Genomic DNA, 423,630 nt, shown 5'->3' on the forward strand with positions numbered 1-423,630 from the left:
TGATACGAAAACCCGCCTTAAGTTCATCTACATGCTGCTTTATACCATCCAGGCCCGCGCTAATGTTATCGATCACCTGCACGATGTTTTCCTGAGGCTGTTTTATTTGGAAACGGAAATCTGCTACTGACTGGCTTACTTGTTGGTCTAATATTTCTATCTGCTTGGCTAACTCAACGCTGCGCTGTTGGAAATGATCGTCTTTCCATATCAATAGGTCGGCCGGCCCCTTCTCAAGGCTTGCGTTCAAGGTTTCCAGCAGATGTTTAAACAGGCGCTCTATCTTGGCCGGATGGTAGCTCTCAGAAAGACGCTTGGATACTTTTTCACAAAACTCTATTCCATAGCTTTTAAACCCGTATAGCTTCCTTTTCCTGTCGCGCCAGAGAAAGAATTCTTGTAGGCGCAGGATAACGTTATTGTTGCGATTACTCTCTTCTCGTAGTCCCGAACTGCCTAGATCGCTCAGTACCTTATTGATCACCTGGATGATCTGGTCTTCCGTAAATTCCTGCTGCCCGTATTTTTGATACAGCGCAAGAATGACGAGCCCGTCTTCCTTATTGGGAATAAGCAGATGATAGCGGGGCTTGGCTTCGGAATAGAGATCAATTTCTTTCATGATCAGAAAATGGAATATTTATTCTTTGAGTTTACTTTCTACTAACTTAGTCTTCATAAACCATTGAAAAATAGAGACCAAAACTTTATCATCTATTGGATCTCTGTCGGATATAACGGATGGTCCTTCTTTATGTGGGTTATCTCCATAAAATGCGATCAAATTTTTATTCAGCAAATCAACATCAACAACTTCGTTCACGGCATCGAAGTTGACATTATAAAATCCAGATTTATAGCTACTGCTATTTACTTTTTTGTCCTGAGGATTATAAGAAGAGGCGTTTATGGTAGGAGTGAAAATTTCTAAAACCCTCAGTGCAAATTCATGGTTGTCTCCCCTATCTAAATGTTTGCGCCAAAATATTTTTAAAGCACCCTTTTCCTCATCCCACTTACTCCACCAGGCCAGTAGCCTCCAAAGGTTACCATCCGAAACAAGGGTGAAAAAGTTATCATCTGTCATCTCGTCTTTAAATAAAGTAACAAGATGTTGCTGCATCGCGGTTTTATCCTCATCCGAGAAGATAGCGGTGTCAGGATAATCTTTCTCCCGGTACATGAGCCAATAATGAATCTCCATAGCGTATTCCAAGGATGGAGATGCTGAAAGTAAGTTTAGAACAAGGCTAAGCCTTTTAGGAGCCTTGATGTTCCTTATCAGTCTAGCGATAAGACCTGCCGACTGTGCGTAGGTTGTTGCAAAGTGCATGTCTTCTTCGACTGGAAATGAATGGCCAACGTGTGCTAAAACCTTAGTAAGGTTTTCAGATTGCACTTCATTTATTTCGTGCTCCCGCTGCCTGAATTTCTGCACTAGATCAAAAGCATTATACAGTTCCACTGCCTGGTTGAATTGTGTAACCAGGTGCTCAACGGTATTAATTTGAAGGTCTGCCAGCAGCTGGCCAAAGTAAGTATCAGGCATGTCTCCTTCTTGCACGGTATAAGAAAAATATCGCTCGAAGTATTTTGCCGAGCATATTTTCCGTTCTTTCACCCATCTTGTATAGGTACTGTTAGGGAAGCTAGTATTGCTGTAAACTGCCTTTAATTGTGGAAATAGTTCTTGCAGTACCTGAACAATGGCGCTCCGCTTATCAGCACTATACATCTCAATGGCGCTTGATAGCTTCTTTCTTACTTGGTCGCTTTCCTGCTGCGCATGATTATGTTCCCTGCTTCCGGTTCTTTGTGTAAACAGGTACGCATTTGATCGCATAAAGTCATACAGCTCGGGGTAGAATATCTTTACACCTTCAAGGACAACCAGGTCTCCTGTATTCACTTCTCCTTTCAATAAGGGCAGTGAAAAAGCAAGGGTGTTCGCATACCGGATCGCCATCCTGGGATTATCCATGAAGGGTAAGAATGCTGTATTAAACGCCTCTGTAAAATTGGTTACCTCCTCTTGGCTCAATTCAATTCCGGCCTCTTTCAATACACTGTTGAGCAAGCTGGTAGTATATTGATACAAAGCCTTCTTACTAGCTTTGGGTATTTTTAAGGGCACCTGTATGATCTTTTCCAGGAAATTATAGCCCGCTGCCTTGTTATCACCACCGTATTTTGGCGCTAAAGCTGCGGAGACCATTTCGTCGTCAAAAGAAAGTACGTAAGCTGTCCGGGGGAAGTCGCCTACTAGTTTTACGAGTTTAAAAACGTATTGGATTTCTTGAACATCCAGCCGGTCCATATCATCAACAAAGACAACGATATTCTTGCCCGATTGAACAATCAGATCATCCACCTTCTTTTTCAGTTGTTCTATCGAAATTTCTTTTAATTTATCGCCGAGCTTTTCCAAGCCTTCCGTACCAAAACCGGCAAACTGTGTTACAGAACCAATTGCGCCACTATAGTCACTTAACAAACCACCGATCTTCTCTCTGATCGTTTTGTCTTTTGCTCCCAGCTGCTTAGATATCGAAGCAAAAAAGGATCGCATTAGATGCTGTTCGTCTGAAAATATCCAGGGGTTGAAGTTGATCACTATAGTATCCTCTGGAAGCTCTTGCTGAACAAAATTCATCACCGATGTTTTCCCTTCACCCCATTTACCATACAGTCCCACAATTAATGACTTGTCGATCTTGGGTGTGGCAATGATGGAGGCAATACGTTTTGAAAATTCGTAGCGCTGGAAGCAGTCTTCGGATTTTGTTGATGTGGGTTTGTCTGTGTGCATATAAATGCTAGTTATAATTAATCATTGAGGCGTGGCTATATATCTTTTGCAAAATGAGGTAAGGTTTTCCTTATAATATCTTTAGTGAGTTTAGCTAACGGTCTTCTATGAAAATCTTTTTCATGAAAGTAGTTGCCAAAATAAAACCGGTAGAATTCAGTCCTGTTTGTATGAAGCTGGTTAAAGAAACTTCCTAAAGAACGGGCATGGGCATCGCTTAGACTATCGCATTTGACAATTAATTCGCCCACAACATCCAAATGCGACTGGTAGATTTCATTTAAACGGAACAAGTTGATATTACCTCTATGTTCATTTGGCGTTGGCATAGCAGCCCAAGATGTTTGCCCATACTTTGGATGGGAATCAGGCACATCATTTTTAAGGAATAAATGATAATTGTCCGGATTGCTTTTATCCTTATGAACGTCTTTGATTAGTATATGAAAGGATATATCATCCCCAAATTTATCCATATAAGGATGTAAATGAGTAGCCAATGCCATGGACTTATCTCCTTTTAAGCTGGAATTGCAATAATAACAACTTGGGATTAAGTTGTAAAAACTTAACGCCAATAATGGATGGTCTTTTTGGGAAAAGAAGTGATCGAATGTTGGTCGTATGATTTCTTTCTTTCGCCGGTCTATGACTGTATGAATGTAGATACGATTACAGTACGGGCAGGTGTTGTGTGCAAGTTGACTTGCTATATTATATGCAAAATAATCAAATTGTCTGTAGTCAATAATATAGTTAATAAATGGAGTAACAATGGCTTGGTTGGCAGCAGTTACACCTACCTGGTTCTTAATTTTTGTTTCGATTAAAATAGACTGGTCCGGCATGCATAGGATTAGCTCCTCCAAATTTTTATCATTATCTAAGTAATTTGCTATTGATTCAAAAACAAGGCGATTGGCAGCCACCCACGGATAACAGTTTGCAATAACAACATTTGCATAGTGATGCTGATCTGTTAGTTTACTAGCGGAATTTAGAAATAAATTAGCAAGAGATGTTTTAGACTTACCATTCAATTTATAATCTTTCAAGTCGGCATGTGGGCCATGATTAAACAATACTTCAATAATCTTTTTATAATAACCAGCCCTTCTTATGCACTTTTCTTTTACTTGCAAAAAGTACTCTTGCGCAATTTTTTTCAGGTTAGGATGTTCTATTTTTATCATTTCCCTTTTGTTTTTTTATCTGCTGAAGTAGCTCAATTTCTTCATTTCGTTGAGTAATTATTTGGTCAATGACAGATATGTCTGACTTATCGGCTACCAACTCCAAGATTTTAGATTTTATAAAAGGTTCCCCTATAATATTAATCCTCTTTTTAAACCTGTTTTCAAATTCTTCAAGACTGATAAAATCCCTTGTACCAATTTCTTTTATAAGGTCTTGGATTTTGCGTCTCGAAAATTCTCCCATTAGGCCGTCTTGCAAAAAGAAGGAATCGGTAAATAGCTCATGTATATTCGCACCAAAAGTCTCCTTATTCGACTCCAAACTATCAACTACAACTGTATGATGATTACCCCTCTTTAACAGTACTACACAATGCGGTGGTATATCAGATAAAATAAAAGGGGAATGTGCCGTTATGATAATTTGAACTTGATAAGATGCAAACCTCTCTGAGATAAAATCAACAAAATGATAAACGAACTCTTTTTGCCACTGTGGATGCAGTGCCAGCTCAGCTTCGTCCATCAGAATAAGCAATGGCTTTCGGGATTCAACCTTCATACTATTGAGCCTAGCGAAAACCGTTAGCATAGCATATTCCCCAGAGCTTAAAGACGACTCTCCTTCTGACTGATGACTAAAATAAAAATCCACATAACCAGCTATTCGTTCTGTTTTGTAATACTCCTCAACAAGTTTTTCAAGGTCAGCTTTGTTAGCTTTAGTAAGCACAACGGAAATTAGATTATTTGCTTTTGACACTTTCACGCTTCTCGTATGAACAAATCCACCCAAAAGCTCAAGAAAGGCTTGCATTTGTGATATGCGATCATTCAGAATTGAAAATTGATCTTTCCTTAAGATTGAATAAAATATATCATGCATTTCAGGAACTACAGAATTCTCCGGATGATTTTTGTATTCATTATTTTCGAAATACTCCAAAATCAGACTTGGCACCTTTCCATATGTATCGGCAATAATCTCCGGACCGCTAATAAATTTGATTTCATTTATGAAGTGATACACCGAAGCCAGAAAAACTTGTATCAAGAACTTATTTTTTTTATTCCGAGTAATATTAAAATATTTTTCTGCTGCTCTGGCAATCTTTTCCAGTTCACTTTTAAACTCTTCATTTTCACTAAAAACCAATGAAATATTCAAGTATTCTGGTGGTTTCACTGGGAAAGCATGCCCCTTTGCCTCTTTATAGTTCAACCATCTAAGTAATCTTACAATACGAATGAGCTCTTCCGCAGCAAATGAAGAGAATCGCTGTTGGTAGGTAAGTGCAGTATTAAATGCGTCCTGTCCAGTTCGATTTTGGTAATCAGCATACAAAAGATATTGCGTCGACAAATTTTTTGTCTTACCCAACTGCCCATTTAGATAGTCATGAGAATTATAAGAGGTAGGATTAAATGTATTAGAAAGAAACACAGTTGTTGCATAGTCTCTTATTTTGTTATTATCATTAATTTTTTCAAGTTTTATAGAATTATTTGGAGACGTAATAGTGATGCTAAAATGACTAAAATAATGAATTTTATTATTACGTTTAAAAACGACGATACTCTGTTCATCTTTATGATTATTTATTCCATCAGATAGATATTCAACAATATATCTTAACAATGTTGTTTTTCCGGATCCGTTTTCGCCAATTATAGCAGTAAGACTACTGATACTATCAGCAAAAAAAGATGGGATAAAGTTTTCAGAATTAGTTATCGAAAGTTGCCTCTCAAGTTCATTGAAATGAAATCTGTATTCATTACTAATATTGAGACCAACCTTTTTTATGCCATGATATTCGTTAATCCAAATATATAAAAATTCCATTGTGTTTTATTTTTATCACTTGACAGTATTGTGATCCATTTAAATAATTAAAAGGGAGAAGGGTGCCTTTTACTTCGCAGTGCTGTTAATTGTAAAAACTCCGACGGGTTCCCATTTTTTTGCTCTTGCTTATAATTTGTTCTCTTAGTGCTATAACATAAAACACAACACTTTTTCGCACGGGTTATTCCCACATAATGAAGATTAATATCTTGAACAATGTCTGAAAAACAACTTTTATTATCTTGTATTTCCTTTTTAGGAAGTATCCATTCATACAGATCTAAGTGAAAAACTATGTCAAACTCCAATCCCTTGGATTTATGCAATGTCATTATTTGTATTTCGTTGGCAGCAGCGGGCTTATATGACTCCAGCAACCTAGAGTCTGATAATACTTCCTTCACTAGACCAATGGAATTAGCATTTTTTCCGGTCGGATGAAGGTGTGCTACAATATTTTCCGCTAAGCTGACAGCTGAAACCACATCAAAATGTGGAGCAGCCAATTCCGCTTCTAACCTCCCAATCTGTTTTAAAATTTCTATGACTTTAAAGCGGTTTATATCGGCACTTATGTAGTTTTCGACAAATGCTGTTTTCGACAGCTTTTTGTCAAATACGATTGAAAGTAATTCTCTGAAAAGTCCGGACCATATTGTAAAATCTTCATCCAAGGGAGTTGCTTCAAAATACTTGTGAGGTAGTCCTATATTGTTATGTATCAGTGTACCTGTCCTGCCATTACGAACAAGAATACCTATTTTGTTTTCCTTCTCAACACTATATTTTCCAATATACTGAGCCATTGATTTTCTTAGCCATTCAGCAATTTGAGTTTCATTCCCCTGCACTTTCTTTTCAAAAACATGAATGTCCTTATACGGGAGCAGGTCAGAATCTTCATTTAGTAAAAGAAGAGAATAGTTAATGATAGACGCATCACACCTGTGATTATAATCAAGCGGAAAAAGCGTAAAATCTTCTTTTCTCTTTGCTAAATCGATCAGATAATCGGAACTTTTTCCAGAAAATTTAAAAATGGATTGATTAGCATCGCCTACCGCAATTGCGTATAATCCCAGTTCCTTAATCTTTAAAAAAAGCAGATGTTGCTCCTTACCTGTATCTTGGTATTCATCGATGATTATATATGTATACCTGGCCTTAATGTAGTTACGGCAAGCTTTGCTATTGTCAAATATGTAAATAGACAATAGACCTACTGATTCCAACACAACTTTCCCTTTCAGAAATAATTTCTTTAAAAAGCTAACATGCTCGTGAGGAAGATTCTCTAGGTCAATAGCATCATCCAGCCAGTTAAGTTCTTCCTGAATATTGCCTTCCAGATCACATCTTCTCACAATGCCTACCTCTACTTTAGGAATACCAAAAAGCTGCTTTGCAAACGGGATAACAATTTCAGACAAATAGAATTTGTCCATAGTTCCGAAAAATGAGGCTTTAGGAGCCAGACCTTCTTTTAAGCATCTACTTCTTAACTCATGAGAAGCTTTATTCGTGTACGATATCGCTATTACGCCTTTGATCTCGAGTGTATCCGGGAGTATTTTCTTTATTTTCTCAGACAAAACAAATGTCTTCCCACTACCCGGATTAGCCACAATAACTAAACTACCGGGTGCATCAATAATTTTCTCTTGCTGTACTGTTGGCTTCATACATTATTCTCAATAAGTTTCTTACAAGCAAATAGCGGTTTGGCTAATCCCATTTTTTCCAACACTTTTAATGACTTGAATTGTTTCTGTAAAAACTCAAACATGAATGTTGCTTTTCTTTTCTGCATGAGCTTTAACGCTTCCTGCTTATCATCTACACCGAGATAAGCCAGGATGCTGGCTTCGAGCCCTTGGCCCAACATGTCGTTTTCCAAGTCTTTCTGGGAAATAAAAATATCCCACCGTTCCAGTTCTATTCTAAACTTATTGGCAGCATCTAAATTATTTTCTGGCGGAACTTCTTTAGCAAAACCACTTAATAGTTTCTCATGAGAAGTAATGAGTCTTTCAACGCGTTGATCTCTCTCACAGTTATTCTTATAAATTGATAAAGCCCGCTGCACTCCGGCAAGCCTATATTTTGCCTTTTTAGGTATCTTGAACACATCATTATCTGTCCTGGCTACCCATTCAATCTCTAAGGCGTGCAATATTTTTACAAATGTTTCAAACCCTACACCGTCGGCCATTAGGATACTGATGTTAAGCCTGTCCAAGTCAATTCCCAATTCACGCGCTAAAACTTTATAAAATAGAATTTCAGAAGGCCCTTCCACTAAAAGCACCGCATTGGCAAAAAAGGCTTCCGCTGCTATAACATTTAGTCTATAACCAAAATTGTAAACAGCATCTTCGATGATATGGCTGCAACCGTTGCTGGCAGCTTTTGTACTCTTATCCTTCTGTAATAACCTGACAATCGAATTTGCCGAAAACTCAGATGCAATTTGTGGTGAGTGAGAGGTAATGAAAATTTGCCCTTTTAATGTTCTAATTAGGTATTCAGCCAATTTCCTTTGCTGGTGCGGATGCAGATGCGCTTCCGGTTCTTCAATACAGTAGAAAGTAACTTCTAAAGGATTGTCTTCCTGAATTTCATTTCTGGCTGCCCATAGCGCCAAGAAGATTTGGTTGTTGCGCCCATCTCCCCCTATTGCTAAATTTGCATTGTTGACTTTTGAAGCCAGATGTAAATTTCCGACGAAGCTGTTTACATCAGAACTACCCACATCGAACACAACTTCCTGCCCTGCATGATGAAAGGATAACTCTTGTAACTCTGTATTGATAGCTTCGGTTGCTCTACTAACATAGGAGAGTTTAGATATCTTTTCATTGGTAGAAAGTAGCCCCTTCTCAATTTCTAACAGGCTTTGCTCATCTGTTGTTACCTCTGCACCGGATCTCTTTTCCTGCGCATCTTTCAACAGATTTCGCTTCTCTCGTTTTATATAGCTGTTTAAATCGCGGTTGCTGCTTATATATTTTAGATGAAGCACTTTCCGATAGAATCTCTCCTGTATTTCTTCTAGCTGATCCTCTTGAAACCCGGCGTAAAACTTGTACTCATGGCTTTCTTTCCATGCTTTATAGGATAGGTATAACACACCGTCATCACTAATTTTTCCCGGAAGTTTTGAAAGAACACAATCTTCTGTTACTTCTTCAAATTTAATAGTAATGCTAAGTTCCTTCGTGTCTTCATAACAATAGAAATCGGAATCCTTTGGTTCGATATCCCATTCAGAAAGACTTCGATCCAATAATATGCGCATTGCATATAGCAGATTAGATTTCCCGATATCATTCGTACCAATTATCAGCGTCTTTTCAGAAACATTTATCGTTGAGTTTTTGAAATTTCTAAAGCCTTTAAGATTAAGAGTAGTTATTTTCATATATATCGTTTTGCTGCCTTTTATGGCGATAGAAAATTTTCATGAAAGATGTCTATAAGCGCACACGAGTTTTATTATACATTTACCACCTCCACCTTACTCCTCCCGCTCTGTTGTTTATTCACCTTTATCTGTATGGGTATGCGCTCCGTCATTTCCTGCACGTGAGAGATCACCCCCACCTTACGCCCTTGGTCGTGCAGGCGCTCCAGGGCATCCATAGCTATATTGAGCGTAGCAGGATCAAGCGAACCAAAGCCTTCGTCAATAAACAGCGATTCTACCTGCATTTGGCTACCCGATAACGACGCCAGGCCCAAGGCTAGGGCCAAAGATGCTAAGAAGGATTCGCCGCCGGAAAGAGAATACACAGTGCGTACTTCGTTGCCCATATACTGATCGACCACTTGCAGGCCCAAAGTGCTGGGTATACGTTGTAGCAGGTAACGGTTGCTGAGCATAGCCAGGTGCACATTGGCATACGTAAGCAGTGCATCTAGGGTATATTCCTGTGCTATAAGGCGGAATTTTTTACCGTCGGCTGAGCCTATCAGTTCGTTGAGCTTGGCCCAGTTTTCGGCAGTAAGCGCCTGGGCCTGTATGGCGTTCAGCAGTTGCCCTATTTTTTGTTTGTTGCTGCTATTCAGCTGTAGCTGGAAACCAATTTCATTTTTCTGCTGTACCTGCTGCTGTAGGTTTGCTTTTGCGGTATTCAGTAAAGTGACTAGCTCTTCTGCATTTCGTTCGGAAAGCCGTTGCTGCTGGTGCTGCTGTAATTGCGTATTGCGTTCTTGCCATACGGATTGCGCTGCATTAAGGGCATTTTCTACAACCCTTAATGCGGCACGCTCTGTTGCTATCCAGCGGGTATCGTAGGCCAGCAGTTGCCCTAATTGCTGGTGGGTTAATACAGATGCATTACCACTATTAAATGTAGCCAGCCATTGCTGTATGTTTTGGACAAGAGCTTCGGCTTGTTGCTGCAACAACAGTATATCTTTTTCGGCCTGTTCTTTTTGGGTTGCTGTACGGGTCAGGCTGGTTTGAAGCAGCTCCCTGTCGGCCTTCATTTTGTCCACCGCCTGCAGTGCTGCCGTTACGGCTTGCTTTAATTTTTGCTCTATCGTTGCGGCAGCCTCGCCATTAAAGATGGCCTGCCGCTTTTGGGTAAGGACTTCCTGTTGTTGTGTTACACCGCCAAGTGCAGCTTGCTTTTTTTGTACATCTGCACTAGCGTTTTGTAGCTGATTCTTTGCAGCCTCTATTTTTGCTGTTAGTATGTCTTGTTGCCGGGTGTCCTCTTCCAGCTTTTGAGTGGTGGTTTTCCATTGATCGGCAAACTGGCTGATGCGTTGCAGGAATAACGCAGCATCTTGTTGCCAATTCGTAAACCAACCGGTTGTGACAAAGTAAGGGGCCAGGCTTTCTTCTATAACAGCCAGTGCCTGGTGGCTGTCTTGCTGCCGTGCAAGCTGTTGTGCCTGTTGCTGCTGCAAGGATTGCAGTTGGCGCTCCGTATCTTTTAAGGCATTGCTGTTTTGGTTGTGCTGCTGCTCCAGTTGGTGTATGTGCTGCTGCAGTGCATTCAGCTCCTGTTTTTGATTGGCATGCAACTGTATTTGTTGTTGCAGGTGTTTTTGCTGCGCGCGAGCATCCTGCAATTGCTGGGCCAGCCAAGTCGCTTTTTGCTGGTCAGATATTGTATCCGCCTGCGGATAAATGGTAAAAGCTAACCAGGTTGTGTGCTGTACTGCAAGCGACGTTTCTTTGGTGCCTACTTCCTGCTCCTGGAGGTCGATAGTCTCTTCTAAATTGTTGACCGTTTGCTTTAAACCGCTTTCCGCTTGCAGGCAGGTAGTATAAGCTTTATCATGTTGCTCGTGTGCTGCTTTCAGTTCGGATAGCACATGATTTAATTGTGGTTGTTCGGTAACGTAGGGATGTTCCTTGCTGCCACAAACAGGACAGGGCTCTTCGGCTGTTAATTGCGATCGCAGCAGTTCCACATTTTCGGCAGCAGCCAGCTTTGCCTTTTCCAGCATGCGTAACGATGCATCCCGTTCAGCCGCAGCTACCAGGAGCTGTTCGGACGCACAGGCCAGCAAATGCACTTTGGCCTGTAGTTCGTCTTTATTGCCCGCCAGCTTTTGCGTTAGTATATCTAGCTCTGCCTGGCTGTGGCTTATTATTTTCCAATGTGCTTCTGCCCCAATAATATCTTCTATATGGGTATCGATAGCCGCTTTTCCCTTTTCTACATCTGCAATAGGTATACCGGCCAAAGCTTCAGCGGCCGCGGTATGTTTTGGCCTTTCGGCTTGTATTTGTTGAGTTATAGTTGCCAATTGTATTTCCAGCTCCGCTTTTGCGTGTTGCGCCCCGGTTATAGCGGTTTGAACAATTTCTAGTTGTGGCAATAGCTCTTGCGCAGCATCCAGCAGAACCTGTGCGTCGGCCAGTTTTGCGTTGATGAGGCCGTGATTTTCGGCAATAGGCTGCCGGGCGGCATTATCCTGTTTCCATTGTTGTAGTTGGGTAATGGAAAAGTGCAATTTTTCAGCTTGCTGCTGATGTATCTGTAGTTGTCTTTCCAACTGCCGCTGGGTTTCTTCAACCGTTTTTACCTCTGTTGTAACTTGGGCTACCTGTAGTGCTTTTTCTTTGATCTGTACATCCAATGCCTTTGCTTCTTCCAGGTGTGGAAGAGCTTCTTCCTGCTGCCCGATAGTGGCGGCTGCTGCTTCGTTTGCGGTTTGCAATTGCTGGCTTAATGCTTCCTGTTGCTGTTGCAGGTGATGAAGCGTGGCGTGTAGCTGTTGTAGTGCGGTCGCTTTTTCGGACAATTGCTTTTCCGCCGCCTGTTGCCCCTCCATCCAACTTCGGGTAGGCTGTACTTGTTCCACCAGCTTTAATAATTGTTCACGGCTTGCAGCATTTTGTCTGGCCAGCATAGCCTGCTCCTGCGCCGCACTAGCGGCGCTAAGCGTAGTTTGCAAGAGCTTAAGCCTGTCGTGCCAGTTTATTTCCTGATTTAGCGTTTCCGCTTCTTTTTCCAGCAGGGCCATGCTTTGCTCCATAGTTGTTTTTTGCCGCTCCAGCTCCTGCAGCTCTTCTGCGGTAAGCGTGACAATACCTTCCCGTTGCAGATTCAGGTCTTCCAGCGCTCTTTTTTCCTGGCTGTAATGGGCAAATATCTGCCTGGATATTTCGGAATAAATACGGGTTCCCGTAAGCTTTTCCAAAAGGGCCGATTTTTCGTCTTTGGCTGCTTTTAAAAATGCCGTAAAGTCGCCCTGGGCCAGCAATACGGAACGGGTAAATTGTTCGAAGTTGAGGCCTACCAGGCGCTCAATTTCTTCTGCCGTTTCTTTCTTTTTACCAGGAAAGATGGCTCCGGATAATTTGTTGGTAAGCAATGTCGTATCCGGCTGTAAAGCGCCATCAGCCTTGTCCCTGGCCCGCCTTACTTTCCAGGTGGCAGTGTAAGTTTGTGCATCGGTGCCAATGAAGTCAACCTCGGCAAAGCCTTCGCCAGCGCCATCGCGCAGGATGCCCCGATGATCGCCCTGGTTAATGGTGCTGCCTTGTACATCTATAATATCAACACCTGCCTCCTGCCCTTGTTTGTAGCGTGGTGTTTTGCCATACAGGGCTAGGCAGAGCGCATCGAGTATAGTGGATTTACCGGCACCGGTAGGACCGGTAATAGCGAATATGCCCGCGGAGGATAAGGGTTCCCGCGTGAAATTGATTTCAGTAAAACCATCCAGCGAGGCCAGGTTTTTTATGCGAATGCCGAGAATTCTCATACGGCTTCAGTTTGGGTCACCTCCTGGGTTACCTGATTAAATAATTGGAGCAGCTCGACTGGAACAGCAGCGCTGTAACGGGATTGATAGACTTGTTCCAATACATCTTTGGGCTGCAACTGGCGAAGGCTATCTTCTGCAACGGTTACTGCATTGCTGCCCGTGGTATTGACTACTGGGTATTTTACATCAATTTTAGCCAGGCGCACGTGTTTGCCGCTTAGGGCAGTTTCTATTTTATGGCGAAGGCCTGGTTCTGGTCCATCAAGCAGAACCCGCACTTCGAGATATGGGGCTGGCTGAAGATCGGTACCCGCAACAGGCAGTTGCTGTAGTGCATTTGTCACCTCGGCAAGTGAGCTATGTACCGAGGGTACTCTCTTTAAGAGTACCGACACGGGTACTTCAATAGCTTTCAAATTGCTAATGCCTTGCTCTTCCAGGTCAAACACAATGACCTGGTGCTTGTAATTCAGCTCTGAAAACGACATGGGGATTGGGCTGCCGCAGTAGCGGATATGTTCTTTGCCGCCAATACGCTGGGCCTTGTGAATATGCCCCAGGGCCACATAGCGGATATCTTCATGGAAAGCCGTTATGCCAATGCATTCAACACCTCCCATGATGGCCCGTTCCACCGATTGATCAATATCGGTCATATCTGTTTGCTGCGCGTGCAGGTGCCCCATGCAGATAACGGGTTCTTCTGCATGTTTTTTGGAACATGCGCAGGCATACGCCTGCGCATAAAATGCTGCAACGCCTGCTGAATATGGGTTTTCGGCGTCTGCAATTACCGGATAATCGCCCATACGCAAAAATGGAATGGCTAGGCACCAGGCTTTAGTAGTTCCGTCTTTATTTTTCAGAGGGATAACAAGTTTTTCGTAGTCAATTCTATCATCCTTCTTTTCAACGAGGCCAACAATATGTATGTTGGATGATTCCAGCAATGGCTTTGGCGATTCCAACCTGGCCGCCGAATCGTGGTTACCAGCAGTAATAATTATTTGCAGATCAGGGTTGGCAGTCACGGCCTGGTTCAGAAAGGAATAAAGCATTTTCACGGACTCTGCCGAAGGGTTGGACAGATCGAAGACATCGCCGCTGATCAGCAATACGTCCACCTGTTCAGCTTGAAGTGACCCAAGCAGCCATTTTAAAAACTGTTGATGCTCATAGGCGCGGTCGTACTCATGGAACAACTGACCGATGTGCCAGTCGGCTGTATGGAGATATTTCATGACAGGTCAAGGTTGTAATATAAAAAATTAGTAGCCGAAAATATCTGGCTACAATATAATAATATAATATCAATATCGTAAATTCAAATTGGTCTGATTAACCGATGTCTATGCGACACTGTAATCAAAGAAAGAGGGATTAAATAACTTAATGAGGATATCTGTTCAATACCAAAAGTCAGTAAAAATATAATTGTGAAAGTGGAAACATTATTTATTCTCTTCAAGTCACTCACTAAATGGTTAGAGGCAGCAGTTGTCACAAATATGGTATTTTTTTGTGACAGAATGATTCTACTGGCAATCAATAAGTGAATCAAACGACTCATTTATAGCGATCAACGTCGAACTAAAAAACGCGCAAACACAATACTTAGTAAACAGTAGATAATCATATATTTAAATCAGCCAACCGCTTCAAATCTTCGAGAAAGAAGTTGGAAAGCTGTTCAGAATCGGCCACCTGACTGGACAAATCGCTCTACCGCACATTTGTCCAGTTTTTATTGCTTATTCTCAAGTGAAGCAATTTAACTATTCGTTTTCACCTCAGAATCAGTCAAATTTCTCAAAAAGAACTCAACAAACGATAAGGTATCAGATTAAAAATCAGTATTTCAGCTTCGTCAACTCCCTCATTTTTCTAAAACCAATAGTCCTGATAATATACCCTATCATTTGAGCAGGCATTAAGTCCTGAGACTGGGGAATTGTTAAAAAAAAGCCGTACTCCTTACAATAGAGCTTATAAGTTTCTACCGCCTCTTTTATTGTGTATCTATTGCGTAGGTAGTAAGGAGTCTCAAAATTTAGCCCAGATTCAGCACGCGCCCTTTCCAAAGTGAGCCCATGACGATTAAGACAGCGAGCCAGCGGGGTAAACCCATAGGCAATTAGTTCATGTCGAGTAAGAAATCTTTTATATTTTATACAGGCTCTCCTATAGTCAACAATCGCTTGCTCTTCCGAATATTCCCTTCCACGAAAGCGGCGTAGAGTAAATGCTAATTTACATTTCCGACGAATAGTTTGAAAGCCTTTGTATTTGATGATCGCGTGAGCCAACCCTCTCAAATTCATGTCATAAAGTTCCCTAGATGTCAAATATTTACTATGATCTATGCAAAGCTGTTTATAATCAGCAACTGTTTTAGACAGGGTATAGTATTCCCGAGAAACCTGCCGACATTTGATTTTTAGCTTTTGCGCAACATCATACGTTGTACCATGATATTTATAAATAGCATTAGCCATTGAAGCTCTACCTTCAGAATACAATTCCTTTATGGTAGGCATTCTTCCATACTTCGAAATAAATGGCTGCAGTTCCGTTTTTATATTTTTGAAGTCAGCCCAGTAAGTCGGGGGCTTTAGGCAACAATCGTTATACAAAATTGATGTTTTTATCGACCAAAAACCTATTCTATTAATAATACCAATCACCTCTTTTTCAATCCACTCAATTCGTTGACAAAAGAGCTTTTGAGGCAAAATTATATATTTCTTTCTTAGCTTTTTATACACCGAAATCTTCTTAGCCATTTTAACTTCATAAGCATCACTACCGGTACGGCTATACCCCGCAATTTCTATATAGGTTTTCCCGATCAGAAAGTCGCATTTGTATAAATACTTCTTCGAAATCCTAACATGTACCCGATGAGGTATATTGTATTTAAAGAGTATATTATCAAAAATACATTCGTAGGAACTTTGCAGATAATGTCCATCATTTGCAGGAAATAGCCTTTCAGAGCGCATACCTAGTAATCTATAAAACTTGGGATATCCACCATTTTTGGAAATCGCATGCGATAAGTTATAACGTCCTATCATCTTCAGCACTGATGCATTAGGAAAAAAACCATATTCCTCGATAATAGGCCTAAGGTGCTCTACAATCAATTTATCAGACCATCGAACAACTTTCGTTACAGGAATACCAGCAGCCTTTTTAAAGCCACATAAAGTACCCAATCTACTTACAGCAGCGACTAAAGTATTTTTGCCAAGCTTAAGTAAATTAGATACAGTTACGGGATGTCCCGCATCATGAAGCTCTTTCAATTCTCGAGTCACTCTAGCTTTCGTCCAAATCTTTTTTCTTAATCTAATGCCCAATTTATATTTTCTATTCAACACTTTTAGGCCGCCATGTTTACTTATTGCATTAGTCAAAGCAGTCATTTTCATTTCGAGTATGAGCTTAAAAATTGACTTTGTCTCCAAAAGCTGTTGGTTTATTTGACAAAACTCCCTCAATTCGGCTACTGTAGTCTTTTTAGTCCAATAACCAGCTGGTTTCTTGTCGCTTATCAACCCCATCTCTGAATATAGGTTGTGGAAGTTTTTAAAGTATCTAGGAACTGACTGAGCCAATTTTCTATAACCCTTTTTTTTCATTAGGCTGCTGGTCGGAACACATCCCCATTGGCTATAAAGTTCAGTACATTTATCCAAAATCACTTCTCTACTCCACTTTTCTCTAGGCATAACTAAAAGACCTTATGTTAAAAAGTTAAGATTTTTACATTATGAAGAACTCCATAAAACTAACTGAGTAAAGCCTTTTATGCTTTTGTATACTAACTTATCAGCCTTAACTTTCCTTTCAATAAGCGAAAGCTTATTGTCCTTATTGAGTTGCTTCAATTCATTTTCAGTATTTCTACTGATAGCTGTAGTTTACTACGACGCAATCACCCCTAAAACAATACTAATCTTCCGGCATCCTTCGATAGAACACCATGTAAGAGTATTTTATTAATACAACAGAATGCAACCTCCTATACTGCAATAGCAATGGAGACTATACTCCTCGGATTGCCAGTTGTGTCAAATTTGTTTCATTAAGTGGAAGCAGCAGATTTATCATTGCAGCCTGTCCCCCCTGTCCTTTTATTTTTTTAAGCGAAAAAATAGCTTTGTCGTTTAGAATAATCAGGAAATAAGCTAGATAAAATTAAAAGCGGCAATTAAAGAAGGGTAAGTGTTGTCGATGAAAGGCGAAAGCTGATTTCCTTAGCTTCTTTCTGATATTTATAAGAGATAAAAATATATTCAAACATGGCCAAATCATCAAACACTCCCTTTAAATGTCAAATAGGGAAATTTTCTTTGGAAACTGAAACTAAAGGGGCGACACCTCATTGGTTATTGGTAGTTCTATTTATTATGCTCCTGCTCTTTTTGCTAGCAGTAATCCTCATTATGAAAAGCTGGTCGATACCTTTCCTGGGAATCTTTGGATCAAAACTATTGGGTTGGGTAAAAAATCTCAGGTCAAGATCTCCCTGATTTCTGGCAGACATCTGTATGTACATGACTCACATACTTCATAAAAGCAGGGTAAATATATGACCTTTATACCGGCTGGGATCAATTCCATCTAAAGGTGTTTTAATATAAGGCACTCAATAATATTTTCAGCGCCGTGACTCTCTCTTCCTACCCAATCTTTCTTCGATTCAAATACAGAAACAAATTACCTGACCATGGAGCTCACACAGGAATTATTTCAAAAATGCAGAAGAATCAGCAATGCCATTCAAGACTTTTTGCTTCAAACTGGTATGGCCGACGCAAGATCAACGGATGTATATGATTTTTTATCCAGGAAGGGCTTAGTTGAAAAAGATCGCCATGCAGGCCTACGTTTTCGATCATTTTTAAAAGAGCTAAAAGAATCAAACTTATTGTACTTGATTAAACAATGCTCATGTGTTGAAAAGGAACATACACTTGAATGGTATTTTAATCCCGTCCACAGCAACAACAATAATATAGCGCATAGTTCCGGCAAATCCATTAGGCAACATAGGCCGGTTATGGACAAGCAGGATATAGAACTGTTATTAAATAAAGAAGCCCCCAATGTAGCATGCCTGCCTGTAAGGAATGACAAAAAATACACACCTCAGGAGCTTGAACTTAAGCGCTATTATCCGCTTGCATATGAATACTGGACAGACGAGGAACTTAAAATAATGTCAAGAGTTTATGCTCTATGCAAGAGTGTTGACACTGTTGCTTCTCTGCTGAAAAGACAGCCCCATGTCGTTAAGGAAAAATTGACAATTAAAACATCCATTGGATAAAAGGCCCGATTTATCCTGTATTGAATAGTACGAAATACAGCAAATCGTAGTAGGAATCTTTTGTGTAAGTTTGGATTAGATTTTTGGATAACGCATGGCGAAGAAAAACAAACAAGTCTACATTCCCTGGCTCGATAAGATCAGCGACTTCTACGATACCTTCAGGATTGGGAAGGCAGAGAATAATTTTTTTACCATTATGCGGATGGAAGACCAGGCAAAAGGCAAGTTGTTGTTCATGCCGCTCTTTCGTGGGAACTTTTTCCGGCTCGTCATTTGCAAAACACCAGAAATCCGGTTCCTGTTGCCCGACGAAACCGTCAGCACTTCTTCAAACTGTATCTATTTTGCCTACCCGGGCAAAATAGAAAGCTGGCAACGTGTGGAAACGATATATGGCTACCTCGTTTGTTTTACGCCTGAATTTGCGGGAATATCCCCCCAGAGTCCCTTGTTTACAAAAGACTTCCCCTTCTTCGTGAACGGGGCCAGTTCAATTTTAAGATTATCCCAGCCAGATATGGATGCCATAGGGCATACAGCCGAAGCACTGCTTGTTGAAATGAAATCCGGCAATGCCGATAATTTTGAAATGATACAACACTTGTTAAAAGTGCTGCTTATCCAGATTCGCCGCCTGTATTATAAAGATAGACAGGCAAAAACAGATATCCAGTTAAAGCAGGCATCCCTTATGGTTCGGTTCAGGAAAGTGTTGAACACCTATTCTATAGATACGCCCAACAAAAGAAAAGAACACAGGCCAACGGTAAGAAGTATTGCAGAAGAACTGCACCTCACACCCAGCCATTTAAACTTCCTGGTCAAAAAATATACAGGCCACACCGCTTTACATCATATCAATGAAAAGATATTGCTGGAGGCAAAAAGCCTGCTGACGCACACCGGTTTACAGGTATCGGAAATCGCCAACCTGCTACAATTCAATGAAGCAGCTTATTTCAACCGGTTCTTCAAGAAAATGACAGGCATAACACCTACTGCCTACCGGGATGATGCCCTTCAACTCATGCGGCGGCCTCTCGACACGCAAAATCGATAAAAAGTCCAATCATTGCCTGAATAGGTATAAGCCGTATTCTTTTGCCTTGCCGAAATTTGCGCTCTTAAACAAAGAAAAGAATGAGCGGAATAAATAAAGGCGGAGGAACGGCTGCACAGGTATCCATGTTGCCGGTATATATTATATCACTGGCCACTTTCATTATATTTTTCCAGGGCTTCATGGTAGCGCCGCTGCTGCCAATGCTCTCGGAACAGTTCGATACTACTGTCCGGCACGTTAGTTTTATTGAACCTGCATACCTGCTTGGGTATGGACTGTTTACATTGGTGTATGCCCCTCTTAGCGACCGCTTCGGCAGGTTCCGGATTGTAACCTTTTGCCTCTTTATGTTTTGCTTGTTTACACTCTTTACAGCCTTCGTAAATGGAATTAATCAGATGATCTTCCTAAGATTATTGACAGGCATCGGCGCTGCCGGTGTTGCCCCTACAACGATTAGTTGGATCAGTGATACCTATCCTTATGAAAAACGGGGTCATGCCTTAGGGATCTTCTTCGGCAACATGGCAGGTGGTACGGCATTTGGATCCAGCGCCGGGGCGTTCATTACTTCACTGATAGGCTGGCGGGGGCTTTTTGCAGGGGTCGCCGGTATTGGATTGGTTATTCTTATCCTGATATTGATACGACAAAAAAACAGCTTTGGAAACAGGGAAGCTATCACAACCAGGGATAATATTTTGCTGTCTTTCCGCACTATCTTATCGGCCGGAAGGGCAAGGCGCACTTATTTTTATGTATTGTTCAATGGGATGTTTCATAGTGGCATCTTCGCCTGGTTAGGTTATTTCTTTTACAGTAATTACGGGCTGAACGAATTTCAGATCGGTCTTGCTTTATTAGGTTACGGTATTCCCGGACTATTGCTCGGGCCATTGCTGGGAAGGCTGGCCGACCGCTATGGAAGAAATAAGATCATACCCATTGGTCTATTCCTTGGAGCAATCACCGTGCTGCTATTAAGCCAGAATTTCAGTCTTGCCGTTTCCTGTATTTTAGTAGCACTGCTTTCTTTAGGGTTTGATTTATCCCATCCACTATTTGCCGCTATCGTCACAACATTCAGTGCCAAAAAAGGTGCTGCTACAGGACTTTTCGCTTTTTTTCTTTTTTCAGGTTATGGCCTCGGCAGCCTGGTATTGAGCCTGATCGTCGATATCGGTCTGGACAGGGCATTTCAGCTATTTGGGATTGGTATTTGGGTTGCGGCGTTTTCTTCGATATTTGTCTTCAGGAAAGAAAAGTAACAACAAAAAATAAGTTCGACAGGGATCTCCTTAACTTCACAGGTTTAAAGCCACAACATGACATACGAAGAACTGGTAAAGAAACATCCTGGCTCCCTGGTGGAGAAGATCGTGACAGAAGTGATAAGCCAAGATTTTGTTGAAGTTCATTTTGAAGACGAGGACGATGAATTATGGGCAGTAATTAAAGTGCATATTTATGAGGAGGACAAGGAAATGGCCCTCCGGTTATTACCTGACAACAAATGGGTATTGCAGTTCGGATACTATGATGACGAGGATGAATTCATTGAGTTGCTTCAGCCACTTGCGCAACCTGAAATAGACCTTATTCCTAAAGGGCTTCAGAAGGTAATGAGCAAAGTATTGTCGAGTGAAGACGGATTGCGGGTTCCGGGGAATTTTTTGTCTGCATAAGACGCGACTTTTATTCGGAATAACCTCAGGCAATTTTGTAGTTCAATAAATTTAATTGATGAAATAATAAACTACAAATAAAGAAAGCCGACAGGATTAACGTCTAAAAAAACAAGAAACTCGGCTGTACTTACCAATCAATACTTATATTCTGAAAGCCTGCAAGGACAAACTCGCAGGCTTTTTACATTTTGCCCACCGTGTAGAAACTCTTGAGCAGCTTTAAGACTTAAGGACATTCGGGCAGATTCAATAAATTGTTAGGGCTATATCTATCAGATTCTGTTTTGAGATATTTCCTATTCTCATGTTGCGCAATAACAACATTAACACTTCGGCCGTTAACGCTGACATAAAATTGATATTTGTTTTCCTCAATAGATTTGATAGCCTCGTCTTCTGTTAACTTCCAACGGCTTCCACTATTATTTAGTCCGCCGATGTGAGAAATTCTTTCATGAGCATCATAATGATTTCCACGTTTGTTAATGCATGATACTTGATGTGTCGACATAGTTAATAATTTATTTTAGCTCACAAAATGAGATATTCTAAAATGACTAATTTATGGGAAACCGTATTAGTTATATCACTTTGCTCTTTGCCGAGCAACGTTCACTATAATATCCAATGCTTCCTCCAATTCTAGTACCTCGTTCAGTAGGTAAAATCCTCCCGAATGGCTTTGGCAGGAACCACTGAAAATTGCCATCCAGAGGAAACCCTGCTTCCGATTTTTTCAAGCCACGAAATAACCACGGCATAAATATTCAGTCAAAGGGATAAAAAGTCAATAATCACACAAAAAACTAAAAATCAACACATTACCACTCCTTCAATTCACTTTATCCATTTCCGTAAATCCTTACAAATTCGTAATTTGAAGTTCCTTTAATGCTGTACTCTATAAACTGACCTAAATGAGTAAACTCATTGAGCAACCTTGTGCTAACAAGTTGGCCTATGCCCATTTCTGGGATACTATTAAGAACTCAGTAAAGCTTTCCCGTATAAATAAATTCCTGACGCGGGAGCAACAAACTGAACTGAAGAAGATTTATCCCGACGGCCATTTTTTTGTCTGGGGCGTTGAACCTAAAAAAGGCCCCAACATCAGAGAATGGGAGAAAATTACTCCCGGTGATCTGGCTGTTTTTGCCAAAGACAAGTTCCTGATATGTTCGGGAATTGTTACTTATAAGATGCAAAATGCCTCCTTAGCAAGATATCTATGGGGAAGTAATGGGCCCGAAAGTACCTGGGAATATATCTACTTCCTCAAAGACATAAACGACCTATCAATCCCTTTAGCCGAATACAATCTGGCAGCCGACCATAAGCCTAATTATTTAATACAAGGATTCAGGGTACTCGACATACTCACCAGTCAGAAAGCGCTGGAAGAGCTTTCATTTGATAAAGAAATTATTAAACCTAATAAACCTGGGGGCAAGCGAAAAGCAGCACTCGATAAATTAAAAGAGACCTCTGAAACTGATAAGCAAACTACAAGAACATACAGATTAGAACAGTCGCTTCTTGCCGATGTTTTACATGATGGAAAAAAAATAAATACGTGTGCCATATGCAACAAGAGATTTCCCGTATCATTCCTGGTCACAGCTCACATCAAGATCAGAGTATATTGTGGTTTAAAGGAACGTATAGACCCTAATATAGTCATGCCTCTGTGCAAAATGGGCTGCGATGAATTGTATGAACGGGGATACATCTGTATTGTCAATGGCTACGTCAAAAGAACCAATAGCAAACCTGCATCTACTGCAATTTCCTCCTATATCCGGAAAATCGTAAGAAACAAATGCGGAAGCTATAATGAGCATTCTAGCGGCTATTTTCAATGGCACTATGAGCATCACACAATAGAAAAACATAAAAAGCCAAAGAAACGATAGCCTCATATCCGGGCCTTGTTTCGATATATTTTCCGGATTATTAGCCTCCCGGAACATCTAGTTTACTATATTACCGCAATAAATCGATGAAACATGAAGGATTGGAACCTTCTTATTGAAAGAATAAGGCAATTTAACCTGGAACGTGAGTGGAGCCAGTTTCACAATCCCAAAGATCTGGCCCTAGCCATTGGCATTGAAGCAGGAGAGCTAAATGAATTGTTTCTCTGGAAAAAAGCAGATGAGGCAGACAAGGAAAAAGTAAAGGAAGAACTGGCCGATATATTTACATACGCCCTGCTACTAGCAGACAAATATGGCTTTGACATAGAAGAAATAGTCAACAGCAAAATCGACAAAAACGCTCTGAAATACCCGGTTGAGAAAGCAAAAGGAAGCGCTAAAAAGTACAATGAGCTATGAGTATCCAGGAGGAATATAAAATAGACAAACATGTTTTCTCCGCAGATCTGCTTAGAAGGTTGAGGAACTATCCTTTCGCTACAAAGCTCTGGCCTATTGTTTACCTGTTGAAAAAAGAAGAGAAGAAATTGCCGCTGGCCTATGTAGGCGAAACTGCTGATGCAATTTCAAGATTAACTAAACATCTGGCTCATCCTGACAAAGTAAAACTGGAGGACACTTACTTTTTTTATGGCAACAAGTTTAATAAATCAGCGACTTTAGACATAGAATCGGGCTTAATAAGATATCTGTCGGGAGATGGAAAGTATAAGTTATTAAACGCCAACCTCGGCCTCGTAGATCATAACTATTATCAGAGAGATGAGCTATACCAGGAGATTTTTAAAGCCATTTGGGAAGAATTAAGAGCCTTGAAAATATGCAGGAAAACGCTTAGTGATATCGATAATTCTCCCTTGTTTAAATATTCTCCATATAAAGCTCTAAGCCCCGAGCAAACAAAAAATCTGATTTTTCTACTTGAAGCAATAGCTAATAATGATAAAAAACGCTTTGTTATTCAGGGAGGCGCAGGTTCGGGAAAATCAATACTGGCCATCTTCTTATTTAAGTTACTACATACTTCAGAAGAAGACTTCAATTTCGGTACTTTTAAAGACGAGGACTACCGTATCATTCAATTAGTGAAGGATATAAAACAGGCAAACAAAAACCTGAAAATGGCATTGGTTATTCCAATGGACTCATTCAGAGCAACCGTCAAATCTATCTTTAAACATGTAAAAGGCCTAGGCGCCGAGATGGTAGTAGGGCCAGCCGATCTCAGGAAAAACAATTACGATATTATAATTGTTGATGAGGCTCATCGTTTGAGAAGAAGGGTAAACTTAGGCCCATACTTCGGTGTTTTTGACAGCATTTGCGAAGAACTACACCTGGATAAAAATACTGCCAGTGAAGTTGATTGGATATTAAAGCAATCTTGTAAAAGTATATTCTTTTACGACGCTTTTCAATCTGTAAAACCATCAGACGCACTTCCCGAGCAATTTGATGAATTAATGAATAATAAAGAAGAAACTGGTACAGGAAACTTGATCTCGCAGTTTCGCGTTCGTGGCGGACTTCCGTATGTAGCGTTTATTGACGAACTTCTACTATGCAAACGTCCCCAGAATGAGCCAAAATTCTTCCTGGATGAATACGAACTCAGCCTTTTTCATGATGTAAACAACATGGTTGATCATATCAAAAAAAAGGAGGAGCAGGAAGGCCTCGCAAGAATTATTGCCGGATATGCCTGGCCCTGGCCATCACAACAAAATAAAACAGCGTATGACATCTTCATAGGAGAAACACATCTCAGATGGAACAGCGTTAAACGGGATTGGATAAATTCAGCAAACGCCATTAATGAAGTCGGTTGCATTCACACTGTACAGGGTTATGATTTGAACTATGCAGGTATCATCTTAGGCAACGAAATCGGCTACGACAAAGAGAAAAACGAAATTATTATAAGGAAAGAACACTACTTCGACGCCAATGGTAAAAATGGCATAAAAGAACCGGAACTATTAAAAAAATTCATCCTCAATATTTATAAAACGCTCATGTTACGTGGCATGAAAGGCACTTACCTTTATGTATGCGACGAAGCACTACGCAACTATTTTTCCAGACATATTCCCTGGCATGACGAAGCTACTTCTGTAGAAGAAGATACTAGTGGTCCTCTAATACCTTTTGTCAACAGTGTGCCATTGTACAATTTAGAAGCATCTGCCGGTGGATTCAGCGATCTGCAGCAGGTAACCGGTGCCTCTCAATTGTATCCTGTCCCTCAAGACCTAAGAATAACAAGGGAACACTTTGCCTGCAAAGTTGTAGGTGAATCCATGAACAAAAGAATACCCAATGGAGCCATCTGTTTATTCCGCAAATACGACTCTGGCTCACGGAATGGAGAGATTGTATTAGCCTCCCACATCGACATCCAGGATGCCGACTACGGAGCCAATTATACAGTAAAAAAATACTACAGTAAAAAGGTAAAAAACAAGGAAACCGGCACCTGGCAACACGAGAGTATTACCCTAATGCCTCTTTCTACAGACGAAACATACGAGAACATTGAACTCAAAAACGATGAAACTGCCCAATTTACAATTCATGGTATTTTTGAAGAAGTTCTTTCTCCATAGACAATATTAGTCGGCTATTTTACAATCGAACTGTCCGGAAAAGCCGGACAGTTCGATAACTTCATTAATTATTGGTCAACTTGCTATATTGTTTCGGCTTAACGCCCATTACCTCTTCAAAAACTTTGGCAAAATGGCCGAGGTTGGAAAAACCAAGCTGATAACCGACTTCCGAAACAGATAACCTTTCTTCTTTCAACAAACGGGCAGCTTCCTGCATCCTGAAATTCTGGAAATACTGAAATATGCTCTTACCAAAGACCTGGTTGAATAATCTCTTCAATTTTGTTTCACTCATACCGGAAAACCTCGATAGCTCTGCAATGCAAGGCGCTTCTTCCAGGTTTTGTAATAAACGCTCTTTTACCTGATACAACATTTTGATATCTGCAATATTCAAACCGTACAATTTCTTTCCATCCCTGTTGACGAGGGCAATCAGTAATTGGCAAATGAGTTCCTGCGTTTTTAGTTTGTAATAAAAATCCTGAAGCAGTATTGGCACGTTAGCAGTCACAATATTGTCGACGACTTTCAAAAGCGGCGCAACTACAAACTCCTCGAACAACAATGGTTGCTTATTTTCTAAAATGGTGTTCACCAAAGGATGATCAATGCGTGCTCCAATCAATTCGCGCAGGTACCCGGCGTCAATTACCAATGCAATAGAATTCAGAACGGTGTTTTTGGGTATAAAGATTTCTGCATTTAATCCCTGGGTGGTAATTTGTACCGATGGTGCTAATTTTTTACCGGCAGGTGTTTTAGATGTATTGATAATATGCTGAAAGTTAAATATCAGCATATTGGCTGGCTGATTTCTACGACTGATCGCAAAGTCCTGGTACAACTCGTAGTTCCGTATCATCATTCGCAATCGTTCATCGAAATTAAAGCCTTGTATATAACCCCACCCAAACTTTTCCGGCACTTCCACTCTTCCATTTTCAACAGTACTGCCTACTTTCTGGGCAAATGCTGCCAGCATCCCTATTCCATCTTTTGATGTAAGCTCAATTTTCATAGCGACCGTTTACGAACATTTTTAGGTCAAAGTACGCTATTTTACCTCATTTTACCCGAATAGCTTTGTATCATAATTGAAATGAGATGATAGCGCAATTATTAAATGCCAGCAAAGTTTATGATTCACCCACAGGAAAAATGACCATCCTGGACAACTGCACTCTCCAGGTTAACCAGGGAGAACTGTTATTGATTATCGGCCCGTCCGGTTCAGGAAAAACAACATTGCTTTCTTTATTGGGTTGCCTCATCAACCCCACAAAAGGCATTTTAGAAATAGACGGCAAAACAACCAACACCTTATCTGCTGTAGAAATGGCGGCCATCCGCTTGAAGACTATTGGATTTGTTTTTCAACAATTCAATTTATTGGCGCCACTTACGGCAGAAGGCAATATTGCCTTCCCCTTAAAAATGCTGGGCTTACAATCATCCGAAATAAAGAAGCGGACAACGGAAGCCCTTTCAAAAGTCAATATGCAGGACCATCGAAAAAAGCTACCAAGGCAGTTGTCGGGTGGCCAACAACAGCGTATCGCCATTGCCAGAGCTTTGGTGACTGATCCTAAAATTATTCTTTGCGACGAGCCGACCGCGTCGTTGGACAAAGACAGCATTTACATTGTAATGGAAGAGCTGAAGCAACTTGCAAAAAGCGGTAAAGCAGTAGCGGTAGTAACACACGACCCGCGACTGGCTTCTTATGCCGACCGGGCAATTGAAATCAATAACGGTAAAATTTCGGTGGTACAGGCTGCCAGTACAATGGGGCATTAGTATATAAAAATATCCAGCATGAAAACTAAAATAACGATATCCCTTTCTGTGATAGTGATGATGGCATTGATTTCCTGTTCAGGGGAAAACAAAAAAGATGACACTGTAAGTAAAAATAATACTACTTCTAAAAAAGCGGTCATCGATATGGTGGTTGGTATCGCCAGGATTGAGCCCGAAAAAGGCTTATTGAATATTTACGCCAACGCCAGTGGGCGCATTTCTAAAATTATCGCTTCTGAAAACCAGTCCGTAAGTAAAGGAAGCGACCTGGCTTTGCTGGATAACCAGACGGATAACGCTCTACTTTCCATTGAACAAAGCAAAGCCCCGGCGCAAGAGGCGGCAATTCTGTCTGCGCAGCAAAATGCGAAAGCACTGCTTAGCGACCTTGAAAAGGCACAAAGAGATGTAGCGTTAAATGAACAGTTATTCAACAGTAAAGCGATCACTGAACAGGCTCTTAACGACAGTAAATCTAAAGTAATCCGGCTTCAATACGATTATCAGAAACTGATGGCGGACATCGTACAGCAGCAGCGTAAAGTGCAGGAAATTGATGCCAGTATAAAATACAGGAAAGCCATTTTATCAGACAGGCAAATCAGATCTGCTTTTCCCGGAACGGTACTGCAATGGGATGTACACGAAGGCGATTATGTAACACCGGGTCAAAAGCTAGGGCAGTTTGCGCCCGATGGTCCGCTGATAGCGGTAACAGAAGTCGATGAACTTTTTTCAGATAAAGTAGCAAAAGGAATGAAGGCCGAAATATTCTCCCAAATGAACGGGCAAAAACTGGGAACCGGAACGGTGATTTACATCGCCGGGTTTCTGAAGAAAAAATCACTCTTTTCCGATGAAAATACGGTAGAAGACAGACGTGTGCGGGAAGTGAAAGTACTGCTCGATATCGACGCCAGGGTTACCATCAATAATAAAATGGATTGCAAAATCTACCTCAAGTAAATGACTATGTGGAATACAGCATTGCGTTTTATGACGTACGATAAAGCCAAGCTCATCGGAATTTTATGTGGTATTGTTATTTCTATTTTCCTGATTGGCGCACAACTGGGTATACTGAATAATATCCTTGATATGAGCCTGGGTATCGTAAAGGGTAACAAAGAATATATTTATGCCGTTGATAAAAAAAGTACCTCCTCGACCTCGCTCCTGAATGTAGACAAGCGGGTGGGCAATGAACTGCAATCGATTCCCGGCGTAGACAAAGTTTACCCGGTGATTGTAGCGGGAGGCACTACCAAATCCAAATCCGGCGGTTCGGCAATGGCACAGATCATTGGCGTTCAGTATCCTGAGATGGCAGGCGCTCCCGCCTTTTATACACCTGAAACAGTTTTAAGCAATCTGCAAAATGAGGGAGCCGTAATTATCGATGCGGGTGATGTGGAAAATATGGAAGGCATTAAAACAGGCGAACATTTCTCGATCAACGACAAGCGGGTTTTCGTGAGCGGAATGTCTGTGAATAATGCAGGATTAGGACAATACAATATCATCACCACTGTTGAACGGGCAAGGCTACTTAGCGGTTTTAGCAACAATAGTGTGAGCGCCTTTCTAATTAAAAGCACCTTTACAGACAGTACCAGGATCAGAGCAGTCGTGAACGAAATCAACAAAGCTATACCCTCGGTAAAAGCTTACACGGGCCAGGAGTTTTCAGATGTTTCTATTGAATATGTAAAAACTGCAAGCGGCATTGTAGCTAATTTCTACCTGATGATTGGCTTCTCACTGCTTACCGGAATTATCATTGTCGGTTTAACAATGTTCTCTTCTGTAAACGACCATATCCGCGACTATGGCACCATCAAAGCGATTGGCGGAAGTAACTTCCTTATTGCAAAGCTCATCATCAGGCAGGCCATGATTTATGCTGCGATGGGATTTTTAACCTCTTTGGGTTTGCTTTACGGATTGCAGGCCGCAATGGCAGCAGTGAACCAGGTTATTGTTTATTCGCCATCGTTGCTGGTTGGGCTGTTTCTCGTAACGCTTGCCATCAGCCTGATCGGGAATATTTTTTCGATGCGAAAGATATTCAAACTGGAGCCGGTACAGATTTTCAGAATGTAAATGATTCATCCGATGAAACAAAGAATTTTTATACTAATCGGAATGCTGCTGGCAATAGCCTCACATTCACAAACCTTGCCGCCAAAGCAATTGTCGCTGGCACAGGCAATGCAGACAGCCATTGAAAAGCGCTACGATATCCAGGCAAATAAACTGGACGTAGACATTGCTGTCAATAAAATTGGCAAAGCCAAAAACGAATGGCTGCCTACCATTAAAGCAGATGGAGAAGTACGCTACAATGCCCAATTGCAAACGATGATACTGGACGGTTTTAATAATAATGGCGGTAAAGAAAGGATTGAAGTAGGTACCACCAATTTTACTACACTCAGTATGGACCTTTCGCAAAATATCTACAAACCGGGGTTAAAAGCGGATATCCATATCGCCGAAGTTGAAAAAAAAGCGGAGCAGGAAAAGGCCACCGAAAAGGAAAACACCATAAGGATGCAAGTTGCAGAAGCTTATCTGAATGTGCTACTGAAACAGCAACAACTGTTATTGATTAAAGAAAATACGCAGCGTTACAAGGAATATCTTGATGTCGCTTCAGAAAGAAAACGCCTGGGAACCATCCTGGAAACTGATCTGTTAAAAGCGCAAACCGACCTTGAAAACGCGAAGCTGACGGAAAAAGAAAGCGCCCAGAATTATGAGTTATCGATGAATGCACTGAGGCACCAGATGAATATGAAAGATGATATCCCATTGGCATTGACAGACTCGCTAGCAATTTTAATAAGTACGCATCAACAAGCCGAATACCCAACTAGTATGCAGGAACGGCCAGAATTAAAACAACTTGTATTCTTAAAAGAAGCGAACGACCTTAAAATAAAAAAAGAAAGTTATAAATGGACACCCACCCTATCGTTAACCGGCAATTATACTACGCTTTACCAGGCGGCAGATTTTAAATATACAGCCTCACTGTGGACACCTTATAATTACATTGGAGTAAAAGCCAGTTTGCCTATTACCGAATTATTAAGAACAAACACTAATAAAAAAGAGTTTCAGCTCAAAGCCTCGCAGCTTGACATGCAGTATAAGCAGAAACAGCAGGATTTGAACTACGAGGTATCCAGAAACCAAACCGAGTTATGGAATGCTGCCGATAATATTCAGTTAGCAGAAAAGAGTTTAGCATTGTCACGCACCTTGCACCAAAACCAGTTAAACAACTACAAGCATGGAACGGTTACGTACAGCTCCATTCTCGATGCAGCAGCCACTATCAATACGGCTGAGCAGAACTATATAAAAGCTGTTTACAATTATCTCCTGGCTTATTATAATTTCAAAAAGCTAAGTGGATTTGAGGTTTCAAATCACCATTAACAAACAAGAATACATGAAAGAAAATATTCGACTATGGAGCATTTTAGCCGTGGTAATGGTTGCCGATATGCTTGATATGCTGGACGCTACTATTACCAATATCGCTGCTCCTATGATAGCCAAAACACTTGGTGGCGGCCAGGAACTGATGCAATGGCTGGGCGCAGGTTATGCATTGACAATGGGCGTATTGTTGGTGGTAGGCGGCAGGTTGGGTGATAAATATGGCCAGCGAAAATTATTCCTAATTGGCATGGCGGGTTTTACGCTGGCTTCACTTGCTTGCGGGATAGCGGTATCGCCCGAAATGATCATCATTGCCAGATTGGTTCAGGGCGCTCTTGGTGCCTTACTTATTCCCCAGGGAATGGCTATTATGGCCGCGCATTTTCCAAGGGAGATGATGACCAAAGCGTTTTCTGTTTTTGGTCCCGTTTTGAGCATCGCAACTATTTGCGGGCCTATTCTCGCCGGGTTGCTTATTCGTGCCGATATCTTTCACAGTGGCTGGCGCTCTATCTTTCTCATCAATATTGTGATTGGCACATTGGGCTTTATAGCGGCGTATAAAATTCTTCCGAAGGACACCGGCAATAAAACGGTCACTATTGACGGTACTGGTTCGGTTTTATTAGGCGGAATGATGCTTTCTTTACTTTATGGCATCATCGAAGGCTCTGCTAACAACTGGCAAACAAGGTCTATCTTAATTATCATATCAGGCATAGTGCTGTTGCTACTTTTTATCTGGAGACAGATGAAAGCAAGCAACCCCATCATCCAACCAACGCTGTTCAAGAACAGGGGATTTTCTGCCGGACTATTTCTCGGATTTTTCTTCTTTGGCATAGTAGCTGGTCTTGCATACCTCATTTCGCTTTTCCTGCAATTGGGCTTAGGTGCTACGCCATTTGATGCATCAATGGAAATGGTTCCGCTATCAATTGGCATCATCGCTTCCTCTCTCATAACACCACCACTCATCAAAAAAACAGGACGAAATATTATTGGCATTGGCCTAACCATTATTCTAACCGGGCTCGGTATTATGTTTTATCAATTGACCCTTGCTGTCAACAATCCGTGGGCATTTGCTCCCGCGATCTTTTTAATGGGCAGCGGAATGGGGTTCTGCTTCGGGACACTGTTCGATTTTACCATTGGCGATATCGACCCCGAAGAAGCAGGCAGCGCCAGCGGTTCACTGAGTGCAGTACAGCAGCTTTCCAGCAGTATTGGCGCCGCTGTCATTACCTCTGTTTTCTTTATTGTACAACGGTCGGCTGCAATTAATGCTGCGATGGGTTACAGTTTCATGGCCATTGCGGCTGCTATTATTTTATGCATTGCATTGGTGCGTTTGCTACCAGTTAAGGCAGGGAATGCATCGCATTAAAGCAATTTTTCTTTTTTGAACAGGAATGAAAGCAAGTCAGTACGGAAGAAAAAGTTACAATCGATGGTATCTCGCTTCGACGGTCTTTTCTTCTATTTTGAAGACATAGAAGGCAATATCCTGGAAACAGCCTATAACGTCTTTATCCCTCTGGACTAAAAGAATAATGCTGTAAGGAATAAAGCCATTGACAATTTTTAGGCGATAGCTACTAAATATTCTTCAATATTGTATAATTAGGAGCTTTGCTTAAGTTTCATCTTATCTCCTTCCCAAAATCAATTCCATGAAAAATCTAGCAACATGCAAACTCATTACAAGAACGATTTATGCTATTCCAATTGCTTAGCATACCCACAGTTACTGACTAATTTCGAAAAATAATCTATTATTATTTTTTGAGCGTTAGGCGGAATTTTCTTTATAAATGGATTTTTTGAAGCAAATTCGGTATCCACCATTACGGAAAATGAAAACAAGTCCACAAAAACCTCTACAAGATCACCTTTCCATGTAGGATTGATTACTTTATTCAATTCAATAAAAGATCCGGGAACCTTATTAGGATCACCCGTAATATTATACGTAAACAAATGACCTATTTCGTGGAGAAATATATATTCAGGGCTGGACTTCTCTTTAGGCTTATAAGAAGCAATGCTATTCAGATGAGGATAGTACGCTCCATTTAAATCAGCGCGTTGATAAGGTATATAATAAATTCGTAGCTGCCTGTACTCACGATTTAATAGAAAACTGGAAGGCATCCCGAAGTTTTCAAGAGTGCGTATTAACTTCGTGGTAGTTGTTTTCTTTAATAGGGCTGAGTTTGAGGGCTCAAAAGCTTTAACATAATCTAATGCAGTAGCGAGAAGTTTCTCCTGCTTCTTAAAATTTGGCTCTGTTACATAGTGATATAGAAAATGTCCTACGAAACAGCCTAATGCATATTTTGGGCCTACCATACAATAGTGGCTTAAATGGGAGCACTTTTCCCTTTCAAGAAGATGGTCAAGTATTGACTCAGCAAACAATTCATTTGTTTGCTTTCGTTCTATTCGCTTAATCAAATAGTGAATAATTTCAACCTTAGATTCTACAGATGGATCTGATAGTTTATTTATTATATTATTAGCCATATTCACAATATTGTTTCTTCCCATATTACATATATGAGTGATGGTTATTCCCAAAGTCCCTGAGGCCTTCTCCAAATTAATCCCTCAAAGGATTTATTACTTTCAATTTTAGCAATCAAGTCTGTTTTTGATTTTGTTGGCAATTTTTCCTTTTTTATCAATGCATATATTTTTCTTTTGGAAACATCGTTAATTTGTACTTTTCCTATTGATAAATCTTTTTTCACTTCTGAAATTGTCATAGAGAAGGAGCTTTTCCGTGATTGCAGTGTAATCTGGGTGATCAATCCTATACGAATTGAACTATGAGAACATTGTTTTATGGCAATCAACTGCCCTTCCTCTGGAAGTAGATCTTGCACGGCCTCATCTTCGCGCTTTATTCTTTCTTCACATTCTCTTTCCTGACGTATTTGTTGTCGACGAATTGTTTTTTCACTTATAAATGGCCTATCAACAACTTGAATATTATCATTCTTTATAAACCAAGCGAGAAAATTCCAGATGTAATTATAATGCACCTCTTCCTCCCTATTGTACAATCTAAAATCATCATCATCACGATAACTACCTGATCCCAGATAAAATGAAAAGTATTCTTTTTCATATCGAAAATGATCAGAAAATGATTTATTGAGATCATATTCTTTATCCGAGCCTTCTTTTAGCTTTATATTTATATAAACCCGACAATACCGCTTGCCAAAAACATCTTTAATTTCGTTTTTTACTTCCACCTCAGAAATATCTTCCTTAAACTGCCTTATTATGGTTATGTAAGTGCTAAGCTTGTAAAAATTATCGGAAAACTGTTGATACATGTTTTTTTTTACTGTAAGTTAGTTCAAATTTGAATGAACCAGAGAGCCTGTTTTATGCAGCAACTGCCTACACAATGGGACAACGGTACAGCAAAAGGAAAGATTATACAGAATCCCCACCTATTCCATCAGGTCGGCCGCAAACATCAAGATGACCTATTTCTCACCATAATCTCGTTCTTCAATCAGGACTAGATAGTGAGACTATTTCGGTAATCAGAAAGTTCATTGCCATCCTCAGGTCATTGTAAGCTGTCTCCCCCGTTAGCAAGGAAGCAATTACCTTACAGCGAATTTATTAATCAATTCGTTCGTATTTAGCCTTAAAGCAACTATTACATATTAATACCCCAACCGATTACCCATTTCTCAAAACATGCAAGCAAAATATTTTTTCCTGCTTCTACTTTTTTTATATACCACTAAAGCCCAGTCATTTCACCGGAACAATAATGAAACTGCAGAGGCTTTCGTCAAAAGAATAACAAACCGGGAGTACTTGCCCCACCCGGTTATAGAAACTGCCGAATGGGACTCGACAAGGAAAGTCATTATCTATTTTGTAGAGGACAGTGAAGAAGAATCTGTCACCGGCTACCTGCTTATTCCCGGAACAAACCGGCAATACAGACGTGTATTAATAGATACCATTCAGCCTGACGACGGTAGATCTGTCATTGAATCGGTATTATTTGCGAACGCTGACAAAGACAAACAACGTGAAATAGTCATTATGATCAAATGGCCGCAACGCCGTAGAGGCGCTCATATCGACGGCGACTTTTACGATACGCAGGTATATGATGTGCCGGATCTCAATAACCCGCCCGCAAAACTTAGTTTTTATAAAGAAATAAGCGATAAGCTAGACGGAGGGTTTGAAGGCGAAACTAAAACCGGCAGCCACAAGGCTAAATATAAAACAGTCTCTTCTGTGAGAGCAGCATTGAAGAAAATGGGGTATTAACAACTGCCACCCCAATCCACCTACTTGTCGATAAGCATAGTGATCGCAACGGCGGAATACAATTACATTTCGGGAATTTAAAAAAACATCTATGGTATTGACATAACAAAGATGCCAGCTTCGCCACCCGATATTTTTATTTCACAAACCTTGGATGTTCCAAGACTTTCGCCTTAACTTTGCAAAACAAAGCGCTTTCATGAACAAGATATTTCGTTTTAACATCCGTTACTTTCTTCTGGCCATCCTCCTGCTGGCCATAGAGATCTATATAGGCGCCTGTTTACATGACGACTTCATCAGACCCTATGTTGGCGATTATCTTGTCGTTATGCTGCTGTATTGTATGCTCATGAGCATTGTAACACTTCCTGTATTGCCTGCTGCCATCGGCGTCCTCCTGTTCTCCTACCTCATCGAGGGACTTCAGTACTGGGGCATGGCCGATAAACTGGGATTCACGGAACCGGGTATCATGCGAACCATACTGGGCAGCTATTTCACCTGGACCGACATCTGGGCCTACACTCTCGGTGTAGCTACCATCATAACACTTGAATATCTATTTCGTAAAAAACGCAGCCATGATGCAGTCACCCACTCTATATAACTCCGGTATATGAACCAGCCATTCGTTTCACACGATTCCATCGTGCGTAAGATCTGGGGTAATGAAGACACAGTGCTCCTGATCTTCGCCGGCGCAGCCGCAGAATTTGCATTAAACAAAGCGGTCGACTGGCTGTATTTCACAGGCCGCTTACCATCCGATCCCCTTGGGCGACTCTTTTCCACTGTACAATATGCCCAGCAAATCGTATTTGCGGATACCCTACAAGCGCATGCAGCCATCGATCGTATCGCAGCTATCCATAACGATGTAGAAGCTGCAAGGAATAGCCGTATCCCAGATGTCGCCTACCTGGAGGTATTGTATATGCTCATAGATTACAGCATACGCTCTTATGAACTGATAGAACGGCCACTTACAAAACAGGAGCATGCAGCTGTTTTCGATGTGTTCCACAGGGTAGGACAACGTATGCAGCTGGCATCCCTGCCTCCGGATCTTGCCAGCTGGCAACAGCACCGCCAATACCTGTTGGAAAACAACCTGCTGAAAAGTGATTTTACCAACGACCTCTATGCACAATACAAAAAACACCTGGGCCATTCCAGGTTTAAACTCCTTTTGCACGCGCAACAGATTTTAACGCCCAGCCAGGTGCGCCTCCTGCTGCCACTTCCTCGTTTTACTTTGCTTCGCCTAGCCTTACCATTTTATAAATTTGCCCGTTTCATCAAAGCAGACCAACTAATCAAACAAATCCTGCTTCCCCAAGCCTACAAAATGCAGATACGCGCATTACGCAAAAGGTAAAACAGGGCCGCACACCACTCTACAACTGGTTCAGTTTTTGCATAAAAGAGCAAAAACACACCCTATGTTCATCGAAAAATGGAAAGACACCGCTTCTGGAACGGACTATGGCAGCGGTTTACAGGTATGCATCGATAAAAAATAACTCCGCCTTAAACACCAAACAACATTTTATGAGTTCATCCGATTTTGATAAACACTCCGAGGAATTACAGGAAAAGGTAAGATTATCCCGTGAAGCATTTGAAATAGCCACACAACTTGGTATGAAACTAAGAACGCGTTTTCAGATCGCTGATTTGAACGTAGCTGCAACCATACAGCAGGAACTTGTCATTACCGGGCGTATCAAAAGCGAAACTGAGAGAGAAGAGATCATGCAATTTTTATATACGGAAATGCCTGGCTGGCATATAAATCTAAATTTAAGTTCGGTGCAGGAATAAACATGCTACCTGTTCATCGTCGCCGCCAGCCAAGCATCCTTTTTCTGTGTACTTTAGTTAACTTAGTAGCAAACCACTTATGATGCTACTACCTGTTATGCATGGGTATATTGACCGGCGTATCCTTGTTAATTTTACAACGGAGCCGGAAATTGTAAGTCACTTATTGCCATCTATTTTCCGCCCAAAACTGTATAAGGACAGGGCAATCGTTGGCATCTGTCTTATACGTTTCAAGCATCTCAAGCCAAAAGGCTTTCCGGACTTCCTGGGTATATCTTCCGAAAATGGCGCGCACCGCATAGCAGTGGAATGGGAAGAAGGCGGCATGACAAAACAAGGCGTATATATCCCGCGCCGTGATACTGCACAAAGATTTAATGCGATAGCAGGCGGCAGGCTCTTTCCCGGCAAACATTATCTTGCAAAATTCAATGTAGCAGAAGGAAGCGGCAATTATCATATTGATTTTACCAGTTCAGACAATACAAGTATATCGATAGACTGCCAGACAACAAACAACTTTCCTGTCAATTCAATTTTCGGAACACTGGAAAATGCTTCTGCCTTTTTTGAAACCGGATCGATTGGCTACTCTCCTAACGGCGAAAAACATGAAGGTCTCGAACTTCAAACGTATAAATGGCAGGTAAAATCGCTGGAAGTATCCAAGGTTCACTCCAGCTTTTATGAAAATGAAACTATCTTCCCCAAAGGCAGCATACAATTCGATAACGCTCTTTTAATGACGCATATAGAGCACGAATGGAAACAAGTGAAAGATAAAGCAGTTTAAAGCGCTACCTGAAGCATTGAAAGTATTGGAGCATTACAGGGAAGAAAAGTTATGATCTCTTTACTGAATCAGGACTTCAATACATCGCTTCCCGAACCCCGCCTTTTACTCACATATTTCTTCACGGGCTTTTCAATTAATTCATAGCTCAGTACCGCAATAGCGATAAGGAAGACTATATATACAAAAAAGCCAGTAACCTTACCCATCTTCTGAAACGAAAAGTATTTTACGAGCCTTTTCACCAGCAGAAAAACAGGCCACTGGTAAATATAAATACCGAAGCTAACATCACCCAGGTACTGTAAAAAGCGAAAAGAGAAAAAGCGCTTAAACCAACCGTTATTCTTTGCAACCAATACTATGAAAGGCACAAAAAACAATGCCATCAATCCATTATGCACTATCAAAGGAATAAACTTCAGTCCCAGCAAGGTGGCAATAAAAACTACCAGTATCCATATATCATTTTTCTTACCTCCGGGATGACGTAAGAAATAAAGGCCTGCTATGTTACCAACAAGGAATTCGTTTAAATGGATAAGGGGGAAATAATAGATCAGATCATGGCCAGCCGAAGGAAATCCATGATAATAAGAAGAAGAGACAAACCAATTAGTGAGCACCTGGATCACCAGCCAGATAAAGCATACAACGAATGCGGGCCCTCTAGCATTTTTTCTCCTGGCATAAACGCTATTAAAAAGAAAAGGAAATAATAAGTAGAAAAAGAATTCAACAGAAATAGACCATCCGGGCCCGTTTAAAGTTAATGCGTACCCCGGCACCCAGCTCTGCAATGATAGCAGGCTAAGTACGACAGCCGCCGGCCGGACATTTCCCAACAACGAAATAGCAAGCAATAACCCGATGATATAAACCGGGTATATGCGTGCAAACCGCTGCTTTATATAATACCCAAAATCAATATATTCTTTTCTTCCATAAGCGATCATCATAATAAAGCCTGAAAGAATATAGAAATAGCTTACCCCTACATTTGCTTTCTCAAAAACAAAGTCCAAGGACTTGAAATTAAAAATGGGAAGCCCGTAATGATATATAACAATTAAAATAGCTGCAACAAAGCGGGTAAAAGTGATTTGAGGAATTTTCATCGCGATTCTTAAGGATTTAGCCTACTGCCTCAAATGAACTTTGACGACAACTAATTCATGCAAAGAAAACAAACAAATTAATACAGGCAACTACAATATGCCGGTATGGAATGGAATTGCGGTCCATCCTCCTTATGTTGTATGATCTACAATATTCTTAATCACCTCGTCGAGCCTGAGAACCGATTCATCGAGGTTATCCAGTATTTCTTCCTCCACCTGAGATCCGGGGCTATGTCTTATCAAGTAAGCCAGTCCCATAATATTTACCAATGGCGCTCGTATCACATGCGATTGCAGGTAGGCTATTTCCCGCAACTTATCACCTTGTTGTTTTTTCATTGCCGTTTCCTCCTGGAGCTGCCTGTTAAGCAACCATTCTTTTTCCATTGTCTGTGCTATACTTCCCAATAAACGTCGTATGAGCACCACAACTACCAGGTTAAGAAATAAGTAGTTGGACACATAGATACCCCAGGTATAAAGTGAAAACCGGTAACCGGCAGCCAATTCAGGCCTGCAATAAAAGAATAAAGAAAAGAGCACACAGGCAATTACATTCACTACCAGCCCGGCAAACGCCATCCTTCCTGTAAATAAAAGTGCCATAAATACACTAAGACTAAAAAGATAGAGTCCTGCCAGTCCGAGCGCATTCATAAATACAATCAGGGATATGCAAAAAACGACTATTATAACGGCAACCAGTACCTTGCGCAAATACAGGTTAATGCTGCGCTGAAGCGCTATACCATATATTAATATCAATGATAGTACATCCAACAAAGCAACAGGCCAATAGCCATCCCTGACCTCAAAATACATGCTCGGTACCAGGGCAATAAAAGATACCGGAAGCACCCAAATGATAATCTGGACAAACAAATCGTTCTGCCAATAAAGAAATACGTGCTCATCACCTTCGAACCGTTCATACATCGCCTCGCGGATAAAAGAGCTGTAGCGGGCGATCGGTTTATTAAAGCGTTCTTTTAGTAGCATCATAGCTGCGGATCAGGTAAACGAATACGCAAACATATAAAATACAACAGCATCTTAATTCCCTTAAACCAACCGATCATATTAAGATATTAATATATAACCAAGATTCTCCGGCGTTGTGCATAGATACCATCGCCACATGCTCCGCCGAACGATCGCGGAGGGATGGACTCATAAATTAGCTGTCAACGCTTTTTTTACATAGTTTGCAGCTCCGTAGAATAAGTTTCCGTATTGTCTCATCACCATGCATATAACGAGAAAGAACTGCTTTCCCGCATAGCGGAAAATGACGAGCTGGCATTTGCTGCATTCATGATGCATCATACCGATAATCTTTATTCCTATATTCTCAAGATCACGAAATCTGATCACTGGGCTGAAGAGCTTGTACAGGATGTATGGTTGCAGGTATGGCAAGGCCGCAAGGACTTCAAAGCGCTAAGTCACCCGCTCGCTTATCTCTACCGCATAGCCCAGAACCGTTCTATTGACTGGATCCGGCGCAATAAACGCGAATTAAAGGCACAGTACCTTATACAACAGCAACTGGTGCCACATTCGGAAAACAGTTTCATCAGCAAAGAGAATTTTGAAACTACCCGCCGCCTGCTGGCGGCGGGTATAGAAGCCTTGCCTTTTCAGCGCCGGCGCATCTTTGAGCTCAAACAATCAGGTCTCAGTTACGATGAAATTGCGGCAACACTGAATATTTCAAAGAACACGGTGCGCAACCAGATGGTGAGTGCCCTACAGGCATTGCGTTACCTGCTGCAGCAGCACGGGGACAGCCTGATCTTATTTTTTTTCTACTTTTTTTTCTGACGCGATAGTCCTGACAGTTTTTTTCATCGCTTATTATTAGGAACATATCATGCAAACACGAAAAGAACATATAGAGGCGATTTGGAATAAGATGCTTTCCAACGAAGCAACCCCGGAAGAACTGGACCGGCTTCTGAAGGAAATAGACTCCAGCGGAGATACGCCGGAGGAATGGCATTTTATTGCAGCAGGGTTTGCAAGTGAAAACGAGGACCAGCCTGGCTTTACAGCAATGGATGCGGACCAGAAACAGCAGCTGTTGCAACAATGGCAGCGTGCTGCGGGCAGCGCTTCAACTACAGAAGCGAATAAGCCCCGTGCCATTAACTGGCGCCGTTGGATGCAAGTGGCGGCTGTCATCGCCATTTTGACCACGAGCATAGTGCTGTTGCGGCAACAGCGCAGCAAAACAGCGTCGTCAGACCAAAGCCATATAGCGTCTGTACCGGCTATCAATCCTGGTAAAAACGGCGCAATTCTTACACTGGCCAATGGCCAGGAGCTCGTGCTAGATAGCGCGGGCAACGGTGTGATAGCCACGGAGAACGGCGCCAATATCGTATTAGAAGATGGTTTCCTCGAATACAAGGCAACAGGCAATAGCAGCAGTACAACCGAATACAATACGATGTACACCCCGCGCGGCAGGCAGTTTCGTATTACCCTGCCGGATGGTACACAGGTATGGTTAAACTCAGCCAGCACTATCCGCTTCCCAACCGCATTCAGCCCCAAAGAACGCCGCGTATCTATAAACGGAGAAGCCTACTTCGAGGTAGCTCCCAATGCCCATAGCCCATTCCTCATTGACATAGCCGGCAAAGCAGGCATAGAAGTGCTTGGCACCAGCTTTAATATCAACGCTTACGACAACGGCAAAGCCCTGCAGGCCACGCTGGTGGAAGGCAGTATCAGAATAGTCGCAGGTCAGGAGCGAGCCCAAAGCAGCCAGAAAGGAATAATAATAAAACCAGGCCAGCAAGCCGTTATCGGCAATGCGTCGAGCACATCCGGTGCATCAGGCATCACCATTATAAACAATGCCGATATCGACAAAATTGTGGCCTGGAAAAACGGCTTATTCAACTTCCACGGCCTCGGCCTGGCAGAAGCTATGCAGCAACTGGAACGTTGGTACGATATAGAAGTAATATATGAGAATGGCATTCCCGAGATTCCGTTCGACGGAGAAATAAGCAGAAACGTAAGCCTCGAGAAATTGCTGAAAATGCTGGCGGATGCAGATCTCACCTTCAGAATAGAAAAAAACAGGAAATTGATTATTACGAAATAAACAGGCAAAAGAACTGATCCGGCTATAAAAAACCGGAAGCGATTGAGCCCGCTTCCGGCGAAAGATTCCGGTTCATGTAAAAGGGGTTACGCAACCACTTATTCAATCACCAAAACTGATCGCAAATTATGCAAAAAACTGCATTCAGAAGCGATGCAGGCGGAGCTGTGTATACAGCCAAAGCCGCAAAGCACGCGCTTCTCACCAAAACTCTGTTAGTCATGAAACTAACCGCTATTTTACTTACTGTTGCTTTTGTTCAGGCGTATGCTTCGGGGTCGGCTCAAACGGTTACCCTCTCCAAAAAGGAAGTATCGCTGAAAGACCTGTTCGCTATCGTTAAACAGCAAACAGGTTATGTAGCCTTCTACAGCAAGAACCTGCTTTCGGAAGGCAAACCAGTTTCCATTACGGCTACGGATATGCCGCTGGAACAGTTCCTTGCCCAGGCACTGAAAGGCCAGCCATTTTCGTTCCGGATAGAGGATAAAACCATTTCCCTATTCCGCCGGCCTGCCGCTTCATCCCAGGCCAATGCCGTCCTATACACCGATCTCATTGCAGCATTACCGGAGGAAGATATCACGCTGAAAGGGCGTATCACCGACACGGCCGGTCATGTACTCCCGGGTGTATCTGTCAATATCCGCGGCAAAGCCAAAACAGTAACAACCGATTCCAAAGGCCAGTTTACGCTTACCGCCACCCCGGGTGACATGCTCGTGATCACGTATGTTGGCCACGAAACGCTCTACTACCAGGTTAACAAAGGTGTAAATACCCTTTCACTTAAAATGCTCCCGGTAATCGACAACCTATCCGATGTGGTCATAGAGGTGAACACGGGTTACCAGATCCTTCAGAAAAGCAACTTCATAGGGTCGGCAGCAACGGTTAGCGGAAAAAGTCTTTACCTCAATGGTATCAATACATTGGAACAGGCGCTGCAAGGCAAACTTGCGGGTGTTGTCATACAAAACACCAGTGGTTTAACAGGCGTTCGCCAGAGAACGACCGTACGCGGCGTATCTACTCTCAGCGGCTCCGATGAACCGGTATGGGTGGTAGATGGCATTATCCAGCAGGATCCTCTTCCGTTTAAAGCACAGGAACTAAACACATCCGGTGGTATTACCAGAGACAACTTCGATTATATCCGCAACTTCGTCGGCAATTCTATCAACTGGCTCAACCCTAACGATATAGAGGATATCACCGTACTCAAAGATGCTGCAGCCACCGCCATTTACGGCATCAAAGCCGCAAACGGCGTTATCGTCATTACTACCAAACGCGGCAAATCCGGCCCGGTAAACATCAGCTATAACACCTCGTTCAGCATGACCGATAAAGTGGATTATGAGAAACTGAACATGATGAGTTCAAAAGAACGCGTAGCCGTTTCCCGGGAAATCTATAACCGCGGTCTTATTGCCGGCTCTGCCAATATCAATAACCAGATAGGTTATGCAGGCGCTTTGAACGAATATCTCTACCTTAAAACAATCAGTGCCGAAGAATTCAATTCCCGCGTAGCAGCCATGGAATCGGAAAACACCGATTGGTTTAATATTCTCTTCCGCAATCCATTCAGCACAAACCACACGCTGAGCATCTCCGGTGGCAGTAATAATACCTCTTATTATACCTCTATCGGTTACAACAGTTCAACTGGTACAGCTATAGGCAACAACTCAAAAGGGTACACAGCCAACGTTTCCATCATGAGCCGTGTAAATAACAAACTCACCCTTTCGTCACGTTTGTCAGGCTCTTTCAAAAATACAGAAGGATTTTATCAGTTCGACCCCAACGACTATGCAACAAACATGAACCGCGTAGTACCTGCGTTCAACGCTGATGGCAGTCCTTTCTTTTACAGGGAATCAAACGGTTACCTGTACAACGCTGTCAACGAACGCGGCAATACCGGTAACAGCAATAAAGTGCTGACCGCAAATGCAGTACTGGAAGCTAACTATGAAATCATTCCCGGTTTAAGGCTGCAAACCCTGTTCAGCTATAACGCCATTAGCACCAATGGTGAAACCTATGCAACCGAACAGTCGAAATATGTAGCATCTACTTTGCGTTATTCAGACTACGGCACGGTAAAATCGGTAGACCTCACCTATAAGAACAGCCGCCTTCCCATAGGAGGAGAACTCAATGAATTAACCTCCACCAGCAATGCATGGAACTGGCGCAACAGTATTTCCTATAGCAAAGTATTTCGCGGAAAACATGCAATAGGGTTCATGTTTGGTCAGGAGTTGCAAAGCCAACGATACAACGGCTTTAACGTTACCAACTATGGTTATCTCAGAGACAGGGGTAAGTCGTTCGCAGTTTTACCTTCCGTTGTAACCTCTGCCAATACGCCCAATGATCTGCTTACTAAAATGACGCCGAAGATCACCGATAACCTCACCAACAATATGGGGCTTTACCTTACCGGTAACTATAGCTACGACAACCGTTACGTGTTTAATATGAGCGTGCGTACCGACCGGTCGAACCGCTTTGGCCAGCTCACCAATGAAAAATTCAACCCGGTATATGCGGGTGGGGCGCGCTGGAATATCTCCAATGAAAAATGGTTCGAAAAAAACAGCTGGCTTTCTATGCTAAGCGCCAGGGCATCAGTCGGCTACCAGCGGAATATCGCAGCTGGTGCAAGTCCTGACCTGATTGTAAAGATTTCCAGTAATGCCAATGGAGGCGTTGCCGTTGATCCTTATACCGGCGACAATCTCTTAAGCATCACCAAGCTGCCTTATACTGATCTGCGGTGGGAACAAAACCTCAGCGTCAACCTTGGTCTTGACCTCAGTCTGTTCAACAACAAAGTACAGGTAAGTGCCGAATACTATACCAAACGCGGTAAGGATATGATCACTACCCTGAATATTCCGATTGAATATGGTGTTACCTCCATGCTTGTGAACGGTGGTTCTATGAATAACCAGGGATACGAGGTCACTGCCGCTTTTGTGCCGTTGCGAACCAAAAACTTCACCTGGTCGATGAGCGTCAACACCTCCAAAAATATCAATACCGTTAAAAAAGTAGGCGCCAACCAGCTTGTCACCTATCAAACAGCTATTGGAGGAAGCCTTTACAAAGAAGGCAACCCTGTAAGCGGATTCTATGCTTTCCGGTTCGATGGCATTGACCCAACCAATGGCCAGCCGAAAATAGATCTTACCTATAAAGACGGTGCCGATGTAGCAAACGATCCAACTACTTATATGACCTATGCAGGTAAAGCCAATCCCGATTTCACCTCAGGCATAGGTATGAATTTACGTTACAAAACACTCACCCTTTCTACCAGTTTCTATTTACAGTTAGGTGGCAAAAAATTCCTTGCCCCGTTGTACAAGCTTACACGTGATCTGCCAACAGAATACCAGAACCTTTCCCGTAACATTCTCGACAGATGGACACCGGGAAATCCAACTGCTACCATGCCTGGCCTGCCAGATGCAGCAGTTCCCTATGTGGCATTGCCTAATGGGAAAACTTCCCTTAGCCCTTATGAAATGTACAACTACAGTACCGACAGGATCGTAAGCGCTTCCAGCCTGCGTTGTAACAACCTAAGCCTTAGCTATATGGTTGACAATAAACTGGCCCGGCGTATTGGCTTCAAATCGATCAATATAGGAGCCGGCATTTCAAATGTATTCTCCGTCAATGCCGGCGGATTCCGTGGCATCGATCCTGAAGTTGCCACCGGCGGGCAGCCACGTACCAGGTCTTATACTTGTAACATTAACGTAAGTCTCTAAAGCAAGAAAGCATGAAACGAATCACCCTATATAGTCTGATACTTGTAAGCACACTGTTTGGCTCGTGTAAAAAATTCCTGGAAGAATACAGCCAGGATGAAATCAGGCCCGGTAACATTTCGGAACTATCTTCCCTCATGTATGCCGACGCGTACCCCGCGGCTACAGCCATCGACAACTTCGATATCCTTACCGATGATGTACAATGCAACGGTCCTTCCCGTGGCACCGGCGGCAACTTTGACCAAACCTATCTCACCGCCCTGCAAACAGGCGCGGCCATGTTTCGCTTCGATCCTACCATGTTCGACGCCAACAATATCATTCCCAACGGCGCCAATGTTTACCAGATATGTTATTCCAAGATAAAAGGATGTAATGTAGTATTGGATTACATCGACAAGATGTCCGGTACCGAACAGGAAAAAAATGCCGTCCGGGGTCAATGCCTGTTTTTACGGTCGTATTATTACCTGAAACTGGTAACAGCGTATGCGCAGCCTTATACCCGTTCTGACATCGATCCTGCCACTACTGCCGGCGTTCCGTTAGTACTGAGTTCAAAAGTAAAAGACGGTGGTATAACACGCGCCAGTATTAAAGCAGTATATGACCAGATAGAAAAAGACCTCCTGCAGGCTGCCGAATTACTAACCGCCAACTACACACCTGCAAATGCATTCCGTGTAGGTAATGTGGCTGCATGGACATTACTTTCCCGCATGTACCTGTACCGCGGTGGTGCCGATGATCTCACCAAAGCCATCGATTATGCCACCCTGGCCCTGGCACAAAATTCCAGCCTGGTTAAGTTAACAGGTTTTGTTAACGCCAATAAAACGGTCACGAACCTGGGGCTTTTCAATACATCCAATGCCGAGACTATATGGGTATTCGGCAGCAGAGAGTATTCGGAGCCATATTTCCCGGTTCCTACTAATGGGATCGTTCCTCCATATGCCGCCTCAACAAGTCTGCTGCAACTTTATTACAAAGGAGTCGATTCATTCAACTATGGTGACCTGCGTTATAAGGTTTACTTCTCTACGCATGTTAATTCCACTCCTTACCGCGCTCAAAAATTTACGCCGGCAGCCGTGTATGGCGCAAGAGGATTAAGAGTTGCCGAGCTCTATCTGAACCGAGCCGAGGCGCTTATCAAGCGTGCGGCTCTTACCGGTAACAATACCGACCGCCAGCAGGCTTTAAACGACTTAAATACACTAAGAGAAAGCCGCTACGATAGCCGTAGCGCAACGTACAGTCCCGTATCCATTACCGATCCGGCCGAACTATATAAGTTCTGCCAGGACGAACGCCGCCGCGAATTATGCCTGGAGGAAGGACATCGCTGGGTTGACCTCAAACGCTGGGGCCTGCCCGTAACCCATGTATTCACAGGAACCGATGGTCAGCCTGTCACCAGCACAATAGCAGCAAACAGTAACCTGTATGCCCTGCCGCTGCCGTACACAGCCATCAACAGCAACTCAGAACTGGCTCAGAATCCCCGTTAATTACATGCATTCTAAAAAAATTACAATGAAATTAAATATAACTACCGGCATCCTCCTTCTCTGCGCAGTTGTCTCCGGATGCAAAAAGGAAGCTGTAGATACCACGCCATCCGGCATCATAGATACCTATACCCTGCCGCAGGGCAACCATGATTTCGATACGCGCATCGTCAGCTATCACCAGCAATACGGCACCTACCTGCTGTATCAGTTCACGGACCGTGATGTGTACTGGTCTCCTACTGCCAATACAAAGCCAACCATGGCCAGCACCGGCTTCTGGTCAACCGGCGTAGAAGTAGCTCCTGCCAACGTGAATTACATATCTGCCCAGTTGGATCTCATACAATCACAATGGTTCAGCTATTATTCCGATAAATTCCTGAAAGAATTCCTGCCTTCGAAAATACTGCTCTGCAGCAAGCTTGATTCGGTATATGCAGGTTATGTCTTTGTCCCGGTTTTTGCCTATTCCAAGGTAACGAAACCTATTCCCGCTTACTATAATTACGATAACATAACCGTTGGCTTCGGAAGCGATACCATCACAAAGCTGACAGCTACCGACAAGCGGAATTTCATGGCAAGAACCAATAGTCAATTCATAAAAAGTATAGCAAGCCGCACCTTATCAGTTCCCCCGGTTACCTTCTCCAGTTCCGTGAACTACGGGGTTACCTATACTTCGCAGGGAGCAGCTTATGCACAGGGAATTCTCCAGGTGTATTACAATGGGCTTACTGCCCAGGGCGACTGGAATGCTTATATGGCAGCAATGGTAAATTATTCCGAAAAAGAATTAAATACCTCCGTTGCCGATACCGATGCAACCGCAGCCGGCATACTGAATGCTACAAAAGATAAAAATGGTAAAATAAGACAGCGGTACAATATGGTTCGCAACTATTTCATCAACGAATACCAGGTGGATCTTCAGAAAATTGGCAACGCCGCCAAGGGTCAATAAGTATATCTAAAGAAAACAGGAAATGAAACTGAGAAAGCAATGGCTCATAAAGGCAGCCCTGTTTGCTATGCCCGCAATTGCAGGCGCACAGCAAGAGAAAAAGGGGATTCCTGATATGCGCGATATCATCAAAGCAAATCACAACAGCTACTACGGTATGTTCAACCTGTATGTGCAGGAAGGCCGATACCTGGCAGAAATACCCGATCGCCTGCTGGGTCGCGATATACTCACCAGCATCACTATCATTAAAGGCTCTGCCCAGCGTCAGCGTAATCCTGCACAAAGGTTCGGCTTCGCAGGGGATGCCATGAACGACAGGGTTATCCGCTTCAGGAAAGCCGGGGGCGACCGGATCGAAATTACCACCCCGGTATTTTCACAGGCTACAGACTCCACCAATCTCTATTACCATGTATGGAAATCGGGACTGCTGCCGGCTTATCTCTCTTTCGATATAAAAGCACACACCGATAGCAGTTCACTGATAGACCTTACCGATCTGCTGGATGACGACAATGATCTCATTTCTTTAAACGGCGCCAAAGACGATTTGAAACTAGGCTCCTTTGAACCAGAGAAATCAAAGATCATAGGTGTAAACGCTTTTGAGAACAACCTTGTTTTCCGCACACAGAAAAGCTATGGGGCTGCTTCCAATACGGGAGCAGCCTCTCCCGGAGAGGAAGCATCAAGCGCTCCGCAGAAAAAGCAACCGCCACACTCCACCAGATGGGAAATAGGCGCATCCTGGTACCTGCTGCCTGAAACACCGATGACGCCACGGCTGGCAGATAAAAGAGTCGGGTATTTTACCACTGTTCAAAAGAACTACGATAAAAACCCCAATGAGGTAGCTATGGTAGCCGTCGCCAACAGATGGCGCATTGAACCACGTAAAGAAGATATCCCCAAATACCTGCGGGGCGAACTCGTAGAACCGCAAAAGCCGATTGTGTTCTATGTAGACAGGAATATGCCGTCTTATCTTATCCCGTACGTCATCAAAGGCGTAAATGCCTGGCAGTCCAGCTTCGAGAAGATAGGATTCAAAAACGCAATCCTGGCCCGCCTCGCCCCTACGCCAGCGGAAGATTCTCTTTACAGCATGGAAGATGCACGTTATTCCTATATCTCGTACAAACCTTCCGAGATGGCCAATGCCTATGGTCCACAGCTTGTAGATCCGCGCTCCGGCGAAATCTTAAGCTCTCACATCGCTGTTTTCCATAACATCCTGGAGTTATTGCAACGCTGGTATTTTTCCATGTGTTCCGCTACCGATACCGCGGCACGGAACCTGCCTATGAACAAAGCGCTCGCAGGTAAAATGCTCCAGAACGTTATCACGCACGAAGTAGGCCATACCATAGGCCTGCGTCACGACTTTGCGGGCAGCAACTCCTACGACATCGACAGTATCCGCAACCCGGCTTATGTTCGTCAACATGGCTTCGGGCCTTCGGTGATGGACTATATGCGTTTCAACTATGTAGCTCAGCCGGGCGACGGCATGACACAGGACGATTTATTTCCAAGGATCGGCGTTTACGACGACTACGCCATCGCGTGGGGTTATCGCTATAATACCACCCCAACCAATCCCTACCAGGAAAGCAAAGAACTCGAACAATGGGTATCAGAACAGCGTAAGGACCATCGCTGCTTTTACCTCGACGAAAGCACCATTGGCGATCCCCGCGTACAATCTGAAGATGTAGGCAACAACAGCATGAAAGCAAGCCGGCTGGGCATAGCCAACCTTAAACGTACCATGCAGCATCTCGAGGAATGGGCCGATAATACTACCGAAGACGACTACGCCACGCTCAGGTCTATGTACCGTGCCGTAGAAGGCCGCTATTATACTTACCTGGGGCATGTACTTAAGAACATTGGTGGCGACTCAATCGATGTGGCATTACGTGCCGAACAAAAAGATAATTTCATCCCCGTAAGTAAAGCGCTACAGCAGGAAGCGGTGAATTATATCTGTGAGTTCATGCTGAAAGAACCCACATGGATGTATCCCGCAGATATCCTCACCAAAACACGATTCAATTTCGCCAGAGACGTGGCAGGGCCTTACGACGACCTGATGGGCCGGCTGTTATCCCGGTACTACTTCATCAACCGGAACAACGCTGTAGCGGGCAGCGCAGACTATCAGCCCAAACAATTCCTGCAACAACTCTACACAACCATTTTCGGCAATATCCGCAATGGACAGCCCATTTCGCAATACGATCGTTTTATCCAATCATCCTTCACAAACAAACTGCTTACCCATGCTGGTAGCCGTGCCGTGCCGGATCCTATAAACAGGGAACTCATTAAAATGCTCGAAAACGCATCTGCCGCAGCACGCGCAGGCGCCGCCATCAACAAAGACCATTTATCGGCAGCGCATTTAAGAGGCCTCGCCGATCTTATTGAAATGTGGAAAACAGGAACCAGGAAAGCCTATCAGAAATAATTCGTAACTGTAAAGTAGTAAAGTGACTAATAAGATGAAACATATAATACGGATCACGCTGGCTGCAATAGTAATGTACAGCAAACTATATGCAGCAGAGCGCCCCCTCTCCTTCGATAAATTCTATAAAGCCAGTATGAAAATAACCCCTGGTACTTTTACCATATACCAGGATAACGATAAGTATTACATGGAAATACCAGCACAGATTTTAGAAAAAGACGTGTTGGTGATAGGTGATATAACACAAGGTTATTCGAGCCTGATAGCGCCCAGCTCGGGTGTTATAAAATTCAGCCAGGGCGACTCCTCTCACCTGAATATCATCAGGCAGGAATACAAGGAAGCCGTCTCTCCTTCTTACAACCAGGAGATGGAACCGCTGGTTCGCTTATCCAATCTTGTCCCCGTAAGCTTTGTCGTTAAAATAGAAGCCTATGGTAAAGCTCCGGGCAGTGTGATCATTGACCTCAGCCGCCAGCTAAGAGAAGGCGGGCAATTCTTCTCTTTCCGCGACTTTAATGCGCTCAGCCGCCCCGATCCTGAAAGATCAGGCGTACAAACCATAAAAGCAGCCAATGACGCAGTAACCTTCACCGTCTTACGCACGCAAACAGATCAGTCTACACAAGGTGGTGGCAAAAAAATGGAAATCGCCAGTGCCTTCCTCCTCCATCTCACCTTTCAGCTATTACATGACGAGCAAATGCAGGGCCGCGAATCGGATCCCCGCATCGGCTTCTCTACAGTCGCTTTTAATGATTTTGGTAAAAGTCCTTACAGCGTAAAGAATGTAAAACTCATACGCAAATGGAACCTCTCTGTAAAACCTGCCGATACCACCGCCTACCAGAACGGGGTATTGGTTGCACCAGCCAACCCCATCACTGTTTACATAGATCGCAACATGCCTTCCCTCTTTGTTCCCTATGTAGAACAAGCCATTCGTCAATGGGAAAAAGCGTTTGCGGCAGCAGGCTTCCGTAATGTTTTCCAGATAAGCCGCAATGAAGAAGATAATCGTCTTCTATACGGCAAACTGCTCATCAAATGGGGAAGTGTATACAACAACGCCGACCAGTCTGTGATAGCAGATCCCCGCAGCGGTGAAATCCTCGCTGCCAAACTCACCATTAGCGAACACCTGGCAGACAACCTGTTACCATGGTATTTTGTAGCCTGTGGTTTAAAAGATCAGCGCGTCATCAGCAACTTCAACAATCTCCAGGTTAAAGGCGAACTACTCGAATGGGTAACAGCCAATGCCATGGGTGAATTGCTGGGTATGGAAAACAACTACAGCGGAAGCAACGCCTTCAGCACAAGTCAACTGCGTAATACCAGTTGGGTAAAAACACATGGCCTCACGAGCTCCGTAACCGACGCCATTCCTTTCAACTACGTAGCACAGCCAGCCGATCAGTTGCCGGTAAACACACTCATCGCTCATGTGGGCGCCTACGACTCTCTCGCTATTGGCTGGGCATACAAATGCTTCAGGAACGAACAGGAGACGAAACAATACCTCAGCAATATCTCTTACAGTAACACTGCCCTCCGTTATGTACCCCAGGAGAATAATGATCCGTTTACCCAACGTCTCGATCTTGCAGCCGACGCGGTAAATGCCTCTACGCTGGGGATTAAACATATCGCTACTTTATATCCTCAGCTCGAAAGTATAACAGCCGCCATGCCTGGTGGCGACCAGGACTGGGCCTTATTCGATGAGCTGTCAAAAGCCATGCTGAAAACCTACGACGGTTATCTTAAAAACGTGTTATGGCATATCGGAGGTCAGTCTGAACGCCCGGTATTGAGGAACTATAACGATACGCCAGTAGTATATGTTTCAAAAAAGGAGCAACAGCAAGCCTTTAACTTCCTGGAACAATACCTATTCAACGGCGTTCCCGCATTTATGAAAAACAAGAGAGCCATAAGGCTCAAAGGCGAAACAATGGACGAAGCCTTCCAGCGCATGGCGGATGCCATCATTGCCCGCCTTTTGAATACCGATGTATTGGCCTCCCTGGTTGCAGCAGAAAATACAATGGGCAATAAAGCCTTTACTGCAGCAGAATTATTTACCCTTTTAGACAAGACTGTCTTTTACAACTTTAGTACAACAATCATCCCCGACGCCCACCATGTAAGTCTGCAAAGAAGCATGGTTAGCCAGCTTATACAGGCAGTATCCAAAAACGCCATCACAAGCGGGCTTAACGGCGCGAATGAAGTGTTGCATGTTTACTTTGTACACACACTCAAAAACATAGACCGCATGTCTAAAACGCATACGGATAGCACCACAAGAACCCGCTATCAATTGCTGAAACAAGACATCGAAAAAGAATACTTAATGAAACCGCTCTAATACACCCGATCGTATGAACAAAAAATTAGTAACAGGTGCTGCAATGATATTATGGAGCACAGCGCTCTTTGCACAACACCGTAAAATAGAATTCCAGTCACTGACACTGGCACAGGCCTGCATCAAAGCAGCACAGGAAAACAAACTCATCTTCATCGATTGTTATACAAGCTGGTGTATTCCCTGTAAACATATGGAGGCCAATGTATTTACAGTAGACAGCGTAGCAGACTACTTCAACAGCCAGTTCATCAACCTCAAGATGGATATGGATAAAGGTGAAGCTGTAGCACTGGGCAAAAAATACCAGGTGGGCGCTTATCCCTCTTACCTACTGGTGAATAAAGACAGTGTGCTGGTATCAAAGTTTGTAGGTGGCATGTCTGCCGCAGAATTCATCAGTAAAACAAAAGCCGGCACCAACCCCAACAATGCAGTAGCAGTAATGAATGCGCGCTATGATGCCGGAGAGCGCTCATCGGAATTCCTGAGAGATTACATCTGCCAGAAGATATGGTTGATGGAAATAGCACCTGCTCAAAAGCTCAACAAAGATCTCATGCAGCAACTGAGTAGGGCCGACAAAGCCAAACCCGAAAACTGGGTACTCTTTGGAGACAACCGCTATTCACTCTATCTCTCCGACGCGGGCAGCGAAAACTTCAACTACCTGGCAGAACACTGGCGCGACTTTTCTGCTATTCCCCGCGATACGCTTAACAGTAAGCTATCCTCTATTTACCGCAAAATTGCAGGGGTATTCGTAGCGGGCCGGTACAATGCCAAAACCAATAGCGAGAAATACCGGCCGACGGATATACCTACGTATAAAAAACAAATAGAAGGTACAGAACTGCCCGATAAAAAAGACCTCCTGCTACTGATGGATATTTCCCAGGCAGCCGTTGACAAAAACACAGAAAAAGTCACCAGGTTGTTAGCAGAGAATGTTGACACTCTCTCTGAGAAAAACAAATCTATCGTTTTCGACTATATCGCTATGTGCCTGTCTATTCCCCACTACAAATACGATGGGTTCGGCGTTATTGCCGATAGGATAGTAAAAACCTCTACCAATCCATTCCTGGTAAACATCTGTAAAGAATATAAACAAAGAGAAATCGATCTACATGCGAAATAGATGGCTAATAGCAGGGCTTACCTTGATCACCTGTTATGCAACAGCACAAAAGCCTGCCTTCGACGAAGCAGAGAAATACGATGCACTGCAACTGCAGAAGCTTACGGGCTCTCTGACGCCTGTACCATTTTTTTCGGCAGATGGCAAAAGCTTCACCTTTACCGTAGAAGCCCCTGTTTCCAAAGCACGCCAGGTATACAGGGTTACACCATCAGCCAAAACCAAAGAACCGGCAAAGGATACACCGTCGTCACTCCCGAAAACATTTAAGTTTTATGGAACAGACACCTCGCCCGACAGGCAATGGCAGCTATATGCACAGGATCATAATCTCTACCTGAAACACGAAGCGGATTCTACAGGCAAAGCGCTTACCAGCAACGGTTCCCTTTTCAACTCCTACTCTTCCGTAGCAGAAACCAATATGAACGGGCATACGCCTACCAATGCCTGCTGGAGCAAGGATTCGCGATACTTCTGTCTTATCCGTAAAGACAACCGCCGCGTACCCACCATGAGTGTAATCAGCTCCACTTCATTCGGACGTCCGTATCTGAACACCTACAAATATGAAATGCCCGGCGATAGTATCGTTGCGCAATATGAACTGTATATCGGGTCTATAGATGCGGACACGCTGAGAAAGATTAACATTGCAAAATGGCCGGACCAGGAAGTACAGATAACAGGTTCCAAACTACCAGAAAAGGAAATCTATATTATCCGCCGGAAACGTACCCGCGATGAAATGGAGCTATGCGCTGTCAATCTCGAAACAGGTGTTCTCCGCGTAGTGATACATGAAACCAGTAAGCCATTCATCAATGAAGATATGTTTCATGAGTATATCGTGAATGAAGGGAAAGACATCATATGGTGGAGCGACCGTTCAGGCTGGGGCCATTATTACCATTACAACAGCGAAGGCAAACTCCTGAATGCCATAACAACCGGAGACTGGACAGCAGGTAAACTTGCGGGTATAGATACACTTAAAAAATGCATCTACGTTTATGGCTACGGGAGGGAAAAAGGCGTCAACCCTTATTACGCCTACCTGTATAAAGTAAACTTCGATGGCACCGGCTTTACATTGCTGACGCCTGAAACAGCTACTCACGGCGTATTTCTCTCCCCCAACAGGGAATACTTTATCGACCATTTCTCCACGATAAACCAGGGCCCGAAAACGATCGTAAGAAGTACTTCAGGCAAGTTCATCATGGAAGCCTACCAGCCCGATCTCACAGCATTATATGCATCAGGCTGGCAGGCGCCGGAACCTTTTGTAGTAAAAGCAGCTGACGGTATCACAGACCTGTATGGTCTTATGTGGAAGCCTTTCCATTTCGATTCTACCCGCAAATACCCCATCATATCGCAGGTATACCCAGGTCCGCAGATAGAAACTGTTTGGACAGAATTCACTGTAACAGACAGGTATAACAATACAGCCCTGGCGCAGGTAGGTTTTATAGTAGTATGTATGGGGCACAGAGGCAACTCCCCTATTCGTAACGCCGCCTATTACAAATATGGTTATGGGAACCTTAGAGACAATGCGCTGGAAGATGACAAGTATGGCCTGGAACAACTGGCACGCCGGTTTAGCTTTATCGACTCCACGCGTGTAGGCATATTTGGTCATTCGGGAGGCGGTATGATGACAGTTGCCGCCATGGGCACTTATCCTGATTTCTATAAAGCGGGTGTAGCTTCGTCCGGCAATCACGACAATACCATCTACAACCGAACCTGGGGTGAGAGCTACCAGGGCTTCAGCAAGCCATTTGCCAAAAACCAGGCGCTTGCTAAGAATATCACCGGCCCGTTACTGCTGGTGGCCGGTGAGGCCGATGCCAATGTAAACCCGGCACACACTATGCGTATGTCGGATGCCCTGATACAGGCAGGTAAAGATTTTGACCTGCTTATCTTACCTGGGCAGTCACATACCTACGAGGGAGTGTATAAGCGTTATTACGAGCATCGTTTGCGCAAATTCTTTGCAGCACATTTATTGAAATAAGGTCAAAAGCACTTCAACCCTTACCCGAACCAACAAGTGAGAGGCCGTATCGTATTTACGATATGGCCTTTTTATTCCAGCGCATATCGCACCCTGAAACAGGTTAGCAGATAAAGAGCTTACCATCTATCATCAACCTCCTGGCTTAGATTTAAAAAGGCCTATTTTTACGCCTTCAAATACCCATCGATGAAAATAGCGGTAGCTTCTCCCAGATATCCAGGGACCATTGAAGAAGGTCTGTCACAGGTAAATACGCTCGCTAAAATTGCAGCACAGGATGGCGCTGTCATTGTTTGCTTTCCTGAGACATATATCCCGGGTTACCCGTTGCCGGGTCAACCACATACCCGTTTATCGCAAGCGGAATTGAATACAGCCTTTCAAATGGCTTGCAGTATTGCTGCGGACAATAACATTGCCCTCATCTTACCTATGGACTGGTATGAAGGTGAACAATTTCTGAACGTGGCACAGGTTATCGGCCCGGACGGCAGCAGCCTTGGCTACCAGGCGAAAGTACAGCTAGATCCTTCTGAAGACGCCATCTGGGATGCCGGGCACGAGCGAAAGTTATTCGAGGTTAACGGGCTTGTATTCGGTATATCTATCTGCCATGAAGGCTTCCGCTATCCCGAAACCGTACGGTGGGCGGCCAGGCAGGGTGCGCAGATCGTTTTTCATCCGCATTTTGCTGGCAGTGATAAAGAAGGATACACACCGGAAACATGGGGAAGCATGCAACAACCTTATTACGAAAAAGCCATGATGATGCGGGCGCTGGAAAACACCATCTATTTCGCGAGTTCCAACTATTATACAAAGTATCCCGAATCGGCCTCATCGCTATTGGCTCCCGATGGCAGCCTTATTGCACATCAACCATATACAGAAAGCGGTGTATTCACCTGTGCTATCGACCTAAGCCTGGCAACAGGGATCCTGGCCAAGAGATGGAAAGCCATATGAAAACTAATTGCTCCGGGGATGTAAAATGCTCTTTTGGTTCAGGTCAATTTTGTCCCGCGGGCTGCTTATGATCATTATAAATTCTTCTATCGAAGCGACTAATGCCACGATGCTTACAACTGCCAGTAACGACTTGTTTGCTGCCAGTAACACTACCGGCAACAAGAACACAAGTAATCCCGCTGTTTTATTGGCTATCGTATGAATCATAATCAGCCTTTTATACTTAACAAACCCAACGATTATATTCAAGATTCTCAGTAAAAAAACTACAGCAATAACAGTTATATAAGAAAGCATCACATTACCATGCTCTGCCACCAGGTATATGACAAGAATAACAAAATAGAACAGGTCTCCAATTGAATCCAGGCGGGCGCCTGCCGATGATTGCACCTTATACTTTCTTGCGATCGTTCCGTCCAATATATCCGTTAATCCTGCGACGCCATACACCACTAAAAATGCCGGCGTATGCTCAAAGAGAAAGAGCAGGCTAACGGAGAGCAGTATCCTGGCTGCCGATAAAAGGTTAGGAATATATTTTACATTGATCATCTACTCAGTTAAACGATTGCCTGAAATCCAGGGGAGAGGTGTTTGTTTTTGCTTTAAATAATTTACTAAAAGACTGCGGATGTTCAAATCCCAATTCGTAGGCTATTTCACTTACCGACAAGTCTGTAGTGGACAGTTTTTCTTTTGCTTTTTCTATGAGTTTATCATGAATATGCTGCTGGGTACTCTGTCCTGTCAATGTCTTCAACAAACCACTCAAATATCCCGGAGATACATTCAGTTCCGCTGCTATCAACTGTACAGAAGGCAGTCCTTTCGAGGCCAGTGCAGCATCATTGAAATAAGCATCGAGCATTTCTTCCAGGCGGGTCAGTATTGTATGGCTCGCCACTTTTCTTGTGAGAAACTGCCGCTGGTAAAACCGTTCGCTGTAAGTAAGCAGCAGTTCCAGTTGCGCAATAATCAGCTCCTGGCTGAATTTGTCGATATTGGCCTGGTATTCCTGCCGGATATTCTGCACGATCGTCTTTATTGTAGCTTCTTCCTTATCGGAAAGAAAAAGGCCTTCATGAACGGCATAGTCAAAGTATTCGTATTTCTTTATCTTTTTTGCCAACGGCGTATTCCATAAAAAATCAGGGTGTACCAACAAGATCCATCCCTCATTGCGGGTAGTAGCGTTATCGTCGTGCGGCACTTCTACCCGTAAGACCTGCGAAGGCGCCATAAAAAACATGACGCCTTCGTCGAAGTCACATAACTGCTGGCCATATTTTAAACGGGTATTCGCGCCACGTTTAACAGAAATAGAATAAAAATCAAAGAACCAGTTGATAGGATTATTATCGGTAGAATGCTTAATGGCAGCATAATCTATCACGCTTATCAAAGGGTGTTCCGGTTGAGGAAGCCCTCTTAAACGATGAAACTCCGTTATGGTTTTGATCCTATATGTTTTACCTTCTGCCACGTTTACGAATATAAATTATTGTTTATTATAAACCGCGGCAAACTCTGCGGCAAAGTCACTGATCTTCGTTTTGCTCAATACCGGCCTGTTTTTATAGTAGTCTTCCAGCAATTTACCATTATGGATACTGGCATTCATTTTTACCAATCCTTCGGCAACAGCCGGGTTGATGCCTGCCGCTTTCATACCCTTCTCCTGCTCTTCATCGGACACGACGATCCATTTCAAACCTGGTTTACCAATTGCATCGCCCAGCAATGCGGCTATTTCATTACAGCTAATTTCTTCGCTGGCTACATAACGTATTTTTCTGCCATTGAACGTACCGGTCAGTTCTTCTGCAACTGCGGCTGCGATATCGGATGGAGCCACCCAGGGACAGACATCGTTTTCTCCATAGTTGGAAATGATAACACCGCTTGCTTTTATCAAAGGCAGGAATGCATATAAATTATAATAAAATGCAGTTGGACGCATGGTAGTTACAGCAACAGACGCCGGCAGGGATTCGAATAACTTTTCTACTTTATTGTGCATAATGAGCAATCCACTGTCTTTTTCCATATTGCCGCCGATACTGCTAAGATGCACCACTTGTGTTACGCCTGACTGCAGAATGGCCTGTACATAGTTCTCTCCCACCTTTATGTAGTGTGTTTGAATATCGAAAGCCGGATCGAGGTAATTGCCTGGCGGTATCATACAATACACTGCATCTGCACCTCTGAAAGTTTCTGTAAGAAAAGCAACATCTTCCAGCGTGCCGATAGCTGCCGTGGCTCCTATTTCTTCAATCTCCTGCTGTTTAGCGGGGTTACTGCTTATTACTTTAACGGCATGTCCTTTTTCAACCAATTCTGCAGTAAGCGGCTTGCTGATATGGCCTAACGATCCTGTTATTACAATTTTCATAATACTGATTTTTTGACTTTACAAAAGTCAGTATTGCCAAAGTAACGGACGTAGCCAGATCTCAGATTGTTGTAGCCGAAACCTATACAAGTTCCGGCTGTTATTCCTGCTATTCTCCGTACATTTCCGGGCAATATATCAGGATGCCATTTACCTTTTCACACCCGGCCATCGTTTTGCCACTGGGTTATCTCAGCAGGCGATATATTTCCATTACCGGCCTTATCATTGGCAGTATGGCGCCCGATTTCGAGTATTTCATGCGAATGAGGGTTCATAGCCGTTTCAGTCATACCCTGCCGGGGCTTTTCTTATTCGATCTTCCGCTGGGGATTCTGCTCGCCTTCCTGTTTCATACTATTGTCCGGAATCAGCTCATCGGGCATCTACCTTATTTCCTGCAATCGCGGTTTACCGTATTTGAGCCATTCGACTGGCATCAGCGTTTCAGGAAAGCCTGGCCTGTTGTTGCGCTATCCATTATAGCCGGGGCTGCTTCGCACGTGTTATGGGATGCGTTTACCCATGAAACCGGTTATTTTGTAAGCATCTTTCCTGTACTCAGCAGCAGTATCGAGGTTTCGGGCATCCGGCTGCCTGTGCTTAAAGTGCTGCAACATGGCAGCAGCTTCATTGGGATGCTTGTGATCGTTTTCACTATTCTAAAAATGCCGGCCACCGTACAAAACAAGCGAATCGTCAGTGCCCGGTACTGGATAGCCATCATCCTACTGACGCTGCTTATCGTTGTGCTGCGGTTTTCGGGTGGGATACATTATAATGAATACGGGAATATGGTCGTTACCCTGATTTCTGCTTTCCTGATTTCTCTTGTGTTGATCTCCGCTATAACCAGAAAATCCCGGTTTGCTTAGTCATTCCCCGATTTTATGATCAAAAACAGCAGAAAAAAGATCGGAAAACAATAATTTGCCGCCCGTGAAATACTTACCCGGAACCCATATCATCGCATCGCTGGAGACAGCTGATATTGCTTTGCTGACTACCCATGAGGCCTTTCAGCAGGAAATAAACAGGCTTATTGCCAGTTATGACCTGCATAACCTGGGAGCGGTGTATCATAATTTTTCGCCTGCCGGTTTTACAGCCGTCATTTGCCTGAGTGAAAGTCATATTTCGATACATACCTGGCCGGAGTTCGGAAAGGTTAATTTAGACATCTACCTGAGTAACTATAAACGCTGCAACGACGGCACCGTGCAGGCTATTTATGAGGCGCTGGTCACCTTTTTCAAAGCCCGCGTGCTTCAACATCACAACCTTAACCGATAGCAATGGGAAGTATTTCTGGTTTGTATGAATGTATTTCCTGCCGGCACCCTTTCAGTTTCCGACATGCCGATTCGCAGTTGCTGGTTTGTCCTTCGTGTTATACTCCCCACCAAAGGAACGAGAATGACAAACTGGTTGCGAAAGCCATCCTGGTAGTACAATATCATAACGACATCATCAAAGTTGGCACCACAGGCTCATGGAGAAAGATAAACTTTGAGGTTATTGGCAGGATACGTTACTGGCTGGGCGATGGTGCATTGAACTACTGGACCTTGCTGGCAGATGATAGCAGGCTTTATTATCTCGCAGAAAGCTATGGCGTGTACAGCATACTCGAAAAATACGAGGACATCCCCCGGATCAATCTAAACGAACTCAATAAAGCGGGCGATACCACACTTATCAACGGCAGTACCAGGGCTACGCTCGACAAACGCTGTTCGTGTATCCATTATGAAATAGAAGGAGAAGTATGGGATCTGTTTCAACAAAGTAATCAGACCTTTTACGATCTTAATGCCGCAACAGGGCAAAACATATCTGTTGCTACAAACGCTGATGGCTTTACAGCTTTCAGGGTACACGACTGCAGTTTTGAATCGCTCAAGCTTCAGCATCTTGATGAAGGGCCTCCAACGCCCAAGCTCTTTAAGTGTCCGCGCTGCCACGACGAGATAACCATTAAAACATTTCCTTATGCCCAGAGTTATGGTTGTAGCTGTGGCGCAAAGCTGCAACTGGCGCATAGTTCCGGTTTGCAGGAAGCGGGGCAGTTTAAGCCCCGAAAATATACCCCTGATATAGCGCCAGGGAAAACAGGCATCATCAAGGGGATCAACTATGAAGTAATAGGATTTTCCGTAAAACGGGATACCACGCAGGATGAAGGAGAATGGCGGGAATATGTGCTTTATAACAGGCAGGAAGGCTATGCTTTTCTCAACGAGTATGAGGGGAACTGGATATACAGCCGGGAAAAGGGTGAAGCGCCGGCAGAAGCGGCTGAAAGATCCAGCCATGACTTCATTTACCGGGGTACTCATTTTCGCCTGTACAACAGGTATGGCTATAAGATAAGGGAGATGCAGGGGGAATACCCCGGGAAAGTATTTGGCCTGAGTTATGCCTATGAGTTTATTGCTCCCCCGTTGATGTGGGTAGCAGAGCGGGAAAGCGAGGTTTCGGTGTGTTATTTCCAGGCGGAATATATTTCCAGGGAAGATGTGCTGCATGCGTTTTCTGTGCCGCTGCCCGACAGCAGGGAAATGGGCGTGCTTTCTCCCCCATTTCTGAAACCTTCACTCGTTCTAAAAAAAGCTATCATAGCGGCGGGCGTGCTATTGCTGGTGCATCTTATTTTCAGTCTGACACGCGAAAACGGGCATGTATTAACCGAAAGCTATTCCCTTCCCGATACAGCGACTGTACAGTCGCCGGTATTTGTAACAGGATCATTTACCCTGCCCAACTGGCGCAACAACCTTGAGATTACGACCACGGCCAGTGTATCGAACGACTGGATGGATATAGATTACGAGGTAGTAAACACGCAAACCGGTGAAGAATACGGGCTATCGCAGGAGGTATCGTATTATGCGGGTTATGAAGACGGTGAAAGCTGGACGGAGGGAGGAACAACCTCTTCTCCCGATGTCATAAGCAATTTACCCGCAGGGCAGTATTTTATACGTATACAGCATACGGGTTCCGGTTCTCTTTTCGGCCCTAAGCATTTCCAGGTAACAGTGAACCGGAATGTGGCTGTTCACTCAAATTTTTTCCTGTTCCTGGTATTAGTATTATTGTGGCCCACCTATGCCTATTTAAGATCGTATTGGACCGACAGGCGCAGGTGGTATAACAGTGAATTTTCGCCTTATGAATATGAATAATTTTTTCCGGGACAGCCGGTCGCCTCTATATCCTTTCCGCTGGTTCATTGTGATAACGGCGGCACTGGTGATATGGGAGGCTTATGCCGACTATACCGGCTGGCGTATTGCCAACATTTTAAATTCGGGTCAGCAATGGGGTTCGGGTCATTCGGGAGGCCGCACCGCCTATGGCTCAGGCGCCAGACATAAATAATCATTTAAACACGCTAATATGTACAATTACATCGTAAGTTCAGTGGTTTATTCATTTATAGGTATTGCCATTTTGTTCATAGCTTTTGCCATCGCCGAAGTATTAACGCCACGGCATAACCTTCGCAAAGAAATACTCGAAAATAAAAACATGGCGCTGGCTGTTCTGGCAGGCTTTTTCATGCTTTCCATCGCCATCATCATAGCTTCCGCGATCCATGGATAATGTAACAGAAACTTCGCCGAAAAAGGATAGTGCGCAATGGTTACTGCTGACGGCAGTTTTTATTATCGCCACCTGTGGACTCATTTACGAGCTGGTGGCGGGCACGCTCGCCAGTTATGTATTGGGCGATAGTGTCACACAGTTCAGTACGATCATAGGTGTTTACCTGTTTTCCATGGGTGTGGGTTCTTATCTCTCCAAATATTTCAACGGGAACCTCTTACGCTGGTTCATACAAATTGAATTGCTGGTAGGTATTATCGGAGGTTTCAGCTCGGCTATTCTTTTCATCACCTTTCCCCTGGCGGCTTCTTTCCGCCTTATCCTGTATGCCATCGTGTTTATTACAGGTGTTCTTGTAGGACTTGAGATACCGCTTTTAATGCGTTTATTACAGGACAGGGTTAGCTTTAAAGAACTGGTAAGCCGTGTATTCGCGGTAGACTATGTAGGGGCTTTACTGGCCTCACTGATCTTCCCGCTGTTGCTGGTGCCTTACCTGGGGCTTATACGTACTTCTCTTTTCTTCGGCATGCTCAATATCATCGTTGGGTGGTACCTGTTGTACCGGTTTAAAGGAGAAGTAAAACGGGCTGCTCTTATCAAAGTAATGGCGATTGCTTTCCTGCTAGCAGAGATCGCTGCTTTCGTCTGGTCCGATTCCATCATGAAATTAAGTGAGCAACTGCAATTCTCCGACAAAGTAGTTTATGCCACTTCGTCTTCGTACCAACGTATCGTGCTTACTCATAGCAGAAAAGAATTAAAGCTGTTTCTCAACGGTAACCTTCAGTTTTCGTCTGCCGATGAATACCGTTACCATGAAGCCCTGGTACATCCTGCCATGCAGGCATCTGGCAGTCCTAAACAAGTGTTGGTGATGGGCGGTGGCGACGGACTGGCCGTACGGGAAATACTAAAATATCCCTGCGTACAACATGTTACCCTGGTGGATCTCGACGCAGCCATGACGAAGCTGTTTACCTCGAACCCGATGCTTACCAGCATCAACAAACATTCCTTTTCCGATGGCCGTGTCAGCATTTATAACAAGGATGCTTTCATATGGTTAAGAGATAACCGGAAACAGTTCGATTGCATCATCATCGATTTTCCTGATCCTTCCAATTTTTCCGTCGGCAAACTTTATACATCTGCTTTTTATCAACTGGTGAAGAGGGCTTTATCGCCGGGCGGTTATGCTGTTATTCAAAGTACCTCTCCTTATGTAGCGCCCAGCAGTTTCTGGTGTGTGAGCGAAACACTGCGTTCAGTGGGTTTCACAACCGTACCTTATCATAATTACGTTCCTTCGTTCGGTGAATGGGGTTATATCATGGCCAGCATGCGGCAAGACTACCAGGTACCTGATACCTTTGCGATACCTGTACGTTATATGAGCAAACCGGTGATGCAGCAAATGCTCTTTTTCCCGGAAGACATGAAACCAACAGCACCTGTTACCGTGAACCGGTTGAACAACCAGGCGCTTGTGGAGTATTTTGAAAAGGAATGGAGCCATTATTCAGATCAATAAGTTTATGCACAGACGCGAATTCATACAACTGACCACTGCTTTAACCGGCGCAAGCCTGCTGCCGTTGTCGTGTAGCACTACCCGCAAGATACCTGGCACCATCGTAGGCGCTTCGGCCAAAACCGGTCACCTGATTCGCGACGGCCGTCTTATGCAAAGTGTGCCTGTGAGCACCGAACAAACAGATATACTGATCATAGGAGCCGGTATCAGCGGATTATCTGCCGCGCGGTCGCTACACCGGCAGGGGCATACCGATATGGTCATCCTCGAAATGGAAAGTCATGCCGGTGGCAACGCCTCTTCAGGCAGCAATGCAATAAACGCCTATCCCTGGGGAGCGCATTATGTACCTATAGCCAATACGAACCTTGCCGAATACCTGGCCTTTCTTCAAGAAAACGAAGTCATTACCGGCTATACACCTGCTGGGCTTCCCATCTACAATGAGTTGTATTTATGCAGCGATCCGCAGGAACGCCTGTATATCAATGGCAGTTGGCAGGAAGGACTTGTACCTTCATTGGGAGTAGGGGCAGAAGACCGACAACAGATCGACCGTTTTCTGCAGCAAATGCAGTTATTCCGAGAAGCCAGAGGTAATGACGCGAAAGAAGCGTTTGCTATTCCGGTGGACGCCTCCAGCAAAGACCCTCATTATACGCGTTTTGACACCATCACCATGCATCAATGGATGCAGGAGCAACAGTACACCAGTGACTACCTGCGCTGGTATATCGACTATTGCACGCGTGATGATTTTGGAACAGGCATCTCAGAAGTTAGCGCCTGGGCGGGCATTCATTATTTCGCCTGCCGCAAAGGCAAGGCGGGCAATGCTGCCAGCCAGGATGTACTTACCTGGCCACAGGGGAACGGATGGCTCGCCTCGCGGTTAAGTAAAGACATCCAGCATTGTTTGCGTCCGCATACCATGGCTACCCGACTGATACCAGGGACAGATTCTGTTACCGTACATTACTACGATGTAACGGCCGGTACATTAAAAGCCATCACAGCCAAAACCTGTATCGTAGCCATACCACAGTTAATTGCCGCCAGGTTGTTACCTGACAGCACAGATCGTTTACAACTTTTACATAGACATTACCAATACAGTCCCTGGCTGGTGGCCAATATCACCGTCAAAGATCTTGCAGAAAGAAGCGGCGCCTCGCCCAGTTGGGATAATGTACTGTATAACAGTCCTTCTCTCGGTTATGTAGATGCCACCCAGCAACAACTTCAGCAGTTAAAGCCCCGCAGGGTACTCACTTATTACAGACCTATGCTAACAGATGGCACTGTTGAAGAAAGAAAAAAGGCACAACAACGCAGCCATGAGCAATGGGTGAATATGATCATCGATGATCTCAGAATCGTACATCCCGATATAGAAAAGCAGACTGAGCAGATCGATATCATGCTCTGGGGCCATGCCATGGCACAGCCCCGGCCGCAGCTGATCCACGGCGGTATCAGAGAACAACTGCAGGCATCGTTATACAACAGGGTTCACTTTGCCCATACAGACCTGGCTGGCGTCAGCATCTTTGAAGAAGCTTTTTACCAAGGCATCGAGGCTGCGCAAAAAGCACGGCAAAGCCTGAGTTAGCATGGCGCGAAAAACATTTGCTGTGTAAAGACCAACTTAAAGGTTTAAGCGCTTGCCATTTGGCCACATACTTCTGCGCAATGCCGGCAGGCTTCGGCGCATTGTTTACAATGTTCCATATCCGAATGCCTTTCGCATTCATCGGCACATTTGTTACAGATATCGGAACAAAGCTGGCAAAGTTGTTCCGCATACATTCCGTTCAGGCTCATTACCTGAGCGGCGGCATTACATATGGCGGCACATTCCAGATCGAGCTGGATACAATAGGCCATATGATCTGCATGTTCTTCCTGTGTACAGGAAATTGCACAGTGGTTACAAACTACCGCACATTTCTGGCAGGCGTCTATACATTCCTGAAAGTGTTGACTGATCATAACAGAAGATTTAGATGTTTAGATAATGCGATAATTATTGTTAAAAAATTATGCCGTCGCCTAAATGCCATCCGTTACTGGTAATCCAGGCCAATGGGCGGTTGTTCCTAATCTTACACATGAAATGCGAAATTTTATACATCGTGCCAGCAGCATTTCGGCATTTTTGTACCTTCAGTAAGTGAAAACAGGTTATGGCTGAATTGTATATCAAGAATATGGTTTGCGACCGTTGCAAAATGGTAGTGCGGCAGGAACTCATTCACCATGGGCTTACGCCGCTGGTGGTTGATCTTGGCATTGCCAAAGTGAAAGAAGATCTATCGCCTGCGAACCGTGCCAGCCTGGCCAATTCCCTGGCCACGTTAGGATTTGAGCTGCTGGAAGGTAGCAAACCCAGACTAGTGGCCCAGATCAAGAACTTTATCATCGAACAAATTCATCGCGGCGAAAACCTGGACATCAGGGTCAACTGGTCTTCCCTGCTTTCGGAGGCACTCCAACAGGAATACAGGCACCTGAGCAGCATTTTCTCTTCGGAAGAAGGTATGACACTAGAACAATACATTATCCGTCAGAAGATTGAAAAGGTGAAGGAGTTATTACAATACGACCAGCTCAACCTCAGCGAAATTTCGTACCAGCTGGGTTATAGCAGTGTACAACATTTATCCAACCAATTCAAGAAAGTTACCGGGGTTACGCCCTCCCAATTCAAAGCTTCTCAATCAGTTGAGAAAATGAGGAAAACACTGGACTCCATTTAGAGCCGGCATTTATTTAGAATTATATAATTATTCTCTCCAATTGTGTAATGGTTGCCCTTGAAAGCGGGCGGATCTTTGTGTTATAGATTATAACATATGAAAGATCATAATACACAAGTCATACCTTCTACCCCTGCTACCACGCGTGCATCATTCCCGGTAACCGGAATGACCTGTGCAGGTTGTGCGGTTAGCGTAGAATCTATGCTGCATTCGGTAGCGGGTGTGGCTGAAGCGGGTGTGAACTTTGCCACACAAACGGCCTGGGTAGCTTACGATCCTCAACTGACCGGTCCCCAGCAATTCAAGCAGGCACTTCAATCGATAGGATACGATATCATCATCGATACAGCAGACCCGGCGCGGGAGCAGGAAATTGCGCAACAAGCACATTTCCGGCAAGTCAAAAGGAATACGGTCTGGTCGTTACTGCTTGCGTTTCCCGTATTCGTCATCGGCATGTTTTTCATGGATATGCCTTTTGCGCCCTGGGTATCCATGATCCTGACAATACCGGTATTATTCTGGTGTGGCCGTGGCTTCTTTACAGGGGCCTGGAAGCAGACTAAACACGGGAAGGCTAATATGGATACTCTTGTCGCGTTAAGCACCGGTATTGCGTTTCTTTTCAGCGTTTTCAATACTGTTTACCCGGCGTTCTGGCATGATCGTGGTATGCATGCACATGTGTACTATGAAGCGGCGGCAGTGATCATTGCTTTTATCTCGCTTGGTAAATTTCTCGAGGCGAATGCCAGATCCAAAACTTCTTCCGCAATCAAACAGTTGATGGGCTTACAGCCCCAGACGGTGAAAATAGTTACTGCCGAAGGAGAGAAAGATGTACCTACCGCTTCGCTGGTACCGGGGGATATCGTTATTGTCCGTCCCGGGGAAAGAGTTCCGGTGGATGGTGTTGTTACTTCGGGCAGTTCATTTGTAGACCAGAGTACTATTACGGGAGAGCCGGTTCCTGTTGAAAAGTCTAAGGATATGCAAGTCTTTGCGGGCACTATGAACCAGAAAGGCAGTTTTCAATTCCGGGCGGAAAAAGTAGGTGGAGATACGATACTGGCGCATATCATCAAGATGGTGCAGGAAGCCCAGGGCAGTAAGGCGCCGGTACAAAAACTGGTGGATAAAGTCGCCGGCATTTTTGTTCCGGTAGTTATTGGCATTGCCCTGCTCACCTTTATCGTGTGGATGGTAGCAGGTGGCGACAATGCGTTCACCCATGCCCTGCTTACATCGGTTTCGGTACTTGTGATTGCCTGTCCCTGTGCATTGGGACTGGCCACTCCTACCGCCATTATGGTTGGTATTGGCCGGGGGGCGGCCAGCAACATACTTATCAAAGATGCGGAGAGCCTGGAAACGGCGCATAAGGTAAATGCAGTGGTGCTCGATAAAACAGGGACACTGACCGAAGGGCGACCTGTAGTGACCCGTATTCACTGGCTGCCTTCTGTCCATAACAGGGAGTTACTCAGCAAGATACTTTATCAACTGGAGCTGCAATCGGAACACCCGCTGGCAGCCGCAGTAACACAAGCATTGGCGGAATACGGTGGCAGCAACCTGCCAGCGGAGCAGTTTGAAAGCATTACCGCCAAAGGAGTGCGGGGAATTTTCCAGGGCGCTGCCTATTATGCAGGCAACAAAAAGCTGATCGAAGAACATAAGATTGCTGCTGATGCGCTATTGCTTTCACAAGCAGCTCAGCTACAGGAACAGGCGCAGACAGTGATCTACTTTGCGGATAGCCAACAAGTATTGGCGGTTATAGCTATATCCGACCCTCTGAAAAAGACTTCAGCAGCGGCTGTTCAACAACTGCAAGCGATGGGGATAGAAGTGTATATGCTGACAGGCGACAACCAGCAAACGGCAGCAGCAGTAGCTGCGACGGTTGGCATCAGCAACTATAAAGCAGAAGTACTACCACCAGAAAAGTCGTGGTTTGTAAAGTCGTTACAGGCACAACAGAAAGTAGTGGCGATGGTAGGAGACGGCATCAATGATTCGCAGGCGCTGGCGCAGGCGGATGTTAGTATTGCCATGGGTAAGGGGTCGGATATCGCGATGGAAGTTGCTGCGATGACGCTGATCACTTCTGACCTTACCGTTATACCTAAAGCGTTGATCCTTTCTAAAAAAACAGTACAAACAGTGCGGCAGAATTTATTCTGGGCTTTCATTTATAATGTCATCGGCATTCCGCTGGCAGCAGGTGTACTTTATCCTGTGAACGGATTTTTATTAGACCCTATGATAGCGGGAGCAGCTATGGCGCTGAGTTCCGTATCGGTAGTGAGCAATAGTTTAAGATTAAAAAAGAGAAAGATACAGGTTAATCATTATTAACGATAAATGAACACAAGATGAAAACTTTACAATTTAAAACAAACATCAAATGCGGCGGGTGTGTAGCACAGGTGACACCAGCGCTGAATGAACAAGCAGGGAAAGATCATTGGAGCGTAGACATCAATGATCCCAAGAAGATACTTACTGTTACAACAGAACAACCAGCGGCTGCGGTTATTAAAGCCGTAAAGCAGGCGGGATTCGAGGCGGAGGAGTTGTAAACTACCCATCCGGCGCGGGTATAGCTCCGGACAGGGGGATGGGAACAAAACCTGTGTTTGGGTCGAGGATGCTGCTTATCAAGCGATGATGGGGAAGGGATGGGCAATGTGGTGTGGGTGCTTAGTTACCTGCCAGGTAATCGAGCACCCGGAACATTTTTTCATTGTTACCTGCTATTAAATGGCGTTGGTTCGATATAGCTACAGCATCCTGGATATAGGTGCCGTGGGTTAGTTCCTCTTTCCCGTTTTCTACCATTGCTTCGAGGCTTTGGGCGGTGACCTCGAAATGGAACTGGAGGCCTATTACCTGGTCATTTACTGTAAAAGCCTGGTTGCGGCAGGCTTCGGAGCTGGCCAGTAGCTGTGCCTGTTGCGGCAGGTCAAAAGTATCGCCATGCCAATGGAATACGGGGAACGACTCTCCCATTGCCTGCCAAAGGGGGTGCAGTTTTGCCTGCTCCGTCAGTGAGATATTGAACCAGCCGATCTCTTTTTCGCGGTTCGGGAACACTTTTGCGCCCAACACATCGGCGATGAGTTGTGAACCCAGGCAGATGCCCAGGACCTTTTTCCCGGCGTTTATAGCCGCTTTAATGGCTTCTTTTTCTTTAACGAGCCACTGATACCGGTTTTCATCGTAAACGCCCATAGGACCGCCCATAATCACCAGCCAGTCGTATTCGTCCGTGGAAGGGATAGTGTCCTTTTCAAAAAAACGGGTGAAAGTCATTTCATGTCCCTTTTCGCGGCACCATTGGGTGATACATCCGGGGTCTTCGAAAGAAACGTGCTGAAAACAATGTATGCTGAGTTTCTTCATAGCATTCGGTTAATCTTATCTAAAGTTGCCTCAAAGATAGTATAGAGGCAACAGTAAGGTAAGTGTTGGTGCACACGGTTAATGTTGCGGCAAGGGGTGAATAAAGAGAGGGTGTACCGTACGTTCGATACACCCTCTCCTATTATTTTAACCGGTAAAGTTTTACGCTTCGCAGCTTTTACAGTTCACCAGGTTGGTCACCATTTCTTTTGAAACGCTTTGGCTGCGTTGATAGTACAAGGTTTTTACGCCCAGTTTCCATGCTTCGATCAATAACCTGTTCACGTCTTTTACCGGCAGGTTCGACGGGATGTTCAGGTTCAGGCTTTGTGCCTGATCGATGTATTTCTGCCTGATAGAAGCCTGCTGGATGATCTCGAGCTGGCTTATTTCCTTGAAGGTTTTGAACACTTCTTTTTCATGCTCGGTGAGTTCTTTGATGTGCTGAACGCTACCGTGGTTCAACATGATCTCTCTCCAGGTGTCTTCGTTGTCAAGGCCTTTTTCCTGAAGCAACGCTGTCAGGTATTTGTTCTTGCGCATGAAGTTACCTTTGGACAAACCAGCTTTATAGTAGTTAGAGCTGAAAGGCTCGATACCGGGTGAGGTTTGCCCCAGGATTGCTGAAGAAGAAGTGGTAGGTGCGATAGCCATGAGGGTAGTGTTCCTGCGGCCATACCCTTTCAGGATCTCGGGCTCACCGTAGATCCATGCCAGTTCTTTGGTTGCCTTATCGGCTTTTTCGGAGATATCCTTGAAGATTTTAGTGGTAAGCTGTTTGGCTTCCATGCCTTCAAAGGCAATCATATTCTTTTGTAAGTAGGAATGCCATCCCAGTACGCCGAGGCCCAGTGCGCGGTGACGTTTTGCAAACTTGTTGGCGCTGGCCAGGTAGTAGTTGCCTTCTGTTTTTACGATGAACTCCTGTAATACCGCGTCGAGGAAGAAAGTAGCCAGTTTCACGGCATCGGTATCTTTCCATTCGTCGTACAGTTCGAGGTTCATGGAAGAGAGGCAGCAGATAAACGATTCGTCTTCTGTTGACGGCAATGCGATCTCGGAGCAGAGATTACTTGCATTGATCGTGAGGTTGAGGTCTTTATAAACCTGCGGTTTATTCCTGTTGATATTGTCGGTAAAGAAGATATAGGGTAAACCTTTCTGCTGGCGGCTTTCGAGGACTTTAGCCCAGATCTGTCTTTTCTTCATATCGCCGTCGACCATATCCTGCATCCAGTAGTCGGGTACGCATACGCCGTAGAACAGGTTCTGGATAGGATGGCCGATATCTTTGATGGAGAGGAATTCCTCGATATCGGAGTGGTCGATATCCATGTAGGCAGCGAAGGCACCACGGCGCACGCCACCTTGAGAGATGGTATCCATAGCGGTATCGAAGAGGCGCATAAAGCTAACGGCGCCACTACTTTTACCGTTATCGGTAACGGCGCTACCGCGTTCGCGCAGGGCTCCAAAATAAGCGGAGGTACCTCCTCCTATCTTGGTTTGCATGATCACTTCACCCAGTTTATGGGTGATCCCTTCTATATTATCAGGAACGTGTACGTTAAAGCAGGAAATAGGTAATCCACGTTCTGTGCCCATGTTGGCCCAGATGGGAGAACTCAGGCTCATCCATCCTCTTTCGATCATTTCCTGGAAAGCCTCTTTCAGTTCAGGTTTGTACAAGCGCTGTGCAGCGGCGGTACAAATTCTGTCGATAGCACCTTCCACAGTTTCTCCTTTCAGCAGGTAACCTCTGTTGAGGATCTGCTCACTCTCTGTATTTTTCCACCACAGCTTCTCGTGTTCGTACGTGTCTTGTACCCCCGGAAGCTGATCTAACACGGGTATTTCCATAACAATAGCTTTATCACTTAAAAAATCAGATTTCTATCAATATCTAAAACAGGTCGAGGGCTGAAATGCTTTTATCATGTTTGGTATACTCGACCGGTCTTTTCGCGAAGAAGTCGTCCAGGCTATTGGCGAAGACTTCTTCTTCGAACCATAACATGGGTTTATTTTCTTCGGTTGTGATGTTGAACAGCGCGGGCATATTGATTTTGCGCAGGCTGTCGTCTGCCCTGTACTTCATGAAGTTGAGCAGGTCTTTCCGGTCGATGATGTCGATATCCCCTTCGCTGAAGATCCAGTCGATGATCCTGCTTTCTATTTCAATGGAAGTTTTCACCAGGCTGCTGATTTTAGCGTTGGTTTCTTCATTGAAGAGATGTGGTTCTTCTTCTCTTATTTTGTTGATAAGATAGATACCTGCGTTGGCATGGATCTGTTCATCGACGGAAGTCCAGGCAATAATATTGCTCACATTTTTCATCAGTCCCTTGAAGCGGGTGAAAGATAAAATAATGGCGAACTGGCTGAAGAGGCTTACGTTTTCTATTAAAATAGAGAACAGGATGAGGGATATGGTATATTCCTGTTTATCGTCTGATTTTGCGTTGCTGAGTGCGCTGGACAGATAGTCGATACGTTCTTTGATAACAGGAATAGAGAGTAGTTTTTCGAATTCGTTGTTATATCCCAGCACTTCGAGCAGGCGGGAGTATGCTTCGGAGTGGCGGAATTCGCATTCGGCGAAGGTGGAACCGAGGCCGTTGAGTTCGGGTTTGGGGAGGTGGTTGTAGAGGTTACCCCAGAACGATTTCACGGCCACTTCTATCTGGGCGATAGCCAGCAGGCTGTTTTTAACAGCATTTCTTTCTGCGGGGCTGAGATGGGAATGAAAATCCTGTGTATCTGCTGTAAAATCTACTTCAGAATGCACCCAGAACGATTTATTGATCGCCTCAGTGAACTGTAACACTTCAGGATACTCAAACGGCTTATACTGCACCCGCTTATCAAAAATGCCCATAATCTACTTGTTTAAAAGGTTAACCCGGATTCACACACTTGGTACGTGCCTGACTGTCGTTTTCACCGGAACAGAATACAAAAATGAAAAACACTGCGTTCTTTTCAAGAAGAACAAATGCACAGCATGTGGAAAATAATAGTGAACAATTCGGAAACGCAGTTGGGGTGGACGTTCGGGCGAATAACGGGCGAAAAATAAAAATAAAGACAGGGCCTCTGATGGGTACAGCGACTCTGTCTTTCATTTGGTTGCAGGCAAAATGTTTTGCTAACGGTAAAGTTTAGCTAACGTGTTTGCTGACGATTTTAGCCAGGTCAAACATAGAGATCTGATCTTTACCGAACAATGGTTTCAGTTTTGCGTCGGCATTGATCATACGCTTGTTCACTTTATCCTGCAGATTATTTTTCTTGATATACTCCCAGATCTTTTTGATGACTTCTGTTCTTGGGAGGGGTTTAGGCCCTATTACTCCTGCGAGTGTAGCGCTGGGCGTAAGGGGAGCCATGAAGGCTGCGTTGGGTTTGCGGGCTGTTTTTTTAGCTACTTTTTTAGGTGCGGCTTTTTTCGCTACTTTTTTTGGAGCAGCTTTTTTAGCCACTTTCTTAGGTGCTGCCTTGGCAGCTTTTACTGCTTTTTTAGCCACTTTTTTAGGAGCAGCTTTTTTAATTGTTTTTGCCATACTGTAAGAATTTAATGGATATACACAAATTAAATAATTTACGTGGCATTCGTTCATTAGTTGCTCACATTCAATTCACATTCTGAGAGAGGAGAACTTAAGGTTCTCCAGGGGATGGGAAAAGCAACCTGTTTTATTCCGGTTTTGAGTTTGGAAGCGGGGTTTAATACTTTTGGGATCTTAAATATTACTACTATGATAGCATTTTTAGGCATGGGGCTATTAGGTTCCAATTTCACGAAGGCTTTATTAAGAAAAGGTGAGCAGGTGCAGGTGTGGAACCGTACAGCTTCGAGGGCCAGCGCTCTTGAGCATTTTGGTGCCAAAGCTTATGCAGCGGTTGCGGATGCCGTAAAAGGCGTTAGCCGCATTCATGTAACGTTGAAAGACGATGCATCGGTAAACGAAGTGCTGGAGCAGGCGTTGCCCGGGCTGGCGCCGGGTGCTGTTATCATAGATCATACCACCACTTCGAAAGAGGGCGCTATTGCCAGAACACAGGCGTGGGCAGCACGTGGTTACACTTATTTTCATGTACCTGTATTTATGGGACCTGCCAATGCGCTGGAGGGTACCGGTTATATGCTGGTATCGGGCGATCAGTCGCTTATAGCCAGTTGGGAACCTGTATTGGCCGGGATGACGGGCAAGGTCATCAATTTTGGCCCTGAAACAGGCAGGGCGGCAGCGGTGAAACTCATTGGCAATAATTTTCTCGTAGCTTTTACTGCGGGCATTGCCGATACACTTGGGCTGGCCAAATCGTTAGATGTGCCGTTAGCGGATATCAATACATTATTTGACTCCTGGAATCCGGGCGCTATGCTGCCTGCCAGGTTAAAGCGAATGACCAGCGGCGATTACAGTCAGCCTTCATGGGAGCTGAATATGGCACGTAAGGATACGCAGTTGTTCCTGGATGCGGCGGCCAGGGCCAATGTGCCCTTGGTAGTGATACCTGCCATTGCTGCAGAAATGGATCGCTGGATCGCCAAAGGGCATGGTGGTGAAGACTGGGTGGTGATAGGGAAAGACAATCTTCCTACTACCTAACCGCCAGTAAAAAAAACGTGTTTATTTCAAAGCAGGCTGCTTAGCTTCGACCTCTATGACAACAAACGCGTTATCTCCCTTACAATGGTATCAGCAGCAGCTGGAACAGGCCAATACGGCCCTACACCGCTTATTACAACGTAAAAGCCGTCTTGGCTGGATCCGCCTGTTCTGCCTGCTTGTTCCTGTTGCGCTGCTTTATATTTTAATACCGGGGCATGCGACTGCTGTTATATTCGTTGTGATAGCGGGCATTTCCGTGTTCCTGTATGTAGTATCGCAGGATATGAATAACAGCCGCCGGATAGAATATACCCAGCGGGATATTGCTTTACTGCAAAGCGAGCTATCGGTTCTTAATCATGAATACAGTCATCTTGACGATGGCAAGCGGTTTGAGCCGGCGGTACATCCCTATGCAGGCGATATAGATGTTTTTGGCGCTCATTCGCTGTACCAGTACATCAACCGCTGTGAATCGGAGCAGGGCAAACAGCTGCTGGCGCATCATTTCCTGCAACCGTTGCCGGCGGAACAGGTCATTGCCAACCAGGAAGCGGTACGTGAGCTGGCGCAGCAACCGGACTGGCGGCTGGCGTTACAGAATTATGGCAAGAGTGCGCAAATAAGCCTGGTCACCCAGCAACGTGTGCAGCAGTGGCTGAACACTTCCGACATGCTGTTCAAGCGGAAAACATGGAAGTATATTATACAGCTTTACCCGCTGGTGCCTTTTGCCTGTGTGGGCTTATACCTTGCCGGCCAGCTTTCCTTCACCTTACTTACCTACTGTTTATTTATCCTGTTCATCATTTCATCGGCCTATACCAAAAAGATCAACGGTATTTACAGTTATATTTCGCGTATCGTGCCCGAGATCAGCGTACTGCAATTGCAGCTGCAGCATGTAGAGCAGCCTGCGTGGAAGGCCGGTGCACTGAAGGATATTCAATCTTCTTCGAAAGTAAGCGGACAGCCTGCTTCGGGGGCTTTACTGGATCTAAAGCATATACTCAACCGGTTTGATTTCCGGCTGAATGTGATGGTGATGCCTTTTCTCAATACATTTCTGTTATGGGATATACGCCAGGCTCATGCTTTACAGCAATGGAGGCAGAAGAACGAGGCAACTGTCATGGACTGGTTCGGCACCATCGCCAGGATAGAGGTATTACATACGCTGGCCACTTTACATTTTAACCAGCCTGCCTGGAGCTTTCCAACACTCAGCGACCGTTATTTCACGTTTGAAGCGGAAGAGGCAGGTCATCCGCTGATCCCTGCGGAAAAGCGGGTCAACAACAGCTGTGCGATCGATGGCACCGGCCAGATCATGCTTATCACCGGATCGAATATGGCGGGGAAAAGCACCTTCCTGAGAAGTCTTGGTGTAAACACCGTTCTTAGCATGATGGGGGCACCGGTTTGCGCCAGCAAACTCAGCTTATCGCCTGTACACCTGATATCGAGTATGCGGATAGCTGATAACCTCGCAGAGAACACTTCTACTTTCTATGCCGAGTTAAAGAAGCTGCAACAAATTATTACAGAAGTAAACCAGCATGCGCGGGTATTTATACTGCTTGACGAGATCCTGAGGGGTACGAATTCACTGGACCGTCATACCGGTTCAAAAGCCTTAATAGAACAGCTGATCAAAGAAAACGCCATAGCGGTAGTTGCCACGCATGATATAGCATTATCGAACCTGCAGCAAACACATCCTACTTCGTTGCACAACTATCATTTTGATGTGCAGGTAGCCGGGGAAGATGATCTTTATTTCGATTATAAATTAAAAAGAGGCGTCTGCCAAAGCATGAACGCCTCTATATTAATGAAGAAGATTGGAATTAATATCACTACCTAAAAACGCGCCATACATCGAGCCCGAGCGCATAGGCCATTAATGCGAGCAGCAGCACCATGCCCACCATTTGTGCGTATTCCATGAACTTTTCGCTGGGTTTACGGCCGCTGATCATTTCCACCAATGTAAAGAGAGCATGACCGCCATCCAATGCGGGGATGGGCAGGATGTTCATGAAGGCGAGGATGATAGAGAAGATAGCGGTGAGCGTCCAGAAGCTCTGCCAATCCCAGATACCGGGGAAGGCATTACCGATACTAAGCACGCTGCCTACAGAATCCTGTGCTGCGACTTCTCCGGTAAAGATCTTTTTGATACCTGTGATATACCTGCCCAGAGTTTCGAAGCATTTGCCAATGCCTACAGGAACAGATTCTGCAAACGTATATTTGATCACTTCTGTGCCATAGATCTTATCAACGCCGCGGGGGTTAAAGCCTACGAGCGATTTTTTATCGAGGTGAACGCCTACCTGTGCGGTATCGCCGGTAGCGCGAATTACTGTAAACGTAACATCTTTATCTGCGTAGTTCTTTTTCAGTTTTTCAAATTCGTGGAACCAGCGGAATGGCTGGCCATTCATGGCGATCATGGTATCCCCTTTCTGTAACGGGGCGTTACCGGTAAGCTTTACATTGGAAACAGAATCTACGATCACGGGCATCAGGTAGGTGACAAAACCTTTCAGCTGGTTTTTATTCAGTTTTTTCGCGAAGCCTTTGGGAACGGGGAGATCGAGGCGCTGGCCTTCCCTTTGAACCGTTACCACTTTCGTTCCTTTAAGCGTAAGATCGATAGGAACTACATCAACCGTTTCGGGCGCTTTGCCGTCGAGCGCCAGAATTCTGTCGCCTGTTTTCAAGCCCATTTCGCGGCCGAGGGAGTCGGCATAAATGCCATAAGTAACCCTTTCAGCGGGGATATATTCTTTACCCCATACATAAGTAATAATTATAAAGAGTACGAGTGCGAGGATTACGTTCACGACCACACCTGCGATCATAATGATGAGACGCTGCCAGGCTGGTTTACTTCGGAACTCATAAGGTTTAGCGGGTTCTTTCATGGCTTCTTTGTCCATGCTTTCATCCATCATACCGGAGATCTTCACGTAACCTCCGAAAGGGATCCAGCCAATACCGTATTCGGTTTCACCCACTTTCTTTTTCCAGAGGCTGAACCAAGGGTTAAAGAAGAGGTAGAACTTTTCGACGCGGCATTTAAACCAGCGTGCTGTAAGGAAATGCCCCAGTTCGTGGAGCGTCACCAATATAGAGAATGAAAGAACAAACTGTAATGCTTTAATACCAACACTACTCCAAACTATTGCTGCTAATGCCATAATATTCCTTTCTCCGGAAAGGTTTTGGTTAGAAAAATAAATAATGATACCTGTACAATGATACAAAAAGGGATTTACATCTGGATCAGGGATGCCGCGAAATTGCGGGCCTCTCCGTCGGTTTCGTAATACTCTTCGAGTGTCGGATGCGCTATAAAAGGTATTTTATCCATGGTGCGTTCGACCATTTCGGTCATATCGAGGAAACCTATCCTGTTACGGAGGAAGGCAAAAACGGCAATTTCATTTGCGGCGTTGAGCACGCAGGGCATGTTGCCTCCTTTGTGAAGTGCTGTGATTGCGAGGGACAGATTTCTGAAAGTTTTAACATCGGGTTCCTCGAAAGTGAGGGTAGCCGGTCTGCGAAAGTCCCAGCGCGGGAATTTATTGGGAATACGGTTAGGGAAGGCCATGGCATACTGGATGGGCAGTTTCATATCGGGTAAACCCATCTGTGCTTTAATGCTACCGTCTTCGAACTGCACCATACTATGAATAATACTTTGTGGATGTACCATCACCTGAATTTGATCGGGCTGCAGGTTAAACAACCATTTGGCTTCGATCATTTCGAGGCCTTTATTCATAAGGGTGGCGGAGTCGATGCTAATTTTGGCGCCCATGCTCCAGTTAGGATGCTGCAGGGCGTGGTCGCGTTTTACGTTTACGAGGAAATTAGGTTTTTTGCCCAGGAAAGGGCCGCCGCTGGCTGTGAGGATGATCTTTTCTATTTTATTCCTGCCCTCTCCTACCAGGCACTGGAAGATGGCGGAGTGTTCGCTGTCGACCGGAATGAGCGGCACCCTTTTTTCCATCGCCTTTTGCATCACGATATCACCTGCTACCACCAGGATCTCCTTATTGGCGATGGCGACGGGTTTACTGAATTCGAGGGCGGTAAGCGTGGGTCGCAGACCTGCGTAGCCTACTATGGCGGCGAGCATGAGGTCGTAACAATCCATAGCGGCCACTTCGTCGAGCGCCTTTTGTCCGGCAAAGACCTTTACATCGGTAGCAGCCAGGGCTTCTTTGACCTTTGCATATTTCGTTTCATCTACAATCACCACCACATTGGGATTGAATTGCAGCGCTTGTTTGATCAGGAGTTCTTCATTGGTATGCGCTGTCAATACTTCAGCGGAGAACTTATCGGGGTTGGCTGCTATCACCTGTAAGGCTTGTGTGCCGATAGATCCGGTTGAACCGAATATAGCAATACGTTTACTCATTTTATAGTTACCTCTTAAAGAAGTTGTTTATGATTTATGAATAAGGGGTTTATGCCAGCAGGTAGGGCTGAAGTGCATCTGCAACTTTGCGGTCGTTACTTAAGCGGGGCAGTTTGTTCTGGCCGCCCAGTTTACCAATGGACTTCATATAGTCGATAAAGCCATTCCTGCGCACCTGTGTTATTTGCAGGCGTTGCAGGATGTTACCGGCAATGAGGTCGTCGTAATAAACGTTCTTCCCCCTCAGGTTATTATCCACCTGCTCTCTAAATGCCTCCATATCAACCGGTTGGTTTTCGAATTCGATAAACCATTCGTGGTAGCTCTGCCCTTTTCCCTGCTGTACCATGGGAGCTACGGTAAATTCCACTATTTTAACGCCCTGCTGTTCTGCCACTTTCATAAGGGCGTATTCCACTTCTTCGCCAATAACGTGTTCGCCAAAGGCGCTGATAAAATGTTTGGTACGGCCTGTTACCACCAGCCGGTGCGGCGCTGTGCTCACAAATTTTACGGTATCACCTATATTATAGGCCCATAAGCCGGCGTTATTGCTGATAATCAGTGCATAGTTTTCCCCCACTTTAACGTCGCGGAGACTTAAACGGGTGGGGTTTTCATTGAATATTTCGCCTGCTGGCACAAATTCGAAGAAGATGCCGGAGTTGGTATTCAGGAGGAGGCCTTCGGCGGTCTGGGAGTCCTGGAAAGCAAAAAATCCTTCGCTGGCGGGGAAAGTTTCGATGCTATCTATTTGTTTTCCAATGCTATCGAAGAGTTTGGCCTTGTAGGGATCAAAGTTTACGCCGCCATAGACCATTACCTGGAAGTTTGGATAGAGGTCTTTTATTTTTTTGCCGCTCAGTTGGGTGAGGCGGTCGAAATACATCTGCATCCATGGCGGGATGCCGCTGATGAGCGTCATATCCCTGTGGATGGTTTCTTCGACAATTTTATCGAGTTTGGTTTCCCAGTCTTCGATACAATTGGTTTCGTAGCTGGGTAACTGGTTGGTTCTTAAATATTTGGGGATATGATGGTTTACGATACCGCTTAAGCGGCCGGTGGGGATGCCTCCGGTGCGTTCCAATACGGGCGATCCGCTCAGGAAGATCATTTTGCCGCCGGTGAAGGCTGCGTTCCCGGTTTCTGCGATATAACACAGGATGGCGTTGCGGGCCGAATTGATGTGATTATCGATAGAATCCTTGCTGATGGGGATGTATTTGATGCCGCTGGTAGTGCCGCTGGTTTTTGCGAAGTAGATAGGTTTGCCTTTCCAGAGAATATTTTCCTGTCCTTCTTTTACCTTATTGATATAGGGTTTCAGGGCTTCGTAATCGCGGATGGGGACCTGTTGTTTAAACTGCTCGTAGGTTTGTATGTCGTTGAAACCGTGGTCGTTACCAAATTGCGTATGGCCGGCGTCCTTCAGGAGCTGTTTCAGGATGTTCTCCTGATCGAGCACGGCGGTGTCCATGCCTTTTTTGATCTTATTATATATGTAATTGGCGAACGGGCGGGCCAATATGGATTTCAAGTTCATTAATACTTAGTATTGGGAGAGGCAAAAATAACAATGTATGCCACGAATTGAGCGAAAGAGAAGTTTTAATTTTGAGATATGATTGGGAGGAAGTTTGGTGGAGCTGGTAGGAAATATATTTTTTTTGATTTTTTATGCCCATAATTCCATAAAAACCCTACCTTTGCCGTCCTAATTTTGGACTATTTATGTTAGCAGTTGTAAAAATAGCAGGTCAGCAGTTTAAGGTACAGGCAGGTCAAAGTCTGTATGTTCCTCACCTGCAAGGTAAGACAGGCGATAAAGTAGAATTCAGTGAAATTCTCTTTGTTGACAATGACGGTAAAATTTCTGCTGGTGCCGACGTTAAGGCAACTGTTAAAGCAGAGATCGTGAACGAGTTGGTTAAAGGTGATACCGTTATCGCTTTTAAAATGAAAAGAAGGAAAGGTTTCCGTAAGAAGCACGGTCACAGAACTCATTACACACAAATCAAGATTGAAAGCATCGCTTAGTAATAAGCTAGTTTTAACAAAGTAAAACCACTGATCATGGCTCACAAAAAAGGTGAAGGTAGCGTAAAGAACGGTCGTGATTCCCAAAGCAAGCGTCTGGGAGTAAAAATATATGGCGGTCAGCCAGCTATTGCAGGCAACATTATCGTTCGTCAGCGTGGCACTACTTATCATGCAGGTAAAAACGTAGGAGTAGGTAAAGACTACACGTTGTTTGCCTTAGCTGATGGTATCGTAGAATTCAAAAAAGGAAGGAAAGATAACACTACCGTTTCAGTTAGCGCTGCTGAAGTTACTGCCTAGTAACAAAAAATTTTGACAGTTTGCATAAAGTTTTTATTTTTATTCCATATTTACTAACCAGTTAAATTTTAAAAACATGGCAACTGCAAAAAAAGCCGCTAAAAAAGCTGCTCCTAAAAAGGTAGCAAAGAAAGCTGCTCCTAAGAAAGTAGCTAAGGTAGCAAAGAAAGCCGCTCCTAAGAAAGCTGCTAAAGTAGCAAAGAAAGCTGCTCCTAAAAAAGTAGCTAAAGTAGCGAAGAAAGCCGCTCCTAAGAAAGTAGCTAAAAAAGCTGCTCCTAAGAAAGCTGCTAAAGTAGCGAAGAAAGCTGCTCCTAAGAAAGCTAAATAGTTTTTCTTAAGCTAAATAGACTAAAGGTCCCGGAGTGATCCGGGACTTTTTTATTTTAGTACCACAACCTCTCTTCATATGCTGAATGCTCAAATAGCTGATAACTTTTCCCTGTTGGGGAAGCTCATGGAAATTCATGGTGAGAATAGTTTCAAGACCAAGTCGTATAGTACTGCGGCCTTTACCATCGAGAAACTTCCTGTAGAACTGTCGACCCTTCCGGAGGAAAAGATCTTCAGCATTAAAGGCATTGGCGATGCCATAGGCAAGAAAATACTGGTTCAATTACAAACGGGCCAGCTGCCGCAGTTAAACGAATACCTGGCGCAGACCCCTGCCGGCATTCTTGAGATGATGAGCATTAAAGGGATTGGACCTAAAAAGATCGCTACTATCTGGAAAGAGCTTGAGGTGGAGACCATTGGCGAGCTGCTATATGCGTGTAATGAAAACCGGCTGCTGTTATATAAAGGTTTTGGCGCCAAGACCCAGCAGAACATCAAGGATTCCATAGAATTTTTCTTAAGTAACCAAGGCAATTATTTATATGCCCAGGTGGCCTCTTATGCCGCACAATTCACACAGGAGCTATTGCAAAAGTTTGAAGGATGGCTGGTGCAGCTTACCGGAGATTTCAGAAGGCAGCTGGAGATCATCAATAAACTGGAGTGGGTGACCACCATACCGGCGGCGGATCTACGCGTTTTTCTGGAATCGAATGGATTGCAATGGCAAACTGCAGCCGATGGCTACGAGGAGTACCGGGGCCAGGAAAATATTGCTTTACAGTTTTATCATACAAATGCGGAAGCATATTATAGTACTTTGTTCAAAACCAGCAGCAGTGCGGTTTTCCTGGATTGCTTCGAGCAGCAATACGGTTCTGTTCCTGCAACAGCGGCTTCGGAGGAAGCTATTTTCAGCGCTTCATCCCTGGCCTATATTCCGGCCTGTTTACGAGAAACAGACCAGTTTCTGCCACGTGCTGCTGCGCAAACCCTGCCTGTTTTAATACAACCCGGCGATATTACCGGCATTATACACTCGCACAGTAAGTGGAGTGATGGTGCCAACAGTATCGAGGAAATGGCGGTAGCTGCGAAGCAACAGGGGCTGCAATTCCTTGTTATCAGCGACCACTCCAAGTCGGCTTTTTATGCCAATGGATTAAACGAAGCGCGTATTGCGGCCCAGCATGAAGAAATAGACAGCCTGAACAGCAAGCTGGCTCCGTTTCATATATTTAAAAGCGTTGAATCGGATATTCTTAACGATGGCAATCTTGACTATGGCGATGATGTGCTGAAAAGTTTTGACATGGTGATTGCATCGGTACACTCGAACCTGAAGATGAATGAAGAGAAGGCTATGGCAAGGTTGCTGAAGGCCATTGAAAACCCATATACAACTATCCTTGGGCATATGACCGGCCGTTTATTGCTTAGCCGCAGCGGCTACCCGGTAGATCATAAAAAGATCATCGATGCGTGTGCCGCCAATAATGTTATCATAGAGCTTAATGCCCACCCGCGGCGCCTCGATATCGACTGGCGCTGGATACATTATGCGCTGGAGAAGGATGTGCTTATTTCCATTAACCCGGATGCGCATGCTGTTGCGGGTTTCCATGATATCGTTTATGGGGTACTGGCGGCACAGAAAGCCGGTGTCACCAAAGAGCAGAACTTCAGCAGTTTTTCATTGGAGGCGGTGTTTGAGAGAATAAAGAAATAAAGGACTAAACGAGCGCAGGGAATGCGATGAAGAAGGTGCTGCCGACGCCTTCTTTGGTTTCGAACCATATTCTGCCGTTGGCTTTTTCTACGATGCCTTTACAGATGGCCAGGCCAAGACCTGTTCCTGATGATTTTGTCGTGAAATTAGGGGTGAATATTTTTCCCTGCATTTCAACGGGGATACCACTGCCGTTATCGGCAACAGCTATCACAATTTCCCTGTCGAGGCGGTATTGACGGATCGTAAGTTCTATGGGTTGTTTATCGCCGGAAGCTTCTATCGCGTTTTTGATGAGGTTGGTGAATAAACGGGTGATCTGGACTTTATCGGCCATGATAGCATCGGTGCCGGTGGAGGTCTTTTGCCAGTCGATATGCAAATTAGAATCGGCGTTATAGAGATTTATCAAAGTTCCGAGGACCTCTGATAAGTCGAACTGTTCCAGTTTTACATTGCCGATATTGGCGAACTGGCCGAAGTCGCCTGCTATTTTTGCCAGCTGGTCTATTTGTTCTACCAGGGTGTTAGCTACCTGCTGCGACAATTCTTTCACGTTGGCAGAGCCACTGTTAATGGCTTTCTGGAGGTATTGGATGCTGAGCTTCATAGGTGTCAGCGGGTTCTTGATCTCATGGGCTACCTGCCGTGCCATTTCGCGCCAGGCACCTTCCCTTTCGCTTCGTGCCAGGCCCTGCGCGCTTTCTTCGAGCTTACGTACCATTTTGTTGTATTCATCGACCAGGGCGCCTATTTCATCGTTACGCGTCCATACAATTTCTTCGTTCATTTTGCCGAGGTTCACCTGTTTCATTTTATCACCGATGAGAGTGAAGGAAGCCGTAATACGGCTGGTAACGAGGAAAGCAATAGCACCGGCCAATACGAAAATGAATGCGTTGAGGTTGATGAGTGTTACCAGGAAGTTGGAGATCTCCTGATTCAGTTCGGTCTGGGAGTTTAAATACGGGATATTGATGTAGGCGTAGATAGAGCCATCGGGGTATTTTACCGGGACGTAGATACTCAGGAATGAAAAGTTATCTACTGTTTCGATCTGAATTTTCTGAGTGAGCTTTTCATAGTTCATGGCATAGTAAGCTCTTGGTTCCATCTTTCCGCTCAGCACATGTTTGTTGTAGATATAGGGTTGGGTAGAAACGGTGAGGTTTCCTTCTATATCGTATACATTGAGGTCTACATTATGGATCTCCGATATTTCAACGATACGCCTTTCGAGATCGCCGCCGGCGGCGCCAACGTAACTAAGCGTTGGCAGGTCGTCATCGATATACCTGTCGCGGATAGCGGCCAGTTCGGAGGCCATTACCTGGATGGCTTTGGTAAGGCGTTCTTCGTTGTTCCTGTCGAACCGTACGATAAAGAACGAGATGGTGGCGATACCTATTACGACGAAAGAAAAGACGCTGATGAAGATGATGGTGGTATGGATCTGCGTGCGGATATTAAAGTGAAAGATCCTTCGGATGCTTTTCCATTTAAAGCGAACGCTTACCATAAAGCTGGCAACATGAAAGATCACTACCACTGCGAGGAAGACGCAGAACAGGTAGGCAAACAGGGTGATGGTTTCAATAAAATTGTTATCCTTTTTCACCACTACCACCACTTTGCTATGGCCTGCATTATACCATAGTTCGCTGTTGTGTTCTTTCATACGTTCCTCGTATTCGAGCCTGGGCATATCGGCGGGGGCCAGTACGGAGGAGAAGCCGTAATCGTTGAGGCTGTTGATGAGTTTGCCTTTGCTGTAAACGGCGTAAGCGTAGTTTGTATTGAGATCGGAAGCCACATCTTTCACCTGTTTGAATAATTCGGGGAAAATTGCTTCGCTTTTATAGCGGCGGGGTTTGGCTATAATAAATACATGACCAACAGTTGAACTGTCGGGCAGCATCACCAATTTCTCATAGATATAGCTAAAGAGGTCCTGCGCGTTTTCGTAGTAGTAGAGGCTGGGGATGCTGGTTGCTTTTCCTTCGCCTTCGATGGTTCTGCGGATCATGTAATACGAGGCGGAATCATCGTTGTAGAGTGGAACGAAGGCGCTGTCGTAAGTGTAGATGCGGGTATCGTACTTGTTGAGATAACCGGAGAAGTTTTCGTTGATAAGGCTGTCTTTGATAAACCTGTTGGAGTATTCGGAGCGGAGCCTGTCGAAGTTATGTACGAGGAAGTCGTTTGAAATATTGGTGATCGCAATATTCATGAGGCTTTCGCCGGAGGGGTCGGTCTGGTAGGTGAGTTTATCGGCAATACGTTTGCGTTGTTCGAGTTCTACTTTCCTGTTTTCGGTAACGATAACGATGGTGGCGGAGAAAGCGAAGAACATGAACCAGAACAAGAAGAAGCCGGACTGCAGCAGTGGTTCGTTCAGATCTTTTTGCCTGTATTCGAGGATGGTGATGTACAGGAGCAGCCATATGAGCACTGTTACTTTTACCAGGATAGCGGGTGTTCCTATCTGGAAGGTAAGGATAAAGAGGCCTGCCGCGGCCACGATGGTAAGCCTGTGGTAAAAGCCGAAGTTCACCTGAATAGATGGTATGACCAGCATCTGGGATACGTGGAAATACGCATACATGATAAAGCTAAGCACTACGAAGCCGATGAAGGTATAAGCGCTCAGGTTAAATACATTCGTTACATCGAAAGGGATCTTGGAGTCGGCCACCAGGCTCCGGATGAGGTCGGTGCACTGGAATGTAATAAGGGGCATGATAGCCAGGCAGGCTATGGCGATGTATCTGCCGCTATTTTTCACCCTGTTGACATAGGGTTTGATCATTTGCAGCGGCGGGAACCTGGACTTAAAGAAGATCATGATCCAGAAGAACAGTATCGAGTTCACCAGCAGATCGCCCAGGGAGGGATGCAGTGCGCTGGAGGCGTAGATAGAGGGGTCGAAGAGTTCCAGTTTACGGAAGGCAAAGGGAATGGGGAACTTATAGGTAAGCGCCCTCATAATGGCCACCACTCCTACCAGGAAGATAAAGCCTTTCCAGAAACCTCTTTGCTTTGCGGTTTCGATGGCCAGTCCGTTCATAAACGCCATGAGGAAGAGGATAGCCAGCACCCTTAAACCGATAGAAAATGCATCGGGCTGGTCGAAAGAAACGGCATCTTTTTGTGTAAGGTAAAAGACCGTTTGGTTGGCAGAGTTGTGAACGGGGATGCCGGTATCATCGGGGCTGATGGTGTAGAGTTTCTCTATGTTGGGGTAGTTCGCGAATTCGCGGCGCAGGTATTTATTTTCGATAAAGTAGTCCCAGTGAATAGGTATGAGTCCTATAAAGACATAGTTCCTCCCGTTTTTTTTAAAGGAATGTTTCAGTAGTTCAAAGAGGCCGTTCTGGTAGCTTACGGTGTGGACGCCATCGGGCAAATGCAGCTGTTCGGTGTTTACCGACATAAGGGAGCTATTCCAATAGACCTGTTTATACTTACCGGTTTCATTTTCCACGTAGGTAAAGATGCCGAGGGTTTCTTTGGTGAGCGTTTGTTTCAGTTTATTTGCGCCGGGGCTATACAGAATATTCAGGGTAGTAGTATCCTGGATGATCTCGCGGAAGCGGTCTTCCTGCTTCCGCAGGTAGGTTTCGAGTGTAGACTTCACCTTTTCGGGAGAGCCGCTATAGGTAAAGTAGTTGGTAAAAATGAATGAAATGGTATACAGCCAGGCAGCCGTAATAAGGAGGTATCCGTTTTTATATGCAGCCTGTTTAAGCGTTTGAATCAAGCGGTTTGTTTTTTTGTTTTATCTCGTTCCAGATCGCGTCCATTTCGGTGAGCGACATTTCGTCGAGCTGCCTGCCCCTGGCATGGGCTATTTCTTCCATTTCGACAAAACGTTTTATGAATTTACGGTTTGTTTTTTCCAGGGCGCCCTCGGCGTCTACGCGCAAAAACCGTGCATAGTTTAAGAGGCTGAACATTACGTCGCCGAACTCTTCTTCTACGTGGTGCTGGTTGCCGGAAGCTATTGCTTCCTGCAGTTCGTTCATTTCCTCGTTCACTTTATCCCAAACGTCTTCTTTTTTCTCCCATTCGAATCCTACCTGGGCTGCTTTTTCCTGGATGCGGGCGCCTTTTACCACTGCGGGCAGGGACAGCGGCACGCCGCTGAAGAGCGATTTTTTGCCTTCCTTCTTTTTAATTTTTTCCCAGTTGCGCTTTACATCGGATTCGTCGTCCACTTTTACGTCGCCATAGATATGCGGGTGGCGGACGATCAGTTTTTCGCAGATGGCGTTGATGACCTCTTCGAGGGTAAACTGCTGCTGCTCCTTCCCTATTCTTGCGTAGAACAATACGTGCAGTAACAGGTCGCCGAGCTCTTCTTTTATGCCGGGCCAGCTTTCATCGGTAATAGCGTCGGCCAGTTCATACATTTCCTCGATGGTCATGGGGCGGAGGGTATGGATGGTTTGTTTTTTATCCCAGGGGCATTGTTCCCTCAGTTCATCCATGATAGTCACGAGTCTTAAGAAGCTTTGAGAGAGTGTATTCTCTGGCATATGGGCATAGTTTACGTCTGTTAAAAATACAGTACAGTGGTGAAAAGCACCGGGCGCTGTGTGAAAGCAGGTGTTATTCATTAGTTTCAGGAACGCAAAATTTCATGTACGTTTGAGACCGAAAATCAATCATAATGTTACGATCTTTCTTGTTGCTTTTGATGCTGGCTATTGTGCACCGGGGTTTCTCCCAGTTCTACTATACCGATCTAGTTTCGGGTGCCCAAAGTACGCTGCAATATAAAGCACTAAAAACTAACCTGGTAAAAAGTATGACTGCGCAAAGTTTTGAAAAGGATGGAGAGCAAACACCGCGTTTTGCACTGAACCAGACAATCAGCGCCAACTTTTCACAGGTAGAAACGAATACTACCAGTCCTTCCGGGGAGGTATCGATTTCGAAGAGTTTTTATAAAGGTTTGCGTTTGGAGCGGAACGAGGACAGCAGCGCCAGGATCAGCACTGTTACAACTTACCGTTACCAGGCTGATGGCAGGCCGGGTTCCATAACAGCTGTAACACGTGATGCGGGCAGGGGTTACAGCAGCGAGGAAGTACATGAATGGCAATACCAGGCTGACGGCAAACCCAGCGGTATGCTGAAGATCAAGGATAAAAAAGATACGACGGTTGTCACCTTTACTTATGACGACCAGGGGAATGTAGCGGAAGAGCGCTGGAGCAGGGCTGGCAATATTACAGAAACCTGGTATTACTATTATAATAGTAAAAAGCAGCTTACCGATATTGTACGTTATAATAGCCGGGCGCGGCGGATGTTACCGGATTATTTGTTTGAATACGACGCTGCCGGTCGGGTAACGCAGATGACACAGATAACAGCGGGCAGTTCGAACTACCTGGTATGGAAGTATGTTTTTAGTACGGAAGGGCTGAAGCAGCGGGATATGTGTTATAATAAACAGCAACAACTTGTGGGAAGGATAGAATTCAAGTATGTGATGGACAGATAAGCCGGAGTAACCGCCAACCTTTTCAAACGGTGCAGGAATTGAATTTCTGCACCGTTTTTTATGCTTATAAGTAATAAAACGATGGGGGACATTTTGAGATAGCTAAAAAAAAGTTAAAATACACCCGTTTATATACCAATCCGTCCCCCTTCTTATTTATTCCGCTAATTAATTTTAGGTGTTCACAGAAACAGTTTAATGCTGCTTAGACCGATTGCCTGAATTGTTTTGAGGTTGAGCCTCGTACTAACTGCGTTTTAAAAGAAAAAACGATCACATATGAAAAGAATGCTGCATCATGCATGGCGCCTGCCTGGGCGGACCATGCCAACCCGCCGATGCCTACCTGCGCCTACGGCTGCTTCACTTGCTTTATGTTTGGGTTTATCCTTATTCTCGTGCCAGAAGGATTCTTACAGTTCCAACAATCAACTTCCTTATGATCCTGGCCGGCCTGTTGTTTTCAATAATTTCTTTGTTGATTCGGGTGTTATAAGAACCAAGGTAATTATAAAGGGAACCAATTTCGGGAACGACAAATCGCTGGTCAAGGTTTATTTCATCGATAATGAAAAGTCGCGGCCTGCCACCGTTGTGAATATCGACAATGAAAACATTTACTGTCTTGTACCCAAGCAAAACGGAGGTAATAATAAGATAAGTATAAAGGTGAAGAACGATTCTGTTTCTATCGCCAAAACCTTCCGTTACAGTGTTTCGCAGAACATTTCGAATGTAGTGGGTTTGACGGGCGTTGCCGGGTCTGTGGATGGCTCTATGGCAGATGGCCGTATTCAGCGGACCTTTGGGATAGCGGCACTTGGAGAAGACCAGGTGATGTCGTTTGAAATGCTGAGTGGTGCGGTCAGGTATCTTTCCATTCCCGAGAACAAGATATATACGGTACAAACGGGTTTTGCGGCGGGGCAGCCTGCCATTAATGCAGCGCGTACGAAGGTGTATGCCATTCAATATGGGGTGCCTCATAAAGTCATCTGTTATAAGAAGGAAAACCTATGGGCTCCTGAAGTGCTTACGGCAGGTATTGCCAGGCCCAATGGTGTTACTGTGGCGGGTGTTATAGTTTCGGCTGCACTGGATAATACGGAGCAATGGCTTTATTTCCGGGACAAGGCTGGCGTGTTTGGGCGTCTTGAAATAGACAATCCCGGGAATGTCCAGATCTTAAATGAAACATGCGGTCCTGTGGGCAGCGCCGATTATAATTACCTGGCGTATAGCCGTGTGGACGACTGCTTTTACTTTGGCGTTCAAAATATTCATTCTATTTACCGGGTTGAGAAGAACGGCACCAATGTGCAGCTGTGGGCGGGCTCGAGCCAGGGCACCAATGATGGTCCGCGCCTGGAAGCCAAGTTCAACAGTCCGGGCGGACTTGCTGTTGACGGGGAAGGCAATATCCTGATCATGGATACCAATAACCATACAGTTCGCAGGTTAAACCATGGTTCCGGTTATGTTTCGCGTATTGCCGGGACGACAGCCTCTTTGGGGTTCAGCAATGGCGATCCGCTTTCGTCGAAACTAAACTATCCCTATGCTATCAATGCGGACGAATATGATAACTATTTCCTGGGAGAAAGCTGGGGTTGCACCATCAGGAAACTAGCCATCGAATAAACCAAACCATATCATCAGTAGATAACTGTGATGGCTACGGCATTTACAGGGTAAAGCGCCATGCCATCCTATAAATAAAGACTTTATGAAGAAAGGCTTAATGAACTTTATATACCTGTTTGCGCTGGTATTACTATGCCCGCTGGCGATGACAGCGCAGAGCAGTGGCAATATCACTGTATCGGGCACCGTTATGGATGTTAACGGCAAGGAGATCAGCAGCGTATCTGTTACGCTTAAGGGCAGTCCGTCGAGAGGCGGCAAAACGGATGACGAGGGGCATTTCAGGCTTCAGAACATACCTGCCAATTCGACCCTGGTTTTCTCACATATCAATTATAATTTGTATGAGTTGCCGGTTACGGAGTCAAAGGAGAAGCTAAAAGTAGTTCTGGAGGTAAAAGTAACGACGCAGGATGAGGTTGTAGTTGTGGGGCGTGGCGTTCAAAGGAAAATAACTACAACGGGGGCTGTCACCAATGTGAATGTGAAGGAGCTGCAGTTACCTGCCACTTCTATCAGCAATATGCTGGGGGGACGGGTTCCGGGTATTATATCGGTTACCCGGAGCGGTGAGCCCGGCGCCGATTTTTCGGAGTTCTGGGTACGTGGTATCAGTACGTTTGGAGCAAGTTCTGCTGCGCTGGTGTTAATAGATGGTGTAGAGGGCAACCTGAATAATGTTGATCCTTCGGACATCGAGAGTTTTGCGATCTTAAAAGACGCTTCTGCAACGGCTGTATTTGGTGTACGCGGCGCCAACGGGGTGGTAACCATTACAACGAAACGTGGTAAGGCGGGCGCTTTAAAAGTGAATTTCAGGGGGAACAGTACGCGTACTGAATCGGCCCGTATGCCTGACTATGTTAATGCGTATGACTATGCGAAGCTTGCGAATGAAGCGAGGCTGGCGCGGGGCCAGAACCCTGTTTATTCCGATGTGGAGGTAGAACTTTTCAAAACCGGCCTGGACCCTGATCAATATCCTAACGTGAACTGGCGTGATGTTCTTTTAAAGAAGAGTTCGCGTTATGACCAGTATAATATAAACATATCAGGCGGCGGCACGAGCGCCCGTTATTTTATGAGTCTTGGTTACCTGAATAAAGAGGGGATCTTTAAGCAGGATAACACCGCTCATAAATATGATGTAAACACTAATTACAAGAAATATAATTTCCGTGCGAATGTTGATGTGGATTTAACTCCCACTACCAAGTTATCGCTTTTGATGGATGATGCGATTGTAATGCAGGGTGCTCCTGCTTATGGGACGAACAATGATTATTTGTGGAGTTCACAGGCGCTTATCACCCCTGTTGCGTCGCCGCTGCGTTTCTCGAATGGCCAGATGGCCGGTTATGGCGCATCGGGCAATGAGCTTACTCCTTATTTTCTTTTAAACAATACCGGGTTCAAAAAGATAGATGCGAATACTATCAATGCGAAAGTAAATATTGACCAGGATCTGAAGTTCCTTACACCCGGGCTTACCGCCAGGGGTTTATTTTCATGGACCTATGCCGGCAACAATACGGCTACCCATTCCAAGATAGCTGAAGATGTTTACAGGCAAATAGGCAGATCGAACAGTGGCGAACTGGTAACACAACGGACGGTGGTTGCCACGGCGCCCAGCTATGGCCAGTCGGCCGGCATTACGCGGGGTATGTATATGGAAGCCCAGCTGAACTATGTACGCCGGTTTAACGAGGTACATAATGTATCGGCATTGGTTCACTATTACAGGCAGGAGGATATTACTTCGGATGTAAACGCCTATGAGCTTCCTTATATGAGCATTATTCCGTTGAGAACACAAACAGTATCGGCCCGTGTGACCTATTCTTATAAAGACATTTACCTGCTGGAGGGTAATGTGGGTTATTCCGGATCTGAGAATTTCAGGCCTGGTGAGCAATACGGGTTATTTCCTGCGGTATCGGCCGGCTGGGTTCCAACGCAGTATGACTGGACGAGGGTACATCTGCCGTTCTTAACCCATTTCAAATTACGCGGATCGATTGGTAAGGTAGGTAACTCAAAGATCGTGAATGCAGCCGGGCAGCTTGTAAGGTTTCCTTACCAAACCATTTTGTCGACAGGTTCGAACCAATGGGGTACTGCGATCACAGAAACGAAGATTGGCATGAAGGATCTGAAATGGCAGACCTCTATCAAGTACAACCTTGGTGTAGATATGAAGTTGTTCGACAATGCGGTAGATATCATTGTAGACATCTTTAAAACCAATGCGAAAGATATTTACCAGCAGCGTGTGACGATACCTGAAGAAGTGGGTTCGCCTGCCAATCCATGGCTTAACACGAGCGCTATGAAGAGCTGGGGTGCAGATGGTACGCTGGCGTTCACCAAGAAGGTGAAGAAAGATCTTGAAGTTACGCTGCGCGGCAATTTTACGATCACCCGTAATAAAGTCACCCACTACGAGCAGGCGGGGGTTAATTTTCCATACCAGTCTTATACGGGCGTACCCTATGGTGTACAAAGAGGGCTGATAGCCTTAGGCTTATTTAAAGATGATGCAGATATCAACAGCAGTCCGAGGCAGACATTTATGAGCAATTATCTGCCTGGCGATATCAAGTATAAAGATGTAAACGGAGACGGCATCATAGATACTGATGATATAGTGCCGCTCAACTACTCGAATGTTCCGAGGATCGTACTGGGTTTTGCGCCTGTGGTTTCATATAAGAAGTGGACGGCGAGTTTACTTTTTACGCACCAGGACAAGGTTAGTTATTTTCTTGGAGGTACGGGTTATTACCCGTTTGTGGGAGAATCGACAGGCAATGTGCTGCGCATTGTAGCCAATCCTGCGAACCGCTGGATACCTGCGAGCCTTGCGGGCAAGGATGAGATCGCTGAAAATCCGAATGCCAGATTTCCCCGCCTCACTTATGGCAACAATACCAATAACAACAGGGCTTCTACTTTCTGGCTTGCCGATGCATCGTTTGTGCGCCTGCAAAATGCGGAAATCAATTACAAGTGGGAATGTGAGTGGCTCAGGAAAAAAGGTATAGCCGCCGCCACCTTCAGCTTACTTGGTTATAATCTTGCCGTATGGGATAAGGTAAAGCTCTGGGATCCTGAGCAAGCTTCTTCCAATGGCGCCAAGTATCCCATTCAACGTACTTATACCGTACAGCTATACCTGAATTTTAAATAATCAACTTTTACAAGATGAACAGATTATATAAAATAAAATCATTCTTTTTCATATCGATGCTGGCCCTGGGCCTGACGATGGCAGCAGGTTCGTGTAAGAAAGCTTACCTGAATATCGACGAATACATTTACGATTTCATTCAACTGGATTCCGTTTTTGCAACGCAGGATAAGTTACTTCAATATATCAATGGCATTGCTTCTTACCTGCCGGCGGAAGACAGGTTATGGACCTCATCGTGGTCGCCGTTCCAGGGGGCATCGGACGAGAATTTTACTTCGTGGAACGATGCAAGGCATGCCGGCATAAAGCTGTTACTGGGTGAGATAACGCCTTATACTGCGAATTCGTATTACAATAATTACGAGAACTGGTACAGGGGCATCAGGAAGGCGAATACTGTTATTGCCCGGATCGATGAGTGTAAAGAGTTGTCGCTGGTGACTAAAAGAGAATACCTGGGTGAGATGTATTTTTTCAAGGGGTATTTTCTTTATCATCTTATACAGCAATACGGGCCGGCTGTGATACCATCTGATACGGCGCAGGATCTAACGGCGTCATCGTCGTCTTTATCACTGGAGCGGAGCAGTTATGATGATTGTGTGAAATACATTATCAAGAATATGGAGCAGGCCTATAACCTGTTACCGGCTACCAAGGATGCGCTGGCGGAAGTGAACCGTCCTACTTCCGGTGCGGCGCTGGCTGTGATGAGCCGTGTTTTACTGGTTGCTGCCAGCCCTATGTACAATGGCAATCCTGCCTATGCTACGTGGAAACGTTCTGACGGCACCAATTTCATATCCACTTCGGAGGATAACAGCAAGTGGGGTAAAGCTGCCGTTGCGGCAAAGAGGGTGATGCAAACGGGAAGGTATGAGCTTTATATTTTTCCGCGGGCAGCCGATACCGATCCACTTGCTGCCAACGTTCCTTCTGCGGCCTATCCCAATGGCGCAGGCGGACTGGATCCTTACCGGTCTTATAAATACACTTTTGTGGGAGAGGTACCTGCCACAAGTAATCCTGAGATCATATGGTCACGTAACGTAGACCCTCGTGGTACCGATTCACCGTTATGGTTGTCTACCCCTTCGCATATGAGTGGCGGGAACGGGCTGAATATTACGCAGGATCTTGTAGACGCTTTTAAGATGAAAGACGGCAGGGATATCAATAGTTCAAGCGCTACGTATCCTTATCCCGATGCGGCTACAGCTTACCAGCCTATTGGTGCGCTCAAGAACATTTCCGATGTTCAGCTTGTGGCGAATACGCCTAAAATGTATGATAACAGGGAGGCGCGCTTTTATGCCAATATAGGTTTTTGTCATTCGTACTGGAAGGGCACTTCTTATACCGGTACCGATGCTAATATCAAAAACGTAGAGATCACGTATTATTCAAACGGAACTGCTGCGCCTATCAATACCTTTCCGAATGACTATAACCATACAGGTTATACCTGTATCAAGTACAATCATTTTGCCGACAATATGAAGCAAAGTGGTTCTATTCTTCCGAAGGTATTTCCAATGTTCCGCTATGCGGAAATACTGCTGAACTATGCAGAGGCGCTTAATGAATTAAACAATCCCTATACCGATGCGCTTACGGGCATTACCGTTGAGCGGAATGTTACCGAAATAGCCAATGCCTTCAACCGCGTTAGGTTCAGGGCGGGGCTGCCGGGATTGAGCGCTGCTGAACTTGCCAGTCAGGCTACCATCAGGGAAGCCATTAAAAGAGAGCGTAAGGTAGAGTTTGCGTGTGAAGGCAGGCGTTACCACGACTTACGCCGCTGGCTCGATGCGCCTGTTGCTTATTCGCAGCCTGTTGTGGGTATGAATGTGGCTGCCAGTTCAAGCAACAGGCAACAGTTCTTTACCAGGACGACGCTGAACGAGCAACTCACGTTAAGGTTCTGGAGCTTTAAAATGTATTTCTGGCCGATCCCTAAAAATGCCCTGGATAAGAATACCAAGCTGGTTCAAAATCCAAGTTGGTAATATCAGTATCATTTAACCAGAGCGCTGCAATGGCTGGTAGCGGGATAATATCACCGGTACCGGCAGCAGCTGCCAAAACTTATTTACACATGAAGATTACTCATATAAAAACCGCATCATTTTTCATAGGCTGTTCCCTGATGATGGGTTGCAGCAAGATGGCAGATCCCCTGGGAACGGAACAATATGCAAAGAGCGTGTACCTGGTTGGTGCGAATCAATCGAACAACGAGGGTATGCAGATCATGAATATAGCGTATAAAGCTTCGGCTGATGAAACTGCTGACAGTTATATTTCTGTGGCTACGGGAGGAAGTCAGCTGATCGACAAAGACCTGGCGGTACAGGTGGGCCAGGCGGGGAATGCTGCTGTAGCGCAATACAATGCGATGCACCGGTATAAGTCGACTGATATAAAGTACCAGTTGTTAAACGGCGTCAGTTATAAAATTCCTGATTCGCTGGTTAATATCAAGGCTGGAGGTATTTATGGTAATATGCCTATTCAAATCAAGACAGCGGGCTTACATTGTGATTCTGCCTATGCGCTTACCTTCAGGATAGCGTCGGTATCGGATCCATCGTATGCGCCTATCCGGACGAAGGACACGGTATTGTTATTTTCCTTTAAGTTGTTCAATCAATATTCCGGTTCTTACCAGGCTACGGGCAGGTATTATAAATATGGCGTGGCTTCTGCCGATACCATTTCACTGGCGCTTGTGCGGACACTTACGGCTGTGAATTTCAATACTGTGCGGTTCTATCATCTTGCGACTACTGAGGAGATGAAGAATCTTACTGCGAGCGGGGTTACGATAAGAGTGAACAGTGACAAGAGTTTAACGTTCAGTTCGTGGGGCAGCCTAGTGATCAAGAGCTCCGGAGGTAGTTATGATGCCATTAATCAAAGGTTCTACTTTTGGTATAATTATATGGCCGACGGGGTAGAGAACAGGTTTGAGGGCAATTTTGCGAAAAGCAGTCTTTAACAGGTATAATGAAAAAGCCGCCTCAAAAATATTGAGGCGGCTTTTTTATTTTATCGCGAAGCGAACTATTTAACTTCAACTTCAGCACCAGCATCTTTCAGCTTAGCAACCAGTTCGTCTGCTTCAGCTTTAGAGATACCTTCTTTTACTGGTTTAGGAGCACCGTCAACCAGGTCTTTTGCTTCTTTCAGGCCTAAACCAGTTAATTCTTTAACGATTTTAACTACGTTCAGTTTGCTTGCACCTGCGCTAGTGAGGATAACATCGAAAGATGTTTTTTCTTCAACAGCAGCTGGGCCATCGCCACCAGCAGCAACTACCACTGCAGCAGCAGCAGGTTCGATACCGTATTCAGCTTTCAGCACGTCTGCTAATTCCTGAACTTCTTTAACTGTTAAGCCTACTAATGTTTCGGCCAATGCTTTAACGTCTGCCATGATTATTGTTTTTTTCCCGCCTTCATCGCGTCATGCACTCCGGCGGATGTTTAAAAAAATAGATATAGAAATTATTCGGCTGCAGCAGCTTCGGTAGCACCTGCTTCTGCTTGTTTTTCGTGGTGGTGGAGTAAAGCCGCCAGAACACGTTTTGCAGGAGACTGGAGTAAACCGATAACCTCGCCGATAAGTTCGTTTTTGGTTTTGATTTGAGTAAGTGCTTTCAGGTTTTCGTCGCCACTGTAGATGTCGCCGTTGATGAAAGCTGCTTTGAGAACTGGTTTATCGCCGTTGCTTTCTTTGCGGAAAGAGCTCAGGATCATAGCCGGTTCTTTAGGGTTTTCGGAGAACATGAGGGCAGTAACGTTGTTGAGAGACTCGTACATGCCAGCATATTTCTCAGCATCGATAGCTTCGAGTGCTTTGCGGATGAGGGTGTTTTTAGCCACCTTCATTTCCACGTCTTTATCGAAACAAGCTCTGCGTAATTTACCAACCTGCTCAACGGTGAGCGATTCGGTATTAGTTACGTAGAAGTTGTTGTATTGGGAAAACTTCTCTTTCAGAAGTTCAATCACCTCGTTTTTTTGATCTTTTGTCATAACGCTTCTTTTTGTAACCAGTGCGGATTAGATGATCCGAACGGATTAGTTCTGAACTGATTTAGTGTCGATAGTAATGCCGGGGCTCATAGAGCTGGCGAGGCTTACACCTTTAAGGTAGGTACCTTTAGCGGAAGAGGGTTTCAGTTTAATGAGTGCATTAATGAATTCCTGTCCGTTTTCCACCAGTTTCTCGGGAGCAAAAGAAATGCGGCCGATAGAAGCGTGAACGATACCAGCTTTATCTACTTTGAAAGCGATTTTACCACCTTTCACCTCGTTAACTGCTGCAGCTACGTCGTTCGTAACGGTACCAGTTTTAGGGTTAGGCATGAGGTTACGTGGACCTAAGATCTTACCCAGTTTACCAATTTTAGGCATCACTGAAGGGGTAGCCACGATTACATCAACATCGGTCCAGCCGCCTTCGATTTTCTGGATGAATTCATCCAGACCAACGAAATCAGCGCCTGCTTCTTTAGCAGAAGCTTCTTTATCAGGCGTACAAAGAACCAGAACGCGTTTGGTTTTACCGGTGCCATGGGGCAGGGTAACAGTACCACGCACTTGCTGGTCTGCTTTTTTAGGATCAACACCCAGGCGAACGTGAATGTCTACTGAGCTATCGAATTTAGTGCAGTTGATATCCTTAACGATTGCCGAAGCATCCTTCAGGGTATACAGTTTATTTTTATCGATTTTCGCTTCCGCTACTTTTCTTTTTTTAGTAAGACTTGCCATTGCAAATAAGTTTAGGAGATACAGAATTAATTTTCCCAGGGGGCTGTGCCTTCAACAGTAAGTCCCATACTGCGTGCAGTACCAGCTACCATTTTCATAGCGCTTTCGGTAGTAAAGCAGTTAAGATCGGGCATTTTATCTTTAGCGATAGCCTCAACCTGTTCCCAGTTTACTTTACCTACTTTGTTACGATTGCTCTCCTTAGAACCTTTTTGAATTTTAGCGGCTTCCATTAATTGGATAGAAGCGGGAGGTGTTTTGATGACGAAGTCGAAAGACTTGTCGGTGTACACGGTAATGAGAACAGGGAGAACTTTTCCCATTTTATCCTGGGTTCTGGCATTGAATTGCTTACAGAACTCCATGATGTTCACGCCCTTACTACCCAAAGCAGGACCTACCGGAGGTGCGGGGTTGGCCTGGCCACCTTTCACCTGCAACTTAACGTACGTTGCGATCTCTTTTGCCATGATGCTTTATTTTTTGGTATTAACGTTCCGGCAATTGCCGAAACTCCCAAATACAAACATTCTCTAAATCTAAAGAACTTTTTGGGAGTGCAAAGGTATGAAAAGAAAATAATAAAAGGAAGGAATGCTGTGAAAAAACAATTAAAAAGCCCCGTGACAGTAAGTCCGGGGCTTTTTTATAGGCAATTAAGATTGAACTTTTTAGCTGATCTTTTCTACCTGCATGTAGTTGAGTTCTACCGGGGTAGAGCGTCCGAAGATCTTTACTGTGACTTTCAGTTTTTTCTTTTCGTCGTTTACTTCTTCGATCACGCCATTGAAGTCGTTGAATGGTCCTTCGATGATCTTGATGGTTTCGCCTACGATAAAAGGTTCGCTGAGGAGGACACCCTGGTCGTTCATTTCGTCCACTTTACCGAGCATTTTATTTACTTCGGCTTTGCGGAGGGAGATGATATTACCTTTACTGCCTTTACCGTCGGTAAGGAAGTGCATGACGTTGGTAATATTGCTGATATGCTGGATGATGTCGTCGTTAAGTTTATCGCCGGCCACTTCGAGCATAACATAGCCAGGGTAATAGTTTTTTTCGCGCATTACTTTTTTACCGTTCTGCACTTTATAGACCTTTTCCATTGGCAGGAACACCTGCTTCACGATATCTGTCCAGCCACTACGTGATATATCTTTGTCGAGGTATTCTTTTACCTTTCTTTCTTTACCGGAAACCACGCGCAGCACGTACCATTTACTTTCAGCGGCTTCTATTTGTTGTGCTGTACTTTCTTCCATAAATTTCTCCTGATTAGCCCTTACTTAATTAATGAGTAAACCAATTTCAGTAATTGGTTACTTGCGAAGTCCATTGTCCAAACCATAGCGGTAATAAGGACTGTGGCCACGAGAACGATAGCAGTAGACTGCTGGAGTTGTGACCAGTCGGGCCAGGTTACTTTTTCGAGTAATTCCTGGTAGGACTCTTTAAAATAGTTAGAAACTTTGTTCACTATTCCGAATATTTGAGTTTAAACTTGAAAATGCCCAACAAGATACTGAAGATAAATGGATTTATTTTCAGTAGTTGCTGTTCATTTTCAGATCAGATGCACGGGCCACAGGATTCGAACCCGTATCAAAGGTTTTGGAGACCTCTATTCTACCATTGAACTAGGCCCGTGTGCATTTGTATGTTGTGTTGCTGCAAATGTACCTGATTGGGGTGATATTGCAGCGAAATAAAGCCAGGATAATTACTAAAAAAGTGCCCGTAAGGACTAACTATACAGGCACTTTTTTAGTTCAATACATGGTAATCAATACCTTGTATCTATATTGATTACTTGATAATTTCAGTAACCTGACCGGCACCTACAGTACGGCCACCCTCACGGATAGCGAACTTCAGACCTTTTTCCATAGCGATAGGCTGGATCAGCTTAACAGTTAAGCTGGTGTTATCGCCAGGCATCACCATTTCAGTACCTTCAGGGAGGATACATTCACCAGTTACGTCTGTAGTACGGAAGTAGAACTGAGGACGGTATTTGTTGAAGAACGGCGTGTGACGGCCACCTTCTTCTTTGCTCAGTACGTAAACTTCGCCTTTGAATTCGGTGTGCGGAGTGATGCTCTTAGGTTTAACGATAACCATACCGCGACGGATCTGAGTTTTCTCGATACCGCGTAACAGCAGACCAGCGTTATCACCTGCCTGACCTTCGTCGAGGAGTTTTTTGAACATTTCGACACCAGTTACAGTAGAAGTCAGGGGTTCTTCGATCAGACCAACGATTTCAACTGCTTCACCAACTTTGATGATACCGCGTTCGATACGACCTGTAGCCACTGTACCACGACCTGTGATAGAGAAAACGTCTTCCACAGACATCAGGAATGGCTGATCGATAGGACGGGGAGGTAAAGGAATGTAAGAGTCAACCGCTTCCATCAGTTCTTCTACACATTTCACCCACTGAGGTTCACCAGCGAGGGCGCCTGTAGCAGAGCCTTTAATGATAGGCGTGTTGTCACCGTCGAAGCCATAAGAGCTCAACAGTTCACGGATTTCCATTTCAACGAGGTCTAACAACTCAGCGTCGTCAACCAGGTCAACTTTATTCATAAATACCACAATCTGAGGTACACCTACCTGGCGAGCCAGCAGGATGTGTTCTTTCGTTTGGGGCATAGGACCGTCGGTAGCAGCCACAACAAGGATAGCACCGTCCATCTGAGCAGCACCGGTAATCATGTTCTTCACATAGTCAGCGTGACCAGGACAGTCAACGTGTGCATAGTGACGGTTACCAGTTTGATATTCTACGTGAGCGGTGTTGATTGTGATACCTCTTTCTTTTTCTTCAGGAGCACCATCAATATCATCATAGTTTCTTTTTTCTGCCAGACCTTTTTTAGACAGAACGTCTGTGATAGCGGCAGTTAAAGTTGTTTTACCGTGGTCTACGTGACCGATGGTTCCAACGTTTACGTGAGGTTTCTCCCTCTTGAAGGTCTCTTTAGACATCTTTATCGGTTTTTTGTTGTGGTTTTACAATTTGAGTTTTATGTATCATGTTCTGCTATAATAAGCAAAACATCGCACATGGCTATTATTTTAATCTCTTCGAATCTTAATCCTCAGCTATTCTAAAATAAACCAGAGCCGTTAGTGAGAATCGAACTCACGACCTCTTCCCTACCAAGGAAGTGCTCTACCCCTGAGCTACAACGGCGTTACCCAGTTGGCAGTGGTATGTGTTTTGAAGTTCAGGATGGAATCCCGGCGTTGTAAACACAGTGTTTGCGAACTAAAGAGCGGAAGACGAGGGTCGAACCCGCAACCTATAGCTTGGAAGGCTATCGCTCTACCAATTGAGCTACTTCCGCATGTTACATTTGCCAATACGGCGCCGAATGTACAATTTTTAGATTGTCTGGCAAAAATCCGTATATAACTGAAAGAACTGTGGGCAGGAGAGGATTCGAACCTCTGAAGTCGAAAGACAGCGGATTTACAGTCCGCCCCATTTGGCCGCTCTGGAACCTGCCCTAAATTTAAAAGGAGCCACTTGTCGGAGTCGAACCAACGACCTACTGATTACAAATCAGTTGCTCTACCAACTGAGCTAAAGTGGCTTTTTAAAGAACTACCCCTTGTTTTTCGGGATGGCAAAGGTAAGAGAAAAGTTCATTTGGCAAAATTTTGTGAGAGAAATTTTCAAAAAAAGATTGAACAGCCGGAGCGCAGATAACAGAATGGCGGATGGCGGGAATAAAGAGAAGCTTTTGGTGGCGTGGGTTTCACCGTTATGAATTGATTTTAAAAAGTTTATTGTATTGGCGCAAGAAAATTTTCAGCACGTAACTGTTTGAAGTTGAACGGGTGTCTGTTCTATTTCCCTATTTCCAATTCATTTTCTTTGGGATTCTTTGGAGAGAAGATGAGTGGCACCGAGTCATGCGGGATGACTTTGTGTTCGTCGACGGCCACGCTGTCGGTGATGACCTCTCCGTGGGGTGCTCTGAAAACATAATTGATCAGCAGTTTACCGTTCGACAACATTTTTCTTTCGAGGATATGTGCTTTTGTACGAACGATCCCTTCACTGTTACAAGCTGTTGCCGCCACCAGCAGCAAAGCAGCCATCCACCCTGCTTTTTTCATTTCACTTCGTTTTTCCTGTTTAACAAGTGCAAAATTAGGCTGCACTATGTAAAACAAATGTCAATATGCGGGTGCCTGAAACAAAAAAAGGGCCGAAGCCCTTTTTTTTACACAGTTTGTCTTTCTTTTTTACGTTTTATTTGGTTTACAAGTGAATCTAAGGCACAATCAAAGGATTCTTCAAATGACTTGGACGAAGCTTTTACGAAAAAATGCTGCTTCGGCACATGCACCCGAATCTCTGCGATCTTGTCTTTGATCGTGTGTACTACATTATCCAGTTTTAGAAAAACATCCACTTTGATTACCCGGTCATGAAAAGTGCTGATCTTAGCCAGCTTTTTCTCTACGTAATCAATGAGCTTCATGTCGGCATCGAAATGTACGGTTTGGATGTTTGCGTTCATAGTAAAACACATTTAGACGGTGAACAATAAATAAAAGAACTAATTAGATTCACTTTGAAGATAAGGCATATACACGGAACCAGCAAGGATTCCGGCGATTTTCGCCTCTAAAAAAATCCTTAAAAATGAGTGTTGCGACTTCGGGTAAATCGCTGCAGGTATTTCCAGTACCTGAACGTGTCTGCGAAACACTTCTTTGAACGGATCGCATGCGCTTTAGTGCCCGTTGCTGAAGCTAAACCTTGTATGTTTTGCGATGTTACAGAAGCGGGAAAGACATTTGAAAAGCATGTTATAAGGTATAAGCATTTTTCAGGTATGCGTATACTTTACATACGACGTGCTATTGCTCCGGACGGCTCTATGCTTTGGGATGTGCTTTACGGAATACATCTTTCAGCTTTTCGATGGTATTGTGTGTATATACCTGGGTAGCGGCAAGGCTTGCATGGCCCAGCAGTTCTTTCACGGCGTTAAGGTCGGCGCCGGCGTTGGTAAGATGGGTGGCAAAGGTATGCCGGAGGATATGCGGGCTCTTTTTCTCCAGCGTGGTTACCTGTGCCAGGTAAAACTTTACGGACTGGTATACGGCAGACCTGTTCAGGGGTTTTCCGGCTTCGGTCACAAAAAGACGATCGCCTGCGGCAGCGGCGGGCTGCTCCTCTCCTATGCCTGCGTTTTGTTTGGGCGCCTTATTTTTCTTTTGCGCGATGTAATCCTGCATTTCGTTCACGAGTGCCGGGTTCAGGGGAATAATGCGTTCCTTATTGCCTTTTCCGAGCACTTTGAGCTGTGCATACGACACATCGAGCTGCGATTCCTTCAGGTTCACCAGTTCGCTCACACGGATGCCGGTATGATAAAAGAGGATGAGGATGAGCCTGTCGGTTTTCCCCTTCCAGTTGCCGGGGAATTCAACGTGTGAGAATAGCGTTTGCATATCCGCTTCTGCCACGAATGCGGGGAGGCGTTTGCCTGATTTGGGCGTAACGATGGTGGTCATGGGGGTTTCGGCGATCATACCTTCGCGGATCAGCACCTTGAAGAAGGTACGGAGTGCGGATATTTTACGCTGGATGCTCCTGGCGGTGTATTTTTCTTCTTTGAGAGAAGCCAGCCAGGTGCGTACCATGCCGGAAGTAATACGGGAAAGCGGTGGCGCATCGAAATCGGCCACCAGGAAAACGAGGAATTGCTCCAGGTCGTTCTGATAAGAAAGAACGGTATGTTGCGAGTACCTTTTTTCGAAGCGGAGGTAGTCGATAAACCGTTGTATAGGAGGTTGGTAGCTATCTAACATAACAAAGTAGCCATAAAGGTAGGAAACCTTATGGCTACTTCAATATGATTGTAAAATTGAATTATGCTTCTATTTTACCACTTGCCAGCTTCTGTCTGTAGATGGCTTTCAGAATCTCACCGCGACGCTTAACAGAGGGTTTGGTAAAGCTTTGACGCTCTCTCAGCTGTAACAGGGCTTTGCTTTTTTCGAATTTCTTCTTATACTTCTTCAGCGCCTTGTCAATGTTTTCGCAGTCTTTTGAATCTATAATTAACATGGTATAATACCTCCTTTTAAAAATTTGGACTGCAAAGATAACACCGGATACCAAATTTCCAAATTAATTCACGAATTCTCTAATTTGCATACATGTTTACAGGAATCATAGAAGCCACCGGCACCGTAGTAAGTGTTGAAAATAAAGGTACTAACCGTATTTTCTGGATTGCCAGCCCTCTTGCCCAGGAGCTGAAAATTGATCAAAGCATCAGTCACGAAGGTGTTTGTTTGACTGTAGATGCGCTCCAGGAAGGGCTTCACCGGGTTACTGCGATAGAAGAAACGCTTTCCAAGACCAATCTTTCGTCGTGGGAAACCGGCCGGTCTGTAAATCTTGAGCGCTGTTTGCAGTTCAATGGCCGTATTGACGGGCATATTGTTCAGGGGCATGTGGATACTACGGCTGAATGTATTGACCGGCAGGACCTCAACGGCAGCTGGGAATTCCGTTTCCGCATTCCTGAGATCTTTTATTCGCTGATCATAGAGAAGGGCTCTGTTTCCCTCAATGGCACCAGTCTTACCATTTTCAATATCACCAGAGACGCGTTTTCGGTAGCCATCATTCCTTACACCTATCATCATACCAGTATTTCGGAGGTGGTGAAAGGCAGCATGGTCAATATCGAGTTTGATGTTATCGGGAAGTATATCAACAGGAGGGAGACCGGCGTTTGAAGCATTGCGTAGTTAGTTACGGCTTTAGTGCGGCTTTACTACCCGTATATAAAGCGCAGTTTTTAGCAGACGCTAAATTTTAGCCGGAGAATACGGGTAACAGCTGACGAAACATTTGCCGGTGGCAGGAATCAACGACCAAAAGCAGGCCGGAGAGTGTGCGCTGCCATTCTTTCATGAAATCTCCTATCTTTTTTTATTGCACTTCTACCACTTCCGTTTTACTGATTGCGTCGTGCAGGGTTTTCTCCAGGAAAGGAATAAAGAAGCAGTCGACAGGAAGGATACGCGCCAGGGAGCGGATGAAGATCTGCGCGAGGGAAGGTCTTTTACCTGTGCTGGTGACCACCCTGCTTAAGGTAAGCCATTTGGCGGGTGTGCGGCTGAAGACCGATTCAAAAATAAAATAGTACAGGAACTGCATGGCGAAGAAATAGTAGTAGAACGGGAAGAACCAGGCCTTGTAGAAGAACGCATAAAAATAGCCCACCTTATAGGCTGCATATGCCAGCCAGAATAACAGGAATGTGTCGACCAGGAAATTCAATACCCTTGTTCCGATACCTACTTTAATCATGATGCAAAGAAAACACTTTCCACTACTTTTGCACAAATTGATTTTTGCATGAACCTCATAGAAGAGTTACGCTGGCGGGGAATGATCGCAGATATAATGCCGGGAACGGAAGAACAGCTTTTAAAAGAAATGACAACAGGATATGTAGGATTTGACCCAACGGCGGATAGCTTACATATAGGCAGTCTTGTACCTATACTTCTGCTGGTACACCTTCAGAAAGCAGGGCATCAGCCTATTGCGCTTGTAGGTGGCGCCACTGGTATGATCGGCGATCCTTCGATGAAGAGTGCAGAAAGAAACCTGCTCGATGAAGAAACACTTCAGAAGAATGTTGCCGGTATTAAAGCGCAACTGGAGCAGTTTCTCGACTTCGATCCTGCCCGTAAGAATGCAGCGCTCATGGTAAACAACTATGACTGGTTCAAACCTATTTCTTTCATCGACTTCCTGCGCGATACGGGTAAACATCTTACCGTGAACTATATGATGGCCAAGGACAGTGTGAAGAAACGTATTGAAGGCGATACCGGTATCAGCTATACAGAATTTGCTTACCAGCTTATGCAGGGTTACGATTTTTACTGGCTTTACAAAGAGAAAGGCTGTAAGCTGCAGATGGGCGGAAGCGATCAATGGGGTAATATGACCACCGGTACCGAGTTGGTTAGACGCAAAGCGGGTGGTGAAGCATTTGTTTTCACCTGTCCACTGATCACAAAAGCCGATGGTGGTAAATTTGGTAAAACAGAAAGCGGGAATGTATGGCTTGATCCGCAGCGTACCACTCCTTACCAGTTCTACCAGTTCTGGCTTAACGCTACCGATACCGATGCAGAAAAATGGATCAAGATATTCACCTTCCTCGACGAAGCAACGATTAAAGGTCTGCTAGAACAACATCAGCAAAATCCTGGTGCGCGCAGTTTACAGAAAGCACTGGCGCAGGCGGTAACCACTTTTGTTCATGGAGAAACAGCCTATCAGCAAGCAATAGAAACAACAGAAAAACTTTTCGCCAACCAGCATGCACCTGCAGCATCGTTATCCGTAGAAGATCTCGAGAACATGGAAGGTGTGATCAAGTTCGATTATGCGGCCGATAAATTACAGGCAGGTGTAGACATTGTAAGTTTCCTTGCAGATACAACGATCTTCCCCAGTAAAGGAGAAGCAAGAAAGATGGTACAGAACGGAGGCGTAAGCATCAACCGTGTGAAAGCAGAAGTAGCAACCACTATATCGGCGAGCCAATTGTTACATGGTAAATATCTACTTGTTCAGAAGGGAAAGAAGAACTATTACCTCGTACAGTGTCAATAAAATATTTGAAGTTTTTTTGAAAAAAAGCTTCGAATATTTTGGCAGTTTCAACAAAGCGCTTACTTTTGCAATCCCAATTAACGATTGGATTATGGTGTAACGGTAGCACTACAGATTTTGGTTCTGTCTGTCTAGGTTCGAATCCTAGTAATCCAACGGAGAGCGAGATGAAAATCTCGCTCTTTTTGTTTTACAGCCCCTGTAAAAACGCTCTTTCAAAACAGGCGTTTTAAGCCCTTCAAAAGACTTCACCAAGGGAGTTGCAGGCAAGCAGTCTGAAAGGGCACTTAAAGGCTTTTATAATCGCTTTATAACCTGTTCTTAATAGCGTACGCTACCAACAGTGCAAAACTTATCTCTACTTTTGATTTTCATACCGGCAGAACATTCTTTGGGCGAGTCTGTTAATGCTGCTACTTCAGTCATTACCTATTTCAATATCCACTTTGATAAAATCCATTCAGGGCCGGTCCGAATTACCCGAATGTTTTTTTGAAATCCAATAGCCGTGATTTATCGTAAGAAAAACAAGATTTAATCACTATTCCGAGAGAGGCTATTATTTTGTTAAGCAGGATTCCAATTCTTATGTATCACTCGGTTAATCCCACCCAGGAAGAGGCGGGTTATCTGCATGTGCCGCTACGTGTTTTTGAAGCCCAGCTTCAATGGTTGTCGTTGCAAGCCTATACAACCATTACTATCGCCGATCTGCTCCGGGAACCGGCTTCCACGTTTCATTCGCAGGCATCCAAAAAGCTGGTCATCACTTTCGATGATGGTTATGTATCCCTTTACCGGCTGGCCACTCCCCTGCTGCGTAAATATGGCTTCACCGCTACACTTTTCGTTACAACGGCAGCGGTAGGTGCAGAGAGCTACCGGGTGCTGCCCCATTTTTCAACTACACTTCCTTCCGGCGACAGGCCACTGAACTGGCAGGAATTAAAGGAAATGGAAGAGGACTGCTGGGATATTCAGCCGCACGGGCATGAGCATTTAACGCATAACATGATTGCAGACGCAGCCCTGCAAACAGAAATAGCAGAAAGCAAACGGCTGGTAGAGCTGCACCTGCAGAAGCAAGCCCTGTATTATGCTTTTCCTTATGGCAGGTACAATCATCGCTGCCTGCAGCTACTGGACCAACTGGGCTTTCGCGCGGCTTTTACGGTACAGCCGGGATTAACCGGCAACACGAAGCCCTTCCAGATACCACGCATTGAAATCAACAGGTTTGATACGATTGCTTTATTTCAACGTAAAGTAACAACAGGCTATCGTAGCCAGGGTCAGCATATCAGTTCATTTTTCACCTCATTCATTTTCAGGAATCCCCGCCTAAAAGACTGGCTCAAGCAAGTCCGGGACAGATTCCTGCCTTAAAACCTGTCATATGCATATTTACAAAGACGTTACCTTACTTATTACGCATTATAACAGGCCCCATTCACTGGAAAGACTCTTACGTTCGTTACAGCAGGCGGGTATTGGTTTTGAAGAAATCATCGTATCCGATGACGCCAGCGACGAACAGCATTTCCCCCTGTTGCAGGCGTTGCAATTGCAGTACAAGTTTACAATAATACCCGGCCAGGTAAACAAAGGGCTTGGTCATAACCTGAACAAAGGACAAGCAGCGGTAAAAACGTCGCTGGTATTGTATATACAGGAGGATTTTGAATTCACCTCTCTCTTTATACAGGATTTACCTGATGCCATCAGCATCATGAACAGGGATGCCCAACTGGACCTTGTCCGTTTTTTTGCGCATGCACGTTATCCTTACCTGCGGCCTTATTCTACGGCGTATGAGGAAATGTATATGCCCTTGTTTGCTACCGATTATCATAAGATATATGCTTACAGCGATACGCCTCATTTGAGAAGAGCAGATTTCAGCAGTAAGTTCGGTCCTTATAAGGAAGGTATCAATGCCGACCGTACAGAGTATTGGATGTGTGTTTCTTTTATCAGGAACAAAGGGCGTTGTGTTATCAGCAGGCACTATGCGGGCTTATTCCTGCATCATAATACGCCTGATGAGCCGAGTACGATCCGGCGGCCGGGAAGGCAGTTCAGCAACAATTTTTTTGTGCGAACTGCGCGATACTGGTACCGCCAGATACGATACAACTTCGATCTTCTCTCTTGATTGCTTTTCAGCCGGGCGTAAGTATTCCCTTTGTCCGGCTGAAGGAAGCCGCCCCCATTATTGTGCTAATGTTTATACATATTAAAGGCAATAATGGCAATAGCTACCAACAGGAAAACAATGGCTGCAATCATTGCTCCCTTCTGCTGGCGGGCCCGCATTGCCGCTTGTTCATCCGCTGATGATACATGAAAGCTGGCATAGATCTTTTTTGCCTTATTTAATAAAACAGTTCCACCTACAACACAGAGTGCGGAGCCAGCCAGGGCGAAAACTGTCTTAAAGACAAGAACAGTAGATACAATACCTATCACCAAAAGAGATATTCCCGCGATTGTAAGAAGTGCATATTTTTTCATAAAAACAATTTAGGACTTATTTGCATTCGCGCTGGCTGGCTCTAGCACTGTAATTTCGCCATCTCCATTATATCTTTCCTCACAGATGCGCTATCTTTATAAGAACAATGAGCACCAATGCCTGAGCATCAATGCATAGAGTATAAGCAAAGCTGGCACGAAGACTATCTGAAATGGATAGTTGGATTTGCTAATAGCCAAGGTGGTATTATTTTTATTGGCAAAGATGACCACGGCACTGTTACAGGCGTATCGGACTACAAGAAGCTGATGGAAGACCTGCCAAACAAAATAAGGGATGTGCTAGGTATTATTGTGGAAGTGAATCTTCATAAAGAGCAAGGCTTGCACTACCTAGAAATAGTGACACCCGCTTATGCCGTTCCTATTTCTCTGCGAGGTGCATACTATACGCGCAGTGGCAGCACTAAGCAGGAGCTAAAGGGAAATTCTTTACTAGAATTCTTGTTACGGAAAACAGGTAAAACCTGGGATGATGTAATAGAGCCCTCGGCAACAATAAACGATATTGACGATAACTCAGTAAACATTTATCTGAAGGCAGCCAGGAAAAGCGGCCGCTTGCCGGAAATAGAGGATGATATAACACTACCCGCACTATTGGAAAAATTGCGATTGTCGGAAGAAGGAAAGATTAAACGCGCGGCAGTAATATTGTTTGGAAAAGACCCAACTAGGTTTTATGCCAATATGATGGTAAAAATAGGCAGATTTGGCTTCTCAGATGACGATTTAAGATTCCAGGAAACAGTTGAAGGAAATCTGCTTAGTATTTTCCAAGAGGTACCAGAAATATTAAATAGGAAGTTTTTCACTAAAGCAGTCAGCTTTGAAGGCTTATTGAGAATTGAGAAGGGTGAATATCCAGTGGCGGCATTACGTGAGATATTGCTGAACGCTCTTGTTCATCGAGATTATATGGGTAGCAATGTTCAGATAAGAATGTATGACAATAAGTTCAATTGCTGGAATGAGGGAATGCTACCGCAAGGTTATCATTGGAATCTTTAAAGAGGCTGCACCCCTCTCGCCCTCGCAACGCCTTAATAGCCGAAGTATGTTTTAAAGGTGGTTACATTGACGCATGGGGTCGCGGTACGCTTAAAATAATGCAATCCTGTAAGGAGGCGGGCTTACCAGAGCCAGAGATTATTGAGCAGGACGGCGGTATTTTAGTAACGCTGTTTAAAGATCGTTTTAATGAAGCAGAATTGAAAAAACTGGGGTTGAATGAACGACAGGTAAACTCCTTGTTGTATATGGCGGAAGGAAACCAGTTAACGAATGCTAAATATCAGGAGCTAAATAATGTAGGTAAATCTGCCGCAACAGAGGATTTGCAAAATCTTGTTTTAACCGGGCTAATAAAGCAGATTGGTACAAAAGGCCGAGGTAGTAAGTATGTTCTAAAATAATTGGCCGTTAATTGGCCGAATTGGCCGTTCTGCAAAAAGAAATGAAGGGATCGCCCCCCCCTTCATTTCTTTACTTTTAATTCGATTGCAGCCTGTGGATACATGTTTCGAGGCTGGGGCGCCAGGGTACGAGGGCCACGCCATACACCTGCTGTATTTTGTGCGTATCCATCACCGAGTAACCGGGACGGGCTGCAGGCGTAGGGTAGGCTGATGAAGGAATACCTTTCACTTCACATGACTTCTGCCCTATTTCTTTGATGGCGGTAGCAAAATCGAACCAGGAAATAACACCGGTATTGGAATAATGATAATACCCCGGCTGGAATGTTTTTTCCCCGGTATGCACAGCATTGACGATATGAAGAATAGCAGCGGCCAGGTCTTTCGCATAGGTGGGACTGCCCACCTGGTCGTTCACCACATTCAGTTCCTGGCGTTCGCCCATGAGGCGCAACATGGTTTTCACGAAGTTGTTGCCATGTTCACTATATACCCATGCCGTACGTATGATCACCGTATCGGGGTTATGTTTCATGGCCAGTTGTTCGCCCTGGTATTTTGTTTCCCCGTAATAGTTCAATGGTTCGGCAGCATCATCAGGCTGGTAAGGACTGGTGCCTTTGCCATTAAAAACATAATCGGTAGAAATATGAATCAGCTTCGTGTTGTGCTTTTGACAGCTTGTGGCGATGATGCCAACAGCGGTAGCGTTGATAGCCAGCGCCAGCTCACGATCTGTTTCGGCTTTATCAACGGCAGTATAGGCGGCACAGTTGATAAAGAAGGCAGGCTTGTGTTGTTCAAAAGCTTTTGCCACGGCACCGGGATCGGTAATATCGAGCGTGTCCCTGTCGGTAAAAATGAATTCGAAGGCAGACAATGCGGGAGCAAGGCGTTCGAGTTCAAAGCCCAGTTGGCCATATCCACCTGAAACGAGAATAGTATGTTTCATATTATCAGGAATTACAAACTCCAGTACATCCTGGAGTGAATGCGGTTACGGAAAACGCCTTTTATATCGGCAATCAATGCATGCGGTTTGGTGATAGCGGCAAAGTAATCATCGTTGCAGGAATGGTACTCCTGATGGGCAACCGCCACGATCACTGCATCATAATCGTCGTCTATCTTTTGCGCAAGAGAGAAGCCATATTCATGTTGCAGTTCGTTGCTATCTGCGTTGGGGTCGACCACATCTACACGCAGGTAATATTCCTGTAAGCCATGTACCACATCGGCGACTTTTGAGTTCCGTACATCCGATACATCTTCTTTAAAAGTAGCGCCCATGATCAGGATCTTAGCATCCTTCACATTGCCATTATGCAATAACACATGCTGTAAGATCTTCCTGGCTATGTGGGCGCCCATTCCATCGTTGATATAACGGCCGGCAAGGATCACCTTGGAGCTATAACCCAGTTCGGCAGCCTTATAGGTAAGATAATAAGGATCAACCCCTATGCAATGTCCGCCTACAAGCCCGGGATAGAATTTCAGGAAATTCCATTTTGTACCTGCAGCTTCGAGCACTTCAAAGGTGTTCAGTCCCATCTTATCGAAGATGAGCGAAAGTTCATTCATCAGTGCGATGTTCAGGTCGCGCTGTGTATTTTCAATTACTTTGGCAGCTTCTGCAACTTTAATGGAAGGCACCCTGTGAACGCCTGCTTTCACTACCAGTTCGTAGAGTTGTGCTATTTCATGCAAGGCAGCTTCATCGCTGCCGGCCACTACCTTAATTACACTTTCAAGCGTATGCACCTTGTCGCCCGGGTTAATACGCTCGGGGGAGTACCCGGCTTTAAAACCAGTTCCCAACGACAGTCCGCTCACTTCTTCAATAATGGGTAAGCACACCTCTTCGGTACAACCCGGATACACGGTAGATTCATATACTACATAACCACCGGGCTGCAATACCTTTCCAACAGTTGCGGATGCCGCTTTTATGGCGGTGAGGTCGGGAACGTTATGGTCATCTACCGGTGTAGGAACGGCTACAATAAAAAAGGCCGCATCACGCAGCACCTCTATGGAAGAGGTGAATACAATGTTGCGGCCTTTAAAAGAAGTATCAGCTATTTCACCGCTGGGGTCAATTCCTTGCCTCAGCTGTTCAACTCTATGTTCTTTTACGTCGAATCCGATCACTTTTACGTGTTTCGCCAATTCAAGTGCAACGGGTAAACCAACGTATCCCAGTCCTATTACGGCGAGTGATGTTTCCCCGTTCGTCAGCGAAGCAAATATGCTTTTATTTGGATTCAAACGTCTTAGGCTGTTTAAACAATTCTTCTTTGGGAAGGCTTTTAAAGTACTCGTAAGTAGCCTTTAAACCTTCTGCCCTGTCAACTTTAGGTTCCCATCCCAGGATCTCCTTTGCTTTGGTGATATCGGGCTTACGCTGTTTGGGATCGTCAACCGGTAAAGGTTTGTAGATGATCTTAACAGCGGAGCCTGTTAATTTCAATACTTCTTCGGCAAAGTCTTTCAGGGAAATTTCGTTAGGGTTGCCAATGTTCACCGGCTGATCGTAGTCGCTCATCAGTAAGCGGTAGATCCCTTCAACCAGGTCGTCTACATAACAGAAAGAGCGTGTTTGGCTACCATCGCCGAAAACAGTGAGGTCTTCGCCACGGAGCGCCTGTCCGATGAATGCCGGTAAGGCGCGGCCGTCGTTGAGCCGCATCCTGGGACCGTACGTATTGAAAATACGAATGATCCTTGTTTCTACCTGGTGAAAGGTATGGTAAGCCATGGTAATAGCTTCCATATAACGCTTGGCTTCGTCGTACACACCGCGCGGGCCAACCGGGTTTACATTACCCCAGTATTCTTCTTTCTGCGGATGTACCAATGGATCGCCATATATTTCGCTGGTAGAGGCTACCAGGATCCTTGCGTTTTTAGCTCTTGCCAGACCCAGACAGTTATGTGTACCCATAGCGCCCACTTTCAATGTTTGAATAGGGATCTTGAGGTAGTCGATAGGACTGGCAGGGGAAGCGAAGTGGAGGATATAATCCAGTTCGCCCGGTACATGAATGAACTTTGAAACATCGTGATGATAGAATTCAAAGCTAGACAAGGGGAACAGGTGTTCTATGTTACGGATATCGCCTGTGATCAGGTTATCCATACCAATAACATGGTATCCTTCTTTGATGAAACGATCGCAGAGGTGCGATCCTAAGAAGCCGGCGGCTCCGGTGATCAGAATTCTTTTTGCCATACTGTTTTCTTATTAAGGACGGCCAATACTTTCGTAATAGAATCCCATTCCGCGAACAACATCTACGTCGAAGAGGTTACGTCCGTCGAAAATGGTTTTAGTTTTCAGCAGGCTTTCCAGTTTTTCGAACACGGGTGTTCTGAACTCGCTCCACTCTGTGGCGATGATCAATGCATCGGCATGGTGTAAAGCGGAGTACTGGTCATTGGCGAAAGCAATTTTATCGCCTACCAGGCGCTGCACGTTTTTCATTGCTTCAGGGTCGAAAGCCGTTACCGTTGCGCCGGCAGCCAGCAAAGCATCGATGATATACAAAGCCGGAGCTTCGCGGATATCGTCGGTGTTAGGTTTGAAGGCAAGGCCCCATAAAGCAAAGTGTTTGCCTTTCAGCGCATCTTTATAGTATTCTTTGATCTTGGTAACCAGGTGCAGTTTCTGTGCCTCGTTCACCTCTTCCACAGCGTTCAGGATCTTGAACTCGTAAGCTACTTCTGTAGAAGATTTGATCAGTGCTTTTACGTCTTTAGGGAAGCAGCTGCCACCATATCCGATACCGGGAAACAGGAAGCGGCGGCCGATACGTTCATCGGAGCCAATACCTTTACGTACCAGATCAACATCGGCGCCCAACTTCTCACATAACTGAGCGATCTCGTTCATGAAAGAGATCTTGGTAGCGAGGAAGGAGTTTGCTGCATATTTGGTAAGCTCAGCAGATTTTTCGTCCATGAAAATAACGGGGTTACCCTGGCGAACAAAAGGAGCATATAAATCGCTCATTACCTTTTGTGCTCTTTCGGAGCTGGCGCCTATAACCACGCGGTCGGGTTTCATGAAGTCATCTACAGCCACACCTTCACGAAGGAATTCGGGGTTACTCACCACATCGAAGGCTCCGGAATAATTTTTAGCGATCGCTGCTTTTACTTTTTCAGCGGTGCCTACAGGTACGGTGCTTTTATCAACGATCACTTTGTAATCTTTCAGCAGTTTGCCGATGCTGTCGGAAACGCCAAGGATATAGCTAAGGTCAGCGCTGCCATCTTCTCCTGGAGGGGTAGGTAATGCCAGGAAGATCACTTCTGCGTCTGCGATACCAGCAGCCAGATCGGTGGTGAACTGCAGGCGGCCATCTTTCAGGTTACGCGCAAACAGTTTTTCAAGGCCGGGTTCAAAGATGGTGATTTCTCCCTCGGACAATTTTCTTACTTTCTCTGCGTCAATATCCACGCAGGTTACATAATTGCCCGTTTCTGCAAAACAGGTTCCGGTAACTAAGCCAACATAGCCAGTGCCTACTACGGTCAGTTTCATGGGATCTTTTAGTTTTTATTTATGTATTCGGTTACAGACGATGTAATAAAATCCAATTGTTCCGTATCTAACTCTGTATGCATAGGCAGTGAAAGAACCCTTTCTGTTAACCAGTCGGTAACGGAGAGTTCATACTGGGGCAGTCCAAATGCATCAAACATTTTTTGTTTATGGCCTGGCACAGGATAATAGATCATGGAAGGGATATGCTTTTCAGCAAGATATTGGTTCAATCCGTTCCGGTCTATCCCTTCCAGCACCAGTGTATATTGGTGGTATACGTGGTTGCTGTAAGATGCCAGGGATGGCGTTGTGATACCAGGAACGCCGGCGAATGCTTTGGTATAGTATCCGGCGGCTTTGTTTCTGGCCTGAATATAATTATCCAGTTCACGCAGCTTAATTTTCAAGATGGCGGCCTGAATGGTGTCTAACCTGGAATTGCAGCCTACGATATCGTGATAATAGCGTCTGCTTTGTCCATGGTTAGCAATCATTTTGAGCTTGTCGGCCAGGGTATCGTTATTAGTAAAGATAGCACCTCCGTCACCATATCCGCCTAAATTTTTTGAAGGAAAGAAAGAAGTAGTGCCGATATCGCCGATGCTACCGGTTTTTTTGATGGTGCCATCGCTGAATTTCACCTCGCAGCCAATAGCCTGTGCATTGTCTTCGATCACGGGCAGGTTGTATTCTGCGGCAATTTTCATGATCTCCTCCATATTGGCGGCATGACCATAAAGGTGAACAGGAACGATCGCCTTCGTTTTCGGCGTTATGGCTTTGCGGATCCCTTCGGGGTCGATACAGAAGGTTTCGCGGTCAACATCAACAAAAACCGGCTTCAGCTGCAGCAGCGCCACAACTTCGGTAGTGGCAATAAAAGTAAAGGAAGGGGTGATCACTTCGTCGCCGGGTTTCAGGTCCAGCGCCATGAGAGCAATCTGGAGCGCATCAGTACCGTTGGCGCAGGGAATAACATGTTTTACACCCAGGTATGCAGAAAGGTCCGCAGCTAAATCATGCACGGGCTTGCCGTTGATAAAAGCGCTGCTTTCCAGGACATCAATTACAGCTTTATCTATTTCGGTCTTAAGTTTCTGATATTGGCTCTTCAAGTCAACCATTTGTATGGTCTTCATATCTCTGTAATTTGTTGAATGCCGACAAAACTAACGGAAAAAATGTCAAAAGGTTATTTTTCGTTTACCGATCATACCGGAAACCCTTTTGTTCAGAAAAACGGCCGAACAGGTTAGCCCGGTGACAAATCCGATCCACATACCGGCGGCTCCCATTTCGAAGGTAAAAGCCATCAGGCAGCCTATAGGAATACCTAATACCCAGTAAGCCAGCGCTACATATAAAGTGGGAATACGCACATCTTTCATCCCCCTGAGCAGCCCTACTCCTACTGCCTGGGCAGCATCGGACATCTGGAAAAGCGCCGCATACAACATAAGTACCGAGGTAAGGGACACCACCGCCGCATCGCTGTTGAAGGCAAGTGGCAGCTTATGACGCAATACAACAAATAATACCGCACAGATAAGCCCGTATAAAAGTCCGCTTAGCACCGTACTCCGGGCAATACGCCTGATATCATCCCAGTTATTTCTGCCCCATGCATTGCTGGTACGGATAGATCCGCCCTGTGCCAGTCCTATCGACACCATAAAAGTAAAAGCAGCACAGCTAAGCGCAATATGGTGCGCTGCCTGCTGAACAGCGCCAAGTGTACCTATGATAATACCGGAAATTGCAAATGCCCCCGACTCCATCCCTCCCTGCAAGCTGGCAGGCACGCCTATATGCAGCAGTTCGCGGATGGTAGACAGCTGCAGTTTCCACTGGCTCCTGCGGGCAGCTACATATCTTTTAAAAATGGGATGTATGGCTACTATCAGTAATAGCGCCACCAATATAATAATACGTGTAATAAGCGTACCGGCACCCGCCCCCATCAGCTCCCACCGGGGAAAACCCCAGTTACCGTATACCAGCAGCCAGTTGATACCTATGTTTATTGGCAGCGCCAGCATAGACAACACCATGGCCGTACGCGTGCGCTCCAGTCCATCGGTGAACTGCTTTACCGCTATGAACATAAGCATGGGAATAGTAGACCATGCCATGATACGCATATAAGGAGCTGCCAGCGCCGCCACCTCGGCATCCTGCTTCAGGTGAAAAAGAATACCGGTTCCCATATTAAGCAAAACCGCAATAAGTAAAGCCGTTACCGTACATAACCAAAACCCGTTGTACAAATAATGCGACACCCGCAGCCCGTCTTTACGGCCGTGCGCCATGGATACCGTTTGCGATACCGACATGGTAATGCCAATGCCCAGTACAAAAGGAATATTCATGACGCTGTTTACCAGCGCTGCCGCCGCAAGGTGTTTATAGCTGATAGCACCTACCATCACATTGTCGATAATGCCCAATGCCATTTGCGTAAGCTCTCCCAATATGATAGGCCCCGATAATCGCCACGTTTTCCAGGCTTCGTTTCTGATAGACATAAGGCGGCGAAATTAATAATATCAGACAGAAACTTTTTCTTTGTAATACAAATACAATCTATGGGTAAGCTGTTTTATATCCTGTTCATTCGACTGTATCCGCTTGTGGCTCGGGTATTATCGCTTTTTAATAAGAAGGCGGGGCTATGGGTGAAAGGGCGGCAACAGGTAATGACACGTTTGCAGGAAACATTTGCCCGGGAACAAAGACCGGTACTATGGATGCATTGCGCTTCGCTGGGAGAATTTGAGCAGGGACGCCCCATACTGGAAGCTTTACGCGGCAATTATCCCGGGTACGCGATCTTACTGACCTTTTTTTCTCCCTCAGGTTATGAAGTGCGCAAAAACTATGAAGGCGCCGATCATATTTTTTATCTACCGATGGACGCCCCCGCACGTGCCCGCAATTTTTATGATATCGTACGCCCGCAACTGGTGTTATTTGTGAAATACGAATACTGGTATTTTTATTTGAGAGAAGCAAGAGAAAGGAAGATCCCGCTGCTGCTGGTATCAGGCATCTTCCGTCCCGACCAGGCGTTCTTTCACTGGTATGGCAAGTTCTACAAACATATGCTCAGCTGCTTCAATCATTTCTTTGTACAGTACAAGGCGGCTGCCCAACTGCTGGCATCGATAGGTTACGAACATAATGTTACGGTGGCCGGCGACACCCGCTTCGACCGCGTACAGCAAATTGCCGGCGGCTTCACTCCTATTGAAGCGATAGCGCAGTTTTGCGCAGGTCATCAAGTAATTGTGGCGGGCAGTACATGGACGGAAGATGACAAAACACTCGATCATTATGTGAATACGCGCACATCGCTGCGTTATATCATTGCTCCTCATAATATAGATCCATCGCGGTTGAAGGAATGTTGCACCTTATATAAAGGGGCCGTACTTTTCAGCGAATGGCAAAAATGCGGCGGACAGCTGGAAAGCCATTGTCTTATTATAGATAATATAGGTATGTTAAGCCGCCTGTATGCCTATGCCACCATTTGCTTTGTAGGAGGTGGCTTTGGAGGAGACGGCATCCATAATATCCTGGAAGCGGCCGTATATGAAAAACCTGTTGTCTTTGGCCCTGTTTACGATAAATACCAGGAAGGAACAGACATGGTAGCGCTGCAGGGGGCTTACAGTGTAAGCGATGCCCTGCAGCTGGAACAATTACTGGATGCGTTACTATCGGATGAAGTAATGTACCAGGCGGCCTGCCGGAATGCCGGCAATTATGTTAAGGATAATACGGGGGCTACAGAACGGATCGTCTCCTATATTCAGGAGAAACGTCTTTTAACCAGCTGATCGAAATGATGTACCGACTCGCTTGATTCGTTCCAGCCCAGTTTTACTTTCAGCTCACGCTGTATCCAGTATTGCGCTTCGGGTAGTATGCTGAAGCTGTTGATGGTTTTGAGCGAGCGCTCGTACATGGTTTCATCGCCACGGAACAGTTCATTAATGAAAAGATACCTGTCGTTGATGCCAATCGCCTTTTTAAGATCCCTGATGGGGCTGCCCTGTAACATGCTGCCCAGTTCAATTTTTTCGACCCTGAGCTTTTCATTCAGGCTTTCACTGTCGGCAGAGACGATACTATCGTTCAGTTCTGCTTTTTTAGCATTATCCTGCTGCGCCAGCGTGGGTACTTCGGAAAACGGATCAAATGGCCAGTGCCTTCCCGGTCCGTGTTGCGGGCCTGCTGACTGAGGGGTGCTATCTCCCGGCTGTTGCGGGGTGGTTTCCGGCGGTGGCGTCACCGCTATATTACGTCCTTCAGGATGTTGGGTGCCGGGTTGATGCACCTGTTGCGGTTGCTGCACCTGCGCCTGTTCGTTTTCGGATAAGTGCACTTCGGCCTGGTGTTCCTGCCCGGAAGACGCCGGCTGCGGCGCTTGTGACTGCTCTTGTGACTGCTGCGTATGCGGCTGTCCTTGCAATTGCTGTCCTTGCAATTGCTGTCCTTGCGACTGCGACACTTGCGACTGTTGCGTATGTGGCGGCTGCGTATGTGGCGGTTGCAGATGTGGCGACGATGCTTGTGGCGGTTGCAGATGTGGCGGCAATGCAGATGGAACCTGCTCCGTTTGCTGCTGTGAATGCCCGATATGAGACTGTGACTCCTGGTATGCTTGCTCCGTTTGCCGGACAGGTGGTTGTTGCTGTGACTCGTGTTGAGTTTGTTCTGCTTGCTGAGCCGGCTGCTGCGCTTGTGCCTGCGCCTGTTGCGCCTGCGATTGCAGCACCTGCTGCGCCTGTGCCTGCGCCTGCTGCGCCCGCTGATACCACAACGCTGCTGCCGGTATAAACTCCTCCGCCAGTGGATTGGTAGCCTGCTGAGGAGCCGCTGATTGCGGTACTGGCGGCGCCTCTTGTTGCGAAGACGCTACCGTTTGCGAAGACGCTGCCGGTTGTTGAGCGGCTACATGCTGTTGAGCGGCTATGGGTTGTTGCGCTGCTGCAGATTGCTGAGGAGCTACCGGCTGTTTGGCTTCTGCCATTGGTGAAACGCCCGGTTCCTGAAGGTCTGGCGCTTCCTGAACACCTGCCGGTTCCCTGACATCTGCTTGCTGCCCGGGAATATGTCCGGCGCCGGCTGGCTGTTGAACTGCTGTACCGGTACCCATTGCGGCAGTTTCCGGAACAGCGGCTGCATATGCTGTCTGTGAAGCAGCAGCTGCATGAGCCGAAACTTCCTGCCCATTAGCTGGCAATGATGACGTATTATTATGATGATAAACCTGCTGCGGTCTGGGCATTGCAGCCTGAACGGCAGGGATAACAACAGAAACTTTTTCGGAGGTGTTATTTTCAGATGCGTATAACTGCTGCTGCAGCTCGGCAAGTAACATTTGAGCGGTCATCAATAACCGGCCCGCCTGCGCCTGCTGCTCATATTGTTCAAGCAATTTATGTATAAGAGTACCTACTCTTTCCATAGTATCTGTACTTTTGGGGGCTCTGGAAAAACGTTCGTGCATTAAAGTTAATAAGGTTTAGTCTTTAAATACAAGATTTGGCAAATGTTTATAGAACCCAATTTTACAGGAGAAAAAAGAGGATCCATTGAAGTGATATGCGGTTCTATGTTCAGTGGCAAAACAGAAGAGCTGATCCGCAGGCTCAAAAGAGTGCGTATTGCCAACCAGCGCGTGGAAATATTTAAACCGGCTATCGATATACGTTATCATGAAACCGAAGTAGTAAGCCACGACGCCAATAGCATTGCGTCTACCCCGGTCGAAAACTCCCAGACCATTCTCCTGCTTGCCCAGGATGTTGATGTCGTGGGCATCGATGAAGCCCAGTTCTTTGATGCTGAAATCATGCATGTTTGCCAAACTTTAGCGATAAAAGGAATAAGAGTAATAGTGGCAGGACTGGATATGGATTACACAGGCAAACCGTTTGGCCCTATGCCGCAATTACTGGCAATTGCCGACTTCATTACCAAACTACATGCCATTTGCGTTAAATGCGGCAGCATTGCAAGTATCTCGTACCGCAAAACTTCGCAGAACGGACAGGTATTGTTAGGGGAAAAAGATGTTTATGAACCCCGGTGCTGGAAATGCTTCAGGGCCGATTGATCAATTACGGAGCAATACCATTTAAAACATATCTGAAACTTGTATGGCTATACTTAAGAGATACGCAGGGTATACGATAACCGCACTTACATCGCAGTTGCATCGCACTTGTATCGCACTTGCATCGCACTTGCTCCTCCCGGCCGGCCCCCGTAAATCCGTCAGCTACTACAACAAAAAAGCATTATGGCAAATCATATAATAACCCTGGTGAAAAAAGACCTGCTGCTGGAAATAAGGCAACAGTATAGCTTGTATGGCGTATTATTATATATAGCCTCTACAACATTCGTAGTGTATTTAATCATGGGACAGCCGGAAAATGAGGTCTGGAATGCTTTGTTTTGGGTGGTTCAGTTATTTGTTTGCGTCAATGGAGTAGCTAAAAGCTTTCTGCAGGAACAAAAAGGACGCATGTTATATTTTTATACTATAGCAGGAGCAAGAGATTTCATTCTTTCAAAACTTATTTTTAATGTACTGCTCATGCTGGTGATGACCATTCTTGGCCTGGCCATTTTCCTCCTGCTGCTTGGAAATCCGCTGGAACAGTTCTTCACATTCTTCGGAGTTGCCTGCCTGGGCGGGTTTGGACTCAGCCTTATCTTCACTTTCCTGTCTGCTATAGCTGCCAAAGCACAACAACAGGCCTCATTGGTAGCCGTTATGGGGTTCCCGCTTATCATACCACAACTGCTGTTACTGGTAAAAATTGCTAAGATCGCCTTTGCCCCCATCGTACAAACAGGTCTTACCCAAATGATACTTTTATTGGTAGCATTTGATATACTGGTAATACTCCTGGCGGTGATCCTCTTTCCTTTCTTATGGAAAGACTAATGTTACCAGGCAACAGCAAGCCATCAAACACACTCATTTCAGGGGGAAACCGTTTTATAAACGATCAAAACTTTTAAATAATTGGTTAATCCTTATAAAAATTAAAAAGCTAACACGCGTATGTTAAACCTTTCCCCCTAATTTTGCCCGCAGAAACAAATGAACTGATCAGGATTGCTTGCCCACTCCAATTTCCTGGTTCCTGTTTGTAAAACAATTAGAATGATTCGACAATCGTGGTGGAAGATTTTGTCATTTGCCCTACTCCTGTATGTGAGTATCATGGGATTCATGGTGAAGGTGCCTGTACTGGATGGCCGGTTGCAGCATACCATCCGAAACCTGTTCTTTCATGTGCCTATGTGGGTGGCAATGATGGTTCTGTTCACAATTTCAGTGGTAAACGCTATTAAGTACCTGCGTTATCAAAAGCCCTTGTACGACATTTATGCAACGGAGTTTGCACTCACGGGTTGTATATTTTCAATACTGGGTTTAACAACCGGTATGATCTGGGCCAACTATCAATGGGGAGCAGCCTGGAGTAACGATCCCAAGCAAAATGGCGCAGCCATAGGCATCCTTATTTACTTCGCTTATTTCGTAGTAAGAGGTTCTCTTACCGACATGGATAAGCGGGCCCGCATTAGCGCAGTCTATAATGTATTCGCGTTTTGCATGCTGTTCCCAACCATATGGATCCTTCCCAGGTTAACGGAAAGTTTACACCCCGGAGGACAGGGCAGCGAAGGCAACCCGGCACTCAATCCCGACGACAGCACACCTGCCATGAAAATGGTGATGTTCCCGGCATTTATCGGCTGGACGCTGTTAAGCATCTGGATCGCAACCTTAAGAGTTCGTTTACGTATAATTTCCGAAAAGCATATTTCGAATGGATAAAATAAGAAGAATCGCGGTTATGCTCGCAGGCTGCTTTATGAGCCTGGCAGCTATGGCACAGGAAGTTGCCGCACCGGCAGCAGAAAATGATCTCATGCGCTCCAACGGTAAGCTCTATGTAGTAGTGGCAGTGGTGGTAACCATTGTAACCGGCATCTTTATTTACCTGCTCAACCTCGACAGGAAGATCAGCCGTCTCGAAAAGGAGCTATCCTCGAAATAACCTGATCATTAGCAAACAAACAATTGAACATCCTAAATAGAATTGCATGTCTGAACAACACTACAGCTTTTTTGACAGCGTCAATAAAAGTTTCGATAAAGCGGCTAAGTTCACGAAATGGGAATCCGGCATTTTAGAACAGATCAAGGCCTGTAACGCAGTTTACCGTATGAAGTTCCCTGTGCGCAGAGACGGCGGTGAAATAGAGGTGATTGAAGCTTACCGCGTGCAGCACAGCCATCACAAAACGCCTTGTAAAGGCGGTATCCGCTTCAGCGAAGCGGTGAACCAGGACGAAGTAATGGCGCTGGCTGCCCTTATGACCTACAAATGCGCTATTGTAAACGTTCCTTTCGGCGGCGGTAAAGGTGGTATCAAGATCAACCCACGCGCTTACAGCGAATTCGAACTGCAAAAGATCACACGCCGTTATACTTCCGAACTTATCAAGAAAAAATTCATCGGACCCGGCACCGACGTTCCTGCTCCCGACTACGGAACAGGCGAACGCGAAATGGCCTGGATCCTGGATACCTATATGAGCATGAACCCCGGTGAAGTCGACGGCATGGCCTGTGTTACCGGCAAACCTGTATCGCAGGGCGGTGTTCGCGGCCGTAAAGAAGCTACCGGCCTGGGCGTATTCTTTGGTGTAAGGGAAGTATGTAATATGCCCGACATCATGAACAAACTGGGTTTAACTCCCGGCGTTAAAGACAAAACTGTTGTGGTGCAGGGTCTTGGTAACGTAGGTTATCATTCAGCGAAATTCTTCCGCGAAGGTGGTTCCAAAGTAATCGCCATCGCAGAATACGAGGGCGCTATCTACAACGAAGCCGGCCTCAACGAAGAAGAAGTGTTCCAGCACAGAAAAGCTACCGGTTCTATCCTCAATTTCCCCGGCGCCAAAAACCTCGACAACACAAACGATGCGCTGGAACTCCAGTGCGACATCCTGATCCCTGCCGCCCTGGAGAATGTTATCAACGGCGATAACGCTCCCCGTATCAAGGCTAAGATCATTGGTGAAGCGGCAAACGGTCCTTTAACACCGGAAGCCGACGAAATCCTCGTTAAAAATGGCACACTGGTAATTCCCGATATGTACCTGAACGCAGGCGGTGTAACTGTATCTTATTTCGAATGGCTGAAAAACCTGAGCCACGTACGTTACGGCCGTTTAGGCAAACGTTTCGACGAAAATATGAACCTGCACATCCTGAGCGCTATGGAAGGCTTAACAGGCAAAAAAGTAAGCGATACCGAAAGGAAATTCATTGCACACGGCGCCGACGAAGTTGACCTGGTACACAGCGGCCTCGAAGAAACCATGATCGATGCCACACGTGAGATCATCAATACATGGAAAGCAAATCCCGGGATCCCGGATATGCGTACTGCAGCATTCGTTGTTGCCATCAATAAAGTAGGCACTTCTTATGCAGAACTGGGCATTTTCCCATAGATAAGATTTCCCGCACGGGATTTCCATACATCGGCCACGAGAGGTGGTATTGCGAAAGCAGTATCGCCTCTTTTTTTTGACTTTATTGCTGTTTGCTTGCCATACCTGTGTAAATTCATGATCCGGGATAAAACCCGCACTCAGGTATGAAAAAAAGGCATTGTTTCAGCAGCCTGCCTATGCTTTTGTGCTGCCTTGTCGTGAATGCACAACAGAACCGCTTTACCGACTCGATACTCGATAACCGGATTCTGAAGATCCCTGCCTATGAACTTCCTGTTATAGGCTCGGAACATTTGCTACTGCAGATGCCTTACGCACAATCATCCTTTTCCGATACAACCGGCATTGCCGTGTTACAGCAATCGCAGGTGCTTTCGGTAGACCTGCTGTTCTCCGATTATCCTTCCGCTTCAGACCTTAAACCACTAAACCGCAGCCGCCTGCAGGCACTATGCCAGCTGGTTCCCGGCATTGAACAGCAACCTGGCATCAGTTGGTCTATCATCCGGCAAACCAATGGTATCGATAAACCATCCGCAGAAAAGCTGATACATGGCTTTGTGATCAATTACCGCCGCAACTATACACCAGCCGATGCGGAAAAGGAAATGGAGATCATAGAAGCCGCCGTTCCCGGCCCTCCTGCCACCCCACCACCGGCCGAACCGCCGCAAAAACTGAATCACTGGGCCATTATTCACCGCACCGATTCTTATACCAAACGTTTTTACAATAACCAGCCTGTTAAAGATATCTCCAACAGCCGCGAAAAGCTTGCAACCTGGTTCAGGCCCGGCGATAGTATTGTAGTCATAAGCGTAAGAGAGGCATACGCACAGGAACTTTTGCCGCGCGGCAGTCACTACGCCAAAGAAAACAAAGACAGTGTTTACCTGCTGATCCCCGGGAAAAGAAAAGAAACCAGGCCCGATCCACCAACCCTGGCCGAGGCAGCTATACCATTGTTTCCACCCGATTCCACCATTCATAAAAGCCTGAATCCCTATACCGTCACCAATGCACTGATAGTAATGGATGTTACAGGCAGCATGGCGCCTTACATCGCACAAATGCTGCAATGGATAGATGCCCGTCCGCCATCGAATACCATTTCCTACCTGGTATGTTTTAACGACGGCGACAATAAAGCCGATGACCAGAAAAAACCGGGAAAAACGGGCGGCATTTATGGCGAAAAGTTCCAGGGCACCCAGCATGCCAAAGCCCTGGTAAAAAAAGCGATGCAGGCCGGAAACGGCGGCGGCGATATACAGGAAAACGCCTGTGAAGCATTACTGTCGGGTTTGCACAATGCCCCTTCCTGCAAAGACGTATTATTGATTGCAGATAGCTGGGCACCCATACGTGATACAGTGCTCATCAGCAACATCTCCAAACCTGTACACGTGATCGTATGTGGTAAAAGGTTGGGCGTTCATCCCGACTATATAACACTTGCATTGAAAACGGGTGGAACTTTACATTTTCCCGACGCGCCCCTGGTGAACCTGCAGCCTTTACTCGAAGGAAAAGATCTTATGATCCATCAACGAACCTATTATTATGCCAATGGCCGTGTTCATTTAAGAGTAAAATAATATAATCGCTTCCCACTCCCCCCTATTTTCAGCCGAAGCCATAAAGGCGGTTTATTTTTGCAGACGATTAAACTTGCATATGGTAAAAGAAACACTCTACCCTTATCAGAATAAATCCCTGGTCTCTATCCGGGGTGAACGCTGGAAAGACATTCCTGGTTTTGAAGGTTATTACCAGGCATCCAATATGGGAAGGATAAAATCCTGCGACAGGACGATCCCACATCCCCGCTGGGGCAGTCAATCGGTCTACAGCCAGATCCTCAGTCAGTCAGTAGCCAAGAACAGGAATATCAAAACGGGTGATCCCATGATAGACCTCCGGGTGACGCTTAATGTTGAAGGAGTACCTCACTATTATAATACCCGCCGTCTTATCTACATCACCTTTATCAATTCGGAGCTGGATTATGCGAAAGACGAATTGTATATCATCAACAAGGACGGGGATGGATATAACAACCGGGTCAACAATTTAAAAGCTGTTACAAGACAGGAAAAATCGCGCCGTGCTTTTGAGCGCGGCCGCGTGGTAGAAAGCCACCTCAAAACAGCCGACCGTTCGCAATGGAAGAACTATGGTGGTTATGCCCGCCGGAAACCTGTAAAACAATACCAGGGCAGAAAACTGGTAGCGCGTTACGAAAGCGTATCGGAAGCAGCACGCAAAACCGGCTACGGCGAAAAAGAAATTATTATGGTTGCAAAAGGAAGATGGACACACTATCACGGCTTCCGCTGGTCTTATGCTACCGCATGAAATAACTGATGCCAGGCTGAAATAAATAAGATTGGTCTGGCATCAACCTATCCCGCTTTAACTTGCCTGCTTTAATGCTTTGTGTATATCATACGCTCATCCACGATGAAGCGGTTTATACTATACCTATACCCGCTTCAATAACACCAGCTTATACGCCGCTGCCAAAATCAGGTATGGCAGTTAACCCCTTCATACTGCCGGTATCCAGCCCAAACGTATAAGACCCGTTAGTAACGATAAGATAGCGGACATTTAAAGAAATATTATAACGCAGTATTTGCCCGGCCACATTTTCGCTCAGCGGCACATTCATTTCCTTGCATTCAACGATCATCCACGGCTTCGCTTCCCGGTATATCACTATATCACAACGCTTTTTCATTTCTCCGAGCGTGATCATTTTCTCTACCGCCATAACAGAAGTAGGATACCCTTTGGTTTGCGCCAGGTACTGAATAAAGTTTTGCCGTACCCATTCTTCAGGAGTCAATACCACCCAAATACGGCGCACTTCATCAAAGAGCAGCCGCTTTTCACCATCCAGGCGCGTTTTGAAATTATAATGTGGATACTCAATCCCTATCATGCGGCAAATGTAAGCCCATAGGCCCCGATTTCGTATATTTAGGGAATTTATTACAGATGAAAACGAAGCAAGAGATAGTAACCAATTGGCTGCCCCGGTATACAGGAGCAGAACTGGAACAATTCGGGAAATACATATTACTAACCAATTTCAGTAACTATGTACAGATGTTTGCAGACTGGCACGGAGTGCCTGTAATAGGCCGCGACCGTCCTTTTCAGTGCGCTACCGCAGATGGCATTACCATCATCAACTTTGGTATGGGCAGCCCCGGCGCAGCAACGGTAATGGACCTGTTATCCGCTATTGAACCACAGGCGGTATTATTCCTGGGTAAATGCGGCGGCTTAAAGAAAAGAAATAAACTGGGCGACCTTATATTACCCATTGCAGCTATACGCGGCGAAGGTACCTCCAGCGACTATTTCCCACCCGAAGTGCCCGCCATGCCGGCATTCGCACTTCAGAAAGCCATCTCCACCACCATACGCGACTACCAGGTAGATTATTGGACAGGCACTGTTTACACCACCAACAGGCGTGTATGGGAACATGATGAAGAGTTCAAGTCGTATCTCCAAAAGATAAGGGCTTATGCCATCGATATGGAAACGGCCACTATTTTCACTGTTGGCTTTTTCAATAAAATACCTACCGGCGCATTATTGCTGGTAAGCGATCAGCCCATGATCCCCGAAGGAGTGAAAACAGAGGCCAGCGACAAAGCCGTTACCGCAAAGTATGTAGACCGTCACCTGCGCATAGGCATCGACTCCCTGAAACAACTTATCAATGGCGGCTTAACAGTAAGACATTTAAGATTCTAACGATCATGCAGCCACTCCTCGACATACAGGACCTTACCGTTCATTTTTTGCAGAACGGGCAGCAAACGCCTGCGCTGCGAAACATTAACTTAACCATCAACAGGGGGGAGATAGTGGCATTGGTAGGAGAATCGGGCTCGGGCAAATCCGTGACTTCTTTATCTGTACTCCGTTTACTGGCTTCACCACCGGCGATGTTTTCGGGCGGACAAATCCTGTTTCATGATAACGGGCAAACAACTGATCTGCTGAAACGCCCGGAGGGCGCTATGCAGGAATTACGGGGCCAGAAAATAGCCATGATCTTCCAGGAGCCTATGACCTCCCTCAATCCTGTACATACCTGCGGGCACCAGGTAATGGAAGCGATACTGCAGCACAAAACCGTTACCCGTGAGCAGGCCCGCACTCAAACATTGGCATTGTTTGAAATGGTGAAGCTGCCCGACCCGCAGCGTATCTTCAAAAGCTACCCGCACCAGATCAGCGGCGGACAAAAGCAACGGGTGATGATAGCGATGGCCATGAGCTGTAATCCCAGCCTGCTCATCTGCGATGAACCTACCACCGCATTGGATGTAACAGTTCAAAAACGGGTATTACAACTCATCAGGGATTTGCAGATCGAACAGCAAATGGGTGTACTTTTTATCACGCACGACCTGGGAGTGGTATCCGAGATCGCCGACAAAATAGTGGTGATGTACCGGGGTAGTATTATAGAATCAGGCACCCGGGAACAGATCCTGCGTTCACCGGAACATCCTTACACCCGGGCCTTACTGGCCTGCCGTCCTGCTTTATACCCGCGCGGTACACGCCTGCCTGTGGTAAGCGATTTTCTGGAAGGCAGAATAACACATGCTGACAATAGCAATACAATACAGGAAATTTTACCGGCACCAGCCACTGAACAAAAGCCTTCAGGTATACTATCAGTTGCAAACCCGCCATCTCATCCCTTCCTCGAGGTAAAAGACCTGCACGTATGGTTTCCCACAAAGCATTCACTTTTAGGTAAGCCCCTGGCATATACCAAAGCAGTGAACGGCGTCAGCTTTTCGCTAAACCAGGGCGAGACCCTGGGACTGGTTGGCGAATCGGGATGCGGCAAAAGCACACTGGGGCGCAGTCTGCTGCGATTGGTAACACCTACCTCAGGTGATATCGTGTTCAAAGGCGAAAGTATCCTGCACAAGAAAGGCAGCGAAGCCAATGCCCTGAGCAAACAAATGCAGATCATATTCCAGGATCCCTACTCGTCTTTAAACCCACGGAAACGCATAGGCGAGGCCATAGCAGAACCGCTGCTGGTACATGGGATAGGCGACAATGCACAGCAACGTAAAGAAATGGCAGTAACGCTGCTCGAAAAAGTAGGCTTAAGTAACGAACACTATTATCGCTACCCGCACGAATTCAGTGGTGGCCAGCGGCAGCGGATAGTCATAGCCAGAGCCCTTGCCTTACGCCCTTCTTTCGTGGTATGTGATGAAAGCGTTTCGGCGCTGGATGTTAGCGTTCAGGCGCAAGTATTAAACCTGCTCAACGATCTGAAGAAAGAATTCGGTTTTACAGCCATCTTCATCTCGCACGACCTTTCCGTAGTAAAATACATCAGCGACCGCATCATGATCATGAACAAAGGCAGGATAGAAGAATCCGGCCCTTCAGAAGAAGTGTATCATCATCCCAAAAGCAGTTACACCCAACAGTTGATTGCTTCCATACCTGTTTTACATAAATAGCGGTTGACATAGTATTAATAAGTTACCCTTATAAAAGATAAATATGCTGCTTCCCAGGTTTTAAATAAAACAGGAAACAACATATTTGTTTAGGCTTTACTTATTTCCATTTGCTAATACTCTCATCCCCTTTTAAATAATTGGTACTATCATGGAGGTACAATATCCCCATATCCTCCTTCATCAGGCTGTTATGGCTGTCATATCTTTTTAACACCTCAAAAAAATCCTTCTTTTCATCATTGACATAAAAGTCAAAATAATAATCAAAAGCTGACCCACGAGTATCAAATGTGCCTAAAAATTTAAAATTAGGATAATGCTTAACCGGTTCCGGTTTTAAATTCACCGGAAGATCAATAACATAAAAAGTATCCGGATGCGGCTTTCGGAAAATTATTATCACAGGCCTTCCGCTATCACCTTTTGCTTCAAAACGGATTTTAACATCACTAACATCATATACTTCTGACCATGAACGATTATTACTCTTCCGATTTTTCTCGTAAAACGCAGTATGCCCAATCTCTGTTTCAAAATCATCGGTATTTCCTTTAGATCTTTCCCTAATACCAGCGCCGCAATTCCCGAAAACCGTTAGTATAAAAAAAAGTAAAACAGGTCTCATTGTGATATAATTTTAAAACAATCAATTCATCTGTAAACCGTAGTTGTATCCCTTCGCAGTAATCTGAAACCTCGGATATCTGTCTTCACCAGGGTAAGCGATCCCTTTCATTACCTTTATTTCACCATTATAGCTATACGTTCCTTGTTCTGCATAAACGGACTTAACAGTAAAGCCCTGCTCAATTTCAGTACCAACCTGTATAAGCTCCACATTGAAACCAGATATCAACTTTATGGAACCAGTCGTAGACACAATTTTTGTTCTTCTTTCAGTTGCAGATGCCTGAAAACTAATATAATCCCACAATTGGAATGAAAGAGGAGTTATTCCTGCAAGAACTTTTTTGTCCGTTATCTCCCCAAGATAGCTACCTTCTACATTTACTACACCATTATCACCAACCTTATCTATTTTAAAACATGCCGTGAGATTCTGGTCTGTGAAATACCAAAAAGGTATTTTAACCCAAATACTATTATTTCTTTTAGGAAAAAAGCCACGGGTCTCCACATATCCTAGGACTACCGGCTGGTCTACTCTAAGTCCATCATAATCAATATAAGAAGAATAGTACTCTACCTGATACACTAGGCCAAAAAGATTGGCTGGCAATATGGGAGTACTAACAGTACAATTATCAGATTGCTCCTCTTCGTCCGTGACCTCCATTCTTTGATTTGAGCTTAAAGAAGATGTCTTTTCAATAACTTCTTTTCCACATGAGAAAAAAAAAGAAGTTACAATAAACAAGCTTAGGCAAACGCATAAGTTTTTCATTATCAATATTTAAACTTTTTAAATTAGGTATTACGCTGTGCATTGGAGATAAGTTAAGGCGGGTGTAAAAATGTCATAGCTTGCTAGTTAAGTGGTTAAGAAGTTATGGTATTCATAGGAATGAATACTCTTTTCCACATTATGACGATAAAAACGAGAAGCAGGACTATTCGTAAGATGTTTTTTTAAAAAAAAATTACAGCCAACATAAACGTGGGAAAATAAAAAATCCCGCCAACCCCTATTACGCAGTTGGCGGGATTAAATTATAAAAAATAAGCCTTAACTCCTCAACTTACCATTTCCTCTGCCTGTAAGAATAAAAGTCCCCATCTTCAAAAAAATATGAACCGCTGTCATGCTGCTCAAACAACAGCTTACGCAATTCATCATCCAGCTGTTCAGCAGCTTCATCACCCTGTTTGATCTTCTTTCCTGTCATCCTGGTAAGCTCATCATTACTGCTCACCTGCAACGTATCTTTAGGCTGCATACCAGAGATCCCCAGCTTCCAATCATCTTCTTTCTTTAATTTATATTTGAAGAAATATACATAGCCTTCTTTTTCTTTCAGCTTAACAGCCCTTTTTTCGATCAGCTCTACCGCGTTGAACTTTTCATAACGTTTATCATTAAGCAGAATCGCCTGAGCCACTACATCCTGTTTATTATAAATAGCAGGGAACAGGTCGGTTCTTTTAATCTTCTCCAGCTGCTTTAACAATCGCGCCCGGTAATTATCGCGTTTGGCCAATGATAACCAAAGACTGTCGGGTACTGCATATTGATGCGACACCATCGTAACGGCTGCCTGTAACTGCACATCCGGATCACGGGAAAGCAACAACTTATCAAAGAACTTGGCAACAGTAGGATTCTTTTTATAGTACGGCGCCAATAACACGGCGTAGTCAGCCAACATACCTCCCCCCATCTCACCGGAACTTCTGTCATCCATGCTATTGTCATCTTCATCCTGGCGGCTTAGCTTTTCAAGGATCTTCTCATCCCTGTTCTGCTGGCGCTTCAACTGAATTTTTGCATCAAAATATATTTTACTAAAATATTCATCATATTCTTTCGGCTTAACAAAACCGCTGTCCACCATGGTGCGCAACAATTCAATAACAGGTTCTTTATAATCTTCCAGCGAAGCCAGCTGCAATACTTCAGGAAAAAGATCCTTCGAAAGCGCCAGGGAGTCTTCCAGTAAAGAAAAGATCCCGGAATTATCATAGTCATTGTCGAACACAGGCGGATCCTGCAACAGTAATTGTTTCAATGAGGCATAAGACTGTTTGGTTCTAAGCCTGGCAAGACCACGCAATACCTCTGTCTGGAAATAGCTGGTATCTGCCGTTTTACTATACAATCCTTCAAGCGTTTGCCTTACCTTATCGGTACAGCACGAATCATCGATATACGATAGCTCACCAATCAATTTTGATTTAAGATCAAAATAATCTTTCTCACCGTATTTGAGTTTATTGATAGCATCAACAAGTTTGTCGATACCGGCAGCCCCGAAATAAACATTGGAGATAGCTGCACGTGCTTTTTTGCGTGCGGAGGAATCTGTGCTGTAGTAATCAGTAAAGAAGCTATCTGTTTTATTCTCGAACACAGAAGGCCCCAGCTTCTGCGGCTCCGGCATAAAGCTGTTCAGGAAATTACGGACAAAGGAGCTTTGAGGCTGCAGTGTATCGGTTAATACCGCAATGCGGAAAACATAATTATCCTGGAGCAGGTGTCGCATAGTGAGTTTGCGTACAGTATTGGTATCCGTTATCTCCAGCTGGTAACCACTACACCGGTCCGATACACGGATAGGCTGGCGCGCAGACACTACCATTCCCTTATACTGTTTTTCATCCAGCTCTACCTTCCAGAAACGCACAGATTCACGGCTGAAATAATATTTGGGTTTCTTTTCAACATATACAGAAATGACCTCGCCCGTAGTATCGTTTTGAAAAGTAGCATATTTCTCACCCAGCCAATAAGAAGCAGCCTCCTGTATCTGGTCCAGGAAAGATTCACTGGTAGCATCACTGACCATTTTTACAAGGTCTTTATCCAATACCGGCACTACCGGCGTTGTTACAGAAAACCGCAGCAGCGAATCGGTATAAAGCCGGGCAACAGGATAATTGAACCCTGTTAATTCAAAAGAATCGAAGAAACGGTCGAAACCCTCTGTCTTTTTATCGGGAGAGGTGGCTGCCAGCAGATAATAATGCGGACCGCGGATCACAGCACGGGCCTTCATAAATCCGCCATTCTTCATTTCATACGTCATATCCAGCGCAGCATAACCATTCTGCACAGTTGCCTTGCGGCTGATCTCCTTTTCTATCAGTTCCGACTTCCGCACACTCTCTGCAATAAGCGATATGTCAAAAGTATCTTCCTCCAGGAATTCATAATTATAAAGCGATTTCTTCCATACAAAAAACGAGTTCCTGGTAACAGAATCAACAGCCTCATATTCCCAGCGGTTGATCCTGTCCGTATTGCTCTGGTTTAAACTGATATCAGGAGAATGCGGCATCATTACCTTGAACTCCCCGGAAGCAGGTTGAAAGGTCTCCCATTTTTTACCATTATTGATAATACGGATGGAATTAAAGAAAGTCTCAGCCTCCTGCCCCTCAACATAGTTGTCGTTTCCGCTCATCTTAAAAACCAGCACTTCAAAAGGAGTAGCAATAATGTTATACCGCTGAAGATCTCCTCTTCGGGTACGGTTGGTAATATCAAAGCCGGGATATCCATTTTTAACGATAGCAGTTTTCTTCAATATCTTACCCGGTATATTCTCATAAAGCAAACTATCGATCTTTTTCGTCACCTCTTTAGCCGAAGCGCCGCCAAGCCCGGCATGCGTTTTTACCCTGGTAAGCATATAATACGAACCGTTATCCATATCTGCATACTGCCACGAGCCATTAAGGCTGCTAACCCGGGTATCGGACCTTTTATACAACGGCCCCGGCATAAGCATATGTACCCTGCCGTCATCTGTAGCCACGGCGCCAAACGATACCGGAACACGCATTTTGTCGATAGCATCTTTCCTGGTGGCATCCCTGTCCTGCATCATAATCGGACGAAGCCTGTACCCCTTGGCACGCAATAATTCAATAACACCCCTCTTACCCGCCAGGTGCGCCGCACCAACGCCAACAAAAAGACTGTTTTTCCTCAGAATAGTATCTATCGATGCCGCCTGAATTTCATTACGCTTGTACAGGAACTTCTCCATAAAGGCTACCGAGTTGGTAGTAAGCACTTCCAGCGAATCAAGCAGGTCAAGATCTCCCCTGCGGTACGCTTCCTGCATTTTCTTTTGAATATCGAACATCAATTCCCCGTCTGCATCAAAACGCTTTTTCTTCTTCTCCTTCGCCATATCCTGGTAAGCCTCAAACATAATGCGCTCTGCTTCGTAATAATCTTCTACACCACCCGGCTTCTTCCCCAGCTTCCGCCCTGTTTGATAGATATAAAGATCTAGATAGGTATTTTCCTCATAATCAGCTTCCGACTGCATGGTGCGGTAAAGCAACCCATTGATCTGGGTAGGATCTTCGGTAAGGGCAGCCTTCAGATTGTCTTCATACTTCTCGATCCTGAACGAAGATTCGCGCAGATAGTCTTCAGCCCCCTTCCGCATGTAAGTACTGATATCACGCTGGGCATTGCTCCTTTTAAACATATCATTCTGCCACGAACCCGGGTTCAGTTCCAGCGCTACCATATCGCAGCTTTGAATAGCATGATAAAAAGAGTCGCTCAAATGGAACACCATTTTGCTGCTCACGTGCATGGTACCAAAAAGATAGGAAGGTTTTTTAAGGCCGTTACCCGTTATCTCCCACAGTAAGCTGGGATATTTAGCCGGTTTGTTTTTTTGGGAAAAGGCATTGATAACGAATACTATACAGCAGAAAAAGGTGACAAATTTGCGCATAGGTGATGGTATATTGAATATTTCCCTTGAAGTTAGGCAAAAGGCAGATGAATTAGCCCGATTTTGCACTTTGCCTTAAAAAAACTACCTTTGCCCCCTTTTAAATCATGCCGTAACATGACAATTATCCTAACCTCACCGTTGGGAGAAGTGTATGTGGCCATTGAAAGAAATCAATAGACACATGAAATTATCGCAATTCAAATTTGATCTCCCCCTTAACCTTATTGCTCAAAACCCTACCAAGCGCCGTGAAGACAGCCGTATGATGGTTGTAGATCGTAAAACTGGTAACATTGAGAACCGTTATTTCCGCGACATCCTTGATTATTACGACGACAAAGACGTGTTTGTAGTGAACAACACAAAGGTGTTCCCCGCACGGATGTATGGACGCAAGGAGAAAACAGGTGCTAAAATCGAAGTATTCCTGTTACGTGAACTGAACAAGCCCAACCGTTTATGGGACGTGATCGTAGATCCTGCCCGTAAAATCCGTGTAGGCAACAAGCTTTATTTTGGAGAAAACGACGAACTGGTGGCAGAAGTAATTGACAACACTACCAGCCGTGGACGTACCATCCGGTTCCTATGGGAAGATGATGAGGAAAGCTTCAAAAAAATGCTCGAATTCCTGGGCGAAACGCCGCTTCCTAAATACATCAAACGCAAGCCCGATGAGGAAGATAAAGAACGGTACCAGACAGTTTACGCCAAACACGAAGGCGCCGTTGCCGCTCCTACCGCTGGCTTACACTTTAGTAAAGAATTGATCAAACGTTGTGAGATCAAGGGTATCCGCTTCTCCGAAGTAACCCTGCACACAGGCCTTGGCACCTTCCGCCCTATTGAAGTGGAAGACCTCAGCAAGCATAAAATGGACGCCGAATACTACCGTATCGACGAAAGTGCCTGCAAGATCGTGAACAAAGCCAAGGAAACCGGCCACCGCATCTGCTCTATCGGCACCACCACCATGCGTGCCATGGAAAGCAGCTTTACAGCACAGAAACTGTTAAAACCCAGCGAAGGATGGACCAATACTTTTATCCATCCTCCTTACGATTTTAACGTAGCCGATAGCCTGGTAACCAACTTCCACCTGCCAAAAACCAGCCTTCTGATCATGACCTGCGCTTTTGCCGGTTACGATCTTACCATGGAAGCTTACAAAAGAGCCATTAAAGACAAATACAGGTTCTTCAGCTATGGCGACGCATTGCTGATTCTCTAAATCACAGATCTTTATTTATTTTATATAGAGGCCCCAACAGGGGCCTTTTTATTTTCCCACACGTGCCCTATAACACACCACCGCTTGCCAAAACATACACAGTAATTGATAATAGTGACTTATATTAGCATTAACAATGATGAGTCATGAAACATTTAACGCTTGCCCTGATCTTTGCAGCAATCCCATTCACCGTTATGTTCAGTCAACAGGTATTACCACTCTACGAAGGCCCGGTGCCCAATTCCAGACCTTCCAATACGTATAAAGAAGAACAAACGCCTTCTAACAACAGGATCACTATTGCCAAAGTCATCAACCCTACGCTTACCGCCTATTTCCCAAAAGAAGCCAGGAGTAATGCAGCCGTGATCATTTGCCCAGGTGGCGGCTATGGCCGTTTGGCCGCTACACACGAAGGCACCGAAGTAGCCCAGTTATTCAACAGCTGGGGCATCACAGCTTTTGTTTTGAAATACAGGTTGCCCAGCGACTCTATTATGCTCGATAAATCAACAGGACCATTACAGGATGCACAGCGTGCCATACAACTGGTAAGGTCAAGAGCTGCCGAATGGAAACTGGACACAAGTAAAATAGGTATCATGGGATTCTCTGCAGGCGGACACCTTGCTTCTTCCGCAGGTACACATTTCAATAAAATATTAATCAACAATCCCGCCGGCATCAGCGTAAGACCCAGCTTTATGGTGCTGGTATATCCCGTGATCACTTTCTCCGACAAGTACACACACATGGGATCACGCACCAACCTCATTGGAAAAACGCCTTCCAGCGATAGTATCAGCTATTTTTCAAATGAGCTGCAGGTAACTGCCCAAACGCCTCCCGCATTCCTTGTACATGCAGGCGACGACAAAGCTGTACCGGTAGACAACAGTATTTCGTTTTACCAGGCGTTGAACCAGTTTGGCTCCCCGTCCGAACTGCATATCTACCCCAAAGGCGGCCACGGATTTGGCCTGCACAACAGCACCACTACAGACGAATGGCCCGAACGTTTAAAGAACTGGATGAAAGGAATAGGCGCATTGCCTAAATAGCATAATAATTTAAAAAGAAAGAGGGTGGCTCATAAATAAAAATAGCCGCTGAGAATTGCTTAAACGGGAACCCTTCTCCATCAGGCACCCGAGAAAAACGAGGCCGTATCTCGCTTATGATACGGCCTCTTTTTATCATCCTGGGAAATTACAATCCAAAAATTCCGGCATTCAGCAGCTGCAAAGTTTTAGTCCTGTATTCGCTGGGCACAAGCAGGGAAATATTGTGAGGACTTCCACCATAGCTCACCATACGAACAGGTATTTCTGCAAGCGTATCGAAAAGACGCTTCAATACATCAGGCGTTTCAGCAATCTCATTACCAACAATGGAAACGATAGATTGGTCTTTATCAACCTCTACATGCCCAAATGGCTCAAGCTCTTTAATAATAGTATCGAGATGGGCATCTGTATCGATCGTTACAGATACAGCTACTTCCGACGTAGTGATCATATCTATAGGAGTGCGATATTTTTCAAACACTTCAAATACCTTTCTTAAAAAGCCATAAGCAAGCAGCATACGGCTGCTTTTGATCTTGATAGCAATGATGCCGTCTTTGGCGGCAACCGCTTTCACCCCAACAGAACCTGCGTCTTCCTCGATGGTAGTACCTTTTGCATCAGGCTGCATGGTGTTGAGCAGCTTAACAGGCACATTGTTCATTTGTGCAGGCCAGATACAGGTAGGATGAAGGATCTTTGCGCCGAAATAAGCCAGCTCAGCCGCTTCATCGAAGCTCAGTTGCTCGATTGCTAAGGTTTTATTTACGATACGGGGATCGTTGTTATGCATACCGTCGATATCTGTCCATATCTCACACACACTTCCCTTAACAGCTGCTGCGATAAGCGATGCAGTATAATCACTGCCGCCTCTTTTCAGGTTATCCACTTCTCCCCTCGCATTGCGGCAGATATAACCTTGTGTGATAAACATTTTTTTATCACTATGCTGTTTCAACTGCTGGCTTAGCTTCTGCTGGATAGCAGGCAGGTTGGGCTCTTCATTTGCATCGATGCTCATAAATTCCAACGCAGGCAACAGCAGGTGATCAACTCCTGTTTCTTCAAGATAAACGCTGAACAGCTTTGTGCTCAGCAGCTCGCCTTGCGCCAGGATATCTTTATTCAATGCTTCACTGAAAGAAATGCGAAGAATGATCTGGAGAAACTCGAAGTGTTCGGTAACAATATCACCTGCCTTCTTACGCGCTGCTTCAGTAGTAACGAGAGCAGGGATAAAATTCCTGTAATGCGCTTCAAGTTCTTCAATCTTTCGTTTGGCTGCATCTCTGTCGCTATTGGCAATACTGTCGCTGATAGCTACCAATGCGTTGGTAGTACCGCTGAGGGCGCTCAATACCACGATCTTTGACTCGTCATCTTTAGTGATGAGCTGAGCTACCTGGTGCATACGTTCCGGCTTACCTACGCTGGTGCCGCCAAACTTCATTACTTTCATCGCAATCGGATCTTGTTTTTAGAGTTGTTAATGATGTTATGATTCAATTGGGGAGCGAAGTTAAAGCGCAATTCCGAATTTCTCTCCCAATTGTTTCAGATCGTTCACTACCGGAGCCACAACAGGAATTCCATTCTCCATCCTGTAGCTTTCGGTTTCACGCTCAGGATCACCCGGAATCAGCACTTTTTCATAACCCGGAGCAGGTTTGGCCTGCCGGAAACGACCGATCCAGTTATCCATATGTTGTTTAAATTCTTCAGCAGGACGGAAAGCATCAACACGCATGGCGCCGAAGAAATGCCCTAACCCCTGTCCCGGCATATTTTCGGGCATAGGAACATAAGCAGGGAAAGGAGGCGCCCAGGGCCCATAACTGGCGCCACTGAGTACTGCCGAAAAAATATCTACGATACTGCCCAGTGCATATCCCTTATGACTGCCATGCTCCCTGTCGCTGCCAAGAGGAAGTAATGCCCCGGCTTCTTTCAGGGCATGAGCATTGGTCGATGAATTACCATCCTTGTCCTGTACCCACCCTGCTGGAGCATCAGCATTCTTACGCTGTAATATTTCAAGTTTACCGTTGGCAGCAGTGGTAGTAGCAAAATCGGCAACAAAAGGCGGCTGCTGCGCAGCAGGAATAGCAACTGCAATAGGATTAGTCCCCAGCATCCGCTCTACACTGCATGTAGGGGCCACCAGCGCACTGGCATTGGTCATAGCCATACCAATCATATCACTTTGCAATGCCATCATCGCATGATACCCCGCAATACCAAAATGATTACTGTTACGCACACTCACCCATCCGGTACCCACCTGCCGTGCCTTTTCAATAGCAATGGCCATAGCATAAGGCGCTACCACCAGCCCAAGCCCCGCATCACCATCCACAACCGCTGTAGAAGGCGTTTCATGTACAACCCGTATATCCGGTGTTGCATTAATCCGTTTTGCTTCCCAAAGTCGTACGTAACCGCTGAGACGCGCCACACCATGACTGTCTATACCACGCAGATCGGCAGACACCAGCACTGCTGTGGCAAGCGCAGCATGTTCATCGGAGCAGCCTATTTTTTTAAAGATATTTTGAGTAAAGGCAGACAATTGCCCGTAAGAATACACGTTTTCCATGTGTGCAAGTTAAGAAAGGCTACTTTTACAGCAGCATGAAAAAAATCATATTATTCCCGGTGATAGCCCATAGGTATAGTAAGAACGCAGGCTACATGAAAATGGGTGCTGTAGCAGTATGTATATGTTTAGGAATAATGATCTGCAACGGTGTTCACGCACAACTGGTAAAAACAACAATAAAAACAGATGCTGTATTATCAAAGAAACGACAGTCTTTCGATGCCTACCTGCGTCATGGCGCAGTAGACGCCGTTTTTGCCGAACCGCTCGACAGTAATACAGAATTCAGCTACGAATCCGCTTGCCTCACCATATCACAATTCCAACTTCAGTCGCCCGTAGTAGAACAAGGCTTACGCAAAATGCTACAGGCTTACGATTCACTCGGATACAGTACCCGCCGCGCCTTGCTGCAAGCCATCTATGGCGTTTACCCCGGCAGCTTTATACCCGAAGTAAAGGCATTGCTGCAACGCGAAACAGTGCCCAGGCTCTTTGCAATGCAGGCCCTGTACATATCAACCGATAAATGGGAACTGGCAGAAACAATGCAGCTGAAGCAGCTAATTAAAACACGTTTCCCCGGAATTGATACCTTACCCCTCCTCAACGAACTGCAACGATATCTTGTATTTGAACACGCATACCGGCAACAACCAGCCCCTTCGCTGCAAGACCTCTTCCTGCAACAGAAAAAACTGGATCAGAAAATCATCTATTCTTTTCAGCGTTGGAATCGCGACTATCCCGGTTTGGCTGTTATCCAAAATACAGATGGCAGCTTTGCCCGCGACAGCAGCGGCCGGCTGCTGGTATTCCGCCAGTTGGCACGGGCATCTTCCAACCTGCCCTATTTTATTACCAACGGTAACACACCACAAGGTATCTATAGTATCCAGGGCATAGCAGTATCACACAACCGACTGATAGGCCCTACCCCCAATATCCAGCTGGCAATGCCCTTTGAGCTGGAAAAACAATACGCCAAAGACAGCGCCGCCCGCATTTCCACAGGCGATACATTGAAACGCGACCGCACAGGCAGAGTGCTTTATACCGATTCATTGGCATCGCGCAAATTTGCGTTCTGGCACAATGGCTACGATTCAGGCATAAGTATGCTCAACAACTACCTTCGGCTGCTGCCTGCAAGCTGGCGCAGTTACCAGCCCATAACAGAAGCATTTTATGCAGGCCTTATCGGCCGATCCGAGATCATAGCACACGGCACCACCATCGATCCCAATTATTTCAAAAACAAATCCTACTATCCCCTCACCCCTACCGAAGGCTGCCTCTGCGCCCTCGAAACCTGGAATGAACAGGATGGCACACTAGCTTACAGCGACCAGTTCGAACTCGCCAACACATTCGTATCAAGCCCCGGCACCAAAGGGTATCTTATCGTGATCAACATCGACAACAAAGAAACACCTGTAAGCCGTGAAGAAATAGAACAGATCATAAATGGCAGGTAAACTATAGCTGTACTGCCATTTGAATATTACAACGCTCGTACGGCGAAGGTCTGCCCGTTATTTTTTTGAAACCGAGCTTATGATAAAGTGCTATCGCAGGCTTGAGAATAGTATTGCTTTCGAGATAGATCTTTTGAGCGCCCAGCTCTTTTGCTTTATCGAGAATAGCGGTGCCAAGCATAAAGCCAATATGTTTCCCCTGCGCTTTAGGAGATACAGCCATTTTGGCCAGTTCATAATCGAACTCCGGATCGTTCATTTTTATAAGCGCACAAACTCCAACAGGTATATTCTCGTATAACGCAACAAGTATAACACCACCTTTATCGATGATATACCCTTCAGGATTATCCAACGACTTGTAATCGGTCGCCTCCATCTTAAAATAAGCAGAGATCCATTCTTCATTAAGTGATTTGAAAGCCAACTGGTAACTGTCGTTATACGTAACAATGGAAACTTTACCCCTTTCCCTTTCCTTCCGTTTATCTTTCACACGCTCAAAGAACGATTTCTGCTCCAATAAAAATTCCCATTCTTCAATGGCCTTCCACAGATCATGATTCGCTTCAGCTGAAACCTCCTCTATAGCCGCCCTTACATCCGTATATTGATCCTGGATCTTTTCATTTACCGCCTTCCCCATAACCGTAAGTTCCACCATGTTACGGCGCCCGTCTGCCTCATCCTTTTGCTCCGATACCAGTCCCGCACCAGCCATCTCCCGTACAATCTTACTCACCGAAGGATGACTATGCCCTATCTCAGCAGCAATGGAAGTAACCGTCCTGGCCGCCCCACCCGCAAGTACATAAAACACCGGAAACCACTTAGGATTCATATCAATTCCATAGCTCTTGTAAATCTCCGCAGCATCATTTGTTACACTGTCGGTCAATAACCGCAACCGGCTTCCCAGTGCCACCTTTCCTGTTTTCTTGTAAAATTCCATATAAGTAACCATTTACGTAACCAGTTACGCAAATATAGAAAAACGCTGTTTCTTTTCTTCCATAAACCGGGAATCACCGAATCAACTCCTGCTGTCAATTTGTCGTTGACTAAAAAAGCTAATAAGCTTAGCAGCGTATAGCACCAGTATAAGCCTTTCCCTTTCATCGGCTGGTTTTACCGGTTAATCGTTTTTAACGATTACATATTGTTGTTGTATGTTAATTTACGCGCATTATCAGCTACCATTATCCTGGCGTAATTTCTTAAACCGGCAAAGCGTCTGTTCTATGACCCGTAAAACACGCAAACGTATTATTCGTATTGTATTGATTCCTGTTATAGTATTGGTACTCCTCGTTGGAATTGCTGCAACTATTTTATTTACCCAGCAAGACCGGCTGGTAAAACTGGCAGTAAAAGAACTGAACAAACAATTGCAGGGCGAACTGGTCATAAACGGCAGCAATATTTCATTGCTTCAGAACTACCCCTACATCTCTATAGGCCTCAAACAGGTGCAGTTCTACGCCAACAAACAAAAGAATGCAAAACCTATTTACGAATCCGAACGCCTGTATATCGGCTTTAGCCTTACCGATATCCTGCAGCAGAAATACCATGTGAAAGTAATTGCGTTGAAAAATGGGCATCTCGATCTTGTACAGGATAACGCCGGACGCCTGAACATTGTAGAAGCAAGCCGCATGAAAACCGATACCAGTACGGTAACAGACAGCAGCAGCACAGAGCTGGACCTGAATCTGAAAAAGGTCGTCATCAAAGACATGCTTGTTGCCTATTCCGATAAAAAAAGCGGTCAGCACTTCACTTCCCGGATCAGCAAGATCCAGTCCTCCTTCAAAATGGATAGCCTGCTGATACACGCAAAATTAAACGGAGCCATGCTGTTGGATTATACCCGCCCCGGCGATACTGTTTTATTCCGTCACAAACACTTTGAAACCGACCTCGAGTTCTCGTACAACAAAGCCAGCAAAATGGTGAACCTGCCCGTAGGAAAACTTAAACTCGAAGAAGCACGTTTCAATATTACCGGCACCGCCGACCTGGCACACGATAACACCGTCGATCTCAGGATCAAAGGCGACAAACCCGATTTCAAACAACTCTTCTCCTTTGCACCCGAAGCCGTAACCCAAGAACTGGGACGTTTTAAATACGACGGACACTTAAGCTTCGACGGACACATCAAAGGCGCTATCAAACAAAACCAGCTGCCACTAATTGAACTTTCATTTGCCTGCGACAATGCATGGCTGCACAATACAAAAGCCAACAAACGCATAGATTCACTTGCCTTCAAAGGCTTTTACACCAACGGCCCCGCCCATTCACTCAAGACCTCCGAACTACGCCTCATGGGTATGAATGCAAGACCCGATAAAGGCATTTTCAAAGGAAACTTCGTAATGCGCGACTTCACCGATCCCAAACTATTCATGCAGGTGAATTCAGAACTGGAACTGGCCTTCCTGGGCGCCTTCCTGGGCATTAAGGACCTGGAACGCCTGACAGGACATATAAGCCTGAAAATGAACTTTAAGGAATTGGTTGACATAGGAGCGCCGGAAGAATCTATGGCCAGGCTCAGCCAGGGTATTCAAAGCGAACTAACCATACGCGACCTCACCTTTCGTATCCCCAACTACCCGCATATGATCCGCAACCTGGATCTGCACGCCGATATGAAAGATGGATTTGTATGCCTCGACACGCTGAGCTTTAACCTGGGACATTCCGATTTTAAAATGAAAGGAACCTTAAGCGACCTGCCTGCGCTCTTCCACCAGCAGCAGAAACCAGTACAACTTACCTTTAGCGCTGCCAGCCAGCGTATGATTATGAAAGAACTCCTGGCCTTCGATACAGCCAAAAGCAATAAGGCAAAAGAAGAGATCCTGGGCTTTAATATCGGGCTTTCACTCGAAACATCAGTAAATGAATTACTCCATCCTAAACCCCTTCCAAAAGGAAAATTCAAAATAGAAAAGCTGTTTGCTTCTTTCAAACATTACCCGCATGCATTTCATGACTTCGGTGCCGAACTCGCGATCAACGATACGGCCCTCCTGTTACGCAAATTCGGCGGCATGATCGACAGCACCGACCTGGCTTTCAAAGGCAGGGTAGTAAATTACCAGTTATGGTTCGACTCAGTAAAAAGAGGCAGAACCCAGATTGCATTCGACCTGCAATCTAAACGGCTGGCCATGCGCGACCTGCTCGGTAAATACAGCCGCAAGCTCGTTCCACAGGACTATCACGAAGAAGTGACCACCAACCTGTGGCTAAGATCGAAAACAGACCTGCGTTACGACTCCGTCTTCCGCTTTGCAAAGATCAGGATCGCGAATATCTCCGGCACACTGCAAAAGCACGCATTCCAGCTGGATAGCGTAAAAGGAACAGTAATGTTGGGTGCAGATCATTTTGTGAGAATAGATACCCTCACTGGTAAAGTTGGACGCAGTGATTTCGACATCAGCATGCGATTATACACCGGCAAGGATACCGTTAAAAGAAAGAAGGAAAATTATCTGCGTTTCGCATCCCGTTTCCTCGATGTCGACCAGCTCACCAACTACCGGCTGCTGGCAACGGAAGAAAATACGCCGGCATTATCAAGCGCCCCAGCCCCTGCCACGGTAACGCATAAAACGACATCAGCACACGCCAATGCCTTTAATATTTTCCAGATCCCGTTCATCGACTTTACTGGCACCGTAAACATCGGCAAGATCAAGTACCATCGTTTGTGGATCAAAAACCTGTACAGTAATGCAAGAATGCGCGCCGATCAACACCTGTTCCTCGATACACTGGGCCTCGAGATCGCCGAAGGACGCATAGATGCACGCGGTTATTTCAACGGCGCCGATGCAAAAAAGATCTTCATGAAAAGCCGCATGAGGATTACGGATATGAACATCGAGAAAATGATGCTGAAGCTGGATTACCTGGGACAGGATTATGTCATCAACAAAAATATCAAAGGCCGCCTCAACGGCGTTATCAAAGGTTATGTGCAGATACACCCCGACCTTACGCCGGTGATTGAAAACTCTACCGCCGAACTGGATGTCGACATCCGCAACGGCACCCTCATAAACTTTGCCCCCATGCAGGCCATGTCCAGTTATTTCAAAGACAAAAACCTGAACATGGTACGCTTCGATACTTTACGAAATAAACTAACTTTTAAAGAAGGAGCACTGATCATCCCTTCCATGAACATCAACTCCTCACTGGGCTTCATGGAAATATCCGGCAAACAGGCCCTCGATATGAAGATGGAGTACTACATGCGTATACCACTGAAAATGGTAACCTCCGTGGGCTTCCGCATGTTATTCGGTAAAAAGCAGGAAGAAGTAGACCCCGACCAGGTAGACGCCATCGAATACCGCGACGTAAACAAAAAGGTCAGGTTCATGAACATTAAAGTAACAGGCACCCCCGATGACTATAAAATCGGGTTAGGCAAAGCTAAAAAATCATAAAGATAAAAAAGCCGGTAATGAGAATGCCAATGCTGATACTCATTGCTGGCTATAATAATTCAAGAAGCATATTTCCATCCAGCTTAAACTTTGAATGCAGAGAACGAACAAGATCTAGATTTACTCTTTTCTTGCCACTCAATATTGCAGACAGATTAGACTTGGAAACATCCAGCTCTTCAGACAATTTACTCTGAGTAACATTACGCTCTCGCATGATGTAATTCAATAAGTCAGGTATGCTCGCTTGTTTAGGTATAGGAAAGTTGGTCTTTTCCCATACTTCTACAGCCGTTGACAATTCCTCAAGGCGCTTGTCTTCAGCCACTGACAGACCACCGAAACCTTTACCAAGATAAGTTTCGATTTCCGCCATCGCACTGTAATAATCTTGTTTTGTTTCAATCTTTATCATAGTACCCTCCTTAAAGACTATCTAACTTGCCTCTCATGCTATCGTATTCTGCATGCGTCAGCACACCCCTTATATAAACAAATCTGGCCCTGAAATTAATCATCGCAACTACACAATAGTTATTTCCACCAATATTGAACACATACCTGTCATTCCCTATACCATCACAGGAATTGAAAGTTTCCTTAACATGAACAAAATCTCTCCAGTCGGCCTTCTCGGTCTTTCTAAACCAATCATTCAATGGTACACTTGCTGGAGGATGCTTTCGAATAAAATCATTAACTATAGGCCGTGCCAATAATCTCATAGCCTGACTGTTTTAAATAGAAAATACTCGGCTTAACGTTCTACGGTCTTTAGTCTTCGATTTGTCATTCTCCACAAATCTACACAAATTTCTCAAATGAGAATATATTTTCCGTTAAGAAATACCCCTTCCAATATCTTTCTCCCTCATTGTGGTTTTTCAGTTGACGCATCCCACAAACGATGACATTCGTCACCTTCTTCTTGAAAGCTATCGTTTAGCACTAATTTTGCAACTCGCCACCAACGAAAAAGTGTCGGAACAACAGCATTTTTGGTGACAAACCTGGAATCCCTGGATATTATATAAAATATGGACGTAGAACTATTATCGCCTGCTGGCTCATTTGATGCCATGCAGGCAGCCATTAACGCAGGAGCCAATGCTATTTATTTTGGCGTGGAACAATTGAATATGCGCAGCCGCTCCTCAGGCGGATTTTCTATCGATGATATCGCAGAAGTCAGCCGGCGCTGCCACGCAGCAGGTGTGAAATGTTATATCACGCTCAATACAGTAATGTATGAATACGACATGCAGTTACTGCAAGGTGTCTTAAAAGAAGTAAAAGAACACAACGTAGATGCCGTCATAGCGTCAGACTTTGCAGTCATTGAGTTATGCACCCGCATGGGCATCCCCTTACATATTTCTACCCAGGCCAATGTCAGCAACCTCGAATCAGTTCAGTTTTATGCACGCTTTGCCGATACCATCGTACTCGCAAGAGAGTTAACACTAAAACAAATAGCGAACGTTTGCAACGGCATAAAACGCAAAAACATCACCGGCCCTTCAGGAGAACTGGTAAAGATCGAGATCTTTATACATGGCGCGCTTTGTATGGCAGTATCAGGTAAATGTTACCTAAGCCTGCACAGCCAGAATGCATCCGCCAACCGCGGCGCCTGCGTGCAAAATTGCCGCCGCCCTTATAAAGTTACAGACACCGAAACTGGTGACGAACTCGTAGTCGACAACGAATACATCATGTCGCCGCAAGACCTCTGCACCATCAATATCCTGGACGAAGTAATACAATCCGGTGCTGCCGTACTTAAAATAGAAGGCCGCAGTAAAGGCGCCGAATACGTGCATACCGTAACAGCCTGTTATCGCGAAGCCATAAATGCAATACAAGAAGGCACCTACAATACATCTAAGGTCGAAGCCTGGATGCAAACACTTGCAACAGTCTACAATCGCGGCTTCTGGGAAGGTTATTACCTCGGCAGGGAAATGGGCCAGTGGACAAAAACACCCGGCTCTATAGCCACCGAGAAGAAAATATATGCTGGCAAGGGAAGCCGCTTTTATCCAAAGATCCAGGTGGGAGAGTTTATCATAGAAAACGGCAGCCTGCAGGAAGGCGATACCCTCCTGCTTAGCGGTAACGCCTTTGGCATGGAAAAAATAACTTTCGATGCCGTACTGGTCAACGGCGAAAAACATCCGAAAGCCGTTAAAGGCGATAAAATCACCTTCCCCTTTGCACACAAAATAACAGCATCCGATAAACTATATAAACTGCTGCCAGCCGCCGATGCCTAAGATCATACAATACCGCGATAAATGTATTGGCTGTGGCATCTGCTTCGAAATGCAGCCGGAACTATGGCGTATGAGCCGCAAAGATGGCAAGGCAGTGCTCCTGAGAGCCGAAGAAAAAAAACACACCTTCGTATTACAGGTAAGCAACCAGGTATTTGAAGAAACAAAAACCGTATCGGAAGCCTGCCCCGTAAGAATCATCAAGATGAGTTAAACGATCACCAACACACTATACCTCAACAGAAATAATTGCTAAATAGCAATTATTTCTGTTTTCAGACAGTCTGCCTTACACACGACAAAAAGGACGCAGGATTATTACTATTTTTACTAAACGATCTTACATCACTTCCTGACACCGCTCATCTATTGATATGGAATCTTTGTTAACGCGACTTCACGCCATTCAAACAATGTCTGCCGACCTCGAAACATACCTGCGGGCGCATGTTCAAACAAAGCAGGTTAACAAAAACGAATATATCCTCAGGGCTAACACAATCAGCAGGCACATATTCTTCGTCGAATACGGGCTGTTCAGATGTTTCTATGAAGTAGGAGACCAGGAAATATCTTCATGGTTCATGAAAGAACAGGATATCATCATTGCCGTAAGCAGCTTTTTTAAACAGGAAAGTAGCAATGAAAGTATTCAGGCATTGGAACCCGCATTGGTACATTATATCAGCTACGACCACCTGCAGCAGATCTACCTTAAATTCCCGGAGTTCAACATCCACGGCCGGCTCCTGACAGAAAAATATTACATCCAGTGCGATGAACGGCTGTTCGCAATACGCGGAAATACAGCAGCGGAACGGTATGCATTTATCATGAAAAAACACCCGGAAATGATCCTTAGAATTCCATCAAAGTTCCTTGCGAGCTATCTCGACATCAGTGTTTATACGCTTAGCAGACTAAGAAAAATGTTTAAATGATTACACCAGAACAATTCTTCTCTTCGGAGCATAAAAAAAGCCCGTTGCAACAACAACGGGCTTTCCATAAATACTTGATAGCTTAAAACGGCAGATCATCCAAAGGCTCAGTAATGGTATTGGCGCCACCGGCAGCAGGCGCATTATAACCGCCCCCACCGTAGTTGTTACCACCTCCACCATAATTATTGGCCGCAGGAGCGCCGTAAGAAGCGCCGCCGCCACCTTCTGCACCACCGCCGCCTTCACCACGCGCTCCAAGAAGCTGGATGCTGGTAACACGTAAAGAAAGAGAAGCGCCTTGCCTTCCGTCATTGGTTTGATAAGTGCGGATATCAGGGTTTCCTTCTACATATACTTGTGTGCCTCTTTTCAAATAAGGAGCAATACCGGTCCTGTCTGTCCAGTAAGCACATTCCACCCAGATAGTCCTATCTTTCTGATTGCCTGTAGCATCACGAAATCTCTCGGTATGTGCCACGCTGAAATTGATCACACTCTTCCCGTTCACATTGTTCAGCACACAATCCTTTCCCAGGTTCCCTATGGCTTGTAGTTTAATCATATCTGTTAAATTAATATAGTAAAATAAGTAAAATTTTCTTTATCAGGAAACCGTTTTCCAATAAAGCAGCCAGTCAATCATCCGGCTCGTATAGCCATATTCATTATCAAACCAGGCTATCAGCTTCAGTTGCCTTCCCACTAGGGAAGTAAGCGTGCCATCTACGATACAGGAATGTGTATTCCCCTTAATATCAAGAGATACCAGCGGATCGGTGGTATATTCCAGCACACCATCGTATTCCTTCTCAGCAGCAGTTTTAAACATTTGGTTCACCTGCGCAACAGAAACCTCATCTTTCAGCTGAACGGTAAAATCCGCCATCGCCCCATTCGCCACAGGCACACGGGTGCTCAGCGTCGCTATCCTGCCGTTCAAAACAGGCAGTAGCCGGTTCAGCGACTGGAACAGGTCAACCTCCACAGGTATAATTGATTCAGCAGCTGCCCTTCCCCTGCGTAAATGGTTGTGCGGCCCGTCAACAAGCGATTGCCGCGAGGTATAACTATGCAGAATGTTCAACTGTGCCGAATCAATACCTATAGCATTGAGAATGTATAAAATATGTACCGAACAATTCGTCATACAGCCCCCCGGAGAAAAAACGGTAGTGTCCGCTGTAAGCTGATGCTGGTTAAAACCATAAATAAGCAATGGAATATCTGCCGGACCAGTACTGGAAAGCATAACCTTCGACGCCCCTGCTCTCAGGTGAAGCTCAGCCCCCTCCCTGCTCGCAAAAACACCTGTACACTCCAGGACGACATCGATCTTCAGCTCCTTCCAGGGTAACTCAAGCGGATTGCCGCATTGCAGAAAACGTACGTTCTTCTCCGCCTCCGAACCACCAAAAGCACCGTAAACCGAATCATACTTCAGCAAATACCTCAGATTATCGGAATCCATGATATCGTTCACTGCTACCAGTTCCACTTCTGCCAATTCCAGCAACCGCCTGTATAACAAGCGCCCAATCCGTCCCATGCCATTAATTGCAATACGCATATCAGTTGAATTTTAAAGGAAGGCGCAAATATCCGGGTAATTTTGTTTTTTACAAAGCACGTACCTTGCAGCCGTGAAAATTCTATTTTATTCAGTAGGAAAGCCTCATGAGGCCTATATCAAAGCCGGGGTCGATGATTTCACAGGAAGGATCGGCAAATATTTCCCGGCCGCCTGGCATATCATCCCCCCTCTAAAGAATGCAGGCGTACTACCCGAAGCCGAACTAAAAAAGCAGGAAGCCGCAAGCATCCTCCAACTCTTACAACCCGACGATCAGCTTATTTTGCTCGACGAACGCGGCAAACAGCTTTCATCACCCGAACTCGCCCGGCTTATCCAGCAAAAAGCAAATGAAAGCAGCCGCAGACTCATCTTCCTCATCGGCGGAGCTTTCGGCGTAGATGAACAGGTTACCCACAGAGCCAACCACGTATGGAGCCTGTCTAAACTCGTATTCCCACACATGCTCGTACGACTCATCCTCAGCGAACAGGTATACCGCGCCTGTACCATCTTAAGGAATGAAAAATACCATCATCAATAACAACAAAAACAAAAGGCAGAAATTAAAAAGAAACCCTGCTGAAAGGTTAATACAAGGTATTAACAGCGAAATGGCAAATGAATGTTGTATTTTGCAATACGTATAGTTATTCTATCAGATTGAAAAACAGAAGCGCAAGATGACTTTAACGATTATTATTATCTGTATTACTGCCGTGATCTCCTTTACCGCCTTTAGTAACGCGAAATTAATGGACGACCTCATTTTCTCACCACCGGCAGTAACTTACCGTAATCAATGGTATCGCTTCATCACCTGCGGCTTCATCCATGCCGACATGCTGCACCTGTTGTTCAACATGTACGCCCTTTACCTGTTTGGCAGTAGTATTGAAGCTGATTTTATGCGCATCTTCGGCGAAATGCCCGGAAAGCTCCTGTACCTGGGATTATACATCACCTCGCTCGTGATCAGCCTGCTGCCTACCTACGCACAACATAAGGAAAACTACGGCTATCGTAGCCTCGGCGCTTCCGGAGCTGTTTCCGCAATTGCTTTCTGTGCCATGTTCCTTAGCCCAAGAAGTGGAATAGGACTCATATTCGTTCCCTTTATAACCATCCCTGCCTTCATCTTCGCACCGCTTTTCCTGATAGTATCATCCGTACTTGCCAAAAAAGGACACGGCAATATCAACCACTCCGCACACTTGTGGGGAGCTATTTACGGTATCGCTTTCCTGATTGTAACCAGCCTGGTACTTACCGACTTTAATCCCATTACCTATTTCGTAGAACAGGTAAGAGATTTCTTCTAAAAAGCCGCAATAAAGCCGCTTTAAAGCCGCCATTAAGCCGTTGTAGTGAATACCACTTCCAGAACAGAAGCAGTAGAAGGTGTTATTTTGAACCGGTTATCGATACGGATCCCAACCACCCAAACAATCTTTTGATCCATTTCCAGTACCCATACCTTTTCCTTTTGAGTAGCCGTAACCTTTTGATCGATAAGAAATTTGCTGAGTTTCTTTTTCTTGTCCATCCCAAGCGGATAGAAATAATCCCCTTGTTTCCAGGGCCGCAATAAAAGAGGAAATGAGAGCTTATCGGCATTAAGTAATGCCGTTCCCGGATGAGTGGTAACATCCAAATTAATTCCGGGAATATTACGCAGCATAAGCTTTCCGTCACGGAAGGCTACCCGCTTATCATTTTCTTCAATAACAATATGCTGCGCTTCATGCGGCGCCTCCGCCGGTGGCAGCGGGGCAATAATAAGCCAGTTCCTGTTCTTGATAACCCTGTAAGCAACAGAAGCTACATAACTGCTGTTCTCGCCATGTCCTGCGAGTTTCATGACCTCAGCAACCTGTGCAGCTGAAAACTGCAGCGGCTGCAACACCTCCCATAAAAGCGTATGAGCAGCAGGTGTCTTCAGCAGTTTCAAAATAGGAATATGTTTCTCAGTGCCTTTATCTTCTACAAGTTTGCCAAGAGATAAGGATACCGACTGACGGTACAATATTTCAATATCGGTAAAGCGATCAATATTATGAAGCAGGTTCTCCTCTACCTGCGGAAACACATTTTTAATTGCCGGAAGCAATTGCAGTCTGAAAAAGTTCCGCGTATACTTATCCGAAGCATTGGAAGCATCCTCTACCCACGACAGCACATGTTCTGCCGCATACGCAGCAATCTCTTCACGCTTTGCAAACAACAATGGCCTTATCAATTGCTTTTGTTTCGGCAGTATACCATGTAACCCCGTAATACCGGTCCCCCTGAAAAAGTTCATAAGGAGTGTCTCGATATTATCATTCGCATGATGAGCCGTTACCAGCAAATGAGGTTTGGACGAAATAGTATTGTCCTCCGCTTCCATAGCAGCCAGCACCTCGTAAAACCAACTGTAACGCAGCGTTCTCGCAGCCTCCTGTATAGCCACCTTTTGAGCGCTGGCATACCCCGCAGTATCAAATCGCTTCACCAGCACGGGCCGGTTATACTGCTGCTCCAATGCCCTTACAAAAGCCTCATCCCTTTCACTCTCGGCGCCACGTAACTGAAAATTGCAATGAACCATTACAAAATCTACATTTAGCCTGTAAAGCAAATGGGTCAGCACAACACTATCTATCCCGCCGCTGACAGCCACAACCAGCCTGCAATGCTGCATCGGAATGCCCGGAAAATGCTGTTGCCAATATTGTGTAAAACGATAATGCATAAAGCAAAAAAATAGCAGATGACAGAAGATAGATGACATTGCAATCACCTATCATCTGTCACCCGCCACGCTAACATTTAATTATTATTTACTCTTCTTCACCTCTTTCGCCCACGCATCTTTCAGCGTAACAGTACGATTGAAGATCACTTTTTCTTCGCTCGTATCTTTATCCAAACAGAAATACCCCTTACGGATAAACTGGTAGCGATCATTGAAAGTAGCGTTACGCAACGCCGGCTCAGCATAAGCGCTTTGAATAACATGCAGGGAATTGGGATTGATATACGATTTGAAATCCCCCTCTTCACTCGCAGGATCTTCTACCTGGAAAAGACGATCGTATTCCCTCACCTCCACCGTAACAGCATGTTTCACACTTACCCAATGTAAAGTCCCCTTTACATGAATACCGGAAGTATCTGCCCCGCTCTTGCTTTCAGGAATATAAGAACAACGCAGTTCGGTAACATTACCCTCGGCATCTTTGATCACCTCGTCACATTTGATGATATAGGCGCTTTTCAAACGCACCATCTGACCAGGAGCCAGCCTGAAATACTTTTTAGGAGGATTCTCCATAAAGTCTTCCCGCTCTATATACAACTCGCTGCTGAAAGGCACCTCACGATGCGTTGCAGCAGGATCTTCAGGATTATCTTCACTTTGCAGCAACTCCTCACCATTGGTATAGTTGGTAATAACCACCTTCAGCGGATCAAATACAACCATACGGCGCAGCGCTATCTTATTCAGATGTTCACGAACACAGAACTCCAGTAACCCTACATCCACCATATTTTCCCTTTTCGCTACACCAATACGCTCGCAGAACTCGCGGATGCTCTCAGGAGTATAACCGCGACGGCGAAGACCGCTGATGGTAGGCATACGAGGATCATCCCACCCCGATACATGCTTCTCGTTCACAAGCTGAAGCAGCTTACGCTTGCTCGTAACGGTATAGTTGATATTACGACGCGCAAATTCATATTGATGCGAAGGATAGATCCCCAGCTGCGCAATAAGCCAGTCGTACAATTCACGGTGTGGAATGAACTCAAGCGTACAAATAGAATGGGTGATATTTTCAATGGAATCGCTCTGCCCATGTGCAAAATCATACATGGGATAAATGCACCATTTATCACCGGTACGATGGTGATGTGCATGTTTGATCCTGTAAAGAATAGGATCTCTCATGAGCATGTTCATGTGCGCCATATCAATCTTGGCACGCAGCGTATGACTGCCGTCGGGAAAAGCGCCCGACTTCATTTTCTCGAACAAGTCCAGGTTCTCCTGTACCGGCCTGTTGCGGTAAGGACTATCAGTACCCGGCTCGGTTGGAGTTCCTTTCATCGCAGCGATCTCTTCACTGGTGCTCTCATCTACATACGCCAGTCCTTTATTGATAAGCTGAATGGCATAACCATACAGCGTATCAAAATAATCGCTGGCATAAAGCTCATGTTTCCATTCAAAACCCATCCAGCGGATATCGTTCTTTATACTTTCTACATATTCAGTGTCTTCAGTAACAGGGTTGGTATCATCAAAACGAAGATTGGTATACCCTGGGTACTTTTTCGTAAGACCAAAGTTCAGGCAAATGCTGCTGGCATGACCAAGATGCAGGTAGCCATTAGGTTCCGGTGGAAAACGGGTTACGATAGAGGTATATTTGCCGGCTTTCAGGTCGGCTTCAATAATTTCTTCTATAAAATTGAGGCTTTTTTCTTCACTCATTCCTGTTTCAAGTTTCAGTGGAAGCAAATGTAAGCAATAGTACATCGGTTTTATATGATAAAACATGAACTATTTTAACGAACAGCGGCAACGTTATCGTAAATTACGGCATCATTTAGAGCGACAACTAACGCTATGTTTCTAAAATATGCAGGACTATTGCTGGTGACCCTTTGTTTATCCTATGTTTCTTTAAAGGGTCAAACTACTTGCACCACCCTCGGCCAAACACCGGAAACGGCGTTCCCCGTATGTGGCACCAGCGTGTTCCATCAATCCAATGTACCTAATTGCGGGGGACGAAAAGTAGTGACTCCGCCCGATTGCGCCAACTTGCCTTATAACGAATACACAGATATCAATCCTTTCTGGTACAAGTTTACCTGCTTTCAGGGCGGTACGCTGGGCTTCGAAATCAAACCAGTAAGCACCGCCGACGACTACGACTGGCAGTTGTTCGATGTCACAGGAAAAGCGCCTTCAGCGGTATTCTCCGACGCCAGCACTTACGTAAGCTCCAACTGGTCCGGCGAAAAAACGAACAACGCCGTTACCGGCGCATCAAGCGCAGGTACCATGCTTACAGTCTGCGGCACCTATACCGGTGGTCCCCTGAGACCCATGTGGAGCAGCATGCCCACATTGATACAGGGACACGATTATTTATTACTGATCAGCAACTTCAGCCATTCACAAAAAGGCTACGACCTCACCTTCAAAGGAGGCACAGCCGTTATCACTGATCCTACGCCACCCTCGCTTTTAAGCGGCCGGTACCTCTGCGAAGCAAAAGAGTTCAGGATAAAGCTCAATAAAAAAATGCGGTGCAGCACCCTCGCAAAAGATGGCAGCGACTTTTCCGTAAACGCACCCGGTATCTCTATCATAAGTGCCAGCGGCGTGAACTGTAGCAGCGGATTTGATACCGACTCGGTGATCCTGGTCTTCGACAAACAACCAACATCCGGGAACTACCAAGTAACCGTTAAAACCGGCAGCGACGGCAATACCGTCCTCGATAACTGTAATGTTGGTATCGCCGTAGGTGCTTCTATAGCATTCTCCGTGGCAGCACCTCCACCCGGGCGTATAGACAGCCTCACACCCTTCTCCTGTGCCCCGGAACAATTACACGTGGTGTTTACACAACCGGTAAATTGTGCCACCATTGCAGCCAATGGCTCCAACTTCGCCATTACAGGACCATACCCTGTAAATATCACGGCAGCGATCCCTGACTGTAAAGAATATAATGCCGCTATCGGCGTAACACTTACTCTCGACCGCGCCATGGTCAACGGCGGTATCTATACACTCAATATCACCAACGGCACCGGCGGCGACCCGCTGTCGACGCTCTGCGGCGGCGATATCTTACCCGGAAGCACCAGCATCAACTTTGAAGTAAAAGACACCGTTTCTGCAGCTTTCACCTATACGCTTGCCCTGCATTGCGACCTCGATACTATTGCGCTTAAACACGATGGCGCTCACGGCGTTAACAGCTGGCGCTGGTTCTACGATGATAATAAAGATTCCAGCCACCGCCAAAACCCGCTGAAGATCTACGACAAGTTTGGCGTAAAAACAATCCGCCTCATCGTTACCAATGGCCTTTGCAGCGATACGGCCAGCCAATCCATAGACCTGAGCAACGTGCTCGAAGCATCCTTTACAATGTCGTCCGATACATTATGCCCCAACGAAATAGCCACATTCACCAATACCAGCACAGGAAAGATAGTAGGTAACAGATGGGACTTCGGCCATGGAGGCACCAGCCTTTCATTCCAGCCGCCCAGGCAAAGCTATCCGCTGCCAAAAACACGGCGGCAGATCTACCCCGTAAAGCTCATCGTCCAAAGTAATATGAACTGCTACGACACAGCTGTACACATGCTAACTGTCCTCAATAGCTGTTTTGTAGCCGTACCAACAGCCTTCACTCCCAATGGCGATGGCCGTAACGACTACCTGTATCCATTAAACGCCTTCAGAACCCTGTCAATGGAATTCAAAGTTTATAACCGCTACGGACAATTGGTATTTACAACAAAAGAACCCACAGGCCGCTGGGACGGCCGCTTTAAAGGAGAAGCCCAGCCTCCCGGAACCTATATATGGGAGTTTAATTACGTAGATAAGGAAACCGGTCAGCCCTCCTATCAAAAAGGAACCGCCGTACTTATACGATAAAAAAAGGTTGCAGATTAATATTCTGCAACCACTTTATACATGATCTTATTGTCTTTGATCAACTCCTGGTAATATTGATTGGCAGGAGAAACAAAATATTTCTGGTTATTCAGAACCACCGTTTTAGTTCCATCCGGTAACGCCTCTACCACATCCCCAACTTTGGGGAGCGGCGCTGCTGGTGTTGCCTGCGCCGGAGCGGCAGGTGGAACCGCCGTTTGTGGCGCTGGCGCCACAGCTTGCTCTTGTGGCAGGTCCTGCTGCTGAATAGCCGCACTGTCATAAGTCTCTAACCGGCCATTTTTACCCGCGATCTGGTAGCGAACCAGGCCATTATCCTTGATCACCTCGCGATAATAAGTACCGTCCAGCTCATAATACTTCAAGTCATTGATAACCACTACCCTGGCTCCACGCGGAAGGTGAGGTACCTCCGCACCAACAGGCGCATCAACTACTTCATAACCACCATTATACTGCCGGTAGAATACTCCGTTAAAATAGAAATAAGGGAACGCCCCGAACGAAAAAGCCCAATATCCCGGAGGAAGTACACCCACATGAATACCAATGGGAGGCGCTACAACCCGGTAATAACCACCATAAGGCCGGTAATAATATCCATAAGAATAGTAATAAGGCATTCCACCAAACGACAAGGTCACACTGGGACCGCCAATACGGGTATAATGATACCCCCGCACCGGCGCATAATATCCCCTGGGAGCAGGCGTATAAACAGGGCGGTACCCACCCACATGACGCACCCTGGGCTGAGCATTCAAAACTGAAACAACAAGGAGGAACAATACGGTTACCCCAATGGTTTTGCTTATATTTAACAACTTTTTCATGACGAAGCTGTTTAAGAATTACCATCAAATTTGTAAAAAATCCATGCAAATGAAAAGATAAAATAGATCAGCAGGTTTTTTTTGGCGATAAGTCAACGATTCTGGGGTGAATCTCAAATAATTATTAAAGAACGGACGTTTTTAAAGAAAGATACAAGTTATTTTAAGTAAAGCATAACTCGTTTTGACATTATTTTAGAATAGCTCCGATGTATCTTTGTACTACTCCAACCTCTTAAATTCAATTCAAACCAAGCCTGCGTTTTTAAATACAACAGCATTGCCCTGAAAGCAAGCCTGTTAGGCTATTTTCTACGGCGTTAAAGATACTTTTTGCAACCATAGGGTATTTGAACCCCCCATTGGTACGGCCCCTGTTTTCACAGGGGCTTCTTTTTTTATTAAAAGGCCTCTCCTACTTTAAAGTAAAAGCCCGAAGTTTTATCGGTCGATACGGCGTAATCAATACGCACATAGATCCGCTTCGCCTTGTTCACCAATATCCGCAATCCCGCACCACCGGCCAGCTTTATATCGTTGAAATTGAACCCCGCGATCCGGTCCTGAACCTGGCCCATAGAAGCAAAAACAGCCAGGTTTGCCCACCGGTGTACCGGTTTACGATACTCCGCCTGGGCCGCAAGGTATTGATTATCGCGATACCTGCCTGAGAAATAACCTCTCATGATCGTCCCGTTTCCCATTCTCGATTGCTCACGCCACGGTACAGTACCCGAAGTAAGCATCCCATACCCCTGGAAAGCAAGCACACTGCTGTCACGCAAAAGCAGGAACTTTCGCACATCCCCCATATACTCCACATAACCGAAATCGCTGCCAAACGACTTGCTATAACCCGTTACAGCAAGCTCCGCATACCATCCCTGCCGGGCGCTCAACGGGTGGTCGCGTTTGTCAAGTATAAAGGTTGGCCCCACACCCGCCACAAAACTGCCGGTTTCACCAGGTTGCCCCGCCAGCAGGTTCGAATCTTTTATCTCCGTAGATACCCGGTAGGTTTTGCTGAGATTCAGGTTAATACCCGCAAAGATCTTATTCTTTATCTGCCGGGTAAAACTCGTCTGCAGGTACAACCGCGAATAATTCACCTTCTCAAACGCCTTATTACCTACGGTAGCATTGCCAAAACCCCAGATCCTTTCGTTATACCGGATATACCCCATCCGGTTCCTGATGAAGTACTTCTCCCCCGGTGTAAACAACTGGAAATAACCACCCGCTTCCGACTGTCCCCGCGTTGAATAAAGCGCTTCAACATAAGCATAGGAATCGCGTGTTTTAAGCGCAGTATCATTCTTTCTATTGGTATTCAGAAAATACTGAAGGATCACCCCAAACTTAACACCCGTCTCCGGGCTGCTCGACAATACAGGAACAGGAATAACACTGATATTCATATTCACAAGCGAATCAGGATGCAGCTTTCCCAGCCAGTGCCCCTTTGCCGTAGTGGCCGTAGTATCCTGTGCAATTGCGGCGTAAGAGGTTATACAAAATAAAGCCAACCAGGCAGCCACACGGCGTAGTATCATTTCAATCGATTCTTTAAAGTGTTTTATAAATTATCATCTCCGTTATTCACCATCCATCATCAATAATCCCCTCCCCCTCCAATCATCCACCATCTGCCATCCTCTTTATCATCTGTCATCTACCCTCTGCCATCCGCGGCCTATTCATCCACATCCTCATAAGCAGCCTGCAACTCGCCGTAGGCATGCTTATCACCTGCCAGCCGCGCAGCAGCCATCCCTTTCGTATACCATTCCAGCGCCAGTGCCGGCTGCCCCATACGCTCCAGCAGCTTACCCAAATGATAATAACTGCCTACATAATCGGGAAATTCAGAGAGTATATTTTCAAAAAGTCCCCTCGCCTCCTGCTCACGCCCCACCTTCATGTATTCCAATGCCAGCGCGTGTCTCAGGAAATTATCCTTAGGCGTCTTTTCAAGTAACTGATGAATTCTTTCTATTCTGTCCATGTAATAGTCTATTATTCCGGTGCATAAATCGCATCTCGTAAATCGCAATTCCGTCGCGCTCCTTATCTTTACGCAAAGAAAGATCAAAAATTCATTTCAATATGAAGATATTAGTCTGCGTAAGTAAAACGCCTGACACTACGTCGAAGATTGCTTTTAAAGATGGAAACACCCGGTTCGATGAAGCCGGCGTACAGTGGATCATAAACCCCCATGACGAATGGTTCGCACTTGTCCGCGCCATTGAATTGAAGGAAAAAGATCCATCCATTGCCGTACACCTCATCACAGTAGGAGGCCCCGAAGCCGAACCTATCATCCGTAAAGCATTGGCCCTGGGTGGAGATGAAGCCATTCGTATTAATGCCGAAAGCTACGACAGTTATTATACAGCCGCTCAAATCGCAGCAGTAGCAAAGGATGGTGGTTACGACCTGGTATTTACAGGTAAGGAAACCATCGATTTCAACGGCGCATCCGTAGGCGCCATGTTAGCAGAATTATTGGATACTCCCTATATCTCCCTCGCCACTAAATTCGACTTAAACGGAACTACAGCAACCATCAGCCGTGAGATCGAAGGCGGAGAAGAAGTTGCCGAAGTGGCGCTCCCCGTGATAGTAAGCTGTCAGAAAGGTGTGGCAGAACAACGTATCCCCAACATGCGCGGCATCATGGCTGCACGCACCAAACCACTCAAAGTGGTGGAGCCCGCAGCAGCAGAAAACCTCACAGAAATTGTGAGCTTTGAATTACCACCGGCCAAAGCAGGCGTTAAACTCGTCGACGCCGGTAATGTTGCCGAGCTCGTACGCTTATTACACGAAGAAGCTAAAGCCATCTAAGAAAACAAACCATTCAGGAAGTATTCAAAACTATTACGATCATGTCTGTTCTTATATTCATAGACCATGCCGATGGTCACATTAAAAAAGCATCTCTGGAAGCGCTTACCTATGGCGCAGCCGTAGCAAAACAACTGGGCGTGCCCGCAGCAGGTTTACTGCTCGGCACCGTGCAGGACGACCTTGCAGCCTTAGGCAAATATGGCATCAGCACCATTCACCAGGCAAACAATGAGGCCTTCAACCACCTCGATGCCCAGGTCTACAGCAAAGCCATAGCCGAAGCCGTAACCACAACCGGGGCCACCGTGCTTGTCTTTTCACACAACCAAACCGGTAAAGCAGTCGCCCCAAGAGTAGCAGCCCGCTTGAAAGCAGGCGTTGTTACAGGAGCCGTAGCCTTACCCGACACCGCCAGTGGCTTCGTGGTAAAGAAAAGCGTATTCAGTGCAAAAGCATTTGCAAAAGTCAATATCACCTCCGCCATCAAAGTCGTTTCCCTAAACCCCAATAGCTTCAAAATAGAAGCAGGCGAAGGAACTGCAACCATAAACCAGCTTGCAATAACACCCGCTGCCGGTGCTGTTAAAGTAACCGCTGTAAACAAAGTAAGCGGCGAAGTACCTTTAACAGAGGCCGAAGTCATCGTCAGCGGTGGCCGTGGCTTAAAAGGACCCGAAAACTGGGGACTGCTCGAAGACCTCGCCCGTCCATTACACGCCGCACTCGCATGTAGCCGCCCCGTAGCCGACTCCCATTGGCGCCCGCACCATGAACACGTAGGACAAACAGGCGTCCAGGTAGCTCCTAATTTATACATCGCTGTAGGCATCTCAGGTGCCATCCAGCACCTCGCAGGTGTAAATCGCAGTAAAGTCATCGTGGTCATCAACAAAGACCCCGAAGCGCCATTCTTCAAAGCAGCAGACTATGGCATCGTAGGCGACGCCTTCGAGATCCTGCCAAAACTCACCGAAGAAATAAAGAAGATCAAAGGATAAACCACTTATCCTGCCAGGATAAAAAGAGGGTTAACCGCAAGGTTAGCCCTCTTTTTTTACGACATATAGCTTTTTTCACCATTTTTGCACCTGATTTAAGGTATACCCCGCTTCCCGTAAATCACGTATTGGATAGTAATATCCGTCATCCTTCATAAACCCATATCTATGAACCAAAACCCCAGGTCTGGTCAGCGGCACCGTTTGCTGTTGTCTTTCGTGGTATTCGTAGCCCTGCTCGCCGTAGTGGCATTCGTCTCGCGGCAGCTTATCAATCGCAAGGGAAAATTCCTGCTGTCAGTTATTGAAAGTAATAGCGCCGCCGCCGAACAGTCAGGAGAAGTGCTGCTGTTACTGCATCAGGCCGAACAGGCATTTCAATCCGCCGTCCTCTCACATCAGCCCAAACAACTGACCGATTATAAAGTCAGCCTCGAAACAGCCTTCCTTAAAATAGATAGCATACGGCGCCGCGATGCCGATACCAGCTTCATCCTCGATAAACAGGAACGCACCGGCATGCGCGAACTATACCGGCAAAAACTGCTGCTGTCCAACGAGATCTTCGCCCTCAAAAAAAGCTTCGACTCGGTATTGACCGTAGCAACCATCCTCACCGGTGGAGCCACTCAGGCAGGTCTCATCGATTCCGTGGCCAAAGTGTCACGCCAACGTACCGCCGCCGAACTTCAGAAAGAAGATACCGTTCATATCGCCGAAACTGTTGTCACAGAAAAGAAAGGCTTCTTCAAAAAACTCAAGGCAGCTTTTTCAAGCGGACAGGATACCCTGCGCAGCGGCGGCGGCGCCATCATCAATAAACAAACGGAAAAGAACTACCGCGACTCCATCAACCGCACCGTGTTACTCGCCGCCGATGCTTCGTTTCAACAATTGCTAAAAACATTGAGCATACGGCAACGCATGCTGCTCAACTCGCAGGGTAACCTGTTTGCCGCCAACAGGGAGATCATGGGCCATTTAAAACAACTGGTCACACGCCTGCAATCCTATGAAAATTCCCTCTCCGGCAATATCCGGAAAATAGCGCTGAACGAATACCGCTCTACCCGCGTGCTGCTCAACAACATGGCAGCGATCAGCTTGTTACTGGTCTTCCTGTTTGCTATGCTCCTGGTCTTTTATATAAGAAAGATCAAAGCCGCCGACCGCCAGTTACAGCATGAATACGAGCTCGCCACCACGCTGGCACAACAAAAAACCGACCTGCTGGCCACCATGAGCCACGAAATACGCAACCCCCTGAACTCAATTATCGGTTTCCTCCAGGAATTAAAAAAGAGCGGCCTTTCCCCACAGCAGTCCGAAATGCTGTCATCCGTACAACTGTCATCAGATATGTTACTCGGAACGGTTACCAACGCATTGGATATGTCTAAACTCGAAAGCGGTAAATTCCAGTTACAAACCGAGCAGTTCAATGCCTACAATACCATTCGCCAAACAGCAGAATCCATGCGCATCACAGCACATCAGAAAAAACTGTTGCTGAACTATCATTTTACCGGCGACAAAGAACTCAACATCACAGGCGATGGCTTCCGCTTAAAACAAATACTCATCAACCTGCTCAGTAATGCCATCAAGTACACCAATGAAGGCAGTATCACCATAAAAGCCGGCACAAGACAACAACACGACAAGGTCTTCCTCGAAATCAGTATCATCGATACCGGCGTTGGAATAGCAAAAGCACAGCAGGCCCTGTTATTTACGAAATACTACCAGGCATCGTCCAGCAAAGGCACCACAGGCACAGGTCTGGGATTATATATCTGCTACAACCTCATCCAGGCGCAACAGGGAACTATTAAGGTGGAAAGCGAACCCGGACAAGGCACCCATATCAGCTTCGCCATCCCATATACGCCGGTAGCCAAACCAACCTCTCCAAAACAAAACATCCAACTGCATGTAGATATCTCGGTGTTCAGCGGCAAAAGAATACTGGTGGCCGACGACAATGAGTTAAACCTGCGTTTACTGCGCGTCATGATGCAGCATTGGGAAGTGACCTTGCTCCTGGTTAAAAACGGACGCGAAGCCATGCAGCTGCTCGAAAAAGAACGCGTAGACCTCGTCCTTACAGATATGGATATGGCCGAAATGAACGGCAGTGAATTACTGGCAGCCATACGCACCAGTGCTTATGCTGCTTTACCCGTCGTATTATCCACCGCCTACCATTATACCGCAGCAGAAGAAGCAGAACTATACGGCGCGGGCTTTACCGGCATCATTATAAAACCATATAACGAAAGCCTGCTGGCCCAGAAACTGTTCGCCGCCCTGCAAATGACCGAACGGCCTAAAGGAATCAAAACCTCCGGCGAATAAAGACAAGTGTGTTTGCAGCATTAAAAACATACAACAACTTAAAAGTATTAAAGCCTTAAATAAATACAGCTCTCAGGCAGCATTACAAATAACCACGCTGCCTGAGAGTATCAACAACAAGGCAGCACTGCCCAACATCAGCCTTTAGGCCATTACCAGTGAAAAGACTGACAATCAGTTCAGCTAAAGCAATCTTTATGGTGCAGCAATTGACAACACTGCTCCCAAAAAACGCAGCGCTTTGCAGCTGATTTTAGCGGTTTGATAGCTCAAAAAAGAAGGTATATCGCAAACAACGGGTCGTTATAAACAGGTGGCACCCGGTTTGAAATTGTTGTAGTATAAAACAACAACAATATGAAAAAGTTAATCGTTCTTTCCGTTGTAGCCATTAGTAGTCTGATCTACAGTAGCGCTCAGGCACAGGTGAGATTCAGTGTTAACATTAACATAGGAAATCAGCCTGCATGGGTAAACAATAATAACGCAGCAGATTACTATTACATGCCCGACATTGAATGTTATTATTCCGTTCCCGGGCGCGTATATATCTTCCGTGAAGGTAACTCCTGGAGAAGGTCGGCATCATTACCACCTGCCTACCGTAACTACGATTTCCGGAACAAACGGATGATCAGCATTAAAGGACAAGACAAACCCTACCTGCACCACGAACAGAACAGGCGCGAATATGCACAGGCCGGCAACCGTTATCAGCAAGCCCCTTTCAACAACACGCACGATAATCATAACGACCGCTTCGATAACAGAAGAGGAAACGATAATGGCAGAGGCCACGACAACAGGCGTCCCGGCAAATAAATAAGTACAGGCATTAAAAATAAAAGCGCCTCCATAAAGCCAAACACTTTACAGGAGGCGCTTTTTTGTCTACCTTGGAAAACCACTTGTAATTACACTAAATTGCCGCAAAGGCAAACCAAAGGCCATGTCAGATAATAGAATTGAATTGATCCGGGGCGATATCACGCGCATAGTAACCGACGCAATCGTAAACGCCGCCAACAGCTCATTGCTGGGTGGAGGAGGGGTCGATGGCGCCATCCATAAAGCCGGTGGCCCCGCTATCCTCGAAGCCTGCGTTGCAATAAGAAACAAACAAGGCGGCTGCAAAACCGGCGAAGCAGTCATTACCACAGCCGGCAACCTGCCCGCACGTTATGTCATCCATACGGTAGGCCCTGTATGGAATAACGGCAAAAAAAATGAAGCAGAACTGCTTGCTGCCTGTTATAACAACAGCCTCACCTTAGCCGTAAAAAATGGAATAAAAACCATCAGCTTTCCCAATATCAGCACAGGCATCTATCACTTTCCAAAACAACAGGCTGCCGCCATTGCCGTGAAAGCCGTTACTGCTTTCCTGGCAAACACAACACAAATAGAAAAAGTTATCTTTGTTTGCTTCGACGAGGAGAACTACGCGCTTTACAACCAGCTGCTACAACAAGGAACCGCTTCCTGAGAACGAACGAATCAAAGAATTATGTCATTAAAATATCGCATAGCAACACAAACCGACTTACCCAAAATTGTAGAGATCTATAACACAACCATTGCCTCCCGTGTCGTTACCGCCGATACAACACCGGTAACAGTCAACGACAGACAACGCTGGTTCGAAGAACACAAGGGAAACCGCCCCTTATGGATGGTAGAAACAGAAGAAGGCGCCATCGTCGGCTGGCTGAGCTTCCAGTCGTTCTATGGACGTCCCGCTTATAATGCTACAGTAGAAATAAGTATTTACCTCGACCCCGCTTTCAGAGGCAAAGGCTATGGCAGGGAAGTGCTGCAATATGCAATGGACGCAGCCCCTGAACTAAAGATCAAAACCTTACTGGGATTCATTTTTGCTCATAACATACCAAGCCTGCAACTCTTCAAAAGTTACGGCTTCCGGGAATGGGCAAACCTCCCCAACATAGCCGAACTCGATGGCATAGAACGCAGTTTGATGATCCTCGGCAAACGCATTGACTGATCACTGCGCAACAGCCCATCATCCCCCCGGGGCCAGCCTGATAATACGCCGGTCCCCGGGTAACAAGTCCGCTTAAAGACTCCCGGTCCTCCCCCCGTCCACAGGCAGGTTTATACCATTGATATACCCCGCCGCAGGCGTACAAAGAAAGGCCACTGCAGCAGCCAGGTCTTCAGGCTCGCCCAGCCGGCCGGCAGGAATAGTAGCTTCCATTTTACCAACAATATCTTCAACAGGTACCCCTGCAGCGCTGGCTTGTTTACCAAAAAGAAAATCGAGACGGTCGGTTTTGGTATAACCCGGCAACACATTGTTGACAGTAATGCCGTCAGCAGCAATTTCGTTGGCAAGGGTCTTGGCCCAGCTGGCCACCGCCGCCCGTACGGTATTCGAGATCCCTAACCCTGCTATCGGCTGTTTTACAGAAGTAGAAGTAATGTTAACAATACGCCCGAACTGCGCACGCTTCATTCCCGGTAACAATGTTTGCACCAGCAGATGAGCAGTGATAACCTGCGCCCTGAAAGCCTTCTCCAGCTCCAGTACATCAGTTTCAATAAGCAGTCCCGAAGGCGGGCCGCCGGTATTATTCACCAGTATCTCTATCTCCTGCCCCTTATCAAGTAAAGCCTTCACTTTTTGCTGCAACAACTGCGGCTCATTGGCGTCGGCCACAATATAACTATGCTGCTGCTGCCGGCTTGCGTCAAGCCCGGCAACAACCTGCTTCAGCTTTTCTTCATTACGGGCTAAAACAATCACATTTGCTCCAAGTAAAGCCAGTTCCGCAGCCACTGCGGCCCCCAGTCCCTGCGAGGCGCCGCCAACCAGGGCTGTTCTCTTGCTAAGGTTTGTATTCATGATCTAAAGTTAATTAACGAAGCCGCACCATAGCCTCACGCTCCGAAGGTGTAACCTCCGAAAGTAATTTCACATGCAACGCAACTTCCGTCCCCTGCTTTGTCCCCGACTTTTCAAGGTTCGCTACAAAATAATCCTGGTCAATCTTCCACATGGCGCCCGTAAGAGGATCTACCACAAGAAACCCAATAATACCGCCAAATAAAAGGTTGCCGAAATACCAGCCCTTTAAACTGAATTTAACGGGAATGACCTGCGTTTCATACCCTTCCTTCGAAACCTTGATCTTATAACTGCTGCGCGCAAAATAACCACGCCCCGCCTTTAGCTTAACCGCCATAGGACTTTTACCCGTGAACAAAGGAATATCATGTTCATCAACAATTACCACCGACGCTTTATCCGGATCGGTAGAAACAGAAACAGGATAGTTCGATTTACTTACAATAGTGGCGCAGCCATAGAAGCAGCATACTAAAATGGCAGCCGGAACAACATAAAACAGCTTTTTCATGATTCTTGGAGTATTAAGGTTGAATTTGGTAAAAACGAATTTATGGATCAAAATTTGGAATTCACCTATTAGTTTCAAAGCAGCGAAATCTTTACATTTGCCAGAATTTAACATTTGCCGGACACCAGGACATGAAGAAAATAGAATTGGAAATAGTAGCCTTATCGCACAGTATTACCCAAACCCACTCCTACGCAGTGGTATTGGGTGAAGTCAATGGTTTGAGAAGGCTGCCTATCGTAATTGGTGGTTTTGAAGCACAGGCCATTGCTGTAGCGCTGGAGCATATGCATCCCAGCAGGCCCCTTACGCACGATCTCATGAAGAATTTCATGAACGCTTTCAATGTAGAATTAATGGAAATCGTGATCAACGATCTCCAGGAAGGCATCTTTTTCTCCAAACTGGTATGCGTAAGCGAACACGACACTGTTGAGATCGACAGCCGCACCAGCGATGCACTCGCATTGGCAGTCCGTTTCGGATGCCCCATTTACACCTACGATAATATCCTGGAAAGCGCAGGCATCTTAATGGAAGATACCGGCAAAAAGAAAAAAACGGAACTGGAAGTAGAAGAACCAGTGGCCGCCGCCGGATCAACAGGCAGCGCTGCCCCACGCGAAGACCTCAGCAACATGTCGCTCGAAGAACTCCAGACCCTTCTTACAGAAGTGCTGGAACAGGAAGACTATATCCGCGCCATCGCCATAAGGGACGAGTTGAATAAAAGAAAATAATGATTCTTTTCCCCAACTGTAAAATAAACCTGGGTTTAAGTATCCTGCGCAAACGCGCCGACGGTTATCACGACCTGGAAACGGTATTTTATCCCATCCCGCTCCACGATGCGCTGGAGATCAATCCTCGAAGAACCAACCACTCCAATATACCGGAACAGCAGCTTCCGGAACTTACCGTTACAGGATTATCCGTAGCAGGTGAAGCAAATGACAATTTATGCGTAAAAGCCTGGCAACTGCTTAAAGCCGATTATCCAAACCTTCCTGCTGTTAATATTCACCTGCACAAGGCCATCCCCATGGGGGCAGGCCTGGGCGGCGGCAGCGCCGATGGCGCCTACACCCTCCTGCTGCTCAACAAACAGTTCAAACTTAATCTAACCCGCGACCAGCTCCTTCACTACGCCCTGCAACTGGGAAGCGATTGCCCTTTTTTTATCTATAACCAGCCCTGCCTCGGCCTCGGACGCGGCGAAATCCTGCAACCGGTTACGGTAGATTTGTCCGCCTACAAAATAATTATTGTAAATCCACGTATCCATATAAATACGGGATGGGCATTTCATCAGCTTACACCGGCCGAACCGGAACACAGGATCGCCGATATCATTGCACAGCCCATAGATACATGGAAAAAATATCTAATTAACGATTTTGAAGAACCCGTTCTGCAAAATCACCCTGAATTGAGGGAAATAAAAGATAAATTTTACGAGTCTGGGGCCATTTACGCCGCAATGTCCGGATCAGGAAGCAGTTTTTTCGGAATCTTTGAATGTAACAACGCTTTAAATTTTACATTTCCTGACCGCTATTTTTTCAAAGAATTGCAAAAAACCTAACGGTTGTTTGGCAATCATCCATCCAAAAAACGACTTCATTGAATTTTTTCTAAAACAATTGAAAAAGAAATAAAAAATTTCAATTGTGCAATTCACCCCTTTTTATTAATTTTAGGCTACGCGATTGTCAGCTTTTTTTTCCACCAATTAACATTCGATTGTATTATGCCTGTACAAAACAGACATGAGGGGCTTTACGACCCATCCTTTGAGCATGACGCATGTGGTATCGGTTTTGTTGCCAATATTAAAGGAAACAAATCGCACCAGATTATCTCCGATGCACTGACGGTGCTGGAAAACATGGAGCACAGGGGCGCCTGTGGTTGTGAAAACAATACAGGTGACGGAGCTGGCATTATGATCCAGATGCCCCATGAATTCTTCTTCGACGAATGTATTAAACTAGGTGTCCATCTGCCCGCTTATGGGAAATATGCAGTTGGCGTGTTGTTTTTTCCTAAAGAAATACGTTTAAGAGAAGAATGCCGCGAGATCTTTAACCGCTCCGCAGAAAAGTTAGGACTGGAATTACTGGCCTACCGGAAGGTACCCGTAAACACAAGCGACATCGGCGCTACCGCCCTATCGGTAGAACCTGAGATCGAGCATGTATTTATTGCCTGCCCCGACCACATCAGCAATCCCGAAGATTTTGAACGTAAGTTGTTCGTATTGCGGAACTACGCCAGCCATACCATTAACAACACCGTTAAAAAAGATCCTATCGGATTCTATGTAGCATCCCTGTCCTATAAAACAGTGGTCTACAAAGGACAACTTACCAGCGGTCAGGTACGGAACTACTTCAACGACCTCAGCAACAAACGTGTAGTATCGGCCTTCGGCCTGGTACACTCCCGTTTCGCTACCAACACGTTCCCCTCCTGGAAACTGGCACAGCCTTTCCGCTACATTGCGCACAACGGAGAGATCAACACACTGCAAGGCAACCTCAACTGGCTTAAAACCAGCGAAAACGGGTTCACCTCCCCCTTCTTCTCCAAAGAAGAAATGGATATGGTACTACCCATTGTCATGAGCGAACAATCCGACTCCGCCTGCCTCGACAATATGATCGAGCTGCTGACGCTTACCGGACGCTCTCTGCCGCATGTAATGATGATGCTCATACCCGAAGCCTGGGATGGCAACGAACACATGGATGCCACTAAAAAAGCATTCTATGAGTACCACGCCACCATGATGGAACCCTGGGACGGACCAGCGTCTATCTCGTTTACCAATGGCAAGATGATCGGCGCTACTTTAGACAGGAACGGCTTACGCCCATCCCGCTACTGTGTTACCAACGACGATCGCGTGATCATGGCATCAGAAACAGGCGCCCTCCCCGTAGACCCCGCTACCATCATCGAAAACGGCCGCTTACAGCCAGGCAAAATGTTCGTGGTAGACATGGAACAGGGACGTATCATCAGCGATACCGAATTAAAACAAACCATCTGCAGCCAGAAACCTTACGCAGAATGGCTCAACAAATACAAGATCAGGCTCGAAGAGCTACCCGAACCACGTGTGCTCTTCACCCACCTCGAATCTGACCAGATCTTTAAATACCAGAAAGCCTTCGGTTATTCCACAGAAGACCTCGATACCATCATCGCACCAATGGCGGTAGATGGCAAAGAACCCATCGGCTCCATGGGCACCGATGCCCCGCTGGCAGTATTGAGCGACCAGCCACAGCATTTAAGCCATTATTTCAAACAACTGTTTGCACAGGTGACCAACCCGCCTATCGACCCCATCAGGGAACGTATGGTAATGTCGCTGGCCACCTTCGTAGGTAATAACGGCAACCTGCTGGTAGAAGACCCGCTGACCTGCCACTCCGTGGTATTGAAACACCCCGTTTTAAACAACCACGAATTAGAGAAACTGAGAAGCATTGATACCGGCATTTTCCAGGCCAAAACGTTACAGACATACTTCCGCGCAAACGGGAAACCAGGAGCGCTGAAAGCAGGCATAGAACGCCTCTGCCGTTACGCCGTAGACGCCGTTAATGACGGATTTGAAGTGATCATCCTGTCCGACAGGGCGATCGATAGCGACCACGCGCCTATTCCAATGCTGCTCGCCGTATCAGCCGTACACCACCACCTCATCCGCAAAGGCCTGCGCAGCCAGATTGGCATCGTAGTGGAAGCAGGAGACGTTTGGGAGGTACATCACTTCGCATGCCTTATCGGTTTTGGCGCAACAGCCATCAACCCTTATCTCGCATTATCTTCTATCAGGGACATGCAGCTCAGCGGTAAACTTCAAACCACGCTCGATCATGAACAACTGAAGAAAAACTATATCAAAGCCGTTTGCGAAGGCCTGCTGAAAGTGTTCTCCAAAATGGGGATCTCTACCCTGCAATCGTACCAGGGAGCGCAGATCTTCGAGATCATAGGCATCAACAGGGAAGTAGTAGACAAATATTTCACCAACGCCACCTCACGTATCGAAGGACTTGGCCTGGATGAAATTGCACGCGAAACCCTCGCCAAACATAACCTGGCGTTCAGCCGTACCGAAATCCCGGTAGACCGTTTGCCCGTAGGCGGCTTGTATCAATGGAAACGCAAAGGCGAATTCCACCTGTTCAACCCGCAAACCATCCACCTGCTGCAACACGCTACTAAAACAGGTGACTATACCACGTTTAAAAAGTACACCAAACTGGTTAATGACCAGAGCGAAAGAGCAGCAACCTTACGCAGCCTGTTCCAGTTTAAAAGAACAAGGCCTTCTATTTCAATCGACGAAGTAGAACCTGCAGAAGGTATTTATAAACGCTTCGCTACCGGCGCCATGAGCTTTGGTTCCATATCATGGGAAGCACATACCACCCTGGCGATAGCAATGAACCGCCTCGGAGGCAAAAGCAATACCGGCGAAGGCGGTGAAGATGAACAACGTTACAACCTGTTGCCCAACGGCGACTCTATGCGTTCTGCCATCAAGCAGGTAGCATCCGCACGTTTCGGCGTAACAAGCCAGTACCTCACCGAAGCAGACGAACTGCAGATCAAAATGGCGCAGGGAGCCAAGCCCGGTGAAGGTGGTCAGCTGCCCGGCCATAAAGTGGATGACTGGATCGGTAAAACACGTCACTCTACTCCCGGCGTAGGTCTTATCTCTCCGCCGCCACACCACGATATTTACTCTATCGAAGACCTGGCACAGCTGATCTTCGACCTCAAGAATGCAAACCGCGCAGCACGCATCAACGTGAAACTGGTAAGTAAAGCAGGTGTAGGCACAATCGCGGCAGGTGTGGCAAAAGCCAAAGCCGATGTTATCCTCATCGCAGGTCACGATGGCGGTACCGGCGCCTCGCCCATCAGCTCCATCAAACACGCCGGTCTGCCTTGGGAACTCGGTCTTGCCGAAACCCATCAAACACTGGTAAGAAACAAACTCCGTAGCCGCGTGGTAGTGCAGGCCGATGGCCAGATGAAAACCGGCCGCGACATAGCCATCGCAGCCTTACTGGGTGCCGAAGAATGGGGCGTAGCTACAGCGGCCCTGGTAGTAGAAGGTTGTATCATGATGCGTAAGTGCCACCTGAATACCTGCCCCGTAGGCGTTGCCACCCAGGACCCGGAATTACGCAGCAGGTTTAGCGGCGATCCCGAACACGTGATCAACTTCTTCAAATTCATAGTGCAGGAATTACGTGAGATCATGGCGGAACTGGGCTACAAAACAGTGAACGAAATGGTAGGCCAGGTAGAAAACCTCGAAATGCGTGATAATATCACCCACTGGAAGACCAGCAAGATCAACCTGTCACCCGTTCTTTATAAAGAACCGGCTTCCGAATATACCGGCCTCTACAACCAGGAATCACAGGATCATGGCATCGCCGATGTACTCGACTGGAAACTCCTCGAAGCAGCAAAACCCGCACTTGAGAAGAAAGAAAAAGTGACTGCATCTTTCAATATCAGGAATACAGACCGCACAATAGGCACGATATTATCGAACGAGATCACCAAACGCTACAAAGCCGAAGGTTTACCCGATACTACCATCCACTTCAAGTACACAGGTACTGCCGGTCAAAGCTTTGCAGCTTTCAATACCAAAGGCATTACACACGAACTCGAGGGCGACGCCAACGACTACTTTGGCAAAGGCTTGAGCGGATCTAAACTGATCGTTTATCCTTCTAAAAAAGCTTCTTTCAAACCCGAAGACAATATCATCATTGGTAACACAGCATTTTACGGTGCAACCAGCGGCGAAGCATATATCCGCGGTAAAGCGGGTGAACGCTTTTGTGTAAGGAACTCGGGCGCTAAAGTGGTAGTGGAAGGCGTAGGCGATCACGGCTGCGAATACATGACAGGCGGCGTTGCCGTAGTGTTAGGCCCCACAGGAAGAAACTTTGGAGCCGGCATGAGCGGCGGTATCGCTTTTGTATACGACGTAACAGGCAACTTCGCTTCGCTGTGTAATACTGAAATGGTAGATCTCGATCCGCTCGATCACGAAGACGCAGCATTGCTGAAACAAATGATCACACAGCACTATAACACAACCGGAAGTACAGTAGCGAAATTCGTGCTCGACGACTTCGAAAGTCAGTTACACCATTTCCTGAAAGTATTCCCGAGAGACTACAAAGCTGTATTGCAGACACAGAAAACCAAAACTGAAATTCAAAAGTAAGCTATAGGTACAAGCCATGCTTTCAAGCACCTTTCACCTTTTACTTTATACTTTTTAATAAAGAAAAACATGGGTAAACCAACCGGTTTTTTAGAATTTACCAGGGAGCTGCCGTCCAAAACTGCTGCGGCAGACCGTGTGAAGAATTATGGAGAATTTGTTCAGCGCTTCAGCAATGAAAAACTGAATGAACAGGCAGCCCGTTGTATGAACTGCGGCGTACCTTTTTGTCATAGCGGTTGCCCTTTAGGCAACGTCATCCCTGAGTTTAATGATGCCGTGTATCGCAAAAGCTGGAAAGAAGCTTACGAGATACTTAGCTCTACAAATAATTTCCCTGAATTCACAGGACGTATCTGCCCTGCCCCTTGCGAAAGCGCTTGTGTACTGGGTATTAACCAACCACCCATCACCATCGAGGAAATAGAAAAGCATATCATAGAAATTGCTTTTGAAAACGGACTGGTTAAACCACGCAAACCCAACGTTCGCACCGGCAAGAAGATAGCAGTAGTAGGCTCAGGCCCTGCAGGACTTGCAGCAGCAGCACAATTAAACTATGCAGGTCATAACGTCACCGTATTCGAACGCGACAACAAACCAGGTGGCCTGCTGCGCTACGGTATCCCCGATTTCAAATTGGAGAAAACAGTGATCGACAGGCGTATCGGCTTAATGGAAGAAGAAGGCATCATCTTCAACTGCAACGCCAATGTGGGCGTAAACATCAGTGTAAACGACCTGTTACGCGAATACCATGCAATAGTACTGGCAGGCGGATCTACTGTTCCCAGAGACCTTCCTGCTACAGGCCGCGCCCTCAAAGGCGTTCACTTCGCTATGGATTTCCTGAAACAACAGAACCAGCGTGTTGCCGGCGAGCCGATCACTGTAGAAGAAATAAAAGCAACAGGTAAAAATGTGATCGTGATAGGCGGTGGCGACACCGGCAGCGATTGTGTAGGTACATCAAACAGACATGGCGCCGCTTCCGTAACGCAATTTGAGTTGTTACCAAAACCATCCGCTACACGTACACCTTTCATGCCCTGGCCTACCTACCCGATGATCCTGAAAGTATCCTCTTCACACGAAGAAGGCTGCGAACGTCATTGGGCTATTGCTACCAAAGCGTTTGTAGGTAACGACAAAGGCGAATTAACTGCTTTGAAAGTGGTAGACCTCGAATGGAAGATCGCCGAAGACGGCCGCCCCGCACAGTTTGTTGAAATAGCAGGAAGCGAGCGTACATTACCTTGCGAACTGGCCTTGCTGGCAATGGGCTTCGTTCATGCACAGCACGAAGGAATGATCAAACAACTGGGAGTAGATACCGACGACCGTGGCAATGTAAAAGCCGGCGAACGGGAGTTCCAAACCAATATCAACAAAATATTCGCCTGTGGCGATATGCGCCGCGGACAATCTCTCGTAGTTTGGGCCATCAGCGAAGGCCGCGAATGCGCCAGAAAGGTCGATGAATTTCTAATGGGAACTTCCCTCCTCGAAACCAAAGACGCATCACTCTTACAGGCAGTCTTATAGAATCCGGAGTTTACCCCGAATTAAAAAACTACCAGAAACCATCACGAAAGTGATGGTTTTTTTATTTATCGCCTACAACAAAGCCAGAAATAAATTAAGATAATTTATAATTTATTTTATTCATCAAAACAGCCATTCTTATAGATAAAATTGAAAATTCTGAACTTACAGATTTACACTCAATTTTATGCCTCAAACAGCTGTGTATTAAATACATATACTATCATATAATACAAAATAATATTTAAAAAATACTTTAGTATATCTCTAAATAATCGTATTTTTATTTAAACGACATCATATTTATTTAAAACTAATCTAACACTTATGAGTAGAGTTACTGCGAAGAGGGTACTTCCCTTTTTACTACTTGCGGCAGTTGCGGTTATTTCGATTTTCATCCCATCCGTAGCCATGTTCGACGATGGTAAATACAGTGCAGCGGATATGACCTTTATTTTGGTAGCTGCTGCCCTGGTATTTTTGATGACACCTGGTCTGGCATTTTTCTATGGCGGTATGGTTCACCGTAAAAACGTGATTTCCACCATGATGAAAAGCCTCGTGGCTGCCGGCGTCATCAGTGTTTTATGGGTTGTAGTAGGGTTTAGCCTTTGTTTCGGTGACTCTATCGGTGGTTTCATAGGCAATCCTACCACTTTCCTGTTCTTTAAGAACGTTGTATCCAGCGTTCCCCAATTACAGGGTGCATCTGCTCCGTTGACTATTCCATTGCTGCTTTTTGCCGTTTTCCAGCTGATGTTTGCCATCATCACTCCCGGTCTGGTAGTAGGTGCAGTTGCAGAAAGAATTCGCTTTACAGCCTATGTATTGTTCATCGTACTGTTTGGCCTGCTCGTATATGCGCCTCTGGCACACTGGACATGGCATCCTAACGGCTTCCTGTTTAAAATGGGTGTACTTGACTTTGCAGGTGGCACTGTAGTACATATCTCTGCCGGTTGTGCAGCTTTGGCTGGCGCACTGGTATTAAAACGCAGAAAATCGCATATCGAACAAAAAGAAATTCCACCAGCTAACGTGCCTTACGTGCTCATTGGCACCGGCTTATTATGGTTTGGCTGGTTTGGTTTCAACGCAGGCTCTGCTTTAGCTGCTGGTCCCCTGGCTATTTCTGCCTTCGCTACTACCAATACAGCCGCAGGCGCTGCAGGTTTGTCCTGGATGTTCTTCGACGTAATGCGTGGTAAAAAACCTTCTGCCCTCGGCTTCTGTATCGGTGCTGTTGTAGGCCTGGTAGCCATTACGCCCGCAGCTGGTTTCGTAGCTATCCCACAAAGTATATTTATCGGCGTATTTGCTGCCATCGTATCTAACCTGGCAGTATATTATAAACAAAAATCAACACTCGACGACACGCTCGACGTATTTCCCTGCCACGGCATTGGTGGTATGGTAGGTATGCTCATGACAGGTGTATTTGCTACTAAATCAGTGAACGGAGCCGGAGCCGATGGCCTTTTATACGGCAACCCCAGTTTCTTCTTCATCCAGTTGAAAGCAATGCTGATCGTAGTAGCTTACAGCTTCACCGTATCATTTGCCATCTTTAAATTCATCAGTTTAGTGCTGCCTTTACGTGTTACTTCTGAAGAAGAAGAACTGGGTCTCGATACCACACAGCACAACGAAGAATATGCAGGTCAGTTACATGCATCAACTGCTGTACCTGCCTAGCGGTATATCCTGCCGGTATACAACACAAGCAATCAAAACTAACTTTCTTCTTTTTTCACATTAACCAAATCAACACAGACTAACCAATTTAACGAAACGAAAACTCAAAGACACTAACTGCTTTCTTCATTCATCATCAAATAGAAAAGGTACTGCCTGTTCGCTACCGGACTTCTGGAACAAGTTCAGTAGCAGGCAATACCTTTCCATTAACACTTAAAATTCATTGCAATGTTACAAAAAATTCTTGCAACGGGAGTTGCTGCATCATTGTGCGCAGTCAGTTTCGCTCAGGACACCACAAAGAAAGGCACCTTCACTTTATCAGGAAATTTAGACGCTTATTACAGGTACAATTTCAGTAATCCACCACATCCTTCTGAAGCACCTACTCCCCCTACTGCACCAGGGTATCTGAATTATAATAGTCCAACCAGCTTTACAGCGACTCACAATTCATTTGAACTGGGCATGGCATCCATCAAAGCAGAATACACGAAAGGAAAAGCCGGCGTAGTCATTGATCTGGGCTTCGGACGCAGGGCAGAAGAGTTTGCCTATAACGATGCCAATACAAGATTGGCCATCAAACAGGCATACGTAACCTTTGCTCCCAGCGATGCCATAAAATTCAGCTTCGGTAGCTGGGCCACACATGTCGGCTATGAAGTGCTGGATCCCTACCTGAACCGTAACTATAGCATGAGTTATATGTTCTCTTATGGCCCCTTCTCTCATACCGGTATTAAAGCCGACATCGCATTGGGAGGAGCCAGCTCTTTAATGGTAGGTATTGCCAATCCTACAGATTACAGGAGCGCACCCAAAGCACCAAAAACAGTATTGGCGCAGTTTGCAACAGGTTCGTCCGATGAAAAACTGAAAGCCTATCTGAACTTTGCAGGAGGCAAACAAGATGATCTTACAAGAGTATACCAGGGCGATGTGGTATTAACCTATGCTTTCTCGGATAAATTCAGCATGGGCTATAACGGTACCTATCAGTCAGTGGGAACCCGTGCCACCACAAACACCTCATGGGAAAGCTCCAAATGGTGGGGCTCCGCGCTGTACTTCAACGTCGACCCTACCGACTATTTTGGCCTTACCCTGAGAACGGAATACCTTGGCGACAAAGACCATGTTAAATTTGGCAATGTATTTTCTCCAACACTGTCAGCCAATTTCAAAGTAGATAATCTTACTATTATCCCTGAGTTCAGATTCGATTCAGCCAAAGACGAACTATTTGTAAAGAAGTCCGGCGATGTAACAAAATCAACCGGCTCATTTATACTGGCGGCTACTTACCATTTCTAGCATAGAACATTATTCAGCTATAGGATTTCGTCCTGTAGTCTTTATGCAAAGCAGATCAAACATCAACACAATCAAAAAGAGGCTGTAACCAATACAGCCTCTTTTGAATTATAGGTTGTCCCGTCCTAAAATATGTTGACACAATCATCATATGAATATGGAAAATGCAGTAACGCCTCTGTCTCAAAAGCGGACTCAAAAAGATTACAGTTTAGCTTTCAAATTACAGGTAGTGAATGAGGTAGAAAAGGGCTTATTAAACCAGTATAAGATACTAAAACGAACACAACTATCTATTCCATTCGTCTGAATACAACAAAATGATGTGTCGGCGTGTCGCAGCTCCTGGGCCTGACAAGCCGGCGCTTCAACAAAAAGCCACCACAACTTCGTAAACCTCTGCAACCACCAGGTAATACAATTGGCCCGGATGCGGAGAAAAGATCAACGCTTTTCCCATCTGTCTTCCACTGCCCGGAAAGCCACGCAGTTGTTGTCCGCAACTCAAAAAAACAGTCACCTTTAAGGATCAGCGTATCACTGTATGGAGAAGAAAGCCATCTCCCCGTTGCTACCTTCCCGGTAAGCTTGCAGCTGGATGAACCCAACATCACAGCCAAAAGAAAAAGGCAGGAATAATAAGTGGATGACTTCATATAAAAATTTGACGGCAACTTTTAGCCGGTAAAAAAATAGGGCGTACCTCATAGTAAGATACACCCTATTTCATTTTGCAGCTGTTCTTTATACAGAGTTCCTGCCCGCATTGATAATGCCGAAAGAACAACGCATGATCAGTTTCTCGTAGCTGTCTTTATAAGGAGACGGGATGAGCTTTTCTTCCAGGTCCCGCATTTTCGTAATACCAAATTGCTGAATTGTAAGTAAGGGTAATACAATACGCTCCCGCATCTGGATAGAGAGCTGGTCAACAGGATAATCACTCATCAGGTCATCTTCACCCGACATACGCAGGATATATTTTTTAGTAAGCTCATACTCCTCGTAGATCATATTCCAGATCTCGCCGTATTTAGGATGATTTGACAGGAACGCTGTTAAAGGGAAGAAACTTTTCTTCATGGTCATTTCACAGTTATCCATGAGCGTTTTAAAGAAAAGGCTTCTTTTATAAAGACGTTTGATATCCTCCCACTTGCCTGCATCTTCCATTTTCTTTAACGCAGTGCCTACACCGTAATAGCCTGTCACGTTTTGTTTTAACTGGCTCCATGAACCCACATAAGGAATAGCGCGCAGATCATTCAGCGACAACTTGCTGCTGTTACCACGTTTCGAAGGCCGGCTGCCGATATTGGTCTGACCATAGAAACGCAGGGGGCTGGCATGAGCCAGGTATTCAAGGAAATAAGGATGGTTCTTTAATTCCACATAACTTACATGCCCTTCTTTCGCCAGTGCTTTCACCAGTTCTTCATCTTCGGGTTCAAGCGTCGTCTCACGGGGAGCAGATAACGCACTGGCTACACCTGCATGGATCAGCTGTTCAATATTGTACTGGGCGGCCTCAGTTGTTCCAAAGTTAGAACTGATGGTTTGTCCCTGTATAGTGATCTGGATTTCGTTATTGGCAATGTTCTGGCCCATGGAGGCATAGAACTTATGTGTTTTACCACCGCCACGTGCGGGAGGGCCTCCCCTGCCATCGAAGAACACTACATCTACTTCATATTCCCTGGAAATACGCGTCAGCTCTTCTTTTGCTTTATAGATACTCCAGTTAGCCATCAGGTAACCACCGTCTTTGGTTCCATCAGAGAAACCAAGCATGATGGTTTGTTTGTTGCCACGCGCTTTCAGATGCGCTTTATAAGCATCTATCTCATACAGCTGCTTCATAACAGAAGCTGCCTGCTGAAGGTCTTCAATGGTCTCAAACAAAGGAACGATATCTACTTTCAGCGCATTCTTGGCCCAGCCGCTCATAAGCAGCAGCCCATACACTTCCATCATATTGAGGGCGCTCATGGTATGGCTGATGATATAGCGGTGGCAACCGGCTTCACCATTGCATTCCTGGATCTCCATGATACCATTCATACTCGCCAGCGTATCAACATGCACCTCTTCCGAGAGTACATTGAAATCGCTCACTGGTTTGGCATTGATAAGCGCTTGTATTTTGCCTGCTTCATCAAGACTATTATAATCTTTGGGAAGCGCATCTGTTTTTTCCACCAGTTCTTCTATGGCAGAAGTATGAATAGAGCTGTCCTGGCGTACATCGAGAGAAGCAAAGTGTAAACCAAACAGCTGTACTTTGCTGATCATGTTATCGACCATATTCAGGAACAGCCCGTTGTGATCAGTGATCAGCGTTTCGCGCACCTGCTGCAGTGTTTGTTCGAGCTCTGTAGCAGAAATATCCGATTCGTACCCCGGTACGAAAATGTTGTTGTAAAGCTTCGATTCAAGCGCTGCCATCACATGATCCACACCTTTAAAAGTAAGACGGCGTTTGAGCCTGCGGATCGAGAAGTAGTAGCATTTAAGAATCGTGCTGCGTAATGAAGCCGCTACCTGCAGGGTAGTTTTCGCATTTACGAACGGGTTGCCATCCCTGTCGCCCCCGGGCCAGAAGCCCAGTTGTATCAGCGGGTTGGTATCGAGACTGGCATCGGGGAACTGCGATTTCATATCGCTCAGGATCTGGCCTGAAGCAGGATAGAAAATATTCTCGAGGTACCACAGTAAGCTTACCGCCTCATCGAAAGGCGTTGGCTTATTCTTTTTCAGGAAAGGCGTTTTACCAAGCTGGCGGAGGTATTGGTTTACCATACCCGCATTATCTTCTGTCAGCGCCTTTGAGAGATCGTTGATGATACCCAGCACCTCGCCCGGATAGAACTGGGTTGGATGCGCAGTGAGTACAAGACGAACGGAGAAACGTTTCAGTTTTTCGTTCAGCGCTTCTTTTTTCTGACTTTGCTCCGCTTCCGATTCCAGGTGCCTTAAGGTACCCGGGCCGTGAAGATCACGGATATACTGGAAAGCCGAATCTTCAAGCGCATCAAAAAGCACTACCTGCCTTTCGGTGTATTGAATGAAACGGAAAAGCAGATCTACCTGCTCCTGTTCCTTCTGGTAAGGCGTATATTGCTGGAAAAAGGACGCGATAATATCCGACGGGCTTTGCTGCTTCCGGAATCCTTCTTCGCAATGGAGCAGGAACAGGGATAAAAGAACACCTGTTTTCTCGATGCGATGGAATGGAAGTGCCGTAAAGAGACTGTTATAAAGCTGAAACCTGATACCTACCAGGTTCTTGTACTGTTGTAAAGCATTATCCATATTCTATGCATTAGTAACTTTATGGCAAGCAAACTGTTATAGCCGCCCAAGTTAGCACAATTTGACGGTTGGCATGGGTAAAGACATAAAAAATGAATATTATTCAATTTTCAACCTTGTATTAACAACAATTGTTAGCCCACCAACAGTTTTTTTATTTTTGGCAGGTTGGGCGTATTTTCGCACATCTTTATCTATAAAATTTACGAGCCATGGCATACGATGTAATTGTTTTGGGTAGTGGACCCGGTGGATATCCTGCCGCTATCCGGGCTTCTCAGCTAGGATTTAAAGTAGCTATCATTGAAAAGGAATTATTGGGTGGTATTTGCCTGAACTGGGGATGTATTCCTACCAAGGCCCTGCTGAAAAGCGCCCAGGTATACGAATACATGAAGCACAGCACCAGCTATGGCATTAACGCCAGTGGCGTAGAAGCCGATTTCGGCGGTGTTATCAAGCGCAGCCGTGGTGTAGCGGAAAAAATGACCAAAGGCGTTCAGTTCCTGATGAAAAAGAACAAGATCGACGTCATCATGGGTTATGGCAAACTGAAAGCAAAAGGAAAAGTAGAGGTTACTGCCGCAGACGGTTCTAAACAAATAGTAGAATCAAAATATATCGTAGTTGCTACAGGTGCACGCGCCCGCGAATTACCCAACCTGCCTATCGACGGTAAAAAAGTGATCGGGTACCGCGAAGCAATGGTTTTACCCGAGAAACCCAAAAGCATGATTGTAGTAGGCAGCGGCGCCATAGGCGTTGAGTTTGCTTATGTTTACAACAGCATGGGCACCAAAGTTACCATCGTTGAATTCCTCCCACGCATCGTTCCTGTTGAAGACGAAGATGTTTCCAAAGAACTGGAAAAACAATTCAAAAAAGGCGGCATCGAAGTAATGACCAACTCAACCGTTGAGAAAGTTGATACTTCAGGAAACGGCGTAAAAGCTACCGTTAAAAAACAAGATGGCAGCACTGTTGTGCTGGAAGCTGATGTTGTACTAAGCGCCGTTGGTATCACTGCCAACATCGAAAATATCGGTCTCGAAGAACTTGGCATCAAAACCGAAAAAGGTAAGATCTCTGTAGACAAATACTATCAGACCAATGTTGCCGGCATCTTCGCTATTGGTGACTGCGTTCCTGGTCAGGCGCTGGCGCACGTGGCTACCAAAGAAGGTATCAACGCAGCAGAATACATGGCTTACCTGGAGAAGAAATTCCACCACCAGCCCGAAGCGGTAGATTACAATAACGTACCTGGTTGTACTTATTGCACTCCTGAGATCGCGAGCGTTGGTTATACCGAGAAAGCAGCTAAAGAAGCTGGTTTTGAAGTGAAAGTGGGTAAATTTCCATTTGTAGCTTCCGGTAAAGCAACTGCTGCCGGCGCTACTGAAGGCTTCGTAAAAGTGATCTTCGACGCTAAATACGGTGAATTGCTTGGTGCACACATGATCGGCGCCAATGTTACCGATATGATCGCTGAAGTATCCCTGGCCCGCAAGCTTGAAACCACTGCACACGAGATCTTAAACGCCATCCACCCGCATCCAACGATGAGTGAAGCGTTTAAAGAAGCTACTGCTGCAGCTTATGGCGAAGCAATAGACATCTAAGAACAGATAACAGACTATAGATGAGAATGGCTTATAAATAAAAATAGCCGTCGAGTCGCTTAAACGGGTATCCTTCTCCGCCAGGGTCCCGAACAAAAAAGAGGCCGTATCGCTTATGATACGGCCTCTTTTATTCGGGGCTTTGTCCCGTCCTAAAATATGTTGACACAATCATCATATGAATATGGAAAATGCAGTAACGCCTCTGTATCAAAAGCGGACTCAAAAAGATTACAGTTTCGAACCAGATGGGACCAGCCTGCTAAAAACGCAGTTTCAGGGAAGGCAAACCTGCTTTGGCAGGCAGCTGGTGGCAGGGATAAGGGGGGCAAGTGCGATACAAGTGCGATGTAAGTGCGATGCAAGTGCGGTTTAGGAAGCTTTATGGTATACTCATCGTATATCCTCATATTATCCTTTCCGGGTAAACCGGAAAATAAGAAGTGCCATGAGCATGCAGCTGATACCGGCAAGGGTTACACCGTTCCAGCCTGCCTGACGCCACATAAATAATCCCAAAGCTGAGCCAAACGATGTTCCGATAAAGCTAATGGTCATAAATACGGTGTTTAACCTGTTCCTGGCTTCGGGAAGCAGTGCATAAACACGGCTTTGGTTGGAAACATGGATTGCCTGAGCGCCAAGATCCATGACAACGATACCGGCAATGATGGCTATAAGAGAATGCGGTAAGAAATGGAAGATCAGGTAACCCGTAATTACCAGCGCTATTCCCAAGCCAATAGCGAATCTGGGATTCCGCTTATCGGCAGCAGCCCCAACCACGGGAGCCGCCAATGCACCCGCCGCAGCCGCAAGGCCAAATAATCCCAGCTTATCGCTATGATAACCGAAGGGCGGACCAGACATATGTAAAACCATCGTGGTCCAGAACATACCAAATACGGCAAAAGCCAATGCGTTGATAGCCGAAGCCTCCCGCAGCAACGGCAGCTCCCTGATAAGCGTCAGCAAAGATTTCATCAGCTGGCCATAAGAACCGGTAAAAGAGGGCCGGTTCACCGGAAAAGCAAAACGCATCAGCAAGATCAGGCAGAGCATAATTCCCGCCGCTATCCAATACATACTTCTCCATCCCAGCCAGGCCCCTACAAAGCCGCTTAAGGTTCTCGACAACAATACCCCTATCAGCAATCCGCTCATAACAATACCTATCACCCTGCCCCTTTTTGCAGGCGAAGCCAGGCTGGCGCTCAAAGGCAGTATCAATTGCGGTACAACAGAGGTAAAGCCAATTAACAGGCTGGCAATTTCAAGGATCAGTAGAGAAGGAGCATTCGCAGCTACCAGCAACGCCACCATCGCACAGCTGCTCGTAAAAAGGATCTGTTTACGGCGTTCTATTTTATCGCCCAGCGGCACAAAGAACAAAAGCCCCATTGCATATCCTATCTGGGTAAGAAAAGTGATCACCCCTGCCCTGCTTTCTTCTACTTTAAATTCCTGGCTTATCAGTACGATCAAAGGCTGGCAGTAATAAATATTCGCTACGATCAGGCCCGTACAGGCCGCCATAAATACGATATGCCATTGCTTAAGTTCCCTGTGCTCCATTCCCTTAAGATACGATTTAGTATAATAAAAGGCCAGGCATCAACCCATTGGGGAAGATGCCTGGCTCTGAATTTCTTTCACTGCCGAAGTCTTACAAATGCCGGCAGCTTTGATGATTGAAAAGACTTACCCGGTAAAGTTTACGAGCCGCCGAATACTTTTTTCAGCAGGTCGGAAGTGCGCGCCAAAGGATCTTTGCGAATAGACTTCTCTTCCAACCCTACCTGGTAAAAAATACCGGACAATGTTCTTTGAGTAACAAAAGCACTGAGGTCGGGGTTAATTTTACTTACCAGCGGTATTTTATTGTAAGCTGTGATCAGGTTGTTCCAGTGTTTGGTAGCATCTACTTTTGCCAGCGAAGTTTCGATCACCGGGCGGAAAGCTTCTGTCAGCGGAGAGGTTGTTTTGGTACGCAGGTAGCCTGTAGCGGCGGTATCGCTGCCCCTGAGAATACCCCAGGCATCCTGGATAGACATACCTTTGATGGCGCTAACGAAAATAGGAGCTGCACTTTTGGCAGCATCCTCAGCTGCACGGTTCATAGACAGGATGGCGTCGTCAACCAGTTTGCCCATTCCTACGCTGCGCAGTGTTTTTTCTACCTTTTGCGCTTCTTCAGGTAACAATATTTTAATAGCGGCATCTTTAAAGAAGCCGTCGACAGACGATAACTGTTTGGTGCCTTTTTCTACACCTACCGCGAGCGCTTCTTTGAGGCCGCTTGCTACATCATTGGTACTCAACGAGTCTTTGCTGCCGGTGACAGATTTAAGCAGTCCACTGAGGGAAGGTTTGGAAGAAGAAGTAGTGTCTTTTTTGAATAGTTTGCCTAACTGGGCATTAGCCGCACCCCAGCTGAAAGACGCCAGGAGAAGCAGCAAACCGATTTTTTTCATATTCATATTTAAGGTATCCAAAAATAGAAGTATGCGTGATAATAACAAGTTAAATAGAGACGAGCAGGGAATTTTACACGGCAGGAAGATATAATGCCCTTATTTTTGCGCGAATTGAGCACGATAATGAAATTACAGCACTTTCTTCCTGCCGCCCTGATATTCCTGTTATTATCCTGTGGAAATAACAATAGCAACGATAGCAATGATGCCGGTTCTCCTTCGGCCACTATTGTTCCGGCGGCAATTGATTATACTGTCGTTAAAACCTATCCGCACGATACTTCTTCTTATACCCAGGGACTTATATGGCATAACAATACTTTGTACGAAGGCACCGGCAGAGTAGGATACTCCAAACTGGCCAAAATTGATATTGAAACCGGCAAAGCTTCGCAACAGCAGTTCAATGCAAAAAATGAATTCGGGGAAGGCATCACCATCCTGGATAACAAAATATACCAGTTGACCTGGGAGAATCATAAAGTATACGTATACGATGCAGAAAGCTTTAAAAAATTGCAGGAGTTTGCCTGGCCTTATGAAGGATGGGGAATTACTACCGATGGTAAAAACCTTATCATCAGCACAGGAGGCAGCAATATTTACTATGTAAACCCTTCCGATTTCAAGATCCTCCGCACAGTTGGCGTAACAGATAATTATGGCCCTGTTGATAATATCAATGAACTGGAGTACATCAATGGCTTTATCTATGCCAATAAATACCTGACCACTTATATCCTGAAAATAAATCCAGAAACAGGTACGGTAACAGGACGGCTGGATCTGAAAGACATTTTCCAAAAGAGCGGCAAAACCTATGATGCCGGTATGATCCCCGATCCTACAGAAGATGTATTAAACGGTATTGCCTATGACTCTGCCAAAAACAGCCTTTATGTTACGGGTAAGCAATGGCCTTTGTTGTTTGAGATTAAGATCAATTAAGTTAAGATCAGCATAAATGCAAAGCCCGCATACCTTAATGGTTGCGGGCTTTGCATTTATAAATATCATCTGCTTGCGCAGGCAGCATTGCTTATTTTTTGATCCGGGCAATATAGATAACAGAGCTGCACTTTTCAGGATGTGCAGAGGCTTTGCGATTAGAGTGCCAGCCACTAAAGAATGCAGGTAACAGTCTTTGCTTTCCACTGCGGTACTGCTCGCTTAACATGCTTACATAAAAGCTGTCGAACCACATAGGCTGATGCTTTGTTACTTCAAAGCCATGCTGCTCCAGCAGCATGCCCATCGATTTTGGGGAGAAATGATAAAGATGGCGCGGCACGTCGTAGGCAGCCCAATATTCGCCGTATTCCTGCGCATCGCGGCTGGTGTAGTTGGGAACAGCGATCAGCAGCGTGCCGCCGGGTTTTATGACATTCCTGTAAGTAGAAAGATATCCATGCAGATCATGCACATGCTCCAGCACATGCCACATGGTGATAACATCAAACTGCTGTGCCGGTAACTGGTATAAATTATCCAGTGACTGTAACGCCAAACCATGTTGCCGGAGGGCATTGTTACGGGCGGTATCATCCGGTTCCAGTCCGGTTACCTGCCAGCCGGCCTGCTGCATGGTAGCGGCAAAAGCGCCGGTGCCGGCGCCCACATCGAGCAGGTTGCCCGATCTAATTCCTGAAAGACGGCTGACCAGCTTTCTTTTAGATTGAAGGGTATAACTTCGAACCAGGTGGTATAGACGATTAATAAGTCCCTTTTTTGTATCGGAATGCGACACATAGGCTTCAGACTGGTAGTATTTACCAATAGCTTCGGCAACGGGCACCTCCTGCGTGAAACGCAGCGTACAGCTCTTGCATTCCCATATATCAAAAGTTTCTTTGCTTACGGTATAGTCTTTGGCTTTCAAGACCGGGAAAATATCCCCACTTTTACAGGCGGGACAGGACGTATATGTGATCTTTTCGCTCATGAGGAGCAAAGAAACGAGTTATGTACACAATAAAGTCAAGTTTCAGTTAAAAATGGCATGAAAAAAGCATAAAGAAGGCCATGCCATATTTAGTTTATTTAACTTACCCTGACAATCTATGATCAAGCGGTTAAAAAATACCTTCCTCATTATGAAGCAGGCCGGCATATATGTGCCTGTCACCTGGTATTTTGTACTATTCCTGGCATTTGGCACCCTTGTGTTCCGCTGGTTAATGGGTCAGCAGCAGCACCCCGACAATACCTATAGTGAAATCTTTACACTTTTACTGCTGGTATCCCTGTCCTGCGTAGGCATTTTGCTGGCCTGGGGTTTACTAAGTGTTTCTTTCTCCTTTTTGTTCTTCCTGATCAAAAAGCGCCGCCGCAAGGTGCATTGCAAACTGGAATCGCTGGCAGCCGATAGCCCTGGCGCCATGCGGCAACAACAAACGCTCCGGTTAGAGATCTCTCCCCTTATAAAACCATTGCTGGGTTTTGTAAAACTGCGTGTGATCTACGACCTGGAATACTACTCCGAAAAATTTTCACTGGCCGAAAAGAACAGGAAAAACTGGAGCCGGCTTGAAGGAACTTACCACTGGCCCTTACCCCAGATAAGGGAATACCGTATAGACCAGGTGATCGTTTATTTCGAAGACCTCTTCCAGTTCTTTTCATTCCCGGTAACGCTCGATATCAATGACCGCTTTTTTACAAGGCCCGACAAAGCTGCCAGCCGCCCTTTTCAGCTGAACCCGCGTAAAACGGAAGAAACGAATGTTCATATCGATGAAATGAAGAAAGTGGAAGGTGAGCACGTGAACTATAAACATTTTGAAGCCAATGACGATGTCCGCCGTATTGTATGGAAGATCTATGCAAAGAACAAGGAACTGGTAGTAAGGATGCCTGAGATCATGGACCCTTATGCGTCGCACCTCTGCCTGTATGCCTCTTTTCATACAGCGTTTCCCGTAAGTGACAGTATAGTAGTGAAGGAGCCTTTCCTGGATTATTATAAAACGATCGTGAACAGCACTTACGAGCAACTGGTAAAACAGGGTTTCGAGGTGCAGTATATTCCCGATCAGCCGATACGGCAAAACTGGGCTACGGAAGATGCGAGCGCTATCAGCCGCCTGATAAGCGTTACCCATTGGCAGCAACAGCAGGATATAAGCAGTTACGTTAAACCTGAGGATGCCGCCATTGTACTGGTATCGTCATTAAACGACGCCGGAGAAGTGGAGCGGCTGGTAAGCCGGTATGGTAACCAGATAAGTTTTGTATTGGTACGGTTGAGCAATAGCATGAAGCAGCAGGAAGTAAGAGACTGGCTTCAATGGTTATTCGTTCAATACGAGCCCAACACCTACGAGCGATACCGTCCTCAATGGCAGATCTCGCAATTACGCCGCAGCATTATAGCGAACGAAAAGAAAATAGCAGGGATCCTGGCAGCATACGAAAAATCAGTGGTAGTATAACTTATGAAAATTGGTAAAGTACATAATTGGAAAAAAGTTCTGACCCAACTATTGTTGCTGGCGTTACCTACGTTTGCGCTGGCAGCATATGTATTATGGGATGTTAATAATTACTACGCCATCCTCCAAAACAACTGGCTGAAGCAATCTGTTTATGTTGGAGCGGGCATGGCAGGTGCTTTGCTTTTCTACAGTTACCGCTTCCGGTTCATTACTACCGCCGCCTTATTGTTCCTTGTTTATTATACCGGTTATCGTTTTGTAGGGCAAGTGTCGGTAGGAGAATTCGACGCCTTTTTTGCATCCGTGCATTACCTGGTGTTTGTTATACTCTTTTCATCAGGCTGGATCTGTGGTTATGGTTTTTCGCGGTCCCGCTATTTCACTGTTTTCTGGTCATTATTCCTGCTGGCAGCACAAATTGTAACTACAAGCAAAACTGCCGACATAACAGCCAATGCCCTGATAGGCGCCCTATTACCTGTAATAGCCTACGCTGCTTATATCATCTACACTGCCGAGCTCATACGCAACATGACCGATTCGCAGGAAAGCTTTGGCTGGTTCATCGTAAAAAGGATGACCGGTTTCATTGTTATCATGACGCTGATACTGCTCGCCGTGTTTGCAATCTTTGATAAAGACTTTAAAGCAATAGAAAAGAAATGGGCAAATAATGAAGGGAAATACGACCGTAAGAAAAACGGAGGAGAAAGTATGACCCAACAGAACAAAGACGGCTCCATCAGCAATAAAGACAAAACCCAGTTAAGTGGTTCTTTGAATAAAGGGAAGCGGCTGGTATTTGTAGCCCGGCTCGATAACTACTTCGAAGATGGCGTCACCCCCAATCCTCTTTACTTCACCGCTTTTCATTATACAAAATTCGATACGCTTACACAGACATTTGAAACAGACAGCCTGATGCCTGCCAATGATCTCTTTAAACCCGATCCATCCAAAATACCGATCTATTTCGCGAAAACAGATTCTACAGTTATCAGGAACACCAATGCTACCCTGCACCGTAAAGTAGTGAACGCCGAGATCTACAAAACACTGCTGGCCCCCAATGAGTATGTAGCGCCTTCCACTGCATTCTTCTGTCAGCCCCTTCCCGTAGAGAATGCTTACAGGGAACAGTATAAAAGCGCCTATCGTGCGAAAATGTGGGTAAGCGATCTTAACAGCGCCTATTTCATTTACAACCCTGCGGGCAACGCATCACTGGAGTCGTTCCAGGAAACACGCTTTAACCTGTTACGTGAAGTAAAGGATTTCGCCACTGTCGATAATAAATTTTTAAAGTATTACACTTATATGCCGGATAACGCCGAATACAGGCGCATCGGCGACCTGGCAAAAGAGATCACAAAAGATGCGGTAACACCTGTTGACAAGATCATTGCTATCCGCGATTATTTTTTAAGCAAAGATGAGTTCGGACAACCTTTGTATAAATACACCGATAACCCTGGTGTACCGGGTATACCAAGCGCCAACAAGCTCAACTATTTCTTATTCGAGAACAGGCAGGGTTACTGTGCCTATTATGCCGGCGCCACTTTATTCCTGTTACGCGCGCTGGGCATTCCTTCAAGGGTCACGGCAGGCTTTCTCACCATAGACCGCAGCAGTAAAAACCCCGGCTGGTATTGGTTTTACGAAGACCAGGCGCACGCCTGGGTACAGGTTTATTTTCCCGGTTATGGATGGATAGACTTCGACACCACCGTACCCGATCAGAATACGCACGACGCACCACAGCCAGACGGTACGCCTCCCTTAAATATGCAGCAGGCCTATCTCGTTGCCGACGGTAATATTGTAACACTGGATACCCTTCGTAAAAAAGCTACAATGACCGTGGAAAAACTACTGTTCCACGACGAGAACTACCAGACTGAACATCCCGGCACTATCGATATAGATGCTTCGATAGCCAATGTTACTACCGACACGGGCGCCATACGCTTTGGACAGCTGAAGAAAGGCATGCATATTACCGCCGCATCATTCGCAGAAGCACTGAAAGATGACAAACCATTGCCAACGGAAGAACTGCAGGATATCTTAAAACGATTACCCAAACCTACCCCTGTAGATGAAATTAAAGTAATAGAACCCGAACAGCCCATATCCGATGCCAGTAAACAAAAGCTGGATGATAACACGTCTGTCAACTGGCTGCGGGTATTATATATCAGCCTGCTGGTGATCCTTTGCCTGGCTATAATAGTGGGTAGCCTGCCATGGCTGATATGGCAGTTCCTGCATCAAAGAGCCAGGCTAACGAAGGCGCCTGTAAGCAAGGCATTTTACCAATACCGGGCTGCCATGTACTACCTGCATCAGTTAGGTTATGCCCGCACCAACCTGGGACCCGGTGATTATGCAGGAAAAATAGACCGTCAGTTCCATACCCGTTTCTATGACTATAGTAATATTTATCAGAAACTGAAATATAGTACGCTGCCTTTAACAGCACGGGAACAGGCCGAAGTGGCACAGTTTTATGTTCCTTTTATCAAAACCATCAGGAAGCAAACGCCTTTAAAAACAAGGGTTGCACGCTTCCTGGATGTATATCAAACCATTCATTTTTTTACGCAACCTAAATAGCGCAGCATGGAAGAGCAACATATCCAGATAGAGCAGGCATTAAATCATATACAACAGCTTGTTGGCAATATTGAAAAGGTGATCCGTGGCAAACAATCACAGATCCGCTTTATACTTACCGCGTTGCTGGCGAAAGGCCATATTCTCATGGAAGATAACCCCGGCACCGGCAAAACCGTGATGGCTAAAACACTCGCCCATAGCATTGCCGGTAAATTTCATGATACCAGTGGCGTCAATTTCAAAAGGATCCAGTTTACACCCGACCTGTTACCTATGGACCTGATAGGCTCTCATATCTTCGACGACGTTCGTAAAGAGTTCCTCTTTAAAAAAGGTCCCTTGTTCTGTAATGTGTTACTGGCCGATGAAATCAACCGGGCCTCTCCCAAGGTGCAATCGGCATTATTGGAATGTATGGCCGAAAACCAGATCACTATTGGCGATGCCACCTATCCGCTGGAACAACTGTTCTTCACCATCGCCACACAAAACCCGGTAGAAATGGAGGGCACCTACCCTTTACCGGCCGCTCAGCTCGACCGTTTCTTTATGAAAATTTATTTCGGCTATGTAGATGAAGATACCGAACTGGATATCTATAGGGACTATCTTGGCATACAGGATAACCTGGCGCATATTCAGCAGGTATTATCTATGGAAGAAGTGCTCTTATTACAGCAGGAGGCAGAGAAAGTACACCTGCATGATGAACTGCTGATAGCAGTACGCAATATTGTTACCGCCACCCGTAAGCATCCGGATATTGTTTTGGGCGCTTCTACCCGAAGCGGTATCACCTTCCTCAAATGCCTGAAAGCATATGCACTTGTCAATGGACGCACCTTTGCCACCGAAGACGACCTGCAACAAATAACCCATCCGGTACTCGATCATCGCCTGATCTACCGCCATAAGGAAGCCAAACAAAAGGCCTTGACAGCCATCCTGGATAAAGAGATGGAAAGACTGAGCAAAGCAGGGATCAGTGATAAATAATATGGCTTAACTGGTAAGAAGACAAAGAAGAGCATTTGCAGAACATTCATAAGCTAAGATGAACATGAAAAAAAAGGGAAGTATATGTAATAAGGAGGTCTTTAAAACCTGGCATACTACAACCGGCAGGTTGTGTATGCTGCTTACTTTTTTGGCATGTTCATTACTTACAGGTTTTAACAGCTTTGCACAGGGAAACGCTGCAGCCCGTTACGAGATAGATGCAAAGCGCATGGGTGTGAAACCCACTGACGACGACGCCCTGCCAAGAAGCAGGGAATTCATAAGACTCGATAGCACCTATTATGTAGGCTGGATGTATGAAGGCATTTATAAATGGGATCGCAGCGCCGATTACCTGGGCTATAAAAATGCCATCCCAGCCCTGCAAAAAGCATTGCAACTATTGGAGAAAGACTATGGTACCACTATGCAGAACCTGTATAGCTCCATGGGTTATTTCACACAGCATGTGAACCGTTACGAAGATTTCTTTACCATCTTCCAGGCATTAAGCGGCTGTTACGATAACCTTGAGATGCCCGACAGGGTGATGCAGCTTATGGATAAGGTGAACCGCTACCAGTTCAAAAAAGATTATTTCGGTGTTTATGGTCACCGTGCATGGACTTACCATCGCAACCGCTTTCTTACAAGCGCTAATTTTCCGTTCCTGAAAAACAGCGTACAGGAAAATGAGCAGAAAGCCCTTGCCTGCTGTTACGACGGTCTTGCTTTTATCGAAAGCAACAAAGCCCAGAACGATCAATGGTTTGGCCCCTACCAGTCGGAGAACGATAAACTGCAGATCTACCATTACCTCGCCATGTTACATTGTTACAATAAGAACTACGACAGTAGCGAATACTATTATATGTACATGGCTTCACGCGGCGCTGTTTCCTGGAATAACTTTGGCAGCATGCAGCTTGAAACGGGACAGTTCACTGCCGCTATCAGCTACTACGAACGCGACCTGTTTAAATCTTACGATCGCATCCTGCATGAACCTTATTATTATCTCCCCTTCCTGCATGTACTGGGCAACCGTACAAAAGAAGCCATAAAAATGGCGCAGGAGATCATCCAGCAAAATGGCAGCACACCCGGGTTCGGCTGGTATAATATCGCCCTCGCCAGGGGTTATTTGTACGACGGACAACTCGACAGCTGCGAATTTGCATTGAACAAAGCAGCTAATTTCAGAGAGATCCATATAGGTACAACGCTTACCCAAAACCAGTATAATTTCAGCGTTAACCTGCTGCGCGTGCAGCTGCTCGACAGAAAGATGAGCCAGATCAAATTCTTCGACAAAGGCTGGTGGTACGCTCCAAACGCTTTATATAAGCTAAGCGCTTACAAGATAGAAAAGATGATGGCAGAATATGTGGTGGTAAATGAACTGGCTTTTAACCCCGAACGCACCCGCATTGTATACGACCTGTTTTGTTCTGAAGCCACCACCAGCTTCGACGAAGCATGGTACCTGCTCAAAGATTTCAGTCCCGCTTTCTTCCGAAAAATGTATGAACGTTACCTGCAACAGGATTCCAGGACCAATGTGCAGCGTTATTTCTTTCTTTTCGCAGCTAAGTTCAAGTGGGAACAGGGTAACAGGCAGGCCGCCAAAGACGATTTTGAAAGACTGGCACAGGTAAACCTTCCCGACGGACACAATGAAAAGCTGCTCCTCGGCAGGCTTTATGAAAGCCTGGCCCTGGCCACAGGCAAAGGCGAAGGACAACATTACAGCAACTACAGGAATGCCTTATTCGCTACCTATCCCCAGTTGGTACCCTTCAGCGATGTACGTATAAAAATGCATTTATCTACTTCAGGTACAGACGACGCAGTGACCCGCGCTGTTATATCCGGGCTCAAAAACTGTTCGGTAGACTGGAGCTCAAGCGGCCCAGGCATCCCCGAGGCTAGAATTCAATTCAGCCAGAAAGGAAACCGTTACCAGGCCACTATCCAGGTAATAACCGCATCTGGCAATGTACTGGTCGATAACGGACGTTTGCTGTTCAGGAAAGCCGAAGGTACAGGACAGGAACTTGCCTTACGCCTGTTTGGTAAAGGAGGAGCGTTGGAATTTAATTAAGACCGCAGGATAAAAGAAAAGCCTCCCCTAGTGTGTTTTATAATAATACACCAGCGCAGCCAGTCCCAGTATCCCCAATATCAGGGCATACATCCACCACCTGTCTGGTCCTTCAGCCACTTCTTCCTCAGAGAGCATTTCCATCATTTCATCGCTGGAACGTTCCCGCTCTCCTACCTTAACCGTATGTGTCGCCTCTTTACGAACAATACGTTCTGCTGTTGCTTCGGGAAAATACTGCTGGATCGATACTTCAGGCTGGAAAGCATAGTTCTCTCCAAACTCCTTTTTGAGCGTACCAATACCTGTAAGAACGAACTCGCCTTTGGAAGCCAGTTCGTTCTTCATATGAAAAGAAAGATCATTGAACTGCTTAATGGATTCAATAGTTGAAATACCCATATCGGCGGCCAGAAATTCGAACAACTGCTTGTCGGCAGCTACTGTTTTATCGGTAGCAAAACGGATCACGGGAATAGGAGAATGCAGTTGCTTATTAAGAAAGTCGAGCCGCCCCGGCACCTGCTCCACCGAAAATACACCGATGTTAGGCAGGGCCAGCCTTTTATAGAAAATGAGATATTTATATAAACTATTGTACATGCTTATTTACCGGTTTGACCGAACGAATATACAATTCCTCCCAAAACATTAAAGCCAAGCACCTGGTACTGATTCCAGCGCTGGTATTTGTTGTTGAGCATATTATTGAATTGTACCCACAGGTTCAGCCTTGGCATTACCGCAAATTCGATGCCTGCATTCAGGTCAACGGCGGGGTCCAGCTTCTGGCTTTCCTTGTTATTGTTTCGGTACTGTGCGCCGTCCCAAAAATAGATATCACTTTTCAAAGTCACATCCTTTAATATTTCCCAGCGTAAAGATCCGTTGATTTCAAAAGGTGCCAATCCCCATGCCTTAAGGTTATCCGTCAGGTTACTATATTGTGTAAAGGTAGCGCCTCCAAGCAAAGAAAACTTCTCCTGCACCGTATATCCTATTTCACCATGAATACGAAGTGCATTCATATCCGACTCATTTACCGTCAGGAACGACTTTCCTGAAAGGGAATCATTCACAAATAAAGGCTGGTTCCTGAATTTCAGGTACGAAACTTTGGCATTATAGGTAAAATGACTGCCTGCAGAACCCTTAAAGCCTGCATATTGCTCGGTAAGGCGGGTATTCAGCAGGAAACGGGGCTGCTGTAACCAGGGATTAAAGCCCGCCAGCGACTGATAAGTGTTTTTATGATAGTAACCGGTCCAGCCAGCCATCAGAATGAATTTCTCCTGGTTAAGTTTGGCTTCGGCAGAAAAATTGGGCAGCAGGTGAAAATCGCTGTTATCCCACGAAGGCGTGAAACCTGCCACCAGCTTTAAACCGGACGATTTATATACTACCGCCGGATTCAGATAATAAAGATTGTTGCTGATAGAGCTGCCAACACTGTCGCTCTGATACCCCGTGATATCAGCCGTAACTCCAAGGTTAAAAGCAAAATTATCGCCAAAAGACTTCGACATAGGGGCATTGATCACCAGGTTGTTTTCTGTAGCATTTTTATTATCTACAAAACGGGTGTAGGTAAGATTGGGGCTATAAGTAAAACCGTAATCATTTTCCTGTTTGTTACGCAGTCCTATGCTGGCGCCTATAGTCGTGAAGCGCTGGCGCAGGCTATCCTTGCTGAATTCAAGTGTAGCAGGCTGGTATCCATACTGGTATTGAACGTTGTTATCGAAAAACACCTTGCCATTCCATTCCAGCTTGTCACCGGAATTGAAGATCCCGATCACATCCGCGCCCGTTTTACTGAACTGCTGAAAAGGTAAACTGCCTTTTGAAGAAGTATGGCGGGCATGCAGGTTTATAATAGAGTGCTTACCGTCTCCAAATGAAAATCCTGCCTGCAAATAAGGCGTACTATAGTTACCAAAGCCCGCTTTAATAAAATGACTGTTCTCCCAGGCCATAGCGCTATCGGCTGCCAGCGCCAGCGGCTTTAACGTCGCCGGGTCATAGGAAAAGAACAGGTTTTGCGAAGGCACCTGGTATTGAAGCCTGGGCAAAGTAGAATCCGGCAATGGCGTCGCAGCGCTGAAGTTTACCTTGGCAGCGTTACGCAATGCAGGCTTAAATGACGACGTGATAGTCACCGTTTTCGATGGAATGCTATCGGTGATCTCTTCAGCCTGCTCTTCCGTATTCCGTTTTACAGGCTGTTGCTTTTTGGTTTGTGTTTTCTTAGCCTGCTGCTTTTTAGGCGTTTGCTTTTGCGTTGTGCGGGCCTTGGTATTGTGCTTACGGGTGGTACGCTTTTGCGCCCATACACCGGTAGCAGTTCCTATCAATAAAAGTATAAGGATGATCTGTTTCATTCAATAAGGTTTACTGTTGTTCAACTTTACTGTTCTTGTTTTTCTCGGTCAGTACTATTTCAAGCTTCTGGCGGGCTTCATTCTTAAGTTCTTCGTTACCCGCATTTTCCACGATGCTCTTAAGTGTTGCTTCGGCATTGAAATAATCTTTCTGCTGGAAATAAACCTCGCCCAACAGGATATAAGCCTTGGTGATCCAGTAGTCGTAAGAACCAGCCTTGCTGATCACTTCAAAAGCCAGCTTCTCGCCGTCCTTAAGATTACCCTGCGCTACCGTAAGCTCGGCAACGCGATAACGCGCCTCAGCCGCATATTCCGACTTACCCAAAGCAATTACCGCTTTGTAGGCTGCCATAGCTTCTGCCGCCTGGTTATTGGCCTGGGAGCTTTTTGCCACTACCATATTGGCCATCATTTTATCATCGGTAGCAAGGCTTTTTTGCTGCAACAGCTCCTGGGCATTCGGTAAAGCTTCGTTCCACTGCGCCAGCTTAAACTGGCAGCGGAGCAGGCCACGCATGGCTTCCAGTTTATTTTCCGATTGCGTGGCAATGGATTTCAGTTGCGTAAAATATTGCTGCGCACGGGCATAATCTTTTAATTCAAAGTATTGGATCCTTGCCGCCTGCAATACGCTCAACTCGGCATAAGTGTTAGGTGCACGTGACGCCACTACCTCGTAATGCTTCAGCGCATTGGCATAATCCTTCCGGTTGTTATAGATAACAGCGACCTGGTAATGTGCATCAATCACATAACGGCCATCAGCAAACTGTTGCAGGTACGATTCCAGCGCCGGCAAAGCTTTCTCTTCCTGGCCGCTGTTATAAGGTATTTGTGTAGCGGAATAAGTCAGTGAATCTTCTTCCGAATAACTTACATTCTTGCCATTCTGACGCATAAAGGTTACAAAAGCGCCTGTCTGCTGCTGGTTTACAAAAATGTTACGGACGTATTCAACAGCCGCATCACTTTCCGGGGCATTGGGATAAGTAGCTACCAGCTTTTTAAAATAGTTCAGCGCTTCGTTGTCATTATCCAGGTTGAAATAAGCCACACCTGTTTTCAGGTAAGCCTGCGGTTGCAGCGCTGCCGCTTTCTTATCGCTCAGCACCCGGTTCAAGGCCGGCAATGCATTGCGGTAATCTTCATTAGCGATATAAGTATTGGCGATTTCCATATTGGCATCCGCCGCCAGGGAAGATCCCGGGTAACGTTTCTCCAACGACTGAAGCAGGCTCACCTTTTCGGTATACTTGTTCGAAGCGCCGGCTATTACCGCCTTTTGATATAAGGCATAATCCGAAGCAGGCATATTGTAAGAGATCACCGCCTCATACATCTGTTGCGCCTTCGCATATTTTTTTGACATGAAATAACAGTCGGCGCTTCTGATATAAGCATCCTGCTGTAAAGGAGTAGATGCTGCAGATAAAGTAGTGGTGATCTGCTCAAACTGTCTTAATGCCGCGCCATAGTTTTCAAGGCGCAGGTAACAGTAGCCCAGTGTATATAATGCATTGGCAGTGCTAACTTCTCCGTACGAAGCGGGGCGGGCCAGGTAAGCCTGCAGGTAAGAAGCTGCGGAATCTATCTTATTGGTACGGTAAGCGATCTCACCCTTCCAGAAATAAGCGTAAGGCAACTGCGCACTGTTATAAAGCGCTCCTATGATCCTGTTCAGCAGGGCATCGGCAGCTACCAGTTGCTGGTCGTTCACAAGTTCCACCGCCCTTCCATAAAGAATACGGGGATATACACGTTGTACCGTAGCACTCGAAGCACCTACCTTCTCAGCCAGGTCCAGTGCATCTTTATAATGGTTGGTATTGGCAAGAACGTTTACCAGCAACTCTTTTGCCTCATTGGCAAAGCTGGAAGCAGGATAAACAGTAAGGAAGTCACGTAATTCATTCAGCGCAACATCGGTATAACCCAGTTCATAGGAGAGTTTACCATAGTGAAATTTGGAGATCTCCTTCTGAACTGCATTGCTGCTGTTAAGCGCGCAGAAGAGGAACGCACTGCGCGCCCCCGCCTTCTGGTTGGTTTTAAGATAAGCATCAGCCAGCAGGTACATGCTGTTCTGTGCCAGGGAATCACTTTTACCACCCAGCTCCTTAAAGCCTTCTATCGCCTTATTCCACTGCCTGGCCTCGTAATAACAGTACGATAGCTCATACAGGTCTTCACGACGCACTTTCTCGGTATGGGTTACATATTGCTCCAGGTAAGGCAACGCCTTTGCATATTGTTTCTTTTCAAAATAGCCATGTCCTACCAGCTTTCGCAGCTGCATATCATAATACTGCCCGCCTTTGCTAAGCGCGGCTTCTCCATAGCTGATAGCCTTGTCTTTATCACCGCTGAAATAATAGATTTCCGCAACATAGTAAGGAACGATCTTCTGGTAAGCAGCTTCGTTCTCTACGATCTTAAACGCTGCCAGCGCCTCTTTATAATCTTTTTCATAAAAAGAAATGAAGCCGTAGTAATAATTCGCATCTACATAGTTAGGATCGGCAGGAATTTGCCTGATAGCATTGAACAAAGGCTTGGCATCGGAAAACCGGCGCATGGTAAAATAACCATAAGCCTGGTGAAATTTAACCGCTGCGATCTCCCGGTTGCTGAGGTTCGCATATCCTGCTTTCTCATAATAGGCGATAGCATTGGCATAATCCTGTTTGCGGTAATAGTACTCGCCCAGGTGATAACTAAGCATTTCTATACGCGGCGCATAGTGCTCAAGATTAATGAAGTCTATAGCAGCCTGTGGCGCCAGCGCATCGTTCATCCTTAGCGCACATACAATAGAATAATATTTCGATTCCACCTGCATGCTCACAGGAATAGCACTCGCATCGGGCTTGTCGTAGTACAACGCCTTGAATAAGGGATAAGCAAGACTAAACTGTTGCTTTTGATACAACTCCTTTGCCAACTTGAAGTTGGCGTCGGGATCCATATTCGCTTTAGTAGCCTGCGCTCCTGCTTCACTCACGCTTAATAAAAAAGCAAAGGCGAGACTATATGTCGTAAGCTTTTTATTCATACTTTGGTGGAACGGTGGTTTTTGATAAAATATTATAATACACGTCTTAAATAAAACGCAAAAAACCGTTTAAAGATAGCAATCCTCAAAAGCCTGTATGGTTATTGTGGATAAACATTTACTTCCTTTATTTTTGTACAAACTGTGTGAATGAAAAGATTCTTATCTATCCGATACAGTGACGGACTGTTCAATTTTTCGATGCTACTATTACGTGTCAGCTTCGGCGGACTCATGCTTGCCAACCATGGAATGAGCAAATTAATGGGCTTTTCTCAGCTCCAGTATAAGTTTTACAACTTTATGGGCATGGGCTCCCGTGCCACCCTCGTAATGGCCATTTTTGCAGAAGTGTTCTGCAGCCTCATGGTAATTCTGGGCTTATTCACCCGCCTCGCACTCATACCACTATTGATAATGATGCTCGTTGCCATCTTCAGCGTTCATGGCGGACAACCGTTCTCACAGTCCGAAAGCGCCGTATTGTATGGCACCGCCTTTGCAGTACTGTTGTTCTGTGGCCCCGGCAAGGTAAGTGTAGATGGAATGATCAACAGCTAATTTTATCCCATGTATGAATCAATAACGCAGATCCGGGTGCGGTATGCGGAAACAGACCAGATGAACGTAGTTTATTATGGTAACTATGCCCAGTACTTCGAGGTAGGCAGGGTAGAATGTATACGCCAGCTAGGCTACACTTATAAAGACATGGAAGCTTCAGGCGTTATCATGCCCGTAATTGAAATGAATGTCAAATACCTCCGGCCAGCCACTTACGACGACCTGCTCACTGTAAAAACCCAGATCAGGGAACTTCCCAAAGACCATCGTATAGAATTCTTTCAGGACGTGTACAACGAGCAAAATAAACTGCTCACATCAGGCAAAGTCACCCTGTATTTCCTGAACAACAAAAACTGGCAGAAAACAACCATGCCGGAAGAACTTTATAACAGGCTGACGCCGTTTTTCGAAGGAGAATAATGTATTACACTTGATTAAGATTGGGCTCTTTACCTATGAACAAGAATATCTACAACTGTAATCACTTCTTAAAGAAGCTGGCTTTATTTTTCAATAGCTTCTCTATCTCTTTATCTAAGATATCCCCTTGCTCGCCTTTATTACAATACCAGCTATAGAAGCTAAACCTAAACAATTCTATCTCAACTCATTAAGCACTCTATACATTTTTTGAACCAGTGTACTGGGGCTTCCGTCATAGCCGTTGATGATAATTGCAAAAGTATAGGGGGTGCCATCTTTAGCGGTATGGTAACCTGTAAAGGCCTTACTCCCGCCAATCGTGCCGCTTTTCATCTTCATATCATTATAAAGGGGAAATGCCTTGTAATAACTGTTAAACCACGGCCGCGTACGGGCATATTGCAATACCTGCACCATAGCCTCCGGTGTTACCCGGTTCTGTGGCGATAAGCCGCTTCCATCCTGCACTTTTAACGCAGATGTTTCAATGCCATTATCTTTCCAGAAATTACGCAATACTGTAAGGCCATTGTCGGTAGAGCCCTGCTTCCCCTGCTGTAATGCCAGCGTCTTAAGCAGCGCTTCCCCGTAAAGGTTGATACTTTTATGCAGGAACCAATACACAATACTGTCGAGCGATGGTGAGTACAAAGTATCGAGCACCGTGGTATAAACCTGCTTCGCCACAGGCTGGTCTAATGCAGTCAGGATCTCCGCCTGGCCTGCCAGCTTTATTTTACGCTGCTCCAGCGCTTTCTGCACTTCCCATCCTACCTGGTAGGCAGGATTCGGCAATGCACCGGAAATAGAAAAAACACCACCCGGCGGAATCGTGCCTTCTGCAAATCCCATCATGGTATAGGGAGGTAAATAAATATAACCGTTGTCGCCGCTGCCGGGCTTACCCGTTTTCAGCAGGCTGTTAATGCGCGCCACCTGCAGATCCGGACGCGTACCCGTAATCGTTACAGCGTCCCCCTCCCTGCTGCCAGGCTTTAAAAGCAGATCATAGGCGTTTTCATTCCAGTTCAATGCCCACGAGCCCGCACCATAATAGTTACCTATATCATCCCAGATCCATCCGCCAGGCAAAGGCTGGTAGCTGAAAGCAGAATTGTCCAGCACCAGGTTACCTTCTATATCAGTAATGCCATTTTTTTCCAGCGCCTGCGTAATACGCTTTACCACCGATGCGGCATTATTAGAAGGATAACGGCTGCTGCCAAAGGTAGGGTCACCCTGGCCAGATAATACCAGGTTGCCGTTGAGCACATTATTGTCTATAGAACCATTATATCCCAGCAGGGTGCTATAACGAAACGATTCCCCCAGCAGCTCCATGGCAGCAGCGCTGGTGATCACCTTCTGACTGCTCGCAGGCGCCAGCCCTACCCCCCCATTATTATTACATACTGCTTTCCCCGTGTTACCATTCACCACATAAAATCCAAGAATGGCGTGCTTCATCTGCACATCATTTAATAACTGCTGAACCGCTTTGTTCAGCCTGCTTTCCACGTCCTGCGCACATATAGAGAGTCCCGAGCATATTGCTGCGATAAAAAACAAGGTACGTTTTATCATGCCATTGAAATTAATATAAAAGCCTGTCAACTATCATCTGCGATCTCTCGGCGATCCTATAACTTCGCTTTAAAATAGCAGAAGATGAACGTGGGCAACTCAGCAAAAGTATCCATAATAACTATTGGAGATGAACTGTTGATAGGGCAGGTAGTTGATACAAACAGCGCCTGGATGGCGCAGGAACTGAATATTGCAGGATTTGAAGTACATCATCGCGTAGCCGTGGGCGATATCTGGGACGATATATGGGAGGCGCTGGACCAGGAAAGCCAGCGTTCTAACGTCGTATTGATAACAGGCGGACTGGGCCCTACAGCCGATGATATCACAAAGCCTTTGCTGTGTCAGTATTTCGGCGGAAAATTGGTACAGGATGCAGCTACAGTGCGGCATCTTGAGTATTTATTTGCCGAAGTATTCCGCCGGCCGTTGTCAGAACGTAACCTGAAACAGGCCGATGTGCCCGATGTTTGTACCGTATTGAGCAATATCCGCGGAACAGCTCCCGGCATGCTCTTCAAAAACGAACGCGCTGTTTTCATTTCCATGCCCGGCGTTCCGCATGAAATGAAAGGACTCATGACATACCATGTGATCCCCTTGTTACAGGAGCACTTCAATCCCGGGTTTATCGAACATCGCACCTTGTTAACCGCCGGCATAGGCGAATCGGACCTCGCCGACCTGGTGCAAACCTTCGAACAGGCATTGCCCGGCTTTATAAAAATGGCCTACCTGCCTCATTTTGGCATGGTCAGGTTACGACTCACGGCAAGAGGAAAACAGGAAGAAAAACAATCGTTTATCTCCATTCTCGACAGCCAGTTTGCACAATTACAGGAAGTGGTAAAACACGTATTGGTTGTAAATGAAGATATTTCAATGCAGGCCCTCGTAGGCAGGCTGTTGAAAGAATCCGGTACCACCCTGGCAACTGCCGAAAGTTGTACCGGAGGATATATAGCACACCTGCTCACCGCTATGCCCGGCTCCTCGGCCTATTTTAATGGCAGCGTAGTAGCCTATTCAAATAGTATAAAACAAAATGTGTTACAGGTGTCCGCCTCCACGCTGGAATCGGCCGGAGCTGTGAGCGAAGAAACCGTCATAGCCATGGCACAGGGATTGCTTGCTGTCATGCAAACCAACTATGCAATAGCAGTATCAGGTATCATGGGGCCCGATGGCGGCACAGCCGAAAAGCCCGTAGGTACCGTCTGGATTGCCGTAGGTGATCAAAACAGATTGATAACCCGTAAGTTAAGCCTGCGTTACGACCGTATACGTAATATAGAGCTGACAGCCACCAATGCGCTGAACCTGCTCCGGCAATTTATACAGGAGTAGTTGGGTTGTTTCTGAACCTTGGGCCGTTTTTGAAACAATAATTATACATTTGAGCCCTCAAACGATTGCCGCTCCGGCAACTAAAAACAAAAATTGCAATGGCATTAGTAGACCTGGTGATGCCCAAATTGGGTGAAAGCATAATGGAAGCCACTATTTTAAAGTGGCACAAGAAACCCGGCGACACCGTTCAACAGGACGAAACCGTACTGGAAATAGCCACTGATAAAGTAGACAGTGAAGTGCCCTCCAACACCGCAGGCATCCTAAAGGAATTTTTATTCCCCGAAGACACCGTCGTTCCTATTGGTACAGTAATAGCCCGTATCGAAACAGAAGCAGGCGCCGCCACAGCAGCACCTGCACCCGAAGCGCCTAAACCCCAGGCTCAGGCGCCCGCTGCGGAAACGATTGTCGAAGAAGTTCCCTTCGTACCGCAACCCGTTGTTGCCGCCCCTCCGGCGCCAGCTCCCGCAGGAAGCGCCGTAAACCGCTTCTACTCCCCACTGGTATTGAATATTGCCAACAGCGAAGGCATCAGCCTCACTGAGCTTGAAAATATACCCGGTACCGGCAACGAAGGCCGCGTTACCAAAAAAGATATCCTACAGTATGTCGCTGCCCGTAAAAGCGGTGCCGCAACACAGCCCGCAGCTGCCACCACAGCCCAGCCTGCCGCGCCGCAGCCCGCGCCGGCTCAAACAACTGCACCGGCACAAACAGCAGCCCCAATAGCCACGGCTCCAGCTGCAGCCCCTGCAAGCACTCCCGCTTCACCAGCCCAACCAGCTGCTGCAGCACCCGCCGCCCCCTCCATCTCCAACCCCTCAGGTAATGTGGAAATAGTGGAAATGGACCGCATGCGTAAGCTCATTGCAAAACATATGGTCGACAGCGTACATACCAGCCCTCACGTAACCAGCTTCGCCGAAGCAGACGTTACCCATATGGTGTTATGGCGCGACAGGATCAAAAAAGAATTCGAAAAAAGAGAAGCTACCAAAATCACATTTACCCCGCTGTTCATCGACTGCCTGGTACGTGTCATCAAACGCTTCCCCATCATCAATAGCTCGATAGACGGCGACCGCATTATCCTCAAAAAGGATATCAACATAGGCATGGCCACAGCCCTGCCCTCAGGTAACCTTATCGTACCCGTTATCCGCAACGCCGACTACCTCAACCTGGTTGGTTTGAGCAAAGCAGTTAACGCAATGGCCGCAAACGCAAGAGACAACCGCCTGAAACCCGAAGATACCCAGGGAGGAACCTTTACCCTCACCAACGTGGGCACTTTCGGAAGTCTCGCCGGTACGCCCATCATTAACCAGCCACAGGTGGCAATACTGGCCGTGGGCGCCATCAAAAAACGCCCCGTGGTAATAGAAACAGACCAGGGCGATACCATCGGTATCAGGCACATGATGTACCTCTCCATGAGCTACGACCACCGCATCGTAGACGGAAGTATTGGCGCCAGCTTCCTTACAGAAGTAGCCAAAGAACTCGAAAACTGGGACCCTAACAGACCAATTTTATAATTATCCATATAGTGAAACCAAACTTTCTTAAAGCCATCATTTTTATGATGGCTTTCCATTTAACACTAACTGCATCAGTACAGGCACAGAACAACAAAACAGGAGGCTGGTATATCACCAACCTGTCGCTTACACTCGATAAAAAATTCTCGCTCTGGCTTGAAACGCAAACCCGCGCCCAGAATTTAACCAAAGACTTCTTTTACCACGAATTCAAAGGTGGCATTGCCTATAAACTGGCCGACAAGGTAACCGTACTATTGGGTATAGGCGATTACAAAACCTATACTTTTCCCGGCAACTTTAAAACGCCGATGGCAGTAAAAGAAACCCGTTTATGGCAGCAACTGGTCATGAGCAATAACATCAACCGCCTCAAACTCGAACATCGTTATCGCATAGAACAACGCTGGCTAAATGGAGAATTCAACCAGCGCTTCAGATATCGGTTTAACCCCATCCTGCCTCTAAATCACAAATCGGTAGTGGCCAAAACAGTGTACCTGACCGCTTTCGATGAGCTGTTCTTCACAAACCTTGCTCCCTACTTTATGCGTAACCGCTTTTTTGCAGGAGCAGGCTACCAGTTCACCCCGGTAGTAGGTGCTCAAATAGGATGGATCAGGCAGTTCGACTATCGTAAGAACGATGACGGAACCGGTAAAAACTTCATACAGGCCTCCTTACTCTTCACATTAGATAAAAAGATCTTCGAAAGAGAACATTTCCCGTCAACAATGGACTAAACATAACAAAGTACATCAGGTCCCCGCATCCGCGGCTCGTAACAACTTACAACGTCACAGACGTTTATAAGCTCATGTGTGGCAACGTTTTTAACAGTGTAAAACCTACACAAACGCCTTTTTTTCAGTATATTGAAGAAAATAACCCGCATGAAGTCTCTATCCGAAACCTGGTTTGCCGAAGGCTATGTGGACTTTGAACTAAAGAAGTACACACTTCTCGCCTACCTGCAGGAAATCAACAGGCATTTTAACGAAAACAAGCTGTACCCGCCACTGACCGACCTGATCTTTCATTACAACAATCTCGTTTCATTACGCGATAATAAAAGGCTGCTTCAGGAGCAATTCCCCAAACGGCTTACAGGCATCCAGCGCGAACAGCTTCAGTTACTCTATCAGCAAATGATTGAAGACGATGAACTGATGAAAGAGCTGGAAGATATCATCCACTATGCAGCAACCGAAATGCAGGGAACTATCAGCAGTGGCGCCGAGATCTACGAGTTCGTAGAGAACAATATGACCATCAGCCCTGTAGGTCTCATCCCACTCGACCTGAACGAAGGCTACCTCTTTCTTTCCCAGAGCCACCACAGGGATACGCTGGTGTACCAATACCGTCTGAGCATTTTTGAAAAACATGACGAGAAATACAGAAGTATTAAAACTGAATTTGTCGACAGCTGGCGCCGCAGCTTCAGCAATACTTATGAAAGCATTAAGACCCAGCTCATCAAAAACAGAACAACGCTTCCTAACCCGGCCGTGTATGCTGTTGAAGTAGCACTCCGGTACCCGGTAGAGGAAACGTTGTTACCTATTGCGAAACGAAGCCTGGTACGGCATATTACCATCCCACCGGCTACAGACCCCAGGTCCGGCCTTTCATAAGCGCCGGCACGCCTTCCGACAGCCAGGGAGCAGGTTTCTCCCCCTTCAGAAGCCAGTCGAAGAACTGCTGCTCCCTGATCTGGATATCCTTCCTGTTACGGCGTTCCATAAGATTGTGCGCCTCATTATTGTAATTCAGCAGCCAAACAGGTTTATTAAGCCTGCGCAGCGCAGTGAAACACTCTATACCCTGGTACCATGGCACGGCGCCATCGGCATCATTGGCCATAACCACCAGCGGGGTTTTTACCTTGGGGAAATGGAATAACGGCGAGTTCTCGGTATAAAGCTCCGGTTTCTCCCAGATGGTTGCCCCTATACGGCTTTGTGAATGCTCATACTGGAACTGACGGTTGAGCCCGCTTTCCCAGCGAATGCCGCCATAAGCACTGAACATATTCACCACCGGTGCACCGGCCCACGCAGCAGCATAAAGATTCGTACGTGTTATCAGGTGAACAGTTTGGTAACCTCCCCAGCTTTGCCCCTGCAAACCAATTTTGGTACTGTCAATAAACCCTTCTTTTATCAATGCACGCGTGCCACTTACTATATAATCATAAGCGCCTTTACCAGGATGCCCCTTGGTATACCACACGTCTGGTACAAAAACCACATAGCCACGGCTCACGAAAAACGGGATGTTAAGACGCGAAGGAGTAGGCGCCGGGGCACTGTAACTATACAAGGTATTATTGTTACGCTCATAGAAATACACGATCATGGGATATTTCTTATGCGGGTCAAAGTTTTCAGGTTTATATAAAACACCTTCGGCCTGCTTGCCCGTATAAGCCTTCCATTTGTAAAGAGAAGATGTCCCCCACAAATACTGCGATTGCTGTGCATTGATAGCCGAAAGCCGCAGCTGCGCCGCTTTTCCTGCAGCACTTGTCACATACAGGTCTGCTGGCTGGGAGAATGTTTCCTTGCTGTAAAGCAACACAGCAGCATCCCTGGCCTGCACGATGTTCGAGCTAAGCACAGGTAAGGCAACCTTTTCCTTCCATAACACATTTAACGGAGCGCTTTTTTCCAGCGCCAGCGTAGCCAGTCCTGCACTTTTATCCTTTTCATCAAACAAACGCAACAGCAGTTGCTGACCAGGTTTCAGGAACTTTTCATCTTCCCGCACATTCACATAGCGGTAACGTACCTGCTGTAACCTTCCCTCACCACGGGTAATGTTTTCAGAAGCCCGGCGCCCGGTAGGATCTGCTTTCCAGATGTCGAAACGGTCATACAACAGAACATAACTGTCATTTTCCATCCAGCCCGCAATACCATAAGCACCCGGATCATCAGGCATATCATTTTCCTCATCATACAATGGATATTTGATATCCGCAGCAAGCGGTATGATCTTACCTGTTTCGCTGTTATAAATAGAATAATTACGTTTCAGATCATTATACATCACCAGGTATTTCCCGCCGGCAGAAGGATAACAGGTGCCTTTGAAATTATCGGCAATTAACTTCTTGTTACCTGTCGCCGGATCAACGGCATAAATATCCGCGATGATATAACCCTGCCATTGAAAAGCACCGCGTCTGCCCGTATCCACCTCCACATAAAATGCTGCGCCGTCACCTTCTCCCGTGATCGTAGTACCCCTGAACACCGTGTCGGCAAGCTGAAGTACCTGCCCACGGGTATTATCCCAAACCGCCGTAAAACTTCTCTTTAATTCTTTATTCAGATTAAACAGCTGAACGGTCTGCAACGCATCGTCTTTATAATTCCAGACATCGACATTCGAACGTTCAAATTCAGGCAGCGTGGTGTCTTTGAGAGGAAGTACAGGAGCTGTTCCAAAAAACAACCGCTGTCCCGACTTACTGAAATAAACTTTTCCGTTTTCACTGATGCTCCAGTTAGCAGGAATAGAAGGCGTGAACCTCGTAGCTAGCAAACGGGCAGTATCGGACCCCGGCGTGTAACGCCAGAGATTATAGAACTTGTAAGCCGCTTTCGCACTGCTGTCACGCTCAGCAACAAACGCCAGCTGAGCTGCATTTTCATCTATCGCAAAAGCCGTCGCATCATGCAGCCCCTTCATAACAGTATCGGTCCGGTTCAATGCAGGGTTATGCCACAACACCAGCGCCTGCACAGTACTGTCACTGTTCTTTTCAGAACTGTAAACCACAAAAGCCTTCGCTTTTTTATCAAAGAGATAATCCTTTGCCAATGCAAATTTCCGCTCCTCGCCTGTCTGCAGGTTCTTTAACACCAGTACAGTCCCCTCTTCTACCGGGTCCTTTTTAGATGCCGCTTTCTTAGCAGTAGCCGGCATCAATACTTTCAGTCCCTGTGTTTTTGCCTCGGTAAGCTTCAGGCGAATGCTGTCTGCAGCGCGGACAAGACTATCAGCCAGCTTTTCAAGACGTGTAAGCCTGGTAGTGGAATCTGCATTCGCCGATGCAGGTGACGCAGATTGCTTGTCGTGCAGCCAGGCTACCCAGCCGGAACCTTCCTCAGGCAAACGGAACGACTTTACAGCAGGCCATTTCTCGATACTGCCATTGGCCAGGTTAAAAATACCCAGGCTGTCCTTAGGCAGCTCATCAGCCTTCTTCTTTTGAATACGCGCCTCCCGCGTTTGCTTATAAAGAGGTTTTATTTTAAAAACAACATGACTGCTGTTGAAACTGATGCCAGCACCATAACCACGCGGTATTTCAGCCAGCTTTTTACCGTCTGCCGCCTGCTGTATCACCAGCGTGCCGTCGCCTTCCTGCACGTTAACGGCATAAACAATATAACGCCCGTCGTTACTGATCATTCTTTCTCCTATCAACTGCCATGAATCATAAACGGAATGATCCAAAGGCTTTTTCTGCGCAGAAACAAGAAAAGGAATGGCAAAAACCGCCATTAAAAACGCTGTTAGTTTGTACTTCATTTGCATATACTGTAAATCGTTCTTGCAACAATAAACTGTGGCCCTGCAAAAATCAGGGTTTCGGCGAAGAAATCATCAGGAATGAAAAGAAGGACAAATAAAAAACAGTGAATAGCATAGATTCGCAACAGGTAACATCCAAAATAGTCTATATATGAAACCTGCCATCTTTGTTCTTGCCGCCCTCCTCAGCTGTTTTTCCGCTCTGCACGCACAACGACAGCTTCATGAGATCTGGGCTACCGATACCGTACTTAACGTTCCGGAATCTGTACTTTACGATGCATCGCAGGATCTCCTTTTTGTATCCCTCATTGGCGGCCTCCCCAATTTAAACAACGAAGGCAGAGGCAGTATAGGCAAGCTTTCTACCAACGGAAAGATCATCGATACCAACTGGGTCAAAGGCCTGAACGCCCCAAAAGGAATGGCTAAATTCCGGAACACACTTTATGTTACCGATGCTAACGAAGTCGCCGTGATCGACATAAAAAAAGGAATAGTTACTCAAAAAATCCCTATCCCGGGCGCAGTGTTCCTGAACGATATAACCGTCGACAACTGGGGAATCGTATATGTTTCCGATTCCCGCCTGAACAAAATACACCGCATCGAAAAAGGTCAGGTAAGCCTGTATCTCGATAATGTCGATAACGTCAATGGCCTCCTGGCGGTGGGTGAAGACCTCTACGCCGTATCAGCAGGACGCTTGCTGAAAATAAGTGCCGATAAAAAAATAACAACGCTGGCAACCGGCATGGAGAAAAGCACAGACGGACTGGTACAGATAGCCCCCGGCGAATTCATCATTTCATCCTGGATAGGTGTTATTTACAACGTATTCGAAAGCGGTAAGGTCATACAGCTAACCGACTACCGCTCCGCAAAGATCAATACCGCCGACCTGGGTTACCATCCAAAAAAGAAAGTTTTATACGTTCCCACCTTCTGGAACAAGCGGGTGATAGCTTTTGACGTAGCAGGTAAATAATTTTCCCGGGCATATTGTTCCTGAAAGCCATCTAAAAGCCTGATAATAAATATCCTCACCAGTCATGCAACTGGGTTGAACTTTTGATGCTTCCTGGAACAAGGTAAATAGGGATAAGCGGCATACGCCAATAGCCTGAATTGGCTTATCTTTCAAGTCATGGAACCCGTTATCTCAATCCAAAACCTCCGGAAAAGCTACGGCGAAAAGGAAGTCCTTAAAGGTATATCTCTTGAAGTTTATCCCGGCCAGGTGTTGGGATATATCGGCCCCAATGGCGCCGGCAAAAGTACTACCGTAAAAATTCTCTGCGGCCTCCTCTCCGATTACGAAGGCGATATCAGCGTAAAAGGCGTTAACCTTAAAACAGATCCGCTGAAAATAAAAAGCATGATCGGTTATGTTCCCGAACTCGCAGAATTGTACGACCTGCTCACACCCGTAGAATACCTGCAATTCACAGGCAGCCTCTACGGCATGTCCGAAGAAGTATGTAACGAACGCATCAACAGGTTAATGACCGCTTTTAGCCTGCAACCCAATATGGACCAGCGGATGGACACCTTCAGCAAAGGCATGCGCCAGAAAGTATTGATTTCTGCCGGCCTTATCCATAATCCCGATATCATTATCCTCGATGAACCATTGAGCGGCCTCGACGCAAACAGCGTTATCATAGTAAAAGAACTCATCAGTAAGCTCGCCCGCGAAGGCAAAACCATCTTTTACTGCAGCCATATGATGGATGTGGTGGAAAAAGTGAGCGACCGTATCGTACTTATCGACCAGGGCCGTGTACTCGCAGACGGCTCCATCGCATCGCTGCAGTCACAGTACGATAATAAAAGCCTGGAAGCGATCTTTTCCAGCCTCACTTCACAAGGATCTCTTTCTGAAACCGCAGATGAGCTGATGCGCGCCTTCGACAACTAATACCACTATGAACTTTATTGATAAGTCTTTGCTTCGCATAAGCCTCCTCCCCGCAGGCATTTACCGCAAAATGGGCGTCGATACCTTCCAGCTAAAAAGTATCGTCACCACTAAACTCATTCTGGACGACCGCCGCCCCAGTGCTATACGCCAATGGCGAAAGGATAAAGGAAAAAAATCGGTAAAATCAGGCAGCATCAAAACATTCCTGTTTAACCTGCTCCTCGGCTTCATGTTCATGGGAGCTATGGTTTCCAGCGAGAACCCGCAAATACAGCTTGTCATCTTTTTTACAATGTTCATGGCAGTTATCGCCACCATGCTCATGTCCGACTTCTCTACCATGCTGATGGATCCCCGCGATAACTATATTATCCTGCCCAAACCCGTTAACGATAAAACCATTCTTACAGCAAGGCTCGTACACATCTTCATCCACCTGTGCAGAACAATAATACCTATCACGTTTTTCTCCATCCTTGTAATGTTTGTTGAATATGGCTGGTACGGAGGCCTCGTCTTCCTGTTGCTGATACCGCCTGCATTGCTGCTTACCCTCTTTTCTGTGAACATGATCTACCTGGTGGTCCTGAAATTCAGCAGCGGCCGCCGCTTTCAAACCTATCTTACCGTACTGCAGGTGATAATGGGCATGGCACTGTATTTCGGTTACCAGGTAATATCACGCAAAGGCTTTGAAGCTGCAAGTATCGATATCAACCTGTCATCTTACCCCGGCATGCTGGCCGCCCCGCCATATTGGTTTGCCACCACCTGGCAGGCTATTGCACAATTCAAAGTAACAGGACAGGAATACATCGCAGCGGCGCTGGGACTGGTGCTTCCCTTTGCAGGCATTTACATAGTAATGCGCTGGCTCGCACCAAGCTTCGGCCGTAAACTCGCAGCCATTCACTCCGGCGATGGCGAAACTTCCGCTCCGGCCGCAGCGCCGGTTACAACGGCAAAAGCCAGTAAAAAAACAGGCAGCTTCGTCAATAAACTCGCAAAGCTCATCACCAGCAGCCGTGCCGAACAAATGTCATTTGTTTTTGTATGGAAAATAACCGCACGTAGTAAAGAGTTTATGCTGAAAGTTTATCCCGCATTCGGCTACATGGCAGTATGGATCATCTACCTCATATGGCAGAACAAAAATATTACCGTTGAAAAACTGCAGGACCTTTCAGGTTATGGCAAACTGCTGATCATTTTTGTGGTGTACGGCTGTAGCATGTTATTGTTCTCCGCCCTTTCCCAGATCGCCTACTCAGAAAAGTATAAGGCATCCTGGATTTATCATGTAACACCACTTGAAAAACCGGGAACGGTTATTTCCGGAAGCGTTAAAGCTATCGTAGTCCGCTTTTTCCTGCCAGTAGTAGTGATTACTTTTATACCGCTGATCGCCTTTATTGGCCCCGCCGTTATTCCTAACCTGCTATTGGGATTGTCGAACCAGTTGCTGATCGCAGGCTGCAGGGTATATATACCGGCAAAAGACCTGCCTTTATCATTAAAAGAATTTGCCAGAATAAAAGGAGGTTCCACACTGCGGGCAATTTCAACCCTCATCTTTCCCTTATTCATCGGCGGACTGCACTACCTGGTATTTGAAATTACACCTCTGATCTACCTGCTGTTGGTATTATCTGCAGCTGCGGCATGGTATATCTTTGATAGCATCAAAAATACAGGCTGGCACCAGGTAAGAATGGTGGATGGAAATGAATAGTCAGTGACAGGATACTAGCCTACTTCTTCAGCCTGGAGTTGTGGCTTCCTTACTTCAGTAGGAGGACGATGGTTTACATTTACACGGCGACGGTAGTTCTTGAACATACTCTGCCACTGTATCTTCAGTACCCCCAGAACACCTTCCTTGATAATGCCTTTGCTCATCTTACTAACACCTACCTGGCGGTCGATGAACACGATCGGCACTTCCTGGATCCGGAATCCAAGCTTCCAGGCTGCAAACTTCATTTCAATCTGGAAGGCATAACCAACGAAGTTGATAGAATCGAAATTGATGGTCTCAAGTACTTTTTTAGTATAGCAAACGAAACCTGCGGTGGGATCTTGAACCGGCATCCAGGTGATCATTCGCGTATACAAAGCACCACCTCTTGAATACAGATGCCTGTCCAGCGGCCAGTTCTCGATAGAACCACCGGGAACATAACGGCTGCCAACGGCAACATCGGCGCCATCGAACTTACAGGCTTTATATAAACGTTCCAGATCTTTCGGATTATGCGAAAAATCAGCGTCCATCTCAAAAATGAATTGGTAGTTCCTGGCGATAGCCCATTTGAAACCATGGATATAGGCAGTACCCAAACCAAGTTTTCCTTTACGCTCTTCAAGGAATAACTGCCCGGGATATACTGAGAACAGGCCTTTTACAATATCGGCGGTGCCATCAGGCGAACCGTCGTCTATCACCAACACGTGAAACCCCTTTTCCTGGGAAAACACAGCCTCGAGAATACGTACTATATTCTCTTTCTCATTATAAGTCGGTATAATAACTAATTTTTCCAATGTTCAATGGGGGCGCTCTTATGCTTATTCAAAAATAGCCATTCCTTTTTATTTCATAGGTTAAATAAGTTAAAGTGTTCTAAACCTGCCAGGCTAAAAGCCCCTATTTAGGCCTTTTTTAACAGAGTACGGTTAAGTATCTCCGAAAGCTTCTGTTTCGTGTGCATCGGGAAATCCCCCTTCATCATCCAGTCGTAATACTGAGGCTCCAGTTTCAGCACGTCAACAACAGGCCGGCCTTTATGTTTGCCGAAGTTGAAAACTTCTACACCGTTCACCTTGATAAAGCGACGCGCAAAATCTACAAGATCATCCTCCCCCGTGAATTTTACAATGCTTTCTACAGTATTGCCAATATTCGGATAACGGCAAACCTGCGCATCAAGCACCTCCCAGGTAGCCGTAGCATCAGCCTCGGCACTGTGGGCGCCCTCCAGGTTTTTGCCGCAGTAAAATTTATAGGCGGCGCTGAGCGTACGCTGTTCCATCATATGAAACACCTTCTGCACATCAACCATCCGGCGGCCTTCCAGGTTAAAATCAAGTCCTGCACGCAGCATTTCTTCCGCAAGCATCGGAATATCGAAACGGTTGCTGTTGTAACCGCCAATATCGCAACTCTCAAGAAACTGCTTGACCTCATTCGCCACATCCCTGAACGAAGGCGCATCCTTCACCATCTCATCAGTAATGCCATGAATATCGCTCGACGCCTTCGGAATCGGCATCTGCGGATTGATCAGCTTCCGCTTTACCAGTTTGGTACCATCAGGCATGATCTTAACAATAGCAATCTCCACTATTCTGTCAACGCTGATATTGACACCGGTGGTTTCAAGATCAATAAAGGCCAGGGGTCGAACAAGCTGCACATTCATAACTAAAACAGGATTTTGAGGGCACAAAATAACTCAAATTATCCCCAACACAAACCCAAAAAAAGAATAAGTTTGATGCCCCTCCCAGGAATCCCTATCACATCCCCTTTCCTCCCGCCTGTTAAAAAGTACGCTTTATAGAGCCGTTTATAAGCCGCCTTAAACCCGCACTCACACTGCCACCAAAAACAACCCGTACTTGTTACTTCCCGGTAATTTTCGCAGCAAGCCCGGCCATATCCAGCCCGTCATAATTGCCGCTGCTCATAAGTAAAAGGCTGGCATGCGCATAGTCCTGCGCCTGCAGCCACTCCCACAACTGGGCCTTATCATGAAACACCTTTAAACCCGGCTTGGCAAATCCTTCTACCACTTTATTTTCCGGTAGATCCGGCATCCGCTTGATTTCCAATGCATGTTTCGAATAAAAGACAACCCCGTGATCGGCTTGATCCATAGCTCCTTTGTATTCGCTCATAAAGGCTTCATTGAGGCTGCTGTAAGTATGTAACTCAAGAACAGCAAATAACGTACGTTGGGGATACTGCTGTTTTACCGCCTCTATAGTGGCCTTTACCTTGCTGGGAGCATGCGCAAAATCACGGTATATATTTACCGACGGCCCGCTGCCAAGCAGCTCAAGTCTTTTCGCAGCCCCCGTAAAATTGCTGATAGCCGCTACAAACTGCTCAGGATCAACACCTAACTCCTTACAGGCATACCAAGCAGCATGTAAGTTCAACAGGTTATGATCACCAAAAACTTTAAGCGCCGCAGTAGCGCCTTCAATAGTCACCTCCGTAACGCCTTCCTCAATTTTATGTTGAGGTACGCCATAAGGCTGGTAACGGATATCACTCCTCCGATGCGATTCCACCAACGCCTTCAATTGCGTATCTGATTCATTATAAATCAGAATACCGCCTTTTTCTATTTTATCGATGTAAATACGGAACTGCTCAAGATAAATTTCAAATGTGGGAAACACATTGATATGATCCCAGGCGATACCCGTAATAATAGCAATATGAGGAAACAGGAAATGAAATTTGGGGCGTTTTTCCAACACACTGGCCGGATATTCATCTCCTTCACAAACAATAACCGGCGCCTCGGTAACCTTCACACTCTGGTCAAATCCCTCCAAACGCGCACCTACCAGGTAATCGAACTGCAGCTCACGCTGGCGTAGTACATGCATGATCATACTCGTGGTAGTGGTTTTACCATGACTGCCTCCCACCACTACCCTCGTCTTGGTGATGCTTTCCTGGTAAATATATTCGGGAAAAGAATAAATCTTCAGCCCTAACGAACTGGCTTTCAATAACTCAGGATTATCAGCCTTGGCATGCATACCAAGGATCACCGCATCCAGGTCCGCTGTGATCATATCCGGGTTCCATCCCATTGAAGCCGGTAATAAACCATTATCGATCAGGTTGGTACGCGCAGGCTCAAAGATTTCATCATCAGTTCCCGTTACCTGGTATCCTTTATTTTTAAGTGCAATGGCCAGTTGATGCATCACACTGCCTCCTATGGAGATAAAATGAACTTTCACCGTAAAATATTTTTAGATAAACAATTGCTTAATAAGAAGGTATAGTATTTGATCTTTTATTTATGATTTTGTTTTCGTAGCTGCCCGGTATGCCCTTTTTTTAGGGGGCCATACAACAAAAGCGATAAAAATGTTATCTTTGGTAGCATACGTAACACACAAAGTAAAATTGTTTATTTCAATTGTTCAAAATGAAGAAGATACTCTTAGCCATTGTATTTATCAGTTTTGTTGCTGCAGCGCTGAGTTCCTGCTCTGGCTCCCGCAGAGGAATGGGTTGTCCCAGTCATAACTCAAAGTATTTCCGTTCCTAGGCTTTGAATGTATTGATGATCCGTTACGTCCATTTTATTTAGAGGTAAAGAAAAGAAGAGAGCGTTTTTATGAATTGGATATCCCTGACTTCAAAGGCACAGGTAGACACACTTAAGGAGAAATCATTTCAGATTCCCCAGGTAATATTTAAACATAGTACACGCTGCAGTATCAGCAGCATGGTCCTGAATCGTCTGGAACGCAGCGGCGTACCGGACAATGGTGATTTTTATTACCTCGACCTGATCGCACACCGCGACATCTCAAACCAACTGGCCGAAGATTTCAGGGTTCACCACGAATCCCCCCAGGTATTGGTGATCAGGAACGGAGTATGCACCTATAACGAAAGCCACATGGCCATCACCATGAATGACATATCAGAACAGGTAGCCTGATAAAAGGCCACCACCCTTCCCCTCAACCATTCACCACCTGCCATCGTCATTTTTTCTATCTTTGCAGGATATTTTTATTTACTGCGCCTCGCATTCAGAGGCATAAAGGTTTGATTATGAGCCGTAAAGGAAAGGTTTTAGTAGCAATGAGCGGCGGTATAGACAGTACCGTTACAGCCCTCATGTTACACCATGAGGGGTATGAGGTGATCGGCATCACCATGAAAACATGGGATTATGCCACAAGTGGCGGAGGTCATAAAGAGACCGGCTGCTGTAATATCGATAGTTTTAACGACGCGCGACAGGCAGCTGTCCAGCATGGCTTTGCGCATTTCATCCTCGATATAAGGGAAGAGTTCGGCGACTTTGTAGTAGAAAACTTCGTAGAAGAATACCTCGCAGGACGCACACCCAATCCTTGTGTCATGTGCAACACCCATATAAAATGGCGTGCACTCTTAAAGCGGGCAAACGCACTCGGATGCGATTTTATCGCTACCGGCCACTACGCCAATGTCTACCAGCATGAAAACGGCAGGTATGTTATCAGCAAAGGGCTCGATGAACTCAAAGACCAGAGCTATGTATTGTGGGGCCTCGACCAGGAACTCCTGAGCCGCACCATTATGCCCCTGGGAAAATACCGCAAATCCGAGATCCGCCAGATGGCGCTCGACTACGGCTACCCCGAACTGGCTAAAAAAAGCGAAAGCTACGAGATCTGCTTCGTACCCGATAACGACTACCGCGGATTCCTGAAACGCCGGGTAGATGGATTGGAAGATAAAGTCTCCGGCGGATGGTTCATCGACAAAACCGGTAAACGCCTCGGACAACATAAAGGTTACCCCTTCTACACCATCGGCCAGCGCAAAGGCCTCGATATAGCCCTGGGTCGCCCCGTATATGTTACCGGTATCGACCCGGAAAACAATACAGTCGTACTCGGCGATGAAGCCGATCTGGAAAGAAGCGAAATGCTCGTAGGCCGCATCAACTGGATAAAGTACGACGGCATCACCGATGGCATGGAAGCAATCACCAAGATCCGCTACAAGGATAAAGGCGCCTTAAGCAACTTATACACCAGCGACAACGGACTTCGCATTCGCTTCTATGAAAATGTAAAGAGTATCGCTCCCGGTCAAAGCGCTGTATTCTATGAAGGCGATGAAGTAATTGGCGGCGGTATCATACAAGGTGGCAAATCACCTTTTATGCTTTAATACACCCCGTAACTTTACATAGTCCGAAGGTCGCGTACCTGGTTTTTTATAAAAAGTGTTACTAAACGTAGGCACACTGTTATAACCCACTTTAAAAGCGGTTTCATTAACAGTGTGCCTTTCTTCTAATAGCAGCTCCAAAGCCCGCAGCATACGCAACATAAAGCTGTCTTTTTGCGCCTTCTCAATGTATGTGCGCAAACACTCCTATTCCACTATCGTCGCAATCTTCGCACCCAATAAATGCAAGTCCTCCCCGCGGCTGATCTCGGTAGAGACCTCTCCCAACCACCCGTTTTCCTTGTCTATCCCGTTATACACTTTCACAAAATCGATACCAGGCAAATTTACCTTATTGCCATTTTTGTCAATAGCCCAGTCAATATCTATCCCCGAATTATCATGCGCATTGGGATAGTTATCTACATAACCATACCTGAATGCATACAATACATAGTAGCTCCCCTGCCCGCTTTCATCTATAGAGTTGTTGGCAAGACGGATGCCTTTGTAAGTGATCTTATCATCTTTCATCCAGCCAGGATAATAGCTCTGCGTATGAAACGTATTTTTAATCTTATAACCCTGTTGACTTTGGTTATCAGCCCAGGCAATATAATTGGCGATGCTGGTATAATTCTGCGGCGTACCAACAGGCGTCTCTGTTGCCGGACGGCTATAGGTCATTTCGTAATTACGGAAAGTACGCACATCATTCTTGTTACCAACAGCAGCATTATACCAAAGCTCACTCTCGGCTGAGAAATTGCCACTGCCTTTTATTTCATACCACTCATCTTCATCGGGTTTGCCATTTTTGTTTTTATCGTAAGCCACCATCACAATGCCAGGCTCACAGCTGCCGCCGAATGGCGCATTCGGACGCGGATTCGCATTGGCGCCAAACGCATTCCCCCATATCCTGAAATCACGCCTGCCCGCAACATTTACAATGGTATGATCAAAACCCAGAACTACATAACCACCCCAGCCGCCTAATGTTATGGTATTGGCATCTTCACCTACCAGCTCTTTACCAGCTTTGGCTATCATGGTTTCATAGGTATCCCCGGAAGTATATTTAGGCAACTCGTTTACAAACTGGCCGGGAGCAGGCAGGTAATCAAACACCTTTGCAATATAGGCAGACTGCAGCTTCGCTGCTTGACGTACAGTAACAAGAAGCGTATCCACCAGGTTTCCCGATGAAACGCTTAATTGATACGTTCCCCTGTCCACCGTACTAAACAAAGCCGTAGAAGTTTTATTGTCAGAAAGCCTGTACAGATCAGAGGGGGCCGACAATACTTCCCAGCTTACATCAGTTTTGCCTGCAAATTTCTGCGGAGCCGCTATCGTTAAGATCGCATTCGTTGTCGTTTGCCAGTTAAGAAAACGCCCCGTGGTAATTTGAAACACCTTCTGAAAAATATTACCGGAATTATAAGCCATCACAATAACACTATAACCGGCAGGCTCCGCAGGAGCCTGGAAAGTATACTGCAAGGCATTGGCGACTCTTTTACCGTTAACAACCCATACCAGGGAATCTACCCTGCTGGCTACCACAGGACTTAACTTAACAGAATCTCTCACCACAACATAATACTCCGTTTCAAGCCCCGAGATCTCCGGCGCAGCTTCCGGAGCCACTGCATCTTTTTTTCCGCAACTGCTTATTAATACTAAAACCAAAACCAGGTATCCGAGTATTTTATTTTGATTGTTCATTTTATCAGGTTAATTAATTGCACTAATGTTAAAGGATGATAAAAAGCCGGGCATGCTCTTGAATGATACTATTACAAGGTCACATCAATATTGTCCATACACACATAGGCTGGTGTATTTAATCCGTAAGTACCTGAATCGTTGCCTTCAATATTGAATTCAACACGGGTAACAGTACCAAGATCCGATAGGTCGAAATAAGTCCATGAAGTAAGCGGACTCACAACAGGTAAATGATTGGAATATTTTGCAAGATCTATCTCAACAGGAACACCACCATTGGTAGGTGTATTGCCATTGTAACCATAGGCAAGCAACTTAACATACCCTTCTCCATTCGCGACATCCCTGAGTGGGGTAGCTACACCAATAGTTCCAAATGAATTACCGTATTCAATTACGCCATAGGCGTAAGAAGAAAGACATACATACATGCCTTCAATCACGCCGCTGCCCGAAGTAAAATCAAGCGTAGGCCGTGTAGCATAAGTAGAATTATAGGCGTCTACATAACCAAACATAACGGCAAAGTTGCTGCTGCCGCCGTAGCCGCCGTTTTTAGAGCCGTCAGTGCCGGAATAAACGCTGCACTGGTTAAGATACGAATACCACCAGTCACCTGTTTCTCCCGGAATATTCGATTTATAGTTCCAGTCCGAAACTACAAAACCACCATCCCAGTAGTTCACAGGCGAAGCCCCTCCGGCGCCTTTGATCGCAAACCGCAGGTTGCTGGGCGAATGGGTATAGGGAGCTATCTGGGTGCCGCTATAGGCAGCATAAGTATTATCGCCATAAGAAGTAGGACCTGCCATATAACTACTGCCTATTCCTTCAAATGTAATGGTATAGGTAGTGGTTGCTGCTTTGGAAGCATTGCCCCGGGCGCTCTCCAGCTGCAAGGCAGGATCCTGCACATCATTCTGTTTTGAACAGGAACTGGCTACTGCCAGTGAAATGATTGCAATGAGTAGTGTTTTACTAAAAAGTGTTTTTTTCATTAGTGCTGAATTTGATGATTTATAGATATGGTTGCCCGGCTTTTCATTTATTTTTTAAGGTTCCTGTCTATAATGGAACCCACCTGTAACATCCGCGTCTCTTCCATATTGAAATCGGTCATCTTGCCACCATTGTTGAGAAAGTCCTGCTGGATAGGATATACATTCTTCCTGACCTTTACAAAGTTGATCCCCGGCAAATGAACAGGCTCTCCCTTCACATTTACCGCCATATCGATATCGATGTTCAACGCCTGTGCAAAAGGACTGGCACCGGTCAGATCTTTCGTAATGCGCTTGCCTTTACGTGAAAACGATTGCTTCCATCCGTCCATTATTACCATCTCCTTGGCATTGATATCCATGTAGCAGCCGGGAAAGAATCCTCTGGTAGAAAGAGCCCCCGATGTGGTGGTAGCGCTGCTGAAGGTTTTGTTGGTTTCTATTGTTCCCTGCGCAGAAGATGTTTTATTATCAACCCAGCCAAAGTAAGTATATACTCTTTTATTATCCACTACTTCCGTTCTGTCGTAGGTAAAAGTCATCTCATACTCCAGCGTATCCTCCAATCCGTAATCCGCATTCTTGATCTCATACCACTCATCATCATCAGGCTTGCCGTTTTTATTACGGTCATAAGCCACGTAAACACCCGGCAGATCACGGTTAGAGAAGAAAGCAGTCAACTCCAGGTCGGTTTTACCAGCAACATTGGCAACGGTATGGTCAAATTTAAAAGTGGCATAACCACCCCATGAACCAACAAAAAGCCGGAGGTAAGGAGTAGCCTTTCTTAAGGCAGTTGCCTTGGTTAAAAAATCATTATAGGCAAGCGGATATTCAACGCCGTATTTCCACGAATCCTTGTCGCCTATAACAGACCAGTTATGCAGTTTCCCGGGTGCCGGCGCATATTCCAGCACAGTATACGCGTTAGTGCTATAGTCTGCCGTTGCTACTGTTATCTTACTGGTAGCTGTTGCTGTTTGCTTACCTGCCGTAACACGAAGTGTAAGATCATAAGAACCCGGCTCCGGTGAAATAAAACTAAGATGCAGACTTTTAGCAATAACAGAATCGCCTATCGACCACTCATAAGCATAATCACTTCTTTTAGGCCCTTTCACCAAAGGTGCAATTTCCACTACTTCACTGAGCGGCGCAGTAAGCACACTGCCCATAGATATTACAATGGCCTCCTCTACATGTATCTTAAATGATTGCTCATCGGCGCCACCTTTATTATTTACTTTAAAACGAACGTCAAAGTCTCCTGGTACAGTAGCTTCAAATGTATAGTTGATCTGGTCCGAAGCCACCTTCTTCCCATTCACCAGCCAGGTATAACTGTTCCCCGCAACATTGGTGATATTGGGCGCCAGCACCATCCTATCGCCAATATTCAAAACAATGGTATCGGCTCCTACACCGGAAATACTGGGCGCAAAGAACTGATCTTTCCTGCACGAGAAGGCAAAGAAAATAATAGCTGCAAGCAATGTCAAACAAATGACTTTTTTCATGTGTTTCATTTTCGGTTTATCGTACTCCTTCTTTAATCAGAGCTTGTTTATTGTTTAGGTAATAATGCAAAATGAGCAGGTATATCACCAGTGCGAACGCTCCATTTCTTCTTCCCCTCCTTCGTAAAACAGTAAAGTATGCCGGGCGCAACATAATTACCCGCATCAGTTACATAAATGTCTTTTGTAACCGGGTGTACCATTATCCCATAAGGTATCTCTATCTCCTTGTCGGTGCCATCAGTAATAAAGGAACGGCTGACCACCTCGCGCGTACGTGTATTTACAATGCCATAGGTGATAACGTTCGAGTAAGTAATATAACTCCACTCTGTACTGTAGATATACAGCGAATCGCCATCCAGGTAAAAATTACTGACAGCAACAGGTAAGGTATCAGTAACCTTCTGCTGCACTTTATCTATAAAATAAAGCCGCGAAGGAAGTTGCTTGTAATCCCCCCTCGATGTCACCCATAGATCACCACGTTTGTCAGCTTGTATATGATGAAGGTTATAGGCTACATCAATACGCTTATCCTCCGTAAAACTGGCCAGGTCAATCACCGAAACAGTTCGCTCATACTTCTCCGAACTCCCCGCCCCCATATAACCGCCAGAGTTGGCTACATATATCTTACCATCCGTAATCTCCAGCTCATCAGGCTGAAAGCCTACAATACACTTGCTTACTACCGCAAGTGTAGCCGTATCTACTTTCGCCACATACCCCTTCTGCGTATAATCCGGGTTAATTTCAATGGGACCGGCATATGAAGTGATATAAGCAAAACCTTTATCAAACTTTATATAACGGCAATTAGGGATCTCGATCTGCCCGATCCTTCGCGCAGTCTTTGCATCCATCACCTCTATCTTATTGGAAGCATTGATAACTGCATAAAGCCTGCTGCCATAAATAGCGATATCATTCCCTACATCTCCCAGCTCCTTGGGAACATTCGGATTAGTGACAGCATAAATATTCCTTTGATAATTACCGGTGGTATAATCGAAATAATCCAGCGTGCTTTTATTACTGCCCATATTCCCCTCATTCAGCAGGTAAAAGCCATAGAAGCCGTTTTCGGATGGGCCGCCCAGCGAAATATCTTCATTACCAAACACCTCCACATCTTTTCTGCACGAAGCAACTGCAAACAACAGTAACACTATGATGAACAATGAATACTTTCTCATAGCTCAACAGATAAAATGATTTTGAAATTTCGTTTCGGCATCGGGTAATTATACACCACATCATAATCCTGGCTGAACACGTTATTGAGCTCACCGGCAACTTTAAACCGACACCTGTTAAGTTTAATCTCCTTCGACGCCGACAGGTCACTGGTATACCAGGGCTGCTCATAGTTCTCAGGTATATTGGCGGAATTATGATAACGCTTGCCTACATAAATAAAACTGTAGTTCAGCCGCCATGTTTGATATTGCAGGCTCGATATAAGCGAACCGCTATGCCAGGGAATATAAGCGATCTGGCCGCCATAAGTCAACTTCTGTATTTCAGGATTTTTAGATTCCGTCATGTCCTGCGCCTTTTGATAAGTATAACCAGCCCTTACATTCAATAAAACATTCCCCGGAAACCGAAAGGTCTGATTAGCCACCACATCCACACCCTTTATCTCCACTTTCCCGATATTCATGATCATCCAGCGGTACATGCTATTCCCTTTGAGAACGGCAACGATCTTATCCGTAACCTTGTTATAATAAACATCCGATTGTAGCTGCCAGTCACATAAAAAAGAACTTGGCCGGTTTATGCGATATAAAAAGCCAATATTGTATTGATGTGTAAATTCCGGCTTCAGACTAATATTGCCGATATCGGTATAATACAGGTCATTGAAAGTGGGCATCCGGAATATATTCTTATAGAAGGCCCTGATGTTCAAATCAACTTTCCGAAAAGGCTTGTACGACACAAACACTGCCGGTGTCACTTCATTCCTCGAAGGCGCCGCTACTGCAGAGTCACCAACAGAAGTGTTCCCCCTGGTAATACGCTCATGAACAAACGTACCTAAAACACTTGCCTGCATTTTAAACGCCCCCAGGTCTGCTGCTCCTGCTAATGAAACAAGTGATGTAAACCGCTTTGGAAAAACAAATCCATCCAGGTTAGAATGAAGTGTGTTATACTGGAAATCTGTCGACAAATTAAGATCAACCTTCTTCGACAAACTATATTTATTCGCAACAGAAGCATACCACTCCCGCTGACGGAAATTGTTATCGATATACATTAAGGTCGTATCAGGGTTCAGGTAACGCATATAGTCGTTGGCATACTTTGCATTCACCTGTATATCGTAACCATTCACAATATTCTTCTGAAAAGAGCCCTGCAAAAAGAAGTTCCGGTCCCACTGCCTTTGAGAACGCTTCCACACATTATTGACGATGGCGCCGGGTATGCCTCTTTCTGAATGATAGAAATACCCTTTCACGTTCCACCATCCACGGTTGATATTGCCATACAGCCCGCTTTCAACCCGCTTCGCATCGATATCACCATTTTCCCTGATAGCAGTAGTATCCCAGGCTACATTGCCCGACTCATGAAACACCCTTCTGTAACGGAAAGGATAGCGGCCGGAAGACTTCACATATTCACCACTTAAAGAATAGTTTATGTTTTTCGTTAACTTTTGCTCAAGCAATAAAGAAGGATTGACCAGGTCAAACGAACCCGTTTTAAATACACCTTTAAAATTTGTTCTTTTTAAAGAGTCAAATACCGGCTTCCTGCTCCGCAGGTAAATAGAACCGGATGAACCATAATCTTTGGCAGGTTGAAATATCTCGCTTTTCTGCCCGTTATAAAGAGAAATGGATTCTATATTATCCATCGAAAACTTCCCAAGATCCACCTGCCCGTTTTGAGCATTTCCCAACTGAATGCCATCATAAAATACGCCCATATGATTGGTACCCATACTGCGTATATCTACCGTTTTCAGCCCGCCTATTCCCCCATAATCCTTTACCTGCACCCCGGCAAAATAACGGATCGCATCGGCAACAGAAAAACTGTTTAAACTTTTCAAATGCGCACCAGCCAGCCTTTGCGAAGGAATAACTTCTTTATACCCCGATGTGGAGATAGTAACATGCGGCAACGTTTTAACCACGCTGGTATCCATACGTATAGAATCCCGCCCGGTTTGTTGCGCGTACAGGTTCATACCAATAACTGTCAAAAACACTGCTGCCAGCGTCTTCAATGCCTCTGAATGATCCATCAATAATTGATTTCAGACAGCTTACCGATTGACATACGAAAACAAATAGATACTGAATAGCTTCAGCTCAGGTTGTATTCAAAGCCCCATCCTCGAAAGCTTTAAAAAAATATGTGCAGTGGCAGGTCTCCTGACTTATTCTCACTTTAGACGGCCTTCCCATTTTTATTCACTAAAAACAGTGGCGAACAGATTGTCAAAGTGTTGTTATAGAACTTACAGTAGCGGGTCTGTTCAGGATTTACACCTGATTCCCTATTAATCCTAACATCGTGAAATTTATGCTAAGAACCATTTGCGCCGTGAAAATACTACAAAATATTGATTTTTATTAAAGAGTTGCAGATTGGTGGCGACAGAGGCTACAAACCATGGGTTCAAAATAACCTGTAAATTGTGACATAAAAAGACTGGGCTATGCCTATTAGTAGTTGCTGTAAACAACAACTACTAATAGGCATACTCATTTTATATACTGCGTGTATAGGTTTAAAGCGTATTTCTTCGCAAATGGGTTGCCTGTGGATGTGATTGGAATATATGGGAGCCAGTGGGTGTTTTTTATAGCTCATGGGGTATTTTAGAGATAGGGGGACATCAGGGCTAACCTATGGACTGGAAGAATTATCGGCATTCTTCCCTGAAATGCAGGACGCTGATTTGAGGTTAGCCGGTAATTTTCACTTGTAAATCCTTTTTATAAGTGGTAAATTAGGGCAACCCAAACCTAATTCATGACAACCTATCGCCACCAGCTAAATGCTCACCTGTTCCGGGGAAACTACCTGTTATTTTTACTTATTGTATTTCTTATTGTTTCGTTATTTGTTCGGAGAGTTGATGCGCAGTCGTTTCGGATGGAAAGCGATCCTAATGTGCATATTTACCTGAAGAATGCTGTAGCGCAGAGAGCCGGATGGCGCGTGTGGGGCAACCGACAGATTTCCGGCTTCATTAATATGGCGGTGGTAAACGAGGTTTCGCATAGTTTGTATTTATTTAATACCTATGGGCGATTATTTGATTCGACGGTGTTAACGGCGCATGATTATGCAAGTCTGGTAGATGGTACGACGGATGTGTTTGGCTGGTACCGCAACAGGCTGGATAGCATTTGGCGTTGTATAGAGGATATAAAGCTAAAGTTGCGCTTATTATCGCTTTCTGGAAGCAAGAACTTGCATGGTTCTGGCATTAGAGAAGAGCGGATATCACTGAAAAGTGAGGGTATGCCGGATGTTATACAGGCATTAGAGCAAGAGCAGAAAGCATTGGCATTGCAGCGGGCTATCGTGCAGATGCGTTATAATAGAGTTGCTGATAGGAGTACACCTATCACAGACCGGCGGCTACTAGGGGCTATGCTAAAGCGAAAGGACAGTACACTTTTTTATGCTGCTGACCCGTTAGCTAAGTGGCCAATGATGTCGCTACGGCGTACAGATGCGATGTTGCGTATTTATGACAGGTGGGGAAAAGTAACCGACAGTCTGAAACTGGTAAATAGCGCTTTGCTGACGGAACAGCGGATCAATCCTTTTGAATTGTACCGGGTTTGGCAGGAACGACGGCACCAGTGGCTGCTGAAGGAAGTGCAGGCGCTGCAGCGGAAACAATCAGTTCATAGTTTGAAACAATATCATCAGGCATCTTACCGGAAAACGCAGGAGAGGTTAAGGCTACTATACGAGGAGTTGGATGAACTGGATAAGCAGGTGGAAGGTAATATTGCGCCAGATGAAGCGGCGCTTTTGAAGGCGGTACAGTTAGAATATAGCAGCCAGGAAGGATGCTATAGTTACCTGTCAGGACTTGGGGTAAGCTATTCTTATGCAACTATCCGTGGCGACAAGCGATATGAACTAACAAATCACTTAAGTAATGTGGTAACAACTCTGACAGACAGAAAGGTGCCTGTTAGTAGTAACGGCACAACGATTGAGTACTATATTGCAGATGTAGTATCGGCACAGGATTATTATCCTTTTGGGATGATACAGCCTGGGAGGAATTATAATATTGAGGGGTATAGGTACGGATTTAATGGTCAAGAAAGTAGCAAAGAAATTAACGAGAATAGCTATACTGCATTATTTTGGGAGTATGATGCAAGAATAGGCCGCCGCTGGAATTCTGATCCTATCTTTAAAGCATATGAATCTCCTTACTTATCTTTCGGAGGCAATCCAATTATAAATATCGATCCTGATGGAAGTGATACGATTAATATTACCCGTACAACAACAAGAAAAGCTGGAGGTGTAATAAAAAGCGGGTTAGATAATTTTCCATCCAGGAGGATTCCGGACGTAATCACCAGAAGAGGGGATATTGCTATCGCTGCTGCCGAGGGAGATGATGTATTCAGAATTACAAATGTCAATGTTATTATTGATGAGAATGGAAATACAACCAGAGCTTCTGAAACTGCAACCCTGGAACTTAATAATCCGAAGACATATTATCGGAGCGGCGGTCATAATATGGAAGGGTATCTTGACGATCGTTATGCATTGGCTGCGAATGCGCCTGATTGGTTGCTAAAATATTATGCAGCTAAAAATGGAGATATTGGCGTAAAATCTGCGATAGCATATCAAAAGACTGTACCATTTGCTTATGCATTGAACACTGTAATGAACGTTGCTTATACAGTTAGTGGGTTCTACGGTATGCTTAGATTTACTGTATCAAGCAAGGCCATGGCAGCTGCTGCAAGCGAAGGATTGCAGGTTACGAGTGGGCTTTCTGAAAGCGAGTGGCTTAGAATTCAAAATGCGGCAACAAGAATAAATAAGCCAATTACAGTTGTCGGCAGCAGGGCTTCGGGGCAGGCAGGAGCTTATTCAGACTGGGACTATGTAATACCAGCACTTAAAAATAGTGAGTGGAAAAAGATTAAAAATTCCTTACCTGGTTCTCGTTCTATTTTAGATAATATGCCTCGTAGTATTGATCTGCATCAACCACCATTATTGCCCAATAGGCCACATATAACAATTAATCCACGTTGATTATGAAAATAGATGATGTTATTTTGATTAATAAATATGGTCAAGGCTTAATTTCCGACAAAGAGCTGCTCGATCGATTTATGTTGAATGATTTAACGCAAAAGCGAAACTACTTAAAAGGGATGATAGGCTTAATTGGACAGTCAAAGCCACAGGATAGCGATGCAGAGACTGCTATATTGAATAGCAAGCTAAAACCGACTTTTACCCCTTGTATTCTGATCAAAAAGGGGGTGGCTAGTCATAATCTTCAAAAATTGGCGGAACTGCCCGAACCTGAATTATTAAAGGTGCTGCGTATTTTTCTGAGCTTGTTTAAAATTGCCTATCAACGTAGGTTTTTGAAGGAAAAAAACATTCCTCATAAATGGTGGTACTGGGATTTGTCATTAGAAAATAATGTGCAAAAGATTCTAGCATTGAATAATACATAAGGAGTAATCACGGTGGAGCTAAGGGACTACTACCTATTTCACCAGTAAGGCAGCGAACATGGTATCTGCTTTTTCACTGTAGCCTGTAATAAGCTGCTGTTCTATTAACGTTAGGCCATGTATATCCATAATGCGCTGCACCTGCACTTCATTTTCTTGTTTGAATACAGAACAAGTTATGTATAACAAATAACCACCAGAAACAAGCTGCGCTACCACGGCGTCAGAAATCTTTGTTTGCAGGTTAGCATAATGACTAATCTTTTCTTTCGTAAAGAAATAAAGCTGTTCTGGTGCGCGTCCCCATGTACCGGAACCACTACAGGGAGCATCGCAGATGATAATAGATGGTAGAAGGGACGATTTATTAGGGATAGGTTTAGTAAGATCTGCTACAAATGATCGGAAGTGTTTGATACCGGCTTCCTGGAAACGTTGCCTTAGGTTTTGAATGATAGATAAGCGTACATCCGAAACAGTTAGATTTATTTTACCCAGCGTATCTAACGCCAAGATTGATTTACCACCGCTGGCTGCACAGCAATCCCATACATTTACAGGTTGTTGTGCTGCTCTTTGCTGAACAGATTGGTTTTGTTTCAGGTGTAACAGGAGATTAGCAGTTTTCTGAGAGGATAGATCCTGGATAACAACTTCCCTGTTCAGCTTCAGCAGGCTATCGATCTTCGTGTTGGGCAACAATGCTATAGCGCCCTTATAAGGCTGGGTGTAGCTGATATTATTTTGCGTTAGCACCTCCGGCACCCTTTTTTCAAAACCCGGTCTTATTCGTATAAACACATCAGGTTGCATCAAAAGACTGCGTGTAAAGGCAGCAGTATCCAGCCCAGCGCTGCATTCGCCGGCCCAGGGGAAAATTTGCGCCGGGGAAAAGGCAGGATACTTCTCCTGTATAAACGTTATCCTTTTGTCCAGGTCCGGTACATAATACTGTTGCCAGTCTTCAGGGAAGATGTTATTCCATGCCGGCGGTTCATTGCACAAAAAAACGGCCACCTGCATTCTTTCTTCTACAGGCAGCGCAGTTAACGCATGCCCTATACGGAAATAACAGTAACAAAGCTGGGAAATATGTTTGCGGTCTTTCGAACCGTACTTCTTATCAGCAGCGAAAAACTGTTTCAGGTAATGTTGTAAAGGCATACTGCCATCGTATCCCTTCAGTGCAGTAACTGCGTATTGTATGTAGCGGTGAGCGTATAACACAAAGCAAAGATAGGGAGGAATAAACCGCAGATAACTCCGTTACGGCTCTTTGTAAGTATAAGTGATGGTAGCAGCACGGCCATTGATGATACCGCCTATTTTCAGCGGCCGCTCCGATACGGCAAATGTTGGCGATACCATATAGTTATCAAAACGCTGAACACTGCCATTGGAACCCGTTTGCGAAAGCTGTTCCATATAACCGGGACTCGAAAAAAGCTCGAAACCGGCCACCGCCTGCGCCTCTACACCAGTGATAAAAGTTTCCGCTACAGGTAACCGGAGCGATGCCTTATTGGTGCCATAAGTATAACTTACAGTAGCATTGAGATCATAGCCGGTCCCATTATAAGTGTACATCTTTTTAGATACCAGGTTCAATTGGCCATCATACGTGAACTCATCCTTCATGAAGGCATAAGCCGTACCTAAAACTACATTATACAATATTCTGGCGCTTACCAGGCCATTGCTGCCATAAACAAAAGCCGTGCTGTCACTCAGCTGCCCCGTTGTAGTGTATTTGGTAGAAAGCATATACGCCAGCTTATCACCGGTGTAATAAATATCCCTGATGATAGAACTGATATTGGTAGCGGCAGGATAATTATCTTCTGCCATCCTCACCACTTTACCATTGGTATTGCGGGTAAAACGGTACCTGAGGCCGATATCCTGGCCACCCAGTTTTCCACTCTGACTGTATTCGGTAAGCTGTTGCTGTGCATCCCGGAAAAACTGTTTTTCACTGGTTTCCGTGCCACCGGTTGCCGTGCTCACCTGGTAGCCGATCTTCGACAAAACACCCGTGTCTACTTCCTCCTCATCCGATAAATCCCATTCTATCCCTTTCTGACACGATACTATTGAAAAGACGATACATATCCCTGCTAACAAATATCTGCGATTCATAAGAGTCCCTACGGGTTAACACGAAAAATGATATGCGCAAACATATCATTTTTCTACAATATTAATTATTCTTAATCTTCATGTAATTTATTAAAGATCCAGTAACGTCTTTACAGGGTCTTTTCCAAACAGTAGCAGTTCAGGATTTTCAAGCAATTCTTTCACACGTACCAGGAAGCTTACACTCTCACGCCCGTCGATGATACGGTGATCGTAGCTTAAAGCAATATACATCATGGGACGAACCACCACCTGTCCGTTGATAGCCATCGGACGCTCCTGGATCTTGTGCATCCCCAGGATGGCGCTTTGCGGCAGGTTGATGATGGGTGTGCTCAGCAGGCTTCCGAATACACCACCATTGGTGATGGTGAATGTACCGCCCTGGAGCTCTTCCATCGTTAATTTGTTATCTCTTGCTTTGCCGGCAAGTTCCACCACTTTCTTCTCTATATCGGCCATGCTCATGCTTTCCACATTACGCATAACAGGCACCGTTAAACCACGTGGCGTACTTACCGCAATGCTGATATCGGCATAATCATGGTAAACCAGTTGGTCGCCGTCGATGTAGGCATTAACGGCAGGCCATTCGCCAAGCGCTACCGCACAGGCTTTGGAGAAGAAGCTCATGAAACCCAGGTTTACACCATGCGATTCTTTGAACTTGTCTTTATATTGTTTACGCACCTCCATGATACGGGTCATGTCTACCTCGTTAAACGTGGTAAGCATGGCCGTGGTATTCTTCGATTCCACCAGCCTGCGGCTGATGGTTTTACGCAGGTTGCTCATTTTTTCGATGCGCTTGTTGCGGCTGTTGAGCTCCTGTCCGCCAAATGCTTTTTTGCCTGGGTGAGCAAGCGCTTCCAGTACATCAAGCTTCATGATCTTGCCATTGGCGCCGGAAGGTGTGATCTGCGAAGGATCTACTTTTTTGTCGGCGATGATAGCCGAAGCAACCGGACTTGCTTTAATATCGTTCGAAACGGCTGCTACAGGCGCCTGGGAGGCCTGCACAGGCGCTTCCTTAGCAGCAGCAGGCGCAGCTTTCGCAGCGGCAGGAGCCACATCAGGAACAGCTATATCGGTATCGATCTTTGCAATAACATCACCAATCCTGATCACATCACCTTCATTGGCTTGCGGATGAAGCTGGCCCGCTTCTTCAGCATTGAGCTCAAAAGTAGCTTTCTCACTTTCCAGCTCAGCGATCACCTCGTCACGCTTAACCAGGTCACCCTCTTTCTTCACCCATTTCAGGATGGTTACCTCGCTGATAGATTCACCTACGGTAGGCACCTTCATTTCTATAGTGCCTTTACCTACGGCTTTGGCTTCGGTAGCAGCAGGAGCCTCCGCTTCGGCGGCAGGAGCTGCTTCTTTGGGTGCCGCTGCAGGCTTGGCTTCACCGGCAGTATCACCGGCTGGCTTGGCAGCCGATTCATCAATGTTGGCCAGTACAGAACCAATTTCAAGAGTATCACCTTCTTGGGCTACGGTTTTTAAAACGCCTGCCTGCTCGGCATTTACTTCAAAGGTGGCTTTTTCGCTTTCCAGTTCTGCTATCACCTCATCGCGCTCAACGTAATCTCCATCCTTTTTGGTCCATTTCAACAGTGTTACTTCATTAATTGACTCTCCTACTGTTGGTACTTTAATTTCGATCATAACATTCTATTATGTTAGTATATTCTTCGGTACGGTAAATTAAATACTAAATGCTGTATCCAGGATATCGGCCTGCTCGGCAGCATGCACTTTCGCAAAACCGGTAGCGGTAGAAGCGCTGGCATTGCGGCTGATAACACCATAGTTGATGGTCTTCAGGTTCATTTGCAGGAACGACGCCGCACCCATATTCAGCGGCTCTTCCTGAACCCAGAACCATACAGCCCGGTTATATTTCTGATACAGCTCCTCCAGCTGTTTCACCGGTAAAGGATAGATCTGCTCCAATCGAACGATCGCAATATCTTCCCTGTTTTCTTTTTGCTTTTTCTCCGCAAGCTCAAAATAGATCTTACCGGAACAGAACAACACTTTCTTCACAAGCCCTGCATTGGTAGCAGCAGGATCGTCTATCACCTCTTTAAACCCTCCGTTGGTAAACTCTTCAACAGCACTATAGCTGCCTGCATGACGAAGATTGGCCTTCGGCGACATATTCACCATTGGCTTACGGAAAGGCCATGCAAGCTGACGGCGCAGCGCATGGAAAAAGTTGGCTGCCGTAGTAATATTGGTGACAACCATATTCTGCTCGGCACTGCTTTGCAGGAAACGCTCCAGGCGGGCACTGGAGTGATCAGGCCCACCGCCTTCATAACCATGCGGTAATAACAATACCATACCATTCATAGTACCCCATTTCTGTTCCGCACTTGTAATATACTGATCAATCACCATTTGTGCACCATTCACGAAATCACCATACTGCGCCTCCCAAATAACAAGCGCATTGGGGTTCGCCATCGCATAACCGTAATCAAAGCCCATTACCCCATATTCACTCAGTAAAGAGTTGAATACACGGAACTTACCCTGCTTCTCCTGGAAGTGGTTCAAACGGTTGTATTGTTTATTGGTCGATTCATCGAATAACACGGCATGCCTGTGAGAAAAAGTACCCCGCTTCACGTCTTCACCGCTCAGCCGCACATCCTTGCCCTCTACCAGTATACTGCTGTACGCAAGCAGCTCCGCAGTAGCCCAGTCAACCTTCTTCTCCGCTTCAAATAATTTGATCTTGTCCTGCAGCAGTTTGTCCACTTTCTTAAGCGGACTGAAATCTGCAGGCCACTTCATCAGGCCGTCGAATAAACGTTTGAACGCCTCTTCTTTGATGGCCGTAACCGGCGAAGCATCAAAGTCGCCCTCATTCGAACGGCGCAATTCGCGCCACCACAATTCAGGCTCCTGTAAAGTATAAGGAATGGGCTTCTGACGTACTTCATCTAAACGCTCCTGCAGATCGGCCCAGAATTTCTTCTCCATATCCTTGGCCATGTCTTTGGCTTCAGGTTCGCCATTCTGCGCCAGGTACTGCGTATATACTTCCCTTGGATTCGGATGTTTCTCGATCAGTGCATAAAGGCTCGGCTGCGTAAACTTAGGTTCATCACCCTCGTTATGACCATGACGCCTGTAACAAAGTATATCGATATAGATATCAGCTTTAAAACGCTGACGGTAATCCGCAGCAATCTCCACAGCTTTTACAACAGCTTCAATATCGTCGCCGTTTACATGAAACACGGGAGCCTGCGTAATGGAGGCAACAGCAGTACAATAGTCCGAGCTGCGCGCATCATCAAAGTCTGTCGTAAAACCAATCTGGTTGTTTACAACAATATGCAGCGTACCACCTACATTGTACCCTTCCAGTTCACTCATCTGGGCAATCTCATATACAATACCCTGGCCCGCCAAAGCAGCATCACCATGTATTAATATAGGAAGGGTTTTATCGTATTCTGCATTGTATAATACATTCGCCTTCGAACGCGCAAAGCCCGTAACAATAGGATTAACAACCTCAAGATGGGATGGATTGGGACAAAGCTGTAGGTTCAGTTTATGACCTGCAGGCGACTCATGCTCACTGCTGAAACCCAGGTGGTATTTAACGTCGCCGCTGCCCCAGGTCCTGTCGGCAGGAATAATCCCCTCAAACTCGCTGAAGATCTGCTCATAAGTTTTACCGAGAATATTCGCAAGCACATTTAAACGCCCACGGTGCGCCATACCTATCACCACTTCCTTCACGCCATTGGCGCCAGCCTGGTTGATGATGGCGTCCATTGCCGGTATAAGGCTTTCGCCGCCTTCAAGTGAAAAGCGTTTCTGGCCTATATATTTGGTATGAAGGAACTTTTCGAAGATCACCCCCTGGTTAAGCTTTTCAAGAATACCACGCTTTTGTTCAAGCGGCACCTGCTTAAGCATACGCTCTTCCACAGCCTGGGCCAGCCATTCAATACGCTCCATAGCGTTAAGCGCACTGTACTCCACACCTACCGAACTGGTATAACATTTAACCAGCTTGTCGATGATGGCCTTCAAAATGGTTTTGCCCAGTCCTATGAACTTACCCGCTTCAAAACTGCTGTTCAGATCAGCGTCAGATAAACCGAAATAAGATAATTCTAGATTAGCCCTGCGGTCTTTACGTGGCCTGATAGGGTTGGTTTTTGCTACCAGGTGCCCCTTTTTACGATAGGCCTGAATTAACTGGTATACCGAGAATTCCTTTGCCAGCTGGCTTGAATCAACAGAACCGCCGGAGGCCTTTCCATTGCCATTTACCTGACCTATCGCGAAATCGAAACCTTCAAAAAACTTCTTAAATTCGGGATCGACACTGGTTGGATTCTCTGTATATTCCTGGTATAAACGCTCAATAAAAGCTGGATGCGAATTCGTTATATATGAAAAGTCTTTCATGCCAAGCTGATTTGTCCTAAGTTTTGAAAGATATTATATGTTTTGAAAGAATTGACTGCAAATATCGGGAGTAAGTCAAAACCAAATAGTAAAAACTAAAAAAATAACCGTATAAGCGTATAAAATACATTTAATAACAGCTACTTTAACGTAATGTTTGGGCAGGTTTTTATTTTTTTGCGATTTTCTTTTTGACTTTTCAGTTTTTTGCCTACCTTCGCCGTCCGAAAAAAGAAATATTAAATGGCAAACCATTCAGCTACAAAGAAAGATGTGCGCCAGGCCGCAAAGCGCAGGGACAGGAACCGTTATTATGGTAAAACAACCCGTAATGCAGTTCGTGGTCTGAAAGCTTTGAAAGAAGAGAAAGCATATGACGAGCAATTGCCTTCTGTAGTGTCTATGATTGACAAACTGGCTAAACGCGGTGTTATTCATAAGAACAAGGCAGCCAACCTGAAAAGTAAGCTCGCCAAGAAAACTGCTCTGGCAGCAAAAGCATAGTTCAATCTTACATCTTTATACGGTATACCAACCGGTTAATTAACTGGTTGGTTTTTTTATTCCCCGTAAAGATCCCGGATGAGATCCTGTCTATGGTAGCAATACCCAAACAGATCCTGTCTCTTAAGTAATTGAAAACTAACCGCTTGCTGGTAAAATATTAGTGCCTCACGGGACCAGTGGTTCGGTGAGGTTTTTTGTGTTTTTATACATCCCTCTTCCATCTATCGCCCGAATACCACCGTAAACCGGTTAAGCCCCGTCCTGGGCGTAGAATAAATGATTTTACCATTGTGAAGCTGAACGATCCGGCTAACGATAAGCAACCCCAGGCCAAAGCCCTTGGTACCCATGGCATTGGCGCCACGGAAAAAAGGTATGAACAGCCGGTCCTGCTCCGAAGCGCTTAACACAGGCCCCTCGTTATCGATGACAATCGAAACGGTATCAGGACCGGTCTCAAGTGTGATAGTAACGTTTTTGTTTGTAGAATACTGGTAGGCATTCTTGATCAGGTTCTTGCAGGCCGAACGCAACAACGCGTCATTACCCTTTACCGAAAGCGCCAGCTCATGCTCGGGCATATCGGAAAAGGACACGGACCATCTGATATCAGGATAAATGCCTTTTACAAGATCGATAGTGTCGTACAGGAGCTGATCAAGCCGTACCTGGGGCCAGCCCGAAGAAGAGCTGATCTTTTCATATTGAGTAAGCAGTAACAGCGAATTGGTCAGCTCTATCAGCTCCTGCTGTTCTTCGCGGAGCGATTGAAGCACCTGGCGGGCTTCCAAACTGCTGAGGTCGCGTTTAAGCGCTACCTCAGTTTGCGCCAGCATATTGGCCAGCGGCGTCCTTAACTCATGGGAGGCATGATGTACAAAGCTGTTCTGTACCTCAAACCCCTTCTGAAGGCGCTCAAGCATCGCATTGAAGCTGGCAGCGATCTGCTGCAGCTCATTACTGCCGGTATCAAGCGTCACCCGCTCCTTCAGGTTGCTGGCGCTAATGCGCTTTATCTGTTCATTTAAACGTTTCAGTGGTTGCGTTACCTGGCGCACAAACATATAAGCCCCTATCACTATCAGCAGCGCTCCGCCTACTATTACTATCCACGTTAGTAAATGAAAGGCTTCGAGCAACAGGATAATGGATACGAGCAGTGCTAGTATTAGTACAAACTTTATTTTCAGGTTCATGACAAAGGCGTCTCTCTCACATAATACCCAAACCCGGGTTTGGTATGAATCAGTTTGTCTTCAAATGGCTTGTCAATCTTATTGCGCAGAAAACTAATGTATACTTCAATAGTATTGGTACCCGTATCAAAGCTCAGGTCCCACACTTTCTCCAGAATATCCTGTTTCGATATCACCTTGCCTTTATTACGGGCAAGTAATACCAGCAGGGCAAATTCCTTTGCAGTGAGGCTGATGCTTTTACCCGATCGGGTCACCATCTTGTTTTCCATGTCAATTTCCATGTCCGCTACCACTATCTTTTCTCCCGGCTCATTGGCAGATTCCGCCCGCTTCAGGAAGACTTTGATACGCGCAAACAGCTCATCGAAATGAAACGGTTTTACAATGTAATCATCTGCTCCCAGGTTAAAAGCGTCGATCTTATCCTGGATCTCACCCAATGCCGTGAGCATGATGATCGGAACATTCTGGTTATGCTCCCTGAACTCCTTACACAAAGCCAAACCGTTCTTATAGGGCAAATTAATATCAAGCAGCACCAGCGAATAACTATGCTGTTTGAACAGTTTTTCGGCGATCGCGCCGTCATATGCCACATCGGTCTGGTAACCCTGCCGGTTTAGCTCATCCTGGACAACCTGACTCAACTTGGGTTCGTCCTCAGCGAGCAGAATACGGTACGTGTTTTCCATTTTTCCCTTTTATTATCAGAAATCAAATTCAAAATAATGAAAAAACTCATTTTTATGTACAAATAATTATAAATCTTACTTTTGCAAATGCAAGAAAAGATCATCATTCTTGACTTCGGGTCTCAATACACACAACTTATAGCCCGGAGAGTCAGAGAACTCAGCGTTTACTGCGAAATCCATCCCTTCAATCATCTGCCTGTTTTTGACGATACCGTCAAAGGAGTGATTTTTTCGGGAAGCCCCTATTCCGTAAGGCAAACAGATGCCCCCCAAATCAACCTGTCGCTGTTTCATAACAAATTTCCACTGCTGGGTGTTTGCTATGGTGCACAATATATTGCACAACACTCCGGCGGCGAAGTGGTTCCCTCTACCATCCGCGAATACGGACGCGCAAATCTGCAGGAAATCAATGCACAATCTCCCCTGCTCAAAGGCATTGGCAAAGATTCACAGGTCTGGATGTCCCATGGCGATACCATCGCCCGTATTCCGGATAATTTCGACATCATAGCCAGCACCGATACAGTAAAGGTAGCCGCTTACCACGTACGCGACTCCAAAACCTACTGTATCCAGTTTCACCCCGAGGTTACACATAGCATCGACGGCAAACAACTGCTGCAAAACTTCCTCGTCGATATCTGCGGCTGCAAACAGGACTGGACACCCGATGCCTTCATCGAAACCACCATCGCCGCACTCCGCGAAAAGCTGGGCAACGATAAAGTGGTACTGGGCCTCTCCGGAGGTGTCGACTCTTCCGTTGCTGCGGTATTATTACACCAGGCAATAGGTAAAAACCTGCATTGCATCTTCGTTGATAACGGACTGCTGCGTAAAGAGGAGTTCGAACAGGTGCTCGACTCCTATAAACATATGGGACTGAACGTAAAAGGCATCAACGCCAAAGACCGCTTCCTGGGCCAGCTCGCAGGCATCAGCGACCCCGAGAAAAAGCGCAAGACCATCGGCCGCGTATTCATCGAGGTGTTCGACGACGCCGCACATGAAGTACAGGACGTGAAATGGCTGGGACAAGGCACCATTTACCCCGATGTCATCGAGTCGGTTTCCGTAAAAGGTCCTTCTGCTACCATCAAATCGCATCATAACGTAGGCGGATTGCCCGATTTTATGAAGCTGAAAGTAGTAGAACCACTGAATACCCTGTTTAAAGACGAGGTACGCAGAGTAGGTAAAACGCTTGGCATCAACGATAGCCTCATCGGACGTCACCCCTTCCCCGGACCCGGATTGGCGATCCGTATTCTAGGGGATATCACACCTGAAAAAGTTGCTATCTTGCAGGAGGCAGATGCCATTTATATCAATAACCTGAAGGCTTCAGGATGGTACGATAAGGTATGGCAGGCCGGCGCTATCTTCTTACCGGTTCAATCGGTAGGCGTAATGGGCGACGAAAGAACTTACGAGAACGTAATATGCCTCAGGGCCGTTACTTCTGTAGATGGTATGACAGCCGACTGGAGCCATCTGCCTTACGAATTGCTGGCAAAAATCTCGAACGAGATCATCAATAATGTGAAAGGGATCAATAGGGTGGTATATGATATCAGTTCCAAACCACCCGCTACTATTGAGTGGGAATAGGCATCAATTTTGATCGGTTCGCATAACAATAATAGTATATGAACCCTGGAACAAGATTACTGGTTGCTTCAGCTTTCCTGCTGTGCAGTGTGCTTTCGGCTACTGCCCAGCAGGAAACTTCCGGTAAACCCATGCGCGTGGCAGTATTGGCGCCGCTTTATCTCGACTCTGCCTTTAACGGATTTACTTACAAACTGGGCAGCAGCAGCATCCCCAAATACATTCTACCGGGATTGGACTTCTACAATGGCGTCATGCTGGCCGTCGATTCTTTACAGAACGAAAACATGCCCATTGAAGTATGGGTGTACGATACCAAGAAACTGGGACAAACCATTCCGGGTATGCTTAGCGGCATGGAATACCTGAACTTCTCTCTTATTGTAGCCTCTTTCAACAACACAGCAGAACAAAAGCTGCTATCGGAATTTTCTTTCAGGAAAAACATACCGGTAATATCCGCCACTTATCCCAACGATGCAGGCCTCAACGCCAACCCATTCTTCATGATGGTGAATTCCACCCTCAAAACACATGTCGAAGCACTGCACAGCTACACACAAAAGAATTATGCCGGCACCGCAGCCAAGCTGCTGTTTGTAACAAAGCCGGGACCGCTGGAAACAAAGATCAAAAGCTATTTTGCTGCACAGGATGCGTTGGCCGGTAAGCTCAACTATAAGGTGATCACACTTACCGACAATTTCACGGAAGACAACCTCTTGCCTTTTATGGATTCCACCCGCCAGAACATTATCATCTGCGGCAGTGTGAACGAAGCATTCGGCAGCAGTATCGTACGCACGTTGAACGCAGCTCCTTCCTATAGAACAGTGGCCATAGGCATGCCCACATGGGACGGCCTGAAAGAAATTACCGGTGCCGCTTCAAAGAACATTGAGATCGTATATTCCACTCCCTATAACTTTTCACGCACCGATAAAACAGGCAGCTCCATTGTCAAACAATATCGCTCAAAATACATGGGACGCCCCAGCGATATGGTGTTCAAAGGTTTTGAAAGCATGTATCACTTCTCACGCCTCATGCTGCAATACCGCGCCAACTTCATCAATAACGTTTCCGACTCAGGTTATAAGATAGCCAACAGCTTCCGGTTCGAGCCGGTTCGCCTCACCAACACCTCCTTCGTTCCCGATTACCTCGAAAACAAAAAACTGTATTTCGTTAAAGTACAGGGCGGTGTAGTGAAAAGCGTGAACTAAAACATAAGAAGGCTGTTGTAACTACAGCAGCCGTTCTCTCTTCTGTTTTCTGTAGCGGACGGCTGCCGGAACGCAATTGCAGGCCAACAAAGGATTGCAGGCGCTGATTGAAACATCTGTCATCAGGAAAACACATGCTTATCACATTTACTGATAAAGGTCTTTACTGCGCTGCCGGCGATTTCTATATCGATCCCTGGCGGCCTGTCGATAAAGCCGTTATTACCCATGCCCATAGCGATCACGCACGCTGGGGCAGCAAACATTATCTCTGTCATACCTATAGCCTGCCTTTATTGAGCGCCCGCCTGGGCGACCTGTCTTTCCAGGCGCTGGAATGGAACCAGGCCATCAGCATTAACGGTGTGAAAGTATCCCTGCATCCCGCCGGACATATCATAGGCGCTTCGCAGGTAAGGGTAGAATATAAAGGAGAAGTATGGGTAATAAGCGGCGACTACAAAACAGAAGATGATGGCTTGAGCGGGGCCTTTGTACCGGTGCCCTGTCATCATTTCGTTACCGAATCTACATTTGGGTTGCCCATTTATAATTGGCAACCGCAGGAAACAATATACAGCCAGATAAGAGAATGGGTAATGCGCAACCGGGAGCAACTGGTAACCAGCATGCTCATTGGTTATAGCCTGGGAAAGGCCCAGCGCCTGCTGCAGGCGGTAGCGCCGCTGGAGCTGCCCGTTTACGCGCATGGCGCCATCTATAACATGCACCAGGCAATACTTACAACAGGCATAAAACTGCCGGCCATAGAACGTATTACACCCGATACGCCAAGAGCACAGCTAAAAGGAAGCATCGTGCTGGCGCCGCCCAGCGCAGAAGGCTCCTTCTGGATGCGAAAGATGTCGCCCTACAGCATTGGCATGTGCAGCGGCTGGATGCAGGTAAGAGGAAATGTCCGCCGCCGTAATGCCGACGCAGGTTTCGCACTTAGCGATCACGCCGACTGGAACGGCTTGTTATATGCCATCAAAGCCACAGGCGCCGAAAAGGTATACGTAACACACGGCTTCCAGGCAGCCCTCAGCCGTTACCTGAACGAAGCCGGCACCTGGAGCGCCGAAGTAAAAACCGAATACGGCACAGAAGATGACAGCATTGACGACGTCGCCGCAGAAAAGGAAACCATCCCCGGAACAGAAGCCTCTTCACAAGAAACGCCTGCCGCAAAAAGCGAAGCTTCAACCGGAACAGGGGAGCACACCGGGAACGCAATTGATGAGGAAGATGAATCTAACCATAACAGCCTATGACAACACTACTGCCAGATCAATATCTTCACGGGTTCAACGGCTTTGCTGCACTGGTGCAGGCATTGGGCACAGCTACCGGTACCAACGACAAGCTCGATGCACTTGCCCAATATTTCGTAACCGCGGAAGACAACGATAAGGTTTGGGTAATCGCCTTATTCAGCGGCCGCCGCCCGCGGCGGATAGCCAGCACCACTTTACTGCAGCAATGGAGTAACGAATTATCAGGTACACCCGCCTGGCTATTCGAAGAATGTTATCATACCGTAGGCGATCTTGCAGAAACCATTGCCTTACTACTCCCCCCGCCTGTTGCCAGCGCTACGGAAAGCTATAGTCTCTCCTATTATCTCGAACAGTTGATAACACTGGAGAAACAGGACGAAGCTATCAAGAAAGCATTTGTTGTCCACCACTGGCAACACATGAACAGGGAAGAACGGTTTGTATTCAATAAACTGCTTACCGGCGGCTTCCGCATTGGCGTTTCACAAAAGATGATGGTGAACGCACTGGCCAAAAAGATCGCGCTCTCCGCATCCGTTATCGCTCACCGAATCAGCGGCAACTGGGACCCCGCAACTACTAAATTCCAGGAATTACTGCTCGAACAGGAAGCACCGGTAGATTTCTCACGCCCCTACCCCTTCTATTTAGCTTATGCATTGGACCAGGACCCGCAACAGCTCGGCGACCCCGGAGAATGGCAGGCCGAATGGAAATGGGATGGCATCCGCGGCCAGATCATTAAACGCAATAACGAACTCTTCGTATGGAGCAGGGGCGAAGAACTGATGACAGAGAAATTCCCCGAATACCATAGCCTGCTTTCCTTACTGCCCGATGGCGTGGCACTCGACGGTGAGATCATTCCAAGCATCAACGGCAAACCTATGCCCTTTGCAATCCTGCAAACCCGCATAGGACGTAAAAACATCACTAAAAAAAACCTATCCGAATCACCCATTGCCTTTTATGCCTACGACCTGCTGGAACACGAAGGCGCAGACATAAGAGAACAACCGCTCGATATACGCCGGCCCTTGCTGGAGCAGATTGTAACAGCAGCCAACCATCCCGCACTGCAGTTATCACCCGTCATTCCTTTTGTCAACTGGTCGCAATTGGCAGAGATCCGCGAACAATCAAGATCACAGCTTGCAGAAGGACTTATGCTGAAAAGAAGATCAGCCAGCTACCAGGTGGGACGAAAAGTAGGCGACTGGTGGAAATGGAAGATCCAGCCACTGACAATAGACGCAGTGATGATCTACGCCCAGAAAGGCCATGGCAGACGCAGTAACCTCTATACCGACTATACCTTCGCCGTAAAGGACGGCGACAAACTGGTAAGCTTTACCAAAGCGTACTCCGGTTTAACCGACAAAGAGTTCAACGAGGTCGATGCCTTCGTAAAACGAAACTCCCTCGAAAAGTTTGGCCCCGTACGCACAGTAAAGCCAGAGCTGGTGTTCGAGATCGCATTTGAAGGCATCGCAGCAAGCAACCGTCATAAAAGCGGCGTAGCACTGCGCTTTCCACGCATCAGCAGGTGGCGGAAGGATAAAAAAGCCGATGAAATTAACACGCTGGAAGACCTGAAAAAGATGCTGGAGAATAGGTCATAGAGAGCTGATGGTAAAATGGGTAACGCCCGGAGGGCAGTAAATTGGGGATATGTGACAGGCCACACTTATGGAAAGTGATGACAAGAAGAACATAATGGATTTAAGACCTGCAACAATTACGGTAAGTTAACAGGAGAGGCTGATTGTAATGCATGCGTATGAACCCAATTGGTTTAATTTTGATAACGAATGACAAAACTGGCGGACACCAAAGGATACCATATCATTTCCGAATGGTTGAAGGATAAAGGTTATAAGGCCTTTGCCTTCCAGGAAGAAACCTGGAAACATATTCATGCCGGCGAAAGCGGCCTGGTGAATGCACCTACCGGGTTCGGCAAAACTTTTTCCGTATTCCTGGGAGCTGTGATACAATTCATGAACACCTATCCGGCAACTTACCGTTCCAGGAAAAAGAACGGATTACAGTTGTTATGGATAACGCCATTACGCGCACTGGCCAAGGATATCGGGCGGGCCATGGAAGAAGTGATTGCGGAAACAGGATTAAGCTGGCAGGTAGGCATCCGCAACGGCGATACCGCTACGTCTGAACGCCAGCGCCAAAAACGTAATGTGCCGGAAGTGCTCATCATTACACCCGAAAGCTTACACCTCATGCTGGCACAGCGCGATTATACTGAGGTCTTTAAAACACTCCGTGTAATTGCCGTTGATGAATGGCACGAACTGCTCGGCAGTAAAAGAGGCGTGCAAATGGAACTGGCGCTGTCACGTCTCATCAACCTTCGGCATACAACAGCCCCTGCCCCCCCTGACGCCGCAATAGATGTTCCGGCAACAAACCCAAAGAAAAAAGCTGCTGCACCCAGCCACAATAACACCAACGCACCAGGAGCAGAAAATACACCTCCACAAACGAATAGCCTGTCGGTATGGGGCATCAGCGCAACCATAGGCAACCTTGAGCAGGCAAAGGAAGTACTGATGGCGCCACTGAAGAAAACGGGCGTTATTGTAAAAGCCCGGCTTTCAAAACCTATACACGTAGAATCCATCTTACCCGACGAAATAGAAAAATATCCCTGGGCAGGCCACCTGGGCATCAAGCTCGCGCATAAGCTGCTGCCGGTAATAGAACAAAGCAAAACAACACTGCTGTTCATCAATACCCGCGGCATGAGCGAACGATGGTATCAAACCTTACTCACCATAGCGCCGGAACTGGCAGGAGCCATTGCACTACACCACGGCAGTATTGAACAGGAATTACGCATTTGGGTAGAAGAGGCCCTGCATACCGAAACCCTGAAAGTGGTGGTATGTACCGCCAGCCTCGACCTGGGGGTCGACTTCCGGCCGGTAGATACCGTCATCCAGGTGGGTTCTCCAAAAGGCGTAGCCCGCTTCCTGCAACGCGCCGGCAGAAGCGGTCACCAGCCCGGACAGATCAGTAAGATCTACTTTGTTCCTACCCACTCCCTCGAGCTGGTGGAAGCCGCCGCTATCAAACAGGCCATCAAAGAAGAACTCATCGAAAGCCGCGAGCCAATGGCCTTGTGCTTCGATGTACTGGTGCAATATATGTGTACCCTGGCGATAGGAGAAGGATTTGTTTCGCAGCAACTCTATGAAGAAGTAAAGTCTACCTGGTGTTATTCCGAGATCACGGAAGACGACTGGCGGCGGGCGCTTACGCATATCACAACAGGAGGCGCCGCCCTCACGCAATACGATGAATACAGGAAGGTAGAACCCGTAAACGGCATCTACCGTATCCTCAACAGGCGTATAGCCATGCATCACCGTATGCAGATAGGCACCATCGTAAGCGATGCCATGCTGAAAGTAAAATTCATGAGCGGCGGCTATATAGGACTGATTGAAGAATATTTCATCAGCCGCCTTTCGCCGGGAGATAGTTTTACACTGGCCGGCAGAAACCTCGCATTGGTACAGATCAAGGATATGACGGTGATCGTCAAAAAATCTACCGCCTCAAAAAGCATCGTGCCCAGCTGGAACGGCGGCCGTATGCCACTTTCCGCAAACCTGGGTATGATGCTGCGGCAAACGTTTAACGTGGCGCTCAGCAAAAAAGCAAAAGAGCCCGAATTAAAGATCCTGCTGCCTTTATTTGAACTGCAGGAACAGTTGTCACACATACCGCAATCCAATGAACTGCTGATTGAACATATCGCTACGAAAGATGGCTATCATGTTTTTGTATACCCTTTCGAAGGACGCCTCGTACATGAAGCTATGGCCACCTTGCTGGCTTACCGCATCAGCAATACTATGCCCATTACTTTTTCGATAGCCATGAACGACTATGGCTTCGAGTTACTCAGCGACCAGCCCATACCTATCGACGACACCAATGTGCTGGACCTGTTTTCTTCCGATAACCTCATCAACGACATTCAACGCAGCGCCAATGCCACAGAAATGGCCAAGCGGAAGTTCAGGGATGTTGCCGTCATCGGGGGACTTGTATTCCAGGGCTACCCCGGCGAACACAAAAAAGCACGGCACCTGCAATCATCCGCCTCTCTGCTGTTCAAGGTCTTTGCAGACTATGACCCGGATAATATCTTACTAAGGCAGGCTTACCAGGAAGTGCTCGACCAGCAGATGGAAGAAGCACGTTTACGCGCAGCATTGGAACGTATTCAGCATAGTAAGATCGTGATTACTGTACCCGACCGGCTTACTCCGTTTTGTTTCCCCATTAAAGTAGATAGCCTGAGAGAAAATATGTCGTCGGAACAACTCGAAGATCGCGTACGGAAAATGCAGGAACAACTCGAGCGATGACAACCTAACACAACACGCATGAATAAACCGTTATCCCTGAATACTTATCATAAGAAAGATTTCAATAACTGGTTTGGCTATATCACCGACAAAATAATGCTGGATAGTATCCCCAACCCGGTTGTACGAATGAGATTCGGAAACGGGTACGACAACTCTCCGGACTTATTCCTGGTTCAGTGCTGTAGCCAATAAAGTACAAGGGCAGGCTATATCATGCAAAACATGCCCAACACCTTTCCACATTTGAAGCCCGGCAACGGCCCCGTGAGCGCTCCGGATATATTCCTGGTTCAGTGCTGCGGCAAATAAACTGTATCTTTACAGCTTATGTTTTCAACGGCACAGCATTCTATTTCAGGTAATAATTTCTGGCTTTCTTCGGAGCGATCTGTCTATTGGGAAGAGAAACAGGCGATTATCCTTTCCGATCTTCACCTTGGTAAAACAGGGCATTTCAGGAAAGCAGGTATTGCCATTCCTCAAACAGTATTACATCACGATCTGCAACGCCTGGTGCATTTACTGGAATTCTATAGCCCAAAGGAAGTGATCATCGTAGGTGATCTTTTTCATAGCAGGGAAAACAAGGAAATGGATCTTTTCCTCGATTGGCGCAGCAGCTGGTCTTCCATTGACTTCAGGCTGGTAAAGGGGAACCATGATATTTTGCCGGACAGCTGGTATCACCGTGCAGGCATTATCACCCATCATCGTAGCTATGTAACAGAAGGTTTCTGCTTTACACACGATCCTTCAGATTGTGCGCCGGGCAGTCATTATACTTTTTCAGGGCATGTGCATCCGGGTATCCGCCTTAGTGGTATGGGTAAGCAGTCATTGCAATTTCCCTGTTATTATTTCGGCGATGCAGTAGCGATCCTGCCTGCGTTTAGCCATTTTACCGGCCTGGCATTATTACAGCCGGAGAAAGAGGATACTGTATTCGCAATTGTGAACCAGTCGGTCATCGCACTGTAGTCTTCAGCCCTGTACAATTATGATAAGAATTGCATTTGATCCCATCTACATTCACCCCATTCCGGAAGGACATCGTTTTCCGATGTCGAAATATGAGCTGATCCCGGGACAATTATTGCATGAGGGAACTATCACCTCCCAACACCTGTTCCGGCCTGAAGTATGCGCACTTGAACAGGTTTTATGGACCCACGATAAGGATTATGTTGATAAGCTGCTGCATCAAACACTAAGCGCTTCGGAACAGCGCAAAATAGGATTTATACAATCGCCGCTGCTTACACAGCGGGAACTGGTAATTGCCCAGGGAACTATTGATTGCTGTGAATATGCTTTCCGGCAGGGGGTAGCTTTAAATGTCGCCGGCGGCACCCATCATGCTTTTGCCGGCCGTGGCGAAGGGTTTTGTTTATTGAACGATATGGCAATAGCAGCCAATTACCTGCTGCACAATGGCAAAGCCAAACAGATCCTGGTCATAGACCTCGATGTACACCAGGGCAACGGCACTGCCAGCATTTTCCGCCACGAACCCAGGGTCTTCACTTTCAGCATGCATGGCGCGCATAACTACCCTTTTCATAAAGAACAGTCAGACCTGGATGTGCCGTTAACCGATGGCACAGACACCAGCACCTATTTATCTCTATTACAGGAACACCTGCCTGCACTGATAGAAAAGGTAAAACCAGACTTCGCCTTTTTCTTATCAGGAGTAGACATCCTGTCAACCGATAAGTTCGGCAAGCTGAAAGTAAGCATGGAAGGCGTCAGGGAAAGGGACTACTATGTATTTCACCTGCTCCGGCAAAAGGGCATCCCCGTAACAGTTGCCATGGGCGGCGGATACTCCCCCGATGTACGTTCAATTGTTGAAGCACATTGCAATACATTCAGAACTGCCGTTAATTTATACGAATGATAGTTGCGGCCAACAAGATACCTTCCGGCGTTAATGCCAGACTGCCATCAATAGCACGCATTTCCACATGCATCCCCTTTTGAAGAAACAACGAACCCTTAGATCACTGTTCCCTTCAATATTTTCCCGGCGCTCCCGGTATTATAGGTATTGCCTGTTCTCTAGTTTACGATCTTCTTCTTTAAGGTGGTCACCTGTTCCTGCAGGTCGTTTACCAATCCTGCCAGTTGGTTTACATCCCAGCGCTGCTGCATATTGGCCTTTGTAATAACCATCTGCGCTTTCCATACTTCAAGTACATCTTCACTATTGATGTTGTATGGCTCATAAATAGGGTTATCACTTACCAGGGTCATTTTATTCTTTACCCTGTTGTTACGCAAAATGCGTTTATAAACGATACCCTCGTTACGGGAGATAACGATATAGGTATTGCTGGACTTTACATCCTCTATATCATCTACTTTTTCACCTACAATAACACTTCCGCTCGGAGTTGGCAGCATACTGTCACCAACGATCTCAAAGGCACGGTAATGGCCGGGAGCCAGCATAGGAAGGGTAAAGGTGTTCAGCTCATCCACAAACTCAGGATCGGCATAACCCGCCAGGTAACCGGCTGCCGCCTTTACAGGAACAAAGTGAATATGCTGCGCCTCTCCCCCGGTTTTCAACTGCCGGCGTTTATCGAGATAACTGCCACCGCCCGCTTTGGGAGCGCCTGTAAGGTCTTTCAGTAATAATTCATCAAGACTTAACTTGAAGATGCCGCAGATGTGTTCCAGCACTTCCAGCCGTGGCTCAGCGCGTTCCTCCTCGTAGGCGCCTACCAGGGAACGCTTTATGTTCAGCTTGTTCGCAAATTCCTCCTGTGTCCAGCCACGCAGCTTGCGCAGGTAACGTAGATTCTTTCCGGCATGACTCATAGCTAATAATTTTGACACTAAAATACTAACTAATTTAGTTATTCCCAAAAAAACATAGCACTGTCCTGCTGTTCAGGTTAAACCCAGCTGGGCACTACATCGCTTTTACAGGCAAATTACCCGCTGCTTTTATTGCCAAAAGCGTGTTTTATCTCCGGTACAATAACAGCGCTGTGGTGCTATTGCCCCAGGGTGGTAGTTACCACCGGCTATTCGTATTACCAACCTACCGTACTGCTACGGTACCCTTGTTTGGATGGTAGCTGCAACCATCTCTCATTCAAAATAACTATCTTGCCTGCATCTATGGCAAAAGCAAAAAAAGCAAAGACGACGAAGAAGGAAGAGCCGGTTATTCTGATCACCAATGACGATGGTATCACAGCACCTGGAATAAGAGCCCTGGTTGAATCGGTAAAGGGATTAGGTAAGATAGTAGTAGTTGCTCCGGACAAACCTCAGAGCGGTATGGGACACGCTATTACCATCGGGCATCCGCTGCGTTTACAACGCTCCAGCGTATTCACCGATGTAGAAGCATGGCAGTGCAGCGGCACTCCTGTCGATTGCGTGAAGCTGGCTGTTGACAAAGTATTGCACCGTAAACCCGATATCTGTTTAAGCGGTGTGAACCACGGCGCCAACCATTCTATTAACGTTATTTATTCCGGCACCATGTCGGCAGCGCTTGAAGCCGCGATAGAAAGTATTCCCAGTATAGGTTTCAGCCTGCTGGATTATAGCGTAGAGGCCGATTTTACAGGAGCACAGCATTATGCACGGCTACTTGTTCAACAGATCCTCGGCAAAAAAATAGACAAGCATCTTTGCCTGAATGTAAATATCCCTCCTACCCCGGTGGAATTACTGAAAGGATTAAAAGTATGCCGCCAGGCCTATGCCAAATACGAGGAAGAGTTTGCAGAAAGAAAAGACCCGCATGATAAAACCTATTACTGGCTTACAGGCGAGTTTGTAAACTTCGACAAAGGCAGGGATACCGATGTATGGGCTTTGGCTAATAACTATGTAAGCGTAGTGCCTGTTCAATTTGATCTGACACATTACCTGTTGAAGGAAAAATTAGAAAAATCGCTAATCACCAAATAATGTTACGCAGAAACAACCTTACCATGGGTATAATAATGGGCTTTATTGCACCCATTATAGGTATGTTCATCTATTACCTGTTCAAGTTTTATCCGTTGTTCACCATACGGGATTTCTTTACCGTACTGGGCACGCAAAAAACACTGATAACAGGTATCGTAAGCGTATCACTGTTGGCGAATGCAGCGATCTTTACCATTTATATCAATACACGCAGGGATAATACGGCAAGAGGCATTTTTCTTTCAACCTGTATTTATGCCATTGCCGCCCTGGTTCTTAAGTATTTTCTCTAATAGCACAACGTGAAGTATTACATTATAGCAGGAGAGGCCAGCGGTGATTTACACGGCAGCAACCTGGTAAAAGAATTGAAGCAGCTGGATCCCGGTATACAATTACGCGGGTGGGGAGGCGATCTTATGCAGGAAGCCGGCGTTGACATCGTAAAACATTACCGCGACCTGGCTTTTATGGGTTTCGTGGAAGTGATAGCCAATTTGCCTACTATCTTACGTAACCTCTCGTTTTGCAAAAAAGATATCGCTGCCTTCCGGCCCGATGCGCTTATACTCATCGATTACCCCGGCTTCAACCTCCGTATTGCCGAATGGGCTAAACAGCAGGGCATGAAGGTCATCTACTATATCTCTCCGCAGGTATGGGCCTGGAAAGAGAACAGGGTGAAAAAAATGAGGCAGCACATCGATAAAATGATGGTGATCCTGCCTTTCGAGAAAGACTATTTCAAAAACAAATGGAACTGGGAAGTTGAATATGTAGGTCACCCCCTGGTAAGGGTGATAGATGCGGTTCCGGCCAATGCGCCTTTATCGGTACAGTTACCATCGAACCGCCCGGTGATTGCCTTATTACCCGGCAGCCGCAAACAGGAGATCCTGAAAAAACTGCCGCTGATGCTGGAAGTAAGCAAGGCATTTCCCGGTTACCAGTTTGTAGTAGCCAAAGCGCCCGGGCAGGAAGATGCTTTTTATGAAAGCCTGTTATCTCCTTATACCAATGTTTCCTCGGTAAGAAATGAAACCTATGCCCTGTTACGCAAATCAAAAGCGGCACTGGTAACCAGCGGCACCGCCACACTGGAAACAGCGCTGTTTAAAGTCCCCGAAGTGGTTTGTTACAAAGGCAGCAATATCAGCTACCAGATAGCCAAACGCCTTATCAGGGTGAAATATATTTCGCTGGTAAACCTGATCATGGATAAACTGGTGGTGAAAGAACTGATCCAACAGGATCTTACTACCCAAAATATGATAGCGGAACTCACCGAACTGCTTACCAACCCGGCAAAGCAGCAACAGCTGCAAAAGGATTACGACCAGCTGCACGAATTACTCGCTGCAGGCGGTAACGCCTCAGCCAATGCCGCAAAAGAGATTCTGAACAGCTAAGAAGGCGACCATATTGCCAGCGGTAGCCCAAAAGCCAGCCCTTGCCAATATGGAAAAGGCGCTTGCCGGCAAATACAATAACGGCTGAGCATTGGCGATAGACCATAGCACTAGCTGCCAGCATAAACGGCTGGCGCCAGGATTTAGATTATCGGAATAGTGGAAGGATCAGGAAACGGATTATCATAATGAGCACTGCCAGCAGGAAAACGATAATAGAGATGCGGTTCATACCATGCATCAGGCGCATATTGGTATTACGGGGGGCCTTAGGGTCCCTTTTTCTCAGGTAAAGATATTCCGCGACTTGCCTCCAAAAGATGCTCATGGAACAAAGAATTTAATAATGATAGAAAGTATCTTCCTGATATACCGGTCATGACAGCCTCCTAAACAGACAGTCATTGACGGGTTATCCATCTCTATTCACCAGCAACGCGCCCATACAATAGGCAAGGGTTGAACCAGACCTGCCGGGTATTAAACCAAGCCTGCCGGGTATTAAACCAGGCCTGCCGGGTATTAAGCCAGGCGCTGCAGGTTTTCTTCGCTCCTGGGCGCCGCTCTTTTGATGAGAAAGTAGCCCCCAAACAAAATAGCCGAGAACAGAAGGGTTGAATAGATGCCGCCGGGGAAGGTGAAAGGAATGGCATCGTTATACGCCATCATCAGACCTTCGAATGTCCTGGGGCGGTTAAGCCCTCTTGTGCCCTGCCATCCGGCCCATACGACGAAATTGGATAAGATGAAAAATACGGTAGGCGCCGCTACAGAAGAAAGCAGTACGCTCAGCACATTGATCTTTTTCATTAAAAAGCCCATAGAAGTAAGCAGGGCAAATAATAAATAGTTCTGCCATTGTCCTTCATAGAAACCAGGCGTATTGGTCATACCCAGGTTATATAAGCCGTGATAGAACAGGTCGCCCACGAACATAGAGATGATAGGGAGTGCAAAAGCCCATTTTTTGTTCTTAATGAAAATGGCGCCGCTGAATATAGCCATCGCATACTGGGGAGTAAAGCCCCAGGGACGGTTAGGGAACACACGGTAAACTGCAGCCACCACTATCAGCAGACATAAAGCTATTACAATCGATTTTGTAGATTTCATCCTGAGCGTTTTTAAAAAATCCCGGCAAATATGGGTTAACACTTGCCGGGGTATTATTGAGTTGGCAAAAATAAGATAATTAAGCCAAACGAGGCACAAATGCCCTGTAAACCAAAAGCGGGCTGCCGGCCTGCAGTACATAGGGTTCACCTGCCAGCACTGCTGCTGCCTGGCCTTTTTCCACCGTAACACTGCCGTTACCGGTAATAGTGGCGCTGCCATTCATAACTACCAGTATTTCAAGAGAATCGGTGATATGGTTCCATTTTTCGCCCGGCTGCAGTTCTATTTTGCTGATCCCGAAGTCGGGAACCGGGCAGGGATATAAACGCTCACCATTACCAGCGGCATCTCCTTTCATGATCACCGGGGTAATGCCTTCGAAAATGGTATGCTTCAGCAATTCAGGCACGTCTACGTGTTTGGGGGTAAGGCCGCCGCGCAGTACGTTATCGCTGTTGGCCATCAGTTCCACGTTTTGCCCCTCCAGATAAGCGTGCGGAACGCCGGCGCCCTGGAATACGGCTTCGCCCGGCTGCACCTGAACGATATTGAAAAAGTAAACGGAGAAAATACCCCTGTCTACATTCCCCAGCAGCTTCTGGTTGGCGCAGAGTTTTGCCACCCACCAGCCGGGCTGGCTGCGGTTAAGCTGTCCGGCTTCATATTTCTGGCATTCTGCCAGCACCAGGGGCGTCAGCAGCGCGTTTACCTGCGCCTGGGGCATTTCCATTACATGCTGGTAAAGGCCTTTGTACCCTTCTTTATCGAAAAGCGGCGCCAGCTCGCTGAAGGCAGGAACAGAACGTAATACCTTACGCAGCAGATCGGGCTGGAGGAAACCATGCAGCAGCCAGAATTCGCTCAGCGCGATCATCACTTCCGGCTTATGGTTGCGGTCTTTATAGTTGCGATGGGGGGCATTGACGGGTACGCCCGCCGCTTCTTCGGCATCGTATCCTTTTTCGGCTTCGGCCTTGGAAGGATGTACCTGGATCGACAACATGTCTTTCACATCCAGGATCTTAAACAGGTATGGCAATTCACCGAAACGGTTCCATACGGCTGCGCCGATGGCTTCTTCGGGTTGCTGCTGTATCAGCTGTAACAGGGAAACCTCCGTGCCGTTTGTTTCCAGAACCGAAGCGGCCGAGGGATGCGCTCCCATCCAATATTCAGCACAGGGCTGGTTATCAACGCTTTGTGTACCTAACCACTGGGGAATGAATGCATGTCCGCCCCAGGCATAATGCTGTACTTTTCCTTTTAATCTAAAGATTTTGTCTTGTACCATTGTTTTCCAGGCTGTTTTTGGTCCTTGAAAGATATAAGTTTTTCTGATACAGAAAGTTACCTGATCCTCGGGGCGGAGAGGGGCAAATTCGTATGGCTGCCTCCCGTAAAAGCGCTGAAACAGCTTAAGAGCGGCTTTACAGCGGCAGGGATGCAACCTGGGATTACCGGGACAAAATAGGTTAAATTCCGGTTTCATGACAAAAATCATGGATTTTTGGGCAATGACCAACCACGATCATTGCATTGGCGGGAACGCCTGTAAGTGCTTGATTTTCCGCAATCGTTGGCGTTAATAAATATTGTTAAGTCATCATTCTTTTACCCCGAACATTCTAATTTGCTGCTATGTTTTACACTAAATTCTTAAATCTTTGATTATGCGCTTGTCAAAAAATACGGTTGCAGCATTCGAACAATATCCTGAAAAAGTATTGCAGTTTGGCGAAGGAAATTTCTTAAGGTGTTTTGTGGACTGGATGTTCCATGAGTTAAACAAGAAAGCTGATTTTAAAGGCTCTATCGTAGTAGTTCAGCCCATCGAGAATGGTATGGTAGATATGCTGAACGAACAGGATTGTCTTTATACCCTTTACCTCCGTGGTTTACAAAATGGCAAGGTAGAGAACTACCATGAGACTATTAGTGTGATCAGCAGGGGTATCAACCCTTATACGCAGTTCAGCGAATACCTGAAAACAGCAGAGAATCCTGAAATGCGTTTTGTGATCTCCAACACTACTGAAGCTGGTATCGCTTATAAAGCAGAAGACAAGGCTACTGACACGCCTCCTTCCTCTTATCCTGCGAAACTTACAGTATGGTTGTACCACCGTTACAAAACCTTTAACGGCGACGCTTCCAAAGGTATGCACATCATTCCTTGTGAGCTGATCGATAAAAACGCTTATTACCTGAAAAAATACATCCTGCAACTGGCTGCAGACTGGAAACTGGAAGATGGTTTCACTGCATGGCTGGAATCGGCTTGTACTTTCAACAATACACTGGTAGACAGGATCGTTCCCGGTTATCCTAAAGACCGTATTGCAGAGATCACTGCCGAACTGGGTTACGAAGACAAACAAGTAGTAGAAGGCGAACCTTTCCACCTGTGGGTGATTGAAGCCGGCGAACAACTGGAAAAAGAATTGCCTTTCCCTTCCATTGGACTGAACGTTTTATATACAAAAGACGTATCTCCTTATAAGGTAAGGAAAGTAAGGATCTTAAACGGTGTGCACACTGCACTGGTTCCTGTTGCTTACCTGTACGGTATCGATACGGTAAGGGAATCGATGGAAGATGCCGTAGTAGGCAAATTCATCAAGGATGCACTGTTCGAAGAAATCATTCCTACACTGGACCTGCCTTTACAGGAATTACAGGATTTTGCGGCAGCAGTATTGGAGCGTTTCTCCAATCCTTTCATCAAACACCTTCTCATGAGCATTTCACTCAACTCATGGGCTAAGTTCGAAACAAGAGTACTGCCTTCCATCCTGGAATATGTGAAACGCAAAAACGCTGTTCCCAAACACCTGAGCTTCTCACTGGCTGCTACCATCGCTTTCTACAAAGGTGAAAGAAATGGTGAAGCCATTGCCCTGAAAGACGACGCCGATTTGCTGGAACTGCTGCAAAACGCATGGAGCAAATACGATGGCAGCGATGCATCTGTTAAAGCAGTGGTAACTACCGTTCTGGCATATGAGAAAAACTGGAAGTTCGACCTCAACACGGTTGCCGGTTTAACAGACGCTGTTACTGCTCACCTGGTGAACATCCAGAAGCTGGGTATGAAAGAGGCTATCAAAACTGTATAACGTTCGATAATTATATTGCTATGAAGGAGTTCGTAAAAATAAATGCCAAGGATAACGTGATCATTGCGTTGAAGGGCTTTGCCAAAGGCGACAAAGTTGTTGTCGACGGTAAAGAGATTGTCCTGCAAAACGATGTTGAGCGTGGCCACAAGATTGCCCTGAATGATATTACATCGGGACAAGACATCATCAAATATGGCTACCCTATCGGGTATGCTACCACCGATATTCACACGGGAGAGCATGTGCACGTGCAGAATGTAAGAACTAAACTTGGAGATGTATTTGATTACGTTTATGAGCCCAGGTTCAGTGAACTTACACATCCGCAACGCAACCTTACCTTCCAGGGTTTCCGCCGTAAGAATGGCGACGTAGGGATCCGTAACGAAATATGGATCGTTCCTACCGTAGGTTGTGTGAACGGTATTGCTGAACAGATCATCCGTGAATTCAAAGCTGAGGTTGGTGATACCAGCGGCGTTGAAGGTATTGAAGTGTTCAAACACAACTATGGCTGTTCGCAGCTGGGCGACGACCATGAAAATACAAGACATATCCTTTCCGATATTGCCCTGCACCCTAACACCGGTGGGGTACTGGTATTAGGTCTGGGTTGCGAAAACAACAAGATCGATGAGTTCAAAGAAGGCTTAGGCCCTATCGACGAGTCAAGGATCAAGTTTCTTTCTACCCAGAAAGTACAGGATGAAGTTTCTGATGCAGTAGCCTTACTGAAGGAGATCTATGCCGAAGCCAGCAAAGACAAACGCGAAGCAGTTCCTTTATCGGAACTGAAAGTTGGTTTGAAATGCGGTGGCTCCGATGGCTTATCGGGTATCACGGCAAACCCGCTGGTAGGTTATTTCTCCGACTTCCTGATCAGCCAGGGTGGCACTACCGTATTAACGGAAGTTCCTGAAATGTTCGGTGCTGAAACCATCCTGATGAACCGTTGCGTGAATCACGATGTATTTGAAAAAACAGTACACCTGATCAACGATTTCAAACAATACTTCATAGACCTGAAACAACCTATTTACGAAAACCCTTCACCTGGTAACAAAGCGGGCGGTATTTCCACACTGGAAGATAAATCGCTTGGTTGTACCCAGAAAGGTGGCGTAGCTACTGTTGTTGACGTATTGAAATATGGCGAAAGACTGAAAGTAAAAGGTCTGAACCTGTTAAGCGCTCCTGGTAACGACCTGGTATCTACAACAGCATTGGGCTCTTCAGGCGCTCATATGGTACTGTTCACTACCGGCCGTGGTACGCCGTTCGGAAGCTTTATTCCTACATTGAAAATTGCGACCAACTCAGAGCTGGCGGCGAAGAAACCACACTGGATCGATTACAATGCAGGTCCTTTAGCTGAAGACAAGTCGTTCGACCAGGGTCTTGAAGAATTACTTGACAAAATCATCCGTGTAGCCAGCGGCGAAAAAGCCAATCACGAGAAAGCTGGTTTCAGGGAGATCGCGATATTCAAAAGCGGTGTAACGCTTTAAACTTTTATCTGTTTTGTTTCCTTAAAAATATCCCACGCGTCCTGGCGTGGGTATTTTTTTTTCAAAAATTACTGTTTATCCAATTCAGCGGATAAATGCCGGTACAGCCTGTTTAATAACCGGCGGCACTATCCTCTCCCCTGCCATCGGCTACAGCTTCTATAATACCGTCTTTGATCCGGATAACCTCTGTTCTGCCTATGCCATTGCGGTTGTAGATATGATATCCCATTCCCCTGAGCTTGTACAAAGTTTCTGCAGAAAAGCCTTTTTCAACATACACCAGGTCGGGTTGCCATTGATGATGGAACTTGGGCAGATTAACAGCATCGTGTATGCTGAGACCGAAATCGATCACGTTTACCAGGGTTTGTAATACCGAAGTAATGATGGTTGAACCTCCCGGCGTTCCGGCAACAAGATAAGGCAAACCGTTATGGAGTACGATCGTTGGTGTCATAGAGCTCAGCATACGCTTATACGGCGCAATGGCATTGGCTTCGGACCCCAGTAATCCGTACATATTAGGCACTCCTGGCTTGGCGCTGAAATCGTCCATTTCATTGTTGAGGATAAAGCCCGCATTCCCTACCACTACCCTGCTGCCATAAGAGCCGTTTAAGGTGGTGGTCACTGCTACTGCATTGCCTTGGTTATCCACCACCGACAAATGCGTTGTTTCTTCATGCTCCTGCTGCGGACTGCCGTGGTGTATGTTTTTGCTTTCACTTGCTTTGCCGGGCTTATAATCGCTCATCCGCTGTGCCAGGTATGCCGGGCTGGTAAGCGCTGTCACCGGCACCTTTACAAAGCCGGGATCACCCATAAACGCTGCACGGTCTGCATAAACACGGCGCTCTACTTCTATCATCAGCTGCATTGCTTCGGGAGAATCGAAACCATATTTATCGAGCGGATACCGTTCCAGTATTCCCAGCATTTGCTGTAACATAATGCCGCCACTGCTGGGCAATGGCATTGTTACGATCTTATATCCTTTATAATCGAATGTAACCGGTGAGCGTTTTATGGCCTTATACTGCTTCAAGTCGTCAAGTGTAATGATGCCTTTACCATGCTGCATTTCATCCACTATTTTCTGCGCCGTTTCTCCTTCGTAAAAACCGGCGGCGCCTTTCTCCTTTATCAGTTGAAGCGTATGGGCCAGGTGCGGCTGAAAAAGAGTATCGCCGGCCTTCCAGCTGCCGTCTTTTACGAATGCAGGTTTTACACGGTTGAATTTCAGAAAGTCATCGCGGAGTGCATTTAAACCTGCCGCTTCCTTACCGGTGATGACGAAGCCCTTTTCAGCCAGTTTTATAGCGGGGTCTATCAATGCTGCCATAGGCAAACGGCCATGTTCTTTATGCGACAGGAAAAGTCCGGCTACCGTACCCGGCACCCCCGAAGCAAGATGACCAGACTGGCTCAAACTTGTATCGGCATTACCCGCGGTATCTATGAACATATCCCGTGAAGCACGCCCCGGCGCCATTTCCCGGTAATCGTATGTAACCTGTTCTCCCTTGCTGCTATGTAACACCATAAAACCGCCGCCACCAAGATTGCCGGCATTGGGATACACTACTGCCAGCGCCAGTTGTGTAGCAATAGCTGCATCTACCGCGTTTCCGCCTTTCTTAAGTATCTCTGCTCCTGCTGCGCTTGCCAGCGGGTGCGCACTTACTACCGCTCCGTTCTTCACACGGATCTGTTTTACGCTTTTATAATTGTAAGCATTGGTTTGCCCATAGCAGTTGGCTATACAGCAAGCCAATAATAATACGACCGTGTACAAATATCTCATGTGATGTTACTTCGTTGGATGTTTATAAAAATAAGTAAATTCACAAAAACACTGCCTTGGATTATTACAAACATAGCGGCGGGAAGAGAGATACGGGAAGCAAAAGAGACACCGGGGCAAGAGGCGAAACGCTGGCCGCAGCCTGGCTTGAAGCAAGAGGATATTGCATTATAGAACGCAACTGGCGTTACAGACGCAATGAGATAGATATCATTGCCTCCAGGGCAAACCGCTTACATATCATAGAAGTTAAAACACGTACTACGCCTTATTTCGGACTACCGGAGGAACATATTACCCATGACAAAATGAATGGGCTTAAACATGCAGCCATTGCCTACCAGGCGCAATCGAAACGGTGGGTGTATCTGCAGTTTGACGTATTGTCTATCTGTATGTACCCGCAGCAGCCCGTTGAATATTATCTGATAGAAGATGTATTCTTCTGAAGCGTGTTCTTTTTAAACGATCTATTTCTGACGATAGTCTTTTCCGGAGGACTTATTTTGCTAAGGCTTTGTAATAGTCCATTTCCCCTGGGAGAAGGAAAGCTGTTCTCTCATCTTTTCTACCAGCCGGAAAGTTGCCGGGCAGTATTCTACGTTTTGTTTATGCACATGAAGATAATCGGCCATTCTCTTCTTGCGGAGATGCGGGAATCCTGCGCAGTCGGCCGGCCTTACCTCGTAGATATCACATTTATTTGTTTTGAGGTCGAGGAACTGGCAGGGTTGTTTTTTGTTCATCCAGTCGCCATCTTTCTTATCGAACTCCAGCCATTTATCTTTAAACTGTTCCGGGGTGGTATTGAGGTGATCGGCAATACGTTTGATATCGGTTGGCGTAAAGGTAGGGCTCATGGTTTTGCAACAGTTGGCGCAACTCAGGCAATCCACTTCCTGCCACACCTGCGGGTCGAGCTCCTCGGCAAGCTTGTCGAGGAAGCGGGGAGGCTGACTTTCTATCCGTCCCAAAAAGCGGCGGAAGGTTGTTTTATGCAAGTTAGCTTGCTTCTTAAAAGCGCGGAGATTGACTGGCTGCATACGTTTCAACACATTAACTGTTACAGATAAAACAGAAGGTTCTTTAACAGAATCATCCTGTAATGGTACGGTTTATACGATTGTAAATGTAGGGTTAAAAACCAAAAGATGCTACCTTGCACTTATACCGGTCAATATTTCAACGGGTTTATACTATGTGGGATGCTTATAAAAAGGGCTACAAGGCTTATTTGCAGCTGGAACGGTCGCTCAGCGATCATTCTGTGGAAGCCTACCTGCACGATATCGATAAGCTTACCAGTTATCTCCAGGCAACTGCCAACCTGAAAACACCGGAAGAACTTACCCTGAAAGACCTTCAGCATTTTGTGAAATGGGTGGGGGAACTGGGAATGACGCCTTCTTCCCAATCGCGGATCATATCGGGCATCCGCGGTTTTTACAAGTATTGCCTGGTGGAAAACATCACCACCACCAACCCTACCACTTTACTGGAAACACCCAGGTTAAAACGCGCTTTACCCGATGTGCTTAGCTTCGAGGAAATAGAACGGATCATTGCGCAGCTCGACCTCAGCAAACCCGACGGAGGCCGTAATAAGGCGATCCTGGAAACGATGTACAGCTGCGGACTGCGGGTGAGTGAAGTGATCAACCTGAAGATCAGCCAGCTTTTTCTCGACGTGGAATTTATAAGGGTTACCGGTAAAGGCGATAAAGAGCGGCTGGTGCCGATAGGCCGTTCTGCCATAAAATATATTAAACTTTACAGGGAAACCATCCGTATTCATCAACAGCCGCAAAAGGGCTGTGAGGATATCTTATTCCTGAATCGTTTTGGCAAAGGGCTTTCCCGTATCATGATCTTTTACATCATCAAAGACCTGGCGCAGAAAGCGGGCATCACCAAGAACATTTCACCGCACACCTTCCGCCATTCTTTTGCCACCCACCTGGTGGAAGGAGGCGCCGACCTGCGTGCCGTACAGGAAATGCTGGGACATGAAAGCATTACCACCACAGAAATATACACCCACCTCGACAGGGACTACCTGAGATCTACCTTAAACGATTTTCATCCGGCATATAAAGGATAGGCTGCTCATAGAAGCATAGTGACGGGAAAATATTGCCGGGGAAGATTGCTGTAAAAAGCGCACCTGCGGGAAAAGCATGTACAGCAGAAGGCAGGCCAAAGATGGGGAAGACTGCTGTGAAAAAACGAACCTGCGGGAAAAGGGAAATAGACGTTTTATGTTAGGATGGCTTGAACCGGGACCAGGTTTTGCTAAAAAAAAACGGGGTTTCAACGGTAGCTTTTGAGATGCTCTTAGGAAGCTTTAAAGAAGCTTTTAGGATGCTTTGACGGCAGCAGCGGACAAAGGGTAGCTATTTTTTAGCAAATGTGGAAATCTGCCCTTCCCGTTTAGCAAAATGCTAAACGGGAAGGATAGCCTCTCTCCTGCCGTTTACTCTTGATATAACAGGTATTTTTTGCGTAATTGTTTGTATTGACTGAGGCCGGGCTCCCAGCTTTTCCGGATCTCGGATTCCGATTTGCCGGCGATGATCTGGGCTTTGAAAGCCGTGGTTCCAACAAGTTTGTTGATATCGCCCATAGCTTTGCTTTGGGTGCCATCGAAGAATTTTTCTTTAAAGGGATAAGCCTTGTATAATTCGATCATCCAGGCGATGTTCACTTTTCCGGCTTTGCGTAAGGGAGCTGTATTGTATTTCCGCAGATCAAGGCCGTAACAGTCCTCATTTTTATGCAATGGATCTTCGGACATGCCGGGGATGCTTTTAGGAGTGAAATGAAAGCTGTACTTGCCTTTTAGCGCAGGCGCTCCCAATACGGTAAAGGGCATGTAAGTGCCGCGGCCCTGGCTGATGATCGTTCCTTCGAATAAACAAAGGGAAGGGTATAATAATACCGACTGAGGTGTATTGAGGTTGGGCGATGCATTTACAGGTAAGGTATAGTCCATGCCATGTGTATAGTTCTTCACCTTGATCACCTTTATTTTACATTGTTGTTTATCTTTCATCCATCCTTCGCCGTTGATCATTCCGGCAAATTCGCCTACCGTCATGCCGTGTGTAATAGGGATGGGAAACTGGCCTATACCTGATTTGAGGTTCATGTCGAGGATGGGACCATCTACAAAGTCGTTGGGATTGGGTCGGTCCAGGATCAGCAGTTCTTTGCCGGAGGCGGCGCAGCTTTCCATTACATTCCGGAGCGTATTGATATAGGTAAAGAAGCGGCATCCTACATCCTGGATATCGTAGATCAGGATATCTATTTTAGCCATATCTTCTTCAGACGGTTTCGATTTTTTGCCGTAGAGCGAAATGACGGGGATGCCTGTAGCGGGATCTGTTTCGTCTTTCACTTTTGCGCCGTTGCTGGCATTGCCCCTGAAGCCATGTTCGGGGCCAAAAATGGCGCGGATATCTACCCCCAGGGCATGAAGGCTGTCGACGCTCGATTTGTTGCCGATAGTGGATGTTGGATTTACAACCATTCCAACCCGTTTACCCTTTAGAAGCGGCAGGTAAAGGCTCACCTGGTCGGCCCCCGGAATGACAACGGCGGGTTTGGGAGCAAACATTGGTTTGGCTTCTACTGCTATCGCAGGAACCAGGAAAAGCGGCAGGAACACGCAAAGTATAAAAACAGGCAGACGCATGGCAACTGGTTTTAATGTTACCAAACATAAGCATTCGCGGGCTAAAACCGCACAAAAACGCATATCTATTTTCATTTTATTGCCACCAGCAAAAAGAGGGTGGCTCATAAATAAAAATAGCCGCTGAGAATTGCTTAAACGGAAACCCTTCTCCATCAGGTACCCGAGAAAAACGAGGCCGTATCATAAGTACGATACGGCCTCTTGTTTTTGATGTGCCCCCACACATCCGTTGTAACCCAAAGAAGTCGTTTTACCCGGAAGTACCGGGCAGGTGTATTATCCTTAATAGATGACGCGTACGTTTTCCGATCTCTTCTTTTCCTGGATATCGGAAGCTGCTTTTACCAGTTGCAGGAATTCGGCGCGATAATGTTCTTCATCTTTACCCTTTGCCGCTGCCGCCGCAGACAGGATCTGGCTGTAAGAGAAATTGCCTTTGTACTTTGAATCGGACAACTGCATTCCAAATGAGGCTACTGCTGCGGCGAAACGAAGGTTTTCGGAAGCGTTGTTGAAAGCAACAGGCTTGTCTTGTAATGTTTTTTCAAACAGAAGGCTTTTAGCCGCATCAGGCTGCTTGTATCTTAGTTTTACATTGAGCAGCTCTCCATCGAAATGGCCTTTGGCTTTCTGAGCCACTTTCTGATAACGGAGTTTATCGACGCTGTCCAGCTCCGGCGCTTCGCTGCCCACAGGGATGATCTCATATAAGGCGGTAACGGAATGACCGCTGCCCATATCACCTGCATCTTTTTTATCGTTGTTGAAATCTTCTTTAGCCAGGATCCTGTTCTCATAACCTATGAGGCGGTAGCCCTGTACTTTAGCGGGATTAAATTCAACCTGTAGTTTTACATCTTTGGCGATTGTGAATAAGGTTCCGCCAAACTCGTTGATCAATACTTTTTTGGCTTCGGTAATATCGTCGATGTATGCATGGTTGCCATTGCCTTTATCGGCCAGCTGCTGCATTTTACTGTCTTTGTAATTGCCCATGCCGTATCCCAATACGGTAAGGAAGACGCCGCTTTCCCTTTGTTTTTCGATGAGGGAAACCATAGCGGCATCGCTGCTGGCGCCTACGTTGAAATCGCCATCGGTACAAAGGATCACCCTGTTATTACCCTGGGCCATAAAGTTTTCACGCGCGGTTTTATAAGCGAGTTCAATACCTGCCCCGCCTGCGGTAGAGCCGCCTGCTGAAAGATTATTGATGGCCGATTTAATTTTCATTTTTTCCGCGCCGCTTGTTGCAGGCAGTACCAGTCCTGCGCTGCCGGCATACACCACAATAGCAACTTTATCTTCAGGACGTAACTGATCGGTAAGCAGGTGCAGCGATGATTTCACCAATGGCAGTTTGTTATCAGCTTCCATACTGCCGCTTACATCTATCAGGAAAACGATATTACTTGCAGGCAGTTTGTCGTAGGCTATTTTTTTACCCTGCAAGCCAATCATTGCAACCTGGTGTTTAGGATTCCAGGGACAGGACGCTAATTCAGTAGTTACGCTGAAAGGATGTTCACCTTCCGGCTGCGGATATTGATAGGAAAAATAATTAATCATTTCTTCTACCCGAACCGACCCGGCGGGAGGCAGTATCCCCTGTGAAAGATAACGGCGTATATTGCTATAGGAGGCAGCATCAACATCGATAGAAAAAGTAGAGAGCGGGTTATCGGTGGTCTTATGATAGCTATTCTCGGCTATGGCGTCATACGATTCTGTATCGAAACCGGCTGACTGGTAATATGCATTCTGATGTGTACTCTTGCTTAACATGACGCCTGGTGCAGCGCCCCTGATAGTGGCAACGCTGCCTGTATAACTCATCTTCTTTTGAGTAGCATATCCTACTACAACAACCTCCTCCAGCTTATGTTCTGCCGGCTGCATCGTTACACGTAAGACATCTGATCTCTTTACAAAAATTTCACGGGTTTCATATCCGATGCCGGAGAACACCAGTGTGGCCGTATCGGCTTTGAGCTTAATAGAAAAAGCCCCCAGATTATCTGTCGTTACCACCCGTTTGGAACCTTTTATCTGAACGCTGACCTGATTGATGGTTACACCCGTAGGGGTTACTATAACACCTTTCACCACAGGATCACCTGGACCTGCAAAAGCCATTAACGTGGCTATCAGAAGAATGGATACTATGTATTTCATATGCGGGATTTTCAATAGGATGCATGTGCCTGAAAAATTACATAACAACCTATAGTTTTTTTTCAGAGAATCCTATTCTTTGGTGCCAGCAGCAGAAACGGCATTATCGCGCGTGATAATATACGGTGGGAGTAACGGGTAAGGTACCGGAGGTTATATGGAAGCGCCGGTTACCATTGTTCGCAAAGAACAAGGGCTTCGCTGTTATAATAACGTGATGCGGGTTTATCGTTGATAAGAATAGCGTATTTGTACATCTTTTTACTGCTATCCCATAGTATAAGATCTATTATACCGTGGACCTTTGGACTTGAGACGACGCTAACACAATCGCCCCAAAAGAAGGGAGAGGGTGTTATCAATTCTATTTTATCGCAGTGTTTCATTTTGAAAACACCTTGTTTCGTTCTAAGGATCAGGTATCCCTGTTCTACTCCTATGCAAAAACACAAGCCAAGATCGATACCATTTAGTTCATTTAGCGGAACATCAGGGTGTATAAGCTCAATCGAATCACTGCTGTGAGACCAAATATATTGCATCCACCTGCCTATGTAATCATATAAATTATCGCAAGCCATAACAAAACCTTTCTATTTATCTTATTCCAGTTCAACAGTCTTATTCCTATCAATTGCATCGCTTTCATAGCAAGCCTATTGTTGTGGCTGCTATATTACGTAATATAAAATTACGCTACCTTTCTCTTAATCCGGCAGTTTCACATTCTTCAAAACGCCCTCCCTGATAAACAAGGTATCGGTTTCTTTTGCAGGCCATACTTTCATAACATGAATATATTAATACAAAACGGGATTTACTAATTTCTACCTTCCTATTCCTTAATACACGATACACCTGAGATCTGAATGATCTACTGATACAATGGGAGTAAAATGAATTTCCGGCAGTTTACCCGTCAATGGTTCATTGACGTTAACCAAACAGGGTGATTCTATAAGAAACATGGGCCTTCTACAGATTATAATGCCGCCATAATAGCCCCCCACTGTTACATCGGGAAGGCGATCCAAAGGTTCCCGCTGCAAGTAAACAATTATCTCTCTCTGCCGCTTTGGCACAAATATCATTTCATGCCCGATATAACCGCCGGCATGTGCTGTTATATGGAGCGTATCGGTTGGAATATCGGAACGAAAACAGAAATAGCCCAATGAATCGGTTCTTGCAGTTTTCCTCAATTCCTGCACCAGCACGGAAGCGCTTGTAACAGGCTGCTGCAGATCATTTACTACCCTGCCCTCGACAACACAGGCTCCTTTCGTTGTTTCGGATAATATGACGCATGGCACACAATGTTGTTTCCCGTTGGGAAGCTGCAGGTTTAGCGTTCTGCTAACCGGCGTGGTTTGTTGCGCGCGCAGGGAGCTCACCAGTAGAAGAGAGATAAGCAGCAACAGGGGTACTACTACCATTTTATTTTGGTGTATCAGGCAGGAGGTGTGCCGGGAACAGGCATGTGCTGCGATCATCCTTAAACATTTTGCCATATCACTGTTTTATAACCAGATGCGATGAATTAACATATTACACAAAACATTACCCTAAAGATGGTACATAGCGGATATTTCTCTAATTTGGCGGGGCATGGCAACAGTGAGACATATGGCAACGGCCTCGTTCCGCAGTGATGAGGAGCTTTTGACGGCCTTCCGCGATACCGGGGAACAGGACGTGCTGGCTACACTGTATTTGCGCTACACCGACCTGGTTTACGGTACCTGCCTGAAATACCTCAAAGATGCCGAAGCCTCAAAAGACGCAGTCATGAATATTTACCAGGAACTGGTGAGGAAACTGCCGCTTCATGAAGTAGATAACTTTAAGGGCTGGCTTTACGTACTTACTAAGAATCATTGTCTTATGCAATTGCGTAAAGAGAAATCGAATATTATGGTTCCGCTGGAGTCTAATTTTATGCAATCGGAAGACTTTTCGCATCTGGATAACGTGCTGGATCGCGAGCAGAACTTTAAAAAGCTCGAGAATTGCCTGGAACGTTTACCATCGAACCAACAACAGGCAGTACGGCTTTTTTACCTCGAAAGCAAGTGCTATAACGAAATCACAGCGGCTACCGGCAACGACTGGAATAAAGTACGCAGTCTGATCCAGAACGGACGAAGGAACCTGAAAATTTGTATGGAATCAAATGGCTGAACAACAACACCATAATTATTTTACCCATACAGATATCGATAGATACCTGAGCGGACGTATGTCGGCTGCGGAAATGCATGAGCTTGAAAGAGCAGCTTTACAGGACCCTTTCCTGGCAGATGCCATTGAAGGATACCGGCATACCCAGGCGGCGCTTTCGCAGCAACACCTGGCACAGATAACCGGTATGCTGCAACAGCCTGCCGCACCTTCTATGGTGGTACCTATAAACCGGCGCACCTTTGCTCCCTGGATGAAAATAGCAGCAGCCGTGCTGGCATTTGCCGCCACGGGTGTACTAGGCTGGTATTTTGTACAATCGCCACAAAAAACGGGGGCCCTGGATAAACCTTTGGCAAAAACGGATCATCCTGTAAAGGTTGAAGTGCCTCCGGCTATTTCTGCAGACAGCATTAAATCAACTGGTCCAAAACTGTCCGGAGACGCTGCCGTACAAGCCGACCTAAAACCCGCTGAAGCAGGCATTGCCCCTGCAAGCGGCACCAACGCTAAAACGCCTGTTGCCGCCTCCAAACCGGCGGCAGTTCAGGTAATGCCTGAAGCCAAAGAATCTGCCGCTTTGCCACCGCATAATATACGCCAGGAGGATGCTGTGATAGCAGCGGCAGCGCCTTTAAAAGCTTCCAGGTTACAGGATACTATTGCCCACCCTGCCGAAGCGCCCGCCCCCGCCAACCTGGCAACGGAACTCTCAGGAAGGGTTGCCGGCCTAAGCGTAAAATCTGCTGCAAGATCGAATGACCTTGATGAGGTAGTTGTTACCGGTTATGGCACTACCCGCAAGAAATCGGTAAACGCTTCATTAGCCAAAATATCCCAAACTTATACCTTACAGGGTAAAGTCGTTAGCGAACAAGGCATACCGCTCGCCAATGTAGCCGTACGACCTGGCAATGGCGCGCCCACCGTTGTAACCGATCAGCAGGGATATTTCCGGATTCAGTCGAAAGACTCTGCCGCTACAGTGCATCTGTCATCGATAGGTTTTAATTCTTCAAAGGCAAAATTGCTGGCAGGCACTATTACCTCCATTCAATTAGAGCCTTCTTCACAATCTTTGGCAGGAGTGGTTGTAAAAGAAATGTCCACGGCCAAAAAAGAGGCGTTGCTTAAAGACAGCACTTACCCTGCAGGCGGCTGGGAATTGTTCCAGGAGTATGTAGCCAAAAAACTGAACAGGGCCATTGATACTACCGGGGGAGATCATTACGACGGGAACCTCGAAATAGAACTCGAAATCATCGTCGAAAACAACGGCAATCCCAGTGAAATAAAGGTGATCCGCTCATTCGACAGCAAGATCAATGACCAAGCTATAGAAGCCGTTAAAAACGGGCCGCGCTGGATAGCCAATGGCAAAAGGAAAAAAGCGCGCGTGATCGTAAAATTCTAAGAAGGAATGTTTTAAAAATAGAGAGGGGGATGTCAGAACTACTGGCATCCCCCTCTCTTTATAGGCAACTGTAATTAAATGTTTACAGGTTTAAACTGAGGCACCAATGCTTTCATGATAACCCAGGCTATAACATATGATAATGCACATACACAGAACATGATCATATATGCTATTTGCGGCGTATCGATATAAAAGTCGGTTAACCGGCCAGCCAGGATCTGAACAACAACGCCACCAACACCACCGGCAAGACCGCCGATGCCTGTGATAGAGCCTACTGCCTTTTTGGGGAACAGATCGGATACTGTAGTGAACAGGTTGGCAGACCATGCCTGGTGCGCAGCTGCACCAATACAGATAACGGCAACAGCAAGGAAAGATGCATAGCTACCAAATACTTCCTTATCACCAAAGTACTGTGTTAAAAGCAGCACGATAGGGAACAGGGCAATGATGAGCATCGCGGTCATACGGGCTTTGTATGCTTCCCATCCTTTGTTCATAAAGAACATAGGAACACGGCCACCGAAAATACTACCGAAGATGGCAATACCATAAACGATGAAGGTAGGCAGCATCACCTCGCTGGTTGTCATACCAAATTGCTTTTTCAGGTAGTCGGGTAACCAGAACAGCAGGAACCACCAGATACCGTCGGTCATAAACTTACCAACGAAGAAAGCCCATGTTTGACGATAGCTGAACAGTTTGCCCCAGGAGATCTTGGTTTCATTAACCGCAACATCCTCAGAAGGAGCAACGTGTACCGCAATATCATCGCTATTGATGTAGTCTAACTCTTCTTTCGTTAATTTCTTGTGTTTAGACGGCACTTCATAAATAGAGAACCAGAAGATCAGCCACACAAAACCTATAGCACCTGTAAGGATGAATGCCATTTTCCAGCCCAACTGCGGACCGAAAAAGATCAGACACCAGGGAACAAACAGCGAAGCGATCATAGCCCCTATGTTAGATCCACTATTAAAGAGGCCGGTAGCAAGGGCTCTTTCTCTTTTGGGGAACCATTCAGCTACTGTTTTAATAGAGGCAGGAAAGTTACCCGCTTCGCCAATACCAAATAAGCTTCTTACAAATGTATGGGCAATAACAGTACCTCCTACAAAGGCGTTAAGGATACCAAATACAGACCATATGATTAAAGAAAGGGCCAAGCCAATTTTGGTTCCTATTTTATCGATGACGTAGCCTGCGAGGATGGTTACACCTGCATAGAATGCAGTAAAGAATGAAGTAACCAATGAGAAATCGGTGTTAGTCCAGCCAAAACCACCTTGTTCTATGGGCGTAGAGAAAAACTCTTTCAGGTAACTGATCACCTGACGGTCCATGTAGTTGATGGTGGTTGAAAACAGAAGCAAAGTAGCAATCACCCACCTGTACTTCCCTATTTTACTTTCTTTCATATGCTGTTTTTTATCGTTGTTTTTTAAGTTAAGGCTTAAAGGACTGAACGGTTTGAATTACCTGTTTGGTAAGGGTTGCCAGTTCATCATACTTTTTATTTTTGATGATGTCTTTGGTCACGAGTTTGCTACCCATACCCACCGCACTTACACCCGATTTAAACCAGGCCTGTAAATTGGCTTCTTCCAATTCAACACCACCGGTAGGCATAAAGAACATAGAAGGGAACAAAGATTTGATAGCATCTACAAAACCAGGTCCGAGGATATTACCAGGGAACAGTTTTACGAAGCGGATACCCATGTTTTCTGCCTGGATCACCTCAGTTGGCGTCATACAGCCAGGAACATACAACAATTCATATTCTTTTGCCACTTCAGCAACTTCAGGCACCAATCCCGGGCTGATGAGGTAGTCGACACCTGCTTCGGCGAAGGCCCGGGCATCGGTTGCATTTTTAATGGTACCAATACCTATTTCCAGTCCTGGTAATTCTGCATCTCTCAGCTTCTTCATCGCCTTGAAATTTTCCAGTGCAGCAGCGCCGCGGTTGGTATATTCTACCGCTCTAACGCCCGCATTGTATAAGGCTTTCAGGATTTCCAGTGAAGTGGTTTGATCCGCTTCAAAATACAGGGGCAGGATCCTTTGATCCAACACCGCTTTCAGTGAACTATCTTTTTTACTCATAACGTTTGATAATAGATTGAACAGCGGCAATATCCTGGCGGGTTGCATCACCCACTTCCTGCAGTTTACCGAATGCGGCAGCCGCTGCATAGTTAATAACATCCTGTGGCTGATGACCATTGTAGAGGCTATAGATGAGGCCTCCCATAAAGCAGTCGCCACTGCCTACTTTGTCAACAATATGACCGGTAGAGAATACCGGTGATACATACTGTGTTCCGTTTGTATGCAACGCCGCATAGTAATTGATACCACCGCCTTCTTTATCGAAGCGGAAGGTATTGGCTACTGTATGGCAATTTTTATATTGACTGATAATGGTTTCAGATGTAAGCACGGCGTGTTTCAGCATCGAATCTTTTACACGCGGTGTGATCATTGGTACATCAACCGGAATACCGAGCAGATCTTCGGCAGCCCATATATTACCCATTACCACGTGGCAATGCTGAACAAGGCCGGGCATCACTTCGGGTGGCGTTTTGCCATATTTCCAGAGTTTGGCGCGGAAGTTCAGATCCACGGAAATGGTGAGTCCCAGGCGTTCTGCAGCCAGCAGGCCTTCTTTACATACCGCAACCACATTCTCGTTAAGCGCGGGACTGATAGCTGTAAAATGGAACCATTCTGCGTCTTTCAATACTTCGTCCCAGTTGATCATACCGGGCTTCAGGGAACCGAAAGAGGAATATGCCCTGTCGTAGATAACGCCGGCATGTTTCAGATCGGCGCCCTGCGGCAGGTAGTATGTACCAATACGTTCACCGGAATAGTGAATGGTGCTGGTATCTATTTTCTTTTCACTGATAAATGCTGCCACTTCATCGGACAGGTAATTGGCAGGTAGCGCTGTGCAATATTGAACGGGCACCTGCCAGTTCACCAATGCCTGCGCTACGTTCAGCTCTGCTCCGCCGATATGCACCGGCATTGCAGACTGCTTGATCCATTCCTGTTGTAGTGTGGGAGAGAAACGTAAAAGTAACTCCCCGAAACAAAAAACTTTTTTCTTCATGTTGTGCTCACGATTGTTGGAGGCTATGGATTAACGCATCTCTGATAACGGAGCCGGATCCATATCGGTATAAGTATAGTTTTCACCTGCCATTCCCCAGATAAAGCCATAAGCCGCGGTACCGCAACCTGAGTGGATAGACCATGGCGGGGAAACGATTGCCTGGTGGTTTGCTACCAGCAGGTGACGCGTTTCTGTAGGCTGTCCCATGAAATGGAAAACACGCTGATCCTCCTTAACGTCGAAATAGAAATATGCTTCCATACGACGGGTATGTGTATGTGAAGGCATGGTATTCCAAACGCTGCCTTCTTCGAGGATGGTTAATCCCATTACCAGTTGGGCGCTTTGAATACCTTCGGCGTGAATGTATTTGTAGATAGTACGGTTGTTGGCAGTAACATGGCTACCGGTATTGGTAGGCATAGCCTGCTCTTTGGTATATTTTGTATTGGGGTAAGTCTGGTGAGCCGGAGATGACAACAGGTAAAAAACTGCAGGTTCATTGGCGTGTACGCTGGCCAGGGTAACATCTTTGGTTCCTTTACCCAGGTAAACGCAATCGAGTTTATTCAGGTCGTAAGTAACACCATCCGCCACTACTTTACCGGCGCCACCAACATTGATGATTCCAATTTCCCTTCTTTCCAGGAAATAATCGGCACGCAGTTCAGGATCTGTTTCCAGCTTAAGGGGCTGTTGCAGCGGCTTGGCGCCGCCAATTATCACGCGATCATAATGAGAGTACACGAGGTTCAATTTACCCTCTTCCATCAGATGCTCCATTAAGAAGTTTTCACGCAGTTCCTGCGTGTTCATCTGACTGGTTTCTTTCGGACTTTGCTGAAATCTTACTTCCATAGTTTTATTATTCAAAAGTCAAAAATCGGTTTACCTGCCCATCCATCCGCCGTCGACGGTGAGGATGGTTCCGTGAACATAACTGGCGGCATCTGAAGCAAGGAACACCACGGGTCCTTTAAAGTCCTGTGGATTACCCCATCGCCCTGCCGGTATCCTGCTTAGAATGGAAGTATTACGTGTTTCATCGTTCCGCAATGCTTCCGTTACATCTGTTGCAATATAACCCGGGGCAATGCCGTTGACATTAACACCTTTTTCGGCCCATTCATTAGCCAGCGCTTTTACGAGGCTGCTTAAAGCCCCTTTGCTGGCCGCATATCCCGGCACCTGGATACCTCCCTGAAAGCTCAGCAGCGAACAGGTAAAAATGATCTTGCCGCTGCCACGGGCGATCATGTGTTTTCCAATTTCCCTCGACAACACAAACGGCGTATCGAGGTTCAAGGCTAACACGCTATCCCAGTATTCATCGGGGTGCTCTGCTGCCGGCTTACGCATAATGGAGCCTGCATTGTTCACCAGAATGTCAATTAAAGGATTTTCTGCCAGCAGTTTTTCTATAAAAACATACAGCTGCTCTCTATCGGAGAGATTGGCCTGGTAGGCTTTGAACTGCCTGCCCAATGCAGTGACTTCCTTTTCTACTTCACTGCCTTCAAGGGGTACGGAGGCTGAAACAACAATGATATCGGCGCCTGCTTCTGCAAGGCCTACCGCCATTGCCTTTCCTATTCCTTTATTGCCACCAGTAACCAGGGCTGTCTTCCCTGTGAGATCAAATAACAGATTTTTCATCCTGGTATTTTAGTGACGTTAAAATATATATCGCGTGCTCAGGAAATTGCTGCTCTGTTCACTTACGATATCGTTCAGCAATTTCTTATTGGCATCGTTCAGTTTGGTGGCTACCAGTGAACGGATAGAAAAAGAACGCAGCGCATCTACTACCGACAAAGTACCTTCTGCACTGTCTTTTCTGCCCGTAAACGGAAATACGTCAGGACCGCGCTGGCACTGACAGTTGATATTCACCCGGCTTACCTGGTTGATCAGCGGATCGATGAGTAAAGCAACTTCTTCCTTGTTATTGCTGAATACACTTACCTGCTGACCGTGTGTTGAATCGATGAGGTATTGGATAGGCGTTTCCAGATCATCGAAAGGCACTACCGGTATTACGGGACCAAACTGTTCTTCGCGATACAGTTTCATTTTTTCATTAACGGGGTACACCACCGCCGGGAACACGAGTGATTCAACTGTGGCGCCGCCATTCTCATTCGTTACCTGCGCGCCATTGGCAATAGCGTCGTCGATACATTCTTTGAGATAGGCTGGTTTACCAGGTTCGGGTAACGGCGTTAAGCTGACACCCGCTTCCCATGGCATGCCAAATTTGAGCTGGCTTACAGCTTCATTCAGCAGTTGAATAAACTGACCGGCAATAGAGCGATGCACAAAAACGATCTTAAGTGCTGTACACCTTTGCCCGTTAAAGGACAAGGCCCCCAATACAGTTTCCTGCACTGTAAGCTTAAGATCGGCATGAGGCGTAACAATGGCTGCATTCTTCGCATCAAGTCCCAGGATAGCCCTGAGACGGTTCACTTTAGGATGAAGCTTTTTAAGCTCATTGGCCACCTTACTGGAGCCAATGAGCGTTAATACATTGATCTTGCCGGATGCCATCAAACCGGGAACAATACTGTTGCCGCGGCCATAAATGGTATTTACCACCCCTTTAGGGAAACATTCCTGGAATGCTTTCAACAGGGGATAGTGTAATAAAGTACCGTGTTTCGGAGGTTTGAACAGTAAGGTATTACCCATGATAATGGCGGGTATGAGCGTAGTAAAGGTTTCATTTAACGGGTAGTTGAACGGTCCCATACATAATACCACACCTAACGGCGAACGTCTTACCTGGGCAACGATGCCCTGTTCCATTTCAAACCTGGAGGAAACCCTGTCAACATCTTTCAGGGCGTCTATTGTGGCATAGATATACTCTACCGTTCTGTCGAATTCCTTCACAGAATCGGCATGCGATTTACCTATTTCCCACATGATCAGTTTGACTACGATATCTTTTTGCTCCAGCATCTTCCGCGTAAACTGTTCAACACAGGCGATACGGTCTGCAACGCTCATGGTGGGCCATTCCCCACGGCCATTGTTATAGGCCGCTACGGCTGCATCGAGCGACTCCATCGCTTCTTTCTCGGTACAAATAGGATAGGTTCCTATTAACTTCCGCTCCAGCCCATTGGCTGTTTGTACACATACGGGGGAATAAACGGGATGAGCCTTGCCATCCCATTGTTTCATTTCTCCGTTACTAAGATATTCGCGCTGGTTAATTTCGCCGGGCAACGCATAGGCTTCGGGGATGGCATCCGCTGCCACAAACTTTTCCAGAAGCTGCTTTTCAAAAGCCAAACTGTTTTCTGACATTTCTAAGGTTATTACAGAGATTAATTACCACTCTTCAAATGCTGCCAGCCAAAATATTGCCTTGCATTGTTATAGCAAATATCCTGTACCACCTGTCCTGTCCATGCAATATCGTTAGGCAGCTCTCCGGCCTCTATTTCGGTACCGAATAAGTTGCACAATATACGACGGAAATATTCATGGCGGGGGTAAGAAAGGAAACTGCGGGAATCGGTAAGCATACCTACAAATTTGCTCAGTAATCCCATGTTGGATAAAGCATTCATTTGTTTGGTCATACCGTCTTTCTGATCAAGGAACCACCAGCCTGAGCCAAACTGTACTTTACCGGCAACAGAACCATCGTTGAAGTTACCGATCATGGTAGCCATGAGTTCGTTATCGGCGGGGTTGAGGTTGTAGATGATGGTTTTAGCCAGTTTGTTTTCGTCGTCGAGTTTACCCAGGAATTTGGCTAATGCACGTCCCTGAGAGAAGTCGCCGATAGAATCCCATCCTGTATCAGGTCCTAATTCACGCATTCTGCGCAGGTTGTTGTTACGTAAAGCACCGAGGTGGTATTGTTGTACCCAGCCTTTTTTCCAGTCCCATTCAGCGAAATGCACCAGCATTGCAGATTTGAACTTGCGGCGCTCTTCGAGTGTTAACTCGGTACCGCCGATCACTTTATCGAAGAGCTGGCTTACTTCTGCATCGGTGTAATCTTCAGCATAGATTTCTTCCAGTCCATGGTCCGATACGCTACAACCATTGGCAGCAAAGAAGTCGTGACGGCTTTGCAGTGCGGCAAGGTAGCTGTCGAGATTGGTGATATTGGCATTGGCCGCTTTTTCGATGCGGGCAACATATTTTTTGAAGTTTGCGGCGTTGTCTACGTTCATGGCAGCATCGGGTCTGAAAGCCGGTAATACGGGGATTTCAAAGCCTTCTGCTTTCAATGCCTGGTGATCTTTCAGATCATCGGCAGGATCATCGGTAGTACAAACGGTAGCCACATTCATTTTACGCAGCAGGTTACGAACGCTGAAATCAGGCGTACGCAACTGTGCAGAACATTTTTCATAGATATCACGTGCAGAATCGGCATTCAGGATATCGGTAACACCGAAATAACGTTGTAATTCCAGGTGTGTCCAGTGGTACAGTGGATTCCTCAGGGTATAAGGAACGGTTTTAGCCCATTGTTCGAATTTTTCGAAGTCGGGTTTATCACCGGTACAATAGGCTTCGTCGATACCATTGGTACGCATTGCGCGCCATTTGTAGTGATCACCGTACAGCCAAACCTGGGTAAGATTCTGGAACTGCGTGTCTGCCAGGATCTGCGACTGCGGCAAATGGCAGTGGTAGTCGATTATAGGCATGTGCTTTGCAAAGTCGTGATATAACTTCTCCGCTGTCTTATTCTGTAACAAGAAATTTTCATCCAAAAACTGCTTCATACGATATAATTCTTAAGTCAAACATTTAATTTCCTGAATCCAAAGCCAAAAAAAGCATTTAGTTAAAAGGGAAACAATGATTTCTGTTTCTTTTTTAACATTTAACGTTTTTAGGCTCCTATAACGAAACGCCTCTTTTCCATGGAATAAAGTCATCCTGGTTCAGCAATACTGCTTTAGGGATCACCTCGCCACTGGCGGCTTTGATGCAATATTCGAGAATTTCTTCTCCCATTTGTTCAATAGTTTTCTCTCCATCTATCACAGGACCTGTATTGATATCGATGATATCATCCATTTTCTGCGCCAGCTTGGTATTGGTAGCTACTTTAATGGTAGGACACACAGGGTTGCCTGTAGGTGTTCCCAATCCTGTGGTAAAGAGAATAAGTGTTGCGCCGGAGGCAGCTTTGCCTGTAGTAGCTTCCACATCATTACCTGGTGTGCAAACCAGGTTGAGGCCGGGTTTGGTAGCAGGCTCGGTATAATCGAGCACATCTTCTACAGGTGAAGTTCCGCCTTTACGCGCTGCGCCGGTGCTTTTGATGGCATCGGTGATAAGCCCATCCTTGATGTTCCCGGGCGATGGGTTCATATGAAAACCGGAGCCCACTTTATGCGCCGCATCGTTGTATGCGGTCATGAGATGAATGAACTTACGTGCAGCAGCTTCATCGCGGGTACGATCGATCAGTTGCTGTTCTGCGCCGCATAATTCGGGGAATTCGGCAAGCAGCACCTTGGCGCCCAATGCTACCAGCAGGTCCGATGTATATCCAACTGCAGGGTTGGCCGAAATACCGCTGAATCCATCACTACCCCCACACTTAACGCCCACAGTCATTTTGCTCAGCGGCGCGGGCTTACGTTCTATTTTGTTGATCTCAATTAACCCCTCAAAAGTCTTGCGGATGGCTTCTGCGATCAATTGCTCTTCACTTTGCGACTGTTGCTGCTCGTAGATATACAGCGGCTTACTGAAATTGGGATTACGTTCCTTCAGGTCGCGCTGAAAATCGGCCACCTGCAGGTTCTGGCAACCCAGGCTCATCACTGTTACACCAGCCACATTGGGATGATCGGCATAAGCAGCCAGCAGCTTGCTTAATACTGCAGCATCCTGCCTGATACCGCCACAGCCACCCTGGTGGTTGAGGAATTTAATACCATCTACATTTTCAAACACTCTTTTCTTACGGGTCTCCGCTGCCGTTGCCGGCGCCAGGGAAAGATTGTGAATGTCCTCTCCTTTTTTATAAGCTTCTACCAGCTCATGCGCATAACTCTTGTATTTCTGCGTAACCGCATATCCCAGCTCATTATGCAATGCTTCCCTGATAACATCCAGGTTCCTGTTTTCGCAAAACACCGTAGGAATGAACAACCAGTAGTTGGCTGTACCTACGCTGCCGTCGGCCCTGTGATAGCCATTGAAGGTGCGGTCTTTGAACTTTGATACATCAGGCGCTTTCCATTCGTAATGGAACGGCCTGTAGGTAAAAGGATCCGAAGCATGCTTCACATTATCTGTTGTCATGAGCATACCACGCTGTATGGCATGCTGTGTTTTCCCCACCAAAACGCCGTACATGATCACTTCATCGCCGGTATTCATGTCGTTGGTGAAGAATTTATGTTTGGCGTTAACATCGTCCAGCAGAAGATATTTCTCTCCATCCAGCTCTACCTGCTGTCCTTTGTGCAAATCAGTCAATGCCACTATGACATTGTCTGAAGGGTGAACTTTTAGAACTATCTGTTTCATCTATCTGTGTTTTAAACACCGGCTCATCAGGCCGGCATCATCAATTTATAAATAGGGTACTATTGCCTATTGTTTACAGGCTTATACATGACATCACCCCGCTGCTTGTTGCGGCGAGGTGACGACGGATATAACAGCTTTTGATAAAATCACGGCAAACGTTTAAACAGGTTACGGAACACCATTCTAGTTCTTCGACTGAGCGATCAGCCATTTGGCCAGGTCGCCTGCGAGTTTGTAGTTTTCAAAGTCGGCAGGCAGCTTTCTGCCGTCTACATATTCATTATACAGCCAGGGATCACCAACCGCAAATACGGCACCTTTGCCATATACTGCTGTTGCGGCAATCACTTTATCGCCATGAAGCAGGCTTGCTTTTGCCGGCGCCTTCACCTGTAACGTACTGATCTCCTTCAAATAGGCTTTACCGCCCGATTTAAATACAGGATGGCCTGCTGCCACTAATTCTGCGCCCTCTTCATAGTTATTTTTCTGCACCATGTTTATGCCATCTTCATTGAACTGGATACCAAATGCCGCTGCCAAAGTGTTAAAGTGTTTAAACTCCGCATTACCGGCATTGTTACCCATCAATAACAACACCCCTCCTGCCTTCACCCATTCCGCAATTGCTTTCACATGCTCCGGTTGAATATAATTGGGCTTTGCTGTTTCTTTTTCTGTGTCAGGATCAACAATGATGTAAACGTTTGATTTCTTCAGATTAGCGGCAGTAGGCGCTTCATACAAGGTATTTGTTTTTGCACCAATATCGCTGAAGGTACGTTCAAAGAACCAGAAACCATTATTGTCACGTTCTTCCCATTTGTAGTGGTAGGAAGTAAGGAGACCATTGGCAGGTTCTTTATAAAATTCGTTATTGAAATAAGAATCCAGTGTTACTGTTTTTCCTTTGCCGGTTTTAGGTACCGTTGCCAGGTCCATTTCAGAGCCTGCCAGCAGGAAAGCGCCCATGCCTTTAAGGTCGTTGGTAATTACCTTTTCACTCATGTAATACTCGAAACTACCATCGCGGTAAGGTTTGCCACCCAGGCCGGATACAGTTACAGTTCCTTTAAGGTTGAGGCTGCCATCTGGATTTTTCTCCAGCATGTCTTTAGCAATGCCTGCATATGCTTTCTGAGCTGTTTTGAAGGATGTGGCGGGCAAATAGCCTTTACGTACGCCTTTCGCAACAGTATAGATAAACATACAGGAAGCCGAAGATTCGTGATAGTTTCCCTTGCCATTGGGTTTATCCAATACCTGGTACCAAAGGCCTGAAGCAGGATCCTGGTATTTTTGAATAGCTGTAACAAACCTGTTAAGGATAGCCAGTAAAGCCGGACGTTTCGGATGGTTTGCCGGGAAATAATCCAGCACATCTACCAACGCCACACCATACCAGCCCATTGCACGTCCCCAGAAATTAGGAGAAGTGCCGGTGGTTTTGTTTGCCCATTGCTGTTGTTTCGATTCATCCCAGCCATGATACATCAACCCTGTTTTAGCATCACGGGAATGTTCTTCCATCAGGATGAACTGTTTCGCGATATCGTCAAAAGCTTTTTCATCTTTTGTAAAGCTGGCGTATTCTGCATAAAATGGCTCGCCCATATACAGGCCGTCAAGCCACATTTGATTTTCGTAGATCTTTTTATGCCAGAAACCGCCATCACTGGTGCGCGGTTGTTTATCAAGCTGGGCCCTTAACGAAGCAGCTGCTTTCAGGTATTGCTGCTTACCGGTAACCCTGTAGAGCATCAGTAAAGAACGGCCGTTCTTGATGTTGTCGATATTATAGTCTTCCTGCTTGTAGCTGAAAATGTTTCCATTTGCATCTACATAATTATCCATCGATTTTTTTATGTATTCGAAGTAACGTTTGTCGCCGGTCTTTTGCCAGAGAGCATCAAAGCCTTCCAGTACAACACCGTGATCATAACTCCATTTAAGCGGACGTCCGGCAGCAACGCTGTCGCCTAAACCATTCTTCCAGGTATTCATAACTGTAGCAGCCATTTTTTCAGGCAAACCGGTGGGAGTTTGTGCAATCGTCGCCTGGCTTACCAGGACTGCTCCAACTAAAGAGCAAAACATTTTTTTCATCCGTGAACTATTTTAGTTGTAACGGGTATGCCACAATAACTACAAATGGCAAGCCCGCATTCAATGGCTGATGATAATGCCCAAATTTACTATACCCTATGCTATGGCAAGTAAGCTCAATTGGCATCTATTTCTTTATCTCTAACACATTTGCCGCAGCGCCATCTTTAAATACGGCTTTTTCGCCTGCTGCAGTAACACTGGTACCCGATAACTGGATATTTTTAGTTCCTTCGCCGCTGATCGTAAATAAGCGGTCCGCCTTTTCATAGGCGATACCAGCGAATTTAATATTGCTGCTGTTCTGAATATTGATCAGGGGTGCCGTTTGAGCTATTTCCAGTTTAACGTTTTTAAGGGTGATGCCTTTAGCTTCCTGGATATCAATACCCTGTTTTGCTTTTACAACCAGGTTCGAAATTTCAATATCACTGATCTGCATTTCGGGTAATCCTCTTACGAATACCGCTTTGCTGGCGCCATCACAAATGACGTTATTGATCCTGAAGTTGCGGAAAACAGGCGTGGCTTCGGTTACAGGCAGCAGTTGTACTTTAGGCGCCTCTCTTTTCTCACCGGCCATAGGTACGGGATCCTGTGCAGCATAATACATATCGAATAAAATAGCCTCACCGGGAATGTCTTTCATATTTATGTTGTTTACATAAATATTTTCAACGACCCCGCCTCTGCCACGGGTTGTTTTAAAACGAAGGCCAATATCGGTACCAATAAAAGTACAGTCTTCCACAAAAATGTTTCGGGCGCCACCGCTCATTTCACTGCCTATTACAAAGCCGCCATGTGCATGATACACCGTAGTATTACGTATAATCACGTTTTCAGTAGGAATACCTCTTTTCCTGCCGGCTTCATCGCGACCCGATTTAATGCAAAGACCATCATCGCCAACATCGAAGTAAGAATCTTCTATCAGCACATTTTTACAGGATTCAGCGTCTATCCCATCGCCATTCTGGGCATACCAGGGGTTTTTAACGATAACGCCACGTAAGGTAAGGTCTTCACAAAGCAACGGATGTAAACACCAGGCCGGGGAATTCTGGAAAGTCACTCCCTGGAATAGTATTCTTTTACATTTATTGAATACAAGAAGGTTGGGGCGGAGGAAATCTTTAACGGATTCATAGAACTCATCGGTTTTGCCTGGTTCTATAACGCCGGGATTTTTCATTTTGGAGGCTTTGAAGCCTTTTTCAGTAGGGAACCAGGAATTACCTTGTTCATTTACCACCCCGCCGGAAGCAACAAGCGTTTCCCACTGACTGGCAGTAAGCTTTTCCTTTTTTACCATACGCCAGGCGTCGCCATTACCATCTATGATGCCATAACCTGTAATACCTATATTCTGCTGGTTGTCGGCAGATAAAGGTGATTGATTACGCATCTGGGGAACGCCTTCCCATTCGCTTTTCACCAGTTTATACTGGTTGAAATCGCTGGTAAACTGAAGCAGGGAATTTTTGGCAAGGTGCAGGTTTACATTGGATTTAAGAACTAATGGACCTGTTAACCAAAAGCCTTTGGGGATTAAAACCACCCCTCCTCCTTTTTTGTTGCAAGCATCGATAGCTGCCTGAATAGCGGTGGTATTTAGCGAAATACCGTCGGCTTTGGCACCATAGCTCTGAATACGGAAGGTGTCTTTTTTAAATGCCGCCTGCTGAATTACCGGCAACTTCTGTGCTGTGGCCGGTAGCATAGCTGCAAACTGGGCTACGCTTAACAGACAAATCAATCGGGACCATTTCATACAATCGCTTTTTCAAGTAAAATAAAATGGCTATACAGGAGTCCCTGCATAGCCATGCTTTTCAATAACAACCATTTTATTCTAAACCTATAAACCTTGAACACACAAAGTAAAACCCCTTTTTCTTTTTTACAAGAAAACTGCTTTGCCTTTTTTCGCATGGCAAGCGCTGTAAGGATCAGCAATGCTACTTATATATTCGGTAGCATAACCACCTATAAATCAATTTTTTTATGCAAACGTTACCGAAAACGTTAACCATTTAACAACTATTTGCAACCCAAATACCCGAGTTACAGTATCTTACACCCCAGGTCAATAGAAAGCTATTGATAATCAACCCAATATACGCAAGCTTCAAATTTGCTATCTTTAAGCAAGTTTGAGAGATTTCTAATACCAGTTGTTCGTTAATATGAAATATGAAGCGGTCACTATTAAAGACATAGCCAAGGCCTTAGGACTTTCCACTTCCACAGTTTCAAGAGCTTTACGGGATAGCCACGAAATAAGTGCTAAAACCAAAAGCCTTGTAAGGAACTATGCCAAAGATCTCAATTACCGGCCTAACCCTATTGCACTAAGCCTGAAGGAAAAACGCAGCCATTCTATAGGTGTGGTCGTATGCGAGATCGCCAACAGCTTCTTCTCCCAGATCATCAACGGCATTGAATCTATTGCCTACGATAAAGGCTATAATGTTATTATTTCCCAAAGCCACGAATCGTATAGCCGCGAGGTGCTGGATGTAGATTACCTGGCGTCCCGTTCTATTGACGGACTACTGATATCGGTTTCAACCGAGACCAATAATTTCGGTCATCTTCAGAAGCTACACGAACAGGGGCTGCCGATTGTATTCTTCGACCGCATTATCAATGAAATTCAAACGCATAAGGTTACTGTAGATAATTTCTCCGGCGCCTATGATGCTACCCGTCACCTGGCGGCAGAAGGCTACAGGCGTATTGCCAATGTTTCCGGCTCGGATTACCTGACCAATACCCGTGAACGTATCGCGGGCTACCGGGAAGCCCTGCACGATAGCAGGCTACCTTACGATGAGCAACTGATTAAATACTGCATCCACGGCGGAAAACAATACGAAGAAGTGGAAGAGGTGCTCGACCAGCTATTCGCACTGCCGGAACCACCGGATGCCCTGTTCTCCTCTGCCGATAAGATCACTTCTCACTGTATGCGCTACCTGAAGATGAAGGAGCTTAAAGTTCCAGAAGAAGTGGGTATCGTAGGTTTCTCCAACCAGGCGATGACGGAGCTGCTGAACCCGCCACTTACCATTGTAAAGCAGCCGGCTTTTGAAATGGGGCGTATCGCCATTGAAATGCTGTTACAGCTCATTGAATCAAAGAAACCGGTAAAACAGTTTGAACACAAGGTGTTGCCTACTGAACTTATTATCAGGGATTCGTCGACTGGGAAGATCAAATAACACCTCATAAGCCAGATCTACATTACGCAATAATAATCAATTAATTAGATAATATTTGCGCTCTAAAATCAAAAAATCGTCACTCCTAAAGTGACAGTTTTCTGAAAAATAGCTTTCACAGAGTGACAAAATGAGCCGTCTGCTTCCTGTGATTTTATAGTGTATTCTGAAGGCGGAACTGCACTGCCTGTGCAGGTAAGCTGGGATACCAGTAACCCTGATACACGCGACCGCGAATTGAAAGGCTTATTAAAAGCTTGTACTTATTGCAATGTAAAAGAGGGGTGGTTGCTGACAACCGAAGAAGAAGAAATTATAACGCTTAACGGGATACAGGTAACAGTAAAGCCTATGTGGAAATGGTTACTGGAAGGTTAGGTTAGTAAAAGAACTGTAGCAGCGTGTATTATACACTGCATACAGTCCTTTTCATTTATCTGTTTTGTTTGAGGCCAGCTTATAGTTCAATCATCGCCTTTATCACTCCTTTGGCAGGATCTAAAAGCGAAGGAAAGACTTCGGCAGTTTCATCGAAACTTAACCTGTGTGTAATATAGGTAGCAGGATTCACAAGCCCTTTCTTCATAGAATTCACCACATGCTCAAAATCTTCTCTTGTTGCATTGCGGCTGCTCATGAGCGTTGATTCACGCTTATGGAATTCGGGATGGCTGAAGCTGATATCTCCTTTCTGTAAACCCACCAGTACATACCTGGCGCCATGCGCCATATATTGGAAAGCATTGTTGATGGCACGTAAGCTGCCGGTAGCATCTATTACTACGGTAGGCATATCGCCATCAGTAATTTGCTTTAATTGTTCCATTACATCGGAAGCCGCAGCATTCACAACATGATCAACGCCCAGCTTTTCTTTACAGAAGGCAAGACGTTGCTCATTGAGATCCATCACAATAACTTTGCCACCTGCAATGCGTGCAAATTCAGCAATACCTAAGCCAATAGGACCAGCGCCGATCACCAACACGTATTCGCCTTCTCTAACACCTGCACGACGCACACCATGTGCACCTATAGCTAAAGGTTCTACCAATGCCAGTTCATCGTAGCTTAAATCGCCACCATGCACCAATGAATAAGCAGGAACGGCCAGGTATTCTACCATACCGCCGTCTACGTGTACGCCACATACATTGATAGAAGCGCAACAGTTAGGCAGGCCATTACGGCAGGCGATACAGGTACCACAATTGAAATAAGGAATAATGGTAACCTTCTCTCCTGCTTCAAAACCTTCTGCACCGCCGGTTTCCACCAGGTCAGCCGCCAGTTCATGTCCTAAGATCCTTGGATAGTTAAAGAAAGGCTGCGTGCCTTCGTAAGCATGCAGATCGGTGCCGCAAACGCCTATACGCCTTATCTTCAATAAAGCCTGTCCCGGCCCGGGTACAGGCTGCTCTATGTTTTTATACTCAAAAGAGCCCGGAGTTGTACAAACTAAAGATTTCATTTCAATAAAATGTTTAAAACAATCTGTCAAACATTCAGCATAAAGTAATTAAGCAATATTCCTAGGCATTTGCAAGCGCTCTGTCCAGATGAACATAACCACCATCTACATGAATCAGCTGGCCGGTAGTATGACTGGAACGTTGCGACAACAGGAAGGCTGTCATATTTGCCAGCTCTTCGGCTGTGGTCATCCTGTTTTCCAACGGTATTTTAGAATTAATTTCAGTGAGCTTTTCCTCAGGGTTATTCAAAGTTTTCACCCAGGTATCGTAAGCCGGCGTCCAGCATTCAGAAACCACTACGGCATTTACACGAATGCCGTATTTCAACAGCTCTACAGCCCACTCACGCGTTAGCGCATTGCGCCCACCATTGGCGGCGGCATATGCCGAAGTATTGCCCTGGCCGGTCTCAGCCGTTTTAGAGGTGATGTTAACGATAGCGCCTTTGGATGCTTTCAACGCAGGCAAAGCATGATGCACGATCAGGTAGTAATGGATCATGTTTTTATGCAGGCTTTCCATGAAACGTTTGTAGTCGCCGGTCTCCAGTCCTACACCATCGTTTACGCCGGCGTTATTTACAACACCGTCAATACGGCCAAACTCATTAAGTACGGCCTGAACTGCTTTGGCACACTCTTCCGGCTCGCTTAACTCAGCAGCTACCTGAAAAGCTTTACCGCCTGCTGCTATCACCTCGTCCTGTACCTTTTTATTATCAGCGGCTTTACGGCCTACGATCACAGGAATAGCGCCTTCACCAGCCAGCACTTTTACAATGCCCTCACCAATACCTTTGGCGCCGCCTGTTACTATGATCACTTTATCTTTTAAGAGTAAGTCCATAACTATTTTGTTTAGGTCAATTGATAAAATTTAACTGCATTACCCCCGAAAATAGCAGCCTGCTCATCGGGAGAAAAAGAAGCATAATAATTCTTTACAATGTCCAGCATCTTTTCATAAGAAGCAGCCACCTGGCATACGGGCCAGTCGGAACCATACAGCAGCCTGTTTGTTCCAAAAGCATCCGTAACTATGTCGAGATACTTGCTGAAATCTTCAGGCTTCCACTGATGCCAATCAGCTTCGGTTACCATTCCCGATACTTTGCAGCTTATGTTCGGAAACTGAGCTACTGCACGCATCCCCTTTTCCCATTCTTCGTATTGCCGGTGTTTGATATCGGGTTTGGCAATATGATCTATTACAAACTTCGTATCGGGAAACTGCTTTACAAATTCAGGTATAAAAGCCAACTGATCAGGGAAGATGAGAATATCGTACGTAAAGTTAAACTGCACCAACTGGCCGATACCATTCAGGAACGCAGGTTTCAGCATCAACTGCCTGTCTTCTTCGCCCTGCAGCACATGGCGGAAGCCTTTCATGACTTTGAACGTACTATAATATGCCAACCGTTCTTTCACATCCGGCGAACGCAGATCAACCCAGCCCACGATGCCCTTGATAAAACTGTTTGCTTCTGCCAGTTCCAGCATGAACTGGTTATGTACTTCGGACTGGTCGGATTGTACCAGCACGCAGCCATCGAAACCATTGCTTTTTAAAACGGGCTCCAGGTCGGCAGGCAGAAAATCACGGCGAATCACCGACATATCTTCTGTGATCCAACTGTCCCTTTCTATATCAAATTGCCAGAAATGCTGGTGTGCATCAATACGCATCATATTGTTATCCTTCTTTTTTATAGGCAACTACGTTCTGGGTAGCTTCGCCCAGACCATCGATACCCAGTTCAACCACATCGCCCTCCTGCAGGTAAACCTGGGGATTCATACCCAACCCTACGCCAGCAGGCGTTCCGGTAGAAATAATATCACCGGGGAGCAGGGTCATGAACTGGCTCAGGTAAGAGATCAGGAAAGGCACCCTGAAAATGAAATTAGAAGTATTGCCATCCTGCATGGTTTTACCATTGACTTTCAGCCAGAGACGCAGGTTATCAGGGTTGCTGACTTCCTCTTTGGTTACCAGCCAAGGCCCCATTGGTGCAAAGGTATCGCAACCCTTACCCTTATCCCAGGTACCATTCCTTTCGATCTGGAATTCTCTTTCACTCACATCGTTATGCAAACAGTAGCCGGCAACATAATCCATTGCTTCGCTTTCTTCTACGTAAGAAGCCTTTTTGCCTATTACCACTGCCAGCTCTACTTCCCAATCCGTTTTTTTGGAATTGCGTGGAATCACAATATTATCGAAAGGCCCTGCCAATGCAGTAGTAGACTTCATAAATACTACAGGTTCCGGCGGTAAAGCTGCGCCGGTCTCCTTTGCATGATCGGCATAGTTCAGGCCGATACATACTATTTTAGAAGGCCGGGCAACAGGACTGCCGATTCTCACACCATCAGGTATGGGTTTTAATGCAGCTTTGTTATCTGCTATATAAGCTTCCAGACGATCTAAACCGCCGGTTTCAAAAAACTGTTCGTTATAATCGTCTCCCAGGCCAGTAACATCATAAGCTTTGCCATCGATTAAAACACCTGGTTTTTCCTTGTTGAGTTCACCAAATCGGATCAGTTTCATGTATGCCTGTTTAATTATTTAATTTAATAAATCCACCATCGATGGGATAGTCACATCCGGTGATGAAAGAAGCCTCATCGGAGCAGAGATATAGAATAAGATTTGCAATTTCTTCGGGCTTCGCCATTCTGCCAATAGGCTGCGTAGCGGAGAGTTTTTCAAACATTTCCGCTTCCTGCCCCGGGTAATTCTTCGCAAGAAACCCATCTACAAAAGGTGTGTGTACCCTTGCAGGCGAAATAGAGTTACAACGGATGCCGTCTTTGATATAATCCTTTGCCAGCGATAAGGTCATGGCATATACTGCGCCTTTGCTCATAGAATAGGCAAACCTGTCGGGTATACCCACTACCGCTGCAATAGACGACATATTAAGAATGGCGCCGCCCCCGTTCTTTTTCATCAACGGCACAGCTGCGTACAGGCAGTTATAAACTCCTTTTACATTTACCTGATAAATACGGTCAAAGTCTGCTTCCGGCGTAGTATCCAGCTTTCCTATATGAGAAACGCCGGCGCTGTTTACCAGGATATGCGGGGTAGCAATTTTTTCAAATACAGCCACCACATCCTGCTGCTGGCTTACATTCACGACGTGAGCCGCGGCTTTTCCGCCGGCTTCTCCGATCTCTTTTGCAGTAGCTGCCGCATTGTCTTCGTTCAGGTCAAGAACATGTACAAAAGCACCCTGCTGGCCAAACAATAAGGCCACTGCTTTTCCTATGCCGCTGCCACCACCTGTAACTACGGCTGTTTTACCTTGTAAGCTAAAGATCTGTGTTGACATATCAAGCAATTTATCATGAACAGTTACTGTGGTGTAAACTGGTCACGTAATGAAAAAATGCAATTCATCATTACCCATTTTTCGCCGGCGTCTGCAATGGGCAGTGCCTGCTGGTACTTCCACATCAGCGACTCCCATTCCTGTACTTTTGGATTAGCTGCATCCGACGCCGCTTTTGCTTGCATGCTAAACCCTTCTGTTACTTCCATTATCATAAAAAGACGGTTGCCGGCACGATAGATCTCCATTTCAGCAATACCTGCCGTGGCGATGGCATTTACGATCTCCGGCCATATGGCTTTGTGATAAGCATCATATTCTGCTATCAGCTGCGGATCATCAACCAGGTCCAATGCCATACAATATCTTTTCATAGCGCGGCTATTTACAGGTTAATGGGAAGCTGACACTACTACCGACTTATTATTCACGTTCCTGAATGCAAACCATGCTACCACCAGGAAGCCTATTGCCGGTACAATGTAAGCGATACGTATATTCTGCGTATCAATGATACGCGCCATTATTACTGGGAAAATAGCACCACCCACAATTGTCATTACCAGCAGGGAGGAGCCTTTTTTCCTGGTTTCGGCATCCAGACCTGATAAGGTGAGTGAGAAGATGGTGGGGAACATGATCGACATAAAGAAAGAAACTGCAATAAGGGCATATACTGCAACCATACCGCCATTAGCTATGGCCAGCGACAACAGTATGATATTGGCAATGCCATATAGAAGCAGCAACCTTGCAGGAGCAACATACTTCATAAGGAAAGTTCCAATGAATCGCCCAGCCATAAATAAACCACCTGCCACACCCAGGTATTCAGCGGCAGATTTTTCCTCCATACCGGCTGTTGTTTCAGCAAAACGGATGAAGAAACTTACCATACAAACCTGGGCGCCAACATAGCAGAATTGCGCCAGCAGCCCCCAGTTGAGGTTGGCATAAGAGAACACAGAACGGCGCGTTTTTACAGTAGTATCTGCCACCACTTCCTCTTCTTTTATTTCAGGCAGGTGTGTACGCCATAATATAACCGCTACTAACAGCACTACTGCCCCTATTATGATATAAGGCAACTGCACACTGGCTGCTTCTTTATTCAGATAGGCATTTAAAGCATCAGGCGTCATTGCAGCGCTTTCCTGGGCGGTAAGGGTTTTACCCGATAAAATATAACGGCCACCTATGATAGGTGCCAGGAAGGCTGCCAGTCCATTAAAAGATTGTGAGAAATTCAGACGCTGTGTGGCGCCATCGGCATCGCCCAGCACCATGATATAGGGATTGGCTGCTGTTTCCAGGAAGGTAAGCCCACTTGCTATAATGAAAAGCGCCGTCAGAAATAAGCCGAATACACGGGCTTCGGCAGCAGGATAAAATAAAAAAGCACCCAGTGCAAATAAGAGTAATCCCAACAGGATCCCCGATTTATATCCATACCGTTTCATGACCATACCTGCCGGCAACGCCATCAGGAAATACCCGATAAAAAAAGCAGAATCGACCAGGGACGACTGCAGGTTATTCAACTGGCAGGCCTTTTTTAAATGCGGGATCAGGATGGGGTTTAAATTATGCGCAAACCCCCAAAGAAAGAAAAGAGAAGTAATAAGGATCAGAGGGAGCAGGAATCTGTTCTTTGTCGTATTCATATGCTTTTGTTAGTCAACCGCTTTTATTACAAAAAAATATAGCCTTTACCCAAGGCAAAGGCTACAAATTAACAGAGAAAGCGTAAGGCCACATTCTTGAAAATTGGCTACTTATTCACTTCAATTGGCATTTTTATAGTCAATCCAGTCTCCGAAAACGTGTACGTGATCAAACGCCTGCACATCATCCGCTTTAAGCTGGTGTGACCAGGATGCTCTTTGAGCCCTGGCAGCCCCTTCTCCCCTGCTCCTGTACTCGGCATAAAAAGCAGTTTGCTCGTTTTCTTTTTTCCCCCAGTTATCCCAGCCTGCTGCAATTATCGGCTTCCCCATTTCGCAATCCAGGAAAACAGTTTTGGCATAGGGGCGCCAGGGACGGCCCAGGTAATGTGTCGCAGTTCCTTCGCCGGTAATACGGCAGCCCCGGAATACATAGCCATATTTTTTATCCTGTGGCGTAGAGGCAGCCGTAACATAACCTGCTTTCTTACAGTGTATGGTACAACTGTCGAAAACAGCCGTGGAAGCCCCGAAAATAAAATCAACAGTACCTTCGATATAACAGTTCAGGTAATACTGGCGGCTGTTAACACCGTAGGTATAAAGCGTATCCTGGAAACCCAGGAAACGGCAGTTGATAAAACGAACCCTATCGCCACCCACCAGCACAGCTACTGCCTGACCTACCGGCCCCGCTGAATTGCTGAATGTAATATTCCTGGCAGTAAAGTCCTTACCCCATACAAAAAAGCCGGAAGAGCCTGATGTTCCCATCGGCTCTCCCAGTATATTCTTCTTACCCGCAAAATCATCGTTGGTGATAATTACACTATCTGCCTGCTGACCTATAAGGGTTACCAGGCTTTTCGATTCCGGCAGCGTGAGTTTTTCCTTATAAACGCCATTTTTAATAAAGATGACTGTTTCCGATTTACGCATGTCCGGCACAGCATTAATAGCAGCCTGCACTGTCGTAAAATCGCCGCTGCCGTCTTTTGCTACTACAAAATCATATTTCTTTCTTACCAGGCGTTCCGCCAGTTCAAGCTTTAATTCCCTTATCCCCTGTACCGCCAGCTCGGCCATGGCTTTCGCTCCGGAAGGACTGAAATGCGTGTCATCTTTTTTACCCTGGGGATAATTTACATGCCCGGAGTCAACATAGTTAAAAAGCTGTTTCGCTCCTTCTTCTCCCATGCCGTTTATCAGGGTTTCCGATTTCAGGTGCATGTCAATCAAAGGCACTTTTAAACTATCTGCTATCCTGCGCACTACCGGCGGATAAGCACCATGAGAATCATAGAGGCTACCGTCACGGAAGCTCCTGCGCATTACAGGCGTTAATAGTACAGGGATCGCCTTTTTAGCCCTGGTTTCATTCACAAACTTAACCAGGTTAACACCATAAGCCGCAGGAGAGACGCCTGTGCCGGGTTTATCGATCTTTTCGTCGTTATGACCAAATTCAATAAACACATAGTCTCCCTCCTGCAGGCTATCGGCTACCGCTTGCCAACGTTTTTCGTTTATAAAGGAAAGTGTGCTTCTGCCATTCATAGCCCGGTTGGCAATCGTTACCGACTCATCGAAAAACGCACCGAATGCCATTCCCCATCCCGTTTCCGGGTAAGCTTTTGGCAACTTGTTGGCCATCGTAGAGTCGCCTACCATCCAGATCGTAATCTTCTTCCGCGCCGGCATCATGAATGCCATTAAAAAAAGCATCATGAATACCGGCAAACTGTAACGCCATTTAATCATCCTATTATAAGTTATTGGTTTCTGGCTATCACTTCCCTCCCTTGCACTAAGGCATCCAACGACTATCACCCGCAGTGGAAGCACCTGCAAATAAACTATCTTTTATTACGAAGTTGCCGCCAGCCGGTTCTGTAAACAAATTAGCGCTGTTATTAGTATAATTTATAACACTGGGTATAGCACCAGCTGCAAAAACCACGTCACTAGTTATATAAGAATTGGTAACTATAGGAGCGCTGGCTGCACGGTATCCGTTAGCCGTTGCTGTTGCTGATAATGTTTTACCGATGATTGTATTTTTGATGGTAAACGTACCGGCAGAGAACGTATTATAATCTATCATGTAACGTGCATTACCTGTAGTGTTATAGATGGTACAGTTTTCAATTTTTACAGAGGTTGAAGCCGCTGCATTGTGCAGGATGAGCGCATACCCTATATCATAGAATGTGCTTTGTGTAAATTCGATATTCGTGATTTTTCCTGTAGCTGTATTAGAATGCACCATTGCATAAGTGCCATTACCAGCTGAATTTACGCCACAGTCATAAACAATACAGTTATTAAATGCTACTTTTTTGATGGTGATATTTTTAGATCCCTGTACTCTTACAGGCGTGTTAGTGAAGTTTCTAACAATACAGTTATCAAAAATAATGGCTTCTGTTACTGTTGAATCGCTCTGATTAAAAATATAGTTTCTCTTTGTTCCTCCGGGAATATTGGAGGGTAATCCTGTAATATCCACATTGGCAAATTTGATGGTTCCCGCAGCTAAAGGCAGGTTGAGGCCATTAAGAGCGATTACAGGTCTATTAATGCCATCTTCGCCCCATATGGTAACAGAAACATCTTTAGGCAAAGCAATAGCGCTGGCGTAGTCGAAGGTTGCTCCCTGAGGAATTACCAAAATACTATTATTGGCAGCAGCGGCGAGCTGAGTGGCCAGGTCGGCAGCAGAGCTAATGTTAATTACATTCGTACCTGTAGGGTTTGCGGCATATGTTTTAAAGCTACGATTGCCACGCACCCCGTTATTGTAATACAATTTTGCGGTGTATTGTGTACCATTTGTCAGGCCCGTAATAGTTTTGGCTCCCGCCGTTTTTTCACTGGCGCTGATATCGTATTTATTACTTCCTATCATAAAATGGCTTACATCGTTAGGAGTTTTCCATTTCAGCGTAACAGATGTTTGTGAAAGGTCTGTCCGTTCTACCCGGGTCATGATTTGTTCAGAACCAGATTTGAATGTAACCGTGGTCCATTTAGATTCAGGGGTATCAGCGCTAACTGCTTTTACTCTAAAAGAGTAATCAGTTTCACCATACAATGATTTAAAGGTATATGTAAGAGTGGTGGCGTCGAGATTTTTTACAGAACGAACAGAGGATCCGGAGAAGTCCTGGTTTCCGTTATCCACGAGTTCGATATCGTAGTGTTCCGCCTTAGTTACTTTTGCCCAACTCACGTTTACTGAGGTGCCTCCCACTACGGTAGTTGTAACGGCAGTAGGAGAGAACAGTCTGCTAAAATCGACAGAAGTAATTTCGTCGTCAATTTTTTTACTGCAGCCGGCAGATAATATAGCCGCTGTAAAGCCTATAATGGATAGTGCATTTTTTATTAAGTGGTTCATTTTTGCTGGTTTTAACTGGGTGAAAACATTAGAAATAGCCTGCATTGGTCAATTGCCCGTTGCTTGCATCGAGGAACACCTGCCATATAGGCCAGAATTGTTGCTGATCGGGATTGCGCAGGAAGAGAGCGTCCCAGAAGGTAGCGGCGTCGCCTGTTGCAGCCATTTTCCAAGATTTGGTACTGTAACCCAGTGCTGCACCTGCAGCATCTGTATCGCCATGGTTCAAACCATAAATAGTTACAGTTTCACCATCAGCCGCTGTTTTATAATAAATGTTCTGCGGAAGATCGGCGTAAGCACCCTGGCGGTTTTCCAACTGCTGCAATTTGGTTTTTGCTTCCGTTAATTTAGCACCCAGCAGGTTCCAGCGGATAAGATCATTCTTACGTAACATTTCACCAGTAAATTCCAATGCCCTTTCGTCTACGATAGCATTAAAAAAGGCGGTTTTACTGGCAGTAGCCTGCGCCATAAACGCATCAACCTTCGCAGATGCAGTAGGGAAAGCACGGGTGCGTATCATTTTAAGATAAGGAGCCGCAGCAGCAGGACCATCAATTTCATTGATCGCTTCAGCAGCCATCAGTATCACATCTGCATAGCGCATGTATAACCAGTTCAGTCCATCGTCATTGGTAGAAGTTACACGCCTTGGCAACCATTCGTAACGGTATTTGCCAAAATACCATTTCCCAAGGCTGGTAGGAGTTTGTACACCTTTGGTCCATTCGTAAGGCACACAGGTTACATCACGGCGCGCATCATCTTTATCATACATATAGTACATAAGAGGATTGGGACCATTAGTACCGCCTTTATTCTGAGCAGTATATTTATCTGCATCGGTATGTTTTACCCCCAGGTCAAATATTACACGGCCACGTCCTTCACTGAAAGGTATTTCCCATAACGATTCCAGGCCGGCTTTATTTGTTTCTGCACAAAGTGTTTTAAACACCTCCTGGAATCCGAGCAGCTTACAGGTACCGCTATTAATTACATCAAGACATTCCTTCTTGGCGATAGCATACATTTTTTCAGGAGCCAGATCGGGATCGGAGCTCAGGCGAACTACATTGTTGGCACGCTGGCCATAACCACCGGCAGCCAATGCCAGCCTTGCCCTTAAACCTTTTACAAACGCCTTATTCACTCTCTCTACTGAGCTGGTTACTGTTCTTTCATTGGGCCACGCTACCAGGGTAGCCGCTTCTTCCAGATCGGCAAGCAGTTGTTTGTAAATAATATCCCTGTCACTTCTGGCCACATACATGGTAGCAGTGGTGATGGGCTCAAAGCGTGCAGGCACATCGCCCCAGCCTCTCAACAGGTCATTGTATAAAACCGCACGAAGTGTGAGCATTTCACCAAGCACCTGTGCGAGATCTGCATCGTTTTTTACATCGCCATAGGTACGCAGGCCCCTGATAGCAAGGTTGGCACGTTCAATACCTTCGTAAAACTTCGCCCAGGCGTTGTTGTCTGTATTCATCTGGCTGTTGTTCACATTTGTCTGATAGTTCGACAACAATGATTTTTCGTCAGATGTATTTTTCAGCGAGTTGTTTACTTCACAGTCGTTGTTAATACCATAAAAAACAAGGTAACGGCCACGATAAGAGTTGGTTTCACCAAATGACTGCAAAACACCGGCAATGGTACCTTCAGCCAAACTGGGTGTAGAGAATATAACCGATTCGTCCATGGAAGACTTGGCCGGCGTATCCAGCGTTTTCTTACAAGATGCACTAAACAATAGAACAGCGGAGGCTATAAATAATTTATATAATATCTTTTTCATAAAATGGCAGTTTGTGTGATTAGAAACTCAGGTTTAAACCAAAAACAACCATGCGACTTCTCGGATAAGCCGAATAATCAACACCCGGCGTTAAGGCTGTTTTACGACGTGTAGATACTTCAGGATCGAAGCCGGTATAGTTAGTGATACAGAAGATATTATAACCGGTCATATAGAAACGGCAATTCTGTATTTTAACTTTCCTGATCAAAGCAGCCGGCAGGTTATAACCTACTGTAAGTGTACCTAAGCGCAGGAAGCTACCATCCTCCACTGCCCAGTCGGTAAATACATAACGGCTCATATAAGGAGACCATAAAGTAGTGTTGGCATTCATTTGTTCCAGCTGTGCAGGATCATTGGAGAGGGTACCGTCGGACAGCAGGTTGGTCCAGCGGCTTCCTTCAGCCATCGTAGTGATCATATTTCTGCCATAATATTTACTGGTAGAAGTGTATTCAATTTTGTTGGCATTGTAGATCTTATTGCCATAACTCCAGTTGAACATCGCGCTAAGATCAAAATTGTACACACGTGTATTGATTGTAAAACCACCGGTATGTGTAGGGTTTGCATTACCTATGATCGTTTTGTCTGATGTATTGATGATGTTGTCATCTTTGGTCATATTCATCAGTTTCATAGTACCAGGCCTGACAGTGCCTACAATAGCACTGGCATCTGCAACACCATCTTTCAGGATCCATTTGCCTGTAGTTGAGTTATAACCGGTGAAGTCAGAAACTTCGTACCTGCCGGTGCCATCGAGTTTGTAACCATACATCTGGCCCACAGAACCTCCGGTAGAGATCCAGTAATCGGTACCAACTTCTGTAGAAGCCCATCCCGATTCAGCTCCAAAATTCTGCATCTGACCCAGTGACAGAATTTTATTTTTATTGAAGCCGATGTTACCGCTGAAGTTTAAACCAAAGTTCTTTTTATCGATTGCGCTCCAGTTCAAAGTCAATTCCAGACCACGGTTGCGTGTTTCACCCATATTGCGGTATTGGTTATCATACCCCACACCGGAGATCGGGAATAAGATCAGCAGGTCTTTCGTATTGTTCTGATAAAAATCGATAGTACCGTTCAGCTTCTTGCCTTTCAGGGTAAAATCAAGACCTACGTTACGGGTTACAGTAGTTTCCCATTTCAGATCGGGATTAGCCATTGTTTTCGAAGGAGCCCAATAGCTGTTATATCCGTTTACCCATGTAGTGGTATTTACATCAAAGGTCTGTACCATCTGGCCGCTGGGTATATTATTGTTACCTGCAGTACCATAGCTTACACGGAGTTTCAGATCATCAACCCAATCAGAAGCTTTTTCAAAGAATTTCTCTGAAGAAATACGCCATGCAGCTGCCACTGAAGGGAAGTAACCCCATTTATGACCATCGGAGAATTTAGAGGACCCGTCGGCGCGGAATGTAACCCCTACCAGGTATTTGCTGTCGAAATCATAATTGGCGCGACCGAAGAAAGAGAATAAGCGATCATCGGGGTAAAGATAATTCTGTACAGAGTTGGCCTTTCCTTGTGCAGAAAGCTTGAGGGCATTATCAAACGTAAATGTTTTGGGGAAGCCATGTACTGAAGTGGTCAACGCTTCCTGTTTGGTGGCTATATATTCCTGGCCACCCAGTACATTCAGATGATGCTTGCTTTTAAGTATGTTTTTGAAATCGTAGGAAACGGTATTGGTGTTGCGAATAGACTGTCTTTGTGATTTAACGAGTTCAATAGCCGGTAAACCCTGGTTCAGCGCCGTAGGCACGTTACGTACATAATAAGTGGTGGTGCCATAGAACCTGTCGTCCTGGGTGCGGATATCATCCAGGCCAACTTCTGTACGAATTTGCAGTTCAGGCGTTATTTTCCAGCTTACAGCACCATTCAGGTTTATGTTCGCCCTTCTTTGTGTGCGATCATTATCGGATAACGCCACCAGCGGATGATACATATTAAAAGCGTCATCCAGTTCATCTGCATCTGTTAAACCACCTACTGGAAAAGTAGGATAGATCATTGCATATTTTAAACGGGAATCGGCAGAAGACTTTTCGTTTTGTTCGTTGGTACCGCCGCCATCTACTTTAGTAGTAGAATAACGTACGGCCAGGTCAATGGAAATTTTGTTATTAGGACGGTTGTTCAGCTTCAGGTTTACGTTATCGCGCTGAAATCCTGACATCTGCATGATAGCCTTGTCCTTGATATGTGTATAGCTTACAGTGTACCTCAATTTTTCGGTACCGCCGTTCATGCTCAGGTTCTGGTTGAATGTATTGCCAATACGCCCGAATACCTGGTCCTGCCAGTCATTAGGCGTTACTTCTTTATACAGGTCAATATCCTGCCAGTTACCCAGGTATTTTGTGTACTGATCGGACAGCTTGTTATCAAGTAAAGCGCGTTCGTACTGCCATTTAGCGTAGTCGTATGGGCTCAGTACATCCAGCTTCTTGGCCAGCTTCCTGTAACCGCCATAAACATTATAATTAACCGTAAACTTTCCTGATTTACCACTTTTAGTGGTAATTATAATAACACCATTCGCACCTCTCGATCCGTAAATAGCGGTAGAAGACGCATCTTTTAATACGTCCATAGATTCAATATCTGCAGGAGCTATATCTGCAATAGAAGTAACAGGAAAGCCGTCTACAATAAGTAAGGGTGAATTATCGCCGGTGATGGAACCGCCACCACGAACGCGTATTTTAAGCTCAGCATCAGGCGAGCCTTCGGTTGCAGTAACCTGCACACCCGCCAGGCGGCCTGTTAAAGCTTCGGAAGCGTTCGCTACCGGCACTTTCATCAATTCCTTCGACGACATACTGGCGATGGCGCCGGTAAGATCCTTCCGCTTGGAAGTACCGTAACCAATTACCACTACGTTATCCAGGTCGTTCTGGTCACGTTCCAGTTTTACATTTACATCTGTTTTACCATCGGTGGTAACATTCATGACCTTATAGCCAGTATAACTGATCACCAGGGTCACATCCCCCGTTTTGCCGGTCTTTAGGTTAAAAACACCCTTTTCATCTGTCTGAACGCCAGCCTTTGTCTCTTTCAGCACTATGCTTACGCCAGACAGGGGAGCGCCATTTTCGTCAGTAACTTTTCCTTTAATTGAGCGGGATTGTGCAAACAAAGCTAGCGCGTACAGCAGCCATGCACCGAGGAGCATCATCTTTTTCATACAACAAGCAAGTTTATATGTCTTAGTATATCGGTTTAGTTTTCTCAGGAAACCTCACAAAGTCATTCAAGCAATCAATCGCAGAGTTACAGCTTTTAACTTATGTTTTTAACTATTCTTTCATAGTTATTTACGCAAACGTTGCCAAACCGGTTGTATGAAATAAAGCAGCTTCTATCGCCCTCGGCTGCTCATGAATGGTACCGCAGACGGATAAGATTGGCTATCAACCCACTCCAACCTGTTTGATGCGAAGCGCCCAATCCCTTCCCACTGTCGCCATGAAAATACTCATTGAAAACGATCAGATCAGCGAAGTAAGGATCGGTTTGCAGCTTTTCATTGTTGCCAGGAAAAGCGCGCCGGCCCTGCTCGTCTTTCATAAATATTTTCAACAAGCGTTTTATCAGCTCATCCCCTACCTCCTTCAAAGAATAATAATTGCCGGAAGCAGTGGGATATTCAATACGGAAATCATCGCTATAGAAGAAATGAAATTTCCGAAGGCTTTCTATCATCAAAAAGTTCATGGGAAGCCATACAGGCCCGCGCCAGTTGGAATTACCACCATAAATAGTGGTATCGCTTTCCCCGGGAGTGTACTTCACCACCAGCTTCAGATCGCGGGCATTCAGCACATAAGGATTTTCTTCGTATCGTTTAGAAAGAGAACGCACGCCATAGTCACTTAAAAACTCGGTTTCATCAAGCATCCGGCTCAGCAGGCGTTTCATTCTATGCCCGCGTAACAGGCTCAGCAGGTGTTTTTCGTCTTTGCCTTCTTCGTACCAGCGCGATACCAGCTTAGCCAGGTCTGGCCGGTGTTTTAAGAACCAGTTCATACGATTGGCAAATTCAGGATTCGCGTCGAGCGTATCCTTGGCAATCACCTCCACCGCAAAAAGCGGGATCAGCCCTACCAGGCTTCTGATCTTTACTTTAAAGACCTGCCCGTCGGGCGAACGCACCTGGTCATAAAAGAACTCATCTTCATCGTCCCATAAACCGCTATGCTCTTCTCCCATATTTGCCATAGCGCCCGCGATATACATAAAGTGTTCAAAGAACTTAACCGCCATCTTGGTGTACACTTTATTGTATGTAGCCAGTTCCAGGGCTATATGCAGCATATTAAGCGCATACATGGCCATCCAGCTGGTAGCATCGGCCTGCTCTGTCACAAGCCCGTCGGGTAATACCATACTGCGGTCAAAAGCGCCGATGTTATCCAGTCCCAAAAAACCACCCTCGAAAATATTGCTGCCGCCCGCATCTTTCCGGTTCACCCACCAGGTAAAATTGATCAGCAGCTTATGGAACATCGTTTCCAGGAAAACATAATCTTTTTCTCCTTTAATGCTGGCATCGAGCTTGAAAACGCGGTAGGCAGCACCAGCCTGTACCGGAGGGTTGACATCGCCAAGCGACCATTCATAAGCGGGAAACTCACCGGAAGGATTCATAAACCATTCATACGTCAGCATCTCCAGTTGCTCTTTGGCAAAATCGGGATCTATCATCGCCAGCGTAACACAATGGAATCCCAGATCCCACGACGCATACCAGGGAAACTCCCATTTATCAGGCATGGAAATGATCCCCTCGTTGTTCAGCTGTTTCCATATATGGTTACGCCCCTGTTTTCTTTCAGACGGCGGCACCGGCATCGCAGGATCACCATCAAGCCATTGCTGTACATTATAATAATAGTATTGTTTATTCCAAAGCATACCCGCCAGCGCCTGGCGCTGTATCATACGCTCGTCGATATTGGTAACCTGCCGCTGGAAATCGTCGTAAAACGCGTTGGCTTCCTCCAGCCGTTGCTGAAATAACGCATCAAAACCGGCAAATGCATCCCACTGCTCCCCGGCAGAAAGCCGCAACCTGATGGTATGTGAACCTTCTGCAGGTACTACTATATCATAATCCACCGCCACCTTAGAACCTTTCTGCTCCGGATTTACAGTAGAACGCGCATGAATAATATAGTCGTTGATACCATCCTTCGGATACAGCGTACCCGTATCGGTATGATATAAACGCCTGTTATTGGTTTCGTTTTCGCAAAACAGGCTTACACCACCTTCTTCAAAATAGAGATACTGCATATTCAGTCTTTCATGCTGAATACCGATAATATTCTCCGACAGTTGCTGCATCTCAGGCTTGTAGTCATGCCTCCCCCAGCTCCAGGTATTTTTAAACCAGGCTGTAGGCAACACATGCAATGCCGCATTTTCACTGCTGCGGTTGTGTATGGTGATCTTTATTAAGATGTCATCCATATCCGCTTTTGCATATTCTACGAAAACATCGAAATATTTATCATCATTGAAGATCCCGGTATCTATCAATTCATACTCTTCCTGCTGTTTGGTACGCTGCGCATTTTCTCTTACAAGTTGCTCATAAGGAAATTCGTGCTGCGGATATTTGTACAGCATTTTCATATACGAATGCGTTGGCGTTGCATCCAGGTAGTAGTAAAGTTCTTTTACATCTTCGCCATGATTTCCCTGCTGGTTCGTTAGCCCGAAAAAACGTTCTTTCAGAATAGGATCACGTTTATTCCATAGGGCCAGGGCGAAACATAAACGCTGTTTATCATCGCATATGCCTGCAATACCTTCCTCCCCCCAGCGCCAGGCCCTGCTGCGGGCCATATCATGCGTCGTATAATTCCACGCATCACCATTAGCACTATAGTCTTCACGAACGGTGCCCCACTGACGGTCACTTACATAAGATCCCCATTTCTTCCATCCGGGCTGTTGTAATCTTGCCTGTTCTGTAGTCATTGGCTGTCTGTATTTAAGATGAAAACCTGTTCTTATTTCCTGAGATCTCTCAGGCTCTTGACGCCACCGGCCAGCGGCTCGCCGGTTTTAGAGCTTTGAAGACGCTGCGACAGGTATATACCCGACTGCCCGCTGAAATAGTACGCAGTGAAACACGCTACGGCATAATACAAAATGTACTCCCCGCCAAACAATTCCACCCCCATAAGGGTACAGGCCAGCGGCGTATTGGTAGCGCCTGCAAATACAGCAATGAAACCCAGCCCCGCCATCAGGTCTACAGGCGCATGCGTAAAAACAGCCAGCGTATTGCCCAGTGCAGCTCCCATAAAGAACAAGGGTGTAACCTCGCCACCTTTAAACCCCATCCCCAGCGTAATAGCCGTGAACAAAAGTTTCCAGTACCAGCTGAAAGTATCGGCGCCTCCTGCACGGAAACACGATACAATAGTTATCGAATCCGGACGCGCTCCGGTAACACCCAGGCCAAGATAATCCGTTGAGCCCAGCAAAAAACACAAAACAATGATAATTATGCCCCCCACTACAGGAATCAGCCATTTGTAAGCAATCTTACGATTACTATAGCGTTTGATGGCATGCGATAACTCTGCAAAGAAGTAACTGGTAAGTCCAAAGCACGCGCCGGCCATTACCACCTTCAGCAACAACCACCAGTTAAACGGCAGAAAGCGCAGTACCGGTTGAACAGTATCACGAAAAGTAATGGCATAATGTGTATGGGTGATGCCCCAGGCGCTGCAGGTAATATCGGCCAGCAGGCTGGCCATAAGACAGGGTAACAGCGCCCTGTAATTCATCCTGCCTATGAACAACACTTCAAGCGCAAAAACAGCGCCGGTGAGCGGCGTGCCGAAAACTGCCCCAAAGCCTGCCGCCATACCCATCATCAGCAATATCCGGGTATCCTCCCTGTTCAGCTTGAACCAGCGCCCTGCTAAACCCGCCAGACTGCCCCCTATCTGAACGGCGGTGCCTTCACGGCCTGCCGACCCGCCGGTAACATGTGTCAGCAACGTTGTTATCAATACCAGCGGCGCCATACGCAAAGGCACGCCACCACCAGGCTCATGGATCTCATCCATAATAAGGTTATTACCCGCTTCCGCATTTTTCCCCGCCCACTTATACAGGAAATAAATAGCAACCCCGGCCAGCGGTAACAGAAAAAGCAACCAGCTATACCTGTACCGCAAAAGCGTAACATGGTCGAGCGACCATAGGAAGAAGGCTACAAAGGAACCTGCCGCCAGCGCCACAGGAACAGCCAGCAGCAACCAGCGGAACAAATGACTAATCACAGAAAAATCGATCTTCGGCCATTGGGGTCTGTACATAATTGAACCGCATTAAGATGCTAAAGTACTTCATTCCATTCTTTTCAGCCTGCCGGCATCCCCCAACCGAAGCCGGTTAGTTATATAATGCTATCCTCCTTTCCATGCCAACGCAGTTATACCATCGATCTGCTATAATATAACATTAATTCCGTTAAAAAATAGCAACTATAATCCTTAAAGTCAATGACAAACGTCATGTTTTAAGGGCTTTTCTGAATATATCTTCACCCTATAAAACTTCAGGTATGGAAAAGATATTGCTGGCCATAGACAGTACTAAAATAAATCTGGATACCCTGGATTTTGCATGTTATGTAGCTGTCCTCACTCACTCGAGATTAACCGGTGTTTTCCTGCTCAATCAACAGGAAAAAGAAGCCCCCGTATTACGTAATATGTTTGGGGTTACATATGCTGAAACAGTTGTTGCCGCTGATATCCCCGGCAATATTGAGAAAAAGAAATTATGCGAGAAAAATATACAACTGTTCATGGAAGGCTGCCAGAGAAGAGGCATCAGCTGCAGCGTTCACGTAGATAAGGGCGTTGCAACCTCTGAACTGATAGCAGAAACACGCTTTGCCGACCTGCTGATCGTTGATTCCGGTATGACCTTACAGGAACGCCAGGAAGAAGCCCCCAGTACCTTCCTGCGCGAAGTGCTGGCCAAGAGCGAATGCCCTGTAGCTATGGCGCCACCGGTATTCCGTGGCATAGATGAAATTGTATTTGCTTACGACGGAAGCGCATCTGCCGTATATGCCCTTAAACAATTCACCCATCTCTTCAAACCACTGAACGATAAAAAGATCACCGTTCTGCAAGTGAACAACGAAGAAGATGAAGAGCTACCCATCATCGAAAAAGAAAAGATAGGAGACCTGCTGAAAGTACACTACTCCAGCATAGGCTTCCAGGTGTTACAGGGAAGAGTGAACGACGAACTGGGCAATTACCTTCATGGAAAGAAAAATGCTTTTGTGATCATGGGTGCATTCGGACGCACCATGCTGTCGGTATTCCTGAAACGAAGCGCAGCAGACCTTGTGATCAAAAGAATAAACCTTCCCCTGTTTATTGCACATCGTTAATCATATGTAACATGAAAAAGATGATAGTAGCACTCGACGGATTAAAATACTCCGAAAGTGCAGCGAGTTACGCCATTCATCTCGCAAAACAGTCAAACTCTTTCCTGGCAGGCATTTTTCTCGATGACTTTACCTACCATAGCTACCGGATATATGATCTTATAGAAAGCGGCGGGGAAGAAAAAGTGGTGCTCGAAGAAACCGACAAAGCTATCAGGGCCGAATCGGTTTCACAATTCGAAAACGCCTGCGAAGAAGCAGGCATCAGCTTCGCCGTACATCACGACCAAAGCATCGCCCTCCAGGAACTATTGCATGAAAGTATTTATGCCGACCTGCTGGTGATAGACGGAAAAGAAACACTTACCCATTACACCGAAAGAAGCCCTAGCCGCTTTATCCGCGACCTGCTTGCCGAAGCGCAATGCCCCGTAGTAGTAGTGCCTTCCAGTTACCGCGTAATGGAAAAGATCATTATGCTGTACGATGGATCGCCTTCATCAGTATTTGCGATCCGCATGTTCAGCTATGCCTTCCCGGTATTAAAACACCTGGAAACTGAAGTGGTTACCGTTAAAGACCCGGTAACAGCTATGAACCTCCCGGATAACAGGCTCATGAAGGAATTCATGAGACAGCATTTCCCCAAAGCAACCTATACGGTACTAACGGGAGCCGCCGAAACGGAAATAGTGGAACACCTGAAAAAACAATTCGGCCAAACACTGGTAGTGCTCGGAGCCTACCAGCGCGGCATGGTTTCACGCTGGCTCAAAACAAGTATGGCCGACGTTCTTATACGGGAACTGCATTGCCCCCTCTTTATTGCACACAATTGATTTGAATTTGGATTAATAAACGGGCGAAGGCCGGTCAGCAATGACCGGCTTTTTGCTTTTATCCCCTGCTCTTTCTCCGTATAAAAGAATACGACAAACCGGCGGCAACAACAATACCCAGGTATACCGCTATCGCTCCCGCTGTAAGGTTAAGCGTTTGGTTCAATACAAAATGCCTGAATAACAAGGTAGATACCAGCAAAAACAAAAAGAACAGACATGCAAACAAAATGAAAGGTAGTTTCATCAATATAGGTTTTAAGGTTTTCAGCAGTATAAATTTACACCCATTTCAGGCAGATATCCGTTCTCCACAATTCATCAGGCAGGGATCACTTCTTCCAGCACGTTATTTCCTGCTTTATCATAATAAGTACAGGTCATGGCATCCATACGCACAGTCCATTGCTCAATTCCGTTAACAGCGCAATCGCTGCAAAACCGGGGATAATCTGTATGCCCCTGCTGGTGGGCTTTTAAAGCTTTGGCAAACTGTGCCGCATTACAGGTATCTGCTACCCGCAAAAGGTCATATTTCGCCGGCGCAGCAATCTTATAGCCTTCTTCTCCACAGTAATCAATATGCCCGTCTGCTACATATGCCTCATACGACTTAACTCCCAACGCTTTGATCTCTTTGATATAAGCAGGAAAATCAGCACCCGATTTCACTTTCGAATGCGCAGCCTTGATCTGTTCTAAACTAAACATGGTAAATGATTTGATGGTATACAATCGATGCGGCTTATCTGGTCACCAGGTATAGCGCCTGCCGCCTCACAAAGTTGCGGCAGCCAAAGCTGCCGGAATTGTAAAAAATCGTTTTTATAACCCGCGCCTGTATCTTTCCGGGGTATCGCCGGTGTATTGTTTAAAATCTTTGATAAAATGCGCCTGGTCAAAAAATCCATGTTCATAACAAATATCAGTAAGCGATTTGCCCTGACCCAGGCTGCCAATGATAGCATTGAATCGTACTATCGAAGCAAACTTTTTAGGCGTCGCGCCTACTAACCTCCTGAAACGCTTCTCCAACGGACTTTGACTTATAAACAATTTTTCACTTAGTGTCCTGATCGGAATATCTCCTTTAGATACATAAATAAGCTTCACAGCCTCCGTCACAAGGGCATCTTCTTTAACATCCTTAAGCTGTGATAAAAAAAACGCATTCATAATACCAATACGCTGCGCATCGGTTTCTGCCAGAGACAACGCTTCCTCTATCCGCTCAATACTATATCTGTCAAATACCTGGTGTAGCGAAAGACTTTCATTAAACAGCTCATTAGCCGGCAGGGCGCTGAAACGCGCGAACCCCGTTTCGGTAAAATAAACAAGAATGGTCCCTATCCCCGGGGAGTTCCGGAACAACCTGTAACGATCGCTTATCCCTGTAATTCCTGATGAAGAAAGCCGGTTTAACGTTACGTCGTCAACCACGGACAAATGACCACGGTATTGAAATCCTATAACAAGCCCCGTTACCGGAAACACCTTGTACGCCGCTTCCTGGTCATTTTCAGAAATAGCGTAATACTTTATATAAGGAGTTAAAACCACTTCTGGTAAAACTTTATCGAATCTCATTAATGCAGGAAGGCTTGATCATTGCCTTTCCCAAATATACATAATGCCATTACTGTATGAAAACGGGACCTTTGTTGCAGGAACATCTTTTCAAAAACCCGCCATTGCAATAGTTACTGCATATAAAATAAAAAAACGGCTATGCTTTTAAAACATAACCGCTTTTTTTCCAGTGCCTCAGGCGGGAATCGAACCCGCACTCGCATTGCTGCGAACAGGATTTTAAGTCCTGCGTGTCTACCAGTTCCACCACCAAGGCATCGACACTTTATAACCCGTTATCTGCATAAGATGCTCAAACGGGATGCAAATATAGGAGGATGCCTACGACCCTCCAAATGTTTTTTCATATTAGCCAATAAAGCACAGCCTTTATTACAGGCAAAACTCCCGGTCACCTCAGGTAACCGGGAGTTTTGTTCTGCTGTTTGTTATTTTAGAACATTACATGCTGCAACGCCATATACATAACCTATTTTGCTTCCAATACCACGCTCCCCACAGGAATACCGTCTACACGGGCATTAAGGGTTATTTTGCCGGCTTTCTTCGCTGTCTTAACGATAACCATACAACGGCCACGCCAGGCCTGCCGCTGAGGCAACTGGTAGCTTTCTATACTCTCAGGTCTTGCATTGCCCACAGCCACAATAGTACCAGGCCCTTGTAGCTCAAATTTCACCAGGTTCTCCGCCTGGGGCTGGCGAACACCATTCGCATCAACCAGGTCCACTTCAATATAACTCAGGTCCTGGCCGTCTGCCTTAAGAACGTTTCTGTCTGCAATCACCTTAAGCTTTTTCACTTCTCCGGCCGTCTTCAGCGAACTGAAGGCAACCTGCTTGCCACCTGCATAACCTTTTACACTTAACTCCCCTTTTGCATAAGGTACCTCCCAGCTAAGTTTATAATGACTTGCCGTATCGCTTGCTTTCTTGCCAAGAGAAACACCGTTCAGGAATAGCTCAGCTTCTTCACAGGAGGAATAAACAGTTATTTCCAGTGGCTTTCCTTCTGCACCAGGCCATGTCCACGAATCTAACAGGTCAGGCGCATTCCAGCGGCTCCAGACCTCAGGCTTGGGATTCGTTTGCGGAAAAGAAGGCACAGGCGGTTTTACAAATACCGATAACTGGTTTTTATTCCATACCGCATCACGGTGATACGACTGCGGACGTTTCCAGCCACAAATATCTATGTCACCTACATAAGCCAGGTTCCAGGGATAAAACCACTGCCTTTGCGGATAGCCCAGCCAGCCAATACTGGCCTCGCCAATATGATCAAAACTGGTCCATACAAAATCTCCGATCACCCAGGGATACCGGTTGATCTCACGCCAGTTCTCATACACATCAGCAACAAAAGACTCGGAACCATACATTACCCTGTTGGGAAGACGCTGATGATCGGGACCATATTTTTCATAAGCATAGTTATATCCCGCTACATCCAGCGTTGCTATAAAAGGATCCTTATTCTCTTCAATACCATTGACACCACAGGTAACCGGGCGCGTAGGCTCTATCTTCCGGATATGATCGGCCAGCATTTTTGCCACTGCCACCACTTCAGGCTTATCCCTGTTGGGAATTTCATTGCCGATGCTCCACATTACAACAGAAGGATGGTTACGATCGCGATAAACCATCGCCTCAATATCACGCTGCCACCATTCTTCAAAATATAAATGATAATCCTGCTTGTGCTTTTTATCCTTCCACATGTCAAAGGCCTCGTCTATCACCAGCATCCCCAGCCTGTCACAAGCATCCAGGAAAGCAGGTGACGGCGGATTATGACTGCAACGGATAGCATTAAAACCACTCGCCTTCAGCAAAGCCACCCTGCGCTCTTCGGCACGGTCATATGCCTTTGCTCCCAATGGGCCATTATCGTGATGCACACAACCCCCTTTCAGTTTAATGGCTTTACCATTCAACTGAAAACCATTAACGGCATCGATAACGATCTTGCGAATACCAAATACCGTTTCAGTTTTATCGGTCAGCTGTTTGTCGCGGTAAACCTCTGTAACAGCAGTATATAACGATGGATTCTCTACAGACCATAAAGCAGGCTGCTTAACAGTGATCGTTTGTGCAAACCCGGCGCTGGCGCCTGCTGCAATGGTTTGCGTAGCAGTCATCCTGCCCGCCTCTGTGCTGCCGGATGCCTGCTTGCGCATAATACGCACAACAGTTGTTACCGTTACAGGCTTGGCTGTTTCATTCTTTACAGTAACACCCGCATTCAGCTTTGCAGCCTGGGCATTGGCCTCGGCTGTGGTGATCACCGTACCCCATTGCGCCACATGCACCTCAGGCAGCACCAGCAACCATACATGACGGTAGATACCGGAACCGGAATACCAGCGGCTGTTACGCCCTTCATTCCTGACGCTTACAGCAATTACATTCTCCTTGCCAGTTATAACATAAGGCGTAAGATCATGCGTAAAGCTGGTATACCCATAAGGCTGGCATCCCAGGTGAATACCGTTGATCCATACATCGGCATTCATATACACACCATCAAACTGAATGACCACACGCTTTCCTTTAGCGCTGGCCGGCACAATAAAGTGTTTGCGATACCAACCTGTACCACCCACAGTAAAACCACCATGCACGCCTACTTCAGCAGTAGAATCAAATGGTGATTGCGTACCCGGCAGGTCTTCAATGCTCCAGTCATGCGGCACATCAAGTTTCCGCCATTGCTTGTCATTAAAGCCAGTCTGCGCTGCCCCCTCCTGCGCACCGCGATAGAACAGCCACCCCTCATCAAAGGAAACGGTTCGCGCCTGCTGCGCCTGTAAAGCGGTAAAAGCAAATAGTAAAGCAATAAATAATAACCTCTTCATATGTTGCTGCATTTTGAAACAATACATTCTTCGGCTTCCCGGCAATCGAACTATAAACCAATATGGCAGATAGCACCGGAATACAATTTTCCGCACCGTATACCACGATAGCGGTCTATCGATGGGCGAAGATCAATATACTGTCATGAGTAGCCAAACAAAACATATTTCCAGGGTTGTTATTCTCCTTTTTTAACAAAAGTGTCACATACACACTTATAGGATATAACAAGCGGTACCAAATAGAAAAAATGCTTATCGGCACTATCGTGTGGAGCTATTTATGGGAAGCGATTCCAGGTATTGCTGTGTAGTCATGAACCGGCCATGAGGAGCCAGATCCTTTGTAAGCCTGGTAAGCCTTTTCACCAGGGCGTCGCCATTATAACGCTTTATATAGGCAGGCAAACGATAGCGCTGAAGATCGGTAAATTCCCAGGGATGAAAATACAGGCACAGGTAACCATCCTTTTTCAACGTTTGAATGGCCAGTTGCCGGAACAAAGCATAAGGATAATTTTTAAATCCCAGCCAGAATAACGGCAATCGCAATACAGGCGACACTGAAGCAGGAATGCGCAACAATCCCCGCTCACCATATATCGTCCTCGGCAAATGCCGGTTATTATACCTGCCCGGTATAATAGTAGGATTTATAGAAGAATCATAACTGTATCCCGCCTTTAATACCTCGGCAACATCAACTTTCTGCATTCGCGGCATCCTGAGCCCCCTCACCTCCGTTCCGGTAATACCCTCCAGTGCAATACGGGAAGCCAGCAGATCGCTGTTACAAAAAGAAGAATGATGAAACGTGTGTGAAGCTATTTCATGCGTTGCCGCCAATGCCTTCATTTCTCCGGGAAAATGCGTAGCAAAAAACGCAGTGGTAAACAAAGTAGCCGGAACAGCAGGATTAGAAAGAAAAGGCATGATAGCATCCAACCCCTTTTTACCCGTCTCCAATTGCGCTTCCGTAGAGATCTCCTGCCCATATTCCATTGGCAGATCAAACTCCTCCACGTCAAAACTCAATAATATCGCACCTCTCCTGCTCATTGCCTCTACATTTATGCACCAACGACCATTAACTCACTAAAAGAAGAATAACTGCTCTCCTGCCCGGCAGCCTCACAACCGGCATTCGTTTCCTGTACAATAAATTGAGGCCGCTGTTTACTCTGGGTAAACAACTTGCCAAGATATACGCCAAGTATCCCAAGTATCATCAGCTGCAACCCACCAAAGAACAACACTGTCATAATAAGCGACGCCCACCCAGAAATAGCGAGGTGATGATAAAAACTATACAATACGTAAGGAATATATAACAAAGGGATCAGAGAAAAACCAAACCCCAGGTAAATAGCTATTTGCAAAGGTTTTACGCTGAACGAGGTGATCCCCTGAAGCGCAAGACGCGCTAAAGCACGTTGGCTGTATTTTGTTTCACCCGAAGCCCGGGCCGCAGGCGTATAAGGAATACCCACCTGCTGAAAACCAACCCATTTTACAAGCCCCCTGAAAAAAGGCCGCTCTTCGGGCAACTGGTTCAATGTAACCACCACCTTCTTATCCAGCAGCCTGTAATCCGATATCCCATCTTCCAGCTTCACATCAGACAACGCATTTACAAGCTTGTAAAACGCCCTTGACGTCAGTTGATTCAACTTACCTACATGCCGATTCCGGTCGGCACGGTAAGCATATACCACATCATTCCCCGACTCCCAAAGACCAAGCATCTCGGGGATCAGCTCAGGAGGATGCTGCAGATCCGCATCCATCGTAATAACCGCATCGCCGGTAGCATACCTGCAGCCCGCCAGCAACGCATTATCCTTTCCGAAATTCCGGGAAAATGAAATGAATTTAACACGTGGATTCACTGCAGCCATCCGCTTAATGACTTGCAGACTTGCATCGATACTGCCATCGTTTACAAACAGTATCTCGTGATCATATGGCGGCAGCTGCTCAAAAACTATCCTTATAGCATCCACAATCGCAGCTATATTCCCCTCCTCGTTAAAGACAGGGATTAACACACTTAGTTTCTTATTGCTCATGGGTTGACGAATGAACTAAATTTCAATCGAATATAGCAACAAACTTTATTTCGCCTATAAAAATTGGATGCTTGCCGATAAAATTACATGAATGGTAACAATTTTACGGCAGATGAAAGACGCCAGATTTTGAAATTCCACGCATAACAGCTATAAGAACTTAAAGAGATATGTCCGCCTAAAAAATTGATCCTCTAAAAATTAGACATTAAGATCTATCAGAATACCATAACACTCAACAACTTACGCTTTAGTCTGCAGCACCGGATGACATGCCGGACTTTTAATGCATATTTAAGCGCCAGCCCTCCCTTACCGCCCCCTTCACAGCCTGTATCTTACCAGGCAACAATCGCCTATCGCTAACAATCACCTGGTTAAAAAGCAATGATCAGCAACTCCTATTTCAAGCAAACAGACGCCTTAAAGACCAACAACGTTGCAAACGACTAAAAATATCATCCGCCACCCTTCCTGCCCGGAAAAGCAAATAATAAAGCGAAACAACCCTGTTTATCGGCAATGAACACACTAGCTGCAGAAGAAACAACAACTTCCTGGAAATTAGGCAGAAATTTCAGACATGAACCCGACAGAGAAAGCATCTGTCACCAACGGTGAGAAAAGAACAGAAATAAAAAAGCCCCGCAAAACTGCGAGGCTTTCAGAGCGGAAGACCGGGCTCGAACCGGCCACCCCGACCTTGGCAAGGTCGTGCTCTACCAAATGAGCTACTTCCGCATTTTAATTTATAAGAACTTCAGAATCAATCTTTTCGCTTTTCGTTATCGTTGCTTATCGATTGGGAGTGCAAAGATAGAATTCTTTTTATTATTTCAAAATTTCCGGAGCTTTTTTTTCAACTTTTTTTCAGCTCCCGGAAATTTTACTTGTACTCCGGTGTGTACTTGGTGTTACCAGGCACTTCAACATCAGGCTTACCCTTATAATGCTGTTTGTATAAACGGAAACAACCGCCTAACACAAATGCCAGAATACAACCAGCAGTAATATAGAACACAAAACGGGATGAACTCACCCTGTTGTACCTGATATCTCTTTCTTTGCTATTTTCTACTTCGTATGACATATTCTGATGTTTGCCCGGCAAAAATAAGGATGCAGATGTAATAAAACTACTTAGCGCTTAACAATTTCTGTAAATCTTGTAAGCCCCTTTATAAAATAGGCCCATACAATAGAACCTTGCCATACTCCCGACAGCTTTCGCATGGCCTTTCGATTCCCCGATGGCGCCTCCCCGTTATCGATACCAAGACTCCACCGCAACACTCCCCAATGCGCCTGCACCGTGGCTGCCGCGCTTTTAAAGTCCCCGCCTCCCATACATTTTAAAGCAAATACAATATCCATCAGTATCCGTAAAGGAACCTTCCAGCACTGCTCGGCAAACGGCAGGTTCTTCAGTAACATCACCAGGTTATTTCTGAAATTCAGATACGTCTTTCTATGCCCCCTGGGTAACGTACCGCCGCCAACATGATATACAACCGCATCAGGACAACAATAAATACGATACCCTGCCAACTGTACCCGCCAGCAAAGATCGATCTCCTCCTGGTGCGCAAAGAAATATTCATCCATACCATTCACCTCATGATACACAGCCGATTTAATGAACATGGCCGCTCCCGACGCCCAGAACACAGGCACCGTATCGGTATACAGCGCTTCATCCTTTTCCAGCACCTCAAACACACGGCCGCGCGCAAAAGGATACCCCAGACAGTCCAGCCACCCGCCAGCCGCACCGGCATATTCAAAATGCTCCCTCCGGTTATAATCAAGCAGCTTAGGCTGACAAACACCAATACGCACATCCGTTTCCATGAAAGCGACCACAGGCTCTATCCAGCCCGGCGTTACCTCCACATCGGAATTCAGCAATACATAATAATCGGAATAAACCTGCTGTAATGCCTTGTTATAACCGCCCGCAAAACCATAGTTCTCTTTATGAACGATCAGCTCTACCTGCGGATAAAACGACTTTAAAAAAATAAGGGAGTCATCTGTAGAAGCATTGTCAGCTACAACAACACGCTTATTGGCATAAGTGGAAGCCAATACTGCCGGAAGGAATTTTTCGAGAAACTTCTTTCCGTTATAGTTTAGGATGACAATGGCAACTTCTGGCAGCTTCAAACAAATAGTTTTAGTCAAATGTACGGTGCAGCTATCAAAATAACTGCACCGTAACTTCTAGACATTTATATTCTAATGATACATCTCCGCTCTCAACTCCTTCACCCTTGCATCTTCCATGTATTCATCGAAAGTCATCAGGCGGTCGATGATACCCTTGGGAGTTAACTCGATGATACGGTTAGCTACCGTTTGAACGAAAGTATGGTCATGAGAAGTAAGCAGCACTACACCGGGAAATGCATTACAACCTTCGTTGAAGCTCTGGATGCTCTCCAGGTCAAGGTGGTTGGTAGGCTGGTCAAGTACAATCAGGTTAGGACTTTGCAGCATCATACGGCTTACCATACAACGTACTTTTTCCCCACCGCTCAATACATTTGTTTTCTTGGCAATATCATCGCCGCTGAACAGCATCTTACCAAGGAAACCTCTCAGGAAAGGCTCATCGGCATCTGTAACCGTAGGTGGTACATATTGACGCAACCACTCCAGTAACGTAAGTCCCTCCTGGAAGAATTCACTGTTCTCCAAAGGCAGATAAGCCTTGGTAATAGTGGTGCCCCATTCAAACTTGCCGCCACTCGCTTCTGCATTACCATTGATGATCTCGAAAAAGCTGGTTACTGCAAGCGGGTTCTTGCTCAGGAAAGCAATTTTATCATTCTTGTTGACGCTGAAAGTAGCCTTTTCAAAAAGCACCCCGCCATCAACCGATTTACTCAGGTTCTCGATATTCAGGATCTGGTTACCCACCTCACGCTGCGGTTGGAAAATAATACCGGGATAACGACGGTTCGATGGCTCGATCTCCTCGATCGTAAGCTTTTCCAGCGCCTTCTTCCGCGAAGTCGCCTGCTTGCTTTTCGAAGCGTTCGCACTGAATCGCGCAATGAAGTCCATCAGAGCCTGACGTTTCTCTTCTGTTTTCTTATTCTTATCAGAAGCCTGACGCGCAGCCAGCTGCGATGATTCATACCAGAAGCTGTAGTTACCGGTGAACACCTTGATCTTGCTCCTGTCTACATCCGCCACATGCGTACACACCTGGTCAAGAAAGTGACGGTCGTGACTCACCACCAGCACTACATTCTCGTAGTCGGCCAGGAAGTTCTCCAGCCAGCCGATGGTTTCAATATCCAGGCCGTTGGTAGGTTCATCCAGCAGCAGGATATCAGGATTACCGAATAAAGCCTGGGCAAGCAATACCCTCACTTTCATATTCGAAGGAATATCCTTCATCAGGCTATAATGCATATCGTCCGTGATCCCCAGGCTGCCCAGCAGCGTTCCGGCATCACTTTCGGCAGTATAACCACCCATTTCACCAAATTCGGCTTCCAGCTCCCCCGCACGGATCCCATCTTCTTCAGAGAAATCCTCTTTCATGTAAATGGCATCCTTCTCATGCATGACATCCCACATCTTTTTGTGGCCCATGAGCACGGTATTCAGAACAGTGTGTTCATCGAACTCAAACTGGTTCTGCTTCAGGAACGACATCCGTTCCCCTTTGGTGATCTCAACTGTGCCCTTATTAGGCTCAATTTCACCACTTAATATCTTAAGAAAAGTTGATTTCCCTGCCCCATTCGCACCAATAACACCATAGCAGTTGCCTTTCAGGAAGTTGATATTTACTTCGTCAAACAACACCCGCTTTCCATAAGCCAGGGTAACATTTTTAACACTGATCATGCGTTGCTCCTTATTTTCAAGGCGCAAAAGTAGGACAATAAAAGTGAAAAGCCCCAGCCGCCCCGGTGATTATTAACGGCTGAAATCATATATGATATAGATGGTCCTGCCTTCAAAATTGATAGGAGAACGAAGTTGCATGCTGTTATCACCAATGCTGGTAACCTCCATACGGTAACCCGTGGTCACATTTTTAGCCTTTACATCGCCATCCAGCCTTTTAAACTGAAAATACTGCTGAGAACCATCCTTTTGCAACGACCAGTAGATCTGCCTTAACCCTGGCGCACACTCCGAACCGGAAGAATTGACAGTATAACTGCCCTGGCCATTATTAGGCAAACTCCACGAACTGCCTTGAAGACAGGAATACGCCACATCGTCAAAAACAGTAGCCTTGAATTTGGTACTCGACGAAATCCCGTCAAAACTAATATTATTGAGCGTCCAGTTCCCCGTATAAGCGCTGCGGCTCGCACCCGCATTACCTTTACTCGAAGAACAGGCCGCAAAAACAGCTACTCCTAAAATCATACAGGCAACAGTCAAAACCCTGGCATACTTATTCATACAGTTATTTTTTTCGATATAAAAGCAATTGCAGTGCCAATCCACGCCATCTACGAAAAAGTACGCTTTATATAGCCGCGCATAAGCCGCACTAAAGCCGCTTACCCGCCATCTCACCCCCTCCCTACCACTCACTCCTCGCCGAAGGACTCACCTCCATATCCGCAAACTGACCTGCCAGGTATTTATAATACGCAGTAATCGCAATCATCCCGGCATTATCGGTACAATATTGAAAAGGAGGGATAAAGGTCTTCCATCCATGTTTACGGCCCGCTTCCTGGAGCTGGGCCCGCAAACCACTGTTCGCACTCACCCCCCCTGCAATACATATCTGCCGTATCCCCGTTTGCTGTACCGCCTTTTTAACCTTCTTCAATAAGATCCTGATGATCGTATGCTGAACCGAAGCACATAGATCTACCAGGTTCTCCTTTATAAAATCGGGATGCTCTTTCGTCTGCGCCTGCAGAAAGTATAATACGGAGGTCTTGAGACCGCTGAAGGAAAAATTCAGCTCCGGGATCTGCGGCTCCGCAAACTTGAACTTCTCCGGGTTCCCCTCCTTCGCATACTTATCAACCAAAGGACCACCGGGATATGGCAATCCCAGCAGCTTCGCAGTTTTATCAAAAGCCTCGCCGGCAGCATCATCGATGGTTTCCCCTATCACCTCCAGCCTAAGCGGACTATGCGCCACCACTATCTGGGTATGCCCGCCACTTACCGTTAAACATAGAAAAGGAAATTCAGGACGCTCCTCAGGTATCAGGTTCGCCAGCACATGCGCCTGCATATGATGCACCGCTATCAACGGCTTATCCAATGCCAGCGCCATCGACTTCGCAAACTGCGCCCCTACCAGTAAACTGCCTATCAAACCCGGCGCCTGCGTAAACGCCACCGCGTCTATATCCTGCATACTGCACTTGGCCGTAGCCAATGCCGTATGCACTACAGGCACAATGTTCTGCATATGAGCACGACTTGCCAGCTCAGGCACCACACCGCCATAACGCTCGTGTACGGTCTGGCCAGCTATATGATTCGATAAGATCTCGCCGTTAATACAAACAGACGCACTGGTTTCATCACACGACGACTCGATCGCCAGGATACAAATTTGCTTTTCCACGATGCAAAAATATGGAATAGATGCAGATGGCGCATAGTACAACGCCAACAGACACAGGAACACGGTGCCACGGACAATAATAAAACGGAACTACAGCATAAGAGAAGTAACAATATAATCCGCCATCAATATAGCCACACAAGTATAAGTAACCGCCCGCGTAGCCGCCTTGCCCACCGCCAGCGAATCACCAACAACATGATACCCTACATAAGCCGATACACTGGGAATAATAAATGCAAAAACATACGACTTCACAATAGCAATAGATACCGTATTAGGCTTGAAACGATCAGTTAACCCGAATAAATAATCAGAAAAAGCAACCAGCTTCATCGATTCACCCGCAAAACCACCGGCCAGTAATCCAACAAAACAGCCTATAACGGTTAAGCAAGGCATAACCAGCACACTCGCCAGTATCTTCGGTAACACCAGGTAAGCATAAGTATTGATACCCATGACTTCCTGCGCATCTATCTGCTCGCTCATACGCATATAACCAAGCTCAGAAGCTATCCTGAAACCCACTACAGTAGCCATGACAGCAGCAATACCGGTTGGCCCCAGCTCCAGGATAACCGAATCACGCGCCACCATCCCTATCACCGACTTTGGAATTGCAGGCACCGTTAGCATATAAGCCGTTTGCATGGTTACCACCATACCCAGAAAAAAAGATACCGCTATGATGATCCAGAAAGAACGAAGCCCTATATCCACACATTGATCGATAAATGCCCGCCAGTACAACGCCATATTCTCCGGCTTACTCCAGCTCTTCCGCAACATCACGGTAAACTTGCCTAACTGCGCTAATGCTTTTCCCATACTCGCCGCCTTTTCTTATTTGCTATTCGGAGGGCAAAATTCCGTTATTTATCCGACTGTTCCATTTTATTTCGACCTTATCGCCTCTACAGGGTTCATCCGCGCCGCTATAGAAGCAGGAATGATCCCCGCAAGCACGCCCAGCACAATACAAATGGTAAACGCCAGCACCACAATGCCAGGCGCTATGGTTATCGCAAAAGGAAAGATAGCACTTGCAATTATCGTAAGCACCCATACCAGTAATAACCCGAATACACCACCCAGGATACACAGGAAAGCGCTTTCCAGGAGAAATTCTGTAAGAATGATATTGCTCTTGGCACCCACCGCTTTTTTCAAACCTATCTGGCTCGTCCGCTCCCGCACCGTTACAAACATGATATTCGCAACACCAAAAGCACCTACTATCAAACTCAAACCCGCAATAGCCCAGCCACCGATGTTAACAGTACCAAAAAAACCGCTTACCTGCTCACTGAACATATTGATATCATTCAGCGCAAAATTATCCTCCTCCTTCGGCTTTAACTTCCGGAGCTGACGCATCACACCGCGCAGCTCGTCCGATAAAGCCGTAGAAGGCACGTCAGACTTGGCCTTCACTATGATATAAGGATCGAGATAGGTCGCATTCGCATTATAACACGAAGCAAACAAACGGTAAGAATAGATCAGGCAATGGTCATAATCATACGGGCTCCCACCTAAACTCTGCCCCTGTTTGGCAATAACACCGGCAATACGCAGCTTCTTCTTATCAACAGAGATCTCTTTGCCTACCGCACGCGCAGCCTCGCCAAATAATAACTCCGCATTCTCAAAACCAATGACGATAGAAGGTGTGCCACGCAAAAATTCCGCATCCGTCATATAACGGCCATACGCAATCTCTATCTTCTGTATCTTATTGAAATCCTCCGATACCCCATAAATAGGCGTATTCGAAAGCTCATTGTCGTTATACAACACCTTCGTCGTAATAGAATTCACATAAGAAGTGTATTCCGCTAAAGTCGACTTCGCCTTTATAAAAGCCACTTCATTGTACTTCGGAACCGGGCGGTTCACAAACTTCCACCACGGGTAATTGCTGTCATTCAGATACTCCCACTTATCAATGTAAATGGAATTCGACCCAAGCGACTGTACATCGTCCTGGATCTTATTCTCCAGGCTTCCTACTGTCGCCAGTACACTAATGATGCAAAATATCCCGATAGTAATTCCAAAAAGCGACAAAAAAGTTCGCAGTTTGTTTACCTTTAGCTCCTGTAATGCCATGCGGAAGCTATTCCATAATATGCCAGGCAGTTTACGCATACCCAAATGTAAAGTATGTATGAAGTTGAAAATGCATTTTTTCGATGAGTGGCAACGACGATCGCGGAACGGAAACTAACCCTCACTTTATGGAACTATCAAAAGTTCCTGAAAAATAAATTTTTCCAAAAAACGTAAACCGGGTTTCCCCTACCTTTGCCCGGAATTTCTACACAAATTATCTCTTTTTATGACCTGGAAACAAGTATTCACTTCTTCAATAGGCCAGAAATTAACGATGGGCCTAAGCGGAATTTTCCTGATTTTATTCTTGGTGGTACACGCTGGCCTCAATGCCTGCATATGGGCAGGAGATGGCGGAGAAATGTTCAATAAAGCAGCCCACTTCATGGGAGCAACTATTGTTCCCCGCGTTCTGGAAGTTGGCTTATTTGTTTTCTTACTCTTACACATTATCCAGGGCCTCGTCCTGGAATTTAACAACAGGTCCAAAAGAAGCCAGGGCTACGCTGTTAGCTACGGCAACCGCGGCAGCAAATGGTATAGCCGCAGCATGGGCCTTCTCGGCACCATCATCCTCATGTTCCTGGTAGTTCACCTGATCCATTTCTGGATCCCCTCACGCTTCACCGGCCTCGCCGAAGCAAATTATGGCGGCGTTGAAATGCACGACCTCTACAGCCTCATGAAAGCTACCTTCGAAGAACTCTGGGTGGTCATCTTATATGTACTGGGCTGTATCTCCCTGGCATATCACCTGGCGCATGGATTCCAAAGCGCATTCCGTACCCTCGGCGTACATAATAAAAGATATGTGACATTGCTGAAAACACTCGGTTATGGCTTCTCTGTCATAGTGCCCCTGGCTTTCGCACTCATGCCTGTCACCATGTATTTGGACCTGGTGTAACAATCAAAACGCATAAGAACAATTCCCCGGATGTAAGAGCAACACCCGGATAACTTGTGAACTTATAAACAAAAAAAAATGCTAGACTCAAGAATTCCTGCCGGAAAATTAGAGGAGAAATGGACGGACTATAAGGGACACTGTAAGCTGGTTAACCCCGCTAACAAACGCAAACTAGAGATCATTGTTATAGGTACCGGCCTCGCCGGAGCCTCCGCCGCCGCCGCTTTAGGTGAGCTCGGATATAAAGTAAAAACTTTTTGTTTCCAGGATAGCCCCCGCCGTGCACACTCCATCGCTGCACAGGGCGGTATCAACGCTGCTAAAAACTACCAGAACGACGGCGACTCCGTTTTCCGTCTCTTCTACGATACCATTAAAGGAGGCGACTACCGCGCACGCGAAGCCAACGTCCACCGCCTCGCCGAAGTAAGTACCAACATCATCGACCAGTGCGTGGCACAAGGCGTTCCCTTTGCCCGCGAATACGGTGGATTGCTCAGCAACCGCTCCTTCGGTGGTACACAGGTGCAAAGAACTTTCTATGCCGCAGGCCAAACAGGCCAGCAGCTGCTCATAGGCGCCTACCAGGCCCTCGAACGCCAGATCGCTCTCGGCACCGTTACGCAATACTCCCGCCACGAAATGCTCGAACTGGTCGTTGTCGACGGTAAAGCACGCGGCATCATCGCACGCGACCTCGTAACTGGTAAACTCGAACGCCACTTCGGACACGCAGTCCTGTTATGCACCGGCGGCTATGGCAACGTATTCTACCTTAGCACCAACGCTATGGGCAGCAACGTTACCGCAGGCTGGAAAGCTCACAAAAAAGGCGCCTACTTCGCCAACCCCTGCTACACCCAGATCCACCCTACCTGTATCCCCGTTTCCGGCGACTACCAGAGCAAGCTTACGCTGATGTCCGAATCGCTGCGCAACGACGGACGTATCTGGGTGCCCAAAAAACAAAACGATACCCGCAAAGCGGCCGATATACCGGAAGACGAACGCGATTACTACCTGGAAAGAAGGTACCCCGCCTTCGGTAACCTCGTACCACGCGACGTCGCCTCCCGCGCAGCCAAAGAAAGATGCGACGCAGGCTACGGTGTAGGTACTTCCAAACAGGCCGTTTACCTCGACTTCGCCGCCGCCGTTATCCGCTACGGTAAGATCGAATGCGGTAAACTCGGTATCGACCACCCCTCCGATGAGGTCATCCGCAAACACGGCCTCGAAGTGGTAAAAGAAAAATATGGTAACCTGTTCGATATGTACGACAAGATCACAGGTGAAGACCCCTACCAAACCCCCATGCGTATCTACCCCGCCGTTCACTATACCATGGGCGGCGTATGGGTCGACTACGAACTCATGACCACCGTACCTGGCTTGTATTGCCTCGGTGAAGCCAACTTCAGCGACCACGGCGCTAACCGCCTCGGCGCTTCTGCGCTCATGCAGGGCCTCGCCGACGGGTACTTCGTGATTCCTTATACCATCGGTAACTTCCTCGCCGACGAAATCTATAACAAACCCGTATCTATCGACCACCCCGCTTTCGCCGAAGCCGAAAAAGCAGTGGCCGATCGCATCAACACCCTCATGAACATCAAAGGCAACCAAACCGTGGAAAGCCTCCACAAACGCCTCGGTAAGATCATGTGGGAAAAATGCGGTATGGGTCGTACAGCAGAAGGACTCAAAGAAGCCATCGAAGAAATTCGCCAGCTGAAAAAAGAATTCTGGAGCGATGTTAAGATCCCCGGTAAAGTAGAAGAACACAACCCCGAATTAGACAAAGCCGGCCGCGTTGCCGACTTCATCGAACTGGGCGAACTCATGTGTATCGATGCCCTCAACAGGAACGAAAGCTGCGGCGGCCACTTCAGGGAAGAATACCAGACACCCGATGGCGAAGCACTCCGCGACGACGAAAACTATATGTACGTGGCAGCATGGCAATACAAGGCAGAGCACGAATGGGAACTGCATAAAGAAACCCTGAATTACGAAGTGATCAAACCAACACAACGTAATTACAAATAATTTTATACTAAACCATTAAATCATCCCGGCGCCGGGATACGGAGGTGGCTATGGAACATTATAATATGAACCTCACTATTAAAGTGTGGAGACAACCAGATAGCGATACAAAAGGCAAATTCGAATCATATAAACTGAAAGATATTTCTTCAGAAATGTCCTTCCTCGAAATGTTCGATGTCCTCAACGAAAAACTTATATCGGAAGGAACAGATCCTGTAGCATTCGATCACGACTGTCGTGAAGGTATCTGCGGCGCCTGCTCTATGCACATCAATGGTAAACCCCACGGTCCATGGGAACTGAACACAACCTGCCAGTTGCACATGCGCGCCTTTAAAGACGGCGATACCATTACAGTAGAACCCTGGCGCGCCAATGCCTTCCCGGTGATCAAAGACCTGGTGGTAGACCGCTCATCATTCGACCGCATCATCCAGGCCGGAGGTTACATCTCCGTAAACACCGGTAATGCCGTTGATGCCAACGCCCTTCCTATCGAAAAAGACAAGGCCGATGCATCCTTCGCAGCCGCTACCTGTATTGGTTGTGGCGCCTGCGTCGCAGCTTGTAAAAATGCCTCCGCTATGCTTTTCGTAAGCGCCAAAGTATCACACCTGGCCTTACTGCCCCAGGGCGCTCCCGAAAAGAAAAGCAGGGCCCTCAACATGGTTGCCCAAATGGACAAAGAAGGATTCGGCTCCTGCACCAACACCGGCGCCTGCGAAGCCACCTGCCCTAAAGGCATTTCCCTTTCCAACATCGCCCGCCTCAACGGCGAATTCTCCCTCGCAGCCCTCGTTGCAGAGAAGTAGGAGTAGATGGCCCGCCCATCTCATAAAAAATATCACCCAAGGGTGTGTCCCAAAAGACACACCCTTTTTGTTTGCCCGTCTCACCCTCCCCATTCGCCATTCTACCAGCTGCCCCCACCATTCTTCCGCCAATTCTTTATCTTCACAAAAACAACAAGCTCATGAAACTCCCCGCCCTTGCCTTACTTTGCAGTGTACTTGCTGCCTGCAGCACAAACGAACATGCCATGAACAAAACTCCTTATAGCTGGCCGGAAAACGTAAATCCCCCGGCAGCAGAAAAAAAACCACACCAGCGTATCATACACGGCGATACAGTGATCGACAACTACTACTGGATGATCGACTTCTTTAAAAAAGGACCCGATAGCACCAAAGTCGTAGAATACCTCAAAGCCGAAAACACTTATCTCGATACCATGATGAGCGGCACAAAACAACTGCAACAGCAGCTGTTCACCGAAATGAAAAACCGCATCAAGGAAAAAGATGAAACCGTTCCCGTATTCCAGAACGGCTACTACTATTACACCCGCACCGAAGAAGGAAAACAATACTTCAAATACTGCCGCAAAAAAGGATCCCTCGAAGCCAAAGAAGAAATCCTGCTCGACGTAGACCAGATGGCCGAAGGACACTCCTATTACAGCGCCTCCGCCTTCAACGTCAGCCCCGATAACAAACTCCTCGCATTTGGCGTAGACACCGTTTCCCGCAGGCAATACACCATCCACGTGAAAAACCTCGAAACCGGCGAAATACTGCCCGAAGCCATCCCCCTTACCAACAGCCGTACCGCATGGGCAAACGACAACAAAACGCTCTTTTATGTTGCCAACAACCCTGTAACACTGCTCTCCGAAAAAATAAAACGCCATACACTGGGCACAGCAGCAACCCAGGACGTTACGGTGTATGAAGAAAAAGACAATACCAACTACATCCACGTCAGCAAATCAAAATCCGGCGCCTATATCTTCATCAGCTCCGAAGCAACATTATCTTCCGAAACCCGCTACCTCAGCGCCAACGACCCAACAGGTACATTCAAGGTCTTCCAGCCCAGGATGAAAGACGTATTATACTACGTAGTAGCACAGGACAACAGGTTTGTCGTCCAAACCAACCTCGATGCCCGCAACTTCAGGGTCATGGAATGCCCGCTGAACCAAACTGCCGCCACCAGCTGGAAAGAGATCATCCCCCATCGCGATAGCGTACTTATAGAAGGCGTGGAAGCGTACAAAGACTTCCTGGTAATAGAAGAACGCAGCAAAGGCCTGATACAGCTTAGAGTACAGCACCTGTCTGCCGGCAAGGAACACTACATCGGCTTCGAAGAACCCGCCTACATGGCCGCAATAGGCACCAACAAAGAATACAACAGCCAGTCGCTGCGTTATACTTATACCTCCTTAACCACTCCTTCTACTGTCTACGATTATGATATGATTAGCCAGAAGAAAGAACTCAAAAAACAACAGGAAGTAATAGGTGGCTATAACCCCAAAGACTATGTAACAGAACGTTTATACGCCACAGCCACCGATGGCACGCAGGTCCCCATTTCCATCGTTTATAAAAAAGGCTTTACTAAAAACGGCGAAGCCCCGCTGCTCCTGTACGCATACGGCTCTTACGGCTCCAGCATGGACGCCTCTTTTACCAGCACACGCCTGAGCCTGCTTAACCGCGGCTTCGCCTTTGCCATCGCTCATATCCGGGGCGGACAGGAAATGGGCCGCTATTGGTACGAAGACGGTAAAATGATGAAAAAGAAAAATACATTCACCGATTTCATCGACTGCGCCAGATTCCTGGTAAAAGAAAAATATACCAGCACACCGCACCTCTATGCGCAGGGCGGCAGCGCCGGCGGACTGCTCATGGGCGCCGTGGCCAACATGGCCCCTGAACTCTGGAATGGCATAATAGCCCAGGTGCCATTTGTCGATGTAGTGAATACCATGCTCGACGAAAGCATCCCTCTTACCACCAACGAATTCGATGAGTGGGGTAATCCTAAGAACAAGGACGCCTATGAGTACATGAAAAGTTACTCCCCCTACGAAAATGTCGAAGCAAAAAAATACCCCAACATCCTCGTCACAACCGGGCTGCACGATAGCCAGGTACAATACTTCGAACCAGCCAAATGGGTCGCCCGCCTGAGAGCGCTTAAAACAGATAAAAACCTGCTGCTCCTCCACACCAACATGGAATATGGTCATGGCGGCGCTTCAGGCAGATTCGATTATTTAAAAGATATTGCATTGAATTACGCCTTCCTGTTTGCACTCGAAGGCATACAGCAATAGGGCTGATATGGCATAAATACGCCTCTAACCCTACTACATGACGGCCCGGCGTCGGAAATCCCAACCCGGGCCTTCATGTATACTGAAAATATTCAATGAGTTTAAACGGAAGATCTTCCGTTTATCATCAGGCAATACATGCAAAAAGCGCAGAAACAAAAACGCGCAGCAAACAGTATTTAGAAATAAACACGCAGAAAGCATAAGTCTATAGTAACTATGGCCAATTCGTTTTTCAGGTTTAAGAAGTTTACAGTGAATCAGGGTAATTGTGCCATGAAAGTATGTACCGACGCATGTATCTTCGGCGCCTGGACTGCAGAAAAAATGACCGCCATCCCGGGCATCAGGAATATTCTCGACATAGGAGCCGGTACAGGCCTGTTATCCCTCATGCTTGCGCAAACAATGCCACAGGAAGCCACTATCGATGCAGTAGAAATAGATGAAGGCGCAGCAAGGCAAACACGTGCAAATTTCGCATACACTCCCTGGAAACAACAGCTGAGCGTCTATAACACGCCCATCCAGCAATACCAGCCACCCGCCGGAACCACCTACGATCTTATCGTTACAAATCCACCCTTCTTCGAAAACGACCTGCCCAGCGCCAGCACCAAAAGAAACCTGGCCCTGCACAGCGCCGCATTAACCCTGAAAGAATTACTGGAAGCTGTAAACCCATTGTTAAAACCAACCGGCCACCTGGCTATCCTCCTACCCTATCACCGCGCACGAAACTTCATAGCCGAAGCCGAAAAACAACGACTTTTCCTCAACCAGGCTACAGCTATACGGCAAACGTTCCTGCATAGCCAGTTCAGAAGTATGCTCCTCTTCAGTCGTACGCCCGCAGTTACACCACCATCCCTGTCCCAGTCCATCGTCATTAAAGACGCCGCCGGCAACTACTCGGAAGCCTTCCGGAAACTGCTGACCCCCTATTACCTATACTTGTAACAGGTGTCCCTTTTCACCCGCTCCGTTTCAACAAGTCCGTTCAAATCAACCCGGGCTTCTATAAAAGCGGCAATACCGGCACCATGCTCACGCGCATACATACTGGTAATGGAATCCACTATAAATGATCGCTGAAACAATGGCTGCAGCTTTTCTACTTCCTGCCGCATATGATGCGGATTTATAACTCGTATAAGATTTACATAGGGAGTGTCTAGCTTTATCCAGTTCACATAATCTGCATCAAATGAAATAGCCCTGATCCCCTTGCGGCTATAATAATTGACGGCCCCCGTCAACCAATAACCATCACAGAAAACTAGCGTCTTCCCCTGTAAGGATAGTGCAGCGTATAAACTATCTGTCTTATGCGCAAGCTCTTTCCAGCCAAGCATGTCAGCAAAATCCTGGGGAATCGTATGACTCCTGCCGTCTTCCCACCTGAGCAAACCATATCGCTCATATTCATCACGATGAGCAACAATCTCTTCCGGAGACTTGTTCGGAAAAGCTACCTTCAGCATCACCAGGAACAACAAAACAGGCAGGCTTATGCTAACAAAACGTAACACCCACCCCCATCTCCTTTCAAAAATATTAGCCAGGAACACTGCCCCAAATGCCAGGTAAACAGGATACAAACCAATCGAATAATAGCTTTTAGCCTTGAAATAAAAAAAGAGTCCGATAGTGAACAGGTAACACCAGAAAAAGAAACGGTACTTCCTGAAAGGCGCATAAAATAGTAAAGCATAAAAAGCAGCTGCAATCACAAAAGCGCCGGCCGGGAAAAGCATAAACTGCCCCATTGGAAAGTCCCCCCTGTTCACATTTACCAGTTGAGTGGTCCTTAGCTCTTGCATATGCCATAGCACCGGAAACTGGTGCCGGTACTGCCAGAAAAGATTGGGCAGTATCAATACCAGCCCTGCACCCAACGCCAGGTAAACATCCCTCCTGAAGAATATTTTCCGCTGCGGCGTAAGCATTAAAGCAGGGATAAGTCCAACCAGTAAAAAAACGATATTATATTTATTGAGGACCCCGATAGCAAAGGCCACCGCAGCAAAGTACAGCCATTTAGGCTTTTCATTATCGATGTACCTGACCACAAAGTAATAAACGCTGGTCCAGCACAACACATCCATCGAATTGGGATGAAACAAACCATTCAAACGAAGCAACACAGAAAACAACGCATAACTGCCACCCAGTATAATAGCAAATAAACTTCCTTTCAACGCCTCTATTGTCTTGCAAACAAGCAGTATGGTAACGGCGCCAAACAAAGCAGGAAAGAACCTGACCCAGAAAATACCATTACCCAGTAATCTAATCACGTAAGAAACCCACGAACTTAATGGCGGCACAGAGATATATCCCCACGCCAGGTGATTACCCTGGTCAAGATGCAGAAACTCATCACGATGCAGCTCATAAACAGGATGGATAAGCAAAAACTGGAGAACAAATTTCAGAACAACAAAACCAGTGATAATAATAACTTTCTTATTCATACAGCGGTCTGTTTATATCATGCTAAAAAGAAATCCGATGAAACAGTAATATACTACGATTCAACCACGCCTGTAAACCGCTTAAATAACTTCCATCCCATACACCCCAATAAAAAAGACCGCTTAAAAGCGGCCCTTTTTATAATATCCGGGAACCGGCGCTCCCCAAAACTCATCTATCTTACCTGCACCTCAAGGCTCTGAACCGTATGCGCACTAAAGTATCCCAAAGCATCCCCCTGTAAATTCGAAACCGGGTTCGCAGGTGTAGCCTGCTGGTTCGAACCGGTAGAGCTGGCATCAAGACTATACCAGTATTTATACATGGGATAATCGATACACTGCATAACAACCTTCAGCATATCGCCCGATTTTATGTTACGATCCTCATCATCATTATCATTAAAGAATAACAAACGACGGTCAAGCGATTTACCATCAGTCAAATCATCATCATATACAAAATATGTCTTCTCTTTACGGTTATTCACATATTGTATAAACCTGTAGCAATTACCCTTTCCAACAGGATCGCTAAAAGAAACATTGGCATATTTTCTCAACTCACCAAACAGCATCTCTTCCGTAACAGTCAGCTTCTCAAGCTGTACCTGCCTGGGCATTGTAGACCTGGCTGTGATCTCCTGCGACCCAATCACTACCTTCAGCGAATAAGTATGCCCCACCTGCCCCATAATATTCCTCGTAGTATATACACCCGGACCATCGGGTAAAAGTGTTACCGGCGTACCGTTATTATCACTAATCGTAACAGTAGCCCCTTCTATACCCGAAAAATCATTATCCTCATCAAAATCCTTGGTTTGCGAAATAAGCACAGTAGTAGTACCATAGCCCTCCGTAACATTACCTTCTATCACATACTTCTTATCTGCACTGTTCAGGTTGATATCTATCACCCGCTCACAGGAAGTGGCAGATACAGCTATTAAACATATATATAGTAAACGCTTCATACAGTACTAGAATTTAAAATTATAGGAAATGGAAGGCACAAACTTGAACAACGCAACACGCACCGCCTCCGTCTTATTCGGATTATCCTCTGCCTCCCTGAACTCGATGGTATAGGCGTTCTCACGGCCATACGCGTTATACAAACTGAAAGCCAGCTCCGAAGAAAAACGTTTTGTCTTCTTCAGCTGAAGCGTAGCCCCCAGGTCTAACCGGTGATAAGCGGGCATACGATACCCATTACGCTCGGTATAGTAAAACACCACCTGTCCGTCAACCCTGTACTTACCGCTCGGGAACGTAATAGCATCGCCGGTATAGTATACCCAGTTCGCAGAGAACGTCCATTTCTCATTCAGCTTATAAGTGCCCACAATAGCAATATCATGCGTTCTGTCCTGGCGCGCATTATACCACTGGCCTTTATTGATGCCGTCTATCTTACGTTCTGTCTTCGACAAAGTATAGCTCAGCCAGCCGGAGAAACGGCCTGCCTTCTTCTTCAGCAACCACTCGATACCATAAGCACGGCCCTTACCAAACAACAGCTGCGATTCAATAGCATCATTGTTGAATACATCAGCCCCATCACGATAATCAACCTGGTTCTGCATCGTTTTATAATAAGCCTCCACGGTTAATTCGTACTGGTTATCGACAAGGTTCTTATAATATCCCAGCGATACCTGGTCCGAAACTTCCGGCTTGATGATATTCGTACTGGCCACCCACTTATCAGTAGGTGAAGAAGAAGTAGAATTGGAGATCAGGTGCAGGTTCTGCACATTGCGCACATACGAAGTCTTTAAAGAAGTAGAACTGTTCAGCTGCAAACTTGCAGCCACACGAGGCTCCAGGTTATAGTAGGTCTTCACTACCTCACCCTTCGCATAATGGAAAGTATCCGTAACATTGCCATTCGCATTGATGTTGTAGAAATCACCTTCACCCAGCACACGGAACATCGTACCCCTTACACCATACGAAACATTCAGCTTGTCCGACAACTTCCATACATCACTGATATAAGCCGCATTCTCCCACGAATAACGACGCTGTAACAGGTTATCGTTAATACCCGACTCAGAGCTGTTGGCAGTGATCTCTCCGGGGCGCATCGTATGATGTATGAAGTTCACACCTACACGCACAGTGTGCCTGTTGCTGGCATACCACTGCAGCTCTTCTTTGATATTGAAATCCCTGATCTGCGAAAACACATTAAAGTCATTGCTGCCGCTGCGTATAGATATCTTATAATCATAATTGCTGAAGATGAAAGATGTGTTCGAGAACAGCCTGCTGTTGAAAATATGGTTCCAGCGCGCAGTGGCGGTAGCATTACCCCAGTTTAGTTTAAACGTCTCACCAACACCCAGTTTATCACGGCCAAAATAACCCGACAAATACAACCTGTCTTTCTTACCCAGCGTATAGTTCATCTTGGCATTCAGGTCATAGAAATAAAGCGTGTTCTGGTTGATGGAAGAATCACTCGAAGCCTTCAGGAACAGGTCAAGATAAGTTCGCCTGCCCGATACCAGGAACGAAGATTTATCCTTTTGAATAGGCCCTTCAACATTCGCCTTGGCAGAAATAAGACCAACACTGCCGGCTACATCATAATCCTGGTTATTACCCTCATTCATTTTGATGTCCAGTACAGAAGAAAGCCTGCCACCATACTGGGCCGGCATACCACCCTTGTAAACATTGATGTCCTTAATGGCATCAGAATTAAAGGTCGAAAAGAAACCCAGCATATGCGAAGCGTTATAAACCGGCGCTTCATCCAGCAATATCAGGTTTTGATCCGCAGCGCCACCTCTTACAAAAAAGCCGCTGCTTCCCTCTCCCGCCGACTTAATACCCGGCAGCAACTGGATGGTCTTCAACACATCACGCTCCCCCATTAAAACCGGTATGTTCTTGGTCTCATCCATGGTAAGCCTTTCAACCCCCATTTGTGTACTCGTTAAACTGCGCCCTGTACGCGGAGAAGCCGTAACCTTTACCTCCTCCAGCGTCTGCGCTATCTCCTGCAGTTGTATGTCAAGCGTAATATTACGCTTCAGATCAACCTGCGTATGGTAAGGCTGTAAACCAACCGCAGAGATCTCCAGGTCATAGCTTCCGGCAGGTAATGTCATAGAGAAAAAACCATAGTCATTGGTAACAACACCATCCTTCCCGTTAACCACCCGCACAGACGCTCCTATCAGCGATTCGCCGTTCTTTTTAGACTTAACGACTCCACTAACAGTATAACGGCTCTGGGCATAAGAAACATTAAAAAGAAAAAGAACCCCTGTCAATAAACATAGAATCCTGGCCATTACTGTTCTCATTATTCTTGATTTGATTGATTTTTGATGTATCCGGAAACACTAAATATTAAAGATAACTCCCATCTCTCTCCTCCTGGGATGCTTTTTTACCAAACTCAATTATTGTTACACGAACGGTATTCCCCCAGGTGACGAACCCCTTTTTACAAATACCAACCTAAATCCGGCCCCAAACCTCGATACTGCCGCCCGCAAACATAATCTGAAATATAAGACAACACACCCGCCACTTACCCCTATCCCAGGCCGTAACATTTATATGATCGACGTTCAGGATAACGCCTTCCCCCCGTTTCAAAAGGCAAAACCGGCATATCCAACCGCCCGTAAAGCACGATTTCACCTTTTCTTATACCATTCCACCCTTATTGCAACCTAACTTTACCCAGGAAACCGGAAGCCATAGAAACGTTGCAACCGGAACCCCTATAATTTCGGCAGCATGCCCCGGGCTATAAAACACGCAGTAATAACAGAACAAGCCCACATTCCAATTATAGCAGGATCAAACGGTCAAACACACATTAACGAACATTTTAAAGAGAGATTATGAGTGCAATGAAAAAGATCTGGAAAGTTGTCCGGAGCATCTTATTCCCAAAGAAAAGCTGCTGCAAATAGCCGGGCTTTTACCGCTTTAATGCTAAAAAAGCCCTCAATTCAGCCGCAGCATCCTATGGAAATCAGGTGGAAAGACCTATGTCACTATAATAGCTGACAGCCTTTTACACAGCTTCAGAAGACCAGATCTCCAAAAATATCCGAACTATTTTGGCCGGGTAAAAAGGAAACAGTAATATTGCACCCCTGATAAAGGAAGTTCTTTTAACACCCGGATGGCGGAACTGGTAGACGCGCTAGACTCAAAATCTTGTTCTCGCAAGGGAGTGCAGGTTCGATTCCTGTTCCGGGTACTAAGGTTCATGATTGACAAACAATCAATTATGAACCTTTTTTATTTTTATATTCCCCCATCTTTGTCCCGTTACTCCCATTTTCTTCACTTTTTGGCCACACAAACAGCACACACCTTTACTCGCTTCAGGGTAAGTAAATGATGCAATTTAGGTGACAATACAGCAATATTAGTATCTTTGGAGTTAGGAGGAGTAGGAAATGACTACTACTAAAAAGATTACATCGGTAATTGGGAATTTACGCGAAGGACAGGTCTTTACATATGATCAGTTAGGACTTAAACCAGACGAATACAGAGCGGCCGTGAAAGCGCTGGTACGAATGGCCAATAAAGGCGTGATCAAGAGGGCTGGTGTAGGTAAATATTATTTGCCCGCTAAAACGGTATTTGGCGAGTTGAAGCCTGCGGAAGAAGAACTTATTAAGCCCTACTTGTTCAACAAAGGAAAAAGAATCGCTTATATAACAGGCGCTGCTCTATATAATAGGCTGGGTTTATCAACACAGATACCCAAAACAATAAAAGTGGCAAGCCGTGACAGAAGAATTATCACCAAAGTGGGAAGTGTACAAGTAAAACCTGTTAAAAGCTATGTGGATGTGACTTCCGAAAATTTTCATGTGCTGGAAATACTGGATGCTATCAAAGATTTCAAGGATATATCGGATCTTAATCGTAAAGACGCTCTTGCCCGGCTTAAGCACATTATTGAGGGTTTAACACAAAAGGAACGAAAACAACTTCTTAACTATGCACTGAAGTACCCTCCTAGAGCTCGCGCACTTACAGGTGCGCTGCTTATGCATTCAGGTTGGGAAGAAACTGATCTGCAGAAACTGTGTGATAGCCTAAACCCTCTGAGTGAGTATAACTTTGGAATTACTGTGGAGGAATTGCCTGAGATCATCAAATGGAATATAAAGTAACCTATGACATTACATCATGATAAGACGCTATTCACGCAGGCTATCATTGCAACAGCTCAGCGAATGGAAATTCCTGAGATTTACGTCGAAAAGGATTATTGGGTAACACTTGCTTTACAAATCATATTCACATCTGAGGCAGGCCAATTTGCTATTTTTAAAGGCGGCACAGCCTTATCTAAATGTTACAAACTTATACAACGTTTTTCAGAAGATATAGACCTCGCCGCTATAAGAAATACCACCGACAGCAAGACAAAGCTTACAGCAAAACTGAAGCAGATATCTGAAACCATTGAGAAAATCCTGCCGGAAGTTGAGGTAAATGGAATTACTAATAAAAAAGGAATGATCCGAAAAACGGCGCATGACTATCCTAAGTTGGGGTTGACAGGTGTTTATGTCCAGGGAAGCCCACACATTGTGATTGAATCGAGCTGGTTGGGCACCTTTGAGCCTAATGAACCGCATACTATATGCTCTTATATAACTGAAACAATGGATAAAGTGGGGCAGCAGGAGCTTATCACCCGGTTTAACATGCAGCCCTTTACCGTACAGGTACTAAGTATTAAAAGAACCTTCTGCGAGAAAATCATGAGCCTAGTGAGATTTTCCTATGAAGCGAATCCGCATACAGAACTAGGGAGAAAAATCAGGCACATCTATGACCTACACAAACTGCTTCAGGTTGCTGAAATAGCTATATTTTTTGATAGCAATGAATTTGCAGAAATGCTTAATACTGTAGGAGGCGACGATATCCAAAGCTATCGAAACAATAATGGATGGCTTCAGAAGCATCCGGCCGAAGCTATTATTTTTCGTGATCCGGATGAAACCTGGGCAGCGATAAGGCAAGAGTATACCGGCAGATTTAAAGATTTCGTGTACGGCGAATTACCGAACGAAACCTTAGTGCTGAATAGTTTAAAAACCATATCACGTAGACTTTCGACGGTTACCTGGTTGCACCTTATCCGACCAAATACCGATGAGGATAGGCTGAGAAAGCCTTCTGAATAAATCTCACGTTTGCGCTATTTGGGCGAACAAATTTGTAGCGCATAGTACTACGGGTAACAAAAATTAAGTACTAAACATTTCACGCCTTATAAGAATTTATCTCAATCATGGCAATCATTCTCCATAGTGAAGCAATAAGAGATTGCTGCATATTTTAACTACTATCCAACAATGCAAGAGGCTCAACTTTCCTACCATCGAAATTCATCTAGATAAGCCGTATCATCTTCGCCTTTGGCCTGCGTATCATATTTGGCGCTAAGTCGAAAAAGATAGCAGCTACCAGTGGATACCTGGAGTTTTTTTTGCATCCCACTATTCCTGTAGTATCTTTCTTAAAATACAAACAAATCAACAGACCGCTACTGCTAAATTTATTGTTCTTAAATAACCTGTATCCTCTTAACGGTAAACCCCTCATGCATCATACACTTGATAACCCGGCACACATCTTTATAATGCTTATCAACATTCATCCTGCGACAACCTGTAAATGCCGTCATGGAACTATTACATTATTTTATAGGCTGGGAAAGGAATTTCAGAAGCGATGAAATAAAAATATCTGAATACCTGGGGCTTTATCATTGGACCTTAACAATTGCTACCGCAATAGCACGTTTATTTGTTTTCTTTATAGTTCTCCGCAATTTCATTCCCGCTCAATGCCGTGTATTATTTGTATCATCATGCGTTACAGGAGGAATATCAGGATTTATATTATGGATGTTTTTCCTCGGCCCTTTGCTGCTTCCATAATATTTAGCGATTAGCCATAAGTTTACACACGTTGTTAGGCGCCTTTTCTTTCGTATACTGAATACAGCAGCAATCTCCTTATCCCTTTTGTCCCCGCCCTGGCACCCGCCGGGCAGGATGGAACGAAAGCTGACTCAATGCCTAAACTCCTCTAAAAAACAAATGAAGCTTCACTTTTAATAACAATAAAGCATTTTCAAACTACTATTACTTAAGAAAGCTAAATATGTTGCGCTTTTTAATGACAAAATGGTCAACAATGATTTTTTTACACTAAAAAGCGAACTATAATGCATTAATTAAATGAACAAAATAGGCGAAATAATAAAACAACGTTGGGACTTTACCCAGACGATTACCTGGAAGAAACCTTCAGCACGTATGGAACCTATACCGCTTCATCATTTATAATCTTTGGAGAGAAAATAGGATTACGAAAGGCAATGGCAGGGGCCGAAGTAGCTCGATTTATAGCCGGTATTGAATCCGCGGCTGGACTAATCAACCGGAGCTTGAGTAAAGATGGTAAGCAGAAGTATCTTTCTGTTATAATGGATAGAAAGAAAAGCTTGTTATTGGCCGGACTATAAGAAACAAGCTGGCCCGGCAGCTTCTCCCGGCAGGCATATGCTACACTTAAAATCACACTAAGGCTAGATATAGACCTTTCTGCCTACAACAACGAAATCATTACAGTTATTAATCCTGCAGCAACCTTGACGCTATAGTACATACTACAAATGAAAAAAACGCGGATCAGGATAGCTGAATACAAAGTTCAGTTCACGCACAAGCTTTTCCGATGATATAACCCGCCCCGCCGAAACCGCTTCAAACGGCCCCGGCAATCCTCTTTGACTTCCCACTACTTCCTCCTTGGAAGGATGCAGCGGAGCAACCACATTATAGGTAGCGCCGGTAACACCCTCATGCATCATGCACTTGATAACCCGGCACACATCTTTATAATGAACATGATTTACAGGCTCCGCCAAACCAGTTATTTTATACTTGCTCAATATTCTGTCATCCCCCATCAAGCCCCCCAGTCTTAATATATTTACCTGTGGATAATAACGCTTCACAAGCCGCTCCACCGACAGGATGGAAGGATCCAGCAATGCATCATTAAGGCCCTCTTCTTCGATTTCAGCAGCTATACGCGGATAAATACCAATGGAACTGGTAAGGAATACCTGCTTATGAAACGGCCCGGTAAAATGCAATAAATTACCAAACCTGTTTAAAAGCAAAGCTTCCGGAGTCCGGGAGGAAAATGGTACAGTGATCAAAAGACAATCAGCAAGAGGAGCATATTCCCAGGCCGGATCATAGGCCTCCATACAATTTTCAGGAAACTGAACAACAGTGCCCTCTATTCCCTCACGAGATAAGGCATCCACCTTAGCCGCCGTTGTTACCGTAGCACGAACCACATAATCCTCCTTCAGCGCTCTCGCAACGCGAAGCCCCATCCATCCGCAACCAATTATTCCCAGCATTTTCATCTCCAAATATACCTATCCGGCCAGAAAACGGAACCAACCAATTGCTGCAAACAACTGGGCTTTATACACAATGCTGCCTCAGCCAACTCGCCAGACATAAAAGTTGCCATTTAGCATCTTTTTCCAACCGCCGCAAGTCTAACTTGTATAACAATCAAAAGAATGCGCATGAACTTGTCACTGGTAAGCAACAGGAACACGAAGATCTTTTTATTAATATTCCTGACAGTCATTGCCATAGTAGGAATAGCATTTGTCCCTCGTATTCCGCAACAGCAGTCTTTTCATCATTTTGCAGATCAAAGAAATCTGTACGCCATCCCCGGATGCCTGAATGTTGTCAGTAATGCAGGTTTTATGCTTGTTGGCCTTGCGGGCATTATTTCAGCCCTGGCAAACCACGTAAACGCCAGGCTGAGATTAATGTACCTGGTACTGTTCACAGGCATCCTCCTCACCGCCTGCGGCAGCGGCTACTACCATTGGGCCCCCGACAATAACCGGCTGGTATACGACCGGCTGCCAATGGTGATTGTATTTATGGCCTTCCTCGCTATCGTTATAGCCGAATGGATAAACCTCACAGCAGGTTACAGATTACTGCCACTTCTGCTTACAGCAGGCATCCTAAGCGTCATCTGGTGGCAGCATACCGAAAATGCCGGCAACGGCGATCTTCGCTTTTATATGCTCGTACAATTCTACCCGATGATTCTTATACCGCTCATTCTCCTGCTGTTTTATAAGCAATCACGCAACGTTGGCCTCCTCCAAATGGGATATATCATAGCCTGGTATATCGTCGCAAAAATATTGGAACGGTATGATGACCTTCTCTTCCATAAGATCAAACTGATAAGCGGCCATTCACTCAAACATATAGCAGCCGCTGTGGCAACATGGTATATGGTCACTTTTTTCAGAATCCGGCACATCAAAAGTCCCGGCAATTGATAACCAACATTCTGCAATAGCCCGAAACACATCTGAAAGACTTTTCAACTCTCCACATCGAGCTTGAAAAAATAACCTCCCACACCCTTTACCGCTTTCGCAATATTTCATCCCCCGGAACGCAACCTACCCAACCAGCTCATTAAACGCATCCAGATCAGCCTCCGCCTGCGCAACAGCTGTATATAACGTATCTATCTCCGCCACCAGTTGCTTTTGTCTTGCATTGATATTGGCTTTGAATTGTAACACCTGGCTATAGCTACCCTTTATTTCTACACCTAACGACTTCTTATTATTATCAAATTCTGCCTGCACCTTATCCTGCTCCTGTTTTAGCAACGATGCATCAGGCTTATACACAAAATCTGCGGAAACCTGCCTGCACCACAACAACAGCTCCTGGGTATACTTGGCGCCAATCCCCTGGATCGATTGTGTCTGTAATATTTTTATATCCGCTGCACTATAAATATTGGCCCGGTAAAGCGCTTCTTTCCGCTTCGCAGCAATCCCCGGAATAGTATGATCCTCCAGCAGAAATTGACGCAGAAAAACATCCAGTTGTAAATTGTAAAGCCTTTCTTCCACCTGCTGCTTCTCATACAGCATGACTGCCGAAAGTCTTTTATATTTCTCTATAAGATCCTTTAACCTGGTACAGGCATTACTGTAAGAAGAAGCATATACCGGACTATAATACTCCCTGAGAGCCGACTCCAATGCCGATTTTGCAGTACCAACCCGGTCTAAATAACGATCACCTTCTTCTTTCAAAGTTTTCTTCCACGGTAGCACCAGGTATATCAGCCTCACAAGAAACAACGCCAACACAAAACTCATACTGTAGCTGATAGCAACTATCGCAGTAACCAACACCAGTAACGCGGTTGTCACATGCTGGTAAGTATTGTAATGCCGGTAACGCTCATCTATGGGATTGGCCTCCACAGTTATCGCTGGCGGTGGATGAAGCGGGGGAAAACTAAGCTTCTCTACCTTAATGCCATTCACAAAATGGTCAATATCCTTCGACCAGTCAGCCTGCAATACCTGCTCATCCAGGAAATAAAGGATATTCCTCTTATCTTTTATCTCACACCACGGACATTCACTAAGAACCGATGGATAAGAATGAACTTTACTCCTCGCACAGCGCTTCATAGAAACAAGCAGCTGCTCCAATGCCGCTGCCCACTGCTTTACAGCAACCCTGTCCCTGCTTTCAAACGACTGGTGAAAATATGAAACCAACACCTCCCCAAGCATCGTCACAGGCAATGTATCCGGCGGAGGAGCCAGGTAATTACCAACGTCCCTTTTAAGAGAATAAGCGAACATATAACTCCGGATAGCCTTTTCCTCCGATATATCTTCACTGGAAAGATTCTTACCCGCAAAAGGATGCCGCCCAAGCATTAAAAGCTGGAAAATAAGGATAGCCATGGCAAAACTATCAGAACTTTCGGTTCGTACAGTCGTTGCAAAAGAACCCGTATCATACAATTCCGGCGCTGTATAACGCGGCACACCAACTTCACAGTAATATAACCGCTCCCCCTCTTTCATCTGGAACGAATCACAGTCGATCATACCAACCATACCACGCTCATTCACCAGCAGGTTGCCCTCGTTTACATCACCGATAACTATCCCCTTCGCATGTAACTGTGTAAATGCCATCGCTAGGTTCCGCGCCACATGAACCAGAAAATTATAACCCTTGTCGGGAAATAGTTTCTTCCTGTCAAGCGGACTGAACAGCATATGCATAGGTACATATCCGGTAAGCTTACGCATCACAAAACCACAAACGCTCCCACCACTATCCGAAACAATATCTATAGGCCACGCAGCATACGATTGTAACTGCAGATCATTGATTGATGCCATAAACGCAAGCTTATGCACCTTCTGTTCAGGAACCGCTTCGTTATAGATCTTCAATACCTGGTCATCACTTTCTGTTATGGCATACACGATCCCTTCGCCTCCCTTCCCCAGGACACGGCCCGCAGTATAAGAACCCCGTACACCCTTATATAGCATGGCTTGCATCTTGCAGTCGGGTTGCCAGTAAAAGCGTTTTATCGTCGTCAGTTCTTTGATTCACAGACCAACTGTTCAAAAATTCAGTTAGTTTTTTATCAAGTATCTGCAAATGCGCCCGATCGCTTGCCAGTCGTAACCATTTGAATAGATCTTTGTAAAAAGGCTGGTGTATACTTTGCGCCTGCTGGTTTAGGATGAGCCCCTGAAGACCATCGGTAACAATGGATAATTCATTGATGCACTCCTCTATCAGCTTAAACCGCAGGAAAGGAAAATTAATATCATCGATCAGGAACCGGGTGTCATTTAAATACTCCCCGTTGTCCGGCCAGAATACCGCCGAATAATAACCACTGCTATCCTCCCGCGTCATTACACCGTCTCCAATCTGGAAAAAAACAGCTTTATCGGAAAATAACACAGCGCCAAGACAGGTAGCGGAATATTCGTTTTTAGAAACATCATTGCTATTTGCCTGCTCACTTAAACCATCATAAACAGTTTCCAGGATAAACCGGACCCTCGTTTCATCTATGATCTTTCCTTCTTTCACACAACTGCTTAATAACAATACGATCGTCTCTACCGTAAATGAAGAAGCAGCCTGCGCAAATTTAGCGCTGCCCGCGCCATCACTGGCACAACAGATCAGCACCTCTTCATCCAATGGTGTCATTACCAGGTCAAATCGTAATGCATCTTCACAGCATTTATTTACCTGCTCATGAGAAGTGCCTTTAATACTTTGCCCTATCGCTTTCCATCTCATAGCGCTGTCCAGCCGGTTGGTGGAAGTAAAGTGTTGCACTCGCCCGGACTCTTGCCCGATACCTGCTTCATGGAACCCGACAACCAAAGGAAAAATTCACGGAACATAAGCCCCCGCAGTTTTTGCGGAGTGCGCACCGATATCTCGCTTAAAATGTTCATGTTGGCATTTTCTACACCAATGGCAAAAAAAGCAAACGACTTGCCCGCCTCACCCTCTCTCACAAGCGCAGCGGCCTTGTCATAATAGTCGGTAGGTGCACCATCTGTAATAAGTACGATCCATGGCTTATAATACGCAACACCATTGTCTTTATAAGTTTGCTTCCTCCTTTTCACCATGTCTATCGCCAGTGTGATAGCCTCGCCCATAGGAGTATCGCCGGTTGTATGAAGTTGCCTCGGAAAAAAATTAGACACCGTTACAAAATCAGATGCCACCTGTACCGGCCCAAAAGTAACTACCGCAACCTCTACCCGCTTTGCCGCCAGCGGATCATTCTCCAGCTCCTCCTTGAATGTTTGAATTCCCTGGTTCAACTGCCATATAGGCGCCCCCTCCATAGATCCCGAAGTATCTAATAATAAAACACACGGACACCTGGGTTCCGGGTTATCCGCAAAATTATCGCTGCCAAACGCTATTTGTTCAAAAGAAATGTAGTCGTGCATGACGCCCTAAGGGTTTAGACGCTAAAAATAACGATTTTTGGAAAGCCCTCTGCCACCACTCCATCCCATCCCATCCCATCACCAATTCCCAATTCATGACTTATGTCCTTTTTTTCTTTTATAAGGTGTTCGACTTTCGCGCCCGAAATACTTGATTATAAAATGAAAGAAGAAAAAGATTCATATGCAAACCCCGCGCCATTGGGCTTGTTTGCATTCGGTATGACTACCGTTCTGTTGAACTTGCACAATGCAGGCTTTTTTGAACTCAACTCCATGATCCTGGCTATGGGCGTTTTCTACGGAGGTGTAGCCCAGGTCGTTGCAGGAATTATCGAAGCTAAAAAGAACAACACGTTCGGATTCACAGCCTTCACCTCCTACGGCTTTTTCTGGTTAACATTCGTAGGACTGCTGGTGCTCCCCAAATTGGGCTGGGCTGCTCCGGTATCCGTCAACGGTATCGTAGCCTACCTTTCTATGTGGGGCCTGTTCACCCTCCTGCTTTTCATCGGTACATTAAGACAAAGCAAAGCCCTGCAATTTGTCTTCGGCTCATTAGCCCTCCTGTTCTTCTTACTGGCGCTCGGCGATTATACCGAAAATGCCGCCATCAAATCCTTTGCCGGATACGAAGGTATAGTTTGCGGCCTCATCGCTATCTATACAGGTATTGCACAGGTCCTGAACGAGTTATTCGGAAAAACAGTGCTTCCCATCGGCGCAGGCAAACAGGCACAACACTAGTTCCTCGTTATACAACTGAAATAAAGAGAGGCCGTATCAAAAACAGATACGGCCTCTCTTTATTCCGGCCACAGCCGGAAGAATATCATCTCGCATTACCCATACAAAGGCTGGTACATCAGATGTAGTACAAACTTTACACTTTGAATCGTAAGAGAAGGATATTTTTTCCGGTAGTAGTCGGTCATATCCTGGCTGAGTATCATCTCGTTCGACCGGAGCGCATCATAATCCAGGTCCAGCGACACATTATTCTCCAGGGTGATGAAAACCTTCTTCTTCGCTTTATCTAGCTTGAATTTCCCCTGAACATTCACGACATCTTTCTCCGTCTTTCTGGTTTGCCCATATATGATACTATCCACCTGGAAAGTAACATACATATACATTCCATGCGTTTCCCTGAAATCTTTCAGGATCGCCTTCTTTGTTTCCGCGTCCGGGGCCTCTACCACCAGCATCTTCGCTATCGCTTCCTCAAAACTTGGAGCAGCATAAGCAACCGGGTATATTTTCCAGTTATCCGCAAAACCTCTTACAGATGTAGTAACGTCACTGGCCGCACCACTCCTGTTCTTTAACCGTATAACAACAGTTCCCGGTTTATGCCCGTATATGATCAGTTTATTGTCTTCTATTTTAGCGGTAGCGACAGCCTCATTCAACGACTGCACAGAATATCCCTCATGATTCACGATAAAAAGAAGGGTATCTGTCTTCTCCATAAAAACACCCACATGGTCGCGTTCAAATGGCTTGGGAGCTGCTGTTGTTTCATTCTTACTGCAGGCGCCTATGCAAAGCACAGACAATACAATTCCGGAAAGGGCGAAAATTTGCTTCATATGGAAATGCGTTGCCCACTGAATGAAAGGCAACGATCAAATATATAAATATATTCTAATAAAAACCGGAGCAGTATTCAGGGCGTCGTCATCTGCCTGCATCTGTTCGCTGATGATCCGCCGCGCACACTCCGGTATAACCCGGTAACCTCGTTTTGCCAGCGCCTCCAGCAACGTGGTTTTACCAGCGCCCAAGCCGCCGCTTACTACATAAAAACGATCCCTCAAATTCATTACTGATGAAGATATGGCCCGTTACCGGTAAACATCGTCCGGCTCCCGCACGAAGAAAACCAGCGGAAAGCAACTAAAGCAACGATGCCAGGTGACGAAGAGCCCGGTTGGCATAATAAACCTGGATGGCATAACTGTCATTTTCCGGCGGGCTGCCGGGCTGAGATCTATCGACAGGTATTTTTTCCTCCAGCACAACGGTATCGCCTTGTGCAACGGAAAGATAGGCAAACAATGCAGTAATACCCATCTCAGGCACAGGGGTCGCATACCCGGTGATACCAATGGCATATTCACTCAGGAAATGCGCGTTACATTCAACAGCCATCTGGTTCGAGACAAGCTGCCCAACACAATTACATTCAAGCGCGCTAATGGGCTCTACTTTCAGATGACGCGTTTTCTGGCCGCTGTTATAAACAGTGATCCCACCCTGGAAAAAACGCGAAGCCTCCTGCGCCAGCGACAACGCAGCCTGGAGATGTCCCGATGTAACACTTTCAGCAACGGAAAGCGACATCCTGTTCTTTATCAAAACCGTCTTGATACGTTCTATCGATGCCAGATCATATTCGTTTTTCATAACAAGCTCATTTAAACCGCCTATCCTATTATGCGAATTCCGGGCCATCCCGCTGAACAACCGCATAAATCTGGCTTTTGTTTTGTACCTGCCATAATATGGATCTGCTTTATTACCTGTTCGGCGAAGGCCGCGATCTAAACGTCTTGCAAATGAGTATGCGCTCATTGATGGCATTCCTGGTAACGCTTGTGTTGATCAGGGTAGCAGGAATACGCACTTTTGGAAAACGATCGGCTTTCGACAATGTGGTCACCATTATGCTCGGTGCCATTCTTAGCCGTATAGTAGTAGGTGCCTCTCCCGTTTTACCTACAATAGCAGCCTCTGCAGTACTTGTACTCATCCATAGGCTCCTTGGCAGGATTGCCTACCAGCACTCGGCATTCAGCAAACTGCTGAAAAGCGAAGCAGTATGCCTGTTCAGGGATGGAGCTCCCCTCCACGATAATATGAAACAAACCGCCATCAGCTTACACGACATGGAAGAAGCCGTAAGAACCCAGCTGCATCAGGATAACTTTGAAGGAGTAAAGGAAATGTACATTGAACGAACCGGCTCCATTAGTATTATAACCACTTAAATATACCCATTAGCATTATAACCACCTGAATATAAACTCCCTGCTGCAATAAAAAAGGCCCGTCGATGAAGTGGCCCCGGAATGCTATACACATTTTGGGATCAATGCACAACGCCAGCCCTTTTTTGATCCTTTACGCAGCAGTCTAAATGTTGTAATAACAGGCAATCTTATCCATTACGGTGCGTGGAAAGGTATTTCTCCACCTTCTGACGGTTGTTGCCAACAGCCTTGAAAGCTTTTTGCACTGTTTTTTTGGATACCAGGTGTTTTTCTGCCAGGTAGGTTATCTCGAAGTTTTCGTGTTCACTCACCGCAGACTGCTCCCGCGTTGCGGCTTTCTTGGTAGCGCTTATCATAAATCAACTTTATAGAAAGAAATTCATAAAATATGCCAGAAACATAGCGATAATCATAAAGAATAAACCGCCCGTTATAAAATACCGTAAGCCAGGTCTCCCGTATCCGAAACCAATGACATAGCAATGCGCTTACTACAGATATCCCTGCACCTGTACAACAAAATCCACAGAATACATCACCCTTCATTCCCCATACCAACATGCCCCTTCCTAAAAAATGATATACAAAAACAAAGGGCCTATAACAATTAGCGGGGCTCAAAGCAGTGTAATATAAAAGACAAAGCTACGGTAAGGGGATGGGTTCGTACCTTCATACAATATGAAACACTTTTATCTCATCTTCTATTTAATATTAATGGGGTGTCAAACTACGAATCAAACCCCAAATGAAGTGATGAAACACTATTACCGGAATGGAAAATTCAACGGAAGCATATTAATCGCTCAAAATAACCAGGTCATTATGGATACCGTTTTCGGCTACCGGGATTTACATCAAAAAGCGGTACTGAAAAAAGAGACCCCATTTTATATTGCTTCGTTAAGTAAATCCTTCACTGCTATTGCAATGTTCCGACTGGTGGAAAAAGGGCTTCTTTCATTAGATGATCATGCCGTAAAGTTTGTTGGCAATCTTCCTGCCTACGCCCATCATATGACCATAAAGCAATTGCTGAACCACACCTCGGGAATAAGAGATTATGAAAATATACTCACCAAAAAAGGTTTGACCAATAATGATGTAATTCATTGGCTTCAAAGTCAGTCTGGATTAGCCTTTAAACCCGGAACAAAATTTCAATACAGCAATTCCGGCTACATTATCCTGTCCTTAATTATCGAAAATGTTTCCGGAATGTCCTATGCCCGATTTTTGAAAGAAAATATTTTCGATCCCCTGCAAATGCACCACACCACAGTTTATGAGCCAAATACAGTTATTCCCGATAAGGCTGTAGGATATAACAGGAATAAAGAAGTGGAAGACTATTCCATTCTGACCACAGGAGATGGGGGCATTTATGCTACGGCGGAAGACCTTTACAAACTGGACAAGGCGTTAAGAACAAATCAATTATTATCAGAAGAAAGCACCAAATTACTGTATCAGACACCAATTTTGGAAAACAATACCCATTCTGAATATGGATCAGGCTGGTTCATTGAAAAATCTGACGGGATGATGATTGCCAAACATACGGGTGGATTGGCAGGTTTCAGAAGCCTGTTCTGGAGAGATCTAAAAAACGGCAACACCATAATTGCACTTACCAATCAGGGGGATGCCTTTCCTGTATTTGATTTTCTGAACGACATAAAAAAAACGTTGAGACAACAGGCACCAGAGTAAAATGAACACCAACTATACACCGCACCTGCAAACAGTCAATACTGTAAAACCTCCCCTCATGCCCGCCTGTTAAAGGCACTCCAGTCGCCCTAATTACTATCTGCACCCGGGAATGCCTCCCCACATGCCGCCCGTTTATAAGGCAACAAAGACGCCAATGAAGAGAGATATTGCAATAGCATTACCTTTGCGTATGAAGTTTGAGCAATACCCTATTTCTGATGCGATAAAAGACCGCCTGGCCGACCTGGGCTTCAGGCGTCCTACCGATATACAGTTCAAAGCCATTCCGCCAATCCTGAAGGGCGATGATGTATTGGCCATCGCTCAAACGGGTACCGGCAAAACAGCCGCTTTTGCAATCCCCTTATTGCATTTACTATCCGAAGACCGCCTGAATCGCCTGCGTAATTACCAGGTAAAATGCCTTGTAATGGTGCCTACCAGGGAACTGGCAGTACAAATTGCCGGCGTATTCAGGGAAATCGGCAAACACCTTCGCCTCAATATCCTCGGGTTATTTGGCGGCGTAGAACAGGAAAGCCAGGTTAAACAACTGGAAAAAGGGGTAGACGTACTCATAGCCACCCCAGGCCGCATGTTCGACCTCCTCCACCAGGAAAAGATCGACCTAAGCCAGTTGAGAACGCTGATCCTCGACGAAGCCGATCACATGCTCGACCTCGGCTTTATCAAGGATATCCGCGATGTACTGCGGCATATACGCCACCGCCATCAAACTCTGTTTTTCTCCGCTACCATTAACACGGAAATAAAGGAACTGGCCTACTCACTGGTACGCAACCCTATCCGCATCCAGATCTCTCCCCAGAACCCCGTTTCCAGGAATGTAACACACGCCGTTGCTTATATAGAAATGGATGATAAAAGGTTCTTCCTCGAGCGACTGGTTAAAGAATACAGCGAAGCAAAAATGCTGGTCTTCGTCCGCACCAAAGTACGCGCAGAGCGCGTAGCTTCCGCCATGGCACGTGTAGGCATCGAAACGCTCACCATGCACGGCGGTAAAGAACAAAGCGACAGGCTGCAGGTCATGGAAAATTTCAAGAACGGTAACATCAGGATCCTCATCACCACCGACGTAAATGCCCGTGGCATCGATATCCCAAACGTAGATTACGTGATCAACTACGACCTCCCCGAAGAAGCCGAGAACTACGTACACCGCGTAGGCCGCACCGGCCGTGGCGTACAGAAAGGCAAGGCTATCTCATTCTGCAGTACCGAAGAAAAACCCGTTCTGGAAGCCATCCAGCAATACCTGGGCAAAACGGTTGATGAGATCAAAATAGATAAATCAGAATACCGCGAAACCATCGCCTTCTCTGAAGAAGCCCCCAACGACAACTGGAAACTATTGTTGGAAGAAGATAATAAAACCAAAGAGCAGGCTAAACGCAGGAAAAAGAAAAAATAGAACGCCAGGCAGCCTTTCCCGGCTGCCTGCCTCTAAATATGCTCAAACACCAGCAAAGCCGCCCATTATAAAATTCCCCGGCAACAGACCTGTAATCTCTCAAAAAGCGCCGGACTCGGGCTTCCGCAAAACTATCAGTCCGGCCTGTGCTCATCAGCCCCGCCCTCACTCGTCAGTCCTGCCCGCAATCAGTCGAAGCTTTTCCGTAAGACCGTTGAAATCAGGCCGCAGCAACACTGTTTCCACCATACACTCCGATACAATGTTCCGCAGCGCCGTCGCTAAAAGCTTGTCAGCTTCACCGGGCGCCAGCCGCTGCAGCAGGTCATCAACAAAACAACCAAAGGCACGCACTTCTATCCGTTGTAAAGCAGCAGCAACACCCGGATGGGCGCCCTGGTACAAACAGGCAGCACCATAATCTGTTAACAGCACCAGCCCCTCCTCATTAACCAGCGTATTATGACAATAAAGATCGCCATGCATGATACCAGCCGCATGCAAATGCGCTGCAGCCGATGTAATGGCCTGCGCAATCGTAAGTAGCTGGCGAAGTGAAAAAACGGCATCTTCGGGAAACGTATCCCTGGTACAGGAATCAAAACTGGGCGGATTACCCAACAGCTTGCACGAATCCGGTATCAGCTCAAACACAAGCCCCTGTTTCGCTTCAGGATGGCCTGTGATATTACCTAACACCTGCACCAGGTGCGGATGGCGGCCGGCAGTTGCAGCTATTTTCATTTCTTCATCAGGTGATCCGTCGCTGGTAACCTGCCCCTTAAACAACTTCACAGCAACCGCTGTCTCCATTGCCCCGTTGCGCCATATGGCATGCGATACCCACCCCGAAGCACCTTCCCCAAGCTGAACAGTAACAGCAAGATCATCCCAGCTAATACCCGGCAAATCTGCCAAAGCCCTTTCCGCTGTACAACAGGGATTTCCGGCGATAGCCAGCCACGACAGGCGCGGAAGCTGGAACAACCATTCCGGCAACACTTCTATATTGTTGGCCGATATGCGCAATAACTCAAGACCACTACAGTTCGCCATTTCCGGCGGAAGCTGCTGTAGCCTGTTTCCGGCAAGCATACACTTCTGTAAACGACGGCAGCTGCCAATCGAAGCAGGTAATGTTTCAATACAGTTGTCCGTTAAAATAAGCCAGCGCAGCTGCGGCGATAAAGCCTCAGATGGCACCACCGCTATTTTATTCGCTTTGAAACCAATCATCTCCAGGCGCGGACATGCAGCCAATACCGCCGGCAATTCAGTGAACAGGTTATTGGAAAAGAAAGCGATCTTCAGATTTTTCAGCAACCCGAAATGAGAAGGCAGCGCAGATAACCGGTTGCCGCTGAGATCAAGGATTTCCAGCGATTCGGCCAGGTCAAAAATAGCTTCCGGAAATTCAGTCAGATCACAAGATAGTTTCAGTCGTTTTATTCCCTTCAGTTGCCCCGAAAGAAGCTGCTCCAAAGTTTGCATGTAGTTGAATTAATTGGCAAGATAGGAAGAAGAACCCTTTATTTTTGCCGGATGGATTATTTCAAGAAGCTGCTGGCATTGCTGAGAACAGAAAGAGAAGAAGACCAGCGCAATTACCAACAACAAATAGCATCGGCATCTGTAGCAGAACGCCGCGCCAATGGTTTAACCTGGTACCCCGTTGCCATACGCGATACCGAAATAGGCCGGGGCGACTACCTCACCGTTGAAGTAGAACGCACTACACACCAGGATGTCATCCACCAGCTAAGATTTGGCGCTTCAGCAGCTTTATTCTCAAATCATGATCCTGCAAACAGCCGGGTAGAAGGCACCATCTCCCATCAAAGTGCTAACAAACTAAGGCTCACCCTACGCACCGACGAACTGCCCGAATGGAGCCGCGACGGCAAGCTGGGCATAGATCTTATGTTCGATGACAACAGCTACGATGAAATGCAGAATGCCATGGCGCTTGCCACCGCCCGCAGCGAACAGGCTTCAGAGAACAGGCTCATAAAAGTGCTCACCGGCCAGGCGAAACCCGGCTTTAACAACAGCATCCACCCTTTTACAATTCCCGGACTCAACAGCTCACAACAAAATGCAGTAAACAATATCCTCGCCGCCGAAGACCTGGCCATCGTACATGGCCCTCCCGGCACCGGCAAAACAACCACATTGGTACAGGCCATAAAAGCACTCATCAAACAAGATCACCAGCAGGTACTGGTGGTAGCGCCAAGTAATACCGCTGTCGACCTCCTGGCCGATAAGCTCTCCGATGAAGGATTGGAAGTGTTACGCGTAGGCAACCCTGCAAGGGTATCGGAAAAACTCCAGGCATTGACACTCGACAGTAAGATGGCCGCTCATCCTTCTATAAAGGAAATCAAAAAGCTGAAGAAACAGGCCAGTGAGTTCCGTAATATGGCGCATAAATACAAGCGCAACTTCGGACCGGCGGAAAGAGAACAACGAAAAGCATTGTTCACAGAAGCCCGTAATATCATGAAAACGGTTGAGCAAACAGAGTCCTATATCGTAAACGACCTCTTGGCCAGGGCGCAGGTGATAACCGCTACGCTGGTAGGTGCCAATCATTATACGGTAGCACATCTCAAATACCGCACAGTAGTGATAGATGAGGCCGGCCAGGCATTGGAACCCGCCTGCTGGATCCCCATCCTGAAAGGGAAAAAACTGGTACTGGCAGGCGATCACTGCCAGCTGCCCCCCACCGTAAAATCACAGGAAGCAGGCCGCAACGGACTAAACACCACCCTGCTCGAAAAAACAGTGGCCTTACATCCCGAAGCAGTTGTGCTGCTCGATGAGCAATACCGGATGCATGAAATGATCATGGGCTACGCTTCAAATGTATTTTACCAGAACAGGCTGCAGGCACATGCATCGGTAGCACAACAACAACTGCTGCCCGAAGAACTGCCCGTATCCTTTGTCGACACAGCAGGCTGCGGTTTCGAAGAACGCCTCGAAGGTACCAGCGTTACCAATCCCGAAGAAGCAGCCTTCCTCATCAAACACCTTACACAACTGGCAGCACGTCTCGAAAGCAGCTACACAGCAGCCACCTTCCCAACCATCGCCATTATATCACCCTACAAACAACAGGTAGAACTATTAAAAGAACAGCTGCTGCACACGCCTGCCCTCTTACCCTATACTTCTTCTGTTTCAGTAAATACCATCGATAGCTTCCAGGGACAGGAAAGAGATATTGTTTATATCAGCATGACACGTAGCAATACCGAAAATGTAATTGGCTTCCTTTCCGATACCAGGCGCATGAACGTGGCAATGACCCGCGCAAGAAAAAAACTGGTGGTAATAGGCGATAGCGCCACCTTATCGCAACTGCCATTCTATTCAAACTTTATTACTTATACCGAAGAACGGAACGCATATCAAAGCGCATGGGAGTTTATGGATATATAACAAGCAGATCATTGAACAACATATCCGGGCAGCGCTCTTCTGAATACCAGTAAAGGCTTGTTCTCATCGGGAGGCAACATGGTTTCTTTATAAGCGAAACCAGCTCTTTCCAGCAGCCGCACAGAACGGTCATTATCATCATGGGTAATAGCCAGCAAACACGGAAGCCGCAACTGTTCCTCAGCATATGCAATAGTAGCCGTCGTGGCTTCATAGGCATAACCTTTCCCCTCAAACTGCGGCAGAAAAGCAAAGCCTATATCGGGATGCTCAAGATAAGTACGCTGGAACAAACCGCATAAACCAACAGGCTGATTGGTCTCCTTAAGCAAAACAAGCCAGGCGCCATAACCCGTTTCTTCATATCCCTTATGAAAACGCTGTACAATATAATCCTGTGCTTCACTGATAGAATAGATGCCCTTATCACCGATAAACCGGATCCAGGAAGGAGTATTTAACAACCGGAAAGCAAATGCCGCATCAGTTATAGCAAACTCACGGATCAGAAGTTGACTGGTTTCCAGCATAAGGGCCATGTAAGAAGAATTGTGGTTTTCCAAAGTGCCTTCGTACAAATATAACGATCGCGATGCAACAAATGTTCCGGTACAGAAGAGTTAACCTGCTTTAAAGCTCCCTGTCCGCCACCGCAGGTAACCGCTCCGATATATAGGAACAACACATATTCCGTATTTTTTTTGCTGCATTAAGCAAAGGAATTTATCTTTACCCTACTTTTCAAGTAGACTTACAAGATCTGATACTTGTACACCACCAGCAAGGGTCGGCCTGTAAACAAACACCAATACATGACAGTAATTCAAATTCGCCCTGCCGTTATATACCGGCAGCAAAAGCTGGTGATCCGTTGCATTCGTTATTGCAGCCATAGTTGTTGCAGCCCATGCTGTTGTTGACATTATCCCCTATTCATTTAACTTATTGATGGCTTACGCCAATATGCCGGCAGTTTCCTGGACCAGCGGAATGATGGTGGTACATATTTCCTGTTGGTACTCATAGCTGCTGCATGTTGGCGTAAGCCTTTATTAAGCCAACAGGCAAAAGGTCCGTTAAAAAAGCATACGCTGCAGGAAACCACAATACGCAACATAACACGACTGGCTGAAAACAAACAAAAAAGAAAGCTTTATATTTAGAAGCGGCTAAGCAGTTGTTATGCAAAATAAGGAATACGATGCAGTGGTAGTAGGTGCTGGCCCCAATGGGCTGGCAGCGGCGATCACACTTCAGCAGCAGGGACTTCGTGTATTGATAATAGAAGGCAAAGACACTCCAGGCGGCGGGCTGCGCACAGCAGAACTTACCCTCCCGGGTTTTCTGCACGACATCTGTTCCGCTGTTCATCCCCTGGCGCCGGCGTCTCCCTTTTTCAGCCAGCTGCCGTTGCAGCAATATGGACTGGAATATCTACAACCCGCCATAGCCGCCGCTCACCCTTTCGATGATGGTAAAGTAGCAGTACTGCAATCGTCTGTACAAGCCACAGCCGGTATGCTGGGCCACGACGACGACGCTTACCAGCGTCTCCTCTGTCCGCTGGTGAATAACTGGCAGCAGCTACTTCCCGAACTATTGGCGCCATTACATCTGCCCCGGCACCCGATGATGCTTGCCCGCTTCGGCGTTAAAGGACTAACCAGCGCTTCCTGGTTAGCACGAAAATTCCGGACCAAAGAAGCAAGAGGACTATGGGCCGGTATGGCTGCACATTCCATTCAACCCTTATCTAACCTTGCTACATCCGCCATCGCCATGGTACTGCTTGGTGCCGCCCACACCGGAGGCTGGCCTTTTCCACGCGGAGGCGCCATAAAAATTGCAGAAGCATTGACAGCTCATTTTATAGCAATGGGCGGACATATTGAAACAGGACGCTATATCACTTCATTAAAACAACTCCCCTCATCACACGCAGTAATGCTGGATGTCACGCCACAACAACTCCTGCCTATCGCAGGACACCGCTTTTCATCACTCTATCGATGGCAGCTAAAGCGTTACCGTTATGGAGCAGGTGTGTTTAAAATAGATTGGGCGCTCGACGCCCCTATCCCGTTCGTTTCACCCGAATGCCGGCAGGCAGGCACTTTACACCTCGGCAACACCCTGGAGGAAATAGCCTATGCCGAAAAGATCATCTGGCAGGGCCGGCATGCACAAAAACCATTCGTGCTGTTATCACAACCCACTGTCTTCGATCCCACCCGCGCCCCGGAAGGGAAACACACCGCCTGGGCCTATTGCCATGTGCCACATGGTTCCACCCGCGATATGACCAATGCCATAGAAGCACAGGTGGAACGGTTTGCCCCCGGCTTCCGCGAACGGATCTTAGCCCGCCATACCTTCAACACAGCCCAGATGGAAGACTATAACCCCAATTACATCGGCGGCGACATCAACGGCGGCGTAATAAACCTGTCACAACTCTTCACAAGACCGGCACTCCGAAGCTCCCCCTACCGCACATCGGCAAAAGGCATTTATATCTGCTCATCGGCCACCCCCCCCGGCGGCGGCGTACACGGCATGTGCGGCTACCACGCAGCCCAAAAAGCATTAAAGGACATCTGGAATAAATAACAGCATTAAGTCTTGCTCTCTACCGCAGCCTGCTCAATAACAAAGTATAGTTAAGCGACGGATACCCCTATATTTGTTGTCCTAACGATACCTCTATGAGTCTACAATTTAACCGTAATGAAGACTGGATGCGCCTGCTGATCAGTGAAGCCAAACAACAGGAAGCAGTCATCAAACTCGGGGGCGGAAAAAAAGCCATTGAAAAGCAGCATGAACGTAAAAAACTGACTGCACGCGAAAGAATTGAATATTTAACAGATCCCAACACAGTATTTACCGAAATAGGTTTGTATGCCGGACTGGATATGTACCCTGAACACGGCGGCTGTCCCGCAGGCGGCACCGTAGCCGGACTGGGTTATATCAGCGGACGCCAGTGTGTCATTGTCGCCAATGACCAAACGGTGAAGGCCGGCGCCTGGTTCCCCATTACAGGTAAGAAAAACCTTCGCCTCCAGGAAATCGCGATGGAGAATCACCTGCCCGTAATTTACCTGGTAGACAGCGCAGGTGTATACCTCCCCCTGCAGGACGAGATCTTCCCCGACAAAGAGCATTTTGGCCGGGTGTTCCGGAACAACGCACAAATGAGCGCCGCAGGCATCACCCAGATCGCCGCAGTAATGGGAGCCTGTGTGGCAGGAGGCGCCTACCTCCCTATCATGAGCGATGAAACACTGATGGTAGAAGGCAACGGCAGTATATTCCTGGCAGGCCCCTACCTCGTGAAAGCCGCCATTGGCGAAGATATAGATGCAGAAACATTAGGCGGAGCAGTGACGCATACCGAAAAAAGCGGTATTGCCGATTATCGCTTTCCTACAGAACAAGCCTGCCTCGACTATATCAAAAAAATGGTAAGCCGCATCGGCAAACCAGCTGAAGCAGGATTCGACAGGGTAACACCTGCCGCACCCGCCAAAGACCCCGCTACATTATATGGCATTATGTCCGAAGGCAACAGCAAACCATATGATATGCTGGAGATCATAGAGCGGCTGGTAGACAAAAGCGACTTCGACCAGTTCAAAAAGGATTACGGCAAAACCATCCTCTGCGGCTACGCACGCATAGATGGCTGGGCAGTAGGCATTGTTGCCAACCAACGCCTTGTTGCCAAAAGCGCGAAAGGCGAAATGCAGATGGGAGGCGTTATCTATAACGATAGTGCCGACAAGGCAGCACGATTTATCCTCAACTGCAACCAGAAAAAAATACCCTTGATCTTCCTTCAGGATGTTACTGGTTTTATGGTGGGCAGCCGCAGCGAGCATGAAGGCATTATTAAAGATGGCGCCAAACTCGTTAACGCAGTGGCCAACAGTGTCGTTCCTAAGATCACCATTATAGTCGGCAACAGTTTTGGCGCCGGCAATTATGCCATGTGCGGTAAAGCCTATGACCCACGCTTTATATATGCATGGCCCAGTGCCAAAATAGCTGTTATGGGCGGAGAACAGGCAGCCAAAACACTATTGCAGATCCAGGTTGCCGGCATGAAAGCCAAGGGCCAAACCGTAAGCAGTGAAGAAGAACAAGCCCTGCTCGATAAAATAAAAGGCAGTTATCAGGCACAAACAACGCCTTATTATGCCGCCGCAAGGTTATGGGTAGATGGCATCATCGATCCCCTGCTCACCCGGCAATATATCAGCGAGGGTATAAAAGCTGCAAATCACAACCCCGTAATACCTGCATTACAAACAGGCGTTTTCCAGGTATAGTTATTCTGCCCGATTCCCAAGATAAAAACTGATAGTGAACTCCGCATACCGCAGCTGAATGGCCCCGGGGAGTTTACTATCAGCAACTGGCTATGCTCTATGGTAAAAAAGGGCCATGAATGAACCTTCCAGGATACCTGAACTATTCCCCGGAATCTTTGCAGAATTACAGCACGGCATTATCGCACAATCGCCTGCCTGAAATGTTTAGCCTTCAATATTCACACGGAATACGTTTAATTTGCACGCTAAACCAGGATGTAAATGTCAGAAGGGCATCAATTAGTTATTTATACAGATGGGGCTTCCCGGGGCAATCCGGGACCAGGCGGATACGGTGCCATACTCATGTGGGGCGAAAAAAGAAAGGAACTGTCAGCAGGCTACCGCCTGACAACCAATAACCGTATGGAACTCCTGGCGGTTATCGTTGCGCTCGAATCATTAACCAGGCAGAATATTCCACTCACCATCTTCACCGATAGCCAGTACGTAGTAAACAGTATCGAAAAGAAATGGGTAGACGGCTGGATCAAAAACGATTTCAAAGGCGGTAAAAAAAATAAGGATCTCTGGATACGCTATTACAAACTGGCAAAAAACTTTTCCATCCGCCTAAAATGGGTAAAAGGTCACGCCGACAATCCATTCAATAACCGCTGCGATGTCCTGGCTACCCAGGCAGCAGATAAGGGACCATTGCTTATCGACGAAGGATATGAAAGGGAAATAGCACTCAAATAGTTTTTTTCTTTATACCTCTTATTAGCACATTCATTTTCAGGCAGTTTAGCCTGAAAATTTTTTTACTCTTTCTACCCCACTAAAATTGTAGAGTTAATAAATTGTAATAAATTTGCTATATTGTAACCAATACTAACTGCTTACTTGCCTGCCATTACTAGAATGTAATTTGCTCCTCGTGGAAGTCACCAGCCAGCATCGTTTGAAAAATACCGGTTTTTATTATGGTTTAAAAGAACTGTTATGAGCATTAAAAACACGGATTACTATTCCATGCCGTCATTGGCGCATCCTGACGACTGGAAGGCTTATGAGAGAAATGCGGGTTTATTTAATAACCGGCATGTGAGTAAATCATTTCCTGGTAGCAAATTGTTACGTCATTGGAAATGGTTTGTAGGTGTAGGCGTTGTAGCCTCCGTATCATCAGCAGGATATTATTTCCGCGGTGAGATCTATAACAAGATGAACCCTGTTGTAATGCAGGAAGCCAGCACCAACACCGGGCAGCGCAAATACATCCAGCTGTCCGATGGCAGCGAGGTATGGTTAAGTCCCCAAAGTACTTTACACTACCCCGAGATCTTTAACCGCGAGGTAAGGGAAGTGACTATTGAGGGCGAAGCTTTCTTCCGCATCAAAGAGAATCCCGAACACGCTTTTATTGTACATAGCAGCCAGGTGAACGTTAAAGCGCCCGGCAGCAGCTTTAACATACAAGCCTACAGCAATCAACCTTATACCGCCGTCACCTCAGTCAGCGGATCGGCCACGGTTGCAGTAAAAGATACGCAGCTAGATGCAGAGCCTGCCATCATCAAGCCCAATCAGTGCGCAATATATGTAAACGACTACCAGAAGATAGTTACCAACAACTACTCCAATGCCGATGCACATATGCAGGCAAGACGTAATGGTCACTATGAGTTCTGGGGTATGCCCGTTTCAGAAGTGATTAAGGAAGTTCAAAGGCAGCGCCCCGTAAGTGTAACACTGGAAGGCAACTACAGCGATGCCAAATTTTATGGCGAATTCAGAGCACAGGAACCAATAGAAAAGATCCTGAAACGGATCAGCGATGGCGTCAGCGGCAAGCTGATTGCCGAAGGAGACGCCTGGGTTATCAAAGTCAAAGACGGCAAATAAATAGCAGCAGCTGAAGAACAGCAGCCCTTGGAACATTTGTGAAAACGACAACATGTATGGAAGCGCTTGATAAAATGTTCTGAATTACAACATTTGGTTTTCAATTTGAGTTTATAGAAAGAAAGGCGTCCCCCCGGGGCGTCTTTCTTTTTATCCGGCACAGCCACCTGCAACAACAACTGTTTCATTTTTCAGCAGCCCGCAGGCCACCAGAGAAATGGCAGGCAAACCAAACAAATACGCAAACATTCAATGATGCCCATAAAAAAAGAACTATGTAGACACATAGTTCCTCTTCGATTGCTTGCCATACAAAAAATGTCAGCAGTTACGACTGGATTCGAACCAGTGTAGAAGGTTGTGCAAACCTTAGCCTCGCCTCTCGGCCACGTAACTCGTATGTAAAAAAGCTGCGAATATTTATAGTACCGCCAGAATGATGCGGTAAGTGCAACATCAATGATAACACCTTATAACGCTATAACTACTACCTCAACTTCAGACAGATCTTGAAAGGTTCCGATGGATCACGTACTTCAATTTTCTCTGTTTGAAAATCGGGATGCTGTACCACTATCACCGCAGGCAAAGCCTGTGAGGTAGTAAGACTAAAACTGCCATCAACAGCCGACAAGGTTTCTTCTTCACCGGAAACAGCTACGATATAAGCTTTGGCTATAGGGGTGTTAGCGCCATCCTTTGTGATCACGCCTTTTATCTTGTAGGAACTAAGGCGTGAATGCACGGAGGCTAGCGCCACCATTGTGCCTATTGCTATGAAAGATATCATGGTTAAAACCAAACGCCTCCGGTACCTGTTATTCATATCATTTCGTTTGACAATACAAATATAGGAGAGAAAAGACAAAAGTCCACCTTTTCAGTGGACTTTTATTTTTATGCAAATGCACTGCCTTTTGTAATGGGCTATTACCTGTTTTTTTCGGGAAGCGCTTTAAACTGTTGCCGGCTGTTAGCGATGGAACAGTTTACTGATACCGAAGCCAATAAGCCAGGTATCGTAGCTCTTTTTCATATCATAAGTTGCAGATACGCCTATCTCCCATGATTTATTGATGGGCCAGGAAAGTTCAGTACCTACTCTGTACACCATAAAGTTTTCGCCTTTCGCAAATTCACCTCCAACCCCACCGAGGAACAATATATGTTTCCAGGGCTTATAAAGCAGTACAGGAACGGAGGCAACAGGATAAGATCTTTCCAGCACCTCTTCTTCTTTATCGTTTCGTTCAGTAGCTACGCTGAAGTTTTCAAGCAGCATATCGTTATGCAAACCTATTGCCCAATGATTACTGAACCAATAGTCGTAGTCAAGCGCCCATGAAGCAACGGTAATGCCGGTGAGTCCGCTTTCATTTTTCAGACCTTCTTTTATATGAGAATGACTGATAGACAAGGTTAAGCGATGGCAGTTTTTCAGTGATTCTTCTGTTTCAGTTGCGGAGCTGCCTTCCTGGGCATATACTACACCGCTACAGATGATAGCAGTTATTACTAATAAAATTTTCGAACACATAATTTGGTAGTTAAATGTAAATGCGGCCCTTACGGGGCGTGTAGTGCAAAGGGAGCCGGCTCATTGGCCGGAGCGTTTACTTCAACACAGTCGCGATCGGAAATATCCCGGCAATGAAAGCGGGAATTGCGCTATAAGCCAGGCAAGGAAACCAGGCGATAGATGCTTCACCGTTATGCAGATTAATGGTAATGAAATGAATAGCCCTATCAAAAAACAGTCGCTGCAGATTCGTGTGTATTTGACGCCGCAAAGGTATCCGGGCAATATTTTATTTTTTATGATAAATACTAGGTTCGCAACATTTTTTTTATTGTATATTAAAGCGCCTGCGCGAATAAGGGATTGTGTTCCCGGTTGCCGGTTTTACTCCGGCATAAAGTATTCATCACACTACCACTCTACAGGAAAACACCGTACAAATTTATCACCTGCTCACAAACAAGGATGGCAATATAACAACCGGGTTAGCTATTCAGAAACAGGAAGGAGACAATGTCTGTTTCCGGGGCCATAAACAGGCATCCCGCTTACTACTATAAGGACAACAAAAAAGCGCCCCGTTTTACTGTAATGCCTCCCTGCAACACGAATAAAAACGCGGGACCGCCAGCCCACCAGATCAACATGCGTTTATCAGAATGGTGGCACCCTACAAGAATTATTCAGCCTATCGCCAAAATACCAGTAAAAATATCCGTCAAAATTTTGTGGATATCAGTCTATTCCAATACTTTTGCGCTCCACTCAGGGGAATTAGCTCAGTTGGCTAGAGCGCTTGCATGGCATGCAAGAGGTCACCGGTTCGACTCCGGTATTCTCCACAAGCTTTAGCCCCGCAAGGGGCTTTTGTATTTTTAGCCTTGGATCTTCTTGACAGGTAGGCCGTTTATTTCATGCTGGCCTTACCTGCATATGCTTCAGCAAGATTTCCTTTTAACAGGCGATTACTTTTATTGAACTGCAGTCCTTTTTCACCCGCCGCTATAGCCTTATCATATTGTTGTAACCTGTTATAGGCTGCACATATGTTCACATAGGCCAGATCATAACCAGGACGCAATACAAGAGCCTTTTGAGCAGCCTCGATGCATTTTAGGTAATCTCCCCCATTATAGTAATTAAGACTGGCATTGATCAGCGATTCCGGGGTATCGGCGCCCGAATCACTATTGGCTCCCTGCGCTTTGCGGGCGGCATCATTCTGGATGCGGAGCTGCTGGAGATCTTCCAGGCCAGGACTTATTGCCAAACCTTTGGCAATAAGCGCATCAGCTTCACTAAACCTGTTCCTGCTCGTGAGGAACTTGGCATAGAAGGAATAATTTGCAGGAGTATGCGGATCCATAGCAAGCGCCCTGGAGAAGTTTGCTTCAGCTTCGTCAGGTTTGCCTGTATATTGCTTTAAAATGCCCAGATTGGTATAAGGTAGTGGATAGGCCGGCCATAACTGCGTTGTTTTAATAAAACAGGACTCCGCACCATTGAAATCGGCTTTGGCCATGAGCGCAACACCATAGTTCATCCAGGCCCTGCCGTTTCCCGCTGCTTTTATAGTGGCTTCTTTCCAGAGCGAGATATCCGAATCCCATACCTGGTTGCGCTGCCAGGTACCCCAGGCATTTGCTGCCAGGAAAAATACTGCAACAACTACCACCAGCTTCCTGCGGCCGGCATTTTCATCTGCAAAGAAAGAAGTGAGCATATTACGGATGAACACCGCCATTGCGATAAACAAACCAATATAAGGAAAGAAGGTGCGGTGATCATTTAAGACCTCTGCCAGCGGCATCAGGCTGGTAGGCGCCAGGGCCAGCAGAAACCAGGCGATACCGAACGCAATTGGGCGGGTCGACTGTCTGCGGGAAGTAATAACTATCAGGAAAACCAGCAAGGCTATGAATAGCAATCCCGTTAAAACTCTGTAATCAGTATAAGAACCCACTACTTTCCAATCGGTATCAACAACAAGTCCAACAGGCAGGATAAAGTTGCAGCAGTAATGGAAGATAACAAAAGGCTGTGTGAGAATGTATTTCCATAGATCGGTTCCGCCAGGCCGCCACGTTTGCGGTGTAAGCACTTTCAGAATGATGAGGAAAAAGATGGTAATAACGGCAACAGGGAAAAGTATCGACTTAATGATCTCCGTTACTTTTCTCCATTGCTTCCAACAGTTGGTGAGAGAAAGGTTTTCTTCAAAGAAAAATTTATAAAGGAAAAACAATGGCACGAACATCACCGTTTGTTCTTTTACCAGCAGCCCCAACAACACAGGTAATACATACAGGTAAGATTTACGCCAGGCCGGGTGATAAATGTAAAGTACAAAAGCAGCTACTATAAAGAAAGCCGAGAGAAGATCAGAACGTGCTATGATATAATTGACCGTTTCGGCATTGGCAGGGTGTAAAAGAAACCACGCTGTCACAAAAAGCGCCACTCCCCTGCTCCAATTGCCTGGCAGGCTTTGTTGCAGGAAATAAAGAAAAAGCATGTAACACAGAAAACCCAGCGAAAGAAAGATGACAAAGCTGGTAACGTGAAACATAAAGGGCTGCGGCGTGGCACTGCCACCAAGGAAGAAATCAATAGCCAGCGTTGTAACGAGCAGCGGCCTGTACGATTGATTGGAAGGCAAAGTGCTCATTGTAGTCCCATCGGAAAAGAAGCCAGGGATGTTTTTGAGGCTCCTGATATTCAGGTTATTTTCGATGGTGTGGCTATCATCGAAATGAAAACTGTTGTCAAAATGATTGACATAGGTAACAAATGTAACGATAGCTATAAGCAGTAAATAAAGGAAAGCAGACTTCGGTTTCATGACAACTAATGTACTGAAACCGTGAGAAAAAACGAAAAGAACCGTTTTAAGCAATTTTCACGGATGTCATTGTCAAAGATCCGGCGATCACCTCATCGTTGAAAAAGCTTGCCTGCTCGTTCTTATCCTGGAGCGCCAGGGTGTATAGCAATGGCAGGAAATGCTCTGGCGTAGGAATAGAAAGATCAAATTCTTTGCCCAGCGACTTGAATTGAATGAGTGATTGATGGTCGCTTTCAAGAATAAGCTTTTTCATTTTTTCGCGCGCAGTAAGCGCCCAATCGTATCCAAAGCCCGGTGTTTCCATTTTATCCCAGGCAGCCATGCGCAGGTTATGAACCATGTTACCGCTGCCAACCACAAGTACTCCCTTTTCGCGGAGGGGAGCCAGTTGTTTCGCCAGTTCATAGTGGTACAATGCGGGCTGTGTATAATCGAGGCTCAATTGTATAACGGGAATATCAGCACTGGGATAGAGGTGCTTTACAACACTCCAGCAGCCATGATCAAGTCCCCAGTGACTGTCATCAAGGCCTATCTCCGTTTTAGTGACAATATTTTTGGTTTGTTGTGCCAGTTCAGGACTCCCTGGTGCGGGATATTGCACGTCGAACAAGGCTTTGGGAAAACCACCAAAGTCATGAATGGTCTTTGGTTTTTCCATAGCAGTTACAAAGCTGCCCCTTGTTTCCCAGTGGGCTGAAATACACAGGATAGCTGATGGCCTGGGTATCTCTTTACTGATATCTCTAAAGCCTGTAACAAAGCTGTTTTCTTCAATTGCGTTCATGGGGTTGCCATGCCCCAGGAACAGCACCGGCATTTTTTCTGTATGTGACAGGTGGGCCGTCATGTTGCCCAGTTCTTTTAATTTCATAGCAGATCCTGTTAAAGGCAATAAAGCCATTGATTGTAAAAACTTCTTTCTATCCATATTCCTGCTTTAATAGCCCTCTTATTTTGATGATAACGTCTACGTTCAGCAGCCTCTTACAGTAATAAAGCACCGGGGCACAGCTTCCGGCTACCTACAAACCGGAACTCGCCACTTTAAAGGCGTTAAAACAACAACATGGCATCCATTTCTTTCACCATATAAAGGTCGGATACAAACTACCTGGAAGCGTAACAGTTTTGAGAAGAAGGGTTGTAAAATCAGGAAACCAGTTTTCGCATCTCATTCCTGAAGTCAGAAGGCGTTTGACCTGCTTTTTTGCGAAACACATTTGTGAAATAAGACTTTTCGTTGTAACCTAATTCAAAACCTATCTCGGAGATGGTTTTATCGGTGGTTATAAGAAGGTTTTTGGCTTCAATGAGCTTTCGCGTTTCAATGATTTCCGAAACACTTTGCTGGAGTATATTCTGGCAAATAAGATTAAGATTGCGGCTGCTCATAAATAGCTTTTCGGCATAGAACTCCACCCCTTCCGGACGGCGGAAATTCTCCTCAAGGATCTGTAGGAAGTTTTTAAATGTAACGCTTTGTGTTTTCCGGTTACCGGCTTCAGGCAGCTGCATCTTCTTGCTTTCTGATTCAATCATAACAAACAAGGTGCTGAGCAACTGGCGAACAACGGCAAGGTCAGCACCTGGCTGCTGCATTTCCCCGAACATCATTTTGCAAAGCTGTACCAGACGACGAAAGCCGTTGTTGTTACGGAAAGAGAGGTTGGCACTCTCATGATAAAAAGAATAAAGCTGGAAGATGGTTTCGGGAATGAATTCGCTCTTAAAACGAATCACCCACATATTACACTTTCCGTTACGGGTCTGGGGTTTGGCGCGGTGTACCTTTCCCTGTGTCACAAAACTTACAAGGGGCGCCGGTATTGTTTTGGAGCCGAAATCTATAAAGTGCTCAAGCTGACCGGAGACGCCAATGATCAGTTCTTCATAGTCGTGCCGATGCGGATTATTGGGAGCTGTTTCAATTTCTTTTACTGCCGCCGCATCGAGATTAAATATCTTAAACAATTCATTCACCAGCTAAAGCTATAATGTGCTCAAAGCTACAATAAAGCCTAGAATGTTTTGAAAGCATCTTCTTCATCGTCGAGAGCCAGTTTAAGCGCTGCCGCGGAAAGGGTTATTTCACGGAACCCGAGGAAGAGGGCTATCATCATGAACACCATCCCAAACCAGAATGTGTATTGGGCAATATAACTTTCACCGATAAACAGGAGAAAGATACTGCAGATGCAAAGGAAGAAACTGCCCGTACCAAATGCCTGCATATTACGGATAAGGTGTAGCCTTTTACGGAGGTTTTCAATCTGCTCTATGATATGCGCAGACTTGTTTTCTTCATACTGCTTTTTTAATACGCGCGAGCGCAGTCCCAGCCGAAGGAACTTTTCGGTATATGCCAGCAGGATAAGTGACAACGCAGGAAAAAGCAAAATGGGAGTAGTGATGGTTATTTCCATAACTTATTTTTTTGCTTTGTCGCCAAGAATGATCTCTTCGAGGTCACTGAGTTCTATTTCGAGCGCATGTACGGATATCTGTGTTTCCCAGAACGATAACACCAGGGAGATCATGAGTAACAGGAGGCTGGCGCCAAATGCATATTTTGCAATAAGCATCTCTTCGTTGTACAGCAGCCACATCGACAATACGCAGATCAGGAATCCCATGATAGCACAGGCCTGCATGTTCCTGACAAGTATGATACGTTTACGCAGGTTGGAAATTTGCCCCAGGAGATTGGGATTACGGTTCTGGGCATATTGACTTTTAAGGCTGCGGATAAGATTGGCGAGCGCCAGGAACCTGTTTGTGTAAGCCAGCAGCAGCAGGGATATTGCCGGGAATAACAGGGCCGGGGTAGTGAGCGATAATTCCATTTCAGTAAAGTCTTCGTTTAATTACAATATTAATAAATGTACCCGTCCGGATATAGTGATTTTGGTCATTGGGCTAAAAATGAAAATCCCGGTTACAGAAAGCAACCGGGATCGTATCTATAAGTATATGAGCCTGTATTAACGGGATGTATTCCCGTACGTTTATTGGGTATCGCCCCAGATCTCTGCTTTACCGCCTAACCAGTCTTTTACCAGTTCGGTGGTCACAGATTTAGGACGTTCTATTGCAAGGCCAAGCGCCCGGTCCCAACAAAGACTGGCGAGTACGCCAAGTGCACGGCTTACACCAAAGAGCACTGTATAAAATTCGTATTCTACAAGTCCGTAGTGAACGAGCAATGCACCGCTATGCGCATCCACATTAGGCCATGGGTTTTTAACCTTGCCGAGCGACTGCAGGATTCCCGGAACCGTTTCATAGATATTCCAGACAGTTTGCACCAAAGGATCGTCTGGCATATGTTTTTTGCCAAATTCCATTTGAGCGGAGAAGCGCGGATCGGTTTTACGAAGTACAGCGTGGCCGTAACCCGGAACTACTTTGCCGGAAGCCAGTGTATCCTGTACATAGGTAGCGATCTGCTCTTTTGAAGGCAGTTCGGTACCCAGCGCTTCGCGCATTTCGAAGATCCATTTGATCACCTCCTGGTTGGCAAGGCCGTGAAGCGGACCTGCAAGGCCATTCATACCGGCAGCAAAAGCCAGGTAAGGATCGCTGAGTGCAGAGCCAACGAGGTGAGTGGCATGTGCAGAAACGTTACCACCTTCATGATCGGCATGAATGGTCATATAAAGACGCATGAGCTCATAGAAGCTCGGATCTTCATAACCCATCATATGTGCAAGGTTACCGGCCCAGTCTAACAAACCATCGGGCTGAATATGTTCTGCATTTTTATATTTCCTGCGATAAACATAAGCTGCGATACGTGGCAGACGTGCTATGAGGTCCATAGCGTCTTCGAACAGGTGTTCCCAATAGTCTTTTTTATTGATGCCTTTGGCGTAAGCACGGGCAAAATGGCTTTCGGTCTGAAGCGCCATAATTGCTGTTACAAACATGGTCATCGGGTGCGTATTAAGCGGCAGCGCATTGATGGTATCGAAAACGTGTTTCGGCACATGGCTTCTACGCATTAATACTGAAGTGAGATGATCTACATCGGCATCGGTAGGCAACTCGCCTATGAGCATAAGGTAGAACAGCCCTTCCGGCAGCGGCTCGTTACCACCGTTCTGCGCTTTGGGCAATTTTTGTTGTAATTCGGGGATTGAATATCCGCGGAAGCGAATACCTTCCTGTGCATCAAGCAAGCTGGTTTCTGTAACCAGACCTGTAATACCTCTCATACCCTGATAAACCTGGGCAAGGGTTACTTCTCCGATTGGTTTTGAACCATGCTCTTTCAACATTTCCTTGATCTCTGCACTGGCTGCTGCTGCTTTCGCTCTGAACCGGTCCTTGATAATTTCCATAGCTACAAAAGTTTAATTACTGGCAAGCTCGATCGAACCATTCCTATATGTTACAAATATGGATTAAAGATAAAGGAAGTTGAGAGATGGGACAAAAGTTTTTGAAAGAAATGAAAATAGACAATGGCGTCAAATTCTGGCACCGCAACTTACGATAACAGGCAGGAAACCGGCCGCTCCGGTCGTTATTTTGAAAGGAATACGCTTTAGAAACAGCCTATTTCTGTGCTTTTTTGAACAGATAGTAGGCCACACAGGAGAAGACTACGTTAGGAAGCCATGCGGCAATCAATGGCGGAAAGTTCCCTTTGGTAGAAAAGATGGTCGAAAAGCGGTCCATCAGGATAAATACAGCAGCCAGGATGAAACCGAGGGCCAGGTGCATACCACTGCCGCCACGGACTTTGCGGGTAGCTACAATGGCGCCGATAAGTGTTAAGATGATCACAGATACCGGCGTGGCATCACGGCGGTAAGATTCGATGATAAGAGAATTGAGCCCTTCAGTGCCACGCAGTTTATCGAGCTGGATCTGATGATTCAGTTCAGGAGTGGTCATTTTATCCTTTGCAAAGTCGTCGGATCGAAGGTCGGCGGGTTTAAAGTTGAAGTTCATGACTTTGACGCCCGATATCCAGACTTTTTCTTTCAAACCGTTGAGCTCTCTTTCTACTGCATTGTCAAGGGTCCATTTGCGAACAGCGGTATCCCAACGGATGGTTTCGGCCCTGAGGTTGTATACAACCTGGTTACCCTTCAGGCGGTGCATGAAAAAAGGCCCGCCCGATTTGCGGACGGTATCGTAGGTGTGTACGCCGGCATAGGTAAAGGAGTCGATACGGAAATAAAGCACCTTTTTCTTATCCGTCAGCGGGTTATAGCTGGAGTTACCGTTTACGTAAACATCTTCGAAATAGGTACGTTTTACTTCGGCACGGGGAATGACCAGCCTGTTTGCATACCAGAGGAGCGCCGCCAGCATTGTACCTGCAACGAAATAAGGTCTGAGCACTCTTCTAAAGCTAACGCCGGCAGCCAGAATGGCTACGATCTCACTTTTACCCGCCATTTTAGAGGTAAAAAATATTACGGCGATAAAAACGAAAAGCGGAAATAACAGGGCAATGATATGGGGAATAAAGGCGATGTAATAATCCATTACAATACGGCCAAAGCTCCAGCCACTCTTCACAAAGTCGTCGGTCTTCTCCCCTACGTCTACCACCACAGAGATAACCGCGAACAGAAAAATAGAAAAGAAAAAAGTAGTGAGGAATTTTTTAATGATATACCAGTCTAATTTCTTCATATACCTATGCGGAGCTCCGGGTGGTTTTGGCCAAAAGTAGGGAATAGTTTACAGTCTTTGCTTTAAATGGGGCACCATCTCGTTTTTCCAACTGTTAAAATCACCTGCCATAATATGTTTTCTGGCCTCGGTCACAAGCCAGAGATAGAAATTCAGATTGTGCATACTTGCTATTTGCAGGGCCAGGATCTCGTTCGCCACAAACAGGTGTCTCAAGTAAGCTTTTGTGTAAAAGCGGCTTGTTTCGTTAGACAGCCCTTCATCGATAGCAGAGAAATCGGAAGCCCATTTTTTATTACGGATGTTGATGACGCCCTGTGTCGTGAACAACATGCCATTGCGGCCGTTACGGGTTGGCATAACACAGTCGAACATATCAACGCCAAGTGCAATACCTTCAAGGATATTCCAGGGGGTACCCACTCCCATGAGGTAGCGCGGTTTATCGGCAGGCAGGTTTTCGCAGCAGAGTGCTGTGAATTCGTACATCATTTCTTCGGGTTCACCAACGGAGAGTCCTCCAATGGCATTACCTGCGGCATTCCGGGAGGCAATATATTCGCTGGAGGCTTTGCGAAGGTCTTTATAGGTGCTACCCTGTACTATCGGGAAGAGATTTTGGGTATAACCGTATTTGTCTGGCGTTTCGGAAAGACGCTTTATACAGCGATCGAGCCAGCGATGGGTGAGCTCCATGCTTTTGCGGGCATAAGCATATTCGCTCGGATAAGGCGGGCATTCATCGAAGGCCATAATAATATCGGCGCCAATGCTGCGCTGGATATCCATCACGTTCTCAGGAGTGAACATATGCCTGCTTCCGTCGATATGGGACTGAAACAGTGCGCCTTCTTCTGTTAATTTTCTTTTTTCGGCCAGGGAGAACACCTGGTAGCCGCCGCTGTCGGTAAGAATAGGCCGGTCCCATCCGTTGAAACGGTGCAGGCCACCTGCCGCCTCAAGCACTTCAGTACCCGGTCTCAGGTAGAGATGGTAAGTATTACCGAGGATGATCTGCGCCTGTACTTCGTGCTTTAATTGTTGCTGGGTCACAGCTTTAACGCTGCCAACGGTGCCAACAGGCATAAAGATGGGCGTTTGAATGACTCCATGGTCGGTAGTAATAGTACCTGCCCTTGCGGCGGAATGGGGATCTGTGGTTTCTAACCGGAACGATAATGCTGCCATAGTCGGCAAAAATACTAACGAAGCTTTCAACTAATCAACCATTCAGCTATTTTTGCGGGATGAATATTCCGCTCCTGGCCTGGACCTTCGTATTTGCCCTATTTTGCCTGATGACGGCCATCCAGTTATTTTATTATTTATTTTTCTTCCGGCGGCTGGCTGTTTACAAGCCCGCGCCAAAACTGCAATCGCAGGAGTACCCGGTATCTGTTATCATTTGCGCCCGTGACGAAGCGCATAATATCGTGAAGAACCTTCCGGGCATACTTGTACAGGATTATAAGACCACTCATGAAATCATTGTCGTGAACGACAATTCACAGGACGAGTCGAAATATTTGCTGGATGAGTTCAAGAAATCGTTTAAAAACCTTGTTCCAATAGATCTTACACAGGAAGCCAAAGGCATACCTGGCAAGAAATTCCCGTTGTCGATGGGTATCAAAACCGCCCGCTATGAGGTGGTGTTGCTTACGGATGCAGATTGCGTACCGGCAAGTGAGTTCTGGCTGCAGAAAATGCAGGAGGCTTACCGCCCGGGCGTCGATATTGTACTGGGATATGGCGCTTACTATAAAACACCCGGTATCCTAAACAAACTTATCAGGTTTGAAACCTTCCATTCGGCACTGCAATATTTCTCTTATGCGCTGGCCGGACATCCGTATATGGGTGTGGGACGGAATCTGTCGTATAAAAAGGCATTATTCTTCAATAACAAAGGATTTTCTTCGATCAACCAGATACCGGGTGGCGACGACGACCTGTTCATTAACAAGGTTGCCACTCCAACGAATACGGCTATTGTGATAGATCCGGACACCTATACCTTTAGTGCGCCGAAGAAAACATGGGATGAATGGTGGCATCAAAAGACCAGGCATTATTCCACTGCCCGTTATTACAAGCCCAAGTTCAAATGGCTGCTGGGGGCTTACTCGCTCTCTCATGCCCTGCTTTACCCGCTATTTATCGTATCGGCCATCACCTTCAACTGGTGGATGGCGTTATCGGTACTGGGCCTGCGTTATATAATACAAGGGATCATCTGGTATAAAGGCATGAAAAAGCTGAATGAACACGACCTGTGGCCAATGTACATCTTGTTTGACCTGTGGATGTTTGTGTATTACCTCGCATTTGTTCCTGCGCTGTGGAAGCGGCCAAAGAACAGGTGGTAGCAGGCTCCTGGAATAGTGGGAATGATATAAAATTTTAGCGTAATGGATATTGTACTAAAATATTTTGCAGATTTTACCGAAAAGCAGTTGCAGCAGTTTGCTGCGCTCGAAGGGTTGTATAAAGAGTGGAATGAACAGATAAACGTTATTTCGAGAAAGGATATTGACAGTTTATACCTGAAACACATTTTACATTCTTTGAGTATCGCTGCTGTCATTGATTTTAAGCCCGGCACAGAGGTCATTGATATTGGTACCGGGGGTGGTTTCCCGGGCATTCCGCTGGCTATTTTTTTCCCGGAGGTGAAGTTTCACCTTGCAGATAGTATTGCCAAGAAATTAAAGGTGGTGCAGGCGGTGGCTGATGCTATAGAGCTGAAAAATGTGACCGTTCAACATACACGTGCAGAAGAGATCAAAGGAAGAAAATTTGATTTTGCAGTATCACGTGCGGTAGCCCCGCTAAAAGACTTGTTACAATGGAGCAATCCAATCGTTCGTCGCGGTAACGGCCAGGAGCTTCCCAACGGTCTTATTTGTTTGAAGGGAGGTGATCTGGCGGCTGAAATATCGGAAAGCAGGGCGCGGCCTTATACTGTTCCCATAACGCAATTGTTTCCTGAGCCCGATTTTGAGCAAAAGTATCTGCTTCATGTCACCAAGGAAGCCAGTGGAAGGTAGCGCGTGAATGATTAAGTTGCCGGGGGGCAGCATAAAACTTTTAGCTGGCTGATCAGCCGGCTATTTTTTCCTTAATCCCATCTTTGCATACACCTTCAACAAATCAAAAGGTATTGTATGTACCTTTTAATATAACACTTGTGGTAAAGACTCAGCCGGAAGGCAAGGCTAACCGGTACCAGGTGCCGATGCCTTGTCAATGCCAGCATGTTGTATATACACTGTGTTATCAAAGGTATTTAGTGAGTGCCGATGAGGCCTCACCCTACGGCTGTACAAGCAGCCTCTAAACAGCTTATTCTTCTATGACAGCTATTCCGGCTTTTTTAGCCTTATAGCCGATTTTTTCTTTCAGGTTACTATAACTCCAGTTACGCAGGAGGAATCCATCTCCTTTCTGTTCCTCCTGTGCTTCTTTATCGTTGGTAAGCAGCAGCGTTGCTGCCTGATGTTTGATACAAAGATCGATAAGCCTGCGGCTGTAAACATGTAGTCTTTGATTGATATAATTGATCTCTGCATCTTTATATTTTTCTATGCTTTTGAGTTTGCGCTTTCTGCCTTTGCCCGAGCGGTTGAATGCTGCTCCTTTTTTCGTTCGTTCTATAGCTGCCTGGATAGCCAGGCGACGGTGCAGGAATTCTTCCTTGTTGCCGATGTAATACCTGCTTTTCTGCACTTTTACGACAATAGGGATTTCCAGGGACAAGGATGCTTCGGCTATTATATCGGGAAGCAGCGAATGGTGCTCCGGTTGCTGTTCAAATGCAACGAGCAGATAAATTTTGCCCTTACTGAGCTGGATATTGCTGGTGCATAGTTTTATGTCTTTAGCAACCAGCTTTTCGAGCAGCAGGCGTTTATCATGAAAGTCGCTGCCCAGATAAGTTCGAAAAGGAATTCCAAACAAAACAAAGCCAAAGTTACCATGCGCCTGAAGCTGCCTGAAATGCCTTATGTCTGAGGCCGCTACAGGGATAGGAATATCACGCTTATAATTACGCAGGGAGCGCAGCCCCTTAAAATAATCGAGACGCTCTTTTCTATAAAGACTTACCAGGCTGTTATTGAGACAGCTGAGAATGCTCATTGGCATTGTTCCCTTAAAATGCCTTGATAACACCTGGTAAGTAGAGTTGGTCCGGGAAGTTGTCAAGATCCCATTTTCATCTTTACGGATGTCGGTAAGTTTTACATGTACATTTTCGGTAAGGTAAAAGAACTCCTTTACCTGCTCCTGCAGGTAACAGTGCGTAAATATATAGTTAGCCGCCTTGCAACACATGCGTTGCCAATGATAGAGGGTGGCATACGTTTCTTTAAGGAAGGTATCGTCTTTACTATCGATGACGATTTGAACCTTCCTGGTGAGGATAATACTTTTTGACATAGGCTTTTATTTTTGATTCAAACGGCCATACCCATTTTGGTAAGGAGGGCGTGCGCTTCCACATATTTGCGCTGCACATACCCTTGTTCGAGATTCATTTTCTGTGCTATGGTAGCAAATCCCATTTTATGTTCAAGCCTGAGGCGATAGATATGGGTCATTTCCTGGTCGAGCGTGCCTGTAACAGGAATGATGATAGCCGGAGCCGCAGGCGGTTTCGCGTCTTTCTTTTTCCTGTTGATGATAGTTTTCAACTGCTCGAGACCTTTCTGCACCTCGGCATGAATAGCCATATTAGATGTAGCAAACCGGCGTGCGATAGCCTTATAAGAAAGCCCTTGCTTAAAATAAAGATCTATCATGGTTTGCCTGCCCGGAGCAAGGTAAGGAATGACCTTTTCGATAATTTCAATACGTTCTTCATCAAAGAAATGCGACAGCTCCTCTATTTCAGCTAATGCGTTGTGCTGATAGCTGCTATAGATCTCAACATTATCGGTATAGTAAATTTTTTGACGGAGGAATGCGTTACGGGGGTGCTTCATCCATTTGAGACAAAGCCAGGAAAGATTCATCTTCATGAAACAATAGAGGTGAAACATACTTTCCATTTTAGCACGCATATCCCAGGCTTTGATATAAGTTTCCTGGACCATGCTGGCGACGGTAAAATCATCGTCGATAAATTGTTTCCCATGATAAGTAAGGAGTTTGCAGGTATGATGGTGGATAAAAGCCAAAGCCTGCTCATCTCCCAGTTTAAAGCGTTCAAAACACAGGTAGTTTTCGGTGGTTTCCTGTAGTATGGCAATACTCATAGAATAGTTTTTTAAAACATACACCTGGAAGCTGTTCACGTTCAGGGGTATGCGCAAGACATCACTGCCCTGCAGGTTAAGCGGGGTGCGTAAGTACAATAAAAAACAAACGGGGAGATCTTAGAATGTGAGAAACCCACGTCCCGGACGCGAGCTACTCACATTTAAACCGCTCTGAACTACCTGAGAGAGTTGACAACGGTGGAGTAGCTCGCGCCCGGGACGCGAGTTTACGTAAACGAGTAAGTTTAACGCTCTCCTCTCGTTGTCGTGAAAGCTTCTCAGGTTTTCAGAACGAGACTCGAAGCGACTTCTTCAATTGTTACATTGAAGATCCGCAAAATATATTAATCAAAGAATGATTACTGATTAACTTTGTCAAAGATAGAAATAAAAAACAAGAAAGAAAAAATAAAGTTATTAACACAATCCAAATTGGATATTTTCAATATATAATCTATATATCAAACACTTATGGACAAATCACCAGTAGAAATAGGGTTAATAATCCAGGAATTGGCAGACAAATTACGATTACAGCGCAAAGATTTAGCTGAATGTTTAGGAGTAACTACCAACAACATACAAAAGCAGTACGAACGCCAGATGTTGAGTGTAGACAAAATGGAAAAGCTGTCGATACTAACGGGGATCAATTTATTTGACCTGTATTCCACCCAGGAGCCATTGCGGGCATTAAACGGAGAAGCGAAATGGCTTCGTCGTATTATACAACGTTTACAAAAACGTTTAGCGGAGAATGCGGAAGAGATAGAACGTTTAAAAGCGGAGCTGGGAGAAGTAAAAGAGTCAAGGTTCATCTACAAAACAGTGATCAAGAAGTATATCGGCGAAGAGGAGCTGGAAGAGAACAAAGACGAAAAGAAATAGAAAGGAATATATACTTATACTTAGGGAAGCCAGCCGGGGAGTGAACACGGGTTTAGTGAATTGCCTGCGCAGACCGGAGTATTGTGCCTTTTAAAAGTCAGGCAATAGTTTTCGGGGGAGGTTAGTATTAATCCGGGAGGCCAAGATCTTTAGTGGCGAGAACGATTTCGCGGGTGAGGGCATCGACCTGGGTTACACTTTCATATAAGGCTTCCATGAGGGAGTCGCCTTTCATACGTTCCGGAAAGTCCATTTTCATCAATTCAACGATGCCGAGGAGGTTAGCTACGGGGCGCCGCATTTTGTGAGACTGCATCCAGGCGATCTTGCGGAGACTTTCGTTCTGGGCACGGATGAGGTCATCGTTCACTTTGTGCCGGGTTACATCTTTGACGTAGCAGTTCACCCCCATTACATCGCCATCGGGGTTATAGACGGGATGGAAGTTAATTTCCATATGCATTGTATTGGCCTCCTGTGCCCAGCTTTCATTGAGCAGCAGGGCTTCGCCCTTAAGCGCCTTGGTATAGCTTTTTTGCCAGAGGTGGCGCATATTCAGCGGCACACGGGTATCGAGGAGATACTGTCCCTCTGTGGGATAAAAGCCGGCGAAGCTATGAAAGCAATGACGGAAGGCCCTGTTACCGAAAAGCATCTTCACATTGCGGTCGACAGACCAGATGAGATCATCGGAATGATCGATGAGCACGGCAAGGTTGGTTGCATCGGCGTGAACTTTATCGCGCAGTTGTTTCTGGCTGGTGATATCGCGCGAGTAGATGGCAAGGCCATCGGTAATAGGATATACTTTAAGGTAAAGCCATATTTTAGCAAAGGGGGCGTAGGATTCAAATTCAATTGCTTCCTGCTTTTCGAGGCAGTGCGTAAAATTCTTATAATAGTCGAATCCCTGCTGAAGCGAACCCGGAAAGAGATCCCAGATAGACTTACCAGTGATATCCCACCTGTTGACGCGATATAGTTTCTCAAAGGCCTTATTGACATAGGTGATCTGCCAATGCTGGTCGACACTTAAAAAATTGTCAGGAATGTTTTCCAGCATTTCAACCACCCTGAAAGAGGCAGGGTCACTATTATACAGTGCCTCATTGTTCATATGCAGTAGCAGATTAAATATTTTACGAATATACTTTTTTCGAGCGAACCGGGATGCGGCACACTAAATGTTGCAATTTTCATGAAAGAATGATTCATATATCTTATCTTACTTTACGTATGGAAGCTATCGTGAAATTGTGGCACCGACTGAACGAACTGATTGAAAACGAACCTCATCCGGTCAACCGGGCGCGAATCCGCACGTTAAGTCACGGGCTATTTATCTTATTGGGCGTATGCGCATCACTGGTTGTCATTTATTCAATCCAATTTCAGCCCCTGCTTGTTTCGCGTGCAATATTATATCTATTCGTATTTGGAGTAATGCTTTATCTGCTTCTTTTTAAAAGAGCGTGGCGACTGGTAGGGCATGTTTTCTTATGGTGCCTGTTGTCGGTAGTGATTTCGAACATGATCATCTACCGTAACGGGGTATCGCTGCTAACCATACAATACTGTTTACTTATTGTTTCCGGGGCTTTTTACGTACTTGGCGTCCGCTGGGGAATTATTTATGCGCTGCTGAGCATTTTGCCTGTTGTGGGCTATCTGTTATTGTGGCGTACCGGCACCCGTTTCTTTTTTGTTACCACTTCAGAGGTAAGCAGTGCAGGCTTTTTCCTTGTGCTGGTAACGAATTTCGTTATGCTGGTTTTGATCCATTACCATGTATTCAAATCGTTTTACCATATCCAGGAGCAGCAGAAGACCAACCAGGCGCGTTTGCTGGCGGCGATATTAACAGCAGGCGATGCGGCCCGGTCGCGGAACGATTTCTTATCCTCCATATCGCACGAATTGCGTACGCCGTTGAATGCGGTGATAGGCATGACGAACGTATTGCTGCTATCGTCGCCGCGCAAAGACCAGGAAGAGAACCTGTCGATACTCCAGTTTTCAGCAGAAAGTCTGCTGGCGCTTATCAACGACCTGCTCGATTTCAACAAAATAGATGCGGGCAAGGTGGAACTGGAAACACGTGCCTTTCAGCCCGCTCACCTCATGGAAGATATTTATGAAAGTTTTGCCATCAAGGCATCGGAGAAGCATTTAGCCTATGAGCTGGAAATGGATCCTGCGCTTAAAGATGTTCAGATAATGGGGGATCAGACGCGGCTGATGCAGATGCTGGTAAATTTAATATCCAACGCGTTAAAGTTCACTACTGAAGGGCGTGTAAATGTGAAGGCATCTGTAGTACGGGAGGAAGGCAACCGTATTGTGCTCCGCTTTGCAGTATCTGATACGGGTCCAGGTATTCCTGTCAATAAACAGCAGGTGATCTTTGAACCTTTTATGCAGGCTTCACCAACTGTATTGCGTCAACATGGCGGCACGGGGCTGGGGCTTCCTATTGTAAAGCGGCTGGCGGAACTGCACGACAGTAAAATTGAACTAAACAGTACCCCGGGGAAGGGTTCTGTATTCAGTTTTGAGATCAGTTACGAGCGTGCGGTTGCACTTGCACCAAGTACCGTGTCTGCTGCCATACAAGAGTTGCCTACGCATAACCTGCGGGTGCTGGTGGCGGAAGACAATGAGGTGAACGCGGTAGTCATGAAAAAGATACTGGAAAAGCTGGGCATCACACACACCATTGTGGGTAATGGCCTGGAGGCGCTAACCGCTATTGAACAACAGCAGTATAGTATTGTATTTATGGACATACATATGCCGGTAATGGATGGTCTTGAAGCGATACGAAGGATAAGGGAGCTGCCTGACCCCGTTAAAGCATCTATCCATATCATAGTACTGAGCGCGTCTGACGAAGGGTCGATCAGAGACTCGGATGTTTATCCTCTTATCAATGATATCCTGCCCAAGCCTTTCAGCTTACAGCATCTGCAGGACAAACTCAACCATTACATCGGAGGACAGGGAGGAAGGCGGGATCATACCTAATATAAAATACCGTTTGCAGGGCATGCCATATTATTCCCGGGAATATGACAAAAACCAGTTTTAAAACGATAAAAAAAAATGTATTTTGTTGTTTAAACGGAGAAAAATCAATGGCGCCCGCAGCTTCACAGAACTATCACGCCAATTCATTAGACATTTTAAAGGGGATAGGCCTCTTCGCGCTCTTGCTTATGAATTGCAACCGCTGGTTTGTAGCAGTACCCTTACCAGCAGATGTTTACGGATTACATAATAGCACTGCCGATATAGTCATTAGTCAATTTATAGACTATTTTATTTCGGGGCAATGGTATGGCTTCCTGGCATTTTTGCTTGGGGTTCAATTCTTCAATTCTTCGAAACGGGAGAGCAGGCAGCAGCGTACGGATTATTTCCGCCGCTACCTGATCCTGTTATTGATTGGTGTGTTACACCAGGTGATATGGACGGGGGATATACTTATCATTTATGCCCTGGCAGGTATGCTGGCGGTTTTACTGGAGAAAAAGGGCGCCAATGTTGCGCTTATGATAGGATTGTTGTGCTGCACCAACTTACCGGGCTTTTTCGCTTCCTTATTCTTACAACTGATACATGGCAAGCCACCAGAGCATTCTGCATCGGCAGCGGCGGAAAATGCCGGTTATATTTCGCAGCTGATGACCAACGGTGGTATCAAGCAATTCATTGCCTTCAATATCGATGGTATTGGCCCCAAGTATAAGTACAGTTTACTTACGGGGCAGCTTTTCAGAATAGTAGGTTTTTATGTATTGGGGTATTATGCCGGCAGGATCAATTTTATGCAGCAGGTGAAAGATAAAGCCCGTTTAACCGGGATCGTTTTCATGGGGTGCCTGTTCTGTTTCTTATCGCTTTTATACCTGCAGGCTTCGTTATTCGCCAAGCAAGGCAGTGACCTGGTATTGGATCCGGTGAGAGGAATGGTAAGCAATATGCAGTATGTTTTCGGGACTGCCTCTTATTTACTTGGGCTGCTATTGTTGTTGCAATTTTACCGGTTCCGGCAGGCGGTACAGGTTGTGGCGCCTTCGGGACATATATGGCTGAGCGCCTACTTATTCCAGACGCTGACAGGGCTGTTGCTGTTTTACCCGATAGGCTTTGGTTTGTATCCCGATACGGGGCCTCTGCAAAACCTGTTGATAGCGGTGGGGCTCTTCCTGCTGCAAATTGTGTTTGGGGCATTGTGGCTGCGTTATTTTTATTATGGTCCTGTTGAGTGGTTGTGGCGTTCGGGTGCTGCTTATCGCTGGCGAAGAATGAGACGGGCAGATACGAAATGATGGATCACATTGGTACCACTTTCACTTTGGTTTTTGGGGCGGGGGCGTTTGTTTTTGCTGCTGTAACCAACTGGTGTGCCCTATCCTCCAGTTGTTTTATGAACTCTGTTATGTTGGGGCAGTGGAACCATAGTTGCTTATTGCGGATGGCGGCCCATAATGAGAAGGCATCTTTCAGATAGTTATCGATGGCGGTTTCGTCTGTGCCGCTATAAAATGCTGCTGCTTTTGTGAGGAGTTGTGCAAGCGGCTTTGCAAGCGGGCGGTCTGCCTTGAATTTAAAACGATGCGCTGTATTGAATGCGGGTATGACATAATTCACATGGTTGGTTGCCGTGCGGAGCTGGTACAAGAAGTAAAGTGCACAAACGTACTCCCGTATACATTTAGCCAAGCCTCCATCCGTTTTACACGGCGTTTTGGGTATGGAGATAGTGACGTTGTAGGATCTGTCTATTTCAAGCAGGCGGATAAGGTCCTGCTGTGTCAGCCGTGCAAGTTTAGTGATATCGATATTAAGCATAAAAATTTGTTGAGGTGTATTTTGATAATGAACAACCGGGCAGAACAACTGCCCGGTTGTGCCAGGGTCATATTTCTACAGTTACCTGACTTACTGCTGCGGCCACACTACCTGCAACGGCAAGGTAGCCTGCGATGGTGGTGATAATGGCTGGCATTGCCACCGGCATTGTTAGTATTGCTGCGCTGGCGGCGGCGAACACCACTCCTATTGCTCTCAGTTTCCTGAAGAAAACGGGTGTGGGCGCCTGGGCCCTTTCGAGCACGGTTAGTTCATCGATATATTCCTGCATTGTTTCTTTTGTTTAAATTGTTTAAGTAATAGGGTTTGGCAACTGTATGGCTTTTATGGTAAGCCTTACAAAGTCGTCTTTGTCGAGTGCGGCATACACCAGTGTGCGCAGGTTCTTCAATGCTTCTTTTGAAGCTGTTCCCCTACCCGGGCCTGTAAGAGCGCTTACGGGCGCAATACAGCCTTTTAGTTCGGTGAGCGCATCATTAGCCGGGTGAATGAGGATGAGCTTGCGGCCGGGCACATCCATTACCTGCAGGTGTGCTTTAAAGCGGTTGCTATATCTTTTGTCGAGATAGTAGCTGTCTTCGGGTATACAGGAAGCATTGGGCTTATTGTTCTGCCATGGCAATTCAATTGTATAGCAGCAAAAGATGCCGTTTACCCGTAACACGCCGTTGGTACCCTGCGGCAGGTAGGTGCGCAATAATTCGAGCTCCATCCTATATTTCTTTATTTGCGTTGGTATGATGCCCGGGCAAATCGCTCACAACAGCGGTCACCTGAGAACCTACCAGTGAAGGATTTTTGACCTTTGCGATGTATTCCCAATCAAGGCCATTGGGCAAGGCAGTTGCCAAGCCTTCTTCAATAACGGTGTTGCCGTTTTTGATGGAGACCTTTATTTTGCTGACTTTGACATCATCGATAGCCTGTATGAGGATCTTACTGCCGATTTCGCCGGTATAGGCGGAGACATCGAGGAGCCTGATCTCGGGGAGGACGTAGAAGTCGGCAGTGGCTACGTTGAAGGCCGACTGGTTGGGTTTGGCCTTGAGTTGGTACAGGGCTTTAATTGTTTCGTTGAGAACGGCGGCCCTGGCATAAGTCACTGCATCGGAAAAGAGCTGGCGCACGTTAAGCTGGTCTTCGGTAGGCGGTATGTTGGTTTTTCTTGGACGGGTTGCGACTATTGTTTTGTCGCCTCTTGTTCTGAAGACCAACATGCGGCCTAAAAGTCCGCTAAGACCTGACGTAACGATATTACCTTTTGATTCTGCCATTTTAAATAGTTTTTATAAGTTGATGATTGCAATTGCCGACGTTGCGGAGAACAATTGCGGGGACGCTCCTCCCGCAGTTGTTGAGCGTGCTGCTCCGTTTGCGTTGGACAGTGCAATAGTACACCGGCGGTAAGGGGAAAAAAGTGCGGCTGGCGCGGAAGGGGCTTTTCGTTCCGTGAAAGGGTGGAATGCCGGCGCGAATGGCTAAAACCGGGGTGGAGGTATTGTGGGAGGCCGATGACAGGTTAACGGAGGGTTTGCTAAAAAAACGGAGATTTTTAAAGATGCTCTTAGGAAGCTTTAAAGAAGCTTTAAGGATGCTTTGAGGCATACCTGGGCATATTGTCCGTTTTTTTAGCAAAAACTTCTGGCCCGCTAATTTTATTAGCAGATCAGGATAGCAATGTTATTTGATCGAAGAACGCTTTGCGGTAGGAATCGCTTATGGGAAGGTTTTTATCGTGGATGGTCACCCAATAATGTTCTACAAGGGTGAGATGGGCAAAGGAAATAATATAGCTGCGGTGGATGCGGCAGAACCCTTTGCCGTTAAGCATGGCAGCGAGTTGATCCATCGAGCGTTTCGTATGATAGGTTCGTGATTCTGTAACTATTTTCCTGTAATCTCTTCCTCCTTCGATATAAATGAGTTGTGATCTCAAGATCTTTTTATGACGTCCTCCATCCAGTGGAACGAACAAATATTCATCATCCATGCCTGGTTGTTTATAGGTATGCGGGGGCGTTATAGTGGCGATAACCCTGGAGGTCGATCATCACTATTCCCGTAATAGATAGGCTGAATGGGGGGCGTTGCAGGTACTACTGCTCAAGTTTTTATGACATGGAGCAGGAAGATAGAAAGCAGCGTTGCGGGTTTGGAGACGGGGTGGGTTGAAATTTTCATGGCATTGCTTTGGAATGAAATTATTATTTAAAGATAATTATTTATATATGAAAAAACAATTATAAAAAAGAACAGGGTATATTCTTTTATGAATATACCCTGTTTAAGTTATACGTACAGATGAAGTACGGATTGAAAAACGGGATTTTTATGGACAGAAGGAGCTGCCGTTGTTGATGATGTGGACGCTATCGAGGAAGGAGACGCCCGTTTGGATAAGCACATTTTTTCTCCCTACTTGTTTACCTCCGTAGTTGCCAAAAAGATCATAACGTTGCCCCGGTGTCAATAATGTAGTAGTTACTGCGCTATTAACTATAAGGCCAAGGATACGAAGCTGATCATTCGTCCCCGATTTTTTATAATAGACTTCTGCGTCATTAGGGGGTAAATAGCGTTTAGAGTTATCGTTAGGACAAACTGCGTAGCCTGTACCTTTTAAATAATTAGCACCAACATAGCTGATATTCATTGTTGAAGATCCAGCCGTGCAGAGATTTAAAGACGCTGTTCCAACCGATGCCCCACGATTTTTATAATCGGACAACAGGTAATGATCATAATCAACACGAGACACAGTAACACTTACATTGCCACTAGGAAGGTTTTTCAGTTGAATGCTATCTTTATCGTGAATGGCGAAATACTGCGAAAAGATGGGGGCAGGATTATTACCAAGCCCAGAAGGGTAAACATCTACAATAAATACATCAGAACTCTCATTACTAATTCCAGGAGCATTAAATACCAGGTAAGGAGCTGTACTGCATGGAGTAACAGTACCAGATGGCACACAAACCGCAAAAGTAGTCAGGTGATTAGTCGTGAAGCTGGCTACAAGCTTTCCCCCAACTGTAGCAGCAGTAGCCGTTTTTTCAAATTGCCAGAGACCTGTTTGTACCTGGTAGCTATAAACATTCAAGGCATCTCCGGCTTTCACCAGCGCGTTGGTACTTGGATTAAAGGTATTGGGATTAAGCGCTATTTCAACCGGTACAAGTGTACTGAAATTCCTCACTTCAGTGTTATTAACACTCATATTAATTGTAGCAAACCCAGCCGGCAAGAAAAATACCTGGCCTCCTGAAACACCTTGCACATTATACTGTACTTGTCCGCCCGGAAAAGCTTGCATCGCTTTCTGCTGCGCCGGATCAAAAGCAGCCACAACCACATTCACCGTAGATCCATTAATAACTGTATTATTTGCATCTCTCAATTGAGTTCCAGTAGGTACGGTAATGCTTGCAGTTACGCTGGTATTTGCGTCTGTAGTAGTAGCAGCAGTTATTGGTGTAGTTACAGTACCTGCCGAAATAGAAGCGGTAGGTTGCACAACTTTTACCCCGGCAGGCGTATTATTTAAGTTGATCATTGAAACTACAAAGTTTTGGTTATTACTGCCAGATGTAAAAGTTACAGGCGTATTTACCGCAAGGTAGTTTGCAGCAGATGATTTTAAGTTGAAAGACAAGGAATTACTTGTTGGATCAAATTTTGGATCAACCCCAACAGTAAGTAGTCCGGCAGAAGAAACCTGAAGTTGCTTGGTTCCCGAATAGTCATAGATAACGGCAGCATTAGTGCCATCAAGTGCAACCGCCAAACCTGCCGGAACAGCGCCTGTTTGCGCATCTACAAACTGAACAGTTGCTTTGTAATTAATAATATTAGAACTGATATTTACAACAAAATCTTTTGTTGGCTTCGTGCAACACCATGTAATAATGCTAACCGATACAATCAAAACGGCTGCACCTATAGAGTAAAATCTTTTCATAAGATACAATGTTATTAAGATAGGCTAATACGAATAAAAACTGTAACGGAGTGATACTTGCAAGACTGGTAACCAGCGGTAATTCTTTACATTTTCCCGAAAATGCTCTTCATTGTAGCTATTATTTTCAAAAAGAACAGTTCCGGTTAATGTAGCATCGGGCTTAGGCATATAATAAGTTCCCAAGTCTACTGCCAGAGAAAGCGGGCTTTCTCCTTCGCGAAACCTAAACAGCCAGCCTGCACCAAGGTAAGGAGCCCATCCTTTCCATTTAATATTTCCCTGCATAGTCCCCAACTGATCTCCCGTAAGGTTTATATCACCATACTTATAATTACCGGAAGGTTTAACTGTAGCCTCACCCTGTGCATTGAAGAAATAGCCCACACCTGGCGTTATTCTAAGTCCCAAGTCCATGAAAGGGTAATAATCCACCATCAAGTGCGCGTTTGCAAAACTTTTTGTTTTAAGTTTCACGTCTGTGTCTACGTCTCCAAAGACGCTACCGTATTTGTAAGAAAAAGGCAAATAACTACCTCCCAGCCTAACAGACCAACCAGGAAGTATGGATTGAGTAAAGTCAAGTCCCAAACCTTGCGTTCCTGCTGTCAGGCCAAGTGCTTTAGGACGTGTAAATAACGGGCCATAATAATCATCATCGTATTGCGCCGTTACACGGCTACTGGCCCCCAGGCATAACAATAATAGGAGTGAGAACAAGGTCTTACGGTTCATTGGACATTAGTTTATAATAGGTACAAAAACGTGCTATTCGCCACCCTTTATTTAAGGGATAGGATAAAAATAAGACAAGCAATAGTTTTGTATCGTGGGATAGTCTAGTGGGCGTTTTTCCTATCCAAAGAACAAATACAAGATATGCTAATATTTCCAGATTGCAAAGGAAATCTAAAAATTTCGAACTACAGCTTAAAACATCAAAATAATTTCTTACGTAACGAAAAAATTATACCAGCGGTAGATGGCAGCAGCTGCCCTATGTCAACTGCTGTTTTAACACCAACTTCTACATTCCCGGCCAATGGCTTGACATATTCAATGTAACCGGAGAACTGCTCCACCTCCTTAAAATAAGGGGGTGGGCCTATATAACGAGAACTGCCCCGGGAAGAGCCGAACTGGCTGGAAGCATAGGTGCCATAATTCCTGGAAGCACTTAATAAGATTCTGCAATAAGCCTTATCAACCGATAGCTCTATACCGGCATGCAAAGCTGCAACCCTGTTGTTTATGAAAAACTGGTCTGGTCTTGATACCTGCCCTGGCCTGGACATGTAAACCGGCGTAATAAAAGGATTACCCAGGGCCATTGCTCTATAAGACCATCCATCCGGGTACAGATAATTATTATAATAATCTTCGTCACCGGATGGAGTAATACGAGCGTTCACTTCGCCGCCCTGGCTCTTAGAGTAAAAAAATTCAATAAGAAATTTTTTCCATGCAATTTTTTCAGCCGCCAGGCATTTATTGCTGATAACCGCGCCGGTAAGACCATCCTGGATATTAGTAAGATGAAACAATGCCCCTACATCATAAAATTGCTGCCTATAAATACAAAGGGATATGTTTTTTAAATCAATGAAGAACCTACCATCAACTGACCCAACATGGTTACCCACTTTAGAAGAGAGGATACTATTATGCCCAAAGGGAATACCAGTTACAATGTAGAGATATGTTTTCCAGACAGGGAGTGTATAGTCAGGACCAAAAATCGCCTTTTCATTTCCCCAAAATACCTCGTGGGTTATTCCGCCTTCAAAGGTTATTTTTTGGCTTGGCTTGCCTAATCTGATATAAACATCCTGGTGATGATAATACGTTTGGGCTTGGGAGACATGAAACCCGGCAGCAACCGGAGTATTCCCTAGATACCCTGCGCCATAAGCAGTTTTAATTGCGACAAATCCCTTAAAAAGATTTAAGTAATCAATAGAAAGCCTTGCCTGAGGAATGCCTAACGCATTACCGGAAATAGAAAAGGCTCCAGAGGACAAAGAAGAATCAACCAACCCTGATTGACTGCTCCAGCGTCCAAGTGTTATTTCAAACTTCCGCTGTCTGAATTTTACATATGCCTCTGTCAATTGCGCTTCCCTTTCGCCCCTAATAGTTGACATAAAACACGCCTGGACCTTAAATGCCCAAACAGGCCCAGAGCGTAAGGCGATAGAATCATATTCCTTCTGAATTTTTGTAATTAAGCCCAGTGAGCCGCGAGGAAGTTGTAAATTACCATAGTTAACACTTTTCAACCATAAAGGTGGCTGGCTATTGCTGGTAAAAGAAGTAAAAAGAGAGACGGTTCCGTGAATATTATCTTTTTGAGAGAATGCTGTAACAGGAAGAACGAATAGAACAACGCCTCGGAGTAAGCGGGAGTTCATTTATCAGGGATTTAGGATTAATAAGCAGTCTTTAATTATTTACATAGCTATAGCTTAGCAAAAAAGAAGCTTTCGTAAACGAAAGCTTCTTGATACATAAATAAAAACTTGAACACCCTGCTGCTATAACAGTATCAATAAGCTGTTTCTTCGCCTTTGAAAATATTTATGACAGTCATAAATATTATTTTGATATCTAACATGAGCGACCAATTCTCCATATACCAAATATCATGCTCTACACGCTTTTCCATTAATTTGGGATCGCGCGTTTCCCCCCTGTATCCCTTTACCTGCGCCCAACCAGTAATTCCAGGTTTCAAGAACTGGCGAACCATATATCTGTTAATGATAGCGCTATATTGCTCTGTATGCTTGAGCATATGAGGCCGTGGGCCAACGATGCTCATATCTCCCATAAACACATTAAAAAATTGTGGGAATTCGTCTAAACTGGTTTTACGAAGAAATGCGCCGATTTTGGTAATTCTTTTATCGCCTTTAGATGCTTGTATTGCAGCATCAGGATTATCTATCCTCATACTACGAAACTTGTAACACCAAAATGGCTGGTTGTTTTTTCCTGAACGCAATTGTTTGAAGAACACAGGACCTCTGGAACTCAACTTAATTAAAATAGCTATGATGGGCACTAACCAGGATAAAACCAAAACAATTGCTAATCCACTTATAACAACATCAAATATCTTCTTTTTGGCTCTTGCTCCCCAATCTTGTAATGGTTCAGCCTGTAAACTTATTACAGGCATATTGTCTACATATTCAATATGGTGAATTTTGCGATTATCGTGTTTAAAATCGCCAACAAATTTAACACGAACACAATTCCTTTCTGCTACTTGCAACAATTCTCCTATCTGGTTATGCTGGTGTGGCAGGATTGTAGAATACACTTCCCTAATTCCATTCTCGACAGCGAAATCAATACATTTCTTGATAGAACCTACAATTTTTCCATCCTGATTTACTGCCAGAGAATTTTCCTCAATATCGTCGAAATAACCTTCGAAAGAATACATGCTCCGCTTTTCCCCAAAAAATTGGGCTAGTCTTACAGCAATCTCATTGTATCCTATAATGGCTGTTTTTTCTTGTAGTTTTGCCTTATCAATAATAAACTCTACGATGTAGGTGAGAAGAAAGCGACTAACAATAAAGAAGCATGTAAGCAAAACCAAAAATACCAACAAAAAGCTTTTATAGAACTCTGTCTCGTTTTTACAAAGGAGCACGATTGCAAAAAAGCTAATATGAACAATAGCAGTCTTCCACGTTTGCCTAAAAACATTTTCCAGGCTGCTTAGAGTTGCATTTTTGTAAAGATTTAAAAATGTTGCAGATAATAACCAACAAAAGTTGAACAACAAGAAATTTAGTATTCCGAAATGGTTATCTAGTCCCGGATGTGAAGATCTTAAGAAAAAATAGCTGAGAATCCATGAACCGTTTACAATAATAAAATCCGAGGTCATTAAAGTACTCCGGAGCAGGTATTTAAAACGCGTTCCCATTGAATGCTGGTTTTGTTAGGACATTAGTTATTTAAACAGCCGAAACCATTAGTAAATGATCTCAAATGGCAAACACATCAAAAATGTAGAATTCAATTAGTGGGGCGTTATTACACGAAGATACTAAAAGTTAAATATTTACCAAATGTATTTTATTTTTTCTTACTAACAAGCATGAGCTTAATCTTTTGCCCCGCCAATAGCATAACGTAACTTGAATTGGTAACCAGATAACGTCTAAACAGGCGTTTCGGTTCTTGTATAAGCCTATAAGACCACTCAAGACTATATTTTTGCATCCATTTTGGCGCCCTCTTTTGTTCACCAATTAATACTGGCAGTGCCCCACCAATACCAAGCATGACTGCCGGAATCTTTCCCTTCATTTCATACATCCATTTTTCTTGTTTAGGGCAACCTAACACAACAAATACAATCTGCGCACCAGACTCCTGAATTATATTGGCAACCTCATTTTTTTCTTCATCCTTTAAGGGACGAAAAGGTGGAGAATATAATCCGGCCACCTGCAGTTTCGGAAAATTAGTCTTTATATAGGCTCTGGTTTTTTCCAACATCTGGTCGGAGCCTCCATAAAAAAATACAGACAATCCAATATCCTGTGCACTTTTTAACAGATCCGGCAAAAGATCCATACCGGCAACCCTATCCTGGTCAATTCCGTACAATAATTTTAAAGCTTTGGCTAAGGGCATGCCATCAGGAGTTACAATATCTGCTGCCAACAGCGCTCTTCGGAAGGCTTTATCATTCTTTGCTTCTATTAACATATGCACATTAGCTACACAAACGTAACTCGACTGACGTTTTTTTGCCAAATCAAGGATATTGTCTATAAAAGTTTGATAAGGGCCTAAAGTGATTTTTAAGCTTAAATGTTTTTGTTTATGCATGCCCACGGTTTAATCTTAGGATAAAAAGCGGATAAATACTGATCGAGTCAAAAATAATTACTTCTAATGTAAAGATAAGGAACGCCCTATTGTACACCCTGCGCTTTTAACCGTTTTTTGTACAAACCTTGGCAGAGTTTTGTTTTGCTGTTCCTTTTCGAAGAAATTGCTATCAAGTCTAATCTTATCAGCATTAGAATCATTAAATCTGTAATCCTGCTTTTCTATAGCGCAAACAGCGTTGCCTTCAACACTAAAAGAAGAAGAGCCCTGATCAAAAAAGAAGCCGTTATTATCGGCTCCTAAACTATTCTTAGGCTTATATATGTGATGGATGTAATTTCCAATATATTGGCTTCCAATCTGGCGTCCCAATGTATAAATGCCACCGCCATCTGCCAACTGTCTTACTACATGATGAATATGGTTTTTATTGATCTTGTTGAATGATGTAAAATTAGCGTTGAGGTTCCAAGTCCATCCACAACTAATTCCGGAATACGGTAAATAGGATATTTCGTTATGAACTATAGTATTATGGTAAGCTTGAAGAATTATAATGCCAACAGAGGCAGGAAAAAGAACTCCACTTCTGGTTATAGAGCAGTTTTCAATCACATTGTAACAGGGTATCGCCGGAGGATAGTCACCTTTATAAACCATGCCTGCTATAAGGCTATTCCCAATTATGACCCCTCCCCCTCCATTATCTACAAAAAGGCAGTTTTTTATTTTATTATATCTTGAGTAGTTATCTATTTTAATGGCGTAGCCCCCAAGATCAGAAAAAACACAGCTTTCAAATACCCATCCTTGCGCTCCGAAAAGATTTATTGCCTGGCCGCAATTCAAAGCTCCCTGACCAGAAGCAAAGCCTGTTTCATAATCTAACCAGGGATATCGTAATTTGCTCTTAGCTATAATACTGTCAGGAATTGAGAACTTTCCCCATGCAGGTCTCGAATGGCAAAAGGTAATATTGGAAAAAGTAACGCCTACTTTAGAATAGCGAGTATGCTCTCCTTCTGCAGAAACAAGAGTATCCAGAATGGGAATAATAAAATTAGACTGATTGGGATTTTCACCAGGACGGGCTAAATAATAAACTTTTTTTTGATTATGCTCCCACACCCATTGTCCTGCTTTGCGTAGATATGCTTTACTATTTTCTAATCGAAATCTTACGTTGCCATTAAAAAATCCAACCGGATAAGTCATTGGATTTTTTAACAACATTATTTTATTTTTTTTATCAATATCTCTTATAGTGTGCCATGATGCCTCCCAGCTATTATATACGACAACATTTACGTTACTGATATCCTGAATACCAGCAAAAAGATCTCCTCCATACCTAAACCCGCAAAAAATATTAATTGAATCATTTTGTAGTTTAGCCTTTCTTTGAAAATCATATACTTTCATTGAATTGTTCAATTCAGGCAGGGGGGCCGTACTAAGCAGCGTATCAGAGCCGGCACGCTCCAGTCTTTGATTGTCTCTGAAAAGAGACAGCACAGGTGTTCCTGAATAATTTAATCCGGATAACTGCAATTCCCAAATACTTGTACCTTTTATTCTTTTCCATGCCTTAGGGAGAGCCTGGCCACCTGAAATTATAACCTTTTCTCCGGGGTACGCCTCAATTGAAAGAGCTTTTAGCGCACTAAGCATAAAAGAAGAGTCAAATCTTAATGGCCGATTCAAATAGTAAATTCCCTTCCTTATTATGATTTTTTGATTTGCAATTCCATCTAATGCGCTTTTTTTAACGAACTGTAAAGCCTTATTAAGTGTACGAAACGGCTTTTGCATGGTCCCTGGGTTATTGTCATTGCCAAAACCCGATATATAACAGGTAGATATGTCTTGTGCATAAATAAACACTACTGGCGACCAAAGGAGTGATAAAGCAAAGACTATTGACTTAAATATTTTTTTCATTTGTATTACCTAATGCCACTAATTATTTGTCTAGAGAAAACTCCAGGCGCTCGAAACATGTCTTCATTAATTCTACAAAAGTCAATTTCCATTTTACTATATCGCATCCTGTCATAAACTATGTATATATCGCCGTTAGCATCTTGAGATGCATCAGGATAACTAATCTCCTCCCTGTTATCCAGAAGGATTTGATATGGCCAAGATTCTCCATCGTCTTTTGACATAAACGCTTTCAATTGAGTTCTGGTCGAACTATTGTTGGCAATAAGTAACAAATTACCTGAACGTAACTTTCCCAAATAAAACCGGGAACTAGTGGTTAGACCAATTTTCGTAAAAGGAGCCGTAACAGTCCATGTTTTACCCTTATCGTTACTTTGACTAAAATAAATCCCCTTAGTAGTTCTAAGCAGACACAAGAACTTTCCCTTCTGTGTTTCTACAATTTGATGCTCATCAAAAGAACGGATGCTATCAGGGCTCACGTTCACTTTAGAATAGTCAAATACTTTTTTATCTGCCATAGGATTGTACTTGAGTACTTTAACAAATGCTCCACTTTTTTCCGCAGGTGTAGGATACGATTTCCAAATCGATATAGGCAGGAAGGAGTAGTTATAATCAATCAAATCTATTGGTTTATTAAGCATAACACCATCGGATAAAAGTTGAACCCTACCATTATTAACGGTTGTGCCGCCTGCCCAGCTGAGTTCAGTTGCATATACCCCCCCAACTCCATCCCACGGCATATTGATGCATTTTGCCCAGAAAAGCCAGATCTTCCCATTTTTATCACGCCATAAAAGTGGGTCGAAAAAACGAGTAGTAGAAGGGAACATGGGATAAACGGTCAATACATCATTCCTCCAAGTCTTCCCATGGTCCAAACTAAGAGAAACAGTAATATAATTGCCCGCGACTTCTCCTTTACCGCCAGTATACCAGGCAGCATATAACTGACTACCATCAGCATTACAAACTACCGACGGAATTCCCTGCCATAGCCTAGTTTTGAAGATACTATCTTGAGGTAAATTATGGCGGATAACGACGTCCTCAGGAAAAAAAATCAATTGCTGTTGTCCAAAGGACGTTTCAAAAGAAATGACTTCCTTTCTCAGGCTGTCACGCACCAGATTAATTGGTGGCTCTACAGAGTACTCTTTAGAACATGCAATAACACAGAGTAGAATAAAAACAAATGTAGAGCAATGCAGCCACCATCTCAATAACGTAGCTTTCATGCAGGCAGGATTTAGTTATATTAGTTATGTAATATTAATCAGAGATTCTACCTAATTCAGAATAAATCTCATCAAGAATATTCAGGCTAATTTCCGGGGTATAATTAAGCAGGTAACTATCGTAAGCGCGTTGACTAAATAGTCTTCTTTCATTGATATCCAATGTATTCCAATAATTTAGCACTTCCCAAAGGGCAGTAGCCGAGCCGTACTCAAAAAGGAGACCGTTCTGCCCGTGTTGAATCATTGACTCCATTGCACCCAATTTACTGGCAATAACGGGTGTACCCGTCGAGAATGCTTCCAAAATGGTCATTGGCATTCCTTCGAACCAAATTGACGGAAAGATTAAAGCACTACACCGTCTCATAGCCCCAAGAACCTCTTCTTTCCCAAGCGGTCCCAAATATTCAATATTCTGCCTGGAAGAACAATAACTAACTACTAAATCTTTAAGAGGCCCGTCACCAGCTATCAACAACCTAGCATTTGTACGCTCGAAGGCATCCAAAAGCAGGTCAATCCCTTTCTCCTGACTTAAACGGCCAATAAAAAGGAAATATTCATCTCTGCTATGACTATCAATTGAAATCACTTTCTCAACAAAATTGGGCTTAATACTAAAGCGACTATTATCTATATTTAATGCAGAGTTTATGAATAAACGCCTTGCAAAATCAGTTAATGTAATAAAGCGGTCTACCTTATTCCATGTACCGCTTTTTTTATGAATCCAGTTTATATATGCCAGCCAAAAAGTTTGTAAAACCGAGTTACGGTAAACCCCAGCAAAGACCGCCTTCCATGGAAAGCCAGAATTAATACTATCAGAGAAAATTTTTCCGTCCTTTAACAACGTTGCAGAAGGACAGAGGAGACGATAATTATGTAATGTTAGCACCACCGGTATTCCTCTTCGGTTTGCTACCCTTATTACAAGAGGCCCTAAAGCAAAATGAAAATTATGAATATGAATAATCTGTGGCTTAAACGTCCTGATCATTTTTTTTAATGGGGCCGAGCTTACCGGGTTCCAAATAGAAAACAAGAATTGTATCGCTCCTTTAATACCACTATTGTTTTTAAAGACAAGTTTACGTACTTCATGTTTTTGCATGAGTAATGCAGACTCCTGTTCAAAAACCAAGTCTTCCCCACCCTTGAATTGATAATAAGTATGAATAATTAGGATCCTCATTATGAACTCATCTTGTTTTATAAAGTGAGTACCATTTCAAAAATCTCTTAAAGGGATAAAGAGATTTTTGAACAAATGCATATAAATTTATGCTAACCGAATTTACGGGTAACCTTATACCTGAATACTTATTAAATATAATAAGCCCCTCGCGGTATCTGATTTTTTTAACAGCAGCGGTATCGATGGATTTATTGTCTTCATGCCATCTAAATGCAGTTAACGTATCACGTACGTACTTGAACTTAAATCCACTATAAAATATATGAGCAAAGAAATCCTTGTCCATAGTTATGTGCATACCTGGATCGATACGTATCCCCTTATCCAATACCGACCTTCTGAAAAAGAAAGAAGCTGAATGAATGTAGCAGTGAAATAGCATAAACCATTTAACAGGGACTCTGCTTGGCACATGCCTCGTAATATTTTTATTCTTATCGACAAAATGAATATCACCGTACACGACATCAATATTATTCGCTTTAAACTGATCTACAATCTTATTGAAAGTGCCTGGAAGGTAAAAATCATCTGTATTCAACCATCCTATAATATCACCGGAAGCTCTGTCAAATCCCTTATTTATAGCATCACTTTGTCCTCGGTCCTTCTCCGAAACCCAAATCAAATGTGGATACTTTTTAAGAATATTTACGGTATCATCAGTAGAACCTCCGTCAATTATTATGTGTTCAAAATTCTCATAATTTTGATTTAGAACTGATAAAATTGCATCCTCAATAAACGCAGCCTGGTTATATGAGGGGCTTATAATAGATATTTTAGGCATTAGCTGATTACCCATAAGTTCGTTTTTTGTTGATAAGTTCATTCAGAGGTTCTCAGGTACTGTTCAAAGTCTTTAGCATATAACGGATTCTGAAAATCCAATACCTGCAGATTGGGGCTCTTTCCTAAATTTAAGCAAGCAGAACTACTTTCGTGCAGTATAGTAACGTAATTATTAGCAGCAAGCTTCAAAATAATAACCTCAGCCATAATTGGATTTGTAAGGAGATTGTATCCTTTATTCTGAAGAGGAGCGACGTTACCAAATTTGGCTAAATGAGGGTGAAGCTTAACCAATACCATGTCATACTCAGTAGCGTGCTCCGTTATATAAGATATAATATCGTCCCGCAATTTATGGAAAGTGAGGTATAAAAGTATTCGTTTACCAGTCAACCCAGCGTAGTCGTAAAAGTTAAACACCTTACAAATCCTGTCAATATTGTGTCTTATGAACTCGTTAAAAGGATATTGAAAGCTTAGAATTTCCTTGCCTTTAAGTTCCTTACCAAATCGAATATTATATAACTTTTTATTGTATACAATAACACCCCTTGTCTTCCAATTCCCCCCCTGAAAAGTTCCCGCTCCAATGGCCTTAAATAAAAAAAATTTCATTTTATTTAAGAACCCACTAAGCTCTTTTGTAGTAACAGAATAAGTTCCGATACCCTCATCATATACGAACAATTTCCCCGGCACCAAACTATACAGGTACGATTTTCTTCCATAGTCTGAATCGACATACAAATTATCTACTCTAAACTTCCTTATCGCCAAGAAAGCATCTAGGCGATTCTTCACAAGGATAATTTCTTTCCAATGGGGGAAGTATTGCTTAATCCGGCCAGCGATAGTAGCGGAATCAGGAAAATTCTCAATAATTATCAATATGTTGCTACTTGCGCCCTCTTTCCTGATGTTCTCGACATTTAGCCATTGAAAAGGCTTAGTACATACAAACACATTTACTTTCATATGCCTTCGATACTATATATAGTGATATCCAACGGATTGAACGAATTAACATATCCTTTCCCCAACCCGTGTAAAGCAACATTATTATAACCGTAAAAAGCAATCGAATTAACCTCGCTTGCTTCTAAATCGTTGATAGAATCGCCAACTAATACTATTCTGCCAGGATCGTATCCGTTCAATTCAATTAAGTTCTTTACTAATACATTTTTTCGAACCGGAGACCCCTCTATAGATTTAAAGTATTTTGCGATATCCAATTCGCTACAGATATGCCTTAACTCATTCCCATCTGAACCGGATACTATGTGCATATTAAAGTTCTTATAGTGTGACCTAATGAAGTCAAGGCTGTCAGTGATCAGTAACCGGACATCAATAAGTAATTCAAGCATAACCTGGGAGAACTGGTCTGCCAAATGAAGGACTTCTTCCTCTGTTATACTCTCTCCACGAATTTGTTCGAAAAAATATCTAAACTTAACATAACGGGAGAGTCCACCATTCAAATTATGAAAGGCAATTAGATTTGCCACCTGTTCATCCGGAAACTTAGACAAGGTTATTTCAAACCCCTTGGACCGTATAGGCATAGAGTCCATAATAACTCCGTCAAAATCCCAAAGTAAATTTTCAAAATTACTAAACATAACTATCTAATTTAGCCAGTACATTTGCCACATCATCTGGCGCATCAACAGCAATAGAATCATCAGACAACTCTATCATTCTAACATTAAAACCTAATTCCAGAAATCTTAGTATTTCAATATCTTCTTCAAATTCAAGATTTGTTTTTACATCGCAGGAAGCAAAAGCTTTCAAAGCATTCTGGGGGAAAGCATAAATGCATACCTGCCGCCAGGCTTTAACAAACCTGGACGACTTATTTCCTGGTATCGGACTCCGTGACATATACATCAACTTTCCATCAGGAGCAAAAACAACCTTGGGTACAGAGACGCTATAATACTGCTTTTCATCAGTAATAGTACAATAGCCATTCAATATTTCGCCCTTATATTTATCAAGGAGCTTTATAAAAGTAGTGATATCCTGGGGATTGAATAAAGGTTCATCGCCCTGTACATTAATATAATAATCAGCATGAATTGAATTGGCAAGCTCCGCAATCCTGTCGGTACCAGTCAGGCAATTATCGGAGGTAAGTACTGCCTGCATATTAAATGCTTTACAATGCTCCATGATCCTTTCGTCCTCAGTAGCAACATATACCAGTTCACGAGGAACTGCTTTAATGCACTGCTCATAGGTTCTTTGTAACATCGATTTACCATTCAAATCAATCAAAGGTTTCCCAGGAAAGCGAGTTGATTTATATCTAGCAGGTATAACAATTATAAAATCATGTTTCATATTAAGCTGTATATTGACTGAATAGATAAAGATTTATATTTTGTAGGAGTCAGAGAATACAAAGTGATTCCAGTATACTGCTGAAAAGCATCAAACAAGTGTTCATTTTCTCCTACCAAAGTGCGCTCCAACTCTGTCAATGGCACTTCATTATAACCATCATAACCCGCAATATAAACTTGTTGAGCTCCCAGTTTAATTGCCGTTTGTAAAGCAAGAACTGTGTGTGAATCATTCACTTGGGTTGTAAAATCTATCTGACTCAGCTCAAAAGACTTATCGGTAACCTGCGCAGGAATATATGTACCCATTTTTCTCGGGTAAGGAGGCAGCACGCACTGCGCATCAAAAGTTCCCAGCCCTTTAAATACAGTTTCCAACCGCTGTCCTTCATTACCTACCAAGCAATAAAATTGGTCAACAGCCAGCTCCTGATATTTTTTCGCATTTTTTGCGCTGGCATGGATAATACAGGTTTCACCATTGCCATTACCGATAAATTGCATGACGGCCTTTGAATGTTCTTCAGCATTAGGTCCCCCGCCAATAATTACTGCTTTTTTGTAGGTTTTCGACGGCTTAAAGAGGGGTAGTTGCTGATTATCCTTAATCTTGTTTCTCTGATTTTGCAATGCTCTAATTATGCTGTTGAAAGAATAAAAGCGAGTAGTGACCCAATCCATAACTTCTTTCTGAGGCAAAGAATTAGATCCGGAAATCATATAAGGCAAGTTTGTCCCCCATTTGTGTTTATCCAACAAAGGTTCAAATGCATTTACAGCCTTTTCCAGCGCATTAAAATCAAGCTGAATATCAAATTTGGTATTTAAGACAGAAAGCAGCAACTCCGTTTTTAGATTTCCTGCTCCTCTTCCCATTCCCAGAATGGTAGCGTCGATAATTTCAGCTCCATGTTCTACAGCAGTCAGAGAATTAACAAGCGCCAGCTCCAAATTATTATGCCCATGAAAGCCAAGCCTGCAATTTGTATATTTTCGCACCAGATCGATGGTTTCAATAACATCCTGCGGATAAACACCTCCGTATGAGTCTACCATATAAAAGTAATCAGCAATGCCATCGATCCCCCGCAAGTTTTCAATAAAATCGTTATAAAGTTTCCATTTAGACATGTACATTACATTAAAGCCAACCTCAAATCCCATTTTCTTAATAACCTCCGCGAGCTTTATTGCACTACCTAAATTCTGCGGATCGATAGCTAAACGAACCATATCAATTAACCCCACTATTGGCAACAGGAGATCATTTAAATGCTCCGGCTTAACGTCTCTTTCATTTAGTATAATAACCAGCTTTCTGGAAGACTGCTGCCTTAATTCCTCAAGTTCATATATAGGGCTGTAAAAATACTTACCGAGGTAGCCACTCATTGGCATGCTTCTGTAGCCTATTTCCAGATAGTCAACGGGGAGGTTATTCATTGCTGATATATACTCACTCACGGTAACCTTATTAAAGTCCCAGTTAGTATAATATCCACCATCTCTAATTGTACAATCTAAAATCTTAAACATAGCTATGTATTTTATTTACGCCAATTTTTAATAACGTAATATTATTTCCAATGGGAACTAATCACATTCTACAAAATCTCAAATATCAACATTAATATTAGATCTTATAATCCTGGCTGGATTACCAGCCACAAGAGAATCTGCAGGAATTAGTTTCAATGAAACCACGCTACCTGCCGCCACAATACTTCTTGCGCCGATGCTGACTCCTTTAAGAATTATTGCGTTAGTTCCAATAAAAACATCGTCACCGATAACGACAGGGGAGGACTTTATATTTAATTGATCACCTCCACCCTTGCGGCGTCGAACATAATTAAGCGAATGAAAGTCATGATCATAAATTCTGACATTTGCCCCAACCTGTACATTGTTTCCTATGTCGACTGAAGCTCTGGAAGATATTACAGTAGAGCTAAGACCGGAGTAATTTCCAATCTGTACTCTTCCTCCCCCAATACATTCTATCATAATCGGTGCAGGAATACCCACGCTATTTGTTAGGTACCTAGCCATCAAAGTCACGTTTTGTCCTAGCTTTATAGAATTCTTTTTATTTGCACGTAAATAAACTTTACCGCAAGCACGCAGCCCACTCCCATAAGGACACCCATTTAAATATAGAGTAAGCTTACAAACGAGTGTAGGAAAGAAAAAAGCCCCCTTAATTCTAATTACTTTTATAACTTTTATTAAGATTGTAGCAAAAGTCCGTTCGTTAAGCATTGTTTATCCTTTTAATATTTTTTCTATAAACTATTAAAGTTTGCTCTGCTACACTTCGCCAAATATCATTAGATTTAATTAGCAACTGCTTAACCTGGTTTTCGATGCTATTGATGTTATCAACATCACTAAAGACAAAATTTAGCGCTCTATATAATTCGTCCACATTATTCGGTGTCACGAGATAACCAGTTTTCCCATCTTCAATAACTTCGCTAAAAGCTCCGACATTAGATGCTATAATACATTTGCCAAACAAAAATGCCAATGCAGGAATTCCACTTTGAGAGGCGGATGTATGCGGACAAACAACTACACCTGCCTTTTGAATAAGAGTAGTAATATCTTTATTGTCCAAAAACATGTCTATTATTTTTGCATTACCTGGAAGGTTTAAGATCAATTCGGATTTCAAATTGGGCTTAATCTTTCCAGCTATAACTAATCTGATATCTGGATTTTTTTGATTCAGCTTTTCAAAAGCCTGAATTAAAACAGGCACTCCTTTATATTGATTAACATTGCCGAAGAATAAGACCATTGAATCTTCCCTCTTTATACTTTCATTATAATAACTCAGATAAGATTCAAAAAGTCCAAACGGAATAGTATCAAGACGAACAAGATCGAAATCGGGAAATTGCTCTAAAAATGACTTGTAATTAAAATAGGAATGTAAAATAACACCACACTCTGTGTCTACACAATAATTCAATAACTTACTGTGTAGAGGTTGATTCAAAGCATGATTAAAGATCTCATGAAAGGTATGTACTTTAGGAGCTTTCAGCCCCTTATGATAGTCAAGCAATTGATTGGTTTGACCAACAATGTTAACAATATCAAAGTCCGAATCGTTAATTTGCCTAATCACCCGTTTTGTTACCAAGCTATTAGCCTTGTTAAAGAGTTTGTGACCAGGGAAATAATGTATAGCTTTCACTTTAAGTGGACATTCCTTAAGATATTCATTAAGATTGTGATATTTCTGTAATCTTAGGGTATTGATTCCCGGCCATAGCATCTGCCCTCTTAAATCACATCCAGCCTGATTCATACGGGTAGGGGATGTTATCACAAAATAAGTAACCTCAGCCTTTTCACTCAGATACCTGGCCAAGCATAATGAAGACTCCACAAAGTCGAATGAAACAATAGCTATTTTCATAATATTTACCGCATCCTGTTAGGTTTCTCTATTGAACTCTGTATCCTATCTTTAACAATATCATTTAGTTGTGTAATGTATTCCAACGCCGCCTTTCTCCTTTGCAACAATACTTCCCGATCTTCAAAAAGATGTTGAAGTGCAGCCAAATAACCATTTGCATCTTCGGCAAGAAATACCGGCGCAGCATTCCCATTATAAACCCCCTCAATGTTATGTGGATGACATATAACAATCTTACCGTGAGCCATAGCCTCAAAAGTCTTAATTTTCAAGCCAGTTCCACTAAATGTAGGATTGATACATATATCACCTAAAGAATAAAAACTTACAGGATCCTCAACAGCGCCCAACAATTCTATTCCATTACCCGCTCTTTCTGAAATTTTATCACAAATAGTGCCGCCTACTAGCAGTTTTACATCGGGAAAACGCTGCTGTAGCTTAGGAAATATCGTTTCAATAAAAAAGATGATAGCCTCAACATTATGCTGGTTGGATCCAGAAAAGAACAGGAGAACCTTTTTTTCTGTCAGCCTGGTTTCGGTTATCTGGAAAAAACTATACGTAGTTAAAACCTCCGATCTCGACAAATAATGATAATATGATGCTTCATTCTCCTGAATTGCCCAGATAACATCTGCCCTGTTCAGTGCTTTTGCTTCCTCGTCGGGGGTTGTAGAGAACCAGGGATTGCCAGTCTTCTGGTAACGGTCAGTAAATACATCATGTGTATATAAAACCTTCCTTACTTTTTCCGGAAATGCATCAAACGCCCTACTAAAGAATATATAATTAACGACAACACAATCAACCTGGTTTTCCTGGAAATGAGTCTTTAAAAATGTGATCAAGTCATTAGGAAATAAATCATCCACTTTATAAAACCCAGTCCTCTTAAATCTTAAATTCCTATATAATTTTTCTTTGAAGAGCTGAAACCTGGTTCGCTTGTAGTGTATCAATTTAGCTCCCCAAAAAGAGTTCATTCCCTGTACCTCTTCTTGAGAAGGATTAGGACTTGAAACCCATAAAAAAGACACATCATATCCCAAAGAAATCAACAACTCAGAATAGGCCAGAATACATGCCCTATTTCCAGCAATTGGCGGATGCGTTGGCATGGAAGATATAATCAAGACTTTCATTACGCTTTAACAACTTTATATTTCCTATATAAAATGTATACCCCAAATATTGATATGCCAGTAAAAAGTAAAATTTTAATCCCCAGATTAAAGCGTAGTACAGAAATCGAAACCACATAAGCCAACGCGAACAAGGCTATTATCTTGATAAAAAAGCTATACGATAAATCATGTTTTAAAAAGCGCTTTAATGTTGCTATATGAAACAAGAGGCTTATAGCTGTTGCAATTAAAAAAGAAAGTGACAGGTACTCTGCACCATATTTAGCCCCAACCCAAAGGATAGGTACCTGTAATAAAGTACAAATTATTGATAACCTGCTTAATTGCTTTTGCCTATCTATAACACCAAGTACAGTCCCTATCAGGCATACCAAAGAATAAATCGCCATATACCAACACTGATAACCTAAAACTAAACTTGTATTTAGATACTTTTCTCCATAGATAATCAGAATTATCTCTTTCAAAAAGAAAGTAACTCCAAAGGCTCCGATTATTCCTAAAAGAGACATGATAAGAAAGATATTTTTTATACGTTCTGAAAATCCTTTCCTATCTGCCACAAAGAGCTTAGCCAAATTAGGAAACAAGGCGGTTAAAGCAGTATTTAGAATTAAGCTCATGGGAGATAATACCTTGTTAGCCACATTATAATAAGCAACTTCTGCAACACCAGAACGATGTTCCAGGAATAGTACAGGAATTTGGTTGCTTAATAACGTTAAAATAGCAAGGTAATAATAAGGCATTGAATCTCTGGTCATCTCTTTCAGGTCATATTTTAGATTATGTCCCGAGAAGTCGCCCGTGAAATAGTTAAATTTATAAATTGAAAATATGTAAACCAGCGTTTTAAGCAGGTTAAGTCCAACGAAAACAGAGAATAGAACGTCGAGATTAAAATACTGTTTAGGGATTAGCAAGATAATTATCACCCAAACGATATTATTTGCCAAGCTGATAATTCCTGTAAATTCCATTTTCTCCAAACCAAATGCAACGCCTTCTATCAAATCATAAAAAGCAGAAATTGTAATACTCGCAAGTGTTAGAAAAAAAAGAAAACCACCGTATCCTTTAGAATAATAGAAATAGATGGTATAGGCTATGAGCGAAAAAACGATTCCGATTATGCGGATAAGTAATGAAATAAGAAAAACCTTTTTAGAATTTCCTTTATCCCTGGCGACAGTTCGTACAACAATGTTTTTAAGCCCAATTGAAGCTATTATTACAAAAATAGATGTATGTAGCTGTAACAAGTTATACGTTCCATAAATAGCAGGCTCCAGAATGCGAGCTACTTTTATACTAGTTAAAATACTTAATAGCTGAGAAAAAATATTGCTGGCAGTGAGAATTGAAAAATTTCTAAGTACCGGACTCTTTCTTACATAACTAAAAACAGCAGTCATTCTTACATAATTTTTTAAACGAAAGATCTTCTTTGCGCATTTTCTCTTCTTATCATGTTATCACGTAGTAGAAACAGGGCGATAGCAGTAGCAGGCATATAACCTGGATCAAAAACAGAATAGCCGGTTATACAGGTAGATAATAACATTAAGAAATAAGCCTTTAGAAACAAAACATCTTTCCCACGTGATCTGAAAAATACCTGGAAGAACATAAGCATCCAAACCAACACAGCAAATATTCCAAAATAGGTAAGTAATCCGGTAAAACCCAGGTCTGCAGGATAAAATCCATAAAAGCTAGCATTCGAAAGCACTTTTTGTAGTGGGCTGTTACCATATGGATACCCATTTCCTGAAAGGTAAGTCACAAAATCCGGCTGAAATTCAGATAGGAAATAGGCATGAGCCTGAGATCTTACATCTTCATCCGCTTTTGAAAACTGTTCAGAAGTCTCTGATACCACAACGTTAATTATCTTTTCCGAATACGTTAGTAGTATAGCTGTGGCAATTAACAGGAAGGCGGTAAATATCTTCTTCCATCTAAATTGCGAATAATATAAAATAACTCCTCCACCCAGTAATAAGCCAACTAAATTCATCCGAGACCTTGTAAGCAGAAAAAGGCAGACAAACGCGAGAATATACCAGACTAAATTGATAATCTTTCTTTCTCTGAAAAATTTATCAAGGAAATAAAATCCTCCCAGAGCAGTAAAACCATGACCAAAAAAGAAAAGAGTTATCCCTTCGCGTCTTTCCTCTGAACGCCAAGCGAATAAAGAATTGGGAAATGTGATTCTATTAATCAGAAAGACTATTAATGTCGCAAAGAAGAAGAATTTGATAATTTTATCCGCGTCTTCTTTTGACATAAACGCTTTGGCCATTATCAGATAAATAAAATACGCGTAAAAATACTTGTAGCCAATTAAAGAGGTGTAAAAGGATTGATCCCAATAAATGGAAGCCGCAATAGCACTTACCAGCATACAAGCCAGAAAAAGCCATACCAGTTTATCCAAAAAAAAACGCTTGAGATAAGCCCCTTTTCGAGTAAACCGTAAATACAGGTAGAATGCTATAAGGCCTAAACCAGCAACAGCTGAAAGCTGCGCAGAGATAGCTTCTGGCAAAAGTTTAAAATTGAACAACTGCAGAAGCAATAAAATAAGACCTATAAGAATAGAAACAATATTCTTCCCCCGCTGTTTTCTTTGTATGTTTTTGGTTAATTTACTATTCATCCTCTTTTTAATACAGCTTTCAATCTTTCTTTTAGGCGTGATTTGTATAAACCAGGAGCATTCCCCATTTTTTCTATGAAAGAAATCTCCCGATCTGTCCACCCAACTATTTTAAGCCGTGGTTTAACCTCCATGTTCCATTCATTCAGATCTATTTTACAGTAGATTGTTAGCAAGTCTTCTATAGGCCATTCATATTTAAGTACTTCGATAAAATCCTGACCGGCGCTATCGTTAACAAAAAGCTTATCTTTTATGAATAAAAAGCCTTTAAAATCGAGCATCGTACGCCTGTAGCCACTACCAAAGCTAGGCAATCCATGTCTGCATTTAATTAAGTACTCTCTAACGTAAAATAGTTTATTACCGCGCTTTAAAAACTTGTACCAAAAGAACAAAAATGAATAAGCCGATCCAATAAAGGTCTCATCAAATTCCTGATTCTTAACCGCCTCTGTTTTATATACAACACTACTGATAAAGCTAAGTAAGCCGCCCAGCGACCTACACATGGTATAATAATACTTCTCTTGTATAGGGTCACTAAAATCAAAACATGTAGTACCGATATCCGGCCTTAAAAAATCCTGATTTGATAATTCCCTTAGATTAATATCACAATTGATCCTGTTGAAAAGAAATAGTCCTACCTGCTTGTTTTCTTTTACTAATTCCAAAATCCTGGGAATAGCATTTCGAACCAGTCCGTCATCATCCCCGAAGAGCCAACTAAATTCTCCTCTGGCCATTGACATAGCCTGAAAGAAGTTCCAATCCGGTCCCATATTGGTTTCATTCCTCCTATAGCTGATAGCAATAGTTGGATTGCTATGAATTAAATTTTGAACAAGATCGTGGGTGCCATCAGTTGAAGCATTGTTGCTTATGCATATCTCTACTATCGCCTGTAAATCCGGAGATAATTGTTCAATAATTGCTTCAACAGATTCTTTTAAATAGTCAGCTCTATTAAAAGTTGGAATACAAATCGAAAGCAATACACTCATAACCGTCCATTAAAGCTTGTTGAGAAAATTATTTTTTAATAATAGCCAGGAAAGTTTTATGAAGCCTATCTGCGAATTGGTCCATTGAGTACTTTTTCCTAAGCTCAAGTGCATGTAATTCAAACTCAGCTAACATAGCCTCATTAGCAGACAATAGCTCAACTGATTTAACCCACCCATCTACATCATATTTCTCAACCCATAAACCGACCTTTTCGGCTTCTATATCGAAATAAAAGTATTCATTCTTTGTAGAGATGGTTGGTTTACCTAATGCAATTGCTTCGAGCAAGCTTGTGAGCCCCCAAAAAGAGTCTGTTTGAACTAATGGAATAAGCAGCGCTCTTCCATTAGCAATAATTTCAGCCATTTCTAATGTGGAATTATAGGAAACAGATATTTCTGCCAAAGACTGCACGTTAGGAGAAAGAGGCAAAGAATAATTATCAGGCAGGAAAATAGCCAGTTTATCAGGCACTTTTGAGAACGCCTTTACAACGGTATCAAAATCTCTAAATGTTTTTCCGGTAGACACAAAATTATTTGCGTATCGAGGAAGTTTTGTCGACTTGTTCCTGATCTTATCATAATAAGCAATATCAATACCCCAATTAATCCAGCCAATTCTATCCCTGGCTATTCCATAATCAAGAGATTCCTGATAGAGCTTTTCCCCAAGAAATAATATTTTATCAATTGCAACATACTTCAATTTACCAATCCCTCCCTTGATTCGCTTTAAAAAAGAAGATTTATCACGTCTTAATCTCGTGTGACAAATACAAAGAACCGGCACCCTTACAAGCCTGAACACCTTACATAAATTTATTAATACTACTAAATTCAGAAAGGGGGTATATACAATATCATATTTATGCGCATTCAAACACATCTGGATTTGTCGATCCAGGAATGCAATCTTAAAGAGATCGCCAATTTTCCGTATGCGCTTATATGACTTTAAATCGGGTAGTATATCAACCTTGTAGTTGTATTGTTTTTCCAGTTCAATTTTACCCCATAAGTGATTACTTGGGTAAATTCCCTGCTCCCAAAAAGAATAAGCTGAATCAAATGAGCCGTAGTTCGTAACCAGTAAAACTTTTTTCACCTGATATAATTAAAGTAATCAAAGGGTGTAATAGTTATCACCGAAGTTAAAATGAATACATAATTGTATCCGCTTTGTCATATAGTTCATCCGAGTAAGCTAAAAGCATAAAGTTCTCAGCATTCTGGATATTATAAAATGCATGTGCAATATTATTAGGAACGAACACAGTTATAGGGTTAGCTGCATCTATATCCACAGATAATTTCTCACCTGTTTGTATATCAACAAGCATAAGCGTGCATTTCCCGGTTAGTAGTGTAAACCACTCTTTCGCTTTCGGATGGTAATGCCCCCCTTTCATCTCTCCAGGATTAGCTACCGTGATATAGATCTCTCCTGTCCGGGGAGGTAACTCTTCTTCCTTACCCGTTAGTACCTTCAAAAACCATCCTCTTGAGTCCTCCAACTTTTGACGGGGTATGATTTTAACTTTATCTTTCAGCATAACGTATTTAAGTTAAGTATTCGCGGATTCCCTCTTCAATACTTTTGGGGCGCCAATCAGGCAATAGCGTAGTTAATTTATTGGGGCTGATTCCTAAAAAACGCATGCTCTGATCTGCTTTATTAATTACACCTTGGGGCGGGGAGTAAGGTTTATTGCACAACTCATGTATTTTAGCGACAATATCTTTAACCATCAATAGTTCGTCAGATGCTACGTTATACACATCAGCAGGAAGTTTACCAGTGATAACCGCGTCAATGACACCTACGAGATCGTCTATGTGTAAATATTGCCTTATTTGCTCTCCCGACGAAAGCTTTAGCTCTTCACCAGACATTAATCCGTTTACTACATAAGGAATCAGCCGCTGGGAATTTTCACCTTTCCCATATAACGAAGGCAATATGAGATGGAACCAATTAATGCCATATTTGCTGCCGCTAAAGAACCTACTCAAAAGTCTTTTGGAGTCGCAATAATAATTGGGTATAGCCTTATCGGATAGAATCACCTCTCTTTCAGTATATTGATGATCCTCGTTATTATTGCCAATTTCAAAATAAGAGCCGAAGCTAATAAAGCTACCTTTAAACGCCCTTGCAGATAAATAATTGATTATTTGAATAGGCAAAAAGGCATTAACGCTATATACGCTGTCAGTTTCATAACTTTTACTAGCCTGAACCCCAGATGCTGCACAGTAAATTATTACATCCTGAGTTTCCAAAACAGAAAAATCAATATTCTTTTCCGGGAAGTTAAAAGGATAAAAATCGGCATCGATACCTTCCACAGGATATTTACCCCAAAGCGACAATTTGGCTCCCCTGGCTGAATACCACGTAATCAATCTTTGAGCGAGGAAAGAATTGGATCCTATTATACAAATCTTATTTTCCATCGAAAGCTTGAATTGTTTGAAAAGTAAACTCTTTAATAGAGCTTTGATCTTTAAAGTAGTGCTTATACCAGTTTATCGTTTCTAGAATTGCCTGATTAGCGTTAAGTTTTGGTTTCCAGCCGAGTTCAGTTTTTGCCTTTTGGATATCTAACTGCAACAATCCTGCTTCATGAGGTACCTCTAATTGCTCAGGAGTATGAAATATTCCGGTTCCCCATACGTCAATGGCCTTTTGCACCACTTCTTTAACAGTTAAATTGTCCTCTTTGTCCGGTCCAAAATTAAATGCCTGCGCAAATTTTTTGGGTTCGTTATACTGCCTGGCACCTAACATCAAATATCCACCAACAGGCTCCATCACATGCTGCCACGGTCTAACAGCAGCGGGATTTCTAACCAACACTTCTTTACCAGTAGAAAGGGCCCTGACAATATCAGGAATAATTCTGTCCTTTGCCCAATCTCCACCGCCAATGACGTTACCAGCCCTGGTTACAGAAATAGACTTTTTATGTTCCTCGAACTTTATCAAATTAAAAAAGGAATTCCGATACGAATCAATCACCAACTCGGCACAAGCTTTGGAGGCACTATAGGGATCAAAGCCTCCCAAACGATCGTCTTCTTTATAATAGTAATTGGACTCGATATTATGGTAAACCTTATCAGTTGTTATAAAGACAGCAACACATGGATTTTTTAAGAAACGCAATGCATCCAATACATTTGCCGTACCTACAGCATTTACAGCAAACGTTTCTACAGGGATATCGTAAGACAATCTAACTAAGGGTTGGGCCGCCAAATGAAAGACAAAATCTGGTTCAAACTCAAGCAGTTCCTGCTTGAGTCGTTCACCGTCCATGATGTCAGAGATGACAGAGTCGCACATTTTATCCCCTTCCATTATATGATACAAGTCAAAAGGATTCTGTGGAGCCAAAGAGTATCCCTTAACCTGGGCCCCTAACAAATGGAGCCATGAAATAAGCCATGTTCCTTTAAAACCTGTATGACCCGTAACAAAAACCTTTTTATCACGGTAAATATCAGAAAACTGCATAGAATGATGGGTTGATGATGAGTAATTAAAATGATCTACCAAGTTTTCCACCTGGCTTTATTCTTCTGCCAATCGTCTTCTAATTCTTGCTTGTCTCTTAAAGTATCCATCGGTTTCCAAAAGCCATCATGTTTATAAGCCGCCATTTCGCCATCTTCTGCAATCTTTTCCATTGGTTCACGTTCCCAGATAGTACCATCACCATTTGTGATGTAATCAAACACTTTAGGTTCGCATACAAAAAAGCCGCCATTAATCCAAGCACCGTCTCCTTTGGGCTTTTCCATAAAAGATATTACATTGCTGTCATCTGTTAGATTTAATGCACCAAATCTTCCGGACGGTTGAACAGATGTAACAGTACAAAACTTACCTTTCGATTTATGGAATTCAACAAGCTCCTTTATATTCACATCGCTAACCCCGTCTCCATAAGTAAGCATAAAAGGTTCATTTCCGATATGGGGTTGAATACGCTTAATCCTCCCCCCTGTCATGGATTCATACCCGGTATCTACTAAGGTTATATTCCAAGGTTCTGCTTGAGAATCATGTACTTTTAATGAATTGTCCTTTAAGTTAATAGTAACATCGGACTTATGTAAGAAATAGTTTGCAAAGTATTCTTTAACAACGTATCCTTTGTATCCTAAGCAAACAACAAAATCGTTAAACCCGTGAGATGAATATATTTTCATAATATGCCATAGAATAGGCATTCCGCCAATTTCGACCATTGGCTTAGGACGCAGAACAGTTTCCTCTGACAAACGAGTACCAAGCCCGCCAGCTAGTATAACTACTTTCATTGTTTATTATTTGTTATATTACTATTGATTTTTACTTAAGAGCCAAAGTGTTTATTCGTACTGATTTTTTATCTCATATCCGTGGCTCTTTAACAAGCTATCCTTTTTAAATAAGAGTACATCTGCTGCTACCATTTCATTTACCAAAGCCTTTAAATCATATTTAGGCTGCCATCCAAGCTTGCTTTTGGACTTAGTAGGATCACCAATCAGTAGTTCCACTTCGGTTGGTCTGAAGTATTTAGGATCAATTAATACAACCTCTCTTCCTATTTCTAACTGATAATCAGGATTTGTACATGATGCAACATAGCCTTTTTCATCAACTCCTTCACCCTTGAAGACAATTTCAATACCCAGTTCAGCAAAAGCCATTTTTATAAAATCACGAATGGTAGTAGTTACTCCCGTTGCAATTACAAAGTCTTCGGGTTTCTCCTGTTGTAAGATCAGCCACATAGCTTCTACATAGTCTTTAGCATGTCCCCAATCACGGCGGGCATCTATATTTCCCATATACAATTTATCCTGTAGGCCTAAAGCTATTTTTGCAACAGCCCGGGTTACTTTACGGGTTACAAACGTTTCTCCACGCAAGGGACTTTCGTGGTTGAACAGGATTCCATTGCAAGCATACATATTATACGCCTCGCGATAATTTACAGTAATCCAATATGCGTAGAGTTTAGCAACTGCATATGGAGAACGAGGATAAAAAGGCGTAGTTTCTGATTGCGGGACAGCTTGTACAAGACCGTATAACTCAGAAGTAGAAGCCTGATAAATCCTGGTTTTTTCAGTTAAACCAAGTATACGAACCGCCTCAAGTATCCGTAGAGTACCTATGCCATCAGCATTGGCGGTATATTCGGGAGTGTCGAAACTAACTTTAACATGGCTCATTGCGCCAAGATTATAAATTTCATCGGGTTGTACCTCCTGAATCACTCTTATGATATTGGTACTGTCATTCAAATCTCCGTAATGCAATTTGAATTTCACATTCCTCTCATGTGGATCCTGATATAAATGATCAATCCTATCTGTATTAAACAAAGAACTTCTTCTCTTTAGACCATGCACTTCATATCCTTTAGACAAAAGTAGTTCAGATAAATAGGCCCCGTCTTGGCCCGTAATGCCTGTAATAAGCGCTTTCTTCATAATAGGTTTATATTATTAGTTATTATTAGAGAAGTAGTTTTATTAATTATTTGTTTTCAGAAAATCCTGATAGGCGCTCTTAATCCCCTCCTCAAGAGGCGTGTGATACTTCCATCCAAAAGAAGCCAGTTTCGACACATCCATCAATTTTCTAGGAGTGCCATCCGGTTTAGATTCATCAAATAAAAGTTCGCCGCCGAAGCCTACAATTTTCTTTACAGTTTCTGCCAATTCCTTAATAGAAAGATCTTCTCCAGTACCTATATTTATTAACTCCCTTTCATTATACTTTTCCATCAGGTAAACACAAGCTTCCGCCAAATCATCAGCGTATAAAAATTCTCTTTTGGGTTTTCCGGTACCCCACACAGTTACCGAGCTATCGTTATTTACCTTAGCCTCATGGAATCTACGAATTAATGCTGGCAAGACATGAGAATTACTGGCATGGTAATTATCGCCAATACCATACAAATTTGTAGGCATGACACTAATAAAATTACATCCATACTGATCCCTGTAAGCTTCACACAACTTAATGCCAGTAATTTTTGCAATAGCATAAGGCTCGTTGGTTTGCTCTAACGGACCAGTTAATAAATACTCTTCCTGCAGAGGTTGTGGAGCCAGCTTTGGATAAATACATGAGCTTCCAAGAAACATCAATTTTTTAACTCCATACTTATATGCACTATGGATGATATTTGCTTCAATCATTAAATTGTCGAACAAAAATTCAGCTCTATATGTGTTATTAGCCAGGATTCCACCAACTTTTGCAGCAGCCAGAAAAACATATTCGGGCCTCTCCTTTGAAAAGAAGTCATCCACATTCTCCTGATTTCTTAAATCCAGCTCGGAAGAAGTCTTCAGTACAATGTTGTTAAATCCCAACTCATTAAGCTTTCTGAGAATGGCTCCGCCAACCATACCGCGATGACCAGCTATATATACTTTACTATTCGTCAACATACTATCTCATATTTAGATTGTTAGAGAAGCTCAGGGCATTCTCTTTCTATACGCTCATAAACAAGTTTAACATCCTGGGTTCTTTCTTTAGGAAGAATCATGATAGCATCTTTGGTTTCTATTACAATTATTCCTTCTAATCCTACTACCTCTATACGCTTATTGCCCTCCTTTAGTAGCAAATTCTTATTAAGAAACAGATGCTCGTTACCGGAGTTTTGTTCGTAATACTCCCATAAGGCGCCAAACGATCCCAGGTCCGACCATTCGAAAGAAGCTGGGATAACCTTGATTTTATCTGAATGTTCCATTACTGCATAGTCGACGCTTACGGAAGGAATTTCTGCACTTTCTATTTTAGGCAGATAGGATCCATTTCGCTCATTCCAGGCATTCATTGCCTTCTCAAAAACGGCTGGCTGGAACTTCTTTAATTCTTCCAGATAAACAGAGGCTTTAAAACAAAACATACCGCTATTCCAGAGGAATTTCCCACTTTCTACGAAAAAGGCAGCAGTTTCTAAGTCAGGCTTTTCTCGAAATGAAATAACATCATTTTCAGAGTATTCTATGTAACCAAATCCGGTTTCAGGTTTGGTTGGTTTTAAGCCAAAAGTTACAAGGAAGCCTTTCTCCGCCAGTTTAATCGCTTCTTTCACAGAAAGCTCATACTCACCTTGACCACTAATCAAGTGATCTGCCGGCGTAATAAAAAGTATATCGTGCGGGGAAACAGAAAATGCAGCAAAAGCTATGGCCGCAGCAGTATTCCTTGGTATAGCCTCGATTATTTCAAAATAATTATCTATACCAGAGGCTTCAAGATCTTTTCTGGACAAAAGATAATTGTCACAATTACCTACTACAATCAACTCATCAGTTACAGTTCTGTTGCGATTGGCACAAAGTTGAAATAATGATTGCTCATTAATAATAGGTAAATACTGTTTAGGCCTTTCTTTACGTGACAAAGGCCATAAACGGCTACCTACGCCGCCGGATAAGACAACATGAATAACTTTCATATATATAATTCTTCTTAATTATCTTTAGTTTCTCAGCCCTTCTCCTTTTCATCATAACCATAACCATAACCGTAGCCGTAACCGTAACCGTAGCCATAACCATAGCCGTAACCATAACCATAACCACCTTTCTTTAATTTAATATCATTGACAATGATATTAATACCAGGTAAAGCACGCTTTGAATGTAATTGTTCCACAAGCTTAATTTGGTTCTTATGTGTATATTGGTGCCTCACGACAAACAAGGTTATATCGGCATAAGCAGATAAGATTTGAGCATCAGTCACTAAACCAACCGGAGCAGTATCAATAATAATAAAATCATATGATGACTTTAATTCATTAAAGAACGTGATTGTTCTAGGCAACATTAGTAGCTCTGCCGGGTTAGGAGGGATGGGGCCGGACGACAAAACATCGAAATTTGCCTGAGCTATATCAGGCTTCTGCATAAAATGCTTCCAGTCATCTCTCCCTGAAACAATATAATTAGTAAAGCCATTTCTCATTAAATTCAACTTCTCGCTTATTTTAGGTCTTCGTAAATCGAATTCCAATAAAGCTACTTTTTTACCTGCCAATGCTAAAGCAGATGCAAGATTGACAGATAAAAATGATTTTCCTTCGCCACTCATGCTTGATGTAATTAAAATTGTTTTACATCCGTCACTACCGGCAAGTAAAAAGTTAATATTAGTACGTAAAGAGCGAAATTGCTCAGAAATAACAGTTCTATCGTTCAGTGTAACAGCTAGTATATTATCCTCATTTTCATTATGCCCGATTTCGGCTAACACTGGCACCCTAGTTAAGTTAGATATATCTGACAGAGATGACACACGGTTATTAAAGAAGCTTTTTACGTACACTACACCAAATGGTATCGCAATACCCAATACCAGACCTACAAGTAAAATAGCGGTTTTCTTAGGAGCAAAAGGAACTCCACTAGACTTAGCCTCATCAATGATTCGGGCAGTTGCTATCGTAGAAGATTTCGATATTGCAGTTTCCTCTCTTTTTTTCAAAAGGAAAAGATATAATTCCTGCTTGATTGCCTGTTGCCTAGAATAATCAAGAAAGGTTCTTTCTTTAGACGGCACTTCTCTTACCATCGTCTCAAATCGTGAAGTCTTTTTCTTCAGTTCCCGCATTCCAGTCTCGATTCCACGTTTTATAGATCCGATACTACTCAGGAGCTCTAGCCTGAGGTTGTTCAATTGCTTGTCTAACGTTAACACTGCAGGATGAGCCGCCGTTTGCGTCATTAGCATCCTCTCACGCTCAAGTTGCAGTTTATTATACTGCTGTACCAACTGAATGAAGTTAGGGTCCTGCATAACCAGCGAAGCTGGTACAGCTCTTGCATTGGTTATATTATCTTTTAGAAATTTCTCTAACTCATTAACTATCGATAATTCTACCTCTTGCTCGTTCTGAAGCTTCAAATATTCACTTGAATTTTCTAGCAGGATTTTGGTTTGTTCACTTACATCTGTGAGCTTGTTAGCTGTTTTGAATTTTTCTATACTTCCTTCTATGTCAGATAACTCTTTAAAAACCAGAACCAGACGTTCGTCGATGAATTTGACTGTACTGTCAGCCATTCTGCTTTTGTCATCAACACTTGCCTTTAAATATGCCTTAATTAAAGTATTAAGAATCAATTCACTTTTTTCCGGAGAAGTTTCATTGAACGCAAGATCAATTACACTAACCAGTTTATTGGGAATACTGGCATCCAATGCACCCATATAAGTACGAGTAGTCATGTCAAGAGTATTAACATTGATTGTAAGACTTTCGTCTTTAACCCATGTTGCTAAGCTTTTTTCTGGCAAAACGGCAACTTTCCCAGCCTTCAGTTGTAAGGTATCACCAATTTTGCCTTTAATGATTTCGTCATTATCTTCTATAGAAAAAGTATTTTTCTCCGGATCTAACTTAAATTCAAATGTTGCTGCTTTAGGCGATGTATATGATTCTTCAAGTAATTTAAGCGTAATAGGTCTATAGAAGAAAATCTCTTTCTTTTTAACTTTACCTGAAATAAAATACTTCACATTAAGTTGTAGTTCCTTTACAACTTGTTCCATCAATGTCCTGCTTTTAAATATTTCAAGCTCGTTATCGACATTACTCTTGCCTAGTAATAGCCCTAATCCTTGAAGTATATCGACGTTAGCTCCCATGTCTGACCCTTTCTTGTCATCTTGAACAAGAACTGACGCATTGGCTTTATACATTGGAGTAGAAGACTTATAATATAAGAAAGCCATAGCCAGGCATACTATTGCCGACAATAAAAGCCATGGCCATAGGCCGAGGGCCATGCTTATAAACTTCTGGATAATGACTGCATCTTCCTGTTGCTCGCCATCTTGTATTGGAGTATTTATGTTGTATTGAGCCGATTGATTGGACTGCATGTATTAGATCTATATTCTTGTAACTAAAACAATTAAGACAGTTAAGATTGAGGCTATCAACGTGTAGTTTCTCGTTTTTACCGCGTCAGTAGAAGCTATTCTGGATTTATTGGGTTCAACATATACCATATCTCCTTGCTCAAGATAAAAGTAAGGAGATTGCAGCGTTTTAGTTGATGTAAGATCAAAACGAATTGCTTTTTTAATTCCGGCGGAGTCTTTCATTAATAAAACATTCTCTCTCTTGCCGTAGATCGTTAAATCTCCCGCCATACCTAAGACGTCAAGTATACTCACTTTTTCATTTGGTACAATGTAGGTACCCGGGCGACTAACCTCTCCCAAGACAGTAATAGAGAAATTAGCAAGGCGAACACTTACTATAGGCGTATTATAAAATTTAACCGCTACCGAGTAAATGGTATCACGTGCTGCACTGCTCGTCATTCCCCCAACTTTTATTTTCCCTATAACAGGTAACTCTATCATTCCCAATTTGTCAACTAAATAGCTTTGGGCAGCCTGAGCATTATTACCAGATATTGTGCTTAAATTAGGTAGAAGTGGAGTAGTTGGCAGAGAACTTCCTCCATACAAACCGTTTTCATTAGACTCTAAAGTTTGTATGGAAACCTGTAAAAGGTCATTAGATTTTATAACGGGGTCATGGAAAAGTGCGGCATTTTTCGTCAAAAATGGGCTTGACAAAGTATCAGGTATATCCCTAAAATAAGTAACATTTTTATTTACATTACAAGAAGTAACAAAAACAAAAAGTACCAGCGGCAATAATAAGCCTGCAACAAGCGTTCTAAACATAAGGACGTTTTAATTACGTATTAGGCATATCAGGCTTGAAATGGCTTCGCCAATCTCAATTACAGAGAATACCTATAAAAAAAATTGCATATAGCAAAATGCATAAACCGTTAGAGATAATAGGTGGGCGAGTCTAGAAAATCTATAGTATTATCATCAGGTATCAGCTTGGATTTTAGTTCATTGATTACAAATATAATGGATTTTGTAAAACACCCCTACTCCCTTAAAATGAATTAATCATTTATTTTTCGCAGTCTTCCCCCCCCTTGAAATAGGGAAGCAGCGGACTGATATTTCCACATATCTTTCATCCCAAATACGACTTAAAACATGAAAAAAATTTTGCTGGCAGTTCTTATGATTCCGATATCCTTGTTTTGTTGTGCACAATATTATGATGATTCACCTCAATTGGTAATAAGTTCTGATGCAGCATTGTTGTTAAATAAACCAGTTTCCACCACTAACTACCCAGGAGTGGGAGCCACAGCCAAAATAACTATACCAACGGGAAATTTTAGTGATATTGTACTTATAGGATCCCTAATGAGCTTTCGTGGTAAAGAGGTCGTAAAAGGGAACAAGACAGTAAAAGCACAAGCCCGCAATCTATTACCTCTGCTGATAGGATACCGTAGATATTTAAATCCTTTATATAATTATAACACTTGGTATATTGAACCCCGCGTTGGATTAACATTAGATGGCACAAAAAATAGAGCAATTACAGTTGGAGCTGCATTAGGATATCTTATAAATAATAAAATAGATTTGTCGATTCGTTACCAGTCTTTCGGAGGAAGCGAATATGCACATCTATCATTTCTTGGTCTTAATATAGGCTATGGGTTTAGCCTCCATTAAAAAGAGCCTTTGACCAATAATGTCTGGAAAAGCCAGCGTGACTAAAAAATAAAGTTCCATAGAATTGTCTACTGCTATATTTTTTAGTCACGCTTCCCTCCTAATCCGGCACCACCAAACTATTATTCCCCCTGTTCACATCCGCCAGCCTCAGGCTCGGATCTATCTGCACCGACTTGATCTCCGTAATATTCCTGTCAAGCACCACCTGGTACTCTCCCTGTGTCCATTTCCATTCACCATGTTCAATCCATTTGGCACCTGCAGGCGCGTCGGTAGCCGGCTTTGAACCGTACATAAGGTTCATGGGAATGTAATGCAGCTCGCGGGAGCCATCTTTATAGGTAACCAGCACATCTATTGGCATAGGCATGTGACCCAGCTTTTTGATGGTCAGCTCAGTTTTACCATTTACCAGGTTGATGTCGCCTACGGCATAGTCAATGGTTTTGGTTGTATACACCCAATATTCTTTATACCACTGCAGCTCTATATTGCTCAGCTTTTCCGCAATACGGATGAAGTCGTTGGGATTGGGATGCTTGAATTTCCACTGATCGTAGTACTCCAGCAGTATTTTATCTAGGGTTTGCTCTCCTACGATATATCCCAACTGCGCCAGGAAAACACATCCTTTGCTATAAGACGCATTGCCATAAGCATAGTTCGTATTGTAATGGTCGGCATGCGTACTTATTGGCTCTTCACGCCCGCTCCGGACAAGACGGTAATAACCATCGTAGGCATCGGCATACCAGAAACCGGAATCTTTGCGGAGATAACTATGTACACGGGTATCGGCATAGGTAGTGAAGCCTTCGTCCATCCAGGGATAAAGGCTTTCATTGGTAGCCAGCAGGCCCTGGTACCAGCTGTGCATCCATTCGTGGAGCGCGGTGCCTACGCCCGGGCCTTTGATGAGGGTGGCCATCGGATATTCCATGCCGCCGTCGCCACCTTGTATAAAGGTGTAATTTTTCCAGGGATAGGGGCCGAAGGTTTTGGCCATATAAGGATAGGCCAGCTGCATGGTATCGGCCATCCGCTGCCAGTTATATTCCTGGATACTGTCTTTCTTATACACCACATATAACAGCGGGCCGTTGGCCGGCCGGCGGGTAATTAATTTATAGGTGGGATCTGCCGCCCATACAAAGTCATGCACGTTGGGTGCAGAAAAACGCCAGGTAAGGTTACCCGACCTGGACTGACTGGCAGGCGTTGTTTTCCCGTAGCCATGCCCTACTTCATCCGGATTCTGAAGGGTACCGGTGGCTGCTACCAGGTATTCCTTATTAAGGGTAAGGTTTACTTCATAATCGCCCCATACGCCATAAAATTCACGGGCCACATAAGGATTGGCATTCCAGCCCTGGTAATCATATTCTGCGATCTTGGGATACCATTGACTCATACTGAAACGAACGCCCTGCGCATTATCGCGGCCGCTGCGGCGTACCTGTAGGGGTACCTGGGCCTGGAAAGCGATATCGAACTGGGTTTTCGATTGAGGCAGCAGGGGCTTATCCAACTTTACTTCCAGGATGGTTTCATGCTCCACCAGTTGCTGTTCTTTGCCCGCGATTTTTACATATTGTACTTTCTGAAAACCAATTTCATCGGGCTTCAGGTTGTTGATGCGGTCACGCACACGGTCATCCCAGTCGAATACAGCTTTGTTGTTCTTATCGTATCCCAACAATGTTTTGCCCAGGAAAATGCTCCGCTGGTCCATCATGCTATTGGGCTGAAATGCATTCCAATAGAGATGGATAAAGATACGGTTGAGCGTATCGGGAGAATTGTTCCAATAGGTGAGTTTTTCCTGGCCGTTTACCAGGTTCTTCGACACATCGAGGCTGGCATCAATCTGGTAATGCACACGCTGCTGCCAGCGGCTTGGCTGTGCCTGAACACTTGCCACCACCACACAGGTAAGCGCTGTAAATAATAAACCCTTCATTACGCTTATCGTTTTTTAATGAACGACAAACGTACAAATTATGCCTATAAAGTCAAGGTCTCTTTTTCCAACTGGCCTTCCGGCGTAAAGAACAAATAACGGAACTGAATTCCTGATTTGGAGACATACAGCCGATAACTTGTCGTTTCATTTCTGCTTACAATAAAAGCGGCTTTGACGATCTTCCAGTCGGTGAACTTACTTTTTTGCCATCCTCTTGCCACCGCCTGGGGAAGCTTGTCGGGAAGGATCTCCTGGGCAGATTGCTGCCAGGCGCCCCAACGGGTGAAATCGGCTGTAAAAGCGATGCCGTAGAGGGAGAAGGCAGCCTGAAAATATTCGGTTCTGCTGCTCCATGCCACCTCTTCTGCACGGGGGTATTTCTTTTCAAAGGCATCGGTGACTTCAAGGGGGATTTTTCTAAATTGCGCCTGGCCCAGGAATATTAGTCCCACACACATGCACAGGCATAAGGATATATGCTTCATAACTCTGGTTTCTCAAGAATCGAATCCAGCTACCACTATTACGATCTCTCCTTTAGGTGGTTTCGCTGTATAATATGCCAAGACTTCCTGCAGGGAGCCTCGTTTATTTTCTTCAAACATTTTGGTTAGTTCCCGGCTAACGCAACATTGTCTTTCCGGCCCAAGGTAGCTTATTAGCTCGTTCAGGGTTTTCACTAGTCTTAGGGGACTTTCATATAATACCATGGTACGCTCTTCCACAGCCAGTTTCTTCATAAGGGTTTGTCTCCCTTTTTTCAGAGGCAGAAACCCTTCGAAAACAAACCTGTTGCACGGAATACCACTATTTACCAGCGCCGGCACAAAGGCGGTAGCGCCGGGTAAACATTCTACCCTGATATCTCTGCGGGCGCATTCGCGTACCAGCAAAAATGCGGGATCAGAAATGCCAGGTGTACCGGCATCAGTGATCAATGCCATTTTCCTGCCCGATTCCATTTGGTCGGCCAGGGATACCACTATCTTATGCTCGTTATGCTGGTGATAAGCATACAGCGGTTTATGGATGTTGTAGTGCGTAAGTAATTTGGAAGAAGTTCTTGTGTCTTCGCAAAGAATAACATCCACCGTTTGCAATACTTCGAGCGAACGGAGGGTGATATCTTTAAGATTACCGAGGGGTGTTGGAACTATAAAAAGCATAGACATCAAGTAACTGAATAAAAAACCGGTGCATTATACAAAAATGCCGTTAGCTGGAATATGATAAATCTTGTTTATTGTTTTTTTTAACAGCCAGGGATAATATTACATACACCAGGAACACAACAGGAACCGCCAGCCATTTCAACAAAACGGCAGACAACAGGGTTACTGCTACCAGCACCAGTTTAGGCCAGTTATCCTTAAAGCTGGTGGACTGGAATTTAAGCGCCATCATAGGCAGCCTGCTTATCATCAGGTAGCTTATAACCAAAATAACGCTATACCAGAACCATTTGTTCAACAGCAGTTCTACCGTCCATGCATTGGCTGCATACCAATAGATCAATGGGAATGACGCTATAAGCATACCTGCGGCCGGTATAGGCACGCCTTTAAAGCCATAAGCCTGGCTGGTATCGATATTGAACCGCGCCAGCCTGTAAGCGCCCGCACAGGGTATTATAAACGCAGGCAGCAGCGCCAGGGTAGAAATATCGAGACCATTTTCCTGCTGTGCATAAGCATAACGCAGGAACTGGTAAGCTATGAGGCCGGGAGCTACACCAAAACTTACCACATCGGCCAGAGAATCGAGTTGTTTGCCTAATTCGGAGGAGGTTTTTAAAAGCCGTGCCACAAAACCATCCAGGAAATCGATCACTGCTGCCAGTGCAATATAAACAGAAGCCCAGTAGATCTTTTCCGGAAGCACTACCAATGCAGTACCGGTTTGTGCATCTACAGTAGCGGTAAGGCCAGCCTGCATAATGCTTACGATAGCCATACAGCCAAAAAGCAGGTTGAGCAGTGTAAACAAATTAGGGATAAGGCGATTCATGTAATCAGATTATTTCTTTTGTTTCATCAACGATTCAATTTCATCGGCTGTAATAGGAATATTCTTCATGAGATCGATATTGCCTGTTTTTGTAACCCAGAAATTATTTTCGATACGGATACCCATTTGCTCTTCCTCGATATAGATACCTGGTTCTATCGTGAATAACATACCGGCCTGAATAGGCTCGGTGCGGGTTCCCAGGTCATGCACATCAACACCAAGATGGTGTGAGATGCCATGATAAAGATATTTGCGATAGGCCCTGTTGTCTTTGTCTTCATTTTTGACATCAGCTTTTGCAAGCAAGCCTATTTTAATGAACTGCTTTGTTGCCTCCTCTCCTACCTTATCGGTATAATCGAGAATGCTGATACCTGGCTTAAGGATCGACTTACAATATTGATGCAGGTGCAAACAGGCATTGTATACTTCTTTCTGGCGTTTGGTGAACTTTCCGTTCACCGGAACAGTACGGGTAAGATCGGCATTATATCCTCCATAGCTGGCACCAAAATCCATTAATATCAGTTCGCCGTCTTTACACTCCTCGTTGTTAAACACATAATGCAACGTACGGGCTCTGTCGCCGCTGGCAATGATACTGCCATAAGCTTCTCCTTTGGCCCTGTTACGCAGGAACTCGTGTATGATCTCGGCTTCTATTTCATATTCCCATACACCCGGTTTTATGAAGCCCAGGATCCTGCGGAATGCTTTTTCCGTAATATCCATTGCCTGCTGCATAACAGCTACCTCGTATTTGGTTTTAATGGCCCTGAGCTGCCGAAGGATCACAGCAGCACGTTGATACCTGTGCAACGGATAACGCTGCATCATAAGACGCGCATAACGGTAATCACGTGTTTCGGGCAGCTGCGATTTACGGTCGTTTTCGTTGGTGTTGAGATAAACATTTTCTGCCTGGTGCATCCATGTTTGCAGGAGTGCATCAAGTGTATCGAGCCAGACGATAGTTGTAATACCTGAAATGGCGGTTCCTTCCGCCGCTCTTAATCTTTTGCCGTCCCATTTTTCCTTCATTTCGTCCGGGCGAACAAGAACGAGCACTTCGCGGTACCGTGGGTCGGGATGTGAAGGAAAAAGGAGGAGCATAGTGTCTTCCTGTTCAATACCGGTGAGCCAGTAAAGGTCGCTGTTCTGCACAAAACGGTAAATGGCATCTCCGTTGGAAGAAAGCTCGTCGTTGCTGTTAAAAATGGCGATACTGTTAGGAAGCATTGCTTTTGCAAAACGCTTCCTGTTTTCTATAAAAAGTTGATTATTAATAGGTAAATGCTTCATAAACTCGTCAATTATGATAGGCCGGAACGGCATTGTGCGGTGCAAGATACAGGATTAAGGGGGAAGGGGGGACATACGAAAAAAATATGTATGGCAATAAATTAATTTTTTACATTTGCTTTGCTATTGGTACAGTGGTTCCATTTCTCTAGAACGTTTCGAACGTAAATGTTTTTAGTTTTTTGGTTACTGTATTGGGGTATTAATAATTTAATCTCTTTCAAAATGAACATTTACGTTGGTAATCTGAACTGGAGCATGACCAGTGATGATCTGTACAATCTTTTCTCACCATTTGGAGAAGTTGGCTCAGCCAAGATTGTAACAGACAAATTCAATAACAATCGCAGCAAAGGCTTTGGCTTTGTTGAGATGCCTGATGATGAAGCTGCACGCACAGCTATCAGTCAGTTAAACGAAACTGATTTACAGGGTCGCAAGATTGTAGTAAACGAATCAGCCCCACGCCAGGAAGGTGATGGTGGTTACAAAAAGAAAAGCTTTGGCGGCGGCGGTGGAGGATTCAACCGTGGCGGCGGCGGCGGTGGATATAACCGCGGCGGCGGCGGTGGCGGATACAATCGCAACCGTGGCGAAGGCGGCGGCGGATATGGCCGTTACTAGTATATAACCAAATGGCAGATGGTAATTATGTAACCATCTATGCCTTTAAATAAAAGCCGGAGATCTTCTCCGGCTTTTTTATGCCCTGTATTGAGCGATAGACGATGATTGATTGCAGAGAGATATGAACCAGCAAAGCTAACGGGCGGGGTATAAAACCGAAGAGCGGGGGATGGCGGGCGACGGATGATAAGGAAGCAGGTATGTAGCGGGTGGAGCGTGACAGTAAAGTAG

At 45.2% G+C, this 423,630-nt stretch carries 355 protein-coding genes, 10 tRNA genes and 1 riboswitch (1 of these 366 cut by a window edge); of the genes, 156 read left to right on the forward strand and 209 right to left on the reverse strand.

Annotated features, from left to right (window positions below; translation table 11 throughout):
* From ESB13_RS09690 to ESB13_RS09730, 9 genes are all read right to left on the reverse strand, one after another.
* Window positions 1–622, reverse strand: the 5' portion of a protein-coding gene (locus ESB13_RS09690) for a hypothetical protein (RefSeq protein ID WP_129002782.1). It extends 707 nt beyond the left edge of the window; only the first 622 of its 1,329 coding nucleotides appear in the window; it begins with the start codon at window positions 620–622; its stop codon lies off the left edge, out of view.
* Between the two features lie 18 nt (window positions 623–640).
* Window positions 641–2,809 carry a KAP family P-loop NTPase fold protein gene (locus ESB13_RS09695; protein ID WP_129002783.1) on the reverse strand — a complete coding sequence of 723 codons (2,169 nt, stop codon included), beginning with the start codon at window positions 2,807–2,809 and terminating at the stop codon, window positions 641–643.
* A gap of 35 nt (window positions 2,810–2,844) precedes the next feature.
* Window positions 2,845–4,002 carry a hypothetical protein gene (locus ESB13_RS09700; protein ID WP_129002784.1) on the reverse strand — a complete coding sequence of 386 codons (1,158 nt, stop codon included), beginning with the start codon at window positions 4,000–4,002 and terminating at the stop codon, window positions 2,845–2,847.
* Window positions 3,980–5,851 carry an AAA family ATPase gene (locus ESB13_RS09705; RefSeq protein ID WP_129002785.1) on the reverse strand — a complete coding sequence of 624 codons (1,872 nt, stop codon included), beginning with the start codon at window positions 5,849–5,851 and terminating at the stop codon, window positions 3,980–3,982. The genes ESB13_RS09700 and ESB13_RS09705 overlap by 23 nt, the downstream gene beginning before the upstream one ends.
* Window positions 5,852–5,898: 47 nt before the next feature.
* Window positions 5,899–7,536, reverse strand: coding sequence for a UvrD-helicase domain-containing protein (locus ESB13_RS09710; protein ID WP_129002786.1), 1,638 nt, complete (start codon window positions 7,534–7,536; stop codon window positions 5,899–5,901).
* Entirely contained in the window at window positions 7,533–9,275 is a 1,743-nt protein-coding gene (locus ESB13_RS09715) for an ATP-dependent nuclease (protein WP_129002787.1), read from the reverse strand. Before ESB13_RS09715 ends, ESB13_RS09710 begins: the two co-directional genes overlap by 4 nt.
* Before the next feature lie 74 nt (window positions 9,276–9,349).
* Complete coding sequence (locus ESB13_RS09720; protein WP_129002788.1) at window positions 9,350–13,084, reverse strand: AAA family ATPase; 3,735 nt, start codon at window positions 13,082–13,084, stop codon at window positions 9,350–9,352.
* Window positions 13,081–14,328: an exonuclease SbcCD subunit D C-terminal domain-containing protein gene (locus ESB13_RS09725; RefSeq protein ID WP_129002789.1), complete on the reverse strand. Its 1,248-nt coding sequence runs from the start codon at window positions 14,326–14,328 to the stop codon at window positions 13,081–13,083. The genes ESB13_RS09720 and ESB13_RS09725 overlap by 4 nt, the downstream gene beginning before the upstream one ends.
* Window positions 14,329–14,937: 609 nt before the next feature.
* Window positions 14,938–16,821, reverse strand: coding sequence for a hypothetical protein (locus tag ESB13_RS09730; RefSeq protein ID WP_129002790.1), 1,884 nt, complete (start codon window positions 16,819–16,821; stop codon window positions 14,938–14,940).
* A gap of 1,001 nt (window positions 16,822–17,822) precedes the next feature.
* Here ESB13_RS09730 and ESB13_RS09735 point away from each other — a divergent pair.
* The 4 genes from ESB13_RS09735 to ESB13_RS09750 all read left to right on the forward strand — a co-directional run bounded on the left by ESB13_RS09735 (window position 17,823) and on the right by ESB13_RS09750 (window position 21,176).
* Window positions 17,823–18,425: a hypothetical protein gene (locus tag ESB13_RS09735; RefSeq protein ID WP_129002791.1), complete on the forward strand. Its 603-nt coding sequence runs from the start codon at window positions 17,823–17,825 to the stop codon at window positions 18,423–18,425.
* Between the two features lie 94 nt (window positions 18,426–18,519).
* Window positions 18,520–19,488 carry a helix-turn-helix domain-containing protein gene (locus ESB13_RS09740; RefSeq protein ID WP_129002792.1) on the forward strand — a complete coding sequence of 323 codons (969 nt, stop codon included), beginning with the start codon at window positions 18,520–18,522 and terminating at the stop codon, window positions 19,486–19,488.
* Between the two features lie 80 nt (window positions 19,489–19,568).
* Complete coding sequence (locus ESB13_RS09745; RefSeq protein WP_129002793.1) at window positions 19,569–20,759, forward strand: MFS transporter; 1,191 nt, start codon at window positions 19,569–19,571, stop codon at window positions 20,757–20,759.
* Between the two features lie 57 nt (window positions 20,760–20,816).
* Window positions 20,817–21,176, forward strand: a complete 360-nt coding sequence (locus ESB13_RS09750) for a hypothetical protein (protein WP_129002794.1) — start codon at window positions 20,817–20,819, stop codon at window positions 21,174–21,176.
* A 229-nt stretch (window positions 21,177–21,405) separates the two neighbouring features.
* On the opposite strand, the gene ESB13_RS09755 is transcribed toward ESB13_RS09750, so the two are convergent.
* Window positions 21,406–21,690, reverse strand: coding sequence for a DUF3892 domain-containing protein (locus ESB13_RS09755; protein WP_129002795.1), 285 nt, complete (start codon window positions 21,688–21,690; stop codon window positions 21,406–21,408).
* A gap of 406 nt (window positions 21,691–22,096) precedes the next feature.
* Here ESB13_RS09755 and ESB13_RS09765 point away from each other — a divergent pair, with 406 nt between their 5' ends.
* From ESB13_RS09765 to ESB13_RS09775, 3 genes are all read left to right on the forward strand, one after another.
* The gene (locus ESB13_RS09765; RefSeq protein ID WP_129002797.1) at window positions 22,097–23,092 is read left to right on the forward strand and encodes an HNH endonuclease; all 996 of its coding nucleotides are present in this window, start codon (window positions 22,097–22,099) and stop codon (window positions 23,090–23,092) included.
* Window positions 23,093–23,185: 93 nt separating this feature from the next.
* Entirely contained in the window at window positions 23,186–23,515 is a 330-nt protein-coding gene (locus ESB13_RS09770) for a nucleotide pyrophosphohydrolase (protein ID WP_129002798.1), read from the forward strand.
* A 107-nt stretch (window positions 23,516–23,622) separates the two neighbouring features.
* On the forward strand, window positions 23,623–25,722 hold the full coding sequence (locus ESB13_RS09775; RefSeq protein WP_220399597.1) for a DNA/RNA helicase domain-containing protein: 2,100 nt from the start codon (window positions 23,623–23,625) through the stop codon (window positions 25,720–25,722).
* 64 nt (window positions 25,723–25,786) lie between these two features.
* On the opposite strand, the gene ESB13_RS23935 is transcribed toward ESB13_RS09775, so the two are convergent.
* Together ESB13_RS23935 and ESB13_RS24280 are read right to left on the reverse strand one after the other, a co-directional pair.
* Window positions 25,787–26,746 carry a helix-turn-helix domain-containing protein gene (locus ESB13_RS23935; protein WP_220399598.1) on the reverse strand — a complete coding sequence of 320 codons (960 nt, stop codon included), beginning with the start codon at window positions 26,744–26,746 and terminating at the stop codon, window positions 25,787–25,789.
* Between the two features lie 51 nt (window positions 26,747–26,797).
* Window positions 26,798–26,881 (reverse strand): hypothetical protein, encoded by an 84-nt coding sequence (locus tag ESB13_RS24280; protein ID WP_407920864.1) that lies wholly within the window; start codon window positions 26,879–26,881, stop codon window positions 26,798–26,800.
* A gap of 5 nt (window positions 26,882–26,886) precedes the next feature.
* Here ESB13_RS24280 and ESB13_RS09790 point away from each other — a divergent pair, with 5 nt between their 5' ends.
* From ESB13_RS09790 to ESB13_RS23775, 6 genes are read left to right on the forward strand one after another with little or no spacing between them, the layout of a single operon-like run.
* A complete protein-coding gene (locus ESB13_RS09790; RefSeq protein WP_407920865.1) occupies window positions 26,887–27,525 on the forward strand; it encodes an ABC transporter ATP-binding protein in 639 nt (212 codons plus the stop codon).
* Between the two features lie 18 nt (window positions 27,526–27,543).
* A complete protein-coding gene (locus ESB13_RS09795) occupies window positions 27,544–28,494 on the forward strand; it encodes an HlyD family secretion protein (RefSeq protein ID WP_129002803.1) in 951 nt (316 codons plus the stop codon).
* On the forward strand, window positions 28,495–29,631 hold the full coding sequence (locus ESB13_RS09800) for an ABC transporter permease (protein ID WP_129002804.1): 1,137 nt from the start codon (window positions 28,495–28,497) through the stop codon (window positions 29,629–29,631).
* 12 nt (window positions 29,632–29,643) lie between these two features.
* Window positions 29,644–30,975, forward strand: coding sequence for a TolC family protein (locus ESB13_RS09805; protein ID WP_164974159.1), 1,332 nt, complete (start codon window positions 29,644–29,646; stop codon window positions 30,973–30,975).
* Between the two features lie 13 nt (window positions 30,976–30,988).
* Window positions 30,989–32,371 (forward strand): DHA2 family efflux MFS transporter permease subunit, encoded by a 1,383-nt coding sequence (locus ESB13_RS09810; protein WP_129002806.1) that lies wholly within the window; start codon window positions 30,989–30,991, stop codon window positions 32,369–32,371.
* Window positions 32,372–32,386: 15 nt separating this feature from the next.
* Entirely contained in the window at window positions 32,387–32,530 is a 144-nt protein-coding gene (locus ESB13_RS23775; RefSeq protein ID WP_164974160.1) for a hypothetical protein, read from the forward strand.
* Window positions 32,531–32,703: 173 nt separating this feature from the next.
* Here ESB13_RS23775 and ESB13_RS09815 read toward each other — a convergent pair whose 3' ends face one another.
* Both ESB13_RS09815 and ESB13_RS09820 read right to left on the reverse strand, forming a co-directional pair.
* On the reverse strand, window positions 32,704–33,510 hold the full coding sequence (locus tag ESB13_RS09815; RefSeq protein WP_129002807.1) for a hypothetical protein: 807 nt from the start codon (window positions 33,508–33,510) through the stop codon (window positions 32,704–32,706).
* Between the two features lie 44 nt (window positions 33,511–33,554).
* Complete coding sequence (locus ESB13_RS09820) at window positions 33,555–34,331, reverse strand: hypothetical protein (RefSeq protein WP_129002808.1); 777 nt, start codon at window positions 34,329–34,331, stop codon at window positions 33,555–33,557.
* Between the two features lie 376 nt (window positions 34,332–34,707).
* On the opposite strand from ESB13_RS09820, the gene ESB13_RS09825 reads away from it, so the two are divergent.
* From ESB13_RS09825 to ESB13_RS09845, 5 genes are all read left to right on the forward strand, one after another.
* The gene (locus ESB13_RS09825) at window positions 34,708–35,298 is read left to right on the forward strand and encodes a hypothetical protein (protein ID WP_129002809.1); all 591 of its coding nucleotides are present in this window, start codon (window positions 34,708–34,710) and stop codon (window positions 35,296–35,298) included.
* A 199-nt stretch (window positions 35,299–35,497) separates the two neighbouring features.
* On the forward strand, window positions 35,498–35,908 hold the full coding sequence (locus ESB13_RS09830; protein ID WP_129002810.1) for a ribosomal maturation YjgA family protein: 411 nt from the start codon (window positions 35,498–35,500) through the stop codon (window positions 35,906–35,908).
* Between the two features lie 9 nt (window positions 35,909–35,917).
* Window positions 35,918–36,679 (forward strand): oxygenase MpaB family protein, encoded by a 762-nt coding sequence (locus ESB13_RS09835; RefSeq protein ID WP_129002811.1) that lies wholly within the window; start codon window positions 35,918–35,920, stop codon window positions 36,677–36,679.
* Between the two features lie 173 nt (window positions 36,680–36,852).
* The gene (locus tag ESB13_RS09840) at window positions 36,853–37,125 is read left to right on the forward strand and encodes a hypothetical protein (RefSeq protein WP_129002812.1); all 273 of its coding nucleotides are present in this window, start codon (window positions 36,853–36,855) and stop codon (window positions 37,123–37,125) included.
* Between the two features lie 79 nt (window positions 37,126–37,204).
* On the forward strand, window positions 37,205–37,921 hold the full coding sequence (locus ESB13_RS09845; RefSeq protein ID WP_246022485.1) for a DUF2071 domain-containing protein: 717 nt from the start codon (window positions 37,205–37,207) through the stop codon (window positions 37,919–37,921).
* A 68-nt stretch (window positions 37,922–37,989) separates the two neighbouring features.
* Here the strand turns inward: ESB13_RS09845 and ESB13_RS09850 are convergent, their stop codons facing one another.
* On the reverse strand, window positions 37,990–39,039 hold the full coding sequence (locus ESB13_RS09850) for an acyltransferase family protein (protein WP_129002813.1): 1,050 nt from the start codon (window positions 39,037–39,039) through the stop codon (window positions 37,990–37,992).
* Window positions 39,040–39,171: 132 nt separating this feature from the next.
* Window positions 39,172–40,044, reverse strand: coding sequence for a histidine kinase (locus ESB13_RS09855; RefSeq protein WP_129002814.1), 873 nt, complete (start codon window positions 40,042–40,044; stop codon window positions 39,172–39,174).
* 231 nt (window positions 40,045–40,275) lie between these two features.
* Here ESB13_RS09855 and ESB13_RS09860 point away from each other — a divergent pair, with 231 nt between their 5' ends.
* From ESB13_RS09860 to ESB13_RS09905, 10 genes are all read left to right on the forward strand, one after another.
* Window positions 40,276–40,866 (forward strand): RNA polymerase sigma factor, encoded by a 591-nt coding sequence (locus ESB13_RS09860; RefSeq protein ID WP_129002815.1) that lies wholly within the window; start codon window positions 40,276–40,278, stop codon window positions 40,864–40,866.
* A 49-nt stretch (window positions 40,867–40,915) separates the two neighbouring features.
* Window positions 40,916–42,160: a FecR family protein gene (locus ESB13_RS09865; RefSeq protein WP_129002816.1), complete on the forward strand. Its 1,245-nt coding sequence runs from the start codon at window positions 40,916–40,918 to the stop codon at window positions 42,158–42,160.
* A gap of 128 nt (window positions 42,161–42,288) precedes the next feature.
* A complete protein-coding gene (locus ESB13_RS09870) occupies window positions 42,289–45,954 on the forward strand; it encodes a SusC/RagA family TonB-linked outer membrane protein (RefSeq protein WP_129002817.1) in 3,666 nt (1,221 codons plus the stop codon).
* An 11-nt stretch (window positions 45,955–45,965) separates the two neighbouring features.
* Window positions 45,966–47,471, forward strand: coding sequence for a RagB/SusD family nutrient uptake outer membrane protein (locus ESB13_RS09875; RefSeq protein ID WP_129002818.1), 1,506 nt, complete (start codon window positions 45,966–45,968; stop codon window positions 47,469–47,471).
* A 25-nt stretch (window positions 47,472–47,496) separates the two neighbouring features.
* On the forward strand, window positions 47,497–48,438 hold the full coding sequence (locus ESB13_RS09880) for a hypothetical protein (RefSeq protein ID WP_129002819.1): 942 nt from the start codon (window positions 47,497–47,499) through the stop codon (window positions 48,436–48,438).
* 22 nt (window positions 48,439–48,460) lie between these two features.
* Entirely contained in the window at window positions 48,461–50,914 is a 2,454-nt protein-coding gene (locus tag ESB13_RS09885; RefSeq protein WP_129002820.1) for a zinc-dependent metalloprotease, read from the forward strand.
* 34 nt (window positions 50,915–50,948) lie between these two features.
* The gene (locus ESB13_RS09890) at window positions 50,949–53,291 is read left to right on the forward strand and encodes a zinc-dependent metalloprotease (protein WP_129002821.1); all 2,343 of its coding nucleotides are present in this window, start codon (window positions 50,949–50,951) and stop codon (window positions 53,289–53,291) included.
* 13 nt (window positions 53,292–53,304) lie between these two features.
* Window positions 53,305–54,432 carry a thioredoxin family protein gene (locus tag ESB13_RS09895; RefSeq protein WP_129002822.1) on the forward strand — a complete coding sequence of 376 codons (1,128 nt, stop codon included), beginning with the start codon at window positions 53,305–53,307 and terminating at the stop codon, window positions 54,430–54,432.
* Window positions 54,422–56,461, forward strand: a complete 2,040-nt coding sequence (locus ESB13_RS09900; RefSeq protein WP_129002823.1) for a DPP IV N-terminal domain-containing protein — start codon at window positions 54,422–54,424, stop codon at window positions 56,459–56,461. The genes ESB13_RS09895 and ESB13_RS09900 overlap by 11 nt, the downstream gene beginning before the upstream one ends.
* A gap of 189 nt (window positions 56,462–56,650) precedes the next feature.
* Entirely contained in the window at window positions 56,651–57,430 is a 780-nt protein-coding gene (locus tag ESB13_RS09905) for a carbon-nitrogen hydrolase family protein (RefSeq protein WP_129002824.1), read from the forward strand.
* 3 nt (window positions 57,431–57,433) lie between these two features.
* Here ESB13_RS09905 and ESB13_RS09910 read toward each other — a convergent pair whose 3' ends face one another.
* The 3 genes from ESB13_RS09910 to ESB13_RS09920 are packed head-to-tail and all read right to left on the reverse strand — an operon-like array spanning window position 57,434 to window position 59,831.
* Complete coding sequence (locus ESB13_RS09910; RefSeq protein ID WP_129002825.1) at window positions 57,434–57,988, reverse strand: CDP-alcohol phosphatidyltransferase family protein; 555 nt, start codon at window positions 57,986–57,988, stop codon at window positions 57,434–57,436.
* A gap of 4 nt (window positions 57,989–57,992) precedes the next feature.
* Window positions 57,993–58,919: a helix-turn-helix domain-containing protein gene (locus ESB13_RS09915; protein WP_129002826.1), complete on the reverse strand. Its 927-nt coding sequence runs from the start codon at window positions 58,917–58,919 to the stop codon at window positions 57,993–57,995.
* A 15-nt stretch (window positions 58,920–58,934) separates the two neighbouring features.
* A complete protein-coding gene (locus ESB13_RS09920) occupies window positions 58,935–59,831 on the reverse strand; it encodes an NmrA family NAD(P)-binding protein (RefSeq protein ID WP_129002827.1) in 897 nt (298 codons plus the stop codon).
* A 143-nt stretch (window positions 59,832–59,974) separates the two neighbouring features.
* On the opposite strand from ESB13_RS09920, the gene ESB13_RS09925 reads away from it, so the two are divergent.
* From ESB13_RS09925 to ESB13_RS09955, 7 genes are all read left to right on the forward strand, one after another.
* Window positions 59,975–60,706 (forward strand): DUF4184 family protein, encoded by a 732-nt coding sequence (locus ESB13_RS09925; protein ID WP_129002828.1) that lies wholly within the window; start codon window positions 59,975–59,977, stop codon window positions 60,704–60,706.
* Window positions 60,707–60,770: 64 nt separating this feature from the next.
* Window positions 60,771–61,124, forward strand: coding sequence for an S-adenosylmethionine decarboxylase family protein (locus ESB13_RS09930; RefSeq protein ID WP_164974161.1), 354 nt, complete (start codon window positions 60,771–60,773; stop codon window positions 61,122–61,124).
* Between the two features lie 2 nt (window positions 61,125–61,126).
* Window positions 61,127–63,019 (forward strand): DUF4178 domain-containing protein, encoded by a 1,893-nt coding sequence (locus tag ESB13_RS09935; protein WP_129002830.1) that lies wholly within the window; start codon window positions 61,127–61,129, stop codon window positions 63,017–63,019.
* Window positions 63,006–63,215, forward strand: coding sequence for a hypothetical protein (locus ESB13_RS09940; RefSeq protein ID WP_129002831.1), 210 nt, complete (start codon window positions 63,006–63,008; stop codon window positions 63,213–63,215). Before ESB13_RS09935 ends, ESB13_RS09940 begins: the two co-directional genes overlap by 14 nt.
* 18 nt (window positions 63,216–63,233) lie before the next feature.
* Window positions 63,234–63,440, forward strand: a complete 207-nt coding sequence (locus tag ESB13_RS09945) for a DUF350 domain-containing protein (RefSeq protein WP_129002832.1) — start codon at window positions 63,234–63,236, stop codon at window positions 63,438–63,440.
* On the forward strand, window positions 63,433–64,977 hold the full coding sequence (locus ESB13_RS09950) for a polyamine aminopropyltransferase (RefSeq protein ID WP_129002833.1): 1,545 nt from the start codon (window positions 63,433–63,435) through the stop codon (window positions 64,975–64,977). The genes ESB13_RS09945 and ESB13_RS09950 overlap by 8 nt, the downstream gene beginning before the upstream one ends.
* 4 nt (window positions 64,978–64,981) lie before the next feature.
* The gene (locus tag ESB13_RS09955) at window positions 64,982–66,592 is read left to right on the forward strand and encodes a flavin monoamine oxidase family protein (RefSeq protein WP_129002834.1); all 1,611 of its coding nucleotides are present in this window, start codon (window positions 64,982–64,984) and stop codon (window positions 66,590–66,592) included.
* Between the two features lie 44 nt (window positions 66,593–66,636).
* Here the strand turns inward: ESB13_RS09955 and ESB13_RS09960 are convergent, their stop codons facing one another.
* Window positions 66,637–66,972: a four-helix bundle copper-binding protein gene (locus tag ESB13_RS09960; protein ID WP_129002835.1), complete on the reverse strand. Its 336-nt coding sequence runs from the start codon at window positions 66,970–66,972 to the stop codon at window positions 66,637–66,639.
* A 194-nt stretch (window positions 66,973–67,166) separates the two neighbouring features.
* On the opposite strand from ESB13_RS09960, the gene ESB13_RS09965 reads away from it, so the two are divergent.
* The 3 genes from ESB13_RS09965 (at window position 67,167) to ESB13_RS09975 (ending at window position 70,327) form a co-directional block, all read left to right on the forward strand.
* Complete coding sequence (locus tag ESB13_RS09965; RefSeq protein ID WP_129002836.1) at window positions 67,167–67,739, forward strand: helix-turn-helix domain-containing protein; 573 nt, start codon at window positions 67,167–67,169, stop codon at window positions 67,737–67,739.
* A 96-nt stretch (window positions 67,740–67,835) separates the two neighbouring features.
* Window positions 67,836–70,103, forward strand: a complete 2,268-nt coding sequence (locus ESB13_RS09970) for a heavy metal translocating P-type ATPase (protein WP_220399600.1) — start codon at window positions 67,836–67,838, stop codon at window positions 70,101–70,103.
* A 17-nt stretch (window positions 70,104–70,120) separates the two neighbouring features.
* Window positions 70,121–70,327 (forward strand): heavy-metal-associated domain-containing protein, encoded by a 207-nt coding sequence (locus ESB13_RS09975; protein ID WP_129002837.1) that lies wholly within the window; start codon window positions 70,121–70,123, stop codon window positions 70,325–70,327.
* Window positions 70,328–70,448: 121 nt separating this feature from the next.
* Here the strand turns inward: ESB13_RS09975 and ESB13_RS09980 are convergent, their stop codons facing one another.
* The 4 genes from ESB13_RS09980 to ESB13_RS24285 form a co-directional block, all read right to left on the reverse strand.
* The gene (locus tag ESB13_RS09980) at window positions 70,449–71,150 is read right to left on the reverse strand and encodes a type 1 glutamine amidotransferase (protein ID WP_129002838.1); all 702 of its coding nucleotides are present in this window, start codon (window positions 71,148–71,150) and stop codon (window positions 70,449–70,451) included.
* 162 nt (window positions 71,151–71,312) lie between these two features.
* Window positions 71,313–73,010, reverse strand: coding sequence for a ribonucleoside-diphosphate reductase subunit alpha (locus tag ESB13_RS09985; protein ID WP_129002839.1), 1,698 nt, complete (start codon window positions 73,008–73,010; stop codon window positions 71,313–71,315).
* A 43-nt stretch (window positions 73,011–73,053) separates the two neighbouring features.
* Window positions 73,054–74,028 carry a ribonucleotide-diphosphate reductase subunit beta gene (locus tag ESB13_RS09990; RefSeq protein WP_129002840.1) on the reverse strand — a complete coding sequence of 325 codons (975 nt, stop codon included), beginning with the start codon at window positions 74,026–74,028 and terminating at the stop codon, window positions 73,054–73,056.
* Window positions 74,029–74,311: 283 nt separating this feature from the next.
* Entirely contained in the window at window positions 74,312–74,713 is a 402-nt protein-coding gene (locus tag ESB13_RS24285) for an SWIB/MDM2 domain-containing protein (RefSeq protein ID WP_129002841.1), read from the reverse strand.
* A 195-nt stretch (window positions 74,714–74,908) separates the two neighbouring features.
* Here ESB13_RS24285 and ESB13_RS10000 point away from each other — a divergent pair, with 195 nt between their 5' ends.
* Together ESB13_RS10000 and ESB13_RS10005 are read left to right on the forward strand one after the other, a co-directional pair.
* Window positions 74,909–75,766, forward strand: coding sequence for an NAD(P)-dependent oxidoreductase (locus ESB13_RS10000; protein WP_129002842.1), 858 nt, complete (start codon window positions 74,909–74,911; stop codon window positions 75,764–75,766).
* Window positions 75,767–75,821: 55 nt separating this feature from the next.
* Window positions 75,822–77,636: a MutS-related protein gene (locus ESB13_RS10005; protein ID WP_129002843.1), complete on the forward strand. Its 1,815-nt coding sequence runs from the start codon at window positions 75,822–75,824 to the stop codon at window positions 77,634–77,636.
* Here ESB13_RS10005 and rseP read toward each other — a convergent pair.
* From rseP to ESB13_RS10020, 3 genes are all read right to left on the reverse strand, one after another.
* The gene (rseP, locus tag ESB13_RS10010) at window positions 77,629–78,978 is read right to left on the reverse strand and encodes an RIP metalloprotease RseP (RefSeq protein ID WP_129002844.1); all 1,350 of its coding nucleotides are present in this window, start codon (window positions 78,976–78,978) and stop codon (window positions 77,629–77,631) included. The genes ESB13_RS10005 and rseP overlap by 8 nt on opposite strands.
* Before the next feature lie 74 nt (window positions 78,979–79,052).
* On the reverse strand, window positions 79,053–80,207 hold the full coding sequence (locus ESB13_RS10015) for a 1-deoxy-D-xylulose-5-phosphate reductoisomerase (RefSeq protein ID WP_129002845.1): 1,155 nt from the start codon (window positions 80,205–80,207) through the stop codon (window positions 79,053–79,055).
* Window positions 80,208–80,256: 49 nt separating this feature from the next.
* A complete protein-coding gene (locus ESB13_RS10020; RefSeq protein WP_129002846.1) occupies window positions 80,257–81,753 on the reverse strand; it encodes a GH3 auxin-responsive promoter family protein in 1,497 nt (498 codons plus the stop codon).
* A gap of 188 nt (window positions 81,754–81,941) precedes the next feature.
* On the opposite strand from ESB13_RS10020, the gene rplU reads away from it, so the two are divergent.
* The 4 genes from rplU (at window position 81,942) to ESB13_RS10040 (ending at window position 84,612) form a co-directional block, all read left to right on the forward strand.
* Window positions 81,942–82,247, forward strand: coding sequence for a 50S ribosomal protein L21 (gene rplU / locus ESB13_RS10025; RefSeq protein ID WP_129002847.1), 306 nt, complete (start codon window positions 81,942–81,944; stop codon window positions 82,245–82,247).
* 36 nt (window positions 82,248–82,283) lie between these two features.
* A complete protein-coding gene (rpmA, locus tag ESB13_RS10030) occupies window positions 82,284–82,550 on the forward strand; it encodes a 50S ribosomal protein L27 (RefSeq protein WP_129002848.1) in 267 nt (88 codons plus the stop codon).
* A gap of 76 nt (window positions 82,551–82,626) precedes the next feature.
* The gene (locus ESB13_RS10035) at window positions 82,627–82,878 is read left to right on the forward strand and encodes a hypothetical protein (protein WP_129002849.1); all 252 of its coding nucleotides are present in this window, start codon (window positions 82,627–82,629) and stop codon (window positions 82,876–82,878) included.
* Between the two features lie 78 nt (window positions 82,879–82,956).
* Window positions 82,957–84,612: a DNA polymerase/3'-5' exonuclease PolX gene (locus ESB13_RS10040; protein WP_129002850.1), complete on the forward strand. Its 1,656-nt coding sequence runs from the start codon at window positions 82,957–82,959 to the stop codon at window positions 84,610–84,612.
* 4 nt (window positions 84,613–84,616) lie between these two features.
* Here the strand turns inward: ESB13_RS10040 and ESB13_RS10045 are convergent, their stop codons facing one another.
* Together ESB13_RS10045 and mazG are read right to left on the reverse strand one after the other, a co-directional pair.
* Window positions 84,617–88,372, reverse strand: coding sequence for a sensor histidine kinase (locus ESB13_RS10045; RefSeq protein WP_129002851.1), 3,756 nt, complete (start codon window positions 88,370–88,372; stop codon window positions 84,617–84,619).
* Window positions 88,356–89,150: a nucleoside triphosphate pyrophosphohydrolase gene (gene mazG, locus ESB13_RS10050; RefSeq protein ID WP_129002852.1), complete on the reverse strand. Its 795-nt coding sequence runs from the start codon at window positions 89,148–89,150 to the stop codon at window positions 88,356–88,358. The genes ESB13_RS10045 and mazG overlap by 17 nt, the downstream gene beginning before the upstream one ends.
* Window positions 89,151–89,284: 134 nt before the next feature.
* Here mazG and ESB13_RS10055 point away from each other — a divergent pair, with 134 nt between their 5' ends.
* The 5 genes from ESB13_RS10055 (at window position 89,285) to ESB13_RS10075 (ending at window position 97,965) form a co-directional block, all read left to right on the forward strand.
* The gene (locus ESB13_RS10055) at window positions 89,285–90,124 is read left to right on the forward strand and encodes a hypothetical protein (protein ID WP_129002853.1); all 840 of its coding nucleotides are present in this window, start codon (window positions 89,285–89,287) and stop codon (window positions 90,122–90,124) included.
* Window positions 90,125–90,403: 279 nt separating this feature from the next.
* Window positions 90,404–91,765: an IPT/TIG domain-containing protein gene (locus ESB13_RS10060; protein WP_129002854.1), complete on the forward strand. Its 1,362-nt coding sequence runs from the start codon at window positions 90,404–90,406 to the stop codon at window positions 91,763–91,765.
* Between the two features lie 85 nt (window positions 91,766–91,850).
* Window positions 91,851–94,961: a SusC/RagA family TonB-linked outer membrane protein gene (locus tag ESB13_RS10065; RefSeq protein ID WP_129002855.1), complete on the forward strand. Its 3,111-nt coding sequence runs from the start codon at window positions 91,851–91,853 to the stop codon at window positions 94,959–94,961.
* A 14-nt stretch (window positions 94,962–94,975) separates the two neighbouring features.
* The gene (locus ESB13_RS10070) at window positions 94,976–96,973 is read left to right on the forward strand and encodes a RagB/SusD family nutrient uptake outer membrane protein (protein ID WP_129002856.1); all 1,998 of its coding nucleotides are present in this window, start codon (window positions 94,976–94,978) and stop codon (window positions 96,971–96,973) included.
* An 89-nt stretch (window positions 96,974–97,062) separates the two neighbouring features.
* Window positions 97,063–97,965 carry a BT_3044 domain-containing protein gene (locus ESB13_RS10075; protein ID WP_164974162.1) on the forward strand — a complete coding sequence of 301 codons (903 nt, stop codon included), beginning with the start codon at window positions 97,063–97,065 and terminating at the stop codon, window positions 97,963–97,965.
* 65 nt (window positions 97,966–98,030) lie between these two features.
* Here the strand turns inward: ESB13_RS10075 and rplL are convergent, their stop codons facing one another.
* The 16 genes from rplL to rpsU all read right to left on the reverse strand — a co-directional run bounded on the left by rplL (window position 98,031) and on the right by rpsU (window position 105,845).
* Window positions 98,031–98,402 (reverse strand): 50S ribosomal protein L7/L12, encoded by a 372-nt coding sequence (gene rplL / locus ESB13_RS10080; protein WP_129002858.1) that lies wholly within the window; start codon window positions 98,400–98,402, stop codon window positions 98,031–98,033.
* A 71-nt stretch (window positions 98,403–98,473) separates the two neighbouring features.
* A complete protein-coding gene (rplJ, locus tag ESB13_RS10085; protein ID WP_129002859.1) occupies window positions 98,474–99,004 on the reverse strand; it encodes a 50S ribosomal protein L10 in 531 nt (176 codons plus the stop codon).
* Window positions 99,005–99,049: 45 nt separating this feature from the next.
* Window positions 99,050–99,745, reverse strand: coding sequence for a 50S ribosomal protein L1 (gene rplA, locus ESB13_RS10090; RefSeq protein ID WP_129002860.1), 696 nt, complete (start codon window positions 99,743–99,745; stop codon window positions 99,050–99,052).
* 26 nt (window positions 99,746–99,771) lie between these two features.
* A complete protein-coding gene (gene rplK, locus ESB13_RS10095; protein ID WP_129002861.1) occupies window positions 99,772–100,215 on the reverse strand; it encodes a 50S ribosomal protein L11 in 444 nt (147 codons plus the stop codon).
* Between the two features lie 201 nt (window positions 100,216–100,416).
* The gene (gene nusG, locus ESB13_RS10100) at window positions 100,417–101,007 is read right to left on the reverse strand and encodes a transcription termination/antitermination protein NusG (protein ID WP_129002862.1); all 591 of its coding nucleotides are present in this window, start codon (window positions 101,005–101,007) and stop codon (window positions 100,417–100,419) included.
* 20 nt (window positions 101,008–101,027) lie between these two features.
* Window positions 101,028–101,222 (reverse strand): preprotein translocase subunit SecE, encoded by a 195-nt coding sequence (secE, locus tag ESB13_RS10105; RefSeq protein WP_129002863.1) that lies wholly within the window; start codon window positions 101,220–101,222, stop codon window positions 101,028–101,030.
* Between the two features lie 99 nt (window positions 101,223–101,321).
* Window positions 101,322–101,392, reverse strand: a tRNA-Trp gene (locus ESB13_RS10110).
* 159 nt (window positions 101,393–101,551) lie between these two features.
* Complete coding sequence (gene tuf / locus ESB13_RS10115) at window positions 101,552–102,739, reverse strand: elongation factor Tu (RefSeq protein ID WP_129002864.1); 1,188 nt, start codon at window positions 102,737–102,739, stop codon at window positions 101,552–101,554.
* Between the two features lie 136 nt (window positions 102,740–102,875).
* A tRNA-Thr gene (locus tag ESB13_RS10120) sits at window positions 102,876–102,947 on the reverse strand.
* Window positions 102,948–103,028: 81 nt separating this feature from the next.
* Window positions 103,029–103,101, reverse strand: a tRNA-Gly gene (locus ESB13_RS10125).
* A gap of 80 nt (window positions 103,102–103,181) precedes the next feature.
* Window positions 103,182–103,264, reverse strand: a tRNA-Tyr gene (locus ESB13_RS10130).
* A 13-nt stretch (window positions 103,265–103,277) separates the two neighbouring features.
* Window positions 103,278–103,350, reverse strand: a tRNA-Thr gene (locus ESB13_RS10135).
* 256 nt (window positions 103,351–103,606) lie between these two features.
* On the reverse strand, window positions 103,607–103,879 hold the full coding sequence (locus ESB13_RS10140) for a hypothetical protein (RefSeq protein WP_129002865.1): 273 nt from the start codon (window positions 103,877–103,879) through the stop codon (window positions 103,607–103,609).
* Window positions 103,880–103,986: 107 nt separating this feature from the next.
* On the reverse strand, window positions 103,987–104,286 hold the full coding sequence (locus ESB13_RS10145; RefSeq protein ID WP_129002866.1) for an HPF/RaiA family ribosome-associated protein: 300 nt from the start codon (window positions 104,284–104,286) through the stop codon (window positions 103,987–103,989).
* A gap of 361 nt (window positions 104,287–104,647) precedes the next feature.
* Window positions 104,648–105,586, reverse strand: coding sequence for a tyrosine-type recombinase/integrase (locus ESB13_RS10150; protein WP_129002867.1), 939 nt, complete (start codon window positions 105,584–105,586; stop codon window positions 104,648–104,650).
* A 61-nt stretch (window positions 105,587–105,647) separates the two neighbouring features.
* Window positions 105,648–105,845 (reverse strand): 30S ribosomal protein S21, encoded by a 198-nt coding sequence (rpsU, locus tag ESB13_RS10155; protein ID WP_129002868.1) that lies wholly within the window; start codon window positions 105,843–105,845, stop codon window positions 105,648–105,650.
* 92 nt (window positions 105,846–105,937) lie between these two features.
* Between rpsU and ESB13_RS10160 the strand changes: the two genes are divergently transcribed.
* The gene (locus ESB13_RS10160; RefSeq protein WP_129002869.1) at window positions 105,938–106,525 is read left to right on the forward strand and encodes a riboflavin synthase; all 588 of its coding nucleotides are present in this window, start codon (window positions 105,938–105,940) and stop codon (window positions 106,523–106,525) included.
* A 196-nt stretch (window positions 106,526–106,721) separates the two neighbouring features.
* On the opposite strand, the gene ESB13_RS10165 is transcribed toward ESB13_RS10160, so the two are convergent.
* On the reverse strand, window positions 106,722–107,102 hold the full coding sequence (locus ESB13_RS10165) for an RDD family protein (protein WP_129002870.1): 381 nt from the start codon (window positions 107,100–107,102) through the stop codon (window positions 106,722–106,724).
* A 48-nt stretch (window positions 107,103–107,150) separates the two neighbouring features.
* Between ESB13_RS10165 and tyrS the strand changes: the two genes are divergently transcribed.
* The 4 genes from tyrS (at window position 107,151) to ESB13_RS10185 (ending at window position 110,580) form a co-directional block, all read left to right on the forward strand.
* A complete protein-coding gene (tyrS, locus tag ESB13_RS10170) occupies window positions 107,151–108,425 on the forward strand; it encodes a tyrosine--tRNA ligase (protein ID WP_129002871.1) in 1,275 nt (424 codons plus the stop codon).
* 85 nt (window positions 108,426–108,510) lie between these two features.
* Window positions 108,511–108,581: transfer RNA gene (locus tag ESB13_RS10175), tRNA-Gln, on the forward strand.
* Window positions 108,582–109,013: 432 nt separating this feature from the next.
* Entirely contained in the window at window positions 109,014–109,811 is a 798-nt protein-coding gene (locus ESB13_RS10180; protein ID WP_129002872.1) for a polysaccharide deacetylase family protein, read from the forward strand.
* A 10-nt stretch (window positions 109,812–109,821) separates the two neighbouring features.
* Entirely contained in the window at window positions 109,822–110,580 is a 759-nt protein-coding gene (locus ESB13_RS10185; protein ID WP_129002873.1) for a glycosyltransferase family 2 protein, read from the forward strand.
* Window positions 110,581–110,645: 65 nt separating this feature from the next.
* On the opposite strand, the gene ESB13_RS10190 is transcribed toward ESB13_RS10185, so the two are convergent.
* Complete coding sequence (locus tag ESB13_RS10190; protein WP_129002874.1) at window positions 110,646–110,939, reverse strand: hypothetical protein; 294 nt, start codon at window positions 110,937–110,939, stop codon at window positions 110,646–110,648.
* A 117-nt stretch (window positions 110,940–111,056) separates the two neighbouring features.
* Here ESB13_RS10190 and ESB13_RS10195 point away from each other — a divergent pair, with 117 nt between their 5' ends.
* Both ESB13_RS10195 and ESB13_RS23940 read left to right on the forward strand, forming a co-directional pair.
* Window positions 111,057–111,971, forward strand: coding sequence for an AlbA family DNA-binding domain-containing protein (locus ESB13_RS10195; protein ID WP_220399601.1), 915 nt, complete (start codon window positions 111,057–111,059; stop codon window positions 111,969–111,971).
* Window positions 111,959–112,375 (forward strand): ATP-binding protein, encoded by a 417-nt coding sequence (locus tag ESB13_RS23940; RefSeq protein WP_220399602.1) that lies wholly within the window; start codon window positions 111,959–111,961, stop codon window positions 112,373–112,375. Before ESB13_RS10195 ends, ESB13_RS23940 begins: the two co-directional genes overlap by 13 nt.
* 76 nt (window positions 112,376–112,451) lie before the next feature.
* Here the strand turns inward: ESB13_RS23940 and rfbD are convergent, their stop codons facing one another.
* From rfbD to ESB13_RS10225, 6 genes are read right to left on the reverse strand one after another with little or no spacing between them, the layout of a single operon-like run.
* Window positions 112,452–113,330 (reverse strand): dTDP-4-dehydrorhamnose reductase, encoded by an 879-nt coding sequence (rfbD, locus tag ESB13_RS10200; RefSeq protein ID WP_129002875.1) that lies wholly within the window; start codon window positions 113,328–113,330, stop codon window positions 112,452–112,454.
* Between the two features lie 11 nt (window positions 113,331–113,341).
* Window positions 113,342–114,649, reverse strand: coding sequence for a nucleotide sugar dehydrogenase (locus ESB13_RS10205; RefSeq protein WP_246022487.1), 1,308 nt, complete (start codon window positions 114,647–114,649; stop codon window positions 113,342–113,344).
* Window positions 114,636–115,613, reverse strand: a complete 978-nt coding sequence (locus tag ESB13_RS10210) for a UDP-glucuronic acid decarboxylase family protein (RefSeq protein WP_129002876.1) — start codon at window positions 115,611–115,613, stop codon at window positions 114,636–114,638. The genes ESB13_RS10205 and ESB13_RS10210 overlap by 14 nt, the downstream gene beginning before the upstream one ends.
* Before the next feature lie 12 nt (window positions 115,614–115,625).
* Window positions 115,626–116,927, reverse strand: coding sequence for a UDP-glucose dehydrogenase family protein (locus tag ESB13_RS10215; protein WP_129002877.1), 1,302 nt, complete (start codon window positions 116,925–116,927; stop codon window positions 115,626–115,628).
* 8 nt (window positions 116,928–116,935) lie between these two features.
* On the reverse strand, window positions 116,936–118,069 hold the full coding sequence (locus tag ESB13_RS10220) for a DegT/DnrJ/EryC1/StrS family aminotransferase (RefSeq protein WP_129002878.1): 1,134 nt from the start codon (window positions 118,067–118,069) through the stop codon (window positions 116,936–116,938).
* 45 nt (window positions 118,070–118,114) lie between these two features.
* Complete coding sequence (locus tag ESB13_RS10225) at window positions 118,115–119,455, reverse strand: MATE family efflux transporter (protein WP_164974163.1); 1,341 nt, start codon at window positions 119,453–119,455, stop codon at window positions 118,115–118,117.
* A 60-nt stretch (window positions 119,456–119,515) separates the two neighbouring features.
* Here ESB13_RS10225 and ESB13_RS10230 point away from each other — a divergent pair, with 60 nt between their 5' ends.
* Window positions 119,516–120,772, forward strand: coding sequence for a 3-deoxy-D-manno-octulosonic acid transferase (locus ESB13_RS10230; RefSeq protein WP_129002879.1), 1,257 nt, complete (start codon window positions 119,516–119,518; stop codon window positions 120,770–120,772).
* On the opposite strand, the gene ESB13_RS10235 is transcribed toward ESB13_RS10230, so the two are convergent.
* Window positions 120,745–122,406 carry a hypothetical protein gene (locus tag ESB13_RS10235; RefSeq protein WP_129002880.1) on the reverse strand — a complete coding sequence of 554 codons (1,662 nt, stop codon included), beginning with the start codon at window positions 122,404–122,406 and terminating at the stop codon, window positions 120,745–120,747. The genes ESB13_RS10230 and ESB13_RS10235 overlap by 28 nt on opposite strands.
* An 84-nt stretch (window positions 122,407–122,490) precedes the next feature.
* On the opposite strand from ESB13_RS10235, the gene ESB13_RS10240 reads away from it, so the two are divergent.
* From ESB13_RS10240 to ESB13_RS10270, 7 genes are all read left to right on the forward strand, one after another.
* Complete coding sequence (locus tag ESB13_RS10240; RefSeq protein WP_129002881.1) at window positions 122,491–123,057, forward strand: thymidine kinase; 567 nt, start codon at window positions 122,491–122,493, stop codon at window positions 123,055–123,057.
* Window positions 123,058–123,243: 186 nt separating this feature from the next.
* Window positions 123,244–123,897 carry a heme exporter protein CcmB gene (locus tag ESB13_RS10245; protein ID WP_129002882.1) on the forward strand — a complete coding sequence of 218 codons (654 nt, stop codon included), beginning with the start codon at window positions 123,244–123,246 and terminating at the stop codon, window positions 123,895–123,897.
* Between the two features lie 222 nt (window positions 123,898–124,119).
* Window positions 124,120–124,800 carry a cytochrome c biogenesis protein CcsA gene (ccsA, locus tag ESB13_RS10250; RefSeq protein WP_220399604.1) on the forward strand — a complete coding sequence of 227 codons (681 nt, stop codon included), beginning with the start codon at window positions 124,120–124,122 and terminating at the stop codon, window positions 124,798–124,800.
* A complete protein-coding gene (locus tag ESB13_RS10255; RefSeq protein ID WP_129002883.1) occupies window positions 124,793–125,023 on the forward strand; it encodes a CcmD family protein in 231 nt (76 codons plus the stop codon). Before ccsA ends, ESB13_RS10255 begins: the two co-directional genes overlap by 8 nt.
* A gap of 46 nt (window positions 125,024–125,069) precedes the next feature.
* Window positions 125,070–126,488 carry a Glu/Leu/Phe/Val family dehydrogenase gene (locus ESB13_RS10260; protein ID WP_129002884.1) on the forward strand — a complete coding sequence of 473 codons (1,419 nt, stop codon included), beginning with the start codon at window positions 125,070–125,072 and terminating at the stop codon, window positions 126,486–126,488.
* A 146-nt stretch (window positions 126,489–126,634) separates the two neighbouring features.
* A complete protein-coding gene (locus tag ESB13_RS10265; RefSeq protein WP_129002885.1) occupies window positions 126,635–128,089 on the forward strand; it encodes a hypothetical protein in 1,455 nt (484 codons plus the stop codon).
* A 79-nt stretch (window positions 128,090–128,168) separates the two neighbouring features.
* Window positions 128,169–128,849, forward strand: a complete 681-nt coding sequence (locus ESB13_RS10270) for an NUMOD4 domain-containing protein (RefSeq protein WP_129002886.1) — start codon at window positions 128,169–128,171, stop codon at window positions 128,847–128,849.
* A gap of 151 nt (window positions 128,850–129,000) precedes the next feature.
* Here the strand turns inward: ESB13_RS10270 and ESB13_RS10275 are convergent, their stop codons facing one another.
* Window positions 129,001–129,438 (reverse strand): type I restriction enzyme HsdR N-terminal domain-containing protein, encoded by a 438-nt coding sequence (locus tag ESB13_RS10275; protein WP_129002887.1) that lies wholly within the window; start codon window positions 129,436–129,438, stop codon window positions 129,001–129,003.
* A gap of 56 nt (window positions 129,439–129,494) precedes the next feature.
* Here ESB13_RS10275 and ESB13_RS10280 point away from each other — a divergent pair, with 56 nt between their 5' ends.
* Both ESB13_RS10280 and ESB13_RS10285 read left to right on the forward strand, forming a co-directional pair.
* Window positions 129,495–130,265 (forward strand): AMP nucleosidase, encoded by a 771-nt coding sequence (locus ESB13_RS10280; RefSeq protein ID WP_129002888.1) that lies wholly within the window; start codon window positions 129,495–129,497, stop codon window positions 130,263–130,265.
* 5 nt (window positions 130,266–130,270) lie between these two features.
* Complete coding sequence (locus ESB13_RS10285; RefSeq protein ID WP_129002889.1) at window positions 130,271–132,013, forward strand: ABC transporter ATP-binding protein; 1,743 nt, start codon at window positions 130,271–130,273, stop codon at window positions 132,011–132,013.
* Between the two features lie 100 nt (window positions 132,014–132,113).
* Here the strand turns inward: ESB13_RS10285 and ESB13_RS10290 are convergent, their stop codons facing one another.
* The 3 genes from ESB13_RS10290 to ESB13_RS10300 form a co-directional block, all read right to left on the reverse strand.
* The gene (locus tag ESB13_RS10290) at window positions 132,114–132,641 is read right to left on the reverse strand and encodes a hypothetical protein (protein ID WP_129002890.1); all 528 of its coding nucleotides are present in this window, start codon (window positions 132,639–132,641) and stop codon (window positions 132,114–132,116) included.
* Between the two features lie 21 nt (window positions 132,642–132,662).
* Window positions 132,663–133,421 carry a hypothetical protein gene (locus ESB13_RS10295; protein WP_129002891.1) on the reverse strand — a complete coding sequence of 253 codons (759 nt, stop codon included), beginning with the start codon at window positions 133,419–133,421 and terminating at the stop codon, window positions 132,663–132,665.
* 295 nt (window positions 133,422–133,716) lie between these two features.
* Window positions 133,717–137,394, reverse strand: coding sequence for a TraB/GumN family protein (locus tag ESB13_RS10300; RefSeq protein WP_129002892.1), 3,678 nt, complete (start codon window positions 137,392–137,394; stop codon window positions 133,717–133,719).
* A 184-nt stretch (window positions 137,395–137,578) separates the two neighbouring features.
* Between ESB13_RS10300 and queA the strand changes: the two genes are divergently transcribed.
* Together queA and ESB13_RS10310 are read left to right on the forward strand one after the other, a co-directional pair.
* The gene (gene queA / locus ESB13_RS10305; RefSeq protein ID WP_129002893.1) at window positions 137,579–138,628 is read left to right on the forward strand and encodes a tRNA preQ1(34) S-adenosylmethionine ribosyltransferase-isomerase QueA; all 1,050 of its coding nucleotides are present in this window, start codon (window positions 137,579–137,581) and stop codon (window positions 138,626–138,628) included.
* Window positions 138,629–138,774: 146 nt separating this feature from the next.
* A complete protein-coding gene (locus tag ESB13_RS10310; protein ID WP_129002894.1) occupies window positions 138,775–139,692 on the forward strand; it encodes an alpha/beta hydrolase in 918 nt (305 codons plus the stop codon).
* 148 nt (window positions 139,693–139,840) lie between these two features.
* Here ESB13_RS10310 and ESB13_RS10315 read toward each other — a convergent pair whose 3' ends face one another.
* Entirely contained in the window at window positions 139,841–141,160 is a 1,320-nt protein-coding gene (locus tag ESB13_RS10315) for an aspartate kinase (protein ID WP_129002895.1), read from the reverse strand.
* A gap of 60 nt (window positions 141,161–141,220) precedes the next feature.
* Entirely contained in the window at window positions 141,221–142,297 is a 1,077-nt protein-coding gene (locus ESB13_RS10320) for an Ldh family oxidoreductase (RefSeq protein WP_129002896.1), read from the reverse strand.
* Window positions 142,298–142,332: 35 nt separating this feature from the next.
* Between ESB13_RS10320 and ESB13_RS10325 the strand changes: the two genes are divergently transcribed.
* A complete protein-coding gene (locus ESB13_RS10325) occupies window positions 142,333–143,778 on the forward strand; it encodes a hypothetical protein (RefSeq protein WP_129002897.1) in 1,446 nt (481 codons plus the stop codon).
* Window position 143,779: 1 nt separating this feature from the next.
* Here ESB13_RS10325 and ESB13_RS10330 read toward each other — a convergent pair whose 3' ends face one another.
* Window positions 143,780–144,730 carry a bifunctional helix-turn-helix transcriptional regulator/GNAT family N-acetyltransferase gene (locus ESB13_RS10330; protein ID WP_129002898.1) on the reverse strand — a complete coding sequence of 317 codons (951 nt, stop codon included), beginning with the start codon at window positions 144,728–144,730 and terminating at the stop codon, window positions 143,780–143,782.
* A 289-nt stretch (window positions 144,731–145,019) separates the two neighbouring features.
* On the opposite strand from ESB13_RS10330, the gene ESB13_RS10335 reads away from it, so the two are divergent.
* A complete protein-coding gene (locus ESB13_RS10335) occupies window positions 145,020–148,253 on the forward strand; it encodes an AsmA family protein (protein WP_129002899.1) in 3,234 nt (1,077 codons plus the stop codon).
* Window positions 148,254–148,302: 49 nt separating this feature from the next.
* Here the strand turns inward: ESB13_RS10335 and ESB13_RS10340 are convergent, their stop codons facing one another.
* Window positions 148,303–148,668: a helix-turn-helix domain-containing protein gene (locus tag ESB13_RS10340; protein ID WP_129002900.1), complete on the reverse strand. Its 366-nt coding sequence runs from the start codon at window positions 148,666–148,668 to the stop codon at window positions 148,303–148,305.
* Window positions 148,669–148,678: 10 nt separating this feature from the next.
* Window positions 148,679–148,978 (reverse strand): type II toxin-antitoxin system HigB family toxin, encoded by a 300-nt coding sequence (locus tag ESB13_RS10345; RefSeq protein WP_129002901.1) that lies wholly within the window; start codon window positions 148,976–148,978, stop codon window positions 148,679–148,681.
* Between the two features lie 312 nt (window positions 148,979–149,290).
* Between ESB13_RS10345 and ESB13_RS10350 the strand changes: the two genes are divergently transcribed.
* The 3 genes from ESB13_RS10350 (at window position 149,291) to ESB13_RS10360 (ending at window position 151,470) form a co-directional block, all read left to right on the forward strand.
* A complete protein-coding gene (locus ESB13_RS10350; protein ID WP_129002902.1) occupies window positions 149,291–150,529 on the forward strand; it encodes a peptidase U32 family protein in 1,239 nt (412 codons plus the stop codon).
* Window positions 150,522–150,743 carry a ferredoxin gene (locus ESB13_RS10355; RefSeq protein ID WP_129002903.1) on the forward strand — a complete coding sequence of 74 codons (222 nt, stop codon included), beginning with the start codon at window positions 150,522–150,524 and terminating at the stop codon, window positions 150,741–150,743. Before ESB13_RS10350 ends, ESB13_RS10355 begins: the two co-directional genes overlap by 8 nt.
* 160 nt (window positions 150,744–150,903) lie before the next feature.
* Window positions 150,904–151,470 (forward strand): Crp/Fnr family transcriptional regulator, encoded by a 567-nt coding sequence (locus ESB13_RS10360; protein ID WP_129002904.1) that lies wholly within the window; start codon window positions 150,904–150,906, stop codon window positions 151,468–151,470.
* Between the two features lie 82 nt (window positions 151,471–151,552).
* On the opposite strand, the gene ESB13_RS10365 is transcribed toward ESB13_RS10360, so the two are convergent.
* Together ESB13_RS10365 and ESB13_RS10370 are read right to left on the reverse strand one after the other, a co-directional pair.
* Entirely contained in the window at window positions 151,553–152,035 is a 483-nt protein-coding gene (locus tag ESB13_RS10365; protein WP_129002905.1) for a single-stranded DNA-binding protein, read from the reverse strand.
* Window positions 152,036–152,077: 42 nt separating this feature from the next.
* Window positions 152,078–153,040 (reverse strand): type I glyceraldehyde-3-phosphate dehydrogenase, encoded by a 963-nt coding sequence (locus ESB13_RS10370; RefSeq protein ID WP_129002906.1) that lies wholly within the window; start codon window positions 153,038–153,040, stop codon window positions 152,078–152,080.
* 73 nt (window positions 153,041–153,113) lie between these two features.
* On the opposite strand from ESB13_RS10370, the gene ESB13_RS10375 reads away from it, so the two are divergent.
* The gene (locus ESB13_RS10375; protein ID WP_129002907.1) at window positions 153,114–153,587 is read left to right on the forward strand and encodes a 23S rRNA (pseudouridine(1915)-N(3))-methyltransferase RlmH; all 474 of its coding nucleotides are present in this window, start codon (window positions 153,114–153,116) and stop codon (window positions 153,585–153,587) included.
* Between the two features lie 139 nt (window positions 153,588–153,726).
* Entirely contained in the window at window positions 153,727–154,365 is a 639-nt protein-coding gene (locus tag ESB13_RS10380; RefSeq protein WP_129002908.1) for a rhomboid family intramembrane serine protease, read from the forward strand.
* Between the two features lie 32 nt (window positions 154,366–154,397).
* On the opposite strand, the gene tilS is transcribed toward ESB13_RS10380, so the two are convergent.
* Together tilS and ESB13_RS10390 are read right to left on the reverse strand one after the other, a co-directional pair.
* Window positions 154,398–155,777, reverse strand: coding sequence for a tRNA lysidine(34) synthetase TilS (tilS, locus tag ESB13_RS10385; protein ID WP_129002909.1), 1,380 nt, complete (start codon window positions 155,775–155,777; stop codon window positions 154,398–154,400).
* An 84-nt stretch (window positions 155,778–155,861) separates the two neighbouring features.
* Window positions 155,862–157,526 carry a glutamine--tRNA ligase/YqeY domain fusion protein gene (locus ESB13_RS10390; RefSeq protein ID WP_129002910.1) on the reverse strand — a complete coding sequence of 555 codons (1,665 nt, stop codon included), beginning with the start codon at window positions 157,524–157,526 and terminating at the stop codon, window positions 155,862–155,864.
* 135 nt (window positions 157,527–157,661) lie between these two features.
* Here ESB13_RS10390 and ESB13_RS10395 point away from each other — a divergent pair, with 135 nt between their 5' ends.
* Entirely contained in the window at window positions 157,662–159,722 is a 2,061-nt protein-coding gene (locus ESB13_RS10395; protein ID WP_129002911.1) for a T9SS type B sorting domain-containing protein, read from the forward strand.
* Between the two features lie 14 nt (window positions 159,723–159,736).
* On the opposite strand, the gene ESB13_RS10400 is transcribed toward ESB13_RS10395, so the two are convergent.
* The 3 genes from ESB13_RS10400 to ESB13_RS10410 form a co-directional block, all read right to left on the reverse strand.
* Complete coding sequence (locus ESB13_RS10400; RefSeq protein WP_129002912.1) at window positions 159,737–160,576, reverse strand: DUF6515 family protein; 840 nt, start codon at window positions 160,574–160,576, stop codon at window positions 159,737–159,739.
* 401 nt (window positions 160,577–160,977) lie between these two features.
* On the reverse strand, window positions 160,978–162,129 hold the full coding sequence (locus ESB13_RS10405) for a BamA/TamA family outer membrane protein (RefSeq protein WP_129002913.1): 1,152 nt from the start codon (window positions 162,127–162,129) through the stop codon (window positions 160,978–160,980).
* 140 nt (window positions 162,130–162,269) lie between these two features.
* The gene (locus ESB13_RS10410; RefSeq protein WP_129002914.1) at window positions 162,270–162,581 is read right to left on the reverse strand and encodes a tetratricopeptide repeat protein; all 312 of its coding nucleotides are present in this window, start codon (window positions 162,579–162,581) and stop codon (window positions 162,270–162,272) included.
* 101 nt (window positions 162,582–162,682) lie between these two features.
* Here ESB13_RS10410 and ESB13_RS10415 point away from each other — a divergent pair, with 101 nt between their 5' ends.
* The 6 genes from ESB13_RS10415 (at window position 162,683) to ESB13_RS10440 (ending at window position 168,790) form a co-directional block, all read left to right on the forward strand.
* Window positions 162,683–163,426, forward strand: a complete 744-nt coding sequence (locus ESB13_RS10415) for an electron transfer flavoprotein subunit beta/FixA family protein (RefSeq protein WP_129002915.1) — start codon at window positions 162,683–162,685, stop codon at window positions 163,424–163,426.
* A gap of 41 nt (window positions 163,427–163,467) precedes the next feature.
* Window positions 163,468–164,427, forward strand: a complete 960-nt coding sequence (locus tag ESB13_RS10420) for an electron transfer flavoprotein subunit alpha/FixB family protein (RefSeq protein ID WP_129002916.1) — start codon at window positions 163,468–163,470, stop codon at window positions 164,425–164,427.
* A gap of 168 nt (window positions 164,428–164,595) precedes the next feature.
* Window positions 164,596–166,785 (forward strand): hybrid sensor histidine kinase/response regulator, encoded by a 2,190-nt coding sequence (locus tag ESB13_RS10425; RefSeq protein ID WP_129002917.1) that lies wholly within the window; start codon window positions 164,596–164,598, stop codon window positions 166,783–166,785.
* Window positions 166,786–167,142: 357 nt separating this feature from the next.
* Window positions 167,143–167,607 (forward strand): hypothetical protein, encoded by a 465-nt coding sequence (locus ESB13_RS10430; RefSeq protein ID WP_129002918.1) that lies wholly within the window; start codon window positions 167,143–167,145, stop codon window positions 167,605–167,607.
* A 127-nt stretch (window positions 167,608–167,734) separates the two neighbouring features.
* On the forward strand, window positions 167,735–168,271 hold the full coding sequence (locus ESB13_RS10435) for an O-acetyl-ADP-ribose deacetylase (RefSeq protein WP_129002919.1): 537 nt from the start codon (window positions 167,735–167,737) through the stop codon (window positions 168,269–168,271).
* Between the two features lie 21 nt (window positions 168,272–168,292).
* On the forward strand, window positions 168,293–168,790 hold the full coding sequence (locus ESB13_RS10440; protein WP_129002920.1) for a GNAT family N-acetyltransferase: 498 nt from the start codon (window positions 168,293–168,295) through the stop codon (window positions 168,788–168,790).
* A gap of 72 nt (window positions 168,791–168,862) precedes the next feature.
* Here the strand turns inward: ESB13_RS10440 and ESB13_RS10445 are convergent, their stop codons facing one another.
* Together ESB13_RS10445 and ESB13_RS10450 are read right to left on the reverse strand one after the other, a co-directional pair.
* The gene (locus tag ESB13_RS10445) at window positions 168,863–169,651 is read right to left on the reverse strand and encodes an SDR family oxidoreductase (RefSeq protein ID WP_129002921.1); all 789 of its coding nucleotides are present in this window, start codon (window positions 169,649–169,651) and stop codon (window positions 168,863–168,865) included.
* 13 nt (window positions 169,652–169,664) lie between these two features.
* Window positions 169,665–170,165, reverse strand: a complete 501-nt coding sequence (locus ESB13_RS10450) for a peptidase associated/transthyretin-like domain-containing protein (protein WP_129002922.1) — start codon at window positions 170,163–170,165, stop codon at window positions 169,665–169,667.
* A gap of 131 nt (window positions 170,166–170,296) precedes the next feature.
* Here ESB13_RS10450 and ESB13_RS10455 point away from each other — a divergent pair, with 131 nt between their 5' ends.
* From ESB13_RS10455 to ESB13_RS10485, 7 genes are all read left to right on the forward strand, one after another.
* Window positions 170,297–170,905, forward strand: a complete 609-nt coding sequence (locus ESB13_RS10455) for a bifunctional nuclease family protein (protein WP_129002923.1) — start codon at window positions 170,297–170,299, stop codon at window positions 170,903–170,905.
* Window positions 170,905–171,750 carry a 4-(cytidine 5'-diphospho)-2-C-methyl-D-erythritol kinase gene (ispE, locus tag ESB13_RS10460; protein WP_129002924.1) on the forward strand — a complete coding sequence of 282 codons (846 nt, stop codon included), beginning with the start codon at window positions 170,905–170,907 and terminating at the stop codon, window positions 171,748–171,750. Before ESB13_RS10455 ends, ispE begins: the two co-directional genes overlap by 1 nt.
* 165 nt (window positions 171,751–171,915) lie before the next feature.
* Window positions 171,916–176,442 (forward strand): glutamate synthase large subunit, encoded by a 4,527-nt coding sequence (gltB, locus tag ESB13_RS10465; RefSeq protein ID WP_129002925.1) that lies wholly within the window; start codon window positions 171,916–171,918, stop codon window positions 176,440–176,442.
* A gap of 69 nt (window positions 176,443–176,511) precedes the next feature.
* Window positions 176,512–177,987, forward strand: coding sequence for a glutamate synthase subunit beta (locus ESB13_RS10470; protein WP_129002926.1), 1,476 nt, complete (start codon window positions 176,512–176,514; stop codon window positions 177,985–177,987).
* A 327-nt stretch (window positions 177,988–178,314) separates the two neighbouring features.
* Entirely contained in the window at window positions 178,315–179,685 is a 1,371-nt protein-coding gene (locus tag ESB13_RS10475) for an ammonium transporter (protein ID WP_129002927.1), read from the forward strand.
* A gap of 231 nt (window positions 179,686–179,916) precedes the next feature.
* The gene (locus ESB13_RS10480) at window positions 179,917–181,005 is read left to right on the forward strand and encodes an outer membrane beta-barrel protein (protein ID WP_129002928.1); all 1,089 of its coding nucleotides are present in this window, start codon (window positions 179,917–179,919) and stop codon (window positions 181,003–181,005) included.
* Window positions 181,006–181,338: 333 nt separating this feature from the next.
* The gene (locus ESB13_RS10485; RefSeq protein WP_129002929.1) at window positions 181,339–181,644 is read left to right on the forward strand and encodes a hypothetical protein; all 306 of its coding nucleotides are present in this window, start codon (window positions 181,339–181,341) and stop codon (window positions 181,642–181,644) included.
* A 105-nt stretch (window positions 181,645–181,749) separates the two neighbouring features.
* Here the strand turns inward: ESB13_RS10485 and ESB13_RS10490 are convergent, their stop codons facing one another.
* Window positions 181,750–184,317, reverse strand: coding sequence for a phosphoenolpyruvate carboxylase (locus tag ESB13_RS10490; RefSeq protein WP_129002930.1), 2,568 nt, complete (start codon window positions 184,315–184,317; stop codon window positions 181,750–181,752).
* Window positions 184,318–184,529: 212 nt separating this feature from the next.
* Between ESB13_RS10490 and lpdA the strand changes: the two genes are divergently transcribed.
* Complete coding sequence (gene lpdA, locus ESB13_RS10495; RefSeq protein WP_129002931.1) at window positions 184,530–185,939, forward strand: dihydrolipoyl dehydrogenase; 1,410 nt, start codon at window positions 184,530–184,532, stop codon at window positions 185,937–185,939.
* Window positions 185,940–186,350: 411 nt separating this feature from the next.
* On the opposite strand, the gene ESB13_RS10500 is transcribed toward lpdA, so the two are convergent.
* Together ESB13_RS10500 and ESB13_RS10505 are read right to left on the reverse strand one after the other, a co-directional pair.
* Complete coding sequence (locus tag ESB13_RS10500) at window positions 186,351–187,514, reverse strand: MFS transporter (RefSeq protein WP_220399606.1); 1,164 nt, start codon at window positions 187,512–187,514, stop codon at window positions 186,351–186,353.
* A gap of 140 nt (window positions 187,515–187,654) precedes the next feature.
* The gene (locus tag ESB13_RS10505) at window positions 187,655–188,413 is read right to left on the reverse strand and encodes a DUF4197 domain-containing protein (protein WP_129002932.1); all 759 of its coding nucleotides are present in this window, start codon (window positions 188,411–188,413) and stop codon (window positions 187,655–187,657) included.
* A 126-nt stretch (window positions 188,414–188,539) separates the two neighbouring features.
* Between ESB13_RS10505 and ESB13_RS10510 the strand changes: the two genes are divergently transcribed.
* A complete protein-coding gene (locus ESB13_RS10510) occupies window positions 188,540–189,364 on the forward strand; it encodes a glutaminyl-peptide cyclotransferase (RefSeq protein ID WP_164974164.1) in 825 nt (274 codons plus the stop codon).
* Between the two features lie 91 nt (window positions 189,365–189,455).
* Here the strand turns inward: ESB13_RS10510 and ESB13_RS10515 are convergent, their stop codons facing one another.
* Complete coding sequence (locus tag ESB13_RS10515; RefSeq protein ID WP_129002934.1) at window positions 189,456–190,358, reverse strand: class I SAM-dependent methyltransferase; 903 nt, start codon at window positions 190,356–190,358, stop codon at window positions 189,456–189,458.
* A 118-nt stretch (window positions 190,359–190,476) separates the two neighbouring features.
* Here ESB13_RS10515 and ESB13_RS10520 point away from each other — a divergent pair, with 118 nt between their 5' ends.
* From ESB13_RS10520 to ESB13_RS10535, 4 genes are all read left to right on the forward strand, one after another.
* Complete coding sequence (locus tag ESB13_RS10520; protein WP_129002935.1) at window positions 190,477–191,847, forward strand: DUF58 domain-containing protein; 1,371 nt, start codon at window positions 190,477–190,479, stop codon at window positions 191,845–191,847.
* A 3-nt stretch (window positions 191,848–191,850) separates the two neighbouring features.
* The gene (locus ESB13_RS10525) at window positions 191,851–194,469 is read left to right on the forward strand and encodes a transglutaminase-like domain-containing protein (protein ID WP_129002936.1); all 2,619 of its coding nucleotides are present in this window, start codon (window positions 191,851–191,853) and stop codon (window positions 194,467–194,469) included.
* Between the two features lie 6 nt (window positions 194,470–194,475).
* The gene (locus ESB13_RS10530) at window positions 194,476–195,468 is read left to right on the forward strand and encodes an AAA family ATPase (protein ID WP_129002937.1); all 993 of its coding nucleotides are present in this window, start codon (window positions 194,476–194,478) and stop codon (window positions 195,466–195,468) included.
* Between the two features lie 64 nt (window positions 195,469–195,532).
* The gene (locus ESB13_RS10535) at window positions 195,533–197,575 is read left to right on the forward strand and encodes a hypothetical protein (protein WP_129002938.1); all 2,043 of its coding nucleotides are present in this window, start codon (window positions 195,533–195,535) and stop codon (window positions 197,573–197,575) included.
* Between the two features lie 27 nt (window positions 197,576–197,602).
* Here ESB13_RS10535 and ESB13_RS10540 read toward each other — a convergent pair whose 3' ends face one another.
* Genes ESB13_RS10540 through ESB13_RS10550 form a run of 3 tightly spaced genes read right to left on the reverse strand, consistent with a single transcriptional unit; the run spans window position 197,603 to window position 203,011 of the window.
* Complete coding sequence (locus tag ESB13_RS10540; protein ID WP_129002939.1) at window positions 197,603–198,178, reverse strand: hypothetical protein; 576 nt, start codon at window positions 198,176–198,178, stop codon at window positions 197,603–197,605.
* A gap of 2 nt (window positions 198,179–198,180) precedes the next feature.
* A complete protein-coding gene (locus ESB13_RS10545; RefSeq protein WP_129002940.1) occupies window positions 198,181–199,956 on the reverse strand; it encodes a TonB-dependent receptor in 1,776 nt (591 codons plus the stop codon).
* 10 nt (window positions 199,957–199,966) lie between these two features.
* Window positions 199,967–203,011 (reverse strand): tetratricopeptide repeat protein, encoded by a 3,045-nt coding sequence (locus tag ESB13_RS10550; protein ID WP_129002941.1) that lies wholly within the window; start codon window positions 203,009–203,011, stop codon window positions 199,967–199,969.
* Window positions 203,012–203,161: 150 nt separating this feature from the next.
* Between ESB13_RS10550 and ESB13_RS10555 the strand changes: the two genes are divergently transcribed.
* Entirely contained in the window at window positions 203,162–203,572 is a 411-nt protein-coding gene (locus ESB13_RS10555; protein WP_129002942.1) for a DoxX family protein, read from the forward strand.
* A gap of 9 nt (window positions 203,573–203,581) precedes the next feature.
* Complete coding sequence (locus tag ESB13_RS10560) at window positions 203,582–203,998, forward strand: acyl-CoA thioesterase (protein WP_129002943.1); 417 nt, start codon at window positions 203,582–203,584, stop codon at window positions 203,996–203,998.
* A 177-nt stretch (window positions 203,999–204,175) separates the two neighbouring features.
* Here the strand turns inward: ESB13_RS10560 and dacB are convergent, their stop codons facing one another.
* Window positions 204,176–205,585 (reverse strand): D-alanyl-D-alanine carboxypeptidase/D-alanyl-D-alanine endopeptidase, encoded by a 1,410-nt coding sequence (gene dacB, locus ESB13_RS10565; RefSeq protein WP_129002944.1) that lies wholly within the window; start codon window positions 205,583–205,585, stop codon window positions 204,176–204,178.
* Window positions 205,586–205,669: 84 nt separating this feature from the next.
* Between dacB and ESB13_RS10570 the strand changes: the two genes are divergently transcribed.
* From ESB13_RS10570 to ESB13_RS10585, 4 genes are all read left to right on the forward strand, one after another.
* Window positions 205,670–206,935, forward strand: coding sequence for a CinA family nicotinamide mononucleotide deamidase-related protein (locus ESB13_RS10570; RefSeq protein ID WP_129002945.1), 1,266 nt, complete (start codon window positions 205,670–205,672; stop codon window positions 206,933–206,935).
* Between the two features lie 98 nt (window positions 206,936–207,033).
* The gene (locus tag ESB13_RS10575; RefSeq protein WP_129002946.1) at window positions 207,034–208,479 is read left to right on the forward strand and encodes a dihydrolipoamide acetyltransferase family protein; all 1,446 of its coding nucleotides are present in this window, start codon (window positions 207,034–207,036) and stop codon (window positions 208,477–208,479) included.
* Between the two features lie 11 nt (window positions 208,480–208,490).
* Window positions 208,491–209,225 (forward strand): DUF2490 domain-containing protein, encoded by a 735-nt coding sequence (locus ESB13_RS10580; protein WP_129002947.1) that lies wholly within the window; start codon window positions 208,491–208,493, stop codon window positions 209,223–209,225.
* Between the two features lie 150 nt (window positions 209,226–209,375).
* Window positions 209,376–210,119: a hypothetical protein gene (locus ESB13_RS10585; RefSeq protein WP_129002948.1), complete on the forward strand. Its 744-nt coding sequence runs from the start codon at window positions 209,376–209,378 to the stop codon at window positions 210,117–210,119.
* On the opposite strand, the gene ESB13_RS10590 is transcribed toward ESB13_RS10585, so the two are convergent.
* Window positions 210,091–213,027, reverse strand: a complete 2,937-nt coding sequence (locus ESB13_RS10590) for an alpha/beta hydrolase family protein (RefSeq protein WP_164974165.1) — start codon at window positions 213,025–213,027, stop codon at window positions 210,091–210,093. The two genes, ESB13_RS10585 and ESB13_RS10590, sit on opposite strands and share 29 nt — an antisense overlap.
* Window positions 213,028–213,181: 154 nt before the next feature.
* On the opposite strand from ESB13_RS10590, the gene ESB13_RS10595 reads away from it, so the two are divergent.
* The 3 genes from ESB13_RS10595 (at window position 213,182) to ESB13_RS10605 (ending at window position 216,686) form a co-directional block, all read left to right on the forward strand.
* Window positions 213,182–214,018 carry an NHL repeat-containing protein gene (locus ESB13_RS10595; RefSeq protein WP_129002950.1) on the forward strand — a complete coding sequence of 279 codons (837 nt, stop codon included), beginning with the start codon at window positions 213,182–213,184 and terminating at the stop codon, window positions 214,016–214,018.
* A 159-nt stretch (window positions 214,019–214,177) separates the two neighbouring features.
* Window positions 214,178–214,951 (forward strand): ABC transporter ATP-binding protein, encoded by a 774-nt coding sequence (locus tag ESB13_RS10600; RefSeq protein WP_129002951.1) that lies wholly within the window; start codon window positions 214,178–214,180, stop codon window positions 214,949–214,951.
* A gap of 7 nt (window positions 214,952–214,958) precedes the next feature.
* Window positions 214,959–216,686 carry a hypothetical protein gene (locus ESB13_RS10605; protein ID WP_129002952.1) on the forward strand — a complete coding sequence of 576 codons (1,728 nt, stop codon included), beginning with the start codon at window positions 214,959–214,961 and terminating at the stop codon, window positions 216,684–216,686.
* A gap of 14 nt (window positions 216,687–216,700) precedes the next feature.
* On the opposite strand, the gene ESB13_RS10610 is transcribed toward ESB13_RS10605, so the two are convergent.
* The 3 genes from ESB13_RS10610 to ESB13_RS10620 form a co-directional block, all read right to left on the reverse strand.
* The gene (locus ESB13_RS10610) at window positions 216,701–217,498 is read right to left on the reverse strand and encodes a polyprenol monophosphomannose synthase (protein WP_129002953.1); all 798 of its coding nucleotides are present in this window, start codon (window positions 217,496–217,498) and stop codon (window positions 216,701–216,703) included.
* A gap of 107 nt (window positions 217,499–217,605) precedes the next feature.
* Complete coding sequence (locus tag ESB13_RS10615) at window positions 217,606–218,376, reverse strand: 3'-5' exonuclease (RefSeq protein ID WP_129002954.1); 771 nt, start codon at window positions 218,374–218,376, stop codon at window positions 217,606–217,608.
* Between the two features lie 202 nt (window positions 218,377–218,578).
* Window positions 218,579–219,940, reverse strand: coding sequence for a UDP-N-acetylmuramate--L-alanine ligase (locus ESB13_RS10620; protein WP_129002955.1), 1,362 nt, complete (start codon window positions 219,938–219,940; stop codon window positions 218,579–218,581).
* A 383-nt stretch (window positions 219,941–220,323) separates the two neighbouring features.
* Here ESB13_RS10620 and ytxJ point away from each other — a divergent pair, with 383 nt between their 5' ends.
* The gene (gene ytxJ / locus ESB13_RS10625; RefSeq protein ID WP_129002956.1) at window positions 220,324–220,653 is read left to right on the forward strand and encodes a bacillithiol system redox-active protein YtxJ; all 330 of its coding nucleotides are present in this window, start codon (window positions 220,324–220,326) and stop codon (window positions 220,651–220,653) included.
* A gap of 116 nt (window positions 220,654–220,769) precedes the next feature.
* Window positions 220,770–221,882: a tRNA 2-thiouridine(34) synthase MnmA gene (mnmA, locus tag ESB13_RS10630; RefSeq protein WP_129002957.1), complete on the forward strand. Its 1,113-nt coding sequence runs from the start codon at window positions 220,770–220,772 to the stop codon at window positions 221,880–221,882.
* Here mnmA and ESB13_RS24290 read toward each other — a convergent pair.
* The 6 genes from ESB13_RS24290 to ESB13_RS10660 all read right to left on the reverse strand — a co-directional run bounded on the left by ESB13_RS24290 (window position 221,865) and on the right by ESB13_RS10660 (window position 229,408).
* Window positions 221,865–222,044 carry a helix-turn-helix domain-containing protein gene (locus tag ESB13_RS24290; RefSeq protein ID WP_129003386.1) on the reverse strand — a complete coding sequence of 60 codons (180 nt, stop codon included), beginning with the start codon at window positions 222,042–222,044 and terminating at the stop codon, window positions 221,865–221,867. The genes mnmA and ESB13_RS24290 overlap by 18 nt on opposite strands.
* Window positions 222,045–222,089: 45 nt before the next feature.
* On the reverse strand, window positions 222,090–223,613 hold the full coding sequence (locus tag ESB13_RS10640) for a hypothetical protein (protein ID WP_129002958.1): 1,524 nt from the start codon (window positions 223,611–223,613) through the stop codon (window positions 222,090–222,092).
* Between the two features lie 71 nt (window positions 223,614–223,684).
* Window positions 223,685–224,614, reverse strand: coding sequence for a DUF4465 domain-containing protein (locus ESB13_RS10645; RefSeq protein ID WP_129002959.1), 930 nt, complete (start codon window positions 224,612–224,614; stop codon window positions 223,685–223,687).
* Between the two features lie 47 nt (window positions 224,615–224,661).
* Window positions 224,662–226,137 carry a PKD-like domain-containing protein gene (locus ESB13_RS10650; protein WP_164974166.1) on the reverse strand — a complete coding sequence of 492 codons (1,476 nt, stop codon included), beginning with the start codon at window positions 226,135–226,137 and terminating at the stop codon, window positions 224,662–224,664.
* 47 nt (window positions 226,138–226,184) lie between these two features.
* Window positions 226,185–227,336: a YncE family protein gene (locus ESB13_RS10655; RefSeq protein WP_129002961.1), complete on the reverse strand. Its 1,152-nt coding sequence runs from the start codon at window positions 227,334–227,336 to the stop codon at window positions 226,185–226,187.
* Window positions 227,333–229,408: a TonB-dependent receptor gene (locus tag ESB13_RS10660; protein WP_129002962.1), complete on the reverse strand. Its 2,076-nt coding sequence runs from the start codon at window positions 229,406–229,408 to the stop codon at window positions 227,333–227,335. Before ESB13_RS10660 ends, ESB13_RS10655 begins: the two co-directional genes overlap by 4 nt.
* 103 nt (window positions 229,409–229,511) lie before the next feature.
* Window positions 229,512–229,719, reverse strand: a riboswitch (cobalamin riboswitch).
* A 423-nt stretch (window positions 229,720–230,142) separates the two neighbouring features.
* On the opposite strand from ESB13_RS10660, the gene ESB13_RS10665 reads away from it, so the two are divergent.
* Both ESB13_RS10665 and ESB13_RS10670 read left to right on the forward strand, forming a co-directional pair.
* Entirely contained in the window at window positions 230,143–232,422 is a 2,280-nt protein-coding gene (locus tag ESB13_RS10665; RefSeq protein ID WP_129002963.1) for an RHS repeat domain-containing protein, read from the forward strand.
* A gap of 2 nt (window positions 232,423–232,424) precedes the next feature.
* Window positions 232,425–232,856 carry a DUF5958 family protein gene (locus ESB13_RS10670; RefSeq protein WP_129002964.1) on the forward strand — a complete coding sequence of 144 codons (432 nt, stop codon included), beginning with the start codon at window positions 232,425–232,427 and terminating at the stop codon, window positions 232,854–232,856.
* A gap of 33 nt (window positions 232,857–232,889) precedes the next feature.
* Here ESB13_RS10670 and ESB13_RS10675 read toward each other — a convergent pair whose 3' ends face one another.
* The 4 genes from ESB13_RS10675 to ESB13_RS10690 all read right to left on the reverse strand — a co-directional run bounded on the left by ESB13_RS10675 (window position 232,890) and on the right by ESB13_RS10690 (window position 239,441).
* Complete coding sequence (locus ESB13_RS10675; RefSeq protein ID WP_246022489.1) at window positions 232,890–234,083, reverse strand: RsmB/NOP family class I SAM-dependent RNA methyltransferase; 1,194 nt, start codon at window positions 234,081–234,083, stop codon at window positions 232,890–232,892.
* A 39-nt stretch (window positions 234,084–234,122) separates the two neighbouring features.
* The gene (locus ESB13_RS10680; RefSeq protein ID WP_129002965.1) at window positions 234,123–234,995 is read right to left on the reverse strand and encodes a hypothetical protein; all 873 of its coding nucleotides are present in this window, start codon (window positions 234,993–234,995) and stop codon (window positions 234,123–234,125) included.
* 90 nt (window positions 234,996–235,085) lie between these two features.
* A complete protein-coding gene (odhB, locus tag ESB13_RS10685) occupies window positions 235,086–236,666 on the reverse strand; it encodes a 2-oxoglutarate dehydrogenase complex dihydrolipoyllysine-residue succinyltransferase (RefSeq protein WP_129002966.1) in 1,581 nt (526 codons plus the stop codon).
* Between the two features lie 39 nt (window positions 236,667–236,705).
* The gene (locus tag ESB13_RS10690; protein WP_129002967.1) at window positions 236,706–239,441 is read right to left on the reverse strand and encodes a 2-oxoglutarate dehydrogenase E1 component; all 2,736 of its coding nucleotides are present in this window, start codon (window positions 239,439–239,441) and stop codon (window positions 236,706–236,708) included.
* Between the two features lie 243 nt (window positions 239,442–239,684).
* Between ESB13_RS10690 and rpsT the strand changes: the two genes are divergently transcribed.
* Entirely contained in the window at window positions 239,685–239,945 is a 261-nt protein-coding gene (gene rpsT / locus ESB13_RS10695) for a 30S ribosomal protein S20 (RefSeq protein ID WP_129002968.1), read from the forward strand.
* A 224-nt stretch (window positions 239,946–240,169) separates the two neighbouring features.
* On the opposite strand, the gene ESB13_RS10700 is transcribed toward rpsT, so the two are convergent.
* On the reverse strand, window positions 240,170–241,144 hold the full coding sequence (locus ESB13_RS10700; protein WP_129002969.1) for an ATP-binding protein: 975 nt from the start codon (window positions 241,142–241,144) through the stop codon (window positions 240,170–240,172).
* Window positions 241,141–241,839, reverse strand: a complete 699-nt coding sequence (locus ESB13_RS10705; RefSeq protein WP_129002970.1) for a response regulator transcription factor — start codon at window positions 241,837–241,839, stop codon at window positions 241,141–241,143. The genes ESB13_RS10700 and ESB13_RS10705 overlap by 4 nt, the downstream gene beginning before the upstream one ends.
* An 87-nt stretch (window positions 241,840–241,926) precedes the next feature.
* Between ESB13_RS10705 and guaA the strand changes: the two genes are divergently transcribed.
* The 8 genes from guaA to ESB13_RS10740 all read left to right on the forward strand — a co-directional run bounded on the left by guaA (window position 241,927) and on the right by ESB13_RS10740 (window position 252,265).
* The gene (gene guaA / locus ESB13_RS10710; RefSeq protein ID WP_129002971.1) at window positions 241,927–243,456 is read left to right on the forward strand and encodes a glutamine-hydrolyzing GMP synthase; all 1,530 of its coding nucleotides are present in this window, start codon (window positions 241,927–241,929) and stop codon (window positions 243,454–243,456) included.
* Between the two features lie 38 nt (window positions 243,457–243,494).
* On the forward strand, window positions 243,495–244,682 hold the full coding sequence (locus tag ESB13_RS10715) for a type 1 periplasmic-binding domain-containing protein (protein WP_129002972.1): 1,188 nt from the start codon (window positions 243,495–243,497) through the stop codon (window positions 244,680–244,682).
* A 134-nt stretch (window positions 244,683–244,816) separates the two neighbouring features.
* Window positions 244,817–245,956, forward strand: a complete 1,140-nt coding sequence (locus tag ESB13_RS10720) for a ligase-associated DNA damage response exonuclease (protein ID WP_129002973.1) — start codon at window positions 244,817–244,819, stop codon at window positions 245,954–245,956.
* A complete protein-coding gene (locus ESB13_RS10725) occupies window positions 245,953–247,584 on the forward strand; it encodes an ATP-dependent DNA ligase (protein ID WP_129002974.1) in 1,632 nt (543 codons plus the stop codon). Before ESB13_RS10720 ends, ESB13_RS10725 begins: the two co-directional genes overlap by 4 nt.
* 189 nt (window positions 247,585–247,773) lie before the next feature.
* Window positions 247,774–250,362, forward strand: a complete 2,589-nt coding sequence (locus tag ESB13_RS10730) for a ligase-associated DNA damage response DEXH box helicase (protein ID WP_129002975.1) — start codon at window positions 247,774–247,776, stop codon at window positions 250,360–250,362.
* An 18-nt stretch (window positions 250,363–250,380) separates the two neighbouring features.
* Window positions 250,381–250,557: a hypothetical protein gene (locus tag ESB13_RS23780; protein WP_164974167.1), complete on the forward strand. Its 177-nt coding sequence runs from the start codon at window positions 250,381–250,383 to the stop codon at window positions 250,555–250,557.
* Between the two features lie 135 nt (window positions 250,558–250,692).
* The gene (gene pdeM / locus ESB13_RS10735; RefSeq protein WP_129002976.1) at window positions 250,693–251,343 is read left to right on the forward strand and encodes a ligase-associated DNA damage response endonuclease PdeM; all 651 of its coding nucleotides are present in this window, start codon (window positions 250,693–250,695) and stop codon (window positions 251,341–251,343) included.
* A gap of 19 nt (window positions 251,344–251,362) precedes the next feature.
* On the forward strand, window positions 251,363–252,265 hold the full coding sequence (locus ESB13_RS10740; RefSeq protein ID WP_129002977.1) for a histone deacetylase family protein: 903 nt from the start codon (window positions 251,363–251,365) through the stop codon (window positions 252,263–252,265).
* 161 nt (window positions 252,266–252,426) lie between these two features.
* On the opposite strand, the gene ESB13_RS10745 is transcribed toward ESB13_RS10740, so the two are convergent.
* The gene (locus tag ESB13_RS10745) at window positions 252,427–253,191 is read right to left on the reverse strand and encodes an XRE family transcriptional regulator (RefSeq protein ID WP_129002978.1); all 765 of its coding nucleotides are present in this window, start codon (window positions 253,189–253,191) and stop codon (window positions 252,427–252,429) included.
* A gap of 306 nt (window positions 253,192–253,497) precedes the next feature.
* Between ESB13_RS10745 and surE the strand changes: the two genes are divergently transcribed.
* Genes surE through lpxB form a run of 3 tightly spaced genes read left to right on the forward strand, consistent with a single transcriptional unit; the run spans window position 253,498 to window position 255,713 of the window.
* Window positions 253,498–254,301, forward strand: a complete 804-nt coding sequence (surE, locus tag ESB13_RS10750; protein WP_129002979.1) for a 5'/3'-nucleotidase SurE — start codon at window positions 253,498–253,500, stop codon at window positions 254,299–254,301.
* Complete coding sequence (locus ESB13_RS10755) at window positions 254,301–254,597, forward strand: hypothetical protein (protein ID WP_129002980.1); 297 nt, start codon at window positions 254,301–254,303, stop codon at window positions 254,595–254,597. Before surE ends, ESB13_RS10755 begins: the two co-directional genes overlap by 1 nt.
* 9 nt (window positions 254,598–254,606) lie before the next feature.
* A complete protein-coding gene (lpxB, locus tag ESB13_RS10760) occupies window positions 254,607–255,713 on the forward strand; it encodes a lipid-A-disaccharide synthase (RefSeq protein WP_129002981.1) in 1,107 nt (368 codons plus the stop codon).
* Window positions 255,714–255,861: 148 nt separating this feature from the next.
* Here the strand turns inward: lpxB and ESB13_RS24240 are convergent, their stop codons facing one another.
* From ESB13_RS24240 to manA, 3 genes are all read right to left on the reverse strand, one after another.
* A complete protein-coding gene (locus tag ESB13_RS24240; protein ID WP_129002982.1) occupies window positions 255,862–256,041 on the reverse strand; it encodes a DUF6728 family protein in 180 nt (59 codons plus the stop codon).
* Between the two features lie 194 nt (window positions 256,042–256,235).
* Window positions 256,236–256,826, reverse strand: a complete 591-nt coding sequence (locus ESB13_RS10770) for a DUF6580 family putative transport protein (RefSeq protein WP_129002983.1) — start codon at window positions 256,824–256,826, stop codon at window positions 256,236–256,238.
* 79 nt (window positions 256,827–256,905) lie between these two features.
* Window positions 256,906–258,120 carry a mannose-6-phosphate isomerase, class I gene (manA, locus tag ESB13_RS10775; RefSeq protein WP_129002984.1) on the reverse strand — a complete coding sequence of 405 codons (1,215 nt, stop codon included), beginning with the start codon at window positions 258,118–258,120 and terminating at the stop codon, window positions 256,906–256,908.
* 379 nt (window positions 258,121–258,499) lie between these two features.
* Here manA and ESB13_RS10780 point away from each other — a divergent pair, with 379 nt between their 5' ends.
* Window positions 258,500–259,945 carry a tagaturonate reductase gene (locus tag ESB13_RS10780; RefSeq protein ID WP_129002985.1) on the forward strand — a complete coding sequence of 482 codons (1,446 nt, stop codon included), beginning with the start codon at window positions 258,500–258,502 and terminating at the stop codon, window positions 259,943–259,945.
* Window positions 259,946–259,965: 20 nt separating this feature from the next.
* Window positions 259,966–261,456, forward strand: coding sequence for a UxaA family hydrolase (locus ESB13_RS10785; RefSeq protein ID WP_129002986.1), 1,491 nt, complete (start codon window positions 259,966–259,968; stop codon window positions 261,454–261,456).
* A gap of 112 nt (window positions 261,457–261,568) precedes the next feature.
* Here the strand turns inward: ESB13_RS10785 and ggt are convergent, their stop codons facing one another.
* Window positions 261,569–263,263 (reverse strand): gamma-glutamyltransferase, encoded by a 1,695-nt coding sequence (ggt, locus tag ESB13_RS10790; RefSeq protein ID WP_129002987.1) that lies wholly within the window; start codon window positions 263,261–263,263, stop codon window positions 261,569–261,571.
* Between the two features lie 56 nt (window positions 263,264–263,319).
* Between ggt and ESB13_RS10795 the strand changes: the two genes are divergently transcribed.
* Entirely contained in the window at window positions 263,320–263,712 is a 393-nt protein-coding gene (locus ESB13_RS10795) for a YraN family protein (RefSeq protein WP_129002988.1), read from the forward strand.
* Between the two features lie 60 nt (window positions 263,713–263,772).
* Here ESB13_RS10795 and ESB13_RS10800 read toward each other — a convergent pair whose 3' ends face one another.
* Window positions 263,773–264,306, reverse strand: a complete 534-nt coding sequence (locus ESB13_RS10800; RefSeq protein ID WP_129002989.1) for a YkgJ family cysteine cluster protein — start codon at window positions 264,304–264,306, stop codon at window positions 263,773–263,775.
* A 155-nt stretch (window positions 264,307–264,461) separates the two neighbouring features.
* Here ESB13_RS10800 and xerD point away from each other — a divergent pair, with 155 nt between their 5' ends.
* Window positions 264,462–265,364, forward strand: coding sequence for a site-specific tyrosine recombinase XerD (gene xerD / locus ESB13_RS10805; protein WP_129002990.1), 903 nt, complete (start codon window positions 264,462–264,464; stop codon window positions 265,362–265,364).
* Window positions 265,365–265,736: 372 nt separating this feature from the next.
* Here the strand turns inward: xerD and ESB13_RS10810 are convergent, their stop codons facing one another.
* The 4 genes from ESB13_RS10810 to ESB13_RS10825 form a co-directional block, all read right to left on the reverse strand.
* The gene (locus ESB13_RS10810; RefSeq protein ID WP_129002991.1) at window positions 265,737–266,960 is read right to left on the reverse strand and encodes an exo-beta-N-acetylmuramidase NamZ family protein; all 1,224 of its coding nucleotides are present in this window, start codon (window positions 266,958–266,960) and stop codon (window positions 265,737–265,739) included.
* Between the two features lie 285 nt (window positions 266,961–267,245).
* Entirely contained in the window at window positions 267,246–269,138 is a 1,893-nt protein-coding gene (locus tag ESB13_RS10815; RefSeq protein ID WP_181955291.1) for a vWA domain-containing protein, read from the reverse strand.
* 170 nt (window positions 269,139–269,308) lie between these two features.
* On the reverse strand, window positions 269,309–269,719 hold the full coding sequence (locus ESB13_RS10820; RefSeq protein ID WP_129002993.1) for a hypothetical protein: 411 nt from the start codon (window positions 269,717–269,719) through the stop codon (window positions 269,309–269,311).
* Between the two features lie 261 nt (window positions 269,720–269,980).
* Window positions 269,981–270,649 carry a carboxypeptidase-like regulatory domain-containing protein gene (locus tag ESB13_RS10825; protein WP_129002994.1) on the reverse strand — a complete coding sequence of 223 codons (669 nt, stop codon included), beginning with the start codon at window positions 270,647–270,649 and terminating at the stop codon, window positions 269,981–269,983.
* Window positions 270,650–270,746: 97 nt separating this feature from the next.
* On the opposite strand from ESB13_RS10825, the gene ESB13_RS10830 reads away from it, so the two are divergent.
* Together ESB13_RS10830 and ESB13_RS10835 are read left to right on the forward strand one after the other, a co-directional pair.
* The gene (locus ESB13_RS10830) at window positions 270,747–271,319 is read left to right on the forward strand and encodes an RNA polymerase sigma factor (RefSeq protein ID WP_129002995.1); all 573 of its coding nucleotides are present in this window, start codon (window positions 270,747–270,749) and stop codon (window positions 271,317–271,319) included.
* Window positions 271,312–272,733 (forward strand): carboxypeptidase-like regulatory domain-containing protein, encoded by a 1,422-nt coding sequence (locus ESB13_RS10835; RefSeq protein ID WP_129002996.1) that lies wholly within the window; start codon window positions 271,312–271,314, stop codon window positions 272,731–272,733. The genes ESB13_RS10830 and ESB13_RS10835 overlap by 8 nt, the downstream gene beginning before the upstream one ends.
* A gap of 74 nt (window positions 272,734–272,807) precedes the next feature.
* Here ESB13_RS10835 and ESB13_RS10840 read toward each other — a convergent pair whose 3' ends face one another.
* From ESB13_RS10840 to ESB13_RS10885, 10 genes are all read right to left on the reverse strand, one after another.
* Complete coding sequence (locus tag ESB13_RS10840) at window positions 272,808–274,163, reverse strand: MFS transporter (RefSeq protein WP_129002997.1); 1,356 nt, start codon at window positions 274,161–274,163, stop codon at window positions 272,808–272,810.
* Between the two features lie 28 nt (window positions 274,164–274,191).
* Window positions 274,192–274,854, reverse strand: a complete 663-nt coding sequence (locus ESB13_RS10845) for a bifunctional 4-hydroxy-2-oxoglutarate aldolase/2-dehydro-3-deoxy-phosphogluconate aldolase (protein ID WP_129002998.1) — start codon at window positions 274,852–274,854, stop codon at window positions 274,192–274,194.
* Window positions 274,847–275,869, reverse strand: a complete 1,023-nt coding sequence (locus ESB13_RS10850; RefSeq protein WP_129002999.1) for a sugar kinase — start codon at window positions 275,867–275,869, stop codon at window positions 274,847–274,849. Before ESB13_RS10850 ends, ESB13_RS10845 begins: the two co-directional genes overlap by 8 nt.
* Window positions 275,870–275,899: 30 nt before the next feature.
* Window positions 275,900–276,730, reverse strand: coding sequence for a 5-dehydro-4-deoxy-D-glucuronate isomerase (kduI, locus tag ESB13_RS10855; protein WP_129003000.1), 831 nt, complete (start codon window positions 276,728–276,730; stop codon window positions 275,900–275,902).
* A gap of 30 nt (window positions 276,731–276,760) precedes the next feature.
* Window positions 276,761–277,528 (reverse strand): SDR family NAD(P)-dependent oxidoreductase, encoded by a 768-nt coding sequence (locus tag ESB13_RS10860; RefSeq protein ID WP_129003001.1) that lies wholly within the window; start codon window positions 277,526–277,528, stop codon window positions 276,761–276,763.
* Window positions 277,529–277,546: 18 nt separating this feature from the next.
* The gene (locus tag ESB13_RS10865) at window positions 277,547–279,187 is read right to left on the reverse strand and encodes an NADP-dependent glyceraldehyde-3-phosphate dehydrogenase (protein WP_129003002.1); all 1,641 of its coding nucleotides are present in this window, start codon (window positions 279,185–279,187) and stop codon (window positions 277,547–277,549) included.
* Window positions 279,188–279,207: 20 nt separating this feature from the next.
* Window positions 279,208–280,629, reverse strand: a complete 1,422-nt coding sequence (gene uxaC, locus ESB13_RS10870) for a glucuronate isomerase (protein WP_129003003.1) — start codon at window positions 280,627–280,629, stop codon at window positions 279,208–279,210.
* 118 nt (window positions 280,630–280,747) lie between these two features.
* Window positions 280,748–282,394, reverse strand: coding sequence for a UxaA family hydrolase (locus ESB13_RS10875; protein WP_129003004.1), 1,647 nt, complete (start codon window positions 282,392–282,394; stop codon window positions 280,748–280,750).
* A gap of 186 nt (window positions 282,395–282,580) precedes the next feature.
* On the reverse strand, window positions 282,581–284,503 hold the full coding sequence (locus ESB13_RS10880; RefSeq protein WP_129003005.1) for a glycoside hydrolase family 88/105 protein: 1,923 nt from the start codon (window positions 284,501–284,503) through the stop codon (window positions 282,581–282,583).
* A 127-nt stretch (window positions 284,504–284,630) separates the two neighbouring features.
* Window positions 284,631–286,277 (reverse strand): glycoside hydrolase family 28 protein, encoded by a 1,647-nt coding sequence (locus ESB13_RS10885; RefSeq protein WP_129003006.1) that lies wholly within the window; start codon window positions 286,275–286,277, stop codon window positions 284,631–284,633.
* A gap of 415 nt (window positions 286,278–286,692) precedes the next feature.
* Between ESB13_RS10885 and ESB13_RS10890 the strand changes: the two genes are divergently transcribed.
* Both ESB13_RS10890 and ESB13_RS10895 read left to right on the forward strand, forming a co-directional pair.
* On the forward strand, window positions 286,693–287,730 hold the full coding sequence (locus ESB13_RS10890; protein WP_129003007.1) for a LacI family DNA-binding transcriptional regulator: 1,038 nt from the start codon (window positions 286,693–286,695) through the stop codon (window positions 287,728–287,730).
* Between the two features lie 159 nt (window positions 287,731–287,889).
* Window positions 287,890–288,108: an ATP-binding protein gene (locus ESB13_RS10895; RefSeq protein WP_129003008.1), complete on the forward strand. Its 219-nt coding sequence runs from the start codon at window positions 287,890–287,892 to the stop codon at window positions 288,106–288,108.
* Between the two features lie 79 nt (window positions 288,109–288,187).
* Here ESB13_RS10895 and ESB13_RS10900 read toward each other — a convergent pair whose 3' ends face one another.
* The 13 genes from ESB13_RS10900 to ESB13_RS10960 all read right to left on the reverse strand — a co-directional run bounded on the left by ESB13_RS10900 (window position 288,188) and on the right by ESB13_RS10960 (window position 306,786).
* Complete coding sequence (locus ESB13_RS10900) at window positions 288,188–289,201, reverse strand: zinc-binding alcohol dehydrogenase family protein (protein ID WP_129003009.1); 1,014 nt, start codon at window positions 289,199–289,201, stop codon at window positions 288,188–288,190.
* A gap of 61 nt (window positions 289,202–289,262) precedes the next feature.
* Window positions 289,263–290,051 (reverse strand): L-fucose dehydrogenase, encoded by a 789-nt coding sequence (locus ESB13_RS10905; RefSeq protein WP_129003010.1) that lies wholly within the window; start codon window positions 290,049–290,051, stop codon window positions 289,263–289,265.
* An 11-nt stretch (window positions 290,052–290,062) separates the two neighbouring features.
* Window positions 290,063–290,896, reverse strand: a complete 834-nt coding sequence (locus tag ESB13_RS10910) for an amidohydrolase family protein (RefSeq protein ID WP_246022490.1) — start codon at window positions 290,894–290,896, stop codon at window positions 290,063–290,065.
* A gap of 4 nt (window positions 290,897–290,900) precedes the next feature.
* Entirely contained in the window at window positions 290,901–291,761 is an 861-nt protein-coding gene (locus ESB13_RS10915) for a fumarylacetoacetate hydrolase family protein (protein WP_129003011.1), read from the reverse strand.
* 10 nt (window positions 291,762–291,771) lie between these two features.
* Window positions 291,772–292,548: an SDR family NAD(P)-dependent oxidoreductase gene (locus ESB13_RS10920; RefSeq protein WP_129003012.1), complete on the reverse strand. Its 777-nt coding sequence runs from the start codon at window positions 292,546–292,548 to the stop codon at window positions 291,772–291,774.
* Window positions 292,549–292,571: 23 nt separating this feature from the next.
* Window positions 292,572–292,922: an L-rhamnose mutarotase gene (locus tag ESB13_RS10925; RefSeq protein ID WP_129003013.1), complete on the reverse strand. Its 351-nt coding sequence runs from the start codon at window positions 292,920–292,922 to the stop codon at window positions 292,572–292,574.
* A gap of 18 nt (window positions 292,923–292,940) precedes the next feature.
* Window positions 292,941–294,212, reverse strand: coding sequence for an L-fucose:H+ symporter permease (gene fucP / locus ESB13_RS10930; RefSeq protein ID WP_129003014.1), 1,272 nt, complete (start codon window positions 294,210–294,212; stop codon window positions 292,941–292,943).
* A 120-nt stretch (window positions 294,213–294,332) separates the two neighbouring features.
* Entirely contained in the window at window positions 294,333–295,973 is a 1,641-nt protein-coding gene (locus ESB13_RS10935; protein ID WP_129003015.1) for a pectinesterase family protein, read from the reverse strand.
* Between the two features lie 46 nt (window positions 295,974–296,019).
* Window positions 296,020–297,612, reverse strand: coding sequence for a DUF5123 domain-containing protein (locus tag ESB13_RS10940; RefSeq protein ID WP_164974168.1), 1,593 nt, complete (start codon window positions 297,610–297,612; stop codon window positions 296,020–296,022).
* 28 nt (window positions 297,613–297,640) lie between these two features.
* On the reverse strand, window positions 297,641–299,416 hold the full coding sequence (locus tag ESB13_RS10945; RefSeq protein WP_129003017.1) for a RagB/SusD family nutrient uptake outer membrane protein: 1,776 nt from the start codon (window positions 299,414–299,416) through the stop codon (window positions 297,641–297,643).
* 19 nt (window positions 299,417–299,435) lie between these two features.
* The gene (locus ESB13_RS10950; RefSeq protein ID WP_129003018.1) at window positions 299,436–302,627 is read right to left on the reverse strand and encodes a SusC/RagA family TonB-linked outer membrane protein; all 3,192 of its coding nucleotides are present in this window, start codon (window positions 302,625–302,627) and stop codon (window positions 299,436–299,438) included.
* 191 nt (window positions 302,628–302,818) lie between these two features.
* Window positions 302,819–305,428 carry an MGH1-like glycoside hydrolase domain-containing protein gene (locus ESB13_RS10955; protein WP_129003019.1) on the reverse strand — a complete coding sequence of 870 codons (2,610 nt, stop codon included), beginning with the start codon at window positions 305,426–305,428 and terminating at the stop codon, window positions 302,819–302,821.
* 32 nt (window positions 305,429–305,460) lie between these two features.
* Window positions 305,461–306,786 (reverse strand): voltage-gated chloride channel family protein, encoded by a 1,326-nt coding sequence (locus ESB13_RS10960; RefSeq protein WP_129003020.1) that lies wholly within the window; start codon window positions 306,784–306,786, stop codon window positions 305,461–305,463.
* Between the two features lie 248 nt (window positions 306,787–307,034).
* On the opposite strand from ESB13_RS10960, the gene ESB13_RS10965 reads away from it, so the two are divergent.
* Window positions 307,035–307,880, forward strand: a complete 846-nt coding sequence (locus ESB13_RS10965) for a universal stress protein (RefSeq protein WP_129003021.1) — start codon at window positions 307,035–307,037, stop codon at window positions 307,878–307,880.
* Between the two features lie 11 nt (window positions 307,881–307,891).
* Window positions 307,892–308,719 carry a universal stress protein gene (locus ESB13_RS10970; RefSeq protein WP_129003022.1) on the forward strand — a complete coding sequence of 276 codons (828 nt, stop codon included), beginning with the start codon at window positions 307,892–307,894 and terminating at the stop codon, window positions 308,717–308,719.
* Between the two features lie 58 nt (window positions 308,720–308,777).
* Here the strand turns inward: ESB13_RS10970 and ESB13_RS10975 are convergent, their stop codons facing one another.
* The 15 genes from ESB13_RS10975 to ESB13_RS11045 form a co-directional block, all read right to left on the reverse strand.
* Complete coding sequence (locus tag ESB13_RS10975; RefSeq protein ID WP_129003023.1) at window positions 308,778–308,966, reverse strand: hypothetical protein; 189 nt, start codon at window positions 308,964–308,966, stop codon at window positions 308,778–308,780.
* 74 nt (window positions 308,967–309,040) lie between these two features.
* The gene (locus ESB13_RS10980) at window positions 309,041–309,430 is read right to left on the reverse strand and encodes a DUF1398 domain-containing protein (RefSeq protein ID WP_129003024.1); all 390 of its coding nucleotides are present in this window, start codon (window positions 309,428–309,430) and stop codon (window positions 309,041–309,043) included.
* A gap of 114 nt (window positions 309,431–309,544) precedes the next feature.
* Window positions 309,545–310,309: an AraC family transcriptional regulator gene (locus ESB13_RS10985; protein ID WP_129003025.1), complete on the reverse strand. Its 765-nt coding sequence runs from the start codon at window positions 310,307–310,309 to the stop codon at window positions 309,545–309,547.
* A gap of 173 nt (window positions 310,310–310,482) precedes the next feature.
* Window positions 310,483–310,568 (reverse strand) — tRNA-Leu (locus ESB13_RS10990).
* Between the two features lie 213 nt (window positions 310,569–310,781).
* Complete coding sequence (locus ESB13_RS10995) at window positions 310,782–313,175, reverse strand: glycoside hydrolase family 2 TIM barrel-domain containing protein (protein ID WP_129003026.1); 2,394 nt, start codon at window positions 313,173–313,175, stop codon at window positions 310,782–310,784.
* A 264-nt stretch (window positions 313,176–313,439) separates the two neighbouring features.
* Window positions 313,440–314,234 (reverse strand): DUF3473 domain-containing protein, encoded by a 795-nt coding sequence (locus ESB13_RS11000; RefSeq protein ID WP_129003027.1) that lies wholly within the window; start codon window positions 314,232–314,234, stop codon window positions 313,440–313,442.
* Window positions 314,235–314,245: 11 nt separating this feature from the next.
* The gene (locus ESB13_RS11005; protein ID WP_129003028.1) at window positions 314,246–315,244 is read right to left on the reverse strand and encodes a glycosyltransferase family 2 protein; all 999 of its coding nucleotides are present in this window, start codon (window positions 315,242–315,244) and stop codon (window positions 314,246–314,248) included.
* Window positions 315,245–315,912: 668 nt separating this feature from the next.
* Window positions 315,913–315,985: transfer RNA gene (locus ESB13_RS11010), tRNA-Gly, on the reverse strand.
* Between the two features lie 145 nt (window positions 315,986–316,130).
* Entirely contained in the window at window positions 316,131–316,334 is a 204-nt protein-coding gene (locus ESB13_RS11015; protein WP_129003029.1) for a hypothetical protein, read from the reverse strand.
* 50 nt (window positions 316,335–316,384) lie between these two features.
* Window positions 316,385–317,410 (reverse strand): glycosyltransferase family 2 protein, encoded by a 1,026-nt coding sequence (locus ESB13_RS11020; protein WP_129003030.1) that lies wholly within the window; start codon window positions 317,408–317,410, stop codon window positions 316,385–316,387.
* A 72-nt stretch (window positions 317,411–317,482) separates the two neighbouring features.
* Window positions 317,483–319,108 (reverse strand): ABC-F family ATP-binding cassette domain-containing protein, encoded by a 1,626-nt coding sequence (locus tag ESB13_RS11025; RefSeq protein WP_129003031.1) that lies wholly within the window; start codon window positions 319,106–319,108, stop codon window positions 317,483–317,485.
* Window positions 319,109–319,180: 72 nt separating this feature from the next.
* Window positions 319,181–319,678, reverse strand: a complete 498-nt coding sequence (locus tag ESB13_RS11030; RefSeq protein ID WP_129003032.1) for a lipocalin family protein — start codon at window positions 319,676–319,678, stop codon at window positions 319,181–319,183.
* A gap of 124 nt (window positions 319,679–319,802) precedes the next feature.
* Window positions 319,803–320,813: a tRNA (adenosine(37)-N6)-threonylcarbamoyltransferase complex transferase subunit TsaD gene (gene tsaD, locus ESB13_RS11035; RefSeq protein ID WP_181955292.1), complete on the reverse strand. Its 1,011-nt coding sequence runs from the start codon at window positions 320,811–320,813 to the stop codon at window positions 319,803–319,805.
* 90 nt (window positions 320,814–320,903) lie between these two features.
* A complete protein-coding gene (locus ESB13_RS11040; RefSeq protein ID WP_129003033.1) occupies window positions 320,904–321,644 on the reverse strand; it encodes an MlaE family ABC transporter permease in 741 nt (246 codons plus the stop codon).
* A 66-nt stretch (window positions 321,645–321,710) separates the two neighbouring features.
* Window positions 321,711–322,967: an ABC transporter permease gene (locus ESB13_RS11045; protein ID WP_246022492.1), complete on the reverse strand. Its 1,257-nt coding sequence runs from the start codon at window positions 322,965–322,967 to the stop codon at window positions 321,711–321,713.
* A gap of 190 nt (window positions 322,968–323,157) precedes the next feature.
* Between ESB13_RS11045 and ESB13_RS11050 the strand changes: the two genes are divergently transcribed.
* From ESB13_RS11050 to ESB13_RS11070, 5 genes are all read left to right on the forward strand, one after another.
* Window positions 323,158–323,838: a succinate dehydrogenase cytochrome b subunit gene (locus ESB13_RS11050; RefSeq protein WP_129003034.1), complete on the forward strand. Its 681-nt coding sequence runs from the start codon at window positions 323,158–323,160 to the stop codon at window positions 323,836–323,838.
* A gap of 78 nt (window positions 323,839–323,916) precedes the next feature.
* Complete coding sequence (locus ESB13_RS11055; protein ID WP_129003035.1) at window positions 323,917–325,890, forward strand: fumarate reductase/succinate dehydrogenase flavoprotein subunit; 1,974 nt, start codon at window positions 323,917–323,919, stop codon at window positions 325,888–325,890.
* A gap of 50 nt (window positions 325,891–325,940) precedes the next feature.
* A complete protein-coding gene (locus ESB13_RS11060) occupies window positions 325,941–326,705 on the forward strand; it encodes a succinate dehydrogenase/fumarate reductase iron-sulfur subunit (RefSeq protein ID WP_129003036.1) in 765 nt (254 codons plus the stop codon).
* 161 nt (window positions 326,706–326,866) lie between these two features.
* Complete coding sequence (locus ESB13_RS11065; protein ID WP_181955293.1) at window positions 326,867–329,023, forward strand: S9 family peptidase; 2,157 nt, start codon at window positions 326,867–326,869, stop codon at window positions 329,021–329,023.
* A gap of 219 nt (window positions 329,024–329,242) precedes the next feature.
* Window positions 329,243–329,983 (forward strand): tRNA1(Val) (adenine(37)-N6)-methyltransferase, encoded by a 741-nt coding sequence (locus ESB13_RS11070; RefSeq protein WP_129003037.1) that lies wholly within the window; start codon window positions 329,243–329,245, stop codon window positions 329,981–329,983.
* On the opposite strand, the gene ESB13_RS11075 is transcribed toward ESB13_RS11070, so the two are convergent.
* From ESB13_RS11075 to ESB13_RS11085, 3 genes are all read right to left on the reverse strand, one after another.
* The gene (locus ESB13_RS11075) at window positions 329,968–331,500 is read right to left on the reverse strand and encodes a glycosyltransferase family 39 protein (protein WP_129003038.1); all 1,533 of its coding nucleotides are present in this window, start codon (window positions 331,498–331,500) and stop codon (window positions 329,968–329,970) included. The two genes, ESB13_RS11070 and ESB13_RS11075, sit on opposite strands and share 16 nt — an antisense overlap.
* Window positions 331,501–331,676: 176 nt before the next feature.
* Entirely contained in the window at window positions 331,677–332,477 is an 801-nt protein-coding gene (locus tag ESB13_RS11080; RefSeq protein ID WP_129003039.1) for a DUF4249 domain-containing protein, read from the reverse strand.
* A gap of 6 nt (window positions 332,478–332,483) precedes the next feature.
* Window positions 332,484–334,823 (reverse strand): TonB-dependent receptor, encoded by a 2,340-nt coding sequence (locus ESB13_RS11085; protein ID WP_129003040.1) that lies wholly within the window; start codon window positions 334,821–334,823, stop codon window positions 332,484–332,486.
* An 830-nt stretch (window positions 334,824–335,653) separates the two neighbouring features.
* Here ESB13_RS11085 and ESB13_RS11090 point away from each other — a divergent pair.
* From ESB13_RS11090 to ESB13_RS11100, 3 genes are all read left to right on the forward strand, one after another.
* Window positions 335,654–335,737, forward strand: a tRNA-Leu gene (locus tag ESB13_RS11090).
* 202 nt (window positions 335,738–335,939) lie between these two features.
* Window positions 335,940–336,668, forward strand: a complete 729-nt coding sequence (locus ESB13_RS11095) for a DUF6088 family protein (protein ID WP_129003041.1) — start codon at window positions 335,940–335,942, stop codon at window positions 336,666–336,668.
* 3 nt (window positions 336,669–336,671) lie between these two features.
* Window positions 336,672–337,694, forward strand: coding sequence for a nucleotidyl transferase AbiEii/AbiGii toxin family protein (locus tag ESB13_RS11100; protein ID WP_129003042.1), 1,023 nt, complete (start codon window positions 336,672–336,674; stop codon window positions 337,692–337,694).
* Window positions 337,695–339,187: 1,493 nt separating this feature from the next.
* Here ESB13_RS11100 and ESB13_RS11105 read toward each other — a convergent pair.
* Entirely contained in the window at window positions 339,188–339,955 is a 768-nt protein-coding gene (locus tag ESB13_RS11105; RefSeq protein ID WP_164974169.1) for a Rossmann-fold NAD(P)-binding domain-containing protein, read from the reverse strand.
* A 174-nt stretch (window positions 339,956–340,129) separates the two neighbouring features.
* On the opposite strand from ESB13_RS11105, the gene ESB13_RS11110 reads away from it, so the two are divergent.
* A complete protein-coding gene (locus ESB13_RS11110) occupies window positions 340,130–340,915 on the forward strand; it encodes a ceramidase (protein ID WP_164974170.1) in 786 nt (261 codons plus the stop codon).
* Between the two features lie 126 nt (window positions 340,916–341,041).
* Here ESB13_RS11110 and ESB13_RS11115 read toward each other — a convergent pair whose 3' ends face one another.
* Genes ESB13_RS11115 through ESB13_RS11125 form a run of 3 tightly spaced genes read right to left on the reverse strand, consistent with a single transcriptional unit; the run spans window position 341,042 to window position 344,407 of the window.
* Window positions 341,042–342,973, reverse strand: coding sequence for a protein kinase domain-containing protein (locus ESB13_RS11115; protein ID WP_129003045.1), 1,932 nt, complete (start codon window positions 342,971–342,973; stop codon window positions 341,042–341,044).
* Window positions 342,954–343,736, reverse strand: a complete 783-nt coding sequence (locus ESB13_RS11120) for a PP2C family serine/threonine-protein phosphatase (protein ID WP_129003046.1) — start codon at window positions 343,734–343,736, stop codon at window positions 342,954–342,956. Before ESB13_RS11120 ends, ESB13_RS11115 begins: the two co-directional genes overlap by 20 nt.
* Complete coding sequence (locus ESB13_RS11125) at window positions 343,733–344,407, reverse strand: vWA domain-containing protein (RefSeq protein WP_129003047.1); 675 nt, start codon at window positions 344,405–344,407, stop codon at window positions 343,733–343,735. The genes ESB13_RS11120 and ESB13_RS11125 overlap by 4 nt, the downstream gene beginning before the upstream one ends.
* Before the next feature lie 162 nt (window positions 344,408–344,569).
* On the opposite strand from ESB13_RS11125, the gene ESB13_RS11130 reads away from it, so the two are divergent.
* Window positions 344,570–345,154, forward strand: coding sequence for an acetate uptake transporter (locus tag ESB13_RS11130; protein ID WP_129003048.1), 585 nt, complete (start codon window positions 344,570–344,572; stop codon window positions 345,152–345,154).
* 95 nt (window positions 345,155–345,249) lie between these two features.
* Here ESB13_RS11130 and ESB13_RS11135 read toward each other — a convergent pair whose 3' ends face one another.
* From ESB13_RS11135 to ESB13_RS11145, 3 genes are all read right to left on the reverse strand, one after another.
* Window positions 345,250–345,999 (reverse strand): hypothetical protein, encoded by a 750-nt coding sequence (locus ESB13_RS11135; RefSeq protein ID WP_129003049.1) that lies wholly within the window; start codon window positions 345,997–345,999, stop codon window positions 345,250–345,252.
* A gap of 36 nt (window positions 346,000–346,035) precedes the next feature.
* Window positions 346,036–346,233 carry an AAA family ATPase gene (locus tag ESB13_RS11140; protein ID WP_129003050.1) on the reverse strand — a complete coding sequence of 66 codons (198 nt, stop codon included), beginning with the start codon at window positions 346,231–346,233 and terminating at the stop codon, window positions 346,036–346,038.
* Between the two features lie 73 nt (window positions 346,234–346,306).
* On the reverse strand, window positions 346,307–346,816 hold the full coding sequence (locus tag ESB13_RS11145; protein ID WP_164974171.1) for a CinA family protein: 510 nt from the start codon (window positions 346,814–346,816) through the stop codon (window positions 346,307–346,309).
* A gap of 98 nt (window positions 346,817–346,914) precedes the next feature.
* Here ESB13_RS11145 and ESB13_RS11150 point away from each other — a divergent pair, with 98 nt between their 5' ends.
* Window positions 346,915–347,400, forward strand: coding sequence for a DUF421 domain-containing protein (locus ESB13_RS11150; RefSeq protein WP_164974172.1), 486 nt, complete (start codon window positions 346,915–346,917; stop codon window positions 347,398–347,400).
* A gap of 170 nt (window positions 347,401–347,570) precedes the next feature.
* Here the strand turns inward: ESB13_RS11150 and ESB13_RS11155 are convergent, their stop codons facing one another.
* Window positions 347,571–347,759: a DUF3606 domain-containing protein gene (locus ESB13_RS11155; protein ID WP_129003053.1), complete on the reverse strand. Its 189-nt coding sequence runs from the start codon at window positions 347,757–347,759 to the stop codon at window positions 347,571–347,573.
* A 400-nt stretch (window positions 347,760–348,159) separates the two neighbouring features.
* Between ESB13_RS11155 and ESB13_RS11160 the strand changes: the two genes are divergently transcribed.
* On the forward strand, window positions 348,160–349,116 hold the full coding sequence (locus tag ESB13_RS11160) for a serine hydrolase domain-containing protein (RefSeq protein ID WP_164974173.1): 957 nt from the start codon (window positions 348,160–348,162) through the stop codon (window positions 349,114–349,116).
* A 157-nt stretch (window positions 349,117–349,273) separates the two neighbouring features.
* On the forward strand, window positions 349,274–350,554 hold the full coding sequence (locus ESB13_RS11165) for a DEAD/DEAH box helicase (RefSeq protein WP_246022494.1): 1,281 nt from the start codon (window positions 349,274–349,276) through the stop codon (window positions 350,552–350,554).
* Window positions 350,555–350,719: 165 nt separating this feature from the next.
* Here ESB13_RS11165 and ESB13_RS11170 read toward each other — a convergent pair whose 3' ends face one another.
* Entirely contained in the window at window positions 350,720–352,045 is a 1,326-nt protein-coding gene (locus tag ESB13_RS11170) for a leucine-rich repeat-containing protein kinase family protein (RefSeq protein ID WP_129003055.1), read from the reverse strand.
* A gap of 51 nt (window positions 352,046–352,096) precedes the next feature.
* On the opposite strand from ESB13_RS11170, the gene ESB13_RS11175 reads away from it, so the two are divergent.
* Complete coding sequence (locus tag ESB13_RS11175) at window positions 352,097–354,004, forward strand: AAA domain-containing protein (RefSeq protein ID WP_129003056.1); 1,908 nt, start codon at window positions 352,097–352,099, stop codon at window positions 354,002–354,004.
* Window positions 354,005–354,012: 8 nt separating this feature from the next.
* Here ESB13_RS11175 and ESB13_RS11180 read toward each other — a convergent pair whose 3' ends face one another.
* Window positions 354,013–354,543 (reverse strand): GNAT family N-acetyltransferase, encoded by a 531-nt coding sequence (locus ESB13_RS11180; RefSeq protein ID WP_129003057.1) that lies wholly within the window; start codon window positions 354,541–354,543, stop codon window positions 354,013–354,015.
* Between the two features lie 643 nt (window positions 354,544–355,186).
* On the opposite strand from ESB13_RS11180, the gene ESB13_RS11185 reads away from it, so the two are divergent.
* The 4 genes from ESB13_RS11185 (at window position 355,187) to ESB13_RS11200 (ending at window position 360,228) form a co-directional block, all read left to right on the forward strand.
* Window positions 355,187–356,614: a phytoene desaturase family protein gene (locus ESB13_RS11185; protein WP_129003058.1), complete on the forward strand. Its 1,428-nt coding sequence runs from the start codon at window positions 355,187–355,189 to the stop codon at window positions 356,612–356,614.
* A 95-nt stretch (window positions 356,615–356,709) separates the two neighbouring features.
* On the forward strand, window positions 356,710–358,338 hold the full coding sequence (locus tag ESB13_RS11190) for an acyl-CoA carboxylase subunit beta (protein ID WP_129003059.1): 1,629 nt from the start codon (window positions 356,710–356,712) through the stop codon (window positions 358,336–358,338).
* Between the two features lie 264 nt (window positions 358,339–358,602).
* Window positions 358,603–359,082, forward strand: a complete 480-nt coding sequence (gene rnhA, locus ESB13_RS11195) for a ribonuclease HI (RefSeq protein WP_129003060.1) — start codon at window positions 358,603–358,605, stop codon at window positions 359,080–359,082.
* Between the two features lie 243 nt (window positions 359,083–359,325).
* Window positions 359,326–360,228, forward strand: coding sequence for a FecR family protein (locus ESB13_RS11200; protein ID WP_129003061.1), 903 nt, complete (start codon window positions 359,326–359,328; stop codon window positions 360,226–360,228).
* Window positions 360,229–360,715: 487 nt separating this feature from the next.
* On the opposite strand, the gene ESB13_RS11205 is transcribed toward ESB13_RS11200, so the two are convergent.
* Together ESB13_RS11205 and ESB13_RS11210 are read right to left on the reverse strand one after the other, a co-directional pair.
* Window positions 360,716–361,054, reverse strand: a complete 339-nt coding sequence (locus ESB13_RS11205) for a carboxypeptidase regulatory-like domain-containing protein (protein WP_129003062.1) — start codon at window positions 361,052–361,054, stop codon at window positions 360,716–360,718.
* Window positions 361,055–361,201: 147 nt separating this feature from the next.
* Window positions 361,202–361,765, reverse strand: coding sequence for a hypothetical protein (locus tag ESB13_RS11210; protein WP_129003063.1), 564 nt, complete (start codon window positions 361,763–361,765; stop codon window positions 361,202–361,204).
* Window positions 361,766–362,515: 750 nt separating this feature from the next.
* On the opposite strand from ESB13_RS11210, the gene ESB13_RS11215 reads away from it, so the two are divergent.
* Window positions 362,516–362,589 (forward strand) — tRNA-Ala (locus tag ESB13_RS11215).
* Between the two features lie 65 nt (window positions 362,590–362,654).
* Here ESB13_RS11215 and ESB13_RS11220 read toward each other — a convergent pair.
* From ESB13_RS11220 to tgt, 8 genes are all read right to left on the reverse strand, one after another.
* Complete coding sequence (locus ESB13_RS11220) at window positions 362,655–364,589, reverse strand: tetratricopeptide repeat protein (RefSeq protein ID WP_129003064.1); 1,935 nt, start codon at window positions 364,587–364,589, stop codon at window positions 362,655–362,657.
* A gap of 46 nt (window positions 364,590–364,635) precedes the next feature.
* Entirely contained in the window at window positions 364,636–365,466 is an 831-nt protein-coding gene (ygiD, locus tag ESB13_RS11225) for a 4,5-DOPA-extradiol-dioxygenase (protein WP_129003065.1), read from the reverse strand.
* A 278-nt stretch (window positions 365,467–365,744) separates the two neighbouring features.
* On the reverse strand, window positions 365,745–366,575 hold the full coding sequence (locus ESB13_RS11230; RefSeq protein ID WP_129003066.1) for a helix-turn-helix domain-containing protein: 831 nt from the start codon (window positions 366,573–366,575) through the stop codon (window positions 365,745–365,747).
* Between the two features lie 38 nt (window positions 366,576–366,613).
* A complete protein-coding gene (locus tag ESB13_RS11235; protein WP_129003067.1) occupies window positions 366,614–367,018 on the reverse strand; it encodes a DUF2721 domain-containing protein in 405 nt (134 codons plus the stop codon).
* A gap of 3 nt (window positions 367,019–367,021) precedes the next feature.
* Window positions 367,022–367,438: a DUF2721 domain-containing protein gene (locus ESB13_RS11240; protein ID WP_129003068.1), complete on the reverse strand. Its 417-nt coding sequence runs from the start codon at window positions 367,436–367,438 to the stop codon at window positions 367,022–367,024.
* Between the two features lie 162 nt (window positions 367,439–367,600).
* Window positions 367,601–368,935: a citrate (Si)-synthase, eukaryotic gene (locus ESB13_RS11245; RefSeq protein ID WP_129003069.1), complete on the reverse strand. Its 1,335-nt coding sequence runs from the start codon at window positions 368,933–368,935 to the stop codon at window positions 367,601–367,603.
* Between the two features lie 217 nt (window positions 368,936–369,152).
* On the reverse strand, window positions 369,153–370,244 hold the full coding sequence (locus tag ESB13_RS11250; RefSeq protein ID WP_129003070.1) for an LptF/LptG family permease: 1,092 nt from the start codon (window positions 370,242–370,244) through the stop codon (window positions 369,153–369,155).
* A 48-nt stretch (window positions 370,245–370,292) separates the two neighbouring features.
* On the reverse strand, window positions 370,293–371,432 hold the full coding sequence (tgt, locus tag ESB13_RS11255) for a tRNA guanosine(34) transglycosylase Tgt (RefSeq protein ID WP_129003071.1): 1,140 nt from the start codon (window positions 371,430–371,432) through the stop codon (window positions 370,293–370,295).
* A gap of 59 nt (window positions 371,433–371,491) precedes the next feature.
* Here tgt and ESB13_RS11260 point away from each other — a divergent pair, with 59 nt between their 5' ends.
* Window positions 371,492–372,613: a glycosyltransferase gene (locus ESB13_RS11260; protein ID WP_129003072.1), complete on the forward strand. Its 1,122-nt coding sequence runs from the start codon at window positions 371,492–371,494 to the stop codon at window positions 372,611–372,613.
* A gap of 42 nt (window positions 372,614–372,655) precedes the next feature.
* Window positions 372,656–373,294, forward strand: coding sequence for a 16S rRNA (guanine(527)-N(7))-methyltransferase RsmG (gene rsmG, locus ESB13_RS11265; RefSeq protein ID WP_129003073.1), 639 nt, complete (start codon window positions 372,656–372,658; stop codon window positions 373,292–373,294).
* A gap of 295 nt (window positions 373,295–373,589) precedes the next feature.
* Here the strand turns inward: rsmG and ESB13_RS11270 are convergent, their stop codons facing one another.
* Window positions 373,590–374,684 (reverse strand): hypothetical protein, encoded by a 1,095-nt coding sequence (locus ESB13_RS11270; protein ID WP_129003074.1) that lies wholly within the window; start codon window positions 374,682–374,684, stop codon window positions 373,590–373,592.
* Window positions 374,685–374,701: 17 nt separating this feature from the next.
* Window positions 374,702–375,502: an RNA polymerase sigma factor gene (locus ESB13_RS11275; protein ID WP_129003075.1), complete on the reverse strand. Its 801-nt coding sequence runs from the start codon at window positions 375,500–375,502 to the stop codon at window positions 374,702–374,704.
* Window positions 375,503–375,976: 474 nt separating this feature from the next.
* Between ESB13_RS11275 and ESB13_RS11280 the strand changes: the two genes are divergently transcribed.
* Complete coding sequence (locus tag ESB13_RS11280; protein WP_129003076.1) at window positions 375,977–376,393, forward strand: hypothetical protein; 417 nt, start codon at window positions 375,977–375,979, stop codon at window positions 376,391–376,393.
* Window positions 376,394–376,520: 127 nt separating this feature from the next.
* Here the strand turns inward: ESB13_RS11280 and ESB13_RS11285 are convergent, their stop codons facing one another.
* Complete coding sequence (locus tag ESB13_RS11285) at window positions 376,521–377,510, reverse strand: PAS domain-containing protein (RefSeq protein WP_129003077.1); 990 nt, start codon at window positions 377,508–377,510, stop codon at window positions 376,521–376,523.
* A gap of 326 nt (window positions 377,511–377,836) precedes the next feature.
* On the opposite strand from ESB13_RS11285, the gene ESB13_RS11290 reads away from it, so the two are divergent.
* Both ESB13_RS11290 and ESB13_RS11295 read left to right on the forward strand, forming a co-directional pair.
* Complete coding sequence (locus ESB13_RS11290) at window positions 377,837–379,417, forward strand: ATP-binding protein (protein ID WP_164974174.1); 1,581 nt, start codon at window positions 377,837–377,839, stop codon at window positions 379,415–379,417.
* 44 nt (window positions 379,418–379,461) lie between these two features.
* The gene (locus tag ESB13_RS11295; RefSeq protein ID WP_129003079.1) at window positions 379,462–380,724 is read left to right on the forward strand and encodes a DUF418 domain-containing protein; all 1,263 of its coding nucleotides are present in this window, start codon (window positions 379,462–379,464) and stop codon (window positions 380,722–380,724) included.
* Between the two features lie 4 nt (window positions 380,725–380,728).
* Here the strand turns inward: ESB13_RS11295 and ESB13_RS11300 are convergent, their stop codons facing one another.
* From ESB13_RS11300 to ESB13_RS11465, 34 genes are all read right to left on the reverse strand, one after another.
* Window positions 380,729–381,247, reverse strand: coding sequence for a hypothetical protein (locus ESB13_RS11300; RefSeq protein WP_129003080.1), 519 nt, complete (start codon window positions 381,245–381,247; stop codon window positions 380,729–380,731).
* Between the two features lie 67 nt (window positions 381,248–381,314).
* A complete protein-coding gene (locus ESB13_RS11305) occupies window positions 381,315–381,539 on the reverse strand; it encodes a hypothetical protein (protein WP_129003081.1) in 225 nt (74 codons plus the stop codon).
* 21 nt (window positions 381,540–381,560) lie between these two features.
* Window positions 381,561–381,980: a DUF5675 family protein gene (locus ESB13_RS11310; protein ID WP_129003082.1), complete on the reverse strand. Its 420-nt coding sequence runs from the start codon at window positions 381,978–381,980 to the stop codon at window positions 381,561–381,563.
* A gap of 1 nt (window position 381,981) precedes the next feature.
* Window positions 381,982–382,542 (reverse strand): hypothetical protein, encoded by a 561-nt coding sequence (locus ESB13_RS11315; protein WP_129003083.1) that lies wholly within the window; start codon window positions 382,540–382,542, stop codon window positions 381,982–381,984.
* A gap of 392 nt (window positions 382,543–382,934) precedes the next feature.
* Window positions 382,935–383,258 (reverse strand): LytR/AlgR family response regulator transcription factor, encoded by a 324-nt coding sequence (locus ESB13_RS11320; RefSeq protein ID WP_129003084.1) that lies wholly within the window; start codon window positions 383,256–383,258, stop codon window positions 382,935–382,937.
* Window positions 383,259–383,597: 339 nt separating this feature from the next.
* A complete protein-coding gene (locus ESB13_RS11325) occupies window positions 383,598–385,229 on the reverse strand; it encodes a hypothetical protein (protein ID WP_129003085.1) in 1,632 nt (543 codons plus the stop codon).
* A gap of 24 nt (window positions 385,230–385,253) precedes the next feature.
* Window positions 385,254–385,964, reverse strand: a complete 711-nt coding sequence (locus tag ESB13_RS11330; protein WP_129003086.1) for a hypothetical protein — start codon at window positions 385,962–385,964, stop codon at window positions 385,254–385,256.
* Between the two features lie 203 nt (window positions 385,965–386,167).
* On the reverse strand, window positions 386,168–387,640 hold the full coding sequence (locus tag ESB13_RS11335) for a capsule assembly Wzi family protein (protein WP_129003087.1): 1,473 nt from the start codon (window positions 387,638–387,640) through the stop codon (window positions 386,168–386,170).
* Between the two features lie 134 nt (window positions 387,641–387,774).
* The gene (locus ESB13_RS11340; RefSeq protein ID WP_129003088.1) at window positions 387,775–389,172 is read right to left on the reverse strand and encodes an undecaprenyl-phosphate glucose phosphotransferase; all 1,398 of its coding nucleotides are present in this window, start codon (window positions 389,170–389,172) and stop codon (window positions 387,775–387,777) included.
* A 152-nt stretch (window positions 389,173–389,324) separates the two neighbouring features.
* Window positions 389,325–390,086: a WecB/TagA/CpsF family glycosyltransferase gene (locus tag ESB13_RS11345; protein ID WP_129003089.1), complete on the reverse strand. Its 762-nt coding sequence runs from the start codon at window positions 390,084–390,086 to the stop codon at window positions 389,325–389,327.
* A 63-nt stretch (window positions 390,087–390,149) separates the two neighbouring features.
* Entirely contained in the window at window positions 390,150–392,030 is a 1,881-nt protein-coding gene (locus ESB13_RS11350; protein WP_129003090.1) for a right-handed parallel beta-helix repeat-containing protein, read from the reverse strand.
* 5 nt (window positions 392,031–392,035) lie between these two features.
* Window positions 392,036–393,280 (reverse strand): sialidase family protein, encoded by a 1,245-nt coding sequence (locus tag ESB13_RS11355; RefSeq protein WP_129003091.1) that lies wholly within the window; start codon window positions 393,278–393,280, stop codon window positions 392,036–392,038.
* Window positions 393,281–393,314: 34 nt separating this feature from the next.
* The gene (locus ESB13_RS11360; protein WP_129003093.1) at window positions 393,315–394,478 is read right to left on the reverse strand and encodes a glycosyltransferase; all 1,164 of its coding nucleotides are present in this window, start codon (window positions 394,476–394,478) and stop codon (window positions 393,315–393,317) included.
* Between the two features lie 7 nt (window positions 394,479–394,485).
* The gene (locus tag ESB13_RS11365) at window positions 394,486–395,286 is read right to left on the reverse strand and encodes a glycosyltransferase family 2 protein (RefSeq protein WP_220399608.1); all 801 of its coding nucleotides are present in this window, start codon (window positions 395,284–395,286) and stop codon (window positions 394,486–394,488) included.
* 23 nt (window positions 395,287–395,309) lie between these two features.
* Window positions 395,310–396,248, reverse strand: coding sequence for a hypothetical protein (locus tag ESB13_RS11370; RefSeq protein ID WP_129003095.1), 939 nt, complete (start codon window positions 396,246–396,248; stop codon window positions 395,310–395,312).
* Entirely contained in the window at window positions 396,245–396,898 is a 654-nt protein-coding gene (locus ESB13_RS11375; protein WP_129003097.1) for an HAD family hydrolase, read from the reverse strand. Before ESB13_RS11375 ends, ESB13_RS11370 begins: the two co-directional genes overlap by 4 nt.
* Window positions 396,891–397,625 (reverse strand): 3-deoxy-manno-octulosonate cytidylyltransferase, encoded by a 735-nt coding sequence (locus ESB13_RS11380; RefSeq protein ID WP_129003099.1) that lies wholly within the window; start codon window positions 397,623–397,625, stop codon window positions 396,891–396,893. The genes ESB13_RS11375 and ESB13_RS11380 overlap by 8 nt, the downstream gene beginning before the upstream one ends.
* Entirely contained in the window at window positions 397,622–399,163 is a 1,542-nt protein-coding gene (locus ESB13_RS11385; protein WP_129003101.1) for an aldolase catalytic domain-containing protein, read from the reverse strand. Before ESB13_RS11385 ends, ESB13_RS11380 begins: the two co-directional genes overlap by 4 nt.
* Window positions 399,164–399,241: 78 nt before the next feature.
* A complete protein-coding gene (locus ESB13_RS11390; RefSeq protein WP_129003103.1) occupies window positions 399,242–399,889 on the reverse strand; it encodes an acyltransferase in 648 nt (215 codons plus the stop codon).
* Window positions 399,882–401,057 carry a glycosyltransferase family 4 protein gene (locus ESB13_RS11395; RefSeq protein ID WP_129003105.1) on the reverse strand — a complete coding sequence of 392 codons (1,176 nt, stop codon included), beginning with the start codon at window positions 401,055–401,057 and terminating at the stop codon, window positions 399,882–399,884. Before ESB13_RS11395 ends, ESB13_RS11390 begins: the two co-directional genes overlap by 8 nt.
* Before the next feature lie 5 nt (window positions 401,058–401,062).
* The gene (locus ESB13_RS11400; RefSeq protein ID WP_129003107.1) at window positions 401,063–402,205 is read right to left on the reverse strand and encodes a glycosyltransferase; all 1,143 of its coding nucleotides are present in this window, start codon (window positions 402,203–402,205) and stop codon (window positions 401,063–401,065) included.
* Window positions 402,205–403,623, reverse strand: a complete 1,419-nt coding sequence (locus ESB13_RS11405) for an oligosaccharide flippase family protein (protein WP_129003109.1) — start codon at window positions 403,621–403,623, stop codon at window positions 402,205–402,207. The genes ESB13_RS11400 and ESB13_RS11405 overlap by 1 nt, the downstream gene beginning before the upstream one ends.
* 14 nt (window positions 403,624–403,637) lie before the next feature.
* Entirely contained in the window at window positions 403,638–404,873 is a 1,236-nt protein-coding gene (locus ESB13_RS11410; RefSeq protein ID WP_129003111.1) for a hypothetical protein, read from the reverse strand.
* A complete protein-coding gene (locus ESB13_RS11415; RefSeq protein ID WP_129003113.1) occupies window positions 404,870–405,880 on the reverse strand; it encodes a glycosyltransferase family 2 protein in 1,011 nt (336 codons plus the stop codon). Before ESB13_RS11415 ends, ESB13_RS11410 begins: the two co-directional genes overlap by 4 nt.
* A gap of 28 nt (window positions 405,881–405,908) precedes the next feature.
* Window positions 405,909–406,991: a glycosyltransferase family protein gene (locus ESB13_RS11420; RefSeq protein WP_129003115.1), complete on the reverse strand. Its 1,083-nt coding sequence runs from the start codon at window positions 406,989–406,991 to the stop codon at window positions 405,909–405,911.
* A gap of 46 nt (window positions 406,992–407,037) precedes the next feature.
* A complete protein-coding gene (locus ESB13_RS11425; protein ID WP_129003117.1) occupies window positions 407,038–407,439 on the reverse strand; it encodes a polysaccharide biosynthesis C-terminal domain-containing protein in 402 nt (133 codons plus the stop codon).
* Between the two features lie 7 nt (window positions 407,440–407,446).
* Window positions 407,447–408,343: an NAD-dependent epimerase/dehydratase family protein gene (locus ESB13_RS11430; protein WP_129003119.1), complete on the reverse strand. Its 897-nt coding sequence runs from the start codon at window positions 408,341–408,343 to the stop codon at window positions 407,447–407,449.
* Window positions 408,333–409,406, reverse strand: a complete 1,074-nt coding sequence (gene rfbG / locus ESB13_RS11435) for a CDP-glucose 4,6-dehydratase (RefSeq protein WP_129003121.1) — start codon at window positions 409,404–409,406, stop codon at window positions 408,333–408,335. The genes ESB13_RS11430 and rfbG overlap by 11 nt, the downstream gene beginning before the upstream one ends.
* 35 nt (window positions 409,407–409,441) lie before the next feature.
* The gene (gene rfbF / locus ESB13_RS11440; protein ID WP_129003123.1) at window positions 409,442–410,215 is read right to left on the reverse strand and encodes a glucose-1-phosphate cytidylyltransferase; all 774 of its coding nucleotides are present in this window, start codon (window positions 410,213–410,215) and stop codon (window positions 409,442–409,444) included.
* Window positions 410,216–410,266: 51 nt separating this feature from the next.
* Window positions 410,267–411,379, reverse strand: coding sequence for a GDP-mannose 4,6-dehydratase (gene gmd, locus ESB13_RS11445; RefSeq protein WP_129003125.1), 1,113 nt, complete (start codon window positions 411,377–411,379; stop codon window positions 410,267–410,269).
* A 42-nt stretch (window positions 411,380–411,421) separates the two neighbouring features.
* The gene (fcl, locus tag ESB13_RS11450; RefSeq protein WP_129003127.1) at window positions 411,422–412,351 is read right to left on the reverse strand and encodes a GDP-L-fucose synthase; all 930 of its coding nucleotides are present in this window, start codon (window positions 412,349–412,351) and stop codon (window positions 411,422–411,424) included.
* Between the two features lie 20 nt (window positions 412,352–412,371).
* Entirely contained in the window at window positions 412,372–413,376 is a 1,005-nt protein-coding gene (locus ESB13_RS11455) for a mannose-1-phosphate guanylyltransferase (RefSeq protein ID WP_129003129.1), read from the reverse strand.
* Window positions 413,377–413,408: 32 nt separating this feature from the next.
* Window positions 413,409–415,808 carry a GumC family protein gene (locus tag ESB13_RS11460; RefSeq protein WP_129003131.1) on the reverse strand — a complete coding sequence of 800 codons (2,400 nt, stop codon included), beginning with the start codon at window positions 415,806–415,808 and terminating at the stop codon, window positions 413,409–413,411.
* A gap of 9 nt (window positions 415,809–415,817) precedes the next feature.
* Complete coding sequence (locus tag ESB13_RS11465; RefSeq protein ID WP_129003133.1) at window positions 415,818–416,627, reverse strand: polysaccharide biosynthesis/export family protein; 810 nt, start codon at window positions 416,625–416,627, stop codon at window positions 415,818–415,820.
* Window positions 416,628–416,960: 333 nt separating this feature from the next.
* Between ESB13_RS11465 and ESB13_RS11470 the strand changes: the two genes are divergently transcribed.
* Complete coding sequence (locus ESB13_RS11470) at window positions 416,961–417,494, forward strand: porin family protein (RefSeq protein WP_129003134.1); 534 nt, start codon at window positions 416,961–416,963, stop codon at window positions 417,492–417,494.
* A 100-nt stretch (window positions 417,495–417,594) separates the two neighbouring features.
* Here the strand turns inward: ESB13_RS11470 and ESB13_RS11475 are convergent, their stop codons facing one another.
* The 5 genes from ESB13_RS11475 to ESB13_RS11495 are packed head-to-tail and all read right to left on the reverse strand — an operon-like array spanning window position 417,595 to window position 422,772.
* Window positions 417,595–419,457, reverse strand: a complete 1,863-nt coding sequence (locus tag ESB13_RS11475) for a M1 family metallopeptidase (RefSeq protein WP_129003136.1) — start codon at window positions 419,455–419,457, stop codon at window positions 417,595–417,597.
* A gap of 44 nt (window positions 419,458–419,501) precedes the next feature.
* A complete protein-coding gene (locus tag ESB13_RS11480) occupies window positions 419,502–419,945 on the reverse strand; it encodes a hypothetical protein (protein WP_129003138.1) in 444 nt (147 codons plus the stop codon).
* Between the two features lie 12 nt (window positions 419,946–419,957).
* Window positions 419,958–420,626, reverse strand: coding sequence for a 16S rRNA (cytidine(1402)-2'-O)-methyltransferase (gene rsmI, locus ESB13_RS11485; RefSeq protein ID WP_129003140.1), 669 nt, complete (start codon window positions 420,624–420,626; stop codon window positions 419,958–419,960).
* Between the two features lie 49 nt (window positions 420,627–420,675).
* On the reverse strand, window positions 420,676–421,467 hold the full coding sequence (gene pssA / locus ESB13_RS11490; protein WP_129003142.1) for a CDP-diacylglycerol--serine O-phosphatidyltransferase: 792 nt from the start codon (window positions 421,465–421,467) through the stop codon (window positions 420,676–420,678).
* Between the two features lie 9 nt (window positions 421,468–421,476).
* Complete coding sequence (locus ESB13_RS11495) at window positions 421,477–422,772, reverse strand: aminopeptidase P family protein (protein WP_129003144.1); 1,296 nt, start codon at window positions 422,770–422,772, stop codon at window positions 421,477–421,479.
* Window positions 422,773–422,997: 225 nt separating this feature from the next.
* On the opposite strand from ESB13_RS11495, the gene ESB13_RS11500 reads away from it, so the two are divergent.
* Window positions 422,998–423,396: an RNA recognition motif domain-containing protein gene (locus ESB13_RS11500; protein WP_129003146.1), complete on the forward strand. Its 399-nt coding sequence runs from the start codon at window positions 422,998–423,000 to the stop codon at window positions 423,394–423,396.
* Window positions 423,397–423,630: the final 234 nt, after the last annotated feature.

This window comes from Filimonas effusa, from assembly GCF_004118675.1.
GTDB classification, from domain to species: Bacteria; Bacteroidota; Bacteroidia; order Chitinophagales; family Chitinophagaceae; genus Filimonas; species Filimonas effusa.

What these genes read in the sequence shown, in the direction of transcription:
- ESB13_RS09695 (WP_129002783.1), bottom strand. Translation starts at nt 2,809, where the DNA reads ATGCACACAGACAAACCCACATCAACAAAATCCGAAGACTGCTTCCAG.
- ESB13_RS09700 (WP_129002784.1), bottom strand. Translation starts at nt 4,002, where the DNA reads ATGATAAAAATAGAACATCCTAACCTGAAAAAAATTGCGCAAGAGTAC.
- ESB13_RS09705 (WP_129002785.1), bottom strand. Translation starts at nt 5,851, where the DNA reads ATGGAATTTTTATATATTTGGATTAACGAATATCATGGCATAAAAAAG.
- ESB13_RS09710 (WP_129002786.1), bottom strand. Translation starts at nt 7,536, where the DNA reads ATGAAGCCAACAGTACAGCAAGAGAAAATTATTGATGCACCCGGTAGT.
- ESB13_RS09715 (WP_129002787.1), bottom strand. Translation starts at nt 9,275, where the DNA reads ATGAAAATAACTACTCTTAATCTTAAAGGCTTTAGAAATTTCAAAAAC.
- ESB13_RS09720 (WP_129002788.1), bottom strand. Translation starts at nt 13,084, where the DNA reads ATGAGAATTCTCGGCATTCGCATAAAAAACCTGGCCTCGCTGGATGGT.
- ESB13_RS09725 (WP_129002789.1), bottom strand. Translation starts at nt 14,328, where the DNA reads ATGAAATATCTCCATACAGCCGACTGGCACATCGGTCAGTTGTTCCAT.
- ESB13_RS09730 (WP_129002790.1), bottom strand. Translation starts at nt 16,821, where the DNA reads ATGCCTAGAGAAAAGTGGAGTAGAGAAGTGATTTTGGATAAATGTACT.
- ESB13_RS09735 (WP_129002791.1), top strand. Translation starts at nt 17,823, where the DNA reads ATGGAGCTCACACAGGAATTATTTCAAAAATGCAGAAGAATCAGCAAT.
- ESB13_RS09740 (WP_129002792.1), top strand. Translation starts at nt 18,520, where the DNA reads ATGGCGAAGAAAAACAAACAAGTCTACATTCCCTGGCTCGATAAGATC.
- ESB13_RS09745 (WP_129002793.1), top strand. Translation starts at nt 19,569, where the DNA reads ATGAGCGGAATAAATAAAGGCGGAGGAACGGCTGCACAGGTATCCATG.
- ESB13_RS09750 (WP_129002794.1), top strand. Translation starts at nt 20,817, where the DNA reads ATGACATACGAAGAACTGGTAAAGAAACATCCTGGCTCCCTGGTGGAG.
- ESB13_RS09755 (WP_129002795.1), bottom strand. Translation starts at nt 21,690, where the DNA reads ATGTCGACACATCAAGTATCATGCATTAACAAACGTGGAAATCATTAT.
- ESB13_RS09765 (WP_129002797.1), top strand. Translation starts at nt 22,097, where the DNA reads ATGAGTAAACTCATTGAGCAACCTTGTGCTAACAAGTTGGCCTATGCC.
- ESB13_RS09770 (WP_129002798.1), top strand. Translation starts at nt 23,186, where the DNA reads ATGAAGGATTGGAACCTTCTTATTGAAAGAATAAGGCAATTTAACCTG.
- ESB13_RS23935 (WP_220399598.1), bottom strand. Translation starts at nt 26,746, where the DNA reads ATGAAAATTGAGCTTACATCAAAAGATGGAATAGGGATGCTGGCAGCA.
- ESB13_RS09790 (WP_407920865.1), top strand. Translation starts at nt 26,887, where the DNA reads ATGACCATCCTGGACAACTGCACTCTCCAGGTTAACCAGGGAGAACTG.
- ESB13_RS09795 (WP_129002803.1), top strand. Translation starts at nt 27,544, where the DNA reads ATGAAAACTAAAATAACGATATCCCTTTCTGTGATAGTGATGATGGCA.
- ESB13_RS09800 (WP_129002804.1), top strand. Translation starts at nt 28,495, where the DNA reads ATGACTATGTGGAATACAGCATTGCGTTTTATGACGTACGATAAAGCC.
- ESB13_RS09805 (WP_164974159.1), top strand. Translation starts at nt 29,644, where the DNA reads ATGAAACAAAGAATTTTTATACTAATCGGAATGCTGCTGGCAATAGCC.
- ESB13_RS09810 (WP_129002806.1), top strand. Translation starts at nt 30,989, where the DNA reads ATGAAAGAAAATATTCGACTATGGAGCATTTTAGCCGTGGTAATGGTT.
- ESB13_RS09815 (WP_129002807.1), bottom strand. Translation starts at nt 33,510, where the DNA reads ATGGCTAATAATATAATAAATAAACTATCAGATCCATCTGTAGAATCT.
- ESB13_RS09820 (WP_129002808.1), bottom strand. Translation starts at nt 34,331, where the DNA reads ATGTATCAACAGTTTTCCGATAATTTTTACAAGCTTAGCACTTACATA.
- ESB13_RS09825 (WP_129002809.1), top strand. Translation starts at nt 34,708, where the DNA reads ATGCAAGCAAAATATTTTTTCCTGCTTCTACTTTTTTTATATACCACT.
- ESB13_RS09830 (WP_129002810.1), top strand. Translation starts at nt 35,498, where the DNA reads ATGAACAAGATATTTCGTTTTAACATCCGTTACTTTCTTCTGGCCATC.
- ESB13_RS09835 (WP_129002811.1), top strand. Translation starts at nt 35,918, where the DNA reads ATGAACCAGCCATTCGTTTCACACGATTCCATCGTGCGTAAGATCTGG.
- ESB13_RS09840 (WP_129002812.1), top strand. Translation starts at nt 36,853, where the DNA reads ATGAGTTCATCCGATTTTGATAAACACTCCGAGGAATTACAGGAAAAG.
- ESB13_RS09845 (WP_246022485.1), top strand. Translation starts at nt 37,205, where the DNA reads ATGATGCTACTACCTGTTATGCATGGGTATATTGACCGGCGTATCCTT.
- ESB13_RS09850 (WP_129002813.1), bottom strand. Translation starts at nt 39,039, where the DNA reads ATGAAAATTCCTCAAATCACTTTTACCCGCTTTGTTGCAGCTATTTTA.
- ESB13_RS09855 (WP_129002814.1), bottom strand. Translation starts at nt 40,044, where the DNA reads ATGATGCTACTAAAAGAACGCTTTAATAAACCGATCGCCCGCTACAGC.
- ESB13_RS09865 (WP_129002816.1), top strand. Translation starts at nt 40,916, where the DNA reads ATGCAAACACGAAAAGAACATATAGAGGCGATTTGGAATAAGATGCTT.
- ESB13_RS09870 (WP_129002817.1), top strand. Translation starts at nt 42,289, where the DNA reads ATGCAAAAAACTGCATTCAGAAGCGATGCAGGCGGAGCTGTGTATACA.
- ESB13_RS09875 (WP_129002818.1), top strand. Translation starts at nt 45,966, where the DNA reads ATGAAACGAATCACCCTATATAGTCTGATACTTGTAAGCACACTGTTT.
- ESB13_RS09880 (WP_129002819.1), top strand. Translation starts at nt 47,497, where the DNA reads ATGAAATTAAATATAACTACCGGCATCCTCCTTCTCTGCGCAGTTGTC.
- ESB13_RS09885 (WP_129002820.1), top strand. Translation starts at nt 48,461, where the DNA reads ATGAAACTGAGAAAGCAATGGCTCATAAAGGCAGCCCTGTTTGCTATG.
- ESB13_RS09890 (WP_129002821.1), top strand. Translation starts at nt 50,949, where the DNA reads ATGAAACATATAATACGGATCACGCTGGCTGCAATAGTAATGTACAGC.
- ESB13_RS09895 (WP_129002822.1), top strand. Translation starts at nt 53,305, where the DNA reads ATGAACAAAAAATTAGTAACAGGTGCTGCAATGATATTATGGAGCACA.
- ESB13_RS09900 (WP_129002823.1), top strand. Translation starts at nt 54,422, where the DNA reads ATGCGAAATAGATGGCTAATAGCAGGGCTTACCTTGATCACCTGTTAT.
- ESB13_RS09905 (WP_129002824.1), top strand. Translation starts at nt 56,651, where the DNA reads ATGAAAATAGCGGTAGCTTCTCCCAGATATCCAGGGACCATTGAAGAA.
- ESB13_RS09910 (WP_129002825.1), bottom strand. Translation starts at nt 57,988, where the DNA reads ATGATCAATGTAAAATATATTCCTAACCTTTTATCGGCAGCCAGGATA.
- ESB13_RS09920 (WP_129002827.1), bottom strand. Translation starts at nt 59,831, where the DNA reads ATGAAAATTGTAATAACAGGATCGTTAGGCCATATCAGCAAGCCGCTT.
- ESB13_RS09925 (WP_129002828.1), top strand. Translation starts at nt 59,975, where the DNA reads ATGCCATTTACCTTTTCACACCCGGCCATCGTTTTGCCACTGGGTTAT.
- ESB13_RS09935 (WP_129002830.1), top strand. Translation starts at nt 61,127, where the DNA reads ATGGGAAGTATTTCTGGTTTGTATGAATGTATTTCCTGCCGGCACCCT.
- ESB13_RS09940 (WP_129002831.1), top strand. Translation starts at nt 63,006, where the DNA reads ATGAATATGAATAATTTTTTCCGGGACAGCCGGTCGCCTCTATATCCT.
- ESB13_RS09945 (WP_129002832.1), top strand. Translation starts at nt 63,234, where the DNA reads ATGTACAATTACATCGTAAGTTCAGTGGTTTATTCATTTATAGGTATT.
- ESB13_RS09950 (WP_129002833.1), top strand. Translation starts at nt 63,433, where the DNA reads ATGGATAATGTAACAGAAACTTCGCCGAAAAAGGATAGTGCGCAATGG.
- ESB13_RS09955 (WP_129002834.1), top strand. Translation starts at nt 64,982, where the DNA reads ATGCACAGACGCGAATTCATACAACTGACCACTGCTTTAACCGGCGCA.
- ESB13_RS09960 (WP_129002835.1), bottom strand. Translation starts at nt 66,972, where the DNA reads ATGATCAGTCAACACTTTCAGGAATGTATAGACGCCTGCCAGAAATGT.
- ESB13_RS09965 (WP_129002836.1), top strand. Translation starts at nt 67,167, where the DNA reads ATGGCTGAATTGTATATCAAGAATATGGTTTGCGACCGTTGCAAAATG.
- ESB13_RS09970 (WP_220399600.1), top strand. Translation starts at nt 67,836, where the DNA reads ATGAAAGATCATAATACACAAGTCATACCTTCTACCCCTGCTACCACG.
- ESB13_RS09975 (WP_129002837.1), top strand. Translation starts at nt 70,121, where the DNA reads ATGAAAACTTTACAATTTAAAACAAACATCAAATGCGGCGGGTGTGTA.
- ESB13_RS09980 (WP_129002838.1), bottom strand. Translation starts at nt 71,150, where the DNA reads ATGAAGAAACTCAGCATACATTGTTTTCAGCACGTTTCTTTCGAAGAC.
- ESB13_RS09985 (WP_129002839.1), bottom strand. Translation starts at nt 73,010, where the DNA reads ATGGAAATACCCGTGTTAGATCAGCTTCCGGGGGTACAAGACACGTAC.
- ESB13_RS09990 (WP_129002840.1), bottom strand. Translation starts at nt 74,028, where the DNA reads ATGGGCATTTTTGATAAGCGGGTGCAGTATAAGCCGTTTGAGTATCCT.
- ESB13_RS24285 (WP_129002841.1), bottom strand. Translation starts at nt 74,713, where the DNA reads ATGGCAAAAACAATTAAAAAAGCTGCTCCTAAAAAAGTGGCTAAAAAA.
- ESB13_RS10000 (WP_129002842.1), top strand. Translation starts at nt 74,909, where the DNA reads ATGATAGCATTTTTAGGCATGGGGCTATTAGGTTCCAATTTCACGAAG.
- ESB13_RS10005 (WP_129002843.1), top strand. Translation starts at nt 75,822, where the DNA reads ATGACAACAAACGCGTTATCTCCCTTACAATGGTATCAGCAGCAGCTG.
- rseP (WP_129002844.1), bottom strand. Translation starts at nt 78,978, where the DNA reads ATGGCATTAGCAGCAATAGTTTGGAGTAGTGTTGGTATTAAAGCATTA.
- ESB13_RS10015 (WP_129002845.1), bottom strand. Translation starts at nt 80,207, where the DNA reads ATGAGTAAACGTATTGCTATATTCGGTTCAACCGGATCTATCGGCACA.
- ESB13_RS10020 (WP_129002846.1), bottom strand. Translation starts at nt 81,753, where the DNA reads ATGAACTTGAAATCCATATTGGCCCGCCCGTTCGCCAATTACATATAT.
- rplU (WP_129002847.1), top strand. Translation starts at nt 81,942, where the DNA reads ATGTTAGCAGTTGTAAAAATAGCAGGTCAGCAGTTTAAGGTACAGGCA.
- rpmA (WP_129002848.1), top strand. Translation starts at nt 82,284, where the DNA reads ATGGCTCACAAAAAAGGTGAAGGTAGCGTAAAGAACGGTCGTGATTCC.
- ESB13_RS10035 (WP_129002849.1), top strand. Translation starts at nt 82,627, where the DNA reads ATGGCAACTGCAAAAAAAGCCGCTAAAAAAGCTGCTCCTAAAAAGGTA.
- ESB13_RS10040 (WP_129002850.1), top strand. Translation starts at nt 82,957, where the DNA reads ATGCTGAATGCTCAAATAGCTGATAACTTTTCCCTGTTGGGGAAGCTC.
- mazG (WP_129002852.1), bottom strand. Translation starts at nt 89,150, where the DNA reads ATGCCAGAGAATACACTCTCTCAAAGCTTCTTAAGACTCGTGACTATC.
- ESB13_RS10055 (WP_129002853.1), top strand. Translation starts at nt 89,285, where the DNA reads ATGTTACGATCTTTCTTGTTGCTTTTGATGCTGGCTATTGTGCACCGG.
- ESB13_RS10060 (WP_129002854.1), top strand. Translation starts at nt 90,404, where the DNA reads ATGAAAAGAATGCTGCATCATGCATGGCGCCTGCCTGGGCGGACCATG.
- ESB13_RS10065 (WP_129002855.1), top strand. Translation starts at nt 91,851, where the DNA reads ATGAAGAAAGGCTTAATGAACTTTATATACCTGTTTGCGCTGGTATTA.
- ESB13_RS10070 (WP_129002856.1), top strand. Translation starts at nt 94,976, where the DNA reads ATGAACAGATTATATAAAATAAAATCATTCTTTTTCATATCGATGCTG.
- ESB13_RS10075 (WP_164974162.1), top strand. Translation starts at nt 97,063, where the DNA reads ATGAAGATTACTCATATAAAAACCGCATCATTTTTCATAGGCTGTTCC.
- rplL (WP_129002858.1), bottom strand. Translation starts at nt 98,402, where the DNA reads ATGGCAGACGTTAAAGCATTGGCCGAAACATTAGTAGGCTTAACAGTT.
- rplJ (WP_129002859.1), bottom strand. Translation starts at nt 99,004, where the DNA reads ATGACAAAAGATCAAAAAAACGAGGTGATTGAACTTCTGAAAGAGAAG.
- rplA (WP_129002860.1), bottom strand. Translation starts at nt 99,745, where the DNA reads ATGGCAAGTCTTACTAAAAAAAGAAAAGTAGCGGAAGCGAAAATCGAT.
- rplK (WP_129002861.1), bottom strand. Translation starts at nt 100,215, where the DNA reads ATGGCAAAAGAGATCGCAACGTACGTTAAGTTGCAGGTGAAAGGTGGC.
- nusG (WP_129002862.1), bottom strand. Translation starts at nt 101,007, where the DNA reads ATGGAAGAAAGTACAGCACAACAAATAGAAGCCGCTGAAAGTAAATGG.
- tuf (WP_129002864.1), bottom strand. Translation starts at nt 102,739, where the DNA reads ATGTCTAAAGAGACCTTCAAGAGGGAGAAACCTCACGTAAACGTTGGA.
- ESB13_RS10140 (WP_129002865.1), bottom strand. Translation starts at nt 103,879, where the DNA reads ATGAAAAAAGCAGGGTGGATGGCTGCTTTGCTGCTGGTGGCGGCAACA.
- ESB13_RS10145 (WP_129002866.1), bottom strand. Translation starts at nt 104,286, where the DNA reads ATGAACGCAAACATCCAAACCGTACATTTCGATGCCGACATGAAGCTC.
- ESB13_RS10150 (WP_129002867.1), bottom strand. Translation starts at nt 105,586, where the DNA reads ATGTTAGATAGCTACCAACCTCCTATACAACGGTTTATCGACTACCTC.
- rpsU (WP_129002868.1), bottom strand. Translation starts at nt 105,845, where the DNA reads ATGTTAATTATAGATTCAAAAGACTGCGAAAACATTGACAAGGCGCTG.
- ESB13_RS10160 (WP_129002869.1), top strand. Translation starts at nt 105,938, where the DNA reads ATGTTTACAGGAATCATAGAAGCCACCGGCACCGTAGTAAGTGTTGAA.
- ESB13_RS10165 (WP_129002870.1), bottom strand. Translation starts at nt 107,102, where the DNA reads ATGATTAAAGTAGGTATCGGAACAAGGGTATTGAATTTCCTGGTCGAC.
- tyrS (WP_129002871.1), top strand. Translation starts at nt 107,151, where the DNA reads ATGAACCTCATAGAAGAGTTACGCTGGCGGGGAATGATCGCAGATATA.
- ESB13_RS10180 (WP_129002872.1), top strand. Translation starts at nt 109,014, where the DNA reads ATGTATCACTCGGTTAATCCCACCCAGGAAGAGGCGGGTTATCTGCAT.
- ESB13_RS10185 (WP_129002873.1), top strand. Translation starts at nt 109,822, where the DNA reads ATGCATATTTACAAAGACGTTACCTTACTTATTACGCATTATAACAGG.
- ESB13_RS10190 (WP_129002874.1), bottom strand. Translation starts at nt 110,939, where the DNA reads ATGAAAAAATATGCACTTCTTACAATCGCGGGAATATCTCTTTTGGTG.
- ESB13_RS10195 (WP_220399601.1), top strand. Translation starts at nt 111,057, where the DNA reads ATGCCTGAGCATCAATGCATAGAGTATAAGCAAAGCTGGCACGAAGAC.
- rfbD (WP_129002875.1), bottom strand. Translation starts at nt 113,330, where the DNA reads ATGAAACATACTATTCTCGTTTCAGGTGGATATGGCCAACTGGGCTTT.
- ESB13_RS10210 (WP_129002876.1), bottom strand. Translation starts at nt 115,613, where the DNA reads ATGGCAAAAAGAATTCTGATCACCGGAGCCGCCGGCTTCTTAGGATCG.
- ESB13_RS10215 (WP_129002877.1), bottom strand. Translation starts at nt 116,927, where the DNA reads ATGAAACTGACCGTAGTAGGCACTGGCTATGTTGGCTTAGTTACCGGA.
- ESB13_RS10220 (WP_129002878.1), bottom strand. Translation starts at nt 118,069, where the DNA reads ATGAAGACCATACAAATGGTTGACTTGAAGAGCCAATATCAGAAACTT.
- ESB13_RS10225 (WP_164974163.1), bottom strand. Translation starts at nt 119,455, where the DNA reads ATGTCTATCAGAAACGAAGCCTGGAAAACGTGGCGATTATCGGGGCCT.
- ESB13_RS10230 (WP_129002879.1), top strand. Translation starts at nt 119,516, where the DNA reads ATGGGTAAGCTGTTTTATATCCTGTTCATTCGACTGTATCCGCTTGTG.
- ESB13_RS10235 (WP_129002880.1), bottom strand. Translation starts at nt 122,406, where the DNA reads ATGGAAAGAGTAGGTACTCTTATACATAAATTGCTTGAACAATATGAG.
- ESB13_RS10240 (WP_129002881.1), top strand. Translation starts at nt 122,491, where the DNA reads ATGTTTATAGAACCCAATTTTACAGGAGAAAAAAGAGGATCCATTGAA.
- ESB13_RS10245 (WP_129002882.1), top strand. Translation starts at nt 123,244, where the DNA reads ATGGCAAATCATATAATAACCCTGGTGAAAAAAGACCTGCTGCTGGAA.
- ccsA (WP_220399604.1), top strand. Translation starts at nt 124,120, where the DNA reads ATGATTCGACAATCGTGGTGGAAGATTTTGTCATTTGCCCTACTCCTG.
- ESB13_RS10255 (WP_129002883.1), top strand. Translation starts at nt 124,793, where the DNA reads ATGGATAAAATAAGAAGAATCGCGGTTATGCTCGCAGGCTGCTTTATG.
- ESB13_RS10260 (WP_129002884.1), top strand. Translation starts at nt 125,070, where the DNA reads ATGTCTGAACAACACTACAGCTTTTTTGACAGCGTCAATAAAAGTTTC.
- ESB13_RS10265 (WP_129002885.1), top strand. Translation starts at nt 126,635, where the DNA reads ATGAAAAAAAGGCATTGTTTCAGCAGCCTGCCTATGCTTTTGTGCTGC.
- ESB13_RS10270 (WP_129002886.1), top strand. Translation starts at nt 128,169, where the DNA reads ATGGTAAAAGAAACACTCTACCCTTATCAGAATAAATCCCTGGTCTCT.
- ESB13_RS10275 (WP_129002887.1), bottom strand. Translation starts at nt 129,438, where the DNA reads ATGATAGGGATTGAGTATCCACATTATAATTTCAAAACGCGCCTGGAT.
- ESB13_RS10280 (WP_129002888.1), top strand. Translation starts at nt 129,495, where the DNA reads ATGAAAACGAAGCAAGAGATAGTAACCAATTGGCTGCCCCGGTATACA.
- ESB13_RS10285 (WP_129002889.1), top strand. Translation starts at nt 130,271, where the DNA reads ATGCAGCCACTCCTCGACATACAGGACCTTACCGTTCATTTTTTGCAG.
- ESB13_RS10290 (WP_129002890.1), bottom strand. Translation starts at nt 132,641, where the DNA reads ATGAGACCTGTTTTACTTTTTTTTATACTAACGGTTTTCGGGAATTGC.
- ESB13_RS10295 (WP_129002891.1), bottom strand. Translation starts at nt 133,421, where the DNA reads ATGAAAAACTTATGCGTTTGCCTAAGCTTGTTTATTGTAACTTCTTTT.
- ESB13_RS10300 (WP_129002892.1), bottom strand. Translation starts at nt 137,394, where the DNA reads ATGCGCAAATTTGTCACCTTTTTCTGCTGTATAGTATTCGTTATCAAT.
- queA (WP_129002893.1), top strand. Translation starts at nt 137,579, where the DNA reads ATGAAATTATCGCAATTCAAATTTGATCTCCCCCTTAACCTTATTGCT.
- ESB13_RS10310 (WP_129002894.1), top strand. Translation starts at nt 138,775, where the DNA reads ATGAAACATTTAACGCTTGCCCTGATCTTTGCAGCAATCCCATTCACC.
- ESB13_RS10315 (WP_129002895.1), bottom strand. Translation starts at nt 141,160, where the DNA reads ATGAAAGTAATGAAGTTTGGCGGCACCAGCGTAGGTAAGCCGGAACGT.
- ESB13_RS10320 (WP_129002896.1), bottom strand. Translation starts at nt 142,297, where the DNA reads ATGGAAAACGTGTATTCTTACGGGCAATTGTCTGCCTTTACTCAAAAT.
- ESB13_RS10325 (WP_129002897.1), top strand. Translation starts at nt 142,333, where the DNA reads ATGAAAAAAATCATATTATTCCCGGTGATAGCCCATAGGTATAGTAAG.
- ESB13_RS10330 (WP_129002898.1), bottom strand. Translation starts at nt 144,730, where the DNA reads ATGGAATTTTACAAGAAAACAGGAAAGGTGGCACTGGGAAGCCGGTTG.
- ESB13_RS10335 (WP_129002899.1), top strand. Translation starts at nt 145,020, where the DNA reads ATGACCCGTAAAACACGCAAACGTATTATTCGTATTGTATTGATTCCT.
- ESB13_RS10340 (WP_129002900.1), bottom strand. Translation starts at nt 148,668, where the DNA reads ATGATAAAGATTGAAACAAAACAAGATTATTACAGTGCGATGGCGGAA.
- ESB13_RS10345 (WP_129002901.1), bottom strand. Translation starts at nt 148,978, where the DNA reads ATGAGATTATTGGCACGGCCTATAGTTAATGATTTTATTCGAAAGCAT.
- ESB13_RS10350 (WP_129002902.1), top strand. Translation starts at nt 149,291, where the DNA reads ATGGACGTAGAACTATTATCGCCTGCTGGCTCATTTGATGCCATGCAG.
- ESB13_RS10355 (WP_129002903.1), top strand. Translation starts at nt 150,522, where the DNA reads ATGCCTAAGATCATACAATACCGCGATAAATGTATTGGCTGTGGCATC.
- ESB13_RS10360 (WP_129002904.1), top strand. Translation starts at nt 150,904, where the DNA reads ATGGAATCTTTGTTAACGCGACTTCACGCCATTCAAACAATGTCTGCC.
- ESB13_RS10365 (WP_129002905.1), bottom strand. Translation starts at nt 152,035, where the DNA reads ATGATTAAACTACAAGCCATAGGGAACCTGGGAAAGGATTGTGTGCTG.
- ESB13_RS10370 (WP_129002906.1), bottom strand. Translation starts at nt 153,040, where the DNA reads ATGCGTATTGCAATTAATGGCATGGGACGGATTGGGCGCTTGTTATAC.
- ESB13_RS10380 (WP_129002908.1), top strand. Translation starts at nt 153,727, where the DNA reads ATGACTTTAACGATTATTATTATCTGTATTACTGCCGTGATCTCCTTT.
- tilS (WP_129002909.1), bottom strand. Translation starts at nt 155,777, where the DNA reads ATGCATTATCGTTTTACACAATATTGGCAACAGCATTTTCCGGGCATT.
- ESB13_RS10390 (WP_129002910.1), bottom strand. Translation starts at nt 157,526, where the DNA reads ATGAGTGAAGAAAAAAGCCTCAATTTTATAGAAGAAATTATTGAAGCC.
- ESB13_RS10395 (WP_129002911.1), top strand. Translation starts at nt 157,662, where the DNA reads ATGTTTCTAAAATATGCAGGACTATTGCTGGTGACCCTTTGTTTATCC.
- ESB13_RS10400 (WP_129002912.1), bottom strand. Translation starts at nt 160,576, where the DNA reads ATGAAAAAGTTGTTAAATATAAGCAAAACCATTGGGGTAACCGTATTG.
- ESB13_RS10405 (WP_129002913.1), bottom strand. Translation starts at nt 162,129, where the DNA reads ATGATACTACGCCGTGTGGCTGCCTGGTTGGCTTTATTTTGTATAACC.
- ESB13_RS10410 (WP_129002914.1), bottom strand. Translation starts at nt 162,581, where the DNA reads ATGGACAGAATAGAAAGAATTCATCAGTTACTTGAAAAGACGCCTAAG.
- ESB13_RS10415 (WP_129002915.1), top strand. Translation starts at nt 162,683, where the DNA reads ATGAAGATATTAGTCTGCGTAAGTAAAACGCCTGACACTACGTCGAAG.
- ESB13_RS10420 (WP_129002916.1), top strand. Translation starts at nt 163,468, where the DNA reads ATGTCTGTTCTTATATTCATAGACCATGCCGATGGTCACATTAAAAAA.
- ESB13_RS10425 (WP_129002917.1), top strand. Translation starts at nt 164,596, where the DNA reads ATGAACCAAAACCCCAGGTCTGGTCAGCGGCACCGTTTGCTGTTGTCT.
- ESB13_RS10430 (WP_129002918.1), top strand. Translation starts at nt 167,143, where the DNA reads ATGAAAAAGTTAATCGTTCTTTCCGTTGTAGCCATTAGTAGTCTGATC.
- ESB13_RS10435 (WP_129002919.1), top strand. Translation starts at nt 167,735, where the DNA reads ATGTCAGATAATAGAATTGAATTGATCCGGGGCGATATCACGCGCATA.
- ESB13_RS10440 (WP_129002920.1), top strand. Translation starts at nt 168,293, where the DNA reads ATGTCATTAAAATATCGCATAGCAACACAAACCGACTTACCCAAAATT.
- ESB13_RS10445 (WP_129002921.1), bottom strand. Translation starts at nt 169,651, where the DNA reads ATGAATACAAACCTTAGCAAGAGAACAGCCCTGGTTGGCGGCGCCTCG.
- ESB13_RS10450 (WP_129002922.1), bottom strand. Translation starts at nt 170,165, where the DNA reads ATGAAAAAGCTGTTTTATGTTGTTCCGGCTGCCATTTTAGTATGCTGC.
- ESB13_RS10455 (WP_129002923.1), top strand. Translation starts at nt 170,297, where the DNA reads ATGAAGAAAATAGAATTGGAAATAGTAGCCTTATCGCACAGTATTACC.
- ispE (WP_129002924.1), top strand. Translation starts at nt 170,905, where the DNA reads ATGATTCTTTTCCCCAACTGTAAAATAAACCTGGGTTTAAGTATCCTG.
- gltB (WP_129002925.1), top strand. Translation starts at nt 171,916, where the DNA reads ATGCCTGTACAAAACAGACATGAGGGGCTTTACGACCCATCCTTTGAG.
- ESB13_RS10470 (WP_129002926.1), top strand. Translation starts at nt 176,512, where the DNA reads ATGGGTAAACCAACCGGTTTTTTAGAATTTACCAGGGAGCTGCCGTCC.
- ESB13_RS10475 (WP_129002927.1), top strand. Translation starts at nt 178,315, where the DNA reads ATGAGTAGAGTTACTGCGAAGAGGGTACTTCCCTTTTTACTACTTGCG.
- ESB13_RS10480 (WP_129002928.1), top strand. Translation starts at nt 179,917, where the DNA reads ATGTTACAAAAAATTCTTGCAACGGGAGTTGCTGCATCATTGTGCGCA.
- ESB13_RS10490 (WP_129002930.1), bottom strand. Translation starts at nt 184,317, where the DNA reads ATGGATAATGCTTTACAACAGTACAAGAACCTGGTAGGTATCAGGTTT.
- lpdA (WP_129002931.1), top strand. Translation starts at nt 184,530, where the DNA reads ATGGCATACGATGTAATTGTTTTGGGTAGTGGACCCGGTGGATATCCT.
- ESB13_RS10500 (WP_220399606.1), bottom strand. Translation starts at nt 187,514, where the DNA reads ATGGAGCACAGGGAACTTAAGCAATGGCATATCGTATTTATGGCGGCC.
- ESB13_RS10505 (WP_129002932.1), bottom strand. Translation starts at nt 188,413, where the DNA reads ATGAAAAAAATCGGTTTGCTGCTTCTCCTGGCGTCTTTCAGCTGGGGT.
- ESB13_RS10510 (WP_164974164.1), top strand. Translation starts at nt 188,540, where the DNA reads ATGAAATTACAGCACTTTCTTCCTGCCGCCCTGATATTCCTGTTATTA.
- ESB13_RS10515 (WP_129002934.1), bottom strand. Translation starts at nt 190,358, where the DNA reads ATGAGCGAAAAGATCACATATACGTCCTGTCCCGCCTGTAAAAGTGGG.
- ESB13_RS10520 (WP_129002935.1), top strand. Translation starts at nt 190,477, where the DNA reads ATGATCAAGCGGTTAAAAAATACCTTCCTCATTATGAAGCAGGCCGGC.
- ESB13_RS10525 (WP_129002936.1), top strand. Translation starts at nt 191,851, where the DNA reads ATGAAAATTGGTAAAGTACATAATTGGAAAAAAGTTCTGACCCAACTA.
- ESB13_RS10530 (WP_129002937.1), top strand. Translation starts at nt 194,476, where the DNA reads ATGGAAGAGCAACATATCCAGATAGAGCAGGCATTAAATCATATACAA.
- ESB13_RS10535 (WP_129002938.1), top strand. Translation starts at nt 195,533, where the DNA reads ATGAAAAAAAAGGGAAGTATATGTAATAAGGAGGTCTTTAAAACCTGG.
- ESB13_RS10540 (WP_129002939.1), bottom strand. Translation starts at nt 198,178, where the DNA reads ATGTACAATAGTTTATATAAATATCTCATTTTCTATAAAAGGCTGGCC.
- ESB13_RS10545 (WP_129002940.1), bottom strand. Translation starts at nt 199,956, where the DNA reads ATGAAACAGATCATCCTTATACTTTTATTGATAGGAACTGCTACCGGT.
- ESB13_RS10550 (WP_129002941.1), bottom strand. Translation starts at nt 203,011, where the DNA reads ATGAATAAAAAGCTTACGACATATAGTCTCGCCTTTGCTTTTTTATTA.
- ESB13_RS10555 (WP_129002942.1), top strand. Translation starts at nt 203,162, where the DNA reads ATGAAAAGATTCTTATCTATCCGATACAGTGACGGACTGTTCAATTTT.
- ESB13_RS10560 (WP_129002943.1), top strand. Translation starts at nt 203,582, where the DNA reads ATGTATGAATCAATAACGCAGATCCGGGTGCGGTATGCGGAAACAGAC.
- dacB (WP_129002944.1), bottom strand. Translation starts at nt 205,585, where the DNA reads ATGATAAAACGTACCTTGTTTTTTATCGCAGCAATATGCTCGGGACTC.
- ESB13_RS10570 (WP_129002945.1), top strand. Translation starts at nt 205,670, where the DNA reads ATGAACGTGGGCAACTCAGCAAAAGTATCCATAATAACTATTGGAGAT.
- ESB13_RS10575 (WP_129002946.1), top strand. Translation starts at nt 207,034, where the DNA reads ATGGCATTAGTAGACCTGGTGATGCCCAAATTGGGTGAAAGCATAATG.
- ESB13_RS10585 (WP_129002948.1), top strand. Translation starts at nt 209,376, where the DNA reads ATGAAGTCTCTATCCGAAACCTGGTTTGCCGAAGGCTATGTGGACTTT.
- ESB13_RS10590 (WP_164974165.1), bottom strand. Translation starts at nt 213,027, where the DNA reads ATGAAGTACAAACTAACAGCGTTTTTAATGGCGGTTTTTGCCATTCCT.
- ESB13_RS10595 (WP_129002950.1), top strand. Translation starts at nt 213,182, where the DNA reads ATGAAACCTGCCATCTTTGTTCTTGCCGCCCTCCTCAGCTGTTTTTCC.
- ESB13_RS10600 (WP_129002951.1), top strand. Translation starts at nt 214,178, where the DNA reads ATGGAACCCGTTATCTCAATCCAAAACCTCCGGAAAAGCTACGGCGAA.
- ESB13_RS10605 (WP_129002952.1), top strand. Translation starts at nt 214,959, where the DNA reads ATGAACTTTATTGATAAGTCTTTGCTTCGCATAAGCCTCCTCCCCGCA.
- ESB13_RS10615 (WP_129002954.1), bottom strand. Translation starts at nt 218,376, where the DNA reads ATGAATGTGCAGCTTGTTCGACCCCTGGCCTTTATTGATCTTGAAACC.
- ytxJ (WP_129002956.1), top strand. Translation starts at nt 220,324, where the DNA reads ATGAATTGGATATCCCTGACTTCAAAGGCACAGGTAGACACACTTAAG.
- mnmA (WP_129002957.1), top strand. Translation starts at nt 220,770, where the DNA reads ATGAGCCGTAAAGGAAAGGTTTTAGTAGCAATGAGCGGCGGTATAGAC.
- ESB13_RS24290 (WP_129003386.1), bottom strand. Translation starts at nt 222,044, where the DNA reads ATGTTGCGTATGCTGCGGGCTTTGGAGCTGCTATTAGAAGAAAGGCAC.
- ESB13_RS10640 (WP_129002958.1), bottom strand. Translation starts at nt 223,613, where the DNA reads ATGAACAATCAAAATAAAATACTCGGATACCTGGTTTTGGTTTTAGTA.
- ESB13_RS10645 (WP_129002959.1), bottom strand. Translation starts at nt 224,614, where the DNA reads ATGAAAAAAACACTTTTTAGTAAAACACTACTCATTGCAATCATTTCA.
- ESB13_RS10650 (WP_164974166.1), bottom strand. Translation starts at nt 226,137, where the DNA reads ATGAAAAAAGTCATTTGTTTGACATTGCTTGCAGCTATTATTTTCTTT.
- ESB13_RS10655 (WP_129002961.1), bottom strand. Translation starts at nt 227,336, where the DNA reads ATGAGAAAGTATTCATTGTTCATCATAGTGTTACTGTTGTTTGCAGTT.
- ESB13_RS10660 (WP_129002962.1), bottom strand. Translation starts at nt 229,408, where the DNA reads ATGGATCATTCAGAGGCATTGAAGACGCTGGCAGCAGTGTTTTTGACA.
- ESB13_RS10665 (WP_129002963.1), top strand. Translation starts at nt 230,143, where the DNA reads ATGACAACCTATCGCCACCAGCTAAATGCTCACCTGTTCCGGGGAAAC.
- ESB13_RS10670 (WP_129002964.1), top strand. Translation starts at nt 232,425, where the DNA reads ATGAAAATAGATGATGTTATTTTGATTAATAAATATGGTCAAGGCTTA.
- ESB13_RS10680 (WP_129002965.1), bottom strand. Translation starts at nt 234,995, where the DNA reads ATGAATCGCAGATATTTGTTAGCAGGGATATGTATCGTCTTTTCAATA.
- odhB (WP_129002966.1), bottom strand. Translation starts at nt 236,666, where the DNA reads ATGATCGAAATTAAAGTACCAACAGTAGGAGAGTCAATTAATGAAGTA.
- ESB13_RS10690 (WP_129002967.1), bottom strand. Translation starts at nt 239,441, where the DNA reads ATGAAAGACTTTTCATATATAACGAATTCGCATCCAGCTTTTATTGAG.
- rpsT (WP_129002968.1), top strand. Translation starts at nt 239,685, where the DNA reads ATGGCAAACCATTCAGCTACAAAGAAAGATGTGCGCCAGGCCGCAAAG.
- ESB13_RS10700 (WP_129002969.1), bottom strand. Translation starts at nt 241,144, where the DNA reads ATGAACCTGAAAATAAAGTTTGTACTAATACTAGCACTGCTCGTATCC.
- ESB13_RS10705 (WP_129002970.1), bottom strand. Translation starts at nt 241,839, where the DNA reads ATGGAAAACACGTACCGTATTCTGCTCGCTGAGGACGAACCCAAGTTG.
- guaA (WP_129002971.1), top strand. Translation starts at nt 241,927, where the DNA reads ATGCAAGAAAAGATCATCATTCTTGACTTCGGGTCTCAATACACACAA.
- ESB13_RS10715 (WP_129002972.1), top strand. Translation starts at nt 243,495, where the DNA reads ATGAACCCTGGAACAAGATTACTGGTTGCTTCAGCTTTCCTGCTGTGC.
- ESB13_RS10720 (WP_129002973.1), top strand. Translation starts at nt 244,817, where the DNA reads ATGCTTATCACATTTACTGATAAAGGTCTTTACTGCGCTGCCGGCGAT.
- ESB13_RS10725 (WP_129002974.1), top strand. Translation starts at nt 245,953, where the DNA reads ATGACAACACTACTGCCAGATCAATATCTTCACGGGTTCAACGGCTTT.
- ESB13_RS10730 (WP_129002975.1), top strand. Translation starts at nt 247,774, where the DNA reads ATGACAAAACTGGCGGACACCAAAGGATACCATATCATTTCCGAATGG.
- ESB13_RS23780 (WP_164974167.1), top strand. Translation starts at nt 250,381, where the DNA reads ATGAATAAACCGTTATCCCTGAATACTTATCATAAGAAAGATTTCAAT.
- pdeM (WP_129002976.1), top strand. Translation starts at nt 250,693, where the DNA reads ATGTTTTCAACGGCACAGCATTCTATTTCAGGTAATAATTTCTGGCTT.
- ESB13_RS10740 (WP_129002977.1), top strand. Translation starts at nt 251,363, where the DNA reads ATGATAAGAATTGCATTTGATCCCATCTACATTCACCCCATTCCGGAA.
- ESB13_RS10745 (WP_129002978.1), bottom strand. Translation starts at nt 253,191, where the DNA reads ATGAGTCATGCCGGAAAGAATCTACGTTACCTGCGCAAGCTGCGTGGC.
- surE (WP_129002979.1), top strand. Translation starts at nt 253,498, where the DNA reads ATGGCAAAAGCAAAAAAAGCAAAGACGACGAAGAAGGAAGAGCCGGTT.
- ESB13_RS10755 (WP_129002980.1), top strand. Translation starts at nt 254,301, where the DNA reads ATGTTACGCAGAAACAACCTTACCATGGGTATAATAATGGGCTTTATT.
- ESB13_RS24240 (WP_129002982.1), bottom strand. Translation starts at nt 256,041, where the DNA reads ATGAGCATCTTTTGGAGGCAAGTCGCGGAATATCTTTACCTGAGAAAA.
- ESB13_RS10770 (WP_129002983.1), bottom strand. Translation starts at nt 256,826, where the DNA reads ATGAAATCTACAAAATCGATTGTAATAGCTTTATGTCTGCTGATAGTG.
- manA (WP_129002984.1), bottom strand. Translation starts at nt 258,120, where the DNA reads ATGGTACAAGACAAAATCTTTAGATTAAAAGGAAAAGTACAGCATTAT.
- ESB13_RS10780 (WP_129002985.1), top strand. Translation starts at nt 258,500, where the DNA reads ATGCGCTTGTCAAAAAATACGGTTGCAGCATTCGAACAATATCCTGAA.
- ESB13_RS10785 (WP_129002986.1), top strand. Translation starts at nt 259,966, where the DNA reads ATGAAGGAGTTCGTAAAAATAAATGCCAAGGATAACGTGATCATTGCG.
- ggt (WP_129002987.1), bottom strand. Translation starts at nt 263,263, where the DNA reads ATGAGATATTTGTACACGGTCGTATTATTATTGGCTTGCTGTATAGCC.
- ESB13_RS10800 (WP_129002989.1), bottom strand. Translation starts at nt 264,306, where the DNA reads ATGCAGCCAGTCAATCTCCGCGCTTTTAAGAAGCAAGCTAACTTGCAT.
- xerD (WP_129002990.1), top strand. Translation starts at nt 264,462, where the DNA reads ATGTGGGATGCTTATAAAAAGGGCTACAAGGCTTATTTGCAGCTGGAA.
- ESB13_RS10810 (WP_129002991.1), bottom strand. Translation starts at nt 266,960, where the DNA reads ATGCGTCTGCCTGTTTTTATACTTTGCGTGTTCCTGCCGCTTTTCCTG.
- ESB13_RS10815 (WP_181955291.1), bottom strand. Translation starts at nt 269,138, where the DNA reads ATGAAATACATAGTATCCATTCTTCTGATAGCCACGTTAATGGCTTTT.
- ESB13_RS10820 (WP_129002993.1), bottom strand. Translation starts at nt 269,719, where the DNA reads ATGGCTTGCGATAATTTATATGATTACATAGGCAGGTGGATGCAATAT.
- ESB13_RS10825 (WP_129002994.1), bottom strand. Translation starts at nt 270,649, where the DNA reads ATGGCAAAATGTTTAAGGATGATCGCAGCACATGCCTGTTCCCGGCAC.
- ESB13_RS10830 (WP_129002995.1), top strand. Translation starts at nt 270,747, where the DNA reads ATGGCAACAGTGAGACATATGGCAACGGCCTCGTTCCGCAGTGATGAG.
- ESB13_RS10835 (WP_129002996.1), top strand. Translation starts at nt 271,312, where the DNA reads ATGGCTGAACAACAACACCATAATTATTTTACCCATACAGATATCGAT.
- ESB13_RS10840 (WP_129002997.1), bottom strand. Translation starts at nt 274,163, where the DNA reads ATGAAAGAAAGTAAAATAGGGAAGTACAGGTGGGTGATTGCTACTTTG.
- ESB13_RS10845 (WP_129002998.1), bottom strand. Translation starts at nt 274,854, where the DNA reads ATGAGTAAAAAAGATAGTTCACTGAAAGCGGTGTTGGATCAAAGGATC.
- ESB13_RS10850 (WP_129002999.1), bottom strand. Translation starts at nt 275,869, where the DNA reads ATGAAGAAAAAAGTTTTTTGTTTCGGGGAGTTACTTTTACGTTTCTCT.
- kduI (WP_129003000.1), bottom strand. Translation starts at nt 276,730, where the DNA reads ATGGAAGTAAGATTTCAGCAAAGTCCGAAAGAAACCAGTCAGATGAAC.
- ESB13_RS10860 (WP_129003001.1), bottom strand. Translation starts at nt 277,528, where the DNA reads ATGAAAAATCTGTTATTTGATCTCACAGGGAAGACAGCCCTGGTTACT.
- ESB13_RS10865 (WP_129003002.1), bottom strand. Translation starts at nt 279,187, where the DNA reads ATGTCAGAAAACAGTTTGGCTTTTGAAAAGCAGCTTCTGGAAAAGTTT.
- uxaC (WP_129003003.1), bottom strand. Translation starts at nt 280,629, where the DNA reads ATGAAGCAGTTTTTGGATGAAAATTTCTTGTTACAGAATAAGACAGCG.
- ESB13_RS10875 (WP_129003004.1), bottom strand. Translation starts at nt 282,394, where the DNA reads ATGAAACAGATAGTTCTAAAAGTTCACCCTTCAGACAATGTCATAGTG.
- ESB13_RS10880 (WP_129003005.1), bottom strand. Translation starts at nt 284,503, where the DNA reads ATGAAAAAAATGTTTTGCTCTTTAGTTGGAGCAGTCCTGGTAAGCCAG.
- ESB13_RS10885 (WP_129003006.1), bottom strand. Translation starts at nt 286,277, where the DNA reads ATGAAATGGTCCCGATTGATTTGTCTGTTAAGCGTAGCCCAGTTTGCA.
- ESB13_RS10890 (WP_129003007.1), top strand. Translation starts at nt 286,693, where the DNA reads ATGAAATATGAAGCGGTCACTATTAAAGACATAGCCAAGGCCTTAGGA.
- ESB13_RS10900 (WP_129003009.1), bottom strand. Translation starts at nt 289,201, where the DNA reads ATGAAATCTTTAGTTTGTACAACTCCGGGCTCTTTTGAGTATAAAAAC.
- ESB13_RS10905 (WP_129003010.1), bottom strand. Translation starts at nt 290,051, where the DNA reads ATGGACTTACTCTTAAAAGATAAAGTGATCATAGTAACAGGCGGCGCC.
- ESB13_RS10910 (WP_246022490.1), bottom strand. Translation starts at nt 290,896, where the DNA reads ATGATGCGTATTGATGCACACCAGCATTTCTGGCAATTTGATATAGAA.
- ESB13_RS10915 (WP_129003011.1), bottom strand. Translation starts at nt 291,761, where the DNA reads ATGAAACTGATCCGATTTGGTGAACTCAACAAGGAAAAACCAGGTGTT.
- ESB13_RS10920 (WP_129003012.1), bottom strand. Translation starts at nt 292,548, where the DNA reads ATGTCAACACAGATCTTTAGCTTACAAGGTAAAACAGCCGTAGTTACA.
- ESB13_RS10925 (WP_129003013.1), bottom strand. Translation starts at nt 292,922, where the DNA reads ATGAAAAGATATTGTATGGCATTGGACCTGGTTGATGATCCGCAGCTG.
- fucP (WP_129003014.1), bottom strand. Translation starts at nt 294,212, where the DNA reads ATGAATACGACAAAGAACAGATTCCTGCTCCCTCTGATCCTTATTACT.
- ESB13_RS10935 (WP_129003015.1), bottom strand. Translation starts at nt 295,973, where the DNA reads ATGATTAAATGGCGTTACAGTTTGCCGGTATTCATGATGCTTTTTTTA.
- ESB13_RS10940 (WP_164974168.1), bottom strand. Translation starts at nt 297,612, where the DNA reads ATGAACCACTTAATAAAAAATGCACTATCCATTATAGGCTTTACAGCG.
- ESB13_RS10945 (WP_129003017.1), bottom strand. Translation starts at nt 299,416, where the DNA reads ATGAAAAAGATATTATATAAATTATTTATAGCCTCCGCTGTTCTATTG.
- ESB13_RS10950 (WP_129003018.1), bottom strand. Translation starts at nt 302,627, where the DNA reads ATGAAAAAGATGATGCTCCTCGGTGCATGGCTGCTGTACGCGCTAGCT.
- ESB13_RS10955 (WP_129003019.1), bottom strand. Translation starts at nt 305,428, where the DNA reads ATGACTACAGAACAGGCAAGATTACAACAGCCCGGATGGAAGAAATGG.
- ESB13_RS10960 (WP_129003020.1), bottom strand. Translation starts at nt 306,786, where the DNA reads ATGTACAGACCCCAATGGCCGAAGATCGATTTTTCTGTGATTAGTCAT.
- ESB13_RS10965 (WP_129003021.1), top strand. Translation starts at nt 307,035, where the DNA reads ATGGAAAAGATATTGCTGGCCATAGACAGTACTAAAATAAATCTGGAT.
- ESB13_RS10970 (WP_129003022.1), top strand. Translation starts at nt 307,892, where the DNA reads ATGAAAAAGATGATAGTAGCACTCGACGGATTAAAATACTCCGAAAGT.
- ESB13_RS10975 (WP_129003023.1), bottom strand. Translation starts at nt 308,966, where the DNA reads ATGAAACTACCTTTCATTTTGTTTGCATGTCTGTTCTTTTTGTTTTTG.
- ESB13_RS10980 (WP_129003024.1), bottom strand. Translation starts at nt 309,430, where the DNA reads ATGTTTAGTTTAGAACAGATCAAGGCTGCGCATTCGAAAGTGAAATCG.
- ESB13_RS10985 (WP_129003025.1), bottom strand. Translation starts at nt 310,309, where the DNA reads ATGAGATTCGATAAAGTTTTACCAGAAGTGGTTTTAACTCCTTATATA.
- ESB13_RS10995 (WP_129003026.1), bottom strand. Translation starts at nt 313,175, where the DNA reads ATGAAGAGGTTATTATTTATTGCTTTACTATTTGCTTTTACCGCTTTA.
- ESB13_RS11000 (WP_129003027.1), bottom strand. Translation starts at nt 314,234, where the DNA reads ATGAGCAGGAGAGGTGCGATATTATTGAGTTTTGACGTGGAGGAGTTT.
- ESB13_RS11005 (WP_129003028.1), bottom strand. Translation starts at nt 315,244, where the DNA reads ATGAGCAATAAGAAACTAAGTGTGTTAATCCCTGTCTTTAACGAGGAG.
- ESB13_RS11015 (WP_129003029.1), bottom strand. Translation starts at nt 316,334, where the DNA reads ATGTCATACGAAGTAGAAAATAGCAAAGAAAGAGATATCAGGTACAAC.
- ESB13_RS11025 (WP_129003031.1), bottom strand. Translation starts at nt 319,108, where the DNA reads ATGATCAGTGTTAAAAATGTTACCCTGGCTTATGGAAAGCGGGTGTTG.
- ESB13_RS11030 (WP_129003032.1), bottom strand. Translation starts at nt 319,678, where the DNA reads ATGAATAAGTATGCCAGGGTTTTGACTGTTGCCTGTATGATTTTAGGA.
- ESB13_RS11040 (WP_129003033.1), bottom strand. Translation starts at nt 321,644, where the DNA reads ATGGGAAAAGCATTAGCGCAGTTAGGCAAGTTTACCGTGATGTTGCGG.
- ESB13_RS11045 (WP_246022492.1), bottom strand. Translation starts at nt 322,967, where the DNA reads ATGCGTAAACTGCCTGGCATATTATGGAATAGCTTCCGCATGGCATTA.
- ESB13_RS11050 (WP_129003034.1), top strand. Translation starts at nt 323,158, where the DNA reads ATGACCTGGAAACAAGTATTCACTTCTTCAATAGGCCAGAAATTAACG.
- ESB13_RS11055 (WP_129003035.1), top strand. Translation starts at nt 323,917, where the DNA reads ATGCTAGACTCAAGAATTCCTGCCGGAAAATTAGAGGAGAAATGGACG.
- ESB13_RS11060 (WP_129003036.1), top strand. Translation starts at nt 325,941, where the DNA reads ATGGAACATTATAATATGAACCTCACTATTAAAGTGTGGAGACAACCA.
- ESB13_RS11065 (WP_181955293.1), top strand. Translation starts at nt 326,867, where the DNA reads ATGAAACTCCCCGCCCTTGCCTTACTTTGCAGTGTACTTGCTGCCTGC.
- ESB13_RS11070 (WP_129003037.1), top strand. Translation starts at nt 329,243, where the DNA reads ATGGCCAATTCGTTTTTCAGGTTTAAGAAGTTTACAGTGAATCAGGGT.
- ESB13_RS11075 (WP_129003038.1), bottom strand. Translation starts at nt 331,500, where the DNA reads ATGAATAAGAAAGTTATTATTATCACTGGTTTTGTTGTTCTGAAATTT.
- ESB13_RS11080 (WP_129003039.1), bottom strand. Translation starts at nt 332,477, where the DNA reads ATGAAGCGTTTACTATATATATGTTTAATAGCTGTATCTGCCACTTCC.
- ESB13_RS11085 (WP_129003040.1), bottom strand. Translation starts at nt 334,823, where the DNA reads ATGAGAACAGTAATGGCCAGGATTCTATGTTTATTGACAGGGGTTCTT.
- ESB13_RS11095 (WP_129003041.1), top strand. Translation starts at nt 335,940, where the DNA reads ATGACTACTACTAAAAAGATTACATCGGTAATTGGGAATTTACGCGAA.
- ESB13_RS11100 (WP_129003042.1), top strand. Translation starts at nt 336,672, where the DNA reads ATGACATTACATCATGATAAGACGCTATTCACGCAGGCTATCATTGCA.
- ESB13_RS11105 (WP_164974169.1), bottom strand. Translation starts at nt 339,955, where the DNA reads ATGCTGGGAATAATTGGTTGCGGATGGATGGGGCTTCGCGTTGCGAGA.
- ESB13_RS11110 (WP_164974170.1), top strand. Translation starts at nt 340,130, where the DNA reads ATGAACTTGTCACTGGTAAGCAACAGGAACACGAAGATCTTTTTATTA.
- ESB13_RS11115 (WP_129003045.1), bottom strand. Translation starts at nt 342,973, where the DNA reads ATGCAAGCCATGCTATATAAGGGTGTACGGGGTTCTTATACTGCGGGC.
- ESB13_RS11120 (WP_129003046.1), bottom strand. Translation starts at nt 343,736, where the DNA reads ATGAGATGGAAAGCGATAGGGCAAAGTATTAAAGGCACTTCTCATGAG.
- ESB13_RS11125 (WP_129003047.1), bottom strand. Translation starts at nt 344,407, where the DNA reads ATGCACGACTACATTTCTTTTGAACAAATAGCGTTTGGCAGCGATAAT.
- ESB13_RS11130 (WP_129003048.1), top strand. Translation starts at nt 344,570, where the DNA reads ATGAAAGAAGAAAAAGATTCATATGCAAACCCCGCGCCATTGGGCTTG.
- ESB13_RS11135 (WP_129003049.1), bottom strand. Translation starts at nt 345,999, where the DNA reads ATGAAGCAAATTTTCGCCCTTTCCGGAATTGTATTGTCTGTGCTTTGC.
- ESB13_RS11140 (WP_129003050.1), bottom strand. Translation starts at nt 346,233, where the DNA reads ATGAATTTGAGGGATCGTTTTTATGTAGTAAGCGGCGGCTTGGGCGCT.
- ESB13_RS11145 (WP_164974171.1), bottom strand. Translation starts at nt 346,816, where the DNA reads ATGAAAAACGAATATGATCTGGCATCGATAGAACGTATCAAGACGGTT.
- ESB13_RS11150 (WP_164974172.1), top strand. Translation starts at nt 346,915, where the DNA reads ATGGATCTGCTTTATTACCTGTTCGGCGAAGGCCGCGATCTAAACGTC.
- ESB13_RS11155 (WP_129003053.1), bottom strand. Translation starts at nt 347,759, where the DNA reads ATGATAAGCGCTACCAAGAAAGCCGCAACGCGGGAGCAGTCTGCGGTG.
- ESB13_RS11160 (WP_164974173.1), top strand. Translation starts at nt 348,160, where the DNA reads ATGAAACACTATTACCGGAATGGAAAATTCAACGGAAGCATATTAATC.
- ESB13_RS11165 (WP_246022494.1), top strand. Translation starts at nt 349,274, where the DNA reads ATGAAGAGAGATATTGCAATAGCATTACCTTTGCGTATGAAGTTTGAG.
- ESB13_RS11170 (WP_129003055.1), bottom strand. Translation starts at nt 352,045, where the DNA reads ATGCAAACTTTGGAGCAGCTTCTTTCGGGGCAACTGAAGGGAATAAAA.
- ESB13_RS11175 (WP_129003056.1), top strand. Translation starts at nt 352,097, where the DNA reads ATGGATTATTTCAAGAAGCTGCTGGCATTGCTGAGAACAGAAAGAGAA.
- ESB13_RS11180 (WP_129003057.1), bottom strand. Translation starts at nt 354,543, where the DNA reads ATGGCCCTTATGCTGGAAACCAGTCAACTTCTGATCCGTGAGTTTGCT.
- ESB13_RS11185 (WP_129003058.1), top strand. Translation starts at nt 355,187, where the DNA reads ATGCAAAATAAGGAATACGATGCAGTGGTAGTAGGTGCTGGCCCCAAT.
- ESB13_RS11190 (WP_129003059.1), top strand. Translation starts at nt 356,710, where the DNA reads ATGAGTCTACAATTTAACCGTAATGAAGACTGGATGCGCCTGCTGATC.
- rnhA (WP_129003060.1), top strand. Translation starts at nt 358,603, where the DNA reads ATGTCAGAAGGGCATCAATTAGTTATTTATACAGATGGGGCTTCCCGG.
- ESB13_RS11200 (WP_129003061.1), top strand. Translation starts at nt 359,326, where the DNA reads ATGAGCATTAAAAACACGGATTACTATTCCATGCCGTCATTGGCGCAT.
- ESB13_RS11205 (WP_129003062.1), bottom strand. Translation starts at nt 361,054, where the DNA reads ATGAATAACAGGTACCGGAGGCGTTTGGTTTTAACCATGATATCTTTC.
- ESB13_RS11210 (WP_129003063.1), bottom strand. Translation starts at nt 361,765, where the DNA reads ATGTGTTCGAAAATTTTATTAGTAATAACTGCTATCATCTGTAGCGGT.
- ESB13_RS11220 (WP_129003064.1), bottom strand. Translation starts at nt 364,589, where the DNA reads ATGAAACCGAAGTCTGCTTTCCTTTATTTACTGCTTATAGCTATCGTT.
- ygiD (WP_129003065.1), bottom strand. Translation starts at nt 365,466, where the DNA reads ATGAAATTAAAAGAACTGGGCAACATGACGGCCCACCTGTCACATACA.
- ESB13_RS11235 (WP_129003067.1), bottom strand. Translation starts at nt 367,018, where the DNA reads ATGGAAATAACCATCACTACTCCCATTTTGCTTTTTCCTGCGTTGTCA.
- ESB13_RS11240 (WP_129003068.1), bottom strand. Translation starts at nt 367,438, where the DNA reads ATGGAATTATCGCTCACTACCCCGGCCCTGTTATTCCCGGCAATATCC.
- ESB13_RS11245 (WP_129003069.1), bottom strand. Translation starts at nt 368,935, where the DNA reads ATGGAAATTATCAAGGACCGGTTCAGAGCGAAAGCAGCAGCAGCCAGT.
- ESB13_RS11250 (WP_129003070.1), bottom strand. Translation starts at nt 370,244, where the DNA reads ATGAAGAAATTAGACTGGTATATCATTAAAAAATTCCTCACTACTTTT.
- tgt (WP_129003071.1), bottom strand. Translation starts at nt 371,432, where the DNA reads ATGGCAGCATTATCGTTCCGGTTAGAAACCACAGATCCCCATTCCGCC.
- ESB13_RS11260 (WP_129003072.1), top strand. Translation starts at nt 371,492, where the DNA reads ATGAATATTCCGCTCCTGGCCTGGACCTTCGTATTTGCCCTATTTTGC.
- rsmG (WP_129003073.1), top strand. Translation starts at nt 372,656, where the DNA reads ATGGATATTGTACTAAAATATTTTGCAGATTTTACCGAAAAGCAGTTG.
- ESB13_RS11270 (WP_129003074.1), bottom strand. Translation starts at nt 374,684, where the DNA reads ATGTCAAAAAGTATTATCCTCACCAGGAAGGTTCAAATCGTCATCGAT.
- ESB13_RS11275 (WP_129003075.1), bottom strand. Translation starts at nt 375,502, where the DNA reads ATGAGTATTGCCATACTACAGGAAACCACCGAAAACTACCTGTGTTTT.
- ESB13_RS11280 (WP_129003076.1), top strand. Translation starts at nt 375,977, where the DNA reads ATGGACAAATCACCAGTAGAAATAGGGTTAATAATCCAGGAATTGGCA.
- ESB13_RS11285 (WP_129003077.1), bottom strand. Translation starts at nt 377,510, where the DNA reads ATGAACAATGAGGCACTGTATAATAGTGACCCTGCCTCTTTCAGGGTG.
- ESB13_RS11290 (WP_164974174.1), top strand. Translation starts at nt 377,837, where the DNA reads ATGCTTTATCTGCTTCTTTTTAAAAGAGCGTGGCGACTGGTAGGGCAT.
- ESB13_RS11295 (WP_129003079.1), top strand. Translation starts at nt 379,462, where the DNA reads ATGACAAAAACCAGTTTTAAAACGATAAAAAAAAATGTATTTTGTTGT.
- ESB13_RS11300 (WP_129003080.1), bottom strand. Translation starts at nt 381,247, where the DNA reads ATGCTTAATATCGATATCACTAAACTTGCACGGCTGACACAGCAGGAC.
- ESB13_RS11305 (WP_129003081.1), bottom strand. Translation starts at nt 381,539, where the DNA reads ATGCAGGAATATATCGATGAACTAACCGTGCTCGAAAGGGCCCAGGCG.
- ESB13_RS11310 (WP_129003082.1), bottom strand. Translation starts at nt 381,980, where the DNA reads ATGGAGCTCGAATTATTGCGCACCTACCTGCCGCAGGGTACCAACGGC.
- ESB13_RS11315 (WP_129003083.1), bottom strand. Translation starts at nt 382,542, where the DNA reads ATGGCAGAATCAAAAGGTAATATCGTTACGTCAGGTCTTAGCGGACTT.
- ESB13_RS11320 (WP_129003084.1), bottom strand. Translation starts at nt 383,258, where the DNA reads ATGGATGATGAATATTTGTTCGTTCCACTGGATGGAGGACGTCATAAA.
- ESB13_RS11325 (WP_129003085.1), bottom strand. Translation starts at nt 385,229, where the DNA reads ATGAAAAGATTTTACTCTATAGGTGCAGCCGTTTTGATTGTATCGGTT.
- ESB13_RS11330 (WP_129003086.1), bottom strand. Translation starts at nt 385,964, where the DNA reads ATGAACCGTAAGACCTTGTTCTCACTCCTATTATTGTTATGCCTGGGG.
- ESB13_RS11335 (WP_129003087.1), bottom strand. Translation starts at nt 387,640, where the DNA reads ATGAACTCCCGCTTACTCCGAGGCGTTGTTCTATTCGTTCTTCCTGTT.
- ESB13_RS11340 (WP_129003088.1), bottom strand. Translation starts at nt 389,172, where the DNA reads ATGGGAACGCGTTTTAAATACCTGCTCCGGAGTACTTTAATGACCTCG.
- ESB13_RS11345 (WP_129003089.1), bottom strand. Translation starts at nt 390,086, where the DNA reads ATGCATAAACAAAAACATTTAAGCTTAAAAATCACTTTAGGCCCTTAT.
- ESB13_RS11350 (WP_129003090.1), bottom strand. Translation starts at nt 392,030, where the DNA reads ATGAAAAAAATATTTAAGTCAATAGTCTTTGCTTTATCACTCCTTTGG.
- ESB13_RS11355 (WP_129003091.1), bottom strand. Translation starts at nt 393,280, where the DNA reads ATGAAAGCTACGTTATTGAGATGGTGGCTGCATTGCTCTACATTTGTT.
- ESB13_RS11360 (WP_129003093.1), bottom strand. Translation starts at nt 394,478, where the DNA reads ATGAGGATCCTAATTATTCATACTTATTATCAATTCAAGGGTGGGGAA.
- ESB13_RS11365 (WP_220399608.1), bottom strand. Translation starts at nt 395,286, where the DNA reads ATGGGTAATCAGCTAATGCCTAAAATATCTATTATAAGCCCCTCATAT.
- ESB13_RS11370 (WP_129003095.1), bottom strand. Translation starts at nt 396,248, where the DNA reads ATGAAAGTAAATGTGTTTGTATGTACTAAGCCTTTTCAATGGCTAAAT.
- ESB13_RS11375 (WP_129003097.1), bottom strand. Translation starts at nt 396,898, where the DNA reads ATGTTTAGTAATTTTGAAAATTTACTTTGGGATTTTGACGGAGTTATT.
- ESB13_RS11380 (WP_129003099.1), bottom strand. Translation starts at nt 397,625, where the DNA reads ATGAAACATGATTTTATAATTGTTATACCTGCTAGATATAAATCAACT.
- ESB13_RS11385 (WP_129003101.1), bottom strand. Translation starts at nt 399,163, where the DNA reads ATGTTTAAGATTTTAGATTGTACAATTAGAGATGGTGGATATTATACT.
- ESB13_RS11390 (WP_129003103.1), bottom strand. Translation starts at nt 399,889, where the DNA reads ATGCTTAACGAACGGACTTTTGCTACAATCTTAATAAAAGTTATAAAA.
- ESB13_RS11395 (WP_129003105.1), bottom strand. Translation starts at nt 401,057, where the DNA reads ATGAAAATAGCTATTGTTTCATTCGACTTTGTGGAGTCTTCATTATGC.
- ESB13_RS11400 (WP_129003107.1), bottom strand. Translation starts at nt 402,205, where the DNA reads ATGAAAGTCTTGATTATATCTTCCATGCCAACGCATCCGCCAATTGCT.
- ESB13_RS11405 (WP_129003109.1), bottom strand. Translation starts at nt 403,623, where the DNA reads ATGACTGCTGTTTTTAGTTATGTAAGAAAGAGTCCGGTACTTAGAAAT.
- ESB13_RS11410 (WP_129003111.1), bottom strand. Translation starts at nt 404,873, where the DNA reads ATGAATAGTAAATTAACCAAAAACATACAAAGAAAACAGCGGGGGAAG.
- ESB13_RS11415 (WP_129003113.1), bottom strand. Translation starts at nt 405,880, where the DNA reads ATGAGTGTATTGCTTTCGATTTGTATTCCAACTTTTAATAGAGCTGAC.
- ESB13_RS11425 (WP_129003117.1), bottom strand. Translation starts at nt 407,439, where the DNA reads ATGCTGAAAGATAAAGTTAAAATCATACCCCGTCAAAAGTTGGAGGAC.
- ESB13_RS11430 (WP_129003119.1), bottom strand. Translation starts at nt 408,343, where the DNA reads ATGGAAAATAAGATTTGTATAATAGGATCCAATTCTTTCCTCGCTCAA.
- rfbG (WP_129003121.1), bottom strand. Translation starts at nt 409,406, where the DNA reads ATGCAGTTTTCTGATATTTACCGTGATAAAAAGGTTTTTGTTACGGGT.
- rfbF (WP_129003123.1), bottom strand. Translation starts at nt 410,215, where the DNA reads ATGAAAGTAGTTATACTAGCTGGCGGGCTTGGTACTCGTTTGTCAGAG.
- gmd (WP_129003125.1), bottom strand. Translation starts at nt 411,379, where the DNA reads ATGAAGAAAGCGCTTATTACAGGCATTACGGGCCAAGACGGGGCCTAT.
- fcl (WP_129003127.1), bottom strand. Translation starts at nt 412,351, where the DNA reads ATGTTGACGAATAGTAAAGTATATATAGCTGGTCATCGCGGTATGGTT.
- ESB13_RS11455 (WP_129003129.1), bottom strand. Translation starts at nt 413,376, where the DNA reads ATGAAAGTTATTCATGTTGTCTTATCCGGCGGCGTAGGTAGCCGTTTA.
- ESB13_RS11460 (WP_129003131.1), bottom strand. Translation starts at nt 415,808, where the DNA reads ATGCAGTCCAATCAATCGGCTCAATACAACATAAATACTCCAATACAA.
- ESB13_RS11465 (WP_129003133.1), bottom strand. Translation starts at nt 416,627, where the DNA reads ATGTTTAGAACGCTTGTTGCAGGCTTATTATTGCCGCTGGTACTTTTT.
- ESB13_RS11470 (WP_129003134.1), top strand. Translation starts at nt 416,961, where the DNA reads ATGAAAAAAATTTTGCTGGCAGTTCTTATGATTCCGATATCCTTGTTT.
- ESB13_RS11475 (WP_129003136.1), bottom strand. Translation starts at nt 419,457, where the DNA reads ATGAAGGGTTTATTATTTACAGCGCTTACCTGTGTGGTGGTGGCAAGT.
- ESB13_RS11480 (WP_129003138.1), bottom strand. Translation starts at nt 419,945, where the DNA reads ATGAAGCATATATCCTTATGCCTGTGCATGTGTGTGGGACTAATATTC.
- rsmI (WP_129003140.1), bottom strand. Translation starts at nt 420,626, where the DNA reads ATGCTTTTTATAGTTCCAACACCCCTCGGTAATCTTAAAGATATCACC.
- pssA (WP_129003142.1), bottom strand. Translation starts at nt 421,467, where the DNA reads ATGAATCGCCTTATCCCTAATTTGTTTACACTGCTCAACCTGCTTTTT.
- ESB13_RS11495 (WP_129003144.1), bottom strand. Translation starts at nt 422,772, where the DNA reads ATGAAGCATTTACCTATTAATAATCAACTTTTTATAGAAAACAGGAAG.
- ESB13_RS11500 (WP_129003146.1), top strand. Translation starts at nt 422,998, where the DNA reads ATGAACATTTACGTTGGTAATCTGAACTGGAGCATGACCAGTGATGAT.